Genomic DNA, 461373 nt, shown 5'->3' on the forward strand with positions numbered 1-461373 from the left:
CGGGGGACCCGCCTGCGGGACGCACAACCGCATCAAGCAACAGGGCTTCCACACCTGGCGCGGCCCCGATGGCACCTGGCACATCGCCAGACCCGATGGCACCGCCGTCCCCGACCACCGCACCCATTGGCCCGGCGACCGCCCCGACGAAGACGGCTGGACGGCCGCGGCCTGACTCAGCCCGCGGTGGCGCGCGACGCGGCCCAGTCGGCCTCTTCCTCGCCGAGCGGCGTGCTGGGCGGGGCGTCGGTCCAGACCCACAGTTCCTCGGAGATCGCCCGCCAATTGGCCGTGGCACCGAGCTGGCCGAGAATGGAGAACAGGCCGAGGTTGATCCGCTGGATGAGCGCGAAGGTCGGGGGCACGTTCGTGTGCTTCAGGATGGCGTGGGTCTTGGCGTCGAACGTCTGGTAGAGCAGCCCGACGCTGTAGTCGGTGGTCACGGTGACGGGCTCGTCCTCGAGGATCAGCTCGTAGTACGCCGTGAACCAGTCGTAGATGTCCTCGTCGGAGAACGGGGCGTCGGCGCGGAGCACTTCCTGCTCCTCCGCCGCGGCCCGGAAGACCGCGGGATCGCGGTCGATCATCGCCCGGATCAGCACGGCGAACTGGTCGACCTCCTGCTCCGCGAAGTGCTTGACGAGGCCGAAGTCGAGGAAGGCGACCCGACCGTCGTCGGCCAGGAGGTAGTTGCCGGGATGCGGGTCGCCGTTGAACACGTAGTGCCGGTTCAGACTGCGGAACACGAAGCGGTAGAGGATCTCGGCGACCCGCTGGCGCTCGTCCTCGTCCGCCTCGTAGATCGCCTCGAACGGCCGGCCGGGGACGAACTCGGTGGTGAGCACGTTGCCCGTCGAGAGATCGTCGTGGACGGCCGGCACCCACACGTGGGGGTGGCCGGCGTAGTAGTCGGCGAACAACCGCTGGTTGGCGGCCTCGATGCGATAGTCGAGTTCCTCGCCGATGCGGGCCCGCAGTTCCTCGACGAGCTCGTCGGGGTTGAGCCCCGGGTAGACCATGCCGAGCAACATCGCGAGCCGTTCGGTGTTGTCCAGGTCGGACGCGATCGCCTCGGCGATGCCGGGGTACTGCACCTTCACCGCGACGTCGCGGCCGTCCAGGGTGCGGGCCCGGTGGACCTGCCCGATCGACGCGGCGGCGATCGGCTCGGGATCGATCTCGGCGAACAGCTCGTGGAGCGGGCGACCCAGGGACCGCTCGATCTCGGTCAACGCCAGGTCGGACGGCATCGGCGGTGCGTCCGAGCGCAGCCCGGCGAGCGCCTGGCGCATGGGCTCGGGCATCCCCTCGTCGAGATAGCTCGCCATCTGGCCGAGCTTCATCAAGGCGCCCTTCATCTCACCGAGGGCACCGACCACATCCTCGGCTTCGCGGCGCTCGAGGTCGGCCTGGAGGCGGCGGCGGGTCTCGTCGGACGCCAACCGTGATCGCGCCTTCGTGAAGCCACGGTCGGCGGCCCGGCGGGCGGCGAGGCGCCCCATCTCGATCCGCCGCTGACCCTTGGACAGGGCGCGGATCGGGGACGGCGCCCCCGTCGCGTCGCCATCGCCGCCCGGGGCACTCCGGACCCGGCGGACCAGCGCGACGATCCCGCCGAGGGCCGCGCCGACGAGCGCGCCGACGAGCCCGACGCGGAGGACCCGTCGCACGAGGACTACTCCTCCTCGTCGAGCCCCGCGGCGAGTGCCTCGGCGGTGTCGAGATCGTCGGCGTCGAGCGCGTCGAGGGCGGAGGCGACGGTGTCGAGATCGGACTGGAACCCGTCGAGCAGCTCGTCCTTCGGCGCGGCCTCGTCGGGCTCGTCCACCTCGTCGGACACCGGGGCCGGCGCCGGATCGGGGGACGACGTCTCGTGTGTCGACTCGTGCATCGCTGCGAGGGTAGCCACCCGTTTGGCCGTCCCGGCGCCACACCGGGCACGCTGTGGGCCATGACCTCCCCCGCCGACGGCCCGGCCTCCTCCGACCGCCACCCCCACGCGGGGCTCCCGTTCGACGACAGCGACGACGCGATCGCCGCTGCGCTGGAGGAGGTGAGCATCCCGACCCTGCTCTGCACGATGGTCCACCTCACCGGCGACCCGTCGTGGATCCGGGGTGACCTGCGCCCGGCGGGACTGTTCCTCAACGAGTACCAGGGCTACATGGACGAGGAGAGCAAGGCGGAGGTGCGCCGCCGCGCCCTCCCCGAGATCATCCGATATCGCGACAACGGGTGCGTGCTCCCGCCCCAGCAACCGGACGCGGCGCTGCTGCACGAGATGATGAACTTCGCGGGCTGCGCGGAGATCCCCGACGAGGTCGTACCGATGATGCTCGACGAGATGGGGCTCGCCGACACCGACGTCAACCGGGTGGCGTGGGTGGACGACGTCCCCGCGGCGAAGCGGGCCGACTTCCCGGTGGTCGTCATCGGCTGCGGTCAATCCGGGCTCCTCGCCGGCATCCGGCTCCAGGAGGCTGGCATCCCGTTCACGATCATCGAGAAGAACGGCGGCCCCGGCGGCACATGGTGGGAGAACTCCTACCCGGGCGCCCGGGTCGACGTGGGCAGCCACTTCTACTGCTACTCGTTCGAGCCGTCCGACCACTGGACCGAGTACTTCTCCCAGCAGCCCGAACTCCAGCGCTACTTCCAGAACGTGATGGAGCACCACGGGATCGACGAGCACTGCCGGTTCGACACCGAGGTCGTGGCCGCCACGCTCGACGAGGCCACCGGTCACTGGTCGGTCGTGGTCCGTGATGCCGACGGCAACGAGGACACCCTCGACGCCCGCGCCGTCATCAGTGCGGTGGGTTCGCTCAACCGGGCGAAGATGCCCGACATCGAGGGCATCGACACGTTCGAAGGGCCGTCGTTCCACTCGACCCGCTGGGACCACTCGGTCGACTACACCGGCAAGCGGGTCGCGCTCGTCGGCGCCGGGGCCAGCGGCTTCCAGATCGCGCCGACGATCGCTCCCGCCGTGGAGCACCTCACGATCTTCCAGCGCACAGCCCAGTGGATGTTCCCCAACCCGAACTATCACGAGAAGGTGCCCGAGGGGCAGAAGTGGGCGATCCGGCACCTGCCGTTCTTCGGGCGCTGGTTCCGGTTCCTCCAGTTCTGGCCGGGGTCGGGTGGCGATCTGTCCGGCTCGCGGATCGATCCCGACTACGACGACAGCGACGGACGCGCCGTGAGCGAACGCAACGCCGCCACCCGGGAGTTCTTCGAGGGATGGCTGCGTGAACAGCTCGAGGACCGGCCCGACCTGATCGACAAGGTCGTGCCGCCCTACCCGGCCACCGGCAAACGCACCCTCCAGGACAACGGGTCGTGGCTCGCCTGCCTGAAGCGTGACGATGTCACCCTGGAGCGCACCGGCATCGAGCGCATCGAACCCACGGGAGTGCGCACGACCGACGGCGTGCTCCACGAGGCCGACATCATCGTGTACGCCACCGGCTTCCATCACAACCGCTTCCTGTGGCCGATGGACATCCGCGGGCGCGGCGGCAAGACGCTCGCCGAGCACTGGGGCGACGAACCGACCGCCTACCTCGGGATCACGGTGCCCGAGTTCCCCAACCTGTTCTGCATGTACGGCCCGGGAACGAACCTCGCCCACGGCGGCAGCCTGATCTTCCATTCGGAGTGTCAGATCACCTACATCATGGGGTGTATCGGCGAGCTGCTCGCCGGCGACCACCTGCTGATGGAGCCGAAGCAGGACGTGCACGACGCGTTCGAGGCGCGGCGCAGCGAGGAGATCCACCAGATGGTGTGGTCGCACTGGTCGATCCGACACACCCACTTCCGGAACCCGGAGGGACGGATCTTCACCCTGTCGCCCTGGCCGATCCACAACTACCAGCAGTGGACGAAGCGCCCGGATCCGGCCGACTATCTCTTCACGTGACTGTCTTCACGTAGCCGTTCTCAGGTGGCCGTCTTCACCGGGCGCTCGTTGCCGGCGCGGTGGGCGGCGGTCCCGCTCGGATAGAAGGCGGCGACGACCACCGCGGCGGCGAGGAAGCTGCCCACGACCCACCGGTAGCCGTTGTGGAATCCGGCCAGGTCGAGGTCGGCGGCCAGGGTGACGACCACCGAAATGCCGATCGCGTAGCCGACCTGTTGGAGCGTACGGATCGTCGCGTTCGCGCTGGCGAACTGCTGGGGGTCGATCTCCGCCATCGCCGCGCTCTGCATGCCCGCGATGGTCGCGCCGACGCCGAGCCCCAACGCGAGGTTGGCAGGCAGGAACACGGCGACGAACTCCTGCTCGGTGGTCGACTGGGTGAGCAGCCACACATACGAGGCGCCGCACAACAGGGCGCCGGAGGAGACCACCCAACGGTGACCGATGCGGTCGGCGAGGCTCCCGAGCGGCGCCGAGGAGAGCGCGCCGACGATCGGCCCCGGCGTGAGCGCGAACCCCGTGGCGAGCACGCTCATCCCCCAGAGGCGCTGGAGCATGAAGCTGTTGAGCAGGAAGCCGGCGGTGAACCCGAGTGAGTAGAACCAGAACGCCGCGGTCGCGACGGAGAACGAGCGCTTGCGGAACAGGGTGAGGTCGAGCAGCGGGGCGGGATGGCGGGCGGAGCGCACCACGACCACCGGGAGCAGAGCGAGGCCGACGAGGATCATCGCGACGACGCTCGGGTCCGTCCACCCGACGCTCTCGGAGCGGACGATGCCCCACATCATGATCGCCACACCGGCAACCCCGATGGGCACACCGATGACGTCCAGCGATCCCCGGGCCGTCTCGTCACGGCTCTCGCGCACCAGCCGCGAGGCGGCGATGACGACCAGAACGCCGAGGGGCACGTTGATCAGGAAGATCAGGCGCCAGCCGGATGCCTCGATCAGGAGGGCACCGACGGAAGGGCCGAAGGCCGCGCCGAGCGCACCCATGGCGCCCCACAACCCGATCGCGACCCCCCGCTTCGCCAACGGGAACAGGGGCAGCACCATCGCGAGCGAGGCCGGGGTGAGCAGGGCACCGCCGACGGCCTGGATCACCCGGGCGGCGATGAGGAACTCCACGTTGGGGGCGAGACCGCACAGCGCCGACCCGCCGATGAAACCGAGCACGCCCACCATGAACATCGCCCGCCGACCCCGGCGATCGGCCAACCGCCCCGCCAGGAGCATCAGCGACGCGAGCGCGACGTTGTAGCCGGACACCACCCAGGACAGCGCCGTCGTCGACGCCTCGAAGTCGGTCGCGATGCTCGGCAGGGCGACATTCACCACCGAGACGTCGATGACCACGAGAAACGCGGCCGACGTGGCGACCGCCAGCGACAACCAGGCCTCCCGCGTCACCACGTTGCGTGGTGTGTCGGCCGTTTCATTCATGGCGAGGGGACGGTAGCCGATGAGAACAACATGACTGCGACTGTCGTCAATCCCACGCCCCTGCTCGACGGACCGCGCCGGAGCGTGTTCGCCGGACTCGTCATGCTCGTACTGCTGCTGATCACGGTCGACGGCCTGCTGACGTGGGTGACGGCGACCGACGCCGACGAGGCGATCGACGCGTTCGTCGCCCGCCACGAGGAGACCTACCCGACCGGGCTCGGCGACACGGGCAACATCCTGCTCACCGAGGACCGGCCCGTGCTGGCCGCGGCGACCGACGGTGACCGCCTCGACACGGACCTCGTCCGCAACAAGACCTATCTCGCGATCATCGGACTCATCGCCGCCGTCGCCCTGACGATCTCCGCCGGACCCGGCTCGTCGCGCAACATCCTGGCCTGGATGATCGTCATCGCGGCCGGCGCGTTCTTCGTTCCGCTCGCCTTCTTCTCCGACACCATCGAGATCGTCACCAACGCGCACGCTGGCTAGTGCCGGCGCACGCGCGCAGTACTGTTTGCGCATGCGCGCAGGGACGAGGCGCGCCCTCACCCGGGCGGGCATGTTCATCCTCCTCGTCCTGTCCATCGACGGGGCGATCACCTGGTACGCGACCGATCAGACCGCGGCCAGCGTCGAGGAGATCGAGCTCCGCGACGGACTCGTCGCGACCGACGACACCACGCTCGGGATGATGCATCGCACCGAGCTCGATCTCGCGGCAGGCGACCACGCCGGCCGGTTGGGGCGCGCCCGGTATCTCTGGTTCGTCGGCGCCGCCGCGGGGCTCGCCGCCGTTGTGCTCAGCGGAAGCGTGCCGACCGACCTGACCGGCACCGTGGTGCTGAGCGGGGCGATCACCGTCGCGATCGCGGTCGCGCCCCGGCTGGTGTACGCCGACGAGATCGGCTCGATCAACGCCGTCTTCGGCTAGTTCGCGGCGTCGGCGAAGAACGCCTCGATCGTGTCCGCGATGTAGTGCATCCCGTCGTCGTCGATGCCGTGGTTGCACGGGAGGATCAGGCCCTGCTCCATCACCCGGTCGGCGTTGGGCAGGCCGCCGGCCGCCACGCGATGGGGTACGGAGGCGAAGGCAGGCTGACGGGTGACGTTGCCCGTCCACACCATGCGGGTGTCCACGCCGTTTCGTTCCATGTGTTGCTGGAACGCGGCGCGCGAGGTGCCCGCCTCGGGACGGATGAGGAACGGGAACATGTGCCAGCCCGTGTCGACCCCGGGCGTCAGCCGGGGCAGCACGAACCGATCGGTCATGGGGGCGAGACGATCGGCGAGCAGGTCGAAGTTCCGCTTGCGGCGAGCGAGGTTGTCCGGCAGCTTGCGCATCTGGACGACGCCGAAGGCCGCCGACAGCTCCGACGGCTCGAAGTTCCATCCGACCTCGTCGAAGATGAAGAGGTCGTCGTACTCGAGGCCGTCGACATCGGAGAAGAAGCGGCGATCGTCCGTCTTCTGCGAACCCCACAACTTCGGTTCGCTGCGCCGGCCCCAGCGTCGCAAGGTGAGACAGCGATCGATCAGTTCCTCGTCATCGAGGCAGATCATGCCGCCCGTGCCGGCCGCCGTGATGATGTGTGACAGGGCGAAGCTGGTCAGGGACATGTCGGCGCGCGCCCCGGTCGGCGTGCCGTGCAGCGTCGCCCCGAGACAGTCGCAGGAGTCCTCGATCACCACGAGGTCGTGACGGTCGGCGATCGCGCGGATCGCGTCCCAGTCCGGACAGTTGCCGATCAGGTTCGGCACGAGGATCGCCGTCGTGCGATCCGAGATCGCACCCTCGATCTGGTCGACGTCGATCTGGTAGGTGTCCTCGGTGACGTCCACGAACACCGGATGGACGCCGGCCCGCACCATCGGGGCGATGTCGGTGGAGAAGGTGACCGCGGACGTGATGATCTCGTCGCCGGGCTCGGGACGGAGCAGCTCGACGGCGAGATAGAGCGCCGAGGAGCCGGAGTTGACCATGATCCCCTGGCGCTTAGCGAACGTCGCGGCGACCAGGCGCTCCATCTCGCGGACGTTGCGGCCGATACGCAGCGCCGTCGCCGGGCCCCGCAACACCTCCAGGACCGCGTTGATCTCCTCCTCGTCGTGGACGCTGCCGGCGTAGTCGATGCGCTTCATCGCGGCGCAACGTAGCGGGACGCAGCCATCCCCGTCATCTCACGTGCAGTCCCCGCACCGGTGCCATGAACCGACTCCGCATGAGCGCCATGGCGAACACCGCCGAGCCGGCGACCACGAAGTACATGCCGTCATAGTCGATCGCGTCGGCGACGACCCCGAGCACGAGGGCACCACCGGAGTTCGCGAGGTCACCGAAGGTCGTCACGGTCGCCACCGCGCGGGACCGCTCCGCGGGCGTGGCGGAGTCGACCGCGATCAACATGAGCAGCGGCACGTTCCAGGCCATGCCGCAGGCGATCACGAACGCACCCACGTACAGCTGTCCGACGCCGCCCGCGGTGGCGAGCACGAGCGCACCGGCGACGACGAGCGTGTGCGAGAACGTCGCGATGTCGCGCCGCGGGAACCGCCCGAAGACCCGCCCGGCGACGGCTCGCAACGACAGCGTCGTTGCAGAGTAGGTGAGGAGGAGCCAGCGGGCCTCGGCCACGCCGAACTGTTCGGCGTAGGGCTGGATGAACGCGTTGAACCCCATGAACGCGGTGAAGATCAGGAGGTTCACGAACCCGATTCGGGCGGCGATGGGATGGAAGAGGTCACGCAGGCCGGCCGCGGGCCGCGCCGTGTCGGGCTTGGTCTCCGGCAGCGTGAACGCCACCGCCGCCGACAGCAGGGCGAACATCGACGCGACCCCGAAGGTCCACCCGAAGCCGTGGGCCTGGAGCACGGTCTCGCCGAGGATCGGGCCGATGGCGAAGCCGACGAAGACGGCGACGGAGAACGTCGCGAACACGCGGTCGCGGTGGTGCTCCTCGGGAAGCTCGGTCGCCGCCGTCGCCTGGGCGAGGTACATCACCGAACTGAACGCGCGGGTGCCGATGCGCACGAGCAACAGCACCCACAGCTCGCCGGTGTCGGCCGCGACCGGATGCAGGATCTGCATGACGGCGATGCCGAGCGCGCCACCGATCATCAGGGGACGGCGGCCGTAACGGTCCGACCACGCTCCCGCGATCGGACGAACCAGCAGCATGCCGAGGGCGAAGACACCGAAGGCGAGTCCGATGTCGGTCTTCGAGCCGCCCAGCTCGTCCTCCACGAGGCGAGGAAGAACCGGAAACGAGATGCCGGCGACCGTGAAGTAGGCGATCCCGGCGCCGAACAACGCGAGCACCCGCGGTGTGTAGGCCCGGTCGGTCACGACGGCACGGTACGGGGCCGCATGGCACACGCGACAATCGCCGCTAGACACTGTTCGTGCGCCACGAAGAGACCAACGCCGACGTCGCCCGCTTCAACCGCTGGGCCACCCGGGTGCGGCGGGCCGGCCATCTGCTGCGCCGGGTGCGCTACGAGCCGGAGACCCTCGACCTCGACGACCGCCGGCTCGTCATCGTGGCCAACCATCGCAGCCTCTCGGACGTGTTCATCGCGATCGAAGCGCTCCACCACTACGACCTCCCGGCTCGCTGCCTCGTCCGGGCGAAGTACTTCGAATCGAAGCTGGGCGGCGCGTGGCTCCGCGCCGTGGACTGCATCCCGGCGGGTGACGGCAAGCGCGAATCGATCGACACGGCTCTCGAGACGATCGATGGCGGGCGGCCCGTCGCCGTGATGATCGAGGGCAAGATCATCCCACCGGACAAGCGCGCTGCGGACGGGATGGGCGAGATCCGGCCCGGCTTCGTCGAGATCGCCCGCAAGGCCGGCGTCGACATCATGCCAATCGGCGTGTTCGGCAGCGACGAGATCTGGGGTTCTCGGAGCATGCTCCCCCGCATCCCCTGGCGGGGTCGTCCCGAGGTACGGCTGCGTACCGGTCGACTCATCTCCGTCGAGGGAAAGTCCGACGACGAGGTCGTCGCCGAGACGCGGGCGATGCTGGCGGGCTACCTGGCTCCCTGAGCGCCGGTCCGCTCAGTCCTCGCGACGGCGGCGACCCCAGCCGGCCACGTTGTCGCCGGCGGGCGGCGGCGTCGGCGCGACCCTGAGCTCGCGACGCTGGAGCAGCTCGGCTCGGGCGATCAGGTCGGCTTCCCACTCGTCGAGTTCGGCGGCCCGCTCGTTCATCTGGCGTTCGCGCAGATCGATGTCGTCCACCCGCAGATCGATCTCGGTCACCCGCACGTCGAGCACTTCCTCGGCCCTCGACGCGGCCCGTGCTTCGATCTCGCGTTCGGCCTGGGCGAGCTGGGCGGCCCGCTCCTCGTTGATCTCCTGGACCCGCTCGGCCACCTCGGTCTTGGCGATGGCATCGTCCACGATGCGCGTGGCCTGCATGCGTTCCATCTCGAGGGTTTCCCGCAGTGCCGCGAGCTCCGCCGCCATCTCGTCGAGCGCGGCCCGGCGCTGCTCCGCTGCTTCCTCGACGCTCAAGAGCTCGGAACGGCGGTTCGCCACCTCGGCCTCGTGCTGGTGCAGGTCGTCCCAGGCCGCGGCGATCCGGGCCGCTTCGGCCTCCGCGAAGGCATCCAGCTCGGCCCGCCGGTGGGCCGCGTCATCGGCGGCCGCCGAACGGACCCGTGAAGCTTCGAGCTTCGCTTCCCGGGTGGCGGCGTTCATCCGGGCGATGTCGGCCTGGAGTCGCTCGTGGGCCCGCCGGGCGTCCGCGACCTCGTCGAGCGTGCGCTGGAGGGTCGCTTCCGCGGCCTCCACCTGCTCGCGGGTCGCGTCGATCGCCTCACTCTTCTGATCGTGCAGGAGCATCGCGACGCGGTTGGCAGTGGACTCGCCGAGCTCGCGGCGGATCTCCTGCACGACACGGGCGACGAAGAGGCCCCACTCCCCGAGTTCGCGGGTGTCGTCCGGATTCACGGCGGTCATGGCGCGGCCCTACCGTTCCCGCGCCGAGAGATAGACGGGGTGCGACGCCCGCGATCGGTTGGCGACCAGGCCGATCAGGTTGGCCCGGGCACTGCGCAGGAGATCGATGGTGCGCTGGAGTTCTTCACGACGCGACTCGGCCGGGTCGTAGACCACGACGGCGGCATCCGCTTGCGACGCGACCAGCCGGGAATCCGACGTGGAGAGCGTGGGCGGCGAGTCGATGAGGATGAGGTCGTAGCTGCCGTAGAGGTCACTGAGGACGGCACCGAGCCGATCGGACCGGAGCAGCTCGCCCGCGCCGTCCGCGCCCTGCGCGTCGATCAGGTGCAGGTTCGGGATGTCCGTCGGTTGGATGACCTGGGCGCTCGTGGCCCGGCCCTGAAGCAGGTCGCCGAGACCGATCTCGGCGGACTCGAGGTCGAGCCGGGCGGCGATCGACGGGTTCACGAAGTCGGTGTCGATCACCAGCACGCGGGTGCCGCGCGCCGCCTCGGCCTGCGCGAGGTTGACGACCGTCTGGGTCTTGCCGACCTCGGGACGGTCGGACGTGAACACGATGCTCTGGAGCGGGTCGTCCACGTTCGTGAGCCACAAGGAGTTGAGCAGCACCTGGTAGCCGCTCGATTCCTCCGCCGACAGGTCGGCGTAGCGGCGGATACGACCGGGGGCGCTGCGCTGGCTCCGGATCTCGCCGATGGTCGCCATGACGGGGATGTCGACGAGATGGGCGAGCTCGGCGCCGTCGCGAGCCCGGGTGTCGAGGAGGTCGCGCAACACGGCGAGGATGAGGCCGAGGACGATGCCGACGACGATGCCGAGCATGACGTTGCGGGGCACGTCCGGCGAGACCGGCTGCTTGGGCGTGCCCGGCGGGTTCAGGACGCGCGCCGTGGCCTCCTCGATGCCGATCGTCGACAGGAGCTCCTGGTGGTACGTGATCTGGCTGTTCAGCGAGGCGATGCGGCTGGTGAGGCTCGTGATCCGCGGCGCGGAGTCGTCGCGGAGCAGCTCCGCCTCGACGAGGAGTTCCTGGGCGAGGCGCGGGTCGAGTTCCTGGTCCGCCAGCGCGAACGCTGCGGAGACAGCCTGGTTCAGCGCGGTACGTTCGTCGCGCAGTTCGTCGCGCACCGCGGTGTCGTTCTCCACCCGCTGGGTGAACGTCCGCTCCATACGATCGAGTCGATCGGTGAGGTAGGCCTCCACCGCAGCTTCGGCGCCTCTTCGCGCGAGCGCCGGGCTGGACTCGCGCACCGCGAAGCGGATGACGCCGGCGTCCTCGGAGCGCTCGGAGGCCGAGACGAAGAAGAGCGACGCCTCGACGTCGACCTCGAAGCCGGCGAGCTCGTTCACCGCATCCAGATAGGTGGAACCGGAGAGGAACTGGAGTTCGGCGATGCCGCTGCGGAACAGTTCCGGCTGATCGATGTTGAACACCGTCTGGTTGCCCTCGGTGAGGATCTGCACCCGGGCGTTCGACTGGTACTCCTCGTCCCGGGTCAGCGTGAACAGGGTGACCAGGCCGGCCACGACGATGATCGACGTGGCGATCCAGCGCCACCGGCGCCGGAGGAGGGCGACATAGTCCTCGAGGTCGAGCTCACCATCGGTTTCACGCACGTGGTAGCCGCTCCATCCAGATCCTCGGGCCGCGGCAGCTCAGGATACCACTCTGTGGATAACGTTGAATACGAGTCAAACGACTCATCGTCGGTGGCTCGGCGACCCGTACGTTGACTACGGGCCTGCACTGCCGACAGAGTCGAGTACAGGCTTTTCGACGTCTGGATCCCGCCTGGTGACCACAGTTCAGCCTCCCCGCCACGGAATCGATGCCACGCCGGCCGGACCGGACGCCCGGCGTCCCACGATCCCCGCCTGGTCCCACCCCGTCGCGCTGAAGCTGTTCCTCGCCGCGATCTTCCTCGTCCCCGTGCAGCTGGAGATCGCCAGCGTGCGCGAGGTGATCGGCAGCCGCCTGCCGCCCGGTGACATCTTCCTGGCCGCGGCCGTGCTGCTCGCGCCCGCCTCGTTCCGGCTCCGCCGCAGCGCGCTCGGCTATCTGCCCCTCGCCCTGCCGCTCACACTCGCCTACGGCAGCGTCGTCGCACTGGTCCTGCAAGGTCATCTCACGACCCACTCCCTGAACGTCAAGTTCCTCGGCTCCATGGTCCTCGTCGTCACGGCGACGGTGACCATGGCGTACTCCCGAGCCGGCTTCGCCCCGCTGATCATCCGCCGCTTCCTGCTCGGCGTCGCGTTCTGGGGGGTCGTCGGCTACATCGATTGGCGCGTCGCCAACATCTTCCCCTGGTTGGAGCACGATGAGGTGTCGCGGTTCGGATCGCTGCAGCACGACGTGAACAACGCCGGTGCACTCTTCGGCGTCGCCCTGGTGATCAGCTGGCGCTATGGCCCGCGGGTCTTCCGCTACCGGTGGACGTGGGCCACCGTCACCGTCTGGTTCGCGGTCGGCCTCGGACTCACCCTCTCCCGCAGCGCCTACATCGCCACCGGCGCCGGCATCGCGATCGTCCTCATCGTCGACCACGTGAACGCCGAGAAGGCCATGCGCTACGCGGTGTGGGTGATCGGCATCACCGCCTTCCTGCTGGCGAGCGGTTTCGTGGACACCGCCGTGGAGGACTTCACCCGCCGGCCCGACACGGTCTCCTCGCGCAACTCGTTCGTCGACCACGCCGTCGACCGCTGGGTCGACTCCCGCGGCCTCGGCATGGGGCTCGGCACCTTCCGCGACGAGACGACGTTCATCGTGCACAACACGGGGATCTGGTTGCTCGTCGAGATGTCCGTCCCCGGGATCGTGTTCTTCGCGGCGATGATCGTCGTGCCGTTCCAGGCCTGCCTGCGGCTGCGAAGACACGACCACGAACTGGCGATGGCGCTGCTGGCGGCCCACACCACGATGATCGTGGCGTCGGTGGGGATCGAGGCGCTCTACCAACGCAGCTGGTGGATCATCATCGGGATGACCGTGCTCCCGGCTGCGGCGACCCGGCGCGCGGATCCGGTGCCGGTGCCGACCGACTAGTCCGCCCGCGCGTTCTCCACTCGTACGAGATCGTCCGCCGTCGTCACCTTGATGTTGGACGGCGGGCTCACCACCAGACCGATCGTGGCCCCGAGGCGGCGGGCGATGTCGAGGGTGGTCTCTCCCTCGGTCGATCTCGCCAGCTCCTGGTGGATGTCGTGGGCCAGACTGTGGCGGTAGACGGTGGGATCACAGGTGAAACCGGTGGCTGAGCGGGGCAGGACCTGCTCGATGGTGCGGCCGTCGTGCACGATCGTCGTCTCCTCCGAGGCGCGGTAGGCCTGCATGCCGTAGTGCGTGGCGAGTCCGGCGATGCACGCCTCGACGAGCTCGTCGGGCACGTTCGGCGAAGCCGCATTGCGGAGGATGACCGGCGTGTCCGGGTCGGTCTCTCCGGCGATCGCGCCGAACCCGGCGAGCACCGACTCGCGGCGGGTCGCGCCGCCGAGCACCGTCTCGACGTCGCGTCCGGCGACGATCGCGGCGAAGTCGCCGACGAGGGCCTCGGAGATCACGAGCACGACGCGGTGCCCGAGGCGCAGGTGCTGATCGAGCGCGTGGGCGGCGAGCGGTTTCCCGCTTATGACCCGCAGCTGTTTGGGCACGTCGCCGCCGACGCGTTCGCCCTTGCCGGCCGCGAGCACGATCGCGATCGGCGTGTGGCTCACGGCGCGCCGAGCTCGGCGGTCACGGTCTCGAGGATGCCCTGTTCGAGATCGGGCATGTGGGGAGCGTCGAACTCGCGCATCACGTCCGTGTCGGCGAGCGTGAAGCGCAGCGTGCCGGGACGGGGGTCGCGGTAGGAGACACGGAGCGTGCGCTCGGTGACGGTTTCGAACGCCTTCACCAGCTGGGCGAGCGTCGTCGCCTCGCCCGACCCGGCGTTGAGCAGGAGCGGCGGCGTCTTCTCGCTGGTCACCGCGGAGACACAGAGGTCGACGACGGTGTCGATGTGGACGAAGTCCCGCACGAACTCCGGGTCACCGGAGAGCACGACCCGCTGGCCGCGTCGCAGCGACTCGAGCAGGGCACCGATGTAGCCGGTGTGGGTGTCCTGGCCGGGGCCGTAGACGGAGAACGGGCGGATCGAGCACGTCGCCATGCCCAGCTCGTTGGCGAAATGGGCGCAGTAGTGCTCGGCGACGACCTTGCCGAGCGCGTAGGACTCGAGTGGGGCGACGAGGTCCGACTCACGGGACGCCCGGCCGTACGCATGGCCGTACACCTTGGCGCTCGACAGATAGACGAACCGTCCCACGCCGTGCTCGTGGGCCGCCGTCAACAGCTTGTGGGTGCCGGTGACGTTGACGTCGATGTGGCGCACGGCATCGCGGGCGACCTCGTCGACCTGGTGGATGCCCGCGGTGTGGACGACCGCGTCGACATCGGCCAGGACCGGACCCCACTCGGCGACGTCGAGGATGTCCGCCTCGATCAACCGGTAGGCATCGGGGCGGGCGACCCGCTCGGGGACCCCGAAGCGGGGCAGCTCGACGACGGTGACGTCGTGTCCGGCCGCGATGAGGCGCTCGGACACGCCATGGCCGATCAGGCCGTGACCCCCGGTCACCAGAACATGCATCGATCCAGCCTGACCCAGTTCACTCGTCGCCATCAATGAGTCGCTTTCCCCATTCGCTCTGCGTGGCGGAGCCGCCTCCGCAGTCTGACATCACTGAACAAGGTTCGCGCGGCGCCGACCCAGGCCCGGACCATGTCGGGGACCACGGCGATGTCGCGTTTCGCCAGCTGGATCGCGACGAAGCCGACGTCCTGGACGCCGGCGGCGACGGTGAAGACCGGCCACGGACGCGGGGCATGACGGACGATGTTGCGGTGCCGATTGCGCAGCGTCGACGTGCGTAACGCGCCCCGGCGGTCCGCCAGGCGTGGTGACGACCCGAAGCTGCGCACGTGCTCGGCCCGCGCCGCCGGGTCGAAACGGAGTCGCCAGCCGAGCGATCGCAGACAGCGGGCCAGGTCCACGTCCTCGCCGTAGACGAAGTAGTCCCCGTCGTAGGGTGCGCCCCGCAACGCGGTCACGTCGTCGAGCGCGGCGGACCGCAACAGCGGACACGCCCCGTTGACCTTCTCGACGACCGCCGGCTCGGTCAGCGCTACCGACGTCGTGCGCATCACCGGCGAGATCGCCTGGGCGCCGGACTCGCCCACTCTCGCCGAGCCGACGACCCCACCGGCGCCGCCGCAGCGATCATCCGCGTTGATGCTCGCGACGAGTGTCGGGACATAGTCGGCGTGCAACTCGGCGTCACAGTTCAGCGGCAGCACGAACTCCCCGGTCGCCTCGGCGATGCCCCGGTTCATCCCGGCCCCGAATCCGAGGTTGCGGTCGTTGCGGACGACCGTGACGTCGGGATGATCGGCCAGGATGCGGGCGAGCGAGTCGTCCTCGCTGGCGTTGTCGACCACGACGACCTCGAGGTCGGACCAGCGCTGGGCGCGCGCCGAGGCCACGGCCGCCGCGCCGAGATCGCCGCTGTTCCAGTTGAGCACGACGATCGACACGCGTCCGGTGACGCGTGTGGTGCTCATGTGCGGGCGAACAACCGCCGCGCCTCGCGTTCGACGGCCCACCAGTGGATCCGACCGAGCGTGCGCAGCCCGAGGCGCGTCGCCGTCGCCGCGATCCCGACCCGTTGCGGTTCACGCATGCGGAGTTCGGCGTGCTCCCGCAGCTCGTCGTGCACGAGGTCGTAGTTGGTGAACGGCGCGACCGGTTCGGTCACGCCCCGCAGGATCGACCGCTCCGGCCAGACGAGGTGCAGCCCCGGGCGGGCGACCCATCGGGACAGCAGTCCGGCCGCCATGACGCGTGCCGCGGCCTCGGTCGTGTCGAGCTCGGCGGGCGGGCCGAAGTCGAAAAGCCACAGGTCACCGTCGTCGGTCCACCCGATGTTCTTCGGGTCGAGACCCTTCCAGACGGCCACCCGTCCCTGACCGATCGCCCGCTCGCGCAGGATGTCCGCGAGCGCGGCACCGACCTTGGCAGCCGGTTCGCGATGGCGCGCCGTGGCCGTACCGATCGAGTCGATGGTGTGCATCGGGATGAGCGGCGACACGGTGATCAGTCGCTCGGTGAGCCGCCCGAGGATCGGCACGACCCGCAGCGATTCACCGACTCGCTCGCCGAGCAACTCCTGGGTGACCCGGTCGCCCTCGTAGCCCTTGTCGTGGCGTCCACCGACCCGGTCGATGAACTGTTTCACGAAGTAGCGCCGGTCCTCGCCAGCGGCCATGCCGACCCGCGACCAGTTGCGCTGGGTGAACGACTCGACCGTGACGACACCGACCCCGGGAACATCGAGTTCCTCACCGACGCGGAACGCCGTGAGCGGTGGCAGCCCGTCGCCATTACCGGTCCGGCGGTTGGCGCGTTTCATGAGATCCGCGTCGCCCTGCAGCGTGGCTGCGTCCGTTCCGTCTGATCCCCCGAGCATCGAGTCGCGAACGGTACCAGTGCGATGGACCTCACGAAAATCGTCATCACGACCACTCCGCGTCACGCTCGAGCTCGAGGAAGGCGGCGACGGAGGCCCGGCGATTGGCCGGCACGACGGTGAACCAGCCCGTCTCGGCGTCGGCGTTGCACAGCCGGACCACGCACTCGGCCATCGCCCGACGGCGTTGGGCCGGCGTGGTGCGATCGCTTGCGACCACCCGGGCGGTGTGGCGGACCAGGGCCGCGGCGCCCGGAATCGGTTGCGGATGACCGAGCGCGCCGGGGCGACCCAGCGCACGTACCGCCCGGGCCAGCTGGCGGGGAGTGCCCCGCTCGGCGAGGTCGACGAGTCCCCCCGGCCGGGCGACGCGGCTGAACCGGCGCTCGACCAGGCCGCGGGCCCGCAGCGTGTCGAGGTCCTCGGGATCGGTGAGTTCGGTCGCGAGACAGGCGCGGGGCGCGTGGGGTCCGGGTCCGGACGGCGTCGCCGACACCCGTCGCGGCACGAACGGTCCTTCGGGGTCACCGGCGAACTCGGGCGCGAACGGTGCGTCCGGCCGATCGAGCGTCGTCACGAACACCTCCGGCTCGTCGGCGAGCAGCCGGGCGTAGTGGCCGACCTGCCAATCAGAGTCGGCTCGCTGACGGGCCCGGGCGAGAACCTGGTCCGGGCTGCGCTCGTTGTACTGGGTGACCACGAACCCGTCGACGAGTTCGCCGGCCCGATGCGATCGGGGCAGGACCTTCGAGTGCCGGGCGACGTCGAAGTCGCGACTGCCATCGTCGAAGAAGAACCGCGACTCGGGCACGCCGGGCCACATCTGGTGGGCCACCCGCGCCCGCAGCGGTTCCTCCGCTCCGTCCTTCCACCGCGGTTCGTCGTCCACGTGCAGGAACGTGTGGGCGACCCGCACCCGTATCGACGGGTGCGCGGCCGGATGGCGCGCGCTCAGCATCGGGCGCGGGTCCTGATCGATGAACTCGTCGGCGTGCAGCAGCCCGATCCAGTTGTCGACGCCGTTCTCCGCCCGGATCCGGTTGAGCAGCACCTGGCGGGCACCATCGGTGACGCCCTCGGGGAACCACTCCTCGTCGCGGGCATGCCAACGCACCTCGGCGAACCCGGCCAGGATCGCGTCGGTCCGGGCGACTCGGTCGGGATCGGTCGTGCCGTCGAGGACGTAGATGCGGTCGAACCAACGCGCGGCGGCGGCGAGGCTCTCGTCGAGCACGTCGTCCTCGTCGCGCACCATGAGCATGCCGATGAGCCGTTCGTCGTCGCCGATCCGGCCGAGCCCGCGCAGGCGCGCGGGTCGGCCCCGGCGGGCCCAGGCCCCCGGCGCGCGGGCGAGTTCGACCACGCGGCCACGACCGGGCAACCGCGCCCGTCGGCGGGGCCAACGCCACCGGTCCAACAACTTCACAGCGGAACCAGTATCGATCGGGCACTCCCTCGACGGCGTGGGCCACACTGGCGTGGTGGTCGGCCCCCGAGAATCGCACGTCACCGTTCTGCTGTCGACCTTCGACGGCGCCCGCTGGCTGCCCGACCTCCTCGAATCAGTGCGCAACCAGACCCACGCCGACTGGACGCTCCTCGCCCGCGACGACGGTTCCACGGACGACACGATGGCAATCCTCGAGGCCGCCGCGGCCGCCGATCCACGTATACAAGTCGTCACCGACCGCGCGGGCAATCTCGGTCCGACCGCGTCGTTTCTGTCACTGCTCGCGCAGGTGAACGACGGTTTTTTCGCGTTCTGCGACCAGGACGACATCTGGCATCCGCACAAGCTCGACACGTCGATCGGCGCGCTCGCCATCGACGACCCCGGAGAGGCGCCGGGCGATCCGATCGCCGCGGTGTACACCGACGCCCGCGTCGTCGACGGCGCCGGCGAACTCCTCCACGCTTCCGCGCTCGCGCAACGGGGCACCCCCGACGAGATCCCCTACGGCCGGCTACTCATCAACAATGTGGCGATCGGCGCGACCGTGGTCGGCACCGCGGGACTGGCGAAGCGGGCGATCGCGCTGGCCGACGGCGTGGACGTCCTGTGGCACGACTGGTGGATCGCGCTCGTTGCCGGTCACGACGGGAAACTCACCGGTTGTCCACAGGCCACGATGGACTGGCGCCGGCACGGCGAAACGGTCACCGGTGCGACCCCGGCGGGTGTCGCCGAGCGGGCCCGGCGGCGCCGGCGTTATCTCGCGTTCTCGGTCGCGGCGGCGAAGCGACTCGCCGCGGAACCGGCCGGCGCGAACCCCGATGCCCACACCGCCGCGATCGAACTGGCCCGGCTCGATCCGTCCCACCCGACGGCGCGGGGCCTGCTGCGCGCGTGGCGGCGAGCGGGCGTACGGGCGTGGCCACTCCGCGGGCAGATCGGACTTCTCTCGTCGGTTGTGATGGGTCGAACGGATCAATAACCGCCGATCGTGGCCCGGCCTCTTGCGCGCCACCACTCTTGGTGGCCAGAATGTCTCCGGTGGAGGGGCAACCGAAGAACCGTCGTACCCCCTGATTGAGGCATGTCCGAGTTTTCCGTCACACAGTCGAGCACCATCCACGTGGTCGATGATCTCGTCGTCACCGGCGACCGGAAGCGCTCCCTCTACGAGCGTCACCTCAAGCGCGCCATCGATGTCGTGGGCGCGGCGACGCTCATCCTGCTGACGGCCCCGCTCGCCGCCCTCGTCGCCCTCGGCGTCGCGATGACCCTCGGCCGCCCGGTGGTCTTCCGCCAGACGCGGGTCACCAAGGGCGGCCAGTCCTTCACCATGCTCAAGTTCCGGTCCATGAAGCCGGAGAACAAGCCGCTGGCCCCGGGCCAGTACCACGCCCCGCGTGATGATCCCCGCCACACCCGCTTCGGCCAGCTGATCCGGCGCCTCTCGCTCGACGAACTCCCCCAGCTGTGGAACGTCCTGCGCGGTGACATGAGCCTCATCGGCCCCCGCCCGGAGCTGCCCGCGGTCGTCAAGGCGTTCGACCTCGCCGACCATCCCCGCCATCAGGTGCGGGCCGGCATGACCGGGCCCTGGCAGGTCTCGGAGTACCGCAACGGCTACGTGCACATGAACGTCCACGTCGACGCCGAGTACGTGGGCGATCTCACCTTCCGGCGCGACGTCGAGATCGTGTTGCGGACCATCGGCCTCTTCTTCGGGCTGGGCCACGAGGCACTCCCGACCGAGATCGCGATGCCGCCCGAGCTGCGGCCCACCTCGAGCGAGCCGCTCCGGGTCCTCCACGTGCTCGAGCCCGCCATCGCCGGCGTGCCCGCCTATGTCGAGAAGCTCGGTCGCGAGCTCTCGGACCGGGGCATCGAGCAGGTCGTGCTCACCAGCGACACCCAGACCTGGGAGTTCGCCGACTGGCCCACCAAGGTCGTGCGCGTGCCGTGGAAGCGGCGTCCCCGCGATGCCAAAGCCGTGTCGCTCGAGATGCGTCGGATCGTGCGCGACGAGAACATCCATCTCGTCCACGCCCACGCCACCTTCGCCGGGGTCGCCTCCCGACTGAAGCGCCTCGACGTGCCCGTGATCTACCAGCCCCACGGGTGGGGACATCTCTCCACCCGCCGCACCGTCGTGAAGAAGATGGTGCAGACCATCGAGCGCCGGCTCGACCGGCGGACCCACACGCTCCTCACGCTCTCCGAGCACGAGGAGGCGGAGGCCCCGAAGGCCCGCACCACCGAACGGGTGCGTCCGATCGTCAACCTCGCCGGCTTCGAGCCCATGGCCGAGGTGGACCGCATCGAGGCTCGCCTCGAGGTCGGCTGGGCCAAGGACGAGCGCATCCACGTGTGCGTCGGTGAGCTCAGCCACCGCAAGAACCAGCTTGCGCTCGCCCAGGCGTGGAAGCGTCACGCCGGCGAACGCGACCGGCTCGTGTTCATCGGCGACGGTGCGCTGCGCGCCCAGATCGAACACCTGTCCAGCGATCGCATCCAGCTGCTCGGCTGGCGCAACGACATCGCCCGCCTGATGGGCGCGGCCGACTCCCTCGTCGTGCCGTCGCTCGGCGAAGGCTTCAGCCTCGTCATCCTCGAAGCGCTCGCCACCGGGCTTCCCGTCTTCTCCACCTCGATCGGCGGCACCGAGATCATCGCGATGGACGACGGTCGCGTCGTCACCACCCCCGAGGAGGTCGTGCGGGCGGCCATCGCCTCACCGCTCCCCGACGGTGACCACGACGAGCGCATCGCGAGGGCACAGCGCCACCAGAGCGCGGCGTCGCTCGAGACCGTCGCCGACGAGTTCATCGAGATCTACGCCAAGGCCGTGGGCCGCGAACAGGACATCGTGGATCTCACCGAACTCGAGCCGACAAACGACCGGTCGACGAGCCAGTCCTCGCAGTAGCCTTGCCGGTGGGCCGCTAGCTCATCGGGTTAGAGCAGGGGACTTTTAATCCCAAGGTGCCGGGTTCGAGTCCCGGGCGGCCCACTGTTCCGAGCAGCGTGACCGACCTCGTGACCTAGGGTCCGGGGATGGCCAGGGTGTTCGTGAGTTATCGCCGCGCCGATGGCCGACTCGCCGTCGACTGGCTCGCCGAGCGGCTGAGCGCGCTGGACGCGATCGACGGGGTGGAGTCCGCGTTCCACGACGCCGCGCTCCGCATCGGCGACAACTTCCCGGCGGCGCTCGAGAAGGAGATCGCGGACTGCAAGATCGTGATGGTCGTGATCGGGCCGGAGTGGGCCGGACACCGCGAGGACGGGAGCGCCCGGATCCGCGACGAGGACGACTGGGTCGTGCGCGAGATCCGCGCCGCCTTCGAGCAGGGCAAAGAGGTGCTTCCCGTCGTCATCGGCGGGACGACTCCCCCGCTCGCGGCGGACCTCCATCCCGACATCGCGGGCCTCAGCGACATCCACGGGCTGCCGCTGACCTCGAAGGAGGACCTCGACGCCATCGTCGAGCAGATCGCCGAGATGTTCCGGGTGGAGGACCACGATGCCGCGAAGGTGGCGGGGCTCGAGGAGCCGGTCGTGGTGCCGGACCTCGCGAGCCGGCGCACCCTCGTGTCGCTGATCGCCGCGGGTGCCGCCGTCGGTGGTTCGCTGGCGGCGATCTCCGCCTATCTGGGCGACGTGGACGCCGACACGGCAGGGTCCTTCGCCTCGACGGATGCCTACGCGATCTACGGCGTGCTGCTCGTGCTCTACGGGGCGTTCGGCGGGGCGGTCATCCCCGTGGGTGCCCTGTTGTCGTACCGGATCGTGCGCCAGTCACGGGTGCGCTGGCGCGACCTCGCCCTCGGCGCGCTCGTCGTCGGTGCCGTGCCCGCGCTCGTGCTCACGCTGACGAGCAGCAGCCATGTGATCCTCGGCAGTGAGGCGACGGCACTGCCCTACGGCACGTGGCGGGCCGCGGGCAATGTCGCCGCCATCGTGGTGACGCTCGCCTGCTGGGTGATCGCGGCGGGCGCCGGGATCTACGCCGAGCCGGATGCGGAACGCCACGAGATCGGTCGTCGCGTCGCTCACCTCGCCGTTCTGCGAGATGCCGAGCGCTGGGCGATCCTCGTCGGCACGGGCATCCTCACGATCGGGACGACGGTGAGCATCAGCCTGGAGGCCGCTCGCGCCCAGAGCAGCTCCCACGAGATCAGCGCGGTCGACATCATCGCGGTACCGCTGATCCTGGCGGCCGTGATCGTGTTGCTGCACCGCTGGGCGCTCACGGCAATGGCCGAGACCCAGGCGGCCATCGAGCGCGAAGCGGCGACGATCGTGGAGCCCTACGCCTCCAACGCAACAGGTCAACTGGCAGCAGAACCGCTCGCCGACGGCGGTTGGGGATTCCGGCTGGTGCTGGCGTTGCCGGTCGTGGCCGCGGTCGTCGGCGTGATGATCGCAACCGGCTGGCCCTGACACCGGTTCCCGGGCCGCGTCCACCCTCGCGGCCCGACGCCGTACCATCGCTGTCGTGCCATTCCGTCAGATCGCCACCGTTGTCCTCGGCCTCATCGCCATCCTCGGCGCGGCCCTGTTCGTCCTGTCGTGGGGCGACGACGAGCCCGAGGACGCCGATGTCACCGACAACACCGACGGTGGCGCGGTCGTGGACGGCACGGACGGAACCGATGGCGACGACGGCACCGATGGCACCACGACCACCACGACGACCGTCGCGCCGGTGACCACCTCGATCCCGGTGGACTGTGGCACGACCCCCGACGATTCGGCGGACACGACCACCACCACGACGACGACCACGGAGCCCGCGGCCGACGACGAGGGCGACGAGACGGGAGACGACGAGGGAGAGGAAGAGCCGGAGGCGCCGCTCGTCCCGACGCTCGACAGCACCTCATCGCTCAGCACGGTCGGGCTCGACGAGGTCACGTTCGGGCTCACCGTCAACGAGGCTCGTACCGAGGCGGGCACGGAGTTCATCAACTGCGGTCTGGTCACCGACTGCTACCGGGTCGTCCCGGACGTCGCGCCGGACGGCATCAGCTTCGTCGTCCACGAGGGCACCATCGAACGGGTCGACATCGTGGGCAACAGCCCCATCACCACCCGCAGCGGCGCCGGCATCGGCACGACGGACGAGCAGTTGGATGCGCTCTTCGGCGACCGGCTCGAGCGGGTCGATCTCGGCGGCGGCCAGGTGGACGTGATCTTCGTGCCCCAGGACGAGAACGATCAGGAGTTCCGGGTGGCGTTCACCACGGTGGACGGCGTGGTCGAGACCATGCGGGCCGGACGGGTCCCGCTCGTCCTCGAAGCCGATCCCTGTGGCTAGACGAGACTGTGGCTAGACGAGACTGTGGCTAGACGAGACTGTGGCTGAGCGCCGTCAGCCGAAGTCGATCGGCGGCAGCGTCCGCACGAAGTCCACGCACGCCACGTCGACCGCGCCGATGCCGGCCGGGGTGAACTCGCCGGTCTCGAGATCCAGATCGGTCACGAAGTCGACCTCGGGAAAGGTGACGCCGTCGTCCGTCAGCTCGAAGGGAAGCGTGCCCTCCAGGCGCGGCTCGAACAGCACGGCGTCGGCTCCGACGCCGACCTGCAGGCTGACGTAGGGCTCCCCGAGGAACGCACGGACGTAGCCGATGACGGGAAGCCCGTTCACGTCCTCCCCCGTCACCGCGACCTCGATCTCGCCGGCGCCACCGGCCGCACAGACCGCATCGAACTCGTAGCGGGCCGGGCCGATCCGCACGAGGGCGCTCGACCGGGGCGGCGGTTCGGTGGTCGTCGTGTTCGTGATCTCGGTCGTGGTCGACGCCACGGTGCTCGGGGGACCGGCATCCGACGCGGGGTCCTGGTTCACACTGCATGCGGCGGCGAGCATGCCGACCACGACAAGGACCGAACGCATGGCTCCAGCTTGGCCCGGGTCATCCCCGCAAGCCAGGCAGGCCCGTCAGGACAGGCCCGTCAGGACAGGGCGGGTCAGGACAGGACGGCGTCGAGCGCCGCGCCCACCTCATCGGCGAGCAGGCGGCTGCCCCGCTCGTTGAGATGGTCGGGGTCGTAGTAGAGCCAACCGGCGTCGTCGGTCGGCCGGCAGGGGAACGTCGGGCAGATCGTGTCGGTCGGGTCGACGAACGCCGCCGTGTCCGGGAGACCGGCGAGGGTCGCGGCGTCGACGTCGGTCTGGCGTTCGTCCAGCTCCGAACGGGTCATGACGGGGTCGAGGTCCGGGCGGGCCAGCGAGTACCGATCGACGAAGTCGGGCCAGAACTCCGGCACCATGCCGAACACGACGACCCGCGCCCCACCGGCCTCGAGCTCGGCCACCGTGGCCTCCATACCGGCCGACCAGAGGGCCAACGCCTCGTCCCGCGAACCGGAGGGGTCGCTCGACGAGGTGGAGAGCCGGTGGACGGCGTTCTCGGGTTCGCCCACCGTCGGATGGGTGTAGATCGTGGACCGGTTGGCGATGACCACGACGGACGGTTGCCGTTCCGCGACGAGCTCGGACGCGGCATCGACCCACCCGCGGCAGTCGTCGAACTGGCGATTCGGCCCGACGTCGAGGATGTAGGGACAGCCGCTGCCACTCCACACGCCGACATCGAAGCCACGGGGATGGGCGGCAGCGATCACGGCCGACGCCAGCGACGAGGCATGGGAGTCGCCGAGCACCACCACGAGATCGTCGCCGCCTCCGGGCGCCTCGAAGATGCAATCCGCCGCGTCGAACGAGAAGTCGCTGGCCACGTCGGTGACATGGCAGCCGGCGTCGCGGGCGACGGGGATGTCGTCCCAGCCCACCGGCTCGTCGAGCCCCCATCGCTGCCCGGCTCCGGCCAACACGACGATGGCGAGCACGAGGGGCACGCCGACGCAGACCACGGCGAGCCCGAAGGCCCGGCGGCCCACGATCGACTGGTTGCGGCGCAGCGGCTGTTCGAGGAAGTTCGTGCTCACGACGGCCGGCAGCAGCGAGAGAGCAGCGGCGATCAGCAGGGTCGTGCGGCTGTCGCTCCAGAGCAGGGCGGCGAGGACCACGGCGGGCCAGTGCCAGAGGTACCAGGCGTAGGAGTTGTCGCCGAGGAAGCGCAGCGGGGCCGCGCTCAACGTCCGCGCGAACGGGCCGCCGGCGGCCGTGCCCGCCCAGATGATGAGGAGGGTCGCGACGACCGGCGGGACGGACGCGAGCCCGGGGAACTCGGTGAACTCGTCGTAGCCGAACGATGCCAGGACCAGCAGGGCGATGCCGCCCACGCCGGCGAGCAGGTGCCAGCGGGCGTGGACCTCGCGGGTGGCCAACACCGAGGTGGCGAGCAGGACGCCGGCGAGCAGCTCCCAGAACCGGCTGAACGGCAGGTAGAACGCCAACGTGGTGGGGTCGATGTCCACCACCGGCACCGACAGCCCGAGGTCGACGAGGGCGATGCTGAGCAGCAGCGACCCGGCGGCGACCGTGCCGAGCACGATCTGGATGCGCCGCTCCGTGGCGCCGGGGCGGCGGGCGAGGGTGGCGAAGATGAGGACCATCGCGATCGGGAGGAAGAGGTAGAACTGCTCCTCGACGCCGAGCGACCAGGTGTGCAGGAACGGGTTCTCCTCCGAGCCGGTGTCGAAGTAGCCGGCTCCGTCGGCGGTCGCCAGCGCCATGTTCGACAACCAGACGGACGCGGAGGCCGAGGTCTTGGCCATCACCTGCTGGTTCCCGAACGGACTCATCACGACGGCGAACACCAGCAGCGTGACCACGCTGAGCACCGCGGCAGCCGGCAGGATCCGCCGCACCCGACGGGCGTAGAAGTTGCCGAGGCTCATCGTTCCCGTGCGGTCCGCCTCGCGCAGGATGCTTGCCCCGATCACGAAGCCGGACAGCACGAAGAACACGTCGACGCCCAGGAACCCGCCCGGCACGACCCGGCCCGCGTGGTAGAGCACCACGAGGAGGACCGCGACGCCGCGCAGGCCCTGGAGATCCGCCCGATGTGCCCCTCGCTCACTCACAGTGTCCAGTTAACAGCGTTCAGCGTCTTTGAGCGAACCCGAGCGCCGTATTCCGCCGAAAACGCGAGACGGACCGCCGGTGGGGCGGTCCGTCTCAGAGTCACAATCGGGAGTCCAATCCGACCGGTGATCTGTTGCCGCTGAGCGGCGTCACCGGTACAACGCACGAGCAGGGCCCGAGTCGCGCGATTTCTCCGATTCCTGCGCGAATGGGCCGTTCGACCCATTCGCGCGAGCGCCCACTCAGGAGCGGACCTTCAGCGGGCCGCGGGCGACCGTCGTGTTGGCCACGTGGATGACCCCGTCGCTCCCCGCGAGTTCGACCGACGCCGGATGCAGCGCCACGATCTCCCCGGCGAGTCCGTCGACCTCGATGTGATCGCCGACGTGCACGAGCCGCGCCAGGTGACGGCCGGCGGCGAGCTCGCCACCGATCTCGCGCCCGCCCAGCCCGACGAGCAGGGCGAACGCCCCCGACAGACCGAAGACGATGGCGGCGGCGATGATGCTGAGGATGGTGGTGTCGACGCCGAGCTGGCTCAGCGCCAGGACCAGCGACACCGCGTAGACGAGGAAGCGACCGGCGGCGCCGATCTGACCGCGCACCCGCGATGTCGACGCGGCGAACGCCGAGTTCACCGCACCGCCCAGCGCGAACGCGATCGCCCGGCCGGCGATGAGGATCAGACCGGCGGCGAGGATGCGGGGGGACTTGCGGACGAGATCCGCAGGGATGGGTTCCAGCGTCTCGGGATTGGTGAAGCCGATCGCGACGATCACGCCGAGCGCGGTGAAGAAGAGGAACAGGAACGTCGCCGTCGCCCGCGCCGCGTCGAGCATCTCGGGCTTGTCCTCGCGGCCCTTGAGGATGATCCGCCGCACGAGCGCGGCACCGATGACACCGGACAGCAGTCCGACGACGATGGCACCCGTGGCGTAAATCCAGGGATCGATCATGTCTCTCCTCCATCGCTCTCGTCGGCGGGAGCGGCGCTCTCCTGAGTAGTGCTGTCGTCGGGGGTCAGCTCAGGGTCGAGGATCGTGCGGGCGACGTCGAAGCCGACGGCGAACAGATCGACGAACGCGCCGAACGCGGCCTCGTTGCGGAGCCGGATGTCGACACCGTCGTGGGTGCGTTCGCGCAGGTCCACGGGAGGGTTGGTCGCCGCCTGCAGATCGGCGACCAGGTCCTCGTCGAGGGCCGAAACCATGTCGAGCACTTCCTGGCAGTGGGCGCAGCGCTCGATGTGCTTCGACAACCGGCGGGGTTCACCGGTGTCGAGCCAGCGCTGCAGTCGCTGGCGGGTCGGATGTCGGGCGTTCATCGCCACTCCTTCATTGCGTCCTTCAAGGCCTTGCGAGCCCGGAAGAGTCGGGTCTTGACGGTCGGCAGGGGCAGGTCGAGGGTCTGGGCGATCTCCTCGTAGGAGAGGCCGTCCACTTCCTTGAGCACGATCAGGGCGCGGGCATCCTCGTCGAGGTGCTGCATCGCTTCCCACAGGTCGTCGAGTTGGGCCCGGCCCTCCACCTGCCGGGTGGTCGACGCGCCGGCGGAGCCCTCGGGCATCGTGTCCGGGCCGTGCAGCTCGTCGCGGCGGGTGCGCAGGAGCGAGATCGCCGTGTTGCGGGCCACCTTGAGGAGCCAGTTGCGGGGGATCTCCTCGCCCGGTCCGACCGGGGAGTTGCGCCACGCCTTCAGCATCGTCTCCTGCACGACGTCGTCGGCGAGGGCCGGGTCGTGCACGATCGAACGGGCCACGCGGTAGACCGCAGCCGCGTGGCGGTCGACCACGAGCCGGAGATCGTCGGCGTCGGGGGGCGGAGGGGTCATGGTCTCCCCCTGCCCGTCGGCATCTTGGCGCGCAGATGTAGTTAGGTTTCCCCCGTGGCGAACAAGCAGGAGACGAAGAAGCGCCGGGTCGCGGCCCAGAAGCAGGCCGAACGCCAGCGGGCCGCCGCGGCCCGTCGCGCCCGGCGGCGCCAGCTGATCCTCGGTGGCGTCATCGGCTTCCTCGTGCTGGCGCTCATCGCGCCGCTGGCGTTCGGGCTGTTCCTCGCGAACGACGACGAGCCGGCGATCGAGATCCCCACCACGACCACCCTTGCGCCGCTCGACTTCGACTGGATGCCGTCGTCGCGCGCCGGCGTGGAGTTGACCGGGCCGACACCGTGCCCGCCCACGGACGGCAGCGCCGAGCGGACCACCGGCTTCGAGGAGGCACCGACGACCTGTATCGGCGAGGGCGCCGCGTTCGAATTGGCCTTCACCACGGACGGCACGAGTCTGACGGTGCCCGTCGACGCGGCGATCAACCCGGACGCCGCGAACCTCGCGGCGGTGTTCGGCTGGTACCACGCCTACGAAGAGACGCCGATCCAGGCGTTCTCGACCGGCCTCATCGGCATCGGTGGCCAGGGCGACGCCGGGTTCCTGATCGATCCCGTTCCCTCGGGCCTCCCGGTGGAGGAGCGGTTCGAGCCCGGCGCAGTGCTCGCCACCACCTACGACGGCGGACTCAACGGGGCGCTCATGGTCGTGGTCGACGAGACCGGCCAGGCGGTGCTCGAACAGATCGGCGCCGACTTCGTGCGGGTCGGCACCATCGACGATCTCGACGACGTGAACGCCGCGTTCGCGGCGCTCAGCACGGCCGAGGTCGGGGAGCTCTTCCTGGTCGATTCGGTGACGGTGACCGAAACCGGCTGACCGCTATCGTCGGCCCTCGTGACCACGGACAAGCGAGCACGTCAGAAGGAGAACCGGGCGAACCGCGTGGCTGCGGCCCAGGCAGCCGCGGCGAGAGCCCGGCGCCGGAGCCGGATCATGACCTATGGCGGGCTGCTCGTCGCCGGCGTGGTCGCGGTGCTCGTGGTGGCGGTGCTGCTGCGCGACGACGAGCCCGACGCGACGGACGCCGGCGGGAGCACGGTCGAGGGGTTCGACGACGGCACCGGCGTGGACGAGACCCCCGACCCGGTCGCGCCGACCACGACGGTCGACCTCGGGCCCGGGTGGGACGAGGAGGCTCCGACATCGGCGTGTCCGCCGGCCGAGGGGGCCGTCGATCGGGTGGTTGCGTTCGACGGGCTCCCGCCGCTGTGCATCGATCCCGCCGGCCAGTACACGGCGACGGTCGACACCAGCGCGGGTGAGTTCACCATCGAGCTGGACGCGGCGCGGGCACCGGCGACCGTCAACAGCTTCGTGTTTCTCTCCCGCTACCGGTACTACGAGGGCGTCTCGTTCCACCGGATCATCCCCGGCTTCGTGATCCAGGGCGGCGACGCCGTCGGTAATCCGCCGGGCACCGGAGGCCCCGGCTATTCCTTCCCGGACGAGCTCCCCGAGGAAGGCGAGTACGAGATCGGGTCCGTGGCCATGGCGAACTCGGGGCCCAACACCAACGGCAGCCAGTTCTTCGTGGTCACGGGCGAGTCGGGCGCGGCGTTGCCGCCCGACTACAACCTGTTCGGCACGGTCGTCGCCGGGCTCGACGTGGTGAGCGAGATCGAGGCGGCCGGAACGGCGTCGGGCGTTCCCTCCGAGGACATCGTCATCAACACGGTGACGATCACGGAGTCGTGACGGGCCAGCGGGCGACCGCGGCGATGAACGGTCGCAGCGGCGCGCTGACGGTCGGCACCTCGAAGCGGGTCAGGTCGGTGACGATCATCCCGTGACCTCGTAGTCGCGCCGGGATGTCGCGGTCGACGTGGAGGCCGCCGGCGGCCCGACCGAACGAGCCGCTCAGCGCCAGTAGCCGGCCGATGCGGCCCTCGCGGCGCACAGGCTCGAGCCACAGGGTCGATCCGCCGTCGGCCAGCAGATCGAAGATCGAGTGGAGCATGCGGTCGAAGTCGGCGACCAGCGGGGTGCGGATCAGCGACACAATGGTGTCGTAAGGACCTGTGTCATAAGGGCCTGTGCTGTAGGGGCCCATCCCGTCCAGCTCGTCGAGTCCGGCGTCGATTCGGGTCACGCCCTCGGGGTCGCCTCGCCCCGTGCCGGCGCGGACGTCGCCGATCCGGTCGAGCATCGTCACGCTCTCGACGTCGGTCCCGAGCCGGTAGGCGTCGAGATGGTCGTTCCAGCCGCCCAGGTCGAGGACCCGCCCGTGGGCCCGGGCCGCGAGGGAGCGCCGGCGGGCCGCCAGCGCAGGTGCGAGCTCCATGGGAAGTGGGTTCATCCAGGCCACGAGGGGCGGGTTCGCCATATCGGCAACCTACCCGGGAGCCCTACGCTGCGGGGGTGCCGGTCGAACCACCGCCGACGCCCTGGCAGTTCCCCGATGTCGACGAGGTCGACGAGACGGGGCTGATCGGCGTCGGAGCCGACAACGAGCCGGGGACGATCCTCGCGGCCTACCGGGCGGGCTTGTTCCCCATGCCGGTCGAGGCGGACGCCCTCATGGGCTGGTGGTCACCCGACCCGCGCGGCGTACTGCCCCTCGATCGCCTCAAGGTGAGTCGTTCGCTGCGTCGCTCGATGCGTGACTTCGAAATCCGCGTCGACCACGATTTCGCCGCCGTGCTCGACGCCTGCGCGGACCCGTCGCGGCCCCACGGCTGGATCGACGGTTCGATCCGCGACGCCTACCTCACCCTGCACGAGCTCGGCTGGGTCCACAGTGTCGAGTCCTGGCAGGACGGCCGGCTGGTCGGCGGTCTCTACGGCGTGGCGCTGGGCGGGCTCTTCGCCGGCGAGTCCATGTTCCATCGGGTGCGCGATGCGTCGAAGGTGGCCCTCGTGGCGCTGGTGGAAGCGCTCGACGACGGCATCGACCGGCTCGTCGACGTGCAGTGGCGCACCCCGCATCTCGCCTCGCTCGGCGCGGTCGAGTGGCCCCGCAGCCGCTATCTTGCCGGTCTGCCGCATCTGCTCGCGCAACCCGCTGCCACCGTGTTCTCGAGCGGACAACATACGATCCCTGGGGCTTGATTTCCCTTGTCTCGCAACCGATGGAGGTCGGATGAGTGATCTGCGCATGGACATCACGACGGGCATCGGAATCGCCGGAGCCGGCGCGGGGATTCTCGCGGCCGTGACCGGCCGCCGGAAGGTCGCCCTCGTCGCTGCCGTCGGCGCCGCGGTCGCGGCCGCAGCCGCCCGCCGCGACGCCCAGGCCGCCGCCGATCTCGAACGTCGGGTCGCCTCCATGAACGAGCAGATCCGCCAGCTCGAGAACGCCGTCGCCGCCCAGGTCCAGAGCCGCATGGTCGCCGAGGAAGCCGTGAAGAGCCTCAGCGGTCAGCTCACCGACGCCGAGCGACGCGCCGGCGACACCTCCATGCCGCTGATCATCTCCGACGACGGCACGTCGTCGGAGGGCCTCACCGATTCGGAGACCGGCCTCTTCAATCACGACTACTTCCTCGTGGCGTTGGACAGCCGCATCGCCGCCGCCCGTCGCCATCTCCGTCCCGTCGCCGTCGCCCTGCTCGACATCGTCGAGGGCCGCGAGGGCGACGCCCGACCGTCCGCCGACGCCCGCATGATCGCCAACGCGCTACGCGAGACCCTTCGCGAGTCCGACACGGCAACCCGTCTTCACGACGGCCGCTTCGGCGTCGTCCTCGAGGACACACCGGAGAACGGTGCCATCTGGACGATGGAACGCCTCCGTCGCCGTCTCGCCGAGGACAACCCGGATCTCACCCTCTGGGCCGGCGTCGCCTGCTATCCGGCCCACGCCTTCGACGTCGGCGCCCTCATCGACCGGGCCGATGCCGCGCTCGAATCCGCCCGCGAGTGGCACCAGGACCGCATCGAAGTCGCCACCGCGGACTGATCGGCGCCGTCACCCATCCGCCTCGCGTTCCTTGCGCCGGCGGACCTTCTCGAAGTAGGCCAGCGCATAGCGCTCCTGCTCGGACGTGATCGTTGCCTCCATCGCGCGGGCCTCGACCGTCGCCCGTAGTCGGGGCCGACTCGTCGGTTCGGCCCGCGGTCCGTACTTGCTGTAGATCGCCTGCCTGGTGACGCCCAGCGACTCGGCGATTCGCGCCCAGCTCGCCCCGGCGGCGATCGCCTGTTCTACTGCGTCGCGCTCGATGTCCGGCAGGCGATCCTTCAGCACGGCCACGGCGAACAATCGGACGTCCGACTGCGCACACTCGACCACCTTCCGGGCCGCCTCCAGGAAGTCGCCGGGATCGCCCGCCCGCTCGATTCGCCACTCGTTCGACCCTCGGTTCAGCATGCGTCCAGCCTGTCGCGACGGTGTGACAGCCAGACGGTGTGACAGCCGGACGCGGCGACGGGTGTCTCGTCAGTTTTCCTTGACGCGCCCGCCGATTCGTCAACCAAAACTGACGACCGACCCTTCCCCCCGCCGCCGACCCGCCCTGCCGAGGGGCACCGTGGCTAACGTGGACCGCTGGAGGGATGGCAGAGCGGACGATTGCACTGGTCTTGAAAACCAGCGGGCCTTCACGGGTCCCGGGGGTTCGAATCCCCCTCCCTCCGCCAATGACATCATGAACGCCATGCCCGGCTTCATCGGACAACGCATCGTCGTCACCGGGCTCGCGGGATCCGGCAAGAGCACGTTCTCCGGCGCCCTCGCGGAGCAGACCGGCCTGCCGCTCATCCATCTCGACCTGGCGTTCTGGCAGCCGGGGTGGGTCGCGCCGAGCGAGGACGAGTGGCGCCATATCCAACGCACGGCGCTCGCCGGCGACGCCTGGATCGCCGACGGCAACTACAGCGACTCCCCCGCGCTCAGACGGAAACCACGCCGCGGTTCACGTTCTGCGATCAAGGCGCCAGGCGGACGAGTTCCTCGGGCTCGGTTCCACTGGGTGAGAAGCACCCGGTGACAGCCCCGACGGCGGCCCGGCATGCTGGCCCCGTCCGCCCGAGGAGCAACCCACGTGCCCGATGCCGCCCTGAAGACAACCCGCCGTCCCGGCCGAGCTGCGGCGGCGCTGTGCGCGATCGCGCTCGGCTTCGCCGCCTGCTCCGCGAACGACGATGCGGCCACGGCGGGCGACCCGGAGTCCCCGACGTCGACCACCACGTCGAGTCCGACCTCGAGCTCCACCCCGACCTCGGACCCGCCCGAACGGACCGCGTCGTTCCGGGGGGTCACGGCGGACACGATCGAGGTCGGATTCGTCGACGTCGATTTCGAACGGCTCCGCACCGAGCTCGGCATCGACGTGGGAAGCCCCGACACCGGCCGGATCGTGGAAGCCCTCGTCGCCGACCTCAACGACCGAGGCGGGATCAACGGCCGCCGGGTCGAGGTCGTGATCGAGCTGTTCCTCCCCGCGAACGTGGCGATGGCCGACGAGATCTGTCTGCGGCTGGTCGAGGACGAAGAGGTGTTCGCCGTGCTCGGCGGCTTCGGTGGCCCCGGAGCCGAGGAGGGCAACGGCTGCATCACCGGCCCCGGCGAGACGATTCTCGTCGGCGGACAGCTCACCGACGAACGTCTGGCACAGGCCACGGCACCCTGGATCTCGCCGGACATGGACGTCGCCCGCCGGGGGACCGCGTTCGTGAACGCCCTGGTGGAAAGCGGCGAGCTGGACGACCTCGGGCCGATCTCGGTCCATGCAGTCCTGCCCGATCAGGACGAGACGGCGGACGCCATCCGAGACGCGCTCGTCGACGCCGGCGCCACCGTCGCCTTCCGATCGACGGGCCTGGCGGGGACCGACCAGATCGCCGCCGCAACCGAAACCGAGCTGATGCTCGAACAGGCACGGGTCGAGGGTGTCGCGTCGATCGTGGTCGTCGGCACCAGCCCGACGATCACGGACTCGATCTTCACCGCCGGTGACTTCACCGTCATCGTCGCCAACACCGAAGAGGTCGCCAACCTCGAGCACGCGGCCTTCGGGGAGGGCGACCGGTTGATCGGCGGTGGCTCCATCGCCCGGCTCGACGACCCCGAGCTCGCCGCATGCATCGACCGCGCCACCGCCGCGGTCGGGGCCGACGCCATTCCGGCCGACGCGAACGACGGCGACCTGAGCTTCTGGACGTCGACCCTGCGGGCCTGCCGCAACGTCGCCCTGTTCGAGGCAGTCGCCGTGGAAGCGGGGACGGATCTGACCAACGAGTCCTTCGCGGCCGCGCTCGCCACGGTGGATCTGCCGCCGTTGCCGGTGTACGAGTTCGCGTCGCTCGGCGCGGACAAGCCCGACGCACGCGACACTCTGTCCGTCCTGGAGTGGGATGCCGAACTCGCCGACTTCGTCGAGATCGCCGGCCCGTTCGATGTCGCGGAGTAGGTGGCGTAGGTGAAGGAGCACACCATGGATCACGATGTTCTCGACCGGATCGAGCAGTCCGGTCCGCTGTTCGCCGAACGCGCCGCGGAGGCCGAGGAGGCGGGTCGCCTCACCGACGACGTCGTCGCGCGGTTGAAGGACAGCGGGCTCGTCCGCCTGCTCCAACCGGCGGACTTCGGTGGCTACGAGGCCGACCCGCGCGACTTCCTGACCGCGGCGATGGACGTGGGTACCTGGTGCCCGGCGGCCGGCTGGGTGTCCGGCGTCGTCGGGGTCCACCCGTGGGAGCTCGCGCTCCAGGACGAACGTGTCCAGGAGGAAGTGTGGGGCGACGACCCGGACACGTGGATCGCCTCGCCGTACTCCCCGGGAGGCATCGCGACCCCGGTGGACGGCGGCTACCAGGTCACCGGGCACTGGAATTTCTCCTCCGGCACCGACCTGTGCACCTGGATCGTCCTCGGCGCTCGCCTGCAGAACGACGAGGGTCAGGTGGTGGGGGCGCTGCACATCATGCTCCCCCGATCCGACTACGAGGTCGTCGAGGACAGCTGGAACGTCTCGGGCCTCGAGGGCACCGGCAGCAAGGACATCGCCGTCACGGACATGTTCGTGCCCACGTATCGCACGATCGACGTGGTGAAGGTGCTCAACGGCCAGGCGTTCGAGGAGTCCAGCCGCAGCCAGCCGCTCTACAAGATGCCGTGGTCGTCGTTGTTCCCGAGCGCCGTGACCGCCGGCGTCATCGGTATCGCCGAAGGCGTGCTGAAGAGCGCAGTCGACTACCAGCGCGACCGGGTCAGCGCGGTGGGTGTCGCGCAGGCGACCGACCCCCACACCCGAGCGACGATCGGCGAGGCGGCGTCGGAGATCCGGGGCGCCCGGGCCCAGCTGCTCTACAACGCCGGCGAGCTCTACGACGCCGTGCGGGCCGGTCACGACATCTCGATCGAACAACGGGTGGCGTGTCGGCGCGACCAGGTGCGCGTGGCGTGGCGCGCCGCGGAGGCGGCCGACAAGGTGTTCGCCATCTGTGGCGGCAACTCGATCCGCCTCGACAACCCGGTCCAACGGTTCTGGCGGGGCATGCACGCCGGCCTGCACCACGGGATCCTCGTGCGGGGCCACATCTACGATGCCGCCGCCGGAATGCTGTGGGGCGAGCCGCCGAGCGGCCCGGCCGGCATGACGATCTGAGGGGCGACCGACCATGACGGACCTGACCGCGCAGAACACCACCCGCACCATCGAGACGCCGGACGGCGAGCTCCACTACCACGAGGCCGGCGACGGGCCGCCGCTCGTGCTGCTCCACGGCTCCGGCCCCGGCGTGAGTGCCTGGGCCAACTTCGGCGACAATCTCGCCTCGTTCGCCGGTCATTTCCGCACGCTGGCCCTCGACCTCCCGGGGTTCGGTCGCTCGTACGAACCCGACACCCCGGCGCCGTTGCACGGCCCCACCGCCGTCGTCGCGTTCCTCGATGCGCTCGGCATCGACCGTGCGCCCATTGTCGGCAACTCGCTCGGCGGCAACATCGCGGCCCGGGTCGCTGCCGACCACCCGGCTCGGGTCTCCCGGCTGGTGACGATGGGCGGCGTCGGCGTCCCGATCTTCAGCCCCCTGCCGTCGGAAGGCATCAGCCGCCTCGTCGACTTCGTCGAGGATCCGACCCGCAGCCGGCTGGTCGAGTGGATGCGCACGATGGTCTACGACCCGGCAATGCTCACCGACGACTTCGTCGAGCAGCGGTGGCAGGTGGCCAGCACACCGGAGGCCCTCGAAGGAATCCGCCGGATCTACAGCCGCGAGATGCTCGGCGTGCTGCGCGACATGATGCTCGACAACACCGAGACGTTCGCCCTGCTCCGCCGCATCGAGGCGCCGACGCTGGTGACCTGGGGGCGCGACGATCGCGTCACCCCGCTCGACGGATTCCTCGCCCCGATGCGGCTGATCCGCAACGCCGAACTCCACGTCTTCCCCGACTGCGGCCACTGGGCGATGCTCGAACGCAAGGACGACTGGGAGCGGGTCGTGCTGTCGTTCCTGACCCGGGACGGGGACTGATCCGGTGACCACGACCAGCCCGGACGCCGCTCGCGAGGCCGCCCTGCAGTCGGCGGCCGACCGGCTCATCGCGGCCGCCGACACGGCCGCGCCGTGCCCGCCGGTGCGCGACCTCGTGCCCGACGCCACGCTGGCGGACGGCTACGCCGTGCAGCGACTCGTGCGGGAACGAACCGAGGCGGGTCGCCGCCGGGTCGGCCGCAAGATCGGCCTCACCTCGGCGGCCGTGCAGCAGCAGATGGGCGTCGACACGCCGGACGTCGGCGTGCTCCATGCCGACATGGCGTTCGCCGACGGCCAGACGATCCCGTTCGCGAGCCTGCTCCAACCCCGCATCGAGGCCGAGGTCGCGTTCGTGCTCGGCGCCGATCTCCCGTCGGCGCCGGTCACCGCGCCCGACGTCGCCGCGGCGACCGACCATGTCGTGGCCGCGATCGAAGTGTGCGCCAGCCGCATCGCCGGATGGGACATCACGATCTTCGACACCGTGGCCGACAACGCATCCTCGGGCGTCTTCGTGTTGGGCGACACGCCGGTCGCGCTGGACCAGATCCACGATGCCCTGCCCGGCGCCGAGATGACCGTGGTCTGCGAGGGCGACGTGATCAGTGTCGGCACCGGTGCCGCCTGCATGGACCATCCGATCAACGCCGTGGTCTGGTTGGCCAACGCCGTGGCCGAGCAGGACGAGCCGCTGCGAGCCGGCGAGATCATCCTCTCCGGCAGCCTCGGCCCGCTCGTACCCGCGCGCGCCGGGGCCACGTACGAAGCGACGATCACCGGCCTCGGCTCGGTCCGCGCCGTGTTCGGACCCGCCGAGAGCGGCAACCCATGACCGTCACCGCGGCGATCGTCGGGACGGGGAACATCGGCACGGACCTGCTCCACAAACTCTGTCGATCCGACACGATCGAGCCGCGCTACATGGTCGGCATCGATCCCGAGAGCGCCGGCCTGCGGGCCGCCGCCGCAATGGGACTCGAGACCTCCGCGGGCGGGGCGGACTGGCTCCTCGCCCAGGCGGAAGCCCCGGATCTCGTGTTCGAGGCCACGTCCGCAGGTATCCATGCGGCCAACGCCCCCCGCTACGCCGCGGCGGGGATCCGGGCGGTGGACCTCACCCCGGCCGCGGTCGGCCCGTTCGTCGTCCCGCCCGTCAACCTGACGACCCACGCCGCGGCCGACAACGTCAACATGGTCACCTGCGGCGGCCAGGCGACGATCCCCATGGTCCACGCGGTGTCGCGGGTGACGCCGGTCGCCTACGCCGAGATCGTCGCCACGGTTGCGTCGGTGTCGGCGGGCCCCGGCACCCGGGCCAACATCGACGAGTTCACCCGCTCGACGGCAGCCGCCGTCGAGCAGCTCGGTGGGGCCGATCGGGGCAAGGCGATCATCATCCTGAATCCCGCCGAGCCGCCGCTCATCATGCGCGACACGATCTTCTGCTCGCTCGAACCCGATGCGGACGAGAGTGCCGTCACCACGTCGATCGAGGAGGTCGTCGCCGAGGTCCAGCAGTACGTCCCCGGCTACCGGCTGCTGCGGCCGCCCCAGTTCGATGCCGACATCACCCCCGACGGTCGCGGCCGCGTGGCCATCTTCATCGAGGTCGAGGGGGCGGGCGACTTCCTCCCGCCCTACGCGGGCAACCTCGACATCATGACGGCGGCGGCGGTGAAGGTCGGCGAGGTCCTCGCCGCCGGGAAGGTGACCGCCTGATGCCCTTCTCCGAGACCCTCGACGTCCGCATGACCGACTCGTCACTGCGCGACGGTTCCCACGCCAAGGGCCACCAGTTCACCGAGGCCGACGTGACCGCGATCGTCGACGGCCTCGCCGGCGCCGGCGTGCCCGTCATCGAGGTCACCCACGGCGACGGCCTGGCCGGATCGTCATACAACTACGGCTTCTCGGCGGTCGACGAACGCCGGCTCATGGAAGCTGCCGTCGACACGGCCGCCGGTCGTTCCCTGATCGCGGCGCTGATGCTCCCGGGCCTCGCCACGATGGACGACATCCGCGCCAGTCGCGATCTCGGCGTGTCCGTCATGCGGGTCGCCACCCACTGCACCGAAGCCGACATCGCCCGGCAACACTTCGGGATCGCCCGCGAGCTCGGGCTCGAGACCGTCGGCTTCCTGATGATGGCGCACAGCCAGGCGCCCGACGCGCTGGCCGTGCAGGCGAGGACCATGGCGGACGCGGGTTGCCAGTGCGTCTATGTCGTCGACTCGGCGGGCGCGATGATCCTCGATGAGGCGAGCGACCGGGTCGCCGCCCTCGTGGCCGAACTCGGCGACGACGCGCAGGTCGGCTTCCACGGTCATCAGAACCTCGGCCTCGGCGTGGCCAACGCGGTGCTCGCGGCCCGTGCCGGCGCCGTGCAGATCGATGCCTCCACCCGGGCGTTCGGCGCCGGGTCCGGCAACCCGCCCACGGAGGCGCTCGCCGCCGTGTTCGATCGGCTCGGCATCCGCACCGGCGTGGACGCGTTGCGCATGTTCGACGTCGCCGAGGAGGTCGTCCGCCCGGTGATGAACGACGAGTGCGTGCTCGACCGCATGAGCCTGATCATGGGGTATGCCGGCGTCTACTCGAGCTTCCTGCGCCACGCGTACCGGGCGGCCGAGCGCTACGACGTGTCCGGGGCCGAGATCCTGCTGCGCTGTGGCGAACGAAAGCTGGTCGGTGGCCAGGAGGACCAGATCATCGACATCGCGATCGAGCTGCAGAGCGAGACGAGGGCGCGCGACTAGTACCGTCGGGCGCAGATCATGGGGAACACGGACGACACGGAGCAACGCCGTTCCGTGCTCGGCCGCGTGGACACGATCCTGTCGGCCTTCGACGACTCGGACCAGGTGCTCACGCTCCAGGATCTGACCGATCGGTCCGGGCTGCCGAAGTCGACAGTGCATCGCATGATCGAACAGCTGGTCGGCATGGGTTGGCTGGAGCGCGACTTCGACGGGTACCGCGTCGGGATGCGGCTCTTCGAGATCGGCGGCCTCGCCACCCGACGGCGCCGGCTCACCGAGTCGGCGACCCCCCACCTGCACGCGCTCTCCACGAGCACGGGTTTCGCCGTTCAGCTCGGCGTCCTCGACGGGGACGAGGTCATCTATCTCCACCGCGTCACCGCAGGCGATTTCGACCTTCCGACCCGCGACGGAGGTCGCAAGCCTGCGTACTGCACCGGGCTCGGCAAGGCGATGCTCGCCTTCGACCCGGAAGCAGCGGCAGAAGTGCTCGCCGGCGATCTCCCCCGCCGCACGGCCTGCACGCTGACCACCCCCGACGCGCTGGCCGCCGAGCTCGACGTCATCGCCCGGACCGGCGTCGCACACGACCGTGAAGAGGCCTACGAGGGTCTGACCTGCGTGGCCGCCCCGTTGCGCAGCACCGGCCGGGCGATCGCGGCCGTGTCGGTCACCGGGCCGACCGACCGGTTCGACGCCGACCTCGTCGCGCCCATGGTCGTGCAGACCGCCGCCGCCATCTGGGCGGAGCGATTCCCGCGACGGTGATCCGTCCCACTCTGTGGCATCGCTTGCTGCCGCAGTACCGGTGCGCGTCTACCGTGCACGGATATCCGGTGCCCGGAGGCCTCCATGTCCAATCTGTCGCTCGGCTATCTCCGTCTGCGAACCCCGAACCTCGACGCGTGGGACGCCTTCGCCGCGGACGTGCTCGGGTTCATGCCGGCCGCCGGGCCGGACCAGACCAGCCGCTACTTCCGCTGGGACGACCATCCCTACCGGCTCCACCTCGAGCCCGGTGAGGACGCCGACCTGCTCGCGATCGGCTGGGAGGCGACGGACGATCTCGCCCTCGAGACCCTGGTCACCGCGCTCGAGGCCGACGGCATCACCGTCACCCGCGGGGCGGACGAAGAGGCGGCGGCACGGCTCGTGTCCGGCTTCGTCTCCTTCACCGATCCGGCCGGCGCGCCGGTGGAGATCTTCTGGGGTCCGATCTTCGACCACGAACGGGTGGTCACCCCCCTCGTCTCCGGCTTCGTCACCGGCGAGATGGGCTTCGGTCACGTCGTCACCTCCGTGGAGAACCTCCAGGACGCCGTCGACTTCTACCGTCGGCATCTCGGCTTCCATCTCCGCAACACCTGGGACATCGGCGTCATGGAGATGGCGTTCCTCAGCCCCAACGCGCGCCACCACAGCCTCGCCTTCGGCGCGGGCATGCCCGGCCCGGGCCGACTCCGCCACTTCATGGTCGAGGCCGCGACGATCGACGATGTCGGCTACGCCCAGGACCGTTGCCTCGACGCCGGGGTGCCGGTGATCATGGGCCTCGGTCGGCACACCAACGACCACATGCTCTCGTTCTACTGCGAGGGCCCGGACGGCTTCCTCGTGGAGTTCGGTTGGGGCGGACTCCAGATCGACGACCCGGCCGACGTGCCGATGTACCAGATCACCAAGCCGAGTGTGTGGGGCCACCGGCCGATCCTGACCCGCCGTGACCTCGGCTGACGGCGCCGACGACCCGACGCTCGGCGGGCGGATCGATCGCCTCGTCGGCGATTCCGAACCGGCGTGGCCGGAGCCGGTCGTGCCCCCGGCGCCGGGCCCGAACGTGGTGGTCGTCCTGCTCGACGATCTGGGCTTCAGCGACATCGGCCCCTACGGGTCCGAGATCCCGACGCCCAACCTCGACCGACTCGCCGACGCTGGCGTCTGCTTCTCGAACTACCACACCAGTCCCCTGTGCTCGCCGTCTCGTGCCGCGCTGCTGACCGGACGCAACCCCCACCGGGCCGGCTTCGGCGGCGTGGCCAACTTCGATCCGGGGTTCCCCGGCTGGGCGATGGAACTCGGCGCCGACGTCCCCACGCTGCCCGGCGTCCTGCGCGAGGCGGGCTACGCCACCTACGCCGTCGGCAAGTGGCACCTCACCCGCGACGCCGCGATGCATGACGGCGCCCCTCGGGATTCCTGGCCGCTCCAGTGCGGGTTCGATCGCTTCTACGGGATCCTCGAGGGCTGGACCAACCTGCACCACCCGCACCGGCTGGTGCGCGACAACTCGCCCGTCGACGTCGACGAGTACCCGGAGGGCTACTACTTCACCGACGACATCACCGACGAGGCGATCTCCTACCTCAAGGCTCTGCGCGCCCACGAGGCCGAGCGGCCGTTCTTTCTCTACCTCGCCCACGGTGCCGTCCACGGTCCGCTCCACGCGAAGCCCGACGACATGGCCCGCCACCGGGGCAACTACGACGTCGGGTGGGACGTCGTGCGGGAGCGACGGTTCGCCCGCCAACTCGAGCGCGGGCTCTTCCCCGACGGCACCGCGATGGCGCCGCGCAACCACGAACCCGGCCACGAGGTCGAGCCGTGGGACGACCACGACGCCGACGAACAGGCCCGGTTCGCGCGCTACATGGAGACCTACGCGGCGATGGTCGACAACGTCGATCAGAACCTGGGGCGCCTCCTCGACACGATCGAGGCGCTCGGCGACGCCGACAACACGGTCGTCATCTTCACCTCCGACAACGGTGCGACCGAGGAGGGCGGGGCGAGCGGCTCCCGCAGCTACTTCAAACAGTTCGGCGGGCTCGGCGCCATGACGGGCTGGGAGCTCGACACGCCCCGCGACCCCGAGCTCATCGGTGGGCCACGGGTCCTCGCCCACTACCCGCGCGGGTGGGGCATGGCATCCAACACACCGTTCCGCCTCTACAAGCGGTCGACCCACGCCGGCGGCGTGCGGGTGCCGATGATCGTCTCGTGGCCCGCCGGGGTGCCGGCGGACGGGCGCGGCGAGGTGCGGCTCCAGTACCAGTACGTCACCGACCTCTTCGCCACGGTGCTCGACCTCGTCGGTGCCGCCCCGGTCGACGGTCAGGACGGATCCAGCTTCGCTGCCGCCGTCACCGCAGGAGCGACGGCGAGCACCCACCTCGAGCAGTACAGCGAGTGCTTCGGTAACCGCAGCTTCTACCGCGACGGCTGGAAGCTCGTCGCCAGCCACCGGCGCGGCGCGCCCTACGACGACGAGGAGTGGGAGCTGTACGACATCGAGACCGACCCCACCGAGACGAACGACCTCGCCGCTGCCCAGCCCGAGCGGGTGGCCGAGCTCGCCGACGCGTGGGACGCGGCCGCCTGGGACAACCAGGTGTTCCCGCTCGACGACGGCACCGGGCTGCTCCAGCTCCTGCGCCGCCCGGACGATGCCCGGTTCCACGAGCCGGTACGCATCCTTCCCGGCACGCCCACGCTCGAGCGCTACCGATCGCAGCGCCTCATCGCCTTCCGCAGCTTCGCGGTGGACGTGGAACTCGACCACGGCCCCGACGATGCCGGTGTGCTGGTCGCCCACGGCGACCAGGGGGGCGGCTACTCGCTCTTCGTCGAGGACGGCACGCTGACGTTCGCCTACAACCACTACGGCGACGTCTCCCTGGTGCCGGCCGGACCACTCGCCGCCGGGCCCCACACGGTCACCCTCGACGCCGCGGCCACCGGGCGCTTCCTGTGGGACTTCACGGTGAGCGTGGACGGCGAGGAGGTCGCGACCCTTCCGGAGACACCGATCCTGCTCGGCTTCGCGCCGTTCCAGGGGATCGACGTCGGCATCGACCGACGCTCACCCGTGGTGTGGGACCTCTTCGAGCGCCACGGCTCGTTCCCCTACCGCGGCGAGATCCATGCCGTCACCTATCGGCCGGGACCACCGGCCGACTACGACCCCGAGCAGCTCGTCGACGCGCTCCGCGCCGCGGGGCGAGCCGGACAATAGGAGCCCGCCATGATCGAAGTTGTCCCCCAGTCCCAGCACACCGGTGCCGAGATCCGCGGCGTCACCCTGTCGCCGGATCTCGACGAGGCGACCGTCGCCGAGATCCGGGCCGCCCTGTTGCGCTGGAAGGTGATCTTCTTTCGCGACCAGGACCTCGACCGCGACACCCACATCGCGCTCGGCGCGCGCTTCGGCGAGGTCACCCCGGCCCATCCCACCCTGCCGCCGCGGTTCCCCGACCACCCCGAGATCGTCGTCATCCAGAAGGACGCCCACGGCCACGACGACCCGGACGAGACGATCCTCGAACACCGGTGGCACAGCGACGTCACCTACATGGCGGAACCGCCGATGGGATCGATCCTGCGGGCCGTCGAGCTCCCGCCCTACGGCGGCGACACCGAGTGGACGAACCTCGCCGCGGCCTACGCCGGACTGTCCACCCCGCTGAAGACGATGATCGACGACCTCACCGCGGTCCATCACAACGTGCTCCACCTGATGCGGGGCGAGCCGAACCAGCTCCAGAAGGACTTCGAGTCGGTCCGATTGCGGGCTCGCCACCCGCTCGTGTCGATCCACCCCGAGACGGGCGAGAAGGTCGTCTACGCGAACCCCGACTTCACGAGCCACATCTACGAGCTGACCCGACCGGAGAGCGCACACGTCCTCGCCTGCCTCTACGACCAGCTCGCGAGCCGCGAGTTCACCGTGCGGTTCCGGTGGGAGCCGGGCTCGGTCGCCTTCTGGGACAACCGGGCCACCGCCCACCGTGCCCCGCTCGACGTGCCCGAGGGCTATCACCGCGAGATGGAACGGATCACCCTTCGCGGCGGGCCCCACACCGGGCCGACCGGCTTCGTCTCCGAGGAGTTCAGAGGCCCTGCGGGCGGTTGACGAACCGCCCGGCGGCGGGGCTGTAGAACCAGCCGCCGCCGGCCTTCGTGCCACCGTCGACGGGGATGTTGTGACCCGTGACGAAGCTCGACATGTCCGACGCCAGGAAGAGGGCGACGCGAGCCTGATCGGGAGGCCAACCGAGGCGACCGACCGGGGCCCATGCCTCCCACAACGCCTCGTGGTCCTCGTTGCCGCGGATGTAGTCCACCTGGGGCGTCTGGGTGAGATCGACCCCGATGCCGTTCGCCCGGATGCCGTGCCGGCCGTAGCCGACCGCGAGCGAGGTGGTGAAGTGGGCGGCCGCCGCCTTCATCGCGGCGTAGACCGGCTCGCCCGGGAAGCCCCGCATGCCTTCGACCGAGTGCACGTTGACGATGGATCCGCCACCCCGGTCGATCATCGGGTTGATGAAGGCGCGGGTGACGGCGAAGAGATGCCAGAGGTTGATGCGCTGCATCGCCTCCCACGACTCCGGGTCCGAGTCGTGGAAGCGGACCTGGGGGCGGTAGTCGCCGACATTGTTGACGAGCACGTCGATCCCGCCGTGTTCGTCGAGCACCGCGCCGGCCAGCGCGGCGACGCCCTCCTCCGTACGCACGTCGACGACATGGGTGCGGACACGACCGCCGGCGTCGGTGACGGACTGCGAGACCGCCGCGGCCCGGTCCGGGTCGATCTCGGCAACCTCGACCCGCGCTCCGTGGGCCGCGAAGAGCTCGACGATCCCGGCCCCGATCCCGGCGCCGCCGCCGGTGACAACCGCCACCTTGCCATCGAGCAAGCGGTTCCAGTCCTCGATCGACGGGACGGCGGACGGATCGGCGCTCACGGGCCGACCCTAGAACGACTCATCACCGCACGGTAGATTTCGGCGACGGACGGAGGCGAACCGATGACCACGACCGACCGCTACACCGTGATCTCGGCGGACTGCCACGCCGGCGGCAACCACGCCCAGTACCGCGAGTACCTCACTGCCGAACTGCGTGACCTGTTCGACGAGTGGCGCGGCGGCTATCGCAATCCCTTCCGTGACCTCCAGGACGACGGCCGCAGCCGGAACTGGGACGACGATCGCCGCATCGCCGATCTCGAGGCCGACGGCACCGTCGCCGAGGTCGTGTTCCCGAACACCGTGCCGCCCTTCTTCCCGACCGGCGTGGTCGTGGCGCCGGCGCCGAGCCCCGAGGACTACCGGCGCCGGCTGGAAGGCATCCGGGCCCACAACCGTTGGCTCGCCGACTTCGTGTCGCGCCACCCGACCCGCCGTGCCGGCCTCGGTCAGATCCTGCTCAACGACGTGGACGAGGCCGTCGCCGACGTGCAGTGGTGTCGCGAGCACGGGATCGTCGGCGTGCTCCTCCCCGGCGTCTCCCCCGACACGCCGTGGATCGAACCCCTCTCGTCCGACGCCTACGACCCACTGTGGGCCGCCTGTCAGGACCTCGACATGCCGGTCACCCACCATGCCGGGGGCAGCGGGATACCCGAGTTCGCCGACACGCCGTTCCGCAATCTCGTCTTCATGATGGAGAGCGGCTTCTACGCGAACCGGGCGTTCTGGCATCTCATCTGGAGCGGCGTCTTCAGCCGGTTCCCGCGGCTCAAGCTGATCCTCACCGAGCAGGGAACGGACTGGCTGCCGCCCGCGCTCAACCGGATGGAGCACTTCTACAACATGATGAAGTCGGGCCGCGTCGGCGAGCTGGGCATCCCCGCCGAGGCCATCCAGGACCTCAGCCCCGTCGAGATCTTCCGGCGCAACATCTGGATCGGGTCGAGCTTCCCGGCTCCGTCCGACGCCCAGCGCTATCGCGAGTGGGGCATCGACCGGTTCATGTGGGGCAGTGACTACCCGCACAACGAGGCGACCTGGCCGTACAGCCACGAGTCGCTGCGGCGCACGTTCCACGACTGGGAGCAGGACGAGCTCGCCGCCGTGCTCGGGGGCACCGCGGCCCACGTCTACGGCTTCGACCTCGATGCCCTCGCCCCCCTCGCCGCCGAGCACGGCCCGGCCGTCGACGCCGTGAAGGTGCCCCTCGACGAGATCCCGGCCGACGCCACCAGCCCGGCGTTTCACCGACCGTGACGAACGACGTCGACGACTCGCCGTTCCCGTTCATGACGTGGCTCGGTTTCGAGCTCGCCATCGAGGACGACGGTGCCTGCGTCGCGGCGATCGATCTCGAACGGCGACACATGAATCCCAACGGGATCGCCCACGGCGGCGTGGCGTACGCACTCATGGACACCGCGATGGGCGGCGCGACCATGGCGGATGTGGAGGACGGTCGGCGCTGTGCGACCATCGAGATCCACGTGCGGTACCACCGTGGGGCGAGAGCGGGCCGGCTCACGGCTCGCGCCCGCGTGACGAGCGCGAGCAAGCGGGTGGTCCATCTCGAAGCGACGACCACCGACGCCGACGGGACGCTCATCGCCTCGGCCACCGGCAGCTTCGCGATCACCGACTGACGACGAACCGCCGCTCTCCCATAGGTTTGCCCCGTGCGCAGCGAACGCGACCGCAACGTCACCGCGGCGTACGACGACGTGGCGGAGATCTACGCCCGGCTCTACGTCGACGATCTCGACGACCGACCCACCGATCATGCGCGCGTCCGCGCGCTCGCACACGACGTCCGGCGTGGGACCGGACCCATTCTGGACATCGGCTGCGGGCCGGGACACGTCACCGCCGAACTGGTCGCGCTCGGCGCCGATGCGGTCGGCATCGAGCCGTCTGGGTCGATGCTCGCGGAGGCGACGCGGCGTTTCCCCGGCTGTCCGTTCGTGCTCGGGGACATGACCGCGCTGCCCTGCGCGACCGGCCGCGCCGGTGGTGTGCTGGCGCGCTACTCCACGATCCACACGCCTCCGACAGAGCTGCAACCCGCGTTCTCGGAGTTCGCCCGCGTACTCCGCCGCGGCGGATCCGTCCTGCTGTTCTTCCACGCGGCGGATCCGTCCGAGCCACACGGCGAGTCGTTCGACCATCGCGTCGCGACGGCCTACCGCGCCGATCCGGACCGAATCGCCGAGGCACTCACACGGGAGGGGTTCACCATCGACGATGTGGCGCGGCGACCACCCGCCGAAGGCGAGCGGTTCACCCAGGCCTGCGTCACGGCGCGCCGCTCAGCCGGGTAGGAACCCGGAGCCCTCTCCCGCCGACCTAGCGGTAGGCCGCCGCCTGGATCGCGAAGAGCTCGGCGTACTGACCGCCGGCGGCAACGAGCTCTTCGTGGGTCCCGAACTCCACGACCCGGGCGCCGTCCATCACCACGATCAGGTCGGCCATCCGCACGGTCGAGAAGCGGTGCGAGACGAGGATCGTCAGCCGGTTCGAGTCGGTCTGTTCGCGCGCGGCGCGGGCGAACCCTTCGAAGAGGGCGTGTTCGGTCTCGGCGTCGAGGGCGGCGGTGGGCTCGTCGAGGATCATCACCAACGGCTCGTCGCGCATGAACCCCCGCGCCAGCGCCAGCTTCTGCCACTGGCCGAAGCTCACCTCGACCCCCTCGTCCCAGGACGGGCCGAGCTGCGTGTCGAGACCGGCGGCCAACCGCTCGACCACGTCGTCCGCACCGGCCCGCCCGATCGCGGTCTCCGCCGCCTCGCGGGAATCGAGCCGCACGATGTCGCCCACACCGACGCTGCGCTGGGCATGGAACTCGAAGCGGAAGAAGTCCTGGAACGCACCACCGAGTTTCTCGCGCCACTCGCGGGTCGGCATCGTGGCGATGTCCACGCCGTCGGCCGTGATCCGACCACTCGTCGGGGCGTACATGCGAGCGAGCAGCTTCACGAGGGTCGACTTGCCGGCGCCGTTCTCCCCGACCACGGCGATCACGGCACCGGCCGGCAGTTCGAGCGTGATGTCGTCGAGCACGATCGGGTCGGTGCCGGGATAGCGGAAGCTGACGTGCTCGAACCGGATGGCGTCCTCGAGCTGGGTGGGCGCGGACGCCGTGGCGGCGTCGTCGATCGACGCCGAGTAGTCCTCCAGCCAGGTCAGCCGCCGTGAGGCGTCGAGCCAGAAGCCGCGCAGGAACCCCATCTCGCCGGCCGTGCCGCCGACGTAGCGGGCCAGCTGGGTCCCGGCCGCGACCACGAGCACGACATCGCCCACGCCGCGGTCGAGCACGGAGCTGACGTAGACGATGGCGCCGACGTAGCCGGCGCCGAAGATCGCCCACACGAGGCACTGCCACGCCGCGGTGACCCACCGCACTCGGGCGACGGGGCCGTACCACTGTTCCCACACGCGCCGCCGTTCGTCGGTCAGCCACGCCCCGCTGTTGGTGACGCGGACCTCCTTGCCGGGGGGCGCAGTGGTGCCGAGGTCGAAGAGGTGACGCGCGAGTCGGGTGTTGGCGATGACCGACTCCTCGACCCGGCGCTCCACCGCTGGCCGCCACGTCGACGCGTAGAACGCCGGAAGCGAGCACGCGAGGAGCAGCACGAGCACCGGATGGATCGAGGCGAGCAGGGCGGCGATCACGACGAGCCGGAACAGCCAGCCCAGCGTGGAGAACAGGGACATGAACAGGTGATCGAGGGTGAACACCTGGTCGCGCAGCATGGCGAGCCGGTCGAGGTACTCCGGGCGTTCGTGGTGCTCGATGGTCGGCACCGAGGCCTGGAGTTCCGCGACGTGCGATTCCAGCGCGATCACCACCCGGTCGCGGAAGCGGCGTTGCACCCGCTGGGAGAGCACGCCGAGCCACCAGGTCGCCGAGGTCGAGATGGCGAGACCGATCGCGGCGACGACGATCACATCGCGGTCGCCGTCCACCACGCCGTCGATGAGGAACTTGAGCCAGAGGGCGAGGAGGGCGTCCGGCAGCATCATCAACAGGGCGAGCAGCAGCGAGATCCCCAGGAGTCGGGGTTCGGCCCGCCAGCCGAGCGAGAACGTCCGCCAGAGCGACCGGAACCCACCGGGCAGCGGCTCGGGGGCGTCAGAGCGATTCATGGACGATCTCCTCCCCGTGCTCGTCCAGCTCCGGGATCCCCTCTTCGAAGCGGGAGGCCTGGAGCTCGAACATCGTCTCGTAGCGGCCACCGAGTGCGACGAGCTCCTCGTGGGTGCCGAGCTCGATGATCCGGCCGTCCTCGACCACGGCGATGCGATCGGCGAGCCGGACACTCGAGAAGCGGTGCGAGACGAGGATCGTCGTGCACGATGCGGTCGCGGTCAGCACCCGCTCGAAGATCTCGGCCTCGCCCCGCACGTCGAGCTGGGCCGTCGGCTCGTCGAGCAGGACGACGCGGGCGCCGGCGTCCACGGCACACAGGGTGCGGGCCAACGCGATGCGCTGCCACTGGCCGCCGGACAGATCGGTGCCGCCGGGATACGCCTTCGAGAGAATCGTGTCGAGATCGCCGCCGGCGAGCTCGTCGGCCCCGGCGGCCCGCAGCGCGGCATGGATGCGATCGTCCGGAGCACCGAGCGGCGCGACATTGGTGCGCAGGGGCAGCTCGAACTTCACATAGTCCTGGAAGACCGCGGTGAGATGGCTCCGCCAGGCGCCGAGATCGAGGTCACGCAGGTCGATGCCGTCGACCTCGATCCGTCCGGCGGTCGGGTCGTAGAGGCGGCACAGCAGTTTCGCGATCGTCGTCTTGCCCGCCCCGTTCTGCCCCACGATCGCGAGCGACGTGCCGGCCGGGATCTCGAGGTCGATGCCCTTCAGCACCAGCCGATCATCGTGGGGATAGCCGAACTCCAGCCCCCGGAAGGCGAGCGCCGGCGCCTCGGCCGGCGGGGCGATGGTGCCGACGGCACGCACCTGATCCTGCTCGGCCAGTGCCGCCTCGAGACGGTGGAGCGCGGCGACCGGCGCGGCCGCTCCGTCGAGGGACCAGTTGAGTCCGCCGAACGCGATAGACGACACCCCGATCGCCGCCTGGATGAACACGACGGTGCGCGCCTCGCTCAACGTGCCGTTCGCGGCCTGGTCGGCGATGAGCCAGAAGACGAACAGGTTGGCCGCGATGACGATCGCCATCGCCATGAAGACCGACTTCTCCCGGAGCCGGGTGGCCTCGTACTGGAGCTCGTAGAGACGGCGGCGGGTGGTGATGAACCGATCGATGACCCAACCGGCGACGCCGAAGTAGCGGATCTCCTTGGCCGGCGCGGCGTCCACGGCCAGCCGGTACGTGTAGTCCGCGTGACGCTGGGCGTTGCGCACCTCGTCGGTGTTGCGGTCCTTCCACACGCCGCTCTCGCGCAGGAGCCAGTGGGTCGATCCCCAGGCGAGCACGATGACCGGTGGGATCCACCACTCGAAGCCGAACAACAGGGTCGCCGCCGCGATCCCGACCACGAGATCGACGAGGCCGGTGGCGATGAAGTCCATCGACACGGCGAGCGGTGGTCCCATGATCCCGAGGTCGAAGTCGCGGGCCATGGTGAGGTCGTTGACGAGCGCCGACGACTCCAGATGTCCGATCCCCTCGGGGCCGGTGGACAACTGCATCAGGCGGTCGTAGAGGTACGCAGCCGTGCGGCTGCCGAGGTTCGCACTCACGGCCTGGTGCAGCGGCTGGACGACCAGCATCAGGGTGAACATCGAGCCGACGAGGACCAGAGGTCCGGTCAGGCTGTGGTCGGCGGTGACCGCGGCGACGAGCCAGCCGAACGCGAGCGACACGACCGCGGGAAGCACGCCGCGCAGGACGACGAGGATCCACCAGAGCGTGGCGTAGACCGGCGCGGCGCGGTACAGGGCACGGGCGAACTGGATCTCCGGGCGATTCCGCACGAGGGAGACAGTACGACCTCACGTCACGTGAGGGGCAAGGACTGCAGTCGGACCCTTCCGTGACCCGGCTGCGACCGGTACCCTCGGCCCGCATGGAGTACGTGATGGTGCCGGTGCCCGAGGAGCTCGTCGACGACGTTCGCCGCTATCTCGACTGGAACCTCGCCGCCCCGACCGTCGAGATCGACAACCCGGACGCCCTCGAGGAGGTGGTCGGCGCGACGACCGGACACATGCGGGTGCTCGCCGACCGGATCGCGGAACTCATCCTGGACGGCACGGCGCCGACCCTCCCCGACCTCGCGGCCGAGCTCTCCATCAGCACCCACGAGGCGCTCGGGCTGATGCACGACCTCAACGCGCGGCTCCGCAACGCGGGAGGACCGATGGCGGTGGTGCTCGCCCAGGTCGACCCCGAACCGAAGCCGGACGACCGAACCGACTTCGACCATCGGCTCCTCATCATGTCGATGAAGAACGCGGCCCGGGTCCGCAACCTCTAGTCGATCCGCTTGAGGAACCCGCCGGGGTTGAAGGTCAGCGAGTACTTCTCCATCGCCGGATCCGGCATGAAGTCACCGAAGCTCCCGAGGATCTGCTTCACGCCCTCGGCGGGCCCGGGGCCGAACTCCGGCCAGACAGGGCGACCGTTGACGACAGTGTCGGTCACGACCACGTAGGAGCCGGACGGCACGAATCGTTCGAGCTGCTTGAACTCGCGGAACGTCGCCGCCCGATCGACCCGTCCCCCGAGGACGACCATCGCCGACCCTTCGCCGACCAGCTCGGCGACGGCGTCTGCCGTGCGCTTCTCGCCGGCGTCGCCGTCCAGCGTCGTGATGCGGTCATGGGTCGCCATGTCGTCGGCGGCACCGAGCGCCACCACGGTGCCGTGGCCGACGAGGTCACACATCGACGCGAAGAACAGGGTGCGCCCGCCGTCGCCGGCGCCGGTCTCGACGATCACGTCCGGGCGAACCCGCTCGATGATCTCCTGATAGGCGAGCAGGTCCGTCGGTGCGTCAGCGATCGCCCGCCCCAGCCACGACGTGTGCCGCCAGGGAAGGCTCAACCAGGTGGCCTCGGTGAACGCGGCAGCCAGGTCGTCGGCGACGGGCGCCGGCGTCTCGGGTAGCCCGCGTTCGTCCGTGACGTTCACGAACGCCCTCGGCTCGAGCCGGCGGGACTTGGTGCGCCGCGCCGCGTCGGTCGGGAGCCGCCCGACGAAGTGCAGGGGTTTGCCGGGTCCCTTGAACGCGCGACCGCGGAGCTCGGCGAACTGCCTCGCATAGCCGTGGACGCGGGTGCGGCGAAGCGCCGGATCGATCTGGTTCGTCGTGGTGCCGCCGTGGATCTGATGGAACGACCCCTCGCCGATCATGGAGCAGACGGTGATGTCCGGCGACGTGCCGAGCCGCTCGTAGAGCTCGAGGTTGGCGTAGGACCCACCGGGCTCGTCGAAGCCCTCGTCGAGGCCACCGACCTGCTGGAGTTGAGCGCGCGACACGACGAGGCAGTTGCTCTCCCACACGCCGTCGAACCAGTCGCGATCACCGACGAACGAGCCGATCTCGAACAGCCGGTAGCCGGCCCGGGGCCACTTGATCTTCTCGAAGAGCTCGTCCTCGTAGGCCTGGTCGTAGCCATCGTCCATCGCGTCACCCTGCTGACCGGGGCCGACGTAGAACTGCTGGGTGGCGACGATCGCCGGCGCGTGGTTGCGCATCGCCATCGTCGCGAAGTGGTACACGCCGGGGGTGAGGACGTGGGCGCCGTCGATCATGATCGCGACGTTCTCCCCCGCGCACTCACCGATCGCCTTGTTGAGGGCGAACACGGGTGACGGCTTCGCCTCGTCGCCCATGTCGAGCAGGCGGAACTCCGGGCCGAAGCTCTCGACGAAGGACGCGTCGAGTCGCTGGTCGGCGGCCGATCCGTTGTCGATCGCGATGACCTCGAAGCGGAGATCGTCGATGTTCTCCTGGTACGAGCGTGAGAGCGACCGCAGGGTGCGCTCGGCTTCGCGAGCCATGTTGTGGAACACGACGACGACGCTGAGATCGAGCTCTCCCGACGACGCGGGTCGCACGAGCGGGGCCCCGCCGAACCCGGCCGCGGCCGCAACAGCCGCGGCTTTCCCGGTCGTGGAGCCGTCGCCGGCCGACTTGACCCACGACACGGTGAGATCGTCGTGACGTTCGAGCGGTGACTCGATGCCGTGGTCGGCGTGGAACGATTCGATGCCGGCCCGCAGCCCGTCGTCGCCCGACTCGTCCACGACCACGACCCCGCCGACGGCGACACGGTCGTAGAGGAGCGTCAGCGCGTCGAGCGACTCGGATCCGGCATGGCCGATCCGCAGGAGGGCGATCTCCTCGACCGGCGCGGCCGGCAACGTCGACGCCAGGGGTCCGGTGAGGAACGAGACCCGGTCGTCGAGCAGGTCGAACGAGTCGAATCCGTCGCGCACCATGTTGAGGTCCGCCTGGAAGCCACTGAGGCCCTGTTTCGGCATCGTCGGGCGGGTGTCGGACCCTGGCGCGGACCGGAACCGATCGGCCACCCACACGCGGCGGTCGTCGAGCTCGTGGCCCTCGAGATAGGCCCGCAGGAAGATGGCCCCGCCACCGCGACCGGTGCCGCATTCGACGAGGTCGCCCGGGACCGCGTTCACCCGGACATGGTCGAGCAGCGATTCGAGATGGTCGAGACGACTCCGCCCCATCGCGGTCAGTGGCAGGAACGACGACGACGCGGCCCCATCGGGGCCGCTCTCGCCCGAGCGGGCCCGGACCAGCGCGTTCATAGCCGGCTTGTCGTAGCGAGCGGGATCGCGCAACGCCGCCGGATCCACCGGCTGATCGGTGCCGATGCGATCGACGAGGTGGGCGAGGCGGGCCTCGTTCTCGAGATAGTGCTCGTTGAGCAGCGCCTGCTTGACCACGCCGAGATAGCGAGCGGTCGCGCGGGCCTGGTACTGCTCGCGCTGGAAGAAGACGTTGTGCTGGAACAGCATCGCCTTGAGACGGATGTCCTCCGCGACCTCGAGGAGCTCGAGGCGCGTCTCCGAGGACTCCAGGCGATCGAAGGCCGCGGCCAGCTCCGGCTCGGCCGCGAGGCGCTCCTCCTCCACCACGAACGCGAGCCCGAAGTAGAAGGGGAGAACGATCACCCGCAGCGGCTTCGGATACTCCTTCACGAAGTCGTCGAGACCGGTCATGACCCCGTTGCGCTCGCCGCCCTCCTCGAGGGCGTTGGCCATCGTCGGGTTGAGCCCGCCCTTCTTGGCGAGCTTCTTCTGACCGGGCCGCATGCCGAGATGGTCGTAGGGCTGACGACGTTCCTCGGGCACGTTCGACGGGTCGTAGTAGAGGTCCCGCCGGCCGTAGGGCCAGCACACGTCGTGGAGGATCATGACGGGCATGGCCACACCGGCGCGGGTCGCACTCGCGGCGAGCATGCTGCACTCGTTGTAGACCGTCCACCAGTTGTGGTCGCCGTCGATGAGCGCGGCGTCCATGGGTTCGAGATCGGGGAGCACGTCGAGGCTGAGCGCCTCGTGGAACACGTACTGGCCGGGGAACATGCGCTCGTGTTCGCCCGGATCGAAGTCCGGCACCGGATCGATGACGTGCAGTACCGCCTCCGGACCGAGGTGTTCGAGGATCTGAACGGTGTTCTCGCCGCGCAGCGCGCCGATCTCGACGACCTTGCGGGCGCCGGCGGCGCGCAACACGGGCGCGATGGCTACATCCCAGAGGGGAAACATGGGACCGAGAGTAGCCCAGCACCGGCGCCTCGGATTCGGGCCATTCGGGCCATTTCTGGGCCAAGTTTCTCGTCGGTATAGTGGGCGACTGACATCAGGAGGATTGATGGCCTACGTGATGGTGCCCGTACCGGAAGAGTACGTGGAGGATGTCATGAACTACATGCTCAAGGCGATGGCGCGCGCCTCGCAGGAGCAGTGGGACCAGGAGAAGGTCACCGAACTGTTCGCCGAGGTCGACGAGCTGTCCAAGGCGTTGCTCGCCCATGTCGCCCGGGCAATCGTCGAGGGTCGGGAGGTCTACGAGACCGACGCCGCCCAGGCGGTGCAGCTCAGCCAGCGCGAGACGGCGGCGATCGTTCGCGAGCTGAACGAGCTCGCGCGCGAAGCGAACCGTCCGTCGATGATCTTCCGCCGGCCCACCGTGGAAGTGCTCCCGAACGGCCGCACGATGGATCGCTTCGCGATCGTGGTCGAGGAGGAGATCGCGCCACTGGTACTCGAAGCCGAGAAGGCCGACCTGGCGGCCAACCCGCTCCCGGGCTCCGCCGGATGACCGACGCCGCTCCCGCGGCGACCACGCCGATGGTCGAGAAGCCCGCACTCGAGGTCGAGAACCTCTCGGTGCGCTACCGCGTCCGCCGCGGCAGCTCGGGCGTCGTCATCGATCTCGCGAAACTGCTGACCGGTCGCCGCACGCCGGACCGCGTCGTCAACGCCGTCAAGAACGTCACCTTCGAGGTGCCGAAGGGCGAGACCCTCGCCATCGTCGGGCGCAACGGGGCCGGCAAGTCCACCCTGCTGCGGGCACTGTCCGGTGCGCTGCCGCCCGCGGAGGGACGCATCACCGTGCGGGGCCGGGTGTCGCTCCTCGCCCTCGGACTCGGCATGAATCCGAAGCTCTCCGGTCGTCAGAACATCCGCCTCGGCGGACTGGCCGTCGGCCTGGACGAGGACCGGCTCGAGGACCTGACGCCGGAGATCGCGGACTTCGCCCAACTCGGCGAGTACCTCGACTATCCGATGGACACCTACTCGGCGGGCATGCGCTCGCGGCTGGGGTTCGCGGTGGCGGCGAACCTCGACCCGGAGATCCTCCTCATCGACGAGGCGCTGGGCGGCGGCGACGCCGGCTTCACCGAGCGCGCCCGGGTGAAGCTGGCCGAGCTCATGGCGGAGCACCGAACGATCATCCTCGTGACCCACGGGCTCAGCTCGGTTCGGTCGATGGCCACCAGCGCCCTCTGGATGCACCAGGGCGAGGTCGCCCAGGAGGGCGATCCGGAGGACATCATCGCCGCCTACATGCGCTACTGCCGCCTGGAAGACCTCGAGCTCCCGGACGAGAACTGATCGTGAGCACCACCGACGACGTCACCGAAGCCGACGACGAGCCGACGCCACTCGGGGCGAGCGAGACCGAGGAGCTCACCCGCTCGGCCCGCAGGTCGCAGCGGGCGCAGCGACGCGCCGCGAAGGAGGACCGCAAGACCCGCGTGGCGGATCCCGATGACGAGATCGTCTTCGTCTACGAGCCCTACACCCGCTACGTCCCGCCGTTGCGACCCTACGTGCGCGAGCTCTGGCGGCGGCGGGCCTTCGCGCGGGAGATGGCCCGCTCGAAGGTCCAGGGCAAGCGCTCGGGCAACGCGCTCGGCGCCGTCTGGTCGCTGCTCGACCCCATGTTCATGGTGGGCATCTACTACTTCCTGTTCACCGTGATCCGCGAGGGGGCCCGCCCGGCGACCTTCGTGCCGATGCTCATCTCCGGCATTCTCCACTTCCAGCTCACGTCCGGCGCGCTGAACGAGGGCGGCGCGTCCGTCGCCGGTGCGACGAACCTCATGCTGAACTCGACGTTCCCGCGGATGCTGTTGCCGCTGTCCACGATCTACGCCGGGGTCATGGCCTTCGTCCCGTCGGTCGTCATCATCTTCGGCGCCCTGGTGCTCCTGGACGTCGACATCAGCATGCAGCTGTTCTGGTGGTTCCCGATCTTCGCGCTCCAGATGTGCATCTCCCTCGGGCTGGCGCTGATCATCTCCACCGCGGTCGTGTTCTTCGCCGACATCAAGAACCTCCTCACCTACATCACCCGCATCATCTTCTTCACGTCACCGGTGATCTATCCGGCCGAGTTCCTCACGCCGGAGATCATCAACGCGATCCGGTGGTCGCCGTTCTTCGGCGTGTTCTTCAACTACCAGCGGATCATCAACGCCGCCCGCCCCGACTGGGGAATGATGACCATCTCGATCGGTTGGGCCGTCGCCAGCGTCATCCTCGGGACCTGGCTGTTCCTGCGCTACGAGCGGGAGTTCGCCTCCCACGGCTGACCGAAGGCCCGGTCAGACCCGCGGCGGCTGCTTGCTCTTGTTGCTGTGGGGGAACGCCTGCTCCGGTTCGGGCAGGTCCAGCAGCCGACAGAACGGGGCCCATCCGGCCCCCGCGGTGATGTCCACCTCGACGAAGTCGTCGCGGCCCGCGAAGTACTCGCGCGCACCTGCGTAGTGACGCTCGTACTGGCGGCGCCACTTGTCCTCCTCGACCACGAGGAACGTGCCGTCGTACTCGCCGCGCGCCCGGCGCTGCTGGTTGTTCTCGACATGACGCCGACGGCTGTCCAGCCACTTCTCCAGTGGACGGACGGTGAGCATGAAACGGCTGCCCGGGTACTGCTCGTCCAGCAGGGCGTAGTTCTTCGCCAACACCTCGATGTCGGAGAAGCAGTCGATCGACTGGTCGAGGTTGGCGAGCAGGGGTTGGCCGGCGTCGCGGGCCGCCTCGATCTGCATGCGGATCGGCGGGCCGCCCCAGTGGAGACTGTGAAAGCCGAGGACGGTCATGGCGTCGTGGAACGAGGTCGTGCCCGTCTTGTTGAGACCGATGCCGAAGACCCGGGGCCGATCCGGCACGGCGCTGCCGGGCCGCGGCGCGTCAGCCATCGATCCAGGCTTTCATCGAGTCGTGGTCGCCGTACCCGGCGCGGTCCATGGTGTCGGCTGCGACCGCGACGAACTCCTTGCGGCGCTTCTTGTCCCACTCGGACCAGTCGTCGTCGTCGGGACGCGTCGGGTCGAGCTTGAACGAGGAGCCGATGCGTTTCTTGTCGAAGAAGTTGCCGGGGCCCGGATGATGCCGGAGGTCGAGGAACTCGAGGATCGTGGCGAACTGGTCGTGCGGGTCGGCGGAGACCTTCTCGTTCCAGACCGTCAGACAGCGATCGGGTTGCGCTTCGGAGAAGTCGAGACCGGCCTCGACCCAGGTCGCCCACGTCTCGGCGCCCTTGCGGAGATCGTTGCTCCACTTGGGGATCTCGTTGGCCTTGGCGTTGGCGAGCAGTTCGTCGTCGAATTTGCGCTCGAAGTTGGTCATCGACCGCACGACATGACGACCGTCGCGCACGATGTGGATGAACTTCGCGCCGGGGAACATCTTCGCGAGCGTGGGCGCCATCGGCGTGTAGAGCGGCGTCTGATCGATCCAGCGCAGGCCCTCGCTGCGCGACGAGAACAAGGCGTTGATGCCGAGGCCGACGAACGCCAGCCATTCATCGAGTTCGACGTCCTCGTGGTCGAGCCAGCACGGCGTCGCCCGCCCCATCTGGTTCTCCCAGATCCGCTCGGCCCGGCCGTCCTTGAACAGGTCGGACAGGACATAGCTCTCCTTGCCGACCCGCAGGTCCGGGTGGCGGTTGAGCGATTGGGCCGTGGCGGTCGTGCCCGAGCGGGGTGACCCGATGACGAACACCGGATTCGGGCAGATGCCCTCCAGCCCGAGATAGGGCCGCACGTGTTCCATGCTCACGACGGCACCTCGAACGAGCCGACGTAATCTTCGTACTTGCGGTTGTAGTACGGCGGAGCGGCCAACGGATCCACGCCGTGCTTCCAGCCGTACTTGTAGCGATGGCCGAGGAGCAGCCAGTCGACGTGGGGGGTGGTGCTCGCCGTGGTGCGGCGGGCGTGGACGACGTGGGCGGCCGGCACCGGCTCGAGGTCGATGCCCAGCTGCCAGGCCCGGTGCCAGTAATCGGTGTCCTCGCAGAAGGCCGGGTTGAACCACTCGTCGAAGACGCCGACTTCTTCGTAGATCGCCTTCGTCATCATGAAGCACCAGCCGGCGGTGCCGCCCTGGTCCGGCGTCGTGAAGCCCTGGCCGTCACAGTGATCGGTGTAGGGGAACGCGATGCGGCGACCGTCGTTGGCGGCTTCGTAGAGCGCCTCGTCCCAGCCCGGCTCGACCATGCAGTCGCTGTTCATCACGACGAACGTCGCGGCGGTGGACAGGCGGATGCCGGTGTTCCAGCCGGTCGACACGCCCTTGTTCTCCGGATACCGGTAGACCTTCGCCTTGAGCTCGGACTCGAAGTCCGACCCGTTGTCGATGGCGACGACCTCGGTCGGGATCCGGCTCACTTCCCAGATGCGATCGACGGTCTTCTCGACCATCCGGGCGAGCTTCTCGCTGCGCGACCACACCGGCAGGGTGATGCTGAGCAGGGGTTCGTCGGACGCCTCGGGTGGGCTGGCGTCGTAGAGGAGGTCCGGGTCGGTGTCCTCGAACGGTTGCACCGTCGTCGGTTGGCGCGGCATGGCGTAGACCTTTCCCGTCGTCTCTGCGACGCCCTTGGCGTTCAGGATCCGGAAGGTGGAGCGATAGCAGTCGTGCAGCTCGGGCAGCACGGATTCGTCGGTGGCGGACTGGATCTCCAGCTGGGCGACCCGGGTGCGCAGCTCCTCCTCCGCGAACCGGCTCTCCTCGTAGAGCGCCGTCGATTCGTCGAGCTTGAGCTGGGCCCCGATGTCGGTACCGGGGTGGAGCGAGGCGATGACCGCCATCGCCTTCCCCTTGGCCTGGGTGCGGTCGCAGAACCCGTCGAAATCGAGCGGACGGGCCATCACGCTCACGGCCGTCGGGTCGTAGACGACGGTGAGCCCGTGGGGCATCAGCCGCCACGCCATCTCGATGTCGATCGAGTAGTTGAGCCGCTGGTCGTGCAGACCGTGGCGCATCAACAGCGACCGCTTGCACGAGATGCGGCCCTCCCAGAAGCCGCGCCAGTCGAGCTGCTGTCCGGCGTGGAGGCTGCCGTAGGAGAACATCAACCGATCGACGTCGGTGATGAAGTGCATGAGCGGCGTGATCTCGAGCTCGGGCGCCCAGGCGGTGTGTCCGAGGATGGCGACGCCCTCGTCGGGCCGCTCCTCGTGGCCGGCGAGATGGCGTTCGAGACAGTCCGGCGCGACCCGGTCGTCGTCGTCGAAGAACAGCACGATCGGGCTCCGGGCCAACAGCACGCACAGGTTCTTCGCCGCGCTGCGCCCGGCATGGCCGGCGCACACGCCGACGATCTGGATGCGGTCGGCGAACTCCCCCACGACGTCGTGCACCGCGGACTCGGCGGATCCGTCGTCGACCAGCACGACCTCGTAGCGAGACGGATCGATCGTCTGATCGCAGAACGACTCGACGGCGGCGCGCAGCAGCTCCGGACGGTTGTAGGTCGAGATCAACACGCTGATCTCGGGCGGCGACGCCGGTTCGGGCCGCTCGTTCACCACGAGTCGACCCTCGTCGTCGCTGGTCCAGACCCGGCGGACGTGCGCGAACGAGTCGCCCAGGTCGGTGCACTCGATCGTCGCCCGCAGGCCGATCGGCACCGCGTCGGCCAGCACGGTCGGACCGGTCGGCGCCGCCCCCGCCCGCACGGCGAGCACCGGCAGCGGGGTGACCTCGTCCACGAGTCGGGCGACGACCCCGCGGTGGCGTTCCGTCATCGGCGGACCGGCGAGCGGTCCGCTGTTGTGGCTGGGCTGGAGACGGTCGGCGTCGAGCGCCGCCTGCAGGCGCACCACGTCGTCCACGAACCCGCTCGGCAGGACGGCGTTGTCGTGGATGTAGAGCACGACGTCAGCGCCGCTGTCGTCCACCTCGGCCGTGGCGTCCGGGTCGTCGTCGGCGCGCCAGATCTGCCGCACGTTCGCGTTCGACGCCTGGAGCTCCGCGGTGAGGTCGGGCGGCGGACCGCTGCGATCGGCGCTGAACGTGCCCGCCACGAACACCGACGTCGCGGCCACATCCGGCAGGTCGAGCGTCGTGTCGGCCCCGCCGAGGAGGTCGTAGATCGCCACCGTGCCGTCCTGGTAGAGGCGACGACCCTCGTCGTCGAGGAACGCGAACAGCTCGGGGAAGCGCTGACGCCAGCCGAAGGCGGCGCGCGGGACCACGAAGTACCGGGCCCCCCGCTGCATCTGCGCGTCGAGATGGTTGACCGCGGCGCGGCCGTTCACCGGGTCGAAACCGGCCCATCCGCCGTCTCGGGCCTCGGGAAAGTGCCAGCACGGATGCGATCCGATGTCGGCGAGCGAGTCGTCGCCCTGCGTCACCACGAGCACCGCCGCCCCCGGTTCGGCAATCGCCTGGATGCGCTCACGGATCGAGGCCGCGTCGGCGTTCGGCACATCCGCGTCGATTCCGTCGACGCCCCGCGCCCGGGGCCGCAGCGGAGCCCGCATCACCTCGTCGACCAGCGCCTCGAAGGTGCAGCCGATCGCCTCGAGACCGTGGCGCCCGTCGACGTGGGCGGCACCTGCGTCGGCGAGACCGAGCCACAGGTCGTCATCGGTCAGCACCCGGGTGAGCGCGGCGGCCATGTCGGCGGCGTCGGCCGCGATGAGTGCGTGGCGGCCCTGTACCAGGTCGAGTCCCTCGGCGCCGACCGGGGTGGTGACCACCGGCGTGTACGCCATCATCGACTGGATCACCTTGCGCTTCACTCCGGCGCCGTGCAGGAGCGGCACGACCGTCACCCGGGACCGTTCGACATAGGGCTGCACGGACGGCACCCAGCCGACGAGGTTGAGTCCGGGCATGTCGGGGTCGACGTCGAGGGTGATCTGATCGAGATAGTTGCCGATGACCGTGAACGGATGCCGCTCGAGGAGTGCCGGATCGACGAGCGGCAGCACCTCGTTGGCCAGATAGGCGACGGCGTCGCGGTTCGGCACGTGTCGGAAGTTGCCGACGAAGTACATACCGACCCGGTCGGCGAGGGACACGGTCGAACGGGCGATGCGCTCCGCGAGCGGAAGGGTGTGGACCCGGTCGTCGCCGACGAAGTCGCCGAGGAGCGCCCGTTCCTTGTCGGACACGGCGATCACGGCATCGGCCGCGTGGTACACGTTCAGTTCGTCGGTGGCGGCCTTGCCGAATTTCTCGTCGACGGCACCGTCCTCACCGAACGCCTGACGGGCGTGGCGCAGGAAGTGGATGTCCATCGAGTTCACGACGACGCGGGTGGACGGGGAGTACTCGTGGATCACCGGTGTGACGGCGGCGGCGACCTCCCAGAACGCGACGATGGCGAGATCGAACTCGTAGGACCGCAGCAACTTCGGAAGCCAGTCGAGCCCCGCGAAGGCGGCAACACCCATCTGGCGGAGACGGTTCGCGTGGCGATCCTCCGCCTCCGCCTCGGTCTCGCGGCACAGGAAGGTGACCTGCCAGCCCTGCTCGACGAGCCAACGGACGGTGTTGTCGATGTCCTGCGAACCGCTGTCGCGGTCGAACGCCGGCATGCGCGTGTGGACCACGAGGGCGTGACGCGTCTGCATCAGCCGGCCGTCCCGTCGGTGGCCGCAGCGAGCCGCTCGTTGGCGACCAGGTAGCGCCACGCGCCGTCGCCGAGTGAGCCCGGGCGGGTCGGCCGCGTCGTCCGCCGGTCGAGCCAGTAGCCCGTCGCGTCGGCGATGTCGGCGTCGTCGTCCGCCACCACGGTGCTGTCGGGCTGGTAGGCGACCGGTGTCCCGGCCTCCCACAAGCGGCCGCAGTACGGCGGGATCGACCCGGCGGCGGACCACGCCGCGGCATCGAAGCGGTCGGCGGCGACGGCGAGCATGCCGGCGCCCCAACACACGGGCCGGACGAACTCGTGCCAGGGGGCGCGAACGTCGAGCGAACCGGCCGCGATCCCGGCCGCGGAGCCATCGGCGAACACGAATCCACCGGCCGCGACGACACGTCCGTCCGAACCGAGCACCTTCGGGACCGCGGCCTGGGCCGGGTTGGTGGTCACGGCGGAGACCAGCGCGTCGAGGGCCCCCGGCATGACGATCACCCCGGGGTCGACCAACACCACCACATCGGCGGCACCGACGGACGCCGCGTCGGCGACCACGCGATAGCCCGCGTCCGTCGCTCGGGCGGTCGTGGTGGGACGGCCACCGGCGTCGATCACGGCGACGTCGACCGATTGTGTCGCGGTCGTCGCGGTGGGGCGGACCTCGATGACGGTGTTGTCATCACCGACGACCACCACGCCGATCGAGGCGACCCGGTCGGCTGCGTCGAGATCGCGATCCGGTGTGGCGACGACGACGTCCACGCTGCGATCGAAGTAGGGAAGCCGGTCGGGATCGGGCGGCGAGAACGTCGTGAAACCGGGCAGCTCGGCCGACACGTCGTCGGCGGTCCAGTCCAGCACCGCCGGCCGGGTGTCGAGGCCCGTCGCCAGTCCGTTGATCTCGGCGAGCAACCCGCCGGGCGATCCCGCCGGAGGGGTCGTGAGGTCGAAGACGATGCCGGCGCCGGCGCGGTCCTCGACCACCGATGCCTGGGTGGCGAGATGGTCGCGGAGCTCGGGGTGCGAGTCGATCCAGGCCCGGGCTCCTTCCGGAACGACGAGCCGCTCGATCCCGCCGACCCGCATGGCCTCGACGACGGCGATCAGGGCCACCGCGTCGCTCGGTGGGGTCTCCCCGCCACCGGGGAACGGCACGGCATCACGGCCACCGGCCCGCTCGACGCCGGCCTTGCAGCCAGGCGTCGCAACCGCGACCGCGGCACCGGTCGGCACGACCTCGGACACCATGCGCTCGTAGCTCTTCTGCCACTTGAACGCGGCGGGCCCCTTGGGCACCGCGGCGGCGCGGCCACGGGGGTTCGCCGTCGGTCGAGGCGCCGGTGCGGCCTTCTTGGTCGGGCGGGCGGCGCGACCGGCGGGCGCGGTCGACGACGCGCCACTCCTCTGGAGCGCAGTGCGAGCCCGACTCGGCAGGCGGCGTACCACCGCCCGGGCGACACGCCGCGCCTTCGGCACGACCCCCGCGCGGTTCGCCGCCGCAACCCCCGACCGGGCCGCCCGCTGGGCCGGGGTCGGCAGCTTGTCCACGGCGCGGACGCCGCGTTCGCGCAGACGGTTGCCGGCCTGCCCGTCGGCCACGGCGCGGCGCACCCGGTGCACGTTGTGCTTCACCGGGGTCGGGAGGCGGCGGGCGGAAGCGCGCACGACCTTCTTCGCGGCCGGCACCCCCTTCCCCGCGGAGGTCCCTGCGAGACGGCGGCCGGGACGCACGATTCGACCGGCCAACCCACGCAGGCGACGGGTGAGGGAACGTCGGGCGCGCACCTCGTCCTCGACGCTGCGGAGCTTCACGTGGACGGCCGCGAGGATGTCGTCCATGTGGGCGATGCGCTCGGTCGCGGCCTTGGTCCGGTCGTCGATCCGCTCGGTCGTGTCGACGTTCCGTTGGGCGAGCTCGGTGACGGTCTCGGTCAGATCGTGGAGCCGGCGGTTCTGCTCGGCCAGTTCCGCCTGGCCCGTGACGAGGGTGTCGAGGCGGTTCGCCACGGTGTTGCGCAGGTTCGCCAGCTCGTCGCGGAGCAGGACGATCTCGCGATCGCGCTTGTCAACGTCCCGCGTGCGGTTCGCGAGGTCGCGGCGGCGGCTCTCGGATTCCTGGCGGACCTCGGCCAGCTCGCCTCGGAGCTCGGCGAGCTTTGCGGTCGACTCCGCGAGTCGCTCCTCGAGCCGCGTGATGGCGACCTGACGCTGCTCGGCATGGCGGGCGGACACGGTGCCGTCGAGCACCAGCCGCCGCACCCGACCCTCGTCCGTCGCGATCGGACGCGGCGCGGCGACACCGGCCTCGTCGCACAGCTCCGCGTAGAGCTCGCGCAGCGCGGTCGACGCGCCCGCCTCGTCGAGGCTGACCCCGACGTCGTGGTGGCGGAGATCGGACCGCACATCGAGCGCCGCCGGCTCGAGACCGACGAAGTCACACACCCGGGCGAGCTCGCCGACAGGGTCGAGGAAGTAGGCGTCGTAGTGGGTGACGATGCGCCGCTCCGCCGGAACGAGCTCGAGGACCGACGCGTAGTACCGCTCCCAGAGCGACAGCCCGAGCGAGTAGGAGTTCTGGTTCCGGCGCTTCAGGGACAGGGCAACCTCGAGGGGATTGCGAACGCAGATGACGAAGCGGAGGTCGGGCTGGAGGTCGAGCCAGAACGCTGCCGTGAGGCACAGCCGAGGATCCTTGAACCCCCACCGGTCGTTCTCGGCGAGTCCGGCGAGCGCCGCGGTCGCCGGCTCGACGACCTCGCCGACCCGAGGATCGTCGACTGCACGAGGCAGCAGCGCCGGCGGGTTGTCCCACGCGCCGCCGGTTGCCTCCAGCAGATCGTCGTTGCACGCAACGATCGCCTTGTTCTCCCAGAACCCCTCCGGATTGTCGTCGGCGGCCTCGAGAAGCGCGTCGGCCGCGCCGCCGATCAGGTGCAGACCCGACTCATGGAGTCCGCGGGTGATCATCGACGTGCCCGAGCGGTGCATGCCGGTGATCGCCACCGGGGAGAAAGCGTGTCGCATCGGTCCACCAGTGTGGCGCGGTTTGTCCGGCGTCGAAAGAGGAGAACACCACATTGGGTCACATGACCCCCACCCAGCGCGGCAGGGGTCGGAGGACGACCGTCAGCCGTCGGCCGGCGCGAAGCAGTCGGGGTTCCGTTCCCGCCAGGCCCGTGACGCCTCCAAATGGTGGCGAGCCACCTCGGGGACCTCGCCGACGTAGCGCGGTTCGCGTCGCGGCGGCTCGTACGTGCGACCGCGAATGGACGCGTACTCCTCCCAGAGCTCGTCGCGCACCGCGGTGCCGCCCGTGGCCGCGCCACCGTGGAACTGATGGAACGACGCCTCCCCGAGCAGCATCGCGAGATCCGTGTCGGGTGCCTCGAGGGCTCGCCGGTACAGGTCGTGGTTGACGAGCCCCCCGCCCGGCCGATCGAAGACCTCGCCGAACCCGCCGAGCTCGTCCCACAGCTCGCGGTGCATGAAGAGCGCGTTGCTCTCCCCCATGGGCCCGAACCAGCCCCGCGCCGACGACCCGGCGAAGGTGCTGATCCGGAAGAGCTCGTAGCCGTCCGAGCGCCAGTCCACCGACGCCAAGAGTCGGTCCTCGACCTGCTGGTCGTACCCCCGCGTGGCCGCCGCCATCTGTGGCTCGTCACCGAGATGGAACGCGAGCGTCACCGCGATGACGCGGTCGTGCTCGTCGACCGCGGCCGCCGCGGCCTCGACGAGACCGGGGGTGACCATCCGGGCGCCGTCGATCAACACACCGACGATCCCACCCCGGGCGGCCGCGATGCCGGCGTTCGCGGCCCGTGCCGGCGACGGTGGGGCCGGATCCAGCCGCAGCAGGCGACCGTTCGGCACGGCGTCGAGCAGCTGCGGGTCCACCGGTTCCGGCGATCCGTTGTCGACCACGATCACCTCGTAGTCGCGCCCGGTCGTCTGGTACTCGGCCGACAGTGTCGCCAGGGTGCGGGGCAGCTCGCGGGCCATGTCGTAGACGACGACCACGATGCTCACCGACACGGAGGAGGCGACCGATACCACGCCGGAACGCTAGCCCGACCCTTCCCACCCCCGGTTGCCGGTGGTACCAATGGTCAGATGTCCGAACGCATCGAGGCCCTCCCCTGGGACAGCGAGTTCTTCGAGGTGAGCATCGGTGCCGTCGATCTCACGGGCGCCACGAAGGCCGACCTCGAGGAGATCGTCGCCGAGGCACAGGATCGTCGGTTCGACTGTGTGTACGGCACCCACACCCCCGAGGGAAGTCACACGTCGATCGCCGCGCAGGACGCGGGGTTCCGGCTCGTCGAGGTCAACCAGCTGATGCATCGCCGCGCCGGACCGCTCGAACACCGTCCCACCCCCTCGGTCGGTCGGATCGCGACCGCCGAGGATCTGGAGGCGGTCGACGAGTACCTCGACCTCCTCGCGCCCTGGAGTCGCTTCGGATCCGACCCCCGCTTCGGGCGGCCGGCCGCGACCCGCATGCTTCGGGCCTGGATCCACCGGGCGGCCGAGGAGGACCACCGGCTCGTCACCATCTCGGCCGACGAGGACGGGATCACCGGCATCGGCACCCATGTGTTCGAGGACCTCCACCGCATCGACCTCCTGGCCCTGACCAAGCCGGGAACCGATGCGTCCTACCTCCATCTCGAGGAACTCGTCCGTTGGGCCGATGACGGACCGACGCTCGGCGGCCCGTGCGCGGCCCGGAACCTCGCTCCCCTGCGCTTTCTCGAGAAGGCCGGCTACATGCTGCACAGCGTCACCTACACCCATCACTGGTGGGCCGAGGGGCGGATGGTGCATGGCTGAGAACGAGATCCCCGACAACTTCATCCCGTTCAACCGGCCGAGCATCGAGGGCCGCGAGATCGAGTACATCCAGACGGCGGTCGAGCACGGCCACACGTCGGCCTCGGGCCCGTTCAGCCAGCTCGCGGTCGACGAGTTGAAGGAGGCGACCGGCGCGGCGGACGTGCTGCTCACCACATCGTGCACCGCCGCGCTCGAGATGGCCGCGATCCTGCTCGACCTCGAGCCCGGCGACACGATCGTCGTGCCCTCGTTCGGGTTCGTCACCACCGCCCTCTCCTTCGTCCGCCAGGGGGCCCGTGTCCTGTTCTGCGACATCGAGTCCGACACGCTGGGCATCGACGCCGGCCGGCTCGCCGAGATCATGGACGACACGGTGCGGGCCGTGATCCCGATCCACTACGCCGGCATCGGCGGCCAGATCGACGAGATCCGGGCCGTGCTCGACGAGTGGCCGAGGGCCGAACTCGTCGAGGACAACGCCCAGGGCCTCTTCGCGTCCTACAAGGGGGCGCCGCTCGGTTCCTTCGGTCGCTTCTCGGCGATCAGCTTCCACGAGACCAAGAACTTCATCTGCGGCGAGGGTGGTGCCTTCGTCGTCAACGACCGGGCCGATGCCGACCGCGCCCACGTGATCTACGACAAGGGCACGAACCGGCGGGCGTTCCTGCACGGCCAGGTCGACAAGTACTCCTGGCAGGACCTCGGCTCCTCATTCGGTCTGGCGGACGTCCTCGCCGCCTACCTCTACGGGCAGCTGAAGGAGAAGGAATCGATCCTGGCCAAACGCCGCCACGTGTTCGAGCACTATCGCGACGCGCTCGGCCCGCTGGTGGACAGCCACGGCATCCGCCTGCCGGTCATCCCCGACCACTGCGAGCAGTCGTACCACATGTTCTACGTGCTGCTTCCCGACGGCGAGGCCCGTAACCAGGTGCTGAAGTCGATGAACGACGACGGCATCTACGCCACGTTCCACTATGTGCCGCTGCACAGCGCGCCCGGGGGCGTGGCCGTGGCCGCCCGTGAGCTGGCCTGCCCGGTGACCGACGACGTGAGCCGACGGTTGCTGCGGCTCCCGTTCTACACGAGCCTCGCCCAGGCCGACCTCGACCGGGTGACCGAGTCGTTCACCCGCGCCGTCGACCGCCTCTAGCCCGCCCGGGCCGGGGGTCGGCGGGCCCGACTGCGATACGCATGACGCGACCGCAGCGCCGCGGGATAACCTCACGCGCTGTCAGGAGACGTGGCCGAGCCAGGTTGAAGGCGCTTCCCTGCTAAGGAAGTAACGTCGCAAGGCGTTCGTGGGTTCAAATCCCACCGTCTCCGCTGAGGGGTAACCGGTGGCGCCTGCGCACAGCAGGCGTACACTGGCTCCCCGTTGCGCCCGTAGCTCAGCTGGATAGAGCATCTGACTACGGATCAGAAGGTCGGGAGTTCGAATCTCTCCGGGCGCGCTGCGTACGGCCCCTGCTCCGCAGGGGTCGTTTCGCGTATTCGATGGAACATCGGCGCCGGACGCTGCATCCCACCAGGTGAACCAAGCACCTGAAAGGGAACCACCATGTCTCTCCGTCCGCTTCGCATCGCGCTGGTACTGGCGCTCCTCGGGACGCTCGTCGCGATCGCGCCGATCAGCACCCGACCGGCGGCCGCCATCGTGGGGCCGACGACCGTCCGGGTCAGCGTCAGCTCGTCCGGCGCCCAGGGGAACGGCGCGAGTACCGATCCCGCCATCGACGGCGACGGGTCGGCGATCGTCTTCACGTCCGCCGCCTCGAACCTCGCCGCGGATCCCAACAGTGTGCTGGACGTGTTCGTCCACGACCTGTCGACGGGCGTCACCGAGCGGGTGAGCCGGGCCCCGGGGGCGTGCCAGGCCGGCTGCACCCACGGCTCCATCGAGGACAGTGGCAATCGCATCGCGTACCTCGACGGGATCTGGCAGACCGGGGTCGGCCGGGTGCGCTTCATGTACCGCAGCAACGGTCGCCAGATCCTGATCGAGGATCGCCGAACGCTCTGCGGGACCTACTGCGAGGCGGGCGGCAACGACGGCTCGTTGAACTTCACCAACTCCATGCGGGCGCCGGAGATCTCCGGCGACGGGTCTCGGATCGTCTACGCGGTCGGCGCCTACGGGAACTACAACACGGCCTTCTGCGTCGTCGGCGGAGGCAACGCCATCCAGCGCGCCGTCGCCAGCTACGACGGCAACGTCGACCAGACGCTGATGCGTAGCTGCGGCACCCCGACGCAGATCCACGGCATGATGACGCCTTCGCCGTCCGACAACGCCGGGCGCGTCGCCTACGAGGCGCAGACCTATCAGACCACGAACAGCGGGACCTGCATCGGCCGGTCCGAGATCATGGTGGCGAACGGCCCCACGACGACCTGGGGCGGCACGTCGAGCCCCGGCACCTGCATCAGCGACTGGGGTGCCGTCGACGACCCGATGATCTCGGGCAACGGCTCGTGGGTGGTGTTCACCAGCAATCGAGCGTCCTTCGTGTCCGACACCAACAATGTCGACGACGTGTTCCGGATGCGCTACGACGGTGCCGCGATCAGCCGCATGTCGGTCAGCTCCGGCGGCTCCCAGGGCAACGGAGCGAGCTTCGATCCCGCGATCTCCGACGACGGCCGCATGGTCGCCTTCGCCTCCGACGCCAGCAATCTCGTGAGCGGTGACGACAACGGGGCGACGGACGTCTTCCTCAAGGACTGGACGACCGGCGCGATCGAGCGGATCTCGACGGCGGTCGGTGGCGGCGACGCCAACGGTGCGTCGACCGAGCCCGCGTTGAGCGACGACGGCTGCACGGTGACCTTCACGTCCGCGGCGAGCAACCTGGTCAACGGCGACTCCAACGGCGTGACGGACATCTTCGTTCGTCGGTCGAGCCTCCCGGTCTGCAGCGCGGCGCCGACGGCCGGGGACGACGCGGCGGCGACGGTCGCCGACCAGCCGGTCACGATCCCCGTGGCCGCCAACGACACCGATCCGTACGGACCGGCGGCATCCGCCGACATCCACCTGGTGACCGGGCCGGCCGACGGTGTCGTGACCGACGGCCCCGGCGACGGCGAGATGACGTTCACACCGGATCCCGGGTTCGTCGGGGCCACCAGCTTCACGTACGAGATCTGCAACCTGACCCTGCAGTGCGACCTCGCGACCGTCGCGGTGACCGTGCACGCCGTTCCGGTCGTCACCGGTGGCACCGCGACGATCCTCGAGGGGGACAGCGGCACCCGAACGGTGTCCGTCGACATCACACTCGACGTCGCACCTCTCCTCCCCGTCACCGTCGACTGGAGCGTCGGTGGTGGCCCGGGCGACGCCGTCGCCGGAGTCGACTACACCGCGGCCTCCGGCACCGTCACGTTCGCCCCGAGCGTCACGACCGCCTCGGTGGACGTCGAAATTCACGGTGATCTCCTCGACGAGGGCGATCCCGACCGCGAGTACGGGACGGTCGTCCTCTCCGACCCGACCAACGCCGTGCTCGCTTCAGGCGCCGACGGGACGTTCTGGATCGATGACGACGACGCGGCGCCGGTGATGACGCCCGGCATCGTGCTCGTCACCGAAGGCGACAGCGGTCCGACCGTCGTGAGCGTGCCGGTCACGCTGTCGGCGCCGAGCGGGAAGACCATCGAGGCCAGCTGGGAGACGGTGGACACGCTGACCTACCTCGTCCCCGGCGTCGACTATGTGGCCGACTCCGGCTCGGTCACCTTCCTCCCGGGCGAGACCAGCACCACGATCGAATTCACGGTCCTCGGCGACACCGTCGACGAACCGGGGATCTTGTTCGGAACCGAGTGGGCACTGGTCCGCTTCTTCGACGAGAGCAGCGTCGACTTCGCGCCCGGCCTCTTCGGCCGGTATGCGTCGATCTTCATTGCCGATGACGACTGACGATCACCTGACCAGGTGTTCAGCCGACCGCGTCGAGGATGGTCGTGCGCACGAGCGTCAGCTTCGCCGTCGTGTCGGGGTCGAGCCCGGCCGGCACCTCGGGGACCGGCTCGTGGTGCACGGCCGCCTTCAGCACGGCGGCGCTGAACTCGGCCACCTCGAGGCGGGCGGGGTTCCAGTTCTCCCGATCGACAGTACCGAGGTCCATGAGTCCGCCCTGACCGACGGTCTCCGGCGGCGAGAGATAGTGCGACATCCCGCCGATGTGCAGGAGGCTCGCGTGCTCCCGATGCTCGAGACGGTGACCCGACTCCTGCAGGAACACGTTCAGGAGCTTGCCGGTGTCGTAGAGCCAGTAGTTCTGCCCTGCGGCGGCCAGCACGGCGAGCGCCTCGTCGGAGAGACCGGCGCCGGACCCGAATCCGATGTCCCACCGTTCGCGCACCTCGAGGAGCGCGTCACGGCGATACATCGCGAAGTGGGGGCTGCCGAACAGGTAGCCGTCGGGGCCGTAGAAGTACTCGCCGTTGACGCCCGCGTGTCCCTCCGGGATCACGTCGGACTCGGACCAGATGCCCCGACCGGAGGTGATGCCGGCTGCCCCCGCGGCCAGGCGGTCGGCGAAGTCAGCGACGTAGGGGCCGGACGCGGCGATGTCGCTGTCCACGAGACAGAAGAACTCGCCGTCGTCGCGGGTGGTGAGGATCCGGTCGAGCGCCGCGCCGTGCGTGATCATCGCGTCGTCGGACACGACGATCATCTCCACGACACGACCGGGGTGGGCCTCGGCGAACGCCTCCATGAGACCGATCTGGTCCGGAGCACAGGCGTTGAGGACGAAGCGGAACCGCGCGTCGCTCTGCGCGAGCTGGGTGGCGACGAGATGCGACAGGTACGGGAAGACGATGCCCGTCCACACGATGTTGAAGACGAAGTCGCGATCGGGCGCTCGGTCGGTCATCGGACCTGCACCGCCGGGAAGTCGGCGATCTCCCGCGCCAGTTCGCCGTACATGGCATCGAGCGGCTCTCGGACCTCGGCAGGGGTGCGACTCCAGTCACTGTGCCGGTCCTCGTAGCGCAGCGGCTCGAACCCGGCGGGGAGCCCGACGAAATCGGCCAGTTCGTCCCAGGCGTCCTCGATCAGGTCGAAACGCAGGAACATCACGGGATAGTCGCCCGGATGATCGAGCCAGCCCCTGAGGTGATCCGCCATGGCGAACTCGTCCACACCGGCCTCGAGGAAATCCGGCAGTGAACCGAGCGTCGGCGGCGGCTCGCCGAGACCCGTGGGCGTGACGTGCATCGCCTTCCAGTGGCCCACCTGATACGAGCGGCGGAACAACGACAGGACGGCATCGCGGGGGTCGCCGACCGGATACACGACCCGAAAGCCCTCCGGCACCACGTCCGCGGCCGGTGGCCGGCGCAGGTGCTTGTGAGGCCACTGACCGGGTCCGCGCGGCAGGTCGAGATCGGCGTCGACGAACGCGCGAGTGAGCGAGGTCGTCCCGGATCCGCCGAACGACGTGACCTGCACGGTGTGGGGAAACGCGAACGGATCGCCGGCCGCCCGGTGTTCGAGGATGACGTTCTCCAGCGCGCGGGAGACGAACCTGTCGGAGTCCACGGCCGCGAGGGTACCGCCTGCCCTCGGCGTGAGATACGGCCGCGAGACCCATTCGCGCCCCGGGGCGCACGCCCTAAGCTTCGCGGGTTGTGAAGCTGACGATCGACGCCGACCCCCCGTTCGAGTTCGAGTGCGAGGACACGATCGCGTCGGCGTGGGTGTCCAAGGGGATCCTCGAGGACCAGACGTATCCGGTCCTTCCCTTCGTCGATGACGTCCGGATCGTCGTCGACGCCGGCGGCAACTGCGGGGCCACCGCGGTGCACTTCGCCCGGCACTACCCCGAGGCCGAGATCCACACGATCGAACCCGGAAGCCTCCAGCGGTCGATCCTCGAGCGCAACGCCGCCGCGTACCCGAACATCACGATCCATCCGATCGCTCTCGCCGACGACGACGGCGAACTTCCGATCTACCAGGGGGCCGAGGACAGTGGCATGACGTCGCTCACCCCGAGCGAATGGACGGCGGACGACCACGAGATGGTGTCCGTACGTCACGCCGGGCGGTGGGCGGCCGACACCGGTCTCGCCCGCATCGACATCCTGAAACTCGACGTCGAGGGATTCGAGGCAGCCGTGCTCGCGAGCCTCACCGCGTTGCTGCCGACGATCAAGGTGCTCTACGTCGAGTACGACTCGCGTGACGACCGCCGTCGCATCGATCACACCCTCGAGGCGACCCACGACCTCTATGCGGGGAAGGTCTTCCTGGACCAGGGGGAGGTCGTCTATCTCGCGAAGGCGATCGCCGACGATCCGGCGGCGACGAACCATCTCCGTTCGCTCTTCGATCCCGGTCAACGGGCGTGAAGCTCTCCTTTCCGGTTCCGAGCACTCGCCATCCGGTCGGCGGTGTCGCCATCACCTACGAGTTCGCCACCGCACTCGCCCACCGCGGTCACGACGTCACCCTCCTGCACCACGAACTGTTCGGTGACGACGCGGTTGCGTCACTCGATGAACTCCCCTGGTTCACGTTCGACGCTGCGGTGAACCACCAGTTCGTCGAGGGTGGCGTCGCGGACGTGTCCGCCCTCCCCGACGCCGACGTGTTCGTGGGGCACGCTCCCGCGGTCGACGAGAACCCACGGCTCGGGCTTCCGGTCAAGGTGATCCAGGGGTGGCGCATGTACCCCGAGGCGCACGAGATCGCCGCCTATCGGACCCGGGCGCCGAAGGCGTGCGTCGCCCGCTGGCTGCTGCGAATCGGCACCGAGCTCGGCGTCCCGGAGCACGAGCTGATCCACACCCCGATCGCCCTGCACCACGATCGCTTCTCGCTGCGCGAACCGATCGAGGATCGCCGACCGCATGTCGTGTTCTGCTGGAACTCGCATCCGATGAAGGGCGGCGACCTCGCCATCGAGGTCCTCGGCCGCCTGCACGAGGAGCGTCCCGACGTGCGGCTCTCCGCGTTCGGCACCTGGGCTCCACCCGAGATCCCGACCTGGTTGACATATCACCGCGAGCCTGAACCGGACGTGCTCGTGGACGAGCTGTACAACACGGCGTCGGTGTTCCTCTGCTCCAGCGTGGTCGAGGGCTTCGGACTGACCAATCTGGAGGCCATGACGTGCGGGGCCGCCCTCGTGACCACCGATTGCGGCGGCCCCGAGGACTACGCCGAGCAGGAGATCACCGCCCTGGTGAGCCCGACGATGGACGCCGACGCCCTGCTCGCCGCGACCCTGCGCGCAATCACCGACGACCCGCTGCGCACCGCAATCGCGCGGGCGGGACGCGATCGTGCCCTCGGGTTCACGTGGGACCGCAGTGGTGCGCTCATGGAGTCGTTCTTCGCCGACTACCTCGCCGATCCGGGCGCCTTCGGGCGCTGACGTTCAGCGCAGTTCGGGCCGCTCGGGCCCCGGTTCGACGAGAAACGGTGCGGGATCGGCAACGTACGCGCCGATGGCTGTCTCCAGCCTCGCCCCCACGTCGTCCCAGTCGAACGTGCGGGCGTGCGCCGTCGCGGCCTGCGCGTAGGCAAGCCGACGCGGCTCGTCGTCGTGCAGTGAGATCACGGCTCGTGCGACCGCTGGAGCGTCGTCGATTGCGACGACGTCGGCCGTGCGCCCCGGGAGGGCGTAGTCCTCCGAGCCGCCGCAGTCGGTGGTGACCAGCGCCGCGCCGCACGCCATCGCTTCGAGCGGGGTGAGCCCGAAGCCCTCGTTGCGGCTGGTCTGCACGAAGATCCGGGTGTCGCTGTAGATCTCCGTGGCGAGCTGCTGGTGATCCGGTGAGTCGATGAACGCGACACCCGCGGGCAGGTCGTCGGGCACCCGTCGACCGAAGACGGTGCCGCGGATGTCGGGCCGCTGCGCCCGGAGCTGTTCCAGCATCGCCCTCGCCGTGGGCCAGCCCTTCTCGCGGAATGGGTGGTGCAGCACCGTCACGTCGATCGACCGATCCGTGAGCGGCCGATGGGGACGGAACACGTCGTGATCGAGCCCCGGTGGCACATGGACCATGCGCTCGCGGGGCACGCCATAGCTCTCACCGATCCGGAGCAGCCACGCCGCCACGCAGACCTTCAGACCCGGCGAGCGGAAGGCATCGGCCTCCCACTGCTCCGAGAGCATCCGATGACCCTGCACGACAGTGACGGGCAGACCGAGACGCTCCGGAGCGGCCGAGTGGAAGACCACATCGGACGCCGGCACGGCCGGGTCGTCGAGCGCGTCGACGAGATGGTGGACCACGTCCGCCTGCCGGCAGACCGCGGGGATGTCGTCGAGCGAGGAGACCCGATCCGGCCACGCCGGACCGTGAAGGAAGTGCACCTCCACGCCGCGGCGGCTCAACGCGTTCGCGAACTCGTAGAGCACCGCCTCGCCGCCCGTGACGTTGCCCGTCGACGGGTAGACGAACGTGGCGATCATCCGTCGCCCGAGCCGAGGACACGCGCCGGGATCCCGACGACCACGGCGCCCGGCGCGACATCGCGGGTGACAACGGCGTTGGCGCCGACCTCGGCGCCGGCGCCGATCTCGTGGTCACCGAGCACGCGGGCGCCCGTGCCGATCCGGGCACCCTCACGCACGACCGGCCCGTGGAATGCACCGGCCTGCAGACCGATCGTGGTGAACGGTGCGATCACGACCCTCGTTTCGATGACGGTGATGCCATCGATGACCACCTGGCCGTGAGGGAGGTAGACCCCCGGCGCCATCTCGACGGGATCGCCGATACAGATCTGGCCCCGGGAGATCGAGAGGAGGTGCAGCAACCGGGGAAGCACGGGCACCCGCCGGACCCGCAGGGCGACGCGGGCGCGGTACAGCACCTGCGCCAGGAAGGCGTCGGCGGTGAAGCACAGACGGACCACGAGCACGATGGCGTCGAGGGCCCCGTCGACCTCGTCGATCTCACCGCGGTTGCGGGCGGCCATGCGGGCATCGGCCATGACGGCCTCGCGGAACCCCGGCTGACGAGCGCGCCACTCGGCCCAGAACTCCTCGCGCCCCGGGGTGTTCTCGACCCCGATCCAACGCTCGCGACGTGTGGCCATGACCCGCAGAGGGTACACGGCGTGGACTGGGCCTAACATTGGTCCCCGAGCTGGGCCGGGTGGTCCCCTTGACCGCTTCAGGTGGTCGGCTCCACACTATCCGTGGTCCACTCGCCGCCGCGACCCCTGACTCTCCGCACCTGAGGAACCTGCATGTATCCGTTCTGGGACACCGTCATCAATCCGCTCGTGCTCATCGCGGATGCCCGCCGCATCGTCGAGATCGGGGCGCTGCGGGGTGAGACGACGGCGAAGATGCTCGATGACCTCCGCCCCGACGCGGAGCTGCACGTCATCGATCCGCTGCCCCAGTTCGACCCGAGCGCCCACGAGGCCGCCTTCCCCGGTCGCTACATCTTCCACAAGTCGCTCAGCCTCGAGGTGCTTTCCGACCTCCCCGCGTTCGACCTCGCCCTGATCGACGGCGACCACAACTGGTACACCGTCTACAACGAGTGCCGCGAGCTCGCCGCCGGGGCCAAACGGGCCGGCGAGCCGCTGCCACTGATGATCCTCCACGACGTCGGGTGGCCCTACGGTCGCCGCGACCTCTACTACAACCCCTCCGACATCCCACAGGAGCACCGCCAGCCCCACGAGCGCAAGGGCATGATGCCCGGGCGAACCAAGCTGCTCCCGGCCGGCGGCATGAACATCACGCTGGAGAACGCGGTCGAGGAAGGCGGGCCCCGCAACGGCGTGCGCACCGGCCTGGACGACTTCATCGCCGAGCACGACAAGCCGATCCGGCAGGTCATCCTCCCGATCTACTTCGGGCTCGCGATCGTCGCCGACGAGGAGTACCTCGCCGCCCATCCCGACGTCGTGGCGTTCCTCGACCGGCTCGAATCCCACGAGGGCACCCAGGAACTCCTGGAGCTCTCCGAACAGATCCGCCTCGAAGGGGTCGTCTTCGAGCACAACATCGACCGGATGCGCAACGAGCGCCTCGGTCGGGCGACGGACCGCTACATCGACCTGCTGAAGGGCAGCCTCCTCGACGAGCACTATCTGGAGAACGAAGAGCGCATCGACTACCTGCTCGCCTGCCTGCGCAGCGGCCGCGACCTGAACGAGGAGGAGCTGCGCGACCCCGTCAAGGCCCGAGCCCGGAACATGCGCGAGCGCCGCGCCGCTCGCGAGTCCGGCGCGCCCGGCGCCACCGACCGCCCCGGTCACTTCGCGTACGCGGACATGGGCCGCGAACGCCTCGACCAGCTCGAGGCCGCACTGCGCCGGGCCGACGACGACGGCGTGGATGGCGACATCGTCGACGTCGGCGTCGGCCGCGGCGGCTCGTCGATGTTCATGAAGGGCCTGCTCGACATCCTGGAGACGCCGAACCGTGCGATGTGGGTGGTCGACGAGTTCCGGGCCTCCCCGCCTGACGGAGCCCGGTCCTGGCGGGAGGCCGGCACGGCCGACCTGCTGTCGGACCTCAACCAGGTGCGCGACGGGTTCGCCCGTTTCGACCTGCTCGACGACGACGTGCGCTTCCTCCAGGGCAAGCCCTCCAACACGCTCCCGGACGCCGACATCTCGTCGATCGCCGTGCTGCGCCTCGGCCCCGGCCTCGGCGCCGAGGCCGGTGCCGCCCTCGAGGCGCTCTACGACCGGGTGGCACCCGGCGGCATCGTCGTGGTCGAGGACGAGCACGACCCGCAGACTGCGGCCGCGGTGCAGGCGTTCCGCACCGAGCGCGGCATCGACGACTTCGATCGCATCGCGTGGACCGGTACGGCGTGGATCAAGGCCGACGAGACCGTTCCCGCGGCTTCGACGTCGGTGGTCCGCGACCGCGCCCCGCTGGCGCCCACCGTCGGGGGACGACCCACCGACCGGCTGGATCTGTCGATCGTCGTCGTGTTCCACAACATGCGCCGCGAGGCCGAACGCACGTTGCACTCGCTCACGCGCGGCTACCAGCGCGGCATCGACGACCTCCACTACGAGGTCATCGTCGTCGACAACGGATCCGACCCCGACCAGGCCCTCGACGCCGCGTTCGTGGAGAGCTTCGGCGCGGAGTTCCGTCTGCTCGACATGGGGGCCGATGCGCCGCCGTCGCCGACCCACGGCCTGAACGAGGGCATCGCGGCCACGACCGGCACGAACGTCGCGCTGATGATCGACGGCGCCCACGTGCTCACGCCCGGCGTGCTCCGTCACGGCATGACGGCCCTCGACGCCTACAGCCCGACCGTGGTCGCCACCCAACAGTGGTACGTCGGCCCCGGCCAGCAGCCCGACCTCGCCGAGGAGTACACGCAGTCCGACGAGGACGCTCTGTTCACGGGGATCGAATGGCCCTCGGACGGGTACCGGCTCTTCGAGATCGGCCACTTCATCGGCAGCCGCGACTGGTTCGACGGCATCCTCGAGAGCAACTGCCTCTTCGCCCCCCGGGAGCTCCTCGAGCAGGTCGGTGGCTTCGACGACAGCTTCTCGATGCCGGGTGGCGGCTACGCGAACCTCGAGATCTACGAACGGCTCGCCTCGCATCCCGACGTCACCCTGTCGAGCATCATCGGCGAAGGCTCGTTCCACCAGGTCCACGGCGGCACGACCACGAACGACACGGAGGTCGAAGGGCGTCGGGCCAAGACCTTCGGCTACGGCGAGGACTATGCGTCACGGACGGGCCGCACGATGCGAGGACCGGCTCGGACGGTCCGCTACGTGGGTGGGTTCGAGTCGGTGGCGTCGAACCGCACCCGCAGCCGCCGACTGACGGCCTCCTCGTTCGGCCGGGGCCGCGTCGACACCGGGGTCGACGGCCTCCCCGAGCGGGCCCACCCGATGCCCGACGAGCTGGTCACCTCGTTCGTCGACGCCTACTGGCACAGCCTCGCCTGGCAGGACTCCACCTGGCGGGGCCAGCCCCTCGTCAACGCGCCGAGCGACCTCCTCGTCTACCAGGAGCTGCTCGACCGGATCCGCCCCGACCATGTCGTCGTCACCACGGTGCCGGGCGCCGGCACCGCCCACTATCTGGCGACCGTCTGCGCTGTGCTCGGCCACGGCGAGGTCATCGCGGTGGGTCGTCACGGATCGGACCCGGCGAACCATCCCCGCCTCACGAAGGTGCGGGGCGTGCCCTCGGACGAGGAAACGATCGCCGAGGTCCGTGCCCTGGTCGGCGACGACCCCCACGCTCTCGTCGTGATCAGCTCCGGCGCGCCGGCGCCCACGCTCCAGACCGAGTTCGCGGCCTACTCGCCGATGGTCCGGCCGGGGAGCTACGTCATCATGGAGAACACCATCTACGGCGGTCACCCGGTCTGGCCGGCCTACGGCCCGTCACCGCTCAACGCAGTCCGCCGGATTCTCGTCGAGCACGGCGACTTCATGCAGGACACGCGGGTGGAGAAGCACGGACTCACGTTCAACCCGGGCGGGTTCCTGCGCCGTAGCGAGTGACCGTGGCCGACCGCTTCTTCTTCCTGCACATGCAGAAGACCGCGGGCACGTCGCTGTGGCAACGCCTCAACGAGGCGTTCCCCCGCGAGCAGCTCTATCCGGGCGAACACGACGGCCAGAAGCCCGACGTCACCATCCTGCCCGAAGCCGCGATCGCGGCAGTCGAGGCGCGCGGCGACGAGATCCGGGTCGTCACCGGCCACTTCCCGTTGTGCACCACGGAACTGCTCGGCGGCGGGTTCCGCACGTTCACCGTGCTCCGTCATCCGGTCGAGCGCACCCTGTCGAGCCTTCGGCACTATCGCGAGAAGACGCCGGGGATGGAGGACGTCCCGCTCGCCGAGCTGTACGAGGACCCGTGGCGGCGGCTCGTCATCCGGAACCACATGGTGAAGATGCTCAGCCTCACCGTCGAGGAGATGACCGGCGGGATGCTCACCGAGGTGGACTTCACCCCGGCGCGCCTCCAGCAGGCGAAGGACGCCCTCGACACGATCGACGTCGTCGGGATCCAGACCCGGTTCGAGCCGTTCTGCGACGAACTGGCCCGGCGGTTCGGATGGGACCTCGGGCCGCCCCGCTATGCGAATCGCACGAGTCGAACCGAAGCCCCGGAGGACCTCGTCGCCCGGATCGTGGAGGACCAGGCGGACGACATCGCGCTCTTCGAGTACGGCTGCTCGATCGCCGTCTGAGCCGCGCCCGTCAGCCGCTCAGAGCAGGATCGGAATCTGCCCGTCGGGGTACGACGACGGGGCGAAGAACCATGATTCGATCGCGTGCCGTTCACTGGTCATGCCCTCGCTCACGCCGGTGCGGTGCAGGAACAGGTGGTCGAAGAAGAGGGCGTCGCCGGCCTCGAATGTCGGGCGGACCACGGCCACGTCGCCCGCAGCCTCCGCGACCTTGTCCGGGGCGACGGACCAGTCGAACATCGCGCCCGGCGTGCCCGTCTCCACGATCCGGTCGAGGCGTCGGGGCACGAGATCGAGTGCCGGTGCGTCGACACCGCAGGGGCCCAGCGCCAGCCAGAGGTTGAGCGAGCGCACCTCCCGCCCCAGGAAGGCACCGTCCTGGTGCCAGTTCGTCTGGGTGTCGACCGGCACGCGGCGCAGGTTGCACTTGTTGGCCGACAGCGCCGGCCGCTCGCCGAGATAGTCGGCGACGAGGTCGCCCAGTCCGTGACGTTCGATCAGCTCGGTGAGGACGAACATCATGCGGGGCGAGTCAACGGTCCAGACGCCGCCGCTCTCCCGCATGAACTTCCGGCCGCCGATGCGATAGTCGCCGACCGACGGCGTGAACGGCGTGAACCATGGCGCATCGTCCGGGTCGCGGTGGCCGGCCTGGCGATCGTCGAACGCGGCGAACGTCCGATCGATGCCGTCACGGAGCTCGCCGGCCTCGGACTCGTCGATGAGTCCGCGCACCAGCACACAGCCGTGGGTGGCGATGCCGTCGCGCAGCGCGTCGGCCGTCAGTTCGTCTCTCGCCAACTCGGGCAGGTCCGCCCCGGATCGGGGACGCGGCGGCTCCGGCTCGACCGCGACCGGGACGGGGGGCGCGGCCTGGAAGAACGCCTCGTGTCGCAGCTCGACGAGCAGCGACTCGAGCGCCGGGTCCGCGCCGCCACGCAGCGCCTCGATCGCGGCATCGAGCGCCGCGACGGGGTCACCCGCGTCGCGCAGGGCGTCGATGCGGTCCCGCACCGGGGTCACGACGTCACCGGAGGGCGTTGCCCCTGGCGGGCGGCGGTCCGGGCCTGCTGCTGCAGGAACTCCGCGATCAACTCGTCCTCGCTCAGCGTCTCGACGATCTCGAGCTCCTGGAAGGGCACGACGTCGTAGTCCAGATCCCGCCAGTAGTACTGGAACTCGTCGCTCCTCCACTGTTCGTAGATCTCGTCCCAGCTGAGCCGGCCGAAGTGGGGTTCGAGGCACCCGGCCGTGAGCGCCTCACCCTCGAGTTGCCACCGGAAGTCGATCGACAGCCGGAAGAACATGCCCGAGAGGTTGTGGAGGGCGGCGTGCACGGTGAGGGACGGGAAGACGAGGACGTCGCCCGCCTCGAAGCGCGTGGTGACCCACCGGCACTCCTCGAGCATCTCCGGCGGGAGCATCGCGCACCGGTTGCCGGCCCCCAGATGGTTGGTCAGGGGCAACGGGCCCCACTTGTGCGATCCGCGCAGGATCGCGAGCCCGCCGAGCTCGGCCGCCATGTCGCCGAGCGGGATCCAGGTCGCCGTCAGCTTCTCCGTCCCCTGATTGTTGGGATAGTCCTGGTGGGGCGGCGTGCTGATCGCCTCGAAGTCGGGGAACACCAGCCGCGCGATCTTGAGTGGATGGGGGAAGGCCGACTCGCCCAGGGCCGCTCGCATCGCGGCGACCAGTGCCGGCTGGTGGGCGAGCGTGTGGAACGACTCGAGCTTCTGCACGCGATCGAGCGCGTCGAAGAACGCCGGATCGCCCTCGCGGGCGGGTTCGATGCCGACGCGCCCGGCCATCGGCAGCGCTTCCGGGTCCGTCCAGCCGGCCTCGCCGAGGGCGCGCAGCACGTCGCGACGCACCGCCAGGACGTCGTCGCGGTCCAGGAGTTTCGGCAGGTAGAGGTAGCCGTCCTCCTCCAACCGGGCGCGCAGCGCGACGGGGTCGTCGACGATCGAGGTCGACTCGCTCATCGGCAGGAATGCCCAGTCGTACGTCATCGCGAAACGTCCATCGCGCAGCTGAGGGTAGCAGCCGGATCGACCACGAAGAAGGGTCAGAGCGCCGCTCTCGGTGGCAGAACCAACGCCTGCTACTCTCATCCTCCTGTGAGTGAAGACCCCACGCGATTCTTCGTCGTCCACCTCCAGAAGACGGCCGGCACGACCGTGCGCGACCGGTTCCGGGCGACCTTCCCCGACGAAGCGATCTACCCCAACGCCACGGACGGCACCGACAAGCGCCTGTCCGTCATCTCCCTCACCCACCTCCTCGATCGTTGGGCCGTCCGCGGCGACGAGATCCGCGTCGTCGCCGGCCACTTCCCCCTCTCGGTGGTGGAACTGCTCGACGCGCCCTTCGTGACGCTGAGCGTGCTGCGCCCACCGATCGAGCGGACCCTGTCGTACCTGCGCCACCAGAAGCGCATCAACACGGCCGACCGGGAGAAATCACTCGAGGAGCTCTACGACGACCCGTTCCGGTTCGCCGGCCTGATCCGCAACCACATGACCCGCATGTTCGCGATCAAGTCCGACGAGATGGGCCCGGGTGACGGGGTGCTCACCGACGTCGACGACACGCCCGCTCGCCTCGACGACGCGAAGGCCGGGGTGGCGTCGCTCGACGCGTTCGGCCTCCAACCCCTCCTGGACGAGTTCTGGAACGACCTCGCGGCGCGCTACGGACTCGTCGGCGATCAGCAGATCGTGTCGAACACGACCGAACCCGAGGAGGCGCCCGACCACCTCATCGAGCGCATCGCCCACGACAATGCGCTGGACCTGGCGCTCTACGATTTCGCCGAGACGCTGTACCACGACCGGCAGGCGGTCCGATGACCACCGACATCCTCGAGGACGCCGAGCGACTGAGCGCGGCCGGGGCGTGGGACGAAGCAATCGACCTCCTGACCGTCGCGAACCGGGCCAGCCGGGACGACCAGATCGAACGCAAGATCACCGATCTCCGCCACCGCAGCTGGGTCGCCCTCACCTCGGCCGTGCCGGACCCACCCGTGCCGGCCGACCCGGCGGCGCCGCCCATCGGTGCATCCGGCCTGCCGGAGATCTCGCTCCAGGAGATGACCGCCGGCGCCGTCCGTGCGGCCCTCGAGTCCCACGGCGCCCTCTATGTCCCCGCCGCGCTGGACCAGACCGCGGTCCAGTCGCTCATCGGCACCATCGAGCGGGCGCTCGCCCAGGTGACGGACCCGGACGACCTCGACGACCGCGGCGACAGCACCTACTACCCGCTGAAGGCGGACCGGCTCGCCCTCGACACCCTGCCCGAACGACCCCAGGCCCTCCGGCGCCGGTTCATCACCGAAGCCGGCGGTGTGCTGCTGGCCGACAGTCCCCGCGGCATGTTCGAACTCCTCGAGCTCTACGGCTCGCTCGGGCTCCACGACGTGGTGCAGGACTTCCTCGGCGACCGCCCGGTCATGTCGGCGAACAAGTGCACGATGCGCCGGGTCGAGCCCGACAAGATCGGTGGCTGGCATCAGGACGGCGCCTTCCTGGGCGACCACATCCGGGCGATCAACATCTGGCTGGCGTTGACGGACTGCGGCGTCGACGCGCCCGGGCTCGACCTCGTCGCCGACCGCATGGACCACATCGTCGAGACCGGCACCGAGGGCTCCTTCTTCGATTGGGCCGTCGGCGACCCGGTCATCGAGCGCCTGAACGCGCCGATCGTCCGCCCCCAGATCACGGCGGGCGACATCGTGATCTTCGACGAGATGAACCTGCACCGCACGGCGACCGCGCCCGGCATGACCGTCCACCGTCACGCCATCGAGTTCTGGTGCTTCGCCGCGTCGACCTACCCGAAGGGTCACATCCCGCTGGTCTGGTGACCCGGCGCGGCACGGTTTAGCGTCGGCCCATGGATCTCGTCCCGACCGTCGACATCAGCGACCCGACGGCGACCTCGCTGGCCGCACTCGACACCGCCTGCGCCGACCACGGGTTCTTCCTCCTGACCGGCCACGGCCTCGACGACTTGATCGATCGGACCTGGCGCGCGACCGAGGCGTTCTTCGCGTCCGACCCGGCGAACAAGGAGGCCATCCGCCGCAGTCCCGAGGCGATGCTCGGCTGGTACGACCGCGAGCTCACGAAACAGAAGCGCGACAGCAAGGAGGTCTTCGACTTCATCGATCCGGAGATCCCCGCCGAACACAATCCGAACCGCTGGCCGGCCGGTCCGGACGGGTTCCGTCAGACGATGACCGACTTCTTCGACGGTTTCGCCCGGCTCGCGGCGCGCACGCTCGACCTGGTGCAGCGCACCCTCGAACTCGATCCGGCGCTCGCCGCGACGCACACCACGGCCCGCACCACGAGCACGGTCCGGCTCAACCACTATCCGGTCGGTGACCCCGTCCCGGCGGACGAGCGGGACGGCCTCAACCCGCTCGGCGATGTCGCGCTCGGCCACCACACCGACCCGGGGGTGCTCACCCTGCTCCTCCAGGACGACACCGGCGGGCTCCAGGCCGAGTCGTCCGAACACGGCTGGATCGACGTCGAGCCCCGGCCGGGCACCATCGTCGTCAACCTCGCCGACACCCTCCAGGTCTGGACCAACGACCGCTACAAGGCGGCCGTGCACCGGGTCGTGCCGATGACCGACCGCAGCCGTTACTCCATCCCCTTCTTCTCGAACCCGCCCCGGGACTGCGTGATCGAGCCCATCGGCGAGCTCGCGGCCACCGGCCCCCGCTACCGGCCGTTCACCTGGCGGGAGTTCATCCGGGGCCGGGCCGAGGACAACTTCGCCGACTATGGCGCCGAGGACATCCAGATCTCCCACTTCGCCATCGACCCGGCGGGCGCCTCGGCGTGACCGAGATCCTCCTCGGAACGATCGCGATCGAGCCGGGGCGGTGGGCGTGGTTCGCGCCGGACGCGGCACCGCCGATGGCGATCTCACCGTGGCTCGACCGCATCGCCGACGCCGGCTTCGACGGCATCGAGCTCTGGGAACACCATGTGCGCACCGCACCGAAAGACGAGGTCGACGCGGTCTTCGGCCACCCGCTCGGCGTGGGCGTGTTCAACACCTATGTCGGCTTCGACGATCCCGACGACGCCGAACGGGACGAGGCCGCGTCGTGGATCCGCCGCTCCGGCGCGAGGAAGGCCAAGTGGAACACCGGGCCCGAGCGAGACGACGACGCCCGCGCCGCGTACCGCGACCGGCTCTCGCGGTTCGCCGCCGCGCTCCCCGGCGTGGAGCTGGTGTGCGAGTGCCACGACGGCTCCGCGATGGACGACCCGGCCTTCGCCGCCGAGGTCCTGCCGGCCGGGAGCCGTGCCCTGTTCCACACCCACGACGATCTCGACACGATCCGGGCCAAGTTCGCCTCCTACGGCGACCGGATGAGCCACGTGCACGTCAACCATCTGTTCACCGGATCCCCGAAGCTTGCCGACATCCGCGACGAGCTGGCCGAGAAGATCGCCGTCGCCACGTCGCTCGGGTTCGACGGCACGTGGACGCTCGAGTTCGTCCACGGCACCGGCGAACCCGACCTCGACCAACCGGAGCTGCTGTTCGCCCAGGCCGTCGACGATCTCGCGGTGCTCCGCGAGCTGCTCGGCTGACGCCGCCGTGGACGCGACCCGAGCCCTGCTCCACCTCGTGCCCGCGGGCGGGCATGACCTCGGGCCCGCGCTCGCCTCGGTGGGTCCTGCGCTCACCGTGCTCCGGCGGGACCCAGCCTGCTTCCACGGCGCCGCGTCGCCCCAGACCGCGGCCGTCGAGGCCGCAGGCGACGCGATCGACGCCCTCGTGGACGTCGCCACCGAGCTCGGGCCGCTGATCGACGCCGCGCGTTCGATGGCGATCGTCGGCCGCGACCGGGTCTTCATCGAACCGGCAGCGCCGGCCTCGGTCCGCTATCAGTACCTCATGCATCGGCGGGCCGACTTCACCCACGACGAGTACCTCCACCGCTACGAGACGGTCCACGTCGAGTTCGGCCTGCGCACGCCCAACCTCGAGGGCTACGTCCAGCTCCATGTCGACTTCGACGCCTCCGCGGCGTTGGGCGAGTCGACCGGGCTGCGGGCCGAGCCGTGCGACTCGATGTCCGAGCTGCACCTGCGATCGGTGGAACACTTCCTCGAGGGCATCGTCGCCCACCCGGACGTGGGTCGGGAGGCCACCGAGGACGAGGAGCGCTTCGTCGACCGCGGTCGTTCATTCGGCTTCGCCCACCGCGTCGTGTAAGTCTCCCTCGATGTTCATCCTGCGCTTCGATTTCCGGCTCGCTCCCCACTCGCCCGCGTCGATGGGCGAGCTCTACGCGGCCGCGCTCGAGATGTGCGAATGGGGCGAGGCGAACGGCGCGATGCTCGGCCTTTTCTCCGAGCACCATTCGTCGAGCGACGGCTATCTGCCGTCACCGCTCGTGATGGCCGGCGCCGCGGCCGCCCGCACGTCGACGCTGCCGATCAACGTCGGCGCGCTGCTCGCCCTGATGTACGACCCCGTGAAGCTCGCCGAGGACATGGTGGTCCTCGACCACCTCAGCCAGGGGCGGGTGACCTACACGGTCGGGCTGGGCTACCGCGACGCCGAGTTCGCGATGTTCGGCGTGGATCCGCGGCGCCGCGGCGCCCTCATGGACGAGCGGCTCGAGGTGCTGACCCGAGCGCTGCGGGGCGAGCGCTTCGAGTGGGACGGCCGCACCATCGAGGTGACACCGGCGCCGTTCACGGCGGGCGGCCCCACCGTCATGTACGGCGGTGGCAGTGCGGCGGCGGCCCGTCGGGCCGGCCGGCTCGGGATGATGTTCGTGCCCCAGCATGCGGACCCGGCGTTGGCCGACGCCTACGACGCCGCCGCGATCGAGGCGGGCAATCCGCCGGGGCTGTGCATGGCTCCCGGCGACGGTTCACCGACGTCGCTGTTCGTCGCCGACGACCCCGACGCCGCCTGGGCCGAGATCGGCGAGTACCTGCTCCACGACGCCGTGACCTATGCCGAATGGACGGGCGACGCCGCCGCCCTGTCCGTCAGCCGGGCCACCAGCGTCGACGAGCTCCGCGCCGAGAACGGGGCGTACCGCATCGTCACCACCGACGAAGCCCGCACCCTGCGCGACCGCTACGGCACCCTCGCCCTCCAGCCCCTCTGCGGCGGCATCCCGCCCACCCTCGCCTGGCCCTACCTCCACACCCTCGCCACCCTCTAGACCCGCCCCCCCGCCCGCACACAGCAGCAATCTCTGGTCACCAAAGGGTCGCTCTGACCGCCGAATCTCTCCCACCGAGCGATCTGTGGTCACCAAAGGGTCGCCCACACCGACCCTTTCATGACCAGAGATTGCGGGGGTGGGGCAGAGATTGGGGGTGGGGGCGAGATTGCGGGGTGGGGGTGGGTCAGGGCTTCGACTGGCGCTTCTGGATGTTGGCCCATTCGTCGCGGAGGCCGACGGTGCGGTGGAACACGAGGGGCGTGTCGAGATCGTGGGCGAAGTAGCCCAGCCGTTCGAACTGCACGACCTCGCCGAGCGGGGTGTCGGCCAGCGCCGGCTCGAGCTTGCAGCCGGTGCGGACCTCGCGCGACGCCGGGTTGAGTGACGCCAGCGGGTCTTCGCCGTCCGCGCCAGGGTGCTCGGCGGTGAACAGGCGGTCGTAGAGCCGCACCTCGGCGTCGACCGCATGCTCGGCGGAGACCCAGTGGATCGTCGCCTTCACCTTGCGCCCGTCGGGGGCCTGCCCGCCGGCCGTCTCCGGGTCGTAGGTGCACCGCAGGCGGGTGACGTTGCCATCGGCGTCGGTCTCCACGTCGTCGCACGTGATGAAGTAGCCGGCCCGCAACCGGACTTCACGCCCGGGGGCGAGCCGGAAGAACTTCTTCGGCGGGTCGACCATGAAGTCGTCGCGTTCGATGAACAACCGGCCGCTGAACGGAACCTCACGGGTGCCGTCCGCCTCGTTCTCCGGATTGTTGACCGCTTCCCGCACGTCCACGAGACCCTCGGGCCAGTTCGTGATGACGACCTCGATCGGATCGAGGACGGCCATGCGCCGCTGGGCGTGCGTGTTGAGGTGGGTCCGCACGAACGACTCGAGCAGCTCGATCTCGTGGGTGCCGTTGACGCGGGCGATCCCGATGTGCGACGCGAACTCGCGGATCGCCTCCGGCGGGTAGCCGCGCCGCCGCAGGCCTCGAAGCGTCGGCATGCGGGGGTCGTCCCACCCGTCGACATGGCCCTCGTCGACCAGCTGACGGAGCTTGCGCTTCGACAGCACCGTGTGGGTCAGGTTGAGCCGGGCGAACTCGGTCTGACGGGGGCGATCCCCGTCGAGCTCGAGTTGCTCCATGAACCAGTCGTAGAGCGGCCGATGGGTGTCGAACTCGAGCGTGCACAGCGAGTGCGTGGTGCCCTCTATGGCATCGCTCTGCCCGTGGGCCCAGTCGTAGGTGGGATACACCTTCCACTCGTCGCCGGTGCGGAAGTGGTGGGTGTGGCGGATGCGGTACATCACGGGATCACGCATCTGCATGTTCTCGTGGTTCATGTCGATCTTGGCCCGCAGGACCTTCTCGCCCTCGCCGAACTCGCCCGCCGTCATCCGGGCGAAGAGGTCGAGGTTCTCCTCGATGGAGCGGTCCCGCCATGGTGAATCGGTACCGGGGGTGGTGAACCCACCGCGGTTCAGCGAGATGGTCTCGGCGTCCTGGTCGTCGACATAGGCGAGCCCCTTCTCGATCAGCTGCACCGCCCACTCGTGGAGCTGGCGGAAGTAGTCCGACGCGAAGGCGGGCTCCCCGGGCTCGAAACCGAGCCAGCGCACGTCGTCCTGGATCGCCTCGACGAACCGGCTGTCCTCGGTGTCGGGATTGGTGTCGTCGAATCGAAGGACGCACGTCCCGTCGAACTCGTCGGCCACGCTGAAGTTGAGCGTGATCGACTTGGCGTGACCGATGTGGAGGAACCCGTTCGGCTCCGGCGGGAAGCGCGTCTGCACCCGGCCGCCGTAGGGCCCGTCGGAACAGTCAGCGGCGATCTTCTCGCGAATGAAGTCGGTCACCGGGCAAGCCTACGCAGGCGGGCGCTTCAGGCCGTCCACGATCTCGGCGAAGTGGCGCGGATCCGGCGCCCGATTGTTGACGAGGCTGACGTGGTCGCTGATGCCGGCGAGCCGCTCGCGGATCTTCGGCGCGATCTCGTGGGGCTCGCCGACGACCGCGATGGTCTCGATGAGCTCGTCGTCGATCAGCGCCGGCATCTCGTCCCACCGGTTCTCCTTCGCCATCGCGTTGAGCACCGGATGCAGGTCGCCGTAGCCGTGGAGCTCGAACACGGGCAGGTAGGCGGGCGTCGTCGCGTAGAAGGCGAGCTGTCCGCGCACGCCGGCGCGCGAGCGTTCGTACTCCTCCTCGGTGCGGCCGGTGACGATCGTCGTGACGCAGACGACCTCCACATCCGCCGGATCCCTCCCCGCTCGGTTCGCGCCGGTCGCGATCGCCGGCAGCGTCAGCTCCTGCAGCGAGCGCCGGCTGTTGACCGGGTGGACGAGGAAGCCGTCCGCCACCTCGCCCGCGACCGCTGTCGACCGTGGCCCGAACCCGGCGGTGAAGATCGGCGGCGGACCGAACGGGTTCGGCCCGGGATCGAACGCCGGGATCATCCGCGTGTGCGTGTAGAACTCGCCCTCGAAACGGAGTCGCTCCCCCGTCTCCCATGCCTGCCAGATCGCCCGGATGCCCTGCACCATCTCCCGCATACGGGCGGCCGGCTTCGACCAGGGCATCGAGTAGCGCTGCTCGATGTGGGGCTTGATCTGCGAGCCGAGACCGAGCACGAAACGTCCGCCGGTGGTGGCCTGAAGGTCCCAACCGGTGTTGGCGAGCGTCATCGGGGTGCGGGCGAACGCGATCGCGATCGCAGTGCCCAGCTCGATCCGGCTGGTGTGCTCGCCGGCGACCGCGAGCGCCAGGAACGGATCGTGCTTCGCCTCGAAGCTGAACGCCCGGTCGTAGCCGATCGCTTCGAGCTCCGGATAGATCGTCCGGGCGTCGCGGGGATCCTCGGTCGGGACGGTGATGCTCACGTGCACGTCCGAGACTCTGCCAGATCGACGCCCGCAGGGTTGACCGATTCATTCGCCTCTGCTTATGATAAGCACCTCCTTATGTCTACGGCAGCCCGGGCGCTCGGCGCCCTCCACGATCCGACCCGCCGGCGGGTGCTCGAGCTGATGCGATCCGGCGAACGCAGCGTGCGGGAGCTGACCGACGAGCTCGACATCTCCCAGCCCGCCGTCTCGCAGCACCTGCGAGTGCTCCGCGAAGCCGACCTCGTCGCCGTGCGCCCCCAGGGAGCGCGCCGGCTCTACCGGATCGACCCCGACGGCCTCAGCGCGGTGCGGGCCTGGGTCGACTCGTTCTGGGACGACGCCCTCGGCGCGTTCGCCGAACACGCCTCGAAGGAGACGTCGCCATGACCACACCCCCGCCCGTTGTTCGCGCCGCCTGGGTCCCCCGCACGCCGGACGACGCGTTCCGGATCTTCACCGAGGAGATCGGCGCGTGGTGGCCGCTCCCGACCCACGGCATCTTCGGCGACGAGTCCGGGGGCGTCGTGTTCGCCGACGATCGCGTGGTCGAACGTTCGCTCAGCGGCGAGGAGTCGGTGTGGGCCGAAGTTCGGGTCTGGGAGCCGCCGGCGCGGCTCGTTCTCTCGTGGCATCCGGGCCGCGACCACGACGACGCGTCCGAGGTGGAGGTGAACTTCCACGCCGACGAAGACGGCACGCGCGTCGTGCTCGAGCATCGAGGCTGGGAGACGTTCGGTGCCGATGCCATGGGTCGGCGTCGGTCCTACGTCGGGCCCAACGCGTGGGGCCACGCCCTCGACCACTTCGCCGACGGTGCCGAGTCGCCGGCCGACCGGTCCGAACTCGAAGCACTCGATGCCGCGTACGCGATGTTCTTCGCCGAAGCCGAGACCGGCGGCTTCGGTCCCGCGCCGGCCGGCGAGTGGACCGCCGCGGAGGTCATCGCCCACGTCGCCCTCAACGACCTCGCGATGATCGGCGTCTGCCAGGCGATCGTCCACGGTCGCACGACCACCTTCGCCAACGAGCGCTGTCAGGACCCGGCCGTCCTCGCGCGGTGGACCACGGCGGCCGGCGATCAAACCGGGCTGATCGATCGGGGCCGAGCGACCTCCCGTCAGGTGGTCGCGGCCCTCGCCCGGTTGACGCCCGAACAGCTGGCCGCCGAGGTGCACTGCCGGCTGCTCCATGCCGGTGCGGTGATGCTCGACGGTCCCCGGCCGTGGGGTGGCGTCGCCATCGAGACCCAGGCCGAGATGCACCTGCCGGCCCACGTGGGCCAGTTGCGCGCCCTCCGGCCGGCCTGAGCGGGCACGGTCGGCACCCCGATACCGCGCAAGGGGCCGCGTCTCTGCCAGATTGCGGGGGTGACCAACGCACCCACTCCCCTCGCCGGGATACGCGTGATCGACTTCTCCCGCGTGCTCGCCGGCCCGCTCGTCACCCAGAACCTCGCCGACCTCGGGGCGGACGTCATCAAGATCGAACGGCCCGGCCACGGCGACGACACCCGCACGTGGGGGCCACCCTGGTTCCGCGCACCGGATGACGACGAGCAACTCGACCGGGCGACCTACTACGAGTCGCTCAACCGGGGGAAGCGTTCGATCGTGCTCGACCTCTTCGACGAGTCCGAGGACGGCGATCTCGCGTTCGCGCGAGCGCTGGCCCGCACCGGCGACGTCGTCGTCGACAACTTCCGCCCGGGTTTCATGGCCGGGCGTGGTCTGGACCGGGAGACGCTCGCCGCCGACAACCCGGCTGTCGTCACCTGCACGGTGACCGCCTTCGGCGAGACCGGCCCGGCGGCCCAGCTCGCGGGCTACGACCTCGTCGCCCAGGCGATGGGCGGCCTCATGCACATGACCGGCCAGGCCGACGGACCGCCCACCCGGGTCGGCGTGCCGATCGTCGACATGACGACCGGTCTCTACGCCACGATCGGCGTGCTCGCCGCGCTCACCGAACGGGCGACGACCGGGGTCGGCCGTCATGTCGAGGTGAGCCTCTTCGACACCGCCGTCGCCACCCTCACCAACCACGGAACGGGCACGCTGATGGGCGGTGCCGATCCGATCCGCAACGGGTCCCGCCACCCGTCCATCGCGCCCTACGAGGCCTACGACGCGAGCGACGGCCAGCTCATCATCGCCGCCGCGAACAACAAGCTGTTCGCCCTCGTCGCCGAGGCGCTCGACCGGCCCGACCTCCTCGACGATCCCCGGTTCGTCGACAACCCGACCCGCCGGGCCCACATCGACGAGCTCGCCGACGAGCTCAACCGCACCCTGGCCGGCGGGACCCGCGACGAGTGGGTCGAGCGCCTGCGCGCCCGCGACGTGCCCTGCGGCCCGATCAACTCGATCCCGGAAGCGATCGGGTGGAGCGAGTCGATGGGCCTCGATCCCACCGTCGCGGCCGACGGCTATGTCGGCGTCCGTTCACCCGTACGGATCGACGGCATCCCGGCGGGCACGTCATCGGTCCGTCGGCCGCCCCGTCTCGGTGAACACGACGCCGAGGTGCGAGCCGAGCTGGAACCGTGAGCCGCGTCGCCCTCGTCTCCCTGCTCGTGCCCGACTACGACGAGGCCATCGCGTTCTTCATCGACGTCCTCGGCTTCGAGCTCGTGGAGGACCGAGACGAGGGCCGCAAGCGCTGGGTCGTCGTGCGTCCCGTCGGGGCCGAGACCGGGATCGTGCTCGCCCGCGCCGACGGTCCCGACCAGCAGGCCGCCGTCGGGAACCAGCTCGGCGGCCGGGTCGGGTTCTTCCTCCACACCGACGACTTCACCCGCGACCACGCCCGCATGACGGCCGCCGGCGTTCGCTTCCACGAGGAGCCGCGACGGGAGCCCTACGGCATCGTCGCCGTCTGGGAGGATCCGTGGGGCAACCCCTGGGACCTCCTCCAGCCGACCCCCTGAGTTCCCCCCCACGTGGGATCTCTGGACACGAAAGGGTCGTTCTCGGCCGAATTCGTCGACCCTTTCGTGACCAGAGATTGCATGGCGGGCGAGATTGCATGGGGACGCGGTGAGGTAGGTTCCGCTGCATGTTCGATCTGGGGACGAAGACCGCGTTGGTGACCGGGGCGGGTCAGAACATGGGGGCCGGGATCGCTCGGAGTCTGGCGAGCCAGGGCGCCCATGTGCTCGTGAACGATCTGGTCGCGGACCGGGCCGACGAGGTGGCCGCGGACATCGAGGCGGCGGGCGGCCGGGCGACCGGCGTCGCGTTCGACGTCACGGACATCGACGCCGTCGTGGCGGCCGTCGATGCCCACTCGCCGATCGACATCGTCGTGAACAATGCGGGCAACGGCGGTGCGGCGGGCATGGTGCCCACGCCGTTCGCGGCGATGGACCCGGCCGAGTGGGACGGCCCCATCGAGGTGAACCTGCGCGGCGTGATGAACACGGCCCACGCCGTGATCAACGGCATGGTCGAGCGGGGATGGGGCCGGATCATCACCATCTCGTCGGGCGCGGGCAACGCCGGTGTCGGCATCGGCGTCACGCCCTACAGCGCGGGAAAGGGCGGCGGTCTCGGCTTCATGCGATCCCTGGCGCTGGAGGTCGCGTCGACCGGCGTCACCTGCAACAGCGTGGCCCTCGGGCTGATGAACAATGTCGGCAACAGCGACGTCACCGCCCATCTCGCGAAGGGCGTGCCGGTGAAACGCCTCGGCTCCCCCGAGGACGTCGGCGCGATGTGCGTCTATCTCGCCTCGGAGGAGGCGGGGTGGGTGACCGCCCAGACCTACAACCTGAACGGCGGCTCGATCACCAGCTGAGTGGCGTCCGACCGAGCGGCCGGTCGGTCGCCGCACGCCAGCCCGTAGCCTTCTCGCCATGTCCGAGTGGGGTGCCCGAATACTCGTGTTCTGCACGTCGGCGGCGGTGCTCGTGCTGGAGATCCTCGCCGGCCGGCTGATGGCGCCCTACGTCGGTGTGTCGCTCGAGACGTTCACCGCGATCATCGGCGTGATCCTCGCCGGCATCGCCCTCGGCACCGCGGCCGGCGGACGACTGGCCGACCGCACCGACCCGGCCCGGCTCATCGGTCCGGCCCTCGCCATCGGCGGCGCCCTCGCCTGGTGGTCGCTCTGGCTCGTCGCCGTCCTCGGACCCGAGCTCGGCAGCGAACCGCCGGCGATCGTCATCCTCGCGACGGTCGCGTTCTTCGCGCCGGCCGCCGTGCTCAGCGCCATCAGCCCGATCGCCACGAAACTCCGCCTCCACACGCTCGACGAGACTGGCACGGTCGTCGGCAGCCTCTCGGCTTGGGGCACGGCCGGTGCGCTGTTCGGCACGTTCATCACCGGGTTCGTCCTCATCGCGGCGATCGCGACGCGGCCGATCGTGCTCGGGCTCGGCGCCGCGCTCGTCATCGCCGGGATCGTCTTCATGCTGCGCCACACCCGGACCGTGCCGAACGCGGCGATGGTCGTCGTGCTCGCCGCGTCGCTGCTGGTCGGTGCGACCGCCGACTCACCCTGCGAGTTCGAGTCGGCCTACTTCTGTGGCCGGGTCGTGACGGATGCCGACAACCCCTCACTGCGGTTCCTGTGGCTCGACACCCTGCGTCACGGCGCCGTCGATCTGGAGGACCCGACCCATCTCGAGTTCCGTTACATCCGCCTGATCGCCGACGTGATCGACTCGACCACGACGGGCCCGATCGACGCGCTCCATCTCGGTGGTGGCGCGTTCTCCGTTCCGATGTGGGTCGAGGCCACCCGGCCGGGCAGCGACAACCACGTCCTCGAGATCGACGATGTCCTCCTCGACGTCGCCCGCGACGAGCTCGGTTTCGTCACCGGGCCACGCATGGAGGTGACGATCGGCGACGGGCGGCTGGCACTCGACGACTTCGCCACCGATTCGTTCGACGTCATGGTCGGCGACGCCTTCGGCGGGCTCGCCGTGCCGTGGCACCTCACCACCACCGAGTTCGTCGCTCAGATCGACCGGGTCCTGCGCGACGACGGCGTCTACGTGATGAACGTGATCGACGGGGACCAGAACCGATTCGCCGAATGGGAGCTGCGCACCCTCCAGGAGCACTTCGACCATGTCGCGGCGATCGTGCACCCCGACGGCATCGACAGCCGGGTACGCAACCAGATCCTCATCGCCTCGGACGCGCCGCTGCCCCCGATCGACTTCGCCGCCGACGACGGCCTCTGGATCGACGACATCGACGCCTTCATCGGCGACGGCCAGATCCTGCGCGACGACTTCGCCCCGGTCGAACAGCTCGCCGCCAACCCCCACTGACGTCCCCCTCGCCAGGGACCCCCGCTCTCCCCCGGTCTCCCCCGTTCTGGTGGGAACTGATCGGGCGAAACCAGATCAGTTCCCACCAGAACGTCGGGTTGGGGGGTGGAGGTGGAGGTGGGGGGAACGGACGGGGTCAGTCGGGGATGGTCAGGGCACCGTTGAGCTGGGGATGCTCGATGAAGATCCACGTGTAGTCACCGGGCGGCGTCCCCGCGGGGACGTGCAGCGATGCCGTGTCGGCCGGGACGTACCGATCCGTCACGATCGGGGCGGGCGGACCGGCCGTGGGATCGCCCCACACGCCGGTCACCTGGATCTGGATACTCGGATCGTCGACCGACTGGATCATCACGTCGTCGCCGAGGCCCGTCAGCGTGTCCGCCACCACCCGGGCCACCGGTACCCCGACGTTCTGGCCGGCCGCGGCCACGACGTTCGAAGGTTCGGCGGCCCGGACCGTCCGATCACCCAACGGCGCATCGAGCAGGAAATGCGCCTCATCCGGCGGCAGGCAGGGAAGCCGGCTCGGGCCGAAGTAGGGCGCCGCCACCCAGCTGATCAGCACCTCGTCGTCGGTCTCGACCACGGCCGGCGGAAGCATCGACGTCTCGACCAGCCCGCAGTTCTGATCGAGTTGGATCGTGAGCTCGCTGGAGCCGGCAGCGGAGTCGAGGACAACCCAGTCCAGGCTTTCGGGCGGCGCCGTGAACACGCCGGGGGGTGCGTAGAAGAGGAGACAGACGTCCTCCGGCTCGACACGGTCGGCGATCCAGTCGATGGTCGGGCCGTAGCGGCGGTTCATGCCGATCTCGATGACGGACCCGATGCTCGTCGTCGACAGGAACTCCTGGTCGAAGAGACCTTCGGCCTGGAGTTCGTCGCGGAGGTCTGCCAGCTCGGCCCGGCGCTCGTCAGGGGCGTCGCCGAACAGCTGGTCCTCGGTGCACTCGGGCAGCGCGATGTCGATCGCCTCGACGTGGATGTCGCTCAGCTGGCCGTCGGCCACGAGCACGCCGTTGGCCGGATCGAACGGTTCGCTCGGATCCGGGATCGGGACCGCATCTTCGACGACGAGCCTGCCGTTGAGCTCGGGATGATCGAGGAATTGGATCGTGTACGTCCCCGCGGGGACGTCGGCGGGGACACGAATCGTGCCGGCGTCGCCCGTCATCGGGTGTTGATCCTGGGCGACGGCGCGGGGACGACCGGCAATCGGGTCGGCAAACACGTCGGACACCTGGAACCGCACCGTCGGGTCGTCGACCAGACGGGCGAGCAGGTCGTCGCCGATGAGGTCGATCCCGGCTCGGTTGGTGTCGGAGACGGCGAACGTTGTGGTCGAGCCGGCCGCAACCGGACCGTCGACCTGGAGGTGCCGCTCCGTCGCGATGACGAGATCTCGGCCCGCGAGCGGGCTCGGGAGCTCCACCGTGTACTCCGCGGGCGGCGGGCAGTCGTCGTTGAACCCCGCGTTGGCCTCGCTCCATGCCTGGATGCCGATCTCGACGCGGTCGTCGTACTCGTGCACCCACGTGTCGACGTGCTGAGCCTTCGTCGCGCAGTTCGTCAGCTCCACCACGGTGACCGTGGCATCGTCGGCCCCGACGGAGACGAGCTCCCACGGCACGTCGACGGGGACCGGGGGCACCGCGCCCGCCGACGGCAGACCGACGCACATCTCACCCGGGTCGAAGAACTCGAGGAGGCGGTCGAACGTGTCCTTGTCCGGCCGGGTGAGATCCACGCTCGGCATGCCCCAGATCGATTCCGGGCTTCCGAAGCCGGTGACGTAGGGCCACTCGGCGGGCGAGAACTGTTCGCTGAACGCCTGCCACATCGCCTCCTGCGCGGCATAGCGCTCGCCCTCGGCCGGTCCGTCACGCGGGACCGTCTCACACAGCGGGAACGGTGATTCGGCGACGAGATGATCCGTCGACGTCACGCCCGTCGAGCCATCGGCGCCCACCGGATCTTCGAGCACCTCGTCGACCGACACCGTGTCGTCGATCGGATCCGGCTCGCCACCATCGCCGCCATCGGAGGTTCCGTCGTCGCCGTCGTCATCGCCGCCGTCATCGCCCGCGACGTCGAGGTCGGGCGCGTCGTCGCCCGCCAGCGCGGTCAGGCCGACGCCCACACCGGCGACGATCGCGACCGCGGCAAGGGCAGTCCCGGCACGACGTCGACGGCGTCGACGGATGACCCGCGCGCCCACGTCGTCGGCTCCGAATCCGGCTTCGGCCCGGACGGCCGCGGCCAGTCGATCTTCGATCTCGTTCATGACGCAGTCCCTTCGACAGCGGTCTCGTCGACGAATCCCGCAGATCGCAGCCGGTCGAGCGCCTGGCTCGTCGCCGCCTTGACCGTGCCCTCGGCACAGTCGAGATGGAGAGCGGTCTCGGCGACCGACAGTCCGAGGTAGAACCGGGCGACGATCGTCGCCCGCTGGCGTTCGGGCAGCCGGGCCACGGCTTCGCGCAGCGCCACGGCCTCGGCGGGATCCGCCACGGTGTCCGCTCGACTGCCGGCGCGGGCTCGCCGCTCGATCGCCCGGCGCCGCCAGCGCGACACCGCGAGGTTGCGCGCCGTGCGGAACACCCAGCCCTCGGGCGACGCCATGGCGCCAACCCGGTCCCAGTGTTCCCAGGCCCGAGCGAGCGCTTCCTGTGCGAGCTCCTCGGCGACATCACGATCACCCGTGTACAGCGTGAGCGCGGCCGTCAGACGGCCGCTCACCTGTCCACAGAACGCTTCGGGATCCTCGGGATTCATCGCCCCATGAACGCTTTCCTCCGCCGATCGGTTTAGTCGGCCGAGGAGAATTCAGCGCAGCGCGGCGATGACGGGGGCGAACGCGTCGATCGCAGTCTGGTCGGGACACCGCACGACATAGGTCGTGATCCCCCACCGGTCACGACCGACACGGAAGTGGGCGGCGATCTCGTCGACGGTGCCGACCGCGACGTACGGCGCCGTGTCGGCGACCTCGGCCGTCAACCCGATCTCGTCGTCGATGACGGCAGCGAGGGCGGCGGCGCGATCGTCGGTCACCTCGCACACCTGCACCAGCGCACTCAGATCGAGCCGCCGATCGTGTCCCACCGCACCCTCACGGACGTGGGCGACCTGTTGATCGAGTCGGTCGGTCGCCCAGCTCACCGTGTGTCGGTGACCGTCCGGCAGCGTCCGCCCCAGTCCCATCAGGCCGATGCCGTCGGCGTGCTCGCCCGCGTGGCGAAGCATGGCGGCGCCCTGGCTCCCGACGAGGATCGGCAGCCGTTCCTGCATCGCCGGGATCACCGACGCGGCTTCGATCCGATAGTGCGCACCCTCGAAGTCGACGGTCTCACCGTCGAGCAGCGGGCGGATGATCTCCACGGCTTCGCGCAGCCGCGCCTTGCGCATACCGGGCGGGTCGAGAGCGATCCCGACCTCGGCGTACTCGTGCGGGGTGTGGCCCGCGCCGAGCCCGAGCTCGAAGCGGCCGCCACTCAGCCGATCGAGCGTCGCCGCCTCCCACGCGAGCTGCACCGGATGGCGCATGTCGTTGTTGAGGACATACGTACCGAGCCGGATCCGCTCCGTCGCGGCGGCGATCGCGGTCAGGTTGACCAGCGGCGCGTGTCGCGTGGCGCCGATGTGATCGGCGACCAGCACCACGTCGAATCCGGCATCCTCCGCGGCCCGCGCCGCCGGCACCGGATCGAGGACCTGGTCGCCGATCAGCTGGAGGCCGACACGAATCGTGTTCAAGCGGGACTACTCGTCGTCGCCGGGCCAGGGGATGTTGTAGTCGTCGAACCAGAAGCGGGCTTCGCGCACCGCGTTCGGCGGCGTGCGCCGCGACAGGTCCTGGTTGAGCTGCTCGGGCGTGGGCCCGATGTCCGCCGCGATCTTGGTGAGCCCGTCGACGTCCAGGTCGTAGCAACGCACGGCGTTGAGACCGAGAATGAGCCGCGTCTCCTCGACGGGGATCTCCTGGAAGTCGGTCTCGAGCCGCTCCACCGTGTTGGGCCACGAGCCCTCGGGGTGCGGATAGTCGGTGCCCCACATCAGGGCGTCCAGACCGTTGACGTAGCGGCGCCGCAGCTCCACCTTGCTCATGGTGGACGCACCGATGAACACATTGTCGCCGATGTACTCGGATGGCAGACGCTCGATGAGGTTCTTGGTGCGGGAGGCCATCTTCTTGACCTTCCAATTGCGCCCACCGAACACCGCGTCGGTCTTGAACAGCAGGTCGCCGAGCCACCAGGAGCCGCACTCGACGGGGGCGTACTTGAGGTTCGGGAACTTGTCGAACTTGCCGGAGAGCAGCAGCTGCCACAGGGGTCGGTGTGTCCAGAACGCCACCTCGAGCATGTACTGGGCCATGTTCTCGTTGTACGCGGGACTGTCCGCCTCGCCGGAGTGGGTGTGGACGACGAGACCGGCTTCGGCGCAGGCGGCCCACACCGGGTCGTAGCTCTCGTGGCCGTACGACGGGTTGTCGTGCCACATCGTCGGGATCATGATCCCCTTCACACCGGGCTTGCCGGCGAGCTGCTCGATCTCCTTGACCGACTCCTCGATGCCGTGGGTGATCGGCACGAGGGCGACGCCGGCGCGACGGGGCGGGTTGGTCGCGCAGAACTCCTCGAGCCAACGATTGTGGGCACGAGCGCCGGCCCACGCGAGCCGGGGATCGGTGATCATGCCGGCCGACAGACCGGCCCCGAACGGAGGCGATTCCATGCCGGTGACCGCATCGCCGTCGGCGAAGATGATCTCGCCGGCCACGCCGTCGGCGTCGAGTGTCTTGTCGCGGATCGCCGGGTCGTAGGCACCCTTGAGACCGATCTCGTTCTCGCGCTCCCACTGTTCGACATACTCGCCGTTCATCTCCTCGACCATGGCGCGATGCTCGTGGCGGGTGGCGAGCCAGGTGTCGAACTCCTCGTGGACCGAGGAGTCGAGATACTCGCGGTACTCCTCGACGAACAGACCGGCGTGGGTGTCGGACGACACGATGATGTACGGGTTGTTGCTCTGGTCGATGCCGTCGGTGGGGTTGTAGCCCATGGCTGCTCGCTCCGTTCTCGCCGGCGGCGACCGCCGGACCGTTGCGTCTACTTGCACACTGTTCTAGTGTTACTTGCACAGTGTTCCAGAACCCCTCCCCGAACGTCAAGCGCGTGATCCGATCCGCCGTCCGACCCGCCCCACAACGATGAGCAAGGCCGTCACCAACACCGGCCGTCGGGCCGGGCTCGATCGAGACGACATGGTCGCCGCCGCGATCGCCCTCGTGGAAGCGGAGGGCGTGGACGCACTCACCATGCGCCGGCTCGCCGGTGCGCTGGGGGTCACCACCAACACCGTCTACTGGCACGTCGGCAACCGCGACGAGCTGATCCTCGAGATCATCCGGGCCAACGCCGAGCGGGTCGCGGCCGTACCCATCGACGGCGCCACCCCGCGCGAGCGGGTGTTCTCCGCGGCCCGCCACCTGTGGGACATCGCCATGCAGAACCGCGCGGTCACCTCGCTCGCTCACCAGACCGGCAACGCGGCGGCCCAGGTCCACCCCGTCGAAGTGACCCTCGCCCGCGAGCTGGAGGCTGCCGGGCTGCGGGGCGACGACCTCGCCCGGGCCCAGCGGGCGATCCAGATCACCGTCGGCGGATTCCTCCTCAGCGCCCTGCGCCGCGACGCCGCCGAGACGGCCGCCACCCGACCCCGCGCCCAGATGCTCTCCACCGATGACGGACTCGAGCCGGAGACCGTCGAAGCGCTCGCCGCCCCGCCCGACTACGAAGCCGTCCTCGACGACACCCTCCGCACCATCATCGCCCGCCACGTCCCCTGACCGACGACGTGGGTTTCGACCCGCCAACACCCGACGTGGCACCATCGCCACGTCGACTCACCCCGACAACCAAGGAGTTCCATCGTGTCCGACGCACCCATGTCCCGACCCGGCGAGACCGCCGGCTGGCCCAAGCTCGTCGTGAAGTACTCGACCGACGCGGGAAACATCGCGCCACTGCTGCCTCCCGGGCTCCAGGCGGGTGAGCCGATCGTGACCGTCGGTGTCTACTGCGTCCCGATTCTCGGCGAACCGGAGTACGGCATCAGCGTCAAGGTCGAGGCGTCGTGGCAGGGCGTCGCCGGCCAGTACAACCTCGGCATGGGCATCGACCAGGAAGCCGCGGTCCACATCAGCGCCGAACTCAACGGCCAGCCCAAGTTCCTCTGTGACATCGACTACTTCCGGCTCGGCGACCAGATCGGCGCGCGGGCGACCCACCAGGGCTACACCTTCGTCGAGTACGAGGGCACCGTCACCGGCGAGGCGCCGATCGAGAACGAGCCGTTCACCGAGCACGAGTGGTGGACGAAGTACTCGCGGGCGATCGGTGGCGCGGAGAAGGAGTACGACTTCGCGCCCCACGTCGTCGACGTCGCCACCACGTTCCAGCAGGTCCACGCCGAGACGCTCGACGGTGAGCTGCTGCTGCGCGACAGCCCGTGGGATCCCGTCGCCCGCTACCTGCCGGTCGACGAGGTGGTCTCCGCCCAACTGGTCACCCATCAGGCGACAGCCCGCAACATCACCAATGCCGGACCGCTCGATCCCGATGCCTTCTGGCCCCACGCCGACGTCATCGGCGGGAGCCGCTGGCCGGGCGACCGTGGTGGTCCCAAGCGGTAGGGCTCCTCTCCGGGGAGAAGGGAGCCCTCACCTCACCGGAGGGGCTTCCGGTGAGGTGAGGTGGGGAGCGCCGTCCGCACGGAGTTCGAGATCCACCCGGTGTTCGACGATCGTCCGCCGGAACCGCTGTCTGACCGGAATCGGTCATCCCGCACTGCATCCGCCGCTCGTGTCGCCGCGGTGTCCTGGTCGTCGTCAGGGTGGAACTCGGAACTCATAACGTCACTCCCAGGGTGTCAATCGGGGGTGTGACCGCGGCGCAAACCCAACTGGGCCGAACGACCCATGAGGTTGTGACGGTGGTCCGTATGGCCCACCGCGCTGCGTCGACGAAATCAGTCCGCGAAGCCGTTCTTGGTGAGGTTCAGGCCTTCGACCGACGCCCGGGGCCACATCTCCTCGTAGATCCGCCGGTACCCGGTTTCCGCGATGCGCCAGCCGTCGTCCGTCTTCACGTAGCGGTCGTGGTAGTGGGCGGCGCCGTTCAGGCTCAAACCGTGGTCGGTCATGATGACCTGGTCCTCGAGGCGCCAGATCCCCGATGCGGTGCCGTCCCCGTCGAGCGTGATCTCGGGATGGTGCACCGAGTGGCTGGACAGGAACTCGGGCTTGTCCATCGACTCCTTCAGGAAGCCGATGATCGCCTCGACACCGTCGAAGCTGTAGTCACCGTCGCCGTAGCGGGCGATGGCATCGTCGGTGAGCACGCTGCGCATCTCGTCGAACTGATGCAGGTCGAGCAGCCGTTGGTACTTGTACTTCAGCTGCTTGATGAGCTCGATCTCGACCAGGTCCTCGGGAGTCATCGCCCCATTCAACTCGCTTCGCCGAGGCCGCGCACCCAGGCCTCGTAGAGCTCGGCGTAGTGGCCGCCGGACGCCACGAGTTCGTCGTGCCCGCCGAGCTCGGCGAGCCGGCCATCGGCGATGACCGCCACCCGATCGCAGCGTTCGCTGGTCGACAGCCGGTGGGCGATCGCGATCACGGTGCGGCCGTCCATCAGTGTCTCCATGGCCGTCTCGACCATCGCCTCGGTCCCGGGGTCGACGGAGGACGTGGCCTCGTCGAGGATCAGCACCGCCGGGTCGGCGAGCGCGGCCCGGGCCAGTGACACCAGCTGCTTCTCGCCGGCCGACAGGCGGCTGCCCCGCTCCTGCACCTCGGTGGCGAGTCCCTCGGGCAACGTCTCGAACCGCGGCAGCACCCCGATGCGGTCGAGCGCATCGCGGACGTCGGCGTCGGTCGCCTCGGGGCGGGCGACGCGGATGTTGTCGGCCACCGTCCCGGAGAACAGATAGCCCTCCTGGGGCACGACGACGATCCCGTCACGCAACGAGCGGATCGAGGCGTCGCGCAGGTCGGTCTCACCGAGCCGGATCGTGCCGGCGGTGGGGTCGTAGAAGCGGGCGATGAGCTTGGCGAGCGTCGACTTGCCCGCACCCGTCGGTCCGACGAAGGCCACCCGCTCCCCGGCCGCGATCTCCAGGTCGACGTCCGACAACACCGGGTCACCGTCGCCGTAGGCGAACGAGACGCCGGTGAGCGTGATCGGCACCCGGGGGTCGAGCTCGACCGCGTCGGGCCGTTCGTCGATGTCGACCGGTTCGTCGAGCAGTCCGTAGAGCTTGTTGAGCGACGCCGTGGCCGACTGCACCATGTTGAAGAGCTGGCTCAGCTGCTGGACCGGCTCGAACATCGTCGACAGCAGCAGGATGAAGGCGACCACGGTGCCCAACGTGAGCTGCTCGTCGCGCACCATCCAACCGCCGACACCGAGGGCGAGGGCGGTGGTGGCGACACCGGCGAACTCGACGATCGGCAGGTACCAGCACTGGATCTTCACCGACGCCATGTGGGTGCGGTAGAGGTCCTGGTTGGCGACGGAGAACTTGTCGGACTCGACCTCCTCGCGGGCGAACGCCTGCACGACCCGCACACCACTGATCCCCTCCTGGAGCCCGGAGAGCGTGTCGGCGATGCGGTCCCGAACGAGCAGATAGGCCCGGTTGGAGTCGCGCTGGAACTTCACGCTCGCCAGCCCGACGATCGGCATCGAGACGAGGCAGAGCAGCATCAGCTGCCACGACAGCAGCGTGAGCAGCACGGCGCTGCCCACCAGCAGGAACGCCGCACTGGTGAACATGATCAGACCGAACTGGACGAGCTCCTGGAGCGAGTCGACGTCGGACGTCATCCGGCTCACGAGCACGCCGGCCTTCTCCCGGTCGTAGAACGCCATCGACTGGTGCAGGAGGCGGGCGAAGACCCGGTTGCGCATGTCGCGCAGGAAGTGTTCGCCCACGCGGGCGAGCAGGATGATCGCGAAGCGGAAGCACACATAGCTCAGCAGGGCGACGCCGACATAGAGACCGATCGCCAGGTTCAGCTGGGAAACGTCCTTCTTGGCGATGCCCTCGTCGATACCGCGGCGCACGAGCAGGGGGCCGGCCAGCAGCGTGAGGGTCCAGCCGAGGAGCAGGGCGACCGCGCCCGCCCCGCCCCGCCGGTAGGGGCGGGCGTAGGAGGCGGTTCGCCGGAGGACGGCGCCGGTACCGGCCACGCCGAGCTTGTCGTCGGCGGAGGTCCCGTGGCCCATCGACCACCCCATCAGCCGGTCTCCTCGTCGCGATCGGCAGCGAGCACCTCGCGGTAGCGCTCGCTCGAGGCGAGGAGCTCGTCGTGCGTACCGCTGGCGACGATGCGCCCCTCGTCGAGCAGCACCACCCGGTCGGCGAGCGCGATCGTCGCTGGCCGATGGGCGATGACGATCGTCGTCCGCCGCTCCATCACCTCGCCGAGCGCGTCGCGGATCTCGTGTTCCTTGGTGGGGTCCACGGCGCTGGTGGCGTCGTCGAGGATCAGCACCCGGGGGTCCGCCAGGATCGCGCGGGCGATTGCGATGCGTTGCCGCTGTCCGCCGGAGAGCGAGTAGCCCCGCTCCCCGATCTCGGTGTCGTAGCCCTCCGGGAGCTCACGGATGAACTCGTCGGCCCCGGCGAGCACGGCCGCCCGGACGACCGTCTCGTGGTCGGCCTCGGGGTCGGCGAAGGCGATGTTGTCGCGGATCGACGACGAGAACAGGAAGGTCTCCTCGAACACGATGCCGACGGCCTTGCGCAGCTCCTGGCGGCGGATGTCACGCACGTCGATGCCGTCGAGCAGCACCGTGCCACCGTCGACCTCGTAGAACCGGGGCAGCAGTCGGGCGATGGTCGACTTGCCCGAGCCGGTGGATCCGACCAGGGCGACCGATTCGCCTGGTTCGATCGTGAGCGAGAGTCCCCGCAGTACCCCGGCACCGGTGTTCTCGTGGTAGTCGAAGTCGACGTCGCGGAACTCGACCCGGCCGAGGTCCTCACCCGTCGGCAGCGCGACGGGCGCGTCGACGTCGACGATCTGGGGCGCGGTACCGAGCACCTCGCTGATCCGGACACCCGCGGCGGCGGCTCGCTGTCCGTTCGCGACGATCATCCCCAGCATGCGCAGCGGCTGCACGAGCATGATCACGTAGATGTTGAAGCTGACCAGTTCGCCGACGGTCATCTGCCCGTCGAGCACCAGGTGACCGCCGTAGCCGAGCACGGTGATCAGGCCGATGTTGGGGAGGAGCTCCATCCCGGGCAGGTACCGGGCCCGGATGGTCGAGGACCAGATGCCGGCGTCGAAGACGTCGTCGGCTTCAGCCGAGAGCTTCTCGGCCTGGACCGGTTCGGATCCGAACCCTTTCACGACGCGCACACCGGAAACCGACTCCTCGACGACCGCGGCGAGTTGGGCGGACTCCTGTTGGACGCGCAGCACCGCCGGGTTGAGCTCCTGGGCGAACCGCTTGCCGAGCACGTTGACGAGCGGCAACGACACCAGGGCGAGCAGCGCCAGCAGGGGCTGGAGGATCAGCATGATCACGGTGACCGACGCGACGATCAGGAAGTTCGCGAACGTGAGCGGGACCAGCACGATGAAGTTCTGGAAGTGCTGGAGATCGGTGTTGCCCCGGCTCATCAGCTCGCCCGTGGCGTTGGCGTCGTGGAACGAGAAGTGGAGACGCTGGATGTGGGCGAAGATCCGGTCGCGGAGCCGGGCCTCGATGATCCGGGCGTTGCGGAACGCGATGTAGCGGCGGACACCGAGGAAGACCGCGGAGACGAGGCCGGCGCCGGTGATCGCGAGTGACCACGGCAACAGGGAACCCCCGTCGCGAACCCCTCGGTCCAGTCCGAGCTGCACGAGGAGGGGGACGGCCACCCGACCGGCCGTCCACAACAATCCGGCGACCATGCCGAAGGCGATCCAACGCGATTCCTCCCGGGCGGTGGATCCGATGAGCGCCCAGCCGGCGCGGCTCGATGAGTCGGTGGTGTCGCCGGTCGAGCGCAGTCGGTCGCCCGTCCCCTCCGGCGCGGTGGCAGTCAGCTCGAATCCCTCCCCACCCACCAGAATGGACAGGGGGTCAGACCCCTGTCCATTCTCGGAGGTGTCGTCAGCCCAACAGTGCCGGGATCTGTTCGGCGATCTCCTCGGGGGTCACCATCGGCGAGAAGCGGGCGACCACGTCGCCGTCCGAGTTCACGAGGAACTTCTCGAAGTTCCAGGTGATGTCGGGGGTCTCTCCCTCGCCGGGCTGCTCCTCCTTGAGCCACTTGTAGAGGTCGGCGGCACCGTCGCCGTTGACCTCGATCTTGGCGAACAGCGGGAAGTCGATGTCGTAGTTCTCGCTGGTGAACGCCCGGATCTCCTCGGCCGAGCCGGGCTCCTGGGCGCCGAACTGGTTGCACGGGAAGCCGAGCACCGAGACGCCGTTGTCGTCATGATGAAGCGTACGCAGACCTGCGTACTGAGGCGTGAGGCCTCAAGCGGAGGCGACGTTGACGATGAGGCAGGCGCCGTCGGCGAAATCGCTGAACGACACCTGATCACCCTCGAGCGACGCCATTTCGAACTCGTGGAACCGAGCCATGGGTCTCCTTGTCAGGCTCCGGGACCGTCCCGGCGAGCCGACTGTACCGTCCCGACTCCCGCCATCCGCGTTGAGTTGTGGTCGTGTGGCAACCACAACTCGGTTAAGAACGACTAGCCGCCGGTGATGGGGATCAGGAAGTGGACGTCGGCGTCGGGGGGGACGGGGGCGAAGAAGGTGCCGCGAGGCTGGAGCTCGCCGTTGACCGCGAAGGACGAACCCTCGCGCAGGAGAGGGCCGAGACCGGGGTGGGCGGCCTCGAGCGCGTCGATCACCTGACTGATGGTGGCGCCGTCCACATCCAGGACCTTCTCGCCGTCGGTGAAACGGGTGTGGCTGTCCTGGAGATGAACGGTTGCCATCGGATCGGGCCGGGCGTCAGCCCTTGGCGTCGGTGATCGCCTTCAACACGTTCGGCGGCGACATCGGCAGGTTGTACATCCGCACCCCGGTCGCGTCGCTCACCGCGTTGGCGAGCGTGTTCAACGGCGGGACGATGCCGGTCTCGCCGACGCCGCGCACGCCGTAGGGATGGCTCGGGTTCGGCACCTCGACGATGATCGTCTCGATCATCGGCAGATCCGACGCCACGGGCATGCGGTAGTCGAGGAACGAGGCGTTCTGCAGCACGCCGTCGTCGTCGAAGACGTATTCCTCGTTGAGCGCCCAGCCGATGCCCTGCACCGAACCGCCCTGCATCTGCCCCTCGACATACGACGGGTGGATCGCCGTGCCGGCGTCCTGGGCCGCGGTGTAGCGCAGGATCTCGACCTCGCCGGTCTCCTCGTCGACGCGCACGTCGGCGAGATGGGCGGCGAACGACGGACCCGCACCCGCGGCGTTGAGCGACGCCGTGGCCGTGAGCGGCCCACCGGTCATCTTCGCCTGGGCGGTGATCTCCGGGATCGTCAGCGGATCGTGGCCGTCCACGACCGCTGCGCCGTCGACCCACTCGACGTCGTCGACCGACACGCCGCGGATGACCGCGGCCCGTTCCTTCATCTGGTCGATGAGCGCGAGACAGGCATTGGTGACGGCCATACCGGTCGCGAACGTCGCCCGTGAGCCCTCGGTGATGTCGGTGAAGCCGACCGACTCGGTGTCGGCGACGATCGGCGTGATCCGCATCGGGTCCAACCCGAGCGTCTCCGCCGCCATCAGCGCCATCGACGCCCGGGAACCGCCGATGTCGGGGCTGCCGGTGATGACGGTGGCCGTGCCGTCCTCGTTGAGGTTGACCGTGGCCGACGACTGTTCGCCGATGTTGAACCAGAAGCCGGTGCCGAAGCCGCGGCCCGCGCCCTCGGGGACGGGCGACTTGTAGTGCTCGCTGTCCTTGATGGCCTGGAGCGTCTCGACGAAGCCGATCTTCGGATGGGGAGCGCCCATCGCGGTGAGATCACCCTCGACGACCGCGTTCTTCAGACGGAGCTCGATCGGGTCCATCTCGATCTGCTTGGCGATCTCGTCGACGAGCGACTCGACGGCGAACGCCGCCTGCGGCGCCGAGGGGGCCCGATAGGCGGCGACCCGCGGCGTGTTGTTCACGGAGCCGAAGGTCTCGATCGAGAGGTTCGGCAGCTTGTACGACGCCGTCGACATCGCGCCGAGCATCGCGGCGTAGCCCTTGGCGGCGCCGTTGCTGTACTTCATCGTCGCCTGCATCGTCGTGATCTCACCGTCGTTGGTGGCACCGAGCTTGCAGGTGATCTCCGCGGCAGGGGCCGGCCCGGTCGCCCGCAGGACCTCCTCACGGGTCATGACGAGCTTCACGGGACGTGCGGCCTTCTGGGACAGCAGGATCGCGAGCGGCTCGAGATAGATGGTGGTCTTGCCGCCGAAGCCGCCGCCGATCTCGGCCGGCGTCACCTTGATCCGATCGGTGGACCACCCGAGGATCTCGGCGCTCTTGGACCGCATCGCGAAGTGGCCCTGCGAGGAGCCCCACACGCTGGCCTTGCCGTCCTGGCCGACGTCGGCGACGCAGCCGTGCGGCTCGATGTAGCCCTGATGGACGAACTTGGTCGTGAAGTGACCCTCGACCACCACGTCGGCGTCCGCGAAGCCCTGCTCCACGTCGCCCCGCGAGAACGGCGCGTAGGACGCCAGGTTGGTCTCGTCGTCGCTGCCCATGAAGAGGGTGCGGTTCTTCGTGTTGACGATCGTGGCGCCCTCGGCGAGCGCGCCCTCGATGTCGAGCACCGGTTCGATGACGTCGTAGTCGACGACGACGGCCGCGGCAGCGGCGCGGGCCTCGTCCATGGTCGTGGCGGCGACGGCGGCGACCGCGTGCCCGTGGTACAGCGCCTCGTCACGGGCGATGACGTTGATGGCTTCGTCGAAGATCGGGTCGTTGATGTCGATCTCCGGATAGTCCGCGCCGGTGACGACGGACTTCACCCCCGGCATCGCCTCGGCCGCGCTCGTGTCGATCGAGCGGATCTTGGCGTGGGCGTGGGGCGATCGAACGACGACGGCGCGCAACTGGCCCGGCAGGTTCAGGTCCGCGGCGAAGCGAGCCTTGCCGACGACCTTGTCGAGACCGTCGTGGCGGATCGGCCGGGTGCCGACGTACTTGTACTTCGTGGGCGGATTCTCGGTGGCGGTCACTTGCCGGCTCCAGTTGTCGAGAGTTGTACGGCGGCTTCCTGGACGGAACGGATGATCTTGTCGTAGCCCGTGCACCGGCAGAGGTTGCCGGCCAGGGCGTAGCGGATCTCGGTCTCGGTGGGCGACGGGTTCTCGTCGAGCAGCACCTTGGCCGCCACGAGGAACCCGGGGGTGCAGACGCCGCACTGGAGGGCGGCGCCCTCGAGGAAGGTCTGCTGAAGCGGGTGGAGCTGGTCGCCGTCGGCGATGCCCTCCACCGTGGTGATCTCGGTGCCTTCCGCCTCGGCGGCGAACATCAGACACGAGCAGTTGAGCTTGCCGTCGACGATGATCGAACAGGCGCCACAGTCGCCGGTGCCACATCCCTCCTTCGCTCCGGTCAGGTCGAGCTCGTCGCGCAGGGCGTCGAGCAGCGACGTGGAATCGCTGGCGAGGAAGTCGACGGCGTCGCCGTTGACCGTGCAGTTCACATGGGTGCGACTCACGAGTTCGCCCTTTCTGCCGCGATCTTCGCAGCACGCTTGGCCAACACCCCGGCCACCTGGGTGCGGTACTCGATGGTGCCGCGCTTGTCGTCGATCGGGTTGCAGGCGGCCGACGCTGCCGCGGCGACGGCGTCCAACGCCGCATCGTCGAGGGTCGAGCCCACCAGGGCGGCCTCGGCGTCCGGGACCCGCACCGCGGTGGGGGCGACCGCACCGAGCACCACGGAAGCGTCGGTGCAGGTGTCGCCGTCCATCGTCACGCGCACGGCGGCGCCGACGACGGCGATGTCCATCTCCGTGCGGGGAATCAGGCGCAGGTAGGCGTCGGCCGTGTTGGCCGGCGGCGTGTCGACCTCGAACTCGACGATGAACTCGTCGGCCGCGAGGGACGTCTGACCGGGGCCGGTGACAACCTCGTCGATGGCGACCGTGCGCTCACCACCGCTGCCGGCCACGACTGCTCGCGCGTCGTTGACGAACAGGGCGGGTACCGAATCCGCGGCGGGCGAGGCGTTGCACAGGTTGCCGCCCCAGCTCGACCGGTTCTGGATCTGGTCCGACCCGATGAGCCCGCTGGCCTCCGACAATCCCGGGAACGCCGCGGTGAACGCCGCGTCGTGGGTGAGGGTGGACGTGGGCGTCGCCGCCCCGACCGTCCACGTGCCCCCGGACTCGGCGACGCCGACGAGCCGATCGATCTTCTTGAGGTCGACGAGCACGGAGGGCTCCGGTCGACCCGAACGGATCTGCGGGATCAGGTCGGTGGCTCCGGCGAAGACCCGGGCGTCGGCGTCGCCCGCCAGGACCCCGACCGCCTCGTCCACCGTGGTTGGTGCGGCATATTTCATGCGCCGGAACCTAACGCGGTTCGCCCCACCGGGGAAGCTCAGCCCACCCGGCCCCTCCCCTCCCGTTCTGGGTGAACGGGGGCGCGGTTTCCAGCCCTATGTTCACCCAGAACGGGAGGGGGTCAGGCCTTGGTGCGCTTCGCGCTCCAGTGCGACGTCGCTCCCGCGGCCTGGAACCGGTCGGGGCGGTCCTCGGGTCCGAGGATCTCGGTCGCCAGCCAGAGCCGCTTGAGCCAGCGGACGCGACCGGCTTCGGGATCGTCCTCGTAGGCCTTGCGCCCGTGGAGCACGTGGTAGTTGTTCACGAATTGCATGTCGCCCGGCTCGAAGGTCATCTCGACCCGATTGTCGCGGTCGTAGATGTGTGCGTCGTAGGCATCCATCGCCGCTCGCTGGCGGTCGCTGAGCCGGGGGGCATCGTCATGGCGCTGCGACGCCTCGATGTAGGGGCGGATGTAGCGGACGAACAGTCGGTCGCCGTGCTCGGAGAAGACCGGCACGTGGTAGAAGGGCGTGCCGCCCTCCGCCTGTTCGCCGCGGAAGTCGTAGGGAAGCCCCGCGAACAGCTCGCCGGCGAGCTCCGGGTCCTCGTCCACCAGCTTGTTGTAGGCGCCGACCGCGTTCGCGACGAGGCTCTCACCGCCGGACACGCCGGGGTCGAGGCACATGAGTCCGACCAGGTCGGAACCGTCGGAGTGGAACGCCTGGGCGACGCCACCGAGTTCGTTGCCGCGGGCCGTGGGGTCGTCGAGCCGCTTGCCCTGATCCTTCACATCACCGAGGAGGTGGCCCTTCACGTTCTGGGGCCACGGCACACCGAGGTGCAGACCGATGCCCCAGTACATCCACGAGGCGTCCTCGAAGCCCACCCGCTCGACCGGCAGGGCGGAGATGCGCTGGAAGCCGCGGCCGTTGATCAGCTCCTCGGCGAGACCGGCGAGGACCGGCGACAACGTCGGCAGCGGGAAGTGCTCCTTGCGGACATCGAGCACCTCGTCGGTGTGGGTCCGCGCGACCGCGAGCGCGTCCTCGAGCTCGGCGATCTCCGCGGCGGACAGCCGATACGTCCACGCTTCGGCATCGGCGATGTCGGCGGCGGTCCAGTTGGCGTGGGTCTCGAGCGGGCGGACCTCGTCGGCGGTGAGAGTGGTGGACATCGTGGGCTCCTAGGCGGGGGCGGGTTGGGCGCCGCGGATCAGGCGACCGGGAAGCGCCCCGGTCTCCTCGCCGGAGGCGTAGGTCTCGATGCCGGCGACGATCGTGTGCAGGTAGCCGTCGGCCCGCTGGAGGACTCGCCGACCACCCGCCGGCAGGTCGTAGGCGAGCTCGGGACCGCGAGCGGACAGGTTCTCGAAGTCGATCACGTTGAGGTCGGCGCGATAGCCGGGAGCGAGCACGCCGCGGTCGTGCAGGCCGACCGTGCGCGCGGTGTCGCGGGCCTGGCGCTGCACGAGGAACTCGACCGGGATGCGCCCGTCGGGGCGCTCACGGCCCCAGTGCTGCAGCAGCGTCGTCGGGAACGAGCCGTCGCAGATCGTGCCGACATGGGCACCGCCGTCGCTCAGCGCGGGCACCGTGAAGTCGTGGGTGAGCAGCTCGCGGGTGCCGTCGAGGTTCATCTGGCCGTAGTTGGTGAACGGCAGCCACAGCATGTTCGTGCCGCCGTGCTTGCACAGCAGGTCGAGGGCGAACTCCTGGGCCGTGACGCCCGCTTCGGCGGCGCGACGCACGACCGTCTGGTCGGCGGGCGGCTCGTAGTAGGGCCGCTCCCCCATCTCGAACATGATCTCGAACTTCTCGATCAGGCCGCCGCCGACGAGGTTCTTGTCGGTGCCACCGGCGCTCTCGAGCAGGCGGGCCCGCCGATCGGGATCCTGGAGGGCGGCAACCCGTTCGGCCGGCGCGAGGTCGGCGACCTCCCGCCACACCGGGTTGCGCATGAACGGATTCAGCGTGCACTCGAAGCCGAGGAGGACACCGATGGGTCGCACCGGGCACTGGCCCGTGATCTGCAGACCGTCGGACCGAGCCGCTTCGATCTTGCCGAGCAGATCCTGGTGGAAGTCGCCGGACTTCGGGCTCTCGACGATCGTGAAGGAGAGAGGCCGGCCGGACACCGAGCACATGTCGCGGAACATCTGGAACTCGCGGTCACGGTCGACGAAGTCGCTGACGAGCTGGAAGACGCCCGTGCCCGTCGTGCCGACCGCTTCGGCGATCCCGACGAGCTCCTCGGCGGCGGCGGTGAGCGTCGGCGTGAAGTCGCCGGTCGACGTCTTGTGGTTCGACGTACGACTGGTCGAGAAGCCGAGGGCGCCGGCCTGGATCGCCTCGGCGGCGAGGCGGCCCATCTCACCGATGTCGTCGGCCGTCGCGTCCTCGCGGTTCGCGCCCCGCTCCCCCATCACGTGGAGACGGAGCGCGCCGTGGGGAACCTGCGTCGCGATGTCCATGTCCTTGGGGCCGTCGCACGCCTCGAGATAGTCGGCGAAGGAGTTCCAGCCCCACTGGAGTCCTTCGTGCAGCGCCGCGCCCGGGATGTCCTCCACCCCCTCCATCAGCTCGACGAGCTTGTTGTGGTCGGCGTTGTGCACCGGCGCGAACCCGACGCCGCAGTTGCCGAACACCACCGTGGTCACGCCGTGCCAGCTGGACGGCTGCATGCGGCTGTCCCACGTGGCCTGACCGTCGTAGTGGGTGTGGATGTCGACGAAGCCCGGCGCGACGAGGGCGCCGTCCGCGTCGATCTCGCGGGTGGCCGAGCCGCTGACCGAGCCGACCTCGGTGACCACGCCGTCGCGCACGGCGACGTCCGCGGTGCGCAGCGGTGCGCCCGTGCCGTCGGCAACAGTGCCGCCCCGGATGATGAGATCGTGATCGGCCATGGCGGTCCCCCTGGGTTCGGTGACCATGATGGCAGCCACGGGCGGTCCCGCCCAGACCGCCCCCGCGGGCGGCTCGCGAGGTGCTTGACTGGGACGCGCGGGCATGACTGAAGATCGGTGTCGAACACGCCGATCAGGGAGCTGTGGGAGCACACACCAGCCGCCGCGGGTCACGCCGGATCGTCAGCGCCGTCATCGCGCTCGCCGCGATCGCGGCACTGATCGCGCCCGCCGCGGCCTACCGCGGTGCCCCGTGGTTCGAGCCGGGCGAGCCGTACGACCAGAACTTCGCGGACCCGGCGATCATCGAGGTCGACGGCACGTTCTACGCCTACGCCACGACCACCGGCGGCGCTTCGATGCCGGTCATGACCTCGCCGGACCTCGAGACGTGGACGGCCCACGGCGACGCGCTCGGCACCGGCCCGTCATGGTCACCCACGACCGATGTCGGTTGGAGCGTGTGGGCGCCGTCGGTCGTGGAGCTCCCGACCGGTGACTTCCTCGCCGCGTTCGCCGCCCAGACGCACACCGCCGGCCGCCGCTGCATCGCGCTCGCCACCGCCGACTCGCCCCTCGGCCCGTTCACCGTGTTCGGCACGTCTCCCTTCGTGTGCGAGCCGGACCCGAACGGGGCGCTCGATCCGTTCCTGATCGTCGACGAGCAGGACGTGCCCTGGCTGATCTGGAAGAACGAGGGCGTGCCGGTCGGCCATCCCACGCTCGCCTCGCGCCGCACGGGCTTCTGGTCCCGCCAGCTGACCGACGACGGCACCGCGTGGCGGTCCGGGTCCACCGTCCACTTCCTGCTCGAGACCACCGAGGTCGAACGGCCCTGGCAGGGCACCGTCATCGAGAACCCGTCGATGACCGCATGGGACGACGGCTACTTCCTGGCCTATTCCGCCAACCGCTACGACTCCACGAGCTACGCGACCGGATGGGCCACCTGCGCCTCCCCCGGCGGGCCGTGCACCGAACACTCGGTCCACCCGCTCCTGTCGACGAACGACGACCGGATCGGCCCCGGTGGCCCCGCCCCCTTCGTGCACGACGGCGTGCTCCACCTCGGGTACCACGGCTGGAACCCGCCGTTCCACGACTATCCGTCGTATCCCTCCTGCGACACGGACGGCGACGGCGAATGCCCCGAGGCCCAGCGCTTCCTGTTCATCGACACGATCTGCGTGGCGGGCGACCGGGCCTGGGTCTACGAACCCCACGGCGGCCCGTTCTGCGACGTCGAGGCCGGGCAGTACTACACCGAGCCCGTGGCGTGGCTCGCCGCGAACGGGATCACGACCGGTATCACGCCCTCGGCCTACGGCGGCCACCAGTCGGTGAGCCGCGGCCAGATGGCCACCTTCCTGTGGCGACTGATGGGTGAGCCGGTCGCCGCCTCGTCGGCGAACTTCACCGACGTGGACGACGGGCGCTTCTACTCGGACGCCGTCGCGTGGCTCGCCGCCGAGGGCGTGACGACAGGCGTCTCGCTCACCGCGTTCGACCCCGACGGCGTCGTCACCCGGGGCCAGATGGCCACCTTCCTCTGGCGCCTGATGGACGAGCCCACCGGACCCGCGTCGTCGGGTTTCTCCGACGTGCCCTCCGGGCAGTTCTTCAGCGAGGCCGTCGCCTGGCTGGCCGACGAGGCCATCACGACCGGCGTCGGCGGCGGCCGCTTCGATCCGGACGGCGACGTCACCCGGGCCCAGATGGCGGCCTTCCTCTGCCGCCTGGCCGACACGCCGATCTACGCGGCCGGCGACGCCCCGACCCCCGCCTGCACCGACTGAGCCGGCACCGGGGAGAACGTACGGGGGTCTGACCCCAGAAGGTATGGCCCTTGCCACGGTGGCCGAGTCGCGCCAACCTGACGCGCGATGCTCGTGCGACTGGGACCGAACGACGAGGTGGACGGCCATCCGATCACCGACCTCGACCACTACGAGGGCGACATCGCGCTGCTGAATTATCTGCTCCAGGACCTGCGCGCCCTGATCCGCCAGGCCGGCCGCGACGACACCATCTTCGAGCCCCGGCAGGTCATCACCTGGGAGGTCCACGGGCTCGCCCGCCGCACCGTCATCTGCGACCCGGCCGGGCTCGCCGACTCGGCCGACGTGCACATGGTCGGCTTCTTCGGCGACCGCCGCGCCGACGCCGACCAGCCCGCCATCGACACGAGCGAGATGGCGCTCATCAACGAGTTCGCCGACTACCCCGGCATCCTCAGCTACAGCTCCGTCGAGCTCGTCGACGGCTACTGGGCCAACCTCGTCGTGCACCGCGAACCCCAGGACCGCGAAGCCTGGCGAGGCAGCCCCGTGCACCAGGACGCCGTCGAACGCATCGCCCCGACGGCGTACCACGGCGTGCGGATCCACAACGGCTGCATCATGGGCGGCGTCGTCGGCCAGCACACCGTCGTCATCGAGATCACCAAGTACTGGGACTACGACGTGTCACCGACCTGGCACGCCATCCGGGTCCTGCCCGGCGGCGAGTCCGTCGAGTTGACCGGACCCATCGACACCTGAACGGAAGAACCGACCGATGCCCGACATCCCGAACCCCTCGAAGCACAACCAGTGGTACCCCTTCCTCGATCGGCCCACGCCGACCGAGGTCGACGGCGTCATGCAGAACCCGGCCGTCATCCCCGTCACCGACGCCGATCCGCTTCCCGCGTCCGCGAAGTACGTCGTGGTCGGCGCCGGCATCCACGGCATGTCGACCGCGTACCACCTCGCCAAGAAGCTGGTGACGACCGGCGCCGGTACCGGCCGCGACGTCGTGCTGATCGACAAGCAGGGCCCGGGCGCCGGCGCGACCGGGCTGGCCTGCGGCTGCGTCCGCAACCTCTACATGACGGGGCCGCTGCACTCGATCCTGCGAGCCAGCGTCGAGGTCTGGGAGGACGATCCGATCAACTTCGGGTTCCAGCAGGTCGGCTACGTGTCGATCGGCGAGGCCAACCAGGAGGAGGACTATGTCGCCCTCAACCAGAGCCAGATCGAGGCCGGCTACCCGTCCGATCTCTACACCGGCGCCGACGCCCACCGCTTCCTGAAGGGTCTCTGGCCGGACTTCAAGACCACGAACTGTGACGTCGTGCTCCACGAGCACCGCTCCGGCTACGCCGGCACCCACCTGGCGATGTGGGGACTCGACCAGAAGTGTCGCCAGTGGGGGGTGCAGCGCTGCTTCGGCGTGTCGGTGAAGGGCTACGCCCTCGACGCGAGCGGCAGTGTGACCGCGGTCGAGACCGACCACGGGCCCATCTCGTGTGACGAGGTCGTGGTGGGCGCCGGCGCGTGGACGCCCCAACACTGGGAGTGGCTCGGCGGCCCGTCGGCGCTCGACGTGCGCTACCCGGACGGCCATCTCGAGACCGGCATGGACATGTGGACCTACTGGCGCCTGCTCGAGGGCGAGGTGTACCTCCCCGACGGCGTCGACTTCCGGACCGCGGACGGCAAGGACTCGCCGGTGCTGCACGTCGAACTCATGAACACGCCCGTCCACGGCGAGAACGGCGCCATGCTCCAGGACCACGTCTACACATACCTGCGCTACGCGGCGGAGCGGGTCGGGGCGCCGGGCATCCAGGGCGGCACGATCCCGATCCAGCTCGGCCCGAAGGCCGACGTCGAGCCCTACGGCCACCTGAGCGATGCGTACCAGGCCGACGACTGGTTCGAGGAGTACTACTGCGCCACCCTCGGGATGCTGTTCGAGCGGTTCGAGAACATCCGGCCCCACTTCAAGCAGCGCCGCAACGGCGGTATCGGTGCCTTCACCCCGGACAATGTCCCGATCTTCGACCATGTGGCCGACAACGCGTTCGTCATCGCCGACTCGAACCACGGGTTCAAGATGATCGGGGTGGGCAAGCTCACCGCCGAGATGCTGGTCACCGGCGAGAAGCCGTGGGAACTGGAGCCCTTCTCCTTCGACCGCTACGCCGCCGGCACCACCTTCGGCGACCGCAACTCCAACTGCCCCTGGGTATGAGCTACGGCGGGAGCTGTCTGCTCGCCGAGAACGCGGTCGAGTTCTTCACCGCCCTACGGGCGTTCTTGGAGACCCGGGGCATCGAGCTCGAGCCGACCGCGGCGACCACACCCGACGTGGTGTTCGCGTGCGGACTGCTCACCCGCGAGCGGATCGCCGCGGGCGAGCCCGTCGTGGTGGTGGCGGCGCCCGTCTTCCCGGGGGAGACCACGGCCGTGTACCGGTCGGTGGTCGTCAGCCGGACCGACGGCCCGGCGGACCTCGCGTCGGCCCAGGAGGGCACGCTGGCGGTCAACGAGTACGGGTCGTGGTCGGGCTGGCACGGATACGTGGACGACCTCGCCGGTCACGGGCTGCCCGTCCCCCACCGGCGGGTGGTCACCGGGGGGCACCGGGCGTCGGTGGGCGCCGTGCGTCACGGCGACGCGGCGGTCGCCGCGATCGACTCGTCATTGTGGCGGTGGCTCCCCGGCGATGAGCGCGACGGTCTGCGGGTGATCCACGAGACGGTCGACTGGCCCGCGCCACCGCTGTCGGTACGGGCGGGCACCGACGATGCGGTCGTCGACTCGCTGGTTTCCGCCCCGGCGACGCGCCCGGCCACGAGGGCCGACTACGACTTCATGCTCGCGGCCCGCACGCCACTCAGCTGAAGTCACCGTTGGCTTCGCGGAACGCCGCGAGCTCGCGATGGACCGTCCGCCGCGACGACGGAGGAAGGCCGCCCACGCCGAACTCGATCTCCGCCAACACCGCGGCCGCGTCGTCCACCACGGCGCGGCCGGCCGGAAGCAGTCGAGCCAGCACCGCCCGCCCGTCATCGGGGTGGGCGGTGCGTTCGACGAACCCGCTCGCTTCGAGCCGTTGGATGGTGTTGGTGACGCTCGCCGCGTGCACCTGGAGCCGGTCACCGATCTTGCCCATGGGCAGCTCGCCGAGCCGGGTGAAGCGGAGCAGTGCGAGCACCTCGAAGCGGCTGAAGTTCAGATCGAGAGGGGCGAGGGCGGCATCGATACGTGACTGGACGATCTGCTGGGCCCGGGTGATCGACGTCGCCGCCTTCATCGCCGCGGTCGCCCCCCAGGCGGCCTGATCCCAGTTCCGGCCCGCTTCCTCGATGGGGTCGAACTCCAGTGCCATTGCGGGATAGCCTAGAGGAAATACTTTGATGTCCAAGTACATCGGCCGATCGGATGATCATGAGTGACCCCCTCGCTGACTGGCGTGCCGCCTACGAAACCGCCCACCTGCGCGATGTGCCCTTCGAGACCATGTCCGGTGTGCCCCTCGAACCCGTTCACGGCGACGCGCCCTACCCCGGGCAGTACCCGTTCACCCGCGGCCTCCATGCCGCCGGGTATCGATCCCGGCTCTGGACCATGCGCATGTTCGCCGGCTTCGGCACCGCCGAGGACACCAACGCCCGCTTCAAGGAACTCCTCCGAGCGGGAGGCACCGGCCTCTCGACCGCCTTCGACATGCCGACCCTCATGGGTCGCGACTCGGACTCGCCGTGGGCGCTCGGCGAGGTCGGCCGGGCGGGCGTGGCCGTGGACACGCTGGCGGACATGGAGGACCTGTTCGCCGACATCGACCTCGCCGGCGTCTCCACGTCCATGACCATCAACGGCCCGGCGGCCACCCTGCTGGCGATGTACGTCGCCGTCGGCGAGAAGACCGGCGTCGCCCGGGCGGATCTCGCCGGCACCATCCAGAACGACATCCTGAAGGAGTACCAAGCGCAGAAGGAGTACATCTATCCGCCGCGCCCGAGCATGCGGATCGTGACCGACATGGTGACGTTCACCACGGCGGAGATGCCGAAGTGGCACCCGATCTCGATCTCCGGCTACCACATCCGCGAAGCAGGCTCGACCGCGGCGCAGGAGTTGGCGTTCACGCTGGCCAACGGGTTCGCCTATGTCGAAGCGGCGATCGCCGCCGGCGAGGACGTCGACGAGTTCGGGCCGCGGCTGTCGTTCTTCTTCAACAGCCACACCGACTTCTTCGAGGAGATCGGCAAGTTCCGTGCCGCCCGGCGGATCTGGGCCCGCTGGATGAAGGAGCGCTACGGCGCCACCGACGAGCGCGCCATGATGTGCCGCTTCCACACCCAGACCGCCGGGGTCTCGCTCACCGCCCAGCAACCCGAGATCAACATCGCCCGCGTCGCGACGCAGGCGCTCGCCGCCGCGCTGGGCGGCACCCAGTCGCTGCACACCGACAGCTTCGACGAGGCGCTCGCCCTCCCGACCGAGAAGGCGGCCCGCATCGCTCTGCGCACCCAGCAGATCGTCGCCCACGAGACGGGCGTGGCGTCCGTCGTCGACCCGCTCGGTGGCGCGCCCTTCGTGGAGTGGATGACCGACGAGATGGAACGACAGGCCGAGGCCGTCTTCGCCCATCTCGACGACCTCGGCGACGGCTCGATCCTCGAGGGTGTCTACGCCGGGATCGACAACGGCTATTTCGTCGGCGAGATCGCCGACGCCGCGTATCGCTTCGAACGGGAGGTCAACGCCGGCCGCCGGATCATCGTCGGCGTGAACGACTTCACCGACGGCGACGAGGACACCGAGCCGAACCTGCTGCGGATCGACCACACCACCGAGGAGTACCAGCGCAAGCGGCTCGAGGCCGTGAAGCACGACCGCAGCCAGGAGGCCGTGGACACCGCGCTCGCCGCGATCACCCAGGCGGCCGAGGATCCGACGGTGAACCTGATGCCGCCGATCATCGACGCGGTGAAGGCGTACGCGACCGAAGAGGAGATCGCTCGGGCCATGGAGTCGGTGTTCGGGACCTATGTCGAAACGGCGGTTGTCTGATGTCCTCGACGGCCGAGCCACCCCCTCGGATCGTGCTCGCGAAGCTCGGGTTGGACGGGCACGACCGCGGCATCAAGGTGGTCGCGCGCATGTTGCGCGACGCGGGGATGGAGGTCATCTATCTCGGCCTGCGCCAGACCACCGACAGCATCGTCGCCGCCGTGGAGCAGGAGGATGCGGACGCCATCGGCCTGTCGATGCACAACGCCGGACACCTGACCCTGGGCCCGGCGATGCTCGCCGCCCTCGACGAGGCCGGACTCGACGTGCCGCTGATCATCGGCGGGATCGTCCCGGACGACGATCGACCGATCCTCGACGCCGGGGGTGTGGCCGCGGTCCTCGGTCCGGGCGCGTCGGCCGAGGAGGTCGTGGCCACGGTCCGCGCCGCGATCGACACCGCGTGAGTCCCCGCGACCTCCCGCTCGACGAGCTCGTGGACGGAGCGCTCGGCGGCGACCGGCGGGCTGTCGGCCGTCTGCTCAGCATCGTCGAACGGGGTGGGGCCGAGGCCGAGCAGATCGAAGAACGCACCCACGCCCACAGCACCGCCGCCCACGTCATCGGGATCACGGGGGCGCCGGGCGCGGGCAAGTCCACGATGGTCGCCCGGCTGGTCGCCGCGTTCACGGGCGCGTCGCGCCGCCCGGCCGTCGTCGCGGTCGATCCGTCGTCGCCGCTCACCGGCGGCGCGATCCTCGGCGATCGCGTCCGCATGGCCGAGGTCGACACCTCGGCATTCATCCGCTCGGTGGCAACCCGCGGGCACAGCGGCGGGTTGGCCCTCTCTGTTCCCGGCAGTGCGCGGGTCCTCGCGGCCGCCGGCTTCGATCCCGTGATCATCGAGACCGTCGGCGTCGGTCAGGTCGAGGTGGACGTGACCGCGGCCGCCGACACGACGGTCGTCGTCGTCACCCCCGGTATGGGCGATGCCGTGCAGGCCAACAAGGCGGGGCTGCTCGAGGTCGCCGACATCTTCGTGGTCAACAAGGCCGACCTCCCCGGCGCGAGCGACACCCGCCGCGATCTCGAGCTCATGCTCGAGCTCAGCCACGTCACCGGGCAGGAGGACGCGAGCCGCCGTCCGCCGATTCTGATGGTCGACTCACTCGCGGGCGACGGCATCGACGCGGTGCGCGCCGCGATCGACGAACACCACGACCATTTGGTGACCACAGATCGACTGGGGGAGCGGCGACGGCGGCGGGCGCGCTACGAGATGCGGTCCCGGGCGACGCTGGCGTTCGAGGCGCATGTGGACGCGCGATTGCGGACGCCGGAGGTGGTCGCCGCCGTCGAGGACGTCCTCGCCGGCCGCGCCACGCCTTCGTCGGCGGCGCGTCGGGTGTGGCAACCTGACGCCTCGTGACCGCGACCCGACCGACCAGCGCCGTCCTCGACCCGGAGTGGTGGCGCCGCGACCCGCAAGCCGACTTCGCCGCACTCCGCGCCCACGACGGGATCTGGCGTGACGAGGGCAGCGGCATCTGGCTCGCCGCCCGCCATGCGGACGTCCTCGCGGTCGAGCGGGAAAGTGCGACGTTCGCCAGCCGCGACCAGGAGGGTGGCACCTACCGCCTGAACCCGTCGCCGGGCGAGATGACGATGATCAGCCACGACGACCCGCAGCACCTCGCCCAGCGTCGCCAGGTCAACCGGCGCTTCACCCCCCGGGCCGTGCGCTCCCACACCGAGCACTACACCGCGATCATCGAGGAGCTCGTGGACGGCGCCATCGATGAACACGACTCCCGCGGGTCGGTCGAGGTCGTCGACGCCATCGCCGCTCAGCTGCCGTGCCGGGTGACCGCCGAGCTCATCGGCTTCGGCGCCGAGCGCTGGCGCGAGGTGAAGGACTGGTCCGAACGCCAGATGCGGATCGACACGGCTCCGTCGGATCCGGCGCTCTTCGAGTCGTTCATCGGCAGCATCCAGGAGTGGGCGGCGATCATGCAGGACGTCCTGCCCCAGCGGGCGGCCGAACCGGCAGAGGATCTCTTCTCCGACTGGATCGCGAACCAGATGGACCCGATGACGATGGTGCAGGAGACCGGGCTCCTGATCGCCGGTGGCGCCGAGACGACCCGCACCGTGATCGCCCACGGTCTGCGGACGTTCGTCGATCATCCCGACCAGTGGGAGGCGATCGCGGCCGACCCAGCCCTCGCGATCACCGCCACGGAAGAACTGATCCGCTGGGTGACACCGCTGAACAACATGTTCCGCCAGGCCACTGCGGACACCGAGCTCGCGGGCACGGCGATCGCCGCCGGCGAGCGCATCGCGCTCGTCTACCCGGCCGCGAACAAGGATGAAGCGGTGTGGGACGACCCCCAGGTCTTCGACATCACCCGCGACCCGAACCCGCACCTGTCCTTCGGCCACGGCACCCACTTCTGCCTCGGTGCCAACGTCGCCCGCGCCGAGGTGCGGCTCCTGCTCGAGGTGTTGACGAGCCGCATCACCAACCTGCGCGCCGTCACCGAGCCGGACGTCGAGCCCAACATCTTCGCCCGGGCGGTGCGGTCCTTCGAGCTCGGTTTCGACCTGCGCTGATCATCCCACCGGGGTGTAGACCACCACGGTCCAGCCCGGATGGTCGGGGAGCGCCAGCCGGTGGTGGTGCAGGGCCACCTCGCCAGTCGTCGGATGGTCGAAGCGCCGCACCTTCGGCGAGAAGACGGCAACCTCCCGAGCGCGCCAGGCGGCGTCGAACGCGGGGTGGTCGGCGCGCAGCTCGTCGACGAGTGCGCGCCCCTCGTCGCTGGGGAACCGTCCGAGGTGCAAGCGAAACTGGGACGCGAGCCGTCGCACCTCGTCGTCCCAATCCGTCATGAACGTCCGCAACGACTCGGTTTCCAGGGTCAACCGGAGGAGGTTCGGGGGCGACGCCCGTTCCTCGATCACCGGGAACAGTTCGGCCTGCGCCCGGTTCCAGCAGACCAGGTTCCACGCGTGGTCGAGCACATAGGCCGGGTTCGGGTGCAGCCCCCGCACGAGCACCTGCTGGGACTCGTCGCCGACCTGGCCGGCCACGACGGGCGCCGGCGGGTGGAGGTCGGCGAGATCGTAGAGGTGGGCCCGCTCCGGAGCCGTGAGGCGCAGCGCCCCTGCGAGCCCGTCGAGGACATCAGCCGACACCCGGTTGGCCCGTCCCTGCTCGAGGCGGGTCAGCCAGGAGACGCCGACCCCCGACAGCACCGCGACCTCCTCACGCCGGAGCCCCTCCGCCCGCCGTCCGGACCCCGGAGGCAACCCGACATCGGCCGGCCGCAGCCGCTCGCGCCGGCTGCGGAGGAAGTCCCCGAGTTCGTCCGACCGCATGATTCGAGGCTAGCCGGGCTCAGCTGAAGGTACCACTGGTGGTACCACCATTGTCCGGGGCTTCCATCCGCGGCGACGAACCCCGACGCTGCAGTGATGCACCCGCTGCTGAGCCAACGCGCCCGCAACCAGACCACGTCGGCCATCCGCGACCTGCTCGAGCAGGCCAAGCGACCAGGCATGATCTCACTCGCCGGAGGCCTCCCCGACCCGACACTGTTCCCCGCGGACCAACTGGCTTCGCTCGCGGCCGAGTGCATCCGCGGCGATGCCGACGCCACGCTCCAGTACGGGCTCACCGCCGGGCGCGTCGAGTTGCGCGAGCACATCGTCGCGACGACCCCGGCGGCCGCCACGATCGACGAGGTCGTCGTGACCACGGGCAGCCAACAGGCGCTGCATCTGCTGAGCCTCGTGCTCCTCGACCCCGGCGACACGGTGGTGGTCGGCGATCCGGACTATCTCGGCGCCCTCCAGGCGTTCCGGGGCGCCGGCGCCGCGCTCGCGGCCGTGCCGATCGACGACGACGGGCTGGACACCGATGCCCTCGCGGCGCGTCTCGCCGAGGGACTGCGGCCGGCCTTCGTCTATGTCGTCCCCCACTTCCACAATCCGACCGGGGTGACCCTCGGCTCGGCGCGACGGGCCGCCCTGCTCGACCTCGCCGACCGCTACGGCTTCCTCGTCGTCTTCGACGATCCGTACCGCGAGCTGGGCGTGGACGGTGCGCCCGCCGAGCCGGACCCCCACCCGGCGGCCGTGCAGCTCCGCAGCATCTCGAAGGTGCTCGCTCCCGGTCTCCGCGTGGGCTGGATGATCGCACCGGCGTGGCTCGCCCGCGCCGTGGAGCAGGCGAAGCAGTCCGCCGACCTGCACACCAGCAGCCTCAGTCAGGCACTCGCCCACGCGGCCATCACCGCGCCCTGGTTCCCGACCCATGTCGACGGTCTCCGGGCGGCCACCCGCACGAAGCGCGACGTCCTGCTCGACGCGCTCACCGCTCGGTTCGGGGAGCAGATCGCCACGACCACGCCCACCGGCGGCATGTTCGTGTGGGCGACGTTCGCCGACGACACCGACACGACGACACTCCTACCGGTCGCCCTCGATCACGGTGTCGCCTTCGTGCCCGGGGGCGCCTTCGGTGTCGACGCCGACCATGGAGCCAGCCTCCGGTTGAGCTGGGCAACGGCCACCCCGCCGCAGCTGGCCGACGCCATCGACCGGCTCGGCGCCGCCCACGCCGCCCTCGTTTCGGCCTAGCGTCGCGGGCGATGCCGACGCTCGCCGATCTCCCATCCGATGTCGCCGCGTCGTTCGCCGCGCTCGTCGACGGGGTCTGGGACGGACGCATGGACCCGACGATCCTCGAAGCGTGTCGGCAACGGGCGTGTGCGCTGATCGGGGCACCGCCCGATGCCGGGCGGCACCGGTCCGAACCGGAGCCCGCGGCGGACACACCGGCCACCCGGGCCTGCCTCGCCTTCACCGAGGTCTGGGTGATCGATCCCCACGCGATGACCGACGAACTCGCCGCCGAGGTGCGCCGCCACCTCGGCGACGCCCAGGTGGCCGCCTTCACGATCGGACTCGCCACCATCGAGGCGCAGGCCCGCGCCGCGCTCGCGCTCGGACGGGTGGCATGAGGATCGCGCCGCCCGAGGGGTCGATGAACTTCTTCGACCACGACGCGGAACTGAACGGCCGGTTCGACCGCTTCTATGCCGAGCTGTGGCAGCGCGGCGCGCTGGACCAGGCGACCAAGGAGGTCGGGCGACTGCGCAACGCCCGGATCACGGACTGCGGCATTTGACGCAACCTCCGCTTCGCAGGTGCGCAGCAGCAGGGCCTCACCGAGGATCACGCCTCGCTGATCGGCGACGATGTCGCGACCTCGACGCTGCCCGACCGCTGGAAGACCACCGTGGCATGGGCCGACATCGTGATCGGGGCGGCCGACGACGCGGCGGCCGCGGCCGATGCCGCTGCGACCTTCTCGGCCGCGGAACTCGCCGAGCTGACACTCACGATCGCCGTGGCGCAGGGATTCTCGAAGGCCGCGATCGCCTGGGGCCCCGCCCCGGAGCTCCCGACGATGACCATTCCCACGCCCGGGGACTGACCGGAGACCCTGTCCCCACGGATTGTGCGCCGGCGGCGACGATGGGAAGCTTGCGGGATGCCTCCCCGCCCGTCACGAGTACTCGCCGCGCTCGAGGTTCGCGCGCTCGGTGAGATGGGTTCGTTCGCGTGGAGCGCCCCGGCACTCGCGGCCGTGCTCCCCCGCGGCGAGGGGCGCCCGGTGCTGGTCCTGCCCGGCTTCCTCGCCGACGACTCGAGCACGCGGGCGATGCGCCGCCTGCTTCGCCAGCTCGGCCACCAAGTGCACGGGTGGCGGCTGGGGCGCAACATCGGGCCGAGCAACGAGATCATCGACGGCATGGTGGAACGGGTCGACGCCCTGCACCGGGCCCACGGGACGATCGACATCGTCGGTTGGAGCCTCGGCGGCATCTACGCCCGGGAGATCGCCCGGCTGGCCCCCCACGTCGTGCGCCAGGTCATCACGATGGGATCGCCGTTCCAGACCACCGGCAGTCACGAATCCAACGTCAGCGGGGCGTTCCGGGCCTTGCAGAACCGGCACGATCCCCACTTCGAGGAGCATCGCGTCCCGTCGTGGGCCCGGGATCCGATCCCGGTGTGGACGACGTCGATCTACACGAAGTCGGACGGCATCGTGCACTGGTCCCAGTGTCTGAACGTGCATCATCCCCACACCGAGAACATCGAGGTGCGCGGCAGCCATTGCGGGCTCGGGTTCAACCCCGCCGCCATGTGGATCATCGCCGACCGCCTCGCCCAGCCCTCCGACCGCTGGCAACGGTTCAAGCCCGCCGGCCCGCTCCGCTATCTGTTCCCCAGGGGCACCGGGTTCGACGTCGGCGCGGTGGCCGCCTGAACCTCCGGCGCCGGATCCACGAGGACCGGGCCGATCACCACTCCGTCGGCGGCGCGCTGCAACCGCTGGGCATCACCACTGAGCTCGCGGGCGCGCGCCTCGAGCGCGAGTTCGGTCTCGCGGAGCCCGTCGGACGCCACCCACAGCGAGAAGCCGATCGTGCGCTGGAGCACACTGCGACTGCGCTCCCCCGCGCGGGAGTTCCACACCGCGGCGGTGTGGCGCGCCAGGGGAGCATCGTCGCGAGAGACCAGCAGTTGACGCCGCCGGGCGATGTCGTCGGCGAGCGCCCGCGCGTCCTCCGCCCGGCGGGCGGCCCACGAGGCATCCGCCCGCATCTGCTCCTGCGCACGTCGCGCCGCGGCGGCCTCGGAAACCACATCACTCATGACAACCTCCGGATCTCGACGGGACGGCGTTCGCCGGATGTGTGCCAAAGATACCGAAACTGCATGAGAATGCAATCGGCTTTCGTGCCGGGACGACCGGCCGCGGTACGGTCGGGTGATGGCCGCTCCGCCTCGGCCGGTGATTCGCCGCCCGATCAGCATCACCCTGACTGTCGTCGCGGCGACGATCGGAGTGATCGTCACGCCGGCCGCGGTGCTGCTGCTCGGCGCGATCGACCTCGTCACCCGGGACCGCTTCCGCCGCACCCGGATGTGGCTGCTGACCGTGGCGACGCTGGTCGTGGAGTTCGCGGCGATCGTCGCGATGGCGGGGATACTGGCCTGGCACGTGGGCCGACTCGACCGGGAACCGGCCCAGGGGCGTTTCCACCGGCTCGAATGGTGGTGGGCGGGCCGCCACATCACGAACCTGCGCGTCCTCGCAGGCGTGCGCTGGGTCGTCGAGAATCCCGAGGAGCTCGGTCACGGCCGGGCCATCGCGCTCGCCCGCCACGCCAGCCACGCCGACTCGATCCTGCCCGTGCTGCTGTTCGGGATCGTCGGGCGCCGCCGCCTTCGCTACACCCTGAAGGACGATCTCCAGTGGGCGCCCGCGATGGACATCGTGGGCAACCTGCTGCCGAACGTGTTCGTCGATCGCTCCCCGACCGACGATTCCCCCCTGTGGGACCGCCTCGAACACCTCGCCTCCGGCCTCGACGACGGCGTCGCGGTGATCTTCCCCGAAGGAACCTTCTTCACCCCACAACGCCTCGAGCGGGCCGCCACCCGCCTGGGTGAGAGCCGACCGGATCTCGAAGCCGCCGCCCGCACCCTCGAACACATGCTCCCGCCCCGGCCGGCCGGCACCGAGGCGCTCCTGGCCGGCGCTCCGGATGCCGACATCGTCCTCGTCGCCCACGAGGGAATGGAAGCGTTCAGCGATCTCGCGTCGATCCGGCGGGGCCTTCCCCTCGAATCGCCCGTGCGGGTGCGACTCTGGCGCATCCCGAGGGCCGAGGTGCCGGACGGCGATCTCGCAGCGTGGCTCCTCGAACGATGGATCGATCTCGATCGGTGGATCCAGAAGCGGGTGCTCGAACGTAGAGACTGCGACGGGATGCCCCCGTCGCTGGTCAGTGCAGAGGAGATCCGCCCATGAGTGGACACGTCGATGTGATGGTGGGATCGGCGCTGGCGATCGTCGTGACGATGGTCGCCACCTGGGTCCTGAGCCTGGTGCTGCGCAACGCCAGCATCGTCGACATCGTGTGGGGACTCGGGTTCGTCGTGGTCGCGTGGACCGCCCGCGTCATCGGCGACGGCAACGACGGCCGCAGCGATCTGATCACGGCGATGGTCACCATCTGGGGGCTGCGTCTCGCCCTCTACCTGCTCTGGCGCAACTGGGGGGAGGGCGAGGACTATCGCTACCAGTCGATGCGGCGCCGCCAGGGCGATGCGTTCCCGGTCAAGTCGCTCGTCACCGTCTTCGGCTTCCAGGGTCTGGTGATGTTCGTCGTCTCGTTGCCGATCCAGCTCGCGGCCACGCCCGCGACCCCCGACATCGGCGTCCTCGCCGTCATCGGCGTGGCGCTGTGGGGCGTCGGGCTCTTCTTCGAAACGGTGGGTGACGCCCAACTGGCCCGGTTCAAGGCGGATCCGGCCAACGCCGGGACGGTCATGGATCGCGGGCTCTGGCGCTACACCCGCCATCCGAACTACTTCGGCGACTTCTGCGTCTGGTGGGGGCTTTTCCTCGTGGCGGCCGAATCCGGCGACGCCTGGTTCGGCATCATCGGCCCGGCGGTCATGACGTTCATGCTCCTACGGGTGTCCGGCGTGGCGATGCTGGAACGCGGCCTGATGAAGCGGCGAGAGGGCTACGGCGAATACGTGGCCCGCACGGCGACGTTCTTCCCCCGACCCCCTCGCGGCTAGCGTCGCCGGATGTCCGACGTCCCTGCCGTTGATCCCGCGCTGGTCGACCACGCGGTCGAGATCGCCCGGGCGGCCGGCGAGTTGACGCTCGAATGGTTCCGCCGAGCGGACCTGGCGGTCGACATCAAGGGCGACGGCTCCCCGATCACGGCCGCGGACCTCGCGGCCGAGACGTTCATCCGCGGCGAGCTCGCCGCCGCGTACCCCGGCGACGCCGTCATCGGCGAGGAGCACGCCGACGCCGAGGGCACGAGCGGCCGCACCTGGGTGATCGATCCCATCGACGGCACCAAGGCGTTCACGAAGGGCGTCCCCCTTTACGCGAACCTCCTCGCCCTCGTCGACGAACACGGCCCCGCGATCGGGGTGATCAACCTGCCGGCGCTCGGCGAGACCCTGTGGGCCGGCCGGGGCCACGGTGCCGTCTTCGACGGCGAGCCGTGCCGGGTCAGTGACCATCGCACCCTCGCCGGCGCCTACGTGTGCACGAGCGAGTTCGGGTACTGGCCGCCGGACGACCTCCGGGCCGTCCTCGCCCAGCCGGTGCAGTTCCGCACCTGGGGCGACGCCTACGGCTACAGCCTGGTCGCCACCGGGCGGGCCGAGGCGATGATCGACCCGCGGGCGAATCCGTGGGATGTCGCGCCGGTCGCCGTCATCATCGCCGAGGCGGGGGGACGATTCACCGGCTACGACGGCAACGACGCCGCCGACGCCTGGCGGCGCGGTTCGGGCGTGGCCACGAACGGTGTGCTCCACGACGAGTTGCTCGCCGTGTGGGGCTCCTGAACGTCAGAAGCTCGCGAGGATCGCTTCATAGTTCAGCAGCGGCTGATCCGGCGCGGCACCGAGCGCCTCGGCGCAGCTCACGCCGGCCTCGGGCGCGGTCGTCGAGAGTCGACCGGTGAAGTTGCCGAGGAACTCCTCGACGAGCGGATCCGCCCAGCGGTCCACGGCGAGCTGACGCGTCCAGGCGGAGAGCACGATCGGGTTCTGGAGTCCGGGGTACGGGGCCGCCAGGAGGTGGGTCTCCCCCAAGACCCGCGCCTCGATCGCCCCGACTTCGTCGGCGGTGAGATCGGGCTGGTACGCGATCCACACCGCACCGTGCTCGAGCGAGTGCACGGCGGCGTAGTCGACGACGGGCTCCGTGTAGAACCCGCAGTTCTGCCAGACCCCGAAGTGGTTGCCGCTCGTCGGCGGCGAATGCGAGAACAGCGTCTCGGGGCAACCTTCGTGGCCCGCTCCCTCGTTCTCGTGTTCGATGACCTCGCCGACCGGGAGCAACGTTGGTGCGGGCTGCTCCACGACGGCGCAGCCGAACTCGTCGACGACCGGCGCCCCGCTGTCGTCGAGCACGGTCGGCGCCGGTGTGGTCACCTCGCCGTCGTCACCGCACGACGCGGCGATGACCGACAGGACAACGAGCAGAACGGCAACGTAGCGACCCATGGGTCGCCACGCTACCGAGTGCTTGCTTCGTCATGGCGACGGGGTCCTGTCGGACCCGATCGCAGTTCTCGGGGCTAGCGCAGGCCGACGATGGCCGGAGCGTCACTCTCGATGAGGTTGATCTGCTCCATGCGGTCCGCGAAGTCCGACGCCTCGGAGATGCCCTTCGCGTAGGTGGCCTTGCGGCGGGCGACACGACCGGTGACCTCGCAGGGCTCCGGCGAGTCGCCGAGGTACTGCGCCTCGATGCCTTCCTGGAGCATCAGCAAGGACTCCGAACGGAGCTGGCTGATGCGGGACTCGGTGACGCCGAGGAAGTCGGCGAGATCCTGGGAGGTGCGACCCTCGAGGAAGTAGCCCACCACGACGAGCCGGTGGCGTTCGGGCAGCAGCGAGATGGCGTCACGGAGGTAGCCGTGGAGCTCACGGGTCTCGAGCTCGGCGGACGGCTCGATGCTGCTCTCGTCGACCAGCACGTCGACCAGGGTGAGGTCCTTCTCGACGTCGTCGGCCGTCTCGTGTTCGAGGGCCAGCACGACGGAGCGGAACATCCGGTCCTGGAGGCGGTTGAGTTCGCTCTGGCTCATGCCGAGCGCTTCGGACATCTCTTCCTTGTTCGGCACCCGACCGAGCTCGGTGGCGAGCCGCTGCTCGGCGGCCTCGAGCTTGCGGGCGAGGTTGCGGACCGAGCGGGGGGCCCAGTCGGCGGCTCGCACGGCATCGAGGATGGCCCCTCGGATGCGCTGAGCGGCGAAGCGTTCGAACGGAACGCCCCGTTCCTCGTCGTAGCGACGAGCGGCTTCCACGAGCCCGAGTGCCCCGGCCCGGGCCAGTTCGTCGCGATCCACGTGGCGGGGGAAGTGCACCGCCACCTGGAAGACGATGTGCTTCACCAGAGGAAGGTTGTCCTCGATCATCTCGGCGAGCTCAGCGTCCATCGAGTCCGCGCCCTGTGTCGGTCGAACCCGACGGCGGCTTGCCCGTGTGCTGCGCATCCTGTGTTCCGTATCGCCCATCGTCATCGCCCCGGATCTCCCTCGTTGTGAGTTGAAGTCGGTCCTGTCACCGAACTTCTTCCAGCCGAGATGGTTTCGGCGCGAGGGCTGACGCGCTTTAGCGATTTCTCGAAAAAGTGTCCAAATGGCCCATATCGACCGTCGTTTCAACGCTTCTACGGCACGTTCGATGGCCGCCTTTATCCCCACCTCCGTCCCATCGCGGTGACGTTGGTCACGACGGCACCGAGTCCGGTGGCCGGGACGGGTCAGAGGAACGTGGACACGCCTTCGAAGCGCATCGGGCGCACCCCACAGTCGCCGATCCGGCGCAGGAGGGCGAGATGATCGGGCATTCCGGCGAGGCCGTAGGCGCCGGGCTCGGCCCGGCCCTCCATGACGTGCAGGGTGGTGCAGGCCGCCACGGCACCGGCGGCGACGGCGGGGCGTTCGATCGCGCCGAGCACGAGCACGCGGCGCTCGATGCCCACGCGACCCCGCAGCTCGACGCGCACGGCGCCGATACCACCCTCGACCGGGGGCGGACGCAGCATCGGCAGTGGTGCGGTGAGACGGTCCCGACGGGTCGCGGCGCGGCGGGCGGTCACCCGATCGACGCCGGGGAACTCGGGCACCAGCAGCAAGGCGTCGGGCAGACCGGCCCGATAGCAGTCGCGCCCACCGATCGGGTCGGGGAAGTAGACGAGCTCGCGACCCGAGCCACCCGACCGGCGTGTCCACTTGCCGTCGCGCCAGTCCAGGCCGGTGGAGGAGAGCGAGCGATGGTGCTGGCGGGCGCATGCCGGCCCGCCCGTGCCCACCTTCGCGACGTGGATCTCGTCGACCCGGTCGAGTTCGTCCGCCCCGTGACGGGCGAGCAGGCCCGTGAGCCCCGGCATGAACCCCGCACCGATCACCACGGGGACCCCGCTGTGCTGCGCTTCCTGTTCGAGGGTGAGGAGGCGACGGACCTCCGACATCTGATTGGACGTCGACACGACCGGCACACCGCGGTGCACGGCCCGACGCGCGATCGCGGCCTGCGAACCGGCCGGCGAGGCGATCACGACCGCGGCCGCCCCCGGGTCGATGTGGCGGCCCTCGCCGAACTCGGCGCCCAGGCCCAGGGTCTCCACGAGACGTCGGGCCTTGTCCATCTGCTGGTCGCGGATCTCGACACAGTCGACCTTGCCGCTGCTGCGAAGCTGGCGGGCGATGCGAGCCCCGGTGGCGCCGGCGCCGAAGAGGACGACCTTCATCGAAGGTCGTCGCCCTCGAGCTCGCGCCAACCGCCCTTCTGGGGCGGGACACCGCCACTGCCCCGCACCCGGATCGCCGCGGCCACGGAGACACCGGCGAAGATGGCGACCATCGCCCGCCGAACGAGCGTCAACAGACCTCGACCGCCCATGTCAGCTCTCCCGTCCGTGTCGAGGATGCCCGAAGATCCGGCTCCGCCGTCCCCGCGAAGGGAGTCTCGGCGGAGCCGAAACTCCATGGAACTCTGACGAGTTCCCGTGGGGCTAGCAGGAGTCGAACCTGCGACCTCACCCTTATCAGGGGTGCGCTCTAACCAACTGAGCTATAGCCCCGTGAGGCGATCACGCTACCGGTGTGCGGTTGTGCTCGCCAACGTGGTTTGCCGGCAGCAACGCCGTCAGATGGACGGCTCCTCGGCCTCGGCCGGCTCGTCCATGTCCGCCCCCTGTTCGGCGTCCGTCTCGGTGGACTCGGCCGTCGGGAGCAGGGGCACGTCCGCGGCCGGATCCGGCGGCGGATCGTCGAACGTCGCGTCGGCGAGAACAGGCCCGCCGGCACCCATCTCGTGCGCAGCCGGCGCCGGCTGGACCATCGGGCGCGCACCATGGCGCGGCCGGGTGCGCTTGGGGCGGGGCCGGGCCGTCTCTTCCTCGACGACCGTGAACCGGACACCACCCGTGACATCGCTGATGAGGTTGAACAGCACGGCCATGAGCACGGTGAAACCGGAGCCGGCGACGACGAGGACGAGTCCACCGATCGCGCTGGCCCGGAAGATCTCATCGGCGTTGAACTCGAAGCTGTCGAGAGCGAAGAGTTCCTTGATGAAGTTCTCGACATTGTCGATCGTGCCGGAACCGACGGCGAAGCTCCACAGGATCACGCCGGCGATCAACAGGATCACCCAGAGGCAGAAGTAGAAGAGCAGCGAGACCTTGAGCACCGACCAGGGCTCGACGTGGCGGACGAGCCGGCGCACCTTGCGGGCCCGGAGTCGACCGGCGATCCGACGATCGCGATAGCTCGGCCGGGGAGGACGGACGCCGGGCGGAAGCCCGGGCACCATCGGCGGCGCGGACGCGGCGGCAGGCGCCGCCTCGGCGACGTCGTCGCCGGGAAGCACGAGTTCCTCGCCTGTGGCCAGGCGGAAGGTTGCGTCGTCGGGTTCGGGGAGCTCAGACATGCGTGTGGGAGTGGTCTTCCGCCGCCCGCGGCGAGAGCACCGGGAAAGTGTACGGGACGACGGCCCTCAGACCGCCTCACCCCCCGCGTCGATCCATCGGGCCAGTTCCCGGCGGAGTCCGTCGAGGTTCTTGTAGCGGGCGACATCGAGGGGAGCGCTGAGGAGTTCGCCCGCCAATGCCGCGGGTGGGAGGTCGGCGAGGACCTCGCCCAGCGACCAGACGTGGATCCTGATGCCGAACACGATGGCCGTGTGGTGTTCGAGACGCCGCAACGTCTGACGCTCGACCCGCAGGAAGAGCTGGGTGGCGGGATCGGCGGGCAGGCGGTCGGGGGCCTGACGGTCGGCCGCAGGAAGCCGCCGGGCCGAATCACCGACGAGCGACCAGTTGAGTCGATACGCGATGGCGCCCGGCGTCATGCGGTCGAAGAACCGATCGACCCGGTCGCTGAGCTGTTCGGCGTAGCCGGGAACGGGACCGTGAATGGCGGCGAGCGTCCCCCCGATCTTGTCCGCGAGCGACCACCGAGTGGGGAAGCACACACTGCCGGCGGTGAGCCGCCAGGCGGTGTCGTCGCGTTCCAGCAGGCAGAGATCCTCCTGGACGGACCGGCCCGCGATGTCGATCGGATGCGTCCCGATGGTGGACAGGGCGAGACCCCGCCGCGCGAGGTCCGCGGCGACGAGATCCAGCACCTCCTGAGCCGCCGGCTCGGAGCCGGGCACGAAACGGAGGCCATCGCTGCCGGGCTCGGCCAGCGTCGCGGTCTTCCGGGCGAGGTCATCGGCCCGCCGATCATCGGGCTGGAGCCACTCGGGCGCCCCGAGGCTGCGGACCCCCATGCGCCAGCGGAACGGTGGCGAGAGAATCGGATGGTCGACGACCTCCGGGAACGACAGGGGCACGCCGCCGATTGTCGCGCGGCCCCGGGCGGTTCACGGCACCCATTCGACGGTCTGCTCGGCACGGGCGCGCGCCGAGACGGCACCGACCCGCACGACGACCTCGACGACAGCACCCATGCGGCGGAACGACTCCAGTTCGCCGTCGTTCGCCGCAGCCATCGCCGCCGCGGCGGTCGCACCCCCGCCGGCCCCGGCGATCGCGGCGGCGTCAGCCGCGGTACGAGCGCGCGCCGCATCGTCGGCGGACGCCCCGAGCCGACCGACCACCACGGCCGCCACCAGGGCCAGCACCACCACGACGACCATCAGGGGCGTCGCCTGGCCCCGCTCCTGTGAACACACGAACGCGCCCATCTTCCATCCTCCTCGTTCTCGCGAATCGGGGAAGTGGGGGGAGGAAGTATCAGTCGGTTTCGTCGCCCGTCTCGGCGGTAGCGGCGAGCTCGTCGGTGTCCGCGGATTCGAGCTCGGCGGCGACAGCCTCCTCGAGGGTCATCAACGCGATGGAGGCCACCTCGTCGCCGTCGTCGGGGCTCATGACCTTCACGCCACTCGCGGCGCGCCCCTGGCTAGAGATGTCCTGCACACGGGTGCGGATCAACACCCCGTGGGCGGTCATCGCGAGGATCTCGTCGTCATCGTCGACCATCAACGTGCCGACGACATGGCCCTTCGCCTCGACGATCTTGATCCCGACGACGCCCATGCCGCCGCGTCCCTTGGTGGGGTACTCCTCCACCGCGGTGCGCTTGCCGTAGCCCTGGCTGGTGATGTGGAGCAGCGTCGAGCCCTCCCGGGCGATGTCGCAGGCCACGACCTGATCATCGGGCTTCTTGAACTTCAGGCCGATGACACCGGCCGCGTTGCGACCCATCTCGCGGACCTGCTCCTCCTTGAAGCGGATGGTCTGCCCGAACTTCGACGACAACAAGATGTCGAAGAGGCCGTTGGTGGGGATCACCTCGACCAGCTCGTCGTCGTCGTTGAGCTTGATCGCGATCAGGCCCGCCCGCAGCGAGGAGTCGTAGGCGTTGAACCGGGTCTTCTTGACCCGCCCCTTCTTCGTGGCGAAGAACAGATAGCGGTTGGTCTCGTAGTCGCGGGTGTCGATGATCGCCTGGATGGTCTCGTCCTCCTGCAGGGGCAGGAGGTTGACGATGGCCGTGCCCCGCGCCGTGCGGGACGCCACCGGGATCTGGTGGGCCTTCAGGCGGTAGACCCGACCGCGGGTGGAGAAGAACATGAGATAGGAGTGGGCCGTGGTCTGGATGAGGTGGGTGAGCTCGTCCTCGTCCTTCAGCTTGGCGCCGGCGATGCCGCGTCCCCCTCGACCCTGGGTCTTGAACTCCTCGGTCGGCACCGTCTTCACGTAGCCGGACGCCGACATGGTGAAGACCAGCGGGTCGTCGTCGATCAGGTCCTCGATGTCGAACTCGCCGGGATCGATCTCGAGGACCGAGCGGCGCTCCTCCCCGAACTTCTCACGGATCTCGCCGAGTTCGTCGACGATGACCGACCGGAGTCGCTCGTCGTCGCCCAGGATCGCCTGGAGATCGGCGATGGTCTCGCTGAGCTCCGCGGCCTCCTCCTCGAGATCGCTGCGACCGAGCCGCGTGAGCCGACCGAGCTGCATGTCGAGGATGTGGTTCGCCTGGACCTCGGAGAACTCGAACGGGGTGGCCATCAACGCCTCGCGGGCCGCGCCGCGATCCTCGCTGGCCCGGATCGCGGCAATGATCTCGTCGATCAGGTCGAGCGCCTTGATCAGGCCCTCGACGATGTGGAGGCGCTTCTCGGCCTGGTCGAGTCGGTACTCCGACCGGCGGGTGATGACCTCGACCTGATGGTCGACGTAGGCGACCAACGCGGACCGCAGGTTCAGCGTGCGGGGCACGCCACCCACGAGGGCGACCATGTTCACCCCGAAGCTGGTCTGCAGCGGCGTGCTCTTCCAGAGGTTGTTGAGCACGACCTCGGGATTGGCGTCGCGCTTCAGCGTGATGACGAACCGGGTGTCGTCACCGGAGGACTCGTCGTTGACGTCGGCGATGCCCTCGAGCTCGCGATTGTTGACGAGCTCGGAGATCTTCCGGGCAACGGCACCGGCGGACACCTGGTACGGGAACGCGGTGACCACGATCGCCTGACGCTGGCCCCGCTCCTCGATCTCGGTCGCGGCCCGCATCTTCACCGAGCCGCGGCCCTCGCGATAGGCGGCTTCGATGCCGACCCGACCGAGGATCTGACCGCCGGTCGGGAAATCGGGACCCTTGACGAACTCCATCAGGTCGTCGACGGAGGCGTCCGGGTTGCGCAGCAGGTGAACGACCGCGTCGCACACCTCGTTGAGGTTGTGGGGCGGGATGTTGGTGGCCATGCCGACCGCGATGCCCTGACTGCCGTTGACCAGCAGGTTGGGGAAACGGGCGGGCAGGACGTCGGGCTGGGTGAAGTCGCCCGAGTAGTTGTCCACGAAGTCGACCGTGTTCTCGTCGATGTCCGCGAGCATCCGCATGGCCAGGGGATCGAGCTTGCACTCGGTGTAGCGAGCGGCCGCCGGCGGATCCTCGGGCGAGCCGTAGTTGCCGTGGAAGTCGATCAACGGGTGGCGCAGGGAGAAGGGCTGCGCCATGCGGGCCAACGCGTCGTAGATGGCGCTGTCGCCGTGGGGATGGAAGCGGGCCATGACGTCGCCAGTGACCCGGGCGCACTTCACATGGTTACGGTCCGGCCGGAACCCCTGGTCGTACATCGACCACAGGATCCGTCGGTGGACCGGCTTGAGGCCGTCACGCGCATCGGGCAGGGCCCGGCTGATGATGACCGACATCGCGTAGTCGAGGAAGGAGCTCTCCATCTCCTCCTGGATCTCGATGACGGTCACGTCGTCGGGTTCGCCGCTGTCGTCGAGTTCGTCGGTGGTGGGGGTGTCAGACATCAGAAGTCCAGGTTCCGCACTTCGCGTGCATTCGTGACGATGAAGTTCTTGCGCTGCTCGACGTCGTCGCCCATGAGGATCGACATCACCTCGTCGGCGATCGCGGCCTGCTCGACGGAGACCCGGAGGAGCGAACGCGAGCCCACGTCCATGGTGGTGTCGCGCAGCTCGTCCCAATCCATCTCGCCGAGGCCCTTCAACCGCTGGAAGTCCTTCGTGTAGTTCGGACGTTCGGCCATGAAGGCGTCCTTCGCGGCGTCGTCCTTCAGGTACACGGTCTCCTTGTTGGAGATCTTCGTGGAGTAGAGGGGCGGCTGGGCGATGTAGACGTAGCCCGCCTCGACGAGCGGTCGCATCTGCCGGAAGAAGAACGTGAGCAGCAGGGTGCGGATGTGGCTGCCGTCGACGTCGGCATCGGCCAGCAGGATCACCTTGTGGTAGCGGGCCTGCTCGATGTCGAACTCCTCGGCGAAGCCGGCCCCTATCGCGGTGATGAGGGTCTGGACCTCGGTGTTCTTGAGCATCTTGTCGATGCGGGCCCGTTCGACGTTCAGGATCTTGCCGCGGATCGGCAGGATCGCCTGGGTCTCGGGATCGCGGGCCCGCACCGCGGACCCACCGGCGGAGTCGCCCTCCACGATGAACAGCTCCCGCCGCTCGGGATCCTTGGACGAGCAGTCCTTCAACTTGTCCGGCATGCCGGCCCCGTCGAGCAGCGATTTCGACCGGATCGCCTTGCGGGCGTCCGCCGCGGCCACGCGGGCCCGGGCGGCGTTCGTGGCCTTGGTGACGATGGCCTTGCCCTCACCCGGGTGCTCCTCGAGCCAGTCGGCCATGCGCTCGTTGGTGACCTTCTCGACCAGCGAACGCATGGAGACGTTGCCGAGCTTCGACTTGGTCTGCCCCTCGAACTGGGGCTCGCCGATGCGCGCCGAGATGATCGCGGTGAGACCCTCACGGATGTCCTCACCCGTCAGGTTCTCGTCCTTCTCCTTGAGGAAGCCCTTGTCACGCGCGTAGGCGTTGACGGTGCGGGTGACGGCGGTGCGGAAGCCCTGCTCGTGCATGCCGCCCTCGAGAGTGGCGATGCCGTTGGCGAAGCTGTGGAGCCCGTCGGCGTTGAAGCCGGTGTTCCACTGGAAGGCGATCTCGACCTCGTGGGGATTGCCGCCGATCTCCTCCTCCCCCGAGAAGTAGCCGACCGTGGCGAACAGCGCATCCTTCGACGCGTTGACATGGCTGACGAAGTCGATGATGCCGCCGTCGTACTTGAACGTGACCCAGCCCTCGGGATCATCGGTCTCCACGGTGGAGGTGGGACGCAGATCACGGACTCGGATCTCCAGGCCGCGGTTGAGGAACGCCATCATCTGGAAGCGCTCGAGCAGAGTCTGGAAGCGGAAGTCGACCTCGTCGAAGATGGTCGGGTCCGGCCAGAAGCGCACCGTCGTGCCGGTGCGGGCTTCGCCGTCGGCGCCGACCGGAGGCTCGCCGGTGGCCGCCAGCCGGTCGCGGAGCTCACCACCGTCCGCGAACGACATGAAGTGACGGCTCCCCTGGCGATCGATCTCCACCTCGACGCGACGCGACAGGGCATTGACCACCGAGATGCCGACGCCGTGCAGACCACCGGAGACCTTGTAGCCCTCGCCACCGAACTTGCCGCCGGCGTGCAACACGGTGAGCACGACCTCGGCCGCGCTCATGTCGTCGTACTTCGGATGGACGTCGGTCGGGATGCCCCGGCCGTCGTCGGTCACCTCACACCCGCCGTCGGCGAGGAGGGTGACGTCGATACGGCTGCAGTGGCCGGCCATCGCCTCGTCCACCGAGTTGTCGACGACCTCCCACACCAGATGGTGCAGGCCGGTGGGACCGGTGGATCCGATGTACATGCCGGGTCGCTTGCGCACGGCTTCGAGACCCTCGAGAACCGTGATGTCCTGTGCCCCGTAGGAAGACTCACTGGTGGTGGTCACTCGCTCTCCATTCGAATCAGCTCTCCCGTTGTGGTCGGCGCCGGCGTCACCCGCGGCACCAGTATCGGAGGACGGTGTGACACCGTCGCGAGGCCCGTCGTCCGCGGTCATGAGAGGGCTCCGAAATCCCGGTCGCGACGAGCGAGCGTGGGGGTTTCCGGGAGGGTGTTGGCGTCTGGAGGACGCTGGTGAAACAGCCCGAACACGGTGCTTCGAGTGTAGCAGTTACATGCGTGTCATTTGCGCCTGGAGACCCGCACGTTCACCTGGGAAACCCGATCGGTCCCGGCGACCTCCGCGACCCTTCTGACCAGGTCTTTTTCCAGCCAACGCAGCTCGCTCGCCCAGGTCGGATCATCGGCGGCGACCGTCAGGGTGTCACCGTCGATCGAGACGGGGCGACAGTGCTTCGCGACATCATCTCCGACGATCTCGGACCAGCGCGAGAACACGCTGTCGAGCACGTCCACCGAGGGCGCCCGCAGGGTGCCCATCAGGCGGTCCAACGCCCGGCCGAGCCGCTGGGGCCCACGGTCCGCGTTCGACGGATCACGCATTTGCGCTGGCCTCGGTCACGGTGCCGTCGACGACCCGGAGCACCCGGTCGGGGACGGCCGCCGGCGGCAACCAGGCGGCCGTCGTCAGGAGCCGCTGGCCCCCGGGCAGTGCGTCCAACAGCGCTTCGGCCCGCCCGGGGTCGAGCTCCGAGAACACGTCGTCGAGCAGCAGGACCGGCTCCGCGACGCCCGCGGCGCGCACGACGGCGTCGGCCGCCAGCCGCAACGCGAGCGCGAGCGAACGCTGCTCACCCTGCGAGGCGTGGGTCCGCGCCGGCGCGCCCCCGATCCGCAGCGTGATCTCGTCGCGGTGCGGACCGATCGTCGACACGCCGCGCCGGACGTCCTGGTCGCGCGACGCGACGAGCGCATCGGCCAGCGCACCGTGCCAGCTCGGCTCGTAGACGGTCTCCACCTCCGCAGCCTGTCGCGCCACGGCGTCGTACGCACCCGCGAGCCCGGGCGCCATCTCCGCGAGCAGTTGTTCGCGGGCGTCGCGCACCGCCTGACCCGTGTGCGCGAGCTTCGCGTCCCACACGTCGAGGGTGAATGCCGCATCGGCGTCGAGACGGCCGTGGGCAGAGCGCAACAGGGCGTTGCGCTGCTTCAGGATGCGCTCGAGGTCCGCCCGGGTCGCGTCGTGCTTGGGGTGTCGGCTCACGAGCGCCTCGTCGATCCAGCGGCGCCGCAATGCCGGACCGCCCTTGACGAGCTCGAGATCGTCCGGCGAGAACACCGTCACCTGCACGACCCCCAGCAGGTCGCGCGCCCGCGAGAGCCGTTGCCGGTTGACCTGGATGCGGTTCCGGCCGATGCGGGGCAGCTCGGCCTCGATCAGTTGCTCGCGGCCGTCGGCGGACACCACCGTCGCCCGCAGCACGGCCGCGTCGGTGCCGAGCCGGATCAGCGCGTCGTCGGGAACCCCCCGGAACGACCCCATCCCGGCGATCCAGCTGATCGCCTCGAGCAGATTGGTCTTGCCCTGCCCGTTCTCACCGACGATGGCCGTGAGCCCGTCGGTCAACGACACCGTCACCGCCTCGTAGGACCGGAAGTTCTGGAGTTCGAGCGTCCGGATCTGCACAGGGCGCCAACGTAGTTTCTACACTCGCCCGAAATGGCTATCGAACACCCACACGGCACGGGGCCCAGTGGTTGGATCCGCCTCCCGCCGGCGGACGAGGACTTCACGGCCAACCCGGTCGAGCTCTTCTTCGACCTCGCCTTCGTGTTCGCCTTCGCCCAACTCGTGTCGTTCCTCGTGCACCACCACGACCTCGAGGGCATCCTCGAAGCCGGGTTGCTGTTCTGGATGCTGTGGCTCCCCTGGACCCAGCTCACCTGGTCGGCGAACGCCGTCTCCGCCCACGCCCGCAACGTGCAGGCGTTGATGCTCGTGGCCACCGTCGCGTCCGTACCGATGGCTGCGGCGGTCACCAGTGCGCTCGACGACGCCGGCTGGATGTTCACGATCCCCATCTCGGTGATCCTGCTGATGGGTCTGGTGTTGATGACGATGGGGCACCCGACCGGATCGGCCGAATGGAGGTCGGCGATCGTCTATGGCATCCCGAACGCGGCCGCGATCGGCCTGTTCCTCCTGGGTTCCGCGTTCGACGACCAGCCGGTGCGGGTGACGCTGTGGCTCGCCGGCATCGCGATCATCGCCGGCGGCACGTTCGTCGCCGGCAAGGGTGACTGGATCATCCGGCCGGGCCATTTCGCCGAACGTCACGGGCTCATCATCATCATCGCCCTGGGCGAGGTCATCGTGGCGATCGCGGTGCCGGTGCTCGATGCCCTCGACGTCGACGAGGGGCTTCCCAAGGAGACGATCGCTTCGCTCGCCTTCGCCGGGCTCTTCGCCGCGCTGTTGTGGTGGGGCTATTTCGACCGACCCCAGAAGGTGTTCGAGAGTCGCTTCGAACAGGTCACGGGTTCGGCACGAGCGCAGTACGCACGCGATGTCTACACCTACATCCACGCGCTCATCGTCAGCGGCGTGATCTTCTCGGCCGCCGCGCTCGAGGAGATCACGTTGCACCCGGACGACACGCTCGACTACGGCGTGCGGATGATGCTCCTGCTCGGACTCGGTCTGTTCTTCGGCGGTGTCGAGCTCGCCACGTTGCGGGCGTACCACGTGGTCCCACCCGAACGAGCCGGCGCGATCGCCGTCCTGGCCGCCGTGTTGTTCCTCGGCGAGAACGTCGACGGGATCTGGCTCCTCGCCGCGATCGACCTCGTGATCTTCATCACGCTCGTGCTCGAGGGACGACGACTCGAGCACCCGGGCGACACCCGCCGCGCCGTCACCGACTGATCGACAGGACGGCCGGCGACCGTGTCGGTATCGTTCGGGTCGTGGGGGTGGAGATCCGGTTCCGCGTCGCGATCGCCGACGCGTTGCGAGACGAACGTTGGGACGACATCGCGGCGTTGCTGAGCGACGCCGACCGGCCGGTCGACCAGACTTCGCGCGTCCTCACCGAACTGGCCGACACGGACGAGTTGCACCGAATCCGCCAGGCCTACCTGCGCCACCCGGACCCACACAACCGGCTGTCGGATCCACGACCGCGACGCGCCCGGCGCGTGGTCGAACGGCTGCGCACGGACGGGGTCGTCCCCGTTCGCCGACTGTTCCCCCGGCGCCGGATCCGGCGGATCCACGACCGCGTCGACCTGGCCTTCCGCACGGGCGAGCACGCCGAGTTCCGCCACTACGACCAGGAGCAGTACTGGCGCGACGACCAGCAGGCATGGGTGTTCAACGATGCCCTCGCGATCGCGCCGGAGCTCCTGGCCCTGTGCCGCGATCCGCTGCTGGTCACGACCGCAGCCTCCTATCTCGGCAAGCCGACGCACATCAAGCGGGTCTACGGGATGCGTTACCTCCCGAAGGAACAACCGGAGAGTCACCAGTTCGGCTGGCACCACGACATGGAGGACCGCATGGTCAAGGTGATGGTGCTGCTGACGGACGTCCCCGCCGACGGCCAGGTCATGTCCTATGTCGCCGGCACCCACGAGACGGTCCACCCGTTCTCCTGTTTCCGCCGCAATGCCCTGTCGTTCGACCAGATCGGTGTCGACCCCGCCTCGTGCCGGGCGGTCGACACCGTCGGCCGGGCCGGCGACGTGTTCCTGTTCGATCCCAACGGGATGCACCGGGGCCGGCGGTCGCTCGGCGCCCCCCGCGACGCGATCTTCATCGAGTTCACCGCCGACGCGAACCACGACAATGTCTGGGGCAGCCGGCTCGGGATCGAGGAACCCGAGCGATTCGGTCCGGACGCCGACGACCCGCTGCACCTGTTCCGCGATCTCCGCCCCAAGTGGGAGCGGCGCGCCCACGACCCCCGCACCGAGACGACATGGATCGAATCACTGGGCGACCCCAGCCGATGGCTGCGGAGATGAGGCCCGAGGTCAGCTGACGCGGACCGGCATCAACAGATAGAGGAAGTTCGGATCCTCGGACGACTTCAACAGGGCCGGCTTGAGCTCGTCCACCGTCTCGAGCGTGATCTCGTCCCCGGGCGCCACCTCGATCCCGTCGATGAGGTACTCGGGATTGAACGCCACCGTGAGATCCTCACCCGTGTACTTCGCCTCTTCCACGGCTTCATGGGCCTGACCGACATCCTGGGTGACGGCGACGAGTTCGAGTCCGTCGGCCGACATCGCCATCCGTACCGGCGTGGACTCCTGGGCGAGCAGACGAACACGACGCACGGCATCGAGCAGCGTCGTGCGATCGACCGTCAGTGAGTTGGGGTGGTTCGTGGGGATCAGACCGCGATAGTTCGGGAAATCACCCTCGATCAGCCGGGTGGTGACGGACACGCGGCCGACCTGGAAGCCGGCGTCGCGTTCGCCCAGACGCAGGGTGATCTCGGTTTCCTCGCCGACCACGCGGGCCAGTTCCTTGAGGGCCCGGCTCGGCACGAGGACCTTCTGCCCCTCCCCCAACACGGACGTGCCGGCGAGATCACGCACCGAGAGCCGGTAGGAGTCCGTGGAGACGAGGCGCAGCCCGCCCTCCTCGGCGGCCATGAGCACACCGGTGAGGATCGGCCGGGCGTCGTCGGACGACGCCGCCTTCTCGACCTGCTCGATCGCGGCGCGGAACGCACCCGCATCGAGCGTCACGGCGTCACCCTCCGGGGTGGCCAGCTCGGGGAACTCGTCGGCGGGGATGACCCGGATCGCGAACTCCGAGGGCTGGGCGACGATGCGAGCGTCGTCGTCCTCCACGGTGACCTCGACGGCGCCCGCCTTCAGCGAACGGACCACATCGGATGCGAGCTTCGACGGCAGGACCGCGACACCGTCCTCGGACCCCGCGACGTCGATGACGACGGAGATCGTCAGATCCAGATCGCTGCCGGTGATCGTCAGCTGATCGCCGATCAGCTCGAGGCGGACTCCGGCCAACACCGGTAGGGCGCCACCTCGGGTGGTGACGGCCCGTCCCGCATCAGCGAGGGCTTTGGCGAGGATGTCTCGCTCACATCGGAACTTCAGGCCCATGGTTGGGTTACTTCTCCCGGTCGTATGGACATATGTCTAGTAGCAGTCCATAGGGGTTGTGGATTGTGGAGGGAAGGCAGTCTGCCCTGAGATGACGCGGATGTCGTGTCCCCATGGCTTCCCCGCGCGCTCACAGTGTGTGACACCGGTCGCGCCGCGATGGTGGATGGCGCGGGGTTTGTGCACGTGTGGTCCACCATGGGTGCCCAGCTCGTCCCCAGCATGGTCCCCATCAGTTGGGGTGCGTCAGGCGGTGCTGGAGCTCGGTGACCTTGTCGAAGATCTGTTGGCGCTCCCCCATCCGGGCCTCGATCTTGCGGACCGCGTGCATGACCGTCGTGTGGTCGCGGTTGCCGAAGGCCTTCCCGATGTCGGGGAACGACAGATCGGTCATGTTGCGGGTGACGTACATGGCGACCTGACGGGCATCGACGAGAGGTCGCCGGCGGGACCCGCCGGTGATCTGGTCGACCTCGAAGCTGAACATCTCGGCGGTGAGGTCGATGATGCGTTCGGCGGTGACCGGGGGCTTCTCGGCGTTCGTGATCAGATCGCTGAGCACCAGCGCAGCGAGGTCGATGTCGAGTGGCTGCTGGGTGAGGTTCGCGTAGGCCGTCACCTTGATGAGCGCACCCTCGAGTTCGCGGATCGAGTCGGTGATGTTCTCGGCGATGAAGTTGAAGACGTCGTCGGGGATGTCGACGGTCTTCGATTCGGCCTTGCGGCGCAGGATGGCGAGGCGGGTCTCGAGGTCGGGCCGTTGGATGTCGGTGATCAGTCCCCACTTGAACCGGCTCCGCAGCCGATCCTCGAGCGTGGGGATGGCGTCCGGGGTGCGGTCCGACGACAGCACGATCTGCTTGTTGTTCTGGTGGAGCTCGTTGAACGTGTGGAAGAACTCTTCCTGGAGTCCTTCCTTGCCCTCGATGAACTGGATGTCGTCGATGAGTAGGACGTCATTGTCTCTATAACGTCGTTTGAACTCGGGCTGGGTGTTGGTGCGGATCGCTTCGACGAACTCGTTGAGGAACGTCTCCGTGGACACATAACGAACCCGGTAGGTCGGGTAGTGATCGGCGACATAGTGCGCGATACCGCGCAGGAGGTGGGTTTTCCCCAGCCCCGAATCGCCGTGGATGAACAACGGGTTGTAGCTCGCGGCCGGCGTCTCGGCCACGCTCAGGGCGGCCGCATGGGCGAAGCGGTTCGACGGTCCGATGACGAAGTGCTCGAAGGTGAACTTCTCGTCGCGTCCGCCCTCGAGGCCGGCGACCACACCGGGCGCCTTCGGCGGATCGTCGGGGGAACGCAGATCGGCGGCGGGGACGTCGAACGCGACCTCGTCCCAGTCCGTGTCGATCTCCACCCGCACCGTGACATCGGTGCTGGTCTCCTCGATCGCGTCCTGGACGAGACCGAGATAGCGGCCTTCGATGCGTTCCTTCTGCAGGCCGTTGGGGACGACGATCACCAACTCGCCCTCGTCGAATGCGACTGCCTTGGCGCCGCTGAACGTGGTGCGCCAGACGGCGTCACTCACCTGGGCACGAATACTCTCTGCGCAGGTGGTCCACAGACCATCGGCGTCCCCCATCTCGTCCACGTGCAATCCTGTCTCCACAGCCGCGTCCACAGGTGTGGACGACCCTCCGAAACCCCGCCGGAAGGATGCGGCGGACGATGGCAAAAATGCCAAGCTCCACGGGTGCACTCCGACCGGTGTGGGCGGGCAACATACCAATGTTGTGGATAGCCGCAAGCCGAACGACGAGAGTGCCGCGAAAGACCAGTCCAGAGCCGGTTTCGCGAGATCGAATTACATCAATGGAACATCAAATACCATCAGTGTCATTCACTCCGGACTCAGGCGCCCGCCGTCGCGCCGGCGGGACCCAGTTCTTCCCGGTGGTTGTTGCCCGAGCCGGCGGGCCATACCGTGACGAGTTGACGTCATCGGTTTCGACGATTCGAAGCCGACTTTCTGCGGTGCCGACTCCTGCCCGCAACTCGGAGGATCACAATGAAGCGGCCGTATCAGCCCAACGTGCGCAAACGGGCGAAGAAACATGGGTTCCGTTCGCGCATGAGCACCCGCGGAGGACGCGCGGTGCTGCGTGCTCGTCGTCAGAAGGGCCGAGCTCGCCTGTCGGCGTGATCGATCGGCTCCGCGGCCGTGCCGCCTTCGATCGCCTTCGGGCCGAAGGTCGCCGTCATGGTTCGGGGCCGATTCGCCTGGTCTCCCGGCTTGATTCCACCCAGAACGCACGCATAGCGTTCGCAATCCCACGGACAGTGGGAAATGCGGTGGAACGCAACCGGATTCGGCGCCGGATCCGAGCGATCCTCGACGAAGAAGCCCGCATGAACCCGGACTTCCCCGCTCGAGGTGACCATCTGATCCGCATCACCTCGCCGATCGACGACTGGTCACCGACGACACTGCGTTCGACCATGCACGACCTCCTGCATCCGCCGGCCGACGAGGCCCGCTGATGGGACCGGTCGCGCGCCTGATGCGTTCTGCCGTGCGCGGCTACCAACGTCTCTTCGCCGGCCGCCCGTCGCCGTGCCGGCACGTGCCGTCGTGTTCCACCTACGCGGTGGAGGCACTCGAATGCCACGGTGCGGCCCGCGGTGGCTGGCTCGCCACCAAACGACTCTGTCGATGTCATCCGTGGGGCACCCACGGCTATGACCCCGTTCCCGCCCCGCAGGAGCCCTAGATGTTCAACTTCATCGCCGATGTCCTCGCCTTCTTCTACGACGTCTGGCCGTCGTACGGCGTTTCGATCATCTTCCTGACGCTGGCGGTGATGATCGTCGCGACACCGCTCACCCTCAAGAGCACCCGGTCGATGCTGCAGATGCAGCGCCTCCAGCCCGAACTCAAGGCCATCCAGAACCGGTACAAGGACGACCGGCAGAAGATGAACGAGGAGTTGATGGCCTTCTATCAGGAGAACGGCATCAACCCGCTGGGTGGCTGTCTCCCGATGCTGATCCAGCTGCCGATCTTCCTGGTGTTGTTCCGCGTGGTCCAGGGCATCACCCGTCGCTCCACGGGCATCGGCACACAACTCGGTTGGATCGCCGGTCGCGACGGGGCGGGAGGGACCCTCGACGTCACGACGATCGGCTCGACCGAACGGACGTTCGACCCAGAGAACCTGTCGATCGACAGTGCCATGTACGAGCGGCTCCATCAGGCCACGGAGATGAAGTCGTGGGGGCTCGATCTCTCCCGCACGGCCCAGCAGGTGGTCAGCGACAACATCATCGAGGCGCTCCCCTACCTGCTCCTGATCGTGATCGTCCTCGCGTCCAGCCTCTACCAGCAGCGTCAGATCCAGGGGCGCAACACCGGCGCCCAGGTGAACCCGCAACAGCAGATGATCATGAAGATCCTGCCGTTCATGCTGCCGGTCTTCAGCTTCACGATGCCGGCCGCCCTGGTCATCTACTTCGTCGTCTCGAACCTCTACCGCATTGGTCAGCAGGCCTACATCACCCGCTCGCTGTACAGCGGTGACGACAGCCCGGGAGCCCAGCTTGCCCGCCAACGCGAAGCAGATCGTAAGTCGTCCAAGGGAGCCGACCGAGGGTCGGGCGGGCGCACCACGCCGAAGAAGGGCGAACCGACCCCGAAGCGGGGGGAGCCGAAGGCGGCCGCGAAGGGCGCAAAGGGCGCCAAGGGTGGCCAGACCGCCAAGGGCGGATCCAAGGGATCCGGGGGGAACAAGTCCGGCGGGAAGTCCGGCGGCAAGTCCGAGAAGACGAGAGCGAAGGCGACGGGTGCCGGCCGTACCGGCAAGGCACCGAGCCGACAGGCCCGTGGGAGCGGTCGAACGACCGAGCCCGGGTCGCCGCAACACAAGAAGCGCAAGAAGTAGACCGACCGCGCCGCGCCGCCCCGCCGATCGGGTTGCGGCCTCTGGATGACGCGTCGTCGGGTGCCTTGCGCACCGCATGAGAGGAGCAAACGATGGAGTGGGTGGAGAGCACCGGCTCGACCATCGAGGAAGCGAAAGAGCGTGCGCTCGATCGCCTCGGGGTCCACAGCGATGATGCCGAGTTCGAAGTCATCGGCGATGTCAAGACCGGCCTGTTCGGCCGAGTGAAGGAAGAGGCTCGCGTTCGCGCTCGGGTTGCGCCCGCGACGCCGCGAGCGAAGGACGAGCGTCGCCGGGGCAAGAGCCGCAGTGGCCGCGACGGCCGCAGCGGTGGGGCCGGCGGCAATCGTGGAGGACGCGGTGGCGGCAATCGCAACCGCGGTGGTCAGGGCCGCAACCGCGACGACAACCAGCAGGGCGGCAAGGGCCGTGCATCGAACGGCGAAAACGGCAAGAATGGCAACCGGCGTTCGCCGAAGGCCGACGCCGGCGCTGCCGCCTCGAACGACAAGAGCAACCGCGGCCGCAGGGCCGACAACCAGAAAAGCAGGGATCAGATGAGTGACGACGAGCCGACGATGCCGTTGACCGAGCAGGCGGACCTCGCCGAGGCTTTCGTCACCGGCCTGGCGGAACGATTCGGCACGGATGTGTCGTTCACCCGTGAAGACGTGGAGGACGATGAGATCCGCATCACGGTGTCGGGGGAGGACCTCGGGCGCCTGATCGGTCACCGTGGCACCACGGCCGGCGCCATCGACGAGCTCGTCCGCACGGTTCTGCAACGCCAGGCCGGGTCGAGCCGCAACGGCCGCATCCGTGTGGATGTCGGCGGTGTGCGGGCCCGGCGGGCCGAGGCGCTCGCCAACTTCGCCCGGGCCCAGGCCGCCGAGGTGCGTGAGACGGGCGACGCCCGCTCGCTCGAGCCCATGTCGCCCGCGGACCGCAAGGTCGTTCACGATGCGCTGACCGACGAGGAGGGCGTGGACACGACCTCTGAGGGCGAGGACAATCGTCGTCGTGTCGTGATCATCCCGGTGGGAGACGGTGACTGATCCCGTTTGGGATCGGCTGGACGCCGCGTGGACGCCGGCTCGACAGGCCGGAGTCCTCGGAAGCGCCAGCGTCGAAGAACTGCGTCGTCATGCGGCCGGGTACGTCCCGGCCGCATGCGGCGTTTTGGGGCACGGTATCGACCTCGGTTCTGGTGCCGGGGTTCCCGGGGTGATCCTCGCCCTGCTCCACCCCGCGTCGACGTGGCATCTGGTGGATGCCAGCGAACGACGGTGCAGCCTGCTGCGCCGGGTCGTGCACGAGATGGAACTCGACGAGCGGGTGATCGTCCACCATGCTCGGGCCGAGGACCTCGGTCATGACGCAACGTATCGAGATTTCGCCGACCTGGTGGTGGCCCGGCTGCTCGGTCCGGTGGCGGAGACCGTCGAGGTGGCGGTTCCCCTGCTCGACGCGGACGGCGTCGCCGTCATCTCGGTGGATGATGCGAGCGCGAATCGAGCGTCTGCGGCCTCGGTCGCGGGACTGTCGCTCCAGGTCCGCAGCGAAGACGTGGGCGCCTACCTCGAGGTGCGCCGCACCGGGGATGTTCCCGCCTCCTGGCCCCGTCGTACATCGACCCGGCGCCGCGCTCCCCTGTTCTGACCCTGGTTGCTCTCATCCAGTGATGCCGGTGTGTTCCACGTGAAACATCGGCATGAGGGCGCAACCGGCCGTAACCACCTCGCTCGACCTGTTTCACGTGAAACAGGACGATCCGGAGAGAAATGTGGAAAAGCCGGGCAGTTTTCCACAAGGATGCTTGACCGTCGATAGTCGGCAGGCGAGGATGGTCCGGGCTCGGGAACGGGCATACTCGGAGCCGACCGCTCCATGAAGGGAGAGTGCCTCGTGGCATTCGTTGCAGAGGACGCGACCCCCGCGTCCGGTCCCCGTGTCTTCGCGGTGGCCAACCAGAAGGGTGGCGTGGGCAAGACCACGACCACGGTCAACCTCGGTGCCTGTTTCGCAGAGCTCGGCCAGCGAGTCCTGATCGTCGACCTCGACCCGCAGGCCAACGCGAGCACCGGCCTCGGTCTGAACCCCCGCCAGCTCGACTACTCGCTGTACGACGTCCTCCTCCAGGACGTGCCGATCGAGGATGTGATCGAGCCGGTGTCGGTCAAGGGGCTCTATGTCGCCCCGGCGAGCCTCGACCTGGCCGGCGCGGAGATCGAGCTCGTTCCGGCCTTGAACCGCGAGCGCAAGCTCAAGGAGGCGATCGAGAGCGTCGCCGACGACTATGACATCGTCCTCATCGACTGTCCCCCATCGCTCGGTCTGCTGACGATCAACGGGTTGACGGCGGCCAGCGAGGTGCTCGTGCCGATCCAGACCGAGTACTACGCCCTCGAGGGCCTCGGTCAGCTGATCCGCAATGTGGATCTGGTCACCCGGAATCTGAATCCCACCCTCGAACTCAGCACCATCGTGCTCGTGATGTTCGACGCCCGTACGAAGTTGTCCGGTCAGGTCGCCGACGAGGTTCGGGAGCACTTCGGCGACAAGGTCTGTCGGCAGGTGATCCCCCGCACGGTTCGCCTCAGCGAGGCCCCGTCGTTCGGGCAACCGATTACCGCATTCGATCCCATGTCGCGGGGGGCAATCGCCTACCGTGAGCTCGCAAAGGAGATTCTCGGTGGCGAAGCGTAGTGGACTGGGAAAGGGGCTCAGCTCGCTGATCCCCGCGGACGTCACGACCGATGGCGCCGTCTATCGTGAGATCGACGTCAAGGATGTCGTCCCGAACCGGTATCAACCCCGGGAGCATTTCGACGAGGAGACGCTGAACGCACTGACCGCCTCCATTGCCGAGATCGGGGTCATCCAACCGATCGTCGTGCGCGAGACCGGTGACGGCACCTACGAGCTGATCGCGGGGGAGCGGCGGTGGCGGGCCGCCACCCGCGCCAACCTTCCGGCCATCCCGGCCCTCGTGCGCGGTGTCGATGATCTCGCCAGCCTGGAGACCGCGGTCGTGGAGAACCTCCACCGCCAGGATCTCAATGCACTGGAGGAGGCCGCCGCGTACCAGCAGCTGATCGAAGACTTCGAACTCACCCAGGACGAGGTGGCCAAGCGTGTCGGCCGATCCCGATCGGCGGTCGCCAACACCATTCGCCTGCTCCAGCTGCCGCCGACGGTCCAGCGTCTGGTGATCGAGGACCAGATCTCCGCCGGCCACGCCCGCGCCCTGCTGGCCACCCCCGACCGCGGGCAACAGGAGTCGCTCGCCAAGCAGATCGTCGCCGACGGACTGACCGTTCGCCAGGTCGAGGAGTTGCTGAAGGGCGATGGCGACGACTCCGAGCCCGAACCCGAGGACGAGGCGCCGCCCGCCCGCTCGTCGAAGGGATCCACACCGTCACCGGTCGCCGAGCCGGGGGTGCTCGAGCTCGAAGAGCTGCTGGCGGCGCGGCTCTCCACTCGGGTGTCGGTGAAGATCGGCAAGGGACCGGGCAAGCTGGTCGTCGACTTCGCCGACCTCGATGACCTGGAACGGATCTATCGGGTGATCACGCCGCCGGGAACGGTCGTCTAGCCGCTCACCGAAGCGGGCGCCGTCGGCAAACTTCTGACAGTGCTACTGTCAAAAGATTCGCTCGCGACACAGGTGGCTGGGGATCAGGCTGTGGAAAGCGGGGGGTCATCCCCAGCTTCAACGCACCACGTGGTTATGGCTTCACGCAACGCGTCGGTGACGGCCGCGGCGTGTTCGACGACCAGGTTCGCGGGGCCGAGGCGACACCAGACCGCGGGCATGCGGGTCTCGCGCAGGATGGGCAGCCGCATCCCGGCGGCCGCGATGGGCGCCGGCAGCAGGGAGGTCAGCCGATCCGCGCACTGGTGGGCGAGGGCCCGGCCTCCGTGGGACGTGAATCCCTCGATCTCGAAGTAGGAGACATGGTGGCCGGCGTCGGCGAGGGTCAGACCGACGTAGACGCTGCCGTCCCACTCGTTCGCGGCGCGGGCCTGGTCCGACAGGTCGGGTTGGTGCATCGTCAGCACCTCGGCCCCGTCGAGGCGCAGTCGACGGGCCAACCCGTCGACGATCGCCGGCAGCCCGCCCTCCTCACCGATCACGATGCGTTCACCGACGAGCCCGGAGTGGCTGCGGAGCCGCTCGAGGTCACGAACCTCGGCGACCGTCTTGTCGCCCGCCGTGCGCCCGGCCAACCGTTGCAGCGCCGCAACCGTCTCCCGACCGACGACGCCGTCGCCCGTGAGCCCCTGATTGTGCTGGAAGTCGCGCACGGCCCGTTCGGTGTCGGGACCGAAGATCCCGTCGAGCCAACCGGCGTCGAAACCGAGGCTGCCGAGCCGGTGCTGGAGGTCGGTCACGTCGTCGCCGCGGGTCATGGGGGAGCGCAGGTAGATCATCCGGTCGCCCAGCCGATGGTCGGCGTCGACCAGAGCGGTCCAGGTCTGGCGCGCGCAGATGCCGTCCTCCACGAGCTTGCGCGACGCCTGGAAGGCGCGCAGCGCCTTCTCCGTGTGATCGTCGAAGTCGTCGCTGTCACCGGTGTCGTGGAATCCGGCGGCGACGAGGCGTTGATGCAGATCGCGCACGGCCGGACCGCTGTCCCCGCGCCGTAGCGGGAGTCCGGGTGCATCCGTCGTCGACATGATGGGAGCAGGGTAGTGGAGGCGCGGGCACGCGAAACGGCCGCCCCGAAGGACGGCCGTATCCGTGGGACCGCCCGGATCAGGCGGTCGGGTATGGGGGACTCAGAGGTACTCGGCGATGTCGTCGACGAGCGCCTGCTTGGGCTTGGCGCCGATGATGCGCTTCGCCTCCTCACCGTCCTTGAACAGGATCATGGTGGGAATGCTCATCACCTCGAAGCGCCGGGCGATGTCGGGGGCCTCGTCGACGTTGAGCTTCGCGATCTTGATCGCGTCGCCCTTCTCGTCCGCGATCTCCTCGAGGATGGGGGCGATCATCTTGCAGGGACCACACCACTCGGCCCAGAAGTCCACGAGCACGGGGGTGGTGGACCCGCCGATCTCCTCGTCGAATGTGGCATCCGAGAGCGTGCCTACTGATCCAGCCATGGTGGTCCCTTTCGTTGAACCGTTCGATGCAGAGAACGTCGTGGTCGGTGCGGATATTCCCCGACCGACATCACCCTATCTGTGCTGTCTGTTCGCTGTTCGCTCAGTACTCTTCGTTCGCTGTTCGCTCAGTGCTCCTCGAGCCAGCGTTCGGCGTCGATCGCGGCCATGCAGCCCGATCCGGCCGCGGTGATGGCCTGGCGGTAGACGTCGTCCTGGACGTCGCCGCACGCGAACACCCCTTCGACGTCGGTGTAGGACGAGTCCGGCTTCGTCACCAGATAGCCGTTGTCCTTCAGCTCGAGCTGACCCTCGAAGAGGGACGTGTTGGGCTTGTGGCCGATGGCGACGAAGACGCCGCCGAATTGAACATCGTTCACTTCGTCCGTCTCGACATTGCGGAGCCGCAGCCCGGTGAGCTGACCCTCGCCGAGGTACGCCTCGACGACGGTGTTCCACATCATCTCGATCTTGGGATTGTCGAAGGCCCGCTGCTGCATGATCTTCGAGGCCCGCAACTCGTCGCGACGGTGGATGATCGTCACCTTGCTGCCGAAGCGGGACAGGAAGCTCGCCTCTTCGACCGCGGAGTCCCCGCCGCCGATCACCGCGATCTCCTGATCCCGGAAGAAGAACCCGTCACAGGTGGCGCAGGTGGACAACCCGTGGCCGACGAGCTCGGTCTCGTTGGGCAGGCCCAGCATGAGCGACTGGGCGCCGGTCGACACGATCACCGTCCTCGCCAGATGAGTCGGTTCGGCGGCGTCGGGGTCGCCGACCCACACCTTGAACGGACGTTCGGAGAAGTCGACGCGTGATGCCTTCACCGTCTCGATCTCGGCCCCGAAGCGCACCGCCTGGGCCCGGAAGTTCTGCATCAGGTCGGGTCCCATCACGCCGTCCGGGAAGCCGGGGTAGTTCTCGACGTCGGTGGTGAGCATCAGCTGTCCACCGGGCTGATCGCTCGTACTGCTCGGTTCGCCCTCGAGCACGAGCGGCGCCAGGTTGGCGCGGGCGGAATAGATCGCCGCCGTGAGCCCTGCCGGCCCGGACCCGATGATGATGACGTCACGAATGTCGCTCACGTGCACTTCCCTGTCTCGAAGATCTCGAAGGTACCGGTGCGTCCAACCGGGTAGACCCGGTGGGCATTCCCGGTCAACTGGCGATGGCGTAGGCGATGATCGACACCGTGATCACGATGTTCACGATCAGCGCGATCCACAGCCGGGCCGTGCCGGAACTCCGGCGGCTCACCCAGAAGCCGAAGCCGAAGATCGACAGCGTGCCGCCGATGTAGAGGTGGGCGGCCCAGGTGGCGTCGCCCACGCCGGTGCCGATCGGCAGGTACGCATCGGCCAGCCGCACGAGCACGACGACGAGGAAGACGATCGACGCGATCACGAAGATCATCGCCACGAGACCGAACACGAGCGCCCGCACCGCCCGCACGGCGTTCTCGGTACCCACCTCGCGGGCCCGGTCGATCATGTCGAGCACGCGGTCGACCAACCCGGTCACCATGTCGGCACCCGGGGGCGCTGCCTCGGTCGTGGGGGTCTCGTCGGCCATGGCGTCGGAGCCTATCCCGCAGGATTCAGCTCCACCGACTCGATGACCGTGCAGTCGGATGCGTCCACGACATGGGCGACGACCCGCCCGTCGGCGAGGGCGTAGAGAAGGATCGCCACCGGCGCGCCGTTCACCGTCGCGGTGGCATCGTCCACGGCGAGGATCGGGGCGAGTGCCGCTTCGAGGTCGCCGATCTCGGCGACGCAGTCGCCCAGGCCGACCGTCAGGAGCCGTTCGCGCCGTTCGTCGTCCAGGTTCGCCGCATCGTCCTGGGACCCCTCGTTCGTTTCCGTGCCGTCGCCGAGGATCGATGCGGCGACCGCGTCGTAGCGGTCGACGATCTCGTTGCGCAGCGCGTCCGTCGTCGGGTAGTCGGTGAAGCCATCGGCGAACGGCTCGATCCCGTAGCGGAACGCGAAGCTCTTCAGCGATTCGGTGCCGGGGGCCATCGTGGCGCCGACGTCGTCGGTGGTGCCGTCGCCGGCGCCGTCCGCCTCGGGCGCGTCCGCGAGCTCGCTCTCGTCGGCGCCCGCGGCCCCATCGTCGGCCTGGGCGTCGAACTCGCCGCCGCCACCACCGTCGTCGCCGCCATCGTCGGCCGCCCCGTTCCGAGAGCTGTCGGCGGCCGCGATCTCGGCGGTGGCCTCGGCGTCACCGGCGCCGGCGAAGTCGTCGTCGGAGTCGCCGCGGTCCACGAGGTTCGGGAGGGCGACCGCCAGCAGGAGGACCCCGGCCGCCGCCGTCGCGATCCGCACGCCCCACCGCCGTGTTCGGGCGGCGCGGGCCGCGGCGAGGTCGGTGACGTCCGGCGTGGTGGAGCCGGCCGCGATCGCGGCGGCGATGAGCGAGTCGCCGTGTGCGGTGTCGAGCGGGGGCACCGGCGTCGCCGTGAGTGCCGCGGCGCCGCGGAGCTGGGCGAGGCGGGCCTGCATCTCCGGCTCGGCGGCGAGGCGTGCCTCGAGACGCGCCCGTTCGTCGGCGGTGAGGTCACCGTCGATGAAGGACGAGAGAAGCTCGTCGTCGGAAGCGGAGAAGTCGGTCATGGTCGGTCTTCGGGCACTACGGGGTCTGACGTTCGGGAGGCGGGGTCTGGTTCCCGGCAATCGCGTCGGCGAGGCGGGATCGGCCGCGGGCGATGCGGGAGCGGACGGTGCCGGGCGCGATGTCGAGCACCTCGGCGATCTCCGCGTAGTCGAGACCGGCGACGTCGCGTAGCACGACGGCGGTGCGGAACTCGTCGGGGAGCAGGGCGAGTCCGCGGTCGACGTCGATCGCGGCCGCCACCGTCTCGGCCGGATCGCGCGGTGTCGACCCGCCGAGGGGCTCGAGTCCGGCGGTCTCGTACTCCGGCAGACCGGGTTCGGCCCGGCGACCACGGCGCCGCAGCTCGTCGAGGCACGCGTTCGTGGCGACGCGATACGCCCAGGTGGAGAACTTGGCCCGCCCGTCGAAACGGGGGAGTCCCTTCACGATCGCGATCAACGCCTCCTGTGTGGCATCGAGCGCGTCGGCGTCGTTGCCCGCGAGTCGACGACAGACCGCGTGGATGCGGTCCTGATGCGCTCGCAGCAGCTGGTCGAGGGCCCGTTGGTCCCCCCGCTGCGCGGCGCTGATCAGCGTCGATTCGTCCATCGGAGCGATCCGCGGACCCTAGCCGAGCGCCCGGTCACCGGATCGTGACCTCGACGACGTTCATCCGGATCGGCAGCGGCCCCTCGCCGAGGTCGGTGAACCAGAGGACGACGGTCGATCCCGTGGCGTCGAGGGGCACGGAGGCGATCGTGGGAAGACCGCCGGCGCGGGCGACCGGCGAGCCGAAGTCGGCGATCGCGTCCGCCCCGCCGGGATCGACGTCCGTCACGACGTGGACCGCCACGGCCCAGTCGGTGGACGACTGGGTCCGAATGGTCACCTCGTCGAGGTCGTGCACGGTGTCGAGCTCGAGGATCAGCCCGACGCCGGACTTCGTGCCGAAGGTGCGGCTTCCGTAGCGCTCGGTGGGCCAGCTGGTCGCGGTGTCACCGTCGATGGCATCCGCGGCGCGGTCGTTGTGCTCCCCGGCCGGACCGGATCCCTCCGGGTCGAACGCCGTCGCCGCCACGATCCGGATGTCGCCGTCGGCCGCCGCGGGGGCCGGGTCGTCGTCCAGTGTCGTGATGAGCGTCCAGCCGAGCGCGGCGATCGCGATCATCACCAGCAGGCCGACGAGACGGGGCCACCGGCGTCGCCGCGGCCGGCGGGCCGGCGGTGCCGTCGTCGCCACGGCGATCGTCGGCTCGTCCCGTCGGGGCGGCTCGGCCGGCCGCGTCCGATCCCGTGGCGCCGGGGCCGGCGGCGGGGGCGGGGCGGGGAGCCCGGAGCCGCCGAGGATCGCGGATGCGAACGCCGCCGTGCTCGGCCATCGGGCCTCCGGTTCGCGGGCGAGGCCGCGCATGATCGCGCCCGCGAGATCCGCCGGCACCTCGGGTCGGACCCGGCCGAGGTCGGGCGCGTCCTCCTCGAGCCGGGCGATCGCGGTGGGCAGGTCCCCGTCGCGCAGCCACGGCGGCCGGCCGGCGAGGCACTCGTAGAGGACGGCGGCGAGTGCGAACACGTCGGTCCGGCCGTCGAGCGCCGTGCCCTGAACCTGTTCCGGCGCGAGGTACTTGGCCGTGCCCAGCACGATGCCGGTCGCCGTGCGGTCGCCGGCGTTGGCCGTGGCGATCCCGAAGTCCGTCAGCTTCGGCGTGCCGCTGGGTGTGAGCAGGACATTGGCCGGCTTGACGTCGCGATGCACGAGGCCGTGGCGGTGGAGCTCTCCGAGCCCGGCGCACAGGTCGACGCCGAGTCCGGCGACCTCCGCCGGGCGCAGGCCGCCATCGTCGAGCCGTCGGCGCAGGTCCGGTCCGTCGACCCACTCCATGACGATTCCCGGGTGGTCGGTGGTGGAGTCGTAGACCGCCACGAGATTCGGATGGTTCACGGTGGCCGCGGTGCGGGCCTCCGCGCGGAACCGGCTCAGGAGCTCGGCGTCCTGGAGCAGATGGTCGTGGAGGAGTTTGACGGCCACGATGCGGCGGAGGAACTCGTCCTCGGCCTGCCACACGTTCGCCGTCGCGCCGGAGGCGCGAGAGGTCAGGAGTCGGTACCGCTCGTCGAGGAGCGTGCCGGATTTGACCGCAGCCACGCCGCGGACGGTAGCGCCCGCACTCCGGGCCGTCGGCGCGGCGGTCAGGCCGGCGTCTGGAAGGCGAGCCCCATCACCCGGGGACCACCGTGCGTGCCGATCACGGGACCGATCTTCTCGACCCGGATCGTGTCGACGTCGACCACCCCGTCGAGCATCGCGAGGAAGTCGTCCAGGTCAGGTGCATCGCCGTGCATCACCGCGAGCTTCTCGACCGGACCGACCTCGATCAGCTTGTCGCGCAGCCACCCCAGTGCCTTCTTGCGGGTGCGCTGCTTGCCGGCCTCCTCGACCTCACCACTCGAGAGATCGAGGATGGGCTTGATCGCGAGCATCGAGCCCAGCAGCGCCTGGGCACCGCCGATCCGGCCGCCCTTCTTCAGGTTGTCGAGCGTGTCCAGCGTGCCGAACACCTGCGTGCGACTGCTCAGATCGTGCACCGCGGCGACGATGTCGGTCGCGGACGCGCCGTCCCGACCCATCTCCGCCGCGGCGAGCACGATGGAACCGAGCCCGGCGGTGATCGATCCGCTGTCGACGACATGGATCTCGGCGTCGGGCCGGTCCGCCTTCAGGTTGTCCGCGGCGGTTTGGGCCGACTGCATGGTGGCGGACAGCGCGGCGGAGAGGTTGATGCAGACGACGGCAGATGCGCCGGCGTCGAACTGACGCCGGAACGCCGCGTCGAAGGTGCCGGGGGCGGGGGCGGCGGTCTCGGGGAGGTCGTCCGACTCGGCCAGCAGCGCATAGAACTCCGTGACCGAGAGCTCCTCGCGGTCGACGTACTCGCGGTCACCGAAGCGGATGGACAACGGGACGACCTCGATGCCGAACTCGTCGACCTCCTCCCCTCGGAGGTCACAGGCACTGTCGGTGACGATGCGAACGGTCACGATTCCCCTTCCACGGGATCCTCGGTCGGTGCGGGCGGATCCTCGTCCGACGCGGCGACCGTAGCAGCGGCGCGGTTGCGGCGGACACGGAGGATCGTGCGAATCCACCAGACGCCCAGGATCACGAGCGCCACGATCGAGATCGCGAGACCGAGTCCGGAGATCGCCGTCGACCGGATGTCCACCGCGCCGGAGGCCAGCTCGAAGGCTCCGCCCGGCGAGACGACGGTCGCCGTCACCCGCGCGTCGCCCGACGCGAGGGTCTCGACGGGGATGACGATGTGGTTGGCGCCCGGTTGGAGGCGCAGCGTGCGGCGATCGCCATCCGGAAAGCGGATCTTCTCGGCCGACAACACCAGCTCGACGTTGAGGGGCACGGCCTGGCTGTTGACGATGGTGAGGGGCAGGTCGGTGCGGCGGTCGGTGAGCGTGATCCGGTCGCCGGGCGGTACCTCGATGCCGGTTGTGCGCTCGAGTACTTCGGCGAACACGGCATCCGCGTAGGCGGTCGCTTCGGTCGAGCTCAGATCGCTGCTGACCGCGGCCCACAGCTGACGGGTCAGCGCGTCGATGCCGGCGGTCTCCGGTTCGAGCATCGAGGACAGGATCGAGATCGCGGAGCGCGCGGCCTGGAGGTCGTCGGCGATGTCGCTGATGTCCGGCGCCGCGCTCGGGCGCAGCTCGGCGCGCATGGCCGTTCCGCCGAGCCGTTCGGGGTCGAGGCTGGCGAGTGCACTCACGGCGACGACACGGATTTCGCGGCGATCGTCGATCCCGGCGAGCAGCACGTCGCGTGCGACCGGGTCGATGCGGTCGAGGTCGAGCAGCGTCGCCGTGTCGGCCGGCCGGTCGTCGTAGATGCCGGTGATGAGCTCGGCGAGTGCGTGGAAGCCGGCGAGTTCGGGGTCGTCGTCGGCCAGCGTGTCGTGCAGCGAATCGTCGATGCGCAGGGCCGTCATGGCGACACCGTTGCCGTCGAGGACGGTGAACGGGGTGTCGGCCTCGGCGGCGCCCGTCGCCGGATCGAGCTGATCATCCGTCGCGATGACGACGTTGGTGCCGGCGGCCCGCAGGACGGCGAGCGTCGCGGGCGTGGCGTCGGCATCCAGGCGAACGATGCCCGACGGCGCCGTCCCGGCGAGCTCCTCGACCGTGTCGTTGCCGAGGGCGTAGCCGGCGATGACCTGGTCCGCCTCGCCCGCGAAGCGCCATGCCTCCTCGTCCATGGCGACCCACGGGGAACGCAGCAGCGGCCGTCCGTCGATCCGGTCGACGATCTCGGCCAGGGCCTCGGGATCCTCGCTCGCCAGCGCACTCAGGGTTTCCGGTCGGAGCGAGAAGGTCGTGTCGAGTCCCGGCCCGGTGGCGTCGAGCCGTTCGATGAGCGGGTCGGGGTCGATGGTGATGGTCTGGTCGGCATGGTGGGCGACCGGCGCGTCGAGTGAGGAGATGAACGCGACCCGGGACCGGCGGGCGGTGGTCTCGTCGATGACCACGAAGCTGGTGGCGAGCTGGTCGAGCACGTCGCCGTCCTCGCTCACGAGGGTGACGACGACGGGCAGGGTTCCCTCGTCGCGGCGCAGCAGCTCGCCGATGACGTCGTCGTCGAGCGTGATCGTGACCACGCCGTCGCGGTCGGTGGTCAGGAACGCCTGGTCGAAGCAGTCCCCCTCGAGCGTGCACTCGAACGCGGCGAGCCGTGCCGTGCCCGTCGGGGGAGAGGCGTGGTGGTCGCGCACCGCGGGTCGGGTCCGGGCCGGGTCGGCGTAGATGCTGACGCCGATCCGTGCGTCTTCGGGGGCGTCGATCACGTCCAGGACGATCTCGGCCGGATCGTCGGTCACGACGAGGGTCTGCCCGATAAAATCGAGCGTCGGGGTCGTGCTCTGGGCGGTGCCGGCGGCCGCGCCGAACACCACGGCGGCGGCCGAGGCGATGGTCAGCGCCCCGGCAACGGTCGCGACGCGCGAGCGGCGGGGGATCATGCCGCGAAGCCGATCATCGGACCGGGCGCGCCATCACCGTGAGGTTGTGGTCCGCGGGCCGGAACCCGAGATGGCGGTACAGCCCGAGGGCCCGCTCGTTCGCCTCCTGGGTGTTCACCCAGCCCACCGTCGCCCCCCGGCGGCGCATCCAGTGCAGCGCATCGTGCACGAGCATCGCGCCGAGGCCGGCGCCCTGCCGGTCGGGGTCGACGGCGAGTCGCTGCAGGAACCCCTGCGTGCCGGCTCGCCCTGCGACCGCGTAGCCGATGATCGCGGGGTCGCGGATCACCCGGAGCCGGCTGACGGGCGTGGCGTCCATGGCGTCGTCCAGGCCGTCACCGTCGAGCTGCCAGAAGTCGTCGAACGTCCGGGCGTCGAGCTCCAGCACGGCGGGCCGGTCGGCCGTGCGGCCCCGTTCGACGCTCGGTGACGACGTTCGCCGGCGCCACCAGCCGGCGGCGGGCGGCAGACCGGTGAGATCGTGCTTCAGGAGGTGGAGGTGCTCGTGTTCGACGAACCCGTCACGCATGAGTGCGGCCTTCTCGGCCGGGGCGACCGCGGCGGTGACCACGTCGGCGAACCCCCGGGCGCCGAGCTCGGCCCGGGCCTTTCCGAGCGCTTGCACGGTGAGGGTGTGGGCCGGGCTCAGGGGCACGAGATAGGCGAGGTCCCGTCGGGTGCGCCAGCTGCCCGCCCGAAAGCGCGCGTTGTCGACGGTGAGGGACTGGAGAACCATGCCGACGACCACGATACGCCCCGCCGCCGCCACGGCGGGAGGGCTACGCTCGGCTTCCTGTCGTGGAACACCGGTTCGTCCGGAGGAGTCACCCGTGCTGGCCGTAGTCACCGACGAACGCTGTGCCGCCCATGTCGCGGGCACGCATCACCCCGAGCGTCCGGATCGTCTGGCCGCCGCGCTCGACGGGGTGCGGCGGGCGGGCGTCGATGACGCCATCGTCACGGTGGCGCCGCGCCAGGTGACCGATGCGGAGCTCGCCCGGGTCCACACCCGAGGCCTGATCGAGCGGGTGCGCGCGATCGATGCTCGCGGCGGTGGACGCCTCGATCCTGACACCGTCATGAACGACGCCAGCCTCCAGGCTGCCCTGCTGTCCGCCGGCTCGGTGCTCACCGCGACGGAGACCCTGCTCGACGATCCGGCCGTCGAGGCCGCGTACTGCATCGTGCGGCCGCCGGGCCACCACGCGACCGCGGATCGATCGATGGGATTCTGCCTGTTCAACTCCGTCGCGGTCGCCGCCACGGCACGCGTGGCAGCCGGCGAGCGGGTGGCCATCGTCGACTTCGACGCCCACCACGGCAACGGCACGCAGGACATCTTCTACGCGTCGCCCGACGTGCTCTTCGCCTCGGTCCACCAGCACCCGCTCTATCCGGGATCGGGGATGCTCGAGGAGCGGGGCACGGGCGCCGGGGAGGGGACCACGATCAATCTGCCGGTGCCGCCCGGCGCGACCGGCGACGTGGTCCGCGCCGGATTCGACGACGTGATCCTCCCCGCGATCGACGCGTTCGCGCCGGAGTGGCTGTTCGTCTCGGCCGGATTCGACGGTCATCGCGCGGACCCGATCACCGATCTCGGCTTCACGTCGGGTGACGTCGCCGACTTCGTCGCGGCGCTGCGGGAGGCGGCACCGGCGCGGCGTACCGTCGCTCTGCTCGAGGGCGGCTACGACCTCGAGGCGGTCCGGGATTGCAGCGCGGCCACCACGGCGGCGTTGGTCGGCGAGTCGGTGCGGCCCGAAGCGCCGACGTCCGGCGGACCGGGGCGGGAGGTCGTCGAGGCGGCGCGCCGGCTGCAACAGGACGAGCGATGACCGAGGCGCCCGCGGCCTTCGCGGACGTGCTCGCCCTCGCCTCGCCGCTCGCCGCTCGCTTCGCCGCCGAGGGGCATCGGCTCTACCTCGTCGGCGGGATCGTGCGCGACGGGCTGCTCGGGCGGAGCCGTGACGAGGGGGACCTCGATGCCACCACCGCGGCCCGCCCGCCGGAGATCAAACGCATCGTGTCCGGTCTCGCCGACGCGGTGTGGAGCCAGGGTGAGCGCTTCGGCACGATCGGATGCACGATCGGCGGCCAGGCGTTCGAGATCACCACGCATCGCGCGGAGTCCTACGACGAGGATTCCCGCAAGCCGACCGTGTCGTTCGGCGACGACATCACGGCGGACCTCGCGAGGCGCGACTTCACCGTCAACGCCATGGCGGTCGACGTCGGGACCGGCGAGCTGATCGATCCCCACGGGGGGCGGGTCGACCTCGACCATCGGGTGTTGCGGACGCCGCTCGATCCGGAGATCGCGTTCTCCGAGGACCCGCTGCGCATGTTGCGGGCCGCCCGCTTCCATGCGGGCTATGGGCTCGTACCGACGCCCGAGCTCGAGTCGGCGATCACGGCGCTGGTCGACCGGATGGCCATCGTGTCGGTCGAGCGGATCCGTGACGAGATGGAGAAGCTGCTCCTGCTCGACGAGCCCGGGCCGGGTCTGGCGATGCTGGTGCGCACCGGGCTCATGGCGCGCATCGTCGAGGAGGGCGATCCGCTCGACGAGGCGGCGGCGCGGCGACTTGGCGCCCGGCTCGGGGCGGTGCCGGCGTCGCCCCCGGCGCGCTGGGCCGTGTTCTTCGACGGGTTCGGGCGGGAACCGGGCATCTCCCCGGTCGCATGGCGGCGGTTGCGGTTCTCACGCCGACTGGCCGACGCCGTGAACGCCCTGTCCACCCGCCTTCCCGTCGCCGACACCGGAGCACGAATCCACCCCTCGGCGGCGAGCGTTCGCAACGAGGTACGCCACATCGTCGGCACCGACCTGACCTTCGATGACGTCTACGACACCGTCGAGGGTCTGCGCCGCCTCGACGGGCTCCCGACCGATGACCTCGACGAGCTCCGGGCGACCCACGCCGCGTTGCGGGCGAGCGAGCCCGATCTCGACGATCCCCAGCCCGCACTCGACGGTGTCGAGGTCGGCGAGCTGCTCGGGATCGACCCCGGTCCCGCCATCGGGCGTGCGCTCGACTTCCTGCGGGAGATCCGATGGCGGGAGGGGATCGTGCCGAAGGCGGAGGCTGCGGATCGGCTGGCGGCCTGGTGGCCGACCCGCGACGACTGAGCCTGCCCCGCAGTTCAGACGCCCAGCTTGCGGGCCCGCACGACGAGGGTGGCGGGCAGGAGCGCTCCGTGGTGGCGTTCGAGGATGGTGTCCACCGCGAAGTTCGCCCGTCCGAGCGCAGTCGCGACGTCCTCCACGGTGTGGGCCCAGCGGTCGCCGATCGGATCGGGGGCGTCCCAGCGGGCGACGGTGCGGGCCGGGTCGTTCGGGTCCGCGCAGAGGGTCGCCGCGTGGGGCACGGACAGGACGAAGTGGCCGTTCGGGCCGATCACGCGGTGAACCTGGCGGAACACGCGGTTCAGGTCCTGCACCCACGACAACGTGGTGATGGCGAGCGCGAGGTCCACATGGTCGCCGGGCAGGAACGCGAGCTCGGCCGGCTTCGCCTGGTGGCACTCGACCACGACCTCCTCGCGGGCGGCAAGGGCCCGGGTGGCGGCCAGCTGGGCGACGTCCTCGTCGACTGCGATCACGCGGGCACCGCGGCGGGCCAGGCCGACCGCCGTGTGTCCCTGGCCGCAGCCGAGATCGAGGACGCGTCGGCCGGTCACGTCGCCGATGAGGCGGCGATCGACGTCGGCGCCCACGCCGGGGCCGAGGTCGACGGTGTCGAGCGGTCGGTCGGCGTCGGGGGTCCGCGGATCGTGCAGTGTCATGGGGACGAGTCTGGCCGCCCGACCTCAGGTCCGTGCGGAGGGGTACCCTCGGACCCGATGAAGATGGGACTCGCCGAGGCCATCGGCTCCACGAGCGCCGGGATCGACTACCGACTGGCCCGCGAGGCGACCCTGCAGGCATGGCGGGCCGGCGACCTGCCCACGGAGCAGGTGTGTGATGCCCAAAGAGAGCTCCGCCGCAACGCGGAGTTCTGCGGTGTCGAGCTCGCGTCGCCCTGCCCCGTCTGTGACGAGGACGCCCTCGTCGAGGTCACCTATGTGTTCGGGCCCCGTCTCCCCAAACACGGTCGCTGCGTGACCAGCGACAAGGAGATGGCCCGCCTGGACGCCCGCAAGTCCGTCAGCCAGGGCTATGTCGTCGAGGTGTGCACCGACTGCGGCTGGAACCATCTCGCCCGCAGCCGCGCCCTCGGCGGCGCACCCTGAGCCACCCCCGTCCCGGGATCTCTGGTCACCAAAGGGTCGTTCGCGGCGGCGGATTCGGGCTGTTTTCGACCCTTTGGTGACCAGAGATCCCTCGTGCGGGGAGGGAGGGGGTGTCGGCGGCTACTCGATGCCCTTTTCGAGGGCGTAGCGGATCAGCTCCTGCTTCCGGTTGAGGTGGAGCTTCTTGAGGATGTTGCGGACGTGGTTCTCGACGGTCTTCTGGGAGATGAAGAGTTCCTCGCCGATGGCCTTGTAGGTGTGGCCGCGGGCGACGTGTTGGAGGACCTCGCGTTCGCGCGGCGACAGTCCCTCGTCCGGCGAGTCGATTTTCATGCGCCGGAACTCGGTCAGTACCAACGCGGCGAGCGACGGGGAGAACACCGGCTCGCCCTGCGCGGCCTTCCACAGGGCGTTGCGGAGGTCGTCGGGCTCGGTGGATTTGAGGAGGTAGCCCTGGGCGCCGGCCGCCACCGCGTCGAGGAGATCGCGCTCCGCCTCGGACACGGTGAGGATGACGATGATCGCCTGTTCGCCCCGCTCCCGGGCCACCCGGAGTCCGCCACCGTCGGGCATGTGGAGGTCGCACAGGACGAGATCCGGCTCGTGCCGATCGATCGCCGCGATCGCCTCGCCGGCGTCAGCGGCCTCGCCGACCACCGTGAAGTTCTCTCCGAGGTCGGCGCGCACCCCGCTCCGCCAGATCGTGTGGTCGTCGGCGATGACCACCCGCACGGGTCCGAGGTCAGCCATCCGTGTCCTCCGGTTCGGTGCGACCGCCGACCCAGACTTGCACATCGGCGCCGTTGGTCGGTGACGACGTGATGGTGACCCGCCCGGCTGCGTCGGCGATTCGGCCGCGGATCGAGCGGCGGATGCCCTCTCCTGCGGCCGTGGCCGGGTCGAACCCGCGACCGTCATCGTTGACGCTGACGTAGACGGTGTGGCCGTCCGGGTCGTCGTCGATGGGCTCTGCGAAGACGGTGATGCGGGACGCATCCGCGTGCTTCGCCGCGTTCGTGATCGCCTCGCCCACCGCGCCGGCGAGGGCATGGCGGACCGGGTCGGCGAGCGGGGGCAGGTCGTCGGGCATGAGGAGGTCGACCGCGATGCCGTAGCCCTCACGGGCGCGTTGGGCGGCGGCTGCGATCGTGTCGCTGAGCTCGTCGGGTGCGTCGCGCCCCCACAAGTAGCCGCGCAGATCCGCGTCCTGCCGACGGGCGAGCTCCACCAACTCGGTGTCGTCGGATCGGCGCTGGATGACGGCCAGCGTCTGGAGCACACCGTCGTGCAGCGTGCGGGCCATCTCCTCACGGGCTCGGGCCGCGGAGATCCGGGTCGACGCCTCCCGCAGGCGCTCCATCACGAGAGCGACGCCGATCGCGGCGAGGAAGTACAGGGCGGACTTGGACCCCACGCCGACCCAACTGTCCTCGCCGCCCCGCACGTTCAGCTCGCCCCACCAGCTGCATGCCGCGAGCAACGTCGCCACCACGATGGCCGGGCGCATGCCGAAGAGCAGGGCGGCGGTGAAGATCGCCGCGTGGGGCCACGCCCAGGGGAGTGACTGGCGGCGCGTCTCGTCCTCCAGCGCACCCCACACCACACCGTCCACGAGGAGGGTCCCGGCCCCGATCGCGGCCTCCGTGATCACGGTCGCGGGACGCATCAGCCAGGCGGCGTCCTTGCGGGCGGCGAGTGTCGACCACACCGTGAAGGCCCCCGCCACCCCGAGCGTCGCGACAGCGAGGCCGGTGCGGCTCAGGTGTTGGCGCTGGAAGAACACCGCCACCACCGCCCACGAGAGGGTGAGCCATCGGTAGGCGACGACGCCACGTAGGGCACCGATCTCGAGCGATCGGTCGACCGGCACGAGGTCACGTCCGTCGACGGAGTGGGGTAGGGCCGCCATCGCACGCAGCGTAGGCGCCCCTTGAGCCTGGCTCCGGCTCCCGGTATCGTGGGTTTCACCGCCGGCAGCTGAGATGCGCTGGACGGGAGAGGAGAAGCAGACATGGCCAAGCTCACGGCCCCTGCAATTGCGGCGCACAAGGCCAGGAACGGCAACGATCCGCTGGTCATGGTCACCGCCTACGACGCGCCCGGCGCGCGAATCGCCAGCGAGGCGGGTGCCGACCTCATCCTGGTCGGCGACAGCCTGGCGATGGTGGTGCTCGGCTACGACGACACCCTCCAGGTGACGATCGACGACATGTGCCACCACACGGCCGCCGTCGCCCGGGCCAAGCCCGATTGTCACATCGTCGGCGACATGCCGTGGATGGCGTACCACGTCTCGCCCGAGGAGACGGTCGCCAATGCGGCCAAGCTCATGCGGTCCGGCGCCCACTCGGTCAAGCTCGAGGGTGGTCGCAAGCGGCTGCCGATGATCGAGAAGATCATCGACGCCGAGATCCCGGTCATGGGCCACATCGGCCTCACCCCCCAGTCCATCCACGCGATGGGTGGCTTCAAGGTGCAGGGCAAGCAGGCCGAACACGCTCGCAAGCTCGTGCAGGCGGCCAAGTCACTCGCCCACGCCGGCTGCTTCGCCGTCGTGCTCGAGGGCGTGCCCGTGCGGGTCGCCGAGATGGTGACCGACGCGATCGACATCCCCACGATCGGCATCGGGGCCGGTCACCACTGTGACGGTCAGGTGCTCGTCTACCACGACCTGCTCGGCATCGAGGATCGCTTCGTCCCGAAGTTCGTCCGCCGCTACGCCGACATCAAGGGTGCGTCGGTCGAGGCCATCAAGGCCTACGCCGCGGACGTGCGCTCGGGCGCGTTCCCGAACCACGACGAGAGCTACCACATGGCCGACGAAGAGGCCGAGGAGCTCCACCTCTACGGCGCCGGCTGACCCCACCCCCCCTGCGTTCTGGGTGAACGGGGGCGCGGATTCCAGCCCTCCGTTCACCCAGAACGCAAGGGGGTGCTCGTGCAGGGCGGGGTCTTCGCCATGTTCAATCCGTCGGTGTGGCCGGTGACGGACCCGGCCGACCTCGAGGCGAACCGGGTGATCCAGCCCGACGACGGCGCGATCGCCGCGCCGATCACGAACTTCGACTTCGGCGACATCGAGGTGTCGGCGGGGGACACGATCCGGTTCAACAACACCGACAGCGTGCCCCACACGGTCACGGCCGGGTCCGCGTTCGATCCCCGGGCCGACACCTTCGATTCCGGCCTGCTCGGCACGGCGGAGACGTTCGATCTCACCTTCGACGAGGCGGGCACCTACGACCTGTTCTGTGTGCTCCATCCGGACATTCCGCCACCGTGACCGTGAACTGAGCCCCGTTCGGCGCCGGTGGGTGGTGCTGGCACCACCCACCGACGGCGGCTGACTTCCGCGCGCGACACCCGCGGGCGGGATTCCCGGAATCACGCGGATCAGCGACCGTGGGACGCATGTTCACGACCTTGCGCCACCGACTCGTCTCGATCCTGATCGGTCCCTTCGTGTGCCTGTCCCTGCTGGCGACGGCGTGCGGCGCGGACGAGGCCGCCGACGCGGCCGGCCCGGCGCCGACCGATCCCCCGGTCACGACGCCGATCGACGACGCCGGTGACGACGGTTCCGGCGGCGACGAGTCGGTGGGCGACGATGCCGACACCGATGACCCCGTCGAGTTGCCGAACGAGGTGATCATCGATGCCCCGGGTCTCGTGATCGAGGAAGTCGACGGCGTGGCGCAGGTGAGCGAGACCGCGACCGGCGAGCTCGAGCTGCCGGACTGGCTCGAGGCGATGCTGTTCAGTCGCGGCCTGGTCGGCCGGATCGGCACGGACTTCGGCCGCGACCTCGCCCACCTCGATGCCCACCTGCATGACGACGTCCTCTACTGGTACGTCGTCATCGAGCAGGACACCGTCCTCGAGCTCGACCTGGACGGGCTCAGCCTCGACATCCCCCGCCAGTGGAACATGGCCGGTAAGGGCAACAGCGTGCTCGTGCTCGACCCGGTCTCGGGCTACGTCTACGCGGGCATGTCCTGCCCGGGGATCACCCTGCCGGTCAACATCGACCTGCAGATCAGCGGCTTCGAGGGCGGCTGCGGTGTCGGGTTCGCGCTCGATGGTTCGATCCCGGTCGACTTCCGGCTCGCGGACACGATCCACGGGGACTTCGATTCGCTTCATCCTCAGCTCGTGGTCGACGGCGAGTTCCCGGTCGGACCGGTCAATGTCGCGGGCAGCGTGTTCGTCGACTTCGACCCGAGCGGTCTCGAGGCCATCGCCACGGGCCAGTTCGGCATGGGTCTGCCCGGCAAGCTCGGCGTCGTCCCGATCTCGGTGCCGATCGGCAACGGCACGCTCGGCATCGACCACCGGCTCGACGGTGCGGCCATCGTCGAGAAGACCTGGGTCAACGGCTATCTCGGCGACGACATCATCGCCGAAGGGGCGTTCGCCACGGCCGCCGATTTCCTGGCCCTGCAGGGCGATGTCGACGTCGACGGCTTCCTGCACCGCCGCCTCGACCCCGCGGCGCCCGCCGTCTGGGAGACCGATTCGTACCTCGACGTCGAGGGTGAAGGCGCCTGGAATCCGCAGCGGCTCATGCCCGCGGGGGTGGACCACGACACGCTGAGCGGCTCGTTCGCGGGGCGCATCGACGTGGACGGCATCCGTGGCGTCGGCACGGTCACCAGCACTCCGTTCGCCACCGTCGAGTTGGCCGCGGAGGGCAATGTCGCCTTCGAGATGCTCTACGAGGATCTCGGCAACAGCTTCCTGCAGATCGACGGCACCCTCGAGGTCGGCGGTGTGGACCTGGTCGAGGGCGAGCTGCGCATCGACGCCGACGGCGTGAAGGTCGACGGCAGGCTCGGCGTCGGTGGCAACTTCGTCGCCATCGGCGGCCGGATCGGCCCGGGTGGCGTGGAGCTCAGCGGCGAGGTCGGCGTGACCATCGATCTCACGGACCTCGACGCCCTCGCCGCCAAGATCGCCGGCGAGCAGGGTGAGGACGAGACCATCGACCGCCTCGAGGCCGAGATCGACGAACTCGCCCCCCACGCGGCGATCCAGAACCTGCTCGACGAGGTGTCCGATGCCTACGACGGCATCGCTACCCGCGAGGCCCTCATCGAGGACCAACGGGACACGCTCGAGGATCTGGCCCGCACCTGGGACGGCTACACGCCGCTCGAGAAGGTCGGGAAGTCCGTCTCCCACGGGATCAGGGTCACGGCAGCCAACACCGCCATTGCCGGACTCAAGGTCGACATCGGACGCCTCCGACTCGTGATCCTCGGAGCCGATGGCCTGGTGGCGCTCTACAAGCAGTTCGTGCCCGACGCCCGTCCGGTCGACGTCGAGCGCTTCGAGGCGCTGAAGGAACTCCTCCGCCTGCTGAAGTGGGAGCGCTTCTGGTCGAACGTGCGCGGCGTCATCGCCGGCGTCGTGCGCGGCGCCGGCACCCTGCTCGAGGCGTTCGGCCTCGACCTGCGGATCGAGGGCCGGGTGCGACTCGCCATCGGCACCGACGGCCTCGATGCCGAGGTGATCGCCTCGGTGTGTGGCGACGACTGGTGCGTCGGTATCGACACGACTTCGTTCGATCCCGACTCGGGCCGGACCTGCATCGGTATCGGCGACTCGACGAACTGCGGCACGGTGTGACGGCAACCGCCCGGGTCAGGACAGGTCGCTGATCAGGGCGTCGATCTCGTCGTGGGTGTTGTAGTAGTGGACCGAGGCGCGGATGAGCGGCGGTAGGTCGCGGGCCTGCGTGTCGAGCAGGGCGGACCCCATCGGTTGGACGCTCACGTTGATCCGATCGGCCGCCAAGGACTGCGCCACCTCGACGATGTCGCGGTCCGTGAGCGAGAACGTCACGATGCCGCAGGGATCGGTGCCGAGGTCGTGCACCTCGGCGCCGGTGACTTCGTCGCACAGTCGATTCCGCAGGGCGTTCGCCACCTCCTTCACCCGCACCTCGATGTTCGCGATGCCCCACGCGAGCGCGTCGTCGACCGCGGCCCCGAGTCCGAGGAGCGCGGCCCAGTTGCGTTCCCACGACTCGAACCGGGAGGCGTCCGGCTGCAGGACGTAGGTGTGGGCGTCGACCCAGGTGGCGGCGTCGTGGTCGATCATCGGCGGGTGCAGCATCTCCAGCACGGACTGGCGGACGTAGAGGAAGCCGGTGCCACGGGGACCACGGAGGTACTTGCGGCCCGTGGCGGTGAGGGCGTCACAGCCGATGGCCTCCACGTCGAGTGGCAGTTGCCCGGCGGACTGGCAGGCGTCGAGCAGGTAGAGGACGCCGTGCTCGCGGGCGACGCGCCCGATCGCGGCGGCATCGTTCACCAGGCCACCGTTCGTGGGGACGTGGTTGACGGTGATGAGCCTGGTCCGCTCGTCGACCATGGTCGCGAGCGCGTCGACGTCGAGCTCGCCCACCGCATCGTTGGGAACGACCTCCACCACCGCCCCGGTCGTCGCCGCGATGTGGAGGTACGCCACATAGTTCGCCCCGTACTCGGATTGGGTCGTGAGGATCCGGTCGCCGGGGTCGAACGCGATGGAGTAGAGGAACGAGTGCAGGGCCGAGGAGTTGCTCGTGGTGAGGGCGATCTCGCTGCGTTGCGCGTTGAGCATCGTCGCGATCGACGTGTAGACCGCCTCGGCCCGGTCGGTGCGGGCGTCGTAGGCCTCGTAGCCGCCGATGAGCGCCTCGAGCTCGAGATGGTCGAGCTGGGTCTGCAGCGTCGTCGCGTTCGGCAGCGCCGCGCCGGCGTTGTTGAAGTGGATGGTCTCCGCGCAGCCCGGCGTCTCGGCGCGGGCGCGGGCGACGTCGATGGGCTGCGGGGCGGTCACGCTCGGGATCCTACGAACAGACGAGTCCGATGTCGGCCTGGATTCCGGCGTGATCGGCCGCCCAGTACAGGCCGTCGACCGGCTCGTCGAACGGCGTGTTGGCCCACACGCCGGTGGCGGTGCCGTCGCCGTCGGTGTCGAGTTCGTCCGTGTCCTGACCGTCGACCGTCAGCTCGCATCCCTCGGGCGGGCGGGCGAGGACGTAGTCGATGCGGCCCCGCAGCGTGGCGTCGCGCACGTCGAGACCGTCGTAGATCGTGTCCTCGCCGCTGCCGATCCCGGACGTGCAGGTCGGACCGCCCTCGTCGGGGCACTCGGGATTGCCGGCGAGGAGGTGGGTGTCGATGAATCCGGCGTCGGCCAGCGCCCGGATCCGGGGCTCGGTGGGTTCGTTGTTCAGGTCGCCGATGACGAGCTGGAGCGACCCGGGGGCCGCTCGCTCGGCCAGGAACTCGAGGGTCTGCGTCGGATGGCACTCGCCCATCAGCATCTCCGGCGGGCAGCTGGGCGAGCACGGGTCGAAGGGATTGTCCATGCACGGAAGGTTGAGCGAGCTGCTCGCATAGTGGGTCGCGAAGACGTCGACGACGAGCCCGTCACCGGCGTCGAGCCGGGCCCAGTGCGCCGACCAGATGGGGCCGCCGGCCAGTGTCAACCGGGCGTGGTCCAGGACCGGGAGCGTGGTGAGGATCATCTCCTGATCCGGGCTGCCGACGTCCTCGGTCAGCAGCACGTGCTCACCGTCGCACAGGTCCGGCAGGATCTCGGGCACGATCTCGAACCAGCGCTGGTTGATCTCCTGGAGGGCGATGATCTCGGGGCACCCGGCGTCCTCCTCGAGCATCTGCCAGATCATGCGTGCCCTCGTGGGCGCGTTGCACTGGTCGGTGTCGGGTCCGCAGTTCGACGCGGCGGGAAAGCCGTGCAGCACGTTGAGCGTGGCCACCTCGACCGGGTAGGCGTCGACCGGCGCAAGCGTCGTCGTGGTGGTGGTCGTCGTGGTGGTCGTGGTCGTCGTCGGCGTACTGTCGTCACCGGCGTCGTCGCTGCACGCGACGGCGACCAGCGCCAGCCCGACTGCCGCGACGAACATCCGCGTCCTGCCCATACCGCATCCTCGCGAGCGGTCGTCCGAGATGCCAGCGCGAAACCGTCATGCATTCGCAATCAGAAGCACGCGACCTTCGCGGTCCGTGGGGAGTCCGAACGGCTACAGGCGTCATCCTGGCGCCCATCAGCAAGGAGAAACCCCCACTCATGACCATCATCGACAAGGTGAAGGGCCGGCTCGAGTCGGCCGTCAACGCCGGTTCCGGCGCGATCACCGACATGAAGGTCGAGCGCCGTCGCAAGGCGCTCGTCGCCGAGATGGGCGAATCCGCGTACGACCTCGTCACCAAGGGCGATGTCGACCACGCACACCTCGTCCGTCTCACGGCCGAGATCGATGCGCTCGACTCGGTGTCATCCGACGACTCGTCGGATGACGACTCGGCCGCGTAGTCGTGTCCGGCCGCCGGGTTGAACGCCCGGCGGCTCTCCCCGGAGCCTCAGGCGAACGCGGCCCGCTCGTCATCGACGCGGCCCGCGGCGATGGCGGCCAGGCGACCCGGGTCCTGCTCCACCGCGTCGCGTCGTGCCGCCGCCCGTTTCCACGCGTCGGCATCGGTCAGCTCGGCCGGGGGTGCCGCCAGGTCGTCGATGCGTCGGTAGGTGCCGACGCAGGGTGACCCGGCGCAGGCCCACACCGTCGGGGCGCCGGCGCGCGGGAGCGACACGACCATCGAGGCGGTGGTCGTGGCGGCCCAGTCGCCGTGCATGCAGACGGTGAAGCCGGAGAAGTCGTCTCCGGCCTCTGTCGGCGGCGGGTGCGGATGGTCGGCCGTCCCGGGCCGTCCCCATCGACCCCGTCCGTGGTCCCGCAACGCGCTGACGGCGGTGGCCGGGTCGAGCCCGTCCGTGTGCGCCACGCACGAGCGGGTCGCGGCGAGACGATGGTCGGCGCGCCGGAGGTCCACGCGGTCGTCGTGCCAGTCGTGGGTGGACGTCCCCGCGGGGACGTCGGCGGACGCCCGGGTCCAGGAGTCGCCGATCGAATAGCGGTTCGAGATCGACGTGCCCGCGCCGATCGGCATCGCGGCCCACGATCGGCCGCACGTCTCGAGCACCCAGCCGCCGTGGGCGTCGGTGATCAGGAACGACGAGTCGTAGGGGTCGTTCGTGTCCTGCCGGCACGATCCTCCCTGGCCGTGCGCCTCGAGCAACTCGACCATCGCCGCCAGTGCCTCGTCCGCCGTCGCGCCCCGTTCGAGGCCGAGGCGGACGAGGTCCATCCCGATGAGCGCCGGTTCGTCGTCGAGGGAGCGCCGGGCGTACACGCGCTCGTTACCGATTGCGACGCCGTGCTCGTTGACGCCGTGCTCGGCTCCCCACAGCCAGGTCGGCTGGCTGAGCAGCACGCCGTGGGCGCCGGGGTCGGGGAGGGTGAGGTACTGGGTCCGCATCTCGCCGCCCGCCGGGCGCCCCGGCGACCACACGAGCAGCTGGACCTCGTCGCGGGGCCGATCACTGTTCTTGGCGAAGATCGTGCCGTCGGGCCCGACTCGGGCGAGCGTGTCGCACATCCGGGCTTCAGAGGGTGGCCGCGAGGGCGGCGACGGCCGTGTCGGCCATGTCCTCGACGGGTTCGCCGTGACCCGCGAGCAGTGTGTTGAACGTCAACGCCGCGAGACGCTTGGCCGACTCGTTGGCCTGGTCGTGGTCGGCCGAGAAGTCGGGGTTCGGGCCCTGGACGCCGCCACCGGCCGTGTTGAGCGCGTCGCCGGCCACGAGGAGCCCGGCCTCGTGATCGATCACCGAGATGTGGCCCGCTGTGTGGCCGGGGGTGGCGATCACCTCGAGCCCGAAGATCTCGGCGCCGTCGGCGGCCACGTCGATCGGGTCGTAGCCCATCGCCGCGATGTCGGCCTCCCCGGCGTGGGCGGTCGCTCCGTCGGCCATGTCCATGACCTCGGTGATGGACCCGATGTGGTCACCGTGGAGGTGGGTGAGGAAGACGTGGCGCACGTCCCCGTAGCCGAGCCCGATCCCGGCGAGCGTCTCGCCGATGTCGGCCGCGCTGCCGGGCGTGCCGGTGTCGACGATCGCCGCCTCCGTGCCCCGGGCGAGGACGTAGGCGGACACGAACCCGAGGTCCGTGCGGGCCCACTGCAACGGCGGTGGCGCGGGAAGGCCCTCGCTCGTCGGGGTCGTGTCGTCACCGTTCGCCGGTGGGGTCGTCGTCGATGGCGTGGACGTGGTCGAGGTCGATCCGGGCGCGGTCGTACCGGGCGCGGTCGTGCCGCCGTCGTCACTGCATGCGGCGATGAACGCGGGGGCGAACACGGCGAACGCCACCGTCCCCTTGCCCACCTCGCCGAGGAACGCCCGCCGGCGCCACTGACGGGGACCGCGCACCTGCGGGAGGAAGACCGGCAGGTCGTGATGGTGATGGTCGACGGGCGAGCCGTCCGGACGATGGTTCCCACACATGGCCGAACGCTACGCGTCGGCCCGGGCCTCTGTCACCGGTCAGTCGGTGATCTCGATGCGGACCCGCTTGTTGCCCTTGCCCTTGGACTCGGTCTTCGTGACGCGGAAGGTGCCGACCTCGCCCGTCGAGGCGACATGGGTGCCCCCGTCGGCCTGCTTGTCGAGGCCGACGATGTCGACGACGCGGATCTCGGTGACGAACTCGGGGATGAGGTTCACCTTCGTGCGGATCAGGTCCGGATCGGCGAGGGCGACCGGGCGATCGAGGAACGAGACCTCGATCGGTCGGTCGGCGGCGATCTCGGCGTTCACCGCGGCCTCGATCGTCTCGGCGAACCCGTCCGGTAGCGGGTCGAACTCGAAGTCCATCCGACCGGTGAGCGGCTCCATGTTCCCACCGGTCACGGCCTTGCCGTACTCGTTCCAGATCACGCCGCAGAGGATGTGCATCGCGGTGTGGGTGCGCATCAGCCGGTGCCGGCGGTCCCAGTCGATCTCGCCGGTCACGGTGTCGCCGACGGCAGGCAGCTCGCCGTCGAGGGTGTGCCAGACGTCGGCACCCTCCTTGCGCACGTTCGTGACGGCGGCGCCGCCCAGGGTGCCGAGGTCGTGCGGTTGCCCGCCTCCGGTTGCGTAGAACGCCGTGCGGTCGAGGGCGACCCGGCCGTTCTCCTCGTCGACGGCGGTCACGGTGGCATCGAACGTGCGCAGGTAGGCATCGGCGAGGAACAGCAACTCGGTCATGTCCGAGAGCTTGCCCCATCCCCACGAACTGGCGTGTGCATCACCCTGGTTTCGGGTGACACGCACGCCAGTTCGGGACGGCGAGCGAACTGGCGTGTGCATCGCCCTGGTTTCGGGTGACGCGCACGCCACTTCGGGTGGGTAGGGCGTGGACGGGTCAGGGGTGGGGGAGGGCGGCGTCGCGCAGGAGGGCCTCGGCGGCGGCGAGTTCGGGGGAGAGGAAACGGTCGGGGCCGGCGCCGGGGACCCGGGTCCGCAGCAGCTCGACCAGCGCACCGGTGGCCGGGGCGGGGACCAACGGGGCCCGCAGTTCGATGGCGCGGGCCGCGCACACCCACTCGACGGCCAGGATGCGCCGCGTGTTGTCGACCACGCGGCGCAGCTTGCGGGTGGCGTGCCACGCCATCGACACATGGTCCTCCTGCATCGCGGAGGTCGGCAGTGAGTCGACCGACGCGGGGGCGGCCAGTCGCTTGTTCTCCGACGCGAGCCCGGCCGCGGTGTAGTGCCCGATCATGATCCCGCTGTCGACCCCGACCTCCTCGGCCAGGAAGGGCGCGAGCCCGTGGTTGCGGCCCTGGTCCATCATCCGGTCGATGCGCCGTTCGGCGATCGCGCCGACCTCGGCGAGCGCGATGGCGAGGAAGTCGGCGGCGAATCCCAGGGGCGCGCCGTGGAAGTTGCCGCACGACTCGACCCGGCCGTCCGGCAGCACCATCGGATTGTCGATCGCCGAGGCCAGCTCGCGTTCGGCGACGGCGCGGCCGTGGTCGAGAGTGTCGCGAGCGGCGCCGTGGACCGCCGGCGTGCAGCGGATCGAGTAGGCGTCCTGGACCCGGGTGTCGGTCGGCCCGGCATGGCTGGCGATGATCGGGGAGTCGGCGAGCATCCGCCGGAGGTTGGCCGCCGACGCGCGCTGGCCGGGATGGGGCCGCAGGTCCTGGAGGTCGGCGGCGAAGGGCGCGTCGGTCGCCAGGAGCCCCTCGACGGTCATCGCGGCCACCATGTCGGCCTGGTCCAGCAGGTCGGTGATGTCGTGGACGGCCAGGCACAGCTGGCCGAGGATCCCGTCGGTGCCGTTGGTGAGGGCCAGGCCCTCCTTCTCGGCCAGGTCGATCGGCTCGAGCCCCGCGTCGGCGAGCGCCTCGGCCGCGGTGACGGTCTCGCCGTCACGCGAGGCCGTGCCTTCGCCGATCAGGGTCATCGCCGCGTGGGCGAGGGGGGCCAGGTCGCCGCTGGCGCCCAGTGAGCCGTACTCGGGAACGACGGGAGTGATCCCGGCATTGAGGATGTCGACCATCGCCTCGGCGAGCCGGGGCCGGGTGCCGCTGTGACCCATCGCCAGGGTGCGGGCCCGCAGGAACACCATCGCCCGGACGACCTCGTCCTCCACGGGGTCGCCCATGCCCGCCGCGTGGGACCGCACGAGGGCGAACTGTAGATCCCGCCGTCGTTCCGGGGGTATCGCGACCGTGGCGAGGGCACCGAAACCGGTGGAGATGCCGTACTTCGCGGCGCCGCCGGCGAGGCCGTCGACGATCGCCCGCGAGGCGGCCATGCGCTCGATCGCCGCGGCCGTGAGGCGAACCGGGTCGCCGGTGCGGGCGACGGCGACCACATCGGCGACGGTCGTGCCGGGCCCGTCGAGCTCGATGGTCATCGGGCGACTCCTTGTTCGTTGGCGGTGTCGGTGCGGGTGCGGCGGAGATCGTGTTCGAGGGCGTCGACCGCGGCCTGCAGCGCTGTCTCGTGCTCGCGGGCGGTGCGGCGGGTGAAGCGATGGGCCGGGCCGACCACGGAGACGGCGGCGCGGCCCGCCCACGGCCCGCCGAGGCCGAGGCTGACGGCCGCGATGTCGGGCTCCACGGTGCCGCTGCGCGTGGCCGGAGCGCCGGGTGACGCCAGGGCGGCCCCCACCGCCGTGCCGGCGAGCGGTACCCGTTGGCCGACACCACCGGCGTGACGGATGGCCCGGGAGCTCTCGGCGGTGTCGACATAGGTGGCCGTGTCGCCATCGGCGATCGCGAGATACGTGGACTCGCCGGTGTGGGCCGCGAGCCGCCGCAGGTGGGGCTGGGCGACCGCCGACAGGAGCTGGACCTCGTCGGTCTGGCGCAGCGTGTCGGCCATCGATCGGATCATCGGCCCCGGCGTGTATTCCCCCGCGTCGCCCCGGCGGACGTAGCCCCGGGTGCCGAGGGCCTGGAGGTAGCGGCGCGCCGTGGTCGGCGTGAGACCCGTCTTCTCGGCGGCGACGGTGAGGGTGCAGGCCCGGTGGGCGACGACGACCTCGAGGAGATCGAGCACCCGGCCGATCGATCGGGGGACGGCAGCGTCCGGCGCCGAGGTGTCATTAGCTGACAATGCTGTCATTGATTGACACACTAGGGATACTGCGCGCACACTGCAACCATGAGTTCGTTCGGCCCGATCGGCAGTCCTGTCCGCGACATCTCGGCGCCTCGCGGCAACACCCTGCACTGCCGCGGGTGGTCGCAGGAAGCGGCCTACCGCATGCTGCAGAACAATCTGGACGCGGAGGTCGCCGAGAATCCCGACGAGCTCGTCGTCTACGGCGGCACCGGCCGGGCCGCCCGCTCGTGGCCGGCCTACCAGGCCATGCTCCACACGCTCACGACGCTGGCCGACGACGAGACGATGCTCGTGCAGTCGGGCAAGCCGGTGGGTGTCGTCCGCACCCACGAGTGGGCGCCGCGGGTGCTCATCGCCAACTCGAACCTGGTGCCCGACTGGGCGAACTGGGACGAGTTCCGTCGGCTCGAACACGAGGGTCTGACGATGTACGGCCAGATGACGGCGGGCTCGTGGATCTACATCGGCACGCAGGGGATCCTCCAGGGCACCTTCGAGTGCTTCGCCGAGATCGCCCGGCGCCGCTTCGGCGGCACGCTTGCCGGCACGCTGACCGTCACCGCCGGCGCCGGCGGGATGGGCGGGGCCCAGCCCCTCGCGGTCACGATGAACGACGGCGTCGTGCTCATCGTGGACGTCGACCGGCACATGCTCGAGCGCCGGGTGGAGCACCGCTATCTCGACGAGATCGCCGACGACTACGAGGCCGCCGTCGCCCGGGTCACGGCGGCGAAGGCGTCACGCACGCCGCTCTCGGTGGGCCTGCTCGGCAATGCGGCCGACGTGCTGCCCCGGCTCCTCGCCGACGGAGTGGCCGCCGACATCGTCACCGACCAGACCTCGGCCCACGACCCGCTCAGCTACCTCCCCAACGACCTCTCCCCCGAGGCGGCCGCCGAACTCCGTTCGAGCGATCCCGCGGAGTTCACCCGTCGGGCCCGGGTCGCCATGGCGACCCACTGCCAGGCGATGGTCGGTTTCATGGACGCCGGGAGCGAGGTGTTCGACTACGGCAACAGCCTCCGGGCCGAAGCGAAGCTCGGCGGTTTCGAGCGGGCCTTCGACTATCCGGGCTTCCTGCCCGCCTACATCCGTCCCCTCTTCTGCGAGGGGATGGGGCCGTTCCGGTGGGTGGCGCTCTCGGGCGACCCGGCCGACATCGCGGCGACCGACCGCGCCGTGCTGGAGGAGTTCCCCGAGAACGAGTCGCTCGCCCGCTGGATCCGCCTCGCCGGCGAACGGGTCGCGTTCCAGGGTCTGCCGGCGCGGATCTGCTGGCTCGGCTACGGCGAACGTCACCGCCTCGGCCTGCGCTTCAACGAGATGGTGCGCACCGGTGAGCTCTCGGCCCCGGTCGTCATCGGTCGCGACCATCTCGACTCGGGATCGGTGGCGTCGCCGTACCGCGAGACCGAGGGGATGCTCGACGGGTCCGACGCGATCGCCGACTGGCCGCTGCTGAACGGGCTCGTCAACAGCTGCTCGGGGGCGACGTGGGTGAGCATCCACCACGGCGGCGGGGTCGGCATCGGTCGGTCGATCCACGCGGGTCAGGTCACGGTCGCCGACGGGACCGAACTCGCGGCGGAGAAACTCGAACGGGTGCTGACGAACGATCCCGCCACCGGTGTGATGCGCCATGTCGACGCCGGCTACGAGGCGGCCGCCGCCGTCGCGAGGGAACGGGGCGTGCAGGTGCCGATGCTGGAGCCCGACGCATGACCGTGCGGTCGATCCTCCAGCTCGGCGACCCGGCGTTGCGGGTGGTGGCCGAGCCGGTGGATCCCGCCGAGATCGGGTCCCCCGAGGTGCAGCGGCTCGTCGACGACCTGATCGAGACGATGCGTGACGCGAACGGCGCCGGGCTCGCCGCGACGCAGATCGGCGTGCACCGCCGAGTGGTCGTGATGGAGGTCGCCGACAACCCCCGCTACCCGTACAAACCCCGGCTGCCCCTCACCGTTGCGATCAACCCCGTGATCGAGCCGATCGACGACGAGACGGTGGTGATCAACGAGGGGTGCCTCTCGGTACCCGTGCGGGGCGATGTGACGCGCCACGTGCAGGTGCGGGTCCGCTATCTCGATCGCGAGGGGGTCGACCACGACGAGGTCGTGCGCGGACTCACCGCGGGCACGTGGCAGCACGAGTGCGATCATCTCGACGGTCTGCTGATCGTCGACCGGGCCGACCCGCGATCGCTGAGCACCTGGGAGGAATTCGAACGGCACCATCGCGACGCGTTCGTCGAACGGATCTCCGCGTTCGTGGAGCGCGTCGGGTCGTGAGCCGCTGGTGGTGCGAACACGCGGTGCTCCCGGACGGGCCGCAGTCCGGCATCACGATCGACGCGACGGACGGCCGGATCACCGCGATCGCCCCCGACCCGTCACCGCCGCGTGATGCGGTGCGGCTCGCCGGCGTGACGATCCCCGGCCTCGCCAACACCCACAGCCACGCGTTCCACCGGGCGCTGCGCTCGCGCACCCAGGCCGGCTCGGGGTCGTTCTGGACGTGGCGCGACGTCATGTACGAGGCCGCGGGGCGGCTCGATCCCGACAACTACCGGCGCCTCGCCCGGGCGGTGTTCGCGGAGATGGTCACAGCCGGTCACACCGTCGTCGGCGAGTTCCACTATGTCCACCATCAGCCCGACGGCACGCCGTACGACGACGCCAACGCGATGGGGGCGGCGCTGCTCGAGGCTGCGGGTGAGGCGGGTCTGCGCATCACGTTGCTCGACACGCTGTACCTCCACGGTGGCCTGGACGCCGACGGCTACCGTCCGGTGTCCGATGCCCAGCGTCGCTACGCCGATGCCGGGGCCGAGGCGTGGGTCGACCGGGTGGCGGGGCTGGCGGCCGGGCCCGGGCAGGCGATCGGGGCGGCGATCCACAGCGTGCGGGCGGTGGACCCGGCGGCCGCCGCCGTGGTCGCCCGGTGGGCCGACGCGGCGCAGGCGCCGGTGCACGCGCACGTGAGCGAGCAGCCGGCCGAGAACGACGCCTGCCTCGCCCACCACGGCCGCACGCCGATGGCCCTGCTCGGCGGGGTCGGCGCGCTGGGGCCGCGGTTCAGTGCGATTCATGCGACCCATCTCGAGCCGGGCGACATCGACCTCCTGGCGGCGACGGGAGCCTCCGTGGGCCTCTGCCCGACGACGGAACGTGACCTCGGCGACGGCATCGGCCCGTCGGTCGACCTCGGCGCGACCGGCGTGGGGATGCACCTCGGCAGCGACAGCCACGCCGTGATCGACCACTTCGTCGAGGCCCGCGCGGTGGAGCTCCACGAGCGGCTCCGCGCGGAGCAACGGGGACTACATTCCGCTGCCGCCTTGCTGACGATGGCGACACGCAACGGCCATGGCGCGCTCGGCTGGCCCGACGCCGGCGCCCTCGCGGTGGGGATGCGGGCCGATCTCGTGACCGTGCGGCTCGACTCGCAACGCACGGCCGGGACCCCCGACGACGCCGTGATCGAGGCCGTCGTGTTCGCGGCGACCGCGGCCGATGTCACCGACGTGGTCGTCGATGGTCGCGCCGTGGTGGCCGACGGTCGTCATCTGACTCTCGACGTCCCGGGCGAACTCGACGCCGCGATCAAGGAGTTGTTCGCATGACCACCACCGTCATCGACGACATCGGTCTGCTCGTGACCAACGATCCCGCCCTGGGGGAGGGTCCGCTGGGCCTCGTGCGCGACGCGTCGGTCGTGATCGACGACGACATGGTCGTCGCCGTCGGCCCGGCGGGCCAGATCGCCGACGAGCGGATCGGGGCGGAGGGCGGGTGTGTCCTGCCCGGCTTCGTGGACAGTCACACCCATCTGGTCTTCGCCGGTGATCGCAGCGAGGAGTTCACCGCCCGCATGGCCGGTCGCCCCTATGACGGCGGCGGAATCCGGGTGACGACGGACGCGACCAGGGCCGCGGCCACGTCCGAGCTCGACCGTCTCGTGCGCATCCGTCTCCGCGAAGCGCACCGGGCGGGGACGACGACGATCGAGATCAAGTCCGGCTACGGCCTCAACGTCGACGACGAGGTGCGCAGTCTGGACGTCGCCGGTCGTCACACCACGGAGACGACGTTCCTCGGTGCCCATCTCGTGCCCGCCGAGTACGAGGGTCGGACGGACGACTATGTCGACCTCGTCTGCGGCGAGATGCTCGAGGCGTCCGCGTCGAAGGCCCGCTGGATCGATGCCTTCTGCGAGACCGGCGCGTTCGACGAGGACCAGAGCCGCGCCGTGCTCGAGGCCGGCCGGGCTGCCGGGCTCGGTCTGCGCCTGCACGGCAACCAGCTCGGTGCCGGGCCGGGTGTGCAGCTCGCCGTGGAGTGCGGCTGCGCGTCGGTCGACCACTGCACCTACCTCACCGACACCGACATCGAGGCGCTGGCCGGGAGCGACACGGTGGCGACCTTCCTTCCCGCCGCGGACTTCTCGACCCGCCAGCCCTATGCGGACGCCCGCCGGGTGATCGACGCGGGCGTCACAGTCGCGATCGCCTCGAACTGCAATCCCGGATCGAGCTACACGACGTCCATCTCGTTCTGCATCGCCATCGCGGTGCGCGACATGGGCATGACGATCGACGAGGCGATCCAGGCGGTGACGATCGGCGGTGCCGCGGCCCTGCGCCGAGACGACGTCGGCCGACTCACCCCCGGCGCCGCCCCCCACGCGGTGATCCTCGACGCCCCGAGCCACCATCATCTCGCCTATCGCCCCGGTGTCCCCCTGATCCGCCACACGATCGGCCCCCTCGCCACCCACTGATCACCGAACCGGCGTGCCGGTCACCCGGATTCCGGGTGATGCACACGCCAGTTCGCCGCGGTGCGGGGGTGGGTGTCACACCCCGTCGGCAGAGTGGTGTGCATGCGCTGCGCCGGTAGCCTTCAGGCGTCCCTTCGGGGGCCGTCCCCTCGGGGACGTACAACCGACACAACCCCTGCCCCGGGAAGGGGCCCCGTGCAAGCGGGTCCAGAGGAGGTGAGCTCGTGGCACTGCAACGAGCCTATGAACTGATGATCATCGTGGATTCCGATGTCGCCGAGATCGACATCCCCAAGATGATCACCCGTACCGAAGGTCTGATCACCGACGAAGGTGGCACCGTGAAGTCGACCGACAACTGGGGTCGGCGCCGGTTCGCCTACGAGATCGACCACAAGACCGAAGGCACCTACGTGGTGTGGGAGATTGTGACCGAGACAGCCGGTCTGCCCAACACCGAGCGCCAGCTCCGTCTCGCGGACGACATCGTCCGCCACAAGCTGTTCCGTCTCCCCGAGAAGGAGGCCGCCAAGCGTGGTCTCTTCGGTGAGGCGGCGCCGGCCGCGGCCGGCTGACCGGGAGGTACCGACATGGCATTCGACAACACCATCACCGTCGTGGGCAACGTGACCCGCGATCCGGAGCTGCGGTTCACGCAGGGCGGCATGGCCGTCGCGAACTTCGGCGTCGCGTGGAACAAGCGCAAGGCGGACGGCGAAGAAGAGGTCTCGTTCTTCAACGTGAGCTGCTTCCGGCAGCTCGCGGAGAACGTCGCCGAGTCGATCACGAAGGGTTCGCGTGTCGTGGTCTACGGCATGCTCCAGCAGCGCAGCTGGGACACGCCCGACGGTGATCGCCGCTCCGCGGTCGAGATCATCGCCGACGACGTCGCCCCGAGTCTCAAGTGGGCCTCGGCCGAGATCCGCAAGAACGAGTTCCGCGGCGAAGGCGGCGGACAGGGCGGAGGCCAGGGCGGCGGAGGTGGCGGCGCGAGCCGTCCGGCCGCCAACCAGGCGCCCCCCGCATACGACATGGACGAAGAGCCCTTCTAGGGCCACCGACACGAGAGAACGAAGAACATGGCAAAGGCAAAGTCGAAACCGCGCGGTGGCCCGAAGGGCATGAAGGCCAACGACCGTCGCGGCGGCAAGAAGAAGGTCTCGATCCTCGCTCAGGAGAAGATCGAGTACGTCGATTGGAAGGACGCGAACCTGCTGCGTCGTTTCATGTCCGAACGGGCGAAGATCCGCGCCCGTCGGGTCACCGGCAACGACACCCAGCAGCAGAAGCTGGTTGCGGACGCGATCAAGGTCGCCCGTGAGATGGCGTTGATCCCCTACGCCAACCGCGTCACGAACCAGAGCCGTAGCCGCGATCGCGGTGAACGCGGCCGCGCCGACGGTCCGGCGCCGCGTCCGAGCGGTCCGCCGCCCGGTGGCGACGAGGAGACCGACGACACGGAGACCACGGACGTGGTCGACACGACCGAGCTCGAGGGCGTCACCATCGACGGCGAGACCGCCACGATGGCCGATGCGGCCGGCGAGGAGGCCGAATCGTGAAGGTGATCCTGCGACAGGACGTCGACGGACTCGGCCGCAAGGGCGACATCTGTGATGTCGCGGACGGCCACTTCCGGAATCTGCTCGACCCGCGCGGCCTCGCGATGAAGGCCACGAAGGGCGCGGAGGTGCAGGCCGAGGCCATGCGCCGCGCCGCGTCGATGAAGAACGCGGCGAGCCGCGCCGACGCCGAAGAGGTCGCCACGATGCTGGTGCCCTCGGTCATCACGATCGCGGCCAAGGCCGGCGATGGTGGTCGACTGTTCGGCTCGGTCGGTGCCGCAGAGATCGTGGAAGCGGTCGAAGCCCAGACCGGCGCGGTGGTCGACCGTCGCTCCCTCAACCTCGAGCATCCCCTCAAGGATCTCGGCCAGGCGATGGTGATGTGCAAGCTCCACCCCGAGGTGGAGTTCCCCATCACCGTCGAGGTGATCGAAGCGTGATGGTGCGGTCACCTCGATCCCGGGGTGACCGCACGATCAACCGAGTGCCCGGCGGGCCCACTTCGGCGCGCCCGGACGGTCGTCCCCACCCGTCCACAGGGTCATCCCCAGGGCGAGGGATCTGTGTGCAAGATCTGTCCACAGGAATTCGCCCTGATTTCCCCGTGAATTCGGGAGATTCCCACTGGCTCCGCACAGGCCCGCGGGGCCAGGATCGTGCGTCGGCGTCGGGAGTGGAACCCACATGGTGATGAGCGAGATGGACACGACCCGGGCCTCCCGTGTGCCGCCCCACAATCTGGAGGCCGAGGAGTCCCTGCTCGGCGCCATGCTGCTGAGCCGCGACGCCATCGCCGATGCCGTCGAGGTCGCCTCCGTCGAGCACTTCTACCGCCCGGCCCACGCCCACGTCTACGACGCGATCTCCACGCTCTATGCCGCCGGCGATCCGGTCGACCCGGTCACGGTCGCCGAGGAACTCGATCGCGCCGGGGTCCTCGAGACCATCGGCGGTCTCGATGGTCTGATCGCGTTGCAGGTCAACACCCCCGCCACCTCGAACGCGGGCAAGTACGCCAGCATCGTGCAGGAGCGCTACACCCTGCGCCGGCTCATCGAGACGGCCGGCGAGATCGCCGAGATCGGCTACAGCCGGCCCGACGACGTCACCAAGGCGGTCGACGAGGCCGAGAACATGATGTTCCAGGTCGCCCAGGGCAGGGTGGCCGACACGATGGGGGAGATCCGCGATCTTCTCGACGCGACCCTCGACCGGCTCGAACAGCTCTACGAGGCCGGCGAGGGCATCACCGGCACGCCGACCGGATTCATCGATCTCGACGAGCTGCTGTCCGGGCTCCAGCCCAACGCCCTGCTGATCGTCGGCGCCCGTCCGGCCATGGGCAAGACCTCCTTCGCCCTCAACATGGCCGCCCACGCGGCGGTGCGGGAGAACCGGCCGACCCTCGTCTTCAGCCTGGAGATGGGCCATCTCGAACTCACCCAGCGGCTGTTGTGTGCCGAGGCCAACGTGGACGCGAAGGCGATGCGCGACGGCAACCTCAAGGAGGACGACTGGACCCGCATCTCGAACGGCATCGGTCGTCTGGCCGAGGCGCCGTTGTGGATCGACGACAACCCCAACCTCACGATCATGGAGATCCGGGCCAAGGCCCGGCGGCTGAAGAGTCGGGTCGGTGATCTCGGCATGATCGTGGTCGACTATCTCCAGCTGATGACCGGCCGAGCGGGGGCCGAGAGCCGTCAGGTCGAGGTCGCGGAGATCAGTCGAGGTCTCAAGATCCTCGCTCGCGAGCTCCAGTGCCCGGTGGTCGGCCTGTCCCAGCTCTCCCGAAATCTCGAGATGCGGCAGGACAAGCGACCGATGCTGGCCGACCTGCGCGAGTCGGGCTCGATCGAACAGGATGCCGACGTCGTGATGTTCCTGTACCGCGACGAGGTCTACAACCCGGGGAGCGAGAACGAGGGCATGGCCGAGGTGATCGTCGCCAAGCACCGCAACGGTCCGACGGGCACCATCAATCTGGGCTTCCTCCCCCGGTTCACCTCCTTCAAGAACCTCACCCGCCGCGACCTCTGATGCTCGCCGACGTCACCGTCGAGGAGTGGGTCACCGCCGGCGCCGTCGCCCTCGGTGCGATCCTCGGCACGGTCCTCATCGGTCGCGTGGTCATGGCCGGCCTCACCCGACGGCTCGCCCAGCCGTCCCTCGCCGTCGGGCTCGTCGTGCGGATCGTCCGGTGGACGGTCCTGCTGTTCGGGTTCATCTACGCGGCGAGCATCGTCGGCGTCCAGATCGGCCCGTTGATCGGCGCCCTCGGGCTCGGTGGCCTCGCCATCGCCTTGGCCCTGCAGCCGGTCCTGCAGAACCTGTTCGCCGGGGTGGTGCTCCAGACCGAGCGACCCCTCGAGTGCGGGGAGGAGATCACCACGAACGGCCATGACGGTGTGGTGGTCGAGGTCACGGGTCGGGCGGTGATGCTGAAGACGTTCGACGGTGAACTCGTCACCATCCCGAATTCCATGGTGCTCGACAGCCCGTTGGTCAACCACAGCCGCGAAGGTCACCGTCGATCCCGGGTGGAGGTGGGGGTGGCGTACCGCAGCGATCTGCCGACGGTCACGGACGTCCTGCGCACCGCAGTGGCGGCCGCGGACGGCGTGCGGGAGACCCCCGAACCGACCGTCGTGGCCCGCTCCTTCGCCGACTCGTCCATCGAGTTCCAGATCGACTTCTGGCATCGGGCGACGAACCAGATCGAACGCGAGACCCGCGCCGCGGTCATCTTGTCGGTCCACGCGGCCCTGGCCGATGCGGGAATCACGATCCCGTTCCCCCAGCGCGACGTGCATCTCCCGCCCGCGGGCTGACGTCGATCTCAGCCGATCGGCTGGGGTGCCCCGGCGAGACATCCCTGCGTGTACGCGATGCGGCTCGCCATGACGGAGGCCAACTGGGCGGGCCGCTCCACGGCCTGAGCGACGAGGTCGTACCCCTGGGCGTGGAGCTCGTCGGCGGTGCGGGCGAGGATGTCGCGGCCGAACGCATCGTCGCACGAACCCACCAGGGCACGATCGAGCTTCACGATCGAGCCGGTCGGCAACCAGTCCGGCGACGGCCGGGTGGCCGATCCCTCGCCGCGATGGTCGTCGAGGGCCAGCCGGGCCCCGTCGGCGCACAGTGATGCGAGATGGTCGACGGCCCGGCGGCAGGCGTCGGGTCCGATGTGGTCGGGGATCTCGAGCAGGAGGTTGTCGGCCCGGAGGGTGTGCCGTTCCAGCAGTTCCTCGATCTCGTCGGCGACGGTCGGCCGGGCGAGCTGCGTGTGGTGCAGGTTGAGCGCAAGGCGCCCGCCGTGGGGTGCGTCGGACCGGCGGGCCCAGTGGCTGATGGCGAGTTCGGTCGCCCGGTTCGTGCACTCCTCGATCCGGCTCGTCTGCTCCGCGATCGGGAGGATCATGCCGGCTGCCCAGAGCTCGTTCGCCGAGCGCCGCCAGCGCAGGAGGGCTTCGGTCGCCAGCAGCGAACCATCCGCCGTGTGGTGGATGCCCTGTCCATGGATCTCGAGGCTGTCCCAGCTGGCCGTGAATTCCGTCCGGAGATCGATGGTCGGCACGACATGCTCGGAGCGACGCAGCAAACGCATACCTCACGGATCGTCCCGAACCGCGTGGCCCCTGAGCCCGAACCCGGTGTTCGGGACGATGGTCCCACGCACCTGGTGACCGAAGTACCTTGCGGGACATGCGACCCGTCATCCTCGTGGTTGCGGGTGTGGCGATCGGGCTGCTCGCCGCGGTCGTGCTCACCACTGTCGTGTGGGACGACGAGCCCGACGATTCCGGGCCGCCCCTCGAGCTCTCCTTCCCACCGGTCGACCATGACGTGGATGCGGCGGAGGCGCTGATCGTCGCGTGGAACCGGTGGCGCACCGCCACCTTCGTGACGTCGGGCACCTGGACCCGGACCCTCGACGACGGCGGCGAACCCCTGATCGGAGACGTCCTCGTCGCCCAGGATCCGCCGCGCCGACTGGTGTTCCGGCTCGGCTCGGTCAGCGAGTCGATCGACGGCAGCGTGACGACCTGCGACACGTCCACGGACCAGGCGATCTCACCGGGCTGTCTGGCCGCGTCCTCGCAACGCACCTACGCCGAGCGGGTTGCCGACGAGATGCAGCTGGTGCTCGGGTTCGTCGTCGGCGACGCCCGTCTCTACGACGTTGCCCGCGACGACGGGTGTTTCCAGGTCGAACTGCGCGAGCCCCTGCTGCGGTCGACCTGGGGACGGGCCGCGGCGTTCTGTTTCGACGAGGAAACGGGGGCCCTGCTGTCCAGCCGGGTCCGCCGACAGTCGGCGACGGACGTGGAGATCACCACGTCCATCCGCACCGACGTGACCGACGACGATTTTCTCAGTTGATGAGAGGAGGGCGGAGGCCGAACGAGGCGCCGGCACCCTGGAGAAGCGCGGCGGCGCTGCGTTGGAGGGAGTGTCCGACCCCCACCCGTTCCTCTCGTGGCCACCGGGGGCGAATCCGTTGGCCACTGTCCGTATCGGAGGCCGGCGCCACGAGTTGATGGCCCCCGGGAAAGGGGGGCCGTTCGGCCCGGTTGGCAGGTGACCCCGGTCGCCGCCAACATGGCCGCGTGTTCCTTGGTGAGGATCTGCTTCCCTGGTTGGTATTGGCGATCGGCGGCGCGATGGCCGCCGGCAACCTCGCCGCGCTGGTGCGTCCGCCCGACGAGCGCCGTGACGACGCCGACCTCGAGCGGGCGCCGATGGCGCGCAGCATCGTCTTCATCGTGGTGGGCGTGGTCGCCGCGATCTGGGCCCTCGCCAGCCTGATCTCGGGGTAGCCCCAGAACGTCGGAACCGCCGACCGAGGGCCGGCGGTTCGAGAGGGGGCGGAGGTTGAACGAGTGCGCCAGCACCCTGGAAAAGCGCTGGTGGCGATGCGTTGGAGGGAGTGTTCAACCCCCACCCGTCTCTCATGTGTGACCGGCGGGGGCGAAACCGCCGGACACCACTACCTTCGGCGCGTCGGACGGCGTGCTTGAGCGGATTTCCCGCTCAGTCGGGAGGTCCCGCGCCCCAACGGGGTGGGCGCTTCTCGTTCAACGCTGCGGCCCCTTCGCGATAGTCCGCCTCCGTCATCATCTGCTCGAGTCGCGCCTGTGCGTCGCGCACGCTGCGGGCCGGATCGTCGTGGGTGGCGTCGGTCGCGAGCTGGCGTTTCGTGGCCCGCAAGGCGTGGGGGCTGACGGTCTCGATCAGCTGACGGGCGTAGCGCTCGGCGCTGGTGAGGACCGCGTCGGCCTCGGTGACCTGGTTCGCCAGGCCGAGCTCGCCCGCCTCCTCGCCGAGCAGGATCCGTGAACTGAGCAGGATGTCGCTCGCCCGGCCCCGCCCCACCAGCCGGGGCAGGATCCAGGACAGCCCGTACTCCGCCGGGAGGTTCAGCTTGCCGTGGGCGCTGGTGAGCTTGGCCGTGCGGGCGATGATGCGGATGTCGCACCAGCACAGCAGGGCGAGGCCGACGCCCGCCGCCGCCCCGTTGACCGCCGCGATGGTCGGGGTCTCCATCGCCAGCAGGTAGGTGAAGTCGGCCTCGAACGCCGGATCGACCCCGGCGCCGGGGGTGGCGAGGTCCGGCGGTGTTCCGGGGTCGTAGCGGCCCCGCTCGGCGTGCGCGGCGAGCGCCTGCGCGTCGCCGCCGGGGCAGAAGGTGCGACCGGCGGGATCGCCGGTGATGATGATCACCCGCACGTCGGGATCGGACTCGCCCACGTCGAGGAGATGACGCAGTTCGGTGTGCATGCGCCCCGTCCACGCGTTGTTGGACTCGGGGCGCGACAAGGTGAGCGTGGCCACGCCGTCGTCGATGGCCCAGCGGGTGGTCTTCAGCTCCATGGCCGTCGACCCTAGACAGACGACGGGCCGGATACCGTCGCTTGCGTGCGGTCCTGGTTCGTTGGTTGCGCGGCACTGGCCGCGATGGTGGTCGTCGCGCCGGCCCCCGCGTCAGCGACGGAGGCCGATGAGGCCACGCCGGATCGTGATCGGGTCGCCGCGGCGGTCGTCTATCGCGTGGATCCGGAGAACGGGGAAGTGCGGGCGACGGCGAGGGTCACGGTGCGCAATGTGGACCCGGCGGCGACGAGCGAGATCGAAGCCGTCTCCCTCGTGTTGCCCGCCGTGGCGCCGGAGACCGTTGCCGCGAGTCGCAGCGGCGTGGCGGTGGCGGTCGCCGCGGGTCCGGCGGACGACGACTTCGCGGTGTTCACGTTCTCGCTCGGCCGGGCGATCGGTCCCGGCGAGGTGGCGGAGCTCTCCGTGACGTTCGTGATCCGGTCATCGGTCGGCCTGCGGGTGCCGTCGGCGACGCGGATCGATCCTGCCTACGTCAGCTTCCCGGCCCGGGGCATCGGCGATCCGGGGAGTGGGTCGGTCGCGATCGAATGGCCCGCGTTCTTCGAGGCCCGCTGGATCGGCGTCGATGCGGAACGCGTCGACGAGGGGTTCGTCGCCACGTTGGCGACCGACGGTGTGGGTCGTGACTTCGCCGCGGTGTTCGAGATGCGCAACGACGATCGGCTGGAGCGCACCGGCCTCGCGATACCCGGCACGGACGCAGGGGTGGAGCTGGCCACGTGGGAGGGGGACGTGTTCTGGCGGTTCGGCATCGGCGCCGATCTCGTCGTGTTGATTCCGACCCTGGTCGATCTGGTCGGCGAGCCGTGGTCGTTGACCGGCACCCTGGTGGTGCGCGAGACGAATGCCGATGTCGTGCACGGCTACGGCGGCTCGTTCGTGCGAACGCCCGACGGGGGCGGGGAGATCGAGATGGGGACGGTGTTGGACCGGCGAATCCTCGCCCACGAGCTGGCCCACGCGTGGTTCGATCGGCGCCTCGACCCATGGCTCGCGGAAGGGCTCGCGGAGGAGTACGCACGGCAGGCGACCGGACGCACCGGGTTCACACCGGTGGCTCGTGACGACCCGGCCGCCGTCGCGCTGGAGCTGTGGGAGCCGCGGGCGGGCGCCGACGAGACCGATCGCCACGCCTACGCCGCGGCGGCCGGACTGTTCTCCACGCTCGCCGCCGAGATCGGGGACGAGGCACTGCGCGACGCGGCCAGCGGCCTGCTCGGCGACGGCTCCCCGTACGGCGACGACCTGCCGATCGTCGACGGGCTGCGGGACTGGCAGCGCCTGCTCGATCATGCCGAGGCGGCGGGGAGCGAGATGATCGAGCCCCTGCTCGTCGACTGGGTTCTGGCCACGCCGCCGCGGGATGTTCTCGCAGCCCGGACCGACGCGCGCGACGGCCTCGCCGCGTTCGAGGCCCGCTCCGGCGAGTGGGGTGTGCCATCCGCGATCCGGCTCGCGCTGGCCCGGTGGGACTTCGCCACGGCCGAGGAAGCAATGACGGCGGCGTCGGCCCTGCTCGACGAACGGGATCGGCTGGCTGCGGCGAGCGCGGCGGCGGGAGTTGCGGTGCCGGACGACGCCGAAGCCCTCTTCGCCACCGATCCGCGGGGAGCGGCCGAGGCGCTGCTCGCCCAGGCCGACGGACTCGCTGCGGTCGAGGCGGCCCAGGCTGCGGTCGCGGCGAGCCGTTCGTGGGTGGCCGACATCGGTAGCTGGGGCACCGACGTCGACGCGGATCTCGCGGCCGTGGTCGCCCACTACGAGGCGGGGGAGCACGATGCGGCGGTCCAACGGGCGGACGCGCTCCGGCGCGACATCGACGGTGCCGAGTCGCTCGGTGCCCGGCGGATCGCGGCCGCGGTCGCCGGGGTCGCGGTGCTCGCCCTCGCCGGGCTGCTCATCGGCGTTCGCCGCGTCCGCCGCACCGCGGCGGCTGGGTAACCTGCGCCCGTGTTCGGCCGCCTCCCCCTCCGTCTCGTCGCGGTCCTGGTCGCGGTGGTCGCGCTGCTCGTACCTGCGGCCGGCGCCGGCGCCCAGGACGGCACCCTCCGGCAGACGACGAGCGTCGACTATGTCGTGCTACCGGAGGCCGGGCGGGTCGACGTGCGCTTCTCGTACTCGTTCGTGAACGAGGGATCCGGCGTCGCCTACCCCGGGTTCTTCGAATCGCTCCCGGTGACCGCCGACGAGGTCGCGGCATCGTCGGGCAGTGAGGCGCTGGTCGTCGCGCAGACCGGGTTCGAGGACGGCACCGCGACCTGGTTCGTCCAGTTCGCCCGGTCGCTCGGGCCCGGGGCCTCGACCGAGATCGAGCTCACGTGGTCGATCATGCACGACGGCCTGCCCGGTCCGCTCGTCGTCCCCGGCGCCGTCTCGTTCGATGCGTTCCGGCCGGGCCCGGCGACGGACGCGGCGGCTTCCCCTCTCCGGGTGACGATTCCGGCGAGCTACGCCGCGGCGGATGGCTCGACGCCGGTGAGCGGCATCGACGAACCGCTCGCCACCTTCGAGTTCCCTGCCGAGGCGTACGACGGGCAGCGGCTGCAGTTCGTCGATCACGCCGCGTTCGACGGCGATCTGATCGATCTCCCGCCGCTGGCCGCGGTGACCAGCTGGAGCGGCGACCGTGAATGGATCGCCGACACGGCTGACCGGGCGGCGGCGATCGCGAGCGAGCTGGACACCTGGTTCGGCACGCTCGACGAGGGTTTCGCCATTCGCCGGGCCCTTCCGTCGGCCGGCCATGATCTGGTCGAGGACGACCTCGTCGAGCTCGCCGACGACGACGCCGCCTCCGTGGACCATCAGCTGGCCCACATCTGGCTGGCCGACGTCGACGTCGACGTCGCATGGTTCATCGAGGGGCTGGCGATCGGGTTCGCCGGCGAGCCCCACCTCGATGCATCCCCCGAGGCGATGGTCGCCGACCTGGTCGACGAACTCGGCGCGGCGGGCGTGCGGGCGGTCATCGATGCGCTACGAGCGGAGACCACGCCGTATCCGGGACCGGTGGCCGAGCCGCGCATCCTCGATCCCGGTTGGCAGACCCTGCTCGATCTGATCGAACGGGCGGGCGGCGTCGACGATGCCGCGTCGGCCTTTCGCGAGATGGTCACCGACGACGTCGACGACCTGCTGATCGACCGGCGGGCGGCGGCCGTCGTCGACTACGCGGCGCTCGAATCCCGCGCCGGGAGCTGGGCGCTGCCGCCCTTCCTGCGTCATGCCATGGCGGCGTGGGAGTTCGACACGTTCTTCGGACGCCAGGCCGAGGTCAGCGACGTGATCGTCACGCGCGACAGCCTCGCCGGCTGGGCGGCGTCGCTCGAGCTCGAGCCCCGCACCGACGCCCAGGTGCTCTTCGAGGAGGCGGCCGACGACCTGACCGCGGTCGTCGACCTGCTCGAACGGCAGGAGATGGCGCTGGACGCGTTCGACGAAGCCGAGGCCGCCGTGACCGGCGATCGGGGCCTTCTCGCAACCGTCGGGCTCTGGGGGAGCGATCCGGATGCTGACCTGCTGGCCCTGCGCGAGCTCTGGGCCGCGGGCGACGATGCCGAGCTCGCCCACGATGCCCACGAGCTGACGGACAGCATCGAGGGAGCGGTCGGCCGCGGCACCATCCGGCTCCTCGTCCCCGCGCTGGTGATCATTGCGCTGTGGCAGGGGTTGCGGTGGGTGCGTCGGCGCGCCACCGCCGGCGGGGCACGTTCCCCGGAGGCCGATCAGCCGGTGAAGAGCTCGGCGTAGTCGTCGCGCAGGACGGCCTTTTGCACCTTGCCCATCGCGTTGCGGGGAAGGGCGTCGACGACGACCGTTGCCTTGGGATGCTTGTAGCGGGCGAGCCGCGCCGCGAGGGCGGCGTCGACGGAGGCCGAGTCGTGGTCGTCGTCGGCGACCAGCACCGCGACCACGGCCTCGCCGAAGTCGGGATGGGGGACGCCGACGACGGCCGACTCGACGATCCCGGGCTGCTCGTCGAGCACCCGTTCGATCTCCCGGGGGTAGACATTCTCGCCGCCGCTGATGATCATGTCGCCGGCGCGCCCCTGCAGCGTGATCCGTCCGTCCGATGCCATGCTGCCGACATCGCCGGTCACGAACCAACCGTCGTCGGTGTGCGCGGCCGCCGTCGCCTCGGGCATGCCCCAGTACTCCCGGAACAGATGCGGGCCCCGCACCTCCAGGTCCCCGGGTTCGCCGTCCGTGGCGATCGATCCGCCGCGGTTGCGCACCCGGATCTCGACGTCGCGCAGGGCGAAGCCGACCGTGCCCGCGAGCCGCTCACCGTCGTACGGGTTCGACGTCATGATCCCCGCCTCGCTCATGCCGTAGCGCTCGCACAACCGGTGCCCGGTTCGCTCGCTGAAGAGGTCGAACTGGGCGGCCGGGAGCGGCGCCGATCCGCAGGTGAAGAGGCGCATGCCGGCCGTGCGGGACCGATCGAAGCGGTCGTCGCCGAGGAGTCGGTGGTAGTGGGTGGGCACCCCCATCAGCACCGTGGCGTCCGCCAACGCCTCGATCACCGCGTCGACGTCGAAGCGGCGCAGGAACGTCATCGGGACGGCCGACAGCAGCGAACAGTGGAGCGCGACGAACAGGCCGTGCACGTGGAACAGCGGGAGCGAGTGGATCAGGTGGTCGTCCGGCTCGAACCGCCACGCCTCGTGGAGGGCGAAGGCGTTGTGGCGCAGGTTCGCGTGGGTGAGCGCGGCGCCCTTCGGCCGGCCGGTCGTCCCCGAGGTGTAGAGCAGGGCCGCGAGGTCGTGGTCGTCCCGGGGGACCACGGTCGCCGGGGTCGCTCGCCGCGCCTCGTCGACGAGGGTTTCGAGGGGGATCGCTCCCGGACCGACGGTCAGCGCTGGGTCGGCGTCGCCGACGAAGTAGGCCTGCTCGTCTGCGGTGAAGGCCGGGTTGAGCGGGGTGTGCACCGCGCCGGCGTGCAGACACGCGAGGTAGAGGGCGACCGTGTCGGGGGACTTGTCGGTCGTGACCAGGACCCGGTCGCCGGGGGTGACCCCGCGATCCGCAAGCACGCGGGCGAGGCGGGCGGCGCGGTCGAACAGGGCGCCGTAGGTGATCGTCGGGCCGCCGGGTTCGACCAGCGCGGGTGCGTCGAGCCGGTGGTCGGCCGCGGCGCGGAGCGTCTCGATGAGGTTGCCCGGCTCGGGCATCGGCGTCAGCCCTGGTAGAGGATCTGGCTCGTGTAGACGAGCGAGGGCTTCTCGTTCCCCTTGACGTGGGTCGCCGACTCGAAGCTGAGCAGGGTGCCGGCCCGGTGCTGCTCGGCGCCGATCAGGCGGGACCGGGCGTGGATGGTCGATCCGGCGGGCACGGGGGAGAGGAACCGGGCGCCCCCGCAGCCGAAGTTCACGGCGTTCTTCACGCCGCTCAGCTGGACCGGGACGGAGATCAGCTTCGGCATGAGGCTCATCGTGAGATAGCCGTGGGCGATCGGGCCGCCGAAGGGGCTCTCCTTGATGCAGCGCTCGACGTCGATGTGGATCCACTGGCGGTCGCCGGTGAGCTCGGCGAAGTCGTTGATCATCTCCTGGGTGACCTCGATCTCGGTCCCCCAGTCGCCGTACTCGTCGGAGGCGTGGGCGTTGATGGCGTCGATGTCGTCGAAGGCGATGGCGTCGGACATGTGGGTATTGCTCCTGGTCAGGCGATCTTGTCGATCATGTCACGGGTGATGCGGTTTCGTTGTGGCCGGCCGGCGACGAACCGCTCGACCTCGTCGCAGACCCAGTCGGCCATGCGGGCGAGCTCGGTGCCCTGCGATCCGGCGACGTGGGGGGTGTACACGGCGTTGGGAAGCCGGCGCAGGGCGTGATCGTCGGGGAGCGGTTCGAGCGGATCGGTCACGTCGATGATCGCGAAGAGGCGGCCTGATTCGAGCTCGGCCACGAGGGCGTCGAGGTCCAGACAGTGGCCGCGGCTCGTGTTGATCACCGTCGCCCCGTCGGGCAGCGCGGCGAGATGCTCGGCGCCGATGAGGTTGTGGGTCGCCGGCAACGCCGGCGCGTGGATCGACAGCACGTCGGCGCGCCGACACAGATCGAGGAGGTCCTCGGCCTTGGTGGCGCCGAGTGATTCGATCGTGGCGGCGTCGACGAACGGGTCGTAGATCTCCACCGGCAGGTGGGGGAACGGCTGGAGCAGCTCGGCCACCCGACGACCGATCAGACTCGCCGACACGAGGGCGACGGTCTTGTCCCAGTTGCCGTGCTCGCGGGCGGTCGGGGGTACCGCCCAGGTCTCTCGATCCCGCATGAGGTCGACGGCGGGGAACACCCGCTTGTTCGCGAGGAGGATCATGGCGAGCGTGTACTCGGCGACCGGCTCGGCGTTGGCCGATGCACCCGAGGTGACGACGAGGTCGCGCACATCCCAGGCGTCATCGCTCATCGACCACTTGATGGTGCCGGCGGCGTAGGCGAACATCCGCAGCTTCGGCGCCCGGGCGAGCAGGTCCGCGGTGATGGTCGGGGTTCCCCAGTGGCCCACGATGATCTCGGCCTCGGCGAGGAGTGCGTCGGCCCGGTCGTCGTCCCAGGACGAGAGCGGCTCGCGATCGAGCAGACGACCGACTCGATCGAGACGGTCCAACGCGGCGTCGTCGAACGGGCGCAGGCCCTCCATGTGGGAGATGAGCACGGTGGGACGGGTCACGGTCCGCGATCCTCGCCGTCCATCCTGGCCCGTGCAAACCCCCGGCTATGGTCCGGCCCATGAGCGCACCCACTCTCACCCAGGACGGCGAACTCTTCGTCGTGAGCTTCGGCGACGACCTCAACACCACCGACCGCGGGTGGGTGTCCGCCATGAACGAGATCCTCGACGAGGTGGAGGCCGCGACCGGCCCGAAGGTGCTGCTCACAACGGGTGCGGGCAAGCACTATTCGAACGGCCTCGACGTGGAGTGGATGGCGGGCAAGCCGTCCGAGGACATCGTCGTCTACGTCAACTCGGTGGAGCGGGTGCTCGCCCGCATCCTCACGTTCCCGGCGCCGACCGTCGCCGCGGTGAACGGGCACGCCTTCGGTGCCGGCGCGTTCGCGGTGCTCGCCCACGACCATGTCGTCATGCGGGAGGACCGGGGCTTCGTGTGCTGGCCCGAGGTCCACCTGGGGATGACCTTCTCCCGTGGCCTGCTCGCGATGATCCAGGACCTGCTCGTGTCGCCGGTCGCCCGTGACGCGATCGTCACCGGCCACCGCTACACCGCCGCCGAGGCCGTGGCCGCGGGGTTCGTCGACCGGTCCGTGCCGCTGGACAGGCTGATGACGGCCGCCGCCGAGCTGGGCCTCCCGCTCGCCGCGACCGCCGAGAGCTCCGTGGGCCGAATCAAACAACAACTGCACCGACGCGTCGTCGACGCCCTCGGATCCGCCTGATCCACCCCACCAGACCGCGTTCTTAACCGACTTATGGTCGAAAAACGACCATAACTCGGTTAAGAAGCCCGGCTTTTAGTTCTTGGGGACGTCGGACCAGGCGACGTCCTTGTCGATGCGGGGTTCGCCGGGGAGGCCCAGCATCTGCTCGCCCATGATGTTGCGCAGGACCTCGGAGGTGCCGCCCTCGATCGAGTTGGCCCGCGCCCGCAGGAACGCATACCCGATGCCCTGGCTGCTGCCGTCGAGATCGACGGCGCCGGGACGGCGGAACGTGTAGTCGAAACCGACCTGCCCGGCCATGCCCTGGAGACCGACCGCCCAGCTGTAGATGTCCTTGTTCAGCTCGGCGCCGGCGAGCTTGGCCACCGATCCCTCGGGGCCAGGCTGCCCCTTCTTGGCGGCCTGGATGGCCCGCATGTTGGTGAGACGGAGCACCTCGGCTCGGATCCAGAGCTGCATCAGCTCGTCCTGGCGCGCCTCGTCCTTCTGGTCGCTCGCTTCGTAGACCTTGACGAGGTTGCCGATCGCGCCGCTGCCCACCTTCGGCGCCGAGCCGCCGCCGCCCCCGCCGATCGCGGTGCGTTCGTTCATCAGCGTGGTCAGCGCGGCGCGCCACCCCTCGCCCCGCTCACCGATCCGACAGTCGTCGGGCACGCGCACATCGGTCATGTAGACCTCGTTGAACTCCGCCTCGCCCGTGATCTGGCGCAGCGGTCGCACTTCGACCCCCTCCGCCTTCATGTCGAGCGCGAAGTAGGTCATGCCCTTGTGTTTCGGCATGTCCGGGTCGGTGCGGGTGACGAGCATTCCCCAGTCGGCGATGTGGGCGAGCGTGTTCCACACCTTCTGCCCGTTGACGATCCACTCGTCGCCGTCCTGGACGGCCTTGGTGCCGAGACCGGCGAAGTCGGAACCGGCGCCGGGCTCGGAGAAGAGCTGGCACCACTTGTGTTCACCCGTGAACATGGGGCGCAGGAAGCGATCGTGCTGTTCGTCGCTGCCGTGGGTGAGGATCGTCGGCCCGGCGAGGGCGATGAAGAACATCGACGGATCCATGGGCTTGGCACCGGCCTCGGCCAGACGGCGGTTGACCTCGCGCTGGAGCTGGGGCCGGACGCCGAGGCCACCCTTGCCCGCCGGATACTGCACCCAGGCGAGCCCGTGGTCGTACTGATGACCTCGGAACTCCTCGTATCCCTCCGCCTTCGGGTCGTGCTCCGCGAGAAGCGTGTCGAGGGCGTCGTTGACCTGGTCGAGTTCTGCGTCACTCATAAGTGGCAGTCTGCCTGACAGTTTCTCGCGGCAGCAACCCCCGGCTACGGTCGCGCCATGAGCGACATCGCGACCGAGCCGCTGAAGATCGCCTTCCACTTCGATGTCATGTGCCCGTGGGCGTACCAGACGGCCAAGTGGATCCGGACCGTCCGCGAGACGGTGCCCCTCGACATCGACTGGCGCTTCTTCTCGCTCGAGGAGATCAACCGCGAGGAGGGCAAGAAGCACCCGTGGGAACGCGAGTGGTCCTACGGGTGGGGGATGCTGCGGGTCGCGGCGATGCTGCGGCGGACGTCGATGGACGACTGCGACCGGTTCTACGAGGCCGCCGGCCGGGCCCTCCACGAGGACGGGCGCAAGCCCCACCGGCCGGAAGTCGCCGAGGAGATCTGCGAGGAGCTCGGCATCGATCCGGCGGTGGTGCGCGCCGCGATCGAGGACGAGACGACCCACGACGACGTCAAGGCCGACCACGACGCGATCGCGAACTCCGGTGGCTTCGGCGTGCCGACGATCATCTTCCCCGGCGAACGTCAGGTCTACGGTCCGGTCGTCGCGCCGGCCCCCGTCGGCCAGGAGGCGCTCGACCTGTGGGACCTGACCGTCGCCTACAGCAAGGTCGACCGGCTGTACGAGTTGAAGACCCCCAAGACCGACGAGGACATGGGCCACATCGCCAACGTGTTCAAGCCGTACTTCGAAGCCCGTGAGTGGGAGAGCAGGGAGAAGCCCGCCCGATGACGTTCCAGTTGTCCGACTATGTGGACGCCCACCGAGGGCTGTTCGCCCACTACAACGACCTCGCCGGCCGGTTGTCCGACGACGAGATGGCCACCCAGTCGCTGTGCCCCGACTGGGACGTGCGCGGCGTGATCACCCACACTCTCGGGGTGGAGGTCGTGCTGACCGGCTGGGAGCCGTCTGCCGAGGCACCCCCGCCCTTCGAGAAGATGGGCGCGTTCGAGGCGGAGGCCGCCGCGCTCTCCCGCGCCGACTTCGCGATCCGAGTCCAGGAGGTCACCGCCACACGGCTGGCCGAGCTCGAACGCCTCGACGCCTCCGTCATCGATCAGCCGTCGATCACCCCCACGGGCATCGGCACCTACGGTGGCTTCCTCCAGGTCCGCGTGTTCGACCTGTGGGTCCACGCTCGCGACATCGCCGTCCCGCTCGGCGAGTCGCTCGACGACGCCGGCCCGGCCGCCGAGATGGCGCTGTCCGAGGTCGATGGGGCGGTGGGTTACATCGTCGGCAAGAAGATCGGTCTGCCCGAGGGGAAGTCGGTCGTCTTCGAGATCCGCGGGGACATCGAGCGCGACATCGCCGTGACGGTCGACGGTCGGGCGACGCGCGTCGAGCGCGTGGACGAACCCGACGTGGTCGTCACCACCGATGTCGGGACGTTCATCATGCTGGCGGCCGGGCGGATCGATCCTCACCAGCAGCTCGATGCCGGGACGATCTCGTGGTCCGGTGACGAGGAGTGGGGTCCGAAGGCCGCGCTCAACCTGGCGTATACGCGCTAGTCGCCAGCACTGCGGCGGCCTCGTCGCGCAGGGCATGCCACCCACTGTGGATCGCCAGGTCGTGCGTGTCGCGCAGCTGACCTTCGATGTCGTCCCATCGCTCGCGGCTCGGTGGATGGTGGGCGGCGACCCGAGCGGCCAGGACGATGCCGCGGCCGACGTAGATCGGGGCGGCGAGCCGCCTGGCGACCGCGATGACGGCATCGGCGTGATCGGCGGCATCCGCGGGCCGGTCGGCGGCGAGGGCGATGTGGCACAAGCTGACGTCGACCGGGTCGTAGGCGCCGTGACCACACCACGAGCCGTTGCCGCGGTAGGGGGCGAGCTGGTCGGCCACGTGCTCGGCGATGTCGACGAGTCCCACCTCGGCGGCGACATGGCCCGTCGACGTCATCGCCAGCAGCCACACCTGGTCCCGACTGATCGTCTCGTAGTCGATCGCGTGGAGTCGACGCACCATCTCGGCTGCTTGGTGATGGTCGCCGAGCTCGAACGCGCAACGAGCGGCGGCTGCCAGCCACACACCCATGTGCGGGTGGGCCTCCGACATCGCCTCGGCGAGCGGATGGAGTTCGCCGCCTCGACCCTGCTCGAGTCGGATGGCCAGCAGGACTGAGGATGATGCGAGCAGATCCCAGGACTCGGAGAGGACGTTGGGGAAGCCGCTGGCGGCGTTCAGGAATCCCTCGGCGGCCGCGAGCTCGCCGTGGAGGTGGGCCCGCCCGGCCCGGAAATAGCTCAGGACGCGACGCCCGCGGCCGTTGTGGACCGTGGGTTCGAGCCGCTCCATCGCGGCGACGTGGGCATCGAGTTCCGCCCCGGTGCCGTGCTGCAGCATCGCGCCATACCCCGCGAGATGACCGCGGTACTCCGCCAGGGGATCGTCCAGGTCCTCGCCCAGCTCGATGCATCGTCGCGAGAGCTCGACGCGCCATTCCCCGTGGTGGGGGCCGTCGGTTCCCCGGTCGAGGAGGCGGAGCACCTCACAGACCAGGTGGGGGTCACCGGATTCCTCGGCGACGGTGAGGGCGTCGGCCCAGAGCTCGTGGGCCCGTTGCCATTGGGGCCCCATCGCGAACCACACCGATGCGGTCGCCCTGACGCGGGCGCCACGATGCGGGTCGTCCAGGCCAGCGATCAGCTGCGTGACGAGTTCGGTGACGTCCGCGTCCGCGCCGCCGGGCCCGGTGAGGCGTCCGACGTCGCCGAGCTCGATGAGGGCGTCGGCGGTCAGGTCGGCGTGTCCCTCCTGATGGGCCGTGAACGCGGCGTCGCGCAGGAGCTCCACGTGGTGGGGGTCACCGGCCTCGCGCCGCGCCGATCCCTCCTCGATGGTCAACCGGATGCCGTGGCGCGAGCGGGGCGCGTCGACGATCTGGCGGGCCTTGGCGAGATGATCGGCGGCGAACTCGGGGGCCACTGCCTCCCGTGCCGCTTCGGCCGCCCGTTCGAGAGCCTCGACGGCAGCGCCCGGGTCCAGTCGTCGAGCCGCGAATCGATGCCGCGCCACTCGACCCAGATCGGGCTCGGGTCCGGCGGCGTAGGCCCCGGCGAGGCGATCGTGGATCTCGATCGCTCGGGCGTCCGACAACATCAGGCGGGTGGCCTCCCCCAGCAGGTCGTGGACGGTGCGCAGCAGTGGGCCGTGCTCGACGAGCACCCGTTCCTGCACGGCTTCCTCGATCCCGCGCCCGGCCGCCGGACCCAGAACAGACTCGATGAGAGCGCGATCGACGGGATCGGCTGCGACCGCGACATGGTCCACGACCCGGCGGGCGGCGAGGGACAGGACGTCGAGGCGCTGGGCGACGGCGACCTCGACCGTCGGCGGCACGCCGGCGTCCCCGCTGAGCGCCCACACGCCGTCGGTGCGGCGCAACGCACCGCGGTCGAGGAGGTGGCGCACGGTCGCGACCACGAAGAACGCGTTGCCGCCCGTCCGCCGGGCCAACTCGGCGCCGACGTCGTCCAGGTCGTCGCCCTCCGCGTCGACCAGGCGTCCGACGAGCGCGGTGACCGCCGCGGCGTCCAGCGGCGTGAGTCCGATCGGACGCAGGCTCTCGGGGAACGGGCGTTCGACGGGTCGTCCGGCGGCGACCACGGTGGTGTCACCTCGCGACGCCACCGTGGCGAGGATGCCGAGCGTCGTGTCGGGCGCGAGATGGATGTCGTCGATGACGAGGGTGAGTTGTGCCCGACGTCCCAGCGCCGACAGGAGGCTGCAGACCGCGGCGTCGGCCCGGGCGCGTCGCAGTTCACGACGCGGCGGCGGTTCCGAGTCGGGATCGAACGCCATCAGGCCCGGCGCCAACCAGGCCAACGCGCCGGGATCCGCGCCGGGCACCGCCGCCCGGAGTGCGGCGGCGCCGGCCGGATGGGCCGCGATCTCGTCCAGGAGGGCGACGATGGGCTCGTACGGGGATTCCGGGTTCTCGGTGCACGTCGTGCGGGCGACGAGACTGCCGAGCCGACCGCACACGGCGTCGAGCAGGGTCGTCTTGCCGAGTCCGCCGGGCCCGACGATGACCACGCTGCGGCGCCGGGAGATGTGCTCGAGCACCGTGGTCAGCTCCTCGTCCCGGCCGACCGCCGGTCCGGTACCGGCGGACAGACCGATGTCGCGGCGGATGTCGTCGAGGATGGCGTGGGTGTGCAACGACGGGTCGTTGTCGAGGATGCGCGAGCGCAGGGACGCGATCCCGGCCGGCAGTCCGATACCGGTCTCCTCCACCGAGCGCCGTTCGGTCAGGTCGAGCAGCGTCAGCGCGTCCGCCGCCGCACCGGAGCGTTGGAGGGCGACGGCGAGCAGGGCGGCTCGCACGGCCTGGGTCGGTGAGGCGATCAGCGCGGCTTCGAGATAGCCGACCGCCTCGGCGGTGCGTCCGCTCGCCAGCAGCGCGGCGCCCACCTGGTCCACACCGGCGTCGCGCAGCGACGCGAGCCGTGCCCGCGCGGCCACCACGTCCGGGTCGTCGGCGAGATCCGACAGCGCGTGGGGGTCCCAGGCTTCGAGTTCGCGTCGGAGCTCGTCGCCGTCCGTGCTCACGGCGGGTGTGGCGACCGCCGCGGCCACGACGGACACCCGGGTGGTCACGTCGATGTCGATGCCGTCGGCGAGCCGATACGAGGCACCGTCGGTCTCCACGAGCGACGGATCGGCGAGTTTCGTACGGATGGCGGCGACCGCGTTCTGGAGGGCGGCCCGAGCGGTCTTCGGGGCCGCGTCGCCCCAGACCATTGCGATCAGGTCGTCGAACGGAACGGCGCGGGGAAAGCGGAGGGCGAGTCCGGCGACGACGGCGCGTTGGCGCGGCGACAGGTCGATCACACGGTCCTGCTCGACCAGTCGGGTGCGACCGAGCACGTCGATCCGGGGCGTCGCCATGGAGCATTAATGCCTGACCTCCCCCCGACCCGCAAGCGCGGTGGCTAACGGGCCGGTAACGGGAGACTTTCGCACCAGGACAACGAGACGCGATGCTGTGTCGCCGTCGGCTCGATGGCCGTTCCCGATGTGGGCGCCGCGCTAATGGCTCGGTAACAGAACCGAATCGGCCCTGTTCTTCCTCACCGGGACGGTGAAGAGTTGGGGCATCTCACATGGAGGGACCAACGGAATGAGCGGGCAAAGACTCACAATTCGCTTCGAGGGGCAGGACCACGTGTTCGAGCCGGCCTCGTCGCCGGTGCGGATCGGGCGGGACGAGGACGCCGATGTCGTCGTCGAGCGGCAGGGCGTCTCACGACACCACGCCCAGCTCGACTACGACGGCGAGAGCTGGCAGCTGCGTGACGTCGACAGCACGCAGGGCACCTTCGTGGAAGGCGAACGGGTCACCACCCGGCCCGTCGGCGACTCGCTGTCCGTGACCCTCGCCCGGGGCGAACACGCGGTTCGGCTCGAGATCTCGACCAGCCCGATCGTCGACGAGCTCGACCGCACCGTGGCCGCGTCCCCGGACGCCACGGCTGTCGTCGGTGACGGCGGGGCGGTGCGACCGGGCGGCGTTCTGGCCGCCGGCGCGGCCGAGGGTGCCACCCAGGTGACGGGCGAGACCGTGGTCGTCGAGTGCGCCGGCCAGTCCTACACCTTCTCGCCGGGTCGCAAGTACGTCATCGGCCGCGACTCGAGTGTCGACGTCCAGAGCCAGAACCCCAACGTCTCGCGGCGTCATGCCGTGCTCGAGTACGAGAACGGGTGGAAGCTCGCCGACCTCGACAGTTCCGGGGGCACCTTCCTCGACGGACGCCGCACGAAGGAGACGCCCATCAGCGGCACCATGGCGTTCGTGCTCGGCGATGCCGACGCGGGTGAGCGCGTGGTCGTGAAGGCCAGCGGCGTGCGTCAGATCACCCTGGCCCAGCGGTTCAGCCGCCTCGGCGGCGGCGGCAAGGTCGGCCTGCTGGCCGGCGGTCTCGCCGCCCTGGCCATCATCATCGGTGCCGTGGCATTCCTCGCGACCCGAGGCGACGACGATCCCGACTTCGACGCGCTCACCCGCGGGGTGGTGGCGATCAGCGTGCAGTCCGACTCCGGCGTCGGTGGCACTGGCTCGGGCACGATCATCGACAAGGAACGCGGCCTCGTCCTGACCAATGCGCACGTCGCGGGGTGGGGCGACGGCCAGGGTCTCGCCCTGTGGTACGGAATCAACGACACGTGGTTCGAGGACATCGAGGACATCACGATCAGTGTGTCGAGTGGTCTCGACCGCAGTGCCGAGCCCCGGTTCAAGGCCGAGCTCGTCGCGGTCGACGGCTATCTCGACCTGGCGCTGCTGCAACTGACCGAGACCCTGAGCGGCAAGATCGTGGAGGCGGTCGATCTCGCCGAGCTGACCGAGGTTCCCCTCGGTACCGTCGAGGGTCTGTCCACCGGCGACGATGTCTTCGCCATGGGGTTCCCGGGCGTCGCTGCGAACAGCGCGGTGACCCTCACCGACGGTTCCATCAGTGCGTTCGTCGTCGATGAACGGCTCGAGGACAACCGGGGTTGGATCCAGATGGATCTCGAGATCCGGGGTGGCAACTCCGGTGGTCTGCTCACGGACGGCAGCGGCAAGCTCATCGGTGTGCCCAGCCGTTCCACCATGGAGAGCGTGCTCGAGCTGCGGCCCCAGGAGAGCGGCATCTTCCTCTCCCGGGCGGCCGACTACGCCCAGCCGATGGTCGACGCGTTCGTCGCCGGGGAGACCTACGTCAGCCCGTACGTCACCCTGCTCGACGGCTCCGAGGACGTCACCGGCGTCTTCTTCGGCGAACTGGTGGAGGCCGAACCTGGCTTCACGTTCGAGTGCTCGGACAACTTCGCGAGCACGGCCCCCGTCGGAGCGCAGGCCCTGGCGGTGCAGGTCGACTACTTCAACTTCGTCGCCGGTGCCCATCAGGACCTGGCGATCATCGTCAAGCGATTGCCGATCTCGGCCGCCGTGCAGCAGGCGTATCAGGATGCCGGCGTCGCCCTTCCCGACCGGCCCAACGAAGAGGGCTTCGCCGGGGCGGTGCAGACACCGTGGGAAACCATCGTGCCCAGGATCGACGACTGTTTCACGGCGGCTGTCCCGCTGCAGGAGCCACTCCTGCAACTCGTCGACTATGTGATCGAGGTCCGTGCGGGAGGCAACTTCAAGCTCATGGAGAGCGTCACCTTCCAACCGGTCCTTCCCCCGGGCTGAATCGTCATGGCGGGTGACGAGCACGCCACAGACGCGGCACCGCCGCCGCCCCCTCCCGGGGGCGCGGCGGGGGGCTCCGCGCCGGGCGCGGCGCCGAACTGGAAGAAGAAGCTGGAGGGCGTCAACAAGGTCGCCGGCGTGAAGTGGAAGGCGGCCAAGGAGAAGGCGCTCGACACCGAGTCGGGGAAGAAGGCGAAGGCCTGGTCGGCGGCCGGCGCCGAGAAGATGGATGCCCGGATCGAGAAGCTCAGCGGGACCAGTGGTGGCAAGAAGATCGCCGATGGGGCGCGCAAGGTGGGCTCGGTTGCCGCGAAGTTGCCGCTGATCACCGCGATGGGCGACTCCGTGAAGATGTCCAACGGCGTGGATCTCCTCACCGCCGCGGTCAAGGAGGACCCCAAGCGTCCGGAACCGAAGATCCATCTCGTGCTCGCCCTCCAGCGGGTCGAGCGCGACATGGCCCAGGTGCGGACCGCCAAGGCGATCTACAAGCCGCAGACCCTCGTCACCCGCACGCTGTTGCAGAAGTCGGCGGCGATGGGCGTGGAGGACGACATGGCGATGACGGAGAAGCTCCTCCGCGCCGCCTTTAAGCAGGCCCTGGCGATCAAGGAGCAGGCGCCGGCCGATGCGGTGAACCTCCACAGCCTCGCCCGGGTCTACCTGCTCCAGTCCGTGCCGGAGACGGCTCGTCAGCTGGCTCGGCTGTCGCTCTCCGCCGGCCATCCGCATCCGGGCGACGTCTACGTCACGCTGGCCAACGTCGAGAGCCTCGTCGAGAACACCGAGTCCGTGGCCGAGTACGCCGAGCTGGCCGTGAAGCACGGCTCCACCCTCGGTTACAGCGTGCTGGCCGAGCTCGCCATGACCGGGCCGGGTACGGCGTCCGAGCAGGCGAAGCAGTACGCCGAATGGGCCTCGCGCGTCGATCCGGCCGACGAGGAGCGCTATTACGGCGTGCGTCTCGATCCGGATCGACTCGACACGCTCCGGCGCCTGGCCAAGGCCCAGAAGGGCAAAGCGGTGGACCTGAAAGAGTCCTTCAGCGATCGTGCAGCGACTCTGAAGGAGCAGTCGGCAGATTCGTCCCATGACGAACCGGCCAGTGATGACTCCCCACCATCCCACCCGCCGGCGGATTGGTACACGGACCCGTACGGGCGCCATGACCACCGCTACTGGGACGGGACGGCGTGGACCGATCACGTGGCCACGGCGGGACAACAATCCGTTGACCCGATCGACGGTTCGTCCGACCCCAATCAGCTACGAAGCGAAGGACGAGTGACATGAGCATGTTCGATCTGGACGGAGACGGTTTCCTCGACGGTCTCGACATCGACGACATCGACGGTGAGGCCCTCGAGGGCGGCATCGACATCGACGGCGACGGCATTGCCGACGCGGTCGACACCACGGGCGACGGCGTCATCGATTCCGTCGATTTCGACGGTGACGGCATGACGGATGCGGTGGACTCCACCGGCGACGGCGCGATCGATTCGATCGACTCCACGGGTGACGGCGACTTCGACGTCCTCGACAGCAATCACGACGGCACGATGGACTCGGCCGACTCGACCGGCGACGGCTACGTGAACGCCGTCGACTCCGACGGCGACGGCATCATCGACGACGGCACCATCAACGCCGACGGCAGCTTCACCTCCGCCGACCTGGACGGTGACGGCTGGGCCCAGGAGACCGATCTCGACGGCGACGGCACCATCGACTCGATGGACACCGACTTCAACGTCGACGGCTTCGGCGAGGTGACGCCGGCGGAGGATCCCTACGCCGTGACCACCGAGGTCGACTCACTCGACATGAGTGACCCCTTCGACAGCACCGACTCGGGCCTCGACAGCGGCACCGACACCTACTGACAGGCACGAGAGGAACGAGGAGAGAACGATGAGTGATTTCGGTTTGGACGACATGGACATGGGCGACATCGACGTGGATCTCGATGTCGACCTGGACGGCGACGGCATCATGGACAGCGCCGACATCGACGGTGACGGCGTGCTCGACGTGAGCGACGTCGACGGCGATGGCGCGGTCGATCTGGTCGACCTCGACGGTGACGGCGTCGGTGACGTCGGTGACCTCGACGGCGACGGCCAGGTGGACATCGCCGACCTCGACGGTGACGGCGTCATGGACGTGGCCGACATGGACGGTGACGGTGTGATCGACGCGGTCGACACCGACGGCGACGGCATCATGGATGCCGCCGACCAGGACGGCGACGGCTACATCGATGCGGTCGACGTCGACGGAGACGGCGTGATGGACACCTTCGACCTCGACGGTGACGGTGAGGTCGACGGGTTCGACACGGATGGCGACGGTGTCGCCGATGTGGCCGACCTCGACGGTGACGGCGTCCTCGAACAGGTGGATATCGGTGAGGACGGTGAGGTCCTCGAGGCCGACCCGACGCTCATCGAGCGCGTGGTGGACGCCCTCCACCTCGAGAACCCCTTCAACTGATCATGCAACCCGAGGAACGACGAGTAGCGGTCGACGCAGCGCTCACCCAGGTGGTGAACGACTTCGGCCGACGCATCAGTGACGACCCGGTTCGACTGCGCAACCTGCTGGTCGACGCGACGGGCGCCAACGCCATGTCGCTACGTGACGAGATCGACGCGGTGGTCACCGCGGCGGAGACCGAGTTGCCCGCAACCGTGCTCCAGGGCGACGACACCGCCCGTCTCGCCGCGGCGGACCGGCTGACCGAGCGGTTGGGTGAGGAGCACAGCGATCTCGCCCCCTGGGTCACCGAGACGTGGGCGACCGCGCTCGCCGGCACCTCGCAACGACCGGGCGCCACGCTGGCCGCCGGGAGTGCAGCTCCCGACGGCGATGCGACCGCCGTGGCCGACGACGCAACGGCCGTCGCCGGCGACGCGACCGTGGCCGCGCCCGACGGCGCGACGGTGCTGCCCGACGGGGCGACCGTGCTGCCCGACGGCGCGACCGTTCTCGCACCGGGTGACGCTGACGAGGCACCCGCCGAGGTGGACCGCCGCCCGCTCCTGATCGGCGTGGCCGCACTCATCGTCGTCGTGCTCGTCGCGTTCTTCGCGACGCGCGGCGACGACGATCCCCGTCTCGACACGCTGGACCCAGGAACGACGACCCTGCCAACCGGGGGCGACGACGCCGGCGACGACGCGACCGACGGTGCGGACGATGACGGCAGCGACGACACCGGCTCGATCCCGACCGGCCTCACCGGCTCGACCGACATCGAGGTCGCCGACGGCGTGGCGGGCACCCGCACCCTCCAGGTGGGAGACAACGCCACGACCACCGTGCTCGAGTTCACCAACGACACGACGGAACGGTTCCGCGGGCACTGGATCGAAGTGGTCCCGGCCGATCTCGAGGCCGCTGGCTTCGACGCCGGCCCCGACGCGGCGCTGATCGACGACACGGCCTTCGGCGTCGCCCTCGATCTCCAGCCGGGCGAGACCGCCTCGTACTCCTACACCACGGGCTGGACCACCGATGACGTCGACGAGTTCGACGAGGCGTTCGACGAGTTCGAGCGGGCGTCGGAGACCTGGTTCGAGGAGAACCCCGATCCGCGGTCGCCGGCGCTGCGACCGGACTTCGATTCGGGCGAGACCACCCGCAACTCGTCGTTCGCGGTCACGGGCAGCACCGAGCCGTGGAACACGGTCACGGTCAACGGCACCACGATCGACGTGGATGTCGACGGCGAGTTCGCGACCGAGATCACCCTCCGACCGGGGGAGAACCTGATCGAGCTCCGGGCCGTCAGTCCGATCGGCGCCACCGCGATCCGGAACCGGACGATCACCTACGACAACACGACGACCACGACCACCACGACCACGACGACCACGACGTCGACCGTGGCGCCCAACCAGGCTCCGGTCAACAGCTGCGGCAACGACTACTTCTCGCTGCCCTACGACACGTCGTACTGGTTCAGTCACCCGTTCAGCTGCTACTCCGATCCCGACGGTGACACGGTGAACGTCTACGCCGACACCGGTGTCGCCTCGCCCGGGAACTGTGGAACGGACAACGCCTGCTGGAACTACTACCCGCCGGCCGACTGGGACGGGACTCCCTACGAGGTGACGATCGCCATCTGGGGCCAGGACCCGGACGGGCTCACGACCGCCGCTTCCTACGTCACCCTGTGCCTGAATTGCGCCTGACGGGCCTCGATGCCGTGAGGAGATCAGCCGTGCCGGATGACCGCAGTCGACCCACCGAGGTCGATCGTGGCATCCGGCACGAGCCCGATCGCCTGCCCGGGGGTCACGGTGTGCTCGTCCCCGGTGGGCAGGGTGACCGTCCACTCGTGTTCGGAGAGATTGCGCAGACCCCACGCGTCGGGCCGGCTGGGATTGGTCGCCACCTCGGCCACGTCGGTGGTGAAGTCGTAGTTGTGGCGGAGGGGGTGCACCGAGATCCGGGTGTCGTCGTTGAGGACGACACGGTGACGGTCGATCTCCAGCCGCAGCGGCGCGCCGAGCTCCCGCTTGCAGTTCCAGCAGATCTGGTCGGGCCGATCGGGGTCGTAAAAGGACTCGGAGCGACACCAGGGGCACCGTTGCACGTTGGCCATGAGGTCGGCCATCGCCGACCGCCACACGCTCTCGCGGACCCGCTTCGACGCGTCCGGTTCGAGCCCGTCGGTGAACGCCTGGACGAAGAGCCGCTGGATCGACCCCGGGAACAGGGGCCAGTACTGGAGGACCGCGCCATGGTGTTCGCCGCTCGGCGCGTTCGAGCGGTCCTCGGGATGGAAGATGAACAAAGGATTCACGCCGAACATCTGGCGCTCCGCGTTCTCGTCCCAACACCGGAAGTCGAGCTCGCGCCGGCCGAGCAGTGGATGACCGACCATCAGCACGTAGAAGAGCAGCACGGCCAGCGAGTAGAGATCGGTGGTGGTGCTCGGCAGCGCCTCACCCCGCACGATCTCCGGCGCCATGAACCGCCGCGTGCCCAGCACGTTGGACGAACTGTCGCGCTCGACGCCGACATTGTCGTTGTCACAGATGAGTGGCGTCCCGGACTCGGGGTCGAAGAACAGGTTGCCGAAACTGATGTCGCGATAGCAGAGGCCCTGGTTGTGCAGGGCGAGGAAGCTGCCCGTCAACTTCATGCACATCATGCAGATCGTGCGGAAGGACGCCGTGATCTTGCCGGTGAGGAGATCGGTGAGACTCGCGAACCCGTCCGGCCGCAGCGGCATGACGTAGCCGAACGCGGCGCTGCCGTCCGTCTCGGCCATCTCGAGGGGCCAGAGGAAATGTTCGTCGGGCGCACCGCGATCCACGAGGAGCTCGATGGCGGATCGCTGGTTGCGCGTCGCCGTGTGGTCGAAGTACCACTTCAGTGCGAGCGCGGGACTGCCGTCGTCGGGGTGGACCTCGAAGACCGCGCCCTGGCCGCCCTCACCGATGAATCGGCCGACGGTTGCCGTCCGTCCGGTCGGTGTGAGCCTCACCTGCGACTGCTCTGCAACCATCGGGAGCATCATGTTCGATATCGGAGGGGCCGGTCAACGCGCCCGCCCGCTCGGAAACGGAGAACCGCCCATGGCTGATCGACCCGGTGCGCAGCTCGCCACCCGTCCGCTGCACTTCTTCATCCTCGCCGACTGCTCCGGTTCGATGGCGGCCGACGGCAAGATGCACGCGCTCAACAACGCACTGCGCGAGACCGTGCCCCACCTCGTCGACATCGCCGAGGGCAACCCGCACGCCGATCTCCTGATCCGCGTGGTCCGCTTCGCGACGGGCGCGACATGGCACGTCGAGGAGCCCACCCCGGCGGCCGAGTTCGCCTGGCCCGACATGGAGGCGGAGGGCTACACCGACCTCGGCGCCGCCCTCGACCTCGTGGCGAGTCAGCTGGAGGTGCCGCCCATGGAGGCGCGAGCACTCCCGCCGGCGATCGTGCTCATCTCCGACGGCATGCCGACGGACGACTGGGAGGACGCGCTCGAGCGGCTCCTGCTGCTGCCCTGGGGCGAGCGGTCGGTGCGGACCGCCGTCGCGATCGGTCGCGATGCGGCGCGCGACGTGCTGATGGAGTTCGTCTCCGACAAGGAGGTCGGTCCGGTGTCCGCCAACAATCCCGAGCAGCTCGTCCGGCTCATCCGCTGGGCCTCGACCCAGGTCGGCAAGGCCGCGTCACTCACCGCCAACGAGACGACGGCCCAACGCAGCGGTCCCGTGCCCTTCGCGGAGGACGACGAGGCGGTCATCTGGTGACGGAGACACGTGAGGTCCTCCGATGGTCGACCGCGTCCGCATCGGTGCGTGGGTCGTCGCATCGGCGCAGCGACACCGTCAACCAGGACGCGGTGCTGGTCCGCGAGGTCGGCGACGCGGTCGTCGTCGCGGTGGCTGACGGTCACGGCAGCCGCACCCACATGCGATCCGACGCCGGGTCTCGCCTCGCCGTCGAAGCCGCGTGTTCGCTCGGGGCCGAGCTCGTCGAGGACGGCCTGCTGCACCGGGCGGAGAGTGACATCGTCACCACGCTCGAATACGAGGCCGGCCCGGCCCTCGTCGAACGGTGGCGCTCGGCGGTACTCGACCATGTCGCGGACAACCCGTGGACATCCGAGGATCTCGCGGTCTCACCCGGCGCAGCCGGTGATCCGTTCCATGGCTACGGCACGACGATCATGGTCGCGCTGGCCGGTCCCGATCGGGTCGCCGTGCTCCAGCTGGGCGACGGCGATGTCCTCGTCGGCCACCGATCCGGCCGGGCCACGCTGCCGGTGCCGGGCGACGATCGACTCATCGGCAATCAGACCACCTCGTTGTGTCTCGACTCCGCGCCGGATGACTTTCGGGCCGCGGCCATCGCCCTCGACGGCGACCCGGTCCGGTTCGTGTCCATCACCACCGACGGCTACGCGAACTCCTTCGCCTCGGAGAACTGGGGGGAGGAGGTCGGCGCCGACATGCTCGAGCATCTCGATCGCGACGGTCTTCCGTACGTCGCGGGGAGCCTCGAGGACTGGCTCGGCGAGTCGGCCGAGATCGGTGGGGACGACGTCACGATGGGTCTGCTCGTCGCCGACCTGGAGACGATCGAGGTCGAGGTGCCCGAGGAGGTCGATGGGCCGGTGCGCGATCTCGACGATCTGGCCGATGTCACGACCGAGGTGAAGGGCCGGCGCCGTGGCCGGCGCCGGATCGTGCTGATCGTGCTGCTGATCCTCCTCGTTCTCGGTGGTGGGGTCGGGGCGGCGATCGCCCTGTTCGTCCTGTGACACACGCGGAAACGGGCCGCCGCACCGGAGTGCAGCGGCCCGTGTTCCCGGGGTTCGAGCGGCCGGTGGCCGCGGACTCAGCGGATGCCCAGCGGGACGTAGTGGTCGCAGGCCGCCGGCGAGGCACCGTCGTAGCCCTCGGCGAACGCCTGCATGCGCTGCTCCGACGTGCCGTGGTGGTCAGGGCTGTCGAAGTAGCTGTCGCCCACGAGCCAGGCGGCGGTGAGGCCCTCCTCGACGTCACCCGGGTCCAGGATGCCGGCGGCGTCGGCGCCGGCGGTCCACACGCCGGCCAGGCAGTCGGCGTGCTTTTCGAGGGTGGGGACGTCGTACAGGTTTCCGACGCCGAACTCGTTCTGGATCTGGTGGCCGTACTCGTGGGCCATGATCATGGCGACGGCGAAGTCACCGATGACACCGCCCGCGTACTGGCCGTCGGGGCCGACCATCTCGCCCGAGTAGATCTCCCACGCGGCCTGCTGCGAGACGACGATGCGGTCCGAGGCGGGGCAGTAGAACAGGGCGCTGTCGTCGATGATCGACGGGTTGCCCTGGGCATCGGTGCACCACGAGTAGGACCACTCGCCGGGGGCGGGGAAGTAGTAGTAGACCCACGGCTCGGCGAGACCGTTCGCGGCGAACACGTCGGTCCAGTAGACGTCGATCTCGTAGAGGACGTAGGTCATGAACTCCTCCATCGAGTACCACTCGTAGTCCGTGTACACGGTCGTGGTGCCGTCGTCCCACTGCTGGCGGGGCGAGAGCATCGGGGTGCTGTCGACTGCCTGCGGGTCGGCGCTGCGTTCGACGGGGCGCACCGAGCGGGCCTCGTCGCCGTCGGTCGAGACCGTGCGGTCCGGACCGTTCGAGGGGCTGGACGCGACCGAGTCGCCGGAGCGCTGCTCCGCCACGACCCGGGTCCCGGCGTGGGGCTCGGTCGAGTTGACGGTGCAGGCGCCGGCGAGCACGGCGATCGCCGTCACGACGACGGCGACGAAGCGGCCCCGCACGGTGCGGCGGCGAGGAGCCGGTGTGATCGGCATCTCGGCCAGCTGGACCGTGTTGGTGCTGTTGGTGCTGTCGGTGTTGGTGGGTTCGGTGGTCATGTCGATCTCCTGGGTGGTAGGTGTGAAGAGATCGAACGACGGGGCGCTTTGCGGCCACTGAAGGTTCGTTGAAATGGCTGAAAACGGGGTGCTGCAGGTTCGGGTGCTCGGCTCGGTGACGGTCGAGATCGACGGGTTCGCGGTGTCGGTCGGCGGTGCCCGGCCGGCGCTTCTGCTCGCCCGGCTCGCCGTGTCCGCACCGGCGCCGGTTCGGGTCGAGCAGCTGATCGACGCGATCTGGGGCGACGACGCCTCGGAGAAGGCCGCGAACACCCTTCAGGTCCACGTCTCGAACCTGCGGCGGACGCTGAAACCGGCCGGGGACCCGGCCCAACTGCTGCGGACCGTGCGCAACGGCTACGAGCTCGCGCTCACCGCCGATCAGCTCGACATCCTGGCGTTCGAGGAGCACACGGCGACGGCCCGCCGGGCGGCCGGGGCCGGTGACCACGAGGGCGCGGCGGCCGCGTTCACCGCCGCGCTGGCGATCCCGCGCGGCGAGCCGCTGGCGGACCTTCTCGATCACGAGTGGGCCGCCAACGAGGCCACGGTGATCGGGGAACGGCTCGCCGGCGTGTGGCGGGAGTGGGCCCAGGCCGAGCTCGACGCCGGCCGCCATCTCGCGGCGCTGCCCTCACTCGAGCAGCGCCTCCGCGACGTTCCCCTCGACGAGGGTGTGGCCGGCCTGCTCGTGCTGGCGCTCTACCGGGCGGGACGCCAGACCGATGCGCTGCGGGTGGTGTCGGACATGCGCCGCCGGCTCGGCGAGGAGATCGGTGTCGACCCGGGACCGGAACTCGCCGACCTCGAGTCGCGGATCCTCGCCCACGACGAACGTCTGCTCGGCGCGGTGGGGGCGATCGACCTCCCGGCATCCACCCGCGTGGTGGACGATCGGGACCGCGGCTTCCTGGTCATCGGCGGTCGGCGCCATGTGCTCGCCCGGGGGCTGATGACGATCGGGCGACGCGACGATCAGGACATCGTGATCGACGACGCGGACGTGAGCCGCGAACACGCCGTGGTCGAACGCATCGCGACCGGCTTTCGGATCGTCGATCGCGGCTCCACGAACGGCATCTGGGTGAACGGCGTGCAGGTCGACGACGCCGACCTCACCGACGGCGACGAACTCCTCCTCGGATCCACAGTCGCCACCTTCCGCTCCACCTGAAGTTGAGACGCGGGGTCAGAGTCCCGTCCCACCTTGCGGCGTCACCAATCCCGGAGACGCACCGGCTCGCCGGAGGTACGGGTTCCTCTCGCGTTTCGGGGCTGCACGCCACCAGCAGGACGGCGACCGACAAAAGTCCGACGAGTCGAGCGCACGGGCGAATGGCCATGCCGTCTCATCGGCGGAACCCGTGGTCGAGATGAGACGGGACTCTGACCCCGGCGTCTCAACTACTGCTTGCTGAGCTCGGCTCGCATCTCGGCTTCCATGGCGTCGGTGCTGCCCCGTTCGAGCAGTTGGATGTCGACCTGCTTGACCCGGGCGCCGTAGGGGAAACGCCCCTCGTACTCGCGTGAGACGGGCGAACTCCCGCCGCGGCCGAGCGAGGCGCCGACGGACGACATCATGCCCGCGACCCACGGGATCTCACCGATCCCGACCGGTTCACCGTCGATCGACAGCCGGGCGATGCCCTTCCGACCGGGTGCCCGGAGGAACTGCACGTCGAACGTCGACGCGTCGGCCGGCACCGGGATGTCCGATCGCACGATCGTGTGGTCGTCGAACGCGTTGTAGTCGAACACCAGGTGCCCGTCCTTCACGAAGAGGGCCACTCCCGAGTTCTCGGTGCCGGTGGAGTAGAGAACGCCGTCGGCGACCCCGTCGACCGTCGCGGTCATCGTCCACGAGCGACCGCCGAGCGTCGCGCCGGCCTGCCCCGGGAGGTCCGACATCGGCGGACGGTAGACGTAGTGCATGTCCGCCGGATGCGGCGAGCGCTCGCGGTAGCGGTTGCCGAACAGCTCGATCATCCGCTCGTCGAGGGGGAGGACACCTTCCTTCTCGGCCTCCTGCCACCAGAGGTCGATCATCTCCTGGAGCTTGTCGGGCATCGACTCGGCGAGGTCGTTGCACTCGGACGGGTCCTCGGCGAGGTTGTACAGCTCCCACCGGTCCTCGTCGAAGGGCACGCCGCTGGTGTGGCGGGTGACGGCCTTCCAGCCGTCGTGCCACAGGCCACGATGGCCGGCCATCTCGTAGTACTGGATCTGCTTGGTGGTGGCCGCGTCGGCGTCGGTGAGCGTGTAGGTCATCGGCACGCCGCTGACCGGCATCTGCTCGAAGCCGCGCCGCTCGGTGGGTGCTTCGATGCCGAGCATGTCGTAGATCGTGGCGGCCACGTCGTTGACATGGTGGAACTGGCGACGGATGCCGCCGGCGTCGGTGACCTGGTCGGGGTAGTGGACGATGAACGGCACGTGGACGCCGCCCTCGTGGGTGTTCTGCTTGTACCACTTGAACGGGGTGTTGCCGACCTGGGCCCAGCCCCACGGATAGTTGGTGTGCGAGTGGGGTCCGCCGATGTCGTCGAGGTGCTCGATCGCCTCGTCGGGTGTCTCGAGGATGCCGTTGAAGAACTTCATCTCGTGGAGCACGCCGAACGGGCCGCCCTCCTGCGACGCGCCGTTGTCTCCCAAGACGACGATCACCGTGTTGTCGAGCTCACCGATCTCGCGCAGGTCCTCGACGAGTCGGTCGATCTGGTCGTCGGTGTGCTCGAGGAAGGCGGCGAACGCCTCCTGCAGCCGACAGGCCAGCGCCCGGGTGTTGTCGTCCATGTCGTCCCAGGCCTCGACACCTGGGTTGCGGGGGGCGAGCTGGGTGGTCGGCTCGGTGATCCCGAGCTCGATCTGCCGCTCGAACCAGCGTTGGCGGACGACGTCCCAGCCCTCGTCGTACTTGCCCCGATACTTCCGCAGGTACTCCTCGGGCGCCTGATGCGGCGCATGGGTCGCGCCGAACGCGCAATAGAGCAGGAACGGCCGGTCCGGCCGGACGGACTTCGAATCGTGGACGAACTCGATCGCCTTGTCGATCATGTCCTCACTGACGTGGTAGCCGTCCGTGCCGCCCGACGATGCCGGCGCCTCGATGTGGTGGTTGTCGTACGTGAGCGTCGGGTTGAACTGGTCGGTCTCGCCCTCGAGGAAGCCGTAGAAGCGATCGAACCCGCGTTGCAACGGCCACTGGTCGAAGGGCCCGGCGGCCGAGCACTGTTCCATCGGCGCGAGGTGCCACTTGCCGACGGCGAACGTCGCGTAGCCCTCGTCGTGGAGGACCTCGGCCATCGTCGCCGCGTGATTCGAGATGTGGCCCGTCATGTGGGGGAAGCCGGTGTTGAAGTTGGACACCCCCCGCATGCCGACGGCGTGGTGGTTGCGACCGGTGAGGAGCGCGGCGCGGGTCGGCGAGCACAGGGGGGTGACGTGGAAGTTCGTGTAGCGCAGGCCGTTGGCGGCGAGCGCGTCGACCGCCGGCGTGGCGATGTCGGAGCCGTAGCAGCCGAGCTGGGAGAAGCCGAGGTCATCGAAGAGGATGATCACGACGTTGGGCGCGTCGTCGCCGGGGTGGGGCGGCTCGACGAAGTGGGGTTCGGACTCGGCGATGGTGCGCCCGATCGTCCCGTTCCATTCTCCGTATGTCTTCATTGCTGATCCTCCGCTCGGCGGTGGAGATCCCCGTCGCCTCGTCGATCGATGCCCGACCGCAACTACGGTCGCGGTTGTGACGATAGGCCGACCAAACTATTGTCGGCAAGACTGACAGAACATGCCTGGAGCCGTTCGATGAAGCTTTCGATGACCCTCAACTACTCGGGTGACCCCCGCGCCGCGGGCGAGGAGGCCGCCGATCTCGAGCGGGCCGGCGTCGACGTCGGCTGGGTGGCGGAGCTCTACAGCTTCGACGCCGTGTCGATCCTCGGCTATCTCGCGGCGAAGACCGAGACGATGGAACTCGGCTCGGCGATCCTGCCGATCTACTCCCGCACGCCGACGCTGACCGCCATGACCGCGGCCGGTCTCGATGCCGTCTCCGACGGCCGCTTCATCCTCGGCATCGGCGCCTCCGGGCCCCAGGTGATCGAGGGCTGGCACGGGCTGCCCTACGACAAGCCGATCGGCCGTCAGAAGGAGATCATCGAGATCTGCCGCAAGGTGTGGGCCCGTGAGGTCGTCACCCACGACGGTGACTCCTACCAGCTGCCGCTCCCGGAGGATCAGGGCACCGGCCTGGGCAAGCCGCTCAAGCTGATCAACCACCCGAAGCGGGCCGACATCCCGATCTACATCGCGTCGCTCGGTCCGAAGAACGTCGAGGTCACCGCGGAGATGGCCGACGGCTGGATTCCCGTCTTCTTCCATCCCGACAAGGCCAATGACGTGTGGGGCGATGCCCTCGCCAAGGGTGCGGCGAACCGTGATCCGTCGCTGCCGCCGATGAGCATCGTCGCCGGGGGCACGGTCGCCATCTGCGACGAGGACCAGGCGCAGAAGATCCGCGACGGCGGTCGGTTCATGACGGCGCTCTACGTCGGTGGCATGGGGGCCAAGGGCAAGAACTTCTACAACAACATCTTCCGCAAGTACGGCTACGAGGAAGAAGCGGAGAAGATCCAGGACCTCTATCTCGCCGGCAAGAAGGAAGAAGCCATGGCCGCGGTGCCCCAGGACTTCCTCGACGCGACGGCGATGGTCGGCGACGAGGGCCGGGTCCGCGAGCGCATCGAGGCGTACCAGGCCGCCGGTGTCACCCACCTGTCGATCACTCCGGCGGGGGCCGATCGCCTCGGCCTCATCGAGAAGGTCAAGGGCTGGATCAGCTGATGGGGGCGCTGCGGACCGCGGCGAAGACCTTCCTCACGAAGACCGACCCGTCGGTCTACGAGGCGCTGCCCCGGCCCACGGATCCCGGTGACTACGAGCTTCCCGAGCTCGATGGTTCCGGCGTGCCGGTCGCCGAGATCCCGCTCGCGGGCACGAAGCCCGACGCGTCGCCCGCAGTGTGGGCGCCCCGTGTGCTCGCGGCGTCACGCGAGCCGTTGGCGCCGGGATTCCCGGATCTGCGTGGCGTCTGGGAGGTCTACAAGGGTCGCATGACGGGCAGCGTCCACCGCATCGAGCAGGCCGGCAACCGGATCACGATCACCGTGGGCGGCCTCGTCCACGACATGTTCTGCGACGGCACTCTCGAGAACGGCGTCGACGACATCGGTGGCTTCGACGGCTCGCGTATTCGGGTCGCCGCGACGATGGAGAACGGGGTGCACAAGCTGCGCCCCGGCGGCAAGCGGATCGTCGCCGTCACCCGTCGCCTCAGCGACGACGGCACCGAGCTGCTCTGGCGCTACGGCCCCGGTAGGAACCGGTGCCGGCGCCTCACCGAGACCCCGATGGATCACGCCCCGACGCGAGCCGTGGTGCTCGAGGATCAGCGGTAGGTGGTCGACAGCAGGTGGTCGTACTGGCTGATCTCGTAGGTCTGCACGTCGGCTTGAGCACGAGCGAGCCGGCGCACCTTCTCGAGGTCGGCGAGGTCGGTGGCAGCCTCGGCCATGGCCACGCCGCCGACATGGTGAGCTCGCATGAGAACGAGCCACCGACGGCCCTGCTCGATGCCGTCGGCCAGTGACAGCTCCCGGAGCTCGCCGGCGGAGGCCAGGCCGGGCATCATCTCGAGCGGCATCCCGGCGCCGTCGTTCATGCCCATCCAGCCCATCACGAGCTCGGGGGACGCCGTGGACTCGCCCCAGTCGGTGAGCCAGGCGCGCATCTGGCCGACCTCCATCGCCTGGTTGGTGAGCACCTCGGTGGCCGCCGCCTGGACCGAATCGCCGGTCGCTCGGCCGAGCACCCGCTGGCACATGGCGAGCGCTTGCACATGGTGAGCGGTCATGTCCGTGCAGAAGCCGATGTCGGCCTCGCCGGGGGACTCGGTCGTGTTCGCCCCGGCATCACCGGTGGGGATCGCGACGCCCACGGCGGCACCGCCCGCGACCGCCCCGCCCAGTTGGAGCAGGCGGCGCCGTTCCATCACGCCGGCGGGGGGCCGAGTTCGCCCGCACCGCCGCCGGCCGCGCCGAGGTCCACGACGCCCGTGTAGCAACCGAGCACGTAGGGGAACGTGTCGGTCGTGTAGTAGGCGTAGTTCCCGTCGGCATCGGTGAGACCGTTGCACTCGTCGAGGTCGCCGCTTCCGGCCACGTAGGAGTGTGCGCTCCACGTGTCGGTCGCGAACAGCGATTCGTCGGTGAGCTCCCAGGACGACTCGTAGATGCCGTTGCCGGTGTAGATGGGGAAGCCGTCGAAGGCGTAGCCGACGAGCTGGCGACCCGCGGCGACCTCCTCCGGCGAATAGAGGCAGTCGGTGGACTCGCTGGTGCCGAACAGGTGCATGTGGAAGCCGGTCGGTCCGTTGTGGCTCCCACACTCGCTCAGCGCCCCGACCAGGGAGAGCACGTCGCCGCCCTGTCCCTCGGTCGGTCCGTAGATGGGTACGCCGTTGACGGCGACCGCTGCGGAACCCAGCGCCGGCACCGCCGTCGTCTCGGAGGCCACGGTCGGCTGAGCGGGGATCGTGAACGTCAGGTCGGCGTCGATCGGGGAGCCGGGCGAGGTCTCGATGTAGGTGTAGTCGGGGATGCCGTTCGAGGTGATGACGACGCTTTCGCCTTCGCACACGGCCTCGACCTCCGGGTCGGGAAGGTCGGCGTTGGCGGAACCGTCCGTTGCGAACGTGGCGGCGACGTCGGCGCACGACGTGTCGTTCGCGGCGGAATCGGTGTCGGTGGTGGTCGTGGTGTCGGTGGTGGTCGTGGTGTCGGTGGTGGTCGTGGTGTCGGTGCTGTCGGCCGTGTCCGTGGTCGCGTCATCGGCACACGACGCCGCGAGGAGCGCGACGGCGAGGAGAGCGGCACTGATTCGTCGTGATCTCGTCATGTCGGTGGACCCTACGGAGACCGGCGAAGAGAAGGGTAAGAGCGCTCAGCCCGTCGGCCGCTGCGAGACGATGTAGGGGCCGAGGTTGTCGAGCGCATTCGCGAGGTTCTTCTGGACGGCCTTGCGGCCGACCTTCAGCAGCGGCGCGACGAGAAGCTTGGCGTCGATCCCCATCGTGTAGGTCACCCGCGAGCGGTCGTCGCCGAGATCCTCGATCGTGACGAGCTCGTTCATCGAGTTCAGTCCGCCGATCGTCGCGGACAGGATCGTGAACCCCCAGCGCTCGTTCGGCTCCCAGACGTTGAACTCCTCGTCGATCGCCACCCGCTTGTTGATGTGGACCCGACGGTGCGACCCGACCCCCTCGTGCTGGTCGCCGAAGCGCTCGACGCGCTCGATGTTGGTGAACCACTTCGGCCAGTTCTCGTGGTCGATGAGAGCAGCGAAGACTTCAGCCGGCGACGCGTCGAGATCGCGCGTGGCGCTCGGTTGGTAGGGGGCCGTGTGGATCCAGTCCGGCCCCTGTGGCGTGAGGGTTCCCATGTCGCATGGTTGCACGCCGTCCACCGTCCGGGCCATGCGAGTGGACGATCCGGCAGGTGAAGCGGGGGTCAGACCCCAGTTGAAGCGGTGAAGTTGGCGTCGACGAACTGCCAGTTGAGGAGCTTGTCGATGAAGGTGTCGACGTAGGCGGGGCGGGCGTTCTGGTAGTCGAGGTAGTAGGCGTGTTCCCACACGTCGATCGTCAGCAACGCCGTCTGGCCGTGGGCGAGCGGGGTGTCGGCGTCGTCGGTCTTCACGATCGCGAGGCCGTCGCCCTCCCGCACCAGCCACGTCCAGCCGGAGCCGAAGTTGCCGGTGGCATCGTCCTTGAACTGCTGCTTGAAGTCGTCGACCGAACCGAAGCTCGCCTCGATCGCGTCGGCCAGGTCACCGCTCGGATCGCCACCGCCGTCGGGCGCCATCGAGTTCCAGTAGAAGGTGTGGTTCCACACCTGGGCGGCGTTGTTGAACAGCCCGCCCGGCTCGGCCGTGCGCACGATGTCCTCGAGCGACGCGGCGGCGAGATCGGTGCCCTCGATGAGCCCGTTGAGGTTCTTCACGTAGGACGCGTGGTGCTTGCCGTAGTGGAACGAGATCGTGCGCTCGCTGATGTGGGGATCGAGCGCGTCGTCGGCGTAGGGCAGCGGGGGAAGATCGATGGGCATTCAGCAAGGATACCCTGTCGTATTTCAGACGCCTACCCGTCGGCGATGGCTCGCCGCCATGCCCGCAGGGTGTTGGTGATGATCTCCGGCGGGACCAGCGACGGCGCCTGGATGACCAGCAACGAATCCTGCTCGAGGTCCGTCGCCCACACCGTCAGGCCATCCCCGCTGCCCAGCTTCCACAGGCGCACACCGGCTGCGGGCGCGTAGGAGTCGACGGCGGCCTCGATGTTCCAGCGGTCGCGGGCCGACGCGAGATAGGCATCGCCCTCCTCGGAGCCGGAGGACGCGATCAGCCACAGCTCGCCGACGTCCTGGTCGTCGCCCGTCGTGACGGTGCGCGCCGCGAACGGCTGCGTCGTCTCCAGCATCTCGACGTCCAGCGCACCGTCGAACGTCACGATCTCGGGTGGATCGAGCGGGGCGAGCGCCAACCCGCCGGTGAAGAGCGACAGCAGCTCGTCGACCCGGTCGATGTCGGGCCCGTAGTCGATGTCCTCGTCGAGGAACTCGCCGGTGACGAAATCGACCGGCGGCAGCGTCTCCCACGGCGACAGTCCGTCCGCCACCTCGCGCGACGTTCCCGGCGCGATCAGGTCGTTCGGCCGCGTCACGGCGTCGGCCGCCGGCGGCGCGTCCGGAGCCTTCGGTTCCGGGTCGGGCACGTCGACGGCGTTCGGGTCGGGCGGCGGGAGCTCCGTCGCCGTCACCTCGGCTTCGGGCCGCGTGAGGATGAACGCGACGACGCCGGCGATCGCCAGGACGACCGCGACCGTGGTCGCGACCTTGCGGATCTCGCCGTTCTCGAGCGTCTTCCACCACTTCTCCCGCTCACGGACGGTCGGCGCGGCGACCTCCTCGAACGCGCTCTTGCCGCAGATCGTGCAGATCGTCGACTGCACCAGCGCCTTGCAGTGCGGACACGTCTCGTGTGCCTCGATACTCACCCGTTCCAATCGGCCGATCCGACGGCGACGTGAGTCGGGGGTTCAGCCCGTCAGGTCGGCGAGCAGATCGAGGGAACTGACCACGCCGACCACATGGCTCGCGATGTCGACGACGACGAGGTGGTGAACCATGTTCGTCTGCATGATCGCGGCCGCAGTCCTCGCGTCCTCGTCCACGCCGACCGTCAGGACCCGGGGAGTCATCGCGTTGCGGACCGCTTCGAGCGGCGAATACTCCTCCACGAGGTCCCACGAACTCACGACGCCGATCGGGGCGCCGTCGCGAACGACGGGAAGGCAGTGCACGCCGGCCTCGAGCATCGCGTCGCGGGCCAGCCCGATCTCGTCGTCGGCGCTGAGCGTGATCGGGGTCGCCGTCATCAGGTCGGCAATGGTGCTCATGGTGTCTCTTTCGTCGGAGCCGTCTCGCGGCGCGGTGGCGTGTCGACCGAACAGGCTCGCGCGGCGCGCTGCTTCGCCTGCTCGGCCCGGCCGTCGGTGGCGATCTCGGTCGCCTCGGGCCAATGGAACGGCTGGGCGGCCAGGGTGTCGATCAGCTCGGGCGTGGCGTCCGAGATGCTGCCGGGGTCGGTTGGGTCGGCGAGGCGATGACGCACGCGGGCCTTGGCGGTCTCGGTGTCGAGTGTGCAACGCAGCTCGACGAGCTCGGCCCCGCGACGCTGGGCCAGCTGGCGAACCGCCTCGCGATCACACGGGTCCCGCCAGGTCGCATCGAGGATCACGCCGCAGCCGTTGCGCAGCAGGAGGTCGGCCTCGCGGCGCAGCTCGTCGTGGGTCTGACGGTTCACCCCGGGCTGGTAGATGTCGCCGCCGACGGCCGCGAAGTGGTGCTCGTCGCGGGGCGTCGCCGTCACGTCCTTGCGGACCTCGTCGCTGGAGAGCACGGCGTAACCGAAGTGTTCGCCGAGCTGGCGGGCCAGTGTGGATTTCCCGGTGCCGGGGCCGCCGCCGACCATGATGACCCGCAGCCGGGCCCGTTCGAGATGGTCGAGCACCAGACGGAGGTAGGCGCCGGCGATCGAGTGGCTGGCATGGTCACCCTGGGCCGCCCGCAGGCATGCCACCTTCGCCCGTACGGACGCTCGATAGGCGACATAGTGGTGCGCCAGCGACGCAGGGTGCTGCTCGTTGCTGAACTCGTGGTACCAGGCCATGAGTCGCTCGGCGGCGGTCGCTCCCGCGAGGCGATGGATGTCCATCACGAGGAACGCGATGTCCGCCAGCACGTCGACGATGCGCCAGCGGTCGTTGAACGCGAGGCAATCGATCAGTCGGGGGCCGTCATCGAGGCAGTAGATGTCGTCGGCGATGAGGTCGCCGTGCACGTCGCGCACCCATCCGCCGGAGATCCGATCCGCGAACAGGACCTCGCGACGATCCAGATACCGCCCGACGAGCTGCTCGACCCGGTCGACGTCGTCTTCGGAGAAGGTCGCGCCGATGTGCTCGCGGAACACCGCGATGTTGTCAGCCCAGTTGCGGGCGACCGCGGCGTGCTCGGCCATCGGCGCATCGAGCACGGGCGCCCGCTCGGCATGAAGCGTGGCGATGGACTTGGCGACGGCGCGGAGCTGGGTGTCGAAGTCGGGCGTGCCGACGAGGTTGGACAGCCGGCGCGCCTCCGGGAGACGGCGCATGACCAGCATCCGGTCGACGAGTTCACCGTGTTCGTGGACGTCTGCGGTTCCGAGGTACACGTCCGGGCTGATGGCGTGGTTGAGTTCGAATTCCCGGTCGATCGACGCAATGCGTTGGGACACGCCCGTGTGATCGATGAACGGCATCGCCACCGGCTTCAACCGCTTGTAGGCCCGGTCGGGGGTGAAGAACAGCCACGACATGTGGGTTTCGGCCGTGGTCGTCGACAGATCGGGCGCGGCGGGCATACCTGCAGCGTGACCCACTGCGGCGTCCGACTGGAGGGCCGAAGGTCCTGTTGTCGACCGGCTGCGTCAGGCCCGACGGCGGTCCAACAGGAAGTCGACGAGCATGCGAGCCACGGTGGCGCCGTCGGCGGGGCGCTCGGCCATGCGGGCGAGCGCGGCGGCCGCCGTCTCCTCACCGATCATCTCGATCCGACTTCTGATGATGAAGGCTTCGATCCCGTCGTCGTACTCGGGGTGATCCTGGATGCAGAGCACGTGGTCGCCGATGCGAAAGGCCGGGATCGCCGCGGTTTCACCCGTGCCGATCATCTCGGCCCCGTCGGGCAAGGCGGTGACGACATCGCGGTGCATGGCGTTGATCGCGAGGGTGGTGCCCCCGAACCACTCGGTCGCGTCGAACGTCAGCGTTTGCGGGCCGACCTTCCACTCGCCGGCCGGCTCGACCCGGCCGCCGAGGGCTCGGGCGATGGCCTGGTGACCGAAACAGATGCCGGCGATGCGCGTGCCCGAGGCCACGGCGTCGCGCAGCCACTCGAGGAAGGCCAGGATCCACGGGTCGTCCCCGTACGCATCCGATCGCGACCCGGTCACGATCCACGCGTCGCACTCGTCGATCGACGTCGGGCGCTCGCCGCCCCGCACGTCGTACTGGCGGAACTCGAGGGCGGGTTCCGCCTGACCGAAGAGCCGTTCGTGGAGATCCCCGAGCGGGCCGCCGGCGATCGCCTCGGTCTCGGCCGGGAAGTGATCGCAGACGAGGATCCCGATGGTCGTCATCTCAAATCCGCTCGAAGTAGCGCCGCATCTCCCAGTCGGTCACGGCGGCGTTCGCGGCCGCGAGCTCGTTGGCCAGGTGATGGCTGTAGTGGTCCACGACGTCGTCGCCGAGCAGCCGGCGGGCTTCCGCACTCGCCGCGAACCGGGCGTGCGCCTCGCCGAGCGTCGTCGGCACGGTCGGGATGTCGTCGGCCGCGTAGACGTCGCCGCGGAACTCCGGTGGTGGCTCGATCTGGTTGCGGATGCCGTCGAGCCCGCTCGCGATCGCGGCCGCGTAGGCGAGGTACGGGTTCACGTCCGCCCCCGGGATCCGGTTCTCGATGCGCAGGCTCGACCCGGTGCCGACGATGCGGAAGCCGGCGGTGCGGTTGTCCGTCGACCACGCGACCTTCGTCGGGGCCCACGACTGGTCCTGGTAGCGCTTGTAGCTGTTCACGGTCGGGGCGTAGCAGACCATCAGGTCGGCGGCGTGGCGCATCCACCCCCCGAGGAACCAGCGGAAGACGTCCGAGCGTCCGTCGCCGTCGCTGGCGGCGAAGGCGTTGGCGTCGTTGGCCCAGAGCGACAGATGGATGTGGCAGCTGTTGCCGGGCTGGGCCGCGTCGGGCTTGGCCATGAAGGTGACGCTGACGCCCTGGCTGTCGGCCAGCTCCTTCATCGCCTGCTTCATGACGACGTGGCGGTCGGCCATCGCCAGCGCCTCCGCGTAGCGGACGTTGAGTTCGTGCTGGCCGATCGCCGCCTCGCCCTTCGAGTTCTCGACCGGGATCTCGCTGTCGCGCAGGGCCCGCCGGGCGGCCCCGACATAGTCCTCGACCCGACTCGCCTGGAGCAGGTGGTAGTCCTCGACGTACCAGCCGGCCGCTTCGAGGCCGCGATAGCCCTTCTCGTGGGCGGCGCGATAGCTGTCGCGGAACAGGTAGAACTCGAGCTCGCTGGCCGCGGCGGCCGTGAATCCGGCCGCGGCGAGGTCGTCGATCTGGTGGCGCAGGATCGAACGGGGGGCGACGGCGACCGGCGCATGGGTCGTGTTGTCGATCACGTCGCACAGCACGAAGGCGGTGCCGGTCGTCCACCCGGCGCGGCGCAGTGTGGTGAGGTCCGCGACGAGGTGGAAGTCGCCGTAGCCGGCGTCCCAGTTCGCGAACGCGAAGCCGTCCACGGGTTCCATCTCCATGTCGACGGTGAGCAGGTAGTCACACGCATGGGTGCCGTCCTCGACGCCGCTCTCCAGGAAGAAGTCGGCGTCGAACCGCTTGCCCATCGTGCGTCCGTAGTGGTCGGTGAAGCCGACGACGACGGTGTCGATGTCGCCCGCGGCGACCTGGGTCCGGAGTTCATCGAGGTCCATGGAGTGCTCCTTCGCAGGCGGCGAGGTAGATCTCGGCGGCCAGCTCGTGGGTGAGCGGTCGGGGGTTCCCGGCGGCCGGCGGCTCGAGCAGGGCGTCGGCGGCGATGTCGCCGACGGCGGCCGGATCGGCGCCGAGGTCCACGAGGGTGTTCGGCACGTCGAGCGATTCGCGCCAGCCGACGATGTGGTTGCGGAGACCGTCACCACCACCCTGGATGCCGCAATAGTCGGCGAGCCGGTCGAGCCGGTCGGCGACATGGGCGGCGTTGGCGTCGAGCACGTACGGCATCAACACGGCGTTGGTCATGCCGTGGTGGGTGTGCCAGCGCACGCTCACCGGATGGGAGATCGCGTGGATCGCGCCGAGTCCCTTCTGGAACGCGACGGCGCCCATCGCCGCGGCGGACATCATCTGGCCGCGGGCGTCGATGTCGCCCGGGTCGGCCACGACGCTCGGGAGGTTCTCGATGACGAGCCGGCAGCCCTCGACGGCGATGCCGTCCGCCATCGGGTGGTACCCGGGTGCGCACAGGGCCTCGAGGCAGTGGGAGAACGCGTCGATCCCGGTGCCGACGGTGAGCGTCGGGGGCAGGCCGACCGTCAGCTCGGGATCGGCGATGACGACGGCGGCGAGCATGCCGGGATGGAAGGCCACGAACTTGCGGCCCTCGGCTTCGTTGACGACGACACCGGCTCGCCCGACCTCGCTGCCGGTGCCGGCCGTGGTGGGGACGGCGACCACCGGCGCGATCGCGTCGGCGTCGGCCCGGGTCCAGTTGTCGCCGACGTCCTCGAAGTCCCACAGCGGCCTCGTCTGACCGGCCATGAAGGCGATCAACTTGCCGACGTCGAGCGCGGATCCGCCGCCGAACGAGATCACGCCGTCGTGGCCGCCGGTCCGGAAGGCCTCGACACCGCGGTCCACGTCCGAGCCGAGCGGGTTCGGGCGCAGCTCGTGGAAGGTCGCGTGGGGGACGGCGTCGGCGTCCAGATGGGCGCGCAGGGTCGCGAGCATCGGCAGCTCCACCATGCCGGGGTCGGTCACGATCAGCGGGCGCGCCAAGCCCGCGGCGGCGCACGCGTCCGCGATCTCGGCGATCCGGCCGGCACCGAAGCGGATCGCGGTCGGGAAGCTCCAGTTGGCCGCGGTCACAACTCGCCGGAGGCCAGCAACTCGGTGGGATGGCGGACATCGACGACACCGAGGTAGCCGCCGCCGGTCTCGATGGCGTCGTGGGCCTTGTAGCCGATCAGCTCCTGCGCCCGCAGGGGCAGGTCACGGGCGACGTCCGGGGGCGTCGCGAGCGTGTTGTTCTCCTCGGTGCGCAGCCAGCCGACCACGAAGCTGAGGTGAAAGCCGCGCCGCCATTCGTCCTCGGTGCAGTTGGCCCCGCCCGCATGGAAGACCGACCCGAGATAGATGACTGCCGCGCCCGCGGGCATCTCGGCGATCTCGAGCTCGTCGTCGGTCGGGTAGCGGTCGCCGTCCCAGTGGTTGCTGCCGGGCACGAGGCGGGTCGCGCCGTTGTCGGCGGTGAACTCGGTGAGGGCGACGAGTGAGGCGAGCTCGACTTCGGGATGCGGACTCGGCAGGAAGTTCCACACGTCGTGGTCGCGGTGCACGTACTGCTGCTCGGCGCCGGGGCCTCGTTGGAGCAGATGGCCGATGTTGAGCGTCCACTCGGCGCAGCTCGGTCCGAGCACCCGCCGGCAGACCTCGTCGTAGAGCGGGTGGAGCAGGACGTTGTCCACGAACGCCCGCGAGTGGGTCGCGAGGCCGCTGAGGTGCTTCACCTTCGTGCCGAAGAAGTCGGCGATGAACGGGTTGACGAACGTCCGGGTGGTCGGATCGTCCGCTTCCACGAGGGGGCCGACCTCGGCGTTGATCGCGGCGACCGTCGCGGCGTCGAGGAAGTCCTCGATGATGACGGCGCCGTGTTCGCTGAGCGCGGCGCCGATCCGGTCGGGGTCGTCGCCTCGGTGCAGCACGGGGATCATGGCCGTGAGGTTACGACCCGGCCGCGGTGGCGTCGATCGGGCCCGCCGTCAGGCGGCGCAGCAGCTCACCGGCTGGGGCTCGGCGGGGAGCTCGAGCGCCTCGCGCACGCGCAGGCGGAGGGCATCGAGTCGCTGCCGCGAAACGAGACGTTCGAGGATCGCGGCGTCGCTGTTGCGCAGCTGCTGATGGGTGTTCCAGGCGGCGATGAACTCGTCGACGAGTTGCTCGTTTTCCCTGGTCAGAGCACTGTGGAGGGTGGTGCAGGTGGTCATGGAATGCACGGTACGACGATGAGTCCATCGTGAAAAGCGATGAAAATTTGGAATGATCACCCGGTTTGCTTATGATCGGATCCATGTGGGTCGACCTCCAGGTACGCCATCTCCTCGCCCTGCGCGCCGTCGCCGAGGAGGGCACGTTCTCGGCGGCCGCCGCCCGTCTCGGCTTCAGCCAGTCGGCCGTCTCGCAGCAGATCGGCAGCCTCGAGAAGATCGTCGGTCACCGCCTCGTCGAACGCTCGGCCGGCCCCCAGCCGTCCGCGCTCACCACGATGGGCCGGGTCGTGCTGGACCATGCCGACACCATGCTGGAGTGCATCGTCGCGGCCGAACACGAGGTCTCGCGCTTCGCCGCCGGCCTCACCGGGCGCCTGCGGGTCGGCACCTTCCAGTCCGTCGCCACCCGCCTGTTGCCCATCGCTTTGCAACAGCTGCGGTCCGAGTCGCCCGACGTCGAGGTCGAGCTCGTCGAGGAGGACCTGGACCTCGACCTCCGACTCGGAATGCTCGACCGCGGCGAGCTCGATCTGACCTTCGTCGAGTCGGATGTGGACGATCGGTTCGAGATCGACGTGCTCGGCGAGGATCCCCACGTGCTCGTCGCCCCCCGTGACTTCCCCGAAGGGCCGCTGGACCTCCACCTCCTCGCCGACCACCCGATGGTCGGAGAGCCGCCGGGGGGTGCGTGCGGGCTCCACGCCGTCCAGACCCTCGAGCGCTACGGCGTCACCCCGCGCTATGTCTTCCGCAGCCACGACAACGGCACCCTCCAGCGCATGGTCTCCGCCGGCATCGGGGTCGCCATCATGGCGCTGCTGTCGGTCGACCAGTCCGACGACTCGATCGTGATCCGCTCCACCACACCGCCCATCCCGCCGCGCACGCTCGCGTTGGCCTGGAAGCGCGGTGCGGATCTGCCACCCACGGCGGCGCGGTTCCGTGAGATCATGCACGACGTCTGCCGTCAGGAGCTTGCCGGCGTCCCGGTCGGCTGAGGGGCGAGTTGCGGACGTGTAGCGTGCGCGGATGGTCAAGGCTGCCGTCTGCCGCGAGTTCGGCGCACCGCTCTGCGTCGAGGACATCATCGTCGCGTCGCCCGGTCCCGGCCAGGTCAAGGTGGCCGTCGACGCGTGCGCGATCTGCCACTCCGACATCCATTTCATCGATGGCGCCTGGGGCGGGGCCCTCCCCGCGATCTATGGGCACGAAGCGGCGGGCACGGTGTCCGAGGTCGGCGACGGCGTCGACACCGTGGCGGTCGGCGATCGGGTCGTCGTCTCGCTGATCCGCAGCTGCGGGTCGTGCCCGGGATGTGCGAAGGGCATGCCGGTCACCTGCACCGGCCGCTTCTCGATCGACCGCACCCGTCCGCTCACCGATGCCAACGGCGACACCCTCGTGCACGGACTCAAGACCGGCACCTTCGCCGAGGAGGCGCTCGTCGATCAGTCACAGGTGGTGCCCGTGCCGGCGGACATCCCGATGACCAGTGCGGCCCTGCTCGGCTGCGGCGTGATCACGGGATTCGGCGCAGTCACCAACACGGCACGGATGGAAGCGGGCGCGGACGTCGCCGTGATCGGCTGCGGTGGCGTCGGCCTCAACGCGGTCCAGGGCGCCGCGATCGCGGGCGCCGCGCAGGTGATCGCGATCGACATCGCAGCCGACAAGCTCGATGCCGCCCGGGAGTTCGGGGCGACCGCCGGCGTGTCGGCGGCGGCGGACGACGTCGCCGCCCAGGTTCGCTCGCTCACCGACGGCGCTGGCGTCGACTATGTGTTCGTCACCGTGGGGGCGAAGCCGGCGATCGAGCAGGCGTTCTCGCTGCTCGCGCCGGGCGGGGCTGTCGTGCTCGTCGGCATGACCGCAACCGGGGTGATGGTGGAGGTGGACGCCACGGACATCGCCGGCAACAGCCAGCGCGTCCTCGGGTCGAAGATGGGCGGCGGTCGGCTGCCGATCGACATCCCGCTGCTCGTCTCGCTGTACCAGAGCGGGCGATTGAAGCTCGACGAACTGGTGTCGAAGACCTTCCCGATCGAGGACATCAACGAGGCGATCAACGAGGTGAAGCGGGGCGAGGCGCGCCGCAACGTGATCGTGTTCGACCGCTCGGCACCCGGAGCCACCCCGTGAAGATCGAGTCGTTCGAGACGTTCGTGGTCGCCAACCCGCCGCCGTCGATGGGCGGGCGCTACTTCATCTTCGTGAAGCTCGTCACCGACGACGGCATCGTCGGCTACGGCGAGGTCTACACGGCCACGTTCAGCCCCGACGTCGTGGCCCGCATGACCGAGGACGTCTGCGAGCGCCACATCGTCGGCAACGATCCCCATCACATCGAGCGCATGTGGCGGGAGGTCTACGGCGCCGGCTACACGCTGCGGCCGGACATCTCGCTCGGGTCGGTCCTCAGCGGGATCGAGTGTGCCCTGTGGGACATCGTCGGCAAGGCCCACGGCGTCCCGGTGTACGAGTTGCTCGGCGGGCGGGTCCACGATCGGCTGCGGGCCTACACCTACCTCTACCCGGCCCCGGCCGAGGCGATGGATGTCTACGAGTATGGCCATCCCGTCTACACGGACCCCGCCGTCGCCGCGGCGCGAGCGGCCGAGGAGGTCGAACGGCTGGGCTTCACCGCCGTGAAGTTCGACCCGGCCGGGCCCTACACGGTCTACGACGGCCACATGCCCCCGCTCGAGACGATCGAGCGCTCGGCGAACTTCTGTGCCGCGATCCGTGAGGCGGTCGGGACCAAGGCGGATCTGCTGTTCGGCACCCACGGCCAGTTCACCGCCGCCGGGGCGATCCGGCTTGCCAAGGCGATCGAGCCCTACGACCCGCTGTGGTTCGAGGAGCCGGTGCCGCCGGAGAACGTGGACGAGATGGCCCGCGTCGCGCGGGGCACCTCCATCCCCGTCGCCACCGGCGAGCGGCTGACGACGAAGTGGGAGTTCGCCCGCGTGGTCGAGGCCGGCGCGGCCGCGATCCTGCAACCGGCCCTCGGACGCTGCGGCGGCATCCTCGAAGCGAAGAAGATCGCGGCCATCGCCGAGACCCACTACGTCCAGATGGCGCCCCATCTCTACTGCGGACCGATCGAGGCACTCGCCAACATCCAGTTCGCCACCTGCACGCCGAACTTCCTGATCCTCGAAGCGATCCGCGACTTCGGCGGGTTCCACAACGAACTCCTGACGAACCCGATCGAGCTCGTCGACGGCTACGTCATCCCCCCGACGGAGCCCGGCATCGGCGCCGCCCTCAGCGAGGACGTCGCCCGCGCCCACCCCTGGACCGGCACCCACCTCCACCTCGAACCGAAGACCACCCCCGAAACCCCCTGACGCCCACTAGCTCGACCCCCACGCGCTCGACCCCCACGAGCAATCTCTGGTCACGAAAGGGTCGAGTTTGGGCCCGAAATGCGCCGATCCGAGCAATCTCTGGTCACGAAAGGGTCGAATCAGCGGGGCCGCAGGTCGCGGCAACGACCCTTTCGTGACCAGAGATCCTTCTTGTGGGGCGGCGGCGGGCGGGCCGGGCGGGGCGGAGATCCCTCGGGGCCGGGTCAGGACTCGGTGCGGCGCACGAAGACGGGGCGGTCGGTCTGGCTGCGCTCGGGGTCGTAGCGATAGCCGTCCTCGGAGAAGTCGAGGAGCGCCCGGGGGGACTTGATCCGGTTGCGGATGATCCAGCCGCTCATCGTGCCGCGGGCCCGCTTGGCGAAGAAGCTGATGATCTTGGGCTCGGCGTCGTCCTTGGCATCGAGGAAGACCGGGCTGACCAGGCGGCCGTCGAGCTTCTCGGCGACGACCGCGTTGAAGTACTCGTTGGACGCGAGGTTGATGAGCGCCTGCGAGCCGGGTGACTCGGCGAGGTCGGCGTTGATCAGGTTCGTGATCGTGTCGCCCCAGAACGAGTAGAGGTCCTTGCCCCGCTTGGTGGTGACCCGTGACCCCATTTCGAGCCGATAGGGCTGCATGAGATCGAGTGGCCGCAGCACGCCGTAGAGCCCGGACAGGATGCGCAGCACCTTCTGGGCGTGGGTGAAGTCGCGCTCGCTGAACGTGGCCGCCTGCATCCCCATGTAGACGTCGCCCGTGAAGGCGAGCACCGCGGGACGGGCATTGTCGGGCGTGAAGGGTGTCTCGAAGTCCTGGAACCGTTCGTGGTTCAGCTCACCGAGCGACTCGGAGACGCTCATCATCTCGGAGATCTCGTCCGGCGACTTGTCGGACATCACGTCGACGAGCTCTTCGGCGCCGTCGAGCAGGCGGGGTTCCGAGTACTTCTTGGTGGGCAGCTTCGATTCGAAGTCGAGCGACTTGGCGGGGGAGACGACGATCAGCACGGTTCTGTTCTACCAGCGAGGCGCGTGGGAACGTCAGCCGTCGCAGGGGCCGACCGTGTGCTTCTGCATGAAGTCGACCAGTCGCTGGCTCGACTTCTGCACGCGGTTGGCGACGGTGCGGGTGCGGCCCTCGACGTCCTGTTGCACGTTGTCGGCCGGCGTGTAGTCCTGCGAGTGCTGCGCCCCGCCGATGACCGGGTCGGCCATGTTGATGTCGAGGATGTGTTCCACGCATCGCATCACGCCGTTCTCGCACTTCCAGATGGCGACCCAGGTGAGGTCACACTGCTGGCTGACGTAGCCCCACTCGGCCCGGAAGCTCACGTGGTTGGCCTGGATCCAGCGGCTGAACGCGCCGATGATCGACGATCCGACGGCGGCCGCGCCCTCCAGGGCGACGACCGGCACCTGGAAGATGCTCGTCGGGATGTCGATACCGAGCTCCTCGCCGGCCACCGTGGCGCCGCCCGAAACCCCGGCCTCCACCGCGTCGCTCACGCCCCGACTCACGGTTCCCTTGATCGCGCCGCCGACGCTGATCGCGGCCGACCCGGTGGCGAACATGTCGCGGTACCAGGCCAGTTCGCCCGAGATCCGCTGCCCCTCGTGCACGCCCTCGGCGCCGTCGGGCATGACCGTGCACCAGTAGTTGATCAGCACCCGCTCGCTGAACGTGTCGATCACCCGTCGCTCGATGTTGCCCTCCGGGAAGCAGCCGCCGTCGCAGTCCTCACCGGTGCCCTCCGGGCCACCCCACTTCGTGCCCGGGCCGTCCTTCAGGCCGAGGCACTCGTCCAGGGCGCGCTTCCACTCGGCCGCGCGTGCCTCGGCGTCGTCGGCCTCCTGGTCGGCCTTGTCCGCCGCTTCCCGGGCGTCGCGGGCCTCCTGCTCCGCCTTCTCGGCCGCCTCGTCGGCCTCGTTCATCTCCTTTTCGGCGTCGTTCAGTGCCTGCTCGGCGTCCTCGAGCTTCTTCTGCTTCGCCGCCTGGTCCATGTCGTCGGCTTCGCGGCGTTGATCGCGGGCGCCCGGCTCGTCGAGGTCCTCCCAGTCCTGCTCGGTCTGCTCGGCGGACTCCTGTGACGGGTCGTCGCGATAGCGGTCCCATGCCTCGCCCGCGGCCTCGCGCCGCAGCCGGAGATCGCGCGACGTGATGCGCTCGCCGGTCTCGCTGTCCTCGATCCAGCTGTCGTCCTCGTTGGGCGGCGGACGGTCGCGGTCGCGCTCCGCCTTGTCACGGTCGTTCTTCGCTTTCTCGGCGCGCTCGCCGGCGTCGTTCGCGTCGTTGCGGGCGTCGTTCGCCTTCTGTTCGGCTTCGTTGGCCTCCGTCTCCGCCCGCTCGGCTTCGGCGCGCTTCGCCTCGGCCTCCGCCTTCGCCGCCTCGTAGGCGCGGCGGATGCGATCGCAGGGACCCTCGCCCACCGGGGCCGTGGTCGCGACCGTCGGGCCGCCGCTCGTCGTCGTGGGCGGCGGCGCAGTGGTGGGTGGTGCAGTGCCGCCGCCGTCCTCCTCCTTGCCGGCGCCGTCGTCACCGGTGCGGCTCACGAAGTAGCCACCGACCACCACGATCGCGCCGGTGATCAGCGAGATCCACGGCCAGAGCGGAGCGTCGGTCTCCGTGGTCCCTTCGGATTCGGACCCGTCGGTCGTGGTGCTGTCGGACGAGCCGCCGTCGGCGTCGCCGTCCGTACCGGAGTCGGAACCGGGACTGTCGGACCCCGTGCTGTCGGACCCCGTGCTGTCGGATCCCGTGCTGTCGGTGCTGGTCGCGGTGTCGTCACCGCCGTCGCTCGTGCCGTCCGTTCCGGTCTCGACCAGATCGTCGAACCAGCCGGTGATCCCGGCCTGCAGGTCGTCGAGGTACGCCGAGTCGATCCTCGAGATGTAGTTGCACTCGAGTTCGCCGGCGAAGTAGTCGTAGCGGCCCTCGGGTCCGAGCATGTACCGCTCCCGGTAGCCGGACCCCTCGCCGGTCGTCTCGATGGAGAACCCGTCGGTGAGGGTCGCGATGCCGAAGGAGAGCTGCCCGGAATCAAACTGGTAGAGCGAGACATCGAGCGCGTCGGATCTCGCGTCGCTCGGCATGCCCGCGTAGAGCTCGTAGGTGGTGGTCCACTCGTCGACACAGGAGCCGCTGTCGGTGCCGTCGAGGGTGTGGGTGACGGGGAAGGCGAACGGGTCGTACGCCGACATCACCGGCGTGCCGACGAGGTACGGCGGGTTCGCCTCCGTCATCTCGGGCACGTGGGGGTGCGACGTCGCGATCGTGTTGTCGGGCTGGTAGCCGCCGCTGGCCGGGGTGGTGAAGGCGAACGAGCGGTAACTCGTCGCCCCGGCCATCTCGGACCCGTCGGTGATGCCGATGAAGATGTCGTCGAAGATCAAGCCGACGGTGCTGGTCGGCATCGGGGCGAACTGGCTGCCGCCGTTCACGAAGTGGGCGATGTGCCAGTACGGATCGCAGCGCAGCACCCACGCGTGGGATGCGCCGCCGAAGAGGTCGTAGACCGCGGCGGGCGAGGGCCACGGCTCGCCGCCCATGTTCAGTGTCGTCAGCCCCAACTCGTGGATCTGTCCGTCGCACTCGCCGTTCAGTGGGAGCCCACCCATGATCCGGCCGCCCCAGATGTCGACGACCCCGCTCGGGAACATGCCGTTCTCCGGGGGGACGCCGATCACCGGCCGGTCGAACAGCGTGCCCGGCGTCATCGGATCGAAGTCGAGATCGAGCCCCGACCACGCGGTGTCACCTCCTTCGAATCCACTGTTCGGCATCACCGGGGCGAACCGATCGAACACCGCCGATCGAGCGCCGTTGAGAACCGTCGTGGTGTCGGCGTCGTCGAACCCGAAGCGGTGGAGGTCGACGCCGTCGAAGTCCGGCGTGCCGTCGAAGTCCAGATCGTTGAACACCGCCATGTCGCCGATGTTGGTGCGGAAGTGGAACGTGTCGGTGAGCGTTGCCTGCCCGGTGTCGTCGTTCGTCGGCGCGCCGAACGGTGAGAACGGCTCGAGTTCTCCGGCTTCGGCGATGAGGTCCGAGCGACCGCTGGCGAGCGATTCCAGCACGTCGAACAGCCCGGCGCCCTGCTGTCCCCCCGTGTCCGGAGCCCCGGCCTGGCTCGCCGCGCCGAGCGAGGCCAGCCCGAGGCTGGCGAGCAGCGTGGCGATGGTGAACAGCGAGAGCCCGACGCGAGGACGCATCCGCGTGTCCTTTCCGACAAGTGGTTGCCCCACCAGTCTCGCCCATCGCCGGACCCGACACCGGGAATGGACAAGACTGGGGGAATGGACCGCCAAACGATCGGTAAGGCAGCGATGGCGCTCGGCGCTCTGCTGATCCTGATCGGGATCGCCGGTCTCCTGTTCGCCGGCGGCTCCACCTCCACGGTCGTCGCCGACGCGGACGGCACGGATGACGCGGACCCGGCCGCCTCCTCGACCTCCTCGTCGACGACCAGCACCACATCGACCAGCACCACGTCGACCACGACGACGACCACCACCAGCACGACGTCGACCACCACCACGACAACGACGACGACCACGACAACGACCCCGCCGGCCGGGGAATCGGTCGTGGAGTTCTTCGACCTCCTGCTCGGCGCCTTCGCCTCGGGCGACGCCGACACGCTGTTCGCCCGACTCAACCAGGCCACGCTCGATCGGTACGGCGTCGACCAGTGCGAGACCTACATCGGCCAGGTCGCGGGCACGGCCCAGGACCTCGAGCTGGTGTCGTCGGAGGAGATCGGCGACTGGGAGTACGCCACCGACGAGGTGACCTCCACCGTCACCGGCACAACGGCCGTGTCGGTCGTGCGCACGCTCGGCGATCAGACCATCGACCAGACCCTGCACTGGAAGCGGGTCGACGGGGTCTTCACCTGGTTCACCGACTGCGGCGTCCCCGCGTAGGGATTGGGTCGTAGGGATTGCGTCACGCCATCGTGCGTGCACCATGATCTCCGCCATGGGAGATCAGTTGGCAGGACGGCGCGTACTCGTGGTCGGGGCGTCTTCGGGAATCGGTGCGGCGCTCGCCAAGGCCGTGGTCGCGGCGGGTGGTGACGTCACCGTCTCGGCTCGTCGGGCCGACGCGCTCGATGCGCTCGTGGAGAACATGGGCGGCGGCCACGCGGTCGCCGGTGATGCCGCGGTGCGGGCGGACGCGGAACGAGTGGCGGCGACCGCCGCCGAGCGGATGGGCGGGATCGATCTGTTCGTCTATGTCGCCGGCTACGGACCGCTCCAGCGCATCGCGGAATGCGACCCGGATCTCTGGTCCGACGTGTACCGGGTGAACGTGTGCGGCGCGAACCTCGCGGCCGGTGCCGCGTTGGCGCACATGGACCGCGACGGTATCTGCGCGTTCGTCTCCTCGCGGACGGTGGAGGACGCCCACCCGATGTTCGGGGCCTACTCGTCGACGAAGGCGGCGCTCGACCAGTGCATTCGTGTGTGGCGCCACGAGTACCCCGACCAGCGCTTCATCCGCGTCGTGATGGGCAACTGTGGCCCGACCGACTTCGCCAACCACATGAACCTCGAACTCATCGGCGAAGCGCTCACCCGATGGGGTGAACTCGCGATTCCGGGCGGGATGATGGACGTCGACGACGTCGGCGCGAGCCTGGCGGAGTCACTCGCCGTCGCCCTCGATCACCCCGACATCGACAGCAGCGAGATCAAGCTCGACGCCCGCCCCGAGAACGGCGCCGTCCTCGGCCCGTCCTGACGCTCCTCAGAAGACCTTGCCGGGGTTGAGGATGCCGTTCGGGTCGAACGCGTCCTTGATCCGTTGCATCAGGGCGAGCTTCGCCGGGTCCTCGAGCTTGCGGACGTAGTCCCGCTTGGCGATCCCGATCCCGTGCTCGGCCGAGATGGTGCCGCCGAGCTCCATGCCCGCGGCGAGGATCGCCGTCATCAACGCCGACCGTTTCTCCTCGTCGCCCTGGAAGACGGAGAGGTGGACGTTGCCGTCGCCCGCGTGCCCGGCCCCGGCGACCCACGCCTCGTGCTCGACCGCCAGCGCGCCGACCGTGTCGAGATAGTCCGGGATCGAGGCTCTCGGGACGACGACGTCGATGATGTCGTTGGCGCCGTGCTCCTTCGCGACCCAGAACGCCTTCTCGCGTGCCTCGAGCACCTGCGCGCCGGCGGCCGAGGGGAGGACGTAGACGTCCATCGCGCCGGCTTCGCTCACCAGCTCGCCGGCCCGCTCGATGTCGGCCTGGAGGCGGTCGTCCTCGGCGGACTCCAGCACGACGAGCAGGTAGGCGAGCGCCTTCTCCTTGATGTCGTCGGGCATCCCGAGATCGAGGCCGATCGATTCCGACGTCGCCTGCATCGCCATTGCGTCGACGTACTCGAGCATCAGCGGTACGAGCCCCGCCTGGAGGATCCCGGGGACGGCCTCGGTGACCTCGGCGAGCGTCTCGAACGGTGCGAGCACCGTGGCCTTGTGTTCGAGCCGGGGTACGACCTTGAGCGTGGCCTCGGTCACCACCGCGAGGGTGCCCTCGGAGCCGATGATGAGCTGGCCGATGTCGTAGCCGGTCGTGAACTTCACGTACTTGCCACCGGACCGGATGACCTCGCCGGTCGGGAGCACGGCCTCGATCCCGAGGACCTGATGGCGGGTGACGCCGTACTTCACGGCCCGCATCCCACCTGCGTTCGTGGCGACGTTGCCGCCGAGCGACGCCGATTCCTCGCCGGGCAGGATCGGGTAGACGAGGCCGTGCGGCGCCAGTGCCTCGTCGAGTTGACCGAGGGTGACGCCGGGCTGCACGACGGCGACATGGTTGGCCGGGTCGACCTCGATGACGTCCGCCATGCGCTCGAAGCTGAGCAGGATGCCGTCGGGCTCGGGCACCGCTCCGCCGGACAGCCCGGTGCCCGCGCCGCGTGCGGTGACCGGCACCCGCAGCTCGTTCGCCAACGTGAGGATCTGGCTGACCTCGGCGGTCGACGTGGGCTTGAGCACCACCGCGGGCATGACACCGTCGACGTTCACGCACTCGTCGTGGGTGTAGTCCTCGGAGATGTCGCCGCCGGTGAGTACCTGGTCGGCGCCGAGCGAGAGCTGGTCGATGAGCTGTGCGGCGGTCATGGCCGTCATGCTTCCAGGGAGCTCGCGATCGGTCCAGGGCCGGCGACCGCCGGCTCGTCGAGCAGCACGACCGTCTGCGCGGCGGTGACCGACGGAACGGCGTGGAGCTGTACGAGCACGACGTCGCGCAGCTCGGCGAGGTCACGGCACCGCACCCGCAGCAGGATGTCGAACGGGCCCGTCGCGAGACCGACCCACTCCACGCTCGGCATCTCCGCCAGCTGGGTCTGGGCGTCGCGCCAGTTCTCCTGTGCGACGTTCACCATCACGAGCGCGGCGACGTGGAGACCGCACCGCTCGGGGTCGACAATCGCCGTGAACCCGCGGATCACGCCGTCGTCGACGAGGCGGTCGAAGCGGGTGTAGGCCGTGGCCCGGGCGATGCCCAGTCGTTCGGCGAGGGCCGGGATCGACCGACGGCCGTCACGGCGGAGCTCGTCGATCATCCGGCGATCGATCTCGTCCAGCTCGCTCATCGGCTGATCATCTTTCCGAAGGCAACAGATCCAGACGATCATCTAATACTTCAGGTCAGAACGAACACAACACCGCCGATCACCCATACTCGAACCATGATCGTCTCCGCCCAGGAACGCGTCTCTGAAGCCGACGAGCGCTACGCACAGCGCCGCGCCGCGATCGCGATCCGAGCCGCCGGGCCCGGCCGGCCCCCGAAGCCGATCGACTACACGGAGACCGAGAACGCGGTGTGGGCCGTGGTCGCCGACGCGCTGTCGGAGGCCTGGGCCGAGCACGGTGCGGCGGCCGCCCGGGCCGGTCTCCGGGCCCTTGCGCTCGACCCCCGTTGCGTGCCCCAGCTCGCCGAGGTCACCGCACGGCTCGAGCCGATCAGCGGGTTCCGCTTCGAGGCCGTCCCGGGTCTCGTCGAGCCGGCGACGTTCTTCGGCCACCTGGCCGACGGCGTCTTCCTCTCGACCCAGTACGTCCGCTGGGAGGGCAGCCCGCTCTACACGCCGGAGCCGGACGTGATCCACGAGGTCTTCGGCCACGCCCACATGCTCACCGATCCGATCATCGCCGGTCTCCACCGCCGGGCCGGTGCGGCGTACCGGCGGGTGAGCGACCCCGACGCCCGGCAGTTCGTGGCCGATGTCTTCTGGTTCTCGGCCGAGTTCGGCGTCGTCCGTGAGGACGGGGAGTGGAAGGCCTACGGCGCCGGCCTGCTCAGCTCGATCGGCGAGCTCGCCCAGTTCTCCACCGCGGCGTCGATCGTGCCCCTCGACATCGCGGCCATGGGGACCCTGCCCTACGACATCGACCACTACCAACCGACGCTGTTCGGCGCGGCGTCGCTCGACGAGGTGGCCGAGGTCGTCGGTGGCTTCTTCGACACGTGCACGAACCGATCGATCGCCGAGCTACGCGAGAGCGCGAGCCGGACCACGAGGAGCTGACGATGACGATGACCGCGACGAACGCCACAGCGCCGGCCGCCCGCCTCCAGGGGTGGGACTCGATCGAGATGTGGGTCGGGAACGCGCGGGCCACCGCCGGTTTCCTCAGTGCGGCGTTCGGCTTTTCGATCACCGCCTACGCGGGCCCGGAGACCGGTGTCGCCGATCGGGCGTCCTACCTCCTGGAGCAGGGTGCGGTGCGCATCGTCGTCACGGCCGGGCTCGACCCCGAGTCCGAGATCTGGACCCACGTGCGCGCCCATGGTGACGGCGCCCACGACCTCGCCTTCGTCGTGGACGACACCGAGGCGACCTTCGCGGCGGCCGTCGCCCGCGGTGCCCGCCCGGTGCGCGAGCCCTACGTCCTCGAGGACGAGCACGGAGTGCTGCGGCTCTCCGCCGTGGGCACCTACGGCGAGACGAAGCACACCTTCGTCGACCGGCGCGACTACCGGGGCGCGTACTGCCCGGGGTTCTCGTCCACCGGGGTACCCGTCTCGCACGGGTTGCCCGAGGTCGGGCTCACCGCGGTGGACCATGTGGTCGGCAACGTCGAGAAGGGTCGCCTGGACGAATGGGTCGCGTTCTACGAGGAGGTCATGGGGTTCACCCAGCTGCGCCACTTCGACGAGTCGCAGATCGCCACCCGCTACTCGGCGTTGCGGTCGACGGTCGTCACGAACGGCCACGGCGTGGTGATGCCGCTCAACGAACCGGCCGACGGACTGAAGCGGAGCCAGATCCAGGAGTACCTCGACACCTACCGCGGGCCCGGCGTGCAGCACATCGCCATGGCCACGGACGACATCATCTCGACGATCGCCGCCCTGCGTCAGCGCGGCGTGCGCTTCCTCGAGGCCAACGACGACTACTTCGCCGACGTGCGGGTGCGGCTCGACCATCTCGACCTGCCGTGGGATGCGCTCCAGCAGCTCGGCATCCTCGTCGACGACGAACCGGACGGACATCTGCTCCAGCTCTTCACCGAACCGGTGACCGACCGGCCGACCCTCTTCTTCGAGATCATCCAACGAGGCGGGGCGGTGGGCTTCGGCGAGGGCAACTTCAAGGCGCTGTTCGAGTCGATCGAGCGTGAGCAGCAGCGCCGGGGCAACCTTGACTGATCGTCGGAGAGGCTGAACTGTGCCGCACTACCAACGAGTCGGCCACGTCCCGGCGAAGCGCCATGTCGACCATCGCGACGCGGACGGCGAGCGGCTGGCAGAGGAGCTGATCGGCCGCCACGGGTTCTCCGGCGAGTCGACGCTGATGTACCACCGGCGTTCGCCCTCGGCGGTGACGGCGATCCGGCCCGCGCCCGAGGTCGAGCCCGTGACGGCGTCGGTCGAGGTGCCGCTTCGGCCCCATCATCTCCGGCCCTCCGAGCTCGTCGCGCCCGCGGGCGGGGCCGATCCCGTGCTCGGGCGCCGAGCGCTGCTGCGCAATGCGGACGTGACCCTCGCGTGGGTCGCGGCGGACACCGACAGCGCCCTCACCCGGTCGGTGATCGGCGACGAGATCGTCTTCGTGCAGCAGGGCTCTGCTGTGCTGGAGTCGGTCGTCGGCCCGCTCGCCGTCGGGCCCGGCGACTATGTCGTCGTGCCGTCCGGCATCACCCATCGCTGGGCTGACGTCGCCGACCTGCGGGCGTTGGTGATCGCCACGACCGGGGTCGTCTCGGTGCCGGACCGGTACCTGTCCCCCCAGGGCCAGTTCCTCGAACACGCACCGTTCTGCGAGCGCGACCTGCGGGTGCCGAACGAGCCGATGCAATGCGAGGGCGAGGACGTGGACGTGCTCGTGCGCTCGGTCGGGGGCGGCACGTGGCACACCCACGCGCACCACCCGTTCGATGTTGTCGGCTGGGACGGTTGCGTCTACCCGTGGGCGCTGAACATCCGCGACTTCGAGCCGATCGTCGGCAGCATCCACCAGCCGCCACCGGTCCACCAGACCTTCGCGGCCCCCGGCATCGTGGTGTGCTCGTTCGTCCCCCGACCCTTCGACTTCCATCCCGAAGCCATCAAGGTGCCGTACCACCACGCCAACGTCGACAGCGACGAGGTGCTGTTCTACGCGGACGGCGACTTCATGAGCCGACGGGGTTCGGGGATCGGCCGGGAGTCGATCTCGTTCCACCCGGCCGGCTTCGTCCACGGGCCGCAACCCGGCAGCGTCGAGGCGTCGGTCGACGTCGAGCGCACCGAGGAGACGGCGGTCATGGTCGACACCTTCCGACCGCTCGAGATGACCGACGCGGCGCGGTCGGTGTCCGACCCCGACTATCCGTCGACCTGGAGCTGACGAACCGGCGTCAGGCGACCCGGGCCTCGGGCCAGAGCTTGAGGAAGTTCTCGGTGTAGAAGCGGTCCCGCGTGGCTTCGCTGCGGTCGCCGAGGCTCGTCTCGAACCGGCCGATCGGGTCTCGGCCGCCCTCGGTGTGGGGGTAGTCGCTGGAGAACAGGTAGAGGTCGTCGTGGGTCTCGTCGATGAGCCGCCCGACGTCCTCGAAGACGAACGGTGTGAACCCCATCTGGGAGCGCAGGGTCTCGGTTGCGGTGCGTTCGATCTCGGCCAGGTACTTGTCGACCTTGCTCCAGCTGCGGATCAGCCGGTCGAGGCGGTCGAGCATCGACGGCACCCAGCCCGCGCCGAGTTCGACCGCGGCGCCCCGCAGGTCCGGGAACGCCTCGAACACGCCGTCGATCAGCATCATCGACACCCAGGTCTCCGGCGCGTGGTGCATGACCGCGTAGTCCCGGGCCCGCACGTTCTCGCCGCCGCCGAGCCAGTCCTTCGCCGCGGCACGACCGTTGTTCGCCCACCCGGGATCGAGCTGGAGTGGCGCGCCGCCGACGTGGAGGACGAACGGCGTGCCGCTCTCGGCGAGTCGCGCCCAGAACGGATGCAGGTCGACATGACCGGGCGACCGGTCGCCGACGAGGCCGTGCGGCACCCAGATGGCCTCGAGGCCGGCGTCGAGCGCGAAGTCGAGTTCGGTGATGGCCTCGTCGACGTCGTGGAGGGGCACGACCCCGACGCCCATGAGTCGGTCGTCCTCGGCGCAGAACTCACCCATCGCCCGGTTGTGGGCGCGGGTGGCGCCGTAGCGGAGGCGGGGGGACATGGTCTCGCTCGGGTGGAAGATCGGCTTGACGCTGTGCGTCGCGAACACCAGTTGCTTGGCGAACCCGAGCATGTCCATCGCGGTCGAGCGCTCCTCGCGGTCGAAGGCCCCCAGCGCCTGGATCTCCTTCGACTCGGCGATCAGCTGATCGCCCATCGCGACCTGCGCCTCGACGTGCTCGGGCGTGTGGCCGCCCTGCTCCACGAGCACCGCGACCTCGTCGTCGGTGACGATGGACGTGTGGTAGCTGACCGGCTGGAGCTCGGCGGCGACGTCGGGATCCGCGTGGTCGAGCAGGAACCGTGGCAGCTCCATGATGTGGCTGTCGGCGTCGTAGAACTTCCGACCGGGCGGTGCATAGGCCATGCGCGACGTTACGTCGTGTGCGAGTGTTCGGCCATGGGCCCTGCCACCGAGAAGCCTGCCACCGAGAAGTCGAACGATGAGCCGCTCGACGCGCTCGACGCCGAGCTGCGGGGCGACATCCGGCGGCTGGGCGCCCAGCTCGGCGACGCGCTCGTCCGCCAGCACGGACAGCAGCTGCTCGACCGGGTGGAGGGGGTGCGGGCGATCGCCCGTGAGCTGCGCCGGGATCACGCGTCCACCAAGGAACTGGCGGATGTGCTCGGCGACGTCGGGCTCGTCGACGCGATCCATCTCGTGCGGGCCTTCACCGTCTACTTCCATCTCGCCAACACCGCCGAGCAGGTCCATCGCATCGACGAGCTGAAGTCGGCACGGGCCCAGGACCGGCGCTTCCCCGAGACGGTCGCCCGGCTGCAGGCGCTCGGCCACGACGATCAGGCGATCCTCGACGCGGCGCGCACGCTCGACCTCCGTCCCGTCTTCACCGCGCACCCGACCGAGGCGTCGCGCCGCTCGATCCTCGACAAGCTGGCGGAGATCGCCGCGCTGATCGAGGAACGGGGGGACGTACGGGCCAGCGACACCGATCGGCGGCGGATCGATCGTCGTGTGGACGAACTCGTCGACGCGATCTGGCTCACCGACGAGCTCCGCCGCGCCCAGCCGACGCCGGAGGACGAAGCCCGTTCGATTCTCTACTTCCTCGGCGAGATGGTGGTCGACGGGTTGCCGGAGCTGCTCGCCGACGTGGACGTGGCGCTCGGCGACCTCGGGGGCGGCATCGATGCACGCGTGCCGATCCGTTTCGGCTCGTGGGTCGGCGGCGATCGCGACGGGAACCCGAACGTCACGCCCGACACCACGACCGGCGTGTTGGAGTTCCAGCGCAGTCGTGCGCTGCGCATCCTCATCGCCGAGATCGAGGACCTGTCCGCCGAGCTCTCGGTGGGGACGGCCGTCACCGGGATCAGCGAGGACCTCGCCGCCCAGCTCGAGGTCGACCACGAGACGTTCCCGACGGTGACGGCGCGCTTTCGGGCCCTCAGCGCGGGCGAGCCCTACCGCCAGCGGTGCGCGGTGATGCACGAGCGGCTGCTCCGCGCCGTCGGCGACGCGCCGGGCCCGCTCGCGTACCAGCGGCCGAGCGAACTGCTCGCCGACATCGACCAGATGGCCGAATCGCTGGCCGCCAACGGCGGGGAACTGCTCGCTCGCGGCCGCGTGGCTCGCGTGCGGCGGATCGTCGACACGATCGGCTTTCATCTGGCGACCCTCGACATCCGCCAGCACGCCCGCATCCTCCATGAAGCGCTGGCCGAGCGGTTCGCCCCGCTGGACGTCGACTACGCGTCTCTGAGCCGGGACGAACGGACCGCCCTACTCGCGGACGAGCTCGACAGCCGTCGTCCGTTGGCGCCTCCGACCTCGGATGCGTCGCCCACGATCGAGCTGTTCGACGTGATCCGGCACGGCCTCGACCGCGCCGGCGACGAGGTCATCAAGAGCGTGATCGTGTCGATGACCGAGGGCGTCGACGACGTGCTCGCCCCGGCGGTGCTGGCGCGGGAGGTCGGCCTCGTGGACATCCCGGGCGGTGTTGCCCGGGTCGGATTCGTCCCCCTCTTCGAGACGATCGGCGATCTCCGGGCCTGTGGCGACGTGCTCCGCGAGCTGCTCGCCGTGCCCGCGTATCGCCGTCTGGTCGAGCTGCGCGGCGATGTTCAGGAGGTGATGGTCGGCTACTCGGATTCCAACAAGGACGGCGGCATCACCACCTCGCAGTGGGAGATCCACAAGGCGTTGCGGGAGATCGCCGCCGTCTCCGACGAGACCGGTGTGCGGGTCATGGTGTTCCACGGCCGGGGTGGCACGGTCGGCCGTGGCGGCGGCCCGACCAATGCGGCGATCCTCGGCCAGCCGGCCGGTTCGGTCAACGGGTCGATGAAGATCACCGAGCAGGGCGAGGTGATCGCCGACAAGTACGGCCTTCCCCGGCTCGCCCAGCGCAACCTGGACCTCGCACTGTCGGCGGTACTCGAAGCGACGGTCGATCATCGCTCTCCCCGCCACGACAGGGCGACGGTCGGCGCATGGAACGACGTGATGGAGCTGATGTCCGAGTCGGCGTTCGGCGCGTATCGGGCGTTCCTCGAACGGCCCGGACTCGTCGAGTACTTCACCACCTCCACGCCGGTGGAGGAGCTGGCCGAGATGAACATCGGTTCCCGGCCGGCCCGGCGGACGACGACCGGGGCAGGGCTCGACGGGCTCCGTGCCATCCCGTGGGTGTTCGGTTGGACGCAATCGCGACAGATCATCCCCGGGTGGTTCGGCGTGGGCACCGCCCTCGCCACCGCTCGCGACGCCGGCCACGGCGACCGCCTGTCGGAGATGTTCGCCGAGTGGCAGTTCTTCGGCACGTTCCTGTCGAACGTGGAGATGACGCTCGCGAAGACCGACCTGGCGATCGCCCGCAACTATGTCGACCGGCTGGTCGATCCGTCGCTGCATCACCTCTTCGACGAGGTGGTGGCGGAGCACGACCGAACGGTCGCCGAACTCGGTGCGCTGACCGGCCAGGACCTGCTCGGCGCCCTTCCGGTCCTGCAACGCACGCTCGCCGTGCGCGACGTCTACCTCGACCCGATCAACCTGCTCCAGGTCGAGCTGCTGGCCCGCAGCCGCGCCGCGGACCCCGACAGCCCCGATGCCGCCCGCCTCCAGCGAGCCCTGCTTCTCACCGTCAACGGCGTCGCCGCCGGTCTCCGCAACACCGGCTGAGAAAGTACGGGGGTCTGACCCCCATACTTTCTGGGGTCAGACCCCCGTACTTTCTCCTTGGGGCGCGATCATGTGGCGAGTTTGGCGAACTCGTCGGCGATGAGCTGGCTCACGCCCTGCTGGTGGGTGGCTCGCCAGTCGCGCCAGGGGAAGATCGGCTCCCAGCGGTGGAGCTGCTCGAAGCTCACCGTGGCGGCGACGATCTCCTCGCCGTCACCCCCGGCCTGGGCGAGGACGCGGCTGAAGCGGGGGAAGGCCGGTCCGGCGATCGTGGAATGGCCGAGCATGTCTGCGGCGCGACCGCCGTCGACGTTGCCCGCCGCGTAGGACGAACTGCCGACGTCCTCACCGCCGACATGGTTCGAGCTCGCGACATAGGCCAGGTTCTCCTGGGCGCGCACGCAGGTGGTCTGCGTCATGTAGTCGAGCTTGCCCGGCCCGGCGAACGTGCCGCAGCTGTTCAGGATGATGCGGGCGCCCTTGGCGCACAGGATCCGGGTCAGCTCGGGATTGAACCAGAAGTCGTAACAGATCTGCAGGCCGACGGGTCCGTAGCGTGTCTCGAACACGGGCACCTCGGTGCCGTTGCGGAACGTGACGCCCTCGGTCACCCACGGGAGCGACCCGAGATGCACCTTGCGGTATGTGCCCTGGATTCCCTCGGGCCCGACGAACGCGGCTGCGTTGTAGAGGATCTCCGGGTCATCGGGGTCACGTTCGACCATGCCGACCGACACGTACAGATCGTGTTCGGCGCACAGGGCGGCGATCCGCTCGGTGGAGGGTCCGGGCACCGTCTCGGCCAGGTCGTGGTGGTAGTCGCAGTGCTCGGCGCCCTGTCGGCAGGCGCTGCAACCGCCGAGCCCGACGAGGGCTTCCTCCGGGAACACGAGGATGTCGATGCCCTGGGTACCGGCCTCGCGGATGTTCGCCTCGATCTTGGCGAGCGTCGCCGCCTTGTCGCCGCGGACACTGGTGAAGTTGACGACGCCGATGGTGCAGGTCGTCTCGTAGTCGGCGTAGCGCTCGGGGATGAGGCTCATGCGTCGGGTCCCTTTGGTTCGTCGCCCGCGATGGTCAGCCGGTGCATGATGCGGCGCGAGGTGTAGTCGGGCACCGCGTAGTGCTGGACGGCGCGGTTGTCCCACATCGTGAGGTCACCCTCCGTCCAGCGATGGCGGCACTGCCATGCGGGGGATCCGATGTGCGTGAGCAGCATCGTGAGGAGTGCGTCGGACTCCGCCTCGGTGACGCCGTCGATCGCGGTGGTGAAGTTGCCGTTGACGAACAACGCGGTGCGGCCGGTCTCGGGGTGGATCCGGGCGACCGGATGATGGACCGGTGGGTAGGTGGCCTGCATCGCCGCGAGGTCGACGTCGGCGTTGCCGTCCGCGATCGCCCTGGTCAGCGTCTTGGTCAGATCGTGGGTGGCGGTCAGCGGGGACAGCATCTCCTGCATCGCGGGGGAGAGGGCGTCCCATGCCGCATACATGTCGGCGAAGCAGGTGTCGCCACCGAGTGCGGGCAGCAGAACGGACTGCAGCACGGTGTAGGACGGCGGACAGGTGACGTAGGTGTTGTCCGTGTGCCACGCGTCGGCACCCTGGCCCTTCGGTGCTTCCTGGTCCAGGACCGTCATCTCCGGATGGTCGGGGTGCTTCGGCCCGAACGCGGCGATGTCGATGTCGCCGAGTCGCTTCGCGAACGCGAGATGCTCGCTCGGGGTCAGGTGCTGATCGGCGAGGAAGAGCACCTTGTGGTCGTTGATCGCGGCACGGACCGCGGCGATGTCGTCATCGGTCGCGTCCGCGACGCGCATGCCCGACACGCGCGCACCGAGGCCCGGTGTGACCGGCTCCACCACGAGGGTCATGTCAGCTCTCCGATCTCGCGGAGCTTCGCTTCGACTGCATCGGCCAGCGTCGCTCCGTCGGTCGCATCCACCTGCTCGGCGAACTCGGTCGCGCCCACATGGCGCAGCATGTCCGGGAGCCGGGTGCGCAGCTGGGTGAGCGTCCACGGAACCATCGCGCCGTGGGCGACGATGTCGAAGTGGACGAGGGTGTTCGTGCCGGCCGCCTTGTCGACATAGTGGTAGTGGGGCTCGTCGAGGAACATGTCGAAGCGGATGTGTTCGAACCCGTCACTCGGGTCGACGATGTGCAAGGACACGCCCTCGTCGGTGAAGCCGCCCTCGGGGGAGGTCTCCCGCAACTCCTCCAGGTGCTCGGTGTCGGCGTAGATCTCCTCGAGCCCGGCCGGGTCGACCTTGCGGTACTCCACGCCGATGCGCACGGCGCCGAGGTCGAGCCAGTCGGTGCTGTCGGGGTCCGGTGGTGCGGGCGGGATGTTGTAGGTCGTGCCGACCCGGCTCATGGCTTCCATCTCAACCTCCGACTCGGTGGGGAATGCGGGTGAAGACGCGGCGGGCGTTTCCCTGCCGCAGAGCTTCCTTCGTGGCGCCGTCGACGTCGAGCGCGTCGAGCTGCGTCTGCACGTGGAGATGTCCGGTGAGCGGGTAACCCGTGCCGAACAGCACCTTCTCGCGGCCGGCGCCGCCGATGAACTCGAGCAGTTCGTCCGGCCAGCGCGCGGGGGGATGCGTCGCCGTGCCGATCACGACGTTGGCATGGGTCGTGGCCATCTCGATCGTCTCGGTGAGCCAGGGGATGCCGAGGTGCGAGAGCACGAAGGTGACATCCGGATGGGCCTCGGCCGGTCCCGCGATCGCGGCGGGATGCCCGAGTTCGTGATCGCGATGCCCTCCCGACCGACCGGCCTGCACCACGAACGGCACGCCGTGTTGCTGGGCGAGCGCGTAGTAGGGGGCGTAGGCCGGGGCGTCGAACGGGTGGTCCCAGCTGTGGGTGTGGGAGTGGAGGCCGAGGCACCACGCCGACTCGAGTGCGTCGCGGGCGGCATCGAGATCGGCCGGGTCGTCGGGGCTGACACTCCAGAGGCCGAGGAAGCGGCCGGGGTGGGCCGCCGCGAGCTGGTGCATCTCGATCGGGCGCAGGGCGTAGTGGGCGAACTCGTCGAGGCCGGCATCGGTGGGGAGCTCACACACCGGCATGATCAGGGTCGTGATCGCGCCGCGGTTCATGCGGGCGACCATGCCGGCCGCGTCGACGAAGGTGTCCTCCTCGCGGGCGCCGAGCCGGATGGTGAGCGCGTCGTCCTCGATGACCCGGCGCCAGAGTGGCTCCCGGTCGGGCGTGAACGCGTTGCACCAGTAGTCGATCATCGAGCGTCTTCGAAACGGATGAGCTTCGCGACGGTGCCGAATCCGGTCAGCTTGTCGAGGGCGCCGGGGGCGACGACCTCGACGCCGATCTTCACGCCGACGACCTGGTGGAGGCGCTCGGCCGCTGCGGCTTCGACGGCGGCGAACTCGGTGGCCGGCCGGTCGCTCACGACGAGCACCGTCATCTCGTCGCGGTTGCCCTCGCGGGTCGCGCGCACGAAGTAGTCGTCGGTGACGCCGTCGACCGCGGTCACGATCTCGCCGAGCGCTTCGGGCCAGATGTTGACGCCCCGGAGCTTCACCATGTTGTCGCCCCGTCCGGCGAACGGCGCCATCTTGCGGAGCCACGATCCGCACGCGCACTGACCGGCGGGGAGGAGGGTGGACAGATCCATGATGTTGTAGCGGAACTGGGGCGAGCCGGTCTTGTAGATCTCGGTGATGCAGATCGCGCCCTGTTCGCCGTCGGGCAGCGGCTCGCCGGTTTCGACGTCCACGATCTGCACGATGAAGGCGTCCTCGAAGATGTGCATGCCGCCGCCGGCCGGGCACTCGATTGCCACCCACTGCACCTCGTGGAACCCGTAGCTGTCGTAGACCGGCAGGCCGAAGGTCTCCGTGAGTCGCTCCTTGTCGCCGATGTTCGGCAGCGCAGTGAGCTGGAGGTCGGTGGCCGGGTCGAGCCCCATATCGCGGGCGGTGTCGGCGAGATGGAGGAGGTAGTCGCCGGTCGTCAGGATCGCTTTGGCGCCGTACTGCACGGCGAGTTCGATCTGCTTGCGGGTGGGGGTGACGTTGCCGGTGCCCGTCGTGAGGACGACACAGTTCAGCCAGCGGTACAGCGCCTCGTCCATCGCGTGGGCGCCGTTGTGGGTGGAGTACGCCCAGGCGTTGATGACCACGTCGCCCGGTTCGATGCCCTGCATGTGCAGCGCCCGCGCCATGAGGATGGCGCCGGCCTCGCGATCCCAGGTCGTGTAGAGCGTGGGTCGAGATGTGCCGGTCGTGCCGCCCGACATGTAGACCCGCATGGGTTCGTCAAGGGCCTGGTCGACCGTGACGCCCTGGTAGTCGCCGTAGGGCGGGTGGGCCTCGATCGACTCACGGATGTCGTCCACCGTGTAGGCGGGGAAGCGGTGGAGGTCGTCGAGCGACGTGATGTCGTCGGGGCCGACGCCGGCCGCGTCCCACCGGCGGCGGAAGAACGGCACCTCGTAGGCGGTGCGGGCGCGAGCCTGCACGCGTTCGAGCTGCTTCGTCGCGATGGTGTCCGGATCGTCGAGGTACGACGACGCCAGATACTCGGGCGGCGGTGGTAGCTGGGCCGTGAGCGCGTCGTAGTCGACGGCCTGGTGCGGCCGGCGGAACCCGTTCATGCGGTCTCGAGCTCGGTGGCCTCGATGAACTCGGTCGGCAGCATCTCCTCGGGGAAGCGGTACAGGTCGACCGCGTTGTCCCACATGATCGTCCGCTTGCTCTCCTCGCTGATCAGGTCGGGCTCGAGGTCGAGGAAGTACTGGACGGTGCCGGGGAACTTCGAGTCGGGGTGGGGGAAGTCGCTCTCCCACACGATGCGCGTGTCGCCCATCCAGCGGATGACGTCGGCGACGAACGGGTCCTCGCACTCGGTGCTGATCCAGCAGTTGCGCTTGAAGTACTCGGTGGCGTTCATCGTGAGTTCGGGGAACTCCTTCTCCCCGGCCATCTCGAGGTGCTCGTCGATGCGGTGGAGCCAGCTCGGCAGCCAACCGCAGCCGGCTTCCATGTAGGCGACGCGGAGCTTCGGGAAGCGTTCGAACACACCCTGGACGATCATCGAGAGGCACGCGTTCTGCGCCTCGTGCCAGTGCACGGCGGTGTGCCACTCGGTGAACGTGTCGAAGCGATCGGCACCTTCGGTCTGGGCGTTGAGCCCCATGAACTCGTGGGTGGCGAACGCACAGTCGAGATCCTGGAGGAGCTCGTAGATCGGGTCGTAGTAGCGATCGCCCAGGTTGCGCTTGTTCATGTAGTCGGGGCGGGTCCAGAAGCAGCGGATGCCGAGCTCGTCGTAGGCGTACTGGATCTCCTCGACGGCGCGGCTGACGTCGGTGAGGGGGACCGGACCGCTCGTGACGACGCGTCCACCCGATGCCTCGGTCATCTCCGCGCCCCAGCGGTTGTAGGCGCGGGCCATGGCGGCCTGGAGCTCGGGGTCGATGCCGTCGAGCCACATGTCGTACTCGGGTCCGTAGATGACGCAGAAGTCGATGCCGTCGATGGCGAGCGACTCGGCGACGCGGTCACCGGTGAAGCCGAGGTCGACGATCTCGCCGTACTTCCCGCGCATGTCCTCCGTCGTCCAGCCGATCGCCTTCTGGAACTGGCCGTAGAGCGAGGTGAGGTGCTGGGTCCAGCGGCCGTCGACCGTGACGGGGTTGTAGGTGTCGAGTCCGGCGGGGGCTCGCCGGCTGACACGATGGCGGAACTTCTCGGGCAGGTAGGTCTGCCAGAGGTCCGCCGGGTAGATGACGTGGGCGTCCGCGTCGAAGACCTTGAATCCGTTACGCATCGGTCAGTTAGCTCCTGGGTCGTTGGTTGCGTTGAAGTCGGTGGCGGCGTCAGCGGCGCGCACCACGAGGAATCGGACACCGTCGTCGCCGACGGTGAATCCGTAGAGGTGGCCTCCGGGGATGACGGCGGTGTCGCCGGTGCCGAGCACGGTGCCGTCGCTGACGATGATGCTTCCCTCGAGGATCGTCATGTGCTCGGCGATGTCGTGCGTGTGCGGCGGCACCTCGAACCCGGGCGGCATCTCGGAGATGTGCGAGTGGAAGCCGTGTTGGCCGGTCGTGAGCCGGCTCCGCCGGGCGCCGACGTCGTCGGCCTCGGCAGCGAGGGCGGCGACCTCGGCCTTCTGGTCCGCCTTCGTTTCCCACTCCAGGGTGGGGAGATGGCGGAAGATGGGTCCGGTTGCGTTCATGGGTCCATAATTGTCTATGTACAGACATTCTGCAAGTAGAGTATGTTCATCGACGTGAACTCACCGACGACGCACCTGCCCGACTATGTGCTCGACCCGTCGCCGCTCGCGCTCTTCACCCGGCTCCAGCGGGTCGGCTTGCATCTCGAGCGGCTCCAGGCGGAGGCCATGGAACAGATCGGGATGTCGTTCCCGGACTACACGCTCCTGGCGACGCTGCATCGGGAGACGGCGCCGCACCAGCTCCCGGTGAGTCGGCTCGCGGAGTTGGTCCTGCGCCCGATGGGGAGCATCACCCAGGTCGTGGACCGCCTCGAGAACACGGGGCTCGTGCGCCGCGCGGTCGATCCGTCCGACCGGCGCCGTGTCCTCGTCGAGTTGACCGAGGCCGGCATCGACCTCGCCGTTCGCGGCGACCGTGCGTACCGGATCTCGCGCCAGCGGGTGCTCGACACCCTCTCCGACGCCGACATCGCGCGGATCGACGGCGCCCTCTCCGAGCTCCTCGCCGCCCTCGAGGCCGACCAAGTCGCCACCGACCCCGCCTGAAGATTGGACGCGGGGTGGGACGCGGGGTCTGACCCCGGTGTCTCAACTCCCGGGTGAAGTACCGTCGCGCGGTGACGTCGGACGTCGATCGCATCGCCGAGTTGTGCACGGGCGTGCTCAACCAGAACTGGCGCGAGGGTGAGCAGGACGGGCGGACGTACGGCTTCAGTTCCCCGTCGCCGGGCCGCTACGACTGGCAGTGGTACTGGGATTCCTGCTTCCACGCGATCATCTGGCGTCGCCTCGATCCGGCTCGGTCCCGGCTCGAACTCGAGACGCTGCTCGACTCCTCGCGGGACGGCTTCATCGGCCACATCACGTTCCTCGGTCGTCCCCTCAACCTCGAGCGGGCGATCCGCTACAACGTCGCCACCCGTCATGCGCCGAACACCTCCACGATCCAGCCGCCCCTGCTCGCCTGGGCCTGGTCGATCGCCGTCGGTGACCCACGGGAGGAACCCCGCATCGCCGAGCATCACGACTGGCTGAAGGCGAACCGCGACCTCGAGGGGGACAACCTCCTGTGGCTCATCCAACCCGACGAGTCCGGGCTCGACGCGTCACCCAAGTTCGATCATGTGTGGGGATGGCGGGCCCAGGGCCGCCGCCTCTTCCCGACCCTCATCCACGGCAACCGTCGGCGCGGGTTCGACGCCCATCGGATCGCGGCGGACGGTCGACCGGTCGTGTGTGAGGTCGTCACGAACGTGCTCTGGTCACTCGCGGAGCAGGCGTTGGGGAACCCGTCGCCGACGCCGGCGTTGGTCGACCGTCTGTGGAACGACGGTCTCGGCCGCTTCATGGACGACGTGCGCCATCCCGTCCGCCCCCGCGTCGCGAAGGCCGACGTCCCGTTCACCTGGGACACGCTGGCGCCGCTCGCCCTGCCCGATCTGCCCGAGGAGATCGGCCACCGACTCGTCAACGAGGTGTTGTTGGACGAGGACCGTTTCTGGAGCGGCGTCCCCTTGGCGTCGGTCGCGCTCGACGACCCGGCCCACACGAGCCGTGACCACTACTGGGGCCTGCGCCGCTACTGGCGGGGGCCGAGCTGGGTGAACGCGGCGTGGTTCGCGTGGATGGGACTCCGCCGTCTCGGCTACGAGCGCGAGGCCGCCGACCTGCGTGACCGGCTCGTGGCCGTCGTCCTCGGGGAGGGTCTCCGGGAGTACTACGACGCCCGTTCGGGGGAGGGCATGGGCGCGGTCGACTTCGGCTGGTCGTCGCTCGTCTGGGAGATCGTCGATCCCCGCCCCTTTCCAACTCATATCGACTGATATAGGTTCGGGTCCATGACGGACTACGAGAACCGGCAGAACTGGGACCTCGACGCCTGGCCCGAGATGTACGGGAAGCTGAAGGAGTTGCAGGTCATGATCTTCCTGGCGCCGCCGGGGCCGGAGCTCAACTTCATGGTGTTCACCGTCGCCAGCCTGACCTCCGGCTGTCGGCACTGCCAGGCCCACGGGGGCTACGGCCTGCACTCCTTCGGGGTCCCGACGGAGAAGATCCAGGCGCTGTGGAGCTTCGAATCCGCTGACGCGTTCGACGACCGTGAGCGGGCCGCCCTGCGCTTCGCCGTCGCCGCGTCGTCGGCCCCCAACGCCGTCACGCCCGAGCACCACGCCGAGCTGCGGACCCACTTCAGCGACGAAGAGGCGCGAGCCATCCTCGGCGTCGTGTCGCTCGCCGGATTCATGAACCGCTACAACGACTCGCTGCGAACGGTCACCGACCGCGAGTCCACCGAGTGGGCGGCCGAACATCTGGGCCCGCTCGGCTGGGACATCGGCCCGCACGTCGGTGCCGCGCACGAGCAGCGATCCGGACCGCCGGGTCGCTGAGCGCCGCGCGACTGACACCACGGAGCGCGGCGGTCCCCACACACTCCGCGCATGGATTTCTGGCTCCGGCGGCGGTTTCGATCGTAGGATCGCGGCCCGGGGAAGGTTGGGGGCGGTTCGCGATGGGCGCACGACGAGGAACACGGCACCGGCCGCTGCTGCTCGCGTCGGTGATGCTGGCGCTCGCGGTCACCGGCTCGTTCACCGCGTACGCGGGAGCGCTCGGCGTCGCCGCCGGCCCGTCCCTCGCGATGGAGACAGCCGTCGACGTCGCCCCGCCCGAAACGACGACGATCGACTTCGAGTCCGGTCTCATCCCCGGGCAGATGATCGTGGGCAGTCTTCCCGATGGCGCCGGCATCGACGGGCCCGCGATCGGAACCGTCAGCATCGGCGGCGTCGCCGGCTTTCCGATGATCTTCGATTCCACCTGCGGCGGAAGCGCGGAAACCTGCGAGGGCGTGAGTCCTCAGCTGTACGCACCATCGCTCGGTCAGTCGCTCATCCTGGCGAAATGGCGGCAGGGCCAGGGACAGGTCATCACCGGTGACTCGGCGGCCACGATCACCGTCGGCTTCGCCCAGCCGATGCAGGTGCACACGTTCACCCTCCACGAGCTCGAGGACGGCGATCCTGTCGCGACCCTTTTCGACCCGGACGGCGCGATCGTCGCCACCCAGTCGATCTTCAACCACACGACGCCCACGGCGTTCGCCGCGCCCAGCCCCGACGCCTGGCTGAACGTCGCCACCATCCGTTTCCATCTCGACGGCTCGGGTTCCCTCGACGACATCGTGGTGTCGCCGATGCCTGACTGCGGTAGCGGTGCGATCTGGGACGGCACGGCGTGCGTCACGGACTGTGATGCGGACCCCGACGGACCCGGGTGTCCCTGTCCGGAGGGCGAGGAGCGCGTCGGTGAGTCGTGTGTGCCGGACTGCGGGGCGGACGAGCTGCGGGATGGTTCGGGTGTGTGCCGCCCGCGCTGTGAGGTCGACCCCGATGGACCCGATTGCCCGGTGGAGGACCCGTGCGATGCGGACCCCGACGGGGCGGGGTGCCCGTGTCCGGACAGTGACGAGGTGCGGGACGCGAATGGTGACTGCCCGACGGTCGATCCCTGTGACGCGGATCCGGATGGGCCCACGTGTCCGTGTCCCGCCGGCGAGGAGCGGATCGGCGGATCATGTGTGCCGGTCTGCGGGGCGGACGAGTTGCGTGATGGTTCCGGTTCGTGTCGGCCGCGTTGCGAGCTCGATCCGGGCCTGTCCTGTGGTGGCGACGACGGCGATGACGGGGACGACGGGGACGACGGAACCGACGACGGCACGGATGGAACCGACGGCGACGATGACGGTGACGGCGGAACCGACGGCACGGATGGCAGCGACGGCGACGATGGCACCGACGGTGATGACGGTGATGACGGTGATGACGGCGACGGCGGCACGGACGGAACCGACGGCACGGATGGAACCGACGGCACGGATGGAGCCGACGGCGATGACGGTGACGACGGAACCGAAACCAGCGACGGCGATGACGGAACCGACGGCACGGATGGCGATGACGGCACCGGCGACGACGGCACCGGCGACGACGGAACCGGCGATGACGGCACGGGGGACGACGGTGACGGAGGCGAGGAGGCGCCGGCCGACTATCGCCTGCTCGCGTTCCTCGACGACAACGACGCGGAACCCGGCCCGAGCGCCTCGGGGCCCGACGACATCGTCTACAGCCTGTTCGTCGTGGACGACGGACCGCGCCCGGCGGGGGCGATCACGATCACCGCGGAGATTCCGCTGGCGGCCGTCGACTTCGATCTGCGCGAGCTCCCCGAGATGTGCGAAGGCACGGCGAAGCGGATCGAGTGTGCCGTCGACTTCAGCGAGACGCCCGAGCTCTTCGCCTCGACCATGCCGGCCCCCCGCTCGACCTCCCGGGTGTTGACCACCGAGCTCGAGGTCACCGCGGTCGACGGCGCCGGCATGGCGATCGACGTCCGCAAGCCGGTCGAACCTTCGGCGCTCTCCCAGTTCGCCGGCGGGAGCGACGATCCCTTCGACGACGCCCGCAAGCAGCAGGTGCTCGTGTTCCTTCTCTGCGTCATCGCCCTGCTGCTCATGCTGATCATCGCCCGCCAGCCGACCGTCCAGGGCACCGCCGCGTCCGATGCCTAGGCGTCCGAAGGTGTTCGTCAGCTCGTCGATGGCGGAGCTCGTGGACGAACGTCAGGTGGTCGGCGGCGTGTGCGACGAGCTCCACCTCGACTCGTTCCTGTACGAGGACGACGCCGTCGCCAGCCCTGATCCGCCGGTCGTCGCCTGGGAACGCGACCTGGCGGACTCCGACCTGCTCATCGGGATCCTGTGGAAGCAGTTCGGCCGGTGGACGGAGAAGGAGATCCTGTTCGCGATGGAGAGCAGCATCCCGGTCCTGCTGTTCGTCAAGACCGAGGACATCGACGGTGACGGCGTGCCCGACATCGTCACGAAGGAGGTGGAGGCGTTCGTCAGCGGCCACAACGACGTGCAGACGGGCATCGCCGACGCGCGGTTCGCGTCGCTCGAGGAGCTCGAACGCAAGGTGCGCAACTCGATCCTCGACCTCCAGGCGCTGGCGCTGTCGTTCAAGCGCAACGCGCTGATGGACGAAGGCGCTCCGGTGCACGGCCGCGGCCGGGCCGCGGCGGTGCCGTCGGGTCCCCACGGGGCACTCGTGTCCGAGGCGAAGGGGCCGGGGGGTGCGCGCAAGGCGGACGAGGCGATCCGCCGACTGAAGCGACACCGCGGCCTGTTCTTCGGGCGTGCCGTCGACCGCGAGATCGTGGCCGACCTCATCGACCAGGACGAGCCGTTCGTCGCCGTGAAGGGCGATCCGGAGATCGGGCGGGAGACGCTCTTCCAGGTGCTCGCCAACGAGGAGCTGGTGGATCGCTACGCCGACGGCGCGGGGATCATCCCGGACGTGGCGAGCGGCGACACCGCCGAAGACCTGCGCCACGCGATCTGGGAGGCGTTCCACGAGTCGGGTGCGTTGGGGGCGGACGAAGAACGCGAACTGGCCGACCTCGAGAGTCTCAATGCGATGATCGCCCTCCTCGATGTCGACCTCGACGACGAGGTCGTCGACGAGGTGACCGAGATGCTGCCGTCGTCGGTGCTCGCGGCGACGATGCCGGCCGGAGCCGAACTCGACCGCTTCGTGCACGAGCTGCAACCCATCCTCGAGACCGAGGCCCTCGTCGAGGCGTTCTCGTTCTACTCGAAGGTCGAGGTGCCGCCGGAGCTCACGGAGGCGGTCGCCGAACGATGCCGGGCCACGGGTGGCGCGCCGGCCGACGTGAAGAAGCTGTGCCAATCGGCGTTGGCCGAGCTGAAGCGGACATCGCTCGAGAACTGGCTCGAGGGCACGCCGGCATGACGACACCGACCACGTTCGCGCCGAACGACCCGGATCTCGTCGCCGTGGGGGTGCAGTGGGCGGCGACCGCGGACAACAGCGAGATCTTCATCGACCGTGCCTTCGTGCGGTGGCTGATCGCGGAGCTGGAGGAGCGACGGGACTGGGCGACGGTGATCGCGGTCGCCCGCGACACCGAGCAGGCGATGGCCCAGGCCGGCCGGTGGGGCACCTGGCGGTCGATCCTCGAGTCGGCTCGCGGCGCGGCCATCGCGGCCGACGACCGGACGGCGCTCGGCTGGGCGACCCATCAGCTGGGAACCCGCAACCTGCTGCGCGACGACCTCGGCGCGGCCCGTGCCGATCTGCACGCGGCCCTGGCGACCCGCGAAGCGATCGGCGATCTCGGTGGTATCGCGGCCACCCGCCACAACCTGCGCATCCTCCCGCTCGCCCTGGCCGGCGTGATGACCCTCCTGACGCTCCTCGTCGGGTTGGTCGCCATGCTGATCCCGTCGTTCGATCACCCGGAGGTGCCCGAGCCGGAGTGGATTCTCGACATCACCGACGAGGTCGTGACCCTCGAGGAACTCCAGGATCCCGCCTTCCGAATCCGCCTGCTCAACCTGGGCACCGTGGCCCTCGAGGATCTGGACGTGCGCTCGGAGGACGAGAGCGTGCCGGTCACCGGCGACCTCGGCGCCTGTGGCACCTCCATCCCGATCCGCCAGGAGCCGGACTCGACCGGTGCGTGCCTGCTCGCGCTCGACGTGAGCGCGGTGACCGAGGACGACCTTCCCCTGGTCGTCGACGTGATCTTCTCCCACAGCCGGGCGGCCACGGACGGGGTCGACTCGATCGCGAGTCAGATCGGTGACAGCCGCGTGCTCATCCGCTCGGGCGGCTGACCGTCCCGTCGGTGCTCAGCGCGCCACGGCGCCGATCGCCCACACGAAGAGCCAGGCCAGCACCACCGCGCCGTGGGTGAGCGAGACCTCGCGGCTGTAGCGCCAGATCCGACCCTGCCAGGCGAACCGCAGGAGGTAGGCCGCGACGGTCACGCCGGTCACCATGCCGACCATCGCGAGCCAGAACTGGGTGTGGCGGAACCAGGCGTCCGGCTGCTCACAGACGACCCGGGGATCGGCCGACCCGCACGGGTCGTACCACTCGGTCGCGGTCAGGAACCACCGCCACCCGACGAACACGATGACCAGGCTCAGCAGGGCGCTGACCCGCTGCGCGGTGCGGTGGGAGCGGATCCGGATCTCGTAGCGCTTCTTGACCCGTCCGCGTCGCGTCGTCCCGACGGGGACGCCGACGAGCAGCGTGCGTTTCCGGTCGGGGACCTCGTCGACGGCGGTGGCGTCGACACGGCGCGGGTTCGCCCTCATGGTCCCCCTCCCACCGTCGCGTCGCACGGGTCGTGCCGGTTCATTTTGGGTCAGCCGGGCCGAGTTCGCCAGAATCGGGCATGTCCGACTTCGACGCGACGCCGCTCACCAAGTCCTTCGCCACCGTCCACGGCAAGCAGATGGCGTACCACGAGCGCGGTGCGGGTGACGCGATCGTCTTCCTGCACGGCAACCCGACGTCGTCGTATCTGTGGCGCAACATCGTTCCGCACGTCGCGGATCGCGGCCGCTGCATCGTGCCCGATCTGATCGGGCAGGGGGACTCCGACAAGCTCGACGACACCGGACCGGGCTCGTACCGCTTCGTCGATCATCGCCACCATCTCGACGGGCTCCTCGGCCAACTCGATCTCGGTGACGACATCACGTTCGTGATCCACGACTGGGGCTCGGCGCTCGGCTTCGACTGGGCGAACCGCCATCGCGAGCGGGTCGCCGGCATCGCGTTCATGGAGGCGATCGTGCGTCCGGTGACCTGGGACGAGTGGCCCGAAGCGGCGACCGGGATCTTCCAGGGGTTCCGCTCACCGGCCGGTGAGGAGATGGTCATCGAGAAGAACCTGTTCGTCGAGGCGGTGCTGCCCGCGTCGATCCTGCGCACGCTCACCGACGAGGAGCACGACGAGTACCGGCGCCCCTTCCTCGAGCCGGAGCACCGGCGCCCGACCCTGACCTGGCCGCGCGAGATCCCCCTGGAAGGCGAGCCCGCCGATGTCGTCGAGATCGTGCAGAGCTATGCCGACTGGATGGCCGAATCGGACCTGCCGAAGCTCTTCGTCAACGCCGACCCCGGTGCGATCCTCACGGGCCCGCAGCGCGAATTCGTGCGGACCTGGCCCAACCTCACCGAGGTCACCGTCGCCGGCAACCACTTCATCCAGGAGGACAGCCCCCACGAGATCGGCGCCGCCCTCGCGGCCTGGATGGACGCGCGGTAGGCCGGTCCGGTCAGTCGCCGTTCTCGTCCGGGATCGGCTCGTCGGGCAGCGGTTGGATCCGCCGGTGGCGGCGGCGGCGCTCCGGGATCATGTCGCGCATCGATTCGAGCTTGCCGAAGCACAGGAGCCGATCGTCGGCCTCGAGCTCCCGGTCCTGTCGCGGGTTGGGGATCACGGTGGTGCCCCGGTTGAGCGTGAGGATCTGGATGTCCCGCTCGCGCAGCCCCGAATCGGCGATCGTCGTGCCGACGAGGTCGGCGCCCTCGCGTACATGGAGTTCGGCGACGCCGTAGCCCGTGCTGACGCTGAGTCGCTGGCGCACGTCGAGCTCCGGGAAGTTCACCTGGTTCGCGATGTAGTCGATGATGGCGCCGGCGATGTCGAGCGATGTCGCCGCCTCGATGCCTTCGAGTCCGGGTGAGCTGTTCACCTCCATCACGAGCGGTCCGTCGTCCCCCTCGAGCATGTCGACGCCGGCCACCCGCAGGCCCATGATCTGGGCGGACTGCACGGCCGTGCGTTCGTACTCGGGATCGAGCTCCACCGCCTCGGCGCGCCCGCCCCGGTGCACGTTGCTGCGGAACTCGTCGCCGCTGGCGACCCGGCGCATCGCGGCCACGACGCGGTCGCCGATCACGAACGCCCGGATGTCGCGTCCCTTCGACTCCGCGATGAAGCGCTGGATGAGCACGTTCTGCTTGGCGGACTGGAGCGTCTCGATGACGGCCCCGGCCACGCGGTCATCGGGGGCCAGGATGACGCCGATGCCCTGGGTGCCCTCGAGCAGCTTGATGACGACCGGGGCGCCGCCGACGCGTTCGATCGCGGCGGGGACGTCCGAGCGGTCGCGCACGAACGACGTCGCGGGGATGCCGATGTCGTGGCGGGACAGGATCTGCGTCGCCCGCAGCTTGTCGCGGGAGTTGCCGATGCCGTTGGCGGTGTTGGGCGTGTAGACGTCCATCTGCTCGAACTGGCGCACGACGGCCATGCCGAAGTACGTGATCGACGCGCCCACGCGGGGGAGCACCGCGTCATAGTCGCTGAGCTGCTTGCCCCGGTACTGGAGATCGGGTTCGGCGTGGGAGAGATCGATCGCGAACCGCATCGTGTCCAGCACGCGAATCGTGTGGCCGCGGTCGAGCGCAGCGGCTCGCAGTCGTTGGGTGCTGTAGGAACGTGGGGCGCGGCTCAGGATGGCAAGTTTCATGGGGACCCCTCGGGATCTCGTTGTTCGGCGATGTGGATGAGTGCGTCGCCGCGATGGACGACGGGCGATTCGGTGCGGCCGATGATCCAGCCAGCGTGGCGGGCGACGACCTTCTTCTCGGTGCTGCCGATCGCGTCGCCGACCACCCCGACCTGGTCGCCGGCCTCGACATGATCCCCGAGTTCGGCGGAGAGTCGGGCCAGGCCGCTCATGGGGGAGCGCACCCAGCGGGATGCGGCCAACTCGATCGTGCTCGTGCGTTTGCCCATTCGCCCGGCGGGGGTGACCTTCAGGTGGGCGAGCACCCGGCGCACGCCCTGCACCCCGACCTCGATGGCCTGCTGATCGAAGCGCCACGACTCGCCGGCCTCGTAGAGCAGCACGCGGGCATCGGAACGGACGGCGGCTTCGCGCAGCGAGCCATCGCGCAGCCTCGCGTGCAGCGAGAAGGGCGCCCCGAAGGCGGTGGTCAGCTCGCGGGTGAGCTCGTCGGTGAGGTCGGCGCGGATCTGCGGGATGTTGTGGCGGTGGTCGGAGCCGGTGTGCAGGTCGATCCCGACGTCGCTCTTGCGCACGATCTCGGTCATGAACGCGTGAGCGAACCGCGACGCGAGCGAGCCGGTCGCCGTGCCCGGGAAGGATCGGTTCAGGTCACGGCGATCGGGCATGTAGCGGTCGCCGGTGGCGAAGCCGGGCACGTTGACGACCGGCACGGCGAGCACCGTGCCGCGCATTTTCGTGGGATCCAGCCTCGTCATGACTTGACGGATGATCTCCACCCCGTTGACCTCGTCGCCGTGCAACGCGGCACTCAGCCACACGACCGGACCGTTGAGCCGGCCGTGGAAGGCCACGACCGGGATCGCCATCCAACCGCCGGAGGGCAGCTGTGCGGGCCGCAACTCGAGTTCGTGGCGTTCGCCGGGGACGAGTTCGGTGCCGGCGATCTCGAGGGATGTGCGTTTGGTCATGGTGCCTCCGCGCCGCGAAACGAGGTGGCCGGGTCGACCAGGAAGTGGCGCCGGAGCGCTTGTCGACCGATCAGCATGCGAAAGCCCATCTCGTCGCGGTTGGTCAGCGTCAACTCGATGGTCTTGGTGACACCGGCGAGCTGAAGACTCGTTCGGATCACCGGCCGGATCTCTGTCCGACCGTTGGAGCTGCGGATGCGTCGACGGTCGACGACATCGCACTCGACGGTGGCCATGCCGATCCGGTTGCGTTGGCGCGGCCGGATCTCGAAACGGACCCGGTCGCCTCCGTCGATCTCGACGAGGCCGATCGCGTGGAGCGCGGACGTGCGCGCGCCGGTGTCGACCTTGGCCTTCACGCCGGTGACCCCGAGGTCGGGGAGGTCGATCCACTCGCGCCAGCCGATGACGACGGGGTCGATGCGCTTGCGGGCGCGCTTCTTGGGTCGGGATGGCTTCGAGGGGGTCATGGTGTGAGGGCGGGAGTGAGATCGGGCCGCTCGATGCCGGAGACGATGAAGTCGAGCAGGGCGGCGAAGCTCTCGTCGGTTTCCTGGGGGTTGACGAAGGCGCCGGACGCTTCGAGGGTGACGAACCCGTGGATCGAACTCCGGATCACCCGGGCGGCGTGGACCGCGGCGTCGCCGGTGTAGCCCCACGGTTCGACGATGCGAGACAGCACGGTGGTGATCGTCTCGTGCGGACCCGTGCGGCCCTCCGATTCCCGTCCGGCGGGAAGGAGCAGGCTCGCGTACTGCCCGGGGTGGTGGCCGGCGAAATCGCGGTAGGCGATCGCAACCGCCCGCAAGGCGTCGCCGCCGGACCGGGCGACCGCGGCGTCGAGCAGCGAGTCGGCGAGGTTGCGGGCGGCCTGATCGGAGATGTCGCGGAACAGCCCGTCGACCCCGTCGACGTGGTTGTACAACGCCGATGGCTGCACCCCGAGGTCATCGGCAACCCGGGCCAACACGACCTCGTCGAGCCCGTCACGATCGGCGACGGCGATGGCGCTGGCGATCACCTCGCTGTGGTCTATTCGTTGCTTTGCCACGGCGGGAGTGTAGCCGATGAAACTGAGTGACATTCATACTTTGGTGAAGTATCATCACCAACTGTGAACACTCTTCTCAGATCGGAGCGCAGGGTGCCATCACGTCGCCCACCGCGAATCCACCGGACGATCGAGCACGAAGCGACGATCCATCGACGCTTCGCCGATGTCCTCGAGATCGTCGAGCGTCACTGCCCGCAGATGTTGCATGTGGGCACGGTCGCCGCCGACCGTGCCGCGTGCGTGCTCGCCCCCGAGTTCGGCGCGCTCGAACACTTCGATCCCGACGAGAAGCTCGTGGTCGTCATCCTCGACGACGCGTCCGCGATGAGTGCCCGTCACTGTGCGGTGGAGTTCGTCTGGCAGGCCGATCGCGATGCCCGGCTGCTCGCCAACGTCAGTTGTCGGCTGGACTTCCGGGCCCTCGACTCGGGCGGGCAGCGGGCCACGACCGAGGTGCGGCTCCACGCCGAGTACGACCCGCCGCAGCGGCACCGCGGGTCCTCCGACAAGATCCTGCTCGGACGGCGGGTGGTTCGTGCTGCGCTGGACAGCCTGCTCGACGAGATCGTCCGGTTCGTCGAGAACTACGAGGAGACGATCGAGCTGCGGCTCGCCTGATCACGCACGGGTCGGGGCGTCGGCCAACCGGTCGTGGAGTCGGTCGCGCAACTCCGTTGGATCGAGCTCGGTCCAACTACGGCGCCGGCGGGTGGCGACCACCGCCCCGGCCGTCACCCCGGCGACTCCCGCGAGTCCGATCAGCTTCCAGATGCGCATCGCCCCATAGGGTAGGACGGGGACGATGAGCGAGACGATGACGCTTGCCGCCGCGGCCGCGGCAACGAGTACCGGCGACGTCTGGCTCTTCCGCGGGAAGAGTCCGGCCGACCGGGCCATCCGGCTCTTCACCAACAGTCCCGTGAACCATGTGTCGATGGTCGTCGCGCTCGACGACCTCCCGCCGCTCCTCTGGCACGCCGAGCTCGGTCAGTCGCTGACCGACGTGTGGACGGCCACCCGGCACCGCGGTGCGCAACTCCACCGGCTCGAACACGCGGTGTCGGTGTGGGTGCACACCTACGGCCAGAAGGCCTGGTTCCGCCAGATCGATCGCACCGTCACCCCCGAGATGGAGGACACGATCCTCGCGACCGTGGCGGAGTTCTCCGGCCGCGCGTTCCCCCGCACGGGGGCGCTCGCGAAGCGGTGGCTGCTCGGCCGGATCCGACGGGGCGTGCCGCTCGAGGATCTCTATTGTGCGGAGCTCGTCGCCACGACCTACGAGCGCATCGGCCTGCTGGAAGCGCGGCGCCCGGCGAACTGGTACGACCCCGGGAAGTTCTGGAGCGGTGATCGACTCGATCTCGTCGGGGCCACCCTCGGACCCGAGATCCAGATCACCGACATCCCGCCCCCGCCCGGCGACGACCAGCGCTGACGCGCCCGCGTCCGGCGTCAGTGCGACGCAGCGAGTTCCACGATCACGTCGGCGGCCCGGGCGGCGTCGGCGACGGTGGTCTTCCACGACGACACGCTGATCCGCATCGCGGCCTCGCCCCGCCACTGGGTCGGTCCGCACCAGATCCGTCCGTCGGCTGCGATCGTGGCGAGCAGGCGCTCGGTCGTCGGCCCGTCGCGGAAGCGCACGAGCACCTGGTTGAGCACCACGTCGTTGAGCACCGCGAACCCCTCCTCGTCGCTCAGACGATCGGCGATGGCAACCGCGCCGGCGCACGACTCCTGGACGAGCGCGGCGACGCCCTCGCGGCCGAGCGTGCGCAGGACCGCCCACACCTCGATCTGGCGGGCCCGCTGCGACGACTGCGGTGTGTGGTGCATCGCCTCGAACGCATCGGCCGGTGGCAGGTAGCCCGCCACGGAGGCGAACGTCCGCCGCAGCGCACCGGGCCGCTGGACGAACGCGATGCCGCAGTCGTAGGTGACGTTGAGCCACTTGTGCGCATCGGTCGCGAGCGAGTCCGCCCGGGTGAGCCCCTGCACCAGCTCGGCGCGGGTCGGGTCGGCGAGGGCCCACAAGCCGAACGCGCCGTCGACATGGAGCCAGCCGTCACGCGCAGCAGTCCAGTCGGCGATCGCGTCGAACGGGTCGAAGGCGCCCGTGTTGACCTCGCCGGCCTGGGCGCACACGAGGATCGGGCCGTCGGCGGGGTCGAGATCGGGGAGTGCGTCGGCCCGGAGCCGGCCCTCGGCGTCGGCCGGGACCGACACGATGCGCTCGCTGCCGAGCCCGACGAAGCCGAGGGACTTACGCAGCGTGGAATGGGCCTGGGCCCCGGTGACGACCTGGATCGGCGGGGCACCGAACAGCCCTTGTGTCGGAGCGTCCCACCCGGCGTCGGCCAGGAGCGCGTCGCGGGCGGCGGCGAGGCAGGAGGCATTGGCGACCGTGGCTCCGGTGACGTAGGCGACGTCGGTGTCGCCCGCGAGACCGAGCAGGTCGATCAACCAGCCGCGGGTGACGTCGTAGAGTGCGGACGCAACCGGCGACATGACCGGCAGCGCCGCGTTCTGGTCCCAGGCGGCGGTGAGCATCGCGGCGCCGAGCGCGGCGGGGTGGGTCGCGCCGGTGACGAAGCCGTAATAGTCGGGCCCGGTGTTGGCCACGGTTGCCGGGCCACCGACCTCGGCGAGCAGTTCGAGGGTGGCGCCCGGATCGCCCGGTCCGTCGGGCAGCGGACCGGCGAGGCGCTCGAGCGCGGCGACCGCCTCGTCGTCGGGGAACACCCGCCTCCCGTCGACCGAGGCGGCGTGGTCGAGCGCCCGTTCCGCCGCCGCCCGCACTGCTAGGAGTTCGTCCATGTCCGCATCATGGCACCGCGGACGAGCCGACGACGGGCCGACGGTGCTCAGACGGTGCCGGCATACAGCACCGCCCCGGTCGGCTGGTCCGACCCGCCGGCGGGCTCGATCGTGACGCCGAAGCCACCGCCGTCGATGTCGTCGACGTCGAGCACCGCCCGCAGCACGCCGTTGTCGTCGGGACGGAACAACCCCGCGGGGGCGACGCCCTCGTCGAGCAGGAACCAGAGCTCGTAGATGAATCCGGGTCCGGGGTCGGCGAGTCCGTTGCCGATGACGACGACCTGATCGAGCGCGGCCGACCAGACGACCCGGATTTCACCGTCGTCGCCCTCGAGGGAGAGCACGACCGCGTCGGGCTCGCCGAGGACCCGTTCGAAGTCGTCGGTTCCGCTGGTGCCGCGGAGCGACACGGCGAAGCCGACGATGGCGATCACGGCGGCTGCCGCGGCGGCGAGGAAGCCCGCTCGGCGGGTGCGGTTCCGGCGCCGGTCGGCGAGGTCGACGACGCGGTCGGGAACGATCGGGGGAATCTGACGGGTCTGGGCGATCTCGGCCATCACCCGGTCGCCGAGACCGGCGGGGGCGGGCGCGGCGTCGGCGGAGGCGAGGACGGCCGCCGTCTCGCGATAGTCGACGACGTCGGACGAGCAGATGTCGCACGTCGGGTAGTGGGCCTCGAACGCGGCGCGCTCGTCGTCGTCCAGCGCGTCCAACGCGTACGCCGCGGCGAGGTGGTGCAGGTCGGCGTTCATGACGTCACTCCCATCGTGTCTCGTAGTTTGATCAGGCCATCGCGGATACGCGTCTTCGCGGTTCCCTCGGCGACATCGAGGAGGACGGCGACCTCCCGGTAGGTGTGGCCGCCGTAGTAGGCCAGGGTCACCGCCTCGCGTTGTGTGTCGCTGAGATCGATGAGCGCTCGGCGGACCCGCTCGCGCTCGAGACTGTCGCCCACCTGCTCGCTGACGGAGTCGTACTCGATGGTGGCGGTCTGGTTGTCACGGTCCTCGCGATCGCGACGGGACTGCTCGGACCGCACCCGGTCGACCGCCCGGCGGTGCGCGATCGTCGTGGCCCAGGCTCGTGCGGTCCCCTTGCCGGCGTCGAATCGCGGGGCGAGCCTCCACAGCTCGACGAAGACCTCCTGCGCGACCTCCTCGGCCATCGCCCGGTCCCGCACCACCCGCAGGACGGTGCCGTAGACCAGCGCGGAGGCGGACTCGTAGAAGCGTCCGAACGCCGCTTCGCTCCCGCGACCGGCCTCCCGCAGCGCGTCGGTCATCAGATCGGCCTCCGCGTCAGGGGGGTCGACCGCGCGCAGGCGACGGAGGGGGTTCATCTCGTTCATTGTCGCTCGCCGGCGGCGTTGGGCATGACCACCGTTCGGAGCGGGCGGGGGGTCGGATTGGATTTCCTCGGACACGACCCATCCGCAGGTCCGCCGGCGTCGAACCCCCGCCATGACCTCCACCGACCGCCCGAGTGACGCCGAGTTCCGATCCCCCGTGTTCGCTCGCCCCGGTTGGGTGGGCGTCGTCGCCGCGGCCGCCGGCGGGCTGTCCGCTGCCGCGGTCGGCCTGGGAGCCGGTGAAGTCGTCGCCGGCCTGAGCTCGAACCTGCGCTCGCCGATCCTCGACGTCGGTGACCGGGTCGTCGACCGGGTGCCGTCGTGGGCGAAGGACCTCGCGATCGACTGGTTCGGGACGAACGACAAGATCGCGCTCCTGGTCGGCATCGCCGCTCTCCTCGCCCTCTACGCCGCCGTCGTGGGCGTGGTCGGGCTCCGGCGCTCCCGCCGTCTCGGCATCGCGGGCATCGCCCTGTTCGGGGTGCTCGGCACGCTCGCCTCGCTCGGCGCGCGGACCGGGGCGGAGCTCCAGTCGCCGCTGCCGAGCATCGTCGGCAGCGTCGTGGCCGCGACCGCGCTGTGGTGGCTGGGCCGGCCGTCCCCGGTCCGATCCCGCGGGACCGCCGGGACCGTGCGCCATCCGAGTGAGCGTCGGCGCTTCCTCGCCCAGACGGGCGTGTTGGCGGTGTCGGCCGCCGTGCTCGGTTCGATCGGCCGCAAGCTCGAGGCCCGCTTCAGCGCGGCCGACTCGCGTGCCGCGATCACCCTGCCCCGGCCGGACGTGCCGGCCCCCGCCGTGCCCGCCGGCGCGCAGGCCGAGGGCGCGGCGTCGCTCTTCACACCGAACGCGACGTTCTACCGGATCGACACCGCCCTGACGGTGCCGCAGGTGCCCGCCGAGGGCTGGGAACTGCGGATCCGCGGTCTCGTCGAGCGCGAGCTCCGCCTGTCCTACAACGATCTGCTCACCCGCTCGGTCGAGGAGCACGACATCACGCTCACGTGCGTGTCGAACACGATCGGCGGCGATCTGATCGGCAACGCCCGCTGGATCGGCGTCCGCCTCGACGATCTGCTCGCCGAGGCCGGGATCGATCCGGCCGCGGACCAGATCGTCGGCCGGTCGGTGGACGGCTACACCTGCGGGTTCCCGGTCGCCGCCCTCGATGGTCGCAACGCCCTCGTGGCGGTCGGCATGAACGGTGAACCCCTGCCGCTCGAGCACGGCTTCCCGGCGCGGCTGATCGTGCCCGGGATCTACGGCTACGCGTCGGCCACGAAATGGCTGACGGAGATCGAGCTCACGACGTTCGACGACTTCGATCACTACTGGGTGCCGCGGGGCTACGCGGCTCAGGCACCGATCAAGATGCAGAGCAGGATCGATCGACCGCGGGGCCTGGACCGCATCCCGCCCGGTCCCTTCGTGATCGGTGGCGTCGCGTGGGCCCAGCCCACCGGCATCGATCGCGTCGAGGTGAAGATCGACGACGGCGACTGGCTCCCTGCCGAGATGGCCGCCGAGGTCAACGGCTCCACCTGGCGCCAGTGGTCCACCACATGGGACGCCACTCCCGGCCGCCACACCGTCGAAGTCCGCGCCATCGACAACACCGGAGCAATCCAGACCGACGAGCGCTCCGAACCACTGCCGGACGGAGCATCCGGACACCACACCGTCGTCGTTCTCGTCGACGAGTCGTGACCGGCCCCCTCCACAACCAACCTCTCCACAAGAAAGAGCAACCCCCATGCGTACCCCGAAGAAGTCCCCCCGAGTGAAGCGGAGCCACCGGCTCATCGCCCTGCTCGCCGCCTGCAGCCTGCTGTTCGCCGCCTGCAGCGATGACGACACCGACACGACCACCGATCCCGCGCCGGTCGACAACGCCGACGGCGGTGACGACATGGCCGGGGACGACATGGGAGACATGGACGCCGACATGCTCGGTGCCTTCGGTCCCGCGTGTGGCGCCGTCCCCGCCGACGGTGAGGGTTCCTTCGCGGGCATGGCGGACGACACCGCGGCCACGGCCGCGTCGGCCAACCCGCTGCTGAGCACGCTCGTGTCCGCCGTGGTCGAAGCCGATCTCGTCGACACGTTGAACAGCGACGGTCCGTTCACGATCTTCGCCCCGACGAACGATGCGTTCGCCGCGATCCCCGCGGACATCCTCGACGCGGTGCTCGCCGACAAGGACCTCCTGACCAGCGTGCTCACCTATCACGTGATCGGTGGCCAGTCCTCCGGTGCCGCCGATCTCGGCGCTGCCGGCTCGGCCGCAACGGTCGAGGGTGGCGATGTCACCTTCGGTGCCGACGGCACGGTCGTCAACGACGCCAACGTGGTCTGCTCCGACGTCTCGGTCGCCAACGGCACCGTGCACATCATCGATTCGGTCCTGCTGCCGCAGGTCGCCCTCGATGCGATCGCCACGCTTACGGGTGGTAGCGAGGACGCGATGCTCGGCGCCAACGGCGTCGCCTGCAGCGCCGTCCCGACCGACGGTGAGGGTTCCTTCGCCGGCATGGCGGACGACACCGCGGCCACGGCCGCCTCGGCCAACCCGCTGCTGAGCACGCTCGTGACCGCAGTGGTCGAAGCGGATCTCGTCGACACGTTGAACAGCGACGGTCCGTTCACGATCTTCGCCCCGACCAACGATGCGTTCGCCGCCATCCCCGAGGACGATCTCAACGCCGTCCTCGCCGACATCGACACGCTCACCAGCATCCTCACCCTCCACGTGATCGCCGGCGAGCAGATGAGCTCGGCTGACCTCGTGGAGGCCGGTTCGGCCACCACCGTCAACGGTGCGGACCTCATGTTCGCCGCCGATGGCGATGCGGTCACGGTGAACGGCGTGGCGACCACCATCTGCCAGGACGTGCCGACGGCCAACGCCACCGTGCACATCATCGACGCCGTGCTGCTTCCCTGACCCCTCCACACGGGTAGCGCGGCCCTCCCCGGGGGAGGGCGAGCGGGCAGGCCTTTCCTTCCAGGGGGCCTGCCCGCTTTCGCGCGTGTCGCGCGATTCAGTCGGCCGGCCGGACGGGGCGTTGCCAGACGTCGGGGTCCAGGTCGGTCTTCCCCCGGTCGGCGCGGAGCTCGGCCGCCTGCGTCTCGAGCGTCGCGCAGCGGGCGCGGGCGTCGACGTAGCGGCGGTACGCCGCAGCCGCGTCGCGGTCGATGTCTTCGAGGCGGGTCTCCATCGTTTCTCGGTCCGTTCCCTCGTCGGCGCGGTCGAGCTGCACCCGAAGCGACTCGGCCTCCACGAGCAGGCGGGCCGCCTCGGCATCGAGATCGGCGACCCACCGGCGGGCCTGTTCGGCCTGGTCCTCGGCGTGGGCGAGGGCGGCGAGATCCGCGTCGTCCGGCTCGGCGTCGAGCTCGACCTCCTCGGAGGCGAGAATCATCACCGCCAGCGGCAGGCTCTCGACGAGCATGCCGAGCGGCGTCTCGAACGGCCCGATCGCCGCGCCGTGGCGAACCCGGAGCGGGGCGAGCGCCAGGGTCGCCGCCCCGAGCGCGGTGGTGAACGCGGCCGGCGTGGGATCGACGGGGCGGACCTCGGCGGAGATGCGGGCCTGGTCGAGGAGTTGGGCGACCCGTTCGGGCTCGTGGGCGTCGTCGCCGCTGGGCACGTGGACGATCACCCGGGCGGCGGCCCAATCCGGGCTGCGCTGACAGAGCCAACCGAGCAGGGTGATGAGCTGGCCGACCTGGTCGTCACTCCACCACAACGCGATCGTGCGGTCGGCCGGAGCGGTTGCCTCGAAGCGCGTCCAGGCGTCGTCGCGGACGTTGACGACCGCGACGTTGGCGCCGAACCGCTGGCTCTGTTGCAGCATGGATCCGTAGGCCTTGCGATCGGCCTCGGAGCCACGCAGGTCGCGCACCCCGAACACGGTCAGGTTCGGTTTCAGGTTTCCGATGCCGTGCGTCTGGACGAGCGCCTGCACCCCGGAGGCGTCGTCCTGCACCGTGATCACCCGGGCGAACGCGCCGGGGACGACCTCTCCGACCTCGGCCCGCAGGTCGGCCTCGATCTCGCGGGCCTGACGCCGCCAGATCGGGCCCGTTCCCTCGAGGATGCGCACCGCGGTGAGGAACCCCGAGCCGCCCTCGAGCCACGACGAGATGGTCATCATCCGCCGTCGGCTCGTCGGATCGCGAGGGACGAAGGCGAGGATGCAGGGCCGCCAGTCGCGTGATCCGACCGGTTCCTCGGCGAGCGACTGGAGATGGTGGCGAGCCCGTGTGTAGTGGTGAGCGCCGGAGCTGTCGACCCAACGGTCGGGGACGTCGCGCTGGCCGAGATAGGCGTAGAGGAGCAGGAGCACCAGGCCCGCGAGCACGCCGGCGGTCGGATTGATGGCGAGGATCGCGCCACCACACGCGAGGGTGCCCGCGAGGCTCGCCCGATGATCCCCCCACCGGAAGCGGGGCCGGAACGAGGTGCTCCCGGCCCGCATCTCGTAGTAGGTGGCGTAGTTGATCATCCCGTAGCTCGCGAGGAAGAACATCGAGATCAGCGGCGCGATCGCGTTCAGGTCGCCGGCCGCGACGGTGATGAGCGCGATGACGAGGCTGATGCCGAGGGCGCGCCGGGGGTTGCTCGCGGGGCCGGCGCCGACGGCGAAGACCTCGAGGCGGGGCAGGACCCGATCCTCGCCGAGGCGCTGGAGGACCCGCGGCCCGCCGAGCGTGGAGGCCAACGCGGACGAGAGCGTCGCCGCGAGCACGCCGACGAGCATCGTCCATCCGGCGACGGACAGGTCCCCCATGATGGTGGACGTCTCGGCTGCCAGCGTGGCGAGCGGTGTCGTGCCGGCGAGGAGGAACATCGCCCCCAGGTAGACCACGGTCGACAGGCCGACGGCGGCGAAGGTGCCCCGTGTGATCGACTGGCTCGGGTTGCGCAGGTCGCCGGACATCGCGACGCCCTGACTGAAGCCCGTGACGGCCGGGAAGAAGATCGCGAACGCCTCCCAGAAGCCGACGCCGCTGTCCGGCGCGCCCCAGCTGTCGGCGAGACGATCGGTGTCGAAGTCGCCGGCCGCCCCGAAGAAGAAGGACACGAGAGCGATGATGAGGAGCGCCATCACGAGGTACTGGAGTCGCGTGGCGAGGTCGGCGCCGACGTAGCCGATGGCGCCGAGGACCAGCACGAGACCCGCCGCGATCAGCCGGATCGCAAGTTGGTTGTCGTGACCGAGCGCGGCGATGACCGCCTCGGCGAAGCCGATCGCGTAGAACGCGATCGACACCGAGATGGCGAGATAGAGCACGATGCCGACCGCGCCACCGAACTCGATGCCGAGCGTGCGCGAGATGAGGAAGTACTCGCCGCCCCCGCCGACCCGCATGTTCGTCGCGACGACGGCCAGCGAGATGCTCGTCAGCACCGACACCGAGGTGGCGAGGGCGAGGATGAGCAGCCCCTTGGTGAGCCCGACGGACCCCACCACGTAGGCGACGCGCAGGAACAGGACGAGGCCGAGGATCGTGAGGATGCTCGGCGTGAACACGCCGCCGAAGGTTCCGAGCGTGCCCAGGGTCGGCGACGCAGGTGCCGCTCCGTTGTTGCGTCCGGTCATCGAACGACGTGGATCTCGCGCTGACGGGCCCCGGGCATGCACGGAAGATACGCGATGGCGCGCACTCCCGACGCGCGGACGGTCGGCGCCCGCGGTTTCAGGCCACGATGATGACGGCCTTGCCCCGGATCCGACCGGCCGCGAGATCGTCGATCGCGGTCGCGGCCTCGGCGAGTGGGTAGGTGCGGTCCACGGGTGCCTCGACCTCGCCGGCGTCGATCAGGTCGCGCAGCGGCTTCCACCGATCGGCGCCCTCGTCGCTCATGAACATGACCAGCCGCTGCGAGACGAACGGCGAGATGGCGGCGGCCCGGATCGACCGGCCGAATCCGCCCGTGAGCTTGTTGCCGCCCTCACCGCCGACGACGACCAACGTCCCCTCCGGTGTGAGTGCCTTGCGGAGCCGACGCAGCGGGTTGCGTCCGCCGGTGTCGATGATGAGATCGAACGGTTCCTCGGCGGTGAAGTCGTCGGTGGCGTAGTCGAGGGCCACGTCGGCGCCGAGCCCGCGGACGTGGTCGGCCTTGGCCGCGCTGGCCACGCCAGTGACGTGGAGCCCGTGGGCATGGGCGATCTGGGTGGCGAAGCTGCCGACCCCGCCGGACGCGCCCAGGATCAGCACCCGCTGGCCCGGCTTGGCCGCGCCGGCATCGAGCACCGCCTGGGCGGCGGTCGAACCGGAGACGGCGATCGTCGCAGCCTGCTCCGGGGTGAGCCTCTCGGGGCGATGGGCGAGCTTGCTCGCCTTCGCGGTGGCGTACTCGGCGAGTGTGCCCATGCCGATGCCGTAGACCTCGTCTCCCTCCGCGAAGCCGGTCACGTCGGCGCCGATCCCGACGACCGTGCCCGCCAGGTCGAGCCCGGGCACCGTCTGCTTGGGCCGGCGGATGCCGAACCCGGCGAGGCGGACCAGGTAGGGGAGCCCGGTCATCAGGTGCCAGGTGCCGCGGTCGACGCCGGCTGCCTTGACGCGCACGAGCACCTCGTCGGCGTCGATGGTCGGACGCTCGATCTCGGCCACCTCGAGCACGTCGGCGGCGCCGTACCGGTGCTGGACGATCGCTTGCATGGTCTCACGCTCCGGGGATGTGGCGGTGGTGGATGCCGCGGCGGCGATCGACGCGGCCGAGGCTGCGGTCGTGGCGGTTGTAGCAGACATGAGTGTTCCTTGCGTTTCACTTCGTACTTAGTATGGTTGTGTTCGTGCATCCAACCGTACTAAGTACGTCATGTCAAGTGGAACGTCCGCTCGGGTGGCAGCGATGGAGGTCGCGATGAACGCGACACAACCAGCGAAGGCGCCGCGACCCCGCCTCAACCGCGAGGTGGTGATCGCCGGCGCGGTGGAGGTCGCCGACGAGATCGGGGTCCATCCGCTCACGCTGCGAAAGCTCGCCGCCCACCTCGGTGTGAAACCGATGTCGATCTACCACCATGTCGCGAACAAGGACGAGATCCTCGACGGGATGGTCGACGCCGTCTTCGCCGAGATTCACACGCCGGCCGCCGACGGCGACTGGCGCACCGAGATGGGCACCCGGGCCCGGTCGGCGCGGGAGGCCCTGCGCCGCCACCCCTGGGCGACCGCCATGCTCGACTCGCGGGCGAACCCGGGGCCGGAGAGCCTTCGCCACAACGACGCCGTCATCGGTTGTCTGCGGGCGAACGGGTTCGATACGGCGCTCGTGGCCCACGCCGCCGCGGTGCTCGACGCGTTCATCTTCGGGTTCGCCATCCAGGAGGCGTCGCTTCCCGGGCAGGGCGGCGAGGAACTGGTCGAGCTGGCCGACCACCTGATGGCCCGGTTCGCCGCCGACTACCCGAATCTCGCGTGGTTCACGGCCGAGCACGTCACCCAGCCCGGCTATCACTTCGGCGCGGAGTTCGAACGGGGGCTGGAGCTCGTCCTTGGCGGCATCGCCGCCCGACTCGGCGCCGGTTCGTGATGGCCGGGTGGAACCTGGCGCTCCGATTCCTGCTCGAGCTCGCCGCGCTCGTCGGGATCGCGATGCTGGCGTGGGACGCGGGTGATGGCGTCGTGGGTGTCGTTGCCGTGGTGATCGCCCCCGTTCTCGCCGCCACGGCGTGGGGGGTGTTCAACGTGCCCGGCGATCCGAGCCGGTCCGGTCGTGCGCCCGTCGTCGTCCATGGGTTGGTGCGCCTGGCCATCGAGCTGGCGATCCTCGGGCTCGGGACATGGGGACTCTGGACGGCGTCACCGCTGCTCGGCGTCGTCGTCGCCGTGCTCGTCGTCTTCCACTACGTCGTGTCGTGGCGCCGCGTCACGTGGTTGCTCGGCCCGGTCCGCGCCCGCGGAGCGAGCTAGCGCCGGCTGGTGCTGCGGCGGTTGTTGGCGAAGTCGAGGACGAGGCAGCGTCTGCGTAGTTGACTGGCTCCGTGGACGACGTGCGACTCGAGGCGATCGATTCGAGCAACTGGCGAGAGGCGCTCGACGTACGGGTGCGCGACGACCAGCTCGCCTTCGTCGCCGATCATCAGCCCGTCGCCCTCGTCATCCTGGCCAAGTCCTACGTTCGCCCCGGCGGCCGCTCGTGGGAACCCCTTCTCGTGCGAGACCAGGCTGGGTCGGTCGTCGGCGTCCTGGCCATCGAGCACGGCGAACGCACCTGCGAGTTGCGGAACGTCGCGATCGACCAGGACTCACAGGGTCGTGGTCTCGGCACCGCAGCGGCACGCGCCGTCATCGAGTGGGTGCGTCGACCGGGTGGGCACTGCCGCGAGCTGGCGGTCTCGGCCCACCCGGACAACACCGCGGCACGCCGTGCCTATCGTGCGGCCGGCTTCGGATGGAGCGGCGAGCGCCGCGACGGCGAACCCCTGATGCGGCTCCTCGTGGACCGACCTGCCGAATAGCCGGACGGCGACCGGATGTGGGCGGTGAGACTCAGCCGGCGCCGACGGGTGGGCCCTGCACCTCGCAGGCGTAGTCGGCCCCGTGGCGCATCAGCTTCTCGATGTCGGGAGGGGACGGCTCGGGTAGGCCGTCGTGGGTGGCCGGCTCACCAGCGGCAATGTGGAACCCCTCGAATCCGCCGGGTGTGTTGATCTCGAGCAGCCGCGTGCCCTCCTCCTCGACGCGGAAGGCGTGGGGCACGCCCCGGGAGAGGAAGACGGCCTCACCGGCCTCGAGAACCTGCTCGGTTCGGTCACCCATCGGGTCGAGCCATGCAGTGATCTTGCCGTCGATCACGTGCAACGTCTGGTCCTCACGCTCGTGGAGATGAACCGGCGTTCCGTAGCCCAGTCGGTGGGTCTGCTTGCACACCGACAGCGTTCCGCCGGTGTCGGCGGCGGAGACGAGCACCTCCATCAAGAAGCCGTCGAACCAGTACTTCTTGCCCGTCGGGTTCTCGGTCACGGTCATGGCATTGTCCTCTCGGTCCGGCCTCGCAGCGGGGTCGTTCGTGAGACGACTGTATCATGAAGTGGGTGCTTCGCAAGACACGAATCTCATGATGAGATAGGATTCTCACAGTGGCAGCCCGGCTCAAACAGAAGGCGCGAACCCGTCAGGCGCTCGTCGACGGGGCATCGCAGCTCCTCGACAAGGGCATGGCCGACCCATCGATGGAGGAGATCGCGGCCGCCGCCGACGTGAGCAGGGCCACCGCGTACCGGTACTTCGACTCTGCGGCCGATGTCGTCTGGCAGGTCCTCTCCGATCGTGTTCTGACCGACATCGACGAGGCCATGGTGCGCGCCGGAAGCGACCTCATCGCCAGAGTCCTCGCCGCAGAGGACGCCATCAACGGCTACCTGTTCTCCGACCCCGACGGCGCCCGGGCCTACGAGCGGGCCATGCTCGACCGGAGTATCCGAGGCATCGGAACCGAGTTCGACCGCGCCGCCCGGCGCCTGCGCTACATCGACGTCGCCCTCGAACCCGTCGTGGACCAGCTCGAGAGCTCCGACTTCCGACGGGTGCGGCACGCGCTCGCCCTCGCCATGGGATCCCAGGCCGTCCCCGCAATGCTCGACACGTGCCGACTCGATGTCACCGATGCCCGAGACGCGACCCGGTTCGTCTGTCAGACGATCGCGGAAGAGGCCGTCCGGCTCGCCGATCGGCCACGGGGACAGGCCCACCGGTCGACGCTCGACGGGTAGCCGCGCAACCGCGCTGACATGGGCAATCGGAGCGGGTGACGAGAATCGAACTCGCGTTCTCAGCTTGGGAAGCTGATGTTCTACCATTGAACTACACCCGCAGTGGCGCCGATCGTAGCGCCCCCGCCGGCCACGACGACACGCAATCTCTGGACACGAAAGTGTCGCCGAACCCCCGTTTCGCGCCCCCCACCCGCAATCTCTGGTCAGGAAAGTGTCGAATTCGCCCCGTTCGTCGCCGTGCGTTCGACCCTTTCGTGACCAGAGATTGCGGGTGCGGGGGCCCAGAGATTCCTCTCGGGGGGCGGCGGTCAGGGGGTGAGGGGGGAGCGCCAGAGGACGGTGGTGCCGCCGTCGGGGTGGCGTTCGACGGAGAAGCGGCCGTTCGCCATGCGGGCCCGGTCGGCCATGTTCGTGTGGCCGCTTTGGCGCGTCGGCACGGCGGGGATGCCGATGCCGTCGTCGCTCACCTCCACGGTGACGTGTCCATCGGTGGCGTTCACCTCGATGGAGGCGGCGTCGGCGTCGGCGTGGCGGGCGACGTTCGTGAGGCTCTCCCGCGCCACCGCGAGGATGTGTTCCTGGAGCGACTCCGGAACCTGGTCGACCGGGCCGACGAAGGCCACGGAGGGCTCGAAGCCGAGCGACGGGATCAGGCTGGTGGCGATCTCCACGACCTTGCTGCGGAAGTCGTCCCGGTCGCGGGGGTCCGAGCGCAGGCCGAAGATGAGCTGACGGATCGAGCGGATGACGTCGTCGAGCTTCTCGACCCCGGCCTCCATCCGATCGGCCTGTTCGGGATCGCTCATCCCCCCCACCGATGCCTGCAGTGACATCCCGAGCGCGAACAGCTCCTGGATGACGTTGTCGTGCATGTCCTTGGCGATGCGTTCGTGGTCCTCGGCGAGGATGCGCCGCCGGGCCGATTCGATCTGGCGTTCCTCCGCGGCAACGGCATCGGTCACGTCGCGGACGGCGGCGATCACGAGATCGTCACCGAGCGGCGACAACGAGATCTGCACGGGGAACAGACTGCCGTCGGCGTGACGGGCCTCGAGGCGTTGCCCGGATCCCATCGCTCGACGCCGCGGCGCGGCGTGGAAGTCGGCACGCAGTTCCCGATGGTGCCCGGCGACCGACTCGGGGAGCAGCGCCTCCACCGTCATCTCGTTGAGCCCCTCGCGGTAGCCGAAGAGCAACTCGGCCTGGAGGTTGGCGAGCTGGATCCTGCCCGCGGCGTCCACGAGCAGCATCGCGTCGGGCACGCTCTCCCACACGCCGCGGGCGTCGAGGCCGTCGAGCGACTCGGTCACCCCGCCACCGTAGTGCCCGCCGGGTCTGCACCCCTCGGGACCTTCGACCCTTCGCCGTGGGGCGGATCTGCGAGACGGTGGCCTGCATCCCGTCGTTGGGCGGGCGATCCGTCCGGAAGGGGGCCGACCAATGTGGCGAGAACGCATCTCGGCCGAGCCGAGCGCATGGCGCGGCACCGCCAACGGACCTCGCGTGCTGGTCGAGCACCACGATCCCAACGTCGGTCTCGCGGTCGGCGACCTCCTCGCGTCGGAGGGCTACGAGGTGGCGACCTGTGGTGGCCCGGCCGACCGGCGGCCCTGCCCCCTGTCGCGGGGGGACCGGTGTGGCCGGACCGCGGAGGCCGATGTGGTGCTGTTCGGCCTGGAGGTCGAGGACGAGCTCGATCGTGACGTCCTCGCGAGACTCAAGACCGCGATGCCCGACACGCCGATCGTCGTCGAGATCCCCACCGCCCGAGTGCCCCTCTACGCGGCGGAACTGGACGGCTGCGTCACGGTTCCCCGACCGATGACCCGCGACGCGTTGCTCGAGGCCATCGAGCGGTCACTTCGCTGACGTCGCCACCGGCGAGTCAGTCGTACTTGCGACGCTGCCGTTCCTCGAGCCGGGCGGCCAGCGCCGCGGCCTCGGTGCGGCGGACGAGCCCGAGTTTCGCGAGCACGCTCGACACATAGTTCTTGACCGTCTTCTCGGCGATGTACATCTGTTCGCCGATCTCGCGGTTCGACAGACCCTGGCCGATGTGGTCGAAGACCTGTCGCTCCTTGTCGGTGAGCGTCTCGATGGCGCCCGCCTCGGTGTCGCGGAGGCGCTGCATCGCCATGCGGGTCTCGGCGGCGTCGAGGAGCTGGGCCCCGGCCGCGACCTTGCGGATCGACTCGATGAGATCGTTGCCGCGCACCTGCTTGAGCACGAATCCGGCGGCGCCGGCGAGCGCCGCGTCGACGAGGGCTTCATCGTCCTCGAAGGACGTGAGCATCAGGCACTGGCATTCGGGCCGGGCGCTGCGGATCTCGCGGCAGGCGTTGATGCCGTTGCCGGCGTCGTCGCCCAGGCGCACGTCCAGCACCGCGACGTCGACCTCCTGGGCCACGACGGTCCGCACGATCTCCTCCGCCGTGGACGCCTGCCCGACGACCTCCATGTCGTCGTTCGCGTTGACGAGTTCGGCGACGCCGTGACGGACGATCTCGTGATCGTCGAGAAGGGCGACGCGGATCGACATGGGTGGAGTCTCGCGCAGGCGAGGTGGCCCGTCGCTCAGCCGGGGATGACCGCGATCGGGCACTTCGGCTTGTGGATGAGCGCCGTCGTGGTCGAGCCGAGGAAGAAGTGGGGGAGACCGGTGCGGCCGCGGCGACCGACGATCAGGAGATCGGAGACCTCGGATCGGCTCAGCAGCACCCATCGGGGGTCGCCCTCGGAGATCTGGCGGATGACGCGGGTCTCATCGATCCCGAGCTCGGCGCACACCTTGTCGGCGGCCTCGTTGACGATGGCCTGCGCGGCGGCCTTGAGCGCGCGGATGTCGAACCGGTTCACGCCGTACAGGATCGGCCCGTCGACCGGCGTCTGCCAGGCGGTGATCGCGGAGATCTCGGCGTCGTCGGGCGAGTTCGTCAACGCCCACCGGAGGGCGTCGAGCGAGTGGTCCGAGCCATCGACCCCGACCACGATGCGCTCGCTCGTCTCCGAGGGGACCGGCGCGTCGCGGACAGGGACGATGACGAGAGGGACCGGCGAGTGATCGGCGCAATGGCGACCGACAGAGCCGATCACATTGCTCCGGACCGGTCCGCGGCTCCGTGTGCCGACCACCAGGAGTTCGGCATCACGGGCCACGTCGACGAGGACCGTGCCCGGATCTCCTCGTCTGACGTCGACGGGTTCGTGGGGAACGTCGGCGAGGTCCTCCACACAACTCTCGGCGGCTTCGCGTGCGGCGAGCGCCATCTCCTCCACGGGCGGCGCCGCGGCCGCCCCGAAGGGGAGTGGTGCCCAGGTGGCGAGCGGGTAGTCCCACGTGTGGACCGGGCGGACGGGGCCGAACCGATCGGTCCGTGCCGCCGCCCAGGCGAGCGCGGCCGCGGAGGCTTCACCGCCGTCGACCCCGACGACGATGCCGTGGCGTTCGGCGGCGGCGATGGGCTGGGATTCGTTCATGACGACACGTCCTGTTCTCCGGCCGGTGCCTGGATACGGCGCCCGGTCACACGTTCGGGGGTGATGCGCAGCACTCGATGCTTGACGCCCGACGCCCAGGGGTCGGTGTCGACCTGGGCGTCGTGGAGCACGTCGTCGAGCTTGGTCGACTCATGGGCCACGCCGTGGACCACGACCGACCAGCCGCAATGGTTCAGCTCGTCCAGATCGTCGATCTCGAACGCGACCAGCTCGCCCATCAACGCCGCGGCGAGCTTGGTGCCCTCGGCGGTTCGGACCACGATGTCGCCGTCGACGATCCGATAGTTGACCGGGAAGATGTCGGGCTGGTGGCCCACGGCGACGACGAGCCGGCCGATCACGTGGTTCCCCAGGCGCGCCCAGCACTCACCCTCGTCCATCGTCTCGAGGGAGGTCGGCGGGAGGCTGGAGGTCATGGAACCATGATCGGGCTCGCGCCGCGGCCGGCCCAGGGACCTAGGTCCCGTTGGCGTCGCCGCGACCGATGCCGGATCGGGACAGCCCGTGTAGGGTCGCCGGTCGATGGCGCAGCTGCGATTCACCTTCGGGACGATGGGGTCGGGGAAGTCCACCCAGGCCCTCCAGATCCATCACAATCTGCGCGCCCGCGGGCTCACGACGATCCTCACAACGCAGCTCGATCGGGCCGAAGGGCGGGTGTCGAGCCGACTCGGTGTCTCCGCCGAAGCCGAGATCGCGGATCCCGGCACCGATCTCTTCGAGATGGTCCGGCGTCGCATGGCGCGGCTCGGCAGCGTGGATGCCGTGATCTGCGACGAGGTGCAGTTCTACACGCCGAGTCAGTGCGAACAGCTGGCTCGTGTCGTGGACGATCTCGCCGTCGACGTCTACGCCTTCGGTCTGCTGACCAGCTTCCAGGGCCAACTCTTCCCCGGCACGGCCCGGATGCTCGAGCTCGCGGACGAGCGCACCGAGATCCAGGTCGAGGCCCGCTGCTGGTGCGGCTCCCGTGCCACCCACAACGCCCGCTTCGTCGACGGCGAGCAGGTCGTGTCCGGCCAGCTGAAGGTCGTCGGCGACACCTCCGGCCCCGCGTCGGGCGAGGTCACCTACGACCTGCTCTGTCGTGCCCACTGGATGGACGGCGCCCGCCGCGCCCGCGGCAGCCAACTCGAACTGCTCGACGCCGACGACGCCCGCACCCCGAACGCCGATGAGGACCACAGCGGCCCGGTCGAGGTCGATCCCGCCGCCGTCCCGACTCCCCTGAAAGCCAACGACCGTTGATCCTCTCCGACCGCACGATCCGCGAGCAGCTCGACGCCGGCCGCATCGTCATCGACCCACTCGACCCGAAGGGCCTCCAGCCCTCCTCGGTCGACCTCCGACTCGACCGCTGGTTCCGCGTCTTTCGCAACCACACGATGAGCCACATCGACGTGAAGTCGAACCTCGAGGAGCTCACCCAGCTCGTCGAGGTCGCCGAGGATGAGGCCTTCATCCTCCATCCCGGCGAGTTCGTGCTCGGCAGCACGCTCGAGCGGGTCGCGGTGCCCGACGACCTGGTCGCCCGCCTCGAGGGCAAGTCCAGCCTGGGCCGCCTCGGCCTGCTCATCCACTCGACGGCCGGGTTCGTCGACGCGGGGTTCGACGGTCAGCTCACGCTCGAGCTGAGCAATGTCGCCAACCTGCCGATCACGCTCTACCCGAACATGAAGATCGGCCAGATCTCGTTCCAGCAGATGACCACCGCCGCCGACGTGCCCTACGGCACGGGGCCGCTGCGATCGAAGTACAAGCACCAGCGGGGCCCCATGCCCAGCCGGTACTGGGAGAACTTCGAGGAGTGAACGGCGTTGTCCACAGTGCTGTGGACAACCGGCGGAATCTTCAGCGGTACTGCGTGGCGGTGACGATGCCGCCCAGGATCATGCCGAGGCCGAGCAGAAGGATCGGATTCGACGTGTCCCAGATCGAGCCCACATAGTTCAGCAGGATCACGGCGACGCCGAGGCCCAACAGGCCGAACATCAGGACCGGCACCCAGAGTGGGCTCGGGGGGAGGTCCTCGTGGCCCGTGTGGGAGACCGTCTCGGGTGTGTACCCCTCCGGGCGGGTGCCCTTCGGTGTGACCCGGCCCCCGGAGACGCGGCGCTTGTTCGGCTTCTGCGACATGAGATGATCCTACTGGATTACATCAATGTGATTATCCCCCGACTTACACACAGCCTGTGGACAACCCCTATTCGATGGGCGCGACGAGGTCCATGTCCTCGAGGCAGTGGCGCGGGGGTTCGGGGTCCTCGTGGGGGGCGATGGTCATGCGCACTTCCGCACCACAGAGACTGCAGCGGTAGGCGATCTTGACCTTGCGGAGCTCCCCGGACGGCGGCGGCTCCGGCACGGGCCGGGCCAGGCCCCGCAGCATCGCCAGGCCGGCGCGGAAGATGATGAGCCCGACGGCGACCGCGACGATCACGTTGAACACCTGCACGACGAAAGCCTACGGGCAAGCCAGGATCGTCACGGCCGCGCCGGTCGGGCCGAAGGCGACGCACCCGACCACGTCGCCCGCGCCCGCGTGACCAACGCCGTCGACGACGAGTCGGAGTTCCTCGGCCGCGGCGGTGTCGCCGACCGCCAGTGCGCCACCGGCGATGTTGACGCGCTCCGGATCGAGACCGGCTCGCTCGATGACGAGAAGGGTCGCCGCCGCGGTCGGTTCGGCGACCTCCCAGCGGGTGATCGCGGTGAGCGGGAGCCCGGCGCTCTGGAGCGCGACGCGGATCGCCGCCGCGGCATCGCCCGTCGGGTCGAGAGGATGGCCGGCCGATCGAGCGCGGGCGGTGATCCGCGGTCGGCCCTCGGCCTCGGCGGTGGTGAGCTCGATCACGGTCACGCCGTCGGCGGGTGGGGAGAAGGTGAATCCGGTGACCGTCCCGGCCGGATCGAAGCTCGGCGGCATCGCCGCCGGATCCTCCGGTGGCACCCGCAGCACATCAGCGGTGATCGGGGTGCCCCGCTGGATCGCGGCGCGTTCACCGGGGCGAGCGTCGACCGGCTCGATCGTCGCGGGGGCGAGCAGTCCCCGCCGCTCGTGACTCCCGGTCGTCCACTCGTCCTGCTCGGTCCGACCGATGCCGGCCGCGGTCGCGGCTCGATCAGCGGCCGCCGGAGCGGGCAGCAGGCCGCCCTCCCCTTCGACGCGCGTCGCCGGACCGTCGCCCCACGGGCGACCGTAGGTGCGGGCGAGCGCCGAGGCGCCCGGCGCGACGACCGACGCGCTGCACACGCCGACGACCACCGCGCGGCCGATGTCGCCCGCCTCGAGGGCGGCGCAGGCGGCATGAAGGGCGGCCGTGCCACTCGTCTCGCCCCGGTCGACGACGGTGCCACCGATGCGATCCGGCCATCCGGCGGTGAGGATCGCGGCCCGGGCCATGTCCGCGCCCTGGGCTCCGACCGGCTCGGTGCAACCGAGCCAGACCTCGTCGATGATCGCGGGGTCGGCGACGGTCGCGTTCATCAGCGTCGCCGCCAGATCGACCGGGTGCCACCCGCCGAGCGCGCCGTCGGTGCCGGCGAAGGGGCTGCGACGAGCGGCGGCGATGCGGACGGGCACGGCGGCAGTCTCCTACACTGCCGCAGCAGACGGGGAGCCGAGCACGCGCTCACCGGTTCGAGGGAGGAGCGTCATGAACGACGCAGACTGGGTTGATCTCGCGCTCGCGATCGCGCGGGTGTGGATGGGCGGGATGATGTTCGCCCACGGTTACCGCCATGTGGAGTCCGTGCGGAGCGGCCCGGGGATGGCCGACTGGTTCGAGAGCCTCGGCCTGAAGAACGGCCCGCTGCAGGCGTGGAGCGTCACGATCACCGAGCTGGTGTTCGGCGCCATGTTGGTGGTCGGGCTGCTCACGCCGCTCGCCTACGCCGGCACCGCTTCGATCGTGCTCGTCGCGCTGGTCACCGCCCATCGCAACAACGGTTTCTTCATAAACAACCCCGGCCAGGGCTGGGAGTATGTGGCGACGATCGCGGTGCTGTCGATCGCCCTCGGCGGCCTCGGCCCCGGATCGTGGTCGATCGACGACGCGCTCGAGCTGGACTTCGTCTTCGAACCGAGCACGGCCCTGCCGCTCACCGCCGCCGTTGCGATCGGCGGCACGGTGTTGTTCCTCGCCACCTTCTGGCGGCCGCCGGCGTCGACCGACGGCTGATCCTCAGCCCAACTCGTCGAAACAGTTGACGGCGCCTTCGGGCAGGCGCTGCGCGCACGTCCGGCCGAACTCCTCGTAGCCGCTACCGGCCGGCGCGGTCGCCGCGAGCTCGTCGCACACGAGGTTGTTGCCCGACGCGCACGAGTCCCACAGGAGGTCGAACACCTCGTCGTCGCCGTAGGTGAACACGTCGTCGGCTGCGGCCGATTCGTTGGCGAGACACTCGGCCACCGCTCCGGCCGCATCGTCCGCTTCGAGATGTTCGAGCGCACAGATCGCCTCCGCCTGGGTCATGACGGTCCCCTCCGACGCGGCCGCGACGATGAAGGCCTCGACGAACGCCGGGATGCGGGTGAGGTCGTCGATGCATCCGACGGTGACGCCGATGAGCTCGGTGTCCTCCTCCGCCGTGATCTCGTCGTCGAGGATCGCGCTCGGCGCGATGCCCGTCCCGATCAGGCCCTCGAGCACGCAGCGATGCTCGGCATCGCTCAACTCGGCGTCGATCAGTCGGGCGATGGCTTCGTTCTGTTCCGGTGTCGCGGCCCGGCCGTCGTCGCCGCAGCCGGCCAGGGCCATGGCGAACGCGAGACCGAGGGCGAGGACGCGGCTCACGCGGGCCGCAGCTCGTCGCCGACCCGCACGGTGCCGCCCCGCACCACGAGGGCACCGACCGCGAGCCTCGTCTCCCGCTCGTTGTTGATGGCACGCAGGACGTCGAGATCGCGGCCGAGCCCCGGCTGGGGGCGCGTGACGATGACGCAGCGATCGATCTGTTTCATCACGCCGAGCCGCACCTCGCCGAGATCGACCTCCCGGCCGACGAGCTCGTCCTCGCCGTCGCCGTCGAGGATGACGTTGGTGCGGAACCGTCGCCGGTCCCAGGCCCCCAGGGTCGATGTGGACACCAGCGAGACCCGGCTGACGGTGCTGTCGTGCCACGCGTCACCCGGGCCCTGCCAGCTCACCCAGTCCTCGTCGTTCTCGAAGTCCAGGGGAACCTCGTAGGTGCCACCGTCCTGCCCGGCGGCACACGCGAGCGTGACCGGGCGACCGAGCCAGTCGGAGAGCTCGGCGCTGGTGCGGAGCTCGTCGCCCGCCTCGGTGCTGACGACCGGCTCACCGTCCTCGATCCGGGCGTTCGCCATCAGCAGCTGTGGTTCGCGCCGCGCCGTGAGGACGTTGCCGGTGGCGTCGTCGACGAGCCCCCAGCCCCGGTCGTGGGTGATGCCGAAGTCGCCGATGGTCGCCTCCTGCAGCTGCTCGCCACCGATCGACTTGATGGGGAATCGCCAGATGTCCAGGACGCGCATTGCGGCGACGGTAGCGGCTGGACGCGACGACGCCCGGTCGGCTGGGAACCGGGCGTCGTCAGTGGCGTCATTACCTGGATGGGACCCGGCGTCGATTCGCAGCGTGTCCCATCCAGGGAGTCTGGTTGCCGAGGTGTGTCGTCCGTCACCTCGGCGGAGAGCCAGTGTGGATCCCACGGACGGCGGTCGTCAAGCGCGATATCCACACCCTGGGGAGTTCTCCCCAGCGGAAACCTCGTTCATCCACAGGCCGAAGGGGGAAATGTGGACAATCGTCGCCGTCTGGTCGTCTCCCCTACACTTTCGGAGGTGCTCGGCCGCTGGGTGTCCCACGCCCTCATCTATCTCTCGGTGTGCTCCACGATCTCGCTGATCTGGGTGCTGCTGACGGACGGCACGGCCGACGACCTGAAGGACTACGCCGCGACGCCCGGCGATGCCCTGACGCTCAGCTTCTGGCCTGTCTGGTTCTGGCTGCTGTGGGGCACGGTGCTGGCGATGCACCTCGCGCTGGTGGTCGGCCGGCTGATCCCGGGCCGCCGGCGGCGTCGTCATCGGGCGATCCACACGCCCGGCGTGCGTCATGTGGTGGCGATGTTCACCGATCTCTCCGGGTCGACATCGGTGAACGAGCGGATCGGCGACGACGCCTGGGCCGAGCTCGTCGCCGATCATCGGCGGCTCGTCCGCCGGGTCACCTCCGAGCACGGCGGGCGGGAGGTCGGTACGCAGGGCGACGGCTTTTTCGTGCGCTTCTCGGAATCCGCGCCGGCGATCGCGTGCGCGACCGCCATCCAGGAGCGGTCGAAAGCACAACGAGACGAGGGGTCGGACCTGCCCCCGGTGCGCATCGGGATCCACCAGGGCGACGCCGTTCATGATCGCGACGACGTGCTCGGGCAGGTCGTCAACGTCGCCGCCCGCCTGCTCGAGATCGCCGCGCCCGACGAGATCCTGATCACCGAGCCGGTGGCGGACGGCACCCCGACCGAACTGCTGGAGGATCGGGGGTTGGTGCAGCTCAAGGGCATGTCGCAACCGCGCCATGTCCTCGCCCTGCGCTGGGACCCCTCCGCGCCGCTGAAGCCGCCCCAACGGGCCCGTCGTCCCGCCCGCCGCCGGCGCGCGTGAGCCGCAGGATCCGGCCGGATCAGGGCCGCGCGGCCCTTGCGGCTCCGACACGGACTGTGTGACCATGTCCACTCTGCGTGGCGATGGGAGACCGGGCGTGCGAAGGAGACTGACGGCGCTGGTCGTGGCTCTCGCCGTGGGCACCACCGGCCTCGCCGCGGCGGCGTCCGCCGCCGAGCCCCCGCCGGCGGTCGAGGTCGACGGGGTCGCCCCGGCGCCCCTGTTCACGACCGACGACGCGCACGTCATCACGCTGTTCGGCCGGAATCTGGCCGAGGTCACCGCGGCGCGGGTGGACGGTATGTCCCTCTGGGGGGCGATGGACGGCGACGACCTCCGGGTGTTGGTTCCGGCTCGACCCTCGCCCGGGCCCGTCGCGCTGGAGCTCGACCATCCCGGCGGCCTCGAGACCGTGACACTCGACTATGTGGTCGATCCGGCGACGCTCGTCCCCGGGGCGCCCTCCGGGGTCGAGGCGGTCGCCGGTGACGGCGAGGCGATGGTGTTCTGGGACCCACCCACGCCCAACGGCGGACCGCCCGTCGCGACCTACACCGTCACGGCCAGCCCGGGCGGCGCGTCGTGTCAGTCGATCGATCCGATGTGCACCGTGAGCGGGCTCGACAACTGGACGCGCTACCGCTTCCGGGTCCGGGCGACCAACGCCGCCGGGCAGGGTCCGATCTCCGACTTCAGTGACTGGGTCACGCCCGAGGGCCTGCCGGCGATACCCGGCGATGTCGAGATCGCCGAGGGCTTCCTGACGTTCACCGGCGACACGAACGACGACTCGATCGAGGAATATGTCGTGGAGTACCGCGAACTCGAGACCGCGGCGGACTTCGTCGATCCCCTGTCGGCCCAGTCGACGCACGGGCCCCTCCTGCCGGCGATCGTGAACGGTGACGCCGTCGCCATCGGCGATCACCGCTACACGACCAAGACGTTCGGCGTCGACAACGACCGGCTGCAGTTCGAGTGCGGCGGCGTCCTGATCGATCCGGCGTGGATGCTGACGGCCGCCCACTGCACCGAGTACCAGCCGACCGGCACCTACTACCGCGACGTCGACTATCTGTCCGTCGTCTACGGCGCGACCGACTGGACCGTCGGGTCCGGCGACGACGACCACGTGCGGTTCAGCGACGCGATCTTCCGGCACCCCGACTACAACCGGAACTCCTACGAGAACGACATCGCCCTGGTGCGCCTCGAGGAGCCGGTCAACGAGCAACTCGCCGACACGATCCCGCTGTGGGACGTGGGCACCGGCCCACCGGACGGATCGCCGGCCTACGTGACCGGCTGGGGCGCGACGCGGACGGCGGGCTCGACGGTCGAGGAGCTGCGCGGCGCCGAGGTCGAGATCGACGACGACTGTGCGTTCTGGTCGGACTTCGGCGACTGGCGCGATGACGTCTACCTGTGCGCCTCCGCGGCGCCCACCGCGTTCTGCCAGGGCGACAGCGGCGGCCCGCTCGTCGTGAACCACGAGGGTGTCGTCACGCTCGCCGGCCTCGTCTCGTTCAACAGCACGGCCGGGTGTGCCCAGGGCCCGGACATCGCCGACGTGTACACCCGGGTGTCGATGTACATCGACTGGATCGAGAGTCGCACCGGGCCGCTGTGGAACACCTTCACCGTCGACCCTGCCGACCTGGGTGATCCCGTCGAACTGGAGGATCTCCGCCGCATGGCCACCTACGCCGTGCGGGTGCGGGCGGTCAATCCGGCCGGCGAAAGCGCGGTGGCCCAGACGACGTTCGATGTGGACTGGGCGCTGATCCTCGGCCCCGAGCAGATCGGTGTCGATTGCACCGAGACGCAGATGCATCCGCTGCTCGATGTGCCGTTCGACTCGTTTGCGTTCGATTCCGTCGGCTGCATCTACCAGCTCGGCGTGACCACCGGGACCTCGCCCACCACCTACTCCCCGGACGCCACGGTGATCCGCGGGCACATGGCGCTCTTCCTGAGCCGCTTCTACAAGACGGTCACCGGCCAGCCGTGTGTGGGTGCGCATCCGTTCGACGACGTGTCGCTCACCTCCGACATCGGCAAGGCGGTCGGCTGCATCTACTCGCTCGGGGTCACCGAGGGGACGGGGCCAAGCACGTTCTCGCCGGATCAGTACGTGACCCGCGAGGAGATGGCTGCGTTCATCGCCCGGCTCTACCGGATCATCACCGGCGACGAGTGCGGATCGGCGCCGGGGTTCCCCGACGTGGTGCGCTGGTCGTTCGCCTACCGCGACATCGGCTGCCTCGTGGACCTGGCGATCACGGAGGGCACGTCACCGACGACGTACTCGCCGAAGGACCCGGTGACCCGCGCCCAGATGGCCGCCTTCCTCGAGCGTCTCTATCTCGCCCTGACGACCTGAGGTCGGCGGCCTCGATCAGTCGACCGGATCGATGGCGGCCGCGACGACGCTGAGCACGTCGACGCCGCGGTGCAGGATCTCGTCCGTGCCGAACTGCACGGCGGCGAGCAGCATCGAGACGAAGATGTTGACGATGCCGCCGCCGATCGGTTCGGGGTCGATGTCGGCGCGGATCAGTCCGGCCTCCTGATCGGCGCGGATGCGGGCGACGACGGCGAGGCGGAGGTCCTCCATCGCGGGGAGATCGACGACCCGGTCGGCCACGTCGGGTTCCTTCCCGGCGAGGATCCGGTGGGCGAGGGGGTGGTGGTCGAGCGCTTCGAGGAGCGTGAGGATCAGCGTGGTCCGCCAGGCGTCATCGCCGGGCGTTTCGAGAACCGACGAGACGCCGCAGTGGATGAGGTCGGCGACATCGGCGTCGAGCGCAGCGAGGAACAGGGCCTTCTTGTTGTCGAAGTAGGCGTAGGCGAGCGTGCCGCTCACGTCGGCATCACGGGCGATGTCGGCCACCGAGGTCGCCCGGAAGCCGTCACGGCCGAACCGGTCCACGGCGATGCGCAGGATCTCGGCGCGGGTCTGGGCGCCCTTCTCGGTGAGTTCGGTCGGAGTCTCGGCGGCAACCACGTGACGAGTGTAACAGACTTGAGGGATTGACCAATATTCTCAATTCCGCTACTTTGAAGGAATGCCCTCCACGGAATCCCCCAGTCGGACCATCGTCACGCGCCGCATCTCCTTCGAGGAGACGGTGCAGAGCCTGCCGAAGCACTTCGCGGAGGACGGCGATCTGATCGGCAGCCATCTCGTCGCCGTGCTCTCCTCGGTGTTCCCCGACGGCGAGGACTACTTCGTGCGCTCGGTGCGCCACTTCCGCGACGAGATCACCGATCCGGAGCTGAAGCGCCAGGTCGCGGGCTTCATCGGCCAGGAGGCGGTCCACGGTCGCGAACACCGCATGCTCAACGAGCGTCTCGATGAGCTCGGCTACCCGGCGAAGCGCATCGAACGCTTCGTTCGCTGGGGGCTGGGATTCCGCGAGCGGGTGTCGTCGCCCAAGGCCAACCTCGCCACGACCGCCGCTCTGGAGCACTACACCGCGACGCTCGCCGAGGTCCTCATGCGCGAGGAGGTCACCCGTCGTGCCCTCGGCGCGCCGGAGATGCAGGACGTCTTCCTCTGGCACGCGCTCGAGGAGTGCGAGCACAAGGCCGTCGCCTTCGACGTGTACAAGGCCGTCGGCGGCACCGAGCGCATGCGCCGGGTCGTGATGAACATGATCACGTTCCAGTTCATCTTCGGGATCGGCACCCAGACGATCTTCTCGGTGCTGCGCGACCGCGAGACCTACCGGCGGGGCCGACTGCGCACGAGCATCCGCCGTCTCCGGGAGAACCCGTTGTTCACCCGCGACGTGTGGCGGCGACTGCGGGACTACAACCGGCCCGATTTCCACCCGGACGACCACGAGACCGACGAACTCCTCGAGGAGTGGCGCACCGCCCTGTTCGGCGAGCACGGTCGGCTGAACCACATGGTCGCGGGCGCGGCCGCCTGAGCCGCGACGGCCCGCGGCCGGGTACCGTCCCGGCCATGTCCGAGCCCTGCCCCTGCGGGGGCGCGTCGTTCGACGACTGTTGTGGACCGATCCTCGCCGGGTCGCCGGCCGCCACCGCCGAGCAGCTGATGCGGTCCCGCTTCACGGCCTTCGCCCGTGGCGACGCGGCGCACCTCGCCGCAACCTGGGCGACGCACCGGCAGCCGACGACGATTCGGCTCGATCCGGACCGTCGGTGGACGGCGCTCGAGATCGTGGACACCGCGGGGGGCCGGCAGCTGGACACGACGGGCGTCGTCGAGTTCCGCGCGTCCTACGTCGGCGGCGACGGGCCCGGGGTCGTCGCCGAGCGGTCCCGGTTCGCCCGGGAGGCCGGACGGTGGGTCTACGTGGACGCGGTCAGCCGTTCCTGAGGCCTGCGATCCGCTGGCACGCCGTGGGATGCTCGCGGGATGGACGAACTCACCGACACCGCGCCCGCCTTCGTCGAGATGGCCCACCGGATCGTGTGGTGCACGGTCGCCACCGTCGATCCGGCCGGCGGCGTGCGGACCCGCATCCTCCATCCGATCTGGGAGTGGGACGGTGAGCAGCTCACCGGCTGGATCGCCACCGCGCCGACACCGATCAAGGTCCGTGGCATCGACGCCGACCCGCACGTGTCGCTCACCTACTGGGAGCCGGCGCAGGACACGTGCACGGCCGACTGCCGGGTCTCGTGGATCGACGACCGCGAGCGTGAGACCTTGTGGGCCCGCTTCGCCGATGGTCCCGAACCGGTCGGCTACGACCCTGCGATCATCCCGCCGTGGGCCGACGGTCCGTCGTCGCCCGCGTTCTCCGGCTGGCGACTCGAGCCGTACCGCCTTCGGGTGATGCCCGGCTCGGCGATGCTCGACGGTCAGGGCCTGCTGCTCTGGCGCGAGTGATGGCCCGTCCCATCGTCCTCGTCCACGGCGCCTGGCACGGACCGTGGTGCTGGGACGCATGGGCCGCGCGGTTCCGAGCCGAGGGCCATGACGTCGTCACGGTGACCCTCCCGGCCCATGATCGACCGGGCGACCAGCGACGTCTGTGGCACTCGATGGGGAGCTACGTCCGTGCGGTCGGCGAGGCAGTCGACGCGGCCGGCCCGGACGCGATCCTGCTCGGCCACTCGATGGGCGGGTTGATCAGCCAACGGGTCGCCGAGACCCGTCGCCTCGCTGGTGTCGTACTGCTCGCCTCCGTTCCGCGGTTCGGCGTCGGCCCGTTCGTCGGTCGGCTGTCGTTGCGGGCGCCGGGCCGGGTGGCACGGGTCTTCGGCACCCTCAGCCTGTGGCCGATGGTCGAAACGGAGGAGCTGGTGCGCGAGTCCTTCTATTCCGCCGCCGCGCCGGAGGAGACGGTGGCGGGCACGGCCGAGCGGCTCCAGAACGAATCGGTGCCGGCCACCCTCAGCATGACCTTCCGCTGGCCGCGGCCCGGCCGCGTGACATCGCCGGTGCTCGTCGTCTCGGGTGGGCTCGACACGATCTTCCCCCTGGCGGGTCAGCGCCGGCTCGCGGCCGCCTACGACGCCGAGCATCGCGTGATGGCCGGCTCGGGCCACAACGTGATGATGGACGTCGAGCGTGACGCCGCGGCGCAACACGTCCTGGACTGGATCGGCCGACTCGGAGGATGAACGTCGTTCGGGAGGCCCGCGCTACGTCGCGCCGCGGCTGACCCGGGGGGAGCTCCCTTTTTCATCGCCTGCGTTAGGGTGCGCGGGTGCGAGTTCGCCACGTCATTCCCACGGTCGGGCCGTCGGCTCCCGCCGATCTCGTGGCCGCTCAGGAGATGACCCTCCGCTCGGTCGAGCGGGCCGTGCGGTGTGCTGATCCGAGCCTCGATGTGGACGTGCGGGCCGTGCACTTCCCCGACGAACCCGTCGACGCGCCCTGGCTCACCGACATGCCCATCCTCGACCGTTCGATCCTCGACCTCGGCGAGTTCGTGCGTCCCCGCCGGCTGCCGCTGCTGCCCGATGTGCTGGCCGGATTCGGTGATCCCGACGACTACGACGTCGCCGTACTCACCAATGTCGACATCGCCGTGCAGCCGCTGTTCTACGACCTGGTCCAGAGCATCACCGGGGACGGCTACGACGCCTTCTCGATCACTCGCCGGACCGTGCAGCCGGCGTTCGGCGGCAGCTCACTCGCACGGTTGGCGGCGACCGAGGGCACCGTCCATCCCGGTCACGACTGTTTCGTGATGTCATCTGCGCTCGTGGCGCGGATGGATCCCGGCGATGCGGCACTCGGGGTGCGCTGGGTCGGGCGGACGCTGCTGTGGCAGCTCCAGTTGTGTGCGTCGCGGTATCGCACCTTCGGCGATCTCCACGCGACCTTCCACATCGGCGACGACCGGGTGTGGGTCGACCCGGACCTGGCCGACTACGACCGCTACAACATTGCGGTGGCGCGTCGGCTCGTGGAGCGGCTGCTCGAGGAGCACGGCCGTGCCCGGGTCTCGCGGTTGGTGAGCGTCGCGCCGTTCCTCGATGCGATCGACGACGGTGGCGAGGTCGTCACCCGGCCGGCACGAGAGACCACCTTCCCCGTCGGCGCCCGGCCGCCCGCCGGGGGAGCCCAGCGCCTCATCTTCTCCGCCAACGCCGGTCGGTCGGGGTCCGAGTATCTTGCGGAGCTGCTCGGCTCGTCGCCCACTGCGGACGGCGGCCACGAACGCGAACCGACGATGACGGGTCCCTGGTGGCGCCGAACCCTCTACGAGGACCCCCGCCTTTCCTACGCGGACCGGCGGGTGAAGACGGACATCATCCGGGGCGAGCTGGACACGATGCTGCCCGGCCGGGCCTACGTCGACACGTCGCACATGTTCGTGAAGACCTTCGCCGACGTGGTGTTCGACGACTTTCCCCACGACCTCATCTCGGTGGTCGTCCTCCGTCGTGATCCTCTGGAGGTCGCCCGGAGCTACTTCGAGCTCGACTTCTGCGGCATCCGTTCGCGGCCGTGGATCGACTGGTTCGGCGTGCCGACCGCGCCGTTCGCGGCGTTTCGCGCCGAACCCGAGGAGATCACCGACCAGTTCGATCTCATCTTCAGCGCCCTGGTGGACTTCGAGATGCGGACGGCCGCGTTGCGGGCGGTCACCCCGGCCGTGCGGTGGGTCGACGCGAAACTCGACGAGATCACGACGGTCGATGGTGCCGGCGAGCTCTTCGATGCCCTCGGCCTCCGTCCGCCCGCGGATCTGGAGGCGGCGGTGAGCCGGCGGGTCAACGTCCGGAGCCGGCGAAAATCGGAGCTCGAGCAGCCCGTCGACCTCGGCTATGTGAGCGACCGGGCGGAGGACTTCTTCAACCGGTTCGACCATCGCGAGGAGGTCCAGCTGTTCCGGCGGCTCCACTGGACGGCGGTGGCGGCGTGAAACCGATCTGGTTCGTGTATCACGTCCCCAAGACCGGGGGGCAGTCGATCCGCGACCACCTGGCGTCCGAGTTGACGCACGAGGTCGACTATCTGCACCTCGGCAAATGGGACCGCCCCGAGCCACTGACGATCGACGACCTCGCCGCGATGTCCGACGCGGAGCGGGCCGAGCTGCGAGCGATCAGCGGTCATCCCGTCGAGCGACCCATGGCGCAGTTCTTTCCCGGCCGGCCGTTGCGGGAGGTCGTGATCCTGCGCGAGCCCGCCGCCCGGCTGGTGTCGCTCTACAACTTCAACATGACCATGTGGGCGCAGCGGGGCAAGGCCGTGATCGGATTCGAGGAGTTTCTCGACACCCTCCCGCCGAACCAGATGACGGCGAAGCTCACGGGGTGTTTCGGGTTCGAGCGGCTCCGCTTCCGTCTCGACGATCTCCTCTACGAGCTCAGTCAGCTCTGGCTCGTCGGACGGACCGAGAACCTCGACGCGCTTCTGCCCCTGTTGTTCGCCGGGATGGAGGTCAGCACCGAGCTCGCCGGACGGTCGAACGTGACCGGTGTCCACATCGAGAAGCGGCTCGAACTCACCCCGGACCTGGCCGCCGATCTCCGAGCCCGCAACCCGACCGACGTGAAGCTCTACGCGGCCGTCGAGCGGCTCGAACGCGCCTGCATCGCCCGGCTCCGCGGGGCTGGGCCGCCCTGACGCTCCTGCGCTAGATTCCCGCCGAGCCCGGTACGTCGATCGCCCGAGGGCACGAGACCCCATGACTTCCCACATCGACCGCATGCGGACCCGAAATGTTCGCGCGGTCCTCCAGATCGGCGCGGCTGCTGGTGTCGTCGCCGCAGTCGGGCTCGCGTTCGTGGATGACGACCTGGCCCGGGCCGGCGCCGTCGCGCTGCTCGGCGGCGTGATTCTCGTCGTCCTGAAGGCCTCGATGGTGGCCGCACAGGCCGCGGCGACCGTTCGACCCGTGGCGGCCGCACCTCCGGCCGCGTCGCCGACCGAGGTGCGCGAGTTGCGGGCCGAGCACGAGGCGCTGCTCGCCGAACATCGCCAGTCCCAGGCGGAGATCGTCGAGCTGCGCGACCGACTCGAGACCGTCACCTCGCTGGCCCGCCGGATCGAGCCGTCGGTGGCGGAGAGCGCGACGCTGCGCCACGAGATGACCTACCTCCGCGAAACCGTCGAACGCCTGGACCGCACGAACGGCTCGGGCTGATCGGGCATGTCGACCCCGTGACCTCGGACGCGGTGGGTGATGTCGATTTCCTGCTCGCGCGGTTCGAGGAGAACCGGGCTCTTCGGCGCCGGGCGGCCGTCATCGAGGACCTCCGCGAGATCGTGACCCGTGCGCCCGACCGGCTCACCGATCGCCTCGTGCTCGCCCGCTACACCGAGCAGCGGGGCGTGCCCGACGAGTCGGGTCGGGTCTTCGACGCCTGTCTCGACGAGCTGTCGCGCGATGGCCTGCTCGCCGGGCCGCTGATGAGCGCCTTCCTCCGCAACGCCCACTTCGGCGCCGACCCGGCCGTCACGGTCACCCGCATGGAGCGGTTGGCCGAGGTGTTGGACCTCCTCGCCGACCGACCCGGCCAGAACCCACGGATCATCGCGATTTCCCGGTGCCGCGTCCTGCTGGCCCTCCGCCGCCGTGACCCGTTCGTCGCCGCCGTCGAGGTCGCGCACGAGCTTGCGCCGTCCAACCGCATGGTGGTCGAGCTCGCGGACCTGGCCGCCCGTTGGAGCGCCCCGACCTTTCCGGACCGGGAGGCCGGCAAGGTGTTCGTGATCGGCCTCAGCCGTACGGGCACGTCCTCGATGCACCAGGCGCTCGAAGCCTGTGGCCTTCGCAGCGTGCACTGGGTCAACCGCCTGACCGGGGCGCTGCCCGACACGTTCGACCACCATCTGTACGACGCGTTCAGCGACATCAACATCAGTGCGAGCTTCGAGTCGCTCCACGCCCGCTTCCCGTCGGCCCGCTTCATTCTGACGCAGCGCCCGCGGGAGTCGTGGGCGCGCTCGGTTGCGGCGCACTACGGGAACTACGCCGGGATCACCGAGCCCCGGGAACTGCTGGCGCCGGCCCACGAGCGGCGCTTCGGTGGTCGCTACGGGGAGATCCATGCGTCGCTGTACGCGAACCATCCGACGTGGGAGGCGGCGTACGACGCTTTCCACGAGCGGGTCGACGCGTTCTTCGCGGACAAGCCCGGATCGCTGTTGCGGATCTCGGTGACGGAGGGCGAGGGGTGGGAATCGATCGGCCCCTTCCTCGACCTCGCCACGCCGGACGTGCCGTTCCCCCATGCCAATGCCGCTCCGGTCGAGCCGGAGCCCGCTCGTGCCTAGCGAACCGGATCTCGACGACCCGACCTCACGGGTCCGGAACCTGCGGGTGGCCGGGTCGGAGGCGCTCCGCCGGGGTGACGTGACGGACGCTCGCGCCCTGTTCGAGGAGGCGCTCGCGACCAAACCGGGTCACGCGGCTGGCCTCGCCGGCCTCGCTCGCTGTGCCCAACGCGATTCGGAGTGGGACACGGCCGCCGACCTGTGGGGCGCCGCTCGTGCCGCGGCGCCGGGCGCCCGCCATCCGAACTGGCATCGGCGTCACATCACGACCCTGCTCCTGGCGGGTCGCGGCGACGAGGCCCGTCGCGAGATCGAGGCGTTCTGGGGCGCCACCGATCTGCGTCGCGCGTATCGGGCCGCGACCCGCAACGTCGCCGACGGCACCCACGAGCGCCTGCGGTTCGACCATGTTCTCATCGTCACCTACGGGCGGAGCGGGTCGACGCTGCTCCAGGGGATGCTCAACACGATCAACGGCCTGCTGATCCGGGGCGAGAACGGCAACGTGTTCCACGACTTCTTCCGGGCGGCGCGGGGGCTCGAGGAGAATCGCCATCGTTCGGGAAGCTCGTTCGCGCCCTACTCGGCGTGGTTCGGGATGGCGGAGATGAGCACGCTGCGCCTGGCCGACGAGCTGCGTCCCACGGCCCGGCGGATGCTGCTCGGCAACGACTTGGACGATCCGGCGGTGCGGGCGATCGGGTTCAAGGAGATCCGCTACCTGGACGTCCAGGACGACCTCGTCGACTATCTCGCGTTCCTCGAGGATCTCTTCCCGAACACGGCCTTCGTGTTCAACACCCGGGATCCGGCCGAGACCGTCGCGAGCGGCTGGTGGGTCGACGAGGATCCCGCCGTCGTATCCGCGCGGATCCACGACCTGCACGACCGGTTCACGGCGTTCGCGGCGGCGCGGTCGAACTGCTTCTCCATCGACTACCACGACGTCGTGGGCACCACCTCGAGACTGCAGGAGCTGTTCGCCTTCCTCGGCGCCGAGTTCGACCAGGCCCGAGCGGACGCCGTGCTCGCCGTGTCGCACAGCTACGGTCCGGACGACCCGGACGACTCCGAGCCCGCGTCATGAAGAGTCGGATCGACTTCCTCGTCGCGGGCAACCAGAAGTGTGGGACGAACACGTTGCACGACCTCCTCGCCCAGCACCCGACCGTGCGCATGTCGTCCCCGAAGGAGATGCACTACTTCGACCGTGCGTCGTTCGCCGACTGCGAGGACGCGCACCGCGACTACCACCGACGGGGGTGGGCTGTCGGTGAGGAGGGCCTCGACGAACAGCTTCTCTACGGGGAGTCCACGCCGAAGTACGTCCTCTTCCGGCCGTCGGGGGAGCCTCGCTACCTCCCGAGGATCCGCGCCTACAACCCCGCCATCAAGCTCGTCGTGCTGTTCCGCGATCCGGTCGAACGGGCCTACTCGCAGTGGAACATGCTGCGCGATCGGGGCCGCGCGGTGCCGCCCTTCGAGGACATCGTCGACGCCGCGCTCGATGCCTCCGCCGAGCGCTCGCCCTGGGCGGACGTGATCGACCGGGGTTGCTACGGGCGGGTCGTCTTCAACCTGCTGTCGCTCTTCGCGCCGGAGCGCTGCTGCTTCGTCAAGGTCGACGACCTCAACCATCAGGTCGACGTCGTCGAACGGTTCCTCGGGATCGAGCCGTTCGACTACGAGCCCCGCTACAGCTACGCGCTCGAGTACGAGTCGCCCCTCGCGCCGGCGGTGGGGGAACGACTGCGGGGCCACTATCGCGCCGAGATGCACATCTTCAGTCGACTGACCGGCCTCGACGTGGACGACTGGGTGAACTGATGACCTCTGATGTGGTGGGCGTGGAGACCGGAGCGCTGATCGACGAGATCGGGGCCATGGAGGCACGCGGCGACAGTGCCGCCGCCCTCGACCTGGCACTGACGGCGCTCGAAGGATCGCCGCAGGATCCCGAGCTGATCGCGGTCACCTGCGGTCTGCTCGACTCGTGGGAGCGATTCGACGAATCGCTGGCCATCGTCGACGGGGCCACGGGTCTCGACCCGCGGCAGGCCGCGGTGCTGCGGGCCGCGACCTACGGCGCGATGAACAGCCTCGGCGAAGCGCTCGCCCTGTCTCGCGAGATCCACCGGGCCGATCCGACCGATCGTCGGGCGCGGTTCGACTACGTCCGCATGCTCATCCGCACGGGCGAGTTCGACGAAGCCGACCGCGAGATCGCCGAGTTCGCGGCGATCCATCCGCGGGGCAATCACTGGAAGCTTCGCATCCACTGCCTCAACGCCCAGCAGCGCCGCTTCGAGGGGCTGGAGGTCGCGGAGGAGGCGTGGTCGACCCGGCCCGGCAAGGTCGACTGCCTGCGCACGGTGCTGCGTCAGCTCCACAAGTGCATCCAGAAGGACCGCAGCGTCGCCGCCCGGCACCGCGCCAAGGAGCTGCTCGACGGGCTCGGGGCGGAACCGGTGGCGGACACCAACTCGTTGCGGCTGTTCATCCGCCTCGCCGTCAGCCTCGGACGCGATGAGCAGGCGAAGCAGCTGCTCGCGTCGGACACCGCCCGCTCGCGGCCCGGCTACTTCCGCCGCGAACGGGCCTGGGTTGCGGCCGAGGCCGGGCAGGTCGACGAGGCGCGACGGATCTGGGACGAGATCCGCACGACGGAGCCGGTGCCGACGATCCGCCCGTGCCGCCCGGACGAACTCGATCGGCTCGACCGCCATCCCATCCCGGAGCCCGCGGGTGAGATCCGGCTCTTCACCGTGATTCGCAACGAGCGCTGGCGGCTGCCGTGGTTCCTCGATCACTACCGGGCGCTCGGCGTCGACCGGTTCTTCTTCGTCGACAACGACTCGACCGACGGCTCCCGGGAGTGGCTCCTGACGCAGCCGGACGTCCACGTCTTCCACACGACGACGCCCTACGCGATCGGCCGTTCCGGCATGGTCTGGGTGAACCATCTGGTGGGCGCGTTCGCGACCGACGGATGGTTCATGTACGTCGATGTCGACGAGGCGCTGGTGTTCGACGGTGTGGAGACGCGGGGGTTGCGCGACCTCACCGCGTACATGGAGCGTGAGGGCCACGACATGGCGACCGGGCAGATGATCGACATGTTCTCGGTCGAGGAGAACGGCATCCCGGCGGGTGGTTTCGAGCACGACTTCATCGCCCGCTATCCCCACTTCGATCTTTCCTACGAACGCACGCCGACCGTGCAGTGCCCCTACTTCTTCACGTCCGGCGGCATCCGCCGGCTCGTCGGGACCGGGGAGAACCAGACCAAGACACCGCTCATCCGTGGCGGGCGCAACATCCAGTTCCTGTCGAGCAGCCACATCGTGACGCCGGGTGTGGTCTCCGATGCCGAGGTCGCGCTGTTGCACTTCAAGCTCGCTGGTGACTATCGCGCCCAGTTCCGCGACGACGGCGAGGCCAACGACCGAGTGGGCGAGTGTCGGCTCCGCTATCAGGCCTACGCGGACTTCTTCGAGTCGTGGGCCGGTGGAGCGGACGCGGTCGCGTCGTCGTCGACCACCGTTCGCTACGCGTCGAGCCGCTCGCTGGTGGATGTCGGCCTGCTGGCGCCGTTGCCCGACGGGTCCACATGACGACGCGGGGCCGGTTTCCGGGCCGCAACGCATCGTTCTCGACCGAGCGCGGCTTCGTCTGGCACCGGGTGGCGAAGACCGGCACCCGCAGTCTGCACGCCCTGCTCGAGGCGGAGGTCGCCGACTACGAGTACCTCATTCGCAAGCAGCCACCGCCTCCGGCGTTCGACGAACTCCTGGCGACGACGTGCTTCCGTTTCACCTTCGTGCGCAATCCGTGGGATCGGCTGGTCTCGGGGTGGCGGAACAAGTTCGTCACCGGTCGAAAGGCCGAGAGCTTCCTGGCCCAGCTCAGCGACACGGCGACTGCCGACGAACTCGCAGTGTGTCGGGAGGACTTCGGGGCGTTCCTCCGCCTGCTGCCCGATTCGCGACTCTTCGAGCGCAACGTGCACTTCCAGCCGCAGGCCACGATCCTGCGCGACGTCGAGCTCGACTTCGTGGGGCGCTTCGAGCGCTACGCCGATGATGTCGGGCACGTGCTGTCGACCATCGGGATCGAGCACACGAGCGAGTCCATCCCGCATCGGAATCGCACGTCGCGGGATCAGCCGCACTACAGCTCGTACTACGACGACGCGGCCCGTGACCGGGTCGGTGAGCTGTACTGCGCCGATGTCGCCCGGTGGGGCTACTCGTTCGAGTCGACGCCGTAGCCCCGCAGCAGGCTCTCGGCCGCGCCGCGCCACCGTCGGTCGCAGTCCTCGCCGGTAGTGCCGAGGAAGCCGGCGGTCTCCTGGGTGGCGAGGCCGACGACGAGGCCGAGCACGGCGTGGGCGATGTCGACCGGGTCGCCCCGGAGCCGGCCCGCCTGCACCGCCGACTCCGCCCGATCCACGAAGGCCGAGCGGGTCGCGTCGCCGAGCGAACGCTCCTCGGGGGTCGGCGCGTAGATGTCGAACGGCTTCGTGTACATGACCTCGAAGAGCCGGGGGTGCTCGCGCGTGAAGTCACGGAACGCATCCACGACGGCAAGCAGGTCGGCGGGCGTCCCCTGCGGTGGGGGGAGCTCGTCGAACCGGTCACGCAGCCGGCGGAAGCCATCGAAGAACACGGCGCGCACGAGGCCGGACTTGTCGCCGAACAGTTCGTAGATCGCGGGAGCCGAGGTGCCGGCCGCGCTGGCGACGGCGCGGGTGGTCACCCCGGCCGGGCCGTCGACGGCCAGCAGGTCGAGGGCGACGTCGAGGATCTTGTCCCGCAGCTCGGGGGTCCGTTGTCGGGGTCGGCCCACGGGCGGATCAGCCGGCGGCGGCGAGCAGGAGATCCTGTTCGGCCTGGTCCTGGGCGATGGCCGCCTCGATCACCTCGAGGAGGGGTTCGCGGACGCGCTGCTTCGTCGCCTTCTGCGCGTCGACGTCGAGCGCGAGCAGGCCGGTGGCGACCTCGTGGACGCGTGCCTCGAACGCGTCGGCCGGCACGATCTCGTCGAGGATGCCGGCGGCGACCGCGGCCGGGGGATCGAACGTCTCGGAGAGCATGGCGGCCCGCGGGAACGCGGCCGGCGTCAGTCGTTGGCGCAGCATCTCGGTCGCCGTGCGGGGGAGGGTCAGCCCGATCGCGACCTCGTTCGCGGCGAGCTTGGCGGGCCGGTCGATGCCGATGCGGTGGTCACCGGCCAGGACGAGGAAAAGGCCCATCGCCATCGCGTGGCCGGTACAGGCGACCACGACGGGGCGGGGGTGCCCGAGGATGCGGGCGGCGAGGCGGAAGCCGCCGAGGACCATGTCGATGCTCGCCTGGCCGCCGCCGGTCAGCACGCCCATGTCGAACCCGCCGGAGAACACGCCGTCGCGCCCGCGGATCACGACGGGCGCGTCGTCTTCCAACGCCCGATCGAGCGCCTCGTCGATGTCGGACTGCATCGCCGGCGACAGGGCATTGGCCTTGCCGTCGTCGAGATCGATCCAGCCGATCCCGTCGCGAAGGGCGTAGCGAACTCGCTCGGTCATGATGGTCCTCCCTGGCTCTGCCTCGACGTTAGCGGGTTTCGTATCAATGATACAAAACCGACCCATCGGGAACCCACCCTCGCCCGGGGCGGAGCGGCCACACTGGGGCATGTCCTTCGGTCAGAGTGCGGGCCCACCGGCCACCGGTCGGCAGGTCGACGAGCTGCGCGAGCTCCTGCGCAACGCCGGCCACGCCGACTTCCGAGATGCCCGCGGGCCGATGGGGTTCAACCAGCGCCAGGCCGGTGGCCGCTTCACCGCCGACGAGGCTGCGGAGCTGATCGATCAGCTGCTGGCGGCCGAACACGAAGCGGCGCAGTCGGCCGAGTCGGCGCCGGAGCCGAAGCCGAAAAACAAGGCGAAGTCGGCGAAGGCCGCCGCGAAGGTCGACGAGAAGGAGGAGTCGTCCTCGACGGCGGACCTCACCGAGCACGAGATCGCGATTCGGACCGCCCCGACCAAGGCACTCGTGCTGGAAGTCCGCCGGCGAGGCTGGACCGTCACCCGCACGTCACTGTGAAGGTCGCCTCGATCGGGTCCAGCGGGAAGTTGGCCGAGTTGAAGGCCCGGTCCTCGTTGATGAACGAGACGCTTCCCGACGCCGAGATCCCGTCGATGCTGAAGTCGAGCACCGCGCTGGTGCCCTCCTCGACCGCGGCCCACTGGCCCTCGGCGTCGGCCACGAGATCGAGATCGAGGTCTTGGAGGTTCATCGTCACCGTCGACACCCGGTTGTCGTCCGTCACGAGGTCGATGGTCACCGAGTTCGTGAAGCCCGGCGAATAGAGGACGGCGTGGAAGCCGCCGAAGAACTCGGGATCGCAGGTGCCGATCTCCTCGGCGAAGAACTCGTAGGAGTCGGTACCGATCGTGACGACGGCGACCGCCCCCTCGCCGGCCTCGTCGATCCCGACCTCGGCGAACGCGCCCGATGTCGGTGCGGGCTCGGCGCCGTGTTGGCGGGTGTCGTCGCCCACGGTGAGCGTGCCCCGGGCGGCGCGGCGCACACATTCGTCGTCGCCGTCGTAGGTGATCGACGCCTCGAAGTTTGTCGGCGAGTCGAAGTGCAGTTCCATCTCGATGAACGAGACACCTCCGGTGTAGGACGCGCTGGTCTCGGAGACCGCCGTTCGTTCGAAAGCGATCGCCGCGCCGTCGGGCCCCTTGAGCTCGAGCGCGGCTCCCGATGCCCAGACGTCGATCGTGCCGGTGTCCTCGGCGGTGTCGGGATCCGGGTCGTCCGGCCCGCAGTTCGGCACGAACATGCCGTTCTCGATCGCCCACGTGCCCGCGGCCGGGATCAACGCCGAGGGATTGGTCGCATCGACGAAGGAACCGGCGCCGCTCGCGTCGGCTTCCGGCCCGGTGTTTCCACCCGTGCCGCCGTCACCGTCGTCGGTCTGGTCGATCACCGGGTCCGAGTTCGAGCTGCTGGCCTCGTCGTTTCTGACGGCGTTGAGGAACAGCAGGACGACGGCCATCAGCACGAGGCCGACGGCGATGGCCGCCACCGCGGCGAACAGACAGCCGACCGCGGAAGGAGGCTCGGTCTCGTCCCCGTCCCACGCCGGCTGCGGGGCTCCGCTCTTCTCCAACCCCTTGAGCGAGCTGAGACCGCTGTTGACGAGGCGGCCGATGCGACCGCCCCAGGTTTCCAGAAGCCCCGCCACGTCTGATCCCCTCCGACCGATCCCGCGTCGGTCCTCCGGCCGCCGACACTAGTCACGCCGCCCACGACGGGTCTCTGGCGCCTGTTGCTGTGGAGCTGATGGGAATCGAACCCACGACCCCCTGCTTGCAAAGCAGGTGCTCTAGCCAACTGAGCTACAGCCCCGGAGACACCGATCGTACCGGTCACGCAGCGTCACCCCGCGCCGGTATCCGTCAAGTCTCGGGTCGTTTGGCCGAACCTTGTTCGGAAGAGGGTGCGTCCGCAGTGGTGCGGCGTCGGCGGAAGAGTCAGCCCTCGAAACACAAGGAATCCCAAGACAATGAAGTTCCTCCGGATCGTTCTCATGACCACCCTGGTGGCACTGTTCGCGGTGTCGTGCAGCGATGGCAACGTCTTCGAGCTGTCGGTCGGCGACTGCTTCCAGGAGATCGGCGCAACCGAGATCACCGACGTCGAGATGGTCGACTGCGGCGACCCGCACAACCACGAGGTCATCTCCGTGTGGAACGTGACCGACGCGTCGCTCCCGGCCGATTCCGCGTTCGAGGAGGGGTGTTACGACCGCTTCGAAGCGGCGATCGGCACGCCCTACGCCGAGTCGGCGATCTTCGTGACGCCGATCTATCCCTCGCCCCAGTCCTGGGACCAGGGCGACCGCGAGGTCATCTGCTACTCGTACGAGTTCGAGGAGAGTGGCGCGTTGGCGATGGTCACGGGCTCCGTCCTGAACTCGGGTCGCTGATCGAGTTGAAGCGGGGGTCAGACCCCCGCTTCGACTGATCCCCCGGCGTCGGTTGGGGCCCGCTGGGCCGGGTCGGCGAGGAAGTGGCAGTATCGCTGCCATGGACTCCCTTGAATCCCGCGCCCTCAAGACCGCCTCGATGGACGACTTCGATCTCCGTATGTCGGAGGAGAGCCGTCCCTTCTACAACCAGGTGGTCGAGTTCCTCGAGACGGTCGTCGCCCCGATGCAGGCGGAGTTCGCGAAGGCCGGCGAGGGTCGGGCCGACCGCTGGTCCTACACCGATCGCCAGCTCGAGCTGCTCGAAGGCGCCAAGGACGAGGCGAAGGCGCGCGGCCTGTGGAACTTCTTCCTCCCCGAGTCCGGCCAGGGCCTGTCCAACCTCGACTACGCCTACCTCGCGGTCGAGCTCGGCAAGTACCCGCTCGGTTCGGAGTCGCTGAACTGCTCGGCGCCCGACACCGGCAACATGGAGGTCATCGAACGGGTCGGCACGCCCGAGCAGAAGGAGCAGTGGCTCGAGCCGCTGCTGAACGGTGAGATCCGCAGCTGCTTCGGCATGACCGAGCCGGGCGTCGCGTCGTCGGACGCGAAGAACGTGCGCTGCCAGGCGATCCGCGACGGTGACGAATACGTCATCAACGGCGAGAAGTACTACATCTCCGGCGCCGGCGATCCCCGCTGCAAGATCATGATCCTGATGTGTCAGACGTCGCCGGACGGGCCGCCGCATCGCCGTCAGTCGCAGATCCTCGTCCCGATGGACACGCCCGGTCTCGAAGTGCTCGGGCCGATGCACGTCTTCGGTCAGGACGACGCCCCCCACGGCCACATGCACATCCGCATGACCGACGTGCGGGTGCCGGCGAGCAACATCCTGTGGGACGAGGGCGAGGGCTTCGCGATCTCGCAGCTGCGGCTCGGCCCGGGTCGGATCCACCACTGCATGCGGGGGATCGGCGCGGCGGAGAAGGCGCTCGACCTGATGTGCCGCCGGGGCATGACCCGCGAGGCGTTCGGCAAGCCGATCGCCCGGCTCGGCGGCAACACCGAGTTGATCGGCAAGGCCCGCGCCGAGATCGAGGCGATGCGGATGATGGTGCTGCGTGCCGCGAAGGCGATGGACACGCTGGGCAACCAGGAAGCCCGCGTGTGGATCTCCGCGGTGAAGGCGATGGTGCCCGAGCGGGTGTGCACGATCATCGACCAGGCGATCCAGATGCACGGCGCGACGGGTGTCTCCCAGTGGACGCCGCTCGCCGGCATGTACGCGAGCCAGCGGACGCTCCGTCTCGCCGACGGACCGGACGAGGTGCACTGGATGGTCGTCGGCCGGTCCGAGCTCGCGTCCTACGACGGCCTCGAGATCCCGCTCAACCCGACGTCCGCCGCCGCCCCCGAACTCACCGCCGCCTGGGACGACGACAACAGCTTCCACTTCACCGGCCCCTGACCGAGATTGGACAGGGGGTCAGACGCCTGTCCATTCTGCGCCGGTCGACGGTCACTGGCTTATAGTCCGGCCCATGTGGCGAACGATGACGGTTCTGGCTGTCGTGGCGGTCCTCGCGACCGGGTGCGGTGGTGACGACGGCGGTGGTGCAGGCGACGCGACCACGACCACCGAGTCGACCGGCTCGTCGACGACCGAGGCGCCACCGAGCGACGACACGACCACGACCGAACCGGCAACCACGACCACCGAGCCGGCCACGTCCACGACGACGACCGAGGCGCCGAACGATGATCTGCCCGATGAGATCGAGCGGGTCGACTACCTCACGTTCGCCCAGGGCGCCATCCCGTTCGGGTTCTCGATCGAGGGCCCCGGTGAAGGGCTCAAGAACAGCGTCGTCATGCAGGCGATCGACGGGAGCACGACCCCGCGTGGGTACGTGACCGGAGCCACCGACGAGACGGCGATCACCATGGTGTTCGAGCTCGCCGCGCCGACGACGTTCGACCGGTTCGCGGTGCCCGAGATCGGGGAGGTGCCGGGCCCGAGCACCACGTTCTTCCGCGAGATCGAGGTCGCGGGCGCCGACGATGCCGGTGGCCCGTTCGAGACGCTCGCGTCGGCGACGCTGGCGACCCACGAGGGCCGCGGTGAAGTGACGGAGCTCGATCTGGTCGCCGAGCGAGCCGTGCGCTACATCCAGATCCGGCTGTCGGCCGGGATCGAGATCCTGACGGAGGAGAGCGGCTTCGAGTTCAGCGAGCTGATCGCCAACGGCACGCAGGAGCCGCCGGAGTTCAGCGAGGGCTTCACCGGGATCTGGGACGCGAAGCTGCCGGACATCGACCGCTCCGTCGGGTTCATCGAACTCACCCAGTCCGGCGTCGTCGTCACCGGCTGTTTCGGCCTCGTGGATCTCACGGGCACCGTGACCGGCAACCTCGTCCGGCTCAGTGGTATCCATCGCGACTCCCTCACGCCGAGCGCCTACATCTTCGGGCTCGACGCCGACGGTCAGCTCCAGGGTGTCGCCTCGAGCAACGGCAGTCCGTTCAGCTTCATGCCGTCGTCGATCGCGCCCGAGGGGACGACGACCGACTGCTCCGACATCCCCGAACCCGAGACGCCGCCGCTGGCCTGCGGGTCGGTGATCCACGGCATCAACTTCGACGTGAACTCGGCGACCCTGCGGGCCGACTCCGACCCGGTCCTCGCCCAGCTCTACGAGGGTCTGGTGGCCGACGACGCGGCGTCCATCGTGGTCGAGGGCCACACCTCGACCGAGGGCAGCGACGCCTACAACTTCGACCTCTCCGATCGCCGGGCGCAGTCCGTGGTCGACGACCTCGTGGCCCGCGGCATCGATCCCGGCCGCATCTCGGCGATGGGCTTCGGCGAGACCGAACCGCTCATCTCACCGGACAACGACGAAGCGTCCCGATCGATCAACCGCCGGGTCGAGATCGACTGCGGTTGAGAGGTGGGACGGGACTCTGACCCCGGGGTCTCAACTCAGGCGGGCCAGAGGAGGGGGTTGGCGTCGCTGCGGGCGAGGGTGCCCGGTTCGGCGTCGCCGAGCCAGGCGTGCAGGTCGAAGCGCTGCTCCGGTGAGTTCGGTTCGGTCACCCGGGCGCCGTCGGCGAACCAGATGATCGTCATCACCGGGCGCATGCGGTCGGTCGGGTTCGGCCCCGCCGAGTGGATCGTCCACCCCTTGTGGAACGTCGCGTCGCCGGCCCGGAGCACGCCGTGGGTCGTCGTGGAGCGCTCGCCGGCGTCGATCGAGCGCTGGATCGCGTCGTCGGACGCGTCGGAGATCTCCCCGGCGCCGACGTCGCCATCGAGATGACTCCCGTCGATGAACGTCATGGACCCGACCGCGGGATCGAGATCGGCGAGCGGCATCCACATCGTCACTACGTCATCCGTGTCGAGCGGCCAGTAGTTCTGGTCCTGATGCCACGGCGTGCGGCCGCCGCCAGGCTCCTTGAACAACGCCTGGTCGTGATAGAGCCGCACGCCGTCGACGCCCATCAGCTCGGCTGCGGCCCGGGCGAACCGCGGCGAATCCACGAACCCTCTCGTCGGCTCGTGGAGCGAGCGGAGCGCCATCGCCTGGAGAAACGCCTTGCCGTAAGTGTCCCGTTCGTCGAGCGGCGTCGGCTCGGGATGCCAGCGGTCGACCCCGACCTGGATCTCGGGCAGGTATGCCGCGCATTCGTCGGCGGACGCGAGCCCGCGCACGACGCAGTGGCCGCGTGCCCGTAGCGAGGTGACGGCGTCGGATTCGAGCGCGTGGTGGCCGTCGAGAGTGGGGAGCGTCACGGCGCGCCATGGTAGACGTGGGCGATGCAAGCGGTTGATCGGGGCAAGCGCTGGCACGCCCTCGTCGACTGAGTCACGCGAAAGGTGAAGCGGGGGTCAGACCCCAGTTGAAGCGGGTCAGCCGAAGGCGCCGAGGAAGGGGTCGCCGGTGGTGACGTAGTGGCCGAGCTCGGTGTCGTAGACGTAGCGGATCAGCTCGGAGCCGGCGGAGTGCTTGTCGGGTCGGATCGAGCCGTTCGGCATCGCCGGGAGCACGATGTCGCCGAGGCTCTCACCGCCGGCGATGAAGGACTCCGGGTTCAGCTCGGGGCCGGCGGCTTCGAGGATTGCGGTCGTGAGCCGGAAGACGCGGCACCAGTTGACGATGCCGTTCACGAAGTCGTCGTTGTCCATCTCCAGCTCGTCCATGTCGCCGCCCCACGCCTCGTACTCGCCGAGACACTGCTGCACGCCTTCGTCGGCGAGGGCGACCTCGGCCCCCGGCTTGTAGGTGGTGACGGCGAAGCTGTTCTCCCGGACGTCGTCGGGTGCCGTACTCCGGCTGACGACCGTTGTGCCGTCGGCCGCCTGCCCGTTGGTGAGAGCGATCTCGATGTCCGTGCCGGCGGCGCGCCCGACCGCATCGAGCGGCCCGACGATGCCGGACAGATGGAGGATGACGTCGGCTCCGTCGGACTTGATGCGTTCGATCACGCGGTCCCACGCGTTCGCGTTCGCCACCGTGTCCTCGGTCGTGTCGCCGACCTCGATCTCGGCCACGACGTCCACGCCTGCGTCGGCCAGGATCGGTAGGACGCCGTCCGCGTAGACCTGATCCTCAGACGCTTGCCACGTCACGGCCACGGACTTGCCCTCGAAGTCACCGTCCTCGATCATCCGGGTCACGCCGCCGATGCGCTGCGGGAGCTGCGAGATCTCGGTGGCGAAGAACCGTCCCTCGGAGCGTTCCTGGCGTCCGGGGGTCTCGCCGAAGTGGCCGACGTAGGGGTGGCCGTAGGTCTCGGTGATGCACAGCGGGTTGTCACCCAGCATCTGACCCATCACCACGAACACCTCTTCGTCCTCCATCATGATCAGACAGGATTCGGCCTGTTCGGCATCGCCGATCGGCAGGAAGACGTCGTGGACGAACTGCACGTTGCGGCCGTGGATGCCGCCGTTCTCGTTGAGCGTGTCCGCCCAGGACTGGAGCAGCGGCTCGAGAGGAACGTTGCCGAAGTCGAACCCGAAGTCGAGCAGGGCCTCTGCGTCGATCGCCGCGACACCGATCGTGATCGTCTCCTCGGTGACGCCGCGGAACGAGGCCGTCAGGTCGACCGGCTCGCCGTCATCGCCGTCGTCCGTGCCGCCATCGTCATCGCCCGTATCGCCGTCATCGGTGCCGCCATCGTCACCGCCGCCGGCATCGTCGCCATCGCCATCGCCTTCGACGGTCGCGCCGTCGTCGCCACCCGACGCGTCGGATCCACCGTCGTCCCCGCACGCTGCCGCGAGCAGTGAGAGCGCCATCAACAGGGCCAGCAGCTTCTTCATTCGTCCCCCCGAGGATCGACCTGCGCGACCCTACTGCGAACGATGTTCAGGGTGCGAGGGGTCGACCGAACGGCAGCGTCTCCTGCCAGCCGGAGAGGAACGACTCGGCTTCGAGGCAGGCGGCGAGGAAGGGCCCGTCGTCGTGCGCCTTGAACGCCGCGGTCATGTCGCCGATGTCCTCGTTGATGCCGGCCAGGATCTCGGCTTCGGTGCGGTTGGCGTCGCCCCACAACGCCAGCGTGGATCCGGCCAGCGAGACGAAGTCGGCCGGCGCGGCAACGTCGTTGCGGCGCAGCACGGCCAGCGCTCGGGCGGTCAGGGGAAGGCGACCGGAGGCGACGACGGCCGAGGCTTCCCCGATCTGGGCGGCGACCTCGTGGTTGACGACGCCCATCTTCGAACCGACGAACCAGACGTCGGCCCCCGATCCGAAGATCGCCATCGGATGTCCGGGATCGCCGAGCGCGTTCACCATGTCGTCGCCGTCGGCGGCCCACGCGTCGGCGAGGGTGTGCGGATCGAAGCCGGCGTCGTTCGTCACGCTTCCCGTCGCGGTCGCGACGGCGGCGATGGTGCCGCCCCGCTCGACGACCGCCTCCGCGAGGGCGGGGCCGGTCGCGCCGAACCCTTCGATGGCCACGGCCTTGCCGGCGAGCCCGGCCGCGGCGTGGTGCGCACAGACCGCCGCGCTCAGACCGTCACAGCGGTCGATGAACGTCGGCGCATCGCCGCCGAGCCGGCCGGTGTCTCGTTCGTCCGCGGCACGGAGCGGCGCCAGGTCGGCCTCGCTCACGCCCTTGGCCGCGTCGGGGAGATACGTACCGTCGGCCACGAGGTCGGCGGCCTCCGCCACGAACGCCTCCACCGCTGCGTCCCGGTCCGGCGCCTCGGCGCTGATGCCGGCCGACGCGCCGCCCCGCTTCATGCCGAGCACCGCGTAGGTGTAGGTCTGCGAGCGGGCGAGATCCTTGGCGCCGCCCTGGAGCACCTTGCGGGCCCAGCGAACCGGACCGGATGAGGCCTCGGCTCCGTCGAGGTCGATCGCGACGAACGCCTCGGTGGTGGTGAACTTGTGGATGCGCACGGCCCGGATCGTATGGGACCGGCTCGGGTCATGGCGGATCCGGTCGGGAGGTCGTCATCTGGACCTCTCCCCGGCGACTACCTAGCGTGGTCAGATGGCCAACCTCCGACGCGTCGCCATCTGCCTGGTCGCCATCGCGACACTGACGACGGGCCTGGCCGCGGCCTCCGGGGGCACGTCACCCACCGTGGCGGCAGTGGCGGGCGAGACCGGCGGGAGCGTCCCCGAGGGCGAGTTGTTGTTCTCGACCGAAGGCAACCGCCTCCACCGCATCGACACGGACACGATCGGCACCGGTGATCAGGAGCGCGAGGTGTTGGTCGAGCGGGCGGCGGACGATCCGGTCGACGGGCGTGACGTGAACGGCGAGATCTGCTTCTTCCCGGACGGGTCCGGCCGGTTCGTCCTCGGCGAGGACACGGGCCAGCCGACGCCGCCTGCCGGCTGGGGCATCTTCGACGCCGACGGCACCCAGCTCGCCAAGTTGACCGCGACCTACATCGAGACCGGCGCAGAGCCGCACGGCTGCGAGTTCGCCCCGGACGGCACGTTGTTCACCAGCGAGGTCGGGTTCCAGGGCTTCGGCTCGGGGACCGGTCAGCTCATCCAGTGGTTCGACATCGACGGGCCGGCGCCCACCTTCTGCAAGCTGGCCACGGACCTCGGCACGGCCGGTGGGGTCGCGATCGACGAGCTCGGTCGGGTCTACGTCACCCAGACCTCCGGCCTCTCGATCGAACGGTTCAGCCCGCCATTCCCGACATCGGCGACCGCCGAGGGTGGTTGTGGCGCAGTGGACCCGACCGGCGCGCCGGCGGCCGACGCGGTGGATCGGGAACAGTTCGCCTCGCCGAGTGACGGCATGCTCACGTTCTCGGGCGTGGCGTTTGCGCCGAACGGGAACCTCTACGCGTCCAGCGTCCTCACCGGGCGGATCGCCGAGTACGACCAGGACGGCACGCTGGTGCGGTTGCTGCTCGCCCCCGACGAATCGGTCCCGTCGATTCCGACCGGCCATCCCCAGGGGCTCGCGGTCGGTGCCGACGGCACCCTCTACTACGCCGATCTCGACCTGCAGGGCACGCTGCCGAACGTCGGACCGGGACCGGACGGCAAGGTCCGGCGCATCCGCTTCGATGCGAACGGCGATCCGCTTCCCCCGGAGATCGTGATCGACGGGCTCGCGTTTCCCGACGGGCTGGGGATCGCCCCCGGCGACCTGGAGACGCCCGAACCGATCGTCGGACCCTGGCCGACCCATGCCGGGAGTGCCGCACGGACGTTCGTGAACCCGGACGAGGCGTGGCTGACGCCCGACAGTGTCGACCGGCTCGTCGAGAAGTGGCGATTCCCGGCCGGTGCCGTCGTCACCGGATCACCCTCGGTCGCCGACGTGTCGCTCGCCGCCGGAGGCGAGCGGCGCACGGTCTTCGTGTCGAGCTGGGACGGCTTCGTGTACGCGCTCGACTGGGCGGACGGTCGCGAGATCTGGCGCTTCGCATGGGAGGACCAGCCGGGCGCGTCGTTCCCCGCCGCGGGTTCGGTGACCGTCACCGAGCGAGCGGGCCGCCACGTCGCGCTCGTCGGGGCCGGTGAGATCCTCTATGCCATCGACGCCGAGACGGGCGCGGAGATCTGGCGCTTCACCGCGGGTACCGGCTGCCGCGACGCGGTCACCGGTTTGCCCCCGGGGCTCTGCGGGTTCAGCGGTGAACGCAACCAGGTCGAGTCCACCCCGATCGTCGCCCACGGCACGGTGTTCGTCGGCATGGACGTCAACGACGTGGCGACCGGCAAGGGCGGCTTCTTCGCCGTCGACCTCGACGACGGTTCGCTCGTGTGGTGGTTCGACGTCGACACCGGAACGACGTGTCGCCCCGATCCGGGCGACGACATCCGCCGGTTCGACAGCTACCACTCCGAGTCGGAGCTCGGTCTGCCGGCCGGGTTCTTCGCCACCCGCGCGGGCTGCGACTTCGATCGGTCGCCGACCGGCTGCGGCAACGTCTGGTCCTCGGCCGCGTACGACCCGGATCGTGAGGCGCTCTACTTCGCGACGAGCAACTGCGACACGGATCTCGATCCCGCGACGCCCGCGCCGACGCCGATCATGCCTTCGCACGACGAGGCCATCGTCGCCCTCGGTATCGACGGTGCCGCATTGTGGCGCTGGCGACCGCGCGAGGTCGACAACGACGATCTCGCGTTCGGCGCGGTGCCGAACCTCTTCTCGATCGATGTCGACGGCACGCCGACCGATGTCCTCGGCGTCGGCGGCAAGGACGGCACCTACTACGTGCTCGATCGCGACGGCGTGAACGAACGCACGGGCGTGTCGTGGGACGACGCCGACCCGCGCAGCCTGCCGTACTGGGAGACCAACGTCGTGCCCGGTGGAGCCATCGGCGGCATCATCGCCACCGCCGCGGTGGACGAAGCGCGGCGTCGGGTGTTCTTCTCCACCGCGCCCGGCGAGAGCATCTCGGAGGTTCAGCGGCCGACCGTGCACGCGCTCGATCTCGACACCGGCGCGGTCGTCTGGCAGCACGACGACACCGGGTTCCCGAGCGGTGACGCGAGCTATGCGCCGACGAGTTCCGCGGGTGGCGTCGTGGTGGTCGGCAGCGTGATCTTCCCGCACCTGCGGCTCTTCGATGCGGCCGACGGCACCCTGCTGTACGACGAGGTCATCGGGAACGGCGGGACGTTGTCCGGGATCTCGTCCGGCGCCGCGATCGTCGACGGCACCATCGTCGTGGGCACGGGCATCGGGGCGCGCTCGAGCGGCGGCTCGAGTCCCGGCGATTTCGCGGCGAACACGCCGGCGGACATCGTCGCCCTCTGCGTTGCCGGCACGATCGGTTGTCCGGGCCCGCTCCCGAAGGTCGTGCCGGGGTTCGTCGACGTGACCGAGGGCGACGTCGGCACCACGCCGGTGCGGATACCGGTCCGGCTGTCGTTCCCGTCGCAGTCACCGGTGACGGTCGACTGGCGCGTCGTGCTCCCGCACGAGCTGCAGGTCGCCGAGCTGGCCGACGCCTCGGGCGCCGTGACGTTCGCGCCCGGCGAGACGGAGGCGTTCGTCGACGTGGAGGTCATCGGCGACGAGCTCCACGAGGGCGACGAACTCGGCGTCGTCGTGTTCCGGGATCCGGTGAACGCGGCCATCGGCGGCTTCTACGGGCTCGGCATCGTCCGCGTCGCCGATGACGATCCGCCGCCGGGCGTGGCCGCGCTCGTCGGGATCGCGACCGAGGAGTCCGGATCGCTGCGGATCCCGATCGTGCTGGATCGCGTCAGCGGGCTCGCGGTGCAGGTCACCTACGACCTCGTCGACGGATCCGCCGTCGCGGGTGCGGACTATCTGGCCGCGTCGGGGACCGTCACGATTCCGGCCGGGGACCGGGTCGCCCATGTGGAGGTCGCCCTGGTCGACGACTCGACGGCCGAACCACTCGAGTACGTCGTGGTGGAGCTACGCGACGTCGTGGGCGCCGATGTGCTCGGCTCGTGGGGTGTCGGTCTGATCGTCGATCTCGACTGACGTCAGTCGTCGACGATCTCGATGGCGAACTCGGGACAGTTGTCCGCCGCGAGGCGGGCCTTCTCCTCGAGCTCGGCCGGCACGGTGCCGTCGACCAAGAGGATCGCGTAGCCCTCGTCGTCGGTGTCGAACAGCTCGGGGGCGAGCATGTAGCAGCGGTTGTGGCCCTGGCAGGCCTCGCGGTCGTACGTGATCTTCATCGTCGCCGACTCTATTCCGTCGCGCCGGACGAGGCAGCGGTCGCGGGCACCTTCACCCGGACCGGCATCGTGCGGGGACCGCGGACCTGGCCGGTCGACCAGGTCACGGCGGCGGGATCGGCCAGCTCGAAGTCGGGGAACGCGTCCATCCACTCCTCGAGGCCGACGCTCATCTCCAACCGGGCGAGGTTCGACCCCACGCAGCGGTGGATGCCGAGCCCGAACGCGCTGTGGCGGTTGCGCTGGCGATCGATGACGAACTCGTCGGCCTGCTCGAACGCCTCGGGATCCCGGTTGGCCGACGGGAACGACAGCAGCGTCCAGTCGCCTTCCTTCATCGGGCAGCCGCCGACCTCGACGTCCTCTGCGACGAGCCGCGCCATCGTGACCGGTGCGTAGAAGCGGAGGAACTCCTCGATTGCGAACGGTCGCACCGAGGGGTCCTCGAGCCAGCGGCGACGGTCCTCGGGGTGCTGGGCCATGTGCCAGATGCTGGACCCGATCCCCGACCAGGTCGTGTCGATGCCGGCGATGATCAGTAGGGCGATCGTGCCGCGGACGTGCTCGTCCTGGAGCGGCATGCCTTCGATGTCGCCGGTGCAGAGGTAGCTGATGAGGTCGTCGCCCAGGTTCTCGCGCCGCTCCTTGACCTTGGTGTCGAGGTAGTAGTCGAGGGTGTCCTCCCACGACTCGACCGAATTCTGACCCGGCTCCTCGAGGATGCGATGGATGAAGACGCGGAAACGGTCGCCGTCCTCGCGGGGAAGGCCGAGCATGTCGGCGATCACGCGGACGGGGATGTGCTGGGCGTAGTCGGTCGCGGCGTCGGTGACGTCCATGCCGCTCGCCTTGATCTCCGCGATCAGGTCACGGCAGGTCTGGCGGGCGGTGTCCTCCCAGGCGGCGATCGCCTTCGGCGAGAAGAACTCGAGGAGGAACTTCCGGGCGATCGCATGGAACGGCGGGTCGCTCGTGATCGGCGGGGCGTAGCCCATCGGACGGGGCACTTCCGGGCGCCAGTCGGTCACGATCACGCCCTGGGACGTGAAGTGGTCGGTGTCCTTCGCGATGCGGGCGACGTCCTCGTGGCGGGTCGGGAGCCAGGCCCCACCGAAGCGCTCGGTGTGCGCGACCGGGCACCGCTCGCGGAGGTCGTCCCAGATCTCCGGCGCGTTCGCCGCGTAGTCGGGATGGGTGTGGTCGAAATCGGTGGCCCAGTCCTCGACGGGTGGGCGGGGGATGTCTGGCATCGGATCCTCCGGCGGCGACGTACACCGTAAGTACGTACGCCGTAAGTCTATGTCCAGCTCATCGGCACAAGTCCAGCCTTTGTGACCCGTTTCACCCCCCTGCCCCCGGATCCCCCCGCTCAAGGGAATCTCTGGTCACGAAAGTGTCGCCGCGTCCCGGAATTCTCCCCCCCCCCCCACGAGCAATCTCTGGTCAGGAAAGTGTCGTGCCCGGCCCGGGAGATCGACCCTTTCGTGCCCAGAGATTCCTCGGTGTGGGTGTTCGCCTGGGCCGCACGACACTTTCGTGCCCAGAGATTCCGGGGTTCTGAGATTCCGCGGGCGGGGGCGCGGGGTCAGGTGGGGGTGGGCGTGCGGGTCTTGCGGTTGAGCCAGGCGATCATGCCGAGGACGAAGGCGAGCACGCCCACGAAGATGAAGGCCTCGGGGAACAGCGACGGGCGGACGCTGCCGAGGTGACGCTGGATCGCACCGTCGGACACCGGGCCGGTCGCCAGGGGCGGCGCCGGATCGGCGTCGATGTCGACCTCCGCGGCGGCGAGGGCGCGAGTGCCGGAACACAGGCCGACGTCGAACCATCCGTCCTCGAGGGTGTGGAACCCGGTCTCGCTGCGTCCGAAGACGAGGTACTCCGTGGCGAGCTCGAAGTCGAAGCCGCACGCCGCGCTGCTCTCGTTGGTGACGACGCCGACCTGCTCGCCGATCTCTCCGCTGTACACGGCGTCGACATCGAGAACGACGACCGCGGGATGGGTCTCGACGAACATCCCCTCTCGGGGCGCGTGCACGCTGGCGACCGTGCCGATGAACGCGGCGTCGGCCGACGCCAACGCCTCCGCATCGGTGAGCGGTCCGGCACAGGAGCACGCCATCGCCGGGCCGGCCGAGGCGAGAACCAGCGTCGTGGCCAACGCCAGAACGGCGACCAAGAGCCGCGCGAGCCTCACCACTCCTGCTCTTCCCGCCGCTTCTTCGCGAGCCGTGCCGCGATGATCACGCCGATGATGCCCACGATCACGAACCCGACGGCGAGGACGGTACCTCCGCTGGCCTGGTCGACCGGATCGACCTCCTCGGTTGCGAGCACGAGCGCGACCAGCAGGCTCATGTGCCTTCGGCGATGAGCTTGTCGAGCCGGAGTTCGGGCTGATCGCCCTCGAGCCGTTGGAGCCAGTAGGGGCTCTCGAACAGGGCGAGCAGCTCGCCGTCGGAGCGGTGGGTGACGGTCACGCCGCTCATCCCCCGGAGCTTCTCGGCGGACTCGGCGTCGGTGACGCGGGCGACCGTCCACGAGCACGGGACCATCTCGACCGGTGCGCCGAACTCGTTCTCCAGCCGATGCTGGGCGACCTCGAACTGGAGCGGACCGACGGCGGCGAGGATCGGGGCCTGGTCGCCGACGTCCGGCTCGCGGAGCACCTGCACCACACCCTCTTCGTCGAGCTGGTTGATCCCGCTGCGGAACTGCTTCACCTTCGACGTGTCGATGGTGCGCACGACGCGGAAGTGGGCCGGCGCGAACGCGGGCATCTCCGGCCACAGCACCTCCTCGTCGACCCAGACGGCATCGCCGACGCGGAAGTCGTTGGCGTTGACGAGGCCGACCACGTCGCCGGGCCACGCCTCCTCGACGGTCTCGCGGTCCTGGCCGGTGACCGATTGGGCGTACTTCGTGGCGAACGGCTTGCCGGTCGGCCCGTGGGTCACGACCATGCCCCGCTCGAACCGCCCGGAGCAGACGCGCATGAAAGCGACGCGATCACGATGGTTCTTGTCGGTGTTGGCCTGCACCTTGAAGACGAGGCCGGAGAACGGCGACTCGAGCGGACGCGGGTTGCCGTCGCGGTCCTTCTGCGGGCTCGGCGACGGCACGAGGTCCACCATCGCGTCGAGGATGAGGCGCACGCCGAAGTTGGTCAGCGCCGACCCGAAGAAGACGGGGGACAGCTCGCCGGCCTCGAACCGCTTCTGATCGAACTCGCGCCCGATCGTGTCGAGCAGCTCGATGCCTTCCTCGGCTTCCTTCCAGAGATCGCCCTCCTCCTCGGCCGCCCGGTCGCGGTCGACGACCTCCTCGGGTGCCTCGGTCGCGCCGCGGGCCGTGCGGGTGTAGCGGACGAACTCGTTCTCGTGACGGTCGATCACGCCCCGGAAGCGCTCGCCGTCGCCGACGGGCCACGAGATCGGCACCGGCTCGAGCACGAGCTGTTCCTCGATCTCGTCGAGGAGCTCGAGCGGATCGAGCGAGGGACGGTCCCACTTGTTGATGAAGGTGACGATCGGGATCTCGCGGTCGCGGCAGACCTCGAAGAGCTTGCGGGTCTGCGCCTCGATGCCCTTCGAGCCGTCGAGCACCATGATCGCCGCGTCGGTCGCAGCGAGCACCCGGTACGTGTCCTCGGAGAAGTCGCGGTGGCCGGGCGTGTCGAGCAGGTTCAGGACGTGGTCGCGGTAGGGAAACTGCAGCACCGTCGACGTGATCGAGATCCCGCGCTGCTGCTCGAGCTCCATCCAGTCGGACGTGGCCGAACGGCGATCGCCCTTCGCCTTGACCGATCCCGCCCCGGTCGTGAGCGCGCCGCCGTAGAGGAGGAACTTCTCCGTGAGGGTCGTCTTGCCCGCGTCGGGGTGCGAGATGATCGCGAACGTGCGGCGTCGCTCGGCCTCGAGCCGGGGATCGGACATCACGTCAGGCTACGGCCGACTGCGGCTGTTCGCCGCGGCCCAGCTGACGCATCGCTGACGGGCACCTGCGATCATGTGCACATGCGCCGTTCCCTGCTCGTGATGACGATCGCCCTCCTGCTCTCGCCCCTCCTCGCCGCGCCCGCAGCCGCGCAGGATGAGCCGAGCGTGATGGATGTGCTGCTCGACCTGGGTGTCGTGGAGATCGTGGATGTCGATTCCGATCCCGTGCAGAGCGTCGACGGAAGTGACCCTCCCGAGCCGCTCATCACGATCCTCGGCGAGGGCAGCGCGGTGTTCCCGCTGGACCAACTGGACCGCGACGGTGACGGTGTGATCACGCCGGCTGACCTGCTCGGCGCCGACCCTTCGGTGCCCGCGGGCGAGCCGATCCCCTTCGGTTCCCCCGATCGTCCCGACCTCCCCCACGGCGAGGTGATCCTGCCCCCGAGCTTCGACTTCTGGGAGTTCAGCGGCACCTTCCGTTGGAACGTCGTCCAGCTGAGCGCACCGCTCGACAGTCTCGAGGGGGTGACCGAGGTCGGCTTCTACGAGGTGCGTACCGGGTTGCCGCTGATCGAGCCGGTCCCCAACTTCAACTTCCCGGGAACGGGCTTCACCACCGGCACCGGTCTCGTCGACACGGCGGACGGGCTGTTCGAGGCGGGCCAGATCCAGACCACCGACAGCGGTGTACCCACCGGCTACGCCAGCCCGTACGTCGAGGCGAGGTGGACGACGAACGGCGAGTTCTTCGCCGGCCTCGGCACGGAGAATCCGCAATCCGATTTCACCGCCATCGTGTCGAACGGCACCGACCCCGACGACCCGTCGACGTTCTGGTGGCAGCCGACCGAGTTGGCGTCCGTCCCGATCGAGGTCACCGTCGAGGACTTCGAGGCTGCCTTCGCCACGGTGGCCACCAAGCAGGCGGCGTCGCCCGAGTCGGACGACAACGACGACGACAACGACACCGAGGTCGCCGCCGAGCCGGAGGATGCGGTGGACGATCCGGCGGAGATCGTCATCGAGGCCGACCCCCCGACCGAGAGCGCCGGTGACGGCTTCGCGTGGGAGTACGTCCTGCTCGGTGCGGTCGTCGTCGCCGGCGTCACCTTCTACTTCTTCGGGTGGAAGCGGAGGAAGGTGGAGCCGCGGCTGCACCGGGAGCGGACCCGGCTCGTGTTCGACCCGGCCGATGCGGCGGACCCCGAGGTCGCCAAGGCGTACGTCCTCGACGTCGAGGCCCGCGCGACGGCGGGAGGGGCCGGTGTGAACGAAGGTCGCACCATCGTCCGACCGGTCGACTTCCTCGAGGACGATCCCCATGGCTCGCACGTCCCCGACGAACTCCGACCGTTCGTGATCCGGGTGCGCGACCTGTTCGACGACGACGAGGACGGCGGCATCGATTCGGCGAGCATCGTCTCCATTTTCGCCGGTCAGCTCATGGGCACGCTCTCCTTGCCCGAAGCGAGGAACGTGGACGACTTCAGCGGCCTCGAGATCGACCGCGAGACGGGCCAGGTGTTCGAGCGCCAGTACGACCAGACGAAGCCCGAGGACGACAGCGACCCGATCTCGATGGACACCGGCGGACCGGTCCCGTGACGACCGGGTTCGGTCAGACGTCGCGCTCGACCACATAGTCGGCGAGCGCGCGCAGCGCGTCGCGACTGTCGTGGTGGTCGGGTAGCGCGTCGATCGCGGCGACGGCCTCGGCGAGCAGGCGCTCGGTCTCGGCCTCGGACGCTGCGACCGCGCCGGTGTCGACCATCACCTGCTGGATCGCCGCGATGTCGTCGGCGCGGGTGGTGGAGCCGACCTTGTCGAGTACGGCGAGCTGGGTGGCGTCGGCCCGCTCACGGGCGAGCGCGAGGAGCAGGGTGGGCTTGCCCTCGATGAGGTCGTCGCCGACCGGTTTGCCGGTGCGCTCACTGTCTCCGAAGGCGCCGAGCACGTCGTCGCGGAGCTGGAAGGCGATGCCGAGCGGCATGCCATGAGCCGCGAGATCGTCGGCGAGATCGGGGCGGCCGGCCAGCGCGGCACCGAGCTGGAGCGGCCGCACGATCGTGTAGCCGGCGGTCTTGTTGCGCATGATCGTGCGGGCGCCGTCGGCGGTGATCGCGCCGGTGACGGTGCCGAGTACGTCGAGATACTGGCCCATGTTGAGCTCGGTGCGCAGGGCGTCCCAGACGGCGCGCACCGCGGGCGGGGCGTCGCCGATGCAGCGGTCGGCCATCACCATCGCGATGTCGCCGACCAGGATCGCGGCGGCCTCACCGAAGCGGCGGTCCTCACCGTTCCAATCGCCCGCTTCGTGGCGGCGGATGAACCGGGCCCAGACCGTGGGAGCGCCGCGCCGGGTCGGCGAGCCGTCCATCACGTCGTCGTGGACGAGGGCGAACGCGTGGAGCAGCTCGAGTGCGCAGCCGCCCCTCACGGCGCCCTCGCCGTCCGGCTCTCCGCCGGCGATGACCCAACCCCAGTGGCAGTAGGCGGGACGGATGCGCTTGCCGCCGCCGGCAACGAAGTCCTCGAGGTCCCCGAGGGGGGTGTCGAGCGCAGGGTCGAGCTCCTGCCAGGTGGCTCGTTCCCGGGCGAACACCTCGGCGAGAGCGCGATCGACCTGCGTGGCGACGCGGGTGAGCTGCGCCGGCGCGTCGGTCACTCGGGATCCAGGTCGAGCGTGCCGTCGTTGGTTCCGTCGTCGCCCTCGTCCTCGTCGTCGTCGCTCGCCGGAGCGTCGAGCGACGCCACGATCTTCTCGACCTGCACGCGGGCGGCACCGATGCGGTCGCGACACAGGGTGATCAGCGTGGATGCCCGCTCGACGCGCGAGGCGAGGACGTCGACGTCGAGATCGTCGTCCTCGAGATCGTCCAGGATCGACTCGAGTTCGGCCATCGCATCGGCGTAGCCGACCTCGGAATCGCTGGGTGCGGTGTCGCTCACGATGTCTCCTCGGTGGGTGCGGGCTCGCCGGCGGACGGATCGGTGTCGGTGCCGACGATCGTACTGGTGGCCGTGCCGTCGGCGACCCGGGTGGTGATGGTCGAGCCCGGGGCGAGATCGGCCACGGACCGGACCACCGCGCCCTGCTCGTCACGGGTGATCGACCAACCCCGGGCGAGGGCGATGGCCGGGTCGAGGGCGCGGACCTTCGCGGTGACGAGGTCCAGTCGGTCCTCGGCTCGCCGCAGGGCGTGACGGCGGGCGACGTCGATCCGGGCCACGGCGAGGTCGAGCTGGACGCGCGCTCGCGTGTCGGCCTGTCGCGCCGATCGCTCGAGACGATGTGACTGGGCGGCGAGGCGTTGGTCCGCGTTCGTCAGGGCACCGCGGCTGGCCGCGACCACGCCCCGCTCGGCGTGGACCACCCGGTGCTCGGCCCGCTCCGTTGCCCGCCGTCCGCCCGCCACGACGGCCCGCTCGATCTCGCCGAGCCGTCCGAGCCACTCGGCCACCCGAGCGACGACGAGCTGCGCGGCCGCCGTGGGGGTGGTGGTCGCGGTGTGGGCGACCTCGTCGGCGACGCTGCGATCGATGTCGTGACCCACACCCGTGATGACGGCGACCGGCGACGCGGCGATGGCCCGGGCCACGAGCTCGTGGTCGAACGTGGCCAGGTCGGTCTTCGATCCGCCGCCCCGGGCCACGATCATCAGGTCGACGCCTGCCTCGCCGGCGGCCCGGATCGCGGCGGCCACCCCGTGTTCGGCGCCGAGCCCCTGCACCGCCGTGTCGACCTCCACGAGGGTGAACGCCAGTTCGCTGCGTTCGAACACCGTCGTGATGTCGGCGTGGGCCGCGCTGCCGATCGAGGTGACGATGCCGATCCGCAACGGCACCGGCGGGATCGGGCAGCGGGCGTTGGCCCGCAGCAGACCGTCCGCCGAGAGGGCGGCCATCAGGGCGTCTCGTTCGGCGGCGAGCCGGCCGAGCGTGTAGGTCGGGTCGATCGCCGACATTCGCAGCTGGATCCGACCCTGCGGCGGGTAGTAGTCGACCATCCCCTGGATACGGATCTGGACCCCGTCGCTCATGCGGATCGGATCGCCGTGCCGCTTCAGCAGCCGGTTGACCCGATCCCGGTTCTCCCGGAAGAGCACGACGGGGACGGTGGCCACCGGTGCGGCGCCCGGCGTGTCGGAAGGCTCGACCAGATCGAAGTAGACGTGGCCGTTGCGCGACCGGGTGATCCCGCTGATCTCACCCTCGACCCAGACCCCGTAGGGCATCGCCTGCTCGAGCGCGGCGCGCACGACCGTGCCGAGCTCGCTGACGGTGAGGGTCTGGTCGTCCACGACGTCGAACCGTAGTGCCCCGCGCTGACAGCCCGATCAGGCGGCCGCCCGGGTGTCAGTCGATCCCGTCGAGTTCGTCCGCGGCTTCGACGTCCTCACGGCGGATGCCGAGCACGAAGAGGATCGCGTCGAGGTAGGGGACGCTCAGCGAGGTGTCCGCCGCGTCCTCGACGATCGGCTTCGCGTTGAAGGCGATGCCGAGTCCGGCGACGTTCAGCATGTCGAGGTCGTTGGCCCCGTCGCCCACCGCCACCGTCTGGGAGAGGGGGACGTGCTTCTCCGCGGCGATCTCGGTCAGGATCGTTGCCTTGCGGCGCCGGTCGACGATCTCGCCGACGAGCTCGCCGGTCAATGCGCCGTCCACGATCTCGAGCTCGTTGGCGTGCGCATGGGGAATGCCCAGGTCCGCCGCGATCCGGTCGGTGAACGCGGTGAACCCGCCACTGACGATCGCGATCTCGAAGCCGAGCCGGCGCAGCGTGCGCACGAACGTGCGGGCCCCCGGGGTGAAGCGGAGGTTCGCCCACGCCCGATCGATCGCGCCCTCGTCGAGCCCACCGAGGAGGCGGACCCGCATGCGCAGCGACGACTCGAAGTCGATCCCGCCCTCCATCGCGTCCTGGGTGATCTTGCGCACCTCATCGAGGCACCCGGCCTCGGCCGCGAGCAGCTCGATCACCTCGTCCTGGATGAGCGTGGAGTCCACATCGAGCACCACGAGACGCTTGGCCCGCCGGCCGAGTCCTTCGCGCTGGATCGCGATGTCGACGCCGGGGTTGACCGCGGCCGTGTGGAGCAGATTCGCGCGCAGCTTGGTGTCGTCGCCGTCGCGGACCAGCAGCTCGTAGCTCATGACCGGGTAGCGCGACAGGCGGATGATGCGTTGGATGTTGGCCCCGGCGTCGGCGATCGCGGTGGTGGCCGCCCCGAGCTCGCCGGGGGTCAGCTCCGGGCCGAGAAGGGTGACGACGTGGCCCCGGCTCGTGGGGGTCGGGATGGACGAGACGACGTCGAAGTCCACCTCCATGCCCTGGTCCCAGCCGAACAGGAGGACGTCGCGCAGGAGGTCCCGGCCCTCGGGGACGGCGACGGCGACACCGAGCGTCAGCTGGCCCCGGATCACGATCTGCTCGATGTCCTGCACCTGAGCGCCGGCGTCGGCGAGCACGGACATCAATCCAGCGGTCACGCCGGGATGGTCCGGGCCGGTGACACGGATCAGGACGGACTGGTGATCCGCCGGGGGTTCGAGGGCCACGCCACCAGGGTAGGCCGTCGACCCGCGACTGATTCGCACATTCCGGCCCTCGATGCGGCGCATCTTGCGGGTCGACGTGGCATACGCCACAGTTCGTGCCCCGCTGGCATGTGTCAGCATGGAGCACAACGACGTTCGTGGGGGGCGGGTTCGTGGTCTCGAAGCTGGCCGAACATCTGATGGGCGAGGTGCGCCAGGCCGCCGCCGACGGCGCGGACGACCTCGCCGAGACCATCACGATGCTCGCGACCTCGGTTGGCCCACTTGTCGACATCGCCGATGTCGAAGCCCTGGCCGAGGAGTTCTACGCGGCGAAGGACTGGACGACGTTGGTGCGGCTCACCGATGCCGTGAGCGCCTCGCCGGTGTCGACCCTGCGCATCCAACGCCTGCTCCTCCAGGGCCTCATGGAGAGCGGGGCCAAGCACGCGGCCGCTCGGGTCGCGGCCGACCTCGTGCTCGACGAGTCGATCGAGCTCGAGGAACGCAGCGAACTGCTCGGGCTCATCGGCCGGGTGAAGAAGGACGCCTACCTCGAGACCGGGAGCACCGACGCCCTCGACGCCTCGTTCGCCGCCTACCAGAGCGGCTACGACCTGGGATTCGACCCGTTGTGGCACGGCGTGAACATCGTCGCCCTCCGCCACCACGCCGAGCGTCCGGCCGACAGCCCGCCCAGCGCCGACGAACTGCTGACCCTCGCCCGCGGCCAGGAGGAACGCGACGTCTGGAGCTGGGCCACCGAAGTCGAGTTGATTGCGGGTGCGGGAGCCGCCGACGGTGACGCGTCCGACGCGATCGACACGCTCATGGCGCACGACGGCTTCTCGCCCCAGGTCTCGGGCAGTCTCCAGCGCCAGCTCCGTGATCTCTACGGCCTGGCCGCGGACGACCCGGCGATGCTCCGCATGGCCGAGGGGACGCTCGCGAAGCTCGGCTCGGGCGAGATCGATCCGGGTGAGGGTGTGTCGATCGTGCTCCCGGCCTCGACCGGTGAGTACGAGAAGATCTTCGGCGACGAACATCCGGTACCCCTGAAGATCTATGCCGCCGGCGCAGACCGGGCCCGGTCCGTCGCGAAGGTCAGCTACGGCGGGGGCGGGATCGGCACCGCGTTCGTGATCGACGGCGCCGAGCTCCACCCGGATCTCGCGGGCCGGTTGGCGCTCGTCACCAACGAACACGTCGTCGCGAAGCCGGGCGTCGACGGCCCCGGCAAGCACGTCTCGCAGGTCACGCTGGAGTTCGAGCTCGGTCCGGACGGCGAGCCGATCACGGTCGGCGGTCTCCGTGCGGTCTGGTTCTCCGTGAAGGAGGAGCTCGACGTGTGCGTGATGCTCTCCGACGATCCGGCGTTGGCGACAATGAAGCCCCTCGCCGTCGCGCCGAGGGTGCCGCTCGCCCTTCCCGGCGCCTACGTCTACGTCATCGGCCATCCCGGCGGTGCCGAGCTGAAGTTCTCGATCCGGGGCAACGACTATGTGGACACCGATTTCGTGCGTCTGCACTACACGGCCCCGACCGAGAAGGGCAGCTCCGGCAGCCCGGTGTTCGACCTCGAGTGGCAGCTCGTCGGTGTGCACCACAAGGGCCTGTCGGAGATGCAGAAGATCGACGGCAGCGGCACCTACGAGGCCAACGAGGGCATGACCATCGAGGCGATCCGCAAACGCATGGCCGAGGAGCCGCCGACCCCGAGCGGCATCGACGGATGAGCAGCTCTCCCCTCGGCTCGGCGGACCACGTGGCGGCGATCCGCACCGATCATCCGGATCTGGCCGCCCTGATCGACGATCTCGAAGCGGTCGTGGCGCCGGCCTACGAGGACGCCGACGCGAAGGCGGTCGCCGCCCAGTCGAAGCTGGACCGCAGCCGGCGGCTCGCCCTCATCGGCACCGCGGTCGCCGCCCTGGCCTCGGTGCTCCAGGTCGTGCCCAACCACGGATTCCGGATCGGCGCCCAGATCGCGGTGATCCTCGCCGGTGCGGTGTCCGCCGCGGCGATCAACGCCCGGCGCGAGCGCGTGTTCCGACGGTGGACCGAGCAGCGCCGCATCGCCGAGGAGCTGCGGTCCCTCTACTTCCGCGAGCTCGCGGCCGCGGACGTCGACGCGCCGTCGGGTGAGCGGCGCCTGTCGCTGACCGCTCGCATCGACGTCGTCTCGGCCGGAGGCACGACCGATGTCGCCCGCCCCGTGAACGTCGCGCCCGGCACCGAGCTCGGGGAGGACCGGGCCGCGCTGTACGGCCGCCTCCGCCTCAGTGGCCAGATCGACTGGATGCGCGACAAGGCCGAGGGGTTGCGCACATGGGCCGATCGTCTCGACGGGGTCCAGACCGGCCTGACGGTGGCGATCCCGCTGCTCGGCGGCATCGGCCTGCTCGCCGAGTTCAACGAAGGCGCCGCGGTGGACGTGCCCCAGGCGGCGATCGCGAGCGCCGTCGTGGCCGGTGCGGCCACCGCCATCGGCGCGGCCAGCGCGTCGCTCGGCCACGAACGACTCGCCGCCCACTACGAACGCACCGTCGCCGACCTCGAGCGCTACCGCCGCGTGTGGGCGTCGGGAATGTCGACGGACGGCCTCGTCGAGGCCGTCGAACAGAGCCTGATGCGCGAGCACCGCTCGTGGCACCAACTGACCGAGGACATCGAGCGGGCGGGCTCGTGACATCCCCATGAGAGGGAGCAAGCCATGACGCAACTCAGCAGTCGCGAGATCACGACCGAGCGGATCAACAACATCGTGTGGGAACCGATGTCGGATGCCTTGCGGAACTATCTGGTGACGATCTGCTACGTCGATCTGTCCAACCGGATGGCCGAGTTGCTCGGCGACGAGGACGCCAACTGGTGCTGCCTCGCGGTGTGGCCGTCGTTCACCGTGGGCGAGACGATCCGCGACACGAACGACAGCCTGGGCCTCACGAAGCTGACGGCCAAGATCCCGTTCCGCAACTATCGCCAGAAGACCACGGCGAAGATCCTCGGCGGGTCCTACGGCAAGCAGCGGGTGGTCAACCGGAGCATCGCCGCGGGCAACCGTGGCGTGTTCTTCGAGATCGCGATGGTGTGGGCCGACTTCATGGACACCTTCGCCGACCTGGCCGCGATGTCCTCCGAGCAGGAGAAGGAGGCGTGGACCGGGTTCACCCAGCGGGTCCGTGATCTCCCGAAGCCGCCCGGGAAGCTGTGGCCGGTGGAGCACCGCGAGGGGCTCATCGAGGGGTGCGAGAAGTACCTCGAGGCGATGCACACCGATGACGACAAGCGCAAGGCCGAGCTGATCCTGCACGGCAACCTGCTCATGGGGTACCACGAGCAGAGCCAGCTCCAGGGATGGCTCGACCTGTCGCTCGGCGACAACCCCCGCCGCTTCATCAAATGGTCCCCGCTGCGGTTCGTCCCCTTCGTCCGCGGGCCCATGGAGCGGGGCATGATCCGGATGATCACGGAGTACGTGTTCGTCGTGCACATGGACGACGAGGTGGTGCGCGTCGGTCGCGACCTTCCCCCGAAGAAGGGCATGAGCGCGCTCTACGAGGGCCCGCTCGCGGAGCTCACCGATCCGGAGCTGGTCGCCCTCGTCGAGCAGCTCGACGACGCCGATCGCGACGACGATGCCGAGGGCGCCCGTCGCTGGAACGACTTCAACGACCGGATGCGGTTCATCTCGTCGCTCTTCCGGTCGCGTCAGCGCCAGGGGCTCGTCGGGATCATGCCGTACACCGATGGCCAGTACGAGACGATCATGGCCGAGGCCGCCGAGATCGACCGGGCCAACGCGTTGCGCGACGGCGACGGCGGGTACGAGGCGAACGAGTACTTCCCGGTGGATGCCGGCGCCCCGTGGTCCGAGGAACAGGTGCGCGAGCTGGAGCGCTCCCTCACGGACATGCGCCAGGAGTGCGACCCGGCGGTCGACGAGGTCGTCTACCGGTTCTTCCTCGAAGAGGGGACGCCGCGCGAGGATCGCCACTTCACCCACGTGATGAAGGCGCTCCCTCGGGCCAACGACTACGAGTCCCTGCGTGAATACCTCGCCCGCCCGCCGGAGCCGCCGTCCTGGACGGACCCGGAGAAGCTGAAGAAGGCGCGCGAGTTCTACGACAACTGGCGACCGGCGATCCAGAGCTCGCTGGCCTTCGGCTCCCTGCCGGCGAGCTACAGCGCGGCCGACGGCGCCCAGGTGCTCGGCCTCGTGTCCGGTCTCACCAACAATGTGGAGCGGCGCATCTGGGAGACCGCCCGCTATCTCGAGGACGTCATGACGACGGACTTCCTCGATCCCGACAGTGACGGCTGGCGCTCGATCTCGGGGGTGCGGCTGCTCCACGCCTCCGTTCGACACATGATCGAGAACGGCAGTCAGCGGATCCGCCACGATCCCGAGCACCCGGCCGACCGCGCCTGGAACACGTCGTGGGGCCGTCCGATCAACCAGGAGGACGTGCTCGGCACGGCGCTCACGTTCAACGCGATCACGATCGACGTGATGGACCGGGTCGGCATCGGCTTCGACCCCGAGAACGCCGACGCGTTCATGCATGCATGGAACGTCATCGGCGTGCTCATGGGCGTGCCCGAGGAGCACCTCACGAGCCGGATCGACCCGAGCCGCGACCTCACATTCGAAGAGGGCCGCTACGTGCTCGGCGTGATCAACCACCGTCATCGCAAGCCGAGCATCCCGGGGCAGAAGCTGACCGCGGAGCTGCTCGCGATGTTCGACGGCTGGTTCATCGGTCCGATGGAGAAGCTGCCCCGTGCGTTCATGCGGGTCGGTCTCGGTGACGAGGTCTGCGACGTGGTCGGGGTGCCACCGCGGGGATTCCTCGAGCGCATGATCGAAGGCAGTGCCGAGGTCAGCAAGCGGATGCGGATGAACGGGATGTACCGCTGGATGATGCGCCGCTCGCTGGAGAGCTTCGGCGACGCCTTCCTCCAGTACTACGCGGTCGTCTACAAGGACGAGCCGCCCTATCGCCAGCGCCCGTTGCCGGAGGCGATGTCGACCAGGCGGCGGCCGGCCCGCCGATTCCGCAAGGAGAGGAGCGCCTGATGGCCGCACCGGAGATCACCATCAACCTGTCGGCGGCGGACGGATCGTCGCTCGAAGACGCGCTCGCCGGTTTCGACCTCGGCGAGCTCACCTTCGCCGACATGCCCGACGACGGCTACGAGAGCGCGTTCACCGACACGGTCGCGTCGTTCGCCGGCACCACCGCGGCGGCGATGAAGAACGTGATCGCCAAGCTCCGCGACTTCGCCGACACGAGCGAGGCCCGGCAGATCTCGGTGACCATCAACGGTGTGCGCCGACCGCTCGGTGAGCTGACCGACGCCGAGGTCGAGTCGCTCTTCCCCGCCTGACCGGCTCGGACGCGGGCCCGTTCAGACGAGGGTCTCGAGCCGGCGGGCGGCGAAGGCCACGGCGTCGGGGAGATCCATCAGCAGGGCGCGGAGCTCGAGCCGTTCGGCCTCCTCCGGGCCGGCGGCATCGAGGGCGGCGGCGATGCGATCGGCGAGTTCGTGGCGCTCGTCGTTCAGCAGCGGCATCACGAAATCGGCCGCGGCGGCGGCCCGGTCGAGCAGGAGCATCGCATCCGTGTCGCCGGCTTCACCGAGGACGAGGGCGCCGAGTCGGATCGCGTGCCAGGCGTGGGACTTGTGTCCGACCCGCATCCACAGGTCGAGCAGTTCGCACAGCTGGGTCGCGGCATCGGCGGTGTCACCCGCGCGTCGACGGGTCGAGGCGAGACTCGACTGCGACATCGCCATCACCCAGCGGTTGTCGACGGCCCGCGCGACGGTGATCGCCTCGGTCAGACAGGACGCCGCGTACTCGTGGTCGAGCTGCTCCGCCGCCGTGCCGAGCGCGAAGAGCGACCAGGCGATCGACGAGGCGTTGTCGGCCTTGCGGGCCAGCTTGAGCGCGCCGGCCGCACTGCTGCGGGCCTCGTCGGTGACCCCGGCCATGCTCTGCGCGAGCGACGAGAGCACCATCGTGTTCGCGACCCAGTAGGGCTCGCCGGTGGCCTTCGACGCCTCGACGAGTTCGTCGAACACGCGATCGATCGGATGGCGGGTCTCGGCGTAGACCGCGGAGTTCAGGATCGCGAGGCGGACCGGGAGGGTGTGGCCGACGCCCGAGCGGGTCTCCGCGGCGAGGGCCATTTCCGCGAATTCGGCGCCTTTCGCGCCGTCGTCACGCGCCCACGCACCGAGGGACACGATGCCGGCCACGGACGCGAGGAGGGGGTGGTCCGGTGGCGCCATCCGCGACGCGGCCTCGGCCCAGTCGAAGACCTCGTAGTTGAGACCCATGAACCCGAAGTCCCACAGGGCCTCGGCGATCGCGAGGGTCGCGTCGTGGTCGCCGTTGGCCTCCGCTCGGGAGAACGCGGCGCGCAGGTTGTCGAGGTCGGCATCGAGCCGGCGGGCCCAGAGCTTCTCCTCCTTGCCCCGCTTCGCCTTGCCGCCCGTGAGGGCGAGTCGTGTCATCAGCGCGGCATGGGCGTCGAGCAGCTGATCGGCCTGGTCCCCATCGAGCCGGGACCGCAGGTGGAGACGGATCGGCTCCAGGATCTGGAAGCGCGTGGTGTTGGCCGTGTGCTCGGTGCGGATCAACGACTGGTCGCAGAGCCGCACGAGGATCGGCTGCACCGTGGCCCGGCCGTCGGCGCCGGTCAGCTCGGCGATCGCGTCGGCGGTGAACCCGCCCACGAACACGGACGCGGCGAAGAGCATGCGCCGATGGTCCGCGGGGAGCGCGTCGATGCTCCACGACACCGTCTCGTCGAGTGAGACCACGGGAAGGTCACCGGCATCGACGGCGCGCATCGACCCCAGGACCTCGCTCGGCGTCTGGGTGACGGACGCGGCGGCGGCCAACTCGATCGCCATCGGCAGGCCGTCCAACTTCTCGCAGAGCTCCGTGATGGCCGGGTCGCGAAGGGTCTCCTCGCTCGCCCCGGCGGCGACCGCGAAGTGGTGGAAGAGCTGGTCGGCGTGGGAGTCCGGGCCCGTCCCGAGCGGTTCGAGGCGGAAGACCGTCTCGCCGGCGGTGCCGACCGGGGAGTTCCGGGTGGCCAGGATCGTGATGCGTCGGCACCGGGCGACGACCTCGTCGAGGAGCGGGGCGACCACGCCGGCGTCCTGTTCGCAGTTGTCGACGACGAGCAGCACCTCGAGATTGTTCGTCGCCTCCACGATGGCGGTCACGATGTCGACATCGGCGCGGGGTTCGACGTCGAGCGCGGCCGCGATGGCGACGCTGATGTCGTCGGCGCCGACGCCGGCGAGCCGGCACAGGCGAGCGCCGTTCGCGTAGCCGTCGCGCCGGAGATTCGCGACGTCGATGGCGAGGCGGGACTTCCCCACACCCGGCGAGCCGATCACCGTGACCATGGGGTGCTCACCGATGAGGCGACCGAGCTGCACGATCTCGTCGTCGCGGCCGATCGGCCGGGAGGGCGGCGCGGGCAGGGGGGCGGGACCCATCTCCTTCGAGCGCAGGCGGGGAAACTCGGCGGGGAGCCCGGGACCGCCGACCTGGTGGATGCGGATCGGCTCGGCGAAGTCCCGCAGGCGATGCATGCCGAGATCGGTCAGGGCGAGCGGCGCCGGCACCTGACCGGCGAGGAGCCCGGCGGCCACATCGGACACGAGGATCTGACCGCCATGGCCGGCCGCGTGCAACCGGGACGCGAGGTTGACGCCGCGACCGTGGTACTCGTCGCCCCGCTTGAACACGGGGCCCGAATGGATGCCCATGCGCACGGGTAGCTCCGCGATGGAACCCCAGGGCTCGGTGAGCAGCGCCCGTTGCGACTCGACGGCGGCGGCCAGCGCGTCGTGGGCCGAGGCGAACCCGCCGACGACGCCGTCGCCGGTCTTGCCGATGAGCACGCCCTTGTGATCGGCGATCGCCGTCTCGAGGATGGCGTCGTGGCGGCCGATGACGGCCACCATCTCGGCCGGATGCCGTTCCCACAGGCCCGTGCTGCCCTCGATGTCCGTGAACAGGAAGGTCAGATCGACGGGTTCTCCCTCGATGACCGGCCCGGCTGCGTTCACGGGCCGAACCCTACTTCCTGCGCGAAAAGTGGTCCCAATGTGACGGTGGGGCGGCCAGGCTGACGAGATCCGAGAATCCTGCATCACGTGTAGCGCGTTCCACCGGGTCGCCGGTCTGCAAGGTTGAGAGGCAGATGTCAGGCGATTTCGACGAGTTCGTGAGGGAGGTCGAGCCGGTGTTGCGACGCGCACTGAGTGGGTGCATGCCCCGTGATCAGGTCCATGACGGGCTCGCCGAGGCCTTCGCCTACGCGTGGGAGCACTGGGACGAGATGGACGACGTCGAGCGGCCGGTCGGGTACCTCTACCGCGTGGCGCAGTCGAAGACCCGCCGCCGCAAGCAGGGGTTCCTGCCGTGGAACGGCGACAACGCGATCCCGGACGTCGAGCCCGAGCTCGTTCCCGCGCTCGCCTCGCTTCCGGCGAGCCAGAGGACCGCCGTCTGGCTCGTCACCGCCTGTGGTTGGTCACAGGTCGACGCCGCGGACGCGATGGGCATCACCCCGTCCACGGTCAGCACGCATGTCGCTCGTGGCCTCGACAGCATTCGTGCCTCGCTGGGGGCCAACGCATGATCGACCCGACCGAACAGCTGCGCCGGCTCGCCGAGGCCCGAGCCGAGCAGGTCGACCCCTTCACCGTCGACGAGCTCGAGCGGCCCGATCCCGAACGGCAGGGCGCGGTCGTCCTCCCGTTCATCGCCCGGCGTTGGCCGGCCGCGGTGGCCGCCGGGCTGCTCGCGATCGTCGCCCTCGGCGCCGGTCTGTTCGCGACGTTCGGCGGCTCGTCCCCACCCGCCGATGACGTGTTCGCGGCGGGTCCCGATGTCGATCTCGACACGCCGTCCACCGTGCTCGACGAGGTGGTCCTGCCCGACGTCGTCGACCTCCCGGCGGACGAGGCGGCCGCCGAGCTGTCCGAACTCGGCCTCGACCCGACCTTCGACGTGCTCTTCGTGGCTCCCGGCGACGACCGGCTCGGTCGGGTCGTGGCCATGAGCCTTCCCGAAGGCATGACCGTGCCGGCCGGCGAGACCATCGAGCTCCAGGTCGCCCGGCTCGCGCCGACGTCGCTGTCCGCCGATGCCTGTCAACGGCCCGCCCACCTGCTCGGCACCTTCGATGACGACCGGCTGCTCGACGCCGTCCACCCCCGTTTCCTGGGCGACACCATCACCGAGGTGGAGGTGTGCACCGCGGCGGGATCGCGCCCGGTCGTCTACGACCTCGGGTTCCGCCGGCTGGCGGGCGTGCACGATCTCGACGGCAACGGCACGGACGAGATCGTCGGTCCGCTCGATGACGCCGAGACGATCTGGCAGGTGCTGGCGATGGACGGCGGCGAGGTCGTGCGGATCGACACCGTGCTCCCCTTCGGGCCCCAGGCCGGCGGCCCCGTCCACGACTGGTGGGGTTGCCAAGCGTTCGCCGACTCCGGTCTGGAGCGGCTCGCGATCGGCACCTGGGAGGACCAGGGCGACACGATCTCGTGGGAGCTCACGGAGTTCAACATCGTCGGAGCGGCGCTCGTCGCGGGGGCGACGGAGCGCAGCTCGGGTCCGGCGAGCGACGGCCTCCCCGGACGGGATCGCTGTGAACCCCGTCCCGCGGACGTGGCGCCGGCCTGCCCGATCGTCGAGCTGAACGTCGCAGTGGTCGGCGACCTCGACGGCGACGGACGTGACGACATCGTCTCGCCCCGTGACGATCTCGTCTGCTGGGGCGACGGCCTGGTGCGGGCGATCGGGCCGGCCGCGGCGACGGCGGAGATCTGGTTCCTCGACGACATCGAGGACGACGGGCGGCTCGAGCTGTTCCTCGGTTCGACCACCTACGAGTCCACCTCCGCCCGGCCGTACGCGGTCAACGAGAATCGTGGGTTCGTGCCTGCCGCCGATGCCGACTGCTGCACGCAGAACCTTCCCCGCCAGATCCTCCCGGAGGACACCGAGTTCGTCGGCCGATGGTTCTCCTGTGTCGCGGCCTCGGCGCTCGGCCCGGCCGAACTGATCGGCGGCACGTTCCGCCACCCGGGCGACGGCTCGGTGGAATGGACGATCGACGTCGGCTCGCGGGCCGATCCCGAGCTCGTCCACCGGTCACAGGTCGGCGACCCCCGCAGCATCGACGCCTGGCGTCCGGGCAACGGCTGCCGGGGTTCGTCGCCGGTGTGGCGTGCGCCGGCGGCGATCGAGTTCGCCGACGACGGCTCGGTGCGCCCCGACACCGTGGCGGCGTTCAACGCATGGACGGCCGGCGACGATCTGGACCGGCGCTTCGTCCGGCTGCGCGAGGCGCTGCGGGTGAGCGAGAGCATCCGGCAGGGCGAGACCTACCGCGAGGACCTCACCGCCGGCACCATCGAGATCACGGATCTGCGGGACGACTCGGTCGGCACGGTGCGCTACACGTTCGCGTTCGACGAGGCCGGCCGCGATCTGCTGTCGGTCGACCAGCAGTGGGCCTGTCAGCCCGGTCGGGGCCACGAGGACTACGGCACGGAGCCGTGCGTATGAGTTGGGCCCGCCGCCTCCGCTACGAGTTGTCGGCGATGGCGTTCGTCGTGCTGCTCGCCGCCGTGTCCGTCGTCGCCACGTTCGGCTCGGCCCGCGATGGCGACCTCGTGTTCTGCCGCCTCGTGGACGGATCGGTCGTCGTCGGTGTCACCACCGACTGTGCGGCCGCGGTCGCCGACGGGACGATCACCGGCATGTCGCAATTCCCCTCCAGGGTGTCGGTGATCGGCCCGTCGTCATTCGACGAGCCGGTCGAGGTCCGGGGCTGAGCGGGTCAGCCCCGCTCGGCCCGGACCAGCGTCTCGTAGAGCTCCTCGTAGAGTCCGCCGCCGTGGCGGAGTTCGTCGTGGGTGCCCTTCTCGACGATGCGCCCGTCGTCGAGCACGACGATCACGTCCGCATCGGTGATGGTCGAGAGCCGATGGGCGATCACGAGGGACGTCCGCCCCTGCAACGCATGGGCGAGCGCCTCCTGCACGTGTGATTCGTTCTCGGTGTCGAGATGGCTTGTCGCTTCGTCGAGCACGACCACGGCCGGGTCCTTGAGCAGCATGCGGGCGATGGCGAGCCGCTGCTTCTCGCCGCCCGACAGGCGGTACCCACGCTCGCCGACGATGGTGTCGTAGCCCTCCGGGAGCGCGTCGATCACCTCGTGGATCCGGGCGGCCGTGCACGCGGCGCGGATCTCGTCGTCCGTCGCGCCGGGGCGGGCGTAGCGGAGGTTGGCCAGCACCGTGTCGTGGAAGAGGTGCGGGTCCTGGCTGACCACGCCGATGGCGCGTCGCAACGAGTCCTGGGTGACCGAGCGGACGTCACGACCGTCGACGAGGATCGCGCCCTCGGTGACGTCGTAGAGGCGGGGGACGAGCGAGGTGAGGGTGGTCTTGCCCGCACCGGACGGTCCGACGATGGCGACCATCTGGCCGGGCTCGATGGTGAGGTCGATGTTGCGCAGCACGTCGTCGACCGAGGCGGTGGACTCGTTGCCGCCGAGCGACTCCGGCGTGCCCTCTGCCGGATCGGGGTAGCGGAACGTGACGCCGTCGAAGCGGACCGCGCCGCGGGGGTTCTCCAGCGGTTCGGCATCGGGCGCGTCGGTGACCGCGTTCGGTGCGTCGAGCACCTCGAACACGCGCTCGAAGGAGACGAACGCCGTCATGATGTCGACCCGCGCGTTCGAGAGGCTCGTGAGCGGCATGTAGATCCGCACGGTGTAGAGGCCGAGGGCGACGAGGGTGCCCGCCGTGATGTCCCGGTCGATCACCAGGTGGCCGCCCAGCCAGTAGACGATCGCGGTGCCGATCGCGCCGACGAGGGTGAGCGCGACCACGAACACGCGGCTGTACATGGCGCTGCGCACGCCGATGTCGCGGACCCGCCCGGCCCGCTCGGCGAAGTCGTCCGCCTCGGCGTCGTGGCGACCGAAGAGCTTCACGAGGAGGGCGCCGGCGACGTTGAACCGTTCGGTCATCGTGTTGTTCATCGAGGCATTGACGTTCATGCCTTCGCGGGTGATCTCCTGGAGGTTCGAGCCGACCCGGCGCGCCGGGAGGACGAACACCGGCAGGATCACGATGGCGATGAGGGTGAGCCGCCACTCGAGGATCAGCATCGCGATGAGCGTGCCGCCGAGTGTGATGACGTTGCCGACGACCGTGCCCAGCGTGCCGGTGAAGGCCCGTTGCGCCCCGATCACGTCGTTGTTGAGCCGGCTGATCAGCGTTCCCGTCTGGGTGCGGGTGAAGAACGCGAGCGGCATCCGTTGCACATGGTCGAAGAGACGCACCCGGAGATCGAAGATCAGCCCTTCACCGATGCGCGACGAGAGCCAGCGCTCGACGAGGGACAGCGCCGCCTCGCCGACCGCGGCGATCACCATGATGATGAACAAGGTGTTGAGGTAGGACCCGTTGTCGTCGACGATCGCGACGTCGAAGACCTTGCGGATCAGCAGGGGCGGGAGCAGGCCCAGGAACGTGGCCACGACGATCGTGCCGACGAAGAGCACGATGTGGCGGCGATAGGGCTGCGCGAAGCCGTAGACCCGGCGCCGGGTCTCCCGGTTGATCGAGGCGTCGGCGACACCCGAGCGGTCGGCGGACATCGAGTGCATGATCTGAAACGGGCTCGGTCCGGTCATCGGGCGAGCCTACGAGCCGGGTCGGACACCGCGTTTCGTCTCGACGGGCGACGGTGGTCACTGATAGTGGTATCGGGATGCGTGGACGGTGGTTTCTCGGGGTGTTCCTTGTCGCGGCGATGCTCGCGGCCCTACCGGTCGTGGAGAACGACGATGCGGCGGCCGGAGCCCCGGATCCCTGGCTTCAGGCACCGAACTTCGACGTACGGGGCGGTCTCGAGCAGATCTTCATCACCGACGCGACGGCGGGTGACCCGGTCGCGCTCGCGCGCTGGGTGATCGACGGTGGCACGATCGCCGGCATCGAGCTCGCCGGATCCTCGGTGATCGACGATCAGGGCAGCGCCATGTTCCGTGAGCTCACGCCCGGCATCTACCTCGTAGCCACGGGGGGCACGGTCGCCTGGAGTGTGGAGGTCGGCGCGACGGCCGGATCGACGCCCGATCAGGCGTTCTACGACGGTCAGTCGATCGACGAGGGCTTCACCTACATCGAGACCCGCGACGGCACGACGCTGTCGGCCTATGTCGTGCTTCCGGGGCCGGTGGAGGACGGTCCGTACCCGACCGTCATCGAGTACTCCGGCTACAACCCGTCCGACCCGTACTCCGGGATCGGTGGGCTCGACGCGTCCGCGTTGTGCGGCACCTTCCCGACCCTGTGCAAGGCCCCGGCCCAGCCGGGGTCCCAGCTCGCCGGGCTGTTCGGCTACGCCACGGTCGGTGTCAACGTGCGGGGCACCGGGTGTTCGGGCGGCGCCTACGACTTCTTCGAGACGATGCAGGTCCTCGACGGCTACGACGTGATCGAGGCGGTCGCCGCCCAGCCGTGGGTCAAGGACAACGAGGTCGGCATGGTGGGCCTGTCGTACCCGGGCATCTCGCAGTTGTTCGTCGCCCAGTCCAACCCGCCCAGCCTCGCCGCCATCACCCCGCTGAGCGTCTACGGCGACACCGGCACGGGCATCCTCTCGCCCGGCGGGATGCTCAACACCGGCTTCGCCACGTCGTGGGCCGACCAGGTGCTCCGCAACGCCGAGCCCTACGGCACCGGTTGGGTGCGGCGGGCCATCGACGAGGGCGACACGGAGTGCGACGACAACCAGCAGCTCCGCCTGCAGAACGTCGACGCCACCGCCAAAGCGCGGGCCAACCCCTACTACACCGACGAAGTCGCAGGGCCGCTGGACATCCGTCGCTTGGCCCCTGACATCGAGGCTGCGGTGCTGATGGCCTCCGCGTTCCAGGACGAGCAGACCGGGCCGAGCTTCGGCGACCTGCTGGGCAACTTCGACTCGGCCGAGTCGATCAAGCAGATCATCTACAACGGCCTGCACGCCGACGGGTTCAGCCCGCAGATCCTGGCCGAGTGGGCCGCGTTCCTCGACATCTACATCTCGAAGGAGGTGCCGGCCAACGATCCGGCGCTGAGCCTCGTGGTCCCGGTGTACACCGCGGGCGTTTTCGGGAGTGGCATCCCGTTGCCCGAGAACCGCTTCGCCGGCGTGGCGACTCATGCCGAGGCGAAGGCGATCTGGGAGGGCGAGCCGGAGATCCGGATCCTCATGGAGAACGGTGCCGGTGGTGACCCGTACCTCCCGATCGCCGCGTGGGAGCACGAGACGACGCAGTGGCCGCCGACCGGCACCGAGGCGTACCGACTCGACTTCCTCGCCGAGGGCGCGCTCGTCGACAAGGGTGCCGATGCCCCCGGCACGGGGGTCGCGATCCATCCGAACCCGGCCGTCAGCCAGACCCGTTGGTGGGTGGGTGGCGACATCTGGAAGAACCCGGTGGTCGAGTGGACACCGCAGGAGACCGGCGAGAACGCCCGGTTCCAGACCGCGCCGCTCGAGCAGGACCTCGTGATGGCGGGCACGGCCTCGGTCGATCTCTGGATCTGGTCCGACAGTGACAACGCGGAGCTCGAAGTACTGCTCACGGAGATCCGCCCCGACGGGCAGGAGGTCCGCGTGCAGACCGGGCTGCTCGAGTGGCAGTACCGCCGCGAGGATCCCAGCTCGACCGAACTCCATCCGATCCAGTACGGCCGCGAGGAGAACATCGTCCCGCTCACCCCGGGGGTGTGGTCCTACGGACGCATCCAGATCCCGGCGTTCGCCCACGCGTTCCGGGCCGGCTCGTCGATCCGGCTCACGGTCAACACGCCGGGTGGCGACACCGCCCGCTGGGAGTTCGAGCTCGACGGTCCGGGCGCGGAGGCGACCCATGTCATCGGCACGGGTGAGGGCCATCAGTCCTCCGTCGCGTTCCCGGTGGTCAAGGGTCTCGTGCCGCCGACCCCGCTGCCCGCGTGCGACTCGCTGCGGGGTCAGCCGTGCCGTACCGCGCCGCCGATCGAGAACGTGGTCGTCGACGGCGACTTCTGCCCGCTGTCGTTGTGCCCGCTCCCCGAGACGCTCCACAGCGAACGTCCCTCGGAGTTCGTCGTGCCGACCGACTACGACCCCACGCGGGAGTATCCGCTGGTGGTCGTGCTCCACGGTTTCGGGGCCTTCGGCGCGATCCAGTCCTTCTATCTCGGCATCACCCAGCAGGTGGATGAGCGCGACTTCATCCTCGTGCATCCCGACGGCACCGTGAACGCCAACGGCGACCGTTTCTGGGCCTCGGGGGCGTCCTGCTGCGGCGGTGGCGTGGACGATGTCGGCTACCTCACCGAGCTGATCGACGAGGCGAAGGCGACGTTCAACGTCGACGACGAGCGCGTCTATCTCGTGGGTCACTCGAACGGCGGGTTCATGAGCTACACGATGGCGTGTGAGCGCTCGGAGATCGTCACCGCCATCGCGTCGCTGGCCGGGTCGAGCTTCCTCGACGCCGCCGACTGTGCGCCCCGGACGGACCCGGTGAGCGTCTTGCAGATCCACGGCGACGCGGACACGACCATCGAGTACGACGGCAACGTCTTCTTCCCCAGTGCACCGGACATGTTCGCCCGCCACGGTGAGTTCCTCGGTTGCGACCTGGCTGTGACCGGCACCCGGGCGGATCTCGACCTCATGAATGCGGTGCCGGACGCGGAGACGACCGTCCAGTTCCACGAGGAGGGATGTGCGCCCGGCACATCGGTCGAACTCTGGACGATTGGGGGCGGCGGCCACATCCCGTTGTTCCGGCCCGAGTTCGCCGACCTGGCGCTCGACTGGCTCTTCGCGAAGACCGGTTGACGCCCGGCGACCGCCTCGTGACCGGCGGGCCCGTCCCGCTAGCGTGATCCCTGCATGGACCGGCCCACGAGCGCGCTGCTCACCGACCACTACGAGCTGACGATGGTCGCCTCGGCGCTGCGCAGCGGCGTCGCGGAGCGGCGGTCCGTGTTCGAGGTGTTCGCTCGACGTCTGCCGGCCGGCCGCGCCTACGGCGTCGTCGGTGGCATCGATCGTCTGCTCGACGCCGTCGGCCGGTTCCGGTTCGACGACGACACGATCGCCCATCTCGTGACGGCCGGGGTCGTGGACGAGGGGCCGATGACCGACTGGCTCCGGGCCTACCGATTCCGCGGTGACATCGTCGGCTACGCCGAGGGCGAACTCTTCTTCCCCTACAGCCCGGTGCTGACGGTTGCGGGCACGTTCGCCGAGTGTGTCGTACTCGAGACAGTGATGCTGTCGGTGCTCAACCACGACTGCGCGGTCGCCTCCGCCGCCGCCCGGATGGCCGACGCGGCCGGCGGACGGTTGCTGATCGAGGGTGGCTCGCGACGCACGGACCCGGAGTCCGCCGTCGCCGCGGCGCGGGCGTCGCACGTCGGCGGGTTCGACACCACGTCGAACCTCGAGGCCGGTCGCCGTCACGGGATCCCCACCGGCGGCACCACGGCGCACGCGTTCGTCCTCGCCCATCCCACCGAAGAGGCCGCCTTCGCCGCCCAGCGTGACGCGCTCGGCGTGGCCAGCACCTACCTGGTCGACACCTTCGACGTGATGGAGGGCATCCGCCGCGCCGTCGCCACCGTCGGCCCGGACATCGGCGGCGTGCGGATCGACTCCGGCGAGCTTCTCGCGGATTCGCGGGCCGCGCGCGCCCTGCTCGACGAGCTCGGCGCCACCGACTGTCGCATCGTTGTGTCGAGTGACCTCGACGAGTTCAAGGTCGCCGAGCTCGAATCCGCATCGGCGCCGATCGACGCCTACCTGGTCGGCACGAGTCTCGTGACCGGCTCCGGTCACCCGACCGCCCAGATGGTGTACAAGCTCGTCTCGATCGCGGACGACGACGATCCGGCGTCGCCGTTGCGCGCGGTCGGCAAGCTGTCACCGGGCAAGCGCACGCTGGGCGGACGCAAGGACGTGCACCGCACGATCGACTTCGACGGGCGCTACAGCAGCGAGGTGCTGTCGGTGCTCCCCGTCGAGTTGCCCGACGACTCGATGTCGCCCCAGGTGCCGCTCGTGCGCGACGGCGAAGTGGTCGCGGACCTGACCGACCCGCGCGAGGCGCGGGCCCGGTGCTTCGAGCGACGCGGTCACCTGCGCCCCGAGGACCGCACGCCCTGGCCCTCTACGACGCCGGCGATCCCGACGGTGTGGCAGGGGGTCGAGGAGCCGTTGTCCGCCGCTGTGACCCGAGAGGAAGGTACGCCCGCATGAGTCGAGCGCTGATCGTCGTGGACGTGCAGAACGATTTCTGCGAGGGCGGCTCCCTGGCCGTCGAGGGCGGGGGCGACGTCGCCCGGTCCATCACGGAGTTCGTCGGCACCGACCGCGGCCGCGGCCGCTACGACGCCGTGGTCGCCACGAAGGACTGGCACGTCGATCCGGGCGCCCACTTCGCCGCCGAGGACGTCGGCCCGAACTTCGTCGACACCTGGCCGGTCCACTGTGTCGCGGAGACGGACGGCGCGGCCTTCCATCCCGATCTGGCGATCGCGGTCGACGAAGTGTTCCTGAAGGGACGGCGCACGGCGAGCTACACGGGCTTCGACGGTGGCGCGTCCGGCGACGAGTCGGTGTCACTCGGTGACTGGCTGCGGGCCCGCGACATCGATGCGGTCGACGTGGTCGGGCTCGCCACCGACCACTGCGTGCGGGCGACGGCGCTCGATGCCGTCGAGGCCGGATTCGAGACGGCGGTGCTGCTCGACCACTGTGCCGGCGTGGCCCCGGAGACCACGGAGGCCGCGCTCGAGGAGATGACGGCGGCCGGAATCACTCTGCAGTGACCGACGCTCGCGACCCGGGCTGGCGACCGGCGATCGTCGGCGGGATCCTCGGCCTCGTCCCCCTGGTCGGCTCCGGGCTCGTTCGCCGCTCGAAGAACTCGCTGCTCCTGCTGCGCCAACTCTGGGTGACGTTCACCACCGCGCTCGTGCTCGTCGGTGTCGTCGTGTTCGTCCTGCGGTCAGCGCTCGACGGCGGCGGGATCGACGGCCGGATCGTCGCAGCCGTCGTGATCGTCGTGGGCGTGGCCACCCAGGTGGTGGCACCGCGGTTCCTGCCAACGGTTGCCGGAAACACCGATGCGGAGGTTCGACGAGCTGCGGCTCGCGGGGTCTTCCTGCGCATCGCGCTGGCCGAGTCGGTCGCCCTCATGGCGTTCGTCGGCGTGATCGTGTCCGGCAACGCCGGCATCTACGTCCTCGGATTCGTCATCGGGATCACCGGCATGATGGACGCCGCGCCCACGGCGGCCTGGCTCGACCGGGCCCAACAGCAGCTCCGGGAGTCGGGTTCGTCGGTCGACGTGCTGTCCGCCATGACCGGTGGCGGGCCGGACTGACGTCGATCAGCACCAGTGGAAGTCGTGGATGCCGATCCACTGGAAGCCACTGAGCGATGAATCGTCGCGGTGGCGGATGACCAACCGGGTGATCGGTTCGTCGAACGTGACGAGAACGTTGCCGGTCGCCGAGCCGCTCGGCGAGGTGCCACGTACGGTGCGACTGTTGAGCTGGGTCTGGGCCCCACCGAGTCCGAAGGACGCGGGGTCGATGCGCACGCCGCCGTTGCGTCCGAAGACGGTGACCGTGTCCTCGAAGTCGTTGGACGTGCCCTGGGTTCGGTCCACGTCGACGATGTAGAAGCTCGGGCAGACCGGGACGGAGAAGTCGAACCGGAACCGGACGAAGTCGCCGCCGGTTGCGCCGGACATGCCGTTGACGACCGGATTGTCGAGCCCGTTCATCAGCCCGGCGTAGATGACCCCGTCCCAGGCCGACGACTGCACGTTGAAGGGGTCGTACTGGGTGAACGTGATCGACACGGACCCGTCGTCGGACAGGAAGTTGGTCGGCAGGTTGCCGCTGAACCGGGAGAAGTCGACCTGACGGGGCGCGGTGCCACAGCTGCCGACCGCGGCGGCGGCGCGGTCGAGGGACAGGATCGACGGCGCAGCCCAGATTCCGGCGGACGCGGCGGCGCCCGTCTTCAGCATGGACCGTCGGCTCAGCGGCCGCGGGTCAGGAGCATGGTCCGATCCCATCATCGGGCCTTCGGCGCGTGGTCGCCCGATCTGAGCCGCCGGCGCGAAGTGGGTGCGCATGACCTATGGCCCTCGACGCTGGGTCGTTCGGCCCACTTTGCCTGTGTGATCCGTGAATAATCACTGAATACTCCGTGAGATCGCAAGCAATGCGGCTAGCATCTCCTGCATGCAACTCGACACGACCCCCGATCAAGCTCTCGTGCTCGCCATCGCGGACAGCTGGGATCGCCTCCTCGCCCGCCTCGAGGGGGGCCTGAGCCACATCGCCGGAATCAGCTTCGCGGAGTACCGACTGCTGCGGGCGATCGCCCTCACTCCTGGCGGTCGGGCCAGCCGCGTGGATCTCGCCGATGTCACCGCGCTGTCGCCGTCCGGCGTCACGCGGGCATTGCGACCACTCGAGAAGCTCGGCTTCGTGGAGACCCAGCGGGGCGAGCGCGACGCGCGGCTCGCGCTCGCGTCGTTGACGCCGGCGGGGGAGGAGTTGGTGCGCAACGCCTGCGGCGTGGTCGACGACATCGCTGCCGCGTTGGTGGAGCAGGCGCCCCACGGACCGGCCGAACGAGATCGACTGGTCACGCTGCTGCGCGAGCTGCTCAGCGGATGAACAGACCCACCATCGCGTCGGCGTGCGCCTCGACGGTCGCCGGGTCGCTCGCCTGCACCCCGATCAGCGCTTCCGCCTCCGGCGCGTTGGCGTGGAGCAACGAGGCCGCGCCGACGATCAGGTGATAGGCGAGCTCCGGGGGGACCGGGCCTGCGTGACCGGACTCGACGAGCGCGTCCCAGCCGGCGCGGAACGCGTCGTAGCGGGGCCGCACGTGGGTGTCGACCAACCAGGTGAGCCGCTCGCCGGGGCTGGACGCCTCCTTGATCATGATGCGGTGCATCTCCGGGCGGGCGGCCGCGAAGTGCACCAAGCCCCGGATCAGGGTCTCCATCGCGGACCGGATGTCGGTGGCGTCGTCCGGACGGGTGATGAACGCGTCGACCTCCTCCAGGAGCATGTCCATGGCGGCTCGCCACAGGGCGTCCTTGGACTCGAAGTGATAGTTGATCTGGGGCTGGTGCGCGCCGGCGCGTTTGGCGATCGCCCGGGTGCTCGCCCCTTCGAACCCGTGATCCGCGAACTCGATGATCGCGGCTTCGAGGAGGCGCCGGCGGACCTGCTCCGAGGATTTGTAGGAGCCCCGCTTCCGGGCGGATCCGTCGACGGCCATGTCGGAATCGTATCAGCCGATAGAACTTCGGATCCGGCGATCGGGCGTCTAGGGTGCGCGCCATGACTCCCGACATCGAAGTGTCCCGCGACATCGCCGCGTCTCCGGCCGACGTGTTCGCCGCCCTGACCGACATCACCCGTATGGGCGAATGGTCCATCGAGACGATCGCCGCCGAGTGGAACGAAGGATTCGACGCGCCCGCCGTCGGCGCGACGTTCACCGGTCACAACAAGGCGGGCGACGCCGAGTGGAGCACCAACGCGACGATCGTCGAGTTGGTCGAGAACGAGCGATTCTTCTTCGACTGTGACCTCAACGGCTTCCACTTCTCGAGTTGGGGCTATGTGATCGAGCCGACCGACGCCGGGTGCCGCGTCACCGAGCAGAGCCAGAACCTCATCCCCGAAGAGCTGCGAGCGGGGAGCGCGGGGATCTCGGGCATCGAGGACCGTGATGCCCGCAACCGCGAGACCATGACGGCAACGTTGGAGCGGCTCGCCGCCGCCCTGGAGGGTTGACCGGGGCGTCGCCGGTCAGTCCGGTCCGGGGTTCCCCACCGGTGGGGCGAAGTCGGGACGACGCTTCTCGACGAAGCTGGCGATGCCCTCCTGGCCGTCCGGGCTGACGGCGCCGGCGGCCATCACGCCAGACGCGAAGTCGTACGCCTCCCCCTGGTCCATGTCGACCTGGGCGTAGTACGCCTCCTTGCCCGCCGCCTTGGATGCCGCGCTGCCCCGGGTGGCGCGGGCCACGAGGTCGGCGGTCGCCGCGTCGAGCTCGTCGTCGGGCACGACCCGGTTGACGAGCCCCCAGTCGCACGCCGTCCGGGCATCGATGGGGTCGCCCGTCAACGCCATCTCGAGCCCCTTCTTGCGGCCCACGGCGCGCGCGATCGCGACCATCGGCGTGTGGCAGAACAGGCCCCCCTTGCCGCCGGGAGCCTGGAAGCTCGCAGACTCGGCCGCCACCGCCAGATCACAGCTCGCCACGAGTTGGCAGCCGGCCGCGGTGGCGAGCGCGTGGACCTTCGCCACGACGACCTGGGGGAGGCGCTGGACGAGCGTCATCATGTTCGTGCAGACGTCGAACAGCTCCCGGGCCTCGTCTTCCGACGAGCCGAGCATGTCGCCGAAGTTGTGACCGGCGGAGAAGACGGGGCCCTCCGCGGCGATCACGACCGCGAGCGCGTCGGACGCACCGGCTGCCTCGAGTGCGGCGGTGATCTCCCGCATCGTCGGGAGCGCCAGAACGTTGCGCTTCGCCGCGTTGGCGAGCGTGATGGTGATGACCGATCCGTCGCGATCGACGGTGATGAACTCGAGATCCGACATGTGTCAGCTGCCTTCCACGAGGGCCTTGATGCCCTCGATGGTGGCGGTCATGTTCGCCTCCCATTCGCCGAGGCGGTTGGCGACGATGTCCTCTTCACGGTCCGGCATCGCCTCGATCGCCGGGGTCAGCCCGGACGGGCCGAGGCCCATCTGTGCCCAGAACGTCAATCTCGTGGAATCACCGTTCGGCTCGGTGCGCAGCCGCCACCGGGTCCACGGCGCGTCGGGCCCGCCCGGGTCCCACCCGAACTCGCGCTCCGGTTCGCACACGGCGACATGGTTCTCGACCTTCCATTCGCCGATGGCGGGGTGGCGGTTCGTGCCCTCGAACATGGCGCCCGGTTCGGGACCGGTGAACGGATCCATCCAGACCGCGCCGACCAACTCCGACGAGAACGCCGCCGGCGTGTTCGGGTCGCTGATGATCGGCCAGAGCTCGGCCGGCGAGGCGTGCACCTCGATCGAGACTTCGACGGTCGGCAGGTCGGCGTATTTGGCCATCCCGACGTGTTACTCCAGGATCGCGTCCGTGGGAAGGGCCACGATGCCGGTGGCCCCGAGCTCTCGCAGGTCGGCGAGGTTCGCCCAGAGCCGTTCGCGCTTCACGACGAGGTGAACGGCGACGAGGTCGTCGCGCCCGGCGAGCGGCAGCAACGTCGGCGCGGCGAGGCCCGGGAAGACCCGTTCGAGCTCGCCGACCCGATCCGGCGGGATGTGCATCATCAGATACTGGCGCGTTGTGGCGGTGCGGGCCGCGTCCATGCGCAACAGCAGACCCTCGACCTCGGCGGGCGTCGTGCCCGGCGGATGCACGAACACGGCCTGACAGGCCGGTCCCTCCGCGATCACGTGCAGCGAGTTGCGCCGCAGACTGTTGCCCGTCTCGCGGAGGTCGACGATGGCGTCGGCGAGGCCACGGGCACAGATTCCCTCGAGCGAACCACCCATCGCGACCACGTCGATCTCGATGCCCTGGTCGTCGAACCAGCGCCGGGTCCAGTTCGGCAGGTGGGTGGCGACGGTCTTGCCGGCGAGATCGGCCGCACTGGCGTACGGCGCATCGGTGCGACAGGCGAGGACGAGGTCCGAGCGGGAGAAGCCGAGGTCGATCGCGGGCCAGTCCTCGATCTCGTTCTCCAACGCGGTGTCGGTGGAGATGAACGCGGCGTCGAGCCTGCCGGCCCGCAGCCAGGCGGCGGCGTCGCGGGGCCGCATTTCGATGAACTCGATGTCCTCCACCAGCAGGGCGGCGTTCTCGGTGCCGAGCTGGCGCAGGTTGTATCCCGCGTGGCGCAGAAGATCGAAGACGCGGTCGCGGAGGCGACCCTTCGACGGCACGGCGACGCGGGCGGTCACGACCGGCGGCTTTCCAGCACGGCCAGCACGTCGGCCAGCGCCACGTCGGCCCCGACCAGACCCACGAGCAGGTGGTAGACGAGGTCCGCAGCTTCCTGGGCCGTGAGGGTGGGGTCGAGGTCGCGGCGACCGAGTTCGAGACACACCTCGAACGCCTCCTCCATGATCTTGCGCTGGATCAGCTCGGGATCGGCGAGGAGTGAGGCGGTGTAGGACTCGGTGGGATCGGCGGTGCGCCGGTCGCGCAACACGGCTTCGAGTTCTTCGAGAATCACCCCTCCACGCTAGGGGCGCGGGTCTCCTAGGGTGCGCCTATGACCGAGATACGCACGATCGCCGACGGCCTCCAGTTCCCCGAGGGGCCCATCGCCATGGCCGACGGAAGTGTCGTGCTCGTCGAGATCCAGCGGGGCACGCTCAGCCGGGTGACACCGGACGGTGAGGTGACGGTGATCGCGGATCTCGGGGGCGGCCCGAACGGTGCCGCGATCGGCCCGGACGGCGCGTGCTACATCACGAACAACGGTGGTTGCTTCACGTTCGACGACTCGATGGGGATCAACATCCCGGGACACGTGCCCGACACCTGGACGGGCGGTTCGATCCAGCGGGTCGACCTGACGACGGGTTCCTTCGAGACGCTCTACGCCGAGAGCTCCGGTCGTCCGCTGCGGGCGCCCAACGATCTCGTGTTCGACGAGCACGGCGGGTTCTGGTTCACGGACCATGGCGTGCGGTTGGAGCGCACGAGTGACCGGACCGGCCTCCACTACGCCAAGGCGGACGGCTCGTCGTGCGTCGAGGTGGTCCACCCGTTGGACGCGCCCAACGGGATCGGACTGTCACCCGACGGCACCGTGCTCTACGCCGCGGAGACCCACACCGGGCGCCTGTACGCGTGGGCGATCAAGGGACCGGGCGAGGTCAACGCCACCAATCCGATCAACGCCGGAGGCGGCGAGCTGCTCCACGGCGCGGCCGGGGCCGTGCTGTTCGACTCGCTCGCCGTGGACGGCGACGGGTGGGTGTGTGTCGGCACGCTCGGCGAGGGCGGGATCACCGCGATCTCGCCCGACGGCAGCGTGGTCGAGCACACACCGCTGCCCGACCTGCTGGTCACCAACATCTGTTTCGCCGGCACGGACGGGCCCGCCTACTGCACCTTGTCGGGCACCGGACAGCTGGTCGCCATCGACTGGCCCCGGCCCGGACTCGAGCTCGCCTACTCGGCCTGAGCCGGATCGGCTAGGACGACCGGCCCGCGAGCGCCGTCGTGACGCCGAGTCCGAGGTAGATCACCCCGGCGGTCCGCTCGCTGCGGCGAGCCGCGGTCGACGAGCGCCGCAGTCGCCGGCCGATCCCCCCTGCCGCGAGTGCGTAGAGCCCGTCGGTCACGAGCCCGATGAGAACGAAGAGTGCGCCGAGCACGACGACCTGGGCCGTGGGGTTGCCCGCGTCGACGTCGACGAACTGCGGGACGAACGCCAGGAAGAACACTGCGGTCTTCGGGTTCAGGATGTTGAGCACGACGCCGTCGCGGAAGATCGTGCGATGCGACCGCGTCGGGGCATCGGGGGACGATCCGAGTGACGAGCCTCCACCCCGCAGCGCAGTGAGGCCCAGATAGACGAGATAGGCGGCGCCGGCCACCTTCACGGCGGTGAACGCGGTCGCCGATGCGACGATCACCGCGCTGAGTCCGAGGACCGCGGCCGCGATGTGGACGAGCGTCCCGACATGGATGCCCGCGACCGAGACGAGCCCGGCCCGCACTCCCTGGCTCGCCGACCGGGCGACGATGTACAGCACGGCCGGCCCGGGCACGAGCAGCAGAGCGAGTGCCGCGCCGGAGAAGAGGAGAAGGGCGGATCCGTCGGGCATTCGCCGAATCTAGGAGTCCAGCGGGCCGACCGGGGCCGGGTTTCGGTTCTCCATGATGCTGTCGTGCTTCTCCTGGAGCATCTTCACCATCTCGAGGTCGGTGAAGATCCAGAAACGGTCGTCGACGACGGCGTCGTGGACGAGGTCCGCCACCTCGCTCGGCGGCCGACCGCCCTTCACCAGCTCCTGCACGAACAGCGTGGCCATCTCCTCCTCCGGCGTCGGCTCGTAGAGCGCCGGCGGCGCGGCCGACTCGGGGCGGTTGCGATCCGAGTTGGCGATCTCCGTGCGGACGAAGCCGGGGCACAGACAGGAGATGCCGACGCCGGTCTCCTCCCGCTGCATCTGGTGGTAGAGCCCCTGCGAGATGCCGACGACGGCCCACTTGCTGGCCGTGTACGGCGAGTGCCCGGGGAGATGGCCGGCCATCGACGCGGTGTTCACCACATGACCGATGCCCTGCTCGATCATGCGGGGCAGAAAGGCCCGATGGCCGTGGATGACCCCCCAGAGGTTGACGTCCAGCACCCAGCGCCAGTTCGCCTCGTTGATGAAGTCGGGTGACGGTCCGCCGGCGACGCCCGCGTTGTTGCAGACGAGGTGCACGGTGTCGAACTCGGTGAAGGCGCGCGCCGCGAGCTCGTCGACGCTCGCGCCGTCGGCGACGTCGGTGATCTGGCCGATCACGCGAGTGCCGTGGGCGGCGACTTCCGCGACCGCCTCGTCGAGCCTCGGCTCCTCGATGTCGGACATGACGACGTTCATGCCGGCCTGGGCGAAGCGATTGGCGAAGGCACGTCCCATGCCGCTCGCCGCGCCGGTGATGACGGCAGTCCTGCCGGAGAGTTGCTGCATGGCGCGACCCTAGGACCGTCCCGTCGACGACCGGTAGTCTGCGGCCATGTCACTGCAGGTCGTCGGCGCCGGCCTTCCCCGCACCGGAACGACCAGCCTCAAAGCCGCGTTGGAACAGCTGCTCGGCGGGCCCTGCTACCACATGCTCGAGGTCTTCTCCCGGCTCGACTCCCACGGCCCGGCGTGGATCTCGGCGAGCGGCGGCGATCACTCGCAGCTCGGGGTGACCCTGGACGGCTTCGTCGCGGCGGTCGACTGGCCGGCGTCGGCCTTCTGGCCGGAGCTGAGCGAACGCCATCCCGAGGCCCGGGTCCTGCTGTCGCGGCGAAGCGACCCGGAGACGTGGTGGCGCAGTATCGACCGGACGGTCGGGCAGGCGACCCGTGACCTTCCGCCGGGCGAGCTCTACACGGACTTCATCGCCGGTCTGCTCGCCCGCCTCGGGATCGATGGATTCGACGACCCGGACGAGGCGATGCGGGCGTACGAGGCCCACAACGAGCGGGTGCGCGACTCGGTTCCCGCCGATCGGCTCATCGAATGGCAACCGACGGACGGTTGGGGCCCACTGTGCGCGGGTCTCGGCGTGGACGAGCCGACCGATCCCTTCCCCCACAACAACACGACGTCGGACTTCCGGGCGATGGCCGGCTGGGACCGAGCGGGCGCCCGCCCATCGTGGGGCGCCGGTGCGCCGCCGCTACCGTGCCTCGCCATGGGCCGTGCACTCGATCAGCTTCTCGACGTCCTCGATCTCGAGCGGATCGACCGCGACATCTTCCGGGGGCAGAACGAACCGAGCGACTGGTTCCGGCTCTTCGGCGGCCAGGTCGCGGCGCAGGCCCTCGCGGCCGCGCAGCGCACCGTGGACGAACACCGGGCCCACAGCCTGCACGGCTACTTCCTGCGGGGCGGTGATCCGAAGACCCCGGTGACCTACACGGTCGACCGCATCCGCGACGGACGGTCGTTCTCCACACGACGGGTGGTCGCGCTCCAGGACGGCCGCGCCATCTTCAACACCTCCATCTCGTTCCACACTCACGAGGACGGCTACGAGCACCAGGACCCGATGCCGGACGTGCCCGATCCCGAGACGCTGCCGACGTGGGCCGAGCGGGCCGCGAAGCTCGAGGGCAAGATCCCGGCCGAGCGACTCGAGTGGATGAAGCGGGAGCGGGCGATCGACACCCGCTCGGCGTTGCCCCACAGCATGTTCTCCGGCGAGCCGAGCACCGAACCGAACCCGGTGTGGATCCGGGCGAACGGTGACGTACCCGACGACCCGGACATCCACGCCCAGCTCCTCACGTACGCGTCCGACATCGCGTTCGTGGACAACATGTACCGCCCGCACCGGCGGCCCGGCGGACCCGGCATCATGCTGGCCAGCCTCGACCATGCCCTCTGGTTCCACCGCCCCCTGCGCATGGACGACTGGCTGCTCTTCATCCAGGACAGCCCCAGCGCGGCCGGTGCCCGCGGGTTCGCCCGGGGCGCGATCTACGACCGCGGTGGCGTCCACCTCGCGTCGGTCGCCCAGGAGGGCGTCATGCGGGAGCTCGATCCCGAGCGGGCGGACCCCGCGACCGCCCACAACTGAGCCTGGGGTCCCGGGTTCAGATCGAGCCCTGATCGCGCAGGGCGGTGATGTCGTCCCAGGTGCGACCGAGCTCCAGGAGGATCTCCTCGGTGTGTTGGCCGAGCTCCGGGGCGAGCCCACCGGGCCGGGCCGGGGTGTCGCTGAAGCGGATCGGATGGCCGACCATCGTGATCTCGCCCCACTCCGGATGGTCCTCGGTGTAGAAGTAGCCGCTGGCGTGGAGGTCGGGGTCGGCGGCGACGGCGAGTCGTCGCTGCACCGGTGACCAGCGGATGTCCGGGTTGGTGAACGCCGCCCCCCACTCGGCGGTCGTGCGGGACCGCATCGCCTCCCCGATCGCGGCGAAGAGGTCGTCGCGGGTCCCGTCACGGATCGCCGTCGTCATGAACCGGTCTTCGTCGGCCAGCTCGGGTCGCCCGATGATCGCGAAGAACTCGGCGCGTACCTGGGGCGCGATTCCGACGAGGGCCATCGCCCCGTCGGCCGTCGGCACGACGCCGTAGAGGCCCTGGATGACGGGGTGGCCGCCGTGGGTGGGCGCGTCGAGGTCCTCACCCGTCAGGAAGACGGCGGTGTACTCCGACGCCTGAGCGTAGATCTGGCCGCCGAGCAGGGACGTCTCGATCTTCTGCCCGCGTCCGGTGCGGTCCCGGGCCAGGAGCGCGGCGAGCACCCCGTTGACCATGTTCTGGGACGCGATGTGGTCCGCGATCGTGATGCCGACCGGGCCGGGCCGCGTGTCACCGGCCTCGGTGGCGCGCATGAGTCCGCCCGCGGCCTGCGCGCCGAGGTCGGCGCCCTTGCGGCGGGACGCGTCGCCCTCCAATCCGTAGGCGGTGCCGGCCGCGTAGACGATGCGCGGGTTGACCGCGGCGAGGTCCTCGTAGCCGATGCCGGCGCGCTCCATCGCGCCGGCGCTGAAGTTCGAGATCACCACATCCGCGCGGGCGACGAGGTCGAGGAAGACCTGGAGTCCGTCCGGGTCGCGGAGGTTCGCCGTGATGCTGCGCTTGCCGCGATTGCTCCCGATGAAGAACGGGGGACGCGGGTCCGTCTCGGAGACGGGGATCCAGCGACCGTGGTCGCCGATGCCGGGCAGCTCGACCTTGACGACGTCGGCGCCCATCTCGAAGAGCATCTGCGCGGCCTGCGGGCCCTGGACCAGCACGCCGATGTCGATGACCCGGATGCCGGCGAGGGGACCATCGTTCTCGTCGCTCATGGCGAGAGGCTAGATCAGCCGATCGAGCCCGGCTCAGGAGTCGAACGGGGGTGAGGCCGTCGTCTCCGCGGTGAGCCCGGGCTGGTCGGCCCCGGCTCCGGCGAAGTCCGCCTGGCGCCATGCTTCGTAGACGACGACCGACACCGCGTTCGCGAGGTTCATGCTCCGGTTGCCCGCGAGCATCGGGATCGTGAGGAGCCGGTCCTGCTCGAACCGCTGCTTGTCGTCGGGGGAGAGCCCGCTTCGCTCGGTGCCGAACACGAGCACGTCGTCGTCGCGATAGTCGACGTCGGTGTAGCGCCGCGTCGAACGGGCGGAGAAGCCGAACCACCGGCCCGGGAGGGCGGCGGCGACCGCGTCGAGATTCGGGTGGACCGTCATCTCGGCGTACTCGTGGTAGTCGAGCCCGCCGCGGCGCAGGAGTCGATCGTCGAGCTGGAAGCCGAGCGGCTCGACGAGATGCAGCGTCGCGCCGGTGTTGGCGCAGAGGCGCACGATGGCACCGGTGTTCGGCGCGATCTCCGGTTGGACGAGAACGACGTGCATCGGCGCCAGCGTAGGCAGCCGTACTGCGGGAGACTGGTGGGCATGGGTGATCTCCCCCCGAACCATCACGCCGACTATCCGCAGTTCACGGGCATCTTCGGCTTCGTCGCCGGACTCACGATGATCGTCGGCCGCGGGCGCGACGCTCGTCTCGTGGCTCAGCTCGCGGCGGTCACCGCGGATCAACACGTCGTCGACATCGGCTGCGGTCCGGGCACCGCGGCGCGCCTGACCGCGGCCGGCGGCGCGAGCGTCACCGGCGTGGATCCCTCGGCGCCGATGCTCCGGCTCGCCCGGCTCCTGACCGCGATCCGCCGGCCCCGCGGTGCCCTCGACTGGGTGCAGGCGGGCGCGGAGGACATGCCGCTCCCGGACGCTTCGGCCGACGTCGTCTGGTCGCTCGCGTCGGTCCACCACTGGCCCGAACTCGAGGCCGGGATCGCCGAGGTCAGCCGAGTGCTCCGCCCCGGCGGCATGTTCCTCGCCGTCGAGAAGCGCACCGAACCGGGAGCGACCGGCAACAAGAGCCACGGTTGGACGCCACAGCAGGCCGATCTCTTCGCCGCGATGCTCGCCGACCGCGGCTACCGCGACACGAGCACCGCCGACCACGACATCGGCAAACGCCGCCTCGTCGTCGCCTCCGGCACCCACCCCTGAGCCCCACTGTTCGTCTCCCAACAGCAATCTCTGGTCACGAAAGGGTCGCCAGGGCCCCGATGTTTCGACCCTTTCGTGACCAGAGATTCCTTTCGCTCTCTCCCTCTCTCCCCCCTTGGGGGCGAGTGGTCACCTTGCCGGTGCGGCGCCGTCCCACTAGGACAGCGCGATGACAGATGCCACCGATCCGGCGGTGACCGGCGAGTCCTGGGCCGCGTTCTGTGACGCGCTGAAGCGGGCGGGCGACACGGTGATCGAGAACAGCACCGACGAACTGGACCGGATCGAGGGCTTCCGCTACCTGAGCCGGCTGACGCGGGGTGGCCTGCTGTCGTTCCTGGAGAACGGCGCGCCGCCCTTCGCCCAGATCCTGCCGATCCCGCACAACCTGAAGATCGGGTGCGACAACCCGGACGCGTTCTACCAGAACGTCCCGATCGACCCGCAGTACGAGTACCGGATCCACGGACCACGCGGGACCATCAACTACCTCAGCATCGGGGCGTATTCGGGGGGCTACCTGGCGGGGGCGGCCCAGCCCGGGATCCAGGGGCATCTGGAGGACAACGACCCGGACCCGGAGGGCTACGTCGACATCATCGCGAGCGTCGCGGAGCCGGCGTCGCTCGCGCCGGGTCAGCGGTGGCTGAAGATGGAGTCGTTCACGTCCACGCTGATCATTCGCAACTTCTACCTCGACCGGTCGACCGAACGGCCCTCGGATCTCACGCTCGAGTGCCTGAACCCGCCGGCCCCCGGCCCCGGCCCACTCACCGCGGAGAAGCTGAACCACGGACTGGCGATGGCCGGGCTCTTCGTGCAGGGCGTGACCGATACGTTCCTGACGTGGCTCAACGACCTGTTCGCGGACCGGCCCAACACGCTCGAGTTCCTCCCCGAGGAGGACACCGGCGGCGGTTGGGGTGATCCGAACCAGTTGTTCCGGCACGGTTCGTGGACCCTCGAACCCGGTCAGGCGCTGATCGTCGACGTGCCCGCCATCGAGGCGTACTACTGGAACTTCCAGCTCAACAACATGTGGGAGGAGTCGCTCGACTACGAGCACTGTCAGGTGACGGTGAACCAGCACACGGCCCACTACGAGCCGGATGGATCGGCCCGGCTCATCGTGGCGGATGAGGATCCGGGCTTCGGGAACTGGATCGACACGGCGCACCATCGCCATGGCACGTGGGGCCTGCGCTACAACCAGGTCGTCGAGGACATCGCCCCGACGGTGACGTTGATCGAGGTCACGAACCTGCCCGAGTGGGCGCCGGCGACGCCCTGACCCGTTCCGGACCGAGCGCTGTCGCTACGGTTGGCCCCGTGCTGGGGACGGACGAGGGCGAGGAGACACCCGTGGACGACGGGACCGGCTACGGCTGGTTCCACGACAGCCGCGTCGGTCGGCTGACGCTGACCGGCGTGATCGCGTTCCTCGTCTACGCCCTCGTCGTGTGGAACCTCCCGGCGTCGAGCGTCCGGAGCGACCTCCGCCCCGGCGTCGATCGGGTCGTCCAGACGATGGCGATCTACCAGCAGTGGTCGGTGTTCGCGCCGAATCCCACCACGGTGTCCATCGCCGTCGAAGCGGACATCCACATGGCCTCCGGTGAGGTGATCCGCCACACCTTCCCCGACGGCGACCCCCTCTTCGGCGCCTACCGCGAGTATCGCTGGCGGAAGTGGGAGCGACGGATCCGGCTGGACCGCTACGACCATCTGTGGCGCCACACCGCCCAGTGGCTCGCCGACCGGTACGCCGACGAGGGCACCGTGGAAACGGTGGTCCTGATCCGCCACTTCAGCGACACGCCCGAACCGGGTCGCGACGATGAGCGCGTGTGGAACACATTCGAGTTCTACGAATACGACGTGCCACCGGAGGAGGCGGGATGATCCTCGCCTGGCTCCATCGACGCGCCGAGGGGTGGCAGCGGTTCTGGTTCACCCCCACGTCGTCGAGCACGTTCGCGCTCATGCGCACGCTGCTCGGCGTGTCGTGCTTCGGCTGGGCGCTCTCGATCCTCCCCGACCTGCGCACCTTCTACTTCGACGACGGCCTGCTGCCGGAGCCGTTCTACCGGGACAACCGCTACGGGCTGTTCCAGTGGTTCACCGGCGACACCGCGGTGGTGGTCGTCTGGTGCCTGCTGGTGGTCGCCTCGCTCTCGCTCGCAGCCGGTCGGCTCACGCGGCTCGGTGCGCCGGTGCTCTGGTTGATGCTGATGACGATGCAGCAGGGCGCCGGGACCGTCCTCAACGCGGGTGACGGTCTGCTGCGGATCTGGACGGCCTACTTCGCCCTCTTCGCCCTCTTCACCCCGAACCGCTTTCTCGACGCGCCCCTGCTCGGCGAACGCACACCCGCCGGCCGGCGGTGGCCTCTCGCGCCGACCTGGTTGGTGCGCCTCGCCCAGATCCAGCTCACGATCATCTACCCGGCGACGATCATCGCGAAGCTGGAAGGTGACACCTGGCGGGAGGGCACAGCATCGCTCTACGCGCTCGGCCTCGTCGACTTCGAGCGCTTCTGGGTGCCGGCCTTCGTGCGCGAGAACCTCGCGGTCGGCAACGTCATGACCTACTTCACGGTCGCCGTCGAGCTCTCGATCCCGTTCCTGTTGTGGACCCGCCGCACGCGCTGGCTGGGTCTCGCCGCGGGCCTGGCCATGCACATCGGGTTCGACTACACGATGCGGCTCGGCTTCTTCTTCCCGGCGATGCTCGTCGGCTACGTCGCGTTCGTCCGGCCCGAGGAGATCGAGCGGTTCGTGCGTCGCGCCGGCCGCTGGGTCCGCCGCAGCCGCGGGGGTTCACGTCCAGAGACGGTCGAGCACGTCGCGCCAGAGCTGAGTGGTCAGCGCCAGTGACTCCACGTCGATGCGTTCGTTGTGGCCGTGGAAGCGGTTGAGGAACTCCTCGAGCGGAATGCCACTGCTGAGGAGTCCGGCGCCGTAGGCCACGGTGCCCTTGCGCCGGAAGTAGCGGGCGTCGGTCGCGCCGGTCACGAGGCTCGGCACGACCCGGGCATCGGGGTAGGCCATGCGGATCGCGTCGCTCAGCGCGTCCCACAGCGGCGTGTCGGTGGGTGACCCGGGGTCCGCATCGTGCATCGTGGGGTAGACGTTCTCGATCTCGACGGACGGCAGGAGGTCCGGGCCGATGATCTCCCGCAGGGCGCGGTCGACGTCGTCCTGGGTCTCGCCCGGGAGCAGGCGGACGTCGACATAGAGCTCGGCGCGGTCGGCGACGATGTTCGTCTTGGAGCCGGCGTCGAGCAGATTCGGGCTGAACGTCATGTGGCAGCACGAGTGGGTGTTGCGAGCCAGGTCAGGCGGTAGCGCCGCGAGCGCGTCGGTCACCCGGCCGGGGTCCAGCAGGGCGGCTTCGGTCTCGGCGGGCAGGTCGAGGGCGCGGACCCGGTCGGTGAACATCTCGTCGATGCGGGGCGTGATGTGGGCGTCGGCCACCCGGCTCACGATCGCCGCGGCCTTCACGAGGGCGTTGTCGGTCGCGTACGGCATCGACCCGTGGCCCGGCGTGCCGTGCACGGTGATGCGGCGCCCGCCGAGCCCCTTCTCGCTGTTCGTCACGAGCACCGTCGTGCCGTCGCGGCCGTGGGTCGGCGTGCCGCCGTACTCGCTGAGCAGATAGTCGCACTGCACGAGGTCCCAGTTGCGGTGCACGATCGGCCCGGCCCCGAGCAGCCCGCCGGCCTCCTCGTCCGCGACGGCGAAGTACACGATGTCGCCGGGATAGCGGATGCCCGAGCGCACGACGTCGCGGAACGCGACCAGCATCGAGGATGTGAGGTTGAGCATGTCGACTGCGCCGCGTCCCCAGACCTCCTGCACGCCATCGGCGTCGGCGATCAGCTCGCCGCCGAAGGGATCGTTGCGCCACCCCTCGGGGGTCACCGGGACCACGTCGGTGTGTCCCATGAGACAGAGCGCCGGTGCGTCGGGATCGGTGCCCTCGTAGCGGGCGACGAGTGAGCTGCGGCCGGGCGCACCCTCGATCATCTCGATGTCGAGTCCGAGACCGTCCAGCTCGTCGCGCAGGAGTCGCGCGCTGATCTCCTCCTGGCCGCTCTCGGGCGTGCCGTCGTTCACGCACTGGTTGCGGATCAGCTGTTGGAGCAGCTCGACGGTTTCACCGGTGAGCGAGTCGGGCGCGGCCATGGCCGCCATCTTCGCCCAGCGCCGGTCGGCGTGCCCGGTCTACGCGAGCGCGGCAACCACGGCGTCGCCGTGCTTGCGGTGCACCTTGGCGACGCCGAAGCCCACCTCCGCGCCGGTGTCGAGCGTCAGCACGATCTCCGCCATCGTCTGGCCGAAGACCTTCGTCTCGCCCATCGAGACGGCGCCGATGCGATCACGGCCGATCGCCGCGGTCAGCTCCTTCGGCTTCCCGAACGCGTTGACGGCGAACAGGGCGACCCGCTGATCGGTGACCGCGAGCAGCACCTGGCTGGCGTTGCCGACGTCCAGACCCGCTTCGGCCCGCTCGTCCCGCCCGGCGTCGCCGACGCCCTCACCGGCCCGGCTGCCGAGGACCGCGCCGACTCCGGCCGCGGCCGGCGCGACGGTTCCGCCGACGACGGCACCGGCCGCGCCGAGGATCACCTCGTTGACGGCACCACGGGGCATGGCCTTCGTCGCTGCGAGGATCGTCTCGCCCGTGTCGAGCATGGCGGCGCACTGCTTGGTCATCTTCGCGGTGTTCATGGCCCTCCCATCGGCAGGCGCACCCACGACATGAAACCCTGAGCAGCGTCAGGTGTCATCGCGGATTGCGTCGGGATACCGGGTCTCCAGCGCGGCCCGCACGCCGTCGCGCCAGGTGACCGCGCACGGCCCGGCGAGCTCGCGGCGCTTGGTGGTGTCGGCCGCGTGCGTGTGGAAGAGCAGATGGTCGGACTCGGTGAACGTCATCGAGAGGCCGGTCAAGTCTTCGAGATGGGCGATGATCTCCTCGAGGGTGACCACCTCGTCGCCGGCGAGATTGACTGCGGGCGCGCCGACGGCCGCGTGGGCGAGGAGCCCCTGCACCTGGGCGACGATGTCGTCCTCGTGGATCGGCGACGCGTAGGCGTCCTGCCCCGCGATCTTCTGGTACGGCATCCCGGCCTTCATGAACTCGTGGAACACCATCGGCAGGCCGCCGTGGCCCGACGTGCCGTAGGCGACGTTGAGTCGAGCCATGATCGTCGGCAGCCCGAGTTCGCGGGACTGGAACCGCACGACGGCCTCACTCGCGAGCTTGCTCATGCCGTAGTGCGGCGCGTAGGGCGTGGTGCCGCCGAGGTCGTCGTCCTCCGCATAGAGGGCAGCGGGGTCGTCCTTGTCGCGATAGACGCTCGAGCTGGACATGTGGAAGAACGCCGTCGCATCGCGGTAGCGCCGCATGAGGAAGCCGGCGCCGTCGGCGTTGATCCGCAGCGCGTCGTCGGGGGTCTTGGGGTCGTTGTTGACGGCGCAATGGATGACGTAGTCCACGGCGGGGAGGTGGTCGAGATCCGGATCGCCGAGGGTGAACACGGCCGTGCGGATGCCCTGGGCCTCGAGTTCGGCCTTCGCGGTGGGGTCGGTGAAGCGGGCGCCGGCCCACACCTCGTTGCCGGCGCGCTGCAGCGCCTCGGCGATCGGCCGCGCGACCTGACCCGTCGCCCCGGTGACCAGAATCCGTTCGCCTTCGAGCATGTGTCCTCCTCGTTGCGGCCGGACCCTACTCCGGCTGCGGGCGCGCGATCTTCGTGGCAGGATCGCGTCCATGAGCGACGTTTCGTTTCCCGTCAACGGCACCACGGCCGCCGGCCACCTGGCGATTCCCGAGAGCGGCTCCGGCCCCGGGGTGATCGTGATCCAGGAGTGGTGGGGCCTCAACGACCAGATCCGGAGAGTGGCCGATCGCCTCGCCGCGGCCGGCCTCGTCGCCCTCGCGCCCGACCTGTACCACGGCGAGTTGGCCGGCCACGACGAGATGGACAAGGCGGGTGAGCTGATGACCACGCTCCCGCCGGAGCGCGCCGCCCGCGACATGAGCGGTGCCGTCGACTACCTGCTCGAGCACGACGCCGTGTCCTCCTCGGGCGTCGGGGTCGTCGGGTTCTGCATGGGCGGGATGCTGACGATGATGTTGGCCGCCCAGCGCGGCGACGCGGTGCAGGCCGCCGTGCCCTTCTACGGATTCCCGTCGGGTGACGGCGAACCGGACTGGTCGGGCCTCACCGCGGTGGTGCGGGGCCACATGTCGGCCGACGACGCGTTCTTCCCCGCCGATGCGGCCCGGGACCTTGCCGCGCGCCTCCGGGCGGATGGCAAGGACGTGGAGTTCGCCATCCACGACGCGGGCCACGCGTTCATGAACGAGGAGAACGCCCTCGGCTCCCACGACGCGGCGCTGGCGGCCGAGCTCTGGCCCCAGGTGATCGATTTCCTGCGCGACAACGTCAGCTGACGTCGTAGCGGATCCGCATCTCCTTGATCCCGTTGATCAGGTTGGAGTGCAGACGGCGAGGCGGCGCTTCGAGTTCGACGTTCTCGATCGTCCCCAGCAGTTCGGTGAAGAGCAGCCGGAGCGAGAGCCGGGCCAGGTTCGCGCCGAGGCAGAAGTGCTCGCCGATGCCGAACGACTGCTGCGGGTTCGGCGAGCGGTCGATGCGGAACGTGTGGGGGTCGTCGAACACGGCCGGGTCACGGTTCGACCCGGCGTACCACATCAGCACCTTGTCGCCCTCGGCGATCGCCTGATCCCCGATCGTGGTGTCGGCCGTCGCGGTGCGGCGGAAATGGTGGATCGGTGGCTCCCAGCGGAGGATCTCCTCGACGGCGCCCGGCATCAGTCCGGGGTCGGCGACCAGACGGTTCCACGCGTCCGGGTGTTGGAGCAGCGTGTGGAGCCCGTGGGAGCTCGCCGTGCGGGTCGTCTCGTTGCCGGCGACGATGAGGAACATGAAGAACAGCGTGTACTCCATGTCGGTGAGCTTCTGCCCGTCGACCTCGGCTTCGAGCAGCATGCTGGTGAGACTGCCCGTCGGGTTGGCCCGCTCCCGCGCCGCCATCTCGTTCGCGTAGCCGAAGATCTCGACCGAGGCGTTCATCGATGTCTCCGCGGTCGGGGCGACCTCGGGATCCTGGTCGTCGATCAGGGCGTGGCTGAGCTCGTAGAGCCGGAAACGGTCGGACTCGGGCACGCCCATGAGCTCGCTGATCGACCACATCGGGATGAGCGCGGCGACATCGGTCACGAAGTCGCAGCTGTTGCGGTCGCGGAGCTCGCCGACCACTCGGGCGGTCTCGGCCCGCAGTGACTCCTCGAGCTGGCCGATCATCTTGGGCGTGAAGGCCTTGGCCACGATGTTGCGGAACGCCCGATGCTCCGGCGGATCCATCCCGATGATGATCATCCGCACCTGATCCATGCTCTCCGGCTCGAGCCGTGTCGGCCCGCCGACCCAGTTCGAGAACTCGAGCGGCGACGTGGAAACACGGCGGACGTCCTCGTGGCGGACGATCGTCCAGAAGCCCGGTCCGTCGGACTCCTCGTGCCAGTGCACGGGCGAGTGGGTCCGCAGCCGATCGAGCCATTCGTGGGGTGCGGCCTGCTCCCACACGGAGGCATCGGTGAGGTCGATGTCGCTGAGGTCCCGGATGTCGGTGGTGGTCATGGGGTCACGCTTTCGAGTGTGAGTCGGCGAGAAGGACAGGGACGAGGAACGACTCGACCATCGCCCGTTCCGACGCGGCGTCGCGTCCGGGCATGGCGAGCAGGGAGATGATCGATCGCAGGAGCCATTCGGCTCGGCGCTCGAGCTCCTCCTGGTCGAGGTGGGTCGGGCCGAGCTCGGTGAGCAGGCCGGCGGACATCGTCCGCAGCAGCTCGGAGTTCTGGCTGACCTTGATCGGGACGGCCATGTTCTCCGGCTCGAACCACTCCGACATGGCCGGGTCGTCTCGGACCGACGCGACACCGGCGATCACCCGGTCGGCGAGAGAGTTCGGCGCGCCGGCGCGGCGCTCCCCGGCGAGGTAGGCGGCGGTGCGTAGCGTCGCCCGGTGGACGAACGCGAGGTGCAGCGCTTCCTGGTTGGGGAAGTAGCGGTAGAGCGTGGCCCGCGAGCAACCGGCCGCGGCGGCGACGTCCACCATGGTGGCCTTGGCCACGCCGAGTTCGGCGAAGGCACGCCCGGCGGCGTCGAGCAGGCGGTCGACGGCGACGTCCTCGTCCGCATGGCGAGGCCAGTGGCTGTCGGTGGTGCGCTTGTTGGACACTTCGCCTATTGTGCCTCACAACATGACTGACGCAAGAACCGACCTCATCCTGATCGACAAACCGCGGCCCCACACCACGGTCATCACCATGAATCGGCCCGAGCGGATGAACTCGATGGCGTTCGAGTTGATGGTGCCCCTGCACGAGGCCTTCGAGGAAGTGGGCGCCGACAACGACACCCACACGGTCGTGCTCACCGGCACCGGCCGCGGCTTCTGCTCCGGCGCCGACACGAGCAACGAGGGCGGCCCTCCCCCCAACATCGCCGGGTTGACGATGACCCGCATCGCGACGAAGGCGATGTCGGTGCTCGCCGACCTCGTCCCCGCGATGCAGCGGATGCCGCAGCCGGTCATCTGTGCGATCAACGGGGCGGCGATCGGCGGCGGGATGTGTCTCACGCTCGGCGCCGACATCCGCCTCGCCGGCGAGGGCGCCTACTTCCGCGCCGCCGGCATCAACAACGGCCTCACCGCCACCGAGCTCGGTCTCAGCTTCCTGCTCCCCAAGGCGATCGGCTCGTCGCGGGCGATGGAGATCATGCTGTCGGGTCGTGACGTCGACGCCCACGAGGCGGCGAACATCGGCCTCGTGTCGCGCGTCGTCCCCGACGAGGACCTGCTGACCGAAGCCCTCGACCTCGCGGACCAGATCAACGGCTGGAGCACCCAGGGCACCCAGCTCACGAAGCGCACGATGTGGGCCGGCCTGGAGATGGGCAGCCTCCGGGCCGCCATCGAGATGGAGACCCACACCCAGCTCTACGTGCGGCTGACCACCAAGAACTTCGAGGAAGCCGTGCGAGCCCGCAAGGAAGGCCGTCCCCCGGCCTTCGAGGACTGAGGAAGCCATGTCCGACGGACCGATGCAGGGGATCAAGATCCTCGACCTCTCGATCGCGCTCACGGGTCCCTATGCGGCCTCGCTGCTCGCCGATCAGGGCGCGGACGTCATCAAGGTCGAGCGCCCCGGGATCGGTGACATCGCCCGCTTCGTCGGCGTGATGGTCAACGGGATGAGCGCGCTCTACCTCGTCTGCAACCGGGGCAAGCGGTCGATCGCCGTCGACATGCAGACGCCCGAGGGTGTCGAGATCGTGCGCCAGCTGGCCGCCGAAGCCGACATCGTGATGGAGAACTTCCGACCCGGGGTCATGGATCGACTCGGCGTCGGCTACGACGACGTGAAGGCCGACAACCCCGACGTGATCTACGCCTCGCTGTCCGGGTTCGGTGACGAGGGCCCCTACCGCGACCGCAGCGCCTACGACACGGTGATGCAGGCCTACGGCGGTGTCGCGGCCAACCAGGCGGACCCCGAGGACGGGGTGCCCACGTTCCTGCGTCAGACCGTGGCCGACAAGGTCACCGCCCTCTACGCCACGCAGGCCATCACCGCCGCACTCTTCGCCCGCGAGCGGGGCCGCGGCGGGCAACACGTGAAGATGTCGATGGCCGACGCGGTCGTGTCGTTCCTCTGGGCCGACGCCGCGGGCAACGAGGTGATGCTGGACGCCGACGGCTCGCAGGCCTCGAGCTTCGTCGCCGGGTTCCAGCCGATGCGCTTCCTCGACGGGTGGGGGATCGTCACCCCGACGTCGGACCACGATTTCGCCGGCATGTGCAAGGCCCTCGATGTGGAGGGGTGGGACGACCCCCGCATCGCGACGGTCGGCGAGCGGATCAAGAACCGCGACGTGCTCTCCCCGGTGATGGACATGGTCTACGCGAAGGCCGCCAACGTCACGATGGAGGAGGCGACGGTGCGCTTCGAGCGTGAACGGGTGCCGTTCTCGATGATCCTCACGCCGGACCAACTCACCCGCGACGCCCACGCCGTCGCCGTCGGCATGTTCGTGGAAGCCGACCACCACGTCGCCGGCCGCACCCGCATGCCGCGGCACCCGGCGAACTTCACCCGCACCCCGGCCTCGCTGACCGGGGGTTCGCCGGCGCTCGGTGAACACACCGATGAGATCTTGACCGAACTCGGTCGGGGCGACGAGATCGCCGCCCTCCGAGAGAAAGCAGTCGTGACATGACCAACCCATCCCACCGTCGGCGGTTCTGGGGACTCGCCGTCCTCCTCGTCCTCGCGCTGATCGCCGTATCGTGCGGTGACGACAGCACCGAAGCCGACGAAAGCGATTCGACCACGACCGCCCCGTCCGACGACGGCGGCGACGGCGGCGACGGCGGCGGTGACGACGGTGACGACGGCGACCCCGGCTCGGAGTCCAGCACGACCGCACCGGTCGAGTTGACCGCGAGTTGGACGGGTGTCACCGAAGAGGTCATCCGCCTCGGGTTCACGACCTCGGACCTGATCCAGCTCAAGGCGCTGGGCCTCGTCGACATCGACCGCGGCGACCCGCAGGTGGTGCTGGACGCCCTCATCGACGACATCAACGATCGGGGTGGCATCCACGGTCGCATGATCGAGGGATACCTCGAGGTGCTGCTCCCGATCGACGCGACCGCCGCCGACGAGTCGTGCATCCGCCTCACCGAGGACATCGGCGTGTTCGCCGTGCTCGCGCCCTTCGTCGGGCCGAACACCGAGCTCAACCCGTGCATCAACAGCCGCAACGAGACGATCATCATCGGGGGCCAGCCCACGGCCGAGCAGCTCGAGGTGTCGGCGGCGCCGTGGATCTCCAACACCATGTTCGCGTCGCGTCGCCTGGCCGGTGTGATCGAGCTCATGGAGGCCGAAGGCCTGCTCGGCGACACCGTCGGTCTGGTCGTCCGGTCGGAGGAAACCGGTGCATCGGATGACATCGTCAAGCCCGCCCTCGAAGCACTCGACAAGCGCGTCGTCGAGGTCCTGAACGACAGCGAACCCGGCGACGTGCTCGCCGGCGAGGCCCAGTGGGAGCGCTTCATCGAAGTCTTCAAGACCGAGGACGTCGACAGTGTCGTGATGATCGAGAACACCGCGACCTTCGGATCGACGCAGCTCGCCCGGTCCGACCTCGATGCCAACTACCTGATCGTGGACAGCACCGCCCTGCTCCGCGGACTGGGTGCCCTCGACGGCGCCGTGCCCGCCGACCTCGCCGGGATCATCGGCTCCGCCGGCGCCTCCGAAGAGGAGTCGTGGGAGCTCCCTGCCACCCAGGAGTGCGTCCGCATCTTCGAGGAAGCCCACCCCGACATCACCGTCGTGCCCACGACCGAGGTGAGCGAGGGTGAGTCGGACTGGTTCGGCAACATCAACATCTTCTGCCCGGTGCTCCAGCTGTTCGAGCTCGCCGCCAACGCCGCCGGCCCGAACCTCACCCATGAGACCTTCCTCGCCGGTGTGGAATCGCTCGGTGAGATCGAGATCCACGGGCAGGTCTTCGCCAGCCTCGGCCCGGGCAAGTACGACGCCTCCGACGCGATCCGCCTGACCGTCTTCGACGAGACCGTGGGAACGGTCGGTGGCGAGGCACCCTACGGGCCGCTGACGGCCGTCGGCTGACCGCCGTGACAATCGGCGATGCTGTGCTCGTGCACGGGTCGTTCTCGTCCGAACGCTCGTGGGACCCGGTGCTGCCGGGCCTGCGGGCGGGCGGACTGACGCCCCATCCGGTGTGTCTGCCGGGCCACGGTCGGCGGGGCGCCGAGGCCGGTCCCGACGTGGACCTGCATCGCCACGCGGCCGCCGTCATCGATCATGTGGTCGACAACGATCTCCACGACGTCATGCTCGTCGGCCACAGCTACGGCGGCATGCCGGTGACCCAGGCCTGGAACGGCCTCCGTGACCAGGTCGCCTCCGTCGTCTATGTCGACGCCGGCGTCGCCGAGGACGGGCAGTGCCAGCTCGACCTGCTCCCCGCCGACATCGCAGCGGCGACCCGTGATCTCGCCGCGGCGAACGGCGACATGCTCGCGCCGCCCGTGCGCGACACGCCCACCTTCCCGCTGGCCCTGGCTGCGCTGGCCACACCGATCCGCCTCGACGGGCCGCTCCCGAGCGGCGTGCCCCGCACCCTCATCCTGGCGACCGACAACCCGGGGTATCACCATGATCAGGCCGCGGCCCTCCGCGAGCGCCCCGACTGGACCGTCATCGAGATCGACTCCGGCCACAACGTGATCGGCGAACGAACCGACGAACTCGTCGCCGTGCTGCTCGACCTCGCCGGCCTCACGGGCCGTCCGAGTTCGTCGACGAGTTAGTCGACGAGCGTCGCGATCACCCGCATCTCGATCGACCGTCGAATTGCGGCGTCGGCGGCTGCCTCGGCTTGCGCCGTCCACGCCGCATCCTCGCGATCGGCCGCCAGGACCTCGCTCATGCGTGCCCACAGGGCCCGAACCGCGGGCGGGGCATCGGCCGGCAGCGGCGTGCGGGCCGGATCCGGCGCTCGCCCGGCCGCGGCCTCGCGGAGGGCGACGAACAGCTCCGCAACCGCGGCTTCCCCGGGAAGGATCGCCGCGCCGTGGGGCGTGCCGAGCGTGTTGAAGACGTAGGCCTCACCGTTGCCCATGTCCGTCCGGACGTACCAGTGTTGCCCCTCGTCGTAGAGGAAGTTCCAGATGTCGTTGACCGTCGCGTCCTCGTCGCGTTCGAGGAACCCGTCGACGGGAAGTCCGTAGCGCAGCTGGTGGCGTCGGGCATCGAGTGTGCGCACGTCCATCAGCGCCAACGGCTGCACCGGTGCGTGGAGCGGCATCCACAGGTTGAGCAGGAAGGTCGACGCATCGTCGTTGCGGCCGTCCGGGGTGATATGGCGGAACATGTCCGGCGCCGCACCGTGCATCAACTGGCGAAGCGGCGTGCCGTAGACGTCCTGGTCGCCGTGGACGAAGGCGGCGCCGCCGTGGCCGTTGATGCCCTCGATCCCTCGAGCGTTCACGTCGATCCCGTTTGGCCCGGACCGGCGGTGGAAGAGCCCGTCGTCGGCGACGAGATCGACCTTCAGTGTCCGCCCGTTCGCCAGCGAAATCGTGATGCCGGCGACGGCCTCCCGCAGCGCCGCAGCCGTGTCGCCGGTGAGACGGTCACGCTCGCGCACGTCGTCGAGCGCAAGCTGGAGTTCGACATTGCCCGACAGGTCGACGGTCTCGAACCCGGCCTCCTCGAGCCCGGGTTCGGCGACATCGGGTGCGCCCAGATCTCGCAGTTCGCAGACACGGACGTCGCCGATGTCGTCACCCTCGCCGACCGGAGCCCGCAGCAGACCCGGGCGTTCCTCGTCCGGGACGACATCGTCCGGCCTCGTGAACATCAGGGTTCCCTGCACACCCGCACGGTACCCGCCGACGTTTCGGTGCCGCCAAGCGCTCGGTCGTGCGACGATGGATCGATGTCACCCCGCCTCACCCACTTCGCCATCAACACCGACGACGTCGCGGCAACCCAGGCGTTCTACGCCGACGTGTTCGGCTGGACGTTTCACGAGTACGGCCCGCCCGGTTTCGTCCAGATCATCGACGAGACCACCGGCGCACCGATGGGAGCGATCCAGGAGCGTCGTCAGCTGGCCGACGCACCGACGGTGGGCTTCGAGTGCAGCTTCGGCGTCGACGACGTGGACGACATCCGCAGCCGGGTCATCAGTGCCGGCGGCGCCATCCTGATGGAGCGGTCCACCATCCCCGGTGTCGGTCACCTCATCGCGTTTCGGGACCCGGGCGGCAACCCGGTGCTGGCGATGCAGTACGACACCGAGGCCACCTAGCTCCCGGCGAGGCGCTTCGTCCGGGCGTCCGGTCTTCAGTTGTCAAGGTGCAGGACGACGGTCAGGTCCGTGCCTGTGGTCAGGCCGCGTGGGGCGTGATGTGGGCGGGTTCTGGTGTCGTGGGGAAGTCGCGAATGGGTGCGTCGGCGGTGGTGTCGGGTGGTGGTGCGCCGGGTGGTCGGATGGTCCAGCGGCCGTTTGTCCGGTGGAGGGTGTGGCCGCGGTCGTGGATGTTGTGGTGGCAGCGGGTGCAGACGAGGACGAGGTTGTCGATGTCGGTGTCGCCGTGGTGTTCCCAGTGGTCGATGTGGTGGGCTTCGCAGCGGTCGGGGGTGGCGCCGCAGCCGATGCAGCCGCGGTCGCGGGCGATGAGGGCGCGCCATTGGGTGAGGGTGGCGTGGCGGTGGTCGCGGCCGACCCAGATCGGGTTGGCTGGTCCGTTGAACAGGATCGGGGTGATGCTGGAGACGCAGGTGAGCCGGTCGAGCACGGATGCCGGCAGCGGCTGTCCGTCCTGGACGCATGTGGCGAGCGGGTTCCCGTCCTCGGAAGTCATGGCGGCGATGTCGATGAGGACGGTGACGTTGGACTTGGGATGGGGTGGCCGGTCGGTGTCGCGCCGGGCGCCGGTGATGAGTTGGGTGACGGCGTCGGCGAGGCGTTGGTCGTGGGTGCGGGCGGTTGTGGGGTCGGCGTTGCGGCCGCCGTCGTCGTTCCAGAGGGTTTGTTCGAGTCGGTTGATGTCGGCGTCGAGGAGTGCCCCGGTGGTTTGGTCGACGCCGAGGAGGAACATGCGCAGCCCGGTCGCCTTGTCGTCCCAGCGCTTCAGGGTGCGGGCGCGTCGTTGGGCGTCGTGATCAGGCTTCGGGTCGGACTTCTTCCGCTTGCTGATCCATTCGGTGGTGCGCTTGGCGAACAGGTCCGCCGGCGACGCCTCCGCGATCTCGACCAACTCCGCGTCAGCCGATGAGGGGTCGATCTCACGACCGGCTTTGGTGAGCGAATGGGCGTGCTCGAAAGTGATCCGCCCGTCGCGCAGCGCGGCCTCGGCCTTGGGCATGTCCGCCAGCCCGTGCGCGGTCTGCGCGGCGCGATGCGCGGTGCGACCTGACACCCGCCCGTGCGAGCGCAGCACACCGCGCCCGTCGAGCCCGTTGTCGTCCAACGCGTCGATCGCCCGCACCAGCCGGGCCTCATAGTCGGCGACCGCGCCGCGGAACCGCCGGAGCTCCTCGACCCGGCCGACGAGCTCGGCACGCGGGAGACCGTCGAGTCGGTCCTCTCGCATCGCCGTGATCGTCGCCGTGAACATACGATCACCATAGCGAACATATGTTCGCTTTGAAACCCCTGAGCAGGAAAACGATCAGGCGGTCCGAGAAGCACTCATCCGCACCGGCGGATCGAGGATCTCGCCGGCGAGATGACTCACCAGCGCCACCCCGGTCGTCGCGCCGGCGGCGAGCCCGGCGCGGACGCTGCCGAACGCCGGGAATCCGCGCTCGTCGGGTTCGGTCCGTCCACCGGCATCGAGCTCCGGATAGTCGTCGAGGCACAGGAAGATCTCGGGGATCACCGCGCCGGTGTCGAGGAGGTCGCGGGCGAACGACACGGTGCCCCGGACGTGGCGCAGGCCGGTCCGGTCGGTTGTGTCGAACTCCGGCGGGAACGTCAGCCCGGTCGGAATCGACCCGGTCGCCGCGTCGGTGAAGCGCGGCCCGAGCGGTCCGGCCTGGATCAACGGACCACGGTCCGGGTCACCGAGCCGAGTGGATCGGTAGATGAAGACATCGGTCATCGCCCCAGCCTCGACGAGCGCGAGGAAGTAGGTGGCCGCCCGAGGAGCACTGGCGACGTCGACCTCGATCACGATCTCGCCTTCGGGTGTGGCGATCGTGACGACCGGGTTCGACATCGCGTGACTCATGGCTCGACCTCCGCGGCGACGCTACGGGACGACCGCGGTCAGCCCTGTATAGGTTGACCGTTATATAACGAACAGCGTATAGTCGCGACGCATGGACGCCCTGCACGCGCTCGCCGACCCGACTCGGCGACACATGATCGAACTTCTGTCCGAGGGCGAGCGGACGGCCGGCGAGCTCGGCGAAGCGTTCCCGATCAGCCAGCCGGCCGTGAGCCGCCACCTCCGGGTGCTGCGCGAGGTCGGGCTCGTCACGTCGACGGTCGACGCGCAGCGGCGGATCTACCGGCTCGCGCCCGATCCGTTCGACGAACTGGCCGACTGGGTCGACGACATCCGTCAGACCTGGACCAACCGACTCGATGCTCTCGGCACCGAACTGCAGCGCGGCGCCCGCGCCGCGCGAAAGGACACTGCATGACCTCCGACCCTTCGACGGCCGACGGCGTCGTCCTCACCGACGGCGATGCGCCCCGGCTGCGTTTCGAACGTCACTATCCGTTCCCCATCGCCGATGTCTGGGATGCCATCACGGATCGCGATCGGCTCGGGCGGTGGCTGTTCCCGACGACGTTCGAGCCGAGGGTCGGCGGCTCGGTCGAGGTGGACATGGGCGAGTACGGGACGGCGCGGGGACAGGTGCTTGCCTGGGCCGAACCCCGCGAGCTCGAGTACGAGTGGCAGCAGCCGGACTCGATCGGCGGCGGCGCCGACGGCACGTGGCACATCCGGCTCGAGCTCACGGCGGTCGGCGACGATCACACCAAGCTCGTCTTCGAGCACCTCCTCCCCGAGCCGGGGCGCCCGGAGTTCGCCGCCGGCTGGCACTGGTATCTCGATCGGCTGGCCCTACTGCTGGGAGGTGGTCATCCCGCGGCGGTCGAGTCCGACGAGGACTTCGACCGACTGCTCGCCCACTACGGCGGGTCGCTCGACGGGTAGCCGGCGGCGAAGCTGCAACAAAAGGTTGCATGTTGGTGCCCAACGGCTAGGGTGATCTGCAACGTATGGTTGCACAACACGAAGCCCAGGAAGAGTACGGAACGATCGAGCGATCGATCCAGATCGACGCGTCGCCCGAGACGGTGTTCGAGGTGATCACCAGTCCCGCGCACCTCGAGCGCTGGTGGCCGGACGAGGCGCGCTTCGAGCCAGTCGTCGGCGCGACGGGTCAGCTCGTGTTCGGCGATCCGTCGACCGGCGATGCGACCGTGCCGAACATCACGGTCCTGTCGCTGGAGCCGCCCGAGCGGTTCACGTTCCGGTGGATCCACCCGGACGACACAGAAGCCGGGGAGCACAACTCCCTGCTCGTCGTCTTCGAACTGGCGCCGTCGGACGGCGGCACGATGCTGCGGATGTCGGAAACCGGCTTCCGCGAGCAGGGATGGGAAGTCGCCGTGCTGGAGGAGAACTTCCGGCTCCACGAGGCGGGATGGGACCGGCATCTCGCTCGCCTCGTCGCCTACGCCCCCACGGTTCGGACGCCGGCATGAGCATCGCCACCGACGACGAGCTGTGGTTCGCGATCGGCGACCCGACCCGCCGCCACATGATCGACCTCCTCGTCGAGCAGGGTCGGGGAACCGCGAGCTCGCTCGGCAGCGCGTTGCCCGTGTCGCGCCAGGCCGTGGCGAAGCATCTCGCCGTGCTCGAGCGCGTCGAGCTCGTCCACTCGACCAGAGACGGCCGCGAACGCGTGTACCGACCTGGCCACGCCCAGCTCGCGCGGGCGGCGAAGCAGCTCGCCGCCGTCGGCTCGGGCTGGGACCGCCGCCTCGCCCGCATCGCGCGGATCGCCGAAGACATCGAGCGCGACAAGCGCGCCTCGAAGCCGAAAACCACTCGCGAATCCCGGGAGGGTTCACCATGATCACTACGCCGATCGTCTCGGAAGAGGCCTGGCACGAAGCCCGCGAGCAGCTGCTCGTCACCGAGAAGGAGGTCACGCGGGCCCGCGACGCGCTCGCCGCGGCTCGGCGCCGCATGCCCCGCATGGCCGTCGAACGGGACTATCGCTTCGAAGGGCCCGACGGGTCAGTGAGCCTGCTCGACATGTTCGAGGGCCGACGCCAGCTCATCGTCTACCGGTTCTTCTACGAGCCGGGCGTGCACGGGTGGCCCGACGCCGGCTGCACCGGCTGCTCGCTCATGGCCGACCAGGTGGGTCACCTCGCTCACCTCAACGCCCGCGACATCACCTATGCGCGCGTGTCGCGTGCGCCCCAGGCGAACATCGCCACGCTGAAGGCGCGGATGGGTTGGGACGCGCCCTGGTACACGATCACCGACGACTTCGATCGCGACTTCGGCGTCGACGAATGGCACGGCACCAACGTGTTCGTGCGCGAGGGGTCGGAGATCACCCGTACCTACTTCGTCAACCTCCGCGGCGACGAGGCGCTGGGGAGCACCTGGAGCTATCTCGATCTCGCGCCCCTCGGTCGCCAGGAGGCGTGGGAGTCGTCGCCCGACGGCTACCCGCAGGACCCTCCGTACTCGTGGTGGCAGCGCCACGACGAGTACCCCTCGGCCTAGCCCGCGAGCCGCGCGGCCAGGCGCCGGACCGCATCGGCGACGTCGGCCGGCTCGACGACGTTCACCGGTGCGACGAGGGCGACGCGGGCGATCGCGAGCACGAGCCAGTCGAGGTTGTCGGACCGGATGCGGACCACGCACGAGTCGGCCGTGGCCTCGACCACGTGGTGGTCGGTGTGGCGGAGCACGTCGTCCAGCTGCGCGGGGGCGGCGCCGATCGTGACGAGCGCCTCGAGGTCGCGGGGGACCGACGAGAGCGACGCGGCGACGAACGCGGCTGCGTCGCCGCCGGGGATCTCGCGGGGCGTGAACCGTCGCCCGGCTCGGGCCGCGTCGGCGAGTCGATCGAGACGGAAGGTGCGCCAATCGTCGCGGCGCAGATCCCACGCGACGAGATACCAGCGGCGCCCGGCGGTGACCATCTGGTGGGGTTCGACCAGACGACTGCTGTCCTCGCCGTCGCGCCGTCGATAGTCGAAGCGCACCTCTTCGTGATCGCGGCAGGCGCCGGCGAGCACGGCGAGTGCGTCGGCGTCGATGACCTCCGCCTCGCTCGATGACCAGCGCATCGCGGTGACGCTGGCGTCGAGGGCGGACACCCGTCGCTGGAGTCGGTCGGGGAGGAGTTGCTGGATCTTGGCGAGGGCCTGGAGCGACGTCTCCTCCATGCCGCTGATCGCGGCATGGGCCGCGGCCCGCAGACCGATCGCGACGGCGACCGCCTCGTCGTCGTCGAGCACCAGGGGCGGCAGGTGCGAGCCGGCGGCGAGGCGGTAGCCGCCCTCGGTTCCGGGCGTCGCATCGACGGGATAACCGAGATCGCGGAGCCGGTCGACGTCGCGCCGCACCGTCCGTTCGGTGACCTCGAGTCGCTCGGCGAGCTCCGAGCCGCGCCACATCCGGTGGGTCTGCAGGAGCGAGAGCAGCTGGAGGGCCCGTCCGGTCGGGTCGTTTCGCATGTTCCGAGCATTTCACACGTTCCGGACCGATTCTGTCCGCAATCGCTTCTAGGGTTCTCGAACCAAGAACCTCACGAAGGACATGCGAATGCCTCCCACTTCCTCTGACCAGCCGGCGCGGCGTGGTCTCGCGATCTCGGCCCAGGGACTGAGCCGCACGTTCGACGCCAACGACGCGGTGCGCGGACTCGACCTCGCCATCGCGCCGGGTGAGATCTACGGCTTCCTCGGACCGAACGGGGCCGGCAAGTCGACCACCGTGCGCATGCTCTGCACCCTCCTCGCGCCCACCTCGGGCACGGCCCGCGTCGCCGGCTACGACATCGTCGAGCACCCCCAGCAGGTGCGGCTGCGGATCGGCGCCGCCTTGCAGGAGATCTCCCTCGACCCGCGCCAGACCGGCACCGAACTCCTTCGCCTCCAGGGTCGCTTCTACGGGCTGAAGCACTCCGTCATCGACGAGCGGATGCGTGCGCTCACGAACCTGGTCGACATCGGCGACGCGCTCGACCGTCGCATCGACACCTACTCCGGTGGCATGCGCCGCCGTCTCGACCTCGCGGCTGCGCTGCTCCACGAGCCCGAGGTGCTCTTTCTCGACGAGCCGACCACAGGGCTCGATCCCGCCAGCCGGGCCCGGGTCTGGGAGGAGGTGCGCACCCTCAACGAGCGACTCGGTATGACGATCCTGCTGACGACCCAGTATCTCGAGGAGGCCGGCGCGCTGGCCCACCGGGTCGGCATCATCAACGACGGGCAGCTCGTCGCCGAAGGCACGCCGGACGAACTGAAGCGCCAGGTCGGCCGCGACATCGTGATCGCGGAGATCGCCGGCGATGCCAGCGTCGCGCGTGATGCGCTCATCAACGTCGCGGGTGTCGATTCGATCGACGTCGACGGCGATGTCCTGCGCATCTCGACCGCGGACGGCGCCAAGACGATCGGGCCCGTCGCGATCGCGCTCGACACCGCCGGCATCGAGTTCGACGGGCTCAGCCTCCGGTCGACCTCGCTCGACGACGTGTTCCTCGAGTTGACCGGCACCGGTCTCCACGCCGACGCCGACCCACACACCAGTACCAACACCACCATGGAGGGTGTCCGATGACCGCCACCGACATCGCCGAGCCCATCGGCCAGACCCTCGCCGCGCCGAGCGGCTTCGTGCGGGACACGCTGACCGTCGCCGGTCGTGCGCTGCGAGCCGTGCCCCGTGACCTCGAGGCGGTCGTGCCCCCGGTGCTCATCGCGATCTTCTTCTTCGTCGTGAACATCGCCACCTTCGAGCGGCTCACCGAGGCCGCTGCCGGCGGGTTCGACTACACCGCGTTCCAGATGCCGACCGCGATCCTCCTCGGGGTCACCGGCGTGTCACGAGCGCCCGCCGTCGTGCTCGACGTGCAGCACAAGTATCTCGACCGGATGCTGCTCACGCCGGTGCGCCGCACGTCGATCCTCGTCGGCCACATGATCGCCGACATCGCCGTGGCCGCCGCGCTCACGCTCCCGATCGTCGGCCTGGGGTTCGCCCTCGGTGTCCGCTTCGAGACCGGCGTGATCGGGTTCGTGGCGTACCTCGCGATCGTGGCCTTCTGGGCCCTGGCGTTCGCCGGCTTCGGTTACGCCATCGCCCTCAAGACCGGGAACCCGGCCGCTGTGAATTCGAGCTTCATGCTGTTCTTCCCGTTCCTGTTCCTCACGACGTCGTACGTGCCGCGCGATCAGCTGACCGGCTGGCTGGACACGGTTGCCGGGTTGAACCCCGTCACCTACATCCTCGAGGGCATGCGCTCGCTCGGCCAGCGGGGCTGGGAGTGGGACACGCTCGCCGAGACGGTGATCGCGATCGGGCTCGTCGCCGCGCTCAGCATGTGGATGTGCTTCGCTGCGCTCCGGGGGCGCGTCAACCAGAACTGACGGGTCCCCGTCGCCACAACGGCGGCCTTTTGTCATCCGACCGGATTTCCTACTGTGGGAGCCGTGGAGGCTTTCGACTTCCCCGGCGAGGATCCGTTCAAGCGCCGCCCGGGTTGTCTCCTGTCGCGTATGTTCCTCGCGTTCGCCTTCATGGCGATGGCCGCCGTACTCGGCGTCTACTGGATCGTCTTCATCGACGAGTCCGATGACGGTGAGGGCGACGCGTCGACGGCCACCGACACCAGCGACGAGATCGTCGGTACGGTCCCGCCCTCGATCACGCAGGTCGAACCCCTCACCGTCGACGAGACCGGCGGGTTGTCGTGCACCACGGAGTCCTTCAGCGCCACCGTCAGCTCGGGAGATGTGCGGGCTGCTCCCGAGGGGACGGGGGAGATCCTGCTGGGTCTCACCGGCACCGCCGAGGACTTCGACTTCGCCCTCGCCGGCGACGAGGAGCTCCTGGCCGGTCTCGAGCTGCTCGACCAGTTCGCCGGGCCCGATCTGCATCAGCTGATCCTCGAGCGCGACGAGCCCTTCCCGGAAGGACCCCGTGACCTCGTCCTCACCGTCAGTGCCGCCGAGAATCAGTGCAGCATCTCGCTCACGTTCGAGGCCTACGAGTCGAGCTCGACCTCTGACGATCCCTTCGGCGACCTGACCGGACTCCGCTGCACGACCGCGGGTCATCAAACCCTCTTCAACGGCAACTACTTCGAGATGACGCCGGACGAGATCTTCGATCGCGAGCTGTACGTCGAACCCGACCGCGACGAGACACCGGTCAGCCTGAGCGGCGATCCCGAGTTCGTCGGCGCGGCCGTGGCCGCCCACACCGGCGACCTGCTCACGATCCGGGCCCGCGACGGTGCGTTGCTGCCGGTGGGGCAGTGGAGCATCACGGTGTCCCTCGCGCTTCCCGATGGCGAATGCGCCTACGACCTCACGATGGTGGTCGAGCCCTGAACACGAGGGCGCAGCGGCCCGGACGCGAAGAATCCCGGCCGAGGCCGGGACACTTCTGGCGGAAGGTATGGGATTCGAACCCATGGTGACCCGGAGGCCACAACGGCTTTCGAGGCCGCCCCATTCGTCCGCTCTGGCAACCTTCCGCCGACGAGGTTACCGGTCCGACCGGGGTGGCAACACCGATTCGGGGATCGGCCGAGCTCGGCGGATGGTCATCCCGCGGGTGGGAGGAAGGCCTCGACTTCGACGCCGTGCTCCCGGCCGAGATCCTCGAGGACGCTCGGGTCGATCAGCTGGAGGAGCGTCAGCAACTGAACCTGCGCGACCGCGTCGAGCCCGGCGGGACTCAGGTCGAGGTTCTCGTCGATGAAGTCGATGAGATCGGACGTCATCCGGATGTCTCGACCGGTCGGAACGTCGACCCCCGGCGACACCACATCGGTGAGCATCTCGTGGAGCCGCGGTTCGAGCGCGTCCGAGACGATGCTCACGCCCAGGTTCGAGTGGCCGTAGACCTTCTCCAGGACCGAGATGTAGTCGGGCGCGTCGTCGAGCCGGGGATCGGCGCCCGGGAAGAGGGGATCGCCTCCGTCGACGCGGAGACGGAGCCCTTCGTCGTCACGAGACAGAAGGAGGGCGGCCAGCCCGGCATTGTTGATCTGGGAGACCGCCGTGCCCTCGTAGGCGAGCGACGGATCGCGCAGCAACAGCTGTCCGTGGGACACGGCGCTCAGGACGTTCGCGACGATCTCCTCCGCGAGTTGGCCCGTTCCGTCGTCGTGGAGGACTTCGTGTCCCATCGAGGGGATCAGCAGCTCGAGCCGCTCCCCCCGGAGTCGCTCGTTGACCGTCAGGGTGCGCGGCCCCGCGCCGAACCCTTCACCCTCGGAGGTGGCGATCGCACCGTCCCAACGCGTCTCGCCGTAGTCGAATCCGGTGAAGTCCGTCTCGGGATCCGCGAGATGGTCGATCATCGGCTCCCAGATGGTCCCGACCGAACCGGCGAGCGCGGCGCGAAGACGTGGCGCGGGGAGGATGGCGGCGTAGGTCGGGTCGTCGAAGATCTCGAGCGCGCGGTCGACGAGCCCGGGGCGGCTGTTCATGAACTCGACCAACCGGGCTCGCTCGGCGTCCTCGTCATGGGGCGCGTCATCGGGCGCGGGCGGAAGCGGATCGCCGTACAGCGTCTCGCCCCGCTGGAAGTTCAGCGAGAAGAGTGAGCGGCGGGCCGGTTCGAGATCGGCCGCCCGGAGCGCCGCGTCAGCTGCGTCGATCGCCTCCTGATCGTTGGCGACGGGCTCGGTCGTCGACGGTGTGGTGCCGGGACCGGCCGTGGTGGAGGTGGTCGTGGCCGCGCCCGGTTGGGTGGTCGAGCTGGGCACGTTCTCCGTGGTCTCCGGGCTGTCGTTGCTGCACCCGGCAACGGCAAGCGCGAGCGTGACGAGCGCGGCGGTCAGTCGCCGGTTGGTCAACGGACGCGAGGTCCACATTCGTTCGACAGTACCCGCGCCGCCGCGGTCTCGTCGGAGCGCCGATCAGGAGGCGAGGAGCGGGTCGGGTCCGATTGGAGACAGGAACTCGTCAGCGAGATGCGTCAGGAAACGGCGGGCGGCGTGGATGCGTTCGGCGATGTCGCTGACGACGGGCGGGACGGCCGCGGTGTCGCGGCGCGCCTGCTGATACGAGCGGGCGCCGACGAGCTCCAGCGCATCGAGCCCCGGGGTCGACGACCCGGGATCGCACAGCTCGAGGATCTCGTCGCTGTTCATGCCGAGGGCGATGCCGACCTTCTCCGCCTTGTCCTGCGACAGCACGCCGTTCCCGATGGCATCGGCGTGCACGCCGGCGATGTAGAGCGAAAGGTCGCCGACCCGGCGCAACACGAGGACGCGCTCGTGCTCGGACACGGCGGCGAGCCAGTCGACGAGGTCCCACGGGTCGCAGCCGCCCTCGGGTACGGGTGCGGCGGCGGGGTCCACCATCGACGCGAGGAGCCTCGCGATGAACAGGACTCGGCCGGGCGCGGCGACGAACTCCTGGACCGGTTCGACGTCGAACACGGGGAGGCGCGACCGCGGCCCGATCCAGTCGTTCACGTAGGTGCTCGCGAGGAGGTCGTCGGCGGCGACGCGGGCCATCACCGCGAACAGGACGAACGGGGCGGGCGCGTCGGCGAGCGTTTCCGCCTCGAGGACCGATGCGACGAGCTCCGGGTCGGTCAGCAGGTCGTGGATGGCCCACGGGCGACGGGCGAGTTCCGCGGCCAGGTCATCGGCGTCGCGATCGCAGGCCGCGGCGAGGGAGGTGATCTCCGTCTCCGTGAGCCCGATCTGTGAGGCCATGTACACCGATCGGCGTCGGTTCAGCGGTCATGAGGAGAAGGTGGGACGGGACTCTGACCCCGGCGTCTCAACCTTGCTTCTCAGGGCTGGGGGGTGGCGGCGATCCAGGTGGCGATCTCGGCAGCGAGGTCGGGGCCTACGTCCTCCTGGATGAAGTGGCCGGCGTCGGGATAGTCCTTGTGGGGCTGTCCGGCGGCACCGGCGATCTGCACGCGGGTGGCGTCGCGGGTCGCCTGGTCGCCGAAGATGGGGTCCATCAGGCCGAACATGCCGAGCACCGGACGGGGGAACGCGTCGAGCGCGGCGCGGGCGGCCTCGTTGGTCGGCACGTCGCCCAGCGTGTTCACCAGCGACGGGAACATGCGGGTGCCGGCCATGAAGATCCGGCTCGGATACGGCGCGTCGTAGGCGGCGAGCTCCTCGGCGCTGATGTCGCGGCGGATGGAGGCCTCCATGACGACGGACGGCACGAAGTCCCGGCCGACCATCGCGTAGGCGATCCAGTCACCGAAGACGCTCATGCCCCCTTCGCCGCCCTCGCCGCCGGTCACGAAGGGGAACGCGAGGTCCTGCGGCTCGTGCGTCTCCGGCTCGGGGAACGGGGCGAACCCCTCGGGGATCACGGCCAGCTGACCGTTGGCGACCACGACGCGGGCGAAGCGGTCCGGGTTGTTGCCCACGCACCGGAGACCGATCAGCGACCCCCAGTCCTGCACCACCGGCGTGATCGCGTCCAGGCCGAGCACGTCCATGAACTCCTCGATCCAGGCGACGTGTTGCAGGAACCGGTAGTCCGCCATCTGCACCGGCTTGTCGGACTTGCCGAAGCCGATGTGGTCGGGGGCGATCACCCGCAGGCCGGCGTCGGCCAGCACCGGGATCATCCGGCGGTAGAGGTAGCTCCAGTCGGGCTGGCCGTGGAGGAGCAGGACGACCTCGCCGTCCGGGTCGCCGGCGTCGACATAGTGCATGCGCATGCCGTCGACGTCCGCGTAGTTCGGGGCCCACGGGTAGTCGGGGAGGTCGTCGAAGCACTCGTCGGGCGTGCGCACGAACGGCCGGCCGCTCGCCGTCCGGTGGATCTCGGCCTCGTCGGCGGAAACGTCCGGCGGAAGCAGAATGGACATGGGGTCAGTCACCTGTCCGTTCTCACGCGGGCACGGCGGCGATCATGACGTTGCCGTTGCGCCACAGGGTGAGGACCCCGTCGGCGAGGTCGAAACTCGCCGCCGCTCGAACCGCGCCGGGGATGGCGAGGTCCTGGTCCGTGTACTCGGGCTCGCAGTCGATCTCGGTGCGGCTGAGCGGTTCGAAGTCGATGCCCTGGCCTTCGGGCGGCCCGTTGTCGTCCTCCGGCACGTAGTAGGCGCCCCATGTCGCGTACTCGCCCTCCGCGGTGTTGCACCCGGTGTCGACTGTGACGGTGGTGCCGTCGAACGTGATCGTCGGCGAACCGGCCGGCGTCGCCTCACCTTCGGCGCCGGCGAGCTGGAACGTCGTGATCGACCAGGTGCCGACGAGTTCGGGACCACGATCGCCGGGAACGTCGGACCCGTCGTCGCCACTGCTGTCGTCGCCGCTGGCGTCGTCGGCACTGTTGTCATCGCCGCTGTCATCAGCCGAGCTGTCGTCGGAGGGGTCGGCCGTGGATCCGCTGTCGTCACCGCACGCCGCCGCGATCAGGCTGAGCCCGCCGGCGAGCAACACGACCCGAAGGAGAAGGTTGAATCGCATGCCCACGACGCTAGTCGGGGTCCACCGCCTCGGGTCGAGAAGGGACAGGTGTCTGACCCCCTGTCCCTTCTCAGGCGGGGACGGTGGACACGAGGAGGAACTCGTCGAGCAGCGAGATGCTGCCGTCGTCGGCGATGCGGAATCGGGTGGCCGCGGCGAAGTTGGCCGGGAGGTCGACGTCCTGTTCGCCGAGGAACCCGTCACAGCCGATCTCCGTCTGGCGGAGGTCGGTGATGGCGATCGACTGGCCCTCCGGTTCGTCGTCGAGGGCCGAGGACGGGACGTAGTAGGTGCCGCTCGTGGACCACTGCCCGGAACCCGAGTTGCAGCCCGTGTGGTAGGCGAGGGAGCCGTCGCCGTTGAACTCGATGAACGCGGGCGTCTCGCCGACCACGTTCGTGAGGCCGGCACCGTCGGGCAGTGAGTAGTTGTCGATCGTCCACCGCCCCACGAGGTCGGCCGAACGATCGACACTCGGCTCGTCGTCGCCGAACAGGTCGATGTCGCCGCCGTCGTCGCCGCTGTCGTCGGCGTTGTCACCGGCGTCGTCGGACGGGGCGTCGGTCGGCAGGGGCTGTCCGCCGGGGAGCGGCCCGTCAGCGTCGTCGCCACAGGCTGCGACCAGGAGGCAGAGGGCACCGGCGAGCAGCACCATACGCAGGAGCGGGTTGGACCGCATGGCCGCGACGCTAGTCGCAGCCGCTCGCGTCGGCTCAGGTCGCTCGGCGGGCGGCGAAGAAGTCGGTGAGCAGGGCCGCGCATTCGTCGGCCCGAACGCCGTGCACGGTCTCGAACTCGTGGTTCAGCCGGGGGTCGCTGCCGAGCGAGTACAGCGAACCACAGGCGCCGGCCTTCATGTCCGCCGCGCCGTAGACCACCCGGGCGACCCGCGCCTGTTGCAGGGCGCCGGCGCACATCGGGCACGGCTCGAGGGTGACGACGACCGTCGCGCCCTCCAGTCGCCACGAGCCGAGCGCCTCGGCCGCGTCGCGAACCGCCAGCAGCTCGGCGTGGGCGGTGGGGTCGTTCGTGGCTTCCCGTTCGTTGTGACGGCGGGCGACCACGGTGCCGTCGATGACGACGATCGCGCCGACGGGCACGTCGCCGTGCTCCTCGGCTCGCCGGGCCTCGTCGATGGCCAGGCCCATCAGGGCATCATCAGTTGGATACGGCGACTCGCTCACGGGCCTGACCGTATCCGGCTGTCGGCTGGGTCGCCTTCGCCCGAAGCCAGGCCTGCGCGGTGCCGAAGTCGGCCACGGCGAGCCCGATCACGACGGCGACGATCACGCCGGTGGTCGAGAGCACGCCGGCCGCCACGACGATCACGGTGCCGATCACCCACGCCGCGTCCGCCGCAGACACGGCGAGCGCAGCCGGCAGGAGTCGCTGCTCGGTGGTACGGGCGGCGAGGGCGACGTCGATGCCGAACACCACGAGCCCGGCCCCGAGCAGGCGGGTCAGCGCGACATGGTCGATGCCGAGCTCGCGTGAGACCCAGGAGCCGGCGGCGAGGGCGATCACCCCGCCGACTACGGAGAACGCGGCGTTGGTGGCGAGGACGAGACGGAGACGATGGATGGCAGTGGTGGGAGTCATGCCCCGACCGTCGCGCCGTCGCGCCCCCACGGGCGATGACGTGGGAGGTACAACGCCATGACCCGGGAGGTAATCGTGAGCGTGACCTCGTTGTCCCTACGATGCGGTCATGATTCCCTCCGCGACGGCGACGATCACGTTCGGCGACGAGCTGCGCCGCTGGCGCGAGGCGCGCCGGCTGAGCCAGCTCGCCCTCGCGTCGGAGGCGGACGTGTCGCAGCGTCACCTCAGCTTCCTCGAGAACGGCAAATCCAAGCCGAGCCGCGAGATGGTGCTGCACCTCGGTCGATCGCTGGACCTGTCGCTGCGCGACCAGAACGCGCTGCTGACCGCGGCCGGGTTCTCGCCCGAGTACGCCGAGCGCGGCCTGGACGACCCGGACCTCGACGAGGTGCGTCACACCCTCGAGGCCGTCATCGCCGCCCACGGTCACATCCCGGCGTATGTGATCGACCGGGGCTGGGACCTCGTGATGGCCAACCCCGCCGCGATCGGGCTCAGCGCGCTCGCCGGGATCACCCCGCCCCTCGACGTCGCCGCCAACGTGATGCGCACCTGCTTTCACCCCGACGGGATCCGGACGAAGGTCGTGGACTGGGAGCGGTTCGCGACGGCGCTGATCCATCGCCTCGAACGCGAGATGGTCCATCGTCCGTTCGACGATCGGCTCGCCGAGCTCCTCGCCGAGGCCCGCAGCTACCCCGGTGTCGCCAAGCTCCCCGAGCGCGCCCCGCTCCCGACGGGCAACGACCTGATGCTGCCGATGCAGGTCCGCACCGACCACGGCGTCCTCCGGTTCATCTCGATGATCGCCACGATCGGCGAGCCGTTCGACGTCACCCTCGAGGAGCTGCGCATCGAGACCCTCCTCCCCGCCGACCGATTCACCGAAGACGCCCTCAGGAGCGTGACATGACCGAACTCGTGATCCCCGACGACGCCCCGCCTCCCCTCGTCCACTACCTGCACATGTGGAACGAGCGAGACCCGGACGTGATCCGCCCCCACCTCGACCGGTGTGTGGCCGACGACTGCCTGTGGGTCGATCCGCTGCACCAGCACGTCGGGCGCGACGCGCTGGAGGAGAACGTGCGGACGTTCCGCACCGAGTTCCCGGACGCCGTGCTGGCGCTCGGCAGCAACATCGACAGCCACAACGGACGCCATCGCTACGAGTGGGTCATCACGGTGGAGGGCGGGGAGACGTTGCTGATGCGCGGCTTCGACGTCGCCACCGTGAACGACGCCGGCATGATCGACCGAGTCGACGGGTTCTTCGGGATGCTGCAACGATTCGGACCCGAGTAGCAGCGCAAGGAGTGTGGTCGCCGTGGCCGGCCTGGAGAACGACTGGCAAGCGAAGCTGAAACGGGTGTTCATCCTCCCGCTGATCCTCGGCAACATCGCCTTCGTGGTGGTGGGCATCGTGACGGGCTGGTGGGGTGTCGCGATCACCGCCTCCGGCCAGCTGCTGTTGTTCGCCCTGATCTCGATGAAGTTCTCGCGCCGAGTCAACGCCGCGCCGGCGGTTGTCATCGGTGGTGCCGGGGTCGCGATCTCGTTCACGCAGGGCACGGGTGCGGCCGTGCTCGCCCTGCTGTGCTTCGCGCTCCTGCTGTCTTATGTCTTCTGGTATTCGACCAACGGGCGCACACCGAGTGCGGCGCTCGCGGTCGGGTCGCCGCTGCCCGAGCTGACGTTCACGGATCTCGACGGCAACCGGGTGAGCAGTACGGAGTGGATGGGCTCGCCGACGGTGCTGCTCTTCTACCGGGGCACGTGGTGCCCGCTGTGCACGGTGCAGGTCCGGGAGGTCGCGTCCGAGTACCGCGACATCGAGGCGCTCGGGGCCCGGGTCGTCCTCGTGAGCCCCCAGCCGGCCACGGAGTCGGCCAAGCTCGCCCAGCAGTTCGACGCGCCGATGACGTTCCTGGTCGACGAGGACAATGCGGCGGCGCGCGTCCTCGGCATCCAGCATCCCGGCGGCGCTCCGCTGGGGGTCGCGACGCAGCCGGAGTCGGTGTTGCCGACGGCGGTCGTGCTCGACGCCGACGGTGTCGTCCGCTTCGCCCACGAGACCGACAACTACCGAATCCGCCCCGACCCCGAGCTCTTCCTCGACACCCTCCGCACCCTGAGTTGAGACGCCGGGGTCAGAGTCCCGTCCCACCTTTGCGTTCGGAAACTCGGCTAGAGGCCGGCGTAGTAGTCGTAGCCGCGTTCGCCCCAGTAGTCGCGGCCCTGTTCGCGGCGGAAGTGGATCTCGCCGATGCGCTTGATCTGCTTGATCCCGTACTTGAGCGGCGTGGCGAGGCGGAGGGGCGCGCCGTTGCGCTCGCTGATCGGCACGCCCAGGTTCTCGTAGGCGAGCAGGGTCTGGCGGTGACGCATCGTCTCGATGTCGACGGTGACGTAGTACCGGCGGTCGGGGGTCTCCAGGTAGACGTCGCTGATGTCGTCCGGCAGCTGGTCCTCGTAGAGCGCCATGAAGTCCGAGAACCGGGCCCCGCCCCAGTTCGTCACCTGGGCCCAGCCCTCGATGCACTTGTGTTCGATCGTCATCTCGTGGTGCGGGAGCGCCCTGATGTCGTCGAGGGTGTGGGTGCCGAGGAGATCGCCGTCGGGGCCGAAGACCTGCAGCTCCCAGCCGTCGAGATCGAGGTCGGTGCGGATCCCGAGCGTCCCGTTGACCCGCAGGATCGACGCGTCGCTGCGGGGGAACTCCTTGGCGTCGTGGCCCTCCCGGAACAACGAGGACCAGATGCGTTCGTTGAGCTCGTGGCCGTCCCGCAACACCTGCGGGATGCCGTCCGCCTTCGGCTGGTCCTGCACCCAGCGCCACCCGCGATAGCCGAGGAAGCTCGCCGCGCCGCCGACGAGCAACGACCGGCGCAGCCGCCGACGGTACTCCTCCTCCGTCAGCTCCTCCTTCTCGCGAAAGCCCGGATCAGTCATGGGACTCGACCTTCCGATCGACGACCTCGTAGCCGGTGACCATGCTCATGAAGTTGCGGAACCCGGCCCGGGCGACCTGGAGGATGTGGACGACGAAGAAGAGGCAGAAGAGGATCGTCACGGTGAAGTGGATCACCCGGGCGGACGTGTAGCCGCCCAGCATCCATGTGAGGAACGACAGCTGCGTCGGCTTGAAGATCGCGAACCCCGAGAGGATCGCGAGGAAGCCGAGGAGGAGCACGAACGAGTAGGTCAGCCGCTGCGCCTCGTTGTAGCGGCCTCGGTTCGGCGGCGCGTCCTTGCGGAGATGGAGGTCGTGCAGGAGCACGTGCCACGCGTCCTTGAGGTGCCGTCGGCGGGGGACGAGCTGGCGCCACTCGCCGGTCCGCCAGGTGTAGATCGCGTAGGCCAGCCCGTTGATGGTGAAGAGCCAGGCGAAGTTGAAGTGGAACGCGAGACCGCGGGCGAGTCGGCGTTCGAGCTGGAGCGACTCGTAGACCGGATCCGGGAAGAAGGCGAACCACTCCCAGCCGAGGATCCCGAACGCATAGATGTCCTCCGCCCAGTAGATGCGCAGGCCGCTGTAGATCATGATCGTGATCAGCGGGAAGTTGATCCAGTGCATCCAGCGCGAGCCGCGGCGGTGCTTGAGCACGGCGACGCGCTCGCTCGTGGGTGGCGCAGCGTCGTCCCCCGGTGGCGCTTCCAGCGTGTCGGTCACGTGTCGTCAACGACGGGGCGCCGCGGATCGTTCCCGAGCGGATCGATCCGGCGCGAAGGTGGGACGGGACTCTGACCCCGGCGTCTCAACTGGGTGGGGCGTCCGTCTGGCGGTGTTCGACGAGTTCGTCGATGACGAAGGCGATGCAGCCGCAGACGACGAAGATGTCGGCGATGTTGAACACGGCGTACCAGCTGACGTCGATGAAGTCGATCACCTTGCCGGAGAGGAAACCGTCGTCGGCTCGGAAGATGCGGTCGAGCAGGTTGCCGATCGCGCCGCCGAGGATGATCGCGTAGAGGGTCATGCGACGGGTCCGGGTCTCCCGCACGATCTGCCAGGCGAGGAAGGCGCACAACGCGATGACCACCAGGCCGACGATGTTGCCGCTCCCGCTGCCCGTGCTGAACGAGAACCCGGAGTTGTAGGCGAGATCGAATTCGAGGCTCGGCAGCACGTCGACGGTGCGGTTGCCGCTGAGGCGATTCAGCGCCCACTCCTTCGTCACCTGGTCCAGACCGACGGCACCGAGGACGATCAGGGCTGCGTAGGTGAGTCGCCGGCCACGAGACATGGCGGTCACGGTACCGGCAGCCTCGGAATGCGCGAGCATGTCGCGGCGTTGGGAGGCATGTGCCCGACCTGACGATCGCCGCGGTCATCGGCAGCCTCAAGGCCGCCTCCGTGAACCGAGCGGTGTTCGAGGCAGCCGGCGAGCTGATGCCCCACGGGGTGGAACTCGTGGAGGCGCCGATCGCGGCGGTGCCACTCTTCAACGAGGACGTCGAGGCCGTCGGCGATCCCGCGCCGGTCGTCGCCCTGAAGGACAGTGTCGCCGCGGCGGACGGCTTGATCATCTTCACCCCCGAGTACAACGGCTCGATGCCGGGCGTGACGAAGAACGCCGTCGACTGGCTCTCCCGCCCGTTCCTCACCGGGCCGATCGCCGGCACGCCCGTCGGCCTGGTCGCGGCCACCCCGGGACGTCGGGCGGGCGTCGGCGTCCGCGAGCACCTCGCGCTGACGGTCGCCATGACCGGCGGCTCGGTCCACGAGGAGACGCACGGCGTGGGCGGCATCCACGGATTGCTCACCGACGGCGCGCTGACGGACGAGGAGGCACGCACCGCGCTGCGCACGTGGATCAAGGGCTTCGTCGCCTTCGTCCACCGCCAGCCCGTCGAAGGTTGACGGCCCCGGACGCGACGAGCCCCGGCTCGCAGGCCGGGGCTCGATCGGATGGCGGAGGGTGTGGGATTTGAACCCACGGAGGCTTGCACCTCACACGCTTTCCAAGCGTGCCCATTCGGCCGCTCTGGCAACCCTCCCGGACCCGCCGGAGCGGGCATGTGTGTGGTCCCCGCGGTGCGGGTTCCAGGGCGAAAGGGTAGCGTGAAACCTGCAACGCCCGTTTCGGGGTGTGGCGGTCGGGTCCTGTGCAACAGGCGCCTGTGAACCGAGTCAGGGCCGGAAGGCAGCAGCTCTCAGCGGAGCCGCTTGTGTGCCGCAGATCGCCTGGCCGCCACTCCCGGAAACGGGCGTTGTCGCGTGTCGCTAGAGTCGGACGGACATGGCCTACCAGTCGCTCTATCGCAGGTACCGTCCGCAGAAGTTCTCGGAGATCCGCGGCCAGCATCATGTCGTGAGCGCGCTCCAGAACGCGGTCGCGAAGGGCGAGGTCGGCCACGCCTATCTGCTGCACGGACCGCGGGGCACGGGCAAGACCACCTCGGCCCGCGTGCTCGCGAAGGCGTTGAACTGCACCAACCTCGGCGACGATTCCGAGCCGTGCGGCGAGTGCGAGAGCTGTGTCGCGATCGAGGAGGGACGCTCGTTCGATCTGCACGAGCTCGACGCGGCGTCGAACAACGGTGTCGAGGACATGCGTGACCTGTTGGCGAAGGTCAACCTCGGCACGCCGGGCAACGCGAAGGTCTACATCCTCGACGAGGTCCACATGCTCACGCGGGGCGCGGAGAACGCCCTGCTGAAGACGCTCGAGGAGCCACCGGACCACGTGATCTGGGTGCTGGCGACGACCGAGCCGCACAAGGTCGTGCAGACGATCCGCAGTCGCTGCCAGGTGTTCGAGCTGAGCCTGCTCGGGGCCGACGAGCTCACGGACCACGTCCGCTCTGTGATCGACGATGCCGGGCTCGATGTGGACGAGGCCGCGATCGACTATGTCGTGTCGGTGGGCGGCGGCTCGGTGCGCGACACCTTGAGCGCACTCGATCGGGTCGTCGCGGCCGGCGGTGTCGTGGAGATCGACGAGTCCACGGATCTCCTGCTCTCGTCGCTCGCGGACCGCGACGCGACGATCGCGCTGGCCTCGGTCGGCGATGCGATGGGTCGGGGCAAGGATCCCCGCACGATCGGTGAGGCGATCCTCGCCGGCCTGCGCGACGCTTTCCTCACCGCGATGGGTTCGCCGCCACCCCGGCTCACGCCGAGCGAGACCCTGCGGGCGGAGGAGATCGCCGGACGGATGTCGCCCGCTGCGATGACGCGGGCCCTCGAGGTCATCGGCACAGCCCTCGTCGACATGCGTGCCGCGCCGGACCCGCGTGTCGACCTCGAGGTCGCCCTGGTCCGCCTCTGTCGCGCCGACGCGGACCGCTCGGTCGACTCACTCGTCGAACGCGTCGACCAGCTCGAAGCGCGCCTCGCCGGCGGCCCCGCCCCCGCTCCTGCACAGACCCCGCCCCCCGCGCCCGCTCCGACCCCTGCGCCGGCCCCAGCGGCCGAACCGCGACCGGCACCCGTCGCCGCCGCGCCGGAACCCGAGGCCGCGCCCGAACCCGAACCCGAGCCGGCCCCGGCGAGCTCCACCGATGCGCTGCCGCCCCCGCCGTCCGTCGCGTCGAACGAACCCGACGAGCCGGAGGCGGACAAGTCGACGGGTCCCGCAGCGGCGGCGCGGGCGGCGCTCGCCGCGAAGATCGGACGGGCGGCGCCGGCGATCGAGTCGGTCACCGACCCGGATCCGCCGGCCGCACCCCCGCCGCCTCCCGTTGCCGCGGTCCCCGATCCGGTCGCCTCGCCCGAGTCGGCCGCGGAGTCCGCGGCCGAGGCGTTGCTCGCCCTACGCCCCGAGTCGCCGCGTGAGGTCGTGCAGTTGGCCGGTGAGCATCTGGGCATCGACAAGGACGTCGTGGTGGCCGCGGCCAACGAGCTGCTCGGCCCGGCCGACGGGCCGCGGTCGGCCGGTGAACTGGCCGGGCTCTGGCACGCCCTCGTCGGCCAGTACGCCGGCCCGGACGCGGCCGACGAGCCCCCGGCCGACGAGCCCGTGGCGCCGCCACCCGCACCGCTGGCCGCCGTGCCCGACCCGGAACCCGAGCCGGAGCCGCAGCCGGAGCCGCCGAGCGCGCCGGACGATCCGTTCGCCGATGCCGCGCCGCCGGTGTCCGACGAGGACATCGACCTCCACGATCTGGTCGATGCGCCGGCCCACACCGAACAGATCATCGAGAAGGTGACCGAGGCGTTCCCCGGTGCCGAACTCCACGTCCCCGAGGAGCCCCCGAATGAGTGACACACCCGACGACGCGAACCCGTTCGGCGGCACCGGCATGCCCGATCTCGGCGGTCTGCTCGAGTCGGCCCAGCAGATGATGGCGAACGCTCAGGCGGCCGCGTCCGAGATCGTGGAGGGCGCCGCCGGCGGGGGCCTCGTGAAGGTCGAGGTCGACGGCCACTTCGCGTTTCACTCGGTGACCATCGATCCGTCGGCGATCGATCCCGATGACCCCCAGCTCCTCGAGGACCTCGTCCTCGCCGCGCTGCGCGACGCGGCGGCGAAGCTCCAGGCCGGTCAGTCCGGCGCGATGGGCGGCATGGACCTCGGCGGTCTCGACCTGGGCGGCCTCGGTGGCCTGCTCGGCGGCGGAGATCAGTGAGCTACTCCGCAACGGTCCAGGAGCTCATCGACCAACTCGGACGACTTCCCGGCATCGGACCGAAGTCGGCCCAGCGGGTCGCGTTCTACCTCCTGAAGGCCCCGCCGGAGGAGGCGATGCGCCTCAGCCGGGCGATCACGGAGGCGAAGGAGCGGGTGTCGTTCTGCGCCCGGTGCTTCAACCTCTCCGAAGGCGGTGACGAGTGTGCCATCTGTCGCGACCCGCGCCGCGAGGAGCGCCTCGTGTGTGTCGTGGAGGACAGCCAGGACATCGTGGCCGTCGAGCGGACCCAGGAGTTCCGCGGTCGGTACCACGTGCTCCAGGGCGCCTTCAGTCCGATCGACGGTGTCGGTGTCGAACAGCTCCGCGTGAAGGAGCTGATGACCCGCGTCGGCGAGGAGGACATCGAGGAGGTGATCGTGGCCACGAACCCGAACCTCGAGGGTGAGGCCACGGCGGCGCTGCTCGTGAAGTACCTCAAGCCGATGGGCGTGCGCGTCACCCGGATCGCCAGCGGGCTCCCGGTAGGCGGCGATCTCGAATACGCCGACGAGCTGACCCTCGGACGGGCGCTCGAGGGCCGGCAGGTCCTCGACGAGGGCGCCGGCTGAGCGGGCGAGCCGGGGATCGGGGGATCGGAAAACGCACGAGGCGCCGTCTCGTGCCTGCCGGGCGCGGGCGGTATGGATTGACCGGCAGATCCGAGACGACGCCTCGTGGTAGTCCACGTTGGTCGGGGGGAGGAAGGGGATTGGGTTGGCAATCCACGAACCGATCCGGCCGCTGTGTTGCGGTTACATTACGATAATGACAGCCCAATGACAAGCCCTGTTTGAACATTTCTTTTCGTCATGTTCGGGGACGCGTCGAAGCCGGCGGCCCATGCTCGGTTCGGCCGAGGTTTCAGGCGGACTTGCGCCCGGCTTCGTCGTCGTCTTCGGCCCACGCCACGTCGTCGTCCGGGTCCGCGACCGTCAGGGCGAGTTCGGCGGCCTGGTTCACGCCGACACGGGAGACCGATGTCTGGATGTCGGCCATCGCGGCCTGGAGCCGGTCGTGGACGTCGCGCTCGGCGGCGAGGAGCCGGTCGAGTCGCTGCTGCGCCTCGTTGATGACCTTGGTCGATCGTTGGCGGGCGTCCGCTTCGGCCGCCGAGAGGATCTCCTCCACCTGGGTGTCGGCCCCCTCGACGAGTTCGGCCGCGGCCTTCTCGCCCTCGGCGACGGTCTTGGCGGCAACGGCGGCGGCGTCCTTCGTGATCCGTTCGGCATCGCTGTCGGCGGCGGCGCGCACCGCGTCAGCGTCCTTGGTCGCCGACGCGATGAGTTCCTCACCACTCTTCACCGCCTGGTCGAGGACGGCACTCACCGACTCCGACACACTTTTCACGCCGTCGCGCTCGAGCGTGCGGATGCGTTCCGCGGCCTTGCGCAACAGCTCCCGCACGGCCTCGGGGTCGTAGCCCGTATCGGTGCTGTCGAACTCGGCCCGTTCGAGGTCTTCCGGCGTCAGTTCCACGCTGTCGAGTATCGCACCACGGCCGACTCGGGTGGTGGCAGACGAACGCGCACCGTGACCCCGCACCGGTTGTCGGACGCCCCACCCCCGGTTCTACGATGCGATGGTGCAGCTCACCGAGATCGACCACATCGCCATCGCCGTCCACGACCTCGAGGCCGCGATCGCCTACTACGGCGAAGCCTTCGGCGCGGAGGTCCACCATCGCGAGATCGTGGACTCCGACGGCGTCGAGGAGGCGTTGATCAAGGTCGCGGACAGCTACATCCAGCTGACCGCCGCCACCCGTGACGACTCGCCGATCGCCAAGTATCTCGAGAAGCGGGGCGAGGGTCTGCACCACGTGGGCTATCGGGTCGACGACTGCGCGGCCGCGCTCGCCCGGATGGTCGAGGCCGGCGCCACCCCGATCGACCAGGCCCCCCGGCCGGGATCGCGGGGCACCACCGTCGCCTTCGTCCACCCCAAGGGCAGCTTCGGCACGCTGATCGAGCTCGTCCAGGAGTAGGGCGCCGGGTCAGCCCTCGAGGGTGACGGTTCCCTCCGGCGTGATGAGGGTGGCCGTCAATCCCGGCGGGCCGGTGGCCACGTCGATCGGCACGGCGTACTCCCGCAGCCGCGATCCGATCGCCGGGTCGTCGTGGCGGAGGTCGAGCGACAGCAGCGAGCAGCCCTGCGCCGACGTCGCCGCCGGGGTGATGCCGGGCCACTCGATCAGGAAGGGCAGGACGCCGTCGCCGTCCGCGGGCGGAACGGTCAGCCGCCACTGGAGGACGGCGCCCTGTGGCGTCGTGCGTTGCATCGCGAACGCGTCGCCGGGGTCGACACCGCGCGTCCGGGCCCACGCGATCCACACGTCGATCGACGCGACGCCGGCGGCCCAGGTGACGAGCCGAGGCTGGTCGAGGTCGTCGATACCGAACGGGCGGGACGCCGGCGGCTCGGGCTGGCCCGCATCGGGTCCGACGACCTCGAGGTAGGTGGACCCGCCGAGGGCGAGCAGGACATTGCGTGAGCCCATCCCGTCGTGGCGCCCCCCGTCGGTCGGCTCGACCCCCCAGGTCTGACGGATCTCGGCCAGCGTCGCGTCGAGGTCGGGTGTCGCGTAGACGAGATGGTCGATCGTCGCCTCGAGTCGCGCCGCCCGGTTCACGACGGGCTCCTTCGGCCGCCCACCCAGATCGACGGCGACCAGACCGCGCGCCTCCGCCAGGGGGTCGGCCCGATCGATCTTGGCGTTGCGGCCGTCGATCAGTTGCAGGTGGCCCCGCACCCCGGCCTTCGGGCGGGCGATCCGATCCGGGAAGCCGGTGGCGAGCACCGCCCCCATCGCGTTCGGGTCGAGCGCGTCCGGATCGATGTCGGTCGTCGCGATGCCCTGGCGCCGGGCGAGATCCGCGGCGCGGTCGCGTACCTGACGCAGTGCCCGCCCGTCGGCCGCCGGGTGGTGACGGTCGCGGTCGAGGACGAGGGCCAACCGCTCGTGCAGGTCGACGGGGAGTTCGGTCGGGCGGCCCCGGAGCACGTCGCGGTCCTCGAGCAGGGCCGTCAACAGGCAGGCGAGCCACGGATCGCGGGACTCCACCACCATGCGGGCGAGACGGGGATGGGCGGGCACCCGGGCCATCCAGAGGCCGCGCTCGGTCGGGGTGCCGTCGTCGTCGAGCGCGCCGAGCCGCTGGAGCAGAGCCACCCCGTCGGCCCACGCCTGCTCGCCGGGAGGATCGAGGAAGGGCACCTCCGCCGGGTCGGTGATGCCGCGCTGGGCGAGATCCAGGACGAGATCGGACAGCTCCACCTCCGCGATCGCCGGGGGAAGGAACGGCGGTCGGGCCGCGTGCTCCATCTTCGACCAGAGCCGGAAGGCGATGCCGGGGCCCGTCCGCCCGGCCCGTCCGGCCCGCTGGTCCGCCGAGGCGCGCGACGTGGACACCGTGTGCAGCGCGGTCATGCCGGTGCCGGAGTCGTGGCGGGGGACGCGGGCGAGTCCGCTGTCGACGACCGAGCCGATCCCCTCCACCGTCAGGCTCGTCTCCGCCAGGTCGGTGGCCAGGACGATGCGCCGGTTCGCCCGCGGAAAAAGGGCGGCGTCCTGTTCGGCCGCGGGCAGCGAGCCGTGGAGCGGGAGAACGGCCGGACCGTCGGGCCCGAGCACGTTGTGCAGCTCGCGTTCGGCGCCGCGGATCTCGCCGACGCCGGGCAGGAACACGAGCACATCGTCGTGGCCCCGTAGCGCCTCCTGCACGACGGACACGACCGCGGGAACGATCGGCGCCCGCCGTTTGCGCGGCCGCCACCGCACCTCGATCGGGTGGGTCCGCCCGCCGGAGGTGATGATCGGCGCGGGCCCCGCGTCGCCGCCGAGCAACGCGGCGACGGCGGCACCGTCGAGCGTCGCGGACATGACGAGCAGCCGGGCGCGCAGTCCGTGGTGGAGCCGTGAGTGCAGAGCGAGCGCCAGCCCGGTGTCGCCAGGGAGCGAGCGTTCGTGGAACTCGTCGAACACGACGAGGCCGACGCCGTGCAGGGTCGCGTCGTTCACCAACCGCGCGGTGAGGACGCCCTCGGTCACCACCTCGATGCGGGTGGTCGGGCCGACCCGTCGGTCGTCCCTGGTCACCCAGCCGACCGTCTGGCCCGGCTCCTCACCGAGCATCGCCGCCATGCGCCGGGCGGCCGCCCGGGCCGCGACGCGGCGGGGTTCGAGCAGGACGATCCGGTCGGTCCCGAGCCACGGCTCGTCGAGCAGGCGGAGCGGGACGAGCGTGGTCTTGCCGGCACCCGGCTCGGCCTGGAGGACGGCATGGCCCGCGCCGGCCAGTGCGTCGCGGAGCTCGGGAACGACCTCTTCGACCGGCAGGTCGGTGGTGGGAAGCGGCATCGGCTGCATCATGCCGCGTGAGCGCGGCGGGTGTGCGAGGCTCCGGCGATGGAGGATGTCCCCGCATGAAGGTCCATCTCGTCGACGGCACCTACGAGCTGTTTCGCTACCACTATTCGCCGGCCAACAAGGACACGCGGCACGGCGCTCAGCGGGGCGTGCTGAGCACGGTGCTCGACCTCGTCGCCGACGGGGCCACGCACATCGGGATCGCCACCGACACGGTGATCGAGTCGTTCCGCAACGATCTGTACGACGGCTACAAGGACGGCAGCGGTGTCGAGCCGGACCTGCTCGCCCAGTTCCCCGAGGTCGAGGAACTGCTCGAACTCGCCGGCTTCGCGGTGTGGCCGCAGATCACCCACGAGGCCGACGACGGCATGGCGGCCGGCGCCGCGATGGCCGCGGCCGACGACCGGGTCGAACAGGTGATCATCTGCACGCCCGACAAGGACCTCGCCCAGTGCGTGACGGCCGACGGTCGCGTGATCCAGCTCGATCGGCGTCGCGAGATCATCTACGACCGGGCTGGTGTGATCGAGAAGTTCGGCGTTCCGCCCGAGTCGATTCCGGACTATCTCGGCGTGGTCGGCGACACCGCCGATGGCTTCCCCGGGCTCCCGGGCTGGGGGGCGAAGTCCGCCGCGAAGATCCTCTCGCGGTTCGGCCACATCGACGAGGTGCCGTTCGACGTGGCGGAATGGGACGGCGTCGATGTGCGCGGCGCGGCGAAGCTGGCGATGACCCTGCGCGAGAACTTCGAGGACGCCTTGCTGTTCCGCCGGATCGCCACCGTCGATCTCGACGCACCGGTGAGCGCGAAGGTGGACGACATGATCTGGAAGGGGCCGAGCGCGGGCTTCGACGAGCGTTGTGCCGCGCTCGGTGCCGAACGGGTGGCCAAGCGGGCGCACGAGTTGTTCTGGAAGTACGCCTGATGGATCAGGACGACGCCGTCGCGCTCGCCGCCGAGTTCGACCCGGAACTCGCCGAACGGATCCGGTTCATCTACGAGCTCGACAAGCTGAAGAGCGAACTCCGCCAGACGCTGCTGGCCGACGGGAGCCGCCGGGAGAACTCCGGCGAGCACTCCTGGCATCTCGCGATGCTGGCGATGGTGATGGCGCCGCACGCGAAGGAGCCTCTCGACATCGACCGGGCGATCCGCATCCTCCTCGTCCACGACATCGTCGAGATCGACGCGGGGGACGTCGACATCTACGACTACGAGGCGCGCAAGGCGAAGGAGGCGGAGGAGATCGCCGCCGCCGACCGGATCTTCGGCCTGCTCCCGGAACCGGAGTCCTCGGAGCTGCGGGCGCTGTGGGACGAGTACGAGGCCCGTGAGACGCCGGAGGCTCGCTTCGCCTACGCCTGTGATCGGTTGCAGCCGTTCCTGCTCAACCTCGCGATCGGCGGCGAGTCGTGGACCCGGCGGGGCGTGACCGGATCCGAGGTCAAGGCGATCAACTCGAAGATGGCGGACGGCCTCGACGGTGTCTGGGAGGTCGTCGAGAAGCTCATCGACCGCGCCGTGGACGAAGGCACGATCCTCGACCCCTGAGTTGGGACAGGGGGTCAGACACCTGTCCCAACTCCGCCCCGGTTCAGCCCAGCGGTCGGTCGGCGACGAGTACGCCGTCGAGATCCGCGCAGATCCAGTCGCCGGGACGGATCGTCGCGCCGCCGAACGTCACCGCCACGTCGCGGTCGCCGAGTCCGCGTTTCTCGGTCTTGCGGGGGTTCGTGCCGAGCGCATGGATGGCGAGGTCGGTCGTCGCCAGGATCGCGGCGTCGCGCACCGCGCCATAGACGAGGATGCCGGACCAGCCGTTGGCGCTCGCCTTCGCCGCGAGTTGATCGCCCACCACGGCTCGACGCCGCGACCCGCCGGCATCGACGACGAGGACCTTGCCGTGTCCGTCCTCTGCGACGGCTTCGCGTACGAGCGAGTTGTCCTCGAAGATCTTCAGCGTGACCGCCTCGCCGGCCATCCGATCCCGACCGCCGAGCGAACGGAAGTCGTTGTCGAGCACCGTGACCTCGTCGTCGTGGTCGTCGCACAGGTCGGCCGTTGCCGGAAGATCAGCGTCCATCCCCCGAGTTTGGACACGGGGTCAGACACCTGTCCAAACTCGCCATGTCCGAACGTCAGTCGCAGATGATCGCGTCCTCGGTGTCGAGGAGGTAGCGGTCGGTCTGGTCGCCGCGAACGAGGTAGACGTGTCGCTCGTCGGTCGGGTCGAGCCACAACACCTCGTCGCCTCGCCGCCAGCCGGAGTCCGTGAGGTCGTCGATCACGTCGGCGGTGCGGAACGTGCGGTTGCGAACCTGCTGGTCGACGTAGGCGAGCAGGTTGACCGGGTCCCAGTGGTACGCCCCGAGGTCACCGATGACGATCTCGTCGACGAGCTCCCAGCCGCACGTCGAATCACCGGCCCGGGAGAAGATCTCGTGCGGCGGGACCGGACACCCGCGCTCGTCGGTCCAGACGTCCACGCCGTCCGCGGTCACGACCTCGGGGCACGCGGCGGTCGATTCGTCGGCGACCGTGCACGCGCCGCCGAAGAGCGCAGCCAGTGCCAACGCCAGCATGGGAGCGGCGGAGATGGACCGCATCCGGCGGCTCACCCGTCGGCGCTGAGGACTTCGCTGATGCCGACCGGCGCGGCGACCTCGAGCTGGTCGTACGCACACGACGCGGCGTCGCGGTCCGGTCGCCAACGCACGAACCGCGTCGTCCCGCGGAATCGTCCGTTCAGCACGGCTTCGTACTTGACCTCGGCGACGAGCTCGCAGGTGAGCGGCACCCACATCGCCGTGTCGCGACCGGCGCTCCAGCGGTTCGGCCCGCCGGGCATCAGCCCCTCCTCGTGTGCCTCCGGGTTCATCCATTCCGACCACGGGTGGTCGGCCGGATCGTCGATGATGAAGGGCGCGAGTGTCTCGACCAGCTCCGCTCGCAGGCTCGCCTTGAACGACGAGGCGACGCCCATGTGTTGCAGGCGACCCTCCTCGTCGTGCAGTCCGACGAGCATCGAACCGACGCCCTCGCCGTCCTTGTGCAGCCGATAGCCGGCGATGACGACGTCGGCCGTGCGCGTGTGCTTGACCTTGTACTGGACGCGCTTGTTCGGCTGGTAGGTGCCGTCGCGGGGCTTGGCGATCAGCCCGTCGAGCCCCGCCCCCTCGAAGCGGACGTACCAGTCCTGCGCGATCTCCCGGTCGAGTGTCGACGGCACGAGATGGATCGGCGCGGCGAACGACGCGCCGAGCGCCTCGAGGATCTGGCGCCGATCGCGGAACGGCTCATCGGTGAGATCCGTGTCGTTCACGGCGAGCACGTCGAACGCCACGAACTCCGCGGGCGTCTCCTCGGCGAGGCGGTTGACCCGTGACTCGGCGGGGTGGATCCGTTGCTGGAGCGCGTCGAATCCGAGGTGGTCCTCGACCGTCACGATGATCTCGCCGTCGACGACGCAGCGATCGGGGAGACAGTCGCGCAGCGGTTGGAGGAGCTCGGGGAAGTAGCGGGTCAGTGGTTTCTCGTTGCGTGACCCGAGGTGGACCTCGTCGCCGTCACGGAACACGATGCAGCGGAAGCCGTCCCACTTCGGCTCGAACGCGAGGTCGCCGATCTCGGGGATGCCGTCGACGGCCTTCGCCAGCATCGGCTTGACGGGCGGTGCAACCGGGAGGTCCATCGGCGGCGAGCTTAGGCGCCGGCGTCGGCGAGTTGCCCTGGTTGCTCCGGCGCGGCGAGCATGCGGGCATGAGCGACGAGATCCGCCCCTTCACCATCGACGTCCCCGACGCCGCCATCGACGACCTGCGCGACCGGCTGGCCCGGGCTCGCTGGCCGGAGAAGGAGGCCGTCGATGACTGGAGCCAGGGCATCCCCCTCGCCTACACGCAGGAGCTCTGCGACTACTGGGCGACGGACTACGACTGGCGGCGCTTCGAGTCCGCGATCAACGCGTACGACAACTTCATCACCGAGATCGACGGCGTCGACATCCACTTCATCCACATCCGGTCGCCCCACGAGGACGCCACTCCGATGGTGCTCACCCACGGCTGGCCCGGATCGGTCGCCGAGTTCATGGGCGTCATCGAGCCGCTCACGAATCCGACCGAGCACGGCGGCAGCGCCGACGACGCGTTCCATCTCGTGATCCCGTCGTTGCCCGGCTACGGCTGGAGCGCCAAGCCGGCGTCCTCCGGCTGTGGTGTCGCGTGGATCGCGACCGCGTGGAACACGCTGATGGTCCGGCTCGGCTACGACTCCTACGTCGCCCAGGGCGGCGACTGGGGCAGCGCGGTCACGACCTACATCGGCATGCAGAACCTCGGCAACGTGCGGGCCATCCACACGAACATGCCGGTGGCCGGGCCGACGCCGGAGTCGCTGGCCGAGCCGACACCGCAGGAGGCGAGCGCGCTCGAGGGGCTCGCCCATTACGACAAGTGGGACTCGGGGTACTCGAAGCAGCAGTCCAGCCGCCCGCAGACGCTCGGCTACGGGCTGGTCGACTCGGCGGCCGGTCAGTGCGCGTGGATCGCCGAGAAGATGTGGGCGTGGACCGACAACGACGGCCACCCCGAGTCGGCGCTCACCAAGGACCAGATGCTCGACAACATCTCGATCTACTGGTTCACCGCGACCGGCGCGTCGTCAGCCCGTCTCTACTGGGAGAGCTTTGCCGACTTCGGCGGCGGTGCGGTCGAGGTGCCGACGGGTTGCTCGATCTATCCCAAGGAGATCATCCGGTGCTCGCGCCGCTGGGCCGAGCAGCGCTACGAGAACATCCAGTACTGGAACGAACTCGACCAGGGCGGCCACTTCGCCGCCTGGGAACAACCCGCCCTCTTCGTCGGCGAGATGCGCGCCGCCTTCGCCGTTCTGTGAGTAGTAGTCAGCACCCGGTGCTGACTACTACTCACAGAACGTGGCCGTCGAGGGCCGTGTACTCCTCGGGCACCGGGCGGTCGCCGGTGAGGTCGGCTGCGGGGTAGGGCGTGCCGATGCGGGTCTCGACCGGGATGACGCCGGCCCACCAGGGGCCGGCCATGTCGTCGGGCTCGTCGATGGGGTCGCCGGCGCGCACCTTGGCCGACGCCTCGGCGAGCGGCATCTCGAGGACCAGCGTCTTGCGTTCGTCGATGTCGCTGGCCGGCCGGCCGATGTCCCAGTTCGCGACGACATGATCCGTGATGATCTTGAGCGCCCGCAGCTTGGCGTCCTTCTCCTCGATCTTCGTCGCCCGGCCCCGTACCACCACCGACCGGTAGTTCATCGAGTTGTGGAACGGCGTGCGGGCCATCACCAGGCCGTCGACATGGGTGACGGTCGCGCAGATCTCGTGGCCATCGCCCGTGCCGAGGAGATGGTTCGCGGCCGCGCCGTGGAGGTAGAGCGTGTCGTCGTCACGCCCGTAGGCCATCGGCAGCACGAGGGGGCCATCGGGGGTCTGGACGCCGACGTGGGCGATCATCCCGGTATCGAGGATCGCGCGTACCCGGTCGCCTTCGTAGACGGCGCGGTTCGCGCCGCGCCGGACGGTGGTGCGGGTTGACGGAGCTTCGGGCATGACGGCGAGGATAGAGCGCCTCGCCGTCATGCCCGGAGCGAATTCGCCAGCGTCCTCGCCCGCGACCACCCCCTCGCAATCTCTGGTCACGAAAGGGTCGGATTTCCCGCGATTCGTGCGACCTTTCGTGACCAGAGATTGTTATGGGGGGAGGTCCGGCTACGCCTCGCTCGGCACCCAGTTCCCGTGGAAGCCGTAGGGCACGCGCTGGGGGAGGTGGACAACGGCCTGCGGTTCGCCGCTGAAGTCCTGCGCGTTGAGGATCACGACGTCGGCCGTGTTGGTGTTCGCGTCGTGGACGTAGCTGAGGCACCAGCCGTCGTCCTCGTCCGCATCGGGCGCGCGGGGCACGAACACCATCTCCTGGCTCGATCGACCCGGGCCGAAGTCGTGGATCTCGGTCGTATTCGCGTGCAGGTCACGTTTGTACGCGGGGCCCTCCTCGCCGACGAAGCCGACCGTGTAGCCGTAGCGCGCGTCCTTGCCGACCTTGCGCTCGTCGACCCGGGGGAACTCCTGGTTGCGGTCGTCGAGGAGTTCCTCGGAGACCGTGCCCTTCGCCGGGTCGAGGATCCATCGGTAGAGCTGGGGTGGGCCCTCGGCCGGCCCGTTGGTGACGGTGTCGAACACCCGTTGGTGCTTCGCGACGTCGAGTTGGATCGTGCCGTCCGGCCGGTCGAACGAGTTGAGCGGGTGGAACACGAAACACGGATCGAGCTCACACCACTGCACGGCGTCGCCGGGCGCGTCGAACGGCAGCACGCCGATGCGGCTCGGTGCGTCGGCCTGCCAGCGGTAGGGCAGGCCGGAGCCGGCCATGGCTTCGTTCAGGTCGAAGTGCACGGGGAAGTCGAGGACGAGCACGGCCGATTCGGTGATCGAGCAGTCGTGGATCATCGGGCTGTGGCCGACCGGCACGTCGACCTGGTGACGCACGCGGCCGTCGGTGCCGACGACCACGTACCGGACGTGGTCCTCCCAGCCGAAGAAGTAGGTGACGGCGTGGAGTTCGCCGGTGTCGGGGTGGCGCTTCGGGTGGGCGGTGAACGTCCCGTCGAGCGTGTCGTCGAAGTTCGACGGCGCGACCGACTCGAGCTCCTCGGTCAGCTCGACCGGCCAGTTGAATCCCTCGACGATGGCGTAGGTCTTGCCGCCGTGGCCGATGATGTTCGTATTGGCGCCGCCGTCGCCGTCCATGTGGCGCGGGCCGGGCATGCGCGGCCGCCCGAGGGCGTCGGCGACGCTGTCGCCGTTGATGTAGCGGTTGCGGTACCACTCGGCCTTCCCGCCGCGCAGCCGCAGGCCGTGAGCCATGCCGGTTCCGGTGAACCAGTGGTCCGTCGGTTTGGGATCGAGGACCGGGTTCGGGCCGATCCGCAGGAGGCGTCCGTCCAACTCCTCGGGGATCGTGCCGGTGACGTCGAGGTCGAGCGACGTGAGCTCTTCGCGCACCGGCGCGTAGTTGTCCTGGAAGAAGTCGACGGTAGTCATGGACACAGTCTGCGCGCGTCCACCGGACCTTCGCATCCTCCCCAGGTCGGATTCGTACTTTCTGGGGTCTGACCCCAGAAAGTATGCGGGGATCAGACGGCGTCGTCGCCGATCCACTTGGGGACGTAGGTGAGGTCCTGGGCGGCGAGGGCGTCGAGGAGGCCGGCGGGGGAGTCGTCCGCGAGGAGGACGCCGCGGTTGGCGGGCTTGAGGATCGCCCTGTCGACCATGCCGTCCAGCAACTCGAGGAGGGGCTGCCAGAACCCACCCACGTCGAGCACGCCGACCGGCTTGGTGAGCAGCCCGATCTGGTTCCACGTGAGCGTCTCGGCGAGCTCCTCGAGGGTGCCGAACCCGCCGGGGAGGGCGATGAAGGCGTCGGCGAGCTCGTACATGCGCGCCTTGCGGACATGCATCGTGTCGACCTCTTCCAGTCGCGTCAGTTCGCGGTGGCCGACCTCGCGGGAGAAGAGGTTCTTCGGGATCACGCCGGTGACGGTGCCACCCCCGTCCATCACCGTGTCGGCGATGAGCCCCATCAGACCGACCGCGCCGCCGCCGTAAACCAGTTCGATGCCGCGGGCGACGAGCTCCTCACCCAGCGCCACGGTCGCCTCGGTGATCGCCGGGTCGGAACCGGGCGACGAGGCACAGAAGACGCACACGCGTTCGAACGACATCGCCAGGACTCTACGACTCGGCGCCGTCACTCCCCCTGGACGGCGGCCTGGCTCTGGCGGTAGCTCACCGGCGCGTAGCGGGCCGGCGCGTCCGGCGAGACACAGGTCGGCAGCGGATGCATCACATGGTCGGCGTTGGCGTTGAAGAAGAACGGGATCGAGTAGCGGGAGGTGGACGTCCTGTTGTCGGCGAAGTGGCGCACGCTGAGGAACCGGTCGTTGCTCCACTGGCGCAGGAGCTCCCCGGTGTTCACCACGTAGGCCCCGTCGATGACGGGCACCGTGATCCAGGCATCGCGCGGGGTGCTGTAGATCGTGAGGCCCGGCCCGTTCTGACGGAGCAGCGTGAAGAACGTCGTGTCGACATGGGGAGCGATGCCGTAGGCGCCGGTGGGCCGGGCCGTGTCGACGCCGGGGTAGTGGCTCAGCCGCAGCCGCCAGAACGGGTCGGCGAACGCATCGGCGAAGAAGTCGGGATCCAGCTCGAGCGCGGCGGCGTAGACGGGCACGAGGCGTAGCGCCAGCGCCTCGACCGCGGCCGCATACGCCTCCACGGTGGCGCGGAACCCCCGCAGCTCGGGCTCCGGCGGCCACTGGTTGTCGTCGAATCCGATCCCGGTGTCCTGCTTGATCAGGAAGGCCTCGTTCAGGTTGCCGACGGCCCGACGGGGCAGCAGGCGTTCGCCGACGCGCAGGTAGCCGACACCGCGGACCGGCCACTCGGCACGGTCCATCGCGATCGATTCCTTCGTCGCGTCGTCGAGATCGTGGAAGGCGCGGGTGGCGGCGAACGTGCGCTCGACCAGTGTCTCGTCGACCCCGTGCCCGACCAGTTGGAAGAACCCGACGGTCTCGCACGCGGCGCGCAACTCGGTGGCGACGGTGACCGGATCGTGCCCCAGATCGATCACCGGGATGTCGCCGGGCCCGGCCGGGACCGGCGTGCTCGTGTCCCAACTCTCCGCCTGGTCGCGCAGCTCCTGCTCGCGGGCCGCGGGATCGAACGAACCAGCGTCGGTCGGGTCGGTCATCGAAAGCGAGCCTAGGGCCGCCGCCCGCGGCTGTTCCGGCGGTCGACCTACCATCACGGCGTGAAGCATGGTGTCTTCGTCGCTCCGTTCGGTCCGTTGGCCGATCCGCACAAGCTCGTCGACCTCGCCGCGATCGCCGAGGAGTCCGGGTGGGACGGCATCTTCCTGTGGGATCACGTGCTGCGGCCCGAGAGCAACGAGATCGTCGACACATGGGTCGCGCTCGGCGCGATGGCGGCCGCCACGGACCGCATCCGGCTCGGCCCGATGGTCACCCCGGTGCCGCGGCGCCGGCCGATCAAGCTCGCCCGCGAGATCCTCACTGTCGACCTGATGAGCGATGGCCGGCTGACGGTCGGCGTCGGCTCGGGCACGGACTCCGGCGGCGAACTGTCCCGCTTCGACGAGATCGTGGACGGGCGGGCCCGGGGCGCTCGGCTCGAGGAGGGTCTCGACATCATCGCCCGGCTGCTCGAGGGCGAGACGCTCGCCCACGTCGGCGAGCACTTCCGGGTGGACGGTGTCTCCCTCGAGCCCCGGCCGGCCCAGCAGCCCCGTCCGCCGATCTGGTGTGCGGCGCGCGGCTCGGCGACGAAGCCCGTCCGCCGGGCCGCCCGCTACGACGGCATGTTCCCGATCGATGTCGACGAGGCGAGCTTCCATCGGATGCTGGAGACGGTGGCGGACGAGCGCGGCTCGCTCGACGGCTTCGACGTCTGCCTCCGCACGGACTACGACGGCACGGCCCCGCCGTTCGCCGACGACGGCGCGACCTGGCTGCTGCGGGCGTTCCGACCGGTCGTCGAACACAAGACCGTCTTCGACGCGGTCGTCCACGGACCGCCTGGCTGACGCGCAAGGTGAAGCGGGGGTCAGACCCCGGTTGAAGCGCCCGTTTCGGGGACCACGACCGCCGACAGGTAGATTGCCTGCCGTGGTTGATCAGTCGATGAAGGCCAAGCTCGAAGACCTGCGCGAGCGCAAGGAACAGGCGCTGCACGCCGGGTCCGAGCGTTCCGTGCAGCGTCAGCACGACAAGGGCAAGATGCTCGCCCGCGAGCGGATCGAGTACCTGCTCGACGAGGGCTCGTTCAACGAGTTGGACATGCTCGCGCGGCATCGTGCCGCGGAAGGCGTGCTCGACGAGCGGCCCTACACCGACGGTGTCATCACCGGCTGGGGCACGGTCGACGGCCGCAAGGTGTTCGTCTTCAGCCAGGACTTCACCGTCATGGGCGGCGCTCTCGGCGAGGTCTTCGCCGAGAAGCTCCACAAGGTGATGGACCTCGCCCTCGCCACCGGCGCGCCGATGATCGGGCTGAACGACGGTGCCGGCGCCCGCATCCAGGAAGGCGTCGTGTCGCTCGACGGCTACGGCGGCATCTTCCATCGCAACGTGCAGGCGTCCGGTGTCATCCCGCAGATCTCCGTCATCCTCGGCCCCTGCGCCGGCGGTGCGGTCTACAGCCCGGCCATGACCGACTTCATCTTCATGGTGCGCGAGAAGTCCCACATGTTCATCACCGGTCCCGACGTGGTGAAGACGGTCACCGGTGAGGAGGTCACGCTCGAGGAACTCGGCGGGGCCGGCTCGCACAGCTCGAAGTCCGGCGTGGCGACCTTCGTGGCCGACAGTGAGGAGGACGTGCTCGACGAGGTGAAGTACCTCCTCAGCTTCCTCCCGTCGAACAACCTCGAGCAGACCCCGAGGCTGGACTCCGCCGACGACCCGGATCGCCTGTGCCCGGAGCTGGACGAGATCCTGCCCGAGAGCCCGAACGTCCCGTACGACATGAAGCAGGTCATCGGCGCCGTGGTCGACGACGGCGACTATCTCGAGTACCACTCGGCCTGGGGTAGGAGCATCACGTGCGGCTTCGCCCGGGTCGACGGTCGCGCCGTCGGCGTGGTCGGCAACCAGCCGATGATGCTGGCCGGCGTGCTCGACATCGAGTCGGCCGAGAAGGCCGCCCGGTTCGTGCGCACCTGCGATGCGTTCAACATCCCGCTGCTCACGTTCGTGGACGTCCCCGGCTTCCTGCCCGGCGTCGACCAGGAGTACGGCGGCATCATCCGCCACGGCGCCAAGCTGCTCTACGCCTACTGCGAGGCCACCGTGCCCCGCATCCAGATCATCACCCGCAAGGCCTATGGCGGCGCGTACGTGGTGATGGACTCCAAGTCCGTCGGCTCGGATCTCGCCTTCGCATGGCCCACCGCGGAGCTCGCGGTGATGGGGTCACAGGGCGCGGTGGAGATCCTCTATCGCCGTGAACTCGCCGACGCCGCCGATCCCGAAGCCCGCCGGGCCGAGCTGATCGAGGACTACACCGATCGCCTCGCGAACCCCTACATCGCGGCCGAGCGGGGCTACGTCGACGACGTGATCGAGCCGAGCGAGACCCGCCGCAAGGTGGTCGCCGGTCTGCGGTTGCTCGAGTCGAAGCGCGAGGAGATGCCCCAGCGCAAGCACGGGAACGTGCCGCTGTGAGCGACCCGATCGACGCCGTCTCGGTGTCGCCGGCTCCCTCCGAGGAGGAGATGGCCGCGATCCTCGCCGCCTACGAGGCACTCTGGCCGCGCCCTTCCGGGGCGACCGAGCCCGACGCCCTGCCCCGGTGGCGTTTCGCCGGCCGGTGGTGGTCGGCCCGTCCCCGCTACGGCGGCTGGACCTGAGCGTGGCCGACTCGGACGGGTTCCGGGTCCATCTCGAGTGGGGACCGATGGGGTTGCGCACCCTCGCGCCCCTGGTCGACGTCGTGATCGTCGTGGACGTGCTGTCGTTCACGACCTGTGTCGACATCGCCCTCGGCCGGGGCGCGGCCGTCCACCCCTACAAGTGGCACGACGGCTCCGAGGCAGACTTTGCGGCGTCGCTCGGTGCGACGCTGGCCGGGCCCCGCGATGGGGACGCGCCCTACTCGCTCGCTCCCTCGTCGCTCGCGGACGTCCCCGCGGGGACGTCCATCGTGCTGCCGTCGCCCAACGGCTCGGCCCTCGCGTTCGGCGCGGTCGACGCTGGTGCCGACGACGTGGTCGCCGCGTGCATCCGCAACGGTGCTGCCGTCGGCTCCGCGTTCGCCGACGAGGATGTGCGGGTCGGCGTGGTCGCGGCCGGCGAGCGCTGGCGCGGCGACACCGGACCGATGCGCGTCGCGGTGGAGGACCTCCTCGGCGCGGGTGCCGTGCTCTCGATGTTCGACCGCCTCGACCTGAGCCCCGAGGCTCGCGTGGCGGCCGCCGCCTGGCACGACGCGGAGGGCGACATCGTCGAGCGCCTCCGGGCCTGCACCTCCGGCCGGGAACTCATCGAGCGGGGCTGGCCGGACGACGTCGACCTCGCGGCCCAGGCGCACGTCAGTGATCTCGTGCCGGTCCTGCGCGACGGTCGGTTCGTCGATCGCTGAGCCGGGTCAGCGAATCTGGTCCCGCAGACCTTCGAGCCAGTCGTCGGCCTCGTGGACGCCGGCGCGGTTCGTCGCCTGTTCCTCCTCGGTCCCGTAGGCGGACGGGTAGGACCCGAGGAACTTCACGATGCCGTGCTTCATCTGGATGTTGCGCAGGGCGTCGCCGAGCACCTGGTCGGCGATGTGGCCCTCGGCGTCGATCAGGAAGCAGTAGTCGCCGAGCCCGGTGCGGGTCGGGCGGCTCTCGAGCTTGGTGAGGTTGATGTTGCGGGCCGCGAACTCCTGGAGGATGGCGACCAGCGAGCCCGGTTCGTCCTCGCGCTGGTAGATCACGATCGAGGTCTTGTCGTGGCCGGACGGTGGCGTGATCCCTTCGCGACCGACGAGGACGAACCGGGTCTGGTTCTCCGGATGGTCCTCGATGTCGGCGGCGAGGATCTCGAGCCCGTAGACCTCGGCGCTGCGCCGCGGCGCGATCGCGGCAGTGTCGCGGCGACCCGATTCGGCGAGCTCGCGGGCCGCGTCGGCCGTGGAGTTGGTCGCCTCGACCGCGGCCTTGGGGAGCTCGTCGGCGAGGTAGCGGCGACACTGGGCGTACGCGACCGGCATCGAGCGGACATGTTCGATGTCGTCGAGGGTGACCCCGGGGTGCACGAGGAGGTTCAGGTTGACGTTCATGACGACCTCCCGCTGGATCAGCAGGTCGGCATCGAAGGCGAGCGTGTCGATGGTCGCGTTGACGGCGCCCTCGATCATGTTCTCGATCGCGGCGAACCCGTAGTCCACGGCGCCGTTCTCGGTCGCCCGCAACACCTCGACGATGCTCGGGAAGCGCACCAACTCCATCGCTGCGAGGTCGGGCTGGGTCAGCACGGCCTGCTCGGTGAAGGTGCCGACCGGTCCGAGATAGGCGACGGTCGGCGGAGTCGATACGGAGTTGCTCACGAACCGCGAGGATAGGGCGGACCATTCGCTCCCGTGTTCGGATTCACCGCATGACCTCCGCCCGGATCATCCGGAACTACCAACTGCTCGCCGGGCTCTACACGCTCGCGGCGTCCCTGATCTGGGGCGTGAACACGCTGTTCCTGCTCGATGCCGGCCTCTCGATCGGGGAGGTCTTCGTGGCGAACGCGGTCTTCTCGGCCGGCATGGTGCTGTTCGAGATCCCGACCGGCGTGGTCGCGGACACGGTCGGTCGCCGGGTGTCCTATCTGCTCTCGATCGCCGTGCTCGGGGTCACGACGGTCCTCTATCTGCTCGCCGCGCAGGCCGAGGCGGGCGTCGGCGTGTTCGCCGCGGTGTCGCTCGTGATGGGACTCGGCTTCACCTTCTACTCGGGAGCGCTCGAGGCGTGGCTGGTCGACGCGCTGCACTCCGTGGGCATGGAGGAGGATCTCGACCACGTCTTCGCCCGGTCGCAGCAGATCACGGGCGCGGCGATGTTGGTCGGCACGACCACCGGTGGCTTCCTCGGCCAGGTCGACCTCGGCGTGCCCTTCGGCGTGCGGGCTGCGCTGCTCGGCGCCCTCTTCGTGTACTCGTGGCGGGTCATGCACGATCTCGGGTTCACGCCGCGGCCGCTCGAGCTCAGCCACATCGGCACCGAGCTCAAGGAACAGACGCGGGTCGGCATCACCTACGGCTGGCGTCAGCCGGGGCTGCGTCTCCTCATGGTGTCGGGGGTCGTGCGAGGCTCGTTTCTCGGGTGGGCGTTCTATTCCGCACAGCCGTACCTGCTCGGTCTGCTGAAGGACGACAAGATCTGGGTGGTGGGGGTGATCACCGCGGCGATGTCGCTGTCGACCATCGCCGGCAACCAGGTCGTCGAGTGGCTGACGCGGCGCTGTGGTCGACGCAGCACGATCATCCTCGGCGGCTCGATCGTCACGACGGTCGGATCGCTCGTCATGGGGCTGACCGACTCGTTCTGGGTCGCGGTGCCGGCGTTCCTGCTCGTGACCGGATCGCTCGGGGTGATCTCGCCCGTGCGCCAGGCCTATGTCCACCACGTGGCCCCGAGCGAACACCGGGCGACGGTCATCAGCTTCGACGCGATGCTGGCATCGGTCGGCGGCACCGGCGGCCAGCTCGGGCTCGGACGCCTGAGCGGCGCCGCCGACGACCTCACGGTCGGCCTCGGCCGCGGCTATGTCGTCGGCGGCCTCACGTCCGTGCTCGTGTGGCCCCTCGTCTGGGCCGTGCGCAAGCGAGGCGACGAGGCGGACGTGATCGTCGGATCCGCTGCCCGCGCCGGCACCTGCGCCGCCCAGGGCCTGCCCCGAGACACCCACGTCACCTCCCACCCCCGCGAGGTCCTCACATCCCGCTGACTCACACCCCACCCGCCCCAACCCACCCACCCACACCCTGCAATCTCTGGTCACCAAAGGGTCGAAATCGCCGGGTCTCGGCCCGCCTTTCGTGCCCAGAGATTGCAGGGGTGGGGCGGGGAACGTTACGTCGGAGTGGACATCTGTGTCGCTATCTGTAACATGGGTACATGGCCGGTACGATGACGCACGACGAGGCGGTTGCCGCCTTCACGGGTGGGCTGGCGCCGCGTGACGAGGTGGCGCCGTTCGCCGGGTCGGATCGGCTGCGACCGGACGGGCGGCCGAAGCCCGAGTTCCGGGCCGAGCTACGCCGGATCCCGAACCTGCGCAACGCCGGACTGTGTGTGATCGCGGTGCTCTATCCGTTCGTCACCATCGGCGTGGCGGTGCGGCTCGATCATCCGGTTGCGTGGGTCGCTGCCTTCTTCGTGATGGGCGCCTACTTCCAGCGCTCCGCCACCCTGTTCCACGAGGCGGCCCACCGGTTGCTCTTCAGCAATCGCACGCTGAACGACTGGGTCGGCGAACGCTTCTTCGGCTGGCTGCCGTTCGGCACCGGTGACAACGGCTACCGCAAGTCCCACTCCCAGCACCATCGCGACGAGTTCGGGGACAAGGAACCGGACTTCCTCCTCTACGCCAACTATCCGATCAGCCGGGCGTCGCTGCGGCGCAAGCTCGTACGTGACGCCGTCGGCATCTCCGGATGGAAGAACCTCAAGCCGACCATCGTCGGACTCGTCACCCCCGGTCGCCGGCTCCGGGCCCTGCGCTTCTGGTCCGGTCAGTTGGTCGTGTTCGGCATCTTCCTCGCCTTCGGCCATCCGTGGCTCTACCTCTTCCTCTGGTTCCTCCCGTGGATGACCTACTGGCGGGTGGCGAACCGGCTGCGGGCGCTCGCCGAGCACGCGGGAATGACCCGCTCGTCGGACCGGCGCCTCACGTCACACCACATCCGCCAGGGCTTCCTCTCGAAGCACGTCTTCCTCTCCCAGTCGATCGGGTTCCATCTCGCCCACCATGTCGATTCGGGCGTGCCGATGGCGAACCTCCCGACGCTCCAGCGAGCTCTGGAGGAGGACGGCTACGTGACGGACGCGATCACCCACGACGGGTACTGGGCGTTCTGGCGCACGCTCGTGCGTTCCGCCGACTGATCCGTGCCGTCCCTCTCCGCCCGCAGCGTCGTCGCCTCGACCCTGCTCGGCACCCTTCCCCCTCGGCTGCCGGGTCGACTCCTCGTCGCGTTCGCGGAGGAGTTCGGCATCAATCCCGGCACCACACGGGTCGCCCTGAGTCGCATGGTCGACCGGGGCGAGCTGACCCGAGACGACGACAGCGTGTACCACCTCGCCGGCGATCTGCTCGACCGGCAGGGGCGCCAGGAGGCGGGCCTCGCGGCGGTGACCCGCGCCTGGGACGGCGACTGGGAGATCCACGTCGTCCGTACCGGCGGGCGAGATGCCGGCGACCGGGCCGCGCTGCGCCGGGCCGCCGTCCATCTGGGGTTGGCGGAGCATCGTGACGGCGTGTGGATGCGCCCGGCGAACCTCGACCCGCAGCGGTTGCCGTCGGCTCGGATGGTCGTGGCCGAGCAGGCCGACCGTTTCGTCGGCCGGCCCGACGGCTCGCCGGCCGAACTCGCCGCCGCCCTGTTCGACCTCGACGCGTGGTCGGCCGCCACCCGCCGCCTCGTCGCCTCGATGGAAGCGACGTCGGCACTGCTGGAGGCCGACGGCGACGTGTCGCTCGCGGATGGCTTCGAGCTCGCGGCCTCGTCGCTGCGCCACCTCGTCGCGGATCCCCTCCTGCCGCCCTCACTGACGCCGTCCGGTTGGCCCGCCTCCGACCTGCGCGCGGCCTACGACCGGTACAACCGGGCCTACCGCGCCCGCTTGTCCGCCTTCTTCCGCGCCCGCTCTAGGGTGGCCGGATGAGCGACCGCTTCTACTTCCGTCAGCTGCTGTCCGGCCGCGACTTCGCCACGGACGACCCGATGGCGGCGCAGATGGTCAACTTCGTCTATGCGATCGGCGACCGCGAGACCGGTGACGCCCTGCTCGTAGATCCCGCCTACGACGTCAACGGCCTCGTCGACACGCTCGAGAACGACGGCATGCGCTGCTCCGGTGTGCTCGCGACGCACTACCACCCCGACCATGTGGGCGGCTCCATGATGGGCATGAAGCTCGAGGGTGTCGCCGAGCTGATGGAACGGGTCGAGGTGCCGATCCACGTGCAGGCCGACGAGGCCGAGTTCGTCGAGAAGGTCACGGGGGTCACGAAGGCGTCGCTCGTCGAACACCGCTCCGGCGACAAGGTGTCGGTCGGCGCGGTCGAGATCGAGCTGATCCACACCCCCGGGCACACCCCGGGCAGTCAGTGCTTTTTCGTCGACGGCCGTCTCGTCGCCGGCGACACGCTCTTCCTCGACGGCTGCGGCCGCACCGACTTCCCCGGGTCGAGCCCCGAGGAGATGTACGAGAGCCTGACCCAGCGGCTCGCCCGGGTGCCCGACGACGCGGTGCTCTACCCGGGCCACCAGTACTCGATCGAGTCGTCGGCGACGATGGGCATCACCCGCGAGCGCAACATCGTGTTCCGGCCTCAGACCCGCGAGCAGTGGCTCGCGGTCTTCGGCAACTGACGTCGGCGGGGCGAGGGCTCAGCCGCTGAAGTCCTGCTGCCACATGTGGTGGCAGTGGTCGCAGCTGTAGAACTCGACCTGGCTGAACCGGTCGAAGAGATCCCGGCGGCCGAGGCCGGCGCACTGGGGACAGTCGGCGGTCGGGCGTTCCTCGTCCCGGAGATCGATCTCGGGCTCGATGTCCTCCGCGATCGGAGGTGATGCCAGCGGCCGTTCGGCCTTCGGTTCGGCGGCGCGTTCGGCCAAGGGGTCGGACAGCTCACTCGACAGGGGCACACCTTCGATGCGCGAGAGCGGTGGGAGCTTCGGCGGCCGCCGCGCCGGGGTCACCGGCGCGGTCTCCGTCACCGGCGGGGTCGGCAGCGGCGTCTCGACGTGACTGCTCGCACCGTGTCGGGCCCGCAGGCCGAGGCGCCAGCGCGGCGCCGGATCCTCGGACTGGTCGTAGAGGTCCGCCACCTCCGCGGCATCGCCGAACTGGCCACGCATCGTCGCGAGGATCGGCGCGGGATCCGCGACGGACGCGCCGCCGGTGGAGCGCTCCACCTCGAGGGCGCGGAGGTCGACGACGCCGTCTTCGTCGAGCACGACGTCATCGACGCGTTCGCTCGCGGTTCGCGTCCGCTCGATCGCGGCATTTCGGAGTCGCCATGCCAGGGGTTCCGTCGGCTGGTTCATCGCATCCCATCCTTCCCCTCCCGGCCTCCGGGAGGCTGGCGGGAGAGCCACTCCCACACACCCCAACGTAGGGACGATCGGGATGGTGCAGCATGAGCCGAACGGCCCAAATCCGGCCGTGGACCGTCCGCTCAGAGCAGGGCCAGCATCGCCTCGCGCGTCCACCCGGCGGCGAGGGCGCGATCGTGACGGAGGTGGTCGACGATGGTGTCGCGATCGCCGTCGTGGACCGCGACGAGGCCGCGCAGGATCGTGCCGAGGTAGGCGGCCGACGGCGGATTCGGCTGGAGGGGGACGTGGGGTTCGGGCGACGTGAATGTCACGACAGGCGTACCGTCGATCGGCTCGAGCACGAGGAGCCCGTCGTAGAAGCCGTTTCCGATCGGGTGCACGACACCGATCTCGCACTCGTGGAGGGGCGTCGCCACCGTGTCACGGCGGCTCTCCTGGGCGGCGACGTCGTCGAACTGGCCCTTGGTGATCAGGTACCGGGTGCCGGGGGCGCGCCCGCCCGGTTCGTGACTGAGGTATGCGACTCCGCCACCTCCCCATTTCGCGGCGTTGCCCAGGAAGCGCACGTCCGAATCGAACCAGATGGGCTCGATCGAGCGGGGTGGTGCCGGATTCCGGGCCCCGCGTTCGTCGCGGGTGGCGCCGGCGGCCCGCCCTCCGGTGAGGTACATGGTGAACCGCTCGGCGGAGCAGTTCGACCCGTACGACGCGTACCAGATGGGGTCGTCGTCGTGGAACGGCATGCCTGCCGAGGTTAGTTCGGGCGTCAGGATGCGGATTCAGGACTCAAGACCCACCGTTTCGGGCCGATTGTCAGGGCGTACGCCCTTCGACCCAGGAACGAGTTCAGATGACGGACCATCATCCCCACGCGCCGAGTGCGTCCGCCCGGGAACGGGAACTCGAGATCGAGGTCGCTCGACTCCAGGCGGAACTCGACACCCTGCGCGGGGAGGACCCGTCGACGACCACCTCGCGTTTCCTCGCGATGGCGGCGGCGACGGTCGACCAGGTGGTCGAGGATGCGCGCCGCGAAGCCGACGAGATCGTCGAGGAGGTCAGCGGCCAGGCCGAGGCCCGCCGCGACGAGGCGACCCGTGTCGCCGCCGAGGCCGAAGCGATGGCCGAACAACTGCTGGCCGACGCCGACCGGGCCCAGGAACGCATCGACGCCGCTCGCGACGAAGCCGACGCGATCAAGGCGGCCGCGAGTGTGGAAGCCGAAGCCCTCGTGCGCAGCGAGCGGGAGAAGGTCGCCGTCGAGGTCGAGGCGCTCGCCGACGTGCGCAACGCGCTCGAGGACGAGCGAGGTGCGCTCGAGAGCTACCACGAGGAGCTGCGCTCCCGGGTGCAGGAACTCGCGGAGACGATGGTGTCGTTCATGTCCACCGAGCTGCCCACCGGGGCCGCGTCGGCCATCGGGAACCTCGTCACCCCGCAACTCGAGAGCGTGATCGCCGCCAACCCGGCACCGGCGGACGCGGCAGGCGAACAGGCCGACGTCTCCGCCGAGGAGCCCGTCGCGGCCGAGTCCGAGGACGACACCTGGACCGACATGCTCGAGTCGGCCATCCCGAGCGACGAGGCGTATCCCGACGTCGTAGACATGCCCGCCGACGCCATCGACGAGATCCCCGACGGACCGCCCCGGGAATTCGCGGGGCACGAGATCCTCGAGCCCGAAGACGACGTCGACGAGGACGAGCGGCCGACCAGCGCCGGCCTGTTCTCCCGGGCGACCGGCGACGAGAGCGGTGTGACGAACCCGCCCGCCTCCGCCGATGCCGCCGTGGCGGACGATGCGATTGAGGACGATGAGGATCCGGATCCGGAGGGCGCCGGCTTGTTCGGCACCCTCGGCGCTCGGCTGGTGGAGCAGACGCCGCCCGACCGACTGTCCGAGGCACTGGCCGCGGACGAGTCCGAGGACGAAGCGTTCCACGACTTCCTCGCCGGCGACGACGAGCCGGACCCGAGCCGCGACTGGTTGCTGCGGCCCGAGAAGAGCTGATCCACATGGTCGGCTCGTCGCTCTCGTTGTCGCAGTCCGCGACGTCCGAGCTGGACGAGCTGATCGAACAATGGACCCATGACCGCACCGCGGTACGGGATCGCACGCTCGAGCTGATCCGCGTCGCCCACATCGTGATGGGTCCGCTGGTGGTGGCCGGACTCTTCGTCGCGGTGCCCGATCGCACACTCGTGATCGCCGGGATCGTCTACCTCGCGGGAATGGCATCCGTGTTGCTGGTGCTGCCGCGACGTTGGCAGGCGACGGCGCTCGGTGTCTTCGACCTGCTCCTGATCGGGCATGTGAGCGCATCGGATCCGGCCATGTGGACGGCGTTGCTCGTGCCTGCGGTCGCCGCCATGACGGTCGGTTGGCTGGTCTCGCCCCGCGCGACCTGGGTGTTGTGGGCGGCGTTGTGTGGGGGAATGGGGGCCGCGGCCTACGTGGCCGGGGTGCCCGGATGGCTGTACACCGTTCTCGTCATGGCCGGTTCGACCGCCGGTCTCAACTTCAACAACCTCAAGATCCTCGGTGAGGGCCGCGACAGCGTGTTGCGGGTCGCCGACCTCGTCGACTCGCTGCCCGTCATCGTCTGGGAGGCCGACGTCGACACGTTCGACCTCATCCGCGCCGTGGGCCGGGTCGAGGAGCTTCTCGGCTTCTCGCCGGCCGACTGGCGAGCCATGTCGGTTTCGCGACGCGTGCACCACGCCGACCTCGACGAGTACCGACTCGATCCGGCCACGATGAACGAGGCGGAGGTCCGCGAGGTCCGCCTCCGACGCTTCGACGGCACGCTCCTGCGGGTGCGTGAGGTGGTGCGTCAGGTCGAGGTCGGTGATCGGCGCTACTTCCGTGGTGTGATCCTCGACATCGCCGAGGAGGCGGCCGTGCGCGAGCAGGTCGACCGGCTCGCGGCCGTCGTGGCCAACCAGTCCGAACCGTTGCTGGTCGTCTCCGGGCGCGATGCCGTCGACGCCGAGCCCGAGGTGCTCCAGATGAACCCCGCGTTCGCCGCGCTCGCCGGGATCGACGCCGACGACGGGCTCGGGCGTCGCCTCGCCGACGTGGCACCGTGGCTCCCGGCGACCGTGCGGGCGGATCTCGACGACCAGTTGCTCTCGGGCCGGGTCGCCGATCGGGACGACGTCGAGATCGTCACGCCCACCGGCTCGCGCACGTTCGACTACGAGCTGGTTGCGCTGCCGGACGGCGCCGTGGGCGTGCAGTTCGCCGATGTGACCGACCGCAAGCACGCCACCGAGCTCATCCGCCATCAGGCGTTCCATGATCCGCTCACCGCCCTGCCGAACCGGTCGCTGCTGTTCGACCGGCTCGCCCATGCGCTGGCCGGTATGCGACGCGATCGCACGACGGTCGGGCTGCTCCTCCTCGATCTCAACCAGTTCAAGGAGATCAACGACACGCTCGGTCACGGCTTCGGTGACGAACTGCTCACCACGATCGGTGTCCGGCTCTCGGAGATGATGCGGGACGGCGACACGGTCGCCCGACTCGGCGGTGACGAGTTCGCCATTGTCCTCAACGGTGCGGACGAGGCGGACCTCCAGGAGATCTCGCAGCGGGTCGCCGACGCGATCAAGCAGCCGGTGCGTCTCGACGGGATCGAGCTCGAGGTCACGGCCTCGATCGGCGGTTCGGTCGCGCCGACCCATGGCCGCGACGCCCACATCCTCCTCCAGCGGGCCGACATCGCGATGTACGACGCCAAGCGATCCGGTCTGCCCTACCGGCTCTATGTCGCCGACGACGACCGTCACTCGCTCGACCGGCTCACGCTCATGGGCGAGCTGCGTCATCTGCTCGAGGACGGTCTGCGGGTCTGGTTCCAGCCCAAGGTCGACCTCCGTACCGGTCGGGTCCAGGAGATGGAGGCACTCGCCCGCTGGCAACACAGCCGCCTCGGCCTCGTCGGCCCCGGCCAGTTCATCGAGCTCTGTGAAGTGTCGGGGCTGATCTCGGAGCTGACGTTCGCGGTGCTCGAACGCTCGCTGGAGGTCATCGCCGACTGGCCCGGCCAGCGGGTCGCCGTGAACGTGCCCGTGCGCAATCTCTACGATCGCCATCTCCCGGACGCGGTCGCCGAACGGCTGGCCGCCGCCGGGGTGTCCTCGGATCGTCTCATCCTCGAGATCACCGAGCGGGAGATCATGGAGGACCATCGGGCCATCGTCGACGTGCTCGAGGCGCTCCACGAGATGGGCGTGCGGATCTCGATCGACGACTTCGGGACCGGCTTCTCGTCGCTGACCCACCTCCGCCGTCTGCCGGTGCAGGAGATCAAGATCGACCAGTCGTTCATCTCCGGCATGCTCGACCGGGAAAACGACTACATCATCGCCCGGTCGATCATCGATCTCGCTCACAACCTCGGCCACAGCGTGGTGGCGGAAGGTGTTGAGGACACGGCGACGCTCGCCCTGCTGCGCAGCCTCGGCTGCGACGTGGCCCAGGGCTTCCTCTTCGCCCGCCCCGGCCCTCCCGAACGCATCCGGCGTCAGATCGAGGCCGGCCCCGCGTTGGACGACCACGGCACGCTGGTCTGGAATCGCCCGGACTGATCGCGGGGGCCGAGCCGGGGAGGCGGCGGTCCTAGACTCGCTCCCTGATGGGCGCCGTCACCACACCGCGAGCGTCACTCGACGCGGATCGGGTGCGCGGGCTCGACGGACTGCGCGCGATCGCCGCGTTCGCCATCGTCCTGCACCACGTCGGGTTCCGGGCCGGCGTGACGACCGGCGGTGAGGGCGGACCGAGCATCTGGGGCTTCTATCTGGCTCGGCTCGACATCGGCGTGCCGGTGTTCTTCGCCCTCTCCGGCTTCCTGCTCTTCCGGCCGATCGTGAGTTCCGTGCTCGACGACGTGCCCCTGCGGCCCGCCCTCGTGCACCTGTGGCGGCGGGCGATGCGGATCTATCCGGCCTACTGGGTCGCGCTGTTTCTGATCGTGGGGTTGACCACCGAGGAGTTCAAGGACGTCGTCGGCGCCGTCACCAATTTCCTGCTGATCCAGATCCACTGGCCGACCCACGCGATCGGGCCGATCCCGCAGGCGTGGAGTCTCGCGACCGAGGTGAGCTTCTACGTGGCACTGCCGTTGATGGCCCGTCTGCTCCGGCCCTGGCTGCGCGACGGCGACCGGGCCGCTCGCCGCAACGGCCTCTTCCTCTTCGTGTCGCTCTGCTATCTCGTCTCGGTCTTCTTCCGGATCCTGGTGCTGACCCTCGACACCCGCTGGACACCGGCCCAGGTGCTCTGGCTGCCCGGCACCCTCGACTACTTCGCGATCGGCATGGCCCTCGCCGTCGCCCGGGTCGGGTTCCGCGACGGTGCCGTGCGGCAGCGACTCGACGGGCTCGCCGGTCGGGCCGGCGTGTGGTGGTTCGCCGCGGCGATCGCCTTCCATCTCGTGTCGCAGCACCTGGGTCTCGCGGTCGGCACCGCGACGGCGACATGGCCGCGCGAGATGGGACGCCAGTTCTTCTACGGCCTGATCGGGCTCTTCCTGCTCTTCCCGCTGGTGTTCGGCGGGGATCGCCGTTCGGTCGTGCGGAGCTTCGTGCGGACTCGCACGATGGAGTGGCTCGGGCTGATCTCGTACTCGGTGTACCTGTGGCACATGGTGTTCGTGGTCCACCCGTGGGAGCCGCTGGCCGACCTCCTCGGGGCCGAGCGGGCGTCGCTGTTCTGGGACTACAACGGCACGAACTACTGGGTCTTCCTGACGATGGTGATCATCCCGACGATGGTCGTGTCGATCATCAGCTACTACGCGATCGAGCGGACCGGGCAGCGGCTCCAGTCGTGGGTCCGCCGGCCGACGGTCGACCCCACGGCGGGGGAGCGCGCCGTGCGACGGTTCCGGGAGGGATGGATCGCGCTGTCGTTCCGTGCCCAACTCGCGTGGATCGCGGGACTCGGGTTCGTCGGCCGGGCGCTCTACGTCATCGTCGCGAAGCACGACCAGACCCTCGAGACGACCGACATCTTCCCGGGGGACCAGTTCTTCTACACGCGCGCCGCCGACGCCCTGGCCCGGGGGGAGGGGTTCGTGTCGCCGTACCACGACCTCGCGATCCGGGCCGGTCTGGCGGAGCCGGGGTCGGTCGCGCCGCACGCCGCCGACCACCCGCCGCTGACGGCGATCGTCGCCGCGCCCGCCTCGTTCCTGCCGGGTGGTCGCGGCGAGCATCTCTTCGAGCAGCGCTTCATCATGTGTGCCGTCGGCGCGGCGGTGATCGTGATGATCGGCCTGCTCGGTCGGGAGATCGCGGGGCGGGGTGTCGGCCTGACGGCGGCCATCATCGCGGCGCTCTATCCGGGGTTCTGGATCAACGACGGTCTCGTCATGGCGGAGTCGCTCACGGTGCTCATGGTCACCGGCGCGCTGTGGGCGGCCGTTCGCTATCGACGGGCGCCGTCGGTACGGATCGCCGTCGAACTCGGCGTGTGGCTCGCGCTCGCCGGCCTGGCGCGCGCCGAGTCGCTGCTGCTCTGCGTGCTCATCGTGGTGCCCCTGATGTGGGTGGCCCACGCAGCCTGGCGGGAGCGGGTGATCCGCACGGCGGTCTCTGCGCTGGCGGTGGTGGTCGTGCTCGCGCCCTGGGTCGGACCGAACCTGGTGCGCTTCGAGGAGCCCGTGTTCCTCTCGCACGGCGACGGCCTCGTGCTCGCCGGTTCCTACAACGACCTCGTCTTCTCCGGTGGCGGGCTCGGGTCGTGGGCGGTCTCGTTCGCCGACTTCGACCCGTTCGACACGTCGGACCCCAGCGTCGACTCGGCCGAGGCGCGCGACGAAGCGCTCACCTACGCCCGCGAGCATCTCGGCGAGCTTCCGAAGGTCGTCGCGGCGCGGGTCGGTCGGCTCTGGAGCGTGTACCGGCCGCTGGCGACGGCACAGTTGAACACGCAGGAGGGCCGCGAGCCGTGGGCGTCGCATCTCGCCATCGGCGCGCTGTACCTCGTCGTGCCGCTGGCCCTGGTCGGCTGGTGGCGTCTGCGGGACCGGTGGCACCGCTGGCTGCTCGGTGTGATGGTGCTCCACGTGACGCTGATGGGCGCCGCGTTCTACGGCACGCCGCGGTTCCGGGTGCCGGCCGAGATCGCCCTCGTGGTCGCAGCGGCGATCGGGATCCACTGGCTGGCTAGCCTCGGAGCATGTCGACCACCGCGCACATCGTCTTCTCCGCCGTCCTGATCCTGACGGTGCTCTTCATCTACTCGCTGGTCCGACAGCGGGTGCTCAAGAGCAAATACGCCCTGCTCTGGTCGGTCGTCGCCGTCGCCCTGCTGCCGATCGCGGCCGTGCCGAGCCTGGTGGAGAACGTGTCGGACCTGCTCGGGATCGAGACGCCGTCCAACACGATCCTGCTCGCCGCCGTGTCGCTGCTCTTCATGACGACCGTGCAGCTCACCTACGAGCTGTCCCGCATCGAGGCCCGCACCCAGGACCTCGCCGAAGAATTCGCCCTGCTCCGCGCCCGCCTCGATCTCAACGAACCCGCCTGAGAAAGTACGCCGGGGTCAGACCCCCGTACTTTCTCCCCCGCCCGAGAAAGTACTGGGGTCTGACCCCCTCATACTTTCTCGCTGGGCGGTGACGATGAGGCCGTCGGCGGAATAGGGGCGGCCGAGCTTGCCGAGGAGGCGTTCGGTGCCGGCGACGAGGCGCACGGCGGCGATCTCGAGGCGGGAGCGGTCGCCGCGCTCGCGTACGGACGGCACGTAGGTGGCGACGTCGACCGGGGTCCATCCCTCGCGCTGCATCAGCTGCGTGAGCGTGCGCCACGTGAACATCACGACATGGTCGGGATGGTTGACCTCGATGCGACGGGTGATGTTGGCGACGACATTGACGAGCCCGTAGGCGTTCGGTGTCGTGACGATCAGGGTGCCGCCCGGCGCCGTGAGCGTGGCCATCGCGGCCAGGAACGGTCCGGGTGCGCCGAGGTGCTCGATCACCTCGCCGGCCAGCACCACGTCGGCCGGCTCGAGCGCCAACGCCGCCACCGCGGCGGCATCGGTGCAGTCGACCAGGTGCGCCTCGTACCCCGCCTCCACCGCGGCGGCGACGCCCGGCCCGTCGAAGTCGAGCCCCACGAGGCTCGTGGCGACCTCGTCGATGTGACCGTGGAGCCAGCTGCCCGCCCGGCTCTGCTGTTCGCGGAACCCGGCGTCGGCGAACCCGACGTGGATCACCCGCTTCCCCCGGCACTGCTCGACCAGCCACTCGACCCGGTCGACGATCGCGGTCTTCGGCAGCGGATGGGCCATCTCGTCCTGGCCGTACTCCGGGATCTCGGTGCTCATGCCGCCGCCATCTCGAACACGGGGAGATCGTCGCCCAACGCGTGCACCATGTCGATCATCCGCCGGTCGGTTCCCTTCACGATCGACACGACGCGATCCTTCATCCCCGCGCGGCCCCACCACATGACCCGGCTGCCGAGCCGCCCCACCTCGGGGAGCAGCCAGCGCTCCTCCCCCGGGTCGAAGTCGTAGGGATGCGAGTAGAGCCACGCATGGTCCGGCGCCTTCTTCGCGGCCCAGCGGATCAACGGCATCGGCGCGACACGGAGGTACACGCCGCCGAGCAGGGGCACGTTCGCGGGACCGACCCCGAAGATCGGCGACGGGATCTCCACGAGGCCGCTCGGCCACCGGAACGGCTCGGTCGGCGCGCCGGGCCAGCCGTAGAGCGGGTTGCGGGCCGGGAGCACGGACGACGAATAGGTGAACCCGAGGTCGGTGAGGATCTCCGGCGCCCAGGCGGACTCGGGGACCAGCGAGAAGATCGGCGCCCGGAAACCGAGGACCGGGGTCTGGATCACCTGGGCGAGCCGATCCATCGCCTCCGCGGTCGCGGTGCGGAACGCGTCGGGCCCGAGGTCGGGCAGCGGGGTGTGCGTGGCGCCGTGGAGGCCGAGCTCGTGACCGCGGGCCGCCACCCGGGCGACGAGATCCGGCTGGTCACGCACCACCTCGCCGACGACGAAGACCGTGCCGATGACGCCGGCCTTCTCGAGATCGTCGAGCAGCGCGTCCGTGACCGCGGGGAAGCGGAGCTCGGCCGTGTCGTCGGGCCGATGGTCCTCCAGGTCCAGCGTGAAGACGACCGCGCTCATCGCAGCACCGCCCGGAACACGCCCTCGGCCCGCAGCCGATGGAAGATCCAGCTCATCGCCACGCTGGCGAGCACGATCATCGCGATGTCGATCGGCACCCGATAGCGGGTCAGCCCGAACGTGATCGCCGACGCGAACATGATCATCGGCCACATGGCGAGCAGCGGGGTGAGACGGATCCGCCGTCGCCGCAGGAGCAGGGCGCCGACCACCGAGAAGGGGATCAGCGTGTAGTACACGCCGAGCCCGACCGTGGACGGTTCCTCCCAGCGGCCTTCGACCCGGTACTGCATCTGGAGTGTGTGGCTCACCCGGTAGAGCTCGAGCGATCGGCCCATCCGGGCGAGCGCCACCTTCGGGTAGCGCCGCCAGTTGTCGAGGTAGTACTCGATCGCCTGTTCGCGGTTCCACTCATCGGTGACCGACTCGTCGTAGTAGACGCGGTCGTCCTCGGTCTCGGGCCACGTGCCCGGCAGGTCCTCCTCGAGCTGGGCGATGAGCTCCTCGTCGAAGCAGTTGACCCAGTAGCCGAGCGACAGGCCGGTCCACGCGCCGTCGCAGGCGCCGCCCATCATCACCGTGCCGGTCACCGCGCTGATCGTGACCGGCTTCTCGAAGCGCAGGTTGTTGTAGACGAGCCAGGGCGACATCAACAGGAGCCCGGCGAGCCCGCACAGCACGGTCTGGCGGACCTTCTCCTTCGTGTCGAGCGCCTTCACGCCCCACCAGATCAGCGGCAGCACCATGAAGCCGTAGAGGCTGAGGGCCTCAGCCCGGATCATGGTCGCGAGCGCGATCGTCACTCCGAGGATGGCGACGTTGCGGCGGCTCGGTTCGCGGATCCACTCGTAGGCGGCCCAGAACATGAGCACCACGAAGGGCTGGTACATGCTTTCGCTCAGCAGCATGATGTCGTTGATCCACATCAGCGGGTGGAGCGCGGCGATGAGGGCGGCGAACGCGCCGGCCACGTTGCCCGCGAGGCGGCGGGTGAAGAGTCCCACGGCGAGCACGAGGGCGAAGCCCCAGAAGCTGGCGACCACTCGATGGTCGGTGACGCCGTCGAACCCGATCTTCGACCAGGACGCGAGGTAGGCGGCGAACAGGGGCGGGTCGCCGGCCGAGTCGATGAGCTCGCCGACGCCGGTGCGCTGCTCCGTGGCGAGATGGATGAGCGGGTTGTAGTAGCCGCCGTGGTCGGCGAGCAGGTTGGCCTGACCGTGGTGGTAGAAGGCGTCGCCCGCGACCGTGTAGCAGTCGACCGCTCCGGTGTCGCACGTCGGCCGGTAGACGAGGATCGCCCACAGTCGCAGGAGCCAGCCGCCGACCGCGATGCCGACGATCGTCGGGACCGGGCGCAGCTGCTTCGTGAGCGCACGGATGCGGGTCAACATGCCGGGATGGACTCCGGGTCGGGTGCGGCGGGATCGGCGGTGGGGGCTGCCTGGGGTGGACCGTAGCGGTCGATCAGATGGCCGAGCGCGACGGCGGACAGGATGACGAAGGCCACGTCGGCCCCCACCCGATAGCGGGTCACGCCGAACGTGATGACGGCCGTCAGCAGCGACGTGCCCGCCACCGCGGCGATCGGCAGCAGCGATGTGCGGCGCCGCCACACGACCGCGCCGAGCACCGCGCCGGCCATCACGACATAGTTGGCGAGCAGTCCGACCACGACATGGCTGCGCACCCGGCGCTCGAAGAACACGTCGAAATCGATGCCCTGGATCGGCCGGTAGACGCCGATGATGCGCCCGAACCGGGCCGCACCGACCTTGGGCAGCTGGGTCCAGTTGTCCCGGATGTAGCGCTGTGCCTTCTCGTACTTGGCCGCCGCGATGCCGGACTCGTCGGCCCCCTCGGGCCATGTCGTGCCGTCGTCGCAGGACGCGCTCCAGTAGCCGAGGAACTCGCCGGAATAGGTGTCGTCACAGTTGCCGAGCTCGAGGACGTAGCCGGGGCCGACGGCGAGATAGGTCGGCTCGTCGAAGATCGTCACGTTGCGCCCCACCCAGGGGGCGAGGATCACCATCGCCAGGACCGCGGCCATCGCCGTGCGCTTCACCCGGTCGCGCCACTCGAGCCGTGGATGGAACATCAGCAGTGGCGTGAGCAGCAGGAAGAACATGAGGAACGGCTCGCTGCGGGTCAGTGCGCCGAGTGAGAGGACGACCGTCAACTCGACGACCCGACGCACGGACGGATCCTCGTAGACCCGCTGGGCGAAGAAGATCGACCAGGCCGCGAGCGGGATCCACATCGACTCCGACAGGATCAGCGCGTCGTTCATCCACAGCGGCGGATGGATCGCGATGCCGATCATGCCGAGGACCGCGGTCCGGTGGTCGAACAGACGGCGCAGGAGCAGGCCGACCGGGATGACGGCGCTGGCCGACAGCAGACCGCCGGCGAAGCGATGCCACGTGACGGTGTCCATGCCGAACAACGACCAGATGGCCAGGTACACCGTGTAGCCCGGCGGATGCGCCGCGGTCGGGATGATCTCGCCGGTGACGTGGTGCTCGAACGGGTTGGCGAAGCCGTGGCCGTCGACGAGCAGGTTCGCCGAGCCGTGGTAGTAGAGGTTGTCGTTGATCGTCCCCTCTTCGATGAGCGGGACGTCGCCGTACCAGCGCACCATGACGATCCAACGCACGGCGATGGCCAGGGCGAACGCGAGCCCGACGGCCCACCAGAACTTGTTTCCCCAGCGCACCGGGTGATCGTACTTGTGGCGTACCGTGACGACCCATGCGCGTCACGGTGATCGGCCACTCCTGCCTTCGGGCGGAGACCCGCGCCGGGACGATTCTCGTCGATCCGTGGCTGTTCGGATCCTGCTACTGGCGGTCCTGGTGGCACTTCCCGCCGTCGAAGGAGCCGGACGAGGAGATGCTCGCGCCGGACTGGGTGTACCTCACCCATCACCACTTCGATCACTTCCACTATCCGTCCATGCGGCGCCTCGACCGGTCGGCGACGGTGCTGATCCCGCGCTTCGGCGTGGACGTCATGGCCGACGAGGTCGTGTCGCTCGGCTTCGATCGGCCCCAGGAGCTGCGTCACGGTCGGATCCTCGATCTCGGCGACGGCGTGCGGGTGGCGTCGTACCAGTACGGCTTCGACGACACGGCGTTCGTGATCGCCGAGGACGACCATGTCGTGATCGACATCAACGACTGCAAGATCCGCGGTCGCGCCCTCGACCCGATCGTGAAGGAGTTCGGCCGGCCGTCGCTGGCCTGCAAGAGCCATTCGTTCGCCCAGTCCTACCCGGTGCTCTACGACAGTGAGGACGAGTCACAGCTCCGGCTCGTGACCCGCGAGAGTTACGTCGACGACTTCCACGACGTGATGGCCCGACTCCAGCCCCGCCATGCCATCCCGTTCGGCTCGATGGTCGGGTTCCTGCACCCGGACAGCGCGCCACTCAATGCCCATCTCGTCACGCCGCATATGGTCGTCGACGGGGTGGCGAAGCGGGGCGGCATCGACGGCACCGACGTGGTCACGATGGCGCCGGGCGACGTGTGGGATTCCGAATCGGGATTCGAGCGTTCCGAGGTGGACTGGTACGCCGATCGCGAGCGGCACCTCGTGGACCTCACCGCGAAGTACCAGGACAAGCTCGACGAGCGGGCAGCCGAGGAAGCCGGCGTACGGGTCGAGTGGCGCGACTTCGAGGCGCACCTGGGCCGCTTCGTGCGGGAGGTCCCCCGCGTGTTCGGCCGCCGGCTGGCGCCGAAGCCGTTCGTCTTCCACGTGCCGTCGGACGCCGACACGCCCTACTGGTGGGTCTCGTTCGCGAGCCGCTCGATCGGCCGATCGGCCACGGTGCCGGAGGGCGCGTCCGGGGTCACCACGGTGCCCGAGGCGGTGATGGCCGAGGCCCTTCGGGACCGCATCGTCCACATCCTCCACGGTGCGATGCGGATCCACACGTCGCTGCGACCCGGTGGCGTCCAGAGCGATCTGGGCTGGTGGGGCGTGGTGATGATGTGGGAGCTCGGCTACCTGCCGCTGCGGCGCAGCGCCCGCCACCTGCGCCTCTGGCGGTCCATGGCCCGCCGCTGGCGCGAGTTCCTCGACCAGGCCCCCTCCGTCATCGCCCGCAACCCCGTCGACCACCTCGCCGAACGCTTCGGCGCCGACGTCTGACCCCCTCGGGCTTCTTAACCGAGTTGTGGTCGCCATACGACCACAACTCAACGCGGATCGTGCGGGGTGCGGGGTGTGGGGCTAATACGCGTCCATGTCGAGGAACTCGAAGGTGTCGAGCTCGATGGCGTCCTGGTCGATCGCCGGGTCGAGGTGACGGATGATCAGGTTGAGCGGCGACGGCTGGACCCGCCGGGGCGGACGCACCCCGCGCACCCGCACGGAACCGTTGAACCCGGCGTAGACGGCGAACGCGGCGCGGTGCCAGCGGGTGACGGACCGGATCGCCGGGGTGGCGTCGATGCGCGCCGATCCGGCCGTGGTGGGAAAGACCTTCAGCACCACGGCCGCGGGCAGTGGGCCGAGTTTGCTGGTGGTCGAGATCACGACGGCGTCGTCGCTCTGGTGGACGAAGTAGCGCGCCTCCGGACAGGCCAGGCGCCACCGCAGCACGTCGGCCGTGTAGTCGGTGACCCACCCCTCGACGGCATGACGATCCACCGTCGCCGCCACCTCGGCGAACGCGTCGGAGTCGAGCCAGGCGGGCGTGACCTCGGCGTGGGTCATCCGTCGCCGGCCCCGCCCGATCGGCGCGACGACCCGCACCGGCAGCGGGCCGACCAGGCGCCAGCCCATGTACTTGACGACCGCACCCGTCGACTTCTCGTTGGTCACACCGATGACGAACGACCGCCCGAGCGCGCCGGCTTCCTCGTAGATCTCCAGACCGATCCGGCTGAAGTGCCGGGCCCGTTGGTGCTCGTGATCGACCACGGCATTGAGCGACCACGCCCCGTCCGAGGACGCGCCCGCCGGGCCCCGGAACCGACGCGGCATGTTGGCGTAGTGGGCGACGAGCTTCACGCCGGAGCCGGCGGCGACCTGCTGGTGGCGTTCCCACGCCCGACCGAGCGGGTTCTCGCGATACGCCCAGCGCAGATAGTCCGTGGACACGAATCGCGGGTCGGGGAGCTCCTGATCGAGCAGTGCGGTGGCGTCGGCGAGGATTCGGGGATCGTCGGACGAGCCGTCGATCGTCCACCCCTCGACCCCGTCGTGCACGACCGCACCTTCCGGTGGCGTTGGCTCCATCGGCGGCACTATCCGAGGACGACGCCGGTCGCGGCGAGATCCTGGATCGAGTCGTCCCACTCGTAGAGGTTGATCGGCGCGTTGCCGTCCGGATTCTCGGCGTCGTAGTGACCGAGCCCGAGCCCGGGGATGTGGAAGTCGCCGAGCGACTGGCCCGCGGCGGCGAACGACTCGTTGGTGAGATCGCCGCCGGCGGCCTCCGCGATCGCGACGAACAGGCGCACCTGCCGACATGCTGCGGCCACCGACACGATGTTCTCCGGCTCCTCCGGCCCGCGGGTGTTCGGATCGAGGATGACCGTGCCCGTCGCCTCCTCCACGATGCGGATGCACTCCTGGATCACGTCGTCGTCCCACCAGCCGAGCTGTTCGTTCGTGTTCCCCGCGGCGGACCCGGCGAGCACGCTGAGGTCACGTCCGCCCCGGTCGCGGATGTAGCCGCGGAGCGACCCGAGGCTCGTCGCGAGGATCCGGGGCCGGTACGGGAGGTCCTCGATCCCGCCCGCGTAGCGGGGCCCGGCGCCGTCGATGGTCAGGATGGTGTCGGCCCCCTCCACCTGCTGGCGCTCGGCCATGAGCCCGACCTCGGCGATGGTCGCGGCGGCGTCGACGAGGCTCGCTTCCAGATAGTCCACGTCGACCACCGTCACGCCGAGATCGTCGAGCAGCGGCAGCACGACCGATTCCACCTGGGGCTGGGCCGTCGCTTCGGCGACGACGGCGACCGTGGCCCCGTCGAAGTAGCCCTGTTCGGCGACGCCGTTGACGATGACCCGCGCCGCGTCGTCGGCGTTGCGCATGGGGCTGAACCACGGGGCGGTCGCGCGTGCCATCCGGGCGTCGGTCTGGCCGGGGCCGACGAGGGCGGTGTCGTTCAACTCCGTGTAGCAGAGCGGGGCATCGCCGAGCATGGCGCCGAGCACGGCGAAGACCTGCTCGTCGTCGACAAGGCGGGCACAGATCTCGTCGGACGACACCGTGCCGATCGGGATGAACGGTTCGAAGACCATGTCGATGCGGCGACCGAGCACACCGCCGCCGGCGTTCACGTCGTCGATGATCGCCCGGTAGGCGTCGCCGTAGGACCCGTGGTCGAGGTCGACGAGGCCCTGGAGCGATTCGAGGTCCACGGTGGTCACGCCGATCTTGATCGCGTCGGACGTCACCCCGCGGAAGGAGTCCGTGAGCACGACGGGCTCGGTGGTGGTCGTCGTGGCGTCCGGCGGATCGGGCTCGGCGCCCGGGTCGGTCTCGTCGGCAATCGTCGTCGTTGTCGTGGTGGTCCCGGTGGACTCGCCGCTGTCGTCGCCACAGCCGGCGACGGCCAGCGCGGCAACCAGGAGAGGGACGACGAGGCGGCGGACGGACGGCGGCGACGCGATCATCGCGACACGCTACCGTTCCCGCACCGCCTGCCCGGAGGGAACGTCGTGGCCGACCTCATCGAACTCGCGTCTCGGATCATCGACACCGGTGACCTCACCGAGCCCACCAATCGCATCACCCTCGAACTGTCGGAGGTCGCGGACGGCCTGGCGATCGTGGAGGCGTTCTCCCACGTCTGGGCGGTCGACACCGGCGACGGGCTCGTGCTCGTCGACACGAGCCACGCCAACTCCGGCCAGGCCGCGCTCGACGCGATCCGCGCCTGGCGGACCGAGCCCGTGCACTCGATGGTGTACACCCACGGCCACATCGACCATGTCGGCGGCAGCGGCGCGATCCTCGCCGAGGCGGCGGCCAACGGCGCGGCGACGCCGGATGTGATCGCCCACGAGGCCGTGCACGATCGGTTCGCCCGCTATCGCGAGACGACCGGCTGGAACCTCGCGATCAATGCCCGTCAGTTCGGCGGCAACGTGAAACGCACCGACGTGGTCGGCGCCACGCCGGACGCATTCCTGCCCGACGATGTCGCGTCCCCCAACGTGACCCACGACGACGGGATGACGGTCACCATCGGCGCTACGACGTTCGAGATGCACCACGCCAACGGCGAGACCGACGATCACACCTGGATCTGGGACCCGGACCGCAAGGCCGTCTACGTCGGCGACCTGTTCATGTGGAACTTCCCGAACGCCGGCAACCCGCAGAAGGTGCAGCGCTTCGCCGGCGACTGGGCGACCGCGCTGCGGGCCATGGTCGCCAAGGGACCCGAACTGATGCTGCCCGCGCACGGTCTGCCGATCGGGGGCCGCGACCGCGTCGCGACCGCGCTCACCACGGTCGCCGAGGCGCTCGAGTACCTCGTGGAGGAGACCGTGGCGCTGATGAACCAGGGCGCCACGCTCGACACGATCCTCCACACCGTCACGCTGCCGGACCGGTTCGAGGGCGTGCCCTATCTCGTGCCCAACTATGACGAGCCGGCGTTCGTGATCCGCAACATCTACCGCCTCTACGGCGGCTGGTGGGACGGCGATCCGGCCACCCTGCATCCCGCGCCGAAGGCCGCGCTCGGCGCGGAGGTCGCCGCCCTCGCGGGCGGCGCGGACGCGCTCGCCCAACGCGCGCTCGAGCTCGTGGACCAGGGCGAACTCGAGGTCGCCGGCCACCTCGTCCAGATGGCCGTCGACGCCGACCCGACCAACGGGGCGGTCCACGACGCCCGTATCGCGGTCTACGCCGCCCGCCGCGCCGTCGCCACGTCGCTCATGTCGAAGGGCATCTACAAGAGCGTGATCAACGCGTCGAAGGACGCGATCGCCGAACTGTCCTAGGCCGCCGGAGGTCGCTCAGGGGCGGAGCGACTCGACCGGGTCGTGGCTGGGGCGGAACTCGTCGCCCCCGATGGTGACTGGCGTGGAGAGCTCCACGACGTCGCCCGAGCTGAGCAGGGCGTGGATGCGCCCGCCACCGTCACGGCCGACGTGCTCGACCCGCATCCAGGCGCCGTCGCGATGGATCCAGTTGCCCTGCCGCACCAGCTCCGGTGGGAGCACCGCGGCGGGCCGCACCTTCACCGGCTTGCCCGCCGGCGTGGTGCGGAGCAGGCGGATGCCGGGGACGAGGATGGCGAGCGCACCGAGGGTGCACATGATCGCCACGAGGGTGGTGGTGTCGTCGCCGGAGCCGAGCGCGCCGCTGGTCGTGAGGGCGAGCCCGGCGCCGAGCACGAGCGCGGCCACCACGACGAGCGCGATGGCGCCCTTCTGGTCGTCCTTCGCGGCGCGGGGACCTTCGACGAGCCGGCCACTTTCCGCGTATTCGAGGATCTGCGAGGTCACGTCTCGTGGCCGTCGTTCTATCCAACCCACTTCAGCACCTGCTCCAGGACCGCCGGTTCTTCCCCGCGTCATCAGGCTGACACATGTTCTATTTCGGCGCCAGCGGGACGGGCGGCGCAGAGAAAATCCGCGCCGGAACCAAACCGTTCGCCGTCGGCCGGCGTGTCCGACAGGAGACCCCCACTCAGGAGACCACCTGTGACTCGCGCCAAAAGTCTTGCCGTCGGCTTCGCCGTGCTGATCGGTGTCGTCGTCGCGACATCCGCCCTCGCGTTGAACGCCGGCTTCGTCGCCGCCGGAACCGGCGCCGAGGCGGTCGCCGAGCCACCGGCTCCGACCACCACGACCTACGAGCAATACCTCGAGGAGTGGTACGCGGCGAACCCGACGACCACCGCGCCACCGGCCACCACCACGACTCCGGTCGAACCCGTGATCATCTACGAGTACGTGGACGTGCCGGTCACCGTCCCTCCGCCGCAGATCGTCTACGTCCCGGCGCCCACGGTCACGAACCCACCGGCGTCGACCTCCGGTCCTCCGAGTACGACGGTGCCGTCCTCGTCGGACACGACCACGACCCGGCCGCCGACCACAACCGCGGCGCCGATGGAGTTGCTCGAGTTCGACCTCTACGGCTTCGCCGAGGTGACGATCGCCTCCCACGGGCCCGGCGACCGATTGCAGGCGTGGGAGATCGAACAGGACTCCCCGTGGGTGTGGGAGGTGGAGGACGACAACGGACCGAAGGTCGAGGTGAAGTTCTTCAACACCGAGACCGGCAAGGAGGCGAAGCTCAGCCTCCGCCTCGATGACGACGGGTACAAGCTCAAGACCGAGGGCGATGGCTTCGCGGAACGCGAGGAGTACCTGTGAGCGACGTCGACGCGCAGGCGGAGCGCCTCCGCAAGCTCCAGGAACGGCGGTCGACCGCCCCCGCCCCGCGCCGTCGCGCCGGCGCGGTCACCCGAGCGATCACGGGCGGGATCAGCGTCGCGGCCTTCGTGGCCGTCACCGCCGTGATGGGCCCGGTGTTCGCGGCCACGGAGGAGGAGGCCGCCGTGGTCCCCGTGCCGACGACGACCACGTGGCCGCCGCCGACCGATCCGGCGCCGCCCCCGTCGTCGATGCCCGTTCCCGAGCCGACTGCGCCGCTGCCGCCCGCGACGATCATCGTCCAGGTCCGGCGGGAGGTGCTGGTCACGGGCGCCTCCACGCCGGCCGGCGCCCCTCCCGCCGCGCCGAGTCCGAGGGCGACACCCGCGCCGTCCTCGGGTTCGGACACGCCCGCCCCCGCCCCGGCGCCCGCACCGACGACCACGGCCGCGCCGGCTGCTCCGCCGCCCCCGCCTCCGCCGTCGCCCGCGACCGAGCCACCGTTGAGCAGTGGTAGCTAGCCACCGCTTTCGGGCGATGGGGACGGACGTCGAGATCCGCCTCGCCGATTCGGCGGGGTGGCTTCTCTCGTTCGCCGAGGACCGGGTGGCGAGGTTCGAACGGATGTGGAGCCGCTTCGATCCCGAGAGCGAGCTGAGCGCGCTCAACCGGGCGTCGGGTCGTCCGTCGATCGTGTCCGCGGCCACGATCGAGCTCCTTGCCGCCGCCGTCGACGGCTTCTGGCGCACCGATGGCCTCTTCGACCCCCGGATCATCGACTCGCTGGAGGCGCACGGCTACGACCGGTCGTTCGACCGGATCGATCCGGCGGCTTCGGTCGGCGGCGGTCCAGCGCCGGGGGGACCGATCGGCCGGCCCCTGACGATCGAACTCCTGGAGGAGGTCGCCGCCGTCGTCCTGCCCCGCGGCGAGCGCTGGGATCTCGGCGGCATCGGGAAGGGGTTCACCGCCGACCGGCTCGTCGAGGAGCTCTGGCGTGAGGGCGCGGGCGCGGTGCTCGTGAACATGGGAGGGGACATGCGGATGCACGGCGACGCATTCGGGGAGCCGGCGTGGACCGTGGCGATCGATCACCCGCTGGCCGATGGTGTGCTCGCGGAGGCGCATCTCCACGAGGGCGCCGTGGCGACGAGCAGCCGGCTGACCCGCCGTTGGCACCGTCGCGGCGCCGAGGCACACCATCTGATCGATCCCCGAACCGGGGCACCCGCCGAGACCGACCTCGTCGCGGTGAGCGTCGTGGCGTCCAGCGCCTGGTGGGCCGAGGTGCTGGCGAAGGCGGCGCTGATCGCCGGGCGCGCCGACGGCACCGCGCTGGTCGAGCGGCATGGCTGCTCCGCGGTGCTGGTCGGAACCCGAACCGATGACGTGACGACCGTAGGCGACCACATCCGACTGCGAGTAGGCGTATGAACGAACAACTCTGGTGGTACGTGGCGCGATCGGGAGGCATCCTCGCCTGGGTGATCGTGACCCTCTCGGTGCTCTGGGGGCTCGCCCTGTCCACGAAGGTTCTCGGCCGACGCGGCGCCCCCGCCTGGTTGCTCGACATCCATCGCTGGTTCGCCGCCCTCTCCATCGTGTTCACCGCGGTCCATGTGCTGGCCCTCGTCGCCGACAGCTACATCTACTTCGGGTGGTCGGAGCTGTTCGTTCCGATGGCGTCGACCTACGAACCGGCCGCGGTCGCCTGGGGCATCGTGGCCTTCTACCTGATGGTCGCCATCCAGATCACCTCCCTGGTCATGCGCAAGCTCCCGCGCAAGGTGTGGCGCTACGTCCACTTCACGAGCTTCCTCGTCTTCGCGTTGGCGACCTATCACGGCCAGGCCGCAGGTACCGATGCGACGAACGGGGTGTACCGATGGACCGGTCTGGTGCTCGTGCAGCTCGTCCTTTTCCTGCTCATCGTCCGGCTGGCGGCCCAGCGGCGGTTTCGCAAGCGGACGGGCGGTCGGCCCCGCGCCGGTGTGATCGCAACGATCCTGTAACAAGGGGAACCAAGCCGAGTGGAGCCGGGAGGAGTGTCAGTGTCGAGGGAGACGTCCGATTACGCGGACGAGTTCGATGCGTTCTTCGATGACCACTACCCAGCGATGATCCGATCACTTTCTCTGATCACGGGCGACGAGCAGCTCGCGGCGGACGCCGTGCAGGACGCCTTCGTCCGCGCGTACAGCCGGTGGAATCGCATCCGCCGGTACGACCGGCCCGACGCGTGGGTGCGCCGGGTCGCGATCAACCGCAGCAAAGACCACTTTCGCGCGGCGTCGCGGCGCCGGACCTATGAGGAGCGAGCCGCGGTTCCCGAGTCCGTCCCGTCGACCGATCACCGCTATGACGACGGCGAGCTGGTCCACCGGTTGCTCGCCGATCTTCCCCGGCGCCAGCGGGTCGCGGTGACGCTCTTCTATCTGGAGGGGCTGAGCGTCGCGGAGATCGCGGCGTCGATGGGGATCACCAGCGGTGCGGTGAAGTTCCATCTGAGCAAGGGACGCGCTCGCATGGCGCCGGTCCTGCGGGAGGAGGTTCGGTGAGCGCCGACGACGATCTCCGCCGGGCGTTCGATGCCGCAGCCCCTCCTCCGCCGAGTCCCGGACCGGTCCGCGCCCGTCTCGAGCCGACGATGGTTCGCGCCCGTCGCCGCCGTCGGGTTCGCGTGGCGGTGACCGGTTCCGTCGCGGGAGCGCTCGCCCTCGGCGGCACCGCCCTCGCCGTCGGTCAGCTGATCGGGGACGATGCGGCGGAGATCGGTCCGCAGGTCACGCTGCCCGCGCCGGACGTCGAATCGCCGATCCCGTCCGACCCGCCCACGACCGGGGCGCCGTCACCCTCGAGCCCCGACGCGCCGCCGCCGACATCCTCGACCCCGAGCACCGTGACGTCGCCGCCGCCGACCACGGAGATGCCGCCGACGACCGCCACCCCTTCCGAAGAGGTGTCCGGTCCGCACGACACGCCCTGTGGCTCGGTCACGTTCGTCGTCGCCGGCACGAGCGTGCGAATCGACAGCCGGACGGTTGTCGACGGGTTCAGCTTCACGAGCGAGGGTGACGGGACGAGCGAGGTCCATGCCCGGTGGGACGACGGTCCGGCGCCCGACTGCCGGGTAGAAGCCCACCTGGAGGACGGCGAGCTCCGCGTGGAGGTGGACGACGACGACTCCTGACGGCGCGGCCGAGGGTCACGCCGGCGGGAGCGGTGTCTCCCACAGGGTGTGGGCGATGTCGTACGCGGCGCCGTTGAAGCCGGTGGTGAACCGCACGAACGTCTCGTCGTCGGTCACTTCCCACGCCAGCGGGATCTCGTAGCCGGTGAAGATCCCGATCGCCGTTTCGGTGGTCAGTTCGGCGGTGAAGGGGCTCACCGGCACGATCGACTCGGTGTCCCAGTCCACCAGGAACAGCCGGATCGGTTGCTCCGTCCCGACGGTCGGCTCCGGGAAGTCCTCCGAGCTGCGCATCGAGAACGACGTCTCGACCGGCTCGTCCTGCGCCCACCGGCCCCGCACGATGGACCGGCCGTCGTTCAGCGTCACCGCCTTCGTGCCGAAGAGCTCGAGGTCGCCGACGCGCGACGGGACATCGGCCTGGTCGAGCGGCGCTGGGAACTGGTCCGCCGCGTCACTGATGTCGACGTCGGTGCCCGTGCCGGCGATCGCGACCGGCACGGGAGGACCCGGGTCGACGGGCGGGGGCTCGGTCGTGGTCGGCTCGGTCGTGGGTGGCTCGGTGGTGGGTGGCTCGGTGGTGGGCGGCTCGGTGGTGGGTGGCTCGGTGGTGGGCGGCTCGGTCGTGGAACCCGTGGCGATCACGTCGTCAGGTGGGTCGGCGTCCGTCGCAGCGTCGTCGCTGCACCCGGCCGCCGCGAGCACGATGGCCACGAGTGCGCCGAGGAGTCGGCGGGTCGGAGTCCGGGGGCAAGAGCGCATCGGCGCCCAGTCTTGCCGACGTTGCCCCGTCGTAGGCCGTCACCGGCAGGATCCGACGTGCCGAACCGGCGTACGGTCGAGGTATGGCACGAGCGTCCGCTGCCCTGATGAGCCTTCGCCGCGCTGCTCGCCTTTCCGCTCGCCTGGATGCACCACGCCCGGACGTCGGCCCGCTACGCCGATTCGGGCACGGACCCTGCGGTCGTGCCCGCGGTCATCATCTTCGTGGTCGTGCTGGCGCTCTATCTGCCGAGCGTGGTGGTCGTCGCCCGGGCATCGTCGACGACGGGTGCACTGCTCGGCGGGGTGTTCGTCGCGGGGGTCGCCATCTCGACCGCGATCGGTGCCCGGGCCGTCGGCGTCGCCCGGGTGAACATCGCCCTGGTCATCGTGTCGGCCTTCGTTGCCCGGCTGCTGACCACGGCGGTGACGAGGGACGCCGACGTCACCTCAGCGGGCGCGGATCCGTCTCGTGGGGCAGGGCGAGGTTGAACTGCCGGGACTCGCGTCGCGTCTACGTGAACTGGTCGCGCGTGTCGTCGACGGCCGTGCTGAGTATCGCGACACCGGTGACGCGGAGAATCGAGATCCCGAGGTTGTAACTCTTCATCTGATCCGTCATGTTGTCGGCTTCGAGCGCCTTGATCTCGTCGGAGAGCCGGGTCTGGTCGGCCTCACTGACACTCTCCATCAGGTTGAGGCAGTAGGCCGGTAGCGCTGCCTTCGCCTTCTCGAAGCTCACGTTCTTCATCTTCTTCTTCACGTAGCGGCTTCGGAGGCGTGCCTGATTTCGGTTTACGCCGAGGTCGGCAGCGTTGAGCGCCATGTTGATGAGCGTGCTGGGACCGATGTCGACGTCAGCCTCGCCGACGCGGACCTTGAACAGCGATGATCGAAAGAGGGCGAGCGAGCCGAATCCTGCCACCAGGACTCGCGTCAGACCGACCGTCTCGCCGGAAGCCCCGAACTTCCACTCGAACGCTCGGATCAGGACGAGCGCCGCGGCAGCCGCCGCAGCGTTCAGGCCCGCATAGACCCAAGCGGAGAGTGACCGGACCAGATCGGACGGCTGGTCTCGATACCGGGTGACGAGTTCGGCGAAGGCAACGGCGATGGCAATTCCGCACGCAACGACGTAGCCCCAGTTGCCGGACATCGGTCAGCCGCCGTCGGCGTCGACCGACGCGGCGAGCTCGACCGAGTCGCCATCAACGATCAGGACGCCGTTGTCCGAGAGCGTCTTCACCGACGCTGCCGTCTCGAGCACCGAGGCGTCGACCGCCGCGAGGACCTGTTTCATCGTCGTCGCCCCTGCTTTGATCGCCGCCAGGACATCGTCGAGAGCGTCGGACACGACCGGAGGTTCGGGGGCTCGTTCGCCCTGCATGGACTTCAGGAAGATGGAGTACGAGCTCGAACCGTCATCGTCGTCCGGCTCCTCCTCGGGATGCCAGCCAGCCGCCGCCAGGCGTTCGCCACGCGACTCGTATTGCTTCGGTCCAGCAACCATCGTGAGCTGCTCCATCTCGCGTCGTGCACGCGTCCTTCGGATGCCGACGATACATCACGACTCAGGGCTCCGTCGGCGGGACAGCCGGAGCAGAGGCCAAGGTGCGATCCGAGTTGTGCGCGAGGGGGGACTTGAACCCCCACACCCTTTCGGGCACAGGCACCTGAAGCCTGCGCGTCTGCCAATTCCGCCACTCGCGCGTGGCCGATCACCGAAGTGACCGTGGTCGAAGGCTAGCGGGCATGGCCCGCGTATGCCCCGCGTATCCACCCCTCGGATTCGCGTCGGGCAGACGGGGCTAGCCTCTCCGACGTGGGCTTGCGCTCGGTGGAACGCCGTCTCGAACGTTTCGTGGAAGGGACCGTCGGTCGGCTTTTCCGCGGCGGCGTGCGGCCGGTGGAGATCGGCCACCGGATCGCCCGGGAAATGGCGGACTCCCGCAGCGTCGGGGTGAAGGGCCAGCCCGTCGTCGCGAACCACTTCGCCGTCCGTCTCGCGGCGGACGATCTGGAGCGCTTCGCTGAGGTGAAGGACTCCCTCGTCCGTGAGCTCTGCGATGCCGCCCGGGACCACGCCCGTGAGGAGGGGTGGACGTTCATGGGCCCGGTGCAGGTCGAGCTCGATCCCGACGAGGGTCTCCGCGGCGGCGCCATCCAGGTCGACGCCCGCATGAAGGAAGCCGATGGTGGCGTCGGCGTGCTCCATCTCCCGACCGGTCAGCAGGTCGTGCTCGGCGAGTTCGTCGTCACCATGGGCCGGCTGCCTGAGTGCACGATCTCGTTCGACGATCCGAACATCAGCCGCGAGCACGCGGCGATCCGCCCCGACGGCGACGGATTCATCCTCACCGACAACGGGTCGACCAACGGCACGCTCGTCAACGGGTCGCCCGTGACGGCGCACCGTCTCGTCGACGGCGACCGCATCGAGCTCGGCGCGACCGTGATCGATTTCCGGGCCGGCTGAGCGAGTCCCGGGCGCGCGGCACGGCTCTCGCGACCGTCACGGTTAATCTCGCAGCACCGTGTCGGACCAGCTCTTCATCGTGCTCCGGGTGTGCCTGCTCGCCCTCGTCTACCTGGTGTTCCTGCGCGTCCTTCGGGCCGTGTGGGTCGAGCTGCGCGCCGAGGGGGCCCGTCCGGCACCCGCGCCGGCCCCGCGGCGGTCGAAGCGAGCCCCCGCGCCTGCGCCCGTTCCCGAGCCGGTCGGCGCGCCATTGCCGGCCTCGGCTCCGACCGCGCTCCTCGCGACAGGCCGGCTCGCGATCGTCGCGCCGGCGGGTCTCGCCGGTCAGACATTCGTCGTGGACGGCGAGACGACCATCGGGCGAGGCGCCGGCTGTGCGGTCTCGATCGACGACGCCCACGTCTCGAAGCTCCACGCCCGCATCTCTCCGGCCGATGGAGGCTGGATGATCGAAGATCTCGGCTCCACGAACGGCACGGTGCTCGACGGCTCGCCGCTGCGGGCGCCCGTCCGGCTCATGCCCGGGAGCCGCATCAGCATCGGTGAGATCGTGTTGGAGTTCACATGATCGAGTTCCGCTGGGGCTCCGCCACCGACGTCGGCCGGGTCCGCCAGGCCAACCAGGACCAGTTGCTCGTCGCCGCGCCGGTGTTCGTCGTGGCCGACGGCATGGGCGGCCACAACGGCGGCGAGGTCGCGGCCGCGGTCGCCGTCGACGAGATGGCGAAGGTCGACACGGTGACGTCCGTCGACGACCTGATCGAGGCGGTCCAGCAGGCGAACCGCGAGATCGTGGACCGTTCCAAGCTCGAGCCCGAGCTGCGGGGCATGGGCACCACGCTCGTCGCCCTCGTCGGGATGATGGTGGGCGACAGCCAGCGCCTCGGCATCGCCAACGTCGGCGACAGTCGTCTCTATCGCGTCGCCGAGGACGGGCTGGTGCAGGTCACGGAGGACCACACCCTCGTCGAAGCGCTCGTGCGCGACGGTCGCCTGACCGCCGAGGAGGCGCTCACCCATCCTCAGCGCAACATCGTCACCCGGGCGCTCGGCATCGACGAGAAGGTCCTGGTCGACACCTGGGAGCTCGGCCCGGTCGCCGGTGACCGCTATCTCCTGTGCAGCGACGGCCTGTTCGGCGAGCTGACGGAGGACGAGATCCAGGACGTGCTGGCCCGGGTCGAGGACCCGAACGAGGCCGCGGTCGAGTTGGTCACCGAGGCCGTCGAGGCCGGCGGTCGCGACAACGTCACGGTCCTCGTGGTCGATGTCGTCGACGCCGACGAGGTGGACGACGAGATACCCGACGATCGCATCATCTCGATCCACAAGGCCGTGCCGGACAGTGTCCTGCGGCTCGAGCCTCCTCCGGAGACCGGCCCGAACGATCCCCATCCCGACGAGATCGTCGTCGACCGCACCATCGAGAAGCCGCCCTTCGTCACGTGGCGGCTCGGCCTGTTCGTCGCGGCCGTGCTGATCGTGCTCGCGGTGCTGCTGTCGTCGGTCGTCGCCTACGCCCGCTCGTCCTACTTCGTCGGCACGGACGACGACCAGGTCGTGATCTACCGGGGCCGACCCGGTGGCGTGCTCTGGTTCGACCCCACCGTCGAGGAGCCCGTCGTGCTGTCCGTCTCCGAGCTCGACGACGAGGATCTGCCCGACGTGATCGCGGGCGTGCAGTTCGACGATCTCGACGACGCCCGCACCTACGCCGCGGCGCTGAGCGAGCGGGCGAGCACCGACGAACCGTGACGGCGCTCGAGCGTCGCGGTTCGCTGCCGCCGAGCCTCGCCGCGCTCCGACCCCGCCGGGTCGAGCTGGGGCTGATCTTCCTCATCGCGGTCGTGGTCGTCGCCGCGTACGGCCTGGCGAGTCTCGGCCAGTCGTCCTCCGTGCCGGCCAACATCGGCCCGTTCCTGGCCTGGATGCTCGGCCTGTTCTTCTTCGTCCACCTGGCCGTGCGCCGCTTCGCCCCGGCGGCCGACCCGGTCATCGTGCCGATGGCGTTGCTGCTCAACGGGCTCGGCTACGTGATGATCGCCCGCCTCGGCGGCGACGTCGACGGCGGCGGTGATCTGGCCGGGCTCCAGTCGGTCTGGACCGCGGTCGGCATCGGCCTCTTCGTCGCGACGCTCATCCTCATTCCCCGGGCCCGCATGCTCGCCCAGTACCGCTACCTCTTCGGCCTCGGCGGCATCGCCCTGCTCGCGTTGCCCCTCGTGCCCGGCATCGGCATCGAGCTCAACGGCGCCCGGATCTGGGTGAGCATCGGCCCGGTCAACTTCCAGCCCGGCGAGTTCGCCAAGATCGCGCTGGCGATCTTCTTCGCGTCCTATCTGGTCGACGCGGGGGAGCTCATCAAGAACCGGCTCGAGCTGCGCGACCTCGTGCCCATCGGGGCCGCGTGGGCCGCGTCGGTCGGGGTGATGGTGCTCGAACGCGACCTCGGCTCGTCGATGCTCTTGTTCGCCCTCTTCGTCGTGATGATGTGGATGGCGAGCGGGCGGACGATGTTCCTCGGGCTCGGCGCTGCGATGTTCGCGGCCGGCGGCGTGGTCGCGTTCCAACTCTTCTCCCACGTCGAGCGGCGGATCGATGCCTGGCTCAACCCCTGGGCGGACCCGCAGGACAGCGGCTTCCAGATCATCCAGGCCACCTACTCGATGGCGGAGGGTGGACTCACCGGCACGGGCCTCGGGCGCGGTGAGCCGGACCGGGTGCCGTTCGCCGAGACCGACTTCATCTTCGCCGCGCTCGGCGAGGAGCTCGGCCTGGCGGGCACGGCGGCGGTCCTCATGGCGTTCCTCGTGCTCATCGGCTCGGGTCTGCGGATCGCGATCCGGGCGACGCGGCCGTTCGAGATCCTGCTCGCCGTCGGTCTCACCACCCTCGTCGCGGTGCAGGCCTTCATCATCATGGGCGGGGTCGTGCGCCTCATCCCGCTGACCGGCATCACCCTGCCGTTCGTCAGCTACGGCGGCTCGGCCCTGGTCTCCAACTACATCGTGCTCGCCCTCTTGGTGCGACTGTCCCACGAGCAACGCGTCGCCGCCACGAAGGAGCCGACGCCATGACCGCGCGGATCCGGCGGCTCGGCGCCGTGTTCATCCTCCTCTACGCGGTGCTGTTCGTGCAGCTGAATCGGGTGCAGTTCGTCGACGCCGAGGACTACCGCACCCACGAGGGCAACATCCGTCCCCAGCTGCGCGCCTTCGGCCAGGAGCGGGGCGACATCATCACGGCGGACGGCGTGGTCGTCGCCTTCTCGATCCCGGTCGAGGACAGCACCATCGAGTTCCGCCGCTCGTATCCCACCGGCGAACGCTTCGCCCACGTCGTCGGCTTCCAGTCGTTCAACCAGGGCGCCTTCGGCCTCGAGCGTGAATACAACGACCAGCTCGCGGGGGAGCGGCTGGACCAGCAGTTCGAGTCGCTGAAGGACCTGTTCGTCGAGCGTGACACCACGGGCACGGTCGTGATGACCATGCGCGACGACGTGCAGCAGGCGGCGCAGGAAGCGCTCGGCGAGCGACGCGGATCCGTCGTGGCCATCGACCCGAGGACCGGCGGGATCGTGGCGATGTGGACCTATCCGAGCTTCGACCCGAACCCGCTGGCCGGGCTGGACGGCACGCTCGTGAACGAGACCTACTCGGCCCTGCTCGACGACCCCGACGACCCGCTGCTCGCCAAGGCCTACCGCGAGGTGTTCTTCCCCGGGTCGACGTTCAAGCTCGTCACCGCGGCTGCGGCGATCGACACGGCGGACATCAGCCTGACGAGCCCGGTGTGGCCGCAGGCGAACGTCTATTCACCGCTCCCGTCCGGCTCGGACCTGCGCAACTTCGGGGGCAGCACCTGTGGCGGTGATCTCCGTGAGGCGCTGCGGGTGTCGTGCAACACGACCTTCGCCGAGATCGGGGCGGAGTGGGTCGGACCGGACGGCATGGTGCGCACCGCCGAGAACTTCGGCTTCAACGCGGCGGTGCCCATCGACCTGCCGAACGCGGCCCGGTCGAACTTCCCCGTCGACTACGGCGCCCGCCTGGCGGATGTCGATCACTACCGCCCGACGGAGGGCGCCGAGGGGGACGGCCCGTTCCTGCCGAACGGCGACACGCCGATCCACGAGAACTCCGCGATCCTCGCCCAGACCTCGATCGGCCAGAACGACGTGAAGGCCACGCCGTTGCAGATGGCGATGGTGGCCGGCGCGATCGCGAACGGCGGACGGATGATGGAGCCCCACGTGGTCTCGGAGGTGCGCTCGTCCGACGGCGACGTGTACGACACGGTCGAGCCGAGTCTGTGGCGCGTCGCCACGTCACCGCTCGCGGCCGACCTGCTCCAGGAGGCGATGATCAACGTCGCGGAGAACGGCACGGCGCGGAACCTCGCCGTCCCCGGTCTCGTGGTCGGCGGTAAGACGGGCACGGCCCAGCTCGGCACCGATCCGCCCAACAGCCACGCCTGGATCGTCGGGTTCGCGGGTCGCCCGGGAGAGGACGCGGAGCTCGCCGTCGCCGTCATCGTCGAAGCGCAACCGGGGGCCAGCGAGCAGACGGGTGGAGCGGTGGCCGCGCCCATCGCCCGGGCCGTGATCGAGGCGTATTTCAACGGCTGAGAAGCGGTTTTCGGACCTGCAACGGTCCGCTGGTGACACACAGTTAGACTCGGCGGCCATGTCCGATCAGGGCCCCACCGTCTTCAACGGACGCTACGAACTCCTGCGCCACATCGCCCGTGGCGGCATGGCCGACGTCTATCTGGCCAGGGATGATCTGCTCGATCGCGAGGTCGCGCTCAAGGTCCTCTTCCCCGAGTTCGCCAACGATCCGAACTTCGTCGAGCGCTTCCGCCGGGAGGCGCAGGCGGCCGCCAACCTCAACCACCCCAACATCGTGGGCATCTACGACTGGGGCCAGGAGCGCGGCACCTACTACATCGTGATGGAACACGTCTCGGGGCGGAGTATGAGCGACGTGCTCCGCTCGACCGGGCCGCTCCAGCCGGACCGGGCGGCCGAGATCGCGGCCGACGTCGCGGCCGCCCTCTCGACCGCGCACCAGGCCGGTCTCGTCCACCGCGACGTGAAGCTCGGCAACATCCTCGTGTCCGACGGCGGCGACGTGAAGGTCGCCGACTTCGGCATCGCCACCGCCCTCGCCGGCGGCACCGATGCGGGGCTCACCCAACACGGGTCCGTCATGGGCACCGCCACCTACTTCTCGCCTGAGCAGGCGCAGGGCAAGCAGGTCGACGGGCGCAGCGACCTCTACTCCCTCGGCGTCGTGCTCTACGAGATGCTCGCGGGCGTGCCGCCCTTCCAGGCGGAGACACCGGTCGCCGTCGCGTACAAGCACGTGCAGGAGAAGCCGGAGACGCTCCTCGACCGCGGCGTCAACGTCGCCAAGTCGCTCAACGCGATCACGATGAAGCTGCTGGCCAAGAACCCGGCCAACCGCTACCCGACCGCCGACGATCTCCGCAACGACCTCCGTCGCTATCTCGCCGGCGCCCACCAGGTGCCGGGGGGCGCGGCCGCGGCCGGTGCCGCCGCCGGCGCCGCGGCGGGCATTGCCGGTGCCGCCGTGGCCGGAGCGGATCCGGCCGGCGCGGCGACGCCGCCCGCCACCGATCCGAGCAACGTCGATCCCACCACGGTGCAGCCCGCCACCCCCGGCGCGGCGCTCCCCGCCGTCGTCCCCGCCTCGCAACCGGGCCCGGTGCTCGACCCCACCGCCCTCGCCGCCCACTACGCGGCCGACGGCTACTACGACGAGGAACCGCCCCGCGACGACTGGAAGCGCACCGCCGCGCTGCTGATCGGGCTCGGAGTGCTGATCTTCTTCCTCGGCTTCCTCACGATCGCCTTCGTGCGCGAACTCGGTCTGTTCGACGGCGGCGACGGTGACGACGGTCCGGCCGTGGTCGAGGATGTCGAGGTCCCGAACGTCGAGGACGAGCAGATCGACGAGGCGGAGCGCATCCTGCGTGACCTCGGTCTCGTGCCCGTGCAGACCCCGCAGACCAACGCCACGGTCCCCGTCGGCACGGTCTTCGACCAGCAGCCGGTCGCGGGGCAGATCGTGCCACCGGGCACCGAGGTGGAGCTGTTCGTCAGCACCGGCGCCGAGATCGTCGTGCCGTCGGTGATCAACATGACGCGTGACGAAGCCGTCGCCGCCCTCGCGGCGGAGGGCTACACCGCGGAGATCGACGATCTCCCGAGCGCACAGGACGTGGGGACGGTCTTCCGCCAGATCCCCGTCCCCGGCACGGCCCATCCGCTCGACGAGCCCGTCATCCTCCACGTCTCCACCGGCCCCGAGCGTGTCGTGATGCCCGACCTCGAAGGCCTGTCGCTGACCGCCGCGTTCCGCGAGCTGAGCGACGCGGGGCTCGATATCGAGGGCGACGCGATCCAGGAGCCGTCCGAGGAGATCGCCGAGACCCTCGTCACGCGTACGGATCCGCCGGCCGACAGCCTGGTGGACGTGGGCAGTCGCGTCGTCATCTATGTCTCGGATGGCGTGCCGACGGTGCCGGTGCCGCCGGTGATCGGCCTCTTCGCCGACACCGCCCTCGCCACGATCCGCAACGTGGGTCTGGAGCCCGTCACCGAGTTCCGCATCGTGCCGTTCGGTGATCCGCAGGTCGGCCTCGTGATCGATCAGACGCCGCCGAACTACGAAGAGGTGCCGATCGGTTCGGAGGTCGTGATCGTCGTGGGCGAGGCAGGGCCGGAGCCGACGACCACCACCACGACGACCACCACGACGACCACGTCGGAGCCGCCGCCGACGTCGACCGATCCGCCCTAGGCGCAGCGGGCGAGGAAGTTCTTCAGTAGATCGTGACCCGCGTTGGTGAGCACCGACTCGGGGTGGAACTGCACGCCCTCGACATCGAGCTCCCGGTGACGAACGCCCATCACCACGCCGTCGTCGGTCTCGGCGGTGATCTCCAGTACGGCCGGCATCGTCTCGCGGTCCACCACGAGTGAGTGGTAGCGGGTCGCCTCGAGCGGATTCGGGAGTCCGTGGAACACCCCGACGTCCTCGTGGCGGACGAACGACGTCTTGCCGTGCATCACCGCCGGCGCCCGGATCACGTCGCCGCCGAACGCCTGACCCATGCACTGCATCCCGAGGCACACCCCGAAGATCGGCGTCGTGCCCGCGAGCTCGTCGAGCACGGCCATGGACACGCCCGAGTCGTCCGGCGTGCCCGGCCCCGGTGAGATCAGGATCCCGTCGGGGTCGAGGGCGCGGATGCCGTCGATGTCGATCTCGTCGTGGCGGTACACGACCGGCGTCGCCCCCAGCTCCCCGAGGTACTGCACGAGGATGTAGACGAACGAGTCGTAGTTGTCGATGACCAGAATCGTCGGCGAGTCGCTCACAGAACCGACGCTACCGCCGTTCTGGGTGAGCATTTGCACGGAATCCGCGCCCCCGTTCACCCAGAACGGGGTTTTTGGGACACGGTGTCGGCGATCTCCGCCTGGTGGGCGAGCTCACTCTCGAGGACGTTGGACTCGCCGTTCTCGATGGCTTCGAGGACGTGCATGGCGATGTCGGCCACGCGGACCTCGTCGTCCTCCTTGCCGGCGGCCTTCACGCCGTCGTCCATCATCACGTAGCAGAACGGGCAGGCCGTGGCGACGCGGTCGGCGCCGGTGTCGACCAGCTCCTGGGCTCGGACGTCGTTGACCTTCTGGCCGATGTCCTCCTCCATCCACATGCGAGCACCGCCGGCGCCGCAACACATGCCCTTCGTGCCGTTGCGCTCGGCTTCGACGATCTCGATGCCGCCCAGCTTGCCGAGCACCTTGCGGGGCGCCATGTAGACGTCGTTGTGGCGACCGAGGTAGCAGCTGTCGTGGTAGACGACGCGCTCCTCGAGCTCGGCGCCGTCGAGGTCGAGACGCCCCTGGTCCACCAGCCACTCCAGGAACTGCGAGTGGTGCACGACCTCGTAGTGGCCGCCGAGCTGGGGGTACTCGTTGGCGAGCGTGTTGAAGCAGTGGGGGCACTGGGTGACGATCTTCTTGACGCCCATGTTGTTGAGCGTCTCGATGTTCTGCGACGCCAGCATCTGGAAGAGGTACTCGTTGCCGGAGCGGCGAGCGGAGTCACCGGTGCAGTTCTCGGCCGGGCCGAGGATCGCGAAGTCGACGTCGGCCCGCTGCATCAGCTTGGCCATCGCCTGGGTGACCTTCTTGTTCTTGTCGTCGAACGACCCCGCGCAGCCGACCCAGTAGAGGTACTCGGCCTCGATCGGGTCGGAGCCGTCGATGACGTTGATGCCCTCGACGCCGGCGGTCCAGTCGGCCCGCTCGCTCTGGGACATGCCCCACGGGTTGGCGGAGTTCTCCATCGAGCGGAAGGCCTGACCGAGCTCGGTCGGGAAGTCCGACTCCATGAGCGTCAGGTAGCGCCGCATGTCGAGGATCTTGTCGAGGATCTCGATGTTGACCGGGCAGATCTCGTCGCACGCCTTGCACGACGTGCACGCCCACAGCTCGTCCTGGGTGACCCGGTCGAACATCCAGTTGGCGGGCACGGTGATGTCGTCATCCACGCCGAGCGGAGGCGACACCGCCGGGTCGCCGGTGCGGGCCATGACCTCGCCGGTCTTGAGGACGATCTCGCGCGGGTCGAGCGGCTTGCCGGTGGCGTGGGCCGGGCACACCGAGGTGCAGCGGCCGCACATGGTGCAGGCGTCGGTGTCGAGCAGCTGCTTCCAGGTGAAGTCCTCGATGACCGAGGCGCCGAAGGTCTCGAGCTCCGTGTCGCCCTCGACGAGGTTCGGCATCGGCTTCATCGCGCCCTTGGGCCGGTCCTTGTCCTTCAAGTACATGTTGAGCGGCGACGTGAACATGTGGCGCAGCATCGTGGTCGGCAGGATCACGAGGAACGCCATGAAGCTGACGACGTGGGCGATCCACCAGGCCTGGTGCCAGCCGGCGACGTTGTCCCATCCGTCGACCAGATCGGCGAGCGGGTAGCCGATGAACGACCACTTCTCGAAGTCCGGCAGCTCGCCGGCGGCCTGACCCTGCTCGGCGATGCGGAACATCTCGGCGCCGAAGCCGGTGACGGCGATAGCGAAGAACACGCCGAGGATCACCATGTGCTCGGGCTTGCTCTTGATGCGGATGCGGTAGGGGCGCCAGTTCCACGGGCCGTAGCGGCGGACGATCGCCCACACGATGCCGACCAGGAAGATGAGCCCGGCCGCGTCCCCGACGAACGCGTAGGCGCGGTACACGTCGCCGTGGAGGAACTTCGCGCTCTCCGGCAGCTGATGGTTCACCTCGAGGACCGTGGTGACCGCCAGCAGGATCAGGAACCCGAAGTAGATCATCGAGTGCATGATCCCGGCACCCGGTTCGCGCAACAGCGTCTTCATGTAGACGCCCGCCCGGAAGTCGCCGGCCCGACGCTTGACGTTCTTCAGTGTCGTGCGCCGATTGTCCGGCCGACCCCGCTGCCAGTTCTTGACGCGGTTCGCGAACATCACGGCCCCGTAGACGAGGAGCAGCGGCACGACCGTGTAGAAGGCCACCTTGAAGGCGGTCGGGACGTTGCCGAACACCTCGCGTTGGACCTCGCTGTCGTCGTGCCAGTCGACCACGACCGACGAGAAGACGCCCGATGCGACGGTGAAGAGTGCGATCCCGACGCCGAGCGCGATGACGAGCTGATGGGGCTTGATGCGCGATTTCATGGCGCCGCAAAGATACCTCTCCCCTGGAAGCGGCGACGTATCCGGTCGCCGGACCGTGTCGGTGAGGTTCACATCGGCGAAACATTCGTGAAATCGGCGACTGCCACCGTGGTCGCCATGGACATCACGCTGATCCGATGGCCGACCGAAGCGTCGCGGCTCCCCGACCTCCGTGACTCGCAGATCCCGCGACTCCTGCTCGTCGACGGTGACGTCGATCCGCCGCTCGTGGTCGATGAACTCGAGGACTGGATACGGGTCCCGGCACCGGAGCAGGACCTGCGGGCGCGGGTTGAGGGTCTGAGCCGTCGGGCCGCCACCGCTGGCCGGTGTGTACCGGAGATCGACGAACACGGCGTGGTGAGGTTCCGCAACGAGCACACCGCGGTTCCCCCGGTGGAGGCCCGCCTCGCCGCGGTACTGATCGACCACTTCGGCGCCGTCGTCAGCCGTGAGGACCTGACCGAGGCCGGCTGGCCCGGCGGACACTCGAACCGCAACGCCCTGGACGTCCACGTGCTCCGTCTGCGCCGTCGCCTCGACGAGGCCGGACTCTCGATCCGCACGGTGCGATCGCGCGGGTACCTGCTCGAACCCGCCGGTGGCTGACCGTCGTCAGATTCGGGTCAGGTACCTGACGCAACCTCGACACGCGACGGTTCGCAACAGGTAACACCTGGCGAACAAGCCGGTAACCCGGCGTCCGTAACTTCCCCTTCGACCGCTGTCAGGAAGGGAAAAGACCGATGCGGATGGAGTACAGAAAACGAGCACTTGTGGGGGGAACCCTCGCAGTTGCGACAGTCCTGTGGGCCGGACCAGCCGGCGCGCAGGACGAGTTGACACTCGAAGGCGTCGCCGACTCGGCTGGGGTGACCCAGGCGATCATGGACAACCTCTGGTTGGTCGTGGCCGGCGCCCTGGTGTTCCTCATGCAGGCCGGCTTCGCGTTCGTCGAAGCCGGACTCACCCGAGCCAAGAACATCGCCAACATCATGGCGAAGAACCTCGCCGACATGGCGATCGGCGCGATCGCCTTCTTCATCATCGGCTGGACGATCGCCTACGGGTCGAGCGACAGCAACTGGTGGGGTGGCCTCAACGACTTGTTCTTCAAGGACTCGAGTGACCCGAGCGTGTTGTTCGATCTGTCCGCGGGCGTGACCCCGGCGACGAACTTCTTCTTCCAGGTCGTCTTCGCCGCCACCGCCGTCACCATCGCCTCCGGCGCGATGGCGGAGCGCACGAAGTTCACCGCCTACCTGCTGTTCTCCGCCTGCATGACGGCGATCATCTACCCGATCGTCGTGGCCTGGACGTGGGGCGGCGGCATCATCGCCCAGATCAACATCGGTGACCACGTGTACTCGGACTTCGCCGGTTCCTCGATCGTCCACCTCACCGGTGGCGTCGCCGCCCTGGTCGGTGCCTGGAAGCTCGGGCCCCGCCTCGGCAAGTACGGACCCGACGGCAAGCCCCGTGCCCTCCCCGGTCACAACATCGGCTTCGCCGTGATCGGCGTGTTCATCCTGTGGTTCGGCTGGTTCGGCTTCAACGCCGGTTCGGAGCTCGTCGCCGACGGCCTGCTCTCGTTCCTCGCCATGAACACGCTGCTCGCTGCGGCTGCCGGTGTGCTCGGTGCGGCGCTCATCGTCTACCTGAAGACGGGTATCGCCGACGTCGCAATGGCCGGCAACGGTGCGCTCGCCGGTCTCGTGTCCATCACGGCTCCGGTCGGCACCGTCGAACCGTGGGCGGCGCTCGTCATCGGCTTCATCGGCGGCATGATCGTCGTGTTCGCCGTGCTCGGCTTCGACAAGATCCGCATCGACGACCCGGTCGGCGCCATCGCCGTCCACGGCGTGTGCGGCATCTGGGGCACGCTGTCGATCGGCCTGTTCGCCAAGTACGACGACGCCTTCCTCAGCGGCGGTGGCCTCACCGAGGACTACGGCCTCTTCTACGGCGGCGGCATCGAGCAGCTCGCCGTGCAGGCGCTGATGGTGCTCATCGTCGTCGCCTGGGTCGGCATCGCCTCGCTCATCGTCTTCACGCTGATCGAGAAGACGGTCGGCCTGCGGGTCGACGAAGAGGAAGAGGTCGCCGGCCTCGACGTCGCCGAGCACGGCTCCGCCGGCTACGGCCTCGAGACCGTCGGTCTCAGCTAACCCCCCGATCCCCCAAGCACCTGCGAACTGGCGTGCGCCCTGCCCGGAATCCGGGCAGGGCGCACGCCACTTCCGGTGATGGGGAGGCGTGTCACACCCTCGCGAGAGCCTGTCGACATGCCGAACGATGTCGACCGACTGATCACGGACCTGGCGAGAACACAGCACGGGCTGGTATCTCGGGCGCAGCTGCGGAGACTCGGCATTCGAAGCGACGCCGTCCGCGGTCGTGTTGGTTCGCATCGACTCGAGCTCGTCACCGACCGTGTCCTGCGGATCGCAGGTGCCCCGGTCACCGAGCAGAGCCGCCTCATGTCGGCGGTCCTCGATGCCGGACGGGACGCCGTCGTCTCCCACGAGTCAGCAGCCGCCGTGTGGCGGTTACCCGGCTTTCGAACGGACCTGATCACCGTCACCTGTCAGCGAGGCCGGGCTCGCCACGACGTCGAACATCTCGCCACGCTCCACGAACCGCGGCGCTACTCGACGGCGCACGTCCGCCATGTCAACGAGGTTCCGGTCACGACCCCGAGCCGGACGCTGTTCGATCTGGCAGGCACGAAACGAGTCGGCGCCAACCGCCTGGGCCGCCTCGTCGACTCCGCATGGTCCCGGCTGCTGGTCTCCCATGCGTCGTTGACGCGAGTCCTCGAGGAGGTCGGAGGGCGAGGAAAGGCAGGCACGACGCTGATGCGCGAGGTGTTGCGGCCGCGCGGTACCGACTACCGTCCGCCCGGGTCGTCACTCGAGGCCCGCTTCGAGGAGATCGCGGCCGGCTGCGGGTTCATCGGGCTCGAGCGGCAGGTCGATGTCGGTGCCGATGACGGATGGATCGGCCGCATCGACTTCCTGCATCGCCCGATGGGAATCGTCTTCGAGATCGGCGACGCCCTGTTCCACGGCTCCCTGACGGACCGCGCGCACGACGAGGTGCGGTGGGGCAGGCTCCGTCAGGCGGGACTGACCGTCGTTTCCGTCGATGGCTTCGAGATCTTCCATCGACGCCGGGACCTCGAGGACCGCCTCCGTCGCCTTCGCCCCGCCCACCTCCCCGAAGTGGCGTAGCCATCACCCAAGGTTCGGGCGATGTGCACGCCACTTGCGGATTGGGGTGTCCTCCCCTTCGAACTGGCGTGTGCGGCAACGGAAGTCCAGTTGATGTGCACGCCAGTTCGGTCGGGTGGGTGGGTGGGTGGGTGGGGTTGGGTGGTCTGGGAACTCAGTGGCCGCCGGCTTGGGCGGCGACCTCGGCGGCGCCGGCGGCGGCGGCTTCGGGGTCCATGGCCCGTTCGAGCGGGTGCTTGGCCTCGACGGGGCGCATGTCGGGGCCGAGGACGTAGTGCAGGGGCATGCCGGTGGGGATGTTGAGTTCGGCGATCTCGTCGTCGGGGATCGAGTCGAGGTGTTTGACGAGGGCCCGCAGCGAGTTGCCGTGGGCCGCGACCAGCACCGTCCTCCCGGCCCGGAGATCCGGGACGATCCCGTCGTACCAATAGGGCAGCATCCGCTCGACGACGTCCTTCAGACACTCCGTCCGGGGCACCAGCTCCGGCGGGAGATCCGCGTAGGCGGCCGACGTGTTCGGGTTGTACGGGTTGTCGTCGCTGATCGGTGGTGGCGCGGTGTCGTAGCTGCGGCGCCAGATGTGGAGTTGCTCGTCGCCGTGCTTCTCGCGTGTCTCGGCCTTGTCGAGCCCGGTCAGATCGCCGTAGTGCCGTTCGTTGAGACGCCAATGGCGGCGAACCGGGATCCAGCGCCGGTCGCACCCGGCGAGCATCAGCTCGGCCGTCTCGATCGCCCGTTGCTGCAGTGAGGTGTGGACCACGTCGGGGAGCAGGTCGGCCTCGACGAGCATCGGCCCCGCGGCGCGGGCCTCCTCACGCCCCTTCTCGATCAGCGGGCAGTCGTACCAGCCGGTGAAGAGGTTCAGCTCGTTCCATTCCGAGCGACCGTGGCGGACGAGGATCAGGTGGTACATGGTCGGAAGGGTACCCCTCCGGCCGTTGCGGCTAGAAAGGCGGGGTGACGACCCTGCTCCGGCGCCTGCTGCCCCCGCTCCTCGCCCTCGCGCTCGTGGCCGCGGCGTGCGGCTCCGGCGACGGCGAGACGTCCTCGACGACCACCACCACGACCACCACACTCTCGACGAGCACCACGTCACGGTCGACGACATCGTCGACGACGACCAGCACGTCGACATCGACGACGACCACCACGACCACCACGACCACGACGACCACCACGGTTCCCCCGGCCCCCACCGAAGAGGGACTGGCGCTGGCGTCGATCTTCGAGGTGACCGAGACTCTGCTCGGCGAGCTGTCGACGGCGACGACCGTCGCCGAGATCGAAGCGGCGTTCCGGAGCCTGTCCGACCGTTTCGCGGCGATCCCCGACACCGGCGCCCCGGATGCGATCCGTGACGGCTATATCGTCGCCCTGGACGCATGGGCCGATCTCTACGTCGAGTACCAGTCGACCCTCGAGTCGCCGAATCCGTCGCCCAGTGACGTCGATGCCTTCGGGCAGGAGAACCTCGCCATCACCGAGTCGGTGTCGCTCGTGGACGCCCAGCTCTTCGAGCAGCTCGATGTGGTCCTGCGGGCGCGCGGCACCGAGGGTGCTGTGTATCTCGCCGACCTGCTCGACCCGGTCGGGGACTACTCGGCGGTCTTCCTGACGCTGATCGAGCTGGACAACCTCCGTCCGTCCCAGCAGATCGCGGCGTGGGGCGATCTCGTCGACGAGACGGGCCGCATCCGAGTGGTCATCGAGGGGCTCTCGCCCACGCCGCGACTCGAGGAGTTGCACGAACGCCAGGTCGACCTGATGGCCGACACCGAGGCGCTGTTCCAGGAGTTCCTCGATCTCATGGTCGCCGGCGACGAGCCGGGCGCCTCCCTGTTCCTCGCGCTCGGCGCGATCGAGCGGGACGGACTGGCCCTGCGCGAGGAACGAAGCGCCGCCGTGACCGAAGAACTCCGAGGAGAGTCCGACTGATGGGATTCAAGACCTTCACCGACAAGATCGTCGTCGTCACCGGGGCGGGGTCCGGAATGGGCCGCGCCTACGCCCAGGAGTTCGAGCAGGTCGGCGCGAAGCTCGCCCTGTGCGACATCGACGCGGCCGGCCTCGACGAGACGATGGCGACGCTCGCGCGGCCGAGTGCCGATCGCGTCCTCGCCGCGACGGTCGACGTGGCGGACGAGCAGGCCATGCGGGAGTTCGCGGACGCCTCGCGGGGCGCGCTGGGCAACGCCAACATCGTGCTCAACAACGCCGGCATCGCGGGCGGCATGGTGCCGGGCGCCGAGATGTCCGTGAAGGATCACGAGCGGGTCTTCGCCGTCAACTACTACGGCGTCGTCCACGGCACGCTCGCCTTCATGCCCCAGCTGGAGGCCGTGGCGGACGCGGCGCTCGTGAACGTGTCGAGCATCTTCGGGATGATCGGCGCGCCGGGCAACGCCGACTATTGCGCGACGAAGTTCGCAGTCCGCGGCTACACCGAGGTGCTCATGGCGGAGCTGGCGAAGTCGCACATCCAGGTCCACCTCGTGCATCCCGGTGGCATCGACACGAACATCGTGAAGGGCACGACCGCCGAGGAGGACGCCAAGGATCTGCTGGTCACGCCGCCGAACGACATCGCCAAGAAGGTCATCGAGGGCATTCGGAAGAACAAGCGCCGAATCGTCTACGGCAAGGCGAGCCGGCCCGCCCAGTTCGTGTCGCATTTCATGCCCGTCGGCGTCGTCGCCCGGATGCTGCAACGGGGCGCCGACCGGGGTGTGAGCCTCGGTGGCGCCAAGAGCTCCGACTAGTCGTCGTCGAGGATCCGGCCGAATCCGAGGCCGTAGAACCCGCCCGGCAGCGCGCCGTCGACCGACGTGAGTCGGGCGACGACCCACTCGTCGGCCTCCGCGCGCTTGTCGTCGATCAGCGCGATCTCCACGTGCGTCAGTGTCTGGCCGGGGTCGAACTCGATCGTGCCGTGCTTCTCGATGACGACGTCCTCGCCGAGGGTCGCCCACCCGTCGCTGTCCACCGTCGCGGTGACCCACGTCGCCGTGACCGTGCGGTCGGCCGGGGACGACAGCTCGACCGGGATCCGCAGCGTGCCGTCGCTCTCGTCGGCCTCGGCCCATGCCGGCGCAACGCGCGGCGTCGGCCCGTCCGGACACGGCTCGATGGCGCCGAGTTCGGGATGCACGACCGGGATCGGCGGATCCTGGGGTGGCGTGCCGGGAGGCTCGGGCACTGCTGTGATCACCCAGATGAGCGCGAGCCGGGGCGGTTGCTCGCCTGGGCAGATGCCGGTGGGCTCGCCGTGGCTCTCGTTGCCGACCATCCGCAGCCCGTCGTAGCCGTGGATCCAGCGGTACGGGTCGTCGTTGCCGGCGATCATCGCCCGGTTCGCTTCGATGACCGTGTCGCGCACGGGGTGGTCGAGCACGGCGGTCCGGTACTCCGTGCCGACGATGATCGCGTGGTGGGTCGGGTCGTCCGCCTCGAAGGTGTTGCCGATCACCTGCGTGCCGTCGTCCTCGATGCGCACGCCGTAGGTCACGTCGATGAAGTGGTTGTCGACGATGGTGTTGTCGGCGGCGTAGTCCAGCGTGATCCGCGTGAGGCCCGACTCGACGTAGGCCGGCTTGGTGCACTCCATCGGCAGGGTGTTCTCGGACATCCGTTGGCCGACCCACACCCCGTTGAGCCCGCCGACGAAGGTGTTGGCCTCGATGCGGTTGCGGTCCGACGGCCACCGCCGGTCGAACCACACGCCCGAATCCGGGAACTCGCCACAGTTCGTGTAGAGCAGGATCCCACCGTGGCTGTTTCCCTCGAAGTGGTTGCCGACGACGACGTTCTCGTAGCTGCCGTCGATGGCCACGCCCTCGCGGCCGGCCCCCCAGAACCGCCATGTGGTGCCGGCGAACTCCGTCAGCTGGCCGCCCGGTCCGTTCTCGCGGAACCCGTTGTCGAGCAGTTGATTGTGTTCGACCGTTGACCGGCGGCTGCCCGTCTCCAGATAGATGCCGGCGCTGCCGGCCCGTTGCACCACGCTGTTGCGGATCGTCGCATCGCTGACGTAGCCGTCGATGAAGATCCCGACACCGCGCGAGTCGCGGAACTCGCTGTGTTCGATGACCACTCCGGTCAGGCCGTTCTCGTACTCGACGCCCGGCTCGAGTAGCCGGAACCCGTCCCGGGTCACCCGCAGGCTGTTGAGGAATCCCTCGACGCGACAATTGCGAACGGTGACGCCCACCAGCGCGGTGTCGATCGGTGTGGAGATCTCGATGCCGCGGCCGCCACCGGTCTTGCGGATCGTGGCGCCGCGACAGTCGAGGACGACATCCGACGTGTTGATCTCGAATCCCGCGGTCCAGTCGCACGACGCATCGAGGTGGGTCGACGCCGTGAGGACCACGCGATCGGCCGCTCGTTCACAGCCGAGCAGGGCCGAGCCGGGCTCCACCGGCGGCAGCGTGTCGGGCACACCCGCCGTCGGCGCGCCGTCCGGTGGTGACCCGCTGACGGCTCCCCCGGCCGGCCCGGTGAGCAGGAGTGCGCCGGTGGCGCACACCGCCGCGATCAGTCCCAAGCAACGCTTTCGCCCCATGGCCGTCGAGTATGGAGGGGCTTCCGGCGGATCGCCAGACGGGCCGGCCGGACAGTCCCAGCCGTGCCGCCGTCAGCTGCCCGCCAGGCGTCGCTCCAGCATCGCGGTGAGCTCGTCGACGGGACCGCCGACCTCCTCCAGCATCTCGTGGCACTGCTGCATGGCGCGGAACGCGGCGGCGCGATCGCCCCGCTGGAGGTGTCCGGCGATCAGGGATCGATGGGCCGGTTCGGACCAGGGTTCGACCTGCACCAGCCGGCTCGCCAGCGCGATCGCGTCATCGGCGCGGTCGTGCGCCAGCATCAGTTCGGCTGCCCGCACCGACGCCCGCACGAAGCGCACATGCAGGCGCTGGCGCTCGAGATGGAGCCACTCCCCCTCGAGGACGCCGGCGAGGAGATCGCCGCGGTAGAGGTCGATGGCCTCGCTCAGACAGTCGAGGGCGAGGCTCGGGGCGCCGTCCTCCTCGAGCTGGGCGGCCTCGTCGAGGAGAGAATCGAAACGCCAGACATCGACCTCCAGCCGGTCGTGGCCGGCGAGGCGGACCCGGCTCGAATCGGCTCGGACGAAATACGCGGCGTCACCACCGGCCCGCCCTTCCTCCAGCACACCGAGCAGCAGATTGAGGGTCGAACGCAGGCTGCGGCGGGCCGCATCCTCGTTCGCGTCGGGCCAGAGGGCGGCCATGATCGCGTCCCGGGTGGCGTCGGGATGGACGACCAGATAGCCGAGCAGGGAACGGACCCGTTCGCGGCGCCAGTCGTCGTGGTCGCTCTCGACGCCGCCGATCTCCAGTCGCTCGGCCCCGAGCAGCCGGAGCGTGCGGCTCGCCGTGGGCGGCAGCGGCACGGAGGCCAGGATCTCCTTGGCGGCCGCCGCGACGTCCGGGTGCGGATGCTCGGTCCAGTCCCGGAACCGCTCGCGAGCCGGGTCGCCGATCACCTCCAGCAGCCAGTCGGCGGTGGGCTTCGCCTCGGGTCGGCCCGCCGCCCACCCGGCGCAGACGAACTCGCAGCTCGTGCGCAGGAAGAGCGAGGACAGGACCATGCCGGGGTGCTCGGGCCAGGGGACGGCGCTCATCGCGTCGAGCGAACCCGTGGCGTCCATCTCCCCGAGCGCGAGCCCGGGCGCCGTGTCGCGATCCGGCAGCGGGATGGTCAGACCGGCGAGGCGTTCGGGCAGATAGCGGGCGATGAGGGCACCGGACCCGTTGTACGAGAGTCGGGTGTTGCCCGCGAGGGGGAGCCGATCCAGCAGATCGGCGAGCATCTCGCTCGCCCGCTTCGTGTCGCCGCGTTCGTGCACGATCAGCAGCTCGGGCAGGCCGAGGGTGATCTCGACCTGGGCGGCGCCCCGTTCGCCGGCGAAGCGACTCGCGAGACGCCAGTGCTGCTCGCCCTCGTCGACCCGGCCGGCTCCGGCCAGGACGGCCGACATCCACGCGTGGCACAGGAACCGGGCGCGGTCCGAGCCGGACCGCGTCTGCCAGGCCTCGGGGTCGTCGAGGAGTTCCTCGATCCGGCCGGCTCGCCAGCGGGCCGCGATCGCGATGACCTCGGTGCCGCGGATGGCGCCGGCGCCGTCGAGATACCGGTCGGCGAGGGCGACGTCGCTCTCGCCCATGAGCTCGCGAGCCTGGTACTCGAGCCAGTCCGCGATCGCCCGGAAGCGACCGGTCATCGGCGCGGTCCGGGCCCGTCGGACGGCAGCGAGGATCGCCTCAGGGTCGCCCTGGGCGATGCCGGCGAACGCCTGGGTCACATCGGTGTAGGGGACGGCCGCCGCAACACCCTGATCCGCGAGCTCCTGCATCCGCTGCGCGACCCCGATCAGGTTGGCGGGGTCGCGCTGGATGTGGAACCAGAAGCCGACCTCGGCGAGCGCGTTCACGAGCCCGTCCCGCTCGCCGAGCGCTTCGTAGCCGTCGGCCGCCCGCCGGAACAGTTCGAGGCAGTGCTCGGTGGTCGGATCGATCGCCTGCTCGATCAGCCCCTCGATGTGTGCGGCGATCGGGTGTCGGCGGACGTCGTCGGGGGCCGCGGCGAGCCAGCGGCCGAGCACGTCGACATCCTCGACCTGACCGGCGGCCAGCGTCGCCCGCAGCGCCGCGAGCGCGAGGTCGCTCTGCCGGGCCCGGTTCGCGAGGTCGACGGCGCGACCGGGCTGGCCGGTGTCGAGGAGGTGCTGGATCGCGGCCCGCTGATGGCGATCGCGGGTCCGCTCGATCTCCTCGGCGGTGAAGACCTGGCGCCAGAGGGCGTGGGCCTCGTACCAACCGTCGCTGTGTTGGACCATCGGGAGTTCCCCGATCG

450 protein-coding genes, 10 tRNA genes, 1 other RNA gene and 2 pseudogenes (2 of these 463 only partly in view) are annotated in these 461373 nt (G+C 69.6%); 242 read left to right on the forward strand and 221 right to left on the reverse strand.

Annotated elements, in window-relative coordinates; genetic code table 11:
* A protein-coding gene (locus tag R8F63_16255) for a DUF222 domain-containing protein (GenBank protein MDW3220166.1) crosses the window boundary here: on the forward strand, positions 1-175 show its final stretch. Its footprint begins 1115 nt before the window's first position; 175 of the gene's 1290 nt are visible here — the last part of the coding sequence; its start codon lies beyond the left edge, outside the window; its stop codon occupies positions 173-175.
* Position 176: 1 nt separating this feature from the next.
* Here R8F63_16255 and R8F63_16260 read toward each other — a convergent pair whose 3' ends face one another.
* Positions 177-1670: an AarF/ABC1/UbiB kinase family protein gene (locus R8F63_16260; GenBank protein ID MDW3220167.1), complete on the reverse strand. Its 1494-nt coding sequence runs from the start codon at positions 1668-1670 to the stop codon at positions 177-179.
* Positions 1671-1675: 5 nt separating this feature from the next.
* On the reverse strand, positions 1676-1891 hold the full coding sequence (locus R8F63_16265) for a hypothetical protein (GenBank protein ID MDW3220168.1): 216 nt from the start codon (positions 1889-1891) through the stop codon (positions 1676-1678).
* A 60-nt stretch (positions 1892-1951) separates the two neighbouring features.
* Here R8F63_16265 and R8F63_16270 point away from each other — a divergent pair, with 60 nt between their 5' ends.
* Positions 1952-3925 (forward strand): NAD(P)/FAD-dependent oxidoreductase, encoded by a 1974-nt coding sequence (locus tag R8F63_16270; protein MDW3220169.1) that lies wholly within the window; start codon positions 1952-1954, stop codon positions 3923-3925.
* 20 nt (positions 3926-3945) lie between these two features.
* On the opposite strand, the gene R8F63_16275 is transcribed toward R8F63_16270, so the two are convergent.
* Positions 3946-5370 (reverse strand): DHA2 family efflux MFS transporter permease subunit, encoded by a 1425-nt coding sequence (locus R8F63_16275; protein MDW3220170.1) that lies wholly within the window; start codon positions 5368-5370, stop codon positions 3946-3948.
* A 30-nt stretch (positions 5371-5400) separates the two neighbouring features.
* On the opposite strand from R8F63_16275, the gene R8F63_16280 reads away from it, so the two are divergent.
* Both R8F63_16280 and R8F63_16285 read left to right on the forward strand, forming a co-directional pair.
* On the forward strand, positions 5401-5865 hold the full coding sequence (locus R8F63_16280) for a hypothetical protein (protein MDW3220171.1): 465 nt from the start codon (positions 5401-5403) through the stop codon (positions 5863-5865).
* Positions 5866-5896: 31 nt separating this feature from the next.
* Positions 5897-6307, forward strand: coding sequence for a hypothetical protein (locus tag R8F63_16285; protein ID MDW3220172.1), 411 nt, complete (start codon positions 5897-5899; stop codon positions 6305-6307).
* Here the strand turns inward: R8F63_16285 and R8F63_16290 are convergent.
* Both R8F63_16290 and R8F63_16295 read right to left on the reverse strand, forming a co-directional pair.
* Positions 6304-7515 carry an aminotransferase class I/II-fold pyridoxal phosphate-dependent enzyme gene (locus R8F63_16290; protein ID MDW3220173.1) on the reverse strand — a complete coding sequence of 404 codons (1212 nt, stop codon included), beginning with the start codon at positions 7513-7515 and terminating at the stop codon, positions 6304-6306. The two genes, R8F63_16285 and R8F63_16290, sit on opposite strands and share 4 nt — an antisense overlap.
* 34 nt (positions 7516-7549) lie before the next feature.
* Entirely contained in the window at positions 7550-8719 is a 1170-nt protein-coding gene (locus R8F63_16295; GenBank protein MDW3220174.1) for an MFS transporter, read from the reverse strand.
* A 56-nt stretch (positions 8720-8775) separates the two neighbouring features.
* On the opposite strand from R8F63_16295, the gene R8F63_16300 reads away from it, so the two are divergent.
* Complete coding sequence (locus R8F63_16300; protein MDW3220175.1) at positions 8776-9423, forward strand: lysophospholipid acyltransferase family protein; 648 nt, start codon at positions 8776-8778, stop codon at positions 9421-9423.
* Positions 9424-9435: 12 nt separating this feature from the next.
* Here the strand turns inward: R8F63_16300 and R8F63_16305 are convergent, their stop codons facing one another.
* Positions 9436-10341: a hypothetical protein gene (locus tag R8F63_16305; GenBank protein ID MDW3220176.1), complete on the reverse strand. Its 906-nt coding sequence runs from the start codon at positions 10339-10341 to the stop codon at positions 9436-9438.
* A 9-nt stretch (positions 10342-10350) separates the two neighbouring features.
* The gene (locus R8F63_16310; GenBank protein ID MDW3220177.1) at positions 10351-11961 is read right to left on the reverse strand and encodes an AAA family ATPase; all 1611 of its coding nucleotides are present in this window, start codon (positions 11959-11961) and stop codon (positions 10351-10353) included.
* Between the two features lie 178 nt (positions 11962-12139).
* Here R8F63_16310 and R8F63_16315 point away from each other — a divergent pair, with 178 nt between their 5' ends.
* Complete coding sequence (locus tag R8F63_16315) at positions 12140-13393, forward strand: O-antigen ligase family protein (protein MDW3220178.1); 1254 nt, start codon at positions 12140-12142, stop codon at positions 13391-13393.
* On the opposite strand, the gene R8F63_16320 is transcribed toward R8F63_16315, so the two are convergent.
* From R8F63_16320 to R8F63_16340, 5 genes are read right to left on the reverse strand one after another with little or no spacing between them, the layout of a single operon-like run.
* Positions 13390-14061 carry a 2-C-methyl-D-erythritol 4-phosphate cytidylyltransferase gene (locus tag R8F63_16320; GenBank protein MDW3220179.1) on the reverse strand — a complete coding sequence of 224 codons (672 nt, stop codon included), beginning with the start codon at positions 14059-14061 and terminating at the stop codon, positions 13390-13392. The genes R8F63_16315 and R8F63_16320 overlap by 4 nt on opposite strands.
* A complete protein-coding gene (locus R8F63_16325; protein ID MDW3220180.1) occupies positions 14058-14975 on the reverse strand; it encodes an NAD-dependent epimerase/dehydratase family protein in 918 nt (305 codons plus the stop codon). The genes R8F63_16320 and R8F63_16325 overlap by 4 nt, the downstream gene beginning before the upstream one ends.
* Before the next feature lie 32 nt (positions 14976-15007).
* On the reverse strand, positions 15008-15946 hold the full coding sequence (locus R8F63_16330; GenBank protein MDW3220181.1) for a glycosyltransferase: 939 nt from the start codon (positions 15944-15946) through the stop codon (positions 15008-15010).
* On the reverse strand, positions 15943-16851 hold the full coding sequence (locus R8F63_16335; protein ID MDW3220182.1) for a hypothetical protein: 909 nt from the start codon (positions 16849-16851) through the stop codon (positions 15943-15945). Before R8F63_16335 ends, R8F63_16330 begins: the two co-directional genes overlap by 4 nt.
* A gap of 46 nt (positions 16852-16897) precedes the next feature.
* Positions 16898-18214 (reverse strand): glycosyltransferase family 2 protein, encoded by a 1317-nt coding sequence (locus R8F63_16340; GenBank protein ID MDW3220183.1) that lies wholly within the window; start codon positions 18212-18214, stop codon positions 16898-16900.
* 118 nt (positions 18215-18332) lie between these two features.
* Between R8F63_16340 and R8F63_16345 the strand changes: the two genes are divergently transcribed.
* The 5 genes from R8F63_16345 (at position 18333) to R8F63_16365 (ending at position 23618) form a co-directional block, all read left to right on the forward strand.
* A complete protein-coding gene (locus tag R8F63_16345; protein MDW3220184.1) occupies positions 18333-19286 on the forward strand; it encodes a glycosyltransferase in 954 nt (317 codons plus the stop codon).
* 102 nt (positions 19287-19388) lie between these two features.
* Positions 19389-21227, forward strand: coding sequence for a sugar transferase (locus R8F63_16350; GenBank protein ID MDW3220185.1), 1839 nt, complete (start codon positions 19389-19391; stop codon positions 21225-21227).
* A 10-nt stretch (positions 21228-21237) separates the two neighbouring features.
* Positions 21238-21311: transfer RNA gene (locus R8F63_16355), tRNA-Lys, on the forward strand.
* A 44-nt stretch (positions 21312-21355) separates the two neighbouring features.
* The gene (locus tag R8F63_16360) at positions 21356-22741 is read left to right on the forward strand and encodes a toll/interleukin-1 receptor domain-containing protein (GenBank protein ID MDW3220186.1); all 1386 of its coding nucleotides are present in this window, start codon (positions 21356-21358) and stop codon (positions 22739-22741) included.
* 55 nt (positions 22742-22796) lie between these two features.
* Entirely contained in the window at positions 22797-23618 is an 822-nt protein-coding gene (locus R8F63_16365) for a hypothetical protein (GenBank protein MDW3220187.1), read from the forward strand.
* A gap of 54 nt (positions 23619-23672) precedes the next feature.
* On the opposite strand, the gene R8F63_16370 is transcribed toward R8F63_16365, so the two are convergent.
* The 5 genes from R8F63_16370 to R8F63_16390 form a co-directional block, all read right to left on the reverse strand.
* Entirely contained in the window at positions 23673-24200 is a 528-nt protein-coding gene (locus R8F63_16370; GenBank protein MDW3220188.1) for a hypothetical protein, read from the reverse strand.
* Between the two features lie 74 nt (positions 24201-24274).
* The gene (locus R8F63_16375; GenBank protein ID MDW3220189.1) at positions 24275-26296 is read right to left on the reverse strand and encodes an acyltransferase family protein; all 2022 of its coding nucleotides are present in this window, start codon (positions 26294-26296) and stop codon (positions 24275-24277) included.
* Between the two features lie 243 nt (positions 26297-26539).
* On the reverse strand, positions 26540-27253 hold the full coding sequence (locus tag R8F63_16380) for a hypothetical protein (protein MDW3220190.1): 714 nt from the start codon (positions 27251-27253) through the stop codon (positions 26540-26542).
* On the reverse strand, positions 27250-27621 hold the full coding sequence (locus R8F63_16385; GenBank protein ID MDW3220191.1) for a hypothetical protein: 372 nt from the start codon (positions 27619-27621) through the stop codon (positions 27250-27252). Before R8F63_16385 ends, R8F63_16380 begins: the two co-directional genes overlap by 4 nt.
* Positions 27618-28127: an RNA polymerase sigma factor gene (locus R8F63_16390; protein ID MDW3220192.1), complete on the reverse strand. Its 510-nt coding sequence runs from the start codon at positions 28125-28127 to the stop codon at positions 27618-27620. Before R8F63_16390 ends, R8F63_16385 begins: the two co-directional genes overlap by 4 nt.
* 54 nt (positions 28128-28181) lie before the next feature.
* On the opposite strand from R8F63_16390, the gene R8F63_16395 reads away from it, so the two are divergent.
* The gene (locus tag R8F63_16395) at positions 28182-29003 is read left to right on the forward strand and encodes a hypothetical protein (GenBank protein ID MDW3220193.1); all 822 of its coding nucleotides are present in this window, start codon (positions 28182-28184) and stop codon (positions 29001-29003) included.
* 18 nt (positions 29004-29021) lie between these two features.
* The gene (locus tag R8F63_16400; GenBank protein ID MDW3220194.1) at positions 29022-29882 is read left to right on the forward strand and encodes a peptidylprolyl isomerase; all 861 of its coding nucleotides are present in this window, start codon (positions 29022-29024) and stop codon (positions 29880-29882) included.
* Here R8F63_16400 and R8F63_16405 read toward each other — a convergent pair.
* A complete protein-coding gene (locus R8F63_16405; protein MDW3220195.1) occupies positions 29869-30510 on the reverse strand; it encodes a hypothetical protein in 642 nt (213 codons plus the stop codon). The two genes, R8F63_16400 and R8F63_16405, sit on opposite strands and share 14 nt — an antisense overlap.
* A 35-nt stretch (positions 30511-30545) precedes the next feature.
* Between R8F63_16405 and aat the strand changes: the two genes are divergently transcribed.
* Positions 30546-31235: a leucyl/phenylalanyl-tRNA--protein transferase gene (aat, locus tag R8F63_16410; GenBank protein ID MDW3220196.1), complete on the forward strand. Its 690-nt coding sequence runs from the start codon at positions 30546-30548 to the stop codon at positions 31233-31235.
* Between the two features lie 31 nt (positions 31236-31266).
* On the forward strand, positions 31267-32085 hold the full coding sequence (locus R8F63_16415) for a GGDEF domain-containing protein (protein MDW3220197.1): 819 nt from the start codon (positions 31267-31269) through the stop codon (positions 32083-32085).
* Positions 32086-32094: 9 nt separating this feature from the next.
* Here the strand turns inward: R8F63_16415 and R8F63_16420 are convergent, their stop codons facing one another.
* Positions 32095-32496 carry a hypothetical protein gene (locus R8F63_16420; protein MDW3220198.1) on the reverse strand — a complete coding sequence of 134 codons (402 nt, stop codon included), beginning with the start codon at positions 32494-32496 and terminating at the stop codon, positions 32095-32097.
* 179 nt (positions 32497-32675) lie between these two features.
* Between R8F63_16420 and R8F63_16425 the strand changes: the two genes are divergently transcribed.
* The 12 genes from R8F63_16425 (at position 32676) to R8F63_16480 (ending at position 44276) form a co-directional block, all read left to right on the forward strand.
* Positions 32676-32765: transfer RNA gene (locus R8F63_16425), tRNA-Ser, on the forward strand.
* Between the two features lie 8 nt (positions 32766-32773).
* Positions 32774-33115 carry a hypothetical protein gene (locus R8F63_16430; protein ID MDW3220199.1) on the forward strand — a complete coding sequence of 114 codons (342 nt, stop codon included), beginning with the start codon at positions 32774-32776 and terminating at the stop codon, positions 33113-33115.
* A 54-nt stretch (positions 33116-33169) separates the two neighbouring features.
* Positions 33170-34537, forward strand: a complete 1368-nt coding sequence (locus R8F63_16435) for a hypothetical protein (protein MDW3220200.1) — start codon at positions 33170-33172, stop codon at positions 34535-34537.
* Between the two features lie 24 nt (positions 34538-34561).
* On the forward strand, positions 34562-35734 hold the full coding sequence (locus R8F63_16440; GenBank protein MDW3220201.1) for an acyl-CoA dehydrogenase family protein: 1173 nt from the start codon (positions 34562-34564) through the stop codon (positions 35732-35734).
* A gap of 13 nt (positions 35735-35747) precedes the next feature.
* The gene (locus R8F63_16445) at positions 35748-36605 is read left to right on the forward strand and encodes an alpha/beta fold hydrolase (GenBank protein ID MDW3220202.1); all 858 of its coding nucleotides are present in this window, start codon (positions 35748-35750) and stop codon (positions 36603-36605) included.
* A gap of 4 nt (positions 36606-36609) precedes the next feature.
* Entirely contained in the window at positions 36610-37440 is an 831-nt protein-coding gene (locus tag R8F63_16450; GenBank protein MDW3220203.1) for a fumarylacetoacetate hydrolase family protein, read from the forward strand.
* Positions 37437-38327: an acetaldehyde dehydrogenase (acetylating) gene (locus R8F63_16455; protein ID MDW3220204.1), complete on the forward strand. Its 891-nt coding sequence runs from the start codon at positions 37437-37439 to the stop codon at positions 38325-38327. Before R8F63_16450 ends, R8F63_16455 begins: the two co-directional genes overlap by 4 nt.
* The gene (gene dmpG, locus R8F63_16460) at positions 38327-39364 is read left to right on the forward strand and encodes a 4-hydroxy-2-oxovalerate aldolase (protein ID MDW3220205.1); all 1038 of its coding nucleotides are present in this window, start codon (positions 38327-38329) and stop codon (positions 39362-39364) included. The genes R8F63_16455 and dmpG overlap by 1 nt, the downstream gene beginning before the upstream one ends.
* Positions 39365-39382: 18 nt before the next feature.
* Positions 39383-40135, forward strand: coding sequence for an IclR family transcriptional regulator (locus tag R8F63_16465; protein ID MDW3220206.1), 753 nt, complete (start codon positions 39383-39385; stop codon positions 40133-40135).
* A gap of 84 nt (positions 40136-40219) precedes the next feature.
* Positions 40220-41101, forward strand: coding sequence for a VOC family protein (locus R8F63_16470; GenBank protein MDW3220207.1), 882 nt, complete (start codon positions 40220-40222; stop codon positions 41099-41101).
* On the forward strand, positions 41088-43379 hold the full coding sequence (locus R8F63_16475) for an arylsulfatase (GenBank protein MDW3220208.1): 2292 nt from the start codon (positions 41088-41090) through the stop codon (positions 43377-43379). Before R8F63_16470 ends, R8F63_16475 begins: the two co-directional genes overlap by 14 nt.
* 9 nt (positions 43380-43388) lie before the next feature.
* A complete protein-coding gene (locus R8F63_16480) occupies positions 43389-44276 on the forward strand; it encodes a TauD/TfdA family dioxygenase (GenBank protein ID MDW3220209.1) in 888 nt (295 codons plus the stop codon).
* Here R8F63_16480 and R8F63_16485 read toward each other — a convergent pair.
* Positions 44254-45108, reverse strand: a complete 855-nt coding sequence (locus tag R8F63_16485; GenBank protein MDW3220210.1) for an SDR family oxidoreductase — start codon at positions 45106-45108, stop codon at positions 44254-44256. The genes R8F63_16480 and R8F63_16485 overlap by 23 nt on opposite strands.
* A 63-nt stretch (positions 45109-45171) precedes the next feature.
* On the opposite strand from R8F63_16485, the gene R8F63_16490 reads away from it, so the two are divergent.
* Genes R8F63_16490 through R8F63_16500 form a run of 3 tightly spaced genes read left to right on the forward strand, consistent with a single transcriptional unit; the run spans position 45172 to position 47432 of the window.
* A complete protein-coding gene (locus R8F63_16490) occupies positions 45172-46371 on the forward strand; it encodes an amidohydrolase family protein (GenBank protein ID MDW3220211.1) in 1200 nt (399 codons plus the stop codon).
* Positions 46368-46757, forward strand: coding sequence for a PaaI family thioesterase (locus tag R8F63_16495; protein MDW3220212.1), 390 nt, complete (start codon positions 46368-46370; stop codon positions 46755-46757). Before R8F63_16490 ends, R8F63_16495 begins: the two co-directional genes overlap by 4 nt.
* Before the next feature lie 33 nt (positions 46758-46790).
* Positions 46791-47432 carry a class I SAM-dependent methyltransferase gene (locus R8F63_16500; protein MDW3220213.1) on the forward strand — a complete coding sequence of 214 codons (642 nt, stop codon included), beginning with the start codon at positions 46791-46793 and terminating at the stop codon, positions 47430-47432.
* Positions 47433-47457: 25 nt separating this feature from the next.
* On the opposite strand, the gene R8F63_16505 is transcribed toward R8F63_16500, so the two are convergent.
* Together R8F63_16505 and R8F63_16510 are read right to left on the reverse strand one after the other, a co-directional pair.
* The gene (locus R8F63_16505) at positions 47458-49257 is read right to left on the reverse strand and encodes an ABC transporter ATP-binding protein (protein ID MDW3220214.1); all 1800 of its coding nucleotides are present in this window, start codon (positions 49255-49257) and stop codon (positions 47458-47460) included.
* Complete coding sequence (locus R8F63_16510; GenBank protein MDW3220215.1) at positions 49244-51052, reverse strand: ABC transporter ATP-binding protein; 1809 nt, start codon at positions 51050-51052, stop codon at positions 49244-49246. The genes R8F63_16505 and R8F63_16510 overlap by 14 nt, the downstream gene beginning before the upstream one ends.
* Positions 51053-51144: 92 nt before the next feature.
* Between R8F63_16510 and R8F63_16515 the strand changes: the two genes are divergently transcribed.
* The gene (locus R8F63_16515; protein ID MDW3220216.1) at positions 51145-51555 is read left to right on the forward strand and encodes a hypothetical protein; all 411 of its coding nucleotides are present in this window, start codon (positions 51145-51147) and stop codon (positions 51553-51555) included.
* Here the strand turns inward: R8F63_16515 and R8F63_16520 are convergent.
* Positions 51552-54821 (reverse strand): CmcI family methyltransferase, encoded by a 3270-nt coding sequence (locus R8F63_16520; protein ID MDW3220217.1) that lies wholly within the window; start codon positions 54819-54821, stop codon positions 51552-51554. The genes R8F63_16515 and R8F63_16520 overlap by 4 nt on opposite strands.
* Positions 54822-54927: 106 nt before the next feature.
* Between R8F63_16520 and R8F63_16525 the strand changes: the two genes are divergently transcribed.
* Genes R8F63_16525 through R8F63_16535 form a run of 3 tightly spaced genes read left to right on the forward strand, consistent with a single transcriptional unit; the run spans position 54928 to position 57157 of the window.
* A complete protein-coding gene (locus R8F63_16525) occupies positions 54928-55377 on the forward strand; it encodes a hypothetical protein (protein ID MDW3220218.1) in 450 nt (149 codons plus the stop codon).
* Entirely contained in the window at positions 55374-56174 is an 801-nt protein-coding gene (locus R8F63_16530; GenBank protein ID MDW3220219.1) for an ABC transporter ATP-binding protein, read from the forward strand. The genes R8F63_16525 and R8F63_16530 overlap by 4 nt, the downstream gene beginning before the upstream one ends.
* A 2-nt stretch (positions 56175-56176) precedes the next feature.
* On the forward strand, positions 56177-57157 hold the full coding sequence (locus R8F63_16535) for an ABC transporter permease (GenBank protein ID MDW3220220.1): 981 nt from the start codon (positions 56177-56179) through the stop codon (positions 57155-57157).
* 12 nt (positions 57158-57169) lie between these two features.
* Here R8F63_16535 and R8F63_16540 read toward each other — a convergent pair whose 3' ends face one another.
* The 5 genes from R8F63_16540 to R8F63_16560 all read right to left on the reverse strand — a co-directional run bounded on the left by R8F63_16540 (position 57170) and on the right by R8F63_16560 (position 66498).
* Complete coding sequence (locus R8F63_16540; protein ID MDW3220221.1) at positions 57170-57766, reverse strand: sulfotransferase; 597 nt, start codon at positions 57764-57766, stop codon at positions 57170-57172.
* Positions 57759-58622: a sulfotransferase gene (locus R8F63_16545; protein ID MDW3220222.1), complete on the reverse strand. Its 864-nt coding sequence runs from the start codon at positions 58620-58622 to the stop codon at positions 57759-57761. The genes R8F63_16540 and R8F63_16545 overlap by 8 nt, the downstream gene beginning before the upstream one ends.
* Before the next feature lie 2 nt (positions 58623-58624).
* A complete protein-coding gene (locus R8F63_16550) occupies positions 58625-62437 on the reverse strand; it encodes a glycosyltransferase (protein ID MDW3220223.1) in 3813 nt (1270 codons plus the stop codon).
* On the reverse strand, positions 62437-65469 hold the full coding sequence (locus R8F63_16555) for a sulfotransferase (protein MDW3220224.1): 3033 nt from the start codon (positions 65467-65469) through the stop codon (positions 62437-62439). The genes R8F63_16550 and R8F63_16555 overlap by 1 nt, the downstream gene beginning before the upstream one ends.
* Positions 65470-65571: 102 nt before the next feature.
* Entirely contained in the window at positions 65572-66498 is a 927-nt protein-coding gene (locus tag R8F63_16560; protein MDW3220225.1) for a glycosyltransferase, read from the reverse strand.
* A 57-nt stretch (positions 66499-66555) separates the two neighbouring features.
* On the opposite strand from R8F63_16560, the gene R8F63_16565 reads away from it, so the two are divergent.
* The 5 genes from R8F63_16565 to R8F63_16585 all read left to right on the forward strand — a co-directional run bounded on the left by R8F63_16565 (position 66556) and on the right by R8F63_16585 (position 71203).
* Complete coding sequence (locus R8F63_16565; protein MDW3220226.1) at positions 66556-67275, forward strand: hypothetical protein; 720 nt, start codon at positions 66556-66558, stop codon at positions 67273-67275.
* Positions 67268-68431, forward strand: a complete 1164-nt coding sequence (gene rffA, locus R8F63_16570; GenBank protein MDW3220227.1) for a dTDP-4-amino-4,6-dideoxygalactose transaminase — start codon at positions 67268-67270, stop codon at positions 68429-68431. Before R8F63_16565 ends, rffA begins: the two co-directional genes overlap by 8 nt.
* A gap of 84 nt (positions 68432-68515) precedes the next feature.
* Positions 68516-68604: transfer RNA gene (locus tag R8F63_16575), tRNA-Ser, on the forward strand.
* A gap of 54 nt (positions 68605-68658) precedes the next feature.
* Positions 68659-68732 (forward strand) — tRNA-Arg (locus R8F63_16580).
* Positions 68733-68839: 107 nt separating this feature from the next.
* Entirely contained in the window at positions 68840-71203 is a 2364-nt protein-coding gene (locus R8F63_16585; protein MDW3220228.1) for a Calx-beta domain-containing protein, read from the forward strand.
* 19 nt (positions 71204-71222) lie between these two features.
* Here the strand turns inward: R8F63_16585 and R8F63_16590 are convergent, their stop codons facing one another.
* Positions 71223-72164, reverse strand: coding sequence for a hypothetical protein (locus tag R8F63_16590; GenBank protein ID MDW3220229.1), 942 nt, complete (start codon positions 72162-72164; stop codon positions 71223-71225).
* Entirely contained in the window at positions 72161-72832 is a 672-nt protein-coding gene (locus R8F63_16595; protein ID MDW3220230.1) for a hypothetical protein, read from the reverse strand. Before R8F63_16595 ends, R8F63_16590 begins: the two co-directional genes overlap by 4 nt.
* Before the next feature lie 89 nt (positions 72833-72921).
* Between R8F63_16595 and R8F63_16600 the strand changes: the two genes are divergently transcribed.
* Entirely contained in the window at positions 72922-73644 is a 723-nt protein-coding gene (locus R8F63_16600) for an FkbM family methyltransferase (protein MDW3220231.1), read from the forward strand.
* Complete coding sequence (locus tag R8F63_16605) at positions 73641-74672, forward strand: glycosyltransferase family 4 protein (GenBank protein MDW3220232.1); 1032 nt, start codon at positions 73641-73643, stop codon at positions 74670-74672. The genes R8F63_16600 and R8F63_16605 overlap by 4 nt, the downstream gene beginning before the upstream one ends.
* 3 nt (positions 74673-74675) lie before the next feature.
* Here the strand turns inward: R8F63_16605 and R8F63_16610 are convergent, their stop codons facing one another.
* Positions 74676-75716, reverse strand: a complete 1041-nt coding sequence (locus R8F63_16610; protein MDW3220233.1) for a glycosyltransferase family 4 protein — start codon at positions 75714-75716, stop codon at positions 74676-74678.
* Positions 75713-76345 carry a hypothetical protein gene (locus R8F63_16615; protein MDW3220234.1) on the reverse strand — a complete coding sequence of 211 codons (633 nt, stop codon included), beginning with the start codon at positions 76343-76345 and terminating at the stop codon, positions 75713-75715. The genes R8F63_16610 and R8F63_16615 overlap by 4 nt, the downstream gene beginning before the upstream one ends.
* A gap of 153 nt (positions 76346-76498) precedes the next feature.
* On the opposite strand from R8F63_16615, the gene R8F63_16620 reads away from it, so the two are divergent.
* Positions 76499-79765, forward strand: a complete 3267-nt coding sequence (locus R8F63_16620; GenBank protein ID MDW3220235.1) for a CmcI family methyltransferase — start codon at positions 76499-76501, stop codon at positions 79763-79765.
* A 2-nt stretch (positions 79766-79767) separates the two neighbouring features.
* Positions 79768-80460 carry a hypothetical protein gene (locus R8F63_16625; protein MDW3220236.1) on the forward strand — a complete coding sequence of 231 codons (693 nt, stop codon included), beginning with the start codon at positions 79768-79770 and terminating at the stop codon, positions 80458-80460.
* Positions 80461-80478: 18 nt separating this feature from the next.
* On the opposite strand, the gene R8F63_16630 is transcribed toward R8F63_16625, so the two are convergent.
* Positions 80479-81483 carry a phytanoyl-CoA dioxygenase family protein gene (locus R8F63_16630; GenBank protein MDW3220237.1) on the reverse strand — a complete coding sequence of 335 codons (1005 nt, stop codon included), beginning with the start codon at positions 81481-81483 and terminating at the stop codon, positions 80479-80481.
* Positions 81480-82469 (reverse strand): phytanoyl-CoA dioxygenase family protein, encoded by a 990-nt coding sequence (locus R8F63_16635; GenBank protein ID MDW3220238.1) that lies wholly within the window; start codon positions 82467-82469, stop codon positions 81480-81482. The genes R8F63_16630 and R8F63_16635 overlap by 4 nt, the downstream gene beginning before the upstream one ends.
* A 108-nt stretch (positions 82470-82577) precedes the next feature.
* Here R8F63_16635 and R8F63_16640 point away from each other — a divergent pair, with 108 nt between their 5' ends.
* From R8F63_16640 to R8F63_16665, 6 genes are read left to right on the forward strand one after another with little or no spacing between them, the layout of a single operon-like run.
* A complete protein-coding gene (locus R8F63_16640; protein MDW3220239.1) occupies positions 82578-83309 on the forward strand; it encodes a hypothetical protein in 732 nt (243 codons plus the stop codon).
* On the forward strand, positions 83306-84328 hold the full coding sequence (locus tag R8F63_16645) for a phytanoyl-CoA dioxygenase family protein (GenBank protein ID MDW3220240.1): 1023 nt from the start codon (positions 83306-83308) through the stop codon (positions 84326-84328). Before R8F63_16640 ends, R8F63_16645 begins: the two co-directional genes overlap by 4 nt.
* A 29-nt stretch (positions 84329-84357) precedes the next feature.
* Entirely contained in the window at positions 84358-85320 is a 963-nt protein-coding gene (locus R8F63_16650) for a 2OG-Fe(II) oxygenase family protein (protein ID MDW3220241.1), read from the forward strand.
* A complete protein-coding gene (locus R8F63_16655) occupies positions 85317-86081 on the forward strand; it encodes a hypothetical protein (GenBank protein MDW3220242.1) in 765 nt (254 codons plus the stop codon). Before R8F63_16650 ends, R8F63_16655 begins: the two co-directional genes overlap by 4 nt.
* A gap of 7 nt (positions 86082-86088) precedes the next feature.
* On the forward strand, positions 86089-86709 hold the full coding sequence (locus R8F63_16660; GenBank protein MDW3220243.1) for an EthD domain-containing protein: 621 nt from the start codon (positions 86089-86091) through the stop codon (positions 86707-86709).
* 10 nt (positions 86710-86719) lie between these two features.
* The gene (locus R8F63_16665; GenBank protein ID MDW3220244.1) at positions 86720-87676 is read left to right on the forward strand and encodes an LLM class flavin-dependent oxidoreductase; all 957 of its coding nucleotides are present in this window, start codon (positions 86720-86722) and stop codon (positions 87674-87676) included.
* Positions 87677-87863: 187 nt separating this feature from the next.
* On the opposite strand, the gene R8F63_16670 is transcribed toward R8F63_16665, so the two are convergent.
* Together R8F63_16670 and R8F63_16675 are read right to left on the reverse strand one after the other, a co-directional pair.
* A complete protein-coding gene (locus tag R8F63_16670) occupies positions 87864-89522 on the reverse strand; it encodes a glutamine--tRNA ligase/YqeY domain fusion protein (protein ID MDW3220245.1) in 1659 nt (552 codons plus the stop codon).
* A gap of 9 nt (positions 89523-89531) precedes the next feature.
* Positions 89532-90545: a TIGR03617 family F420-dependent LLM class oxidoreductase gene (locus tag R8F63_16675; GenBank protein MDW3220246.1), complete on the reverse strand. Its 1014-nt coding sequence runs from the start codon at positions 90543-90545 to the stop codon at positions 89532-89534.
* A gap of 81 nt (positions 90546-90626) precedes the next feature.
* Here R8F63_16675 and R8F63_16680 point away from each other — a divergent pair, with 81 nt between their 5' ends.
* From R8F63_16680 to R8F63_16705, 6 genes are all read left to right on the forward strand, one after another.
* The gene (locus R8F63_16680) at positions 90627-90938 is read left to right on the forward strand and encodes a metalloregulator ArsR/SmtB family transcription factor (protein ID MDW3220247.1); all 312 of its coding nucleotides are present in this window, start codon (positions 90627-90629) and stop codon (positions 90936-90938) included.
* On the forward strand, positions 90935-91858 hold the full coding sequence (locus R8F63_16685) for an SRPBCC domain-containing protein (protein ID MDW3220248.1): 924 nt from the start codon (positions 90935-90937) through the stop codon (positions 91856-91858). The genes R8F63_16680 and R8F63_16685 overlap by 4 nt, the downstream gene beginning before the upstream one ends.
* Positions 91859-91918: 60 nt before the next feature.
* Positions 91919-93097, forward strand: coding sequence for a CaiB/BaiF CoA-transferase family protein (locus tag R8F63_16690; GenBank protein ID MDW3220249.1), 1179 nt, complete (start codon positions 91919-91921; stop codon positions 93095-93097).
* On the forward strand, positions 93094-93477 hold the full coding sequence (locus tag R8F63_16695) for a VOC family protein (GenBank protein ID MDW3220250.1): 384 nt from the start codon (positions 93094-93096) through the stop codon (positions 93475-93477). The genes R8F63_16690 and R8F63_16695 overlap by 4 nt, the downstream gene beginning before the upstream one ends.
* A gap of 128 nt (positions 93478-93605) precedes the next feature.
* Complete coding sequence (locus R8F63_16700; protein MDW3220251.1) at positions 93606-94346, forward strand: SDR family NAD(P)-dependent oxidoreductase; 741 nt, start codon at positions 93606-93608, stop codon at positions 94344-94346.
* Positions 94347-94404: 58 nt separating this feature from the next.
* Entirely contained in the window at positions 94405-95832 is a 1428-nt protein-coding gene (locus tag R8F63_16705; protein ID MDW3220252.1) for a fused MFS/spermidine synthase, read from the forward strand.
* A 136-nt stretch (positions 95833-95968) separates the two neighbouring features.
* Here the strand turns inward: R8F63_16705 and R8F63_16710 are convergent, their stop codons facing one another.
* From R8F63_16710 to R8F63_16725, 4 genes are all read right to left on the reverse strand, one after another.
* Positions 95969-98116, reverse strand: coding sequence for a hypothetical protein (locus tag R8F63_16710; GenBank protein ID MDW3220253.1), 2148 nt, complete (start codon positions 98114-98116; stop codon positions 95969-95971).
* Complete coding sequence (locus R8F63_16715; GenBank protein ID MDW3220254.1) at positions 98113-98571, reverse strand: sigma-70 family RNA polymerase sigma factor; 459 nt, start codon at positions 98569-98571, stop codon at positions 98113-98115. The genes R8F63_16710 and R8F63_16715 overlap by 4 nt, the downstream gene beginning before the upstream one ends.
* 87 nt (positions 98572-98658) lie before the next feature.
* Positions 98659-99588, reverse strand: a complete 930-nt coding sequence (locus R8F63_16720; protein MDW3220255.1) for a TIGR03621 family F420-dependent LLM class oxidoreductase — start codon at positions 99586-99588, stop codon at positions 98659-98661.
* A gap of 6 nt (positions 99589-99594) precedes the next feature.
* Positions 99595-100896, reverse strand: coding sequence for an amidohydrolase family protein (locus R8F63_16725; protein MDW3220256.1), 1302 nt, complete (start codon positions 100894-100896; stop codon positions 99595-99597).
* A gap of 148 nt (positions 100897-101044) precedes the next feature.
* Here R8F63_16725 and R8F63_16730 point away from each other — a divergent pair, with 148 nt between their 5' ends.
* Positions 101045-101683, forward strand: coding sequence for a TetR family transcriptional regulator (locus tag R8F63_16730; GenBank protein ID MDW3220257.1), 639 nt, complete (start codon positions 101045-101047; stop codon positions 101681-101683).
* An 84-nt stretch (positions 101684-101767) separates the two neighbouring features.
* Positions 101768-102529 carry an acetoacetate decarboxylase family protein gene (locus R8F63_16735; GenBank protein ID MDW3220258.1) on the forward strand — a complete coding sequence of 254 codons (762 nt, stop codon included), beginning with the start codon at positions 101768-101770 and terminating at the stop codon, positions 102527-102529.
* A 335-nt stretch (positions 102530-102864) separates the two neighbouring features.
* On the opposite strand, the gene R8F63_16740 is transcribed toward R8F63_16735, so the two are convergent.
* The 10 genes and pseudogenes from R8F63_16740 to R8F63_16785 form a co-directional block, all read right to left on the reverse strand.
* Complete coding sequence (locus R8F63_16740) at positions 102865-103335, reverse strand: nuclear transport factor 2 family protein (GenBank protein MDW3220259.1); 471 nt, start codon at positions 103333-103335, stop codon at positions 102865-102867.
* 8 nt (positions 103336-103343) lie between these two features.
* Entirely contained in the window at positions 103344-105137 is a 1794-nt protein-coding gene (locus R8F63_16745) for an ABC transporter ATP-binding protein (GenBank protein MDW3220260.1), read from the reverse strand.
* Positions 105137-106963 carry an ABC transporter ATP-binding protein gene (locus R8F63_16750; GenBank protein ID MDW3220261.1) on the reverse strand — a complete coding sequence of 609 codons (1827 nt, stop codon included), beginning with the start codon at positions 106961-106963 and terminating at the stop codon, positions 105137-105139. The genes R8F63_16745 and R8F63_16750 overlap by 1 nt, the downstream gene beginning before the upstream one ends.
* A gap of 46 nt (positions 106964-107009) precedes the next feature.
* Positions 107010-107366 (reverse strand): annotated as a pseudogene (locus R8F63_16755) (glutathione peroxidase).
* Between the two features lie 233 nt (positions 107367-107599).
* Positions 107600-107848, reverse strand: coding sequence for a MoaD/ThiS family protein (locus R8F63_16760; protein ID MDW3220262.1), 249 nt, complete (start codon positions 107846-107848; stop codon positions 107600-107602).
* A 16-nt stretch (positions 107849-107864) separates the two neighbouring features.
* Positions 107865-110096 (reverse strand): xanthine dehydrogenase family protein molybdopterin-binding subunit, encoded by a 2232-nt coding sequence (locus R8F63_16765; GenBank protein MDW3220263.1) that lies wholly within the window; start codon positions 110094-110096, stop codon positions 107865-107867.
* Entirely contained in the window at positions 110093-110581 is a 489-nt protein-coding gene (locus R8F63_16770) for a (2Fe-2S)-binding protein (GenBank protein ID MDW3220264.1), read from the reverse strand. Before R8F63_16770 ends, R8F63_16765 begins: the two co-directional genes overlap by 4 nt.
* Positions 110578-111429, reverse strand: a complete 852-nt coding sequence (locus R8F63_16775; protein MDW3220265.1) for a xanthine dehydrogenase family protein subunit M — start codon at positions 111427-111429, stop codon at positions 110578-110580. Before R8F63_16775 ends, R8F63_16770 begins: the two co-directional genes overlap by 4 nt.
* Positions 111430-111551: 122 nt before the next feature.
* Positions 111552-112586 carry a TauD/TfdA family dioxygenase gene (locus R8F63_16780; protein ID MDW3220266.1) on the reverse strand — a complete coding sequence of 345 codons (1035 nt, stop codon included), beginning with the start codon at positions 112584-112586 and terminating at the stop codon, positions 111552-111554.
* Between the two features lie 9 nt (positions 112587-112595).
* Positions 112596-114314, reverse strand: coding sequence for an amidohydrolase family protein (locus R8F63_16785; protein MDW3220267.1), 1719 nt, complete (start codon positions 114312-114314; stop codon positions 112596-112598).
* A gap of 143 nt (positions 114315-114457) precedes the next feature.
* Between R8F63_16785 and R8F63_16790 the strand changes: the two genes are divergently transcribed.
* From R8F63_16790 to R8F63_16805, 4 genes are all read left to right on the forward strand, one after another.
* On the forward strand, positions 114458-116110 hold the full coding sequence (locus tag R8F63_16790) for a family 43 glycosylhydrolase (GenBank protein MDW3220268.1): 1653 nt from the start codon (positions 114458-114460) through the stop codon (positions 116108-116110).
* Between the two features lie 87 nt (positions 116111-116197).
* A complete protein-coding gene (locus R8F63_16795; protein MDW3220269.1) occupies positions 116198-116854 on the forward strand; it encodes a hypothetical protein in 657 nt (218 codons plus the stop codon).
* 16 nt (positions 116855-116870) lie between these two features.
* Complete coding sequence (locus tag R8F63_16800; GenBank protein ID MDW3220270.1) at positions 116871-118331, forward strand: FAD-binding oxidoreductase; 1461 nt, start codon at positions 116871-116873, stop codon at positions 118329-118331.
* The gene (locus tag R8F63_16805; GenBank protein MDW3220271.1) at positions 118328-118984 is read left to right on the forward strand and encodes a PhnD/SsuA/transferrin family substrate-binding protein; all 657 of its coding nucleotides are present in this window, start codon (positions 118328-118330) and stop codon (positions 118982-118984) included. Before R8F63_16800 ends, R8F63_16805 begins: the two co-directional genes overlap by 4 nt.
* On the opposite strand, the gene R8F63_16810 is transcribed toward R8F63_16805, so the two are convergent.
* Positions 118977-119471, reverse strand: a complete 495-nt coding sequence (locus tag R8F63_16810) for a MarR family transcriptional regulator (protein ID MDW3220272.1) — start codon at positions 119469-119471, stop codon at positions 118977-118979. The two genes, R8F63_16805 and R8F63_16810, sit on opposite strands and share 8 nt — an antisense overlap.
* 59 nt (positions 119472-119530) lie before the next feature.
* On the opposite strand from R8F63_16810, the gene R8F63_16815 reads away from it, so the two are divergent.
* Genes R8F63_16815 through R8F63_16830 form a run of 4 tightly spaced genes read left to right on the forward strand, consistent with a single transcriptional unit; the run spans position 119531 to position 123715 of the window.
* On the forward strand, positions 119531-121159 hold the full coding sequence (locus R8F63_16815) for a methylmalonyl-CoA mutase family protein (GenBank protein MDW3220273.1): 1629 nt from the start codon (positions 119531-119533) through the stop codon (positions 121157-121159).
* The gene (locus tag R8F63_16820; GenBank protein ID MDW3220274.1) at positions 121159-121566 is read left to right on the forward strand and encodes a cobalamin-dependent protein; all 408 of its coding nucleotides are present in this window, start codon (positions 121159-121161) and stop codon (positions 121564-121566) included. Before R8F63_16815 ends, R8F63_16820 begins: the two co-directional genes overlap by 1 nt.
* Positions 121563-122528 (forward strand): methylmalonyl Co-A mutase-associated GTPase MeaB, encoded by a 966-nt coding sequence (meaB, locus tag R8F63_16825; protein MDW3220275.1) that lies wholly within the window; start codon positions 121563-121565, stop codon positions 122526-122528. The genes R8F63_16820 and meaB overlap by 4 nt, the downstream gene beginning before the upstream one ends.
* Complete coding sequence (locus R8F63_16830; protein MDW3220276.1) at positions 122525-123715, forward strand: cytochrome P450; 1191 nt, start codon at positions 122525-122527, stop codon at positions 123713-123715. The genes meaB and R8F63_16830 overlap by 4 nt, the downstream gene beginning before the upstream one ends.
* On the opposite strand, the gene R8F63_16835 is transcribed toward R8F63_16830, so the two are convergent.
* Positions 123716-124483, reverse strand: coding sequence for a helix-turn-helix transcriptional regulator (locus R8F63_16835; GenBank protein MDW3220277.1), 768 nt, complete (start codon positions 124481-124483; stop codon positions 123716-123718).
* A gap of 96 nt (positions 124484-124579) precedes the next feature.
* On the opposite strand from R8F63_16835, the gene R8F63_16840 reads away from it, so the two are divergent.
* From R8F63_16840 to R8F63_16860, 5 genes are all read left to right on the forward strand, one after another.
* The gene (locus R8F63_16840) at positions 124580-125746 is read left to right on the forward strand and encodes a PLP-dependent aminotransferase family protein (protein ID MDW3220278.1); all 1167 of its coding nucleotides are present in this window, start codon (positions 124580-124582) and stop codon (positions 125744-125746) included.
* 11 nt (positions 125747-125757) lie between these two features.
* Entirely contained in the window at positions 125758-126129 is a 372-nt protein-coding gene (locus tag R8F63_16845; protein ID MDW3220279.1) for a hypothetical protein, read from the forward strand.
* On the forward strand, positions 126126-126296 hold the full coding sequence (locus R8F63_16850) for a hypothetical protein (protein ID MDW3220280.1): 171 nt from the start codon (positions 126126-126128) through the stop codon (positions 126294-126296). The genes R8F63_16845 and R8F63_16850 overlap by 4 nt, the downstream gene beginning before the upstream one ends.
* Positions 126297-126407: 111 nt before the next feature.
* The gene (locus tag R8F63_16855) at positions 126408-126605 is read left to right on the forward strand and encodes a hypothetical protein (GenBank protein MDW3220281.1); all 198 of its coding nucleotides are present in this window, start codon (positions 126408-126410) and stop codon (positions 126603-126605) included.
* Positions 126606-126662: 57 nt separating this feature from the next.
* Positions 126663-127445, forward strand: a complete 783-nt coding sequence (locus R8F63_16860) for an alpha/beta hydrolase (GenBank protein MDW3220282.1) — start codon at positions 126663-126665, stop codon at positions 127443-127445.
* Here R8F63_16860 and R8F63_16865 read toward each other — a convergent pair.
* Entirely contained in the window at positions 127394-127834 is a 441-nt protein-coding gene (locus tag R8F63_16865; GenBank protein ID MDW3220283.1) for a hypothetical protein, read from the reverse strand. The genes R8F63_16860 and R8F63_16865 overlap by 52 nt on opposite strands.
* A gap of 118 nt (positions 127835-127952) precedes the next feature.
* Between R8F63_16865 and R8F63_16870 the strand changes: the two genes are divergently transcribed.
* Genes R8F63_16870 through R8F63_16880 form a run of 3 tightly spaced genes read left to right on the forward strand, consistent with a single transcriptional unit; the run spans position 127953 to position 130564 of the window.
* Positions 127953-128996: a lysophospholipid acyltransferase family protein gene (locus tag R8F63_16870; GenBank protein MDW3220284.1), complete on the forward strand. Its 1044-nt coding sequence runs from the start codon at positions 127953-127955 to the stop codon at positions 128994-128996.
* Positions 128993-129775, forward strand: coding sequence for a DUF1295 domain-containing protein (locus tag R8F63_16875; protein ID MDW3220285.1), 783 nt, complete (start codon positions 128993-128995; stop codon positions 129773-129775). Before R8F63_16870 ends, R8F63_16875 begins: the two co-directional genes overlap by 4 nt.
* A 9-nt stretch (positions 129776-129784) precedes the next feature.
* The gene (locus R8F63_16880) at positions 129785-130564 is read left to right on the forward strand and encodes an inositol monophosphatase family protein (protein MDW3220286.1); all 780 of its coding nucleotides are present in this window, start codon (positions 129785-129787) and stop codon (positions 130562-130564) included.
* A gap of 3 nt (positions 130565-130567) precedes the next feature.
* On the opposite strand, the gene R8F63_16885 is transcribed toward R8F63_16880, so the two are convergent.
* From R8F63_16885 to R8F63_16940, 12 genes are all read right to left on the reverse strand, one after another.
* Positions 130568-131227, reverse strand: coding sequence for a DUF3105 domain-containing protein (locus tag R8F63_16885; GenBank protein MDW3220287.1), 660 nt, complete (start codon positions 131225-131227; stop codon positions 130568-130570).
* Between the two features lie 74 nt (positions 131228-131301).
* The gene (locus tag R8F63_16890) at positions 131302-132165 is read right to left on the reverse strand and encodes a FliA/WhiG family RNA polymerase sigma factor (GenBank protein MDW3220288.1); all 864 of its coding nucleotides are present in this window, start codon (positions 132163-132165) and stop codon (positions 131302-131304) included.
* Between the two features lie 326 nt (positions 132166-132491).
* On the reverse strand, positions 132492-133481 hold the full coding sequence (locus R8F63_16895; protein MDW3220289.1) for a hypothetical protein: 990 nt from the start codon (positions 133479-133481) through the stop codon (positions 132492-132494).
* Positions 133478-133633 (reverse strand): hypothetical protein, encoded by a 156-nt coding sequence (locus R8F63_16900; protein MDW3220290.1) that lies wholly within the window; start codon positions 133631-133633, stop codon positions 133478-133480. The genes R8F63_16895 and R8F63_16900 overlap by 4 nt, the downstream gene beginning before the upstream one ends.
* 107 nt (positions 133634-133740) lie before the next feature.
* A tRNA-Ile gene (locus tag R8F63_16905) sits at positions 133741-133814 on the reverse strand.
* A gap of 65 nt (positions 133815-133879) precedes the next feature.
* Positions 133880-134665 carry a DUF3566 domain-containing protein gene (locus R8F63_16910; GenBank protein ID MDW3220291.1) on the reverse strand — a complete coding sequence of 262 codons (786 nt, stop codon included), beginning with the start codon at positions 134663-134665 and terminating at the stop codon, positions 133880-133882.
* Positions 134666-134731: 66 nt separating this feature from the next.
* Positions 134732-135571, reverse strand: a complete 840-nt coding sequence (locus R8F63_16915; GenBank protein ID MDW3220292.1) for a DUF3445 domain-containing protein — start codon at positions 135569-135571, stop codon at positions 134732-134734.
* Between the two features lie 30 nt (positions 135572-135601).
* The gene (locus R8F63_16920) at positions 135602-135925 is read right to left on the reverse strand and encodes a hypothetical protein (protein ID MDW3220293.1); all 324 of its coding nucleotides are present in this window, start codon (positions 135923-135925) and stop codon (positions 135602-135604) included.
* A gap of 49 nt (positions 135926-135974) precedes the next feature.
* Positions 135975-138509: a DNA gyrase subunit A gene (gyrA, locus tag R8F63_16925; GenBank protein ID MDW3220294.1), complete on the reverse strand. Its 2535-nt coding sequence runs from the start codon at positions 138507-138509 to the stop codon at positions 135975-135977.
* A complete protein-coding gene (locus tag R8F63_16930; protein ID MDW3220295.1) occupies positions 138509-140488 on the reverse strand; it encodes a DNA topoisomerase subunit B in 1980 nt (659 codons plus the stop codon). The genes gyrA and R8F63_16930 overlap by 1 nt, the downstream gene beginning before the upstream one ends.
* Positions 140489-140724: 236 nt before the next feature.
* Complete coding sequence (locus R8F63_16935; protein ID MDW3220296.1) at positions 140725-141045, reverse strand: DUF721 domain-containing protein; 321 nt, start codon at positions 141043-141045, stop codon at positions 140725-140727.
* Entirely contained in the window at positions 141038-142129 is a 1092-nt protein-coding gene (locus R8F63_16940; protein ID MDW3220297.1) for a DNA replication/repair protein RecF, read from the reverse strand. Before R8F63_16940 ends, R8F63_16935 begins: the two co-directional genes overlap by 8 nt.
* 33 nt (positions 142130-142162) lie before the next feature.
* Between R8F63_16940 and R8F63_16945 the strand changes: the two genes are divergently transcribed.
* The gene (locus tag R8F63_16945) at positions 142163-143368 is read left to right on the forward strand and encodes a low temperature requirement protein A (GenBank protein MDW3220298.1); all 1206 of its coding nucleotides are present in this window, start codon (positions 142163-142165) and stop codon (positions 143366-143368) included.
* Between the two features lie 41 nt (positions 143369-143409).
* A complete protein-coding gene (locus R8F63_16950; protein MDW3220299.1) occupies positions 143410-144468 on the forward strand; it encodes a phytanoyl-CoA dioxygenase family protein in 1059 nt (352 codons plus the stop codon).
* A 9-nt stretch (positions 144469-144477) separates the two neighbouring features.
* On the opposite strand, the gene dnaN is transcribed toward R8F63_16950, so the two are convergent.
* Positions 144478-145581: a DNA polymerase III subunit beta gene (gene dnaN, locus R8F63_16955; GenBank protein MDW3220300.1), complete on the reverse strand. Its 1104-nt coding sequence runs from the start codon at positions 145579-145581 to the stop codon at positions 144478-144480.
* Between the two features lie 232 nt (positions 145582-145813).
* On the reverse strand, positions 145814-147175 hold the full coding sequence (gene dnaA / locus R8F63_16960) for a chromosomal replication initiator protein DnaA (GenBank protein MDW3220301.1): 1362 nt from the start codon (positions 147173-147175) through the stop codon (positions 145814-145816).
* A 426-nt stretch (positions 147176-147601) separates the two neighbouring features.
* Between dnaA and rpmH the strand changes: the two genes are divergently transcribed.
* From rpmH to R8F63_17000, 8 genes are all read left to right on the forward strand, one after another.
* The gene (rpmH, locus tag R8F63_16965; GenBank protein MDW3220302.1) at positions 147602-147736 is read left to right on the forward strand and encodes a 50S ribosomal protein L34; all 135 of its coding nucleotides are present in this window, start codon (positions 147602-147604) and stop codon (positions 147734-147736) included.
* Positions 147733-148074: a ribonuclease P protein component gene (gene rnpA / locus R8F63_16970; protein MDW3220303.1), complete on the forward strand. Its 342-nt coding sequence runs from the start codon at positions 147733-147735 to the stop codon at positions 148072-148074. The genes rpmH and rnpA overlap by 4 nt, the downstream gene beginning before the upstream one ends.
* Positions 148074-148304 (forward strand): membrane protein insertion efficiency factor YidD, encoded by a 231-nt coding sequence (yidD, locus tag R8F63_16975; GenBank protein ID MDW3220304.1) that lies wholly within the window; start codon positions 148074-148076, stop codon positions 148302-148304. The genes rnpA and yidD overlap by 1 nt, the downstream gene beginning before the upstream one ends.
* Positions 148305-149471, forward strand: a complete 1167-nt coding sequence (locus tag R8F63_16980; GenBank protein ID MDW3220305.1) for a YidC/Oxa1 family membrane protein insertase — start codon at positions 148305-148307, stop codon at positions 149469-149471.
* A 92-nt stretch (positions 149472-149563) separates the two neighbouring features.
* On the forward strand, positions 149564-150526 hold the full coding sequence (jag, locus tag R8F63_16985) for an RNA-binding cell elongation regulator Jag/EloR (protein ID MDW3220306.1): 963 nt from the start codon (positions 149564-149566) through the stop codon (positions 150524-150526).
* The gene (locus tag R8F63_16990) at positions 150519-151130 is read left to right on the forward strand and encodes an RsmG family class I SAM-dependent methyltransferase (protein ID MDW3220307.1); all 612 of its coding nucleotides are present in this window, start codon (positions 150519-150521) and stop codon (positions 151128-151130) included. The genes jag and R8F63_16990 overlap by 8 nt, the downstream gene beginning before the upstream one ends.
* A gap of 246 nt (positions 151131-151376) precedes the next feature.
* The gene (locus R8F63_16995; GenBank protein ID MDW3220308.1) at positions 151377-152177 is read left to right on the forward strand and encodes an AAA family ATPase; all 801 of its coding nucleotides are present in this window, start codon (positions 151377-151379) and stop codon (positions 152175-152177) included.
* Positions 152164-153066 (forward strand): ParB/RepB/Spo0J family partition protein, encoded by a 903-nt coding sequence (locus tag R8F63_17000; GenBank protein MDW3220309.1) that lies wholly within the window; start codon positions 152164-152166, stop codon positions 153064-153066. Before R8F63_16995 ends, R8F63_17000 begins: the two co-directional genes overlap by 14 nt.
* Positions 153067-153149: 83 nt before the next feature.
* Here R8F63_17000 and R8F63_17005 read toward each other — a convergent pair whose 3' ends face one another.
* The 10 genes from R8F63_17005 to R8F63_17050 form a co-directional block, all read right to left on the reverse strand.
* Positions 153150-154151: a peptidoglycan-binding protein gene (locus R8F63_17005; protein ID MDW3220310.1), complete on the reverse strand. Its 1002-nt coding sequence runs from the start codon at positions 154149-154151 to the stop codon at positions 153150-153152.
* 102 nt (positions 154152-154253) lie between these two features.
* The gene (gene trxA / locus R8F63_17010) at positions 154254-154580 is read right to left on the reverse strand and encodes a thioredoxin (GenBank protein MDW3220311.1); all 327 of its coding nucleotides are present in this window, start codon (positions 154578-154580) and stop codon (positions 154254-154256) included.
* A gap of 128 nt (positions 154581-154708) precedes the next feature.
* Entirely contained in the window at positions 154709-155665 is a 957-nt protein-coding gene (trxB, locus tag R8F63_17015; GenBank protein ID MDW3220312.1) for a thioredoxin-disulfide reductase, read from the reverse strand.
* 73 nt (positions 155666-155738) lie between these two features.
* Positions 155739-156152, reverse strand: coding sequence for a hypothetical protein (locus R8F63_17020; GenBank protein ID MDW3220313.1), 414 nt, complete (start codon positions 156150-156152; stop codon positions 155739-155741).
* An 11-nt stretch (positions 156153-156163) separates the two neighbouring features.
* Positions 156164-157195, reverse strand: coding sequence for a hypothetical protein (locus R8F63_17025; protein MDW3220314.1), 1032 nt, complete (start codon positions 157193-157195; stop codon positions 156164-156166).
* A 16-nt stretch (positions 157196-157211) separates the two neighbouring features.
* Complete coding sequence (locus tag R8F63_17030; protein MDW3220315.1) at positions 157212-157784, reverse strand: sigma-70 family RNA polymerase sigma factor; 573 nt, start codon at positions 157782-157784, stop codon at positions 157212-157214.
* 34 nt (positions 157785-157818) lie between these two features.
* Positions 157819-159318, reverse strand: coding sequence for a serine/threonine-protein kinase (locus R8F63_17035; GenBank protein MDW3220316.1), 1500 nt, complete (start codon positions 159316-159318; stop codon positions 157819-157821).
* A 44-nt stretch (positions 159319-159362) separates the two neighbouring features.
* On the reverse strand, positions 159363-160211 hold the full coding sequence (locus R8F63_17040) for a DegV family protein (GenBank protein ID MDW3220317.1): 849 nt from the start codon (positions 160209-160211) through the stop codon (positions 159363-159365).
* Entirely contained in the window at positions 160208-162196 is a 1989-nt protein-coding gene (locus R8F63_17045; protein MDW3220318.1) for a DUF6049 family protein, read from the reverse strand. The genes R8F63_17040 and R8F63_17045 overlap by 4 nt, the downstream gene beginning before the upstream one ends.
* Before the next feature lie 13 nt (positions 162197-162209).
* Complete coding sequence (locus tag R8F63_17050; GenBank protein MDW3220319.1) at positions 162210-162932, reverse strand: GNAT family N-acetyltransferase; 723 nt, start codon at positions 162930-162932, stop codon at positions 162210-162212.
* Between the two features lie 94 nt (positions 162933-163026).
* Between R8F63_17050 and R8F63_17055 the strand changes: the two genes are divergently transcribed.
* Both R8F63_17055 and R8F63_17060 read left to right on the forward strand, forming a co-directional pair.
* Positions 163027-164034 (forward strand): histone deacetylase, encoded by a 1008-nt coding sequence (locus R8F63_17055; protein ID MDW3220320.1) that lies wholly within the window; start codon positions 163027-163029, stop codon positions 164032-164034.
* The gene (locus R8F63_17060; protein MDW3220321.1) at positions 164031-165329 is read left to right on the forward strand and encodes a CCA tRNA nucleotidyltransferase; all 1299 of its coding nucleotides are present in this window, start codon (positions 164031-164033) and stop codon (positions 165327-165329) included. The genes R8F63_17055 and R8F63_17060 overlap by 4 nt, the downstream gene beginning before the upstream one ends.
* A gap of 14 nt (positions 165330-165343) precedes the next feature.
* Here the strand turns inward: R8F63_17060 and R8F63_17065 are convergent, their stop codons facing one another.
* Positions 165344-165985, reverse strand: coding sequence for a class I SAM-dependent methyltransferase (locus R8F63_17065; GenBank protein MDW3220322.1), 642 nt, complete (start codon positions 165983-165985; stop codon positions 165344-165346).
* 57 nt (positions 165986-166042) lie between these two features.
* Here R8F63_17065 and R8F63_17070 point away from each other — a divergent pair, with 57 nt between their 5' ends.
* Positions 166043-166432 carry a DUF5318 family protein gene (locus R8F63_17070; protein ID MDW3220323.1) on the forward strand — a complete coding sequence of 130 codons (390 nt, stop codon included), beginning with the start codon at positions 166043-166045 and terminating at the stop codon, positions 166430-166432.
* A gap of 120 nt (positions 166433-166552) precedes the next feature.
* Here the strand turns inward: R8F63_17070 and R8F63_17075 are convergent, their stop codons facing one another.
* On the reverse strand, positions 166553-167182 hold the full coding sequence (locus R8F63_17075; GenBank protein MDW3220324.1) for a response regulator transcription factor: 630 nt from the start codon (positions 167180-167182) through the stop codon (positions 166553-166555).
* Positions 167175-168341 carry a hypothetical protein gene (locus tag R8F63_17080; GenBank protein ID MDW3220325.1) on the reverse strand — a complete coding sequence of 389 codons (1167 nt, stop codon included), beginning with the start codon at positions 168339-168341 and terminating at the stop codon, positions 167175-167177. Before R8F63_17080 ends, R8F63_17075 begins: the two co-directional genes overlap by 8 nt.
* A 102-nt stretch (positions 168342-168443) precedes the next feature.
* On the opposite strand from R8F63_17080, the gene panB reads away from it, so the two are divergent.
* The 3 genes from panB (at position 168444) to R8F63_17095 (ending at position 172060) form a co-directional block, all read left to right on the forward strand.
* Positions 168444-169292: a 3-methyl-2-oxobutanoate hydroxymethyltransferase gene (gene panB, locus R8F63_17085; protein MDW3220326.1), complete on the forward strand. Its 849-nt coding sequence runs from the start codon at positions 168444-168446 to the stop codon at positions 169290-169292.
* Between the two features lie 78 nt (positions 169293-169370).
* Positions 169371-169715, forward strand: a complete 345-nt coding sequence (locus R8F63_17090; GenBank protein MDW3220327.1) for a plastocyanin/azurin family copper-binding protein — start codon at positions 169371-169373, stop codon at positions 169713-169715.
* Between the two features lie 128 nt (positions 169716-169843).
* Entirely contained in the window at positions 169844-172060 is a 2217-nt protein-coding gene (locus tag R8F63_17095; GenBank protein MDW3220328.1) for a hypothetical protein, read from the forward strand.
* Positions 172061-172075: 15 nt separating this feature from the next.
* Here R8F63_17095 and R8F63_17100 read toward each other — a convergent pair whose 3' ends face one another.
* Both R8F63_17100 and R8F63_17105 read right to left on the reverse strand, forming a co-directional pair.
* Complete coding sequence (locus R8F63_17100; GenBank protein ID MDW3220329.1) at positions 172076-173257, reverse strand: aminotransferase class V-fold PLP-dependent enzyme; 1182 nt, start codon at positions 173255-173257, stop codon at positions 172076-172078.
* Between the two features lie 10 nt (positions 173258-173267).
* Positions 173268-174365, reverse strand: coding sequence for a hypothetical protein (locus tag R8F63_17105; protein MDW3220330.1), 1098 nt, complete (start codon positions 174363-174365; stop codon positions 173268-173270).
* A gap of 149 nt (positions 174366-174514) precedes the next feature.
* On the opposite strand from R8F63_17105, the gene R8F63_17110 reads away from it, so the two are divergent.
* Entirely contained in the window at positions 174515-174760 is a 246-nt protein-coding gene (locus R8F63_17110; GenBank protein ID MDW3220331.1) for a hypothetical protein, read from the forward strand.
* A gap of 47 nt (positions 174761-174807) precedes the next feature.
* Here R8F63_17110 and R8F63_17115 read toward each other — a convergent pair whose 3' ends face one another.
* The 5 genes from R8F63_17115 to R8F63_17135 all read right to left on the reverse strand — a co-directional run bounded on the left by R8F63_17115 (position 174808) and on the right by R8F63_17135 (position 179839).
* The gene (locus tag R8F63_17115) at positions 174808-175881 is read right to left on the reverse strand and encodes a hypothetical protein (GenBank protein MDW3220332.1); all 1074 of its coding nucleotides are present in this window, start codon (positions 175879-175881) and stop codon (positions 174808-174810) included.
* Positions 175882-175888: 7 nt separating this feature from the next.
* Positions 175889-176788 (reverse strand): MBL fold metallo-hydrolase, encoded by a 900-nt coding sequence (locus R8F63_17120; protein MDW3220333.1) that lies wholly within the window; start codon positions 176786-176788, stop codon positions 175889-175891.
* 39 nt (positions 176789-176827) lie between these two features.
* The gene (locus R8F63_17125; GenBank protein MDW3220334.1) at positions 176828-177532 is read right to left on the reverse strand and encodes an alanyl-tRNA editing protein; all 705 of its coding nucleotides are present in this window, start codon (positions 177530-177532) and stop codon (positions 176828-176830) included.
* A 157-nt stretch (positions 177533-177689) separates the two neighbouring features.
* On the reverse strand, positions 177690-179192 hold the full coding sequence (hutH, locus tag R8F63_17130) for a histidine ammonia-lyase (protein MDW3220335.1): 1503 nt from the start codon (positions 179190-179192) through the stop codon (positions 177690-177692).
* Positions 179189-179839, reverse strand: a complete 651-nt coding sequence (locus tag R8F63_17135) for a helix-turn-helix domain-containing protein (GenBank protein ID MDW3220336.1) — start codon at positions 179837-179839, stop codon at positions 179189-179191. The genes hutH and R8F63_17135 overlap by 4 nt, the downstream gene beginning before the upstream one ends.
* Before the next feature lie 105 nt (positions 179840-179944).
* Here R8F63_17135 and hutU point away from each other — a divergent pair, with 105 nt between their 5' ends.
* From hutU to R8F63_17185, 10 genes and pseudogenes are all read left to right on the forward strand, one after another.
* Positions 179945-181627 carry a urocanate hydratase gene (hutU, locus tag R8F63_17140; protein MDW3220337.1) on the forward strand — a complete coding sequence of 561 codons (1683 nt, stop codon included), beginning with the start codon at positions 179945-179947 and terminating at the stop codon, positions 181625-181627.
* Positions 181624-182193, forward strand: a complete 570-nt coding sequence (gene def / locus R8F63_17145) for a peptide deformylase (protein ID MDW3220338.1) — start codon at positions 181624-181626, stop codon at positions 182191-182193. Before hutU ends, def begins: the two co-directional genes overlap by 4 nt.
* Positions 182190-183527, forward strand: coding sequence for a formimidoylglutamate deiminase (locus R8F63_17150; protein ID MDW3220339.1), 1338 nt, complete (start codon positions 182190-182192; stop codon positions 183525-183527). The genes def and R8F63_17150 overlap by 4 nt, the downstream gene beginning before the upstream one ends.
* Positions 183524-184684, forward strand: coding sequence for an imidazolonepropionase (hutI, locus tag R8F63_17155; GenBank protein ID MDW3220340.1), 1161 nt, complete (start codon positions 183524-183526; stop codon positions 184682-184684). Before R8F63_17150 ends, hutI begins: the two co-directional genes overlap by 4 nt.
* Before the next feature lie 224 nt (positions 184685-184908).
* Positions 184909-185259, forward strand: coding sequence for a 30S ribosomal protein S6 (rpsF, locus tag R8F63_17160; GenBank protein MDW3220341.1), 351 nt, complete (start codon positions 184909-184911; stop codon positions 185257-185259).
* A 15-nt stretch (positions 185260-185274) separates the two neighbouring features.
* A complete protein-coding gene (gene ssb, locus R8F63_17165) occupies positions 185275-185736 on the forward strand; it encodes a single-stranded DNA-binding protein (GenBank protein MDW3220342.1) in 462 nt (153 codons plus the stop codon).
* A 69-nt stretch (positions 185737-185805) separates the two neighbouring features.
* A pseudogene (gene rpsR, locus R8F63_17170) lies at positions 185806-186024 on the forward strand (30S ribosomal protein S18).
* 218 nt (positions 186025-186242) lie between these two features.
* Positions 186243-186689, forward strand: a complete 447-nt coding sequence (gene rplI, locus R8F63_17175) for a 50S ribosomal protein L9 (GenBank protein ID MDW3220343.1) — start codon at positions 186243-186245, stop codon at positions 186687-186689.
* A 250-nt stretch (positions 186690-186939) separates the two neighbouring features.
* The gene (gene dnaB / locus R8F63_17180; protein MDW3220344.1) at positions 186940-188289 is read left to right on the forward strand and encodes a replicative DNA helicase; all 1350 of its coding nucleotides are present in this window, start codon (positions 186940-186942) and stop codon (positions 188287-188289) included.
* Positions 188289-189080 (forward strand): mechanosensitive ion channel family protein, encoded by a 792-nt coding sequence (locus R8F63_17185; protein MDW3220345.1) that lies wholly within the window; start codon positions 188289-188291, stop codon positions 189078-189080. Before dnaB ends, R8F63_17185 begins: the two co-directional genes overlap by 1 nt.
* A gap of 8 nt (positions 189081-189088) precedes the next feature.
* Here R8F63_17185 and R8F63_17190 read toward each other — a convergent pair whose 3' ends face one another.
* Positions 189089-189856, reverse strand: a complete 768-nt coding sequence (locus R8F63_17190) for an EAL domain-containing protein (GenBank protein ID MDW3220346.1) — start codon at positions 189854-189856, stop codon at positions 189089-189091.
* Positions 189857-189954: 98 nt separating this feature from the next.
* Here R8F63_17190 and R8F63_17195 point away from each other — a divergent pair, with 98 nt between their 5' ends.
* On the forward strand, positions 189955-190632 hold the full coding sequence (locus tag R8F63_17195) for a hypothetical protein (protein MDW3220347.1): 678 nt from the start codon (positions 189955-189957) through the stop codon (positions 190630-190632).
* A 227-nt stretch (positions 190633-190859) separates the two neighbouring features.
* Positions 190860-191069, forward strand: a complete 210-nt coding sequence (locus R8F63_17200) for a hypothetical protein (GenBank protein ID MDW3220348.1) — start codon at positions 190860-190862, stop codon at positions 191067-191069.
* A gap of 214 nt (positions 191070-191283) precedes the next feature.
* Here R8F63_17200 and R8F63_17205 read toward each other — a convergent pair whose 3' ends face one another.
* Positions 191284-192123, reverse strand: a complete 840-nt coding sequence (locus R8F63_17205) for an enoyl-CoA hydratase-related protein (GenBank protein MDW3220349.1) — start codon at positions 192121-192123, stop codon at positions 191284-191286.
* A 45-nt stretch (positions 192124-192168) separates the two neighbouring features.
* Between R8F63_17205 and R8F63_17210 the strand changes: the two genes are divergently transcribed.
* The gene (locus tag R8F63_17210; GenBank protein ID MDW3220350.1) at positions 192169-194085 is read left to right on the forward strand and encodes a hypothetical protein; all 1917 of its coding nucleotides are present in this window, start codon (positions 192169-192171) and stop codon (positions 194083-194085) included.
* A gap of 9 nt (positions 194086-194094) precedes the next feature.
* The gene (locus R8F63_17215) at positions 194095-195894 is read left to right on the forward strand and encodes a hypothetical protein (protein ID MDW3220351.1); all 1800 of its coding nucleotides are present in this window, start codon (positions 194095-194097) and stop codon (positions 195892-195894) included.
* On the opposite strand, the gene R8F63_17220 is transcribed toward R8F63_17215, so the two are convergent.
* From R8F63_17220 to R8F63_17230, 3 genes are read right to left on the reverse strand one after another with little or no spacing between them, the layout of a single operon-like run.
* Complete coding sequence (locus R8F63_17220; protein ID MDW3220352.1) at positions 195870-197318, reverse strand: AMP-binding protein; 1449 nt, start codon at positions 197316-197318, stop codon at positions 195870-195872. The genes R8F63_17215 and R8F63_17220 overlap by 25 nt on opposite strands.
* A 5-nt stretch (positions 197319-197323) precedes the next feature.
* Complete coding sequence (locus R8F63_17225) at positions 197324-197791, reverse strand: MaoC family dehydratase (protein MDW3220353.1); 468 nt, start codon at positions 197789-197791, stop codon at positions 197324-197326.
* Between the two features lie 17 nt (positions 197792-197808).
* On the reverse strand, positions 197809-198819 hold the full coding sequence (locus tag R8F63_17230; protein ID MDW3220354.1) for a hydroxyacid dehydrogenase: 1011 nt from the start codon (positions 198817-198819) through the stop codon (positions 197809-197811).
* Positions 198820-198878: 59 nt separating this feature from the next.
* Here R8F63_17230 and R8F63_17235 point away from each other — a divergent pair, with 59 nt between their 5' ends.
* A complete protein-coding gene (locus R8F63_17235; protein ID MDW3220355.1) occupies positions 198879-199544 on the forward strand; it encodes an enoyl-CoA hydratase/isomerase family protein in 666 nt (221 codons plus the stop codon).
* 75 nt (positions 199545-199619) lie between these two features.
* On the opposite strand, the gene R8F63_17240 is transcribed toward R8F63_17235, so the two are convergent.
* On the reverse strand, positions 199620-200819 hold the full coding sequence (locus R8F63_17240) for an acyl-CoA dehydrogenase family protein (protein ID MDW3220356.1): 1200 nt from the start codon (positions 200817-200819) through the stop codon (positions 199620-199622).
* A 57-nt stretch (positions 200820-200876) separates the two neighbouring features.
* Here R8F63_17240 and R8F63_17245 point away from each other — a divergent pair, with 57 nt between their 5' ends.
* Both R8F63_17245 and R8F63_17250 read left to right on the forward strand, forming a co-directional pair.
* Positions 200877-201563 carry a DsbA family protein gene (locus R8F63_17245; protein MDW3220357.1) on the forward strand — a complete coding sequence of 229 codons (687 nt, stop codon included), beginning with the start codon at positions 200877-200879 and terminating at the stop codon, positions 201561-201563.
* Positions 201560-202348: a maleylpyruvate isomerase family mycothiol-dependent enzyme gene (locus R8F63_17250; GenBank protein MDW3220358.1), complete on the forward strand. Its 789-nt coding sequence runs from the start codon at positions 201560-201562 to the stop codon at positions 202346-202348. The genes R8F63_17245 and R8F63_17250 overlap by 4 nt, the downstream gene beginning before the upstream one ends.
* Here the strand turns inward: R8F63_17250 and R8F63_17255 are convergent.
* Positions 202326-205733, reverse strand: coding sequence for an AAA family ATPase (locus R8F63_17255; protein MDW3220359.1), 3408 nt, complete (start codon positions 205731-205733; stop codon positions 202326-202328). The genes R8F63_17250 and R8F63_17255 overlap by 23 nt on opposite strands.
* A gap of 232 nt (positions 205734-205965) precedes the next feature.
* Here R8F63_17255 and R8F63_17260 point away from each other — a divergent pair, with 232 nt between their 5' ends.
* The 5 genes from R8F63_17260 to R8F63_17280 are packed head-to-tail and all read left to right on the forward strand — an operon-like array spanning position 205966 to position 212225.
* A complete protein-coding gene (locus R8F63_17260) occupies positions 205966-208023 on the forward strand; it encodes an FHA domain-containing protein (GenBank protein ID MDW3220360.1) in 2058 nt (685 codons plus the stop codon).
* 6 nt (positions 208024-208029) lie between these two features.
* On the forward strand, positions 208030-209316 hold the full coding sequence (locus tag R8F63_17265; protein MDW3220361.1) for a DUF2510 domain-containing protein: 1287 nt from the start codon (positions 208030-208032) through the stop codon (positions 209314-209316).
* Positions 209313-209909, forward strand: coding sequence for a hypothetical protein (locus tag R8F63_17270; GenBank protein MDW3220362.1), 597 nt, complete (start codon positions 209313-209315; stop codon positions 209907-209909). Before R8F63_17265 ends, R8F63_17270 begins: the two co-directional genes overlap by 4 nt.
* Positions 209910-209937: 28 nt before the next feature.
* The gene (locus R8F63_17275) at positions 209938-210519 is read left to right on the forward strand and encodes a hypothetical protein (protein ID MDW3220363.1); all 582 of its coding nucleotides are present in this window, start codon (positions 209938-209940) and stop codon (positions 210517-210519) included.
* 2 nt (positions 210520-210521) lie between these two features.
* Entirely contained in the window at positions 210522-212225 is a 1704-nt protein-coding gene (locus R8F63_17280; GenBank protein ID MDW3220364.1) for a hypothetical protein, read from the forward strand.
* Between the two features lie 23 nt (positions 212226-212248).
* On the opposite strand, the gene R8F63_17285 is transcribed toward R8F63_17280, so the two are convergent.
* Positions 212249-213526 carry a hypothetical protein gene (locus R8F63_17285; GenBank protein MDW3220365.1) on the reverse strand — a complete coding sequence of 426 codons (1278 nt, stop codon included), beginning with the start codon at positions 213524-213526 and terminating at the stop codon, positions 212249-212251.
* Between the two features lie 91 nt (positions 213527-213617).
* On the opposite strand from R8F63_17285, the gene R8F63_17290 reads away from it, so the two are divergent.
* Both R8F63_17290 and R8F63_17295 read left to right on the forward strand, forming a co-directional pair.
* Positions 213618-214295, forward strand: coding sequence for a hypothetical protein (locus tag R8F63_17290; GenBank protein ID MDW3220366.1), 678 nt, complete (start codon positions 213618-213620; stop codon positions 214293-214295).
* On the forward strand, positions 214292-215308 hold the full coding sequence (locus R8F63_17295; GenBank protein MDW3220367.1) for a protein phosphatase 2C domain-containing protein: 1017 nt from the start codon (positions 214292-214294) through the stop codon (positions 215306-215308). Before R8F63_17290 ends, R8F63_17295 begins: the two co-directional genes overlap by 4 nt.
* A 77-nt stretch (positions 215309-215385) precedes the next feature.
* Here the strand turns inward: R8F63_17295 and R8F63_17300 are convergent, their stop codons facing one another.
* Positions 215386-216414: a neutral zinc metallopeptidase gene (locus R8F63_17300; protein MDW3220368.1), complete on the reverse strand. Its 1029-nt coding sequence runs from the start codon at positions 216412-216414 to the stop codon at positions 215386-215388.
* A gap of 73 nt (positions 216415-216487) precedes the next feature.
* Here R8F63_17300 and R8F63_17305 point away from each other — a divergent pair, with 73 nt between their 5' ends.
* Entirely contained in the window at positions 216488-217588 is a 1101-nt protein-coding gene (locus R8F63_17305) for a BTAD domain-containing putative transcriptional regulator (GenBank protein MDW3220369.1), read from the forward strand.
* A 230-nt stretch (positions 217589-217818) separates the two neighbouring features.
* On the opposite strand, the gene R8F63_17310 is transcribed toward R8F63_17305, so the two are convergent.
* A complete protein-coding gene (locus R8F63_17310) occupies positions 217819-220077 on the reverse strand; it encodes an arylsulfatase (GenBank protein MDW3220370.1) in 2259 nt (752 codons plus the stop codon).
* Between the two features lie 150 nt (positions 220078-220227).
* Between R8F63_17310 and R8F63_17315 the strand changes: the two genes are divergently transcribed.
* Together R8F63_17315 and R8F63_17320 are read left to right on the forward strand one after the other, a co-directional pair.
* On the forward strand, positions 220228-221253 hold the full coding sequence (locus R8F63_17315; protein ID MDW3220371.1) for an LLM class F420-dependent oxidoreductase: 1026 nt from the start codon (positions 220228-220230) through the stop codon (positions 221251-221253).
* Positions 221253-221867 (forward strand): hypothetical protein, encoded by a 615-nt coding sequence (locus tag R8F63_17320; protein MDW3220372.1) that lies wholly within the window; start codon positions 221253-221255, stop codon positions 221865-221867. The genes R8F63_17315 and R8F63_17320 overlap by 1 nt, the downstream gene beginning before the upstream one ends.
* Here R8F63_17320 and R8F63_17325 read toward each other — a convergent pair.
* The 12 genes from R8F63_17325 to R8F63_17380 form a co-directional block, all read right to left on the reverse strand.
* Positions 221858-222460, reverse strand: coding sequence for a DUF305 domain-containing protein (locus R8F63_17325; protein MDW3220373.1), 603 nt, complete (start codon positions 222458-222460; stop codon positions 221858-221860). The two genes, R8F63_17320 and R8F63_17325, sit on opposite strands and share 10 nt — an antisense overlap.
* On the reverse strand, positions 222460-223365 hold the full coding sequence (locus tag R8F63_17330; protein MDW3220374.1) for a YHYH protein: 906 nt from the start codon (positions 223363-223365) through the stop codon (positions 222460-222462). The genes R8F63_17325 and R8F63_17330 overlap by 1 nt, the downstream gene beginning before the upstream one ends.
* 45 nt (positions 223366-223410) lie before the next feature.
* Entirely contained in the window at positions 223411-223944 is a 534-nt protein-coding gene (locus R8F63_17335; protein ID MDW3220375.1) for an SRPBCC family protein, read from the reverse strand.
* Between the two features lie 32 nt (positions 223945-223976).
* On the reverse strand, positions 223977-224573 hold the full coding sequence (locus R8F63_17340; protein ID MDW3220376.1) for a Fe-Mn family superoxide dismutase: 597 nt from the start codon (positions 224571-224573) through the stop codon (positions 223977-223979).
* A 32-nt stretch (positions 224574-224605) separates the two neighbouring features.
* The gene (locus R8F63_17345) at positions 224606-225520 is read right to left on the reverse strand and encodes a hypothetical protein (GenBank protein ID MDW3220377.1); all 915 of its coding nucleotides are present in this window, start codon (positions 225518-225520) and stop codon (positions 224606-224608) included.
* Between the two features lie 42 nt (positions 225521-225562).
* A complete protein-coding gene (locus R8F63_17350) occupies positions 225563-225922 on the reverse strand; it encodes a CBS domain-containing protein (GenBank protein MDW3220378.1) in 360 nt (119 codons plus the stop codon).
* On the reverse strand, positions 225919-227427 hold the full coding sequence (locus R8F63_17355; GenBank protein ID MDW3220379.1) for an AAA family ATPase: 1509 nt from the start codon (positions 227425-227427) through the stop codon (positions 225919-225921). Before R8F63_17355 ends, R8F63_17350 begins: the two co-directional genes overlap by 4 nt.
* 66 nt (positions 227428-227493) lie before the next feature.
* Entirely contained in the window at positions 227494-228204 is a 711-nt protein-coding gene (locus R8F63_17360) for a hypothetical protein (GenBank protein ID MDW3220380.1), read from the reverse strand.
* A 1-nt stretch (position 228205) separates the two neighbouring features.
* A complete protein-coding gene (locus R8F63_17365) occupies positions 228206-229555 on the reverse strand; it encodes a glutamine synthetase family protein (protein ID MDW3220381.1) in 1350 nt (449 codons plus the stop codon).
* Complete coding sequence (locus R8F63_17370) at positions 229542-230708, reverse strand: iron-containing alcohol dehydrogenase (protein MDW3220382.1); 1167 nt, start codon at positions 230706-230708, stop codon at positions 229542-229544. The genes R8F63_17365 and R8F63_17370 overlap by 14 nt, the downstream gene beginning before the upstream one ends.
* Entirely contained in the window at positions 230705-231553 is an 849-nt protein-coding gene (locus R8F63_17375; protein MDW3220383.1) for a phytanoyl-CoA dioxygenase family protein, read from the reverse strand. The genes R8F63_17370 and R8F63_17375 overlap by 4 nt, the downstream gene beginning before the upstream one ends.
* Positions 231554-231601: 48 nt before the next feature.
* The gene (locus tag R8F63_17380; protein MDW3220384.1) at positions 231602-231826 is read right to left on the reverse strand and encodes a hypothetical protein; all 225 of its coding nucleotides are present in this window, start codon (positions 231824-231826) and stop codon (positions 231602-231604) included.
* An 83-nt stretch (positions 231827-231909) separates the two neighbouring features.
* Between R8F63_17380 and R8F63_17385 the strand changes: the two genes are divergently transcribed.
* Genes R8F63_17385 through R8F63_17395 form a run of 3 tightly spaced genes read left to right on the forward strand, consistent with a single transcriptional unit; the run spans position 231910 to position 235179 of the window.
* A complete protein-coding gene (locus R8F63_17385) occupies positions 231910-232827 on the forward strand; it encodes a LysR family transcriptional regulator (GenBank protein ID MDW3220385.1) in 918 nt (305 codons plus the stop codon).
* 31 nt (positions 232828-232858) lie between these two features.
* Complete coding sequence (locus tag R8F63_17390) at positions 232859-233968, forward strand: alcohol dehydrogenase catalytic domain-containing protein (GenBank protein ID MDW3220386.1); 1110 nt, start codon at positions 232859-232861, stop codon at positions 233966-233968.
* On the forward strand, positions 233965-235179 hold the full coding sequence (locus tag R8F63_17395; protein MDW3220387.1) for a mandelate racemase/muconate lactonizing enzyme family protein: 1215 nt from the start codon (positions 233965-233967) through the stop codon (positions 235177-235179). Before R8F63_17390 ends, R8F63_17395 begins: the two co-directional genes overlap by 4 nt.
* A 224-nt stretch (positions 235180-235403) precedes the next feature.
* On the opposite strand, the gene yaaA is transcribed toward R8F63_17395, so the two are convergent.
* Entirely contained in the window at positions 235404-236186 is a 783-nt protein-coding gene (yaaA, locus tag R8F63_17400) for a peroxide stress protein YaaA (GenBank protein MDW3220388.1), read from the reverse strand.
* 33 nt (positions 236187-236219) lie between these two features.
* On the reverse strand, positions 236220-239387 hold the full coding sequence (locus R8F63_17405; GenBank protein MDW3220389.1) for a hypothetical protein: 3168 nt from the start codon (positions 239385-239387) through the stop codon (positions 236220-236222).
* An 84-nt stretch (positions 239388-239471) separates the two neighbouring features.
* On the opposite strand from R8F63_17405, the gene R8F63_17410 reads away from it, so the two are divergent.
* Positions 239472-240101, forward strand: coding sequence for a hypothetical protein (locus R8F63_17410; protein MDW3220390.1), 630 nt, complete (start codon positions 239472-239474; stop codon positions 240099-240101).
* A gap of 55 nt (positions 240102-240156) precedes the next feature.
* Complete coding sequence (locus tag R8F63_17415) at positions 240157-240921, forward strand: SDR family oxidoreductase (GenBank protein ID MDW3220391.1); 765 nt, start codon at positions 240157-240159, stop codon at positions 240919-240921.
* A 6-nt stretch (positions 240922-240927) separates the two neighbouring features.
* Here R8F63_17415 and R8F63_17420 read toward each other — a convergent pair whose 3' ends face one another.
* Both R8F63_17420 and R8F63_17425 read right to left on the reverse strand, forming a co-directional pair.
* Positions 240928-242298 (reverse strand): FAD-binding oxidoreductase, encoded by a 1371-nt coding sequence (locus R8F63_17420; protein ID MDW3220392.1) that lies wholly within the window; start codon positions 242296-242298, stop codon positions 240928-240930.
* 5 nt (positions 242299-242303) lie between these two features.
* Positions 242304-242774 carry an Lrp/AsnC family transcriptional regulator gene (locus R8F63_17425; GenBank protein MDW3220393.1) on the reverse strand — a complete coding sequence of 157 codons (471 nt, stop codon included), beginning with the start codon at positions 242772-242774 and terminating at the stop codon, positions 242304-242306.
* A 96-nt stretch (positions 242775-242870) separates the two neighbouring features.
* Here R8F63_17425 and R8F63_17430 point away from each other — a divergent pair, with 96 nt between their 5' ends.
* Genes R8F63_17430 through R8F63_17440 form a run of 3 tightly spaced genes read left to right on the forward strand, consistent with a single transcriptional unit; the run spans position 242871 to position 246017 of the window.
* On the forward strand, positions 242871-243713 hold the full coding sequence (locus tag R8F63_17430; GenBank protein ID MDW3220394.1) for a hypothetical protein: 843 nt from the start codon (positions 242871-242873) through the stop codon (positions 243711-243713).
* 2 nt (positions 243714-243715) lie between these two features.
* On the forward strand, positions 243716-244837 hold the full coding sequence (gene hppD, locus R8F63_17435; GenBank protein MDW3220395.1) for a 4-hydroxyphenylpyruvate dioxygenase: 1122 nt from the start codon (positions 243716-243718) through the stop codon (positions 244835-244837).
* Positions 244838-244856: 19 nt separating this feature from the next.
* Entirely contained in the window at positions 244857-246017 is a 1161-nt protein-coding gene (locus R8F63_17440) for a homogentisate 1,2-dioxygenase (protein ID MDW3220396.1), read from the forward strand.
* A gap of 10 nt (positions 246018-246027) precedes the next feature.
* On the opposite strand, the gene R8F63_17445 is transcribed toward R8F63_17440, so the two are convergent.
* Positions 246028-247206 carry an amidohydrolase family protein gene (locus R8F63_17445; protein ID MDW3220397.1) on the reverse strand — a complete coding sequence of 393 codons (1179 nt, stop codon included), beginning with the start codon at positions 247204-247206 and terminating at the stop codon, positions 246028-246030.
* 33 nt (positions 247207-247239) lie between these two features.
* On the opposite strand from R8F63_17445, the gene ppc reads away from it, so the two are divergent.
* A complete protein-coding gene (gene ppc, locus R8F63_17450) occupies positions 247240-249987 on the forward strand; it encodes a phosphoenolpyruvate carboxylase (protein ID MDW3220398.1) in 2748 nt (915 codons plus the stop codon).
* 68 nt (positions 249988-250055) lie between these two features.
* Here ppc and R8F63_17455 read toward each other — a convergent pair whose 3' ends face one another.
* From R8F63_17455 to R8F63_17485, 7 genes are read right to left on the reverse strand one after another with little or no spacing between them, the layout of a single operon-like run.
* On the reverse strand, positions 250056-251030 hold the full coding sequence (locus R8F63_17455; GenBank protein MDW3220399.1) for a carbon-nitrogen hydrolase family protein: 975 nt from the start codon (positions 251028-251030) through the stop codon (positions 250056-250058).
* A complete protein-coding gene (locus R8F63_17460; GenBank protein ID MDW3220400.1) occupies positions 251027-251860 on the reverse strand; it encodes a TauD/TfdA family dioxygenase in 834 nt (277 codons plus the stop codon). Before R8F63_17460 ends, R8F63_17455 begins: the two co-directional genes overlap by 4 nt.
* Positions 251857-252363 carry a hypothetical protein gene (locus R8F63_17465; protein ID MDW3220401.1) on the reverse strand — a complete coding sequence of 169 codons (507 nt, stop codon included), beginning with the start codon at positions 252361-252363 and terminating at the stop codon, positions 251857-251859. Before R8F63_17465 ends, R8F63_17460 begins: the two co-directional genes overlap by 4 nt.
* 10 nt (positions 252364-252373) lie before the next feature.
* Entirely contained in the window at positions 252374-253231 is an 858-nt protein-coding gene (locus R8F63_17470) for an amidohydrolase family protein (GenBank protein ID MDW3220402.1), read from the reverse strand.
* Positions 253228-254607 carry a hypothetical protein gene (locus R8F63_17475; protein ID MDW3220403.1) on the reverse strand — a complete coding sequence of 460 codons (1380 nt, stop codon included), beginning with the start codon at positions 254605-254607 and terminating at the stop codon, positions 253228-253230. The genes R8F63_17470 and R8F63_17475 overlap by 4 nt, the downstream gene beginning before the upstream one ends.
* On the reverse strand, positions 254604-255782 hold the full coding sequence (locus R8F63_17480) for an amidohydrolase family protein (GenBank protein ID MDW3220404.1): 1179 nt from the start codon (positions 255780-255782) through the stop codon (positions 254604-254606). Before R8F63_17480 ends, R8F63_17475 begins: the two co-directional genes overlap by 4 nt.
* Before the next feature lie 3 nt (positions 255783-255785).
* Positions 255786-256193, reverse strand: coding sequence for a cupin domain-containing protein (locus R8F63_17485; GenBank protein MDW3220405.1), 408 nt, complete (start codon positions 256191-256193; stop codon positions 255786-255788).
* A gap of 54 nt (positions 256194-256247) precedes the next feature.
* On the opposite strand from R8F63_17485, the gene R8F63_17490 reads away from it, so the two are divergent.
* The 6 genes from R8F63_17490 to R8F63_17515 all read left to right on the forward strand — a co-directional run bounded on the left by R8F63_17490 (position 256248) and on the right by R8F63_17515 (position 262899).
* Positions 256248-256742 (forward strand): MarR family transcriptional regulator, encoded by a 495-nt coding sequence (locus R8F63_17490; GenBank protein ID MDW3220406.1) that lies wholly within the window; start codon positions 256248-256250, stop codon positions 256740-256742.
* A gap of 71 nt (positions 256743-256813) precedes the next feature.
* Entirely contained in the window at positions 256814-258019 is a 1206-nt protein-coding gene (locus R8F63_17495) for a hypothetical protein (GenBank protein MDW3220407.1), read from the forward strand.
* Positions 258020-258034: 15 nt separating this feature from the next.
* Positions 258035-258586, forward strand: a complete 552-nt coding sequence (locus tag R8F63_17500) for a hypothetical protein (protein MDW3220408.1) — start codon at positions 258035-258037, stop codon at positions 258584-258586.
* A gap of 122 nt (positions 258587-258708) precedes the next feature.
* The gene (locus R8F63_17505; GenBank protein ID MDW3220409.1) at positions 258709-260769 is read left to right on the forward strand and encodes a hypothetical protein; all 2061 of its coding nucleotides are present in this window, start codon (positions 258709-258711) and stop codon (positions 260767-260769) included.
* Positions 260762-262012: a DUF4062 domain-containing protein gene (locus R8F63_17510; GenBank protein MDW3220410.1), complete on the forward strand. Its 1251-nt coding sequence runs from the start codon at positions 260762-260764 to the stop codon at positions 262010-262012. Before R8F63_17505 ends, R8F63_17510 begins: the two co-directional genes overlap by 8 nt.
* Positions 262009-262899: a hypothetical protein gene (locus tag R8F63_17515; GenBank protein ID MDW3220411.1), complete on the forward strand. Its 891-nt coding sequence runs from the start codon at positions 262009-262011 to the stop codon at positions 262897-262899. The genes R8F63_17510 and R8F63_17515 overlap by 4 nt, the downstream gene beginning before the upstream one ends.
* 15 nt (positions 262900-262914) lie before the next feature.
* On the opposite strand, the gene R8F63_17520 is transcribed toward R8F63_17515, so the two are convergent.
* On the reverse strand, positions 262915-263385 hold the full coding sequence (locus R8F63_17520; GenBank protein ID MDW3220412.1) for a hypothetical protein: 471 nt from the start codon (positions 263383-263385) through the stop codon (positions 262915-262917).
* An 80-nt stretch (positions 263386-263465) separates the two neighbouring features.
* Between R8F63_17520 and R8F63_17525 the strand changes: the two genes are divergently transcribed.
* Complete coding sequence (locus R8F63_17525; protein MDW3220413.1) at positions 263466-264344, forward strand: haloalkane dehalogenase; 879 nt, start codon at positions 263466-263468, stop codon at positions 264342-264344.
* Positions 264345-264354: 10 nt separating this feature from the next.
* Here the strand turns inward: R8F63_17525 and R8F63_17530 are convergent, their stop codons facing one another.
* From R8F63_17530 to R8F63_17545, 4 genes are read right to left on the reverse strand one after another with little or no spacing between them, the layout of a single operon-like run.
* On the reverse strand, positions 264355-265554 hold the full coding sequence (locus R8F63_17530; GenBank protein ID MDW3220414.1) for a RimK family alpha-L-glutamate ligase: 1200 nt from the start codon (positions 265552-265554) through the stop codon (positions 264355-264357).
* Entirely contained in the window at positions 265551-266525 is a 975-nt protein-coding gene (locus R8F63_17535) for a M14 family metallopeptidase (protein MDW3220415.1), read from the reverse strand. The genes R8F63_17530 and R8F63_17535 overlap by 4 nt, the downstream gene beginning before the upstream one ends.
* Positions 266522-266995: a RimK/LysX family protein gene (locus tag R8F63_17540; protein ID MDW3220416.1), complete on the reverse strand. Its 474-nt coding sequence runs from the start codon at positions 266993-266995 to the stop codon at positions 266522-266524. The genes R8F63_17535 and R8F63_17540 overlap by 4 nt, the downstream gene beginning before the upstream one ends.
* Positions 266992-267576 (reverse strand): TetR-like C-terminal domain-containing protein, encoded by a 585-nt coding sequence (locus R8F63_17545; GenBank protein ID MDW3220417.1) that lies wholly within the window; start codon positions 267574-267576, stop codon positions 266992-266994. The genes R8F63_17540 and R8F63_17545 overlap by 4 nt, the downstream gene beginning before the upstream one ends.
* 93 nt (positions 267577-267669) lie before the next feature.
* Here R8F63_17545 and R8F63_17550 point away from each other — a divergent pair, with 93 nt between their 5' ends.
* The gene (locus R8F63_17550) at positions 267670-268197 is read left to right on the forward strand and encodes a hypothetical protein (GenBank protein ID MDW3220418.1); all 528 of its coding nucleotides are present in this window, start codon (positions 267670-267672) and stop codon (positions 268195-268197) included.
* Here R8F63_17550 and R8F63_17555 read toward each other — a convergent pair whose 3' ends face one another.
* Complete coding sequence (locus R8F63_17555) at positions 268198-268356, reverse strand: hypothetical protein (GenBank protein MDW3220419.1); 159 nt, start codon at positions 268354-268356, stop codon at positions 268198-268200.
* A 25-nt stretch (positions 268357-268381) separates the two neighbouring features.
* Here R8F63_17555 and R8F63_17560 point away from each other — a divergent pair, with 25 nt between their 5' ends.
* Entirely contained in the window at positions 268382-269017 is a 636-nt protein-coding gene (locus tag R8F63_17560; GenBank protein ID MDW3220420.1) for a hypothetical protein, read from the forward strand.
* Between the two features lie 17 nt (positions 269018-269034).
* On the opposite strand, the gene R8F63_17565 is transcribed toward R8F63_17560, so the two are convergent.
* From R8F63_17565 to sigK, 3 genes are read right to left on the reverse strand one after another with little or no spacing between them, the layout of a single operon-like run.
* Positions 269035-270399: a pyridoxal-dependent decarboxylase gene (locus tag R8F63_17565; GenBank protein ID MDW3220421.1), complete on the reverse strand. Its 1365-nt coding sequence runs from the start codon at positions 270397-270399 to the stop codon at positions 269035-269037.
* Between the two features lie 47 nt (positions 270400-270446).
* Entirely contained in the window at positions 270447-271154 is a 708-nt protein-coding gene (locus R8F63_17570) for an anti-sigma factor (GenBank protein ID MDW3220422.1), read from the reverse strand.
* Complete coding sequence (sigK, locus tag R8F63_17575) at positions 271151-271741, reverse strand: ECF RNA polymerase sigma factor SigK (GenBank protein ID MDW3220423.1); 591 nt, start codon at positions 271739-271741, stop codon at positions 271151-271153. The genes R8F63_17570 and sigK overlap by 4 nt, the downstream gene beginning before the upstream one ends.
* Before the next feature lie 121 nt (positions 271742-271862).
* On the opposite strand from sigK, the gene R8F63_17580 reads away from it, so the two are divergent.
* A complete protein-coding gene (locus R8F63_17580; GenBank protein ID MDW3220424.1) occupies positions 271863-273455 on the forward strand; it encodes a molybdopterin-dependent oxidoreductase in 1593 nt (530 codons plus the stop codon).
* A 46-nt stretch (positions 273456-273501) separates the two neighbouring features.
* Entirely contained in the window at positions 273502-274692 is a 1191-nt protein-coding gene (locus R8F63_17585; GenBank protein MDW3220425.1) for a fasciclin domain-containing protein, read from the forward strand.
* Positions 274693-274789: 97 nt separating this feature from the next.
* Here R8F63_17585 and R8F63_17590 read toward each other — a convergent pair whose 3' ends face one another.
* Complete coding sequence (locus R8F63_17590) at positions 274790-277354, reverse strand: hypothetical protein (GenBank protein ID MDW3220426.1); 2565 nt, start codon at positions 277352-277354, stop codon at positions 274790-274792.
* Positions 277355-277451: 97 nt separating this feature from the next.
* A complete protein-coding gene (locus R8F63_17595) occupies positions 277452-278513 on the reverse strand; it encodes an NAD(P)-dependent alcohol dehydrogenase (protein MDW3220427.1) in 1062 nt (353 codons plus the stop codon).
* A gap of 103 nt (positions 278514-278616) precedes the next feature.
* Here R8F63_17595 and R8F63_17600 point away from each other — a divergent pair, with 103 nt between their 5' ends.
* The 3 genes from R8F63_17600 (at position 278617) to R8F63_17610 (ending at position 280228) form a co-directional block, all read left to right on the forward strand.
* Positions 278617-279300: a TetR/AcrR family transcriptional regulator C-terminal domain-containing protein gene (locus R8F63_17600; GenBank protein ID MDW3220428.1), complete on the forward strand. Its 684-nt coding sequence runs from the start codon at positions 278617-278619 to the stop codon at positions 279298-279300.
* Positions 279300-279680: a DUF2568 domain-containing protein gene (locus R8F63_17605; protein ID MDW3220429.1), complete on the forward strand. Its 381-nt coding sequence runs from the start codon at positions 279300-279302 to the stop codon at positions 279678-279680. The genes R8F63_17600 and R8F63_17605 overlap by 1 nt, the downstream gene beginning before the upstream one ends.
* Positions 279681-279751: 71 nt before the next feature.
* Positions 279752-280228 (forward strand): GNAT family N-acetyltransferase, encoded by a 477-nt coding sequence (locus tag R8F63_17610; GenBank protein MDW3220430.1) that lies wholly within the window; start codon positions 279752-279754, stop codon positions 280226-280228.
* 31 nt (positions 280229-280259) lie between these two features.
* On the opposite strand, the gene R8F63_17615 is transcribed toward R8F63_17610, so the two are convergent.
* Positions 280260-280739 carry a cupin domain-containing protein gene (locus R8F63_17615; GenBank protein ID MDW3220431.1) on the reverse strand — a complete coding sequence of 160 codons (480 nt, stop codon included), beginning with the start codon at positions 280737-280739 and terminating at the stop codon, positions 280260-280262.
* Positions 280740-280849: 110 nt separating this feature from the next.
* Between R8F63_17615 and R8F63_17620 the strand changes: the two genes are divergently transcribed.
* Positions 280850-281482, forward strand: coding sequence for a TetR family transcriptional regulator (locus tag R8F63_17620; protein MDW3220432.1), 633 nt, complete (start codon positions 280850-280852; stop codon positions 281480-281482).
* 30 nt (positions 281483-281512) lie between these two features.
* Here R8F63_17620 and R8F63_17625 read toward each other — a convergent pair.
* Positions 281513-281583, reverse strand: a tRNA-Gly gene (locus R8F63_17625).
* Between the two features lie 210 nt (positions 281584-281793).
* Positions 281794-282795, reverse strand: coding sequence for a PAS domain S-box protein (locus R8F63_17630; protein ID MDW3220433.1), 1002 nt, complete (start codon positions 282793-282795; stop codon positions 281794-281796).
* A 130-nt stretch (positions 282796-282925) separates the two neighbouring features.
* On the opposite strand from R8F63_17630, the gene R8F63_17635 reads away from it, so the two are divergent.
* Complete coding sequence (locus tag R8F63_17635) at positions 282926-283354, forward strand: hypothetical protein (protein ID MDW3220434.1); 429 nt, start codon at positions 282926-282928, stop codon at positions 283352-283354.
* Between the two features lie 16 nt (positions 283355-283370).
* Here the strand turns inward: R8F63_17635 and R8F63_17640 are convergent, their stop codons facing one another.
* From R8F63_17640 to R8F63_17650, 3 genes are read right to left on the reverse strand one after another with little or no spacing between them, the layout of a single operon-like run.
* Positions 283371-284024 (reverse strand): response regulator transcription factor, encoded by a 654-nt coding sequence (locus R8F63_17640; protein ID MDW3220435.1) that lies wholly within the window; start codon positions 284022-284024, stop codon positions 283371-283373.
* A gap of 35 nt (positions 284025-284059) precedes the next feature.
* On the reverse strand, positions 284060-284962 hold the full coding sequence (locus tag R8F63_17645) for a universal stress protein (GenBank protein MDW3220436.1): 903 nt from the start codon (positions 284960-284962) through the stop codon (positions 284060-284062).
* Complete coding sequence (locus tag R8F63_17650; GenBank protein MDW3220437.1) at positions 284959-285399, reverse strand: pyridoxamine 5'-phosphate oxidase family protein; 441 nt, start codon at positions 285397-285399, stop codon at positions 284959-284961. Before R8F63_17650 ends, R8F63_17645 begins: the two co-directional genes overlap by 4 nt.
* A gap of 106 nt (positions 285400-285505) precedes the next feature.
* On the opposite strand from R8F63_17650, the gene R8F63_17655 reads away from it, so the two are divergent.
* Positions 285506-286231 carry a thymidine kinase gene (locus R8F63_17655; protein MDW3220438.1) on the forward strand — a complete coding sequence of 242 codons (726 nt, stop codon included), beginning with the start codon at positions 285506-285508 and terminating at the stop codon, positions 286229-286231.
* Positions 286228-286794: a dCTP deaminase gene (dcd, locus tag R8F63_17660; protein ID MDW3220439.1), complete on the forward strand. Its 567-nt coding sequence runs from the start codon at positions 286228-286230 to the stop codon at positions 286792-286794. The genes R8F63_17655 and dcd overlap by 4 nt, the downstream gene beginning before the upstream one ends.
* Positions 286795-286834: 40 nt before the next feature.
* Here dcd and R8F63_17665 read toward each other — a convergent pair whose 3' ends face one another.
* From R8F63_17665 to R8F63_17675, 3 genes are all read right to left on the reverse strand, one after another.
* Positions 286835-287119: a cell division protein CrgA gene (locus tag R8F63_17665; protein MDW3220440.1), complete on the reverse strand. Its 285-nt coding sequence runs from the start codon at positions 287117-287119 to the stop codon at positions 286835-286837.
* A gap of 67 nt (positions 287120-287186) precedes the next feature.
* A complete protein-coding gene (locus R8F63_17670) occupies positions 287187-287438 on the reverse strand; it encodes a hypothetical protein (protein MDW3220441.1) in 252 nt (83 codons plus the stop codon).
* A gap of 9 nt (positions 287439-287447) precedes the next feature.
* Positions 287448-288566, reverse strand: coding sequence for a hypothetical protein (locus tag R8F63_17675; GenBank protein ID MDW3220442.1), 1119 nt, complete (start codon positions 288564-288566; stop codon positions 287448-287450).
* A 73-nt stretch (positions 288567-288639) separates the two neighbouring features.
* Here R8F63_17675 and R8F63_17680 point away from each other — a divergent pair, with 73 nt between their 5' ends.
* Entirely contained in the window at positions 288640-289164 is a 525-nt protein-coding gene (locus tag R8F63_17680) for a DoxX family protein (GenBank protein ID MDW3220443.1), read from the forward strand.
* 3 nt (positions 289165-289167) lie between these two features.
* Here R8F63_17680 and R8F63_17685 read toward each other — a convergent pair whose 3' ends face one another.
* Positions 289168-289779, reverse strand: coding sequence for a hypothetical protein (locus R8F63_17685; GenBank protein ID MDW3220444.1), 612 nt, complete (start codon positions 289777-289779; stop codon positions 289168-289170).
* Positions 289776-290477 (reverse strand): MOSC N-terminal beta barrel domain-containing protein, encoded by a 702-nt coding sequence (locus R8F63_17690; protein MDW3220445.1) that lies wholly within the window; start codon positions 290475-290477, stop codon positions 289776-289778. Before R8F63_17690 ends, R8F63_17685 begins: the two co-directional genes overlap by 4 nt.
* 309 nt (positions 290478-290786) lie before the next feature.
* Between R8F63_17690 and R8F63_17695 the strand changes: the two genes are divergently transcribed.
* Together R8F63_17695 and R8F63_17700 are read left to right on the forward strand one after the other, a co-directional pair.
* On the forward strand, positions 290787-291608 hold the full coding sequence (locus R8F63_17695; GenBank protein MDW3220446.1) for an adenylate/guanylate cyclase domain-containing protein: 822 nt from the start codon (positions 290787-290789) through the stop codon (positions 291606-291608).
* A 124-nt stretch (positions 291609-291732) separates the two neighbouring features.
* Positions 291733-293991 (forward strand): trypsin-like serine protease, encoded by a 2259-nt coding sequence (locus tag R8F63_17700; protein ID MDW3220447.1) that lies wholly within the window; start codon positions 291733-291735, stop codon positions 293989-293991.
* A gap of 15 nt (positions 293992-294006) precedes the next feature.
* On the opposite strand, the gene R8F63_17705 is transcribed toward R8F63_17700, so the two are convergent.
* The gene (locus tag R8F63_17705; protein ID MDW3220448.1) at positions 294007-294615 is read right to left on the reverse strand and encodes a TetR/AcrR family transcriptional regulator; all 609 of its coding nucleotides are present in this window, start codon (positions 294613-294615) and stop codon (positions 294007-294009) included.
* Between the two features lie 61 nt (positions 294616-294676).
* Between R8F63_17705 and R8F63_17710 the strand changes: the two genes are divergently transcribed.
* The 12 genes from R8F63_17710 to R8F63_17765 all read left to right on the forward strand — a co-directional run bounded on the left by R8F63_17710 (position 294677) and on the right by R8F63_17765 (position 305596).
* Positions 294677-295546, forward strand: a complete 870-nt coding sequence (locus tag R8F63_17710; protein ID MDW3220449.1) for a metal-dependent hydrolase — start codon at positions 294677-294679, stop codon at positions 295544-295546.
* Positions 295547-295581: 35 nt separating this feature from the next.
* Positions 295582-295959, forward strand: a complete 378-nt coding sequence (locus R8F63_17715; GenBank protein ID MDW3220450.1) for a YchJ family metal-binding protein — start codon at positions 295582-295584, stop codon at positions 295957-295959.
* A 39-nt stretch (positions 295960-295998) separates the two neighbouring features.
* Positions 295999-296475 carry a pyridoxamine 5'-phosphate oxidase family protein gene (locus tag R8F63_17720; GenBank protein MDW3220451.1) on the forward strand — a complete coding sequence of 159 codons (477 nt, stop codon included), beginning with the start codon at positions 295999-296001 and terminating at the stop codon, positions 296473-296475.
* A complete protein-coding gene (locus tag R8F63_17725) occupies positions 296475-297212 on the forward strand; it encodes an alpha/beta hydrolase (GenBank protein ID MDW3220452.1) in 738 nt (245 codons plus the stop codon). The genes R8F63_17720 and R8F63_17725 overlap by 1 nt, the downstream gene beginning before the upstream one ends.
* An 86-nt stretch (positions 297213-297298) precedes the next feature.
* Positions 297299-298966 carry a hypothetical protein gene (locus R8F63_17730; protein ID MDW3220453.1) on the forward strand — a complete coding sequence of 556 codons (1668 nt, stop codon included), beginning with the start codon at positions 297299-297301 and terminating at the stop codon, positions 298964-298966.
* The gene (locus tag R8F63_17735; protein MDW3220454.1) at positions 298963-299673 is read left to right on the forward strand and encodes a hypothetical protein; all 711 of its coding nucleotides are present in this window, start codon (positions 298963-298965) and stop codon (positions 299671-299673) included. The genes R8F63_17730 and R8F63_17735 overlap by 4 nt, the downstream gene beginning before the upstream one ends.
* Positions 299674-299734: 61 nt before the next feature.
* Positions 299735-300193, forward strand: a complete 459-nt coding sequence (locus tag R8F63_17740) for a hypothetical protein (GenBank protein MDW3220455.1) — start codon at positions 299735-299737, stop codon at positions 300191-300193.
* Between the two features lie 17 nt (positions 300194-300210).
* Positions 300211-301326 carry a sulfotransferase gene (locus R8F63_17745; GenBank protein MDW3220456.1) on the forward strand — a complete coding sequence of 372 codons (1116 nt, stop codon included), beginning with the start codon at positions 300211-300213 and terminating at the stop codon, positions 301324-301326.
* Entirely contained in the window at positions 301319-302413 is a 1095-nt protein-coding gene (locus R8F63_17750) for a sulfotransferase (protein ID MDW3220457.1), read from the forward strand. The genes R8F63_17745 and R8F63_17750 overlap by 8 nt, the downstream gene beginning before the upstream one ends.
* Complete coding sequence (locus R8F63_17755; protein MDW3220458.1) at positions 302410-303153, forward strand: sulfotransferase domain-containing protein; 744 nt, start codon at positions 302410-302412, stop codon at positions 303151-303153. The genes R8F63_17750 and R8F63_17755 overlap by 4 nt, the downstream gene beginning before the upstream one ends.
* Positions 303153-304940, forward strand: coding sequence for a glycosyltransferase family 2 protein (locus tag R8F63_17760; protein ID MDW3220459.1), 1788 nt, complete (start codon positions 303153-303155; stop codon positions 304938-304940). Before R8F63_17755 ends, R8F63_17760 begins: the two co-directional genes overlap by 1 nt.
* Positions 304937-305596 (forward strand): sulfotransferase family 2 domain-containing protein, encoded by a 660-nt coding sequence (locus R8F63_17765; protein MDW3220460.1) that lies wholly within the window; start codon positions 304937-304939, stop codon positions 305594-305596. Before R8F63_17760 ends, R8F63_17765 begins: the two co-directional genes overlap by 4 nt.
* On the opposite strand, the gene R8F63_17770 is transcribed toward R8F63_17765, so the two are convergent.
* Positions 305572-306174: a TetR/AcrR family transcriptional regulator gene (locus R8F63_17770; protein MDW3220461.1), complete on the reverse strand. Its 603-nt coding sequence runs from the start codon at positions 306172-306174 to the stop codon at positions 305572-305574. The genes R8F63_17765 and R8F63_17770 overlap by 25 nt on opposite strands.
* 7 nt (positions 306175-306181) lie before the next feature.
* Positions 306182-306892, reverse strand: coding sequence for a crotonase/enoyl-CoA hydratase family protein (locus R8F63_17775; protein MDW3220462.1), 711 nt, complete (start codon positions 306890-306892; stop codon positions 306182-306184).
* A gap of 109 nt (positions 306893-307001) precedes the next feature.
* Here R8F63_17775 and R8F63_17780 point away from each other — a divergent pair, with 109 nt between their 5' ends.
* Complete coding sequence (locus R8F63_17780; protein ID MDW3220463.1) at positions 307002-307412, forward strand: hypothetical protein; 411 nt, start codon at positions 307002-307004, stop codon at positions 307410-307412.
* Here R8F63_17780 and R8F63_17785 read toward each other — a convergent pair.
* Complete coding sequence (locus R8F63_17785) at positions 307393-308562, reverse strand: hypothetical protein (protein ID MDW3220464.1); 1170 nt, start codon at positions 308560-308562, stop codon at positions 307393-307395. The two genes, R8F63_17780 and R8F63_17785, sit on opposite strands and share 20 nt — an antisense overlap.
* 90 nt (positions 308563-308652) lie before the next feature.
* Positions 308653-308726 (reverse strand) — tRNA-Ala (locus R8F63_17790).
* A 181-nt stretch (positions 308727-308907) separates the two neighbouring features.
* Here R8F63_17790 and R8F63_17795 point away from each other — a divergent pair.
* The 3 genes from R8F63_17795 to R8F63_17805 all read left to right on the forward strand — a co-directional run bounded on the left by R8F63_17795 (position 308908) and on the right by R8F63_17805 (position 312239).
* Positions 308908-309306 carry a septum formation family protein gene (locus tag R8F63_17795; protein ID MDW3220465.1) on the forward strand — a complete coding sequence of 133 codons (399 nt, stop codon included), beginning with the start codon at positions 308908-308910 and terminating at the stop codon, positions 309304-309306.
* A 100-nt stretch (positions 309307-309406) separates the two neighbouring features.
* Positions 309407-310759: an acyl-CoA dehydrogenase family protein gene (locus R8F63_17800; GenBank protein ID MDW3220466.1), complete on the forward strand. Its 1353-nt coding sequence runs from the start codon at positions 309407-309409 to the stop codon at positions 310757-310759.
* A gap of 73 nt (positions 310760-310832) precedes the next feature.
* The gene (locus R8F63_17805) at positions 310833-312239 is read left to right on the forward strand and encodes an OmpA family protein (protein MDW3220467.1); all 1407 of its coding nucleotides are present in this window, start codon (positions 310833-310835) and stop codon (positions 312237-312239) included.
* 35 nt (positions 312240-312274) lie between these two features.
* Here R8F63_17805 and R8F63_17810 read toward each other — a convergent pair whose 3' ends face one another.
* From R8F63_17810 to R8F63_17820, 3 genes are all read right to left on the reverse strand, one after another.
* Positions 312275-313087 carry a phytanoyl-CoA dioxygenase family protein gene (locus R8F63_17810; GenBank protein MDW3220468.1) on the reverse strand — a complete coding sequence of 271 codons (813 nt, stop codon included), beginning with the start codon at positions 313085-313087 and terminating at the stop codon, positions 312275-312277.
* A 117-nt stretch (positions 313088-313204) separates the two neighbouring features.
* A complete protein-coding gene (locus R8F63_17815) occupies positions 313205-314620 on the reverse strand; it encodes an ABC transporter substrate-binding protein (protein ID MDW3220469.1) in 1416 nt (471 codons plus the stop codon).
* A gap of 46 nt (positions 314621-314666) precedes the next feature.
* Complete coding sequence (locus R8F63_17820) at positions 314667-315704, reverse strand: hypothetical protein (protein ID MDW3220470.1); 1038 nt, start codon at positions 315702-315704, stop codon at positions 314667-314669.
* Positions 315705-315798: 94 nt separating this feature from the next.
* On the opposite strand from R8F63_17820, the gene R8F63_17825 reads away from it, so the two are divergent.
* On the forward strand, positions 315799-319248 hold the full coding sequence (locus R8F63_17825; protein ID MDW3220471.1) for a PQQ-binding-like beta-propeller repeat protein: 3450 nt from the start codon (positions 315799-315801) through the stop codon (positions 319246-319248).
* Positions 319249-319250: 2 nt separating this feature from the next.
* On the opposite strand, the gene R8F63_17830 is transcribed toward R8F63_17825, so the two are convergent.
* The 5 genes from R8F63_17830 to R8F63_17850 form a co-directional block, all read right to left on the reverse strand.
* Positions 319251-319448, reverse strand: a complete 198-nt coding sequence (locus R8F63_17830) for a ferredoxin (GenBank protein MDW3220472.1) — start codon at positions 319446-319448, stop codon at positions 319251-319253.
* A gap of 11 nt (positions 319449-319459) precedes the next feature.
* A complete protein-coding gene (locus R8F63_17835) occupies positions 319460-320698 on the reverse strand; it encodes a cytochrome P450 (GenBank protein ID MDW3220473.1) in 1239 nt (412 codons plus the stop codon).
* A gap of 335 nt (positions 320699-321033) precedes the next feature.
* A complete protein-coding gene (locus tag R8F63_17840; GenBank protein ID MDW3220474.1) occupies positions 321034-321645 on the reverse strand; it encodes a hypothetical protein in 612 nt (203 codons plus the stop codon).
* Positions 321642-321806, reverse strand: a complete 165-nt coding sequence (locus R8F63_17845) for a hypothetical protein (protein MDW3220475.1) — start codon at positions 321804-321806, stop codon at positions 321642-321644. The genes R8F63_17840 and R8F63_17845 overlap by 4 nt, the downstream gene beginning before the upstream one ends.
* Positions 321803-323383 (reverse strand): peptide chain release factor 3, encoded by a 1581-nt coding sequence (locus tag R8F63_17850; protein ID MDW3220476.1) that lies wholly within the window; start codon positions 323381-323383, stop codon positions 321803-321805. The genes R8F63_17845 and R8F63_17850 overlap by 4 nt, the downstream gene beginning before the upstream one ends.
* Before the next feature lie 81 nt (positions 323384-323464).
* On the opposite strand from R8F63_17850, the gene R8F63_17855 reads away from it, so the two are divergent.
* Complete coding sequence (locus R8F63_17855) at positions 323465-324994, forward strand: hypothetical protein (protein MDW3220477.1); 1530 nt, start codon at positions 323465-323467, stop codon at positions 324992-324994.
* Between the two features lie 13 nt (positions 324995-325007).
* On the opposite strand, the gene R8F63_17860 is transcribed toward R8F63_17855, so the two are convergent.
* From R8F63_17860 to serB, 4 genes are read right to left on the reverse strand one after another with little or no spacing between them, the layout of a single operon-like run.
* Positions 325008-326054 carry a polyprenyl synthetase family protein gene (locus R8F63_17860; protein ID MDW3220478.1) on the reverse strand — a complete coding sequence of 349 codons (1047 nt, stop codon included), beginning with the start codon at positions 326052-326054 and terminating at the stop codon, positions 325008-325010.
* Positions 326051-326338, reverse strand: a complete 288-nt coding sequence (gene xseB / locus R8F63_17865; protein MDW3220479.1) for an exodeoxyribonuclease VII small subunit — start codon at positions 326336-326338, stop codon at positions 326051-326053. The genes R8F63_17860 and xseB overlap by 4 nt, the downstream gene beginning before the upstream one ends.
* Positions 326335-327690, reverse strand: coding sequence for an exodeoxyribonuclease VII large subunit (gene xseA / locus R8F63_17870; GenBank protein ID MDW3220480.1), 1356 nt, complete (start codon positions 327688-327690; stop codon positions 326335-326337). The genes xseB and xseA overlap by 4 nt, the downstream gene beginning before the upstream one ends.
* Positions 327691-327745: 55 nt before the next feature.
* Positions 327746-328948, reverse strand: a complete 1203-nt coding sequence (serB, locus tag R8F63_17875; protein MDW3220481.1) for a phosphoserine phosphatase SerB — start codon at positions 328946-328948, stop codon at positions 327746-327748.
* 95 nt (positions 328949-329043) lie between these two features.
* On the opposite strand from serB, the gene R8F63_17880 reads away from it, so the two are divergent.
* Genes R8F63_17880 through R8F63_17895 form a run of 4 tightly spaced genes read left to right on the forward strand, consistent with a single transcriptional unit; the run spans position 329044 to position 334318 of the window.
* Entirely contained in the window at positions 329044-330663 is a 1620-nt protein-coding gene (locus tag R8F63_17880; GenBank protein MDW3220482.1) for a serine protease, read from the forward strand.
* On the forward strand, positions 330660-331616 hold the full coding sequence (locus tag R8F63_17885) for an SLATT domain-containing protein (protein ID MDW3220483.1): 957 nt from the start codon (positions 330660-330662) through the stop codon (positions 331614-331616). Before R8F63_17880 ends, R8F63_17885 begins: the two co-directional genes overlap by 4 nt.
* Before the next feature lie 24 nt (positions 331617-331640).
* On the forward strand, positions 331641-334007 hold the full coding sequence (locus R8F63_17890) for an oxygenase MpaB family protein (GenBank protein MDW3220484.1): 2367 nt from the start codon (positions 331641-331643) through the stop codon (positions 334005-334007).
* Positions 334007-334318, forward strand: a complete 312-nt coding sequence (locus tag R8F63_17895) for a hypothetical protein (protein MDW3220485.1) — start codon at positions 334007-334009, stop codon at positions 334316-334318. The genes R8F63_17890 and R8F63_17895 overlap by 1 nt, the downstream gene beginning before the upstream one ends.
* Before the next feature lie 21 nt (positions 334319-334339).
* On the opposite strand, the gene R8F63_17900 is transcribed toward R8F63_17895, so the two are convergent.
* Positions 334340-337024 (reverse strand): adenylate/guanylate cyclase domain-containing protein, encoded by a 2685-nt coding sequence (locus R8F63_17900; GenBank protein MDW3220486.1) that lies wholly within the window; start codon positions 337022-337024, stop codon positions 334340-334342.
* Positions 337025-337227: 203 nt separating this feature from the next.
* On the opposite strand from R8F63_17900, the gene R8F63_17905 reads away from it, so the two are divergent.
* The 3 genes from R8F63_17905 to R8F63_17915 are packed head-to-tail and all read left to right on the forward strand — an operon-like array spanning position 337228 to position 339808.
* Positions 337228-337599: a sigma-70 family RNA polymerase sigma factor gene (locus R8F63_17905; protein MDW3220487.1), complete on the forward strand. Its 372-nt coding sequence runs from the start codon at positions 337228-337230 to the stop codon at positions 337597-337599.
* Complete coding sequence (locus R8F63_17910; GenBank protein MDW3220488.1) at positions 337596-339539, forward strand: PASTA domain-containing protein; 1944 nt, start codon at positions 337596-337598, stop codon at positions 339537-339539. The genes R8F63_17905 and R8F63_17910 overlap by 4 nt, the downstream gene beginning before the upstream one ends.
* The gene (locus R8F63_17915; GenBank protein MDW3220489.1) at positions 339536-339808 is read left to right on the forward strand and encodes a hypothetical protein; all 273 of its coding nucleotides are present in this window, start codon (positions 339536-339538) and stop codon (positions 339806-339808) included. The genes R8F63_17910 and R8F63_17915 overlap by 4 nt, the downstream gene beginning before the upstream one ends.
* A 5-nt stretch (positions 339809-339813) precedes the next feature.
* Here R8F63_17915 and R8F63_17920 read toward each other — a convergent pair whose 3' ends face one another.
* Positions 339814-341679 (reverse strand): ABC transporter ATP-binding protein, encoded by a 1866-nt coding sequence (locus tag R8F63_17920; protein MDW3220490.1) that lies wholly within the window; start codon positions 341677-341679, stop codon positions 339814-339816.
* A gap of 77 nt (positions 341680-341756) precedes the next feature.
* Here R8F63_17920 and R8F63_17925 point away from each other — a divergent pair, with 77 nt between their 5' ends.
* The 4 genes from R8F63_17925 to R8F63_17940 are packed head-to-tail and all read left to right on the forward strand — an operon-like array spanning position 341757 to position 347421.
* Positions 341757-344870 (forward strand): CocE/NonD family hydrolase, encoded by a 3114-nt coding sequence (locus tag R8F63_17925; GenBank protein ID MDW3220491.1) that lies wholly within the window; start codon positions 341757-341759, stop codon positions 344868-344870.
* 54 nt (positions 344871-344924) lie between these two features.
* Positions 344925-346292 (forward strand): nicotinate phosphoribosyltransferase, encoded by a 1368-nt coding sequence (locus R8F63_17930; protein ID MDW3220492.1) that lies wholly within the window; start codon positions 344925-344927, stop codon positions 346290-346292.
* Entirely contained in the window at positions 346289-346864 is a 576-nt protein-coding gene (locus R8F63_17935) for an isochorismatase family protein (protein ID MDW3220493.1), read from the forward strand. The genes R8F63_17930 and R8F63_17935 overlap by 4 nt, the downstream gene beginning before the upstream one ends.
* The gene (locus R8F63_17940) at positions 346861-347421 is read left to right on the forward strand and encodes a hypothetical protein (GenBank protein MDW3220494.1); all 561 of its coding nucleotides are present in this window, start codon (positions 346861-346863) and stop codon (positions 347419-347421) included. The genes R8F63_17935 and R8F63_17940 overlap by 4 nt, the downstream gene beginning before the upstream one ends.
* Positions 347422-347427: 6 nt before the next feature.
* Here the strand turns inward: R8F63_17940 and R8F63_17945 are convergent, their stop codons facing one another.
* Positions 347428-348075: a hypothetical protein gene (locus R8F63_17945; protein ID MDW3220495.1), complete on the reverse strand. Its 648-nt coding sequence runs from the start codon at positions 348073-348075 to the stop codon at positions 347428-347430.
* 217 nt (positions 348076-348292) lie between these two features.
* On the opposite strand from R8F63_17945, the gene R8F63_17950 reads away from it, so the two are divergent.
* Positions 348293-348733: a MarR family transcriptional regulator gene (locus R8F63_17950; GenBank protein MDW3220496.1), complete on the forward strand. Its 441-nt coding sequence runs from the start codon at positions 348293-348295 to the stop codon at positions 348731-348733.
* Here the strand turns inward: R8F63_17950 and R8F63_17955 are convergent.
* Positions 348723-349346, reverse strand: coding sequence for a TetR family transcriptional regulator (locus tag R8F63_17955; GenBank protein ID MDW3220497.1), 624 nt, complete (start codon positions 349344-349346; stop codon positions 348723-348725). The two genes, R8F63_17950 and R8F63_17955, sit on opposite strands and share 11 nt — an antisense overlap.
* A 62-nt stretch (positions 349347-349408) precedes the next feature.
* On the opposite strand from R8F63_17955, the gene R8F63_17960 reads away from it, so the two are divergent.
* Positions 349409-349867 carry an SRPBCC family protein gene (locus R8F63_17960; GenBank protein ID MDW3220498.1) on the forward strand — a complete coding sequence of 153 codons (459 nt, stop codon included), beginning with the start codon at positions 349409-349411 and terminating at the stop codon, positions 349865-349867.
* Positions 349868-349882: 15 nt separating this feature from the next.
* Here R8F63_17960 and R8F63_17965 read toward each other — a convergent pair whose 3' ends face one another.
* From R8F63_17965 to hisE, 4 genes are read right to left on the reverse strand one after another with little or no spacing between them, the layout of a single operon-like run.
* Complete coding sequence (locus R8F63_17965) at positions 349883-350680, reverse strand: enoyl-CoA hydratase-related protein (protein MDW3220499.1); 798 nt, start codon at positions 350678-350680, stop codon at positions 349883-349885.
* A gap of 3 nt (positions 350681-350683) precedes the next feature.
* On the reverse strand, positions 350684-351181 hold the full coding sequence (locus R8F63_17970) for an SRPBCC family protein (GenBank protein ID MDW3220500.1): 498 nt from the start codon (positions 351179-351181) through the stop codon (positions 350684-350686).
* A 9-nt stretch (positions 351182-351190) separates the two neighbouring features.
* Positions 351191-352036, reverse strand: a complete 846-nt coding sequence (gene hisG / locus R8F63_17975; protein ID MDW3220501.1) for an ATP phosphoribosyltransferase — start codon at positions 352034-352036, stop codon at positions 351191-351193.
* A complete protein-coding gene (gene hisE, locus R8F63_17980) occupies positions 352033-352311 on the reverse strand; it encodes a phosphoribosyl-ATP diphosphatase (GenBank protein ID MDW3220502.1) in 279 nt (92 codons plus the stop codon). Before hisE ends, hisG begins: the two co-directional genes overlap by 4 nt.
* Before the next feature lie 39 nt (positions 352312-352350).
* Between hisE and R8F63_17985 the strand changes: the two genes are divergently transcribed.
* The gene (locus R8F63_17985) at positions 352351-353271 is read left to right on the forward strand and encodes an SMP-30/gluconolactonase/LRE family protein (GenBank protein MDW3220503.1); all 921 of its coding nucleotides are present in this window, start codon (positions 352351-352353) and stop codon (positions 353269-353271) included.
* A gap of 10 nt (positions 353272-353281) precedes the next feature.
* On the opposite strand, the gene R8F63_17990 is transcribed toward R8F63_17985, so the two are convergent.
* Entirely contained in the window at positions 353282-353917 is a 636-nt protein-coding gene (locus R8F63_17990) for a LysE family translocator (GenBank protein ID MDW3220504.1), read from the reverse strand.
* A gap of 9 nt (positions 353918-353926) precedes the next feature.
* Positions 353927-354772: an SDR family NAD(P)-dependent oxidoreductase gene (locus R8F63_17995; protein MDW3220505.1), complete on the reverse strand. Its 846-nt coding sequence runs from the start codon at positions 354770-354772 to the stop codon at positions 353927-353929.
* Between the two features lie 46 nt (positions 354773-354818).
* On the opposite strand from R8F63_17995, the gene R8F63_18000 reads away from it, so the two are divergent.
* Positions 354819-356375 carry a thioesterase family protein gene (locus R8F63_18000; protein ID MDW3220506.1) on the forward strand — a complete coding sequence of 519 codons (1557 nt, stop codon included), beginning with the start codon at positions 354819-354821 and terminating at the stop codon, positions 356373-356375.
* A 16-nt stretch (positions 356376-356391) separates the two neighbouring features.
* Here the strand turns inward: R8F63_18000 and R8F63_18005 are convergent, their stop codons facing one another.
* A complete protein-coding gene (locus R8F63_18005) occupies positions 356392-357597 on the reverse strand; it encodes a CoA transferase (protein MDW3220507.1) in 1206 nt (401 codons plus the stop codon).
* A gap of 33 nt (positions 357598-357630) precedes the next feature.
* Positions 357631-358143 (reverse strand): tRNA (cytidine(34)-2'-O)-methyltransferase, encoded by a 513-nt coding sequence (locus R8F63_18010; GenBank protein MDW3220508.1) that lies wholly within the window; start codon positions 358141-358143, stop codon positions 357631-357633.
* Positions 358144-358185: 42 nt separating this feature from the next.
* On the opposite strand from R8F63_18010, the gene R8F63_18015 reads away from it, so the two are divergent.
* The 4 genes from R8F63_18015 to R8F63_18030 all read left to right on the forward strand — a co-directional run bounded on the left by R8F63_18015 (position 358186) and on the right by R8F63_18030 (position 361679).
* Positions 358186-358803 (forward strand): class I SAM-dependent methyltransferase, encoded by a 618-nt coding sequence (locus R8F63_18015; GenBank protein ID MDW3220509.1) that lies wholly within the window; start codon positions 358186-358188, stop codon positions 358801-358803.
* A 169-nt stretch (positions 358804-358972) separates the two neighbouring features.
* Entirely contained in the window at positions 358973-360094 is a 1122-nt protein-coding gene (locus R8F63_18020; GenBank protein MDW3220510.1) for a hypothetical protein, read from the forward strand.
* A gap of 38 nt (positions 360095-360132) precedes the next feature.
* Positions 360133-360705 carry a hypothetical protein gene (locus tag R8F63_18025; protein MDW3220511.1) on the forward strand — a complete coding sequence of 191 codons (573 nt, stop codon included), beginning with the start codon at positions 360133-360135 and terminating at the stop codon, positions 360703-360705.
* Positions 360702-361679: an HTTM domain-containing protein gene (locus tag R8F63_18030; protein MDW3220512.1), complete on the forward strand. Its 978-nt coding sequence runs from the start codon at positions 360702-360704 to the stop codon at positions 361677-361679. The genes R8F63_18025 and R8F63_18030 overlap by 4 nt, the downstream gene beginning before the upstream one ends.
* Here R8F63_18030 and R8F63_18035 read toward each other — a convergent pair.
* The 3 genes from R8F63_18035 to R8F63_18045 are packed head-to-tail and all read right to left on the reverse strand — an operon-like array spanning position 361623 to position 364511.
* Entirely contained in the window at positions 361623-362990 is a 1368-nt protein-coding gene (locus R8F63_18035) for a M20/M25/M40 family metallo-hydrolase (protein ID MDW3220513.1), read from the reverse strand. The two genes, R8F63_18030 and R8F63_18035, sit on opposite strands and share 57 nt — an antisense overlap.
* A gap of 39 nt (positions 362991-363029) precedes the next feature.
* Entirely contained in the window at positions 363030-363536 is a 507-nt protein-coding gene (locus tag R8F63_18040; protein MDW3220514.1) for a hypothetical protein, read from the reverse strand.
* A 48-nt stretch (positions 363537-363584) separates the two neighbouring features.
* Complete coding sequence (locus R8F63_18045; GenBank protein MDW3220515.1) at positions 363585-364511, reverse strand: NAD(P)-dependent oxidoreductase; 927 nt, start codon at positions 364509-364511, stop codon at positions 363585-363587.
* A 70-nt stretch (positions 364512-364581) separates the two neighbouring features.
* Between R8F63_18045 and R8F63_18050 the strand changes: the two genes are divergently transcribed.
* Positions 364582-365268, forward strand: coding sequence for a dienelactone hydrolase family protein (locus tag R8F63_18050; GenBank protein ID MDW3220516.1), 687 nt, complete (start codon positions 364582-364584; stop codon positions 365266-365268).
* Here the strand turns inward: R8F63_18050 and R8F63_18055 are convergent.
* A complete protein-coding gene (locus R8F63_18055) occupies positions 365261-366478 on the reverse strand; it encodes a cytochrome P450 (GenBank protein MDW3220517.1) in 1218 nt (405 codons plus the stop codon). The genes R8F63_18050 and R8F63_18055 overlap by 8 nt on opposite strands.
* A gap of 4 nt (positions 366479-366482) precedes the next feature.
* The gene (locus R8F63_18060) at positions 366483-367082 is read right to left on the reverse strand and encodes a TetR/AcrR family transcriptional regulator (protein MDW3220518.1); all 600 of its coding nucleotides are present in this window, start codon (positions 367080-367082) and stop codon (positions 366483-366485) included.
* 22 nt (positions 367083-367104) lie between these two features.
* On the opposite strand from R8F63_18060, the gene R8F63_18065 reads away from it, so the two are divergent.
* Genes R8F63_18065 through R8F63_18080 form a run of 4 tightly spaced genes read left to right on the forward strand, consistent with a single transcriptional unit; the run spans position 367105 to position 371252 of the window.
* Entirely contained in the window at positions 367105-367926 is an 822-nt protein-coding gene (locus tag R8F63_18065; GenBank protein ID MDW3220519.1) for an enoyl-CoA hydratase, read from the forward strand.
* 7 nt (positions 367927-367933) lie between these two features.
* Complete coding sequence (locus tag R8F63_18070) at positions 367934-369124, forward strand: CoA transferase (protein MDW3220520.1); 1191 nt, start codon at positions 367934-367936, stop codon at positions 369122-369124.
* The gene (locus R8F63_18075) at positions 369121-370548 is read left to right on the forward strand and encodes an ABC transporter substrate-binding protein (GenBank protein ID MDW3220521.1); all 1428 of its coding nucleotides are present in this window, start codon (positions 369121-369123) and stop codon (positions 370546-370548) included. The genes R8F63_18070 and R8F63_18075 overlap by 4 nt, the downstream gene beginning before the upstream one ends.
* 5 nt (positions 370549-370553) lie before the next feature.
* Positions 370554-371252, forward strand: coding sequence for an alpha/beta hydrolase (locus R8F63_18080; GenBank protein ID MDW3220522.1), 699 nt, complete (start codon positions 370554-370556; stop codon positions 371250-371252).
* Here R8F63_18080 and R8F63_18085 read toward each other — a convergent pair.
* Positions 371249-372319 carry a hypothetical protein gene (locus R8F63_18085; GenBank protein ID MDW3220523.1) on the reverse strand — a complete coding sequence of 357 codons (1071 nt, stop codon included), beginning with the start codon at positions 372317-372319 and terminating at the stop codon, positions 371249-371251. The genes R8F63_18080 and R8F63_18085 overlap by 4 nt on opposite strands.
* Before the next feature lie 63 nt (positions 372320-372382).
* Here R8F63_18085 and R8F63_18090 point away from each other — a divergent pair, with 63 nt between their 5' ends.
* Complete coding sequence (locus R8F63_18090) at positions 372383-372757, forward strand: VOC family protein (GenBank protein ID MDW3220524.1); 375 nt, start codon at positions 372383-372385, stop codon at positions 372755-372757.
* A 79-nt stretch (positions 372758-372836) separates the two neighbouring features.
* Here R8F63_18090 and R8F63_18095 read toward each other — a convergent pair whose 3' ends face one another.
* Together R8F63_18095 and R8F63_18100 are read right to left on the reverse strand one after the other, a co-directional pair.
* Positions 372837-374069 carry a DUF222 domain-containing protein gene (locus tag R8F63_18095; protein ID MDW3220525.1) on the reverse strand — a complete coding sequence of 411 codons (1233 nt, stop codon included), beginning with the start codon at positions 374067-374069 and terminating at the stop codon, positions 372837-372839.
* A gap of 54 nt (positions 374070-374123) precedes the next feature.
* On the reverse strand, positions 374124-374684 hold the full coding sequence (locus R8F63_18100) for a peptidylprolyl isomerase (GenBank protein ID MDW3220526.1): 561 nt from the start codon (positions 374682-374684) through the stop codon (positions 374124-374126).
* A gap of 91 nt (positions 374685-374775) precedes the next feature.
* Here R8F63_18100 and R8F63_18105 point away from each other — a divergent pair, with 91 nt between their 5' ends.
* From R8F63_18105 to R8F63_18125, 5 genes are all read left to right on the forward strand, one after another.
* Positions 374776-375102, forward strand: coding sequence for a metalloregulator ArsR/SmtB family transcription factor (locus tag R8F63_18105; GenBank protein ID MDW3220527.1), 327 nt, complete (start codon positions 374776-374778; stop codon positions 375100-375102).
* Complete coding sequence (locus R8F63_18110; GenBank protein MDW3220528.1) at positions 375099-375623, forward strand: SRPBCC family protein; 525 nt, start codon at positions 375099-375101, stop codon at positions 375621-375623. Before R8F63_18105 ends, R8F63_18110 begins: the two co-directional genes overlap by 4 nt.
* 65 nt (positions 375624-375688) lie before the next feature.
* The gene (locus R8F63_18115; GenBank protein ID MDW3220529.1) at positions 375689-376177 is read left to right on the forward strand and encodes an SRPBCC domain-containing protein; all 489 of its coding nucleotides are present in this window, start codon (positions 375689-375691) and stop codon (positions 376175-376177) included.
* Entirely contained in the window at positions 376174-376554 is a 381-nt protein-coding gene (locus tag R8F63_18120) for a metalloregulator ArsR/SmtB family transcription factor (GenBank protein ID MDW3220530.1), read from the forward strand. Before R8F63_18115 ends, R8F63_18120 begins: the two co-directional genes overlap by 4 nt.
* Positions 376551-377219, forward strand: coding sequence for a DUF899 family protein (locus R8F63_18125; GenBank protein ID MDW3220531.1), 669 nt, complete (start codon positions 376551-376553; stop codon positions 377217-377219). Before R8F63_18120 ends, R8F63_18125 begins: the two co-directional genes overlap by 4 nt.
* Here the strand turns inward: R8F63_18125 and R8F63_18130 are convergent.
* Complete coding sequence (locus tag R8F63_18130) at positions 377216-378178, reverse strand: YafY family protein (protein ID MDW3220532.1); 963 nt, start codon at positions 378176-378178, stop codon at positions 377216-377218. The two genes, R8F63_18125 and R8F63_18130, sit on opposite strands and share 4 nt — an antisense overlap.
* An 88-nt stretch (positions 378179-378266) precedes the next feature.
* Here R8F63_18130 and R8F63_18135 point away from each other — a divergent pair, with 88 nt between their 5' ends.
* The 3 genes from R8F63_18135 (at position 378267) to R8F63_18145 (ending at position 381061) form a co-directional block, all read left to right on the forward strand.
* Positions 378267-379286: an ATP-binding cassette domain-containing protein gene (locus tag R8F63_18135; protein MDW3220533.1), complete on the forward strand. Its 1020-nt coding sequence runs from the start codon at positions 378267-378269 to the stop codon at positions 379284-379286.
* A complete protein-coding gene (locus R8F63_18140) occupies positions 379283-380095 on the forward strand; it encodes an ABC transporter permease (protein ID MDW3220534.1) in 813 nt (270 codons plus the stop codon). The genes R8F63_18135 and R8F63_18140 overlap by 4 nt, the downstream gene beginning before the upstream one ends.
* A 63-nt stretch (positions 380096-380158) precedes the next feature.
* Positions 380159-381061, forward strand: coding sequence for a hypothetical protein (locus R8F63_18145; protein ID MDW3220535.1), 903 nt, complete (start codon positions 380159-380161; stop codon positions 381059-381061).
* A gap of 56 nt (positions 381062-381117) precedes the next feature.
* Here the strand turns inward: R8F63_18145 and R8F63_18150 are convergent.
* The 8 genes from R8F63_18150 to R8F63_18185 all read right to left on the reverse strand — a co-directional run bounded on the left by R8F63_18150 (position 381118) and on the right by R8F63_18185 (position 386739).
* Positions 381118-381207: transfer RNA gene (locus R8F63_18150), tRNA-Ser, on the reverse strand.
* Positions 381208-381276: 69 nt separating this feature from the next.
* The gene (locus R8F63_18155) at positions 381277-382554 is read right to left on the reverse strand and encodes a hypothetical protein (protein ID MDW3220536.1); all 1278 of its coding nucleotides are present in this window, start codon (positions 382552-382554) and stop codon (positions 381277-381279) included.
* A gap of 45 nt (positions 382555-382599) precedes the next feature.
* Positions 382600-383406, reverse strand: coding sequence for a hypothetical protein (locus R8F63_18160; protein MDW3220537.1), 807 nt, complete (start codon positions 383404-383406; stop codon positions 382600-382602).
* 80 nt (positions 383407-383486) lie between these two features.
* Entirely contained in the window at positions 383487-384533 is a 1047-nt protein-coding gene (locus tag R8F63_18165; protein ID MDW3220538.1) for a haloalkane dehalogenase, read from the reverse strand.
* Positions 384534-384555: 22 nt separating this feature from the next.
* Positions 384556-385140: an META domain-containing protein gene (locus tag R8F63_18170; protein ID MDW3220539.1), complete on the reverse strand. Its 585-nt coding sequence runs from the start codon at positions 385138-385140 to the stop codon at positions 384556-384558.
* Positions 385141-385210: 70 nt separating this feature from the next.
* Positions 385211-385819, reverse strand: coding sequence for an META domain-containing protein (locus R8F63_18175; GenBank protein ID MDW3220540.1), 609 nt, complete (start codon positions 385817-385819; stop codon positions 385211-385213).
* 34 nt (positions 385820-385853) lie between these two features.
* Positions 385854-386324, reverse strand: a complete 471-nt coding sequence (gene tadA, locus R8F63_18180; GenBank protein ID MDW3220541.1) for a tRNA adenosine(34) deaminase TadA — start codon at positions 386322-386324, stop codon at positions 385854-385856.
* Positions 386299-386739, reverse strand: coding sequence for a hypothetical protein (locus R8F63_18185; GenBank protein ID MDW3220542.1), 441 nt, complete (start codon positions 386737-386739; stop codon positions 386299-386301). The genes tadA and R8F63_18185 overlap by 26 nt, the downstream gene beginning before the upstream one ends.
* 109 nt (positions 386740-386848) lie before the next feature.
* On the opposite strand from R8F63_18185, the gene R8F63_18190 reads away from it, so the two are divergent.
* The 3 genes from R8F63_18190 to R8F63_18200 are packed head-to-tail and all read left to right on the forward strand — an operon-like array spanning position 386849 to position 388882.
* The gene (locus R8F63_18190) at positions 386849-387655 is read left to right on the forward strand and encodes a helix-turn-helix transcriptional regulator (protein MDW3220543.1); all 807 of its coding nucleotides are present in this window, start codon (positions 386849-386851) and stop codon (positions 387653-387655) included.
* Positions 387652-388047: a nuclear transport factor 2 family protein gene (locus tag R8F63_18195; protein ID MDW3220544.1), complete on the forward strand. Its 396-nt coding sequence runs from the start codon at positions 387652-387654 to the stop codon at positions 388045-388047. Before R8F63_18190 ends, R8F63_18195 begins: the two co-directional genes overlap by 4 nt.
* A gap of 22 nt (positions 388048-388069) precedes the next feature.
* A complete protein-coding gene (locus R8F63_18200) occupies positions 388070-388882 on the forward strand; it encodes a peroxiredoxin family protein (GenBank protein MDW3220545.1) in 813 nt (270 codons plus the stop codon).
* 47 nt (positions 388883-388929) lie between these two features.
* Here R8F63_18200 and R8F63_18205 read toward each other — a convergent pair whose 3' ends face one another.
* The 3 genes from R8F63_18205 to lspA all read right to left on the reverse strand — a co-directional run bounded on the left by R8F63_18205 (position 388930) and on the right by lspA (position 390989).
* Positions 388930-389694 (reverse strand): molybdopterin-dependent oxidoreductase, encoded by a 765-nt coding sequence (locus tag R8F63_18205; protein MDW3220546.1) that lies wholly within the window; start codon positions 389692-389694, stop codon positions 388930-388932.
* Positions 389687-390415 carry a cytochrome b/b6 domain-containing protein gene (locus R8F63_18210; protein MDW3220547.1) on the reverse strand — a complete coding sequence of 243 codons (729 nt, stop codon included), beginning with the start codon at positions 390413-390415 and terminating at the stop codon, positions 389687-389689. Before R8F63_18210 ends, R8F63_18205 begins: the two co-directional genes overlap by 8 nt.
* A gap of 85 nt (positions 390416-390500) precedes the next feature.
* Entirely contained in the window at positions 390501-390989 is a 489-nt protein-coding gene (gene lspA, locus R8F63_18215; GenBank protein MDW3220548.1) for a signal peptidase II, read from the reverse strand.
* Positions 390990-391048: 59 nt separating this feature from the next.
* On the opposite strand from lspA, the gene R8F63_18220 reads away from it, so the two are divergent.
* Complete coding sequence (locus R8F63_18220; protein MDW3220549.1) at positions 391049-391606, forward strand: NADPH-dependent FMN reductase; 558 nt, start codon at positions 391049-391051, stop codon at positions 391604-391606.
* A gap of 49 nt (positions 391607-391655) precedes the next feature.
* Here R8F63_18220 and R8F63_18225 read toward each other — a convergent pair.
* Positions 391656-391743 (reverse strand) — tRNA-Ser (locus R8F63_18225).
* A 97-nt stretch (positions 391744-391840) separates the two neighbouring features.
* On the opposite strand from R8F63_18225, the gene ffs reads away from it, so the two are divergent.
* The 4 genes from ffs to recR all read left to right on the forward strand — a co-directional run bounded on the left by ffs (position 391841) and on the right by recR (position 394928).
* An RNA gene (gene ffs, locus R8F63_18230) (signal recognition particle sRNA small type) lies at positions 391841-391939 on the forward strand.
* Positions 391940-391985: 46 nt separating this feature from the next.
* Positions 391986-393953 carry a DNA polymerase III subunit gamma/tau gene (gene dnaX, locus R8F63_18235; protein MDW3220550.1) on the forward strand — a complete coding sequence of 656 codons (1968 nt, stop codon included), beginning with the start codon at positions 391986-391988 and terminating at the stop codon, positions 393951-393953.
* Positions 393946-394317 carry a YbaB/EbfC family nucleoid-associated protein gene (locus tag R8F63_18240; protein ID MDW3220551.1) on the forward strand — a complete coding sequence of 124 codons (372 nt, stop codon included), beginning with the start codon at positions 393946-393948 and terminating at the stop codon, positions 394315-394317. Before dnaX ends, R8F63_18240 begins: the two co-directional genes overlap by 8 nt.
* Positions 394314-394928: a recombination mediator RecR gene (gene recR, locus R8F63_18245; GenBank protein ID MDW3220552.1), complete on the forward strand. Its 615-nt coding sequence runs from the start codon at positions 394314-394316 to the stop codon at positions 394926-394928. The genes R8F63_18240 and recR overlap by 4 nt, the downstream gene beginning before the upstream one ends.
* A 292-nt stretch (positions 394929-395220) precedes the next feature.
* On the opposite strand, the gene R8F63_18250 is transcribed toward recR, so the two are convergent.
* Positions 395221-395835 carry a DivIVA domain-containing protein gene (locus R8F63_18250; protein ID MDW3220553.1) on the reverse strand — a complete coding sequence of 205 codons (615 nt, stop codon included), beginning with the start codon at positions 395833-395835 and terminating at the stop codon, positions 395221-395223.
* A gap of 103 nt (positions 395836-395938) precedes the next feature.
* On the opposite strand from R8F63_18250, the gene mce reads away from it, so the two are divergent.
* Complete coding sequence (gene mce / locus R8F63_18255) at positions 395939-396343, forward strand: methylmalonyl-CoA epimerase (protein MDW3220554.1); 405 nt, start codon at positions 395939-395941, stop codon at positions 396341-396343.
* Between the two features lie 9 nt (positions 396344-396352).
* On the opposite strand, the gene hrpB is transcribed toward mce, so the two are convergent.
* Positions 396353-398716: an ATP-dependent helicase HrpB gene (gene hrpB, locus R8F63_18260; GenBank protein ID MDW3220555.1), complete on the reverse strand. Its 2364-nt coding sequence runs from the start codon at positions 398714-398716 to the stop codon at positions 396353-396355.
* 65 nt (positions 398717-398781) lie between these two features.
* Here hrpB and R8F63_18265 point away from each other — a divergent pair, with 65 nt between their 5' ends.
* Complete coding sequence (locus R8F63_18265; protein MDW3220556.1) at positions 398782-399654, forward strand: 5'-3' exonuclease H3TH domain-containing protein; 873 nt, start codon at positions 398782-398784, stop codon at positions 399652-399654.
* Positions 399654-400280, forward strand: coding sequence for an HD domain-containing protein (locus tag R8F63_18270; protein MDW3220557.1), 627 nt, complete (start codon positions 399654-399656; stop codon positions 400278-400280). Before R8F63_18265 ends, R8F63_18270 begins: the two co-directional genes overlap by 1 nt.
* A gap of 43 nt (positions 400281-400323) precedes the next feature.
* On the opposite strand, the gene rraA is transcribed toward R8F63_18270, so the two are convergent.
* Genes rraA through R8F63_18285 form a run of 3 tightly spaced genes read right to left on the reverse strand, consistent with a single transcriptional unit; the run spans position 400324 to position 402420 of the window.
* The gene (gene rraA / locus R8F63_18275; protein MDW3220558.1) at positions 400324-400812 is read right to left on the reverse strand and encodes a ribonuclease E activity regulator RraA; all 489 of its coding nucleotides are present in this window, start codon (positions 400810-400812) and stop codon (positions 400324-400326) included.
* A 55-nt stretch (positions 400813-400867) separates the two neighbouring features.
* A complete protein-coding gene (locus R8F63_18280) occupies positions 400868-401335 on the reverse strand; it encodes a hypothetical protein (protein MDW3220559.1) in 468 nt (155 codons plus the stop codon).
* Positions 401336-401343: 8 nt separating this feature from the next.
* On the reverse strand, positions 401344-402420 hold the full coding sequence (locus R8F63_18285; GenBank protein MDW3220560.1) for an ATP-dependent DNA ligase: 1077 nt from the start codon (positions 402418-402420) through the stop codon (positions 401344-401346).
* A gap of 68 nt (positions 402421-402488) precedes the next feature.
* On the opposite strand from R8F63_18285, the gene R8F63_18290 reads away from it, so the two are divergent.
* Positions 402489-403625 carry an alpha/beta fold hydrolase gene (locus R8F63_18290; protein MDW3220561.1) on the forward strand — a complete coding sequence of 379 codons (1137 nt, stop codon included), beginning with the start codon at positions 402489-402491 and terminating at the stop codon, positions 403623-403625.
* 31 nt (positions 403626-403656) lie between these two features.
* Here the strand turns inward: R8F63_18290 and R8F63_18295 are convergent, their stop codons facing one another.
* The 4 genes from R8F63_18295 to R8F63_18310 form a co-directional block, all read right to left on the reverse strand.
* Positions 403657-404307, reverse strand: a complete 651-nt coding sequence (locus tag R8F63_18295) for a pyridoxamine 5'-phosphate oxidase family protein (GenBank protein ID MDW3220562.1) — start codon at positions 404305-404307, stop codon at positions 403657-403659.
* Positions 404308-404466: 159 nt separating this feature from the next.
* Positions 404467-405798 (reverse strand): carotenoid oxygenase family protein, encoded by a 1332-nt coding sequence (locus R8F63_18300; GenBank protein MDW3220563.1) that lies wholly within the window; start codon positions 405796-405798, stop codon positions 404467-404469.
* Positions 405799-405890: 92 nt separating this feature from the next.
* Entirely contained in the window at positions 405891-406478 is a 588-nt protein-coding gene (locus tag R8F63_18305) for a TIGR00730 family Rossman fold protein (protein MDW3220564.1), read from the reverse strand.
* A 26-nt stretch (positions 406479-406504) separates the two neighbouring features.
* The gene (locus R8F63_18310) at positions 406505-407509 is read right to left on the reverse strand and encodes a 2-oxoglutarate and iron-dependent oxygenase domain-containing protein (protein MDW3220565.1); all 1005 of its coding nucleotides are present in this window, start codon (positions 407507-407509) and stop codon (positions 406505-406507) included.
* A gap of 60 nt (positions 407510-407569) precedes the next feature.
* Here R8F63_18310 and R8F63_18315 point away from each other — a divergent pair, with 60 nt between their 5' ends.
* The 4 genes from R8F63_18315 to R8F63_18330 all read left to right on the forward strand — a co-directional run bounded on the left by R8F63_18315 (position 407570) and on the right by R8F63_18330 (position 410916).
* Entirely contained in the window at positions 407570-408361 is a 792-nt protein-coding gene (locus R8F63_18315; GenBank protein MDW3220566.1) for an LLM class flavin-dependent oxidoreductase, read from the forward strand.
* An 82-nt stretch (positions 408362-408443) separates the two neighbouring features.
* On the forward strand, positions 408444-410000 hold the full coding sequence (locus tag R8F63_18320; protein MDW3220567.1) for an acyl-CoA carboxylase subunit beta: 1557 nt from the start codon (positions 408444-408446) through the stop codon (positions 409998-410000).
* Entirely contained in the window at positions 409997-410185 is a 189-nt protein-coding gene (locus R8F63_18325) for a hypothetical protein (protein ID MDW3220568.1), read from the forward strand. The genes R8F63_18320 and R8F63_18325 overlap by 4 nt, the downstream gene beginning before the upstream one ends.
* 2 nt (positions 410186-410187) lie before the next feature.
* Entirely contained in the window at positions 410188-410916 is a 729-nt protein-coding gene (locus tag R8F63_18330) for a 2-phosphosulfolactate phosphatase (protein ID MDW3220569.1), read from the forward strand.
* A gap of 6 nt (positions 410917-410922) precedes the next feature.
* Here R8F63_18330 and pheA read toward each other — a convergent pair whose 3' ends face one another.
* Positions 410923-411861, reverse strand: a complete 939-nt coding sequence (gene pheA, locus R8F63_18335; protein ID MDW3220570.1) for a prephenate dehydratase — start codon at positions 411859-411861, stop codon at positions 410923-410925.
* Positions 411862-411911: 50 nt separating this feature from the next.
* Between pheA and R8F63_18340 the strand changes: the two genes are divergently transcribed.
* The 4 genes from R8F63_18340 to R8F63_18355 all read left to right on the forward strand — a co-directional run bounded on the left by R8F63_18340 (position 411912) and on the right by R8F63_18355 (position 415899).
* Entirely contained in the window at positions 411912-413249 is a 1338-nt protein-coding gene (locus R8F63_18340; GenBank protein MDW3220571.1) for an MFS transporter, read from the forward strand.
* Positions 413250-413419: 170 nt separating this feature from the next.
* Positions 413420-414409, forward strand: coding sequence for a fatty acid desaturase (locus tag R8F63_18345; protein MDW3220572.1), 990 nt, complete (start codon positions 413420-413422; stop codon positions 414407-414409).
* A gap of 3 nt (positions 414410-414412) precedes the next feature.
* On the forward strand, positions 414413-415189 hold the full coding sequence (locus tag R8F63_18350) for a PaaX family transcriptional regulator C-terminal domain-containing protein (GenBank protein MDW3220573.1): 777 nt from the start codon (positions 414413-414415) through the stop codon (positions 415187-415189).
* Complete coding sequence (locus tag R8F63_18355) at positions 415186-415899, forward strand: MBL fold metallo-hydrolase (protein MDW3220574.1); 714 nt, start codon at positions 415186-415188, stop codon at positions 415897-415899. Before R8F63_18350 ends, R8F63_18355 begins: the two co-directional genes overlap by 4 nt.
* 18 nt (positions 415900-415917) lie before the next feature.
* On the opposite strand, the gene R8F63_18360 is transcribed toward R8F63_18355, so the two are convergent.
* On the reverse strand, positions 415918-416577 hold the full coding sequence (locus tag R8F63_18360; protein ID MDW3220575.1) for a hypothetical protein: 660 nt from the start codon (positions 416575-416577) through the stop codon (positions 415918-415920).
* Positions 416578-416708: 131 nt separating this feature from the next.
* Positions 416709-417332 carry a hypothetical protein gene (locus R8F63_18365; GenBank protein ID MDW3220576.1) on the reverse strand — a complete coding sequence of 208 codons (624 nt, stop codon included), beginning with the start codon at positions 417330-417332 and terminating at the stop codon, positions 416709-416711.
* A gap of 107 nt (positions 417333-417439) precedes the next feature.
* On the opposite strand from R8F63_18365, the gene R8F63_18370 reads away from it, so the two are divergent.
* The 4 genes from R8F63_18370 to R8F63_18385 are packed head-to-tail and all read left to right on the forward strand — an operon-like array spanning position 417440 to position 424129.
* Positions 417440-418600, forward strand: a complete 1161-nt coding sequence (locus R8F63_18370; protein ID MDW3220577.1) for a hypothetical protein — start codon at positions 417440-417442, stop codon at positions 418598-418600.
* Positions 418601-418605: 5 nt separating this feature from the next.
* On the forward strand, positions 418606-421182 hold the full coding sequence (locus R8F63_18375; GenBank protein ID MDW3220578.1) for an EAL domain-containing protein: 2577 nt from the start codon (positions 418606-418608) through the stop codon (positions 421180-421182).
* Positions 421183-421229: 47 nt separating this feature from the next.
* On the forward strand, positions 421230-423818 hold the full coding sequence (locus R8F63_18380) for an acyltransferase family protein (GenBank protein ID MDW3220579.1): 2589 nt from the start codon (positions 421230-421232) through the stop codon (positions 423816-423818).
* A complete protein-coding gene (locus R8F63_18385; protein ID MDW3220580.1) occupies positions 423779-424129 on the forward strand; it encodes a DUF2304 domain-containing protein in 351 nt (116 codons plus the stop codon). Before R8F63_18380 ends, R8F63_18385 begins: the two co-directional genes overlap by 40 nt.
* A 15-nt stretch (positions 424130-424144) precedes the next feature.
* Here R8F63_18385 and R8F63_18390 read toward each other — a convergent pair whose 3' ends face one another.
* The 4 genes from R8F63_18390 to R8F63_18405 are packed head-to-tail and all read right to left on the reverse strand — an operon-like array spanning position 424145 to position 428461.
* On the reverse strand, positions 424145-424930 hold the full coding sequence (locus R8F63_18390; protein MDW3220581.1) for a methyltransferase domain-containing protein: 786 nt from the start codon (positions 424928-424930) through the stop codon (positions 424145-424147).
* Entirely contained in the window at positions 424927-425745 is an 819-nt protein-coding gene (locus R8F63_18395) for a polysaccharide deacetylase family protein (GenBank protein ID MDW3220582.1), read from the reverse strand. The genes R8F63_18390 and R8F63_18395 overlap by 4 nt, the downstream gene beginning before the upstream one ends.
* Positions 425742-427139, reverse strand: a complete 1398-nt coding sequence (locus tag R8F63_18400; protein ID MDW3220583.1) for a glycosyltransferase family 39 protein — start codon at positions 427137-427139, stop codon at positions 425742-425744. Before R8F63_18400 ends, R8F63_18395 begins: the two co-directional genes overlap by 4 nt.
* On the reverse strand, positions 427133-428461 hold the full coding sequence (locus R8F63_18405) for a glycosyltransferase family 39 protein (protein MDW3220584.1): 1329 nt from the start codon (positions 428459-428461) through the stop codon (positions 427133-427135). The genes R8F63_18400 and R8F63_18405 overlap by 7 nt, the downstream gene beginning before the upstream one ends.
* Positions 428462-428496: 35 nt before the next feature.
* Here R8F63_18405 and R8F63_18410 point away from each other — a divergent pair, with 35 nt between their 5' ends.
* Positions 428497-429903, forward strand: a complete 1407-nt coding sequence (locus R8F63_18410) for an MBL fold metallo-hydrolase (GenBank protein ID MDW3220585.1) — start codon at positions 428497-428499, stop codon at positions 429901-429903.
* Positions 429904-429984: 81 nt separating this feature from the next.
* Here R8F63_18410 and R8F63_18415 read toward each other — a convergent pair whose 3' ends face one another.
* Together R8F63_18415 and R8F63_18420 are read right to left on the reverse strand one after the other, a co-directional pair.
* Entirely contained in the window at positions 429985-430995 is a 1011-nt protein-coding gene (locus tag R8F63_18415; GenBank protein ID MDW3220586.1) for a hypothetical protein, read from the reverse strand.
* Between the two features lie 8 nt (positions 430996-431003).
* Positions 431004-432380, reverse strand: coding sequence for an ABC transporter substrate-binding protein (locus tag R8F63_18420; protein ID MDW3220587.1), 1377 nt, complete (start codon positions 432378-432380; stop codon positions 431004-431006).
* A gap of 45 nt (positions 432381-432425) precedes the next feature.
* Here R8F63_18420 and R8F63_18425 point away from each other — a divergent pair, with 45 nt between their 5' ends.
* Positions 432426-433718, forward strand: a complete 1293-nt coding sequence (locus R8F63_18425) for an alkyl sulfatase dimerization domain-containing protein (protein MDW3220588.1) — start codon at positions 432426-432428, stop codon at positions 433716-433718.
* A 15-nt stretch (positions 433719-433733) separates the two neighbouring features.
* Here R8F63_18425 and R8F63_18430 read toward each other — a convergent pair whose 3' ends face one another.
* Entirely contained in the window at positions 433734-434225 is a 492-nt protein-coding gene (locus tag R8F63_18430) for a hypothetical protein (GenBank protein ID MDW3220589.1), read from the reverse strand.
* Between the two features lie 198 nt (positions 434226-434423).
* On the opposite strand from R8F63_18430, the gene R8F63_18435 reads away from it, so the two are divergent.
* Genes R8F63_18435 through R8F63_18460 form a run of 6 tightly spaced genes read left to right on the forward strand, consistent with a single transcriptional unit; the run spans position 434424 to position 438291 of the window.
* Positions 434424-435101 carry a hypothetical protein gene (locus R8F63_18435; protein MDW3220590.1) on the forward strand — a complete coding sequence of 226 codons (678 nt, stop codon included), beginning with the start codon at positions 434424-434426 and terminating at the stop codon, positions 435099-435101.
* Positions 435098-435622: a hypothetical protein gene (locus R8F63_18440; GenBank protein MDW3220591.1), complete on the forward strand. Its 525-nt coding sequence runs from the start codon at positions 435098-435100 to the stop codon at positions 435620-435622. Before R8F63_18435 ends, R8F63_18440 begins: the two co-directional genes overlap by 4 nt.
* 16 nt (positions 435623-435638) lie before the next feature.
* Complete coding sequence (locus R8F63_18445) at positions 435639-436535, forward strand: FAD:protein FMN transferase (protein MDW3220592.1); 897 nt, start codon at positions 435639-435641, stop codon at positions 436533-436535.
* A complete protein-coding gene (locus R8F63_18450) occupies positions 436532-437113 on the forward strand; it encodes a ferric reductase-like transmembrane domain-containing protein (GenBank protein MDW3220593.1) in 582 nt (193 codons plus the stop codon). The genes R8F63_18445 and R8F63_18450 overlap by 4 nt, the downstream gene beginning before the upstream one ends.
* A 39-nt stretch (positions 437114-437152) precedes the next feature.
* A complete protein-coding gene (locus tag R8F63_18455; protein MDW3220594.1) occupies positions 437153-437659 on the forward strand; it encodes a SigE family RNA polymerase sigma factor in 507 nt (168 codons plus the stop codon).
* On the forward strand, positions 437656-438291 hold the full coding sequence (locus R8F63_18460) for a hypothetical protein (GenBank protein MDW3220595.1): 636 nt from the start codon (positions 437656-437658) through the stop codon (positions 438289-438291). The genes R8F63_18455 and R8F63_18460 overlap by 4 nt, the downstream gene beginning before the upstream one ends.
* Before the next feature lie 15 nt (positions 438292-438306).
* Here the strand turns inward: R8F63_18460 and R8F63_18465 are convergent, their stop codons facing one another.
* Entirely contained in the window at positions 438307-439005 is a 699-nt protein-coding gene (locus R8F63_18465; GenBank protein MDW3220596.1) for a hypothetical protein, read from the reverse strand.
* 195 nt (positions 439006-439200) lie between these two features.
* On the opposite strand from R8F63_18465, the gene R8F63_18470 reads away from it, so the two are divergent.
* Positions 439201-439545, forward strand: a complete 345-nt coding sequence (locus tag R8F63_18470; GenBank protein ID MDW3220597.1) for a hypothetical protein — start codon at positions 439201-439203, stop codon at positions 439543-439545.
* 22 nt (positions 439546-439567) lie between these two features.
* On the opposite strand, the gene R8F63_18475 is transcribed toward R8F63_18470, so the two are convergent.
* From R8F63_18475 to R8F63_18485, 3 genes are all read right to left on the reverse strand, one after another.
* The gene (locus R8F63_18475) at positions 439568-440209 is read right to left on the reverse strand and encodes a hypothetical protein (protein ID MDW3220598.1); all 642 of its coding nucleotides are present in this window, start codon (positions 440207-440209) and stop codon (positions 439568-439570) included.
* Between the two features lie 3 nt (positions 440210-440212).
* Positions 440213-440563: a hypothetical protein gene (locus tag R8F63_18480; GenBank protein ID MDW3220599.1), complete on the reverse strand. Its 351-nt coding sequence runs from the start codon at positions 440561-440563 to the stop codon at positions 440213-440215.
* A 116-nt stretch (positions 440564-440679) separates the two neighbouring features.
* Positions 440680-440763: transfer RNA gene (locus R8F63_18485), tRNA-Leu, on the reverse strand.
* Between the two features lie 112 nt (positions 440764-440875).
* On the opposite strand from R8F63_18485, the gene R8F63_18490 reads away from it, so the two are divergent.
* Genes R8F63_18490 through pknB form a run of 6 tightly spaced genes read left to right on the forward strand, consistent with a single transcriptional unit; the run spans position 440876 to position 448356 of the window.
* On the forward strand, positions 440876-441529 hold the full coding sequence (locus R8F63_18490) for a DUF3662 and FHA domain-containing protein (protein MDW3220600.1): 654 nt from the start codon (positions 440876-440878) through the stop codon (positions 441527-441529).
* Between the two features lie 58 nt (positions 441530-441587).
* Positions 441588-442097, forward strand: a complete 510-nt coding sequence (locus tag R8F63_18495) for an FHA domain-containing protein (GenBank protein MDW3220601.1) — start codon at positions 441588-441590, stop codon at positions 442095-442097.
* Positions 442094-443284 (forward strand): Stp1/IreP family PP2C-type Ser/Thr phosphatase, encoded by a 1191-nt coding sequence (locus tag R8F63_18500; GenBank protein MDW3220602.1) that lies wholly within the window; start codon positions 442094-442096, stop codon positions 443282-443284. Before R8F63_18495 ends, R8F63_18500 begins: the two co-directional genes overlap by 4 nt.
* Positions 443281-444606: an FtsW/RodA/SpoVE family cell cycle protein gene (locus tag R8F63_18505; protein ID MDW3220603.1), complete on the forward strand. Its 1326-nt coding sequence runs from the start codon at positions 443281-443283 to the stop codon at positions 444604-444606. Before R8F63_18500 ends, R8F63_18505 begins: the two co-directional genes overlap by 4 nt.
* A complete protein-coding gene (locus tag R8F63_18510; GenBank protein MDW3220604.1) occupies positions 444603-446156 on the forward strand; it encodes a penicillin-binding transpeptidase domain-containing protein in 1554 nt (517 codons plus the stop codon). The genes R8F63_18505 and R8F63_18510 overlap by 4 nt, the downstream gene beginning before the upstream one ends.
* Positions 446157-446214: 58 nt before the next feature.
* The gene (pknB, locus tag R8F63_18515) at positions 446215-448356 is read left to right on the forward strand and encodes a Stk1 family PASTA domain-containing Ser/Thr kinase (GenBank protein ID MDW3220605.1); all 2142 of its coding nucleotides are present in this window, start codon (positions 446215-446217) and stop codon (positions 448354-448356) included.
* Here the strand turns inward: pknB and R8F63_18520 are convergent.
* Both R8F63_18520 and R8F63_18525 read right to left on the reverse strand, forming a co-directional pair.
* Positions 448353-448937: an aminodeoxychorismate/anthranilate synthase component II gene (locus R8F63_18520; protein ID MDW3220606.1), complete on the reverse strand. Its 585-nt coding sequence runs from the start codon at positions 448935-448937 to the stop codon at positions 448353-448355. The genes pknB and R8F63_18520 overlap by 4 nt on opposite strands.
* Before the next feature lie 56 nt (positions 448938-448993).
* Positions 448994-451267, reverse strand: coding sequence for a heterodisulfide reductase-related iron-sulfur binding cluster (locus tag R8F63_18525; GenBank protein MDW3220607.1), 2274 nt, complete (start codon positions 451265-451267; stop codon positions 448994-448996).
* A 117-nt stretch (positions 451268-451384) separates the two neighbouring features.
* Between R8F63_18525 and R8F63_18530 the strand changes: the two genes are divergently transcribed.
* From R8F63_18530 to R8F63_18540, 3 genes are all read left to right on the forward strand, one after another.
* Complete coding sequence (locus R8F63_18530) at positions 451385-451876, forward strand: winged helix-turn-helix domain-containing protein (protein MDW3220608.1); 492 nt, start codon at positions 451385-451387, stop codon at positions 451874-451876.
* 230 nt (positions 451877-452106) lie between these two features.
* Positions 452107-453435 carry an ammonium transporter gene (locus tag R8F63_18535; GenBank protein MDW3220609.1) on the forward strand — a complete coding sequence of 443 codons (1329 nt, stop codon included), beginning with the start codon at positions 452107-452109 and terminating at the stop codon, positions 453433-453435.
* Between the two features lie 117 nt (positions 453436-453552).
* Positions 453553-454500 (forward strand): hypothetical protein, encoded by a 948-nt coding sequence (locus tag R8F63_18540; GenBank protein ID MDW3220610.1) that lies wholly within the window; start codon positions 453553-453555, stop codon positions 454498-454500.
* Between the two features lie 154 nt (positions 454501-454654).
* Here R8F63_18540 and R8F63_18545 read toward each other — a convergent pair whose 3' ends face one another.
* Entirely contained in the window at positions 454655-455413 is a 759-nt protein-coding gene (locus tag R8F63_18545; protein ID MDW3220611.1) for a phosphoglyceromutase, read from the reverse strand.
* Positions 455414-455457: 44 nt separating this feature from the next.
* Between R8F63_18545 and R8F63_18550 the strand changes: the two genes are divergently transcribed.
* Together R8F63_18550 and R8F63_18555 are read left to right on the forward strand one after the other, a co-directional pair.
* Complete coding sequence (locus R8F63_18550; protein MDW3220612.1) at positions 455458-456435, forward strand: hypothetical protein; 978 nt, start codon at positions 455458-455460, stop codon at positions 456433-456435.
* Complete coding sequence (locus R8F63_18555; GenBank protein MDW3220613.1) at positions 456435-457259, forward strand: SDR family oxidoreductase; 825 nt, start codon at positions 456435-456437, stop codon at positions 457257-457259. The genes R8F63_18550 and R8F63_18555 overlap by 1 nt, the downstream gene beginning before the upstream one ends.
* Here the strand turns inward: R8F63_18555 and R8F63_18560 are convergent.
* Together R8F63_18560 and R8F63_18565 are read right to left on the reverse strand one after the other, a co-directional pair.
* Entirely contained in the window at positions 457256-459043 is a 1788-nt protein-coding gene (locus tag R8F63_18560; protein ID MDW3220614.1) for a right-handed parallel beta-helix repeat-containing protein, read from the reverse strand. The two genes, R8F63_18555 and R8F63_18560, sit on opposite strands and share 4 nt — an antisense overlap.
* A 90-nt stretch (positions 459044-459133) precedes the next feature.
* Positions 459134-461373, reverse strand: partial view of a BTAD domain-containing putative transcriptional regulator gene (locus R8F63_18565; GenBank protein MDW3220615.1) — the 3' portion only. 766 nt of this gene lie beyond the right edge of the window; only the last 2240 of its 3006 coding nucleotides appear in the window; the start codon falls outside the window, past its right edge; its stop codon occupies positions 459134-459136.

It is taken from the genome of Acidimicrobiales bacterium (assembly GCA_033344915.1).
Taxonomy (GTDB): Bacteria; Actinomycetota; Acidimicrobiia; order Acidimicrobiales; family Aldehydirespiratoraceae; genus JAJRXC01.

Coding starts and splice junctions, on each gene's coding strand:
- R8F63_17475 (MDW3220403.1), bottom strand. CDS start 254,607: ATGAACGGGTTCCGCCGGCCGCACCAGGCCGTCGACTACGACGCGCTC.
- R8F63_18100 (MDW3220526.1), bottom strand. CDS start 374,684: ATGAGTCACGCGATGTCGAACCCGGTCGTCACGATCGCCACACCCGAA.
- R8F63_18205 (MDW3220546.1), bottom strand. CDS start 389,694: ATGACTGATCCGGGCTTTCGCGAGAAGGAGGAGCTGACGGAGGAGGAG.
- R8F63_17330 (MDW3220374.1), bottom strand. CDS start 223,365: ATGACGAGATCACGACGAATCAGTGCCGCTCTCCTCGCCGTCGCGCTC.
- R8F63_16895 (MDW3220289.1), bottom strand. CDS start 133,481: ATGAAGGTCGTCCTCTTCGGCGCCGGCGCCACCGGGGCTCGCATCGCC.
- R8F63_17595 (MDW3220427.1), bottom strand. CDS start 278,513: ATGTCTGCTACAACCGCCACGACCGCAGCCTCGGCCGCGTCGATCGCC.
- R8F63_18305 (MDW3220564.1), bottom strand. CDS start 406,478: ATGTCGTTCGAACGCGTGTGCGTCTTCTGTGCCTCGTCGCCCGGTTCC.
- R8F63_17430 (MDW3220394.1), top strand. CDS start 242,871: ATGATCGTCTCCGCCCAGGAACGCGTCTCTGAAGCCGACGAGCGCTAC.
- R8F63_18005 (MDW3220507.1), bottom strand. CDS start 357,597: ATGAGCGACGAGAACGATGGTCCCCTCGCCGGCATCCGGGTCATCGAC.
- R8F63_18030 (MDW3220512.1), top strand. CDS start 360,702: ATGATCCTCGCCTGGCTCCATCGACGCGCCGAGGGGTGGCAGCGGTTC.
- R8F63_17335 (MDW3220375.1), bottom strand. CDS start 223,944: ATGGCCCGGACGGTGGACGGCGTGCAACCATGCGACATGGGAACCCTC.
- R8F63_17740 (MDW3220455.1), top strand. CDS start 299,735: ATGACTTCCCACATCGACCGCATGCGGACCCGAAATGTTCGCGCGGTC.
- R8F63_18400 (MDW3220583.1), bottom strand. CDS start 427,139: ATGTTGACCCGCATCCGTGCGCTCACGAAGCAGCTGCGCCCGGTCCCG.
- R8F63_17615 (MDW3220431.1), bottom strand. CDS start 280,739: ATGACCGTGACCGAGAACCCGACGGGCAAGAAGTACTGGTTCGACGGC.
- R8F63_17535 (MDW3220415.1), bottom strand. CDS start 266,525: ATGACCAAACGCACATCCCTCGAGATCGCCGGCACCGAACTCGTCCCC.
- R8F63_17650 (MDW3220437.1), bottom strand. CDS start 285,399: ATGACCTCCAGCCTCCCGCCGACCTCCCTCGAGACGATGGACGAGGGT.
- def (MDW3220338.1), top strand. CDS start 181,624: ATGACCGTGCGGTCGATCCTCCAGCTCGGCGACCCGGCGTTGCGGGTG.
- R8F63_18375 (MDW3220578.1), top strand. CDS start 418,606: ATGGTCGGCTCGTCGCTCTCGTTGTCGCAGTCCGCGACGTCCGAGCTG.
- R8F63_18115 (MDW3220529.1), top strand. CDS start 375,689: ATGGTTGCACAACACGAAGCCCAGGAAGAGTACGGAACGATCGAGCGA.
- R8F63_18410 (MDW3220585.1), top strand. CDS start 428,497: ATGCGCGTCACGGTGATCGGCCACTCCTGCCTTCGGGCGGAGACCCGC.
- R8F63_17945 (MDW3220495.1), bottom strand. CDS start 348,075: ATGCTGAAGACGGGCGCCGCCGCGTCCGCCGGAATCTGGGCTGCGCCG.
- R8F63_16885 (MDW3220287.1), bottom strand. CDS start 131,227: ATGGGTCGCTACGTTGCCGTTCTGCTCGTTGTCCTGTCGGTCATCGCC.
- R8F63_17080 (MDW3220325.1), bottom strand. CDS start 168,341: ATGGCGGCCCTACCCCACTCCGTCGACGGACGTGACCTCGTGCCGGTC.
- R8F63_16550 (MDW3220223.1), bottom strand. CDS start 62,437: ATGCAGACGCGTCACGCCCTCGTGGTCCACACGCGCATGCCGGCGTTC.
- R8F63_17845 (MDW3220475.1), bottom strand. CDS start 321,806: ATGAGCCTGCTGGTCGCGCTCGTGCTCGCAACCGAGGAGGTCGATCCG.
- R8F63_17540 (MDW3220416.1), bottom strand. CDS start 266,995: ATGACCCCCTCGAAGCCATCCCGACCCAAGAAGCGCGCCCGCAAGCGC.
- R8F63_18155 (MDW3220536.1), bottom strand. CDS start 382,554: ATGTGGACCTCGCGTCCGTTGACCAACCGGCGACTGACCGCCGCGCTC.
- R8F63_18110 (MDW3220528.1), top strand. CDS start 375,099: ATGACCTCCGACCCTTCGACGGCCGACGGCGTCGTCCTCACCGACGGC.
- R8F63_16455 (MDW3220204.1), top strand. CDS start 37,437: ATGACCGTCACCGCGGCGATCGTCGGGACGGGGAACATCGGCACGGAC.
- R8F63_16565 (MDW3220226.1), top strand. CDS start 66,556: ATGTCCGAACGCATCGAGGCCCTCCCCTGGGACAGCGAGTTCTTCGAG.
- R8F63_16980 (MDW3220305.1), top strand. CDS start 148,305: ATGTTCAACTTCATCGCCGATGTCCTCGCCTTCTTCTACGACGTCTGG.
- R8F63_18070 (MDW3220520.1), top strand. CDS start 367,934: ATGTCCGACGGACCGATGCAGGGGATCAAGATCCTCGACCTCTCGATC.
- R8F63_17525 (MDW3220413.1), top strand. CDS start 263,466: ATGTCCGACTTCGACGCGACGCCGCTCACCAAGTCCTTCGCCACCGTC.
- R8F63_18135 (MDW3220533.1), top strand. CDS start 378,267: ATGCCTCCCACTTCCTCTGACCAGCCGGCGCGGCGTGGTCTCGCGATC.
- R8F63_17425 (MDW3220393.1), bottom strand. CDS start 242,774: ATGAGCGAGCTGGACGAGATCGATCGCCGGATGATCGACGAGCTCCGC.
- R8F63_16520 (MDW3220217.1), bottom strand. CDS start 54,821: ATGTTTCCCCTCTGGGATGTAGCCATCGCGCCCGTGTTGCGCGCCGCC.
- R8F63_17205 (MDW3220349.1), bottom strand. CDS start 192,123: ATGGAGCTGAAGACCACCCGCTGGGCCATCGACGACGGCGTGGCCACG.
- R8F63_16860 (MDW3220282.1), top strand. CDS start 126,663: ATGCCTCCCCGCCCGTCACGAGTACTCGCCGCGCTCGAGGTTCGCGCG.
- R8F63_18090 (MDW3220524.1), top strand. CDS start 372,383: ATGTCACCCCGCCTCACCCACTTCGCCATCAACACCGACGACGTCGCG.
- hppD (MDW3220395.1), top strand. CDS start 243,716: ATGACGATGACCGCGACGAACGCCACAGCGCCGGCCGCCCGCCTCCAG.
- R8F63_16330 (MDW3220181.1), bottom strand. CDS start 15,946: ATGAGCACCACACGCGTCACCGGACGCGTGTCGATCGTCGTGCTCAAC.
- R8F63_16440 (MDW3220201.1), top strand. CDS start 34,562: ATGGATCACGATGTTCTCGACCGGATCGAGCAGTCCGGTCCGCTGTTC.
- R8F63_17680 (MDW3220443.1), top strand. CDS start 288,640: ATGAACGACGCAGACTGGGTTGATCTCGCGCTCGCGATCGCGCGGGTG.
- R8F63_17190 (MDW3220346.1), bottom strand. CDS start 189,856: ATGCGTTTGCTGCGTCGCTCCGAGCATGTCGTGCCGACCATCGATCTC.
- R8F63_17050 (MDW3220319.1), bottom strand. CDS start 162,932: ATGGTTCTCCAGTCCCTCACCGTCGACAACGCGCGCTTTCGGGCGGGC.
- R8F63_16835 (MDW3220277.1), bottom strand. CDS start 124,483: ATGCGGTCGGACGAACTCGGGGACTTCCTCCGCAGCCGGCGCGAGCGG.
- R8F63_17960 (MDW3220498.1), top strand. CDS start 349,409: ATGACTCCCGACATCGAAGTGTCCCGCGACATCGCCGCGTCTCCGGCC.
- R8F63_17830 (MDW3220472.1), bottom strand. CDS start 319,448: ATGAAGATCACGTACGACCGCGAGGCCTGCCAGGGCCACAACCGCTGC.
- R8F63_17260 (MDW3220360.1), top strand. CDS start 205,966: ATGAGCGGGCAAAGACTCACAATTCGCTTCGAGGGGCAGGACCACGTG.
- R8F63_16910 (MDW3220291.1), bottom strand. CDS start 134,665: ATGTCTGAGCTCCCCGAACCCGACGACGCAACCTTCCGCCTGGCCACA.
- R8F63_16360 (MDW3220186.1), top strand. CDS start 21,356: ATGGCCAGGGTGTTCGTGAGTTATCGCCGCGCCGATGGCCGACTCGCC.
- R8F63_16480 (MDW3220209.1), top strand. CDS start 43,389: ATGATCGAAGTTGTCCCCCAGTCCCAGCACACCGGTGCCGAGATCCGC.
- R8F63_16745 (MDW3220260.1), bottom strand. CDS start 105,137: ATGGGGTGGTCGATGGGCCACGGGACCTCCGCCGACGACAAGCTCGGC.
- R8F63_18340 (MDW3220571.1), top strand. CDS start 411,912: ATGACCTCCGCCCGGATCATCCGGAACTACCAACTGCTCGCCGGGCTC.
- R8F63_16725 (MDW3220256.1), bottom strand. CDS start 100,896: ATGGGCTACAACCCCACCGACGGCATCGACCAGAGCAACAACCCGTAC.
- R8F63_17310 (MDW3220370.1), bottom strand. CDS start 220,077: ATGAAGACATACGGAGAATGGAACGGGACGATCGGGCGCACCATCGCC.
- R8F63_18170 (MDW3220539.1), bottom strand. CDS start 385,140: ATGCGATTCAACCTTCTCCTTCGGGTCGTGTTGCTCGCCGGCGGGCTC.
- R8F63_17355 (MDW3220379.1), bottom strand. CDS start 227,427: ATGCCCGCCGCGCCCGATCTGTCGACGACCACGGCCGAAACCCACATG.
- R8F63_17270 (MDW3220362.1), top strand. CDS start 209,313: ATGAGCATGTTCGATCTGGACGGAGACGGTTTCCTCGACGGTCTCGAC.
- R8F63_16540 (MDW3220221.1), bottom strand. CDS start 57,766: ATGGCTGACGCGCCGCGGCCCGGCAGCGCCGTGCCGGATCGGCCCCGG.
- R8F63_16490 (MDW3220211.1), top strand. CDS start 45,172: ATGACCACGACCGACCGCTACACCGTGATCTCGGCGGACTGCCACGCC.
- R8F63_17515 (MDW3220411.1), top strand. CDS start 262,009: ATGACGACACCGACCACGTTCGCGCCGAACGACCCGGATCTCGTCGCC.
- R8F63_17805 (MDW3220467.1), top strand. CDS start 310,833: ATGTGGCGAACGATGACGGTTCTGGCTGTCGTGGCGGTCCTCGCGACC.
- R8F63_18285 (MDW3220560.1), bottom strand. CDS start 402,420: ATGGACCTCCCGGTTGCACCGCCCGTCAAGCCGATGCTGGCGAAGGCC.
- R8F63_17720 (MDW3220451.1), top strand. CDS start 295,999: ATGGACGAACTCACCGACACCGCGCCCGCCTTCGTCGAGATGGCCCAC.
- R8F63_18000 (MDW3220506.1), top strand. CDS start 354,819: ATGTCACTGCAGGTCGTCGGCGCCGGCCTTCCCCGCACCGGAACGACC.
- R8F63_16845 (MDW3220279.1), top strand. CDS start 125,758: ATGCCGACGCTCGCCGATCTCCCATCCGATGTCGCCGCGTCGTTCGCC.
- R8F63_16270 (MDW3220169.1), top strand. CDS start 1,952: ATGACCTCCCCCGCCGACGGCCCGGCCTCCTCCGACCGCCACCCCCAC.
- R8F63_17415 (MDW3220391.1), top strand. CDS start 240,157: ATGGGAGATCAGTTGGCAGGACGGCGCGTACTCGTGGTCGGGGCGTCT.
- R8F63_16465 (MDW3220206.1), top strand. CDS start 39,383: ATGGGGAACACGGACGACACGGAGCAACGCCGTTCCGTGCTCGGCCGC.
- R8F63_17030 (MDW3220315.1), bottom strand. CDS start 157,784: ATGGACGAATCGACGCTGATCAGCGCCGCGCAGCGGGGGGACCAACGG.
- ppc (MDW3220398.1), top strand. CDS start 247,240: ATGGGCCCTGCCACCGAGAAGCCTGCCACCGAGAAGTCGAACGATGAG.
- R8F63_18165 (MDW3220538.1), bottom strand. CDS start 384,533: ATGTCCATTCTGCTTCCGCCGGACGTTTCCGCCGACGAGGCCGAGATC.
- sigK (MDW3220423.1), bottom strand. CDS start 271,741: ATGAACCCCCTCCGTCGCCTGCGCGCGGTCGACCCCCCTGACGCGGAG.
- R8F63_17690 (MDW3220445.1), bottom strand. CDS start 290,477: ATGCGCGTCCTGGACATCTGGCGATTCCCCATCAAGTCGATCGGTGGC.
- R8F63_17185 (MDW3220345.1), top strand. CDS start 188,289: ATGCTCGCCGACGTCACCGTCGAGGAGTGGGTCACCGCCGGCGCCGTC.
- R8F63_17045 (MDW3220318.1), bottom strand. CDS start 162,196: ATGATCCCCCGCCGCTCGCGCGTCGCGACCGTTGCCGGGGCGCTGACC.
- R8F63_17465 (MDW3220401.1), bottom strand. CDS start 252,363: ATGAGCCGGGTCGGCACGACCTACAACATCCCGCCCGCACCACCGGAC.
- R8F63_18380 (MDW3220579.1), top strand. CDS start 421,230: ATGGGCGCCGTCACCACACCGCGAGCGTCACTCGACGCGGATCGGGTG.
- R8F63_17760 (MDW3220459.1), top strand. CDS start 303,153: ATGACCTCTGATGTGGTGGGCGTGGAGACCGGAGCGCTGATCGACGAG.
- R8F63_16525 (MDW3220218.1), top strand. CDS start 54,928: ATGGCCTACGTGATGGTGCCCGTACCGGAAGAGTACGTGGAGGATGTC.
- R8F63_17795 (MDW3220465.1), top strand. CDS start 308,908: ATGACCACCCTGGTGGCACTGTTCGCGGTGTCGTGCAGCGATGGCAAC.
- R8F63_18555 (MDW3220613.1), top strand. CDS start 456,435: ATGGGATTCAAGACCTTCACCGACAAGATCGTCGTCGTCACCGGGGCG.
- R8F63_16515 (MDW3220216.1), top strand. CDS start 51,145: ATGGAGTACGTGATGGTGCCGGTGCCCGAGGAGCTCGTCGACGACGTT.
- R8F63_16700 (MDW3220251.1), top strand. CDS start 93,606: ATGTTCGATCTGGGGACGAAGACCGCGTTGGTGACCGGGGCGGGTCAG.
- R8F63_18010 (MDW3220508.1), bottom strand. CDS start 358,143: ATGCACGTCGTTCTCGTCCAACCGGAGATCGCGCCGAACACCGGTGCC.
- R8F63_17220 (MDW3220352.1), bottom strand. CDS start 197,318: ATGCCCGAGCCGGGCAACCTCATCGAGACGCTCCGCGCCGCGGCCGAC.
- R8F63_17350 (MDW3220378.1), bottom strand. CDS start 225,922: ATGAGCACCATTGCCGACCTGATGACGGCGACCCCGATCACGCTCAGC.
- R8F63_16805 (MDW3220271.1), top strand. CDS start 118,328: ATGAGCTACGGCGGGAGCTGTCTGCTCGCCGAGAACGCGGTCGAGTTC.
- R8F63_16945 (MDW3220298.1), top strand. CDS start 142,163: ATGGCTATCGAACACCCACACGGCACGGGGCCCAGTGGTTGGATCCGC.
- R8F63_17235 (MDW3220355.1), top strand. CDS start 198,879: ATGAGCGCACCCACTCTCACCCAGGACGGCGAACTCTTCGTCGTGAGC.
- R8F63_16730 (MDW3220257.1), top strand. CDS start 101,045: ATGAGCAAGGCCGTCACCAACACCGGCCGTCGGGCCGGGCTCGATCGA.
- R8F63_18020 (MDW3220510.1), top strand. CDS start 358,973: ATGACAGATGCCACCGATCCGGCGGTGACCGGCGAGTCCTGGGCCGCG.
- hutU (MDW3220337.1), top strand. CDS start 179,945: ATGAGTTCGTTCGGCCCGATCGGCAGTCCTGTCCGCGACATCTCGGCG.
- R8F63_17240 (MDW3220356.1), bottom strand. CDS start 200,819: ATGAGTGACGCAGAACTCGACCAGGTCAACGACGCCCTCGACACGCTT.
- R8F63_18050 (MDW3220516.1), top strand. CDS start 364,582: ATGAGCGACGTTTCGTTTCCCGTCAACGGCACCACGGCCGCCGGCCAC.
- R8F63_18475 (MDW3220598.1), bottom strand. CDS start 440,209: ATGTCCGGCAACTGGGGCTACGTCGTTGCGTGCGGAATTGCCATCGCC.
- R8F63_16305 (MDW3220176.1), bottom strand. CDS start 10,341: ATGACCGCCGTGAATCCGGACGACACCCGCGAACTCGGGGAGTGGGGC.
- R8F63_16635 (MDW3220238.1), bottom strand. CDS start 82,469: ATGACGTACGACTGGGCATTCCTGCCGATGAGCGAGTCGACCTCGATC.
- R8F63_17970 (MDW3220500.1), bottom strand. CDS start 351,181: ATGGCCAAATACGCCGACCTGCCGACCGTCGAAGTCTCGATCGAGGTG.
- R8F63_17570 (MDW3220422.1), bottom strand. CDS start 271,154: ATGAACGCCGACCTGCACCACCTCGCCGCGGCGTACGCGTTGGACGCG.
- R8F63_18345 (MDW3220572.1), top strand. CDS start 413,420: ATGGCCGGTACGATGACGCACGACGAGGCGGTTGCCGCCTTCACGGGT.
- R8F63_18470 (MDW3220597.1), top strand. CDS start 439,201: ATGCACCACGCCCGGACGTCGGCCCGCTACGCCGATTCGGGCACGGAC.
- R8F63_17460 (MDW3220400.1), bottom strand. CDS start 251,860: ATGACCCTCGTGGTGGAGCCGGTCACACCGGGCCTCGGTGCGCGCGTG.
- jag (MDW3220306.1), top strand. CDS start 149,564: ATGGAGTGGGTGGAGAGCACCGGCTCGACCATCGAGGAAGCGAAAGAG.
- R8F63_18055 (MDW3220517.1), bottom strand. CDS start 366,478: ATGACCACCACCGACATCCGGGACCTCAGCGACATCGACCTCACCGAT.
- R8F63_16705 (MDW3220252.1), top strand. CDS start 94,405: ATGTCCGAGTGGGGTGCCCGAATACTCGTGTTCTGCACGTCGGCGGCG.
- R8F63_16390 (MDW3220192.1), bottom strand. CDS start 28,127: ATGACCCCTCCGCCCCCCGACGCCGACGATCTCCGGCTCGTGGTCGAC.
- R8F63_16865 (MDW3220283.1), bottom strand. CDS start 127,834: ATGAGTGATGTGGTTTCCGAGGCCGCCGCGGCGCGACGTGCGCAGGAG.
- R8F63_17710 (MDW3220449.1), top strand. CDS start 294,677: ATGCCCTCCACGGAATCCCCCAGTCGGACCATCGTCACGCGCCGCATC.
- R8F63_17800 (MDW3220466.1), top strand. CDS start 309,407: ATGGACTCCCTTGAATCCCGCGCCCTCAAGACCGCCTCGATGGACGAC.
- R8F63_16555 (MDW3220224.1), bottom strand. CDS start 65,469: ATGCGACACGCTTTCTCCCCGGTGGCGATCACCGGCATGCACCGCTCG.
- R8F63_17775 (MDW3220462.1), bottom strand. CDS start 306,892: ATGACCGAGCGAGTTCGCTACGCCCTTCGCGACGGGATCGGCTGGATC.
- R8F63_17645 (MDW3220436.1), bottom strand. CDS start 284,962: ATGAACGAATCCCAGCCCATCGCCGCCGCCGAACGCCACGGCATCGTC.
- R8F63_16685 (MDW3220248.1), top strand. CDS start 90,935: ATGACCACACCCCCGCCCGTTGTTCGCGCCGCCTGGGTCCCCCGCACG.
- R8F63_16430 (MDW3220199.1), top strand. CDS start 32,774: ATGAACGCCATGCCCGGCTTCATCGGACAACGCATCGTCGTCACCGGG.
- R8F63_16760 (MDW3220262.1), bottom strand. CDS start 107,848: ATGGCAACCGTTCATCTCCAGGACAGCCACACCCGTTTCACCGACGGC.
- R8F63_16870 (MDW3220284.1), top strand. CDS start 127,953: ATGGCCGCTCCGCCTCGGCCGGTGATTCGCCGCCCGATCAGCATCACC.
- R8F63_18270 (MDW3220557.1), top strand. CDS start 399,654: ATGGATCAGGACGACGCCGTCGCGCTCGCCGCCGAGTTCGACCCGGAA.
- R8F63_18390 (MDW3220581.1), bottom strand. CDS start 424,930: ATGAGCACCGAGATCCCGGAGTACGGCCAGGACGAGATGGCCCATCCG.
- R8F63_16505 (MDW3220214.1), bottom strand. CDS start 49,257: ATGAATCGCTCTGACGCCCCCGAGCCGCTGCCCGGTGGGTTCCGGTCG.
- pknB (MDW3220605.1), top strand. CDS start 446,215: ATGTCCGATCAGGGCCCCACCGTCTTCAACGGACGCTACGAACTCCTG.
- R8F63_18525 (MDW3220607.1), bottom strand. CDS start 451,267: ATGAAATCGCGCATCAAGCCCCATCAGCTCGTCATCGCGCTCGGCGTC.
- R8F63_17925 (MDW3220491.1), top strand. CDS start 341,757: ATGCGTGGACGGTGGTTTCTCGGGGTGTTCCTTGTCGCGGCGATGCTC.
- R8F63_16710 (MDW3220253.1), bottom strand. CDS start 98,116: ATGAACGAGATCGAAGATCGACTGGCCGCGGCCGTCCGGGCCGAAGCC.
- R8F63_16405 (MDW3220195.1), bottom strand. CDS start 30,510: ATGGCGAACCCGCCCCTCGTGGCCTGGATGAACCCACTTCCCATGGAG.
- panB (MDW3220326.1), top strand. CDS start 168,444: ATGGCCAAGCTCACGGCCCCTGCAATTGCGGCGCACAAGGCCAGGAAC.
- R8F63_16740 (MDW3220259.1), bottom strand. CDS start 103,335: ATGACTCCCGAGGACCTGGTCGAGATCGAGCTCATCAAGCAGCTGAAG.
- R8F63_17910 (MDW3220488.1), top strand. CDS start 337,596: ATGATCGACCCGACCGAACAGCTGCGCCGGCTCGCCGAGGCCCGAGCC.
- R8F63_17755 (MDW3220458.1), top strand. CDS start 302,410: ATGAAGAGTCGGATCGACTTCCTCGTCGCGGGCAACCAGAAGTGTGGG.
- R8F63_17325 (MDW3220373.1), bottom strand. CDS start 222,460: ATGGAACGGCGCCGCCTGCTCCAACTGGGCGGGGCGGTCGCGGGCGGT.
- R8F63_16615 (MDW3220234.1), bottom strand. CDS start 76,345: ATGGCCACACGTCGCGAGCGTTGGATCGGGGTCGAGAACACCCCGGGG.
- R8F63_16800 (MDW3220270.1), top strand. CDS start 116,871: ATGCCCGACATCCCGAACCCCTCGAAGCACAACCAGTGGTACCCCTTC.
- R8F63_17115 (MDW3220332.1), bottom strand. CDS start 175,881: ATGTGCGACACGCTCGCCCGAGTCGGGCCCGACGGCACGATCTTCGCC.
- R8F63_18265 (MDW3220556.1), top strand. CDS start 398,782: ATGAAGGTCCATCTCGTCGACGGCACCTACGAGCTGTTTCGCTACCAC.
- R8F63_18140 (MDW3220534.1), top strand. CDS start 379,283: ATGACCGCCACCGACATCGCCGAGCCCATCGGCCAGACCCTCGCCGCG.
- R8F63_18185 (MDW3220542.1), bottom strand. CDS start 386,739: ATGACTCCCACCACTGCCATCCATCGTCTCCGTCTCGTCCTCGCCACC.
- R8F63_16665 (MDW3220244.1), top strand. CDS start 86,720: ATGTTCATCCTGCGCTTCGATTTCCGGCTCGCTCCCCACTCGCCCGCG.
- R8F63_18095 (MDW3220525.1), bottom strand. CDS start 374,069: ATGTTCACGGCGACGATCACGGCGATGCGAGAGGACCGACTCGACGGT.
- R8F63_17890 (MDW3220484.1), top strand. CDS start 331,641: ATGACGCAACTCAGCAGTCGCGAGATCACGACCGAGCGGATCAACAAC.
- R8F63_18280 (MDW3220559.1), bottom strand. CDS start 401,335: ATGCGGTCCATCTCCGCCGCTCCCATGCTGGCGTTGGCACTGGCTGCG.
- R8F63_18195 (MDW3220544.1), top strand. CDS start 387,652: ATGACCGAACTCGTGATCCCCGACGACGCCCCGCCTCCCCTCGTCCAC.
- hutI (MDW3220340.1), top strand. CDS start 183,524: ATGACCACCACCGTCATCGACGACATCGGTCTGCTCGTGACCAACGAT.
- R8F63_18355 (MDW3220574.1), top strand. CDS start 415,186: ATGAGCGACCGCTTCTACTTCCGTCAGCTGCTGTCCGGCCGCGACTTC.
- R8F63_17560 (MDW3220420.1), top strand. CDS start 268,382: ATGAGCGAGACGATGACGCTTGCCGCCGCGGCCGCGGCAACGAGTACC.
- R8F63_16810 (MDW3220272.1), bottom strand. CDS start 119,471: ATGGCACTGGAGTTCGACCCCATCGAGGAAGCGGGCCGGAACTGGGAT.
- R8F63_17505 (MDW3220409.1), top strand. CDS start 258,709: ATGGGCGCACGACGAGGAACACGGCACCGGCCGCTGCTGCTCGCGTCG.
- R8F63_16445 (MDW3220202.1), top strand. CDS start 35,748: ATGACGGACCTGACCGCGCAGAACACCACCCGCACCATCGAGACGCCG.
- R8F63_17510 (MDW3220410.1), top strand. CDS start 260,762: ATGCCTAGGCGTCCGAAGGTGTTCGTCAGCTCGTCGATGGCGGAGCTC.
- R8F63_17530 (MDW3220414.1), bottom strand. CDS start 265,554: ATGAAACTTGCCATCCTGAGCCGCGCCCCACGTTCCTACAGCACCCAA.
- R8F63_18065 (MDW3220519.1), top strand. CDS start 367,105: ATGACTGACGCAAGAACCGACCTCATCCTGATCGACAAACCGCGGCCC.
- R8F63_17520 (MDW3220412.1), bottom strand. CDS start 263,385: ATGAGGGCGAACCCGCGCCGTGTCGACGCCACCGCCGTCGACGAGGTC.
- R8F63_16470 (MDW3220207.1), top strand. CDS start 40,220: ATGTCCAATCTGTCGCTCGGCTATCTCCGTCTGCGAACCCCGAACCTC.
- R8F63_16890 (MDW3220288.1), bottom strand. CDS start 132,165: ATGGACGCTGAGCTCGCCGAGATGATCGAGGACAACCTTCCTCTGGTG.
- R8F63_18480 (MDW3220599.1), bottom strand. CDS start 440,563: ATGGTTGCTGGACCGAAGCAATACGAGTCGCGTGGCGAACGCCTGGCG.
- R8F63_17655 (MDW3220438.1), top strand. CDS start 285,506: ATGGCGCAGCTGCGATTCACCTTCGGGACGATGGGGTCGGGGAAGTCC.
- R8F63_17020 (MDW3220313.1), bottom strand. CDS start 156,152: ATGGCCGACGAGACCCCCACGACCGAGGCAGCGCCCCCGGGTGCCGAC.
- R8F63_18015 (MDW3220509.1), top strand. CDS start 358,186: ATGGGTGATCTCCCCCCGAACCATCACGCCGACTATCCGCAGTTCACG.
- R8F63_16420 (MDW3220198.1), bottom strand. CDS start 32,496: ATGCTGAACCGAGGGTCGAACGAGTGGCGAATCGAGCGGGCGGGCGAT.
- R8F63_17935 (MDW3220493.1), top strand. CDS start 346,289: ATGAGTCGAGCGCTGATCGTCGTGGACGTGCAGAACGATTTCTGCGAG.
- R8F63_18365 (MDW3220576.1), bottom strand. CDS start 417,332: ATGCCGTTCCACGACGACGACCCCATCTGGTACGCGTCGTACGGGTCG.
- R8F63_17070 (MDW3220323.1), top strand. CDS start 166,043: ATGAAGATGGGACTCGCCGAGGCCATCGGCTCCACGAGCGCCGGGATC.
- R8F63_18295 (MDW3220562.1), bottom strand. CDS start 404,307: ATGCCCGAAGCTCCGTCAACCCGCACCACCGTCCGGCGCGGCGCGAAC.
- R8F63_17405 (MDW3220389.1), bottom strand. CDS start 239,387: ATGCGTCCTCGCGTCGGGCTCTCGCTGTTCACCATCGCCACGCTGCTC.
- R8F63_16795 (MDW3220269.1), top strand. CDS start 116,198: ATGCTCGTGCGACTGGGACCGAACGACGAGGTGGACGGCCATCCGATC.
- gyrA (MDW3220294.1), bottom strand. CDS start 138,509: ATGTCTGACACCCCCACCACCGACGAACTCGACGACAGCGGCGAACCC.
- R8F63_16840 (MDW3220278.1), top strand. CDS start 124,580: ATGCACCCGCTGCTGAGCCAACGCGCCCGCAACCAGACCACGTCGGCC.
- R8F63_18075 (MDW3220521.1), top strand. CDS start 369,121: ATGACCAACCCATCCCACCGTCGGCGGTTCTGGGGACTCGCCGTCCTC.
- R8F63_16590 (MDW3220229.1), bottom strand. CDS start 72,164: ATGACCGACCGAGCGCCCGATCGCGACTTCGTCTTCAACATCGTGTGG.
- R8F63_17725 (MDW3220452.1), top strand. CDS start 296,475: ATGGCCCGTCCCATCGTCCTCGTCCACGGCGCCTGGCACGGACCGTGG.
- R8F63_16350 (MDW3220185.1), top strand. CDS start 19,389: ATGTCCGAGTTTTCCGTCACACAGTCGAGCACCATCCACGTGGTCGAT.
- dnaA (MDW3220301.1), bottom strand. CDS start 147,175: ATGGGGGACGCCGATGGTCTGTGGACCACCTGCGCAGAGAGTATTCGT.
- R8F63_17280 (MDW3220364.1), top strand. CDS start 210,522: ATGCAACCCGAGGAACGACGAGTAGCGGTCGACGCAGCGCTCACCCAG.
- R8F63_17095 (MDW3220328.1), top strand. CDS start 169,844: ATGTTCACGACCTTGCGCCACCGACTCGTCTCGATCCTGATCGGTCCC.
- R8F63_17915 (MDW3220489.1), top strand. CDS start 339,536: ATGAGTTGGGCCCGCCGCCTCCGCTACGAGTTGTCGGCGATGGCGTTC.
- R8F63_17850 (MDW3220476.1), bottom strand. CDS start 323,383: ATGTCCGATCCCCGGCTCGAGGCCGAGCGACGCCGCACGTTCGCGATC.
- R8F63_17930 (MDW3220492.1), top strand. CDS start 344,925: ATGGACCGGCCCACGAGCGCGCTGCTCACCGACCACTACGAGCTGACG.
- R8F63_17315 (MDW3220371.1), top strand. CDS start 220,228: ATGACCCTCAACTACTCGGGTGACCCCCGCGCCGCGGGCGAGGAGGCC.
- R8F63_17365 (MDW3220381.1), bottom strand. CDS start 229,555: ATGGACCTCGATGAACTCCGGACCCAGGTCGCCGCGGGCGACATCGAC.
- R8F63_18370 (MDW3220577.1), top strand. CDS start 417,440: ATGACGGACCATCATCCCCACGCGCCGAGTGCGTCCGCCCGGGAACGG.
- R8F63_16620 (MDW3220235.1), top strand. CDS start 76,499: ATGTATCCGTTCTGGGACACCGTCATCAATCCGCTCGTGCTCATCGCG.
- R8F63_17950 (MDW3220496.1), top strand. CDS start 348,293: ATGCAACTCGACACGACCCCCGATCAAGCTCTCGTGCTCGCCATCGCG.
- dnaB (MDW3220344.1), top strand. CDS start 186,940: ATGAGCGAGATGGACACGACCCGGGCCTCCCGTGTGCCGCCCCACAAT.
- R8F63_18190 (MDW3220543.1), top strand. CDS start 386,849: ATGATTCCCTCCGCGACGGCGACGATCACGTTCGGCGACGAGCTGCGC.
- R8F63_17715 (MDW3220450.1), top strand. CDS start 295,582: ATGTCCGAGCCCTGCCCCTGCGGGGGCGCGTCGTTCGACGACTGTTGT.
- R8F63_18300 (MDW3220563.1), bottom strand. CDS start 405,798: ATGACTACCGTCGACTTCTTCCAGGACAACTACGCGCCGGTGCGCGAA.
- R8F63_17195 (MDW3220347.1), top strand. CDS start 189,955: ATGCGACCCGTCATCCTCGTGGTTGCGGGTGTGGCGATCGGGCTGCTC.
- R8F63_17885 (MDW3220483.1), top strand. CDS start 330,660: ATGAGCAGCTCTCCCCTCGGCTCGGCGGACCACGTGGCGGCGATCCGC.
- R8F63_17275 (MDW3220363.1), top strand. CDS start 209,938: ATGAGTGATTTCGGTTTGGACGACATGGACATGGGCGACATCGACGTG.
- R8F63_18310 (MDW3220565.1), bottom strand. CDS start 407,509: ATGACCGACCCGACCGACGCTGGTTCGTTCGATCCCGCGGCCCGCGAG.
- R8F63_17255 (MDW3220359.1), bottom strand. CDS start 205,733: ATGGCGACGCCCCGGATCGACGTGCTCGGTCGCACCCGACTGGTCGAG.
- R8F63_17005 (MDW3220310.1), bottom strand. CDS start 154,151: ATGTCGACGACGGATGCACCCGGACTCCCGCTACGGCGCGGGGACAGC.
- R8F63_18415 (MDW3220586.1), bottom strand. CDS start 430,995: ATGGAGCCAACGCCACCGGAAGGTGCGGTCGTGCACGACGGGGTCGAG.
- R8F63_16650 (MDW3220241.1), top strand. CDS start 84,358: ATGGATCTCGTCCCGACCGTCGACATCAGCGACCCGACGGCGACCTCG.
- R8F63_16820 (MDW3220274.1), top strand. CDS start 121,159: ATGTCCTCGACGGCCGAGCCACCCCCTCGGATCGTGCTCGCGAAGCTC.
- R8F63_18105 (MDW3220527.1), top strand. CDS start 374,776: ATGGACGCCCTGCACGCGCTCGCCGACCCGACTCGGCGACACATGATC.
- R8F63_17320 (MDW3220372.1), top strand. CDS start 221,253: ATGGGGGCGCTGCGGACCGCGGCGAAGACCTTCCTCACGAAGACCGAC.
- R8F63_18040 (MDW3220514.1), bottom strand. CDS start 363,536: ATGAACACCGCGAAGATGACCAAGCAGTGCGCCGCCATGCTCGACACG.
- R8F63_16415 (MDW3220197.1), top strand. CDS start 31,267: ATGAGTGATCTGCGCATGGACATCACGACGGGCATCGGAATCGCCGGA.
- R8F63_16645 (MDW3220240.1), top strand. CDS start 83,306: ATGACCACCGACATCCTCGAGGACGCCGAGCGACTGAGCGCGGCCGGG.
- R8F63_17250 (MDW3220358.1), top strand. CDS start 201,560: ATGACGTTCCAGTTGTCCGACTATGTGGACGCCCACCGAGGGCTGTTC.
- rffA (MDW3220227.1), top strand. CDS start 67,268: ATGGCTGAGAACGAGATCCCCGACAACTTCATCCCGTTCAACCGGCCG.
- R8F63_18120 (MDW3220530.1), top strand. CDS start 376,174: ATGAGCATCGCCACCGACGACGAGCTGTGGTTCGCGATCGGCGACCCG.
- R8F63_17565 (MDW3220421.1), bottom strand. CDS start 270,399: ATGGACGAACTCCTAGCAGTGCGGGCGGCGGCGGAACGGGCGCTCGAC.
- R8F63_17420 (MDW3220392.1), bottom strand. CDS start 242,298: ATGACCGCCGCACAGCTCATCGACCAGCTCTCGCTCGGCGCCGACCAG.
- R8F63_16335 (MDW3220182.1), bottom strand. CDS start 16,851: ATGCTCGGGGGATCAGACGGAACGGACGCAGCCACGCTGCAGGGCGAC.
- trxA (MDW3220311.1), bottom strand. CDS start 154,580: ATGGCTGGATCAGTAGGCACGCTCTCGGATGCCACATTCGACGAGGAG.
- R8F63_18395 (MDW3220582.1), bottom strand. CDS start 425,745: ATGAGCGCGGTCGTCTTCACGCTGGACCTGGAGGACCATCGGCCCGAC.
- R8F63_16920 (MDW3220293.1), bottom strand. CDS start 135,925: ATGGGCGCGTTCGTGTGTTCACAGGAGCGGGGCCAGGCGACGCCCCTG.
- R8F63_17120 (MDW3220333.1), bottom strand. CDS start 176,788: ATGTGTGGGAACCATCGTCCGGACGGCTCGCCCGTCGACCATCACCAT.
- R8F63_18290 (MDW3220561.1), top strand. CDS start 402,489: ATGAGCGACGAGATCCGCCCCTTCACCATCGACGTCCCCGACGCCGCC.
- hrpB (MDW3220555.1), bottom strand. CDS start 398,716: ATGCCGCTTCCCACCACCGACCTGCCGGTCGAAGAGGTCGTTCCCGAG.
- R8F63_18360 (MDW3220575.1), bottom strand. CDS start 416,577: ATGAACCAGCCGACGGAACCCCTGGCATGGCGACTCCGAAATGCCGCG.
- R8F63_16280 (MDW3220171.1), top strand. CDS start 5,401: ATGACTGCGACTGTCGTCAATCCCACGCCCCTGCTCGACGGACCGCGC.
- ssb (MDW3220342.1), top strand. CDS start 185,275: ATGGCATTCGACAACACCATCACCGTCGTGGGCAACGTGACCCGCGAT.
- R8F63_17590 (MDW3220426.1), bottom strand. CDS start 277,354: ATGACCGGACGCAACAACGGAGCGGCACCTGCGTCGCCGACCCTGGGC.
- R8F63_16785 (MDW3220267.1), bottom strand. CDS start 114,314: ATGGCCGATCACGATCTCATCATCCGGGGCGGCACTGTTGCCGACGGC.
- R8F63_17920 (MDW3220490.1), bottom strand. CDS start 341,679: ATGACCGGACCGAGCCCGTTTCAGATCATGCACTCGATGTCCGCCGAC.
- R8F63_17605 (MDW3220429.1), top strand. CDS start 279,300: ATGGCCGGGTGGAACCTGGCGCTCCGATTCCTGCTCGAGCTCGCCGCG.
- dnaX (MDW3220550.1), top strand. CDS start 391,986: ATGGCCTACCAGTCGCTCTATCGCAGGTACCGTCCGCAGAAGTTCTCG.
- R8F63_17855 (MDW3220477.1), top strand. CDS start 323,465: ATGCGCCGTTCCCTGCTCGTGATGACGATCGCCCTCCTGCTCTCGCCC.
- R8F63_17060 (MDW3220321.1), top strand. CDS start 164,031: ATGACCGAGGCGCCCGCGGCCTTCGCGGACGTGCTCGCCCTCGCCTCG.
- dmpG (MDW3220205.1), top strand. CDS start 38,327: ATGCCCTTCTCCGAGACCCTCGACGTCCGCATGACCGACTCGTCACTG.
- R8F63_17025 (MDW3220314.1), bottom strand. CDS start 157,195: ATGACCGACTTCTCCGCTTCCGACGACGAGCTTCTCTCGTCCTTCATC.
- R8F63_17555 (MDW3220419.1), bottom strand. CDS start 268,356: ATGCGCATCTGGAAGCTGATCGGACTCGCGGGAGTCGCCGGGGTGACG.
- R8F63_17985 (MDW3220503.1), top strand. CDS start 352,351: ATGACCGAGATACGCACGATCGCCGACGGCCTCCAGTTCCCCGAGGGG.
- R8F63_17905 (MDW3220487.1), top strand. CDS start 337,228: ATGCCCCGTGATCAGGTCCATGACGGGCTCGCCGAGGCCTTCGCCTAC.
- R8F63_16880 (MDW3220286.1), top strand. CDS start 129,785: ATGTCCGACGTCCCTGCCGTTGATCCCGCGCTGGTCGACCACGCGGTC.
- R8F63_18510 (MDW3220604.1), top strand. CDS start 444,603: ATGACCGCGCGGATCCGGCGGCTCGGCGCCGTGTTCATCCTCCTCTAC.
- R8F63_17245 (MDW3220357.1), top strand. CDS start 200,877: ATGAGCGACATCGCGACCGAGCCGCTGAAGATCGCCTTCCACTTCGAT.
- R8F63_17375 (MDW3220383.1), bottom strand. CDS start 231,553: ATGATCCCCGTGCTGCACCGAGGCGACGACCCCGACCGGATCGGCGCC.
- R8F63_17580 (MDW3220424.1), top strand. CDS start 271,863: ATGACCTCCACCGACCGCCCGAGTGACGCCGAGTTCCGATCCCCCGTG.
- lspA (MDW3220548.1), bottom strand. CDS start 390,989: ATGTCTCGTGGCCGGCGACTCACCTACGCAGCCCTGATCGTCCTCGGT.
- dnaN (MDW3220300.1), bottom strand. CDS start 145,581: ATGGGCCTGAAGTTCCGATGTGAGCGAGACATCCTCGCCAAAGCCCTC.
- R8F63_18450 (MDW3220593.1), top strand. CDS start 436,532: ATGAACGAACAACTCTGGTGGTACGTGGCGCGATCGGGAGGCATCCTC.
- R8F63_16815 (MDW3220273.1), top strand. CDS start 119,531: ATGAGTGACCCCCTCGCTGACTGGCGTGCCGCCTACGAAACCGCCCAC.
- R8F63_18385 (MDW3220580.1), top strand. CDS start 423,779: ATGTCGACCACCGCGCACATCGTCTTCTCCGCCGTCCTGATCCTGACG.
- R8F63_16285 (MDW3220172.1), top strand. CDS start 5,897: ATGCGCGCAGGGACGAGGCGCGCCCTCACCCGGGCGGGCATGTTCATC.
- R8F63_18175 (MDW3220540.1), bottom strand. CDS start 385,819: ATGCGGTCCAACCCGCTCCTGCGTATGGTGCTGCTCGCCGGTGCCCTC.
- R8F63_17585 (MDW3220425.1), top strand. CDS start 273,502: ATGCGTACCCCGAAGAAGTCCCCCCGAGTGAAGCGGAGCCACCGGCTC.
- R8F63_18240 (MDW3220551.1), top strand. CDS start 393,946: ATGAGTGACACACCCGACGACGCGAACCCGTTCGGCGGCACCGGCATG.
- rpmH (MDW3220302.1), top strand. CDS start 147,602: ATGAAGCGGCCGTATCAGCCCAACGTGCGCAAACGGGCGAAGAAACAT.
- R8F63_18445 (MDW3220592.1), top strand. CDS start 435,639: ATGGGGACGGACGTCGAGATCCGCCTCGCCGATTCGGCGGGGTGGCTT.
- R8F63_17445 (MDW3220397.1), bottom strand. CDS start 247,206: ATGGCCTATGCACCGCCCGGTCGGAAGTTCTACGACGCCGACAGCCAC.
- R8F63_16850 (MDW3220280.1), top strand. CDS start 126,126: ATGAGGATCGCGCCGCCCGAGGGGTCGATGAACTTCTTCGACCACGAC.
- R8F63_17065 (MDW3220322.1), bottom strand. CDS start 165,985: ATGACACTGCACGATCCGCGGACCCCCGACGCCGACCGACCGCTCGAC.
- R8F63_17410 (MDW3220390.1), top strand. CDS start 239,472: ATGGACCGCCAAACGATCGGTAAGGCAGCGATGGCGCTCGGCGCTCTG.
- R8F63_18420 (MDW3220587.1), bottom strand. CDS start 432,380: ATGATCGCGTCGCCGCCGTCCGTCCGCCGCCTCGTCGTCCCTCTCCTG.
- R8F63_17125 (MDW3220334.1), bottom strand. CDS start 177,532: ATGACCGAGTTGCTGTTCCTCGCCGATGCCTACCTGCGCACGTTCGAT.
- R8F63_17470 (MDW3220402.1), bottom strand. CDS start 253,231: ATGATCGACTACTGGTGCAACGCGTTCACGCCCGACCGGGAGCCACTC.
- R8F63_18035 (MDW3220513.1), bottom strand. CDS start 362,990: ATGGCCGCGCCCGACTCGCTCACCGGTGAAACCGTCGAGCTGCTCCAA.
- R8F63_18160 (MDW3220537.1), bottom strand. CDS start 383,406: ATGGCCTCACAGATCGGGCTCACGGAGACGGAGATCACCTCCCTCGCC.
- R8F63_17635 (MDW3220434.1), top strand. CDS start 282,926: ATGTGGCGAGAACGCATCTCGGCCGAGCCGAGCGCATGGCGCGGCACC.
- R8F63_17340 (MDW3220376.1), bottom strand. CDS start 224,573: ATGCCCATCGATCTTCCCCCGCTGCCCTACGCCGACGACGCGCTCGAT.
- R8F63_18500 (MDW3220602.1), top strand. CDS start 442,094: ATGATCGAGTTCCGCTGGGGCTCCGCCACCGACGTCGGCCGGGTCCGC.
- R8F63_18530 (MDW3220608.1), top strand. CDS start 451,385: ATGGACATCACGCTGATCCGATGGCCGACCGAAGCGTCGCGGCTCCCC.
- R8F63_17300 (MDW3220368.1), bottom strand. CDS start 216,414: ATGACCACCGAACCCACCAACACCGACAGCACCAACAGCACCAACACG.
- R8F63_17380 (MDW3220384.1), bottom strand. CDS start 231,826: ATGACCACCTGCACCACCCTCCACAGTGCTCTGACCAGGGAAAACGAG.
- R8F63_17600 (MDW3220428.1), top strand. CDS start 278,617: ATGGAGGTCGCGATGAACGCGACACAACCAGCGAAGGCGCCGCGACCC.
- R8F63_16290 (MDW3220173.1), bottom strand. CDS start 7,515: ATGAAGCGCATCGACTACGCCGGCAGCGTCCACGACGAGGAGGAGATC.
- rraA (MDW3220558.1), bottom strand. CDS start 400,812: ATGGACGCTGATCTTCCGGCAACGGCCGACCTGTGCGACGACCACGAC.
- R8F63_17825 (MDW3220471.1), top strand. CDS start 315,799: ATGGCCAACCTCCGACGCGTCGCCATCTGCCTGGTCGCCATCGCGACA.
- R8F63_17305 (MDW3220369.1), top strand. CDS start 216,488: ATGGCTGAAAACGGGGTGCTGCAGGTTCGGGTGCTCGGCTCGGTGACG.
- yidD (MDW3220304.1), top strand. CDS start 148,074: ATGGGACCGGTCGCGCGCCTGATGCGTTCTGCCGTGCGCGGCTACCAA.
- R8F63_16370 (MDW3220188.1), bottom strand. CDS start 24,200: ATGCGTTCGGTCCTTGTCGTGGTCGGCATGCTCGCCGCCGCATGCAGT.
- R8F63_17780 (MDW3220463.1), top strand. CDS start 307,002: ATGTCCTTCGGTCAGAGTGCGGGCCCACCGGCCACCGGTCGGCAGGTC.
- R8F63_18540 (MDW3220610.1), top strand. CDS start 453,553: ATGCCGAACGATGTCGACCGACTGATCACGGACCTGGCGAGAACACAG.
- R8F63_17965 (MDW3220499.1), bottom strand. CDS start 350,680: ATGTCGGATCTCGAGTTCATCACCGTCGATCGCGACGGATCGGTCATC.
- R8F63_17390 (MDW3220386.1), top strand. CDS start 232,859: ATGGTCAAGGCTGCCGTCTGCCGCGAGTTCGGCGCACCGCTCTGCGTC.
- R8F63_16545 (MDW3220222.1), bottom strand. CDS start 58,622: ATGGAACACGTGCGGCCCTATCTCGGGCTGGAGGGCATCTGCCCGAAT.
- R8F63_17110 (MDW3220331.1), top strand. CDS start 174,515: ATGACCATCATCGACAAGGTGAAGGGCCGGCTCGAGTCGGCCGTCAAC.
- hutH (MDW3220335.1), bottom strand. CDS start 179,192: ATGACCATCGAGCTCGACGGGCCCGGCACGACCGTCGCCGATGTGGTC.
- R8F63_17385 (MDW3220385.1), top strand. CDS start 231,910: ATGTGGGTCGACCTCCAGGTACGCCATCTCCTCGCCCTGCGCGCCGTC.
- R8F63_16775 (MDW3220265.1), bottom strand. CDS start 111,429: ATGAAATATGCCGCACCAACCACGGTGGACGAGGCGGTCGGGGTCCTG.
- R8F63_18545 (MDW3220611.1), bottom strand. CDS start 455,413: ATGTACCACCTGATCCTCGTCCGCCACGGTCGCTCGGAATGGAACGAG.
- R8F63_18125 (MDW3220531.1), top strand. CDS start 376,551: ATGATCACTACGCCGATCGTCTCGGAAGAGGCCTGGCACGAAGCCCGC.
- R8F63_16325 (MDW3220180.1), bottom strand. CDS start 14,975: ATGCATGTTCTGGTGACCGGGGGTCACGGCCTGATCGGCCATGGCGTG.
- R8F63_16935 (MDW3220296.1), bottom strand. CDS start 141,045: ATGCGTGATCCGTCGAACGCGGACCGTGGGCCCCAGCGGCTCGGCCGG.
- R8F63_16780 (MDW3220266.1), bottom strand. CDS start 112,586: ATGTCCACCACTCTCACCGCCGACGAGGTCCGCCCGCTCGAGACCCAC.
- R8F63_17105 (MDW3220330.1), bottom strand. CDS start 174,365: ATGGGCAGGACGCGGATGTTCGTCGCGGCAGTCGGGCTGGCGCTGGTC.
- R8F63_17640 (MDW3220435.1), bottom strand. CDS start 284,024: ATGTCGATCCGCGTCGCCCTTCTCGACGATCACGAGATCGTCCGTCAC.
- R8F63_17225 (MDW3220353.1), bottom strand. CDS start 197,791: ATGTCCGACGCCATCGCCTTCGACGACATCGACGCCATCAACGCCCAC.
- R8F63_16380 (MDW3220190.1), bottom strand. CDS start 27,253: ATGATCGATCCCTGGATTTACGCCACGGGTGCCATCGTCGTCGGACTG.
- R8F63_17995 (MDW3220505.1), bottom strand. CDS start 354,772: ATGCAGCAACTCTCCGGCAGGACTGCCGTCATCACCGGCGCGGCGAGC.
- R8F63_17835 (MDW3220473.1), bottom strand. CDS start 320,698: ATGCCAGACATCCCCCGCCCACCCGTCGAGGACTGGGCCACCGATTTC.
- mce (MDW3220554.1), top strand. CDS start 395,939: ATGGTGCAGCTCACCGAGATCGACCACATCGCCATCGCCGTCCACGAC.
- R8F63_16875 (MDW3220285.1), top strand. CDS start 128,993: ATGAGTGGACACGTCGATGTGATGGTGGGATCGGCGCTGGCGATCGTC.
- R8F63_18045 (MDW3220515.1), bottom strand. CDS start 364,511: ATGCTCGAAGGCGAACGGATTCTGGTCACCGGGGCGACGGGTCAGGTC.
- R8F63_16385 (MDW3220191.1), bottom strand. CDS start 27,621: ATGAACGCCCGACATCCGACCCGCCAGCGACTGCAGCGCTGGCTCGAC.
- R8F63_17895 (MDW3220485.1), top strand. CDS start 334,007: ATGGCCGCACCGGAGATCACCATCAACCTGTCGGCGGCGGACGGATCG.
- R8F63_16585 (MDW3220228.1), top strand. CDS start 68,840: ATGTCTCTCCGTCCGCTTCGCATCGCGCTGGTACTGGCGCTCCTCGGG.
- R8F63_17265 (MDW3220361.1), top strand. CDS start 208,030: ATGGCGGGTGACGAGCACGCCACAGACGCGGCACCGCCGCCGCCCCCT.
- R8F63_17455 (MDW3220399.1), bottom strand. CDS start 251,030: ATGAGCCTCATCCCCGAGCGCTACGCCGACTACGAGACGACCTGCACC.
- R8F63_18130 (MDW3220532.1), bottom strand. CDS start 378,178: ATGCGAAACGACCCGACCGGACGGGCCCTCCAGCTGCTCTCGCTCCTG.
- R8F63_17815 (MDW3220469.1), bottom strand. CDS start 314,620: ATGAAGAAGCTGCTGGCCCTGTTGATGGCGCTCTCACTGCTCGCGGCA.
- R8F63_16610 (MDW3220233.1), bottom strand. CDS start 75,716: ATGATCGCCACGTTCGTCTACCCGTCGACGGGCAACGTCACGGGCGGC.
- R8F63_17665 (MDW3220440.1), bottom strand. CDS start 287,119: ATGTCGCAGAAGCCGAACAAGCGCCGCGTCTCCGGGGGCCGGGTCACA.
- R8F63_17485 (MDW3220405.1), bottom strand. CDS start 256,193: ATGAACGCAACCGGACCCATCTTCCGCCATCTCCCCACCCTGGAGTGG.
- R8F63_17360 (MDW3220380.1), bottom strand. CDS start 228,204: ATGACGACCATCGGGATCCTCGTCTGCGATCACTTCCCGGCCGAGACC.
- R8F63_16680 (MDW3220247.1), top strand. CDS start 90,627: ATGTCTACGGCAGCCCGGGCGCTCGGCGCCCTCCACGATCCGACCCGC.
- R8F63_17290 (MDW3220366.1), top strand. CDS start 213,618: ATGGCTGATCGACCCGGTGCGCAGCTCGCCACCCGTCCGCTGCACTTC.
- R8F63_17480 (MDW3220404.1), bottom strand. CDS start 255,782: ATGCGTAACGGATTCAAGGTCTTCGACGCGGACGCCCACGTCATCTAC.
- R8F63_17075 (MDW3220324.1), bottom strand. CDS start 167,182: ATGGCTGACCTCGGACCCGTGCGGGTGGTCATCGCCGACGACCACACG.
- R8F63_16530 (MDW3220219.1), top strand. CDS start 55,374: ATGACCGACGCCGCTCCCGCGGCGACCACGCCGATGGTCGAGAAGCCC.
- R8F63_16900 (MDW3220290.1), bottom strand. CDS start 133,633: ATGGGCGGTCGAGGTCTGTTGACGCTCGTTCGGCGGGCGATGGTCGCC.
- R8F63_17990 (MDW3220504.1), bottom strand. CDS start 353,917: ATGCCCGACGGATCCGCCCTTCTCCTCTTCTCCGGCGCGGCACTCGCT.
- R8F63_17765 (MDW3220460.1), top strand. CDS start 304,937: ATGACGACGCGGGGCCGGTTTCCGGGCCGCAACGCATCGTTCTCGACC.
- R8F63_17500 (MDW3220408.1), top strand. CDS start 258,035: ATGACGGACTACGAGAACCGGCAGAACTGGGACCTCGACGCCTGGCCC.
- R8F63_16275 (MDW3220170.1), bottom strand. CDS start 5,370: ATGAATGAAACGGCCGACACACCACGCAACGTGGTGACGCGGGAGGCC.
- R8F63_17955 (MDW3220497.1), bottom strand. CDS start 349,346: ATGGCCGTCGACGGATCCGCCCGGAAGCGGGGCTCCTACAAATCCTCG.
- R8F63_16265 (MDW3220168.1), bottom strand. CDS start 1,891: ATGCACGAGTCGACACACGAGACGTCGTCCCCCGATCCGGCGCCGGCC.